At 73.2% G+C, this 449,885-nt stretch carries 403 protein-coding genes, 10 tRNA genes, 4 rRNA genes, 4 pseudogenes and 1 riboswitch (1 of these 422 running past the window's edge); of the genes and pseudogenes, 237 read left to right on the forward strand and 184 right to left on the reverse strand.

From position 1 onward, the window contains the following. Window positions 1–7: 7 nt before the first annotated feature. Complete coding sequence (locus tag ACZ5GH_RS18245; protein WP_464334769.1) at window positions 8–1,234, forward strand: sensor histidine kinase; 1,227 nt, start codon at window positions 8–10, stop codon at window positions 1,232–1,234. Between the two features lie 17 nt (window positions 1,235–1,251). Then, window positions 1,252–1,875 (forward strand): response regulator, encoded by a 624-nt coding sequence (locus ACZ5GH_RS18250; protein WP_387752080.1) that lies wholly within the window; start codon window positions 1,252–1,254, stop codon window positions 1,873–1,875. Between the two features lie 78 nt (window positions 1,876–1,953). Here ACZ5GH_RS18250 and ACZ5GH_RS18255 read toward each other — a convergent pair whose 3' ends face one another. The 4 genes from ACZ5GH_RS18255 to purD form a co-directional block, all read right to left on the reverse strand. Continuing rightward, window positions 1,954–2,853 (reverse strand): phosphoribosylaminoimidazolesuccinocarboxamide synthase, encoded by a 900-nt coding sequence (locus tag ACZ5GH_RS18255; protein WP_387752077.1) that lies wholly within the window; start codon window positions 2,851–2,853, stop codon window positions 1,954–1,956. Between the two features lie 107 nt (window positions 2,854–2,960). Then, the gene (locus ACZ5GH_RS18260; RefSeq protein ID WP_387752075.1) at window positions 2,961–4,502 is read right to left on the reverse strand and encodes a N,N-dimethylformamidase beta subunit family domain-containing protein; all 1,542 of its coding nucleotides are present in this window, start codon (window positions 4,500–4,502) and stop codon (window positions 2,961–2,963) included. A gap of 228 nt (window positions 4,503–4,730) precedes the next feature. Further along, window positions 4,731–6,323, reverse strand: a complete 1,593-nt coding sequence (locus ACZ5GH_RS18265; RefSeq protein ID WP_464334770.1) for a M48 family metalloprotease — start codon at window positions 6,321–6,323, stop codon at window positions 4,731–4,733. A gap of 750 nt (window positions 6,324–7,073) precedes the next feature. After that, a complete protein-coding gene (gene purD, locus ACZ5GH_RS18270) occupies window positions 7,074–8,321 on the reverse strand; it encodes a phosphoribosylamine--glycine ligase (RefSeq protein WP_464334771.1) in 1,248 nt (415 codons plus the stop codon). Between the two features lie 366 nt (window positions 8,322–8,687). Between purD and ACZ5GH_RS18275 the strand changes: the two genes are divergently transcribed. Further along, window positions 8,688–9,473, forward strand: a complete 786-nt coding sequence (locus ACZ5GH_RS18275) for an SLATT domain-containing protein (RefSeq protein WP_387752067.1) — start codon at window positions 8,688–8,690, stop codon at window positions 9,471–9,473. A gap of 87 nt (window positions 9,474–9,560) precedes the next feature. On the opposite strand, the gene ACZ5GH_RS18280 is transcribed toward ACZ5GH_RS18275, so the two are convergent. The 3 genes from ACZ5GH_RS18280 to ACZ5GH_RS18290 form a co-directional block, all read right to left on the reverse strand. Next, window positions 9,561–10,208, reverse strand: a complete 648-nt coding sequence (locus ACZ5GH_RS18280) for a hypothetical protein (protein WP_464334772.1) — start codon at window positions 10,206–10,208, stop codon at window positions 9,561–9,563. Between the two features lie 115 nt (window positions 10,209–10,323). Further along, window positions 10,324–11,346, reverse strand: a complete 1,023-nt coding sequence (locus ACZ5GH_RS18285) for a GntR family transcriptional regulator (RefSeq protein ID WP_464334773.1) — start codon at window positions 11,344–11,346, stop codon at window positions 10,324–10,326. 148 nt (window positions 11,347–11,494) lie between these two features. Then, window positions 11,495–12,292: a carbon-nitrogen family hydrolase gene (locus ACZ5GH_RS18290; protein WP_387752059.1), complete on the reverse strand. Its 798-nt coding sequence runs from the start codon at window positions 12,290–12,292 to the stop codon at window positions 11,495–11,497. Between the two features lie 171 nt (window positions 12,293–12,463). Between ACZ5GH_RS18290 and ACZ5GH_RS18295 the strand changes: the two genes are divergently transcribed. Continuing rightward, on the forward strand, window positions 12,464–13,285 hold the full coding sequence (locus tag ACZ5GH_RS18295; RefSeq protein ID WP_401106036.1) for a maleylpyruvate isomerase family mycothiol-dependent enzyme: 822 nt from the start codon (window positions 12,464–12,466) through the stop codon (window positions 13,283–13,285). Window positions 13,286–13,327: 42 nt separating this feature from the next. On the opposite strand, the gene ACZ5GH_RS18300 is transcribed toward ACZ5GH_RS18295, so the two are convergent. From ACZ5GH_RS18300 to ACZ5GH_RS18310, 3 genes are all read right to left on the reverse strand, one after another. After that, window positions 13,328–14,689: an MFS transporter gene (locus tag ACZ5GH_RS18300; RefSeq protein ID WP_464334774.1), complete on the reverse strand. Its 1,362-nt coding sequence runs from the start codon at window positions 14,687–14,689 to the stop codon at window positions 13,328–13,330. A gap of 63 nt (window positions 14,690–14,752) precedes the next feature. Then, entirely contained in the window at window positions 14,753–15,949 is a 1,197-nt protein-coding gene (locus tag ACZ5GH_RS18305; RefSeq protein WP_387752050.1) for a M64 family metallopeptidase, read from the reverse strand. A 200-nt stretch (window positions 15,950–16,149) separates the two neighbouring features. Further along, entirely contained in the window at window positions 16,150–17,373 is a 1,224-nt protein-coding gene (locus tag ACZ5GH_RS18310; protein ID WP_464334775.1) for a benzoate/H(+) symporter BenE family transporter, read from the reverse strand. Between the two features lie 209 nt (window positions 17,374–17,582). Between ACZ5GH_RS18310 and ACZ5GH_RS18315 the strand changes: the two genes are divergently transcribed. Continuing rightward, window positions 17,583–18,539, forward strand: a complete 957-nt coding sequence (locus ACZ5GH_RS18315; protein WP_464334776.1) for a hypothetical protein — start codon at window positions 17,583–17,585, stop codon at window positions 18,537–18,539. Window positions 18,540–18,616: 77 nt separating this feature from the next. Here the strand turns inward: ACZ5GH_RS18315 and ACZ5GH_RS18320 are convergent, their stop codons facing one another. Genes ACZ5GH_RS18320 through pdhA (ACZ5GH_RS18330) form a run of 3 tightly spaced genes read right to left on the reverse strand, consistent with a single transcriptional unit; the run spans window position 18,617 to window position 22,182 of the window. Then, entirely contained in the window at window positions 18,617–20,038 is a 1,422-nt protein-coding gene (locus tag ACZ5GH_RS18320; RefSeq protein ID WP_464334777.1) for a dihydrolipoamide acetyltransferase family protein, read from the reverse strand. Window positions 20,039–20,053: 15 nt separating this feature from the next. Continuing rightward, window positions 20,054–21,028 carry an alpha-ketoacid dehydrogenase subunit beta gene (locus ACZ5GH_RS18325; protein WP_387752040.1) on the reverse strand — a complete coding sequence of 325 codons (975 nt, stop codon included), beginning with the start codon at window positions 21,026–21,028 and terminating at the stop codon, window positions 20,054–20,056. Then, window positions 21,028–22,182: a pyruvate dehydrogenase (acetyl-transferring) E1 component subunit alpha gene (gene pdhA / locus ACZ5GH_RS18330; protein WP_387752038.1), complete on the reverse strand. Its 1,155-nt coding sequence runs from the start codon at window positions 22,180–22,182 to the stop codon at window positions 21,028–21,030. The genes ACZ5GH_RS18325 and pdhA (ACZ5GH_RS18330) overlap by 1 nt, the downstream gene beginning before the upstream one ends. Before the next feature lie 426 nt (window positions 22,183–22,608). On the opposite strand from pdhA (ACZ5GH_RS18330), the gene ACZ5GH_RS18335 reads away from it, so the two are divergent. Continuing rightward, window positions 22,609–23,268, forward strand: a complete 660-nt coding sequence (locus ACZ5GH_RS18335) for a response regulator (RefSeq protein ID WP_387752035.1) — start codon at window positions 22,609–22,611, stop codon at window positions 23,266–23,268. Between the two features lie 64 nt (window positions 23,269–23,332). Next, window positions 23,333–24,433 (forward strand): phosphotransferase, encoded by a 1,101-nt coding sequence (locus ACZ5GH_RS18340; RefSeq protein ID WP_464334778.1) that lies wholly within the window; start codon window positions 23,333–23,335, stop codon window positions 24,431–24,433. A 5-nt stretch (window positions 24,434–24,438) separates the two neighbouring features. Here the strand turns inward: ACZ5GH_RS18340 and ACZ5GH_RS18345 are convergent, their stop codons facing one another. The 10 genes and pseudogenes from ACZ5GH_RS18345 to ACZ5GH_RS18390 form a co-directional block, all read right to left on the reverse strand. After that, a complete protein-coding gene (locus ACZ5GH_RS18345) occupies window positions 24,439–26,121 on the reverse strand; it encodes a protein kinase domain-containing protein (protein ID WP_464334779.1) in 1,683 nt (560 codons plus the stop codon). A gap of 112 nt (window positions 26,122–26,233) precedes the next feature. Next, window positions 26,234–27,634 carry a protein kinase domain-containing protein gene (locus ACZ5GH_RS18350; RefSeq protein ID WP_387752026.1) on the reverse strand — a complete coding sequence of 467 codons (1,401 nt, stop codon included), beginning with the start codon at window positions 27,632–27,634 and terminating at the stop codon, window positions 26,234–26,236. Window positions 27,635–27,945: 311 nt separating this feature from the next. Continuing rightward, window positions 27,946–28,560 carry a bacterial proteasome activator family protein gene (locus tag ACZ5GH_RS18355; protein WP_387752023.1) on the reverse strand — a complete coding sequence of 205 codons (615 nt, stop codon included), beginning with the start codon at window positions 28,558–28,560 and terminating at the stop codon, window positions 27,946–27,948. Window positions 28,561–28,795: 235 nt separating this feature from the next. Beyond that, window positions 28,796–29,512 carry a hypothetical protein gene (locus tag ACZ5GH_RS18360; RefSeq protein WP_464334780.1) on the reverse strand — a complete coding sequence of 239 codons (717 nt, stop codon included), beginning with the start codon at window positions 29,510–29,512 and terminating at the stop codon, window positions 28,796–28,798. A 175-nt stretch (window positions 29,513–29,687) separates the two neighbouring features. Continuing rightward, on the reverse strand, window positions 29,688–30,665 hold the full coding sequence (locus ACZ5GH_RS18365; RefSeq protein ID WP_387752017.1) for an NAD(P)H-quinone oxidoreductase: 978 nt from the start codon (window positions 30,663–30,665) through the stop codon (window positions 29,688–29,690). Window positions 30,666–30,706: 41 nt separating this feature from the next. After that, window positions 30,707–31,759: a potassium channel family protein gene (locus ACZ5GH_RS18370; RefSeq protein ID WP_464336844.1), complete on the reverse strand. Its 1,053-nt coding sequence runs from the start codon at window positions 31,757–31,759 to the stop codon at window positions 30,707–30,709. A gap of 5 nt (window positions 31,760–31,764) precedes the next feature. Then, complete coding sequence (locus ACZ5GH_RS18375) at window positions 31,765–32,973, reverse strand: molybdopterin molybdotransferase MoeA (RefSeq protein ID WP_464334781.1); 1,209 nt, start codon at window positions 32,971–32,973, stop codon at window positions 31,765–31,767. Continuing rightward, a pseudogene (locus ACZ5GH_RS18380) lies at window positions 32,970–33,912 on the reverse strand (NTP transferase domain-containing protein). The gene ACZ5GH_RS18375 and the pseudogene ACZ5GH_RS18380 overlap by 4 nt, the downstream one beginning before the upstream one ends. 16 nt (window positions 33,913–33,928) lie before the next feature. Next, the gene (locus ACZ5GH_RS18385) at window positions 33,929–34,990 is read right to left on the reverse strand and encodes an MBL fold metallo-hydrolase (RefSeq protein WP_387752011.1); all 1,062 of its coding nucleotides are present in this window, start codon (window positions 34,988–34,990) and stop codon (window positions 33,929–33,931) included. 109 nt (window positions 34,991–35,099) lie between these two features. Then, window positions 35,100–35,747, reverse strand: coding sequence for an FMN-dependent NADH-azoreductase (locus ACZ5GH_RS18390; RefSeq protein WP_464334782.1), 648 nt, complete (start codon window positions 35,745–35,747; stop codon window positions 35,100–35,102). 107 nt (window positions 35,748–35,854) lie between these two features. On the opposite strand from ACZ5GH_RS18390, the gene ACZ5GH_RS18395 reads away from it, so the two are divergent. Continuing rightward, window positions 35,855–36,262 (forward strand): winged helix-turn-helix transcriptional regulator, encoded by a 408-nt coding sequence (locus ACZ5GH_RS18395; protein WP_464334783.1) that lies wholly within the window; start codon window positions 35,855–35,857, stop codon window positions 36,260–36,262. A 93-nt stretch (window positions 36,263–36,355) separates the two neighbouring features. Here ACZ5GH_RS18395 and ACZ5GH_RS18400 read toward each other — a convergent pair whose 3' ends face one another. Continuing rightward, window positions 36,356–37,123: a polyprenol monophosphomannose synthase gene (locus ACZ5GH_RS18400; protein ID WP_387752003.1), complete on the reverse strand. Its 768-nt coding sequence runs from the start codon at window positions 37,121–37,123 to the stop codon at window positions 36,356–36,358. A gap of 334 nt (window positions 37,124–37,457) precedes the next feature. Between ACZ5GH_RS18400 and manA the strand changes: the two genes are divergently transcribed. After that, a complete protein-coding gene (manA, locus tag ACZ5GH_RS18405) occupies window positions 37,458–38,663 on the forward strand; it encodes a mannose-6-phosphate isomerase, class I (protein WP_464334784.1) in 1,206 nt (401 codons plus the stop codon). A 30-nt stretch (window positions 38,664–38,693) separates the two neighbouring features. Here the strand turns inward: manA and dnaB are convergent, their stop codons facing one another. Continuing rightward, window positions 38,694–40,169 carry a replicative DNA helicase gene (dnaB, locus tag ACZ5GH_RS18410; protein WP_387753161.1) on the reverse strand — a complete coding sequence of 492 codons (1,476 nt, stop codon included), beginning with the start codon at window positions 40,167–40,169 and terminating at the stop codon, window positions 38,694–38,696. Window positions 40,170–40,746: 577 nt separating this feature from the next. On the opposite strand from dnaB, the gene ACZ5GH_RS18415 reads away from it, so the two are divergent. Then, window positions 40,747–42,093, forward strand: coding sequence for an MATE family efflux transporter (locus ACZ5GH_RS18415; RefSeq protein ID WP_464334785.1), 1,347 nt, complete (start codon window positions 40,747–40,749; stop codon window positions 42,091–42,093). 153 nt (window positions 42,094–42,246) lie between these two features. On the opposite strand, the gene rplI is transcribed toward ACZ5GH_RS18415, so the two are convergent. The 4 genes from rplI to rpsF form a co-directional block, all read right to left on the reverse strand. Further along, window positions 42,247–42,693: a 50S ribosomal protein L9 gene (gene rplI, locus ACZ5GH_RS18420; RefSeq protein ID WP_387751994.1), complete on the reverse strand. Its 447-nt coding sequence runs from the start codon at window positions 42,691–42,693 to the stop codon at window positions 42,247–42,249. Window positions 42,694–42,710: 17 nt separating this feature from the next. Continuing rightward, on the reverse strand, window positions 42,711–42,947 hold the full coding sequence (gene rpsR, locus ACZ5GH_RS18425; RefSeq protein WP_030059640.1) for a 30S ribosomal protein S18: 237 nt from the start codon (window positions 42,945–42,947) through the stop codon (window positions 42,711–42,713). Between the two features lie 79 nt (window positions 42,948–43,026). Then, entirely contained in the window at window positions 43,027–43,632 is a 606-nt protein-coding gene (locus ACZ5GH_RS18430; protein WP_387751991.1) for a single-stranded DNA-binding protein, read from the reverse strand. Between the two features lie 96 nt (window positions 43,633–43,728). Then, window positions 43,729–44,019 (reverse strand): 30S ribosomal protein S6, encoded by a 291-nt coding sequence (gene rpsF / locus ACZ5GH_RS18435; protein ID WP_188298654.1) that lies wholly within the window; start codon window positions 44,017–44,019, stop codon window positions 43,729–43,731. 322 nt (window positions 44,020–44,341) lie between these two features. Between rpsF and ACZ5GH_RS18440 the strand changes: the two genes are divergently transcribed. From ACZ5GH_RS18440 to ACZ5GH_RS18450, 3 genes are all read left to right on the forward strand, one after another. Continuing rightward, a complete protein-coding gene (locus ACZ5GH_RS18440; RefSeq protein WP_387751989.1) occupies window positions 44,342–44,641 on the forward strand; it encodes a hypothetical protein in 300 nt (99 codons plus the stop codon). Between the two features lie 263 nt (window positions 44,642–44,904). Then, window positions 44,905–46,023 (forward strand): lipid II:glycine glycyltransferase FemX, encoded by a 1,119-nt coding sequence (locus ACZ5GH_RS18445; protein ID WP_387751986.1) that lies wholly within the window; start codon window positions 44,905–44,907, stop codon window positions 46,021–46,023. 13 nt (window positions 46,024–46,036) lie between these two features. Next, window positions 46,037–47,071, forward strand: a complete 1,035-nt coding sequence (locus ACZ5GH_RS18450; protein ID WP_464334786.1) for an alanine racemase — start codon at window positions 46,037–46,039, stop codon at window positions 47,069–47,071. 25 nt (window positions 47,072–47,096) lie between these two features. On the opposite strand, the gene ACZ5GH_RS18455 is transcribed toward ACZ5GH_RS18450, so the two are convergent. Both ACZ5GH_RS18455 and ACZ5GH_RS18460 read right to left on the reverse strand, forming a co-directional pair. After that, entirely contained in the window at window positions 47,097–48,674 is a 1,578-nt protein-coding gene (locus ACZ5GH_RS18455; protein ID WP_387751981.1) for a glycosyltransferase family 87 protein, read from the reverse strand. 293 nt (window positions 48,675–48,967) lie between these two features. After that, a complete protein-coding gene (locus tag ACZ5GH_RS18460) occupies window positions 48,968–51,439 on the reverse strand; it encodes a transglycosylase domain-containing protein (RefSeq protein WP_464334787.1) in 2,472 nt (823 codons plus the stop codon). 518 nt (window positions 51,440–51,957) lie between these two features. On the opposite strand from ACZ5GH_RS18460, the gene ACZ5GH_RS18465 reads away from it, so the two are divergent. From ACZ5GH_RS18465 to ACZ5GH_RS18485, 5 genes are all read left to right on the forward strand, one after another. Then, a complete protein-coding gene (locus tag ACZ5GH_RS18465; protein WP_387751976.1) occupies window positions 51,958–52,659 on the forward strand; it encodes a PadR family transcriptional regulator in 702 nt (233 codons plus the stop codon). A gap of 126 nt (window positions 52,660–52,785) precedes the next feature. Further along, on the forward strand, window positions 52,786–53,868 hold the full coding sequence (locus ACZ5GH_RS18470) for an inositol-3-phosphate synthase (RefSeq protein WP_464334788.1): 1,083 nt from the start codon (window positions 52,786–52,788) through the stop codon (window positions 53,866–53,868). 182 nt (window positions 53,869–54,050) lie between these two features. Next, the gene (locus ACZ5GH_RS18475; RefSeq protein ID WP_464336845.1) at window positions 54,051–55,310 is read left to right on the forward strand and encodes an MFS transporter; all 1,260 of its coding nucleotides are present in this window, start codon (window positions 54,051–54,053) and stop codon (window positions 55,308–55,310) included. 109 nt (window positions 55,311–55,419) lie between these two features. Next, window positions 55,420–56,100, forward strand: a complete 681-nt coding sequence (locus tag ACZ5GH_RS18480; protein WP_387751970.1) for an LppU/SCO3897 family protein — start codon at window positions 55,420–55,422, stop codon at window positions 56,098–56,100. Window positions 56,101–56,132: 32 nt separating this feature from the next. After that, entirely contained in the window at window positions 56,133–57,185 is a 1,053-nt protein-coding gene (locus ACZ5GH_RS18485) for an LppU/SCO3897 family protein (RefSeq protein WP_387751967.1), read from the forward strand. Between the two features lie 89 nt (window positions 57,186–57,274). Here the strand turns inward: ACZ5GH_RS18485 and ACZ5GH_RS18490 are convergent, their stop codons facing one another. Further along, window positions 57,275–58,699: a CCA tRNA nucleotidyltransferase gene (locus tag ACZ5GH_RS18490; protein WP_387753155.1), complete on the reverse strand. Its 1,425-nt coding sequence runs from the start codon at window positions 58,697–58,699 to the stop codon at window positions 57,275–57,277. Between the two features lie 356 nt (window positions 58,700–59,055). On the opposite strand from ACZ5GH_RS18490, the gene ACZ5GH_RS18495 reads away from it, so the two are divergent. The 7 genes from ACZ5GH_RS18495 (at window position 59,056) to trxA (ending at window position 69,680) form a co-directional block, all read left to right on the forward strand. Continuing rightward, window positions 59,056–61,593, forward strand: coding sequence for a DUF6049 family protein (locus tag ACZ5GH_RS18495; protein WP_387751964.1), 2,538 nt, complete (start codon window positions 59,056–59,058; stop codon window positions 61,591–61,593). Window positions 61,594–61,650: 57 nt separating this feature from the next. Further along, window positions 61,651–64,125 carry a murein biosynthesis integral membrane protein MurJ gene (gene murJ / locus ACZ5GH_RS18500; RefSeq protein WP_464334789.1) on the forward strand — a complete coding sequence of 825 codons (2,475 nt, stop codon included), beginning with the start codon at window positions 61,651–61,653 and terminating at the stop codon, window positions 64,123–64,125. A gap of 303 nt (window positions 64,126–64,428) precedes the next feature. Next, window positions 64,429–66,375: a protein kinase family protein gene (locus ACZ5GH_RS18505; protein ID WP_464334790.1), complete on the forward strand. Its 1,947-nt coding sequence runs from the start codon at window positions 64,429–64,431 to the stop codon at window positions 66,373–66,375. A gap of 41 nt (window positions 66,376–66,416) precedes the next feature. After that, window positions 66,417–67,121, forward strand: coding sequence for an RNA polymerase sigma factor SigM (gene sigM, locus ACZ5GH_RS18510; protein ID WP_464334791.1), 705 nt, complete (start codon window positions 66,417–66,419; stop codon window positions 67,119–67,121). After that, window positions 67,118–68,083 carry a hypothetical protein gene (locus tag ACZ5GH_RS18515; protein ID WP_464334792.1) on the forward strand — a complete coding sequence of 322 codons (966 nt, stop codon included), beginning with the start codon at window positions 67,118–67,120 and terminating at the stop codon, window positions 68,081–68,083. The genes sigM and ACZ5GH_RS18515 overlap by 4 nt, the downstream gene beginning before the upstream one ends. A gap of 173 nt (window positions 68,084–68,256) precedes the next feature. Then, window positions 68,257–69,222, forward strand: coding sequence for a thioredoxin-disulfide reductase (trxB, locus tag ACZ5GH_RS18520; protein WP_387751949.1), 966 nt, complete (start codon window positions 68,257–68,259; stop codon window positions 69,220–69,222). Window positions 69,223–69,353: 131 nt separating this feature from the next. Then, window positions 69,354–69,680: a thioredoxin gene (gene trxA, locus ACZ5GH_RS18525; protein ID WP_387751947.1), complete on the forward strand. Its 327-nt coding sequence runs from the start codon at window positions 69,354–69,356 to the stop codon at window positions 69,678–69,680. A 79-nt stretch (window positions 69,681–69,759) separates the two neighbouring features. Here trxA and ACZ5GH_RS18530 read toward each other — a convergent pair whose 3' ends face one another. The 9 genes from ACZ5GH_RS18530 to rpmH all read right to left on the reverse strand — a co-directional run bounded on the left by ACZ5GH_RS18530 (window position 69,760) and on the right by rpmH (window position 76,490). Beyond that, complete coding sequence (locus ACZ5GH_RS18530) at window positions 69,760–70,377, reverse strand: GNAT family N-acetyltransferase (protein WP_464334793.1); 618 nt, start codon at window positions 70,375–70,377, stop codon at window positions 69,760–69,762. 132 nt (window positions 70,378–70,509) lie between these two features. After that, on the reverse strand, window positions 70,510–71,568 hold the full coding sequence (locus ACZ5GH_RS18535) for a ParB/RepB/Spo0J family partition protein (protein ID WP_387760615.1): 1,059 nt from the start codon (window positions 71,566–71,568) through the stop codon (window positions 70,510–70,512). Further along, window positions 71,565–72,638: a ParA family protein gene (locus ACZ5GH_RS18540; protein WP_387760616.1), complete on the reverse strand. Its 1,074-nt coding sequence runs from the start codon at window positions 72,636–72,638 to the stop codon at window positions 71,565–71,567. Before ACZ5GH_RS18540 ends, ACZ5GH_RS18535 begins: the two co-directional genes overlap by 4 nt. Before the next feature lie 145 nt (window positions 72,639–72,783). Continuing rightward, a complete protein-coding gene (gene rsmG / locus ACZ5GH_RS18545) occupies window positions 72,784–73,602 on the reverse strand; it encodes a 16S rRNA (guanine(527)-N(7))-methyltransferase RsmG (protein WP_387760617.1) in 819 nt (272 codons plus the stop codon). Between the two features lie 159 nt (window positions 73,603–73,761). Then, the gene (locus ACZ5GH_RS18550) at window positions 73,762–74,292 is read right to left on the reverse strand and encodes a Jag family protein (protein WP_387760618.1); all 531 of its coding nucleotides are present in this window, start codon (window positions 74,290–74,292) and stop codon (window positions 73,762–73,764) included. 82 nt (window positions 74,293–74,374) lie between these two features. Next, window positions 74,375–75,541 carry a membrane protein insertase YidC gene (gene yidC, locus ACZ5GH_RS18555; protein WP_464334794.1) on the reverse strand — a complete coding sequence of 389 codons (1,167 nt, stop codon included), beginning with the start codon at window positions 75,539–75,541 and terminating at the stop codon, window positions 74,375–74,377. After that, window positions 75,538–75,909 (reverse strand): membrane protein insertion efficiency factor YidD, encoded by a 372-nt coding sequence (gene yidD / locus ACZ5GH_RS18560; protein WP_387760620.1) that lies wholly within the window; start codon window positions 75,907–75,909, stop codon window positions 75,538–75,540. Before yidD ends, yidC begins: the two co-directional genes overlap by 4 nt. Next, on the reverse strand, window positions 75,906–76,334 hold the full coding sequence (rnpA, locus tag ACZ5GH_RS18565; protein ID WP_387760621.1) for a ribonuclease P protein component: 429 nt from the start codon (window positions 76,332–76,334) through the stop codon (window positions 75,906–75,908). The genes yidD and rnpA overlap by 4 nt, the downstream gene beginning before the upstream one ends. 18 nt (window positions 76,335–76,352) lie before the next feature. Further along, the gene (gene rpmH, locus ACZ5GH_RS18570) at window positions 76,353–76,490 is read right to left on the reverse strand and encodes a 50S ribosomal protein L34 (RefSeq protein WP_030059672.1); all 138 of its coding nucleotides are present in this window, start codon (window positions 76,488–76,490) and stop codon (window positions 76,353–76,355) included. Between the two features lie 354 nt (window positions 76,491–76,844). On the opposite strand from rpmH, the gene dnaA reads away from it, so the two are divergent. The 14 genes from dnaA to ACZ5GH_RS18640 all read left to right on the forward strand — a co-directional run bounded on the left by dnaA (window position 76,845) and on the right by ACZ5GH_RS18640 (window position 92,639). Then, window positions 76,845–78,701, forward strand: a complete 1,857-nt coding sequence (gene dnaA / locus ACZ5GH_RS18575; RefSeq protein ID WP_464334795.1) for a chromosomal replication initiator protein DnaA — start codon at window positions 76,845–76,847, stop codon at window positions 78,699–78,701. A gap of 974 nt (window positions 78,702–79,675) precedes the next feature. Continuing rightward, window positions 79,676–80,806: a DNA polymerase III subunit beta gene (dnaN, locus tag ACZ5GH_RS18580; protein ID WP_387760623.1), complete on the forward strand. Its 1,131-nt coding sequence runs from the start codon at window positions 79,676–79,678 to the stop codon at window positions 80,804–80,806. 170 nt (window positions 80,807–80,976) lie between these two features. Further along, window positions 80,977–81,852, forward strand: a complete 876-nt coding sequence (gene gnd, locus ACZ5GH_RS18585; RefSeq protein WP_316522219.1) for a phosphogluconate dehydrogenase (NAD(+)-dependent, decarboxylating) — start codon at window positions 80,977–80,979, stop codon at window positions 81,850–81,852. A 41-nt stretch (window positions 81,853–81,893) separates the two neighbouring features. Next, window positions 81,894–83,027 (forward strand): DNA replication/repair protein RecF, encoded by a 1,134-nt coding sequence (recF, locus tag ACZ5GH_RS18590; protein WP_387760625.1) that lies wholly within the window; start codon window positions 81,894–81,896, stop codon window positions 83,025–83,027. 119 nt (window positions 83,028–83,146) lie between these two features. Continuing rightward, window positions 83,147–83,686 (forward strand): DciA family protein, encoded by a 540-nt coding sequence (locus ACZ5GH_RS18595; protein WP_387760626.1) that lies wholly within the window; start codon window positions 83,147–83,149, stop codon window positions 83,684–83,686. A gap of 268 nt (window positions 83,687–83,954) precedes the next feature. Continuing rightward, window positions 83,955–85,970: a DNA topoisomerase (ATP-hydrolyzing) subunit B gene (gene gyrB / locus ACZ5GH_RS18600; RefSeq protein WP_387760627.1), complete on the forward strand. Its 2,016-nt coding sequence runs from the start codon at window positions 83,955–83,957 to the stop codon at window positions 85,968–85,970. Between the two features lie 131 nt (window positions 85,971–86,101). Further along, entirely contained in the window at window positions 86,102–88,639 is a 2,538-nt protein-coding gene (gyrA, locus tag ACZ5GH_RS18605) for a DNA gyrase subunit A (protein ID WP_387760651.1), read from the forward strand. 150 nt (window positions 88,640–88,789) lie between these two features. Further along, entirely contained in the window at window positions 88,790–89,545 is a 756-nt protein-coding gene (locus ACZ5GH_RS18610; RefSeq protein ID WP_387760628.1) for a DUF3566 domain-containing protein, read from the forward strand. A gap of 261 nt (window positions 89,546–89,806) precedes the next feature. Next, complete coding sequence (locus ACZ5GH_RS18615) at window positions 89,807–91,201, forward strand: class I SAM-dependent methyltransferase (RefSeq protein ID WP_464334796.1); 1,395 nt, start codon at window positions 89,807–89,809, stop codon at window positions 91,199–91,201. Between the two features lie 16 nt (window positions 91,202–91,217). Further along, a tRNA-Ile gene (locus ACZ5GH_RS18620) sits at window positions 91,218–91,294 on the forward strand. Between the two features lie 102 nt (window positions 91,295–91,396). Then, window positions 91,397–91,470, forward strand: a tRNA-Ile gene (locus ACZ5GH_RS18625). A gap of 189 nt (window positions 91,471–91,659) precedes the next feature. Further along, the gene (locus tag ACZ5GH_RS18630) at window positions 91,660–91,992 is read left to right on the forward strand and encodes a DUF6191 domain-containing protein (RefSeq protein ID WP_387760630.1); all 333 of its coding nucleotides are present in this window, start codon (window positions 91,660–91,662) and stop codon (window positions 91,990–91,992) included. Window positions 91,993–92,251: 259 nt separating this feature from the next. Continuing rightward, window positions 92,252–92,380, forward strand: coding sequence for a DLW-39 family protein (locus ACZ5GH_RS18635; RefSeq protein WP_014137031.1), 129 nt, complete (start codon window positions 92,252–92,254; stop codon window positions 92,378–92,380). Window positions 92,381–92,566: 186 nt separating this feature from the next. Beyond that, window positions 92,567–92,639 (forward strand) — tRNA-Ala (locus ACZ5GH_RS18640). Between the two features lie 81 nt (window positions 92,640–92,720). On the opposite strand, the gene ACZ5GH_RS18645 is transcribed toward ACZ5GH_RS18640, so the two are convergent. Continuing rightward, window positions 92,721–93,458 carry a DUF5324 family protein gene (locus ACZ5GH_RS18645; RefSeq protein ID WP_464334797.1) on the reverse strand — a complete coding sequence of 246 codons (738 nt, stop codon included), beginning with the start codon at window positions 93,456–93,458 and terminating at the stop codon, window positions 92,721–92,723. Between the two features lie 338 nt (window positions 93,459–93,796). On the opposite strand from ACZ5GH_RS18645, the gene ACZ5GH_RS18650 reads away from it, so the two are divergent. After that, window positions 93,797–94,690, forward strand: coding sequence for a rhomboid family intramembrane serine protease (locus ACZ5GH_RS18650; protein ID WP_464334798.1), 894 nt, complete (start codon window positions 93,797–93,799; stop codon window positions 94,688–94,690). Window positions 94,691–95,035: 345 nt separating this feature from the next. On the opposite strand, the gene crgA is transcribed toward ACZ5GH_RS18650, so the two are convergent. Next, a complete protein-coding gene (gene crgA / locus ACZ5GH_RS18655; RefSeq protein ID WP_049656797.1) occupies window positions 95,036–95,284 on the reverse strand; it encodes a cell division protein CrgA in 249 nt (82 codons plus the stop codon). 167 nt (window positions 95,285–95,451) lie between these two features. Between crgA and ACZ5GH_RS18660 the strand changes: the two genes are divergently transcribed. The 5 genes from ACZ5GH_RS18660 (at window position 95,452) to ACZ5GH_RS18680 (ending at window position 99,202) form a co-directional block, all read left to right on the forward strand. Further along, window positions 95,452–96,216 carry a DUF881 domain-containing protein gene (locus ACZ5GH_RS18660; RefSeq protein WP_387760633.1) on the forward strand — a complete coding sequence of 255 codons (765 nt, stop codon included), beginning with the start codon at window positions 95,452–95,454 and terminating at the stop codon, window positions 96,214–96,216. A 69-nt stretch (window positions 96,217–96,285) separates the two neighbouring features. Continuing rightward, entirely contained in the window at window positions 96,286–96,465 is a 180-nt protein-coding gene (locus ACZ5GH_RS18665; protein ID WP_387760634.1) for a hypothetical protein, read from the forward strand. Between the two features lie 55 nt (window positions 96,466–96,520). Then, window positions 96,521–97,186 carry an aminodeoxychorismate/anthranilate synthase component II gene (locus ACZ5GH_RS18670; protein WP_387760635.1) on the forward strand — a complete coding sequence of 222 codons (666 nt, stop codon included), beginning with the start codon at window positions 96,521–96,523 and terminating at the stop codon, window positions 97,184–97,186. A gap of 5 nt (window positions 97,187–97,191) precedes the next feature. Next, on the forward strand, window positions 97,192–98,295 hold the full coding sequence (locus ACZ5GH_RS18675; protein ID WP_464334799.1) for a class E sortase: 1,104 nt from the start codon (window positions 97,192–97,194) through the stop codon (window positions 98,293–98,295). A gap of 28 nt (window positions 98,296–98,323) precedes the next feature. Beyond that, a complete protein-coding gene (locus ACZ5GH_RS18680) occupies window positions 98,324–99,202 on the forward strand; it encodes a class E sortase (protein WP_464334800.1) in 879 nt (292 codons plus the stop codon). Between the two features lie 136 nt (window positions 99,203–99,338). Here the strand turns inward: ACZ5GH_RS18680 and pknB are convergent, their stop codons facing one another. The 6 genes from pknB to ACZ5GH_RS18710 all read right to left on the reverse strand — a co-directional run bounded on the left by pknB (window position 99,339) and on the right by ACZ5GH_RS18710 (window position 107,865). Continuing rightward, window positions 99,339–101,462, reverse strand: coding sequence for a Stk1 family PASTA domain-containing Ser/Thr kinase (gene pknB / locus ACZ5GH_RS18685; protein ID WP_464334801.1), 2,124 nt, complete (start codon window positions 101,460–101,462; stop codon window positions 99,339–99,341). A gap of 259 nt (window positions 101,463–101,721) precedes the next feature. Then, the gene (locus tag ACZ5GH_RS18690) at window positions 101,722–103,179 is read right to left on the reverse strand and encodes a peptidoglycan D,D-transpeptidase FtsI family protein (RefSeq protein ID WP_387760639.1); all 1,458 of its coding nucleotides are present in this window, start codon (window positions 103,177–103,179) and stop codon (window positions 101,722–101,724) included. Further along, window positions 103,176–104,552 carry an FtsW/RodA/SpoVE family cell cycle protein gene (locus ACZ5GH_RS18695; protein ID WP_387760652.1) on the reverse strand — a complete coding sequence of 459 codons (1,377 nt, stop codon included), beginning with the start codon at window positions 104,550–104,552 and terminating at the stop codon, window positions 103,176–103,178. The genes ACZ5GH_RS18690 and ACZ5GH_RS18695 overlap by 4 nt, the downstream gene beginning before the upstream one ends. 160 nt (window positions 104,553–104,712) lie before the next feature. After that, window positions 104,713–106,353, reverse strand: coding sequence for a PP2C family protein-serine/threonine phosphatase (locus tag ACZ5GH_RS18700; protein WP_464334802.1), 1,641 nt, complete (start codon window positions 106,351–106,353; stop codon window positions 104,713–104,715). A 53-nt stretch (window positions 106,354–106,406) separates the two neighbouring features. Continuing rightward, window positions 106,407–106,952: an FHA domain-containing protein FhaB/FipA gene (locus ACZ5GH_RS18705; protein WP_464334803.1), complete on the reverse strand. Its 546-nt coding sequence runs from the start codon at window positions 106,950–106,952 to the stop codon at window positions 106,407–106,409. A 46-nt stretch (window positions 106,953–106,998) separates the two neighbouring features. Then, window positions 106,999–107,865 carry an FhaA domain-containing protein gene (locus ACZ5GH_RS18710; RefSeq protein WP_387760642.1) on the reverse strand — a complete coding sequence of 289 codons (867 nt, stop codon included), beginning with the start codon at window positions 107,863–107,865 and terminating at the stop codon, window positions 106,999–107,001. 422 nt (window positions 107,866–108,287) lie between these two features. On the opposite strand from ACZ5GH_RS18710, the gene ACZ5GH_RS18715 reads away from it, so the two are divergent. Beyond that, window positions 108,288–108,371 (forward strand) — tRNA-Leu (locus ACZ5GH_RS18715). Between the two features lie 110 nt (window positions 108,372–108,481). Here ACZ5GH_RS18715 and ACZ5GH_RS18720 read toward each other — a convergent pair. Both ACZ5GH_RS18720 and ACZ5GH_RS18725 read right to left on the reverse strand, forming a co-directional pair. Then, a complete protein-coding gene (locus ACZ5GH_RS18720) occupies window positions 108,482–109,627 on the reverse strand; it encodes a sensor histidine kinase (RefSeq protein ID WP_387760643.1) in 1,146 nt (381 codons plus the stop codon). After that, on the reverse strand, window positions 109,624–110,277 hold the full coding sequence (locus tag ACZ5GH_RS18725; RefSeq protein ID WP_387760653.1) for a response regulator: 654 nt from the start codon (window positions 110,275–110,277) through the stop codon (window positions 109,624–109,626). Before ACZ5GH_RS18725 ends, ACZ5GH_RS18720 begins: the two co-directional genes overlap by 4 nt. 347 nt (window positions 110,278–110,624) lie before the next feature. Here ACZ5GH_RS18725 and ACZ5GH_RS18730 point away from each other — a divergent pair, with 347 nt between their 5' ends. Further along, window positions 110,625–112,454, forward strand: coding sequence for a phosphatidylglycerol lysyltransferase domain-containing protein (locus tag ACZ5GH_RS18730; protein WP_464334804.1), 1,830 nt, complete (start codon window positions 110,625–110,627; stop codon window positions 112,452–112,454). Between the two features lie 168 nt (window positions 112,455–112,622). Next, window positions 112,623–113,423: a hypothetical protein gene (locus ACZ5GH_RS18735; RefSeq protein WP_464334805.1), complete on the forward strand. Its 801-nt coding sequence runs from the start codon at window positions 112,623–112,625 to the stop codon at window positions 113,421–113,423. Between the two features lie 70 nt (window positions 113,424–113,493). Here ACZ5GH_RS18735 and ACZ5GH_RS18740 read toward each other — a convergent pair whose 3' ends face one another. Next, a complete protein-coding gene (locus ACZ5GH_RS18740; RefSeq protein WP_464334806.1) occupies window positions 113,494–116,328 on the reverse strand; it encodes an ATP-binding SpoIIE family protein phosphatase in 2,835 nt (944 codons plus the stop codon). A 278-nt stretch (window positions 116,329–116,606) separates the two neighbouring features. Between ACZ5GH_RS18740 and ACZ5GH_RS18745 the strand changes: the two genes are divergently transcribed. The 5 genes from ACZ5GH_RS18745 to ACZ5GH_RS18765 all read left to right on the forward strand — a co-directional run bounded on the left by ACZ5GH_RS18745 (window position 116,607) and on the right by ACZ5GH_RS18765 (window position 123,064). After that, window positions 116,607–117,827, forward strand: coding sequence for a rhodanese-like domain-containing protein (locus ACZ5GH_RS18745; protein WP_387760647.1), 1,221 nt, complete (start codon window positions 116,607–116,609; stop codon window positions 117,825–117,827). A gap of 93 nt (window positions 117,828–117,920) precedes the next feature. Next, complete coding sequence (locus ACZ5GH_RS18750; RefSeq protein WP_464334807.1) at window positions 117,921–118,583, forward strand: DUF5819 family protein; 663 nt, start codon at window positions 117,921–117,923, stop codon at window positions 118,581–118,583. Further along, window positions 118,580–119,842 (forward strand): HTTM domain-containing protein, encoded by a 1,263-nt coding sequence (locus ACZ5GH_RS18755; RefSeq protein ID WP_387760649.1) that lies wholly within the window; start codon window positions 118,580–118,582, stop codon window positions 119,840–119,842. The genes ACZ5GH_RS18750 and ACZ5GH_RS18755 overlap by 4 nt, the downstream gene beginning before the upstream one ends. Before the next feature lie 9 nt (window positions 119,843–119,851). Beyond that, window positions 119,852–122,023, forward strand: a complete 2,172-nt coding sequence (locus tag ACZ5GH_RS18760; protein WP_464334808.1) for an FUSC family protein — start codon at window positions 119,852–119,854, stop codon at window positions 122,021–122,023. Window positions 122,024–122,314: 291 nt separating this feature from the next. Further along, window positions 122,315–123,064, forward strand: a complete 750-nt coding sequence (locus ACZ5GH_RS18765) for a TrmH family RNA methyltransferase (protein ID WP_387759577.1) — start codon at window positions 122,315–122,317, stop codon at window positions 123,062–123,064. A gap of 40 nt (window positions 123,065–123,104) precedes the next feature. Here the strand turns inward: ACZ5GH_RS18765 and ACZ5GH_RS18770 are convergent, their stop codons facing one another. The 5 genes from ACZ5GH_RS18770 to ACZ5GH_RS18790 all read right to left on the reverse strand — a co-directional run bounded on the left by ACZ5GH_RS18770 (window position 123,105) and on the right by ACZ5GH_RS18790 (window position 129,738). Next, on the reverse strand, window positions 123,105–124,454 hold the full coding sequence (locus tag ACZ5GH_RS18770; RefSeq protein WP_387759578.1) for a peptidoglycan-binding protein: 1,350 nt from the start codon (window positions 124,452–124,454) through the stop codon (window positions 123,105–123,107). 198 nt (window positions 124,455–124,652) lie between these two features. Further along, window positions 124,653–125,564: a pyridoxamine 5'-phosphate oxidase family protein gene (locus ACZ5GH_RS18775; RefSeq protein ID WP_464334809.1), complete on the reverse strand. Its 912-nt coding sequence runs from the start codon at window positions 125,562–125,564 to the stop codon at window positions 124,653–124,655. Between the two features lie 21 nt (window positions 125,565–125,585). Next, window positions 125,586–126,053, reverse strand: coding sequence for a VOC family protein (locus ACZ5GH_RS18780; protein WP_387759582.1), 468 nt, complete (start codon window positions 126,051–126,053; stop codon window positions 125,586–125,588). Between the two features lie 182 nt (window positions 126,054–126,235). Continuing rightward, window positions 126,236–127,264 carry an XRE family transcriptional regulator gene (locus ACZ5GH_RS18785; protein ID WP_464334810.1) on the reverse strand — a complete coding sequence of 343 codons (1,029 nt, stop codon included), beginning with the start codon at window positions 127,262–127,264 and terminating at the stop codon, window positions 126,236–126,238. A 317-nt stretch (window positions 127,265–127,581) separates the two neighbouring features. Further along, complete coding sequence (locus ACZ5GH_RS18790) at window positions 127,582–129,738, reverse strand: S53 family peptidase (RefSeq protein ID WP_464334811.1); 2,157 nt, start codon at window positions 129,736–129,738, stop codon at window positions 127,582–127,584. 257 nt (window positions 129,739–129,995) lie between these two features. Here ACZ5GH_RS18790 and ACZ5GH_RS18795 point away from each other — a divergent pair, with 257 nt between their 5' ends. After that, on the forward strand, window positions 129,996–130,562 hold the full coding sequence (locus ACZ5GH_RS18795) for a CGNR zinc finger domain-containing protein (RefSeq protein ID WP_464334812.1): 567 nt from the start codon (window positions 129,996–129,998) through the stop codon (window positions 130,560–130,562). Between the two features lie 150 nt (window positions 130,563–130,712). On the opposite strand, the gene ACZ5GH_RS18800 is transcribed toward ACZ5GH_RS18795, so the two are convergent. From ACZ5GH_RS18800 to ACZ5GH_RS18810, 3 genes are all read right to left on the reverse strand, one after another. Further along, window positions 130,713–132,203, reverse strand: coding sequence for an FAD-dependent oxidoreductase (locus tag ACZ5GH_RS18800; RefSeq protein ID WP_387759590.1), 1,491 nt, complete (start codon window positions 132,201–132,203; stop codon window positions 130,713–130,715). 158 nt (window positions 132,204–132,361) lie between these two features. Next, a complete protein-coding gene (gene paaN / locus ACZ5GH_RS18805) occupies window positions 132,362–134,062 on the reverse strand; it encodes a phenylacetic acid degradation protein PaaN (protein WP_464334813.1) in 1,701 nt (566 codons plus the stop codon). A 162-nt stretch (window positions 134,063–134,224) separates the two neighbouring features. After that, window positions 134,225–135,493 carry a hypothetical protein gene (locus ACZ5GH_RS18810; RefSeq protein WP_464334814.1) on the reverse strand — a complete coding sequence of 423 codons (1,269 nt, stop codon included), beginning with the start codon at window positions 135,491–135,493 and terminating at the stop codon, window positions 134,225–134,227. Window positions 135,494–135,622: 129 nt separating this feature from the next. Here ACZ5GH_RS18810 and ACZ5GH_RS18815 point away from each other — a divergent pair, with 129 nt between their 5' ends. Beyond that, entirely contained in the window at window positions 135,623–136,207 is a 585-nt protein-coding gene (locus tag ACZ5GH_RS18815) for a TetR/AcrR family transcriptional regulator (RefSeq protein ID WP_360258767.1), read from the forward strand. 50 nt (window positions 136,208–136,257) lie between these two features. Here the strand turns inward: ACZ5GH_RS18815 and ACZ5GH_RS18820 are convergent, their stop codons facing one another. Further along, a complete protein-coding gene (locus ACZ5GH_RS18820; protein ID WP_387759595.1) occupies window positions 136,258–136,719 on the reverse strand; it encodes an Lrp/AsnC family transcriptional regulator in 462 nt (153 codons plus the stop codon). 149 nt (window positions 136,720–136,868) lie between these two features. On the opposite strand from ACZ5GH_RS18820, the gene pdhA (ACZ5GH_RS18825) reads away from it, so the two are divergent. From pdhA (ACZ5GH_RS18825) to ACZ5GH_RS18840, 4 genes are all read left to right on the forward strand, one after another. Further along, window positions 136,869–138,008 (forward strand): pyruvate dehydrogenase (acetyl-transferring) E1 component subunit alpha, encoded by a 1,140-nt coding sequence (gene pdhA / locus ACZ5GH_RS18825; protein ID WP_387759596.1) that lies wholly within the window; start codon window positions 136,869–136,871, stop codon window positions 138,006–138,008. Further along, complete coding sequence (locus ACZ5GH_RS18830; RefSeq protein WP_387759597.1) at window positions 138,008–139,009, forward strand: alpha-ketoacid dehydrogenase subunit beta; 1,002 nt, start codon at window positions 138,008–138,010, stop codon at window positions 139,007–139,009. Before pdhA (ACZ5GH_RS18825) ends, ACZ5GH_RS18830 begins: the two co-directional genes overlap by 1 nt. Then, a complete protein-coding gene (locus ACZ5GH_RS18835; protein ID WP_387759716.1) occupies window positions 139,009–140,352 on the forward strand; it encodes a dihydrolipoamide acetyltransferase family protein in 1,344 nt (447 codons plus the stop codon). The genes ACZ5GH_RS18830 and ACZ5GH_RS18835 overlap by 1 nt, the downstream gene beginning before the upstream one ends. 369 nt (window positions 140,353–140,721) lie before the next feature. Continuing rightward, complete coding sequence (locus ACZ5GH_RS18840) at window positions 140,722–142,275, forward strand: globin domain-containing protein (protein WP_464334815.1); 1,554 nt, start codon at window positions 140,722–140,724, stop codon at window positions 142,273–142,275. Here ACZ5GH_RS18840 and ACZ5GH_RS18845 read toward each other — a convergent pair whose 3' ends face one another. Next, window positions 142,276–142,818, reverse strand: coding sequence for an NUDIX domain-containing protein (locus ACZ5GH_RS18845; protein WP_387759600.1), 543 nt, complete (start codon window positions 142,816–142,818; stop codon window positions 142,276–142,278). A gap of 552 nt (window positions 142,819–143,370) precedes the next feature. Between ACZ5GH_RS18845 and ACZ5GH_RS18850 the strand changes: the two genes are divergently transcribed. Continuing rightward, entirely contained in the window at window positions 143,371–143,796 is a 426-nt protein-coding gene (locus ACZ5GH_RS18850; protein ID WP_387759601.1) for an SsgA family sporulation/cell division regulator, read from the forward strand. A gap of 93 nt (window positions 143,797–143,889) precedes the next feature. On the opposite strand, the gene ACZ5GH_RS18855 is transcribed toward ACZ5GH_RS18850, so the two are convergent. Further along, window positions 143,890–144,270, reverse strand: coding sequence for a phage holin family protein (locus ACZ5GH_RS18855; protein WP_387759603.1), 381 nt, complete (start codon window positions 144,268–144,270; stop codon window positions 143,890–143,892). 120 nt (window positions 144,271–144,390) lie between these two features. Here ACZ5GH_RS18855 and ACZ5GH_RS18860 point away from each other — a divergent pair, with 120 nt between their 5' ends. After that, window positions 144,391–144,708: a cupin domain-containing protein gene (locus tag ACZ5GH_RS18860; protein ID WP_387759604.1), complete on the forward strand. Its 318-nt coding sequence runs from the start codon at window positions 144,391–144,393 to the stop codon at window positions 144,706–144,708. Between the two features lie 49 nt (window positions 144,709–144,757). Next, window positions 144,758–145,429: a thiaminase II gene (gene tenA / locus ACZ5GH_RS18865; RefSeq protein ID WP_387759606.1), complete on the forward strand. Its 672-nt coding sequence runs from the start codon at window positions 144,758–144,760 to the stop codon at window positions 145,427–145,429. A gap of 101 nt (window positions 145,430–145,530) precedes the next feature. On the opposite strand, the gene ACZ5GH_RS18870 is transcribed toward tenA, so the two are convergent. After that, complete coding sequence (locus tag ACZ5GH_RS18870) at window positions 145,531–146,820, reverse strand: hypothetical protein (RefSeq protein ID WP_464334816.1); 1,290 nt, start codon at window positions 146,818–146,820, stop codon at window positions 145,531–145,533. A 277-nt stretch (window positions 146,821–147,097) separates the two neighbouring features. Here ACZ5GH_RS18870 and ACZ5GH_RS18875 point away from each other — a divergent pair, with 277 nt between their 5' ends. The 5 genes from ACZ5GH_RS18875 to ACZ5GH_RS18895 all read left to right on the forward strand — a co-directional run bounded on the left by ACZ5GH_RS18875 (window position 147,098) and on the right by ACZ5GH_RS18895 (window position 150,397). Then, window positions 147,098–147,298 carry a DUF5326 family protein gene (locus ACZ5GH_RS18875; protein ID WP_387759609.1) on the forward strand — a complete coding sequence of 67 codons (201 nt, stop codon included), beginning with the start codon at window positions 147,098–147,100 and terminating at the stop codon, window positions 147,296–147,298. Window positions 147,299–147,608: 310 nt separating this feature from the next. Further along, complete coding sequence (gene thiC, locus ACZ5GH_RS18880) at window positions 147,609–149,423, forward strand: phosphomethylpyrimidine synthase ThiC (RefSeq protein ID WP_464334817.1); 1,815 nt, start codon at window positions 147,609–147,611, stop codon at window positions 149,421–149,423. Between the two features lie 141 nt (window positions 149,424–149,564). Next, window positions 149,565–149,795, forward strand: a complete 231-nt coding sequence (locus tag ACZ5GH_RS18885) for a FitA-like ribbon-helix-helix domain-containing protein (protein ID WP_387759614.1) — start codon at window positions 149,565–149,567, stop codon at window positions 149,793–149,795. Further along, on the forward strand, window positions 149,792–150,199 hold the full coding sequence (locus ACZ5GH_RS18890) for a type II toxin-antitoxin system VapC family toxin (protein ID WP_464334818.1): 408 nt from the start codon (window positions 149,792–149,794) through the stop codon (window positions 150,197–150,199). The genes ACZ5GH_RS18885 and ACZ5GH_RS18890 overlap by 4 nt, the downstream gene beginning before the upstream one ends. A 45-nt stretch (window positions 150,200–150,244) precedes the next feature. Beyond that, window positions 150,245–150,397: a thiamine biosynthesis protein ThiC gene (locus ACZ5GH_RS18895; protein WP_464336949.1), complete on the forward strand. Its 153-nt coding sequence runs from the start codon at window positions 150,245–150,247 to the stop codon at window positions 150,395–150,397. 119 nt (window positions 150,398–150,516) lie between these two features. Here the strand turns inward: ACZ5GH_RS18895 and ACZ5GH_RS18900 are convergent, their stop codons facing one another. After that, window positions 150,517–150,903, reverse strand: a complete 387-nt coding sequence (locus tag ACZ5GH_RS18900; protein WP_387759618.1) for a VOC family protein — start codon at window positions 150,901–150,903, stop codon at window positions 150,517–150,519. 64 nt (window positions 150,904–150,967) lie between these two features. Then, window positions 150,968–151,513, reverse strand: coding sequence for a dihydrofolate reductase family protein (locus ACZ5GH_RS18905; RefSeq protein ID WP_401106195.1), 546 nt, complete (start codon window positions 151,511–151,513; stop codon window positions 150,968–150,970). 154 nt (window positions 151,514–151,667) lie between these two features. Between ACZ5GH_RS18905 and ACZ5GH_RS18910 the strand changes: the two genes are divergently transcribed. Continuing rightward, window positions 151,668–152,597 carry a LysR family transcriptional regulator gene (locus ACZ5GH_RS18910; RefSeq protein WP_464334819.1) on the forward strand — a complete coding sequence of 310 codons (930 nt, stop codon included), beginning with the start codon at window positions 151,668–151,670 and terminating at the stop codon, window positions 152,595–152,597. 96 nt (window positions 152,598–152,693) lie between these two features. Here ACZ5GH_RS18910 and ACZ5GH_RS18915 read toward each other — a convergent pair whose 3' ends face one another. Continuing rightward, window positions 152,694–153,530 (reverse strand): helix-turn-helix domain-containing protein, encoded by an 837-nt coding sequence (locus ACZ5GH_RS18915; protein WP_464334820.1) that lies wholly within the window; start codon window positions 153,528–153,530, stop codon window positions 152,694–152,696. A gap of 101 nt (window positions 153,531–153,631) precedes the next feature. On the opposite strand from ACZ5GH_RS18915, the gene ACZ5GH_RS18920 reads away from it, so the two are divergent. Continuing rightward, window positions 153,632–154,228 (forward strand): NADPH-dependent FMN reductase, encoded by a 597-nt coding sequence (locus ACZ5GH_RS18920; protein WP_464334821.1) that lies wholly within the window; start codon window positions 153,632–153,634, stop codon window positions 154,226–154,228. A gap of 62 nt (window positions 154,229–154,290) precedes the next feature. Then, on the forward strand, window positions 154,291–155,259 hold the full coding sequence (locus ACZ5GH_RS18925) for an aldo/keto reductase (RefSeq protein ID WP_387759624.1): 969 nt from the start codon (window positions 154,291–154,293) through the stop codon (window positions 155,257–155,259). Between the two features lie 96 nt (window positions 155,260–155,355). Here ACZ5GH_RS18925 and ACZ5GH_RS18930 read toward each other — a convergent pair whose 3' ends face one another. Continuing rightward, window positions 155,356–155,919, reverse strand: coding sequence for a hypothetical protein (locus ACZ5GH_RS18930; protein WP_387759626.1), 564 nt, complete (start codon window positions 155,917–155,919; stop codon window positions 155,356–155,358). A 275-nt stretch (window positions 155,920–156,194) separates the two neighbouring features. Between ACZ5GH_RS18930 and ACZ5GH_RS18935 the strand changes: the two genes are divergently transcribed. After that, entirely contained in the window at window positions 156,195–156,680 is a 486-nt protein-coding gene (locus tag ACZ5GH_RS18935; RefSeq protein ID WP_464334822.1) for a hypothetical protein, read from the forward strand. Window positions 156,681–156,748: 68 nt separating this feature from the next. On the opposite strand, the gene ACZ5GH_RS18940 is transcribed toward ACZ5GH_RS18935, so the two are convergent. The 4 genes from ACZ5GH_RS18940 to ACZ5GH_RS18955 form a co-directional block, all read right to left on the reverse strand. Continuing rightward, window positions 156,749–157,360 carry a hypothetical protein gene (locus ACZ5GH_RS18940; protein ID WP_464334823.1) on the reverse strand — a complete coding sequence of 204 codons (612 nt, stop codon included), beginning with the start codon at window positions 157,358–157,360 and terminating at the stop codon, window positions 156,749–156,751. Window positions 157,361–157,546: 186 nt separating this feature from the next. Beyond that, entirely contained in the window at window positions 157,547–158,407 is an 861-nt protein-coding gene (locus ACZ5GH_RS18945; protein WP_387759631.1) for a hypothetical protein, read from the reverse strand. Between the two features lie 260 nt (window positions 158,408–158,667). Next, window positions 158,668–159,606, reverse strand: coding sequence for a metallophosphoesterase (locus ACZ5GH_RS18950; RefSeq protein ID WP_464336846.1), 939 nt, complete (start codon window positions 159,604–159,606; stop codon window positions 158,668–158,670). 660 nt (window positions 159,607–160,266) lie between these two features. Continuing rightward, a complete protein-coding gene (locus ACZ5GH_RS18955; protein ID WP_387759635.1) occupies window positions 160,267–161,424 on the reverse strand; it encodes a LacI family DNA-binding transcriptional regulator in 1,158 nt (385 codons plus the stop codon). A gap of 342 nt (window positions 161,425–161,766) precedes the next feature. On the opposite strand from ACZ5GH_RS18955, the gene hisC reads away from it, so the two are divergent. The 5 genes from hisC (at window position 161,767) to ACZ5GH_RS18980 (ending at window position 167,226) form a co-directional block, all read left to right on the forward strand. After that, the gene (gene hisC / locus ACZ5GH_RS18960) at window positions 161,767–162,846 is read left to right on the forward strand and encodes a histidinol-phosphate transaminase (protein WP_387759637.1); all 1,080 of its coding nucleotides are present in this window, start codon (window positions 161,767–161,769) and stop codon (window positions 162,844–162,846) included. A gap of 299 nt (window positions 162,847–163,145) precedes the next feature. Beyond that, window positions 163,146–164,549, forward strand: coding sequence for an efflux RND transporter periplasmic adaptor subunit (locus tag ACZ5GH_RS18965; RefSeq protein WP_464334824.1), 1,404 nt, complete (start codon window positions 163,146–163,148; stop codon window positions 164,547–164,549). 8 nt (window positions 164,550–164,557) lie between these two features. Further along, window positions 164,558–165,361, forward strand: a complete 804-nt coding sequence (locus ACZ5GH_RS18970; RefSeq protein WP_464334825.1) for an ABC transporter ATP-binding protein — start codon at window positions 164,558–164,560, stop codon at window positions 165,359–165,361. Continuing rightward, window positions 165,358–166,569 carry an ABC transporter permease gene (locus tag ACZ5GH_RS18975; protein WP_387759642.1) on the forward strand — a complete coding sequence of 404 codons (1,212 nt, stop codon included), beginning with the start codon at window positions 165,358–165,360 and terminating at the stop codon, window positions 166,567–166,569. The genes ACZ5GH_RS18970 and ACZ5GH_RS18975 overlap by 4 nt, the downstream gene beginning before the upstream one ends. Before the next feature lie 12 nt (window positions 166,570–166,581). After that, on the forward strand, window positions 166,582–167,226 hold the full coding sequence (locus ACZ5GH_RS18980) for a hypothetical protein (protein ID WP_387759643.1): 645 nt from the start codon (window positions 166,582–166,584) through the stop codon (window positions 167,224–167,226). A gap of 151 nt (window positions 167,227–167,377) precedes the next feature. On the opposite strand, the gene ACZ5GH_RS18985 is transcribed toward ACZ5GH_RS18980, so the two are convergent. Further along, entirely contained in the window at window positions 167,378–167,812 is a 435-nt protein-coding gene (locus tag ACZ5GH_RS18985) for a VOC family protein (RefSeq protein WP_387759645.1), read from the reverse strand. Window positions 167,813–167,827: 15 nt separating this feature from the next. Between ACZ5GH_RS18985 and ACZ5GH_RS18990 the strand changes: the two genes are divergently transcribed. The 9 genes from ACZ5GH_RS18990 (at window position 167,828) to ACZ5GH_RS19030 (ending at window position 175,259) form a co-directional block, all read left to right on the forward strand. Continuing rightward, window positions 167,828–167,977 carry a hypothetical protein gene (locus ACZ5GH_RS18990; protein WP_464334826.1) on the forward strand — a complete coding sequence of 50 codons (150 nt, stop codon included), beginning with the start codon at window positions 167,828–167,830 and terminating at the stop codon, window positions 167,975–167,977. A 237-nt stretch (window positions 167,978–168,214) separates the two neighbouring features. Then, window positions 168,215–168,406, forward strand: a complete 192-nt coding sequence (locus ACZ5GH_RS18995) for a hypothetical protein (RefSeq protein ID WP_464334827.1) — start codon at window positions 168,215–168,217, stop codon at window positions 168,404–168,406. Continuing rightward, window positions 168,390–168,914 (forward strand): DUF6879 family protein, encoded by a 525-nt coding sequence (locus ACZ5GH_RS19000; RefSeq protein ID WP_464334828.1) that lies wholly within the window; start codon window positions 168,390–168,392, stop codon window positions 168,912–168,914. Before ACZ5GH_RS18995 ends, ACZ5GH_RS19000 begins: the two co-directional genes overlap by 17 nt. Beyond that, window positions 168,911–169,744, forward strand: a complete 834-nt coding sequence (locus tag ACZ5GH_RS19005; RefSeq protein ID WP_464334829.1) for a helix-turn-helix domain-containing protein — start codon at window positions 168,911–168,913, stop codon at window positions 169,742–169,744. Before ACZ5GH_RS19000 ends, ACZ5GH_RS19005 begins: the two co-directional genes overlap by 4 nt. 221 nt (window positions 169,745–169,965) lie before the next feature. Further along, window positions 169,966–170,304, forward strand: coding sequence for a hypothetical protein (locus ACZ5GH_RS19010; RefSeq protein WP_464334830.1), 339 nt, complete (start codon window positions 169,966–169,968; stop codon window positions 170,302–170,304). Window position 170,305: 1 nt separating this feature from the next. Beyond that, on the forward strand, window positions 170,306–171,280 hold the full coding sequence (tgmB, locus tag ACZ5GH_RS19015; RefSeq protein WP_464334831.1) for an ATP-grasp ribosomal peptide maturase: 975 nt from the start codon (window positions 170,306–170,308) through the stop codon (window positions 171,278–171,280). Continuing rightward, entirely contained in the window at window positions 171,277–172,380 is a 1,104-nt protein-coding gene (locus tag ACZ5GH_RS19020) for a methyltransferase domain-containing protein (protein WP_464334832.1), read from the forward strand. Before tgmB ends, ACZ5GH_RS19020 begins: the two co-directional genes overlap by 4 nt. Window positions 172,381–172,586: 206 nt before the next feature. Beyond that, a complete protein-coding gene (locus tag ACZ5GH_RS19025; protein ID WP_464334833.1) occupies window positions 172,587–173,066 on the forward strand; it encodes a ricin-type beta-trefoil lectin domain protein in 480 nt (159 codons plus the stop codon). A gap of 411 nt (window positions 173,067–173,477) precedes the next feature. Then, complete coding sequence (locus ACZ5GH_RS19030; RefSeq protein WP_464334834.1) at window positions 173,478–175,259, forward strand: RICIN domain-containing protein; 1,782 nt, start codon at window positions 173,478–173,480, stop codon at window positions 175,257–175,259. 66 nt (window positions 175,260–175,325) lie between these two features. On the opposite strand, the gene ACZ5GH_RS19035 is transcribed toward ACZ5GH_RS19030, so the two are convergent. The 4 genes from ACZ5GH_RS19035 to ACZ5GH_RS19050 form a co-directional block, all read right to left on the reverse strand. Then, window positions 175,326–177,524 (reverse strand): transglycosylase domain-containing protein, encoded by a 2,199-nt coding sequence (locus ACZ5GH_RS19035; RefSeq protein ID WP_387759650.1) that lies wholly within the window; start codon window positions 177,522–177,524, stop codon window positions 175,326–175,328. A gap of 547 nt (window positions 177,525–178,071) precedes the next feature. Continuing rightward, complete coding sequence (locus tag ACZ5GH_RS19040; RefSeq protein WP_030246527.1) at window positions 178,072–178,785, reverse strand: IclR family transcriptional regulator; 714 nt, start codon at window positions 178,783–178,785, stop codon at window positions 178,072–178,074. Between the two features lie 233 nt (window positions 178,786–179,018). Continuing rightward, a 5S ribosomal RNA gene (gene rrf, locus ACZ5GH_RS19045) occupies window positions 179,019–179,135 on the reverse strand. 75 nt (window positions 179,136–179,210) lie between these two features. Further along, window positions 179,211–180,329 (reverse strand): LUD domain-containing protein, encoded by a 1,119-nt coding sequence (locus tag ACZ5GH_RS19050; RefSeq protein WP_387759655.1) that lies wholly within the window; start codon window positions 180,327–180,329, stop codon window positions 179,211–179,213. Window positions 180,330–180,541: 212 nt separating this feature from the next. Here ACZ5GH_RS19050 and sigJ point away from each other — a divergent pair, with 212 nt between their 5' ends. The 20 genes from sigJ to ACZ5GH_RS19150 all read left to right on the forward strand — a co-directional run bounded on the left by sigJ (window position 180,542) and on the right by ACZ5GH_RS19150 (window position 207,657). Beyond that, window positions 180,542–181,429, forward strand: coding sequence for an RNA polymerase sigma factor SigJ (sigJ, locus tag ACZ5GH_RS19055; RefSeq protein WP_387759717.1), 888 nt, complete (start codon window positions 180,542–180,544; stop codon window positions 181,427–181,429). Window positions 181,430–181,659: 230 nt separating this feature from the next. After that, complete coding sequence (locus tag ACZ5GH_RS19060; RefSeq protein ID WP_401106243.1) at window positions 181,660–182,448, forward strand: response regulator transcription factor; 789 nt, start codon at window positions 181,660–181,662, stop codon at window positions 182,446–182,448. 12 nt (window positions 182,449–182,460) lie between these two features. Next, on the forward strand, window positions 182,461–183,960 hold the full coding sequence (locus ACZ5GH_RS19065; protein WP_464334835.1) for a sensor histidine kinase: 1,500 nt from the start codon (window positions 182,461–182,463) through the stop codon (window positions 183,958–183,960). 272 nt (window positions 183,961–184,232) lie between these two features. Next, window positions 184,233–185,162: an LAETG motif-containing sortase-dependent surface protein gene (locus tag ACZ5GH_RS19070; protein WP_464334836.1), complete on the forward strand. Its 930-nt coding sequence runs from the start codon at window positions 184,233–184,235 to the stop codon at window positions 185,160–185,162. A 226-nt stretch (window positions 185,163–185,388) separates the two neighbouring features. Next, window positions 185,389–185,667 carry a hypothetical protein gene (locus tag ACZ5GH_RS19075; protein WP_464334837.1) on the forward strand — a complete coding sequence of 93 codons (279 nt, stop codon included), beginning with the start codon at window positions 185,389–185,391 and terminating at the stop codon, window positions 185,665–185,667. Beyond that, complete coding sequence (locus ACZ5GH_RS19080; RefSeq protein WP_464334838.1) at window positions 185,660–187,018, forward strand: oxygenase MpaB family protein; 1,359 nt, start codon at window positions 185,660–185,662, stop codon at window positions 187,016–187,018. The genes ACZ5GH_RS19075 and ACZ5GH_RS19080 overlap by 8 nt, the downstream gene beginning before the upstream one ends. A gap of 374 nt (window positions 187,019–187,392) precedes the next feature. Then, entirely contained in the window at window positions 187,393–188,937 is a 1,545-nt protein-coding gene (locus ACZ5GH_RS19085) for a cytochrome ubiquinol oxidase subunit I (protein ID WP_464334839.1), read from the forward strand. A gap of 33 nt (window positions 188,938–188,970) precedes the next feature. Continuing rightward, window positions 188,971–189,996, forward strand: a complete 1,026-nt coding sequence (gene cydB, locus ACZ5GH_RS19090; protein ID WP_387759666.1) for a cytochrome d ubiquinol oxidase subunit II — start codon at window positions 188,971–188,973, stop codon at window positions 189,994–189,996. A 4-nt stretch (window positions 189,997–190,000) separates the two neighbouring features. Further along, window positions 190,001–193,492 carry a thiol reductant ABC exporter subunit CydD gene (gene cydD, locus ACZ5GH_RS19095; RefSeq protein WP_464334840.1) on the forward strand — a complete coding sequence of 1,164 codons (3,492 nt, stop codon included), beginning with the start codon at window positions 190,001–190,003 and terminating at the stop codon, window positions 193,490–193,492. Between the two features lie 45 nt (window positions 193,493–193,537). Then, complete coding sequence (locus tag ACZ5GH_RS19100; protein ID WP_387759670.1) at window positions 193,538–195,352, forward strand: sensor histidine kinase; 1,815 nt, start codon at window positions 193,538–193,540, stop codon at window positions 195,350–195,352. A 211-nt stretch (window positions 195,353–195,563) separates the two neighbouring features. Then, a complete protein-coding gene (locus ACZ5GH_RS19105; protein WP_387759671.1) occupies window positions 195,564–195,977 on the forward strand; it encodes a YegP family protein in 414 nt (137 codons plus the stop codon). Beyond that, window positions 195,967–196,371, forward strand: coding sequence for a hypothetical protein (locus ACZ5GH_RS19110; protein ID WP_464334841.1), 405 nt, complete (start codon window positions 195,967–195,969; stop codon window positions 196,369–196,371). Before ACZ5GH_RS19105 ends, ACZ5GH_RS19110 begins: the two co-directional genes overlap by 11 nt. Before the next feature lie 388 nt (window positions 196,372–196,759). Further along, on the forward strand, window positions 196,760–197,794 hold the full coding sequence (locus ACZ5GH_RS19115) for a PstS family phosphate ABC transporter substrate-binding protein (protein WP_464334842.1): 1,035 nt from the start codon (window positions 196,760–196,762) through the stop codon (window positions 197,792–197,794). A gap of 154 nt (window positions 197,795–197,948) precedes the next feature. Next, entirely contained in the window at window positions 197,949–198,542 is a 594-nt protein-coding gene (locus tag ACZ5GH_RS19120) for a hypothetical protein (RefSeq protein ID WP_464334843.1), read from the forward strand. A gap of 275 nt (window positions 198,543–198,817) precedes the next feature. Beyond that, window positions 198,818–201,484 carry a hypothetical protein gene (locus ACZ5GH_RS19125; RefSeq protein ID WP_387759678.1) on the forward strand — a complete coding sequence of 889 codons (2,667 nt, stop codon included), beginning with the start codon at window positions 198,818–198,820 and terminating at the stop codon, window positions 201,482–201,484. Window positions 201,485–201,614: 130 nt separating this feature from the next. Further along, window positions 201,615–202,646 (forward strand): phosphate ABC transporter permease subunit PstC, encoded by a 1,032-nt coding sequence (pstC, locus tag ACZ5GH_RS19130; protein WP_387759680.1) that lies wholly within the window; start codon window positions 201,615–201,617, stop codon window positions 202,644–202,646. A gap of 64 nt (window positions 202,647–202,710) precedes the next feature. After that, a complete protein-coding gene (pstA, locus tag ACZ5GH_RS19135) occupies window positions 202,711–203,949 on the forward strand; it encodes a phosphate ABC transporter permease PstA (protein ID WP_387759681.1) in 1,239 nt (412 codons plus the stop codon). 38 nt (window positions 203,950–203,987) lie between these two features. Continuing rightward, on the forward strand, window positions 203,988–205,817 hold the full coding sequence (locus ACZ5GH_RS19140; protein ID WP_464334844.1) for a phosphate ABC transporter substrate-binding protein PstS: 1,830 nt from the start codon (window positions 203,988–203,990) through the stop codon (window positions 205,815–205,817). Continuing rightward, entirely contained in the window at window positions 205,814–206,725 is a 912-nt protein-coding gene (locus ACZ5GH_RS19145) for a sortase domain-containing protein (RefSeq protein ID WP_464334845.1), read from the forward strand. Before ACZ5GH_RS19140 ends, ACZ5GH_RS19145 begins: the two co-directional genes overlap by 4 nt. A 23-nt stretch (window positions 206,726–206,748) precedes the next feature. Then, window positions 206,749–207,657: a phosphate ABC transporter ATP-binding protein gene (locus ACZ5GH_RS19150; protein ID WP_464334846.1), complete on the forward strand. Its 909-nt coding sequence runs from the start codon at window positions 206,749–206,751 to the stop codon at window positions 207,655–207,657. A 54-nt stretch (window positions 207,658–207,711) separates the two neighbouring features. On the opposite strand, the gene ACZ5GH_RS19155 is transcribed toward ACZ5GH_RS19150, so the two are convergent. Then, window positions 207,712–208,554, reverse strand: coding sequence for an HAD family hydrolase (locus ACZ5GH_RS19155; protein WP_387759688.1), 843 nt, complete (start codon window positions 208,552–208,554; stop codon window positions 207,712–207,714). 174 nt (window positions 208,555–208,728) lie between these two features. Here ACZ5GH_RS19155 and ACZ5GH_RS19160 point away from each other — a divergent pair, with 174 nt between their 5' ends. Next, window positions 208,729–208,935 (forward strand): hypothetical protein, encoded by a 207-nt coding sequence (locus ACZ5GH_RS19160; RefSeq protein ID WP_387759689.1) that lies wholly within the window; start codon window positions 208,729–208,731, stop codon window positions 208,933–208,935. Between the two features lie 121 nt (window positions 208,936–209,056). On the opposite strand, the gene ACZ5GH_RS19165 is transcribed toward ACZ5GH_RS19160, so the two are convergent. From ACZ5GH_RS19165 to ACZ5GH_RS19175, 3 genes are all read right to left on the reverse strand, one after another. After that, entirely contained in the window at window positions 209,057–209,779 is a 723-nt protein-coding gene (locus ACZ5GH_RS19165) for a hypothetical protein (protein WP_464334847.1), read from the reverse strand. Window positions 209,780–209,873: 94 nt separating this feature from the next. After that, on the reverse strand, window positions 209,874–210,728 hold the full coding sequence (locus tag ACZ5GH_RS19170) for a hypothetical protein (RefSeq protein WP_464334848.1): 855 nt from the start codon (window positions 210,726–210,728) through the stop codon (window positions 209,874–209,876). Beyond that, window positions 210,725–211,270, reverse strand: coding sequence for an RNA polymerase sigma factor (locus ACZ5GH_RS19175; RefSeq protein WP_464334849.1), 546 nt, complete (start codon window positions 211,268–211,270; stop codon window positions 210,725–210,727). The genes ACZ5GH_RS19170 and ACZ5GH_RS19175 overlap by 4 nt, the downstream gene beginning before the upstream one ends. Before the next feature lie 85 nt (window positions 211,271–211,355). On the opposite strand from ACZ5GH_RS19175, the gene ACZ5GH_RS19180 reads away from it, so the two are divergent. The 3 genes from ACZ5GH_RS19180 (at window position 211,356) to ACZ5GH_RS19190 (ending at window position 213,991) form a co-directional block, all read left to right on the forward strand. Continuing rightward, a complete protein-coding gene (locus tag ACZ5GH_RS19180) occupies window positions 211,356–212,267 on the forward strand; it encodes a serine/threonine-protein kinase (RefSeq protein ID WP_464334850.1) in 912 nt (303 codons plus the stop codon). Between the two features lie 39 nt (window positions 212,268–212,306). Continuing rightward, window positions 212,307–213,194, forward strand: a complete 888-nt coding sequence (locus ACZ5GH_RS19185; RefSeq protein WP_464334851.1) for an LLM class flavin-dependent oxidoreductase — start codon at window positions 212,307–212,309, stop codon at window positions 213,192–213,194. A gap of 173 nt (window positions 213,195–213,367) precedes the next feature. Then, complete coding sequence (locus ACZ5GH_RS19190; protein ID WP_464334852.1) at window positions 213,368–213,991, forward strand: hypothetical protein; 624 nt, start codon at window positions 213,368–213,370, stop codon at window positions 213,989–213,991. Window positions 213,992–214,053: 62 nt separating this feature from the next. Here the strand turns inward: ACZ5GH_RS19190 and ACZ5GH_RS19195 are convergent, their stop codons facing one another. The 4 genes from ACZ5GH_RS19195 to ACZ5GH_RS19210 are packed head-to-tail and all read right to left on the reverse strand — an operon-like array spanning window position 214,054 to window position 217,922. Further along, a complete protein-coding gene (locus ACZ5GH_RS19195; RefSeq protein ID WP_464334853.1) occupies window positions 214,054–214,581 on the reverse strand; it encodes a hypothetical protein in 528 nt (175 codons plus the stop codon). Beyond that, on the reverse strand, window positions 214,578–215,186 hold the full coding sequence (locus ACZ5GH_RS19200) for a hypothetical protein (protein WP_387759702.1): 609 nt from the start codon (window positions 215,184–215,186) through the stop codon (window positions 214,578–214,580). Before ACZ5GH_RS19200 ends, ACZ5GH_RS19195 begins: the two co-directional genes overlap by 4 nt. Next, entirely contained in the window at window positions 215,183–217,465 is a 2,283-nt protein-coding gene (locus tag ACZ5GH_RS19205; protein ID WP_464334854.1) for a hypothetical protein, read from the reverse strand. The genes ACZ5GH_RS19200 and ACZ5GH_RS19205 overlap by 4 nt, the downstream gene beginning before the upstream one ends. A 13-nt stretch (window positions 217,466–217,478) precedes the next feature. Then, a complete protein-coding gene (locus tag ACZ5GH_RS19210; RefSeq protein ID WP_464334855.1) occupies window positions 217,479–217,922 on the reverse strand; it encodes a hypothetical protein in 444 nt (147 codons plus the stop codon). A gap of 214 nt (window positions 217,923–218,136) precedes the next feature. Here ACZ5GH_RS19210 and ACZ5GH_RS19215 point away from each other — a divergent pair, with 214 nt between their 5' ends. From ACZ5GH_RS19215 to ACZ5GH_RS19230, 4 genes are all read left to right on the forward strand, one after another. Further along, a complete protein-coding gene (locus ACZ5GH_RS19215; protein ID WP_464334856.1) occupies window positions 218,137–219,114 on the forward strand; it encodes an ABC transporter ATP-binding protein in 978 nt (325 codons plus the stop codon). Next, on the forward strand, window positions 219,098–219,997 hold the full coding sequence (locus ACZ5GH_RS19220) for an ABC transporter permease (protein ID WP_387759710.1): 900 nt from the start codon (window positions 219,098–219,100) through the stop codon (window positions 219,995–219,997). Before ACZ5GH_RS19215 ends, ACZ5GH_RS19220 begins: the two co-directional genes overlap by 17 nt. Before the next feature lie 32 nt (window positions 219,998–220,029). Then, the gene (locus tag ACZ5GH_RS19225) at window positions 220,030–220,947 is read left to right on the forward strand and encodes an ABC transporter ATP-binding protein (RefSeq protein WP_464334857.1); all 918 of its coding nucleotides are present in this window, start codon (window positions 220,030–220,032) and stop codon (window positions 220,945–220,947) included. A gap of 79 nt (window positions 220,948–221,026) precedes the next feature. Next, on the forward strand, window positions 221,027–221,743 hold the full coding sequence (locus ACZ5GH_RS19230; protein WP_387759714.1) for an ABC transporter permease: 717 nt from the start codon (window positions 221,027–221,029) through the stop codon (window positions 221,741–221,743). 124 nt (window positions 221,744–221,867) lie between these two features. On the opposite strand, the gene ACZ5GH_RS19235 is transcribed toward ACZ5GH_RS19230, so the two are convergent. From ACZ5GH_RS19235 to ACZ5GH_RS19285, 11 genes are all read right to left on the reverse strand, one after another. Further along, entirely contained in the window at window positions 221,868–223,112 is a 1,245-nt protein-coding gene (locus ACZ5GH_RS19235) for a CynX/NimT family MFS transporter (protein WP_387758957.1), read from the reverse strand. A gap of 63 nt (window positions 223,113–223,175) precedes the next feature. Then, a complete protein-coding gene (locus ACZ5GH_RS19240) occupies window positions 223,176–223,898 on the reverse strand; it encodes a FadR/GntR family transcriptional regulator (RefSeq protein WP_387758959.1) in 723 nt (240 codons plus the stop codon). 149 nt (window positions 223,899–224,047) lie between these two features. Beyond that, entirely contained in the window at window positions 224,048–224,893 is an 846-nt protein-coding gene (locus tag ACZ5GH_RS19245; protein ID WP_387758961.1) for an HAD family hydrolase, read from the reverse strand. A gap of 51 nt (window positions 224,894–224,944) precedes the next feature. Further along, on the reverse strand, window positions 224,945–226,219 hold the full coding sequence (gene serS / locus ACZ5GH_RS19250) for a serine--tRNA ligase (RefSeq protein WP_387758963.1): 1,275 nt from the start codon (window positions 226,217–226,219) through the stop codon (window positions 224,945–224,947). Between the two features lie 517 nt (window positions 226,220–226,736). Next, the gene (gene pheA, locus ACZ5GH_RS19255; RefSeq protein ID WP_387758965.1) at window positions 226,737–227,672 is read right to left on the reverse strand and encodes a prephenate dehydratase; all 936 of its coding nucleotides are present in this window, start codon (window positions 227,670–227,672) and stop codon (window positions 226,737–226,739) included. Between the two features lie 147 nt (window positions 227,673–227,819). Beyond that, window positions 227,820–229,157, reverse strand: a complete 1,338-nt coding sequence (gene efeB / locus ACZ5GH_RS19260; protein ID WP_464334858.1) for an iron uptake transporter deferrochelatase/peroxidase subunit — start codon at window positions 229,155–229,157, stop codon at window positions 227,820–227,822. Then, on the reverse strand, window positions 229,154–231,223 hold the full coding sequence (locus tag ACZ5GH_RS19265; RefSeq protein WP_464334859.1) for a FixH family protein: 2,070 nt from the start codon (window positions 231,221–231,223) through the stop codon (window positions 229,154–229,156). Before ACZ5GH_RS19265 ends, efeB begins: the two co-directional genes overlap by 4 nt. Window positions 231,224–231,235: 12 nt before the next feature. Continuing rightward, window positions 231,236–231,748 carry a copper chaperone PCu(A)C gene (locus ACZ5GH_RS19270; protein ID WP_387758971.1) on the reverse strand — a complete coding sequence of 171 codons (513 nt, stop codon included), beginning with the start codon at window positions 231,746–231,748 and terminating at the stop codon, window positions 231,236–231,238. Beyond that, entirely contained in the window at window positions 231,745–232,413 is a 669-nt protein-coding gene (locus ACZ5GH_RS19275; protein WP_387758972.1) for an SCO family protein, read from the reverse strand. Before ACZ5GH_RS19275 ends, ACZ5GH_RS19270 begins: the two co-directional genes overlap by 4 nt. Before the next feature lie 79 nt (window positions 232,414–232,492). After that, on the reverse strand, window positions 232,493–233,242 hold the full coding sequence (locus ACZ5GH_RS19280) for a YcnI family copper-binding membrane protein (RefSeq protein WP_387758973.1): 750 nt from the start codon (window positions 233,240–233,242) through the stop codon (window positions 232,493–232,495). Between the two features lie 183 nt (window positions 233,243–233,425). Beyond that, the gene (locus tag ACZ5GH_RS19285) at window positions 233,426–234,241 is read right to left on the reverse strand and encodes a hypothetical protein (protein WP_387758974.1); all 816 of its coding nucleotides are present in this window, start codon (window positions 234,239–234,241) and stop codon (window positions 233,426–233,428) included. A gap of 230 nt (window positions 234,242–234,471) precedes the next feature. On the opposite strand from ACZ5GH_RS19285, the gene ACZ5GH_RS19290 reads away from it, so the two are divergent. Further along, window positions 234,472–235,110, forward strand: coding sequence for an ATP-binding protein (locus ACZ5GH_RS19290; RefSeq protein WP_464334860.1), 639 nt, complete (start codon window positions 234,472–234,474; stop codon window positions 235,108–235,110). 71 nt (window positions 235,111–235,181) lie between these two features. Here ACZ5GH_RS19290 and ACZ5GH_RS19295 read toward each other — a convergent pair whose 3' ends face one another. Beyond that, complete coding sequence (locus tag ACZ5GH_RS19295; protein ID WP_464334861.1) at window positions 235,182–236,477, reverse strand: tyrosine-type recombinase/integrase; 1,296 nt, start codon at window positions 236,475–236,477, stop codon at window positions 235,182–235,184. 670 nt (window positions 236,478–237,147) lie between these two features. On the opposite strand from ACZ5GH_RS19295, the gene ACZ5GH_RS19300 reads away from it, so the two are divergent. From ACZ5GH_RS19300 to ACZ5GH_RS19315, 4 genes are all read left to right on the forward strand, one after another. Continuing rightward, complete coding sequence (locus ACZ5GH_RS19300) at window positions 237,148–237,363, forward strand: helix-turn-helix transcriptional regulator (protein WP_459646995.1); 216 nt, start codon at window positions 237,148–237,150, stop codon at window positions 237,361–237,363. A 139-nt stretch (window positions 237,364–237,502) separates the two neighbouring features. After that, window positions 237,503–238,954, forward strand: coding sequence for a DUF3631 domain-containing protein (locus ACZ5GH_RS19305; RefSeq protein ID WP_464334862.1), 1,452 nt, complete (start codon window positions 237,503–237,505; stop codon window positions 238,952–238,954). Between the two features lie 390 nt (window positions 238,955–239,344). Then, a complete protein-coding gene (locus ACZ5GH_RS19310) occupies window positions 239,345–239,728 on the forward strand; it encodes a plasmid mobilization relaxosome protein MobC (protein WP_459646993.1) in 384 nt (127 codons plus the stop codon). A gap of 103 nt (window positions 239,729–239,831) precedes the next feature. After that, a complete protein-coding gene (locus ACZ5GH_RS19315) occupies window positions 239,832–240,107 on the forward strand; it encodes a hypothetical protein (RefSeq protein ID WP_464334863.1) in 276 nt (91 codons plus the stop codon). A gap of 84 nt (window positions 240,108–240,191) precedes the next feature. On the opposite strand, the gene ACZ5GH_RS19320 is transcribed toward ACZ5GH_RS19315, so the two are convergent. The 7 genes from ACZ5GH_RS19320 to ACZ5GH_RS19350 form a co-directional block, all read right to left on the reverse strand. Next, a complete protein-coding gene (locus ACZ5GH_RS19320) occupies window positions 240,192–241,919 on the reverse strand; it encodes an IS1634 family transposase (RefSeq protein ID WP_464334864.1) in 1,728 nt (575 codons plus the stop codon). A 110-nt stretch (window positions 241,920–242,029) separates the two neighbouring features. Beyond that, entirely contained in the window at window positions 242,030–242,188 is a 159-nt protein-coding gene (locus ACZ5GH_RS19325; protein ID WP_464334865.1) for a hypothetical protein, read from the reverse strand. Between the two features lie 147 nt (window positions 242,189–242,335). After that, on the reverse strand, window positions 242,336–243,214 hold the full coding sequence (locus ACZ5GH_RS19330; RefSeq protein WP_464334866.1) for a RelA/SpoT domain-containing protein: 879 nt from the start codon (window positions 243,212–243,214) through the stop codon (window positions 242,336–242,338). A 305-nt stretch (window positions 243,215–243,519) separates the two neighbouring features. Further along, window positions 243,520–243,756, reverse strand: coding sequence for a transposase (locus tag ACZ5GH_RS19335; RefSeq protein WP_464334867.1), 237 nt, complete (start codon window positions 243,754–243,756; stop codon window positions 243,520–243,522). Window positions 243,757–243,822: 66 nt separating this feature from the next. After that, window positions 243,823–244,788, reverse strand: coding sequence for a hypothetical protein (locus tag ACZ5GH_RS19340; RefSeq protein ID WP_464334868.1), 966 nt, complete (start codon window positions 244,786–244,788; stop codon window positions 243,823–243,825). Between the two features lie 308 nt (window positions 244,789–245,096). Continuing rightward, entirely contained in the window at window positions 245,097–245,924 is an 828-nt protein-coding gene (locus tag ACZ5GH_RS19345; protein WP_464334869.1) for a hypothetical protein, read from the reverse strand. 307 nt (window positions 245,925–246,231) lie between these two features. Next, window positions 246,232–247,596, reverse strand: coding sequence for a hypothetical protein (locus ACZ5GH_RS19350; protein WP_464334870.1), 1,365 nt, complete (start codon window positions 247,594–247,596; stop codon window positions 246,232–246,234). Between the two features lie 224 nt (window positions 247,597–247,820). Here ACZ5GH_RS19350 and ACZ5GH_RS19355 point away from each other — a divergent pair, with 224 nt between their 5' ends. The 12 genes from ACZ5GH_RS19355 (at window position 247,821) to ACZ5GH_RS19410 (ending at window position 260,294) form a co-directional block, all read left to right on the forward strand. Further along, a complete protein-coding gene (locus ACZ5GH_RS19355; RefSeq protein WP_464334871.1) occupies window positions 247,821–248,285 on the forward strand; it encodes an ATP-binding protein in 465 nt (154 codons plus the stop codon). Beyond that, window positions 248,282–248,431: a hypothetical protein gene (locus ACZ5GH_RS19360; RefSeq protein ID WP_464334872.1), complete on the forward strand. Its 150-nt coding sequence runs from the start codon at window positions 248,282–248,284 to the stop codon at window positions 248,429–248,431. The genes ACZ5GH_RS19355 and ACZ5GH_RS19360 overlap by 4 nt, the downstream gene beginning before the upstream one ends. A gap of 348 nt (window positions 248,432–248,779) precedes the next feature. Further along, the gene (locus tag ACZ5GH_RS19365; RefSeq protein ID WP_464334873.1) at window positions 248,780–250,702 is read left to right on the forward strand and encodes a nucleotidyltransferase domain-containing protein; all 1,923 of its coding nucleotides are present in this window, start codon (window positions 248,780–248,782) and stop codon (window positions 250,700–250,702) included. Then, window positions 250,699–251,829, forward strand: a complete 1,131-nt coding sequence (locus ACZ5GH_RS19370; protein ID WP_464334874.1) for a hypothetical protein — start codon at window positions 250,699–250,701, stop codon at window positions 251,827–251,829. The genes ACZ5GH_RS19365 and ACZ5GH_RS19370 overlap by 4 nt, the downstream gene beginning before the upstream one ends. Next, complete coding sequence (gene fabG, locus ACZ5GH_RS19375; RefSeq protein WP_464334875.1) at window positions 251,807–252,601, forward strand: 3-oxoacyl-ACP reductase FabG; 795 nt, start codon at window positions 251,807–251,809, stop codon at window positions 252,599–252,601. Before ACZ5GH_RS19370 ends, fabG begins: the two co-directional genes overlap by 23 nt. 43 nt (window positions 252,602–252,644) lie before the next feature. After that, complete coding sequence (locus ACZ5GH_RS19380; RefSeq protein WP_464334876.1) at window positions 252,645–253,076, forward strand: NUDIX hydrolase; 432 nt, start codon at window positions 252,645–252,647, stop codon at window positions 253,074–253,076. A 231-nt stretch (window positions 253,077–253,307) separates the two neighbouring features. Continuing rightward, window positions 253,308–254,264, forward strand: a complete 957-nt coding sequence (locus ACZ5GH_RS19385) for a hypothetical protein (protein WP_464334877.1) — start codon at window positions 253,308–253,310, stop codon at window positions 254,262–254,264. A gap of 791 nt (window positions 254,265–255,055) precedes the next feature. After that, window positions 255,056–255,487 (forward strand): hypothetical protein, encoded by a 432-nt coding sequence (locus ACZ5GH_RS19390; protein ID WP_464334878.1) that lies wholly within the window; start codon window positions 255,056–255,058, stop codon window positions 255,485–255,487. Then, a complete protein-coding gene (locus ACZ5GH_RS19395; RefSeq protein WP_464334879.1) occupies window positions 255,484–257,640 on the forward strand; it encodes a hypothetical protein in 2,157 nt (718 codons plus the stop codon). Before ACZ5GH_RS19390 ends, ACZ5GH_RS19395 begins: the two co-directional genes overlap by 4 nt. A 59-nt stretch (window positions 257,641–257,699) precedes the next feature. Further along, a complete protein-coding gene (locus ACZ5GH_RS19400; RefSeq protein ID WP_464334880.1) occupies window positions 257,700–258,437 on the forward strand; it encodes a hypothetical protein in 738 nt (245 codons plus the stop codon). 303 nt (window positions 258,438–258,740) lie between these two features. Continuing rightward, window positions 258,741–258,962, forward strand: a complete 222-nt coding sequence (locus tag ACZ5GH_RS19405; protein ID WP_401106375.1) for a hypothetical protein — start codon at window positions 258,741–258,743, stop codon at window positions 258,960–258,962. 21 nt (window positions 258,963–258,983) lie between these two features. Further along, window positions 258,984–260,294, forward strand: coding sequence for an amidase (locus ACZ5GH_RS19410; protein ID WP_464334881.1), 1,311 nt, complete (start codon window positions 258,984–258,986; stop codon window positions 260,292–260,294). Here the strand turns inward: ACZ5GH_RS19410 and ACZ5GH_RS19415 are convergent. Continuing rightward, window positions 260,291–260,932: a TetR/AcrR family transcriptional regulator gene (locus ACZ5GH_RS19415; protein ID WP_387758980.1), complete on the reverse strand. Its 642-nt coding sequence runs from the start codon at window positions 260,930–260,932 to the stop codon at window positions 260,291–260,293. The genes ACZ5GH_RS19410 and ACZ5GH_RS19415 overlap by 4 nt on opposite strands. Before the next feature lie 175 nt (window positions 260,933–261,107). Here ACZ5GH_RS19415 and ACZ5GH_RS19420 point away from each other — a divergent pair, with 175 nt between their 5' ends. Further along, window positions 261,108–261,974, forward strand: coding sequence for an alpha/beta hydrolase (locus ACZ5GH_RS19420; RefSeq protein ID WP_464334882.1), 867 nt, complete (start codon window positions 261,108–261,110; stop codon window positions 261,972–261,974). Next, entirely contained in the window at window positions 261,971–262,588 is a 618-nt protein-coding gene (locus tag ACZ5GH_RS19425; protein WP_387758984.1) for a TIGR03086 family metal-binding protein, read from the forward strand. The genes ACZ5GH_RS19420 and ACZ5GH_RS19425 overlap by 4 nt, the downstream gene beginning before the upstream one ends. 72 nt (window positions 262,589–262,660) lie before the next feature. On the opposite strand, the gene ACZ5GH_RS19430 is transcribed toward ACZ5GH_RS19425, so the two are convergent. Then, on the reverse strand, window positions 262,661–262,819 hold the full coding sequence (locus ACZ5GH_RS19430) for a hypothetical protein (RefSeq protein WP_387758986.1): 159 nt from the start codon (window positions 262,817–262,819) through the stop codon (window positions 262,661–262,663). Between the two features lie 203 nt (window positions 262,820–263,022). Between ACZ5GH_RS19430 and ACZ5GH_RS19435 the strand changes: the two genes are divergently transcribed. Continuing rightward, window positions 263,023–263,844 (forward strand): integrase, encoded by an 822-nt coding sequence (locus ACZ5GH_RS19435; protein WP_387758987.1) that lies wholly within the window; start codon window positions 263,023–263,025, stop codon window positions 263,842–263,844. Window positions 263,845–263,908: 64 nt separating this feature from the next. On the opposite strand, the gene ACZ5GH_RS19440 is transcribed toward ACZ5GH_RS19435, so the two are convergent. Together ACZ5GH_RS19440 and ACZ5GH_RS19445 are read right to left on the reverse strand one after the other, a co-directional pair. Next, window positions 263,909–264,868 carry a pirin family protein gene (locus ACZ5GH_RS19440; protein WP_387758989.1) on the reverse strand — a complete coding sequence of 320 codons (960 nt, stop codon included), beginning with the start codon at window positions 264,866–264,868 and terminating at the stop codon, window positions 263,909–263,911. A gap of 123 nt (window positions 264,869–264,991) precedes the next feature. Further along, window positions 264,992–265,495 carry an SseB family protein gene (locus ACZ5GH_RS19445; protein ID WP_387758990.1) on the reverse strand — a complete coding sequence of 168 codons (504 nt, stop codon included), beginning with the start codon at window positions 265,493–265,495 and terminating at the stop codon, window positions 264,992–264,994. A gap of 213 nt (window positions 265,496–265,708) precedes the next feature. Between ACZ5GH_RS19445 and ACZ5GH_RS19450 the strand changes: the two genes are divergently transcribed. Together ACZ5GH_RS19450 and ACZ5GH_RS19455 are read left to right on the forward strand one after the other, a co-directional pair. Continuing rightward, entirely contained in the window at window positions 265,709–267,538 is a 1,830-nt protein-coding gene (locus ACZ5GH_RS19450; protein ID WP_464334883.1) for an acyl-CoA dehydrogenase, read from the forward strand. 248 nt (window positions 267,539–267,786) lie between these two features. Then, window positions 267,787–269,094, forward strand: coding sequence for a M18 family aminopeptidase (locus ACZ5GH_RS19455; protein WP_464334884.1), 1,308 nt, complete (start codon window positions 267,787–267,789; stop codon window positions 269,092–269,094). Between the two features lie 66 nt (window positions 269,095–269,160). Here ACZ5GH_RS19455 and ACZ5GH_RS19460 read toward each other — a convergent pair whose 3' ends face one another. Together ACZ5GH_RS19460 and ACZ5GH_RS19465 are read right to left on the reverse strand one after the other, a co-directional pair. Continuing rightward, window positions 269,161–270,990, reverse strand: coding sequence for an NHL domain-containing thioredoxin family protein (locus ACZ5GH_RS19460; RefSeq protein ID WP_464334885.1), 1,830 nt, complete (start codon window positions 270,988–270,990; stop codon window positions 269,161–269,163). Between the two features lie 315 nt (window positions 270,991–271,305). After that, window positions 271,306–271,797 (reverse strand): annotated as a pseudogene (locus ACZ5GH_RS19465) (GNAT family N-acetyltransferase); the annotation flags it as partial. A 173-nt stretch (window positions 271,798–271,970) separates the two neighbouring features. Between ACZ5GH_RS19465 and ACZ5GH_RS19470 the strand changes: the two are divergent. Then, complete coding sequence (locus tag ACZ5GH_RS19470; RefSeq protein WP_401106399.1) at window positions 271,971–272,393, forward strand: DUF350 domain-containing protein; 423 nt, start codon at window positions 271,971–271,973, stop codon at window positions 272,391–272,393. A gap of 97 nt (window positions 272,394–272,490) precedes the next feature. Here the strand turns inward: ACZ5GH_RS19470 and ACZ5GH_RS19475 are convergent, their stop codons facing one another. Further along, a complete protein-coding gene (locus ACZ5GH_RS19475) occupies window positions 272,491–272,838 on the reverse strand; it encodes a winged helix-turn-helix transcriptional regulator (RefSeq protein WP_387758999.1) in 348 nt (115 codons plus the stop codon). Window positions 272,839–272,943: 105 nt separating this feature from the next. Here ACZ5GH_RS19475 and ACZ5GH_RS19480 point away from each other — a divergent pair, with 105 nt between their 5' ends. The 5 genes from ACZ5GH_RS19480 (at window position 272,944) to ACZ5GH_RS19500 (ending at window position 277,657) form a co-directional block, all read left to right on the forward strand. Then, a complete protein-coding gene (locus ACZ5GH_RS19480) occupies window positions 272,944–273,834 on the forward strand; it encodes an NAD(P)-dependent oxidoreductase (protein ID WP_387759001.1) in 891 nt (296 codons plus the stop codon). Window positions 273,835–273,857: 23 nt separating this feature from the next. Next, window positions 273,858–274,427: a GNAT family N-acetyltransferase gene (locus ACZ5GH_RS19485; RefSeq protein ID WP_464334886.1), complete on the forward strand. Its 570-nt coding sequence runs from the start codon at window positions 273,858–273,860 to the stop codon at window positions 274,425–274,427. 140 nt (window positions 274,428–274,567) lie between these two features. Continuing rightward, a complete protein-coding gene (locus tag ACZ5GH_RS19490) occupies window positions 274,568–275,581 on the forward strand; it encodes a hypothetical protein (RefSeq protein WP_464334887.1) in 1,014 nt (337 codons plus the stop codon). Between the two features lie 137 nt (window positions 275,582–275,718). Then, window positions 275,719–276,714 (forward strand): NAD(P)/FAD-dependent oxidoreductase, encoded by a 996-nt coding sequence (locus ACZ5GH_RS19495; RefSeq protein WP_464334888.1) that lies wholly within the window; start codon window positions 275,719–275,721, stop codon window positions 276,712–276,714. Between the two features lie 49 nt (window positions 276,715–276,763). Beyond that, entirely contained in the window at window positions 276,764–277,657 is an 894-nt protein-coding gene (locus ACZ5GH_RS19500) for a class I SAM-dependent methyltransferase (RefSeq protein WP_464334889.1), read from the forward strand. A gap of 40 nt (window positions 277,658–277,697) precedes the next feature. Here ACZ5GH_RS19500 and ACZ5GH_RS19505 read toward each other — a convergent pair whose 3' ends face one another. The 3 genes from ACZ5GH_RS19505 to ACZ5GH_RS19515 all read right to left on the reverse strand — a co-directional run bounded on the left by ACZ5GH_RS19505 (window position 277,698) and on the right by ACZ5GH_RS19515 (window position 279,826). Continuing rightward, on the reverse strand, window positions 277,698–278,537 hold the full coding sequence (locus tag ACZ5GH_RS19505; RefSeq protein WP_464334890.1) for an alpha/beta fold hydrolase: 840 nt from the start codon (window positions 278,535–278,537) through the stop codon (window positions 277,698–277,700). 73 nt (window positions 278,538–278,610) lie between these two features. Next, window positions 278,611–278,922 (reverse strand): ArsR/SmtB family transcription factor, encoded by a 312-nt coding sequence (locus ACZ5GH_RS19510; protein WP_387759012.1) that lies wholly within the window; start codon window positions 278,920–278,922, stop codon window positions 278,611–278,613. A 22-nt stretch (window positions 278,923–278,944) separates the two neighbouring features. Continuing rightward, on the reverse strand, window positions 278,945–279,826 hold the full coding sequence (locus tag ACZ5GH_RS19515; RefSeq protein ID WP_464334891.1) for a TIGR03620 family F420-dependent LLM class oxidoreductase: 882 nt from the start codon (window positions 279,824–279,826) through the stop codon (window positions 278,945–278,947). Between the two features lie 180 nt (window positions 279,827–280,006). Here ACZ5GH_RS19515 and cutA point away from each other — a divergent pair, with 180 nt between their 5' ends. Next, window positions 280,007–280,348: a divalent-cation tolerance protein CutA gene (cutA, locus tag ACZ5GH_RS19520; RefSeq protein ID WP_464334892.1), complete on the forward strand. Its 342-nt coding sequence runs from the start codon at window positions 280,007–280,009 to the stop codon at window positions 280,346–280,348. 34 nt (window positions 280,349–280,382) lie between these two features. Here the strand turns inward: cutA and metG are convergent, their stop codons facing one another. The 3 genes from metG to ACZ5GH_RS19535 form a co-directional block, all read right to left on the reverse strand. Continuing rightward, window positions 280,383–282,116: a methionine--tRNA ligase gene (gene metG, locus ACZ5GH_RS19525; protein WP_464334893.1), complete on the reverse strand. Its 1,734-nt coding sequence runs from the start codon at window positions 282,114–282,116 to the stop codon at window positions 280,383–280,385. Window positions 282,117–282,231: 115 nt separating this feature from the next. After that, window positions 282,232–282,432 carry a DUF397 domain-containing protein gene (locus tag ACZ5GH_RS19530; RefSeq protein WP_387759019.1) on the reverse strand — a complete coding sequence of 67 codons (201 nt, stop codon included), beginning with the start codon at window positions 282,430–282,432 and terminating at the stop codon, window positions 282,232–282,234. Next, window positions 282,429–283,277, reverse strand: coding sequence for a helix-turn-helix domain-containing protein (locus tag ACZ5GH_RS19535; RefSeq protein WP_464334894.1), 849 nt, complete (start codon window positions 283,275–283,277; stop codon window positions 282,429–282,431). Before ACZ5GH_RS19535 ends, ACZ5GH_RS19530 begins: the two co-directional genes overlap by 4 nt. Before the next feature lie 336 nt (window positions 283,278–283,613). On the opposite strand from ACZ5GH_RS19535, the gene ACZ5GH_RS19540 reads away from it, so the two are divergent. Further along, the gene (locus ACZ5GH_RS19540) at window positions 283,614–283,769 is read left to right on the forward strand and encodes a hypothetical protein (RefSeq protein WP_387759021.1); all 156 of its coding nucleotides are present in this window, start codon (window positions 283,614–283,616) and stop codon (window positions 283,767–283,769) included. 37 nt (window positions 283,770–283,806) lie between these two features. On the opposite strand, the gene ACZ5GH_RS19545 is transcribed toward ACZ5GH_RS19540, so the two are convergent. Together ACZ5GH_RS19545 and ACZ5GH_RS19550 are read right to left on the reverse strand one after the other, a co-directional pair. Beyond that, the gene (locus tag ACZ5GH_RS19545; protein WP_464334895.1) at window positions 283,807–284,409 is read right to left on the reverse strand and encodes a GNAT family N-acetyltransferase; all 603 of its coding nucleotides are present in this window, start codon (window positions 284,407–284,409) and stop codon (window positions 283,807–283,809) included. A gap of 153 nt (window positions 284,410–284,562) precedes the next feature. Then, on the reverse strand, window positions 284,563–285,846 hold the full coding sequence (locus ACZ5GH_RS19550) for an adenylosuccinate synthase (protein ID WP_387759024.1): 1,284 nt from the start codon (window positions 285,844–285,846) through the stop codon (window positions 284,563–284,565). Between the two features lie 126 nt (window positions 285,847–285,972). On the opposite strand from ACZ5GH_RS19550, the gene ACZ5GH_RS19555 reads away from it, so the two are divergent. The 3 genes from ACZ5GH_RS19555 to purM all read left to right on the forward strand — a co-directional run bounded on the left by ACZ5GH_RS19555 (window position 285,973) and on the right by purM (window position 289,953). Next, window positions 285,973–286,818, forward strand: coding sequence for a diacylglycerol kinase family protein (locus ACZ5GH_RS19555; RefSeq protein ID WP_464334896.1), 846 nt, complete (start codon window positions 285,973–285,975; stop codon window positions 286,816–286,818). A 338-nt stretch (window positions 286,819–287,156) separates the two neighbouring features. Beyond that, on the forward strand, window positions 287,157–288,740 hold the full coding sequence (purF, locus tag ACZ5GH_RS19560; protein WP_387759028.1) for an amidophosphoribosyltransferase: 1,584 nt from the start codon (window positions 287,157–287,159) through the stop codon (window positions 288,738–288,740). A 79-nt stretch (window positions 288,741–288,819) separates the two neighbouring features. Beyond that, a complete protein-coding gene (purM, locus tag ACZ5GH_RS19565) occupies window positions 288,820–289,953 on the forward strand; it encodes a phosphoribosylformylglycinamidine cyclo-ligase (protein ID WP_387759030.1) in 1,134 nt (377 codons plus the stop codon). A 203-nt stretch (window positions 289,954–290,156) separates the two neighbouring features. Here purM and ACZ5GH_RS19570 read toward each other — a convergent pair whose 3' ends face one another. Both ACZ5GH_RS19570 and ACZ5GH_RS19575 read right to left on the reverse strand, forming a co-directional pair. Continuing rightward, complete coding sequence (locus ACZ5GH_RS19570; protein WP_387759032.1) at window positions 290,157–290,417, reverse strand: DUF3073 domain-containing protein; 261 nt, start codon at window positions 290,415–290,417, stop codon at window positions 290,157–290,159. Between the two features lie 383 nt (window positions 290,418–290,800). Further along, window positions 290,801–291,958, reverse strand: coding sequence for a Glu/Leu/Phe/Val dehydrogenase dimerization domain-containing protein (locus tag ACZ5GH_RS19575; protein WP_387759033.1), 1,158 nt, complete (start codon window positions 291,956–291,958; stop codon window positions 290,801–290,803). A 207-nt stretch (window positions 291,959–292,165) separates the two neighbouring features. Between ACZ5GH_RS19575 and ACZ5GH_RS19580 the strand changes: the two genes are divergently transcribed. Continuing rightward, entirely contained in the window at window positions 292,166–293,113 is a 948-nt protein-coding gene (locus ACZ5GH_RS19580) for a DUF8083 family protein (protein ID WP_464334897.1), read from the forward strand. Between the two features lie 487 nt (window positions 293,114–293,600). Continuing rightward, window positions 293,601–293,807 carry a developmental transcriptional regulator BldC gene (bldC, locus tag ACZ5GH_RS19585; RefSeq protein WP_014137253.1) on the forward strand — a complete coding sequence of 69 codons (207 nt, stop codon included), beginning with the start codon at window positions 293,601–293,603 and terminating at the stop codon, window positions 293,805–293,807. Between the two features lie 357 nt (window positions 293,808–294,164). Here bldC and ACZ5GH_RS19590 read toward each other — a convergent pair. Then, window positions 294,165–294,238 (reverse strand) — tRNA-Asp (locus tag ACZ5GH_RS19590). 144 nt (window positions 294,239–294,382) lie between these two features. Then, window positions 294,383–298,363 carry an ATP-dependent RNA helicase HrpA gene (gene hrpA / locus ACZ5GH_RS19595; protein ID WP_464334898.1) on the reverse strand — a complete coding sequence of 1,327 codons (3,981 nt, stop codon included), beginning with the start codon at window positions 298,361–298,363 and terminating at the stop codon, window positions 294,383–294,385. Window positions 298,364–298,503: 140 nt separating this feature from the next. Here hrpA and ACZ5GH_RS19600 point away from each other — a divergent pair, with 140 nt between their 5' ends. Next, window positions 298,504–299,022, forward strand: a complete 519-nt coding sequence (locus ACZ5GH_RS19600) for a SigE family RNA polymerase sigma factor (RefSeq protein ID WP_387759039.1) — start codon at window positions 298,504–298,506, stop codon at window positions 299,020–299,022. Continuing rightward, a complete protein-coding gene (locus ACZ5GH_RS19605; protein WP_464334899.1) occupies window positions 299,019–299,900 on the forward strand; it encodes a hypothetical protein in 882 nt (293 codons plus the stop codon). The genes ACZ5GH_RS19600 and ACZ5GH_RS19605 overlap by 4 nt, the downstream gene beginning before the upstream one ends. 64 nt (window positions 299,901–299,964) lie before the next feature. Here ACZ5GH_RS19605 and ACZ5GH_RS19610 read toward each other — a convergent pair whose 3' ends face one another. Next, window positions 299,965–300,921, reverse strand: a complete 957-nt coding sequence (locus ACZ5GH_RS19610; protein ID WP_387759043.1) for a LysR family transcriptional regulator — start codon at window positions 300,919–300,921, stop codon at window positions 299,965–299,967. A 332-nt stretch (window positions 300,922–301,253) separates the two neighbouring features. Between ACZ5GH_RS19610 and ACZ5GH_RS19615 the strand changes: the two genes are divergently transcribed. After that, window positions 301,254–302,174 (forward strand): zinc-binding dehydrogenase, encoded by a 921-nt coding sequence (locus ACZ5GH_RS19615; RefSeq protein WP_464334900.1) that lies wholly within the window; start codon window positions 301,254–301,256, stop codon window positions 302,172–302,174. A 66-nt stretch (window positions 302,175–302,240) separates the two neighbouring features. Then, window positions 302,241–303,299 carry an alpha/beta hydrolase family protein gene (locus tag ACZ5GH_RS19620; RefSeq protein ID WP_387759047.1) on the forward strand — a complete coding sequence of 353 codons (1,059 nt, stop codon included), beginning with the start codon at window positions 302,241–302,243 and terminating at the stop codon, window positions 303,297–303,299. Window positions 303,300–303,329: 30 nt separating this feature from the next. Here the strand turns inward: ACZ5GH_RS19620 and ACZ5GH_RS19625 are convergent, their stop codons facing one another. The 6 genes from ACZ5GH_RS19625 to ACZ5GH_RS19650 form a co-directional block, all read right to left on the reverse strand. After that, window positions 303,330–303,815, reverse strand: coding sequence for a DUF3995 domain-containing protein (locus tag ACZ5GH_RS19625; RefSeq protein ID WP_464334901.1), 486 nt, complete (start codon window positions 303,813–303,815; stop codon window positions 303,330–303,332). Between the two features lie 91 nt (window positions 303,816–303,906). Next, window positions 303,907–304,452, reverse strand: a complete 546-nt coding sequence (locus ACZ5GH_RS19630; protein ID WP_464334902.1) for a Uma2 family endonuclease — start codon at window positions 304,450–304,452, stop codon at window positions 303,907–303,909. A 125-nt stretch (window positions 304,453–304,577) separates the two neighbouring features. After that, window positions 304,578–304,651: transfer RNA gene (locus ACZ5GH_RS19635), tRNA-Phe, on the reverse strand. 27 nt (window positions 304,652–304,678) lie between these two features. Beyond that, window positions 304,679–304,752 (reverse strand) — tRNA-Asp (locus tag ACZ5GH_RS19640). A 63-nt stretch (window positions 304,753–304,815) separates the two neighbouring features. Beyond that, window positions 304,816–304,888 (reverse strand) — tRNA-Glu (locus ACZ5GH_RS19645). A gap of 124 nt (window positions 304,889–305,012) precedes the next feature. Continuing rightward, window positions 305,013–305,354, reverse strand: a complete 342-nt coding sequence (locus ACZ5GH_RS19650) for a metallopeptidase family protein (RefSeq protein ID WP_387759050.1) — start codon at window positions 305,352–305,354, stop codon at window positions 305,013–305,015. A 70-nt stretch (window positions 305,355–305,424) separates the two neighbouring features. Here ACZ5GH_RS19650 and crcB (ACZ5GH_RS19655) point away from each other — a divergent pair, with 70 nt between their 5' ends. From crcB (ACZ5GH_RS19655) to ACZ5GH_RS19680, 6 genes are all read left to right on the forward strand, one after another. Next, window positions 305,425–305,940, forward strand: a complete 516-nt coding sequence (gene crcB, locus ACZ5GH_RS19655) for a fluoride efflux transporter CrcB (RefSeq protein ID WP_387759051.1) — start codon at window positions 305,425–305,427, stop codon at window positions 305,938–305,940. Then, on the forward strand, window positions 305,937–306,359 hold the full coding sequence (locus ACZ5GH_RS19660) for a DUF190 domain-containing protein (RefSeq protein WP_464334903.1): 423 nt from the start codon (window positions 305,937–305,939) through the stop codon (window positions 306,357–306,359). The genes crcB (ACZ5GH_RS19655) and ACZ5GH_RS19660 overlap by 4 nt, the downstream gene beginning before the upstream one ends. After that, complete coding sequence (gene crcB, locus ACZ5GH_RS19665) at window positions 306,356–306,730, forward strand: fluoride efflux transporter CrcB (RefSeq protein ID WP_387759054.1); 375 nt, start codon at window positions 306,356–306,358, stop codon at window positions 306,728–306,730. The genes ACZ5GH_RS19660 and crcB (ACZ5GH_RS19665) overlap by 4 nt, the downstream gene beginning before the upstream one ends. 168 nt (window positions 306,731–306,898) lie before the next feature. After that, the gene (locus ACZ5GH_RS19670; protein WP_464334904.1) at window positions 306,899–307,636 is read left to right on the forward strand and encodes a hypothetical protein; all 738 of its coding nucleotides are present in this window, start codon (window positions 306,899–306,901) and stop codon (window positions 307,634–307,636) included. 194 nt (window positions 307,637–307,830) lie between these two features. Then, window positions 307,831–310,092, forward strand: a complete 2,262-nt coding sequence (locus tag ACZ5GH_RS19675) for a DEAD/DEAH box helicase (protein ID WP_464334905.1) — start codon at window positions 307,831–307,833, stop codon at window positions 310,090–310,092. A gap of 177 nt (window positions 310,093–310,269) precedes the next feature. Then, window positions 310,270–311,097: a TIGR02452 family protein gene (locus ACZ5GH_RS19680; protein ID WP_387759058.1), complete on the forward strand. Its 828-nt coding sequence runs from the start codon at window positions 310,270–310,272 to the stop codon at window positions 311,095–311,097. 35 nt (window positions 311,098–311,132) lie between these two features. On the opposite strand, the gene ACZ5GH_RS19685 is transcribed toward ACZ5GH_RS19680, so the two are convergent. Next, window positions 311,133–311,468: a hypothetical protein gene (locus ACZ5GH_RS19685; protein ID WP_387759059.1), complete on the reverse strand. Its 336-nt coding sequence runs from the start codon at window positions 311,466–311,468 to the stop codon at window positions 311,133–311,135. Window positions 311,469–311,593: 125 nt separating this feature from the next. Continuing rightward, on the reverse strand, window positions 311,594–312,688 hold the full coding sequence (locus tag ACZ5GH_RS19690; protein ID WP_387759061.1) for a hypothetical protein: 1,095 nt from the start codon (window positions 312,686–312,688) through the stop codon (window positions 311,594–311,596). Window positions 312,689–312,786: 98 nt separating this feature from the next. Here ACZ5GH_RS19690 and ACZ5GH_RS19695 point away from each other — a divergent pair. Then, window positions 312,787–313,245, forward strand: a pseudogene (locus ACZ5GH_RS19695) (RICIN domain-containing protein); the annotation flags it as partial. A gap of 7 nt (window positions 313,246–313,252) precedes the next feature. On the opposite strand, the gene ACZ5GH_RS19700 reads toward ACZ5GH_RS19695, so the two are convergent. From ACZ5GH_RS19700 to ACZ5GH_RS19710, 3 genes are all read right to left on the reverse strand, one after another. After that, window positions 313,253–313,948: a tyrosine-protein phosphatase gene (locus ACZ5GH_RS19700; RefSeq protein ID WP_387759063.1), complete on the reverse strand. Its 696-nt coding sequence runs from the start codon at window positions 313,946–313,948 to the stop codon at window positions 313,253–313,255. Window positions 313,949–314,058: 110 nt separating this feature from the next. Then, window positions 314,059–314,820 carry an SDR family oxidoreductase gene (locus tag ACZ5GH_RS19705; RefSeq protein ID WP_387759064.1) on the reverse strand — a complete coding sequence of 254 codons (762 nt, stop codon included), beginning with the start codon at window positions 314,818–314,820 and terminating at the stop codon, window positions 314,059–314,061. A gap of 10 nt (window positions 314,821–314,830) precedes the next feature. Beyond that, window positions 314,831–316,069, reverse strand: coding sequence for a DNA glycosylase AlkZ-like family protein (locus ACZ5GH_RS19710; protein ID WP_464334906.1), 1,239 nt, complete (start codon window positions 316,067–316,069; stop codon window positions 314,831–314,833). A gap of 125 nt (window positions 316,070–316,194) precedes the next feature. Here ACZ5GH_RS19710 and ACZ5GH_RS19715 point away from each other — a divergent pair, with 125 nt between their 5' ends. The 10 genes from ACZ5GH_RS19715 (at window position 316,195) to ACZ5GH_RS19760 (ending at window position 327,232) form a co-directional block, all read left to right on the forward strand. Then, window positions 316,195–316,983 carry a nucleotidyltransferase domain-containing protein gene (locus ACZ5GH_RS19715; RefSeq protein ID WP_464334907.1) on the forward strand — a complete coding sequence of 263 codons (789 nt, stop codon included), beginning with the start codon at window positions 316,195–316,197 and terminating at the stop codon, window positions 316,981–316,983. Window positions 316,984–317,030: 47 nt separating this feature from the next. Further along, window positions 317,031–317,103, forward strand: a tRNA-Lys gene (locus ACZ5GH_RS19720). A gap of 620 nt (window positions 317,104–317,723) precedes the next feature. Next, window positions 317,724–319,445, forward strand: coding sequence for an LCP family protein (locus tag ACZ5GH_RS19725; RefSeq protein WP_387759070.1), 1,722 nt, complete (start codon window positions 317,724–317,726; stop codon window positions 319,443–319,445). A gap of 146 nt (window positions 319,446–319,591) precedes the next feature. Then, window positions 319,592–320,092: an SRPBCC family protein gene (locus ACZ5GH_RS19730; RefSeq protein WP_464334908.1), complete on the forward strand. Its 501-nt coding sequence runs from the start codon at window positions 319,592–319,594 to the stop codon at window positions 320,090–320,092. Between the two features lie 205 nt (window positions 320,093–320,297). Then, complete coding sequence (locus ACZ5GH_RS19735; RefSeq protein ID WP_387759072.1) at window positions 320,298–321,098, forward strand: VOC family protein; 801 nt, start codon at window positions 320,298–320,300, stop codon at window positions 321,096–321,098. Window positions 321,099–321,260: 162 nt separating this feature from the next. Beyond that, window positions 321,261–322,040 (forward strand): HAD family hydrolase, encoded by a 780-nt coding sequence (locus ACZ5GH_RS19740; protein ID WP_387759074.1) that lies wholly within the window; start codon window positions 321,261–321,263, stop codon window positions 322,038–322,040. After that, entirely contained in the window at window positions 322,037–324,442 is a 2,406-nt protein-coding gene (locus ACZ5GH_RS19745; protein WP_387759075.1) for a glycoside hydrolase family 65 protein, read from the forward strand. Before ACZ5GH_RS19740 ends, ACZ5GH_RS19745 begins: the two co-directional genes overlap by 4 nt. A gap of 136 nt (window positions 324,443–324,578) precedes the next feature. Further along, window positions 324,579–326,312, forward strand: coding sequence for a pyruvate dehydrogenase (locus ACZ5GH_RS19750; RefSeq protein ID WP_464334909.1), 1,734 nt, complete (start codon window positions 324,579–324,581; stop codon window positions 326,310–326,312). A 75-nt stretch (window positions 326,313–326,387) separates the two neighbouring features. Next, the gene (locus ACZ5GH_RS19755; protein ID WP_387759077.1) at window positions 326,388–327,023 is read left to right on the forward strand and encodes a helix-turn-helix domain-containing protein; all 636 of its coding nucleotides are present in this window, start codon (window positions 326,388–326,390) and stop codon (window positions 327,021–327,023) included. A 32-nt stretch (window positions 327,024–327,055) separates the two neighbouring features. Further along, the gene (locus ACZ5GH_RS19760; RefSeq protein WP_387759078.1) at window positions 327,056–327,232 is read left to right on the forward strand and encodes a DUF6126 family protein; all 177 of its coding nucleotides are present in this window, start codon (window positions 327,056–327,058) and stop codon (window positions 327,230–327,232) included. A 57-nt stretch (window positions 327,233–327,289) separates the two neighbouring features. On the opposite strand, the gene pdxR is transcribed toward ACZ5GH_RS19760, so the two are convergent. Together pdxR and ACZ5GH_RS19770 are read right to left on the reverse strand one after the other, a co-directional pair. After that, window positions 327,290–328,720: a MocR-like pyridoxine biosynthesis transcription factor PdxR gene (gene pdxR, locus ACZ5GH_RS19765; protein ID WP_464334910.1), complete on the reverse strand. Its 1,431-nt coding sequence runs from the start codon at window positions 328,718–328,720 to the stop codon at window positions 327,290–327,292. Window positions 328,721–328,747: 27 nt separating this feature from the next. Next, complete coding sequence (locus ACZ5GH_RS19770) at window positions 328,748–329,218, reverse strand: carboxymuconolactone decarboxylase family protein (RefSeq protein WP_464334911.1); 471 nt, start codon at window positions 329,216–329,218, stop codon at window positions 328,748–328,750. Between the two features lie 66 nt (window positions 329,219–329,284). Here ACZ5GH_RS19770 and ACZ5GH_RS19775 point away from each other — a divergent pair, with 66 nt between their 5' ends. Further along, on the forward strand, window positions 329,285–330,202 hold the full coding sequence (locus ACZ5GH_RS19775; RefSeq protein WP_464334912.1) for a sigma-70 family RNA polymerase sigma factor: 918 nt from the start codon (window positions 329,285–329,287) through the stop codon (window positions 330,200–330,202). Between the two features lie 193 nt (window positions 330,203–330,395). Beyond that, window positions 330,396–331,106, forward strand: coding sequence for an alpha/beta fold hydrolase (locus tag ACZ5GH_RS19780; RefSeq protein WP_464334913.1), 711 nt, complete (start codon window positions 330,396–330,398; stop codon window positions 331,104–331,106). Between the two features lie 89 nt (window positions 331,107–331,195). Here the strand turns inward: ACZ5GH_RS19780 and ACZ5GH_RS19785 are convergent, their stop codons facing one another. Beyond that, a complete protein-coding gene (locus tag ACZ5GH_RS19785; protein ID WP_464334914.1) occupies window positions 331,196–331,411 on the reverse strand; it encodes a hypothetical protein in 216 nt (71 codons plus the stop codon). A 138-nt stretch (window positions 331,412–331,549) separates the two neighbouring features. Further along, window positions 331,550–331,765 carry a hypothetical protein gene (locus tag ACZ5GH_RS19790; protein ID WP_464334915.1) on the reverse strand — a complete coding sequence of 72 codons (216 nt, stop codon included), beginning with the start codon at window positions 331,763–331,765 and terminating at the stop codon, window positions 331,550–331,552. 158 nt (window positions 331,766–331,923) lie between these two features. Here ACZ5GH_RS19790 and ACZ5GH_RS19795 point away from each other — a divergent pair, with 158 nt between their 5' ends. Further along, complete coding sequence (locus ACZ5GH_RS19795) at window positions 331,924–335,172, forward strand: Tn3 family transposase (RefSeq protein WP_464334916.1); 3,249 nt, start codon at window positions 331,924–331,926, stop codon at window positions 335,170–335,172. A 111-nt stretch (window positions 335,173–335,283) separates the two neighbouring features. On the opposite strand, the gene ACZ5GH_RS19800 is transcribed toward ACZ5GH_RS19795, so the two are convergent. Continuing rightward, on the reverse strand, window positions 335,284–335,877 hold the full coding sequence (locus ACZ5GH_RS19800; protein WP_449780097.1) for a DedA family protein: 594 nt from the start codon (window positions 335,875–335,877) through the stop codon (window positions 335,284–335,286). Next, window positions 335,874–336,626, reverse strand: a complete 753-nt coding sequence (locus ACZ5GH_RS19805) for a class I SAM-dependent methyltransferase (protein WP_449816755.1) — start codon at window positions 336,624–336,626, stop codon at window positions 335,874–335,876. Before ACZ5GH_RS19805 ends, ACZ5GH_RS19800 begins: the two co-directional genes overlap by 4 nt. A gap of 133 nt (window positions 336,627–336,759) precedes the next feature. Here ACZ5GH_RS19805 and ACZ5GH_RS19810 point away from each other — a divergent pair, with 133 nt between their 5' ends. The 3 genes from ACZ5GH_RS19810 (at window position 336,760) to ACZ5GH_RS19820 (ending at window position 339,770) form a co-directional block, all read left to right on the forward strand. Further along, window positions 336,760–337,911, forward strand: a complete 1,152-nt coding sequence (locus tag ACZ5GH_RS19810; RefSeq protein WP_449780098.1) for a sensor histidine kinase — start codon at window positions 336,760–336,762, stop codon at window positions 337,909–337,911. Next, window positions 337,908–338,558 (forward strand): response regulator, encoded by a 651-nt coding sequence (locus tag ACZ5GH_RS19815; protein ID WP_449780099.1) that lies wholly within the window; start codon window positions 337,908–337,910, stop codon window positions 338,556–338,558. Before ACZ5GH_RS19810 ends, ACZ5GH_RS19815 begins: the two co-directional genes overlap by 4 nt. Window positions 338,559–338,816: 258 nt before the next feature. After that, complete coding sequence (locus ACZ5GH_RS19820) at window positions 338,817–339,770, forward strand: recombinase family protein (protein ID WP_464334917.1); 954 nt, start codon at window positions 338,817–338,819, stop codon at window positions 339,768–339,770. 25 nt (window positions 339,771–339,795) lie between these two features. Here ACZ5GH_RS19820 and ACZ5GH_RS19825 read toward each other — a convergent pair whose 3' ends face one another. Beyond that, complete coding sequence (locus ACZ5GH_RS19825; protein WP_464334918.1) at window positions 339,796–340,434, reverse strand: NRDE family protein; 639 nt, start codon at window positions 340,432–340,434, stop codon at window positions 339,796–339,798. 140 nt (window positions 340,435–340,574) lie between these two features. On the opposite strand from ACZ5GH_RS19825, the gene ACZ5GH_RS19830 reads away from it, so the two are divergent. Next, entirely contained in the window at window positions 340,575–341,063 is a 489-nt protein-coding gene (locus ACZ5GH_RS19830; RefSeq protein ID WP_387759091.1) for a carboxymuconolactone decarboxylase family protein, read from the forward strand. Continuing rightward, the gene (locus ACZ5GH_RS19835) at window positions 341,060–341,884 is read left to right on the forward strand and encodes an isocitrate lyase/PEP mutase family protein (RefSeq protein WP_387759093.1); all 825 of its coding nucleotides are present in this window, start codon (window positions 341,060–341,062) and stop codon (window positions 341,882–341,884) included. The genes ACZ5GH_RS19830 and ACZ5GH_RS19835 overlap by 4 nt, the downstream gene beginning before the upstream one ends. A 111-nt stretch (window positions 341,885–341,995) precedes the next feature. Here the strand turns inward: ACZ5GH_RS19835 and ACZ5GH_RS19840 are convergent, their stop codons facing one another. The 10 genes from ACZ5GH_RS19840 to ACZ5GH_RS19885 form a co-directional block, all read right to left on the reverse strand. Then, a complete protein-coding gene (locus tag ACZ5GH_RS19840) occupies window positions 341,996–342,256 on the reverse strand; it encodes a hypothetical protein (protein WP_387759095.1) in 261 nt (86 codons plus the stop codon). 43 nt (window positions 342,257–342,299) lie between these two features. Then, window positions 342,300–343,421 carry a cytochrome P450 family protein gene (locus tag ACZ5GH_RS19845; protein WP_464334919.1) on the reverse strand — a complete coding sequence of 374 codons (1,122 nt, stop codon included), beginning with the start codon at window positions 343,419–343,421 and terminating at the stop codon, window positions 342,300–342,302. Next, window positions 343,385–344,845 (reverse strand): cytochrome P450, encoded by a 1,461-nt coding sequence (locus tag ACZ5GH_RS19850; protein ID WP_464334920.1) that lies wholly within the window; start codon window positions 344,843–344,845, stop codon window positions 343,385–343,387. The genes ACZ5GH_RS19845 and ACZ5GH_RS19850 overlap by 37 nt, the downstream gene beginning before the upstream one ends. Further along, on the reverse strand, window positions 344,842–345,477 hold the full coding sequence (locus tag ACZ5GH_RS19855; RefSeq protein ID WP_387759101.1) for a GTP-binding protein: 636 nt from the start codon (window positions 345,475–345,477) through the stop codon (window positions 344,842–344,844). The genes ACZ5GH_RS19850 and ACZ5GH_RS19855 overlap by 4 nt, the downstream gene beginning before the upstream one ends. After that, window positions 345,455–345,802, reverse strand: coding sequence for a DUF742 domain-containing protein (locus ACZ5GH_RS19860; protein WP_387759103.1), 348 nt, complete (start codon window positions 345,800–345,802; stop codon window positions 345,455–345,457). The genes ACZ5GH_RS19855 and ACZ5GH_RS19860 overlap by 23 nt, the downstream gene beginning before the upstream one ends. Further along, entirely contained in the window at window positions 345,799–346,212 is a 414-nt protein-coding gene (locus ACZ5GH_RS19865) for a roadblock/LC7 domain-containing protein (protein WP_387759104.1), read from the reverse strand. Before ACZ5GH_RS19865 ends, ACZ5GH_RS19860 begins: the two co-directional genes overlap by 4 nt. Continuing rightward, the gene (locus ACZ5GH_RS19870; protein ID WP_464336847.1) at window positions 346,196–347,461 is read right to left on the reverse strand and encodes an ATP-binding protein; all 1,266 of its coding nucleotides are present in this window, start codon (window positions 347,459–347,461) and stop codon (window positions 346,196–346,198) included. The genes ACZ5GH_RS19865 and ACZ5GH_RS19870 overlap by 17 nt, the downstream gene beginning before the upstream one ends. Before the next feature lie 303 nt (window positions 347,462–347,764). Beyond that, window positions 347,765–348,331, reverse strand: a complete 567-nt coding sequence (locus tag ACZ5GH_RS19875; protein WP_387759106.1) for a TetR/AcrR family transcriptional regulator — start codon at window positions 348,329–348,331, stop codon at window positions 347,765–347,767. Window positions 348,332–348,375: 44 nt separating this feature from the next. Next, window positions 348,376–349,203, reverse strand: coding sequence for an alpha/beta fold hydrolase (locus ACZ5GH_RS19880; protein WP_387759107.1), 828 nt, complete (start codon window positions 349,201–349,203; stop codon window positions 348,376–348,378). A gap of 117 nt (window positions 349,204–349,320) precedes the next feature. Next, window positions 349,321–349,611 (reverse strand): YiaA/YiaB family inner membrane protein, encoded by a 291-nt coding sequence (locus ACZ5GH_RS19885; protein ID WP_387759109.1) that lies wholly within the window; start codon window positions 349,609–349,611, stop codon window positions 349,321–349,323. A gap of 195 nt (window positions 349,612–349,806) precedes the next feature. Then, window positions 349,807–349,965, forward strand: a riboswitch (cyclic di-AMP (ydaO/yuaA leader). A gap of 13 nt (window positions 349,966–349,978) precedes the next feature. Between ACZ5GH_RS19885 and ACZ5GH_RS19890 the strand changes: the two genes are divergently transcribed. Continuing rightward, window positions 349,979–350,809, forward strand: a complete 831-nt coding sequence (locus ACZ5GH_RS19890) for a M23 family metallopeptidase (protein ID WP_464334921.1) — start codon at window positions 349,979–349,981, stop codon at window positions 350,807–350,809. A 64-nt stretch (window positions 350,810–350,873) separates the two neighbouring features. Here the strand turns inward: ACZ5GH_RS19890 and ACZ5GH_RS19895 are convergent, their stop codons facing one another. Then, the gene (locus ACZ5GH_RS19895; RefSeq protein ID WP_387759112.1) at window positions 350,874–351,749 is read right to left on the reverse strand and encodes a hypothetical protein; all 876 of its coding nucleotides are present in this window, start codon (window positions 351,747–351,749) and stop codon (window positions 350,874–350,876) included. A gap of 42 nt (window positions 351,750–351,791) precedes the next feature. Here ACZ5GH_RS19895 and ACZ5GH_RS19900 point away from each other — a divergent pair, with 42 nt between their 5' ends. From ACZ5GH_RS19900 to ACZ5GH_RS19910, 3 genes are all read left to right on the forward strand, one after another. Further along, window positions 351,792–352,379 (forward strand): GNAT family N-acetyltransferase, encoded by a 588-nt coding sequence (locus tag ACZ5GH_RS19900; RefSeq protein WP_464334922.1) that lies wholly within the window; start codon window positions 351,792–351,794, stop codon window positions 352,377–352,379. 113 nt (window positions 352,380–352,492) lie between these two features. Further along, window positions 352,493–353,233 (forward strand): sensor domain-containing protein, encoded by a 741-nt coding sequence (locus ACZ5GH_RS19905; protein WP_464334923.1) that lies wholly within the window; start codon window positions 352,493–352,495, stop codon window positions 353,231–353,233. A gap of 103 nt (window positions 353,234–353,336) precedes the next feature. After that, window positions 353,337–353,783 carry a GNAT family N-acetyltransferase gene (locus tag ACZ5GH_RS19910; protein WP_464334924.1) on the forward strand — a complete coding sequence of 149 codons (447 nt, stop codon included), beginning with the start codon at window positions 353,337–353,339 and terminating at the stop codon, window positions 353,781–353,783. Here ACZ5GH_RS19910 and ACZ5GH_RS19915 read toward each other — a convergent pair. From ACZ5GH_RS19915 to ACZ5GH_RS19940, 6 genes are all read right to left on the reverse strand, one after another. Further along, window positions 353,780–354,946 (reverse strand): hypothetical protein, encoded by a 1,167-nt coding sequence (locus ACZ5GH_RS19915; protein WP_464334925.1) that lies wholly within the window; start codon window positions 354,944–354,946, stop codon window positions 353,780–353,782. The two genes, ACZ5GH_RS19910 and ACZ5GH_RS19915, sit on opposite strands and share 4 nt — an antisense overlap. Window positions 354,947–355,485: 539 nt before the next feature. Further along, a tRNA-Met gene (locus tag ACZ5GH_RS19920) sits at window positions 355,486–355,559 on the reverse strand. Window positions 355,560–355,609: 50 nt separating this feature from the next. After that, complete coding sequence (locus ACZ5GH_RS19925) at window positions 355,610–356,908, reverse strand: PrsW family intramembrane metalloprotease (RefSeq protein ID WP_464334926.1); 1,299 nt, start codon at window positions 356,906–356,908, stop codon at window positions 355,610–355,612. Window positions 356,909–357,023: 115 nt separating this feature from the next. Further along, on the reverse strand, window positions 357,024–357,854 hold the full coding sequence (trmB, locus tag ACZ5GH_RS19930; RefSeq protein ID WP_387759123.1) for a tRNA (guanosine(46)-N7)-methyltransferase TrmB: 831 nt from the start codon (window positions 357,852–357,854) through the stop codon (window positions 357,024–357,026). 199 nt (window positions 357,855–358,053) lie between these two features. After that, complete coding sequence (locus ACZ5GH_RS19935) at window positions 358,054–359,628, reverse strand: TROVE domain-containing protein (RefSeq protein WP_387759125.1); 1,575 nt, start codon at window positions 359,626–359,628, stop codon at window positions 358,054–358,056. A 567-nt stretch (window positions 359,629–360,195) separates the two neighbouring features. Beyond that, window positions 360,196–361,623 carry an MFS transporter gene (locus ACZ5GH_RS19940; RefSeq protein WP_355264844.1) on the reverse strand — a complete coding sequence of 476 codons (1,428 nt, stop codon included), beginning with the start codon at window positions 361,621–361,623 and terminating at the stop codon, window positions 360,196–360,198. Between the two features lie 815 nt (window positions 361,624–362,438). Between ACZ5GH_RS19940 and ACZ5GH_RS19945 the strand changes: the two genes are divergently transcribed. From ACZ5GH_RS19945 to ACZ5GH_RS19955, 3 genes are all read left to right on the forward strand, one after another. Further along, a complete protein-coding gene (locus tag ACZ5GH_RS19945) occupies window positions 362,439–364,574 on the forward strand; it encodes an asparagine synthase-related protein (RefSeq protein WP_464334927.1) in 2,136 nt (711 codons plus the stop codon). Between the two features lie 475 nt (window positions 364,575–365,049). Beyond that, window positions 365,050–365,571 (forward strand): universal stress protein, encoded by a 522-nt coding sequence (locus ACZ5GH_RS19950; RefSeq protein WP_464334928.1) that lies wholly within the window; start codon window positions 365,050–365,052, stop codon window positions 365,569–365,571. 99 nt (window positions 365,572–365,670) lie between these two features. Then, window positions 365,671–366,375, forward strand: coding sequence for a DsbA family oxidoreductase (locus tag ACZ5GH_RS19955; RefSeq protein WP_464334929.1), 705 nt, complete (start codon window positions 365,671–365,673; stop codon window positions 366,373–366,375). A gap of 104 nt (window positions 366,376–366,479) precedes the next feature. Here ACZ5GH_RS19955 and ACZ5GH_RS19960 read toward each other — a convergent pair whose 3' ends face one another. Beyond that, a complete protein-coding gene (locus tag ACZ5GH_RS19960) occupies window positions 366,480–368,732 on the reverse strand; it encodes a sigma-70 family RNA polymerase sigma factor (protein WP_464334930.1) in 2,253 nt (750 codons plus the stop codon). A 338-nt stretch (window positions 368,733–369,070) separates the two neighbouring features. After that, window positions 369,071–369,958, reverse strand: coding sequence for a TetR/AcrR family transcriptional regulator (locus ACZ5GH_RS19965; protein ID WP_387759136.1), 888 nt, complete (start codon window positions 369,956–369,958; stop codon window positions 369,071–369,073). 554 nt (window positions 369,959–370,512) lie between these two features. On the opposite strand from ACZ5GH_RS19965, the gene ACZ5GH_RS19970 reads away from it, so the two are divergent. From ACZ5GH_RS19970 to pstB, 13 genes and pseudogenes are all read left to right on the forward strand, one after another. Next, window positions 370,513–371,886 carry an NAD(P)/FAD-dependent oxidoreductase gene (locus ACZ5GH_RS19970; RefSeq protein WP_464336848.1) on the forward strand — a complete coding sequence of 458 codons (1,374 nt, stop codon included), beginning with the start codon at window positions 370,513–370,515 and terminating at the stop codon, window positions 371,884–371,886. Between the two features lie 205 nt (window positions 371,887–372,091). Beyond that, window positions 372,092–373,384: pseudogene (locus tag ACZ5GH_RS19975) on the forward strand (PP2C family protein-serine/threonine phosphatase); the annotation flags it as partial. Window positions 373,385–373,972: 588 nt separating this feature from the next. Next, a 16S ribosomal RNA gene (locus tag ACZ5GH_RS19980) occupies window positions 373,973–375,496 on the forward strand. A gap of 268 nt (window positions 375,497–375,764) precedes the next feature. Next, window positions 375,765–378,885 (forward strand): 23S ribosomal RNA (locus ACZ5GH_RS19985). 80 nt (window positions 378,886–378,965) lie between these two features. Then, window positions 378,966–379,082, forward strand: a 5S ribosomal RNA gene (gene rrf, locus ACZ5GH_RS19990). Between the two features lie 73 nt (window positions 379,083–379,155). Then, window positions 379,156–380,118: a mycothiol synthase gene (gene mshD / locus ACZ5GH_RS19995; protein WP_387760456.1), complete on the forward strand. Its 963-nt coding sequence runs from the start codon at window positions 379,156–379,158 to the stop codon at window positions 380,116–380,118. A gap of 145 nt (window positions 380,119–380,263) precedes the next feature. Next, a complete protein-coding gene (locus ACZ5GH_RS20000; protein WP_387760457.1) occupies window positions 380,264–382,615 on the forward strand; it encodes an RNA degradosome polyphosphate kinase in 2,352 nt (783 codons plus the stop codon). 118 nt (window positions 382,616–382,733) lie between these two features. After that, entirely contained in the window at window positions 382,734–383,822 is a 1,089-nt protein-coding gene (locus ACZ5GH_RS20005) for a CHAD domain-containing protein (RefSeq protein ID WP_464334931.1), read from the forward strand. A gap of 67 nt (window positions 383,823–383,889) precedes the next feature. Further along, window positions 383,890–384,351, forward strand: a complete 462-nt coding sequence (locus ACZ5GH_RS20010; protein ID WP_387760515.1) for an NUDIX hydrolase — start codon at window positions 383,890–383,892, stop codon at window positions 384,349–384,351. Window positions 384,352–384,577: 226 nt separating this feature from the next. Next, on the forward strand, window positions 384,578–385,714 hold the full coding sequence (pstS, locus tag ACZ5GH_RS20015; RefSeq protein ID WP_401116810.1) for a phosphate ABC transporter substrate-binding protein PstS: 1,137 nt from the start codon (window positions 384,578–384,580) through the stop codon (window positions 385,712–385,714). Window positions 385,715–385,865: 151 nt separating this feature from the next. Continuing rightward, entirely contained in the window at window positions 385,866–386,843 is a 978-nt protein-coding gene (gene pstC / locus ACZ5GH_RS20020) for a phosphate ABC transporter permease subunit PstC (RefSeq protein WP_387760460.1), read from the forward strand. Beyond that, a complete protein-coding gene (gene pstA, locus ACZ5GH_RS20025; RefSeq protein WP_464334932.1) occupies window positions 386,840–387,910 on the forward strand; it encodes a phosphate ABC transporter permease PstA in 1,071 nt (356 codons plus the stop codon). Before pstC (ACZ5GH_RS20020) ends, pstA (ACZ5GH_RS20025) begins: the two co-directional genes overlap by 4 nt. Window positions 387,911–387,953: 43 nt before the next feature. Next, window positions 387,954–388,730: a phosphate ABC transporter ATP-binding protein PstB gene (gene pstB / locus ACZ5GH_RS20030; protein ID WP_387760462.1), complete on the forward strand. Its 777-nt coding sequence runs from the start codon at window positions 387,954–387,956 to the stop codon at window positions 388,728–388,730. Window positions 388,731–388,890: 160 nt separating this feature from the next. Here pstB and ACZ5GH_RS20035 read toward each other — a convergent pair whose 3' ends face one another. Both ACZ5GH_RS20035 and ACZ5GH_RS20040 read right to left on the reverse strand, forming a co-directional pair. Next, window positions 388,891–389,886: an inorganic phosphate transporter gene (locus ACZ5GH_RS20035; RefSeq protein ID WP_401116805.1), complete on the reverse strand. Its 996-nt coding sequence runs from the start codon at window positions 389,884–389,886 to the stop codon at window positions 388,891–388,893. 5 nt (window positions 389,887–389,891) lie between these two features. Next, window positions 389,892–390,512 (reverse strand): DUF47 domain-containing protein, encoded by a 621-nt coding sequence (locus tag ACZ5GH_RS20040; RefSeq protein ID WP_030059626.1) that lies wholly within the window; start codon window positions 390,510–390,512, stop codon window positions 389,892–389,894. Between the two features lie 359 nt (window positions 390,513–390,871). Here ACZ5GH_RS20040 and ACZ5GH_RS20045 point away from each other — a divergent pair, with 359 nt between their 5' ends. Continuing rightward, entirely contained in the window at window positions 390,872–391,240 is a 369-nt protein-coding gene (locus tag ACZ5GH_RS20045) for a metal-sensitive transcriptional regulator (RefSeq protein ID WP_464334933.1), read from the forward strand. A gap of 82 nt (window positions 391,241–391,322) precedes the next feature. Here the strand turns inward: ACZ5GH_RS20045 and ACZ5GH_RS20050 are convergent, their stop codons facing one another. Both ACZ5GH_RS20050 and ACZ5GH_RS20055 read right to left on the reverse strand, forming a co-directional pair. Further along, a complete protein-coding gene (locus ACZ5GH_RS20050) occupies window positions 391,323–391,511 on the reverse strand; it encodes a hypothetical protein (protein ID WP_387760465.1) in 189 nt (62 codons plus the stop codon). Window positions 391,512–391,728: 217 nt separating this feature from the next. Beyond that, window positions 391,729–392,628, reverse strand: a complete 900-nt coding sequence (locus ACZ5GH_RS20055; protein ID WP_387760466.1) for an SCO4651 family lipoprotein — start codon at window positions 392,626–392,628, stop codon at window positions 391,729–391,731. 162 nt (window positions 392,629–392,790) lie between these two features. On the opposite strand from ACZ5GH_RS20055, the gene ACZ5GH_RS20060 reads away from it, so the two are divergent. Then, window positions 392,791–392,982: a hypothetical protein gene (locus tag ACZ5GH_RS20060; RefSeq protein WP_464334934.1), complete on the forward strand. Its 192-nt coding sequence runs from the start codon at window positions 392,791–392,793 to the stop codon at window positions 392,980–392,982. A 101-nt stretch (window positions 392,983–393,083) separates the two neighbouring features. Here the strand turns inward: ACZ5GH_RS20060 and ACZ5GH_RS20065 are convergent, their stop codons facing one another. Next, complete coding sequence (locus tag ACZ5GH_RS20065) at window positions 393,084–393,812, reverse strand: phosphatase PAP2 family protein (protein WP_464334935.1); 729 nt, start codon at window positions 393,810–393,812, stop codon at window positions 393,084–393,086. A gap of 192 nt (window positions 393,813–394,004) precedes the next feature. After that, complete coding sequence (locus tag ACZ5GH_RS20070) at window positions 394,005–395,159, reverse strand: C40 family peptidase (protein ID WP_464334936.1); 1,155 nt, start codon at window positions 395,157–395,159, stop codon at window positions 394,005–394,007. Window positions 395,160–395,407: 248 nt separating this feature from the next. Here ACZ5GH_RS20070 and ACZ5GH_RS20075 point away from each other — a divergent pair, with 248 nt between their 5' ends. From ACZ5GH_RS20075 to ACZ5GH_RS20100, 6 genes are all read left to right on the forward strand, one after another. Then, on the forward strand, window positions 395,408–395,758 hold the full coding sequence (locus tag ACZ5GH_RS20075; protein WP_387760469.1) for a hypothetical protein: 351 nt from the start codon (window positions 395,408–395,410) through the stop codon (window positions 395,756–395,758). Between the two features lie 166 nt (window positions 395,759–395,924). Then, window positions 395,925–396,740: a hypothetical protein gene (locus tag ACZ5GH_RS20080; RefSeq protein ID WP_387760470.1), complete on the forward strand. Its 816-nt coding sequence runs from the start codon at window positions 395,925–395,927 to the stop codon at window positions 396,738–396,740. Window positions 396,741–396,792: 52 nt separating this feature from the next. After that, complete coding sequence (locus ACZ5GH_RS20085) at window positions 396,793–398,013, forward strand: hypothetical protein (protein WP_387760471.1); 1,221 nt, start codon at window positions 396,793–396,795, stop codon at window positions 398,011–398,013. A gap of 7 nt (window positions 398,014–398,020) precedes the next feature. Then, on the forward strand, window positions 398,021–399,595 hold the full coding sequence (locus tag ACZ5GH_RS20090; protein WP_387760472.1) for an SCO6880 family protein: 1,575 nt from the start codon (window positions 398,021–398,023) through the stop codon (window positions 399,593–399,595). 54 nt (window positions 399,596–399,649) lie between these two features. Continuing rightward, a complete protein-coding gene (locus tag ACZ5GH_RS20095) occupies window positions 399,650–400,999 on the forward strand; it encodes an ATP-binding protein (RefSeq protein ID WP_387760473.1) in 1,350 nt (449 codons plus the stop codon). Between the two features lie 229 nt (window positions 401,000–401,228). Next, window positions 401,229–403,034, forward strand: coding sequence for a bifunctional metallophosphatase/5'-nucleotidase (locus ACZ5GH_RS20100; RefSeq protein WP_464334937.1), 1,806 nt, complete (start codon window positions 401,229–401,231; stop codon window positions 403,032–403,034). 96 nt (window positions 403,035–403,130) lie between these two features. Here the strand turns inward: ACZ5GH_RS20100 and ACZ5GH_RS20105 are convergent, their stop codons facing one another. From ACZ5GH_RS20105 to ACZ5GH_RS20125, 5 genes are all read right to left on the reverse strand, one after another. After that, window positions 403,131–404,627, reverse strand: a complete 1,497-nt coding sequence (locus ACZ5GH_RS20105; RefSeq protein WP_387760475.1) for a HAMP domain-containing sensor histidine kinase — start codon at window positions 404,625–404,627, stop codon at window positions 403,131–403,133. After that, window positions 404,624–405,394 (reverse strand): response regulator transcription factor, encoded by a 771-nt coding sequence (locus ACZ5GH_RS20110; RefSeq protein ID WP_387760476.1) that lies wholly within the window; start codon window positions 405,392–405,394, stop codon window positions 404,624–404,626. The genes ACZ5GH_RS20105 and ACZ5GH_RS20110 overlap by 4 nt, the downstream gene beginning before the upstream one ends. A 68-nt stretch (window positions 405,395–405,462) precedes the next feature. Then, complete coding sequence (locus ACZ5GH_RS20115; protein WP_464334938.1) at window positions 405,463–406,653, reverse strand: S1C family serine protease; 1,191 nt, start codon at window positions 406,651–406,653, stop codon at window positions 405,463–405,465. A gap of 134 nt (window positions 406,654–406,787) precedes the next feature. Beyond that, window positions 406,788–407,846 carry a LacI family DNA-binding transcriptional regulator gene (locus tag ACZ5GH_RS20120; RefSeq protein WP_387760478.1) on the reverse strand — a complete coding sequence of 353 codons (1,059 nt, stop codon included), beginning with the start codon at window positions 407,844–407,846 and terminating at the stop codon, window positions 406,788–406,790. A 145-nt stretch (window positions 407,847–407,991) separates the two neighbouring features. Next, window positions 407,992–408,723 carry a response regulator transcription factor gene (locus ACZ5GH_RS20125; RefSeq protein WP_387760479.1) on the reverse strand — a complete coding sequence of 244 codons (732 nt, stop codon included), beginning with the start codon at window positions 408,721–408,723 and terminating at the stop codon, window positions 407,992–407,994. 730 nt (window positions 408,724–409,453) lie between these two features. Here ACZ5GH_RS20125 and ACZ5GH_RS20130 point away from each other — a divergent pair. The 7 genes from ACZ5GH_RS20130 to ACZ5GH_RS20160 all read left to right on the forward strand — a co-directional run bounded on the left by ACZ5GH_RS20130 (window position 409,454) and on the right by ACZ5GH_RS20160 (window position 414,213). Continuing rightward, a complete protein-coding gene (locus ACZ5GH_RS20130; RefSeq protein WP_387760480.1) occupies window positions 409,454–409,747 on the forward strand; it encodes a MoaD/ThiS family protein in 294 nt (97 codons plus the stop codon). 5 nt (window positions 409,748–409,752) lie between these two features. Further along, window positions 409,753–411,189 (forward strand): hypothetical protein, encoded by a 1,437-nt coding sequence (locus tag ACZ5GH_RS20135; protein ID WP_464334939.1) that lies wholly within the window; start codon window positions 409,753–409,755, stop codon window positions 411,187–411,189. Window positions 411,190–411,414: 225 nt separating this feature from the next. Beyond that, on the forward strand, window positions 411,415–412,146 hold the full coding sequence (locus ACZ5GH_RS20140; RefSeq protein ID WP_387760482.1) for an LmeA family phospholipid-binding protein: 732 nt from the start codon (window positions 411,415–411,417) through the stop codon (window positions 412,144–412,146). 235 nt (window positions 412,147–412,381) lie between these two features. Then, window positions 412,382–412,462: an Ms5788A family Cys-rich leader peptide gene (locus tag ACZ5GH_RS20145; RefSeq protein WP_353652343.1), complete on the forward strand. Its 81-nt coding sequence runs from the start codon at window positions 412,382–412,384 to the stop codon at window positions 412,460–412,462. 232 nt (window positions 412,463–412,694) lie between these two features. Then, the gene (locus ACZ5GH_RS20150) at window positions 412,695–413,531 is read left to right on the forward strand and encodes a sulfurtransferase (protein WP_387760483.1); all 837 of its coding nucleotides are present in this window, start codon (window positions 412,695–412,697) and stop codon (window positions 413,529–413,531) included. Window positions 413,532–413,570: 39 nt separating this feature from the next. Then, the gene (locus ACZ5GH_RS20155; protein WP_045692289.1) at window positions 413,571–413,861 is read left to right on the forward strand and encodes a DUF1416 domain-containing protein; all 291 of its coding nucleotides are present in this window, start codon (window positions 413,571–413,573) and stop codon (window positions 413,859–413,861) included. A 73-nt stretch (window positions 413,862–413,934) separates the two neighbouring features. Continuing rightward, window positions 413,935–414,213 (forward strand): DUF3099 domain-containing protein, encoded by a 279-nt coding sequence (locus ACZ5GH_RS20160; RefSeq protein ID WP_387760484.1) that lies wholly within the window; start codon window positions 413,935–413,937, stop codon window positions 414,211–414,213. Here the strand turns inward: ACZ5GH_RS20160 and ACZ5GH_RS20165 are convergent, their stop codons facing one another. Continuing rightward, on the reverse strand, window positions 414,214–414,576 hold the full coding sequence (locus ACZ5GH_RS20165) for a DsrE family protein (RefSeq protein WP_387760485.1): 363 nt from the start codon (window positions 414,574–414,576) through the stop codon (window positions 414,214–414,216). A gap of 348 nt (window positions 414,577–414,924) precedes the next feature. Here ACZ5GH_RS20165 and ACZ5GH_RS20170 point away from each other — a divergent pair, with 348 nt between their 5' ends. The 3 genes from ACZ5GH_RS20170 to ygfZ all read left to right on the forward strand — a co-directional run bounded on the left by ACZ5GH_RS20170 (window position 414,925) and on the right by ygfZ (window position 417,058). Next, window positions 414,925–415,509 (forward strand): heme-binding beta-barrel domain-containing protein, encoded by a 585-nt coding sequence (locus ACZ5GH_RS20170; protein ID WP_387760486.1) that lies wholly within the window; start codon window positions 414,925–414,927, stop codon window positions 415,507–415,509. A gap of 102 nt (window positions 415,510–415,611) precedes the next feature. Next, window positions 415,612–416,076, forward strand: a complete 465-nt coding sequence (locus ACZ5GH_RS20175) for a Fur family transcriptional regulator (protein WP_387760487.1) — start codon at window positions 415,612–415,614, stop codon at window positions 416,074–416,076. Window positions 416,077–416,095: 19 nt separating this feature from the next. Continuing rightward, window positions 416,096–417,058 (forward strand): CAF17-like 4Fe-4S cluster assembly/insertion protein YgfZ, encoded by a 963-nt coding sequence (ygfZ, locus tag ACZ5GH_RS20180; RefSeq protein ID WP_387760517.1) that lies wholly within the window; start codon window positions 416,096–416,098, stop codon window positions 417,056–417,058. 22 nt (window positions 417,059–417,080) lie between these two features. Here the strand turns inward: ygfZ and ACZ5GH_RS20185 are convergent, their stop codons facing one another. Beyond that, a complete protein-coding gene (locus ACZ5GH_RS20185) occupies window positions 417,081–417,602 on the reverse strand; it encodes a D-aminoacyl-tRNA deacylase (protein WP_464334940.1) in 522 nt (173 codons plus the stop codon). 557 nt (window positions 417,603–418,159) lie between these two features. Here ACZ5GH_RS20185 and ACZ5GH_RS20190 point away from each other — a divergent pair. The 3 genes from ACZ5GH_RS20190 to ACZ5GH_RS20200 all read left to right on the forward strand — a co-directional run bounded on the left by ACZ5GH_RS20190 (window position 418,160) and on the right by ACZ5GH_RS20200 (window position 420,239). Beyond that, the gene (locus ACZ5GH_RS20190) at window positions 418,160–418,807 is read left to right on the forward strand and encodes an RsiG family protein (RefSeq protein ID WP_464334941.1); all 648 of its coding nucleotides are present in this window, start codon (window positions 418,160–418,162) and stop codon (window positions 418,805–418,807) included. 74 nt (window positions 418,808–418,881) lie between these two features. Beyond that, a complete protein-coding gene (locus ACZ5GH_RS20195; protein WP_387760490.1) occupies window positions 418,882–419,841 on the forward strand; it encodes an asparaginase in 960 nt (319 codons plus the stop codon). 188 nt (window positions 419,842–420,029) lie between these two features. Then, window positions 420,030–420,239 (forward strand): dodecin, encoded by a 210-nt coding sequence (locus ACZ5GH_RS20200; RefSeq protein ID WP_224285507.1) that lies wholly within the window; start codon window positions 420,030–420,032, stop codon window positions 420,237–420,239. Between the two features lie 305 nt (window positions 420,240–420,544). Here the strand turns inward: ACZ5GH_RS20200 and ACZ5GH_RS20205 are convergent, their stop codons facing one another. Beyond that, window positions 420,545–421,036 carry an inorganic diphosphatase gene (locus ACZ5GH_RS20205; protein ID WP_030059594.1) on the reverse strand — a complete coding sequence of 164 codons (492 nt, stop codon included), beginning with the start codon at window positions 421,034–421,036 and terminating at the stop codon, window positions 420,545–420,547. 76 nt (window positions 421,037–421,112) lie between these two features. On the opposite strand from ACZ5GH_RS20205, the gene dacB reads away from it, so the two are divergent. From dacB to folE, 6 genes are all read left to right on the forward strand, one after another. Next, window positions 421,113–422,771, forward strand: coding sequence for a D-alanyl-D-alanine carboxypeptidase/D-alanyl-D-alanine endopeptidase (dacB, locus tag ACZ5GH_RS20210; RefSeq protein WP_464334942.1), 1,659 nt, complete (start codon window positions 421,113–421,115; stop codon window positions 422,769–422,771). Window positions 422,772–422,951: 180 nt separating this feature from the next. After that, the gene (locus ACZ5GH_RS20215) at window positions 422,952–424,124 is read left to right on the forward strand and encodes a zinc-dependent metalloprotease (protein ID WP_387760492.1); all 1,173 of its coding nucleotides are present in this window, start codon (window positions 422,952–422,954) and stop codon (window positions 424,122–424,124) included. Window positions 424,125–424,408: 284 nt separating this feature from the next. Then, window positions 424,409–425,536, forward strand: a complete 1,128-nt coding sequence (gene tilS / locus ACZ5GH_RS20220) for a tRNA lysidine(34) synthetase TilS (RefSeq protein WP_387760493.1) — start codon at window positions 424,409–424,411, stop codon at window positions 425,534–425,536. Window positions 425,537–425,608: 72 nt separating this feature from the next. Beyond that, a complete protein-coding gene (hpt, locus tag ACZ5GH_RS20225; RefSeq protein WP_030059589.1) occupies window positions 425,609–426,163 on the forward strand; it encodes a hypoxanthine phosphoribosyltransferase in 555 nt (184 codons plus the stop codon). Window positions 426,164–426,389: 226 nt separating this feature from the next. Further along, window positions 426,390–428,444: an ATP-dependent zinc metalloprotease FtsH gene (ftsH, locus tag ACZ5GH_RS20230; RefSeq protein WP_387760494.1), complete on the forward strand. Its 2,055-nt coding sequence runs from the start codon at window positions 426,390–426,392 to the stop codon at window positions 428,442–428,444. Window positions 428,445–428,552: 108 nt separating this feature from the next. After that, window positions 428,553–429,158 (forward strand): GTP cyclohydrolase I FolE, encoded by a 606-nt coding sequence (gene folE, locus ACZ5GH_RS20235; RefSeq protein ID WP_387760495.1) that lies wholly within the window; start codon window positions 428,553–428,555, stop codon window positions 429,156–429,158. 37 nt (window positions 429,159–429,195) lie between these two features. On the opposite strand, the gene ACZ5GH_RS20240 is transcribed toward folE, so the two are convergent. Further along, window positions 429,196–429,984: a ferritin-like domain-containing protein gene (locus ACZ5GH_RS20240; protein WP_464334943.1), complete on the reverse strand. Its 789-nt coding sequence runs from the start codon at window positions 429,982–429,984 to the stop codon at window positions 429,196–429,198. A 112-nt stretch (window positions 429,985–430,096) separates the two neighbouring features. After that, on the reverse strand, window positions 430,097–431,251 hold the full coding sequence (locus ACZ5GH_RS20245; protein ID WP_387760497.1) for an alpha/beta hydrolase: 1,155 nt from the start codon (window positions 431,249–431,251) through the stop codon (window positions 430,097–430,099). Window positions 431,252–431,628: 377 nt separating this feature from the next. On the opposite strand from ACZ5GH_RS20245, the gene ACZ5GH_RS20250 reads away from it, so the two are divergent. From ACZ5GH_RS20250 to ACZ5GH_RS20280, 7 genes are all read left to right on the forward strand, one after another. Beyond that, complete coding sequence (locus tag ACZ5GH_RS20250; protein ID WP_387760498.1) at window positions 431,629–433,470, forward strand: phosphatidylglycerol lysyltransferase domain-containing protein; 1,842 nt, start codon at window positions 431,629–431,631, stop codon at window positions 433,468–433,470. A gap of 80 nt (window positions 433,471–433,550) precedes the next feature. After that, the gene (folP, locus tag ACZ5GH_RS20255) at window positions 433,551–434,432 is read left to right on the forward strand and encodes a dihydropteroate synthase (RefSeq protein WP_464334944.1); all 882 of its coding nucleotides are present in this window, start codon (window positions 433,551–433,553) and stop codon (window positions 434,430–434,432) included. 28 nt (window positions 434,433–434,460) lie between these two features. After that, entirely contained in the window at window positions 434,461–434,940 is a 480-nt protein-coding gene (locus tag ACZ5GH_RS20260; RefSeq protein WP_387760500.1) for a nuclear transport factor 2 family protein, read from the forward strand. A 246-nt stretch (window positions 434,941–435,186) separates the two neighbouring features. Beyond that, window positions 435,187–435,546: a dihydroneopterin aldolase gene (gene folB / locus ACZ5GH_RS20265; RefSeq protein ID WP_360353719.1), complete on the forward strand. Its 360-nt coding sequence runs from the start codon at window positions 435,187–435,189 to the stop codon at window positions 435,544–435,546. Between the two features lie 46 nt (window positions 435,547–435,592). Beyond that, window positions 435,593–436,192: a 2-amino-4-hydroxy-6-hydroxymethyldihydropteridine diphosphokinase gene (gene folK / locus ACZ5GH_RS20270; protein ID WP_387760501.1), complete on the forward strand. Its 600-nt coding sequence runs from the start codon at window positions 435,593–435,595 to the stop codon at window positions 436,190–436,192. 196 nt (window positions 436,193–436,388) lie between these two features. Further along, on the forward strand, window positions 436,389–436,877 hold the full coding sequence (locus ACZ5GH_RS20275; RefSeq protein ID WP_401116738.1) for a DUF3180 domain-containing protein: 489 nt from the start codon (window positions 436,389–436,391) through the stop codon (window positions 436,875–436,877). Window positions 436,878–437,033: 156 nt separating this feature from the next. Then, window positions 437,034–438,146: a hypothetical protein gene (locus ACZ5GH_RS20280; RefSeq protein WP_464334945.1), complete on the forward strand. Its 1,113-nt coding sequence runs from the start codon at window positions 437,034–437,036 to the stop codon at window positions 438,144–438,146. Window positions 438,147–438,236: 90 nt separating this feature from the next. Here the strand turns inward: ACZ5GH_RS20280 and ACZ5GH_RS20285 are convergent, their stop codons facing one another. Both ACZ5GH_RS20285 and ACZ5GH_RS20290 read right to left on the reverse strand, forming a co-directional pair. Continuing rightward, complete coding sequence (locus tag ACZ5GH_RS20285) at window positions 438,237–438,812, reverse strand: TerD family protein (RefSeq protein WP_387760504.1); 576 nt, start codon at window positions 438,810–438,812, stop codon at window positions 438,237–438,239. A gap of 135 nt (window positions 438,813–438,947) precedes the next feature. After that, the gene (locus ACZ5GH_RS20290; RefSeq protein ID WP_387760505.1) at window positions 438,948–439,445 is read right to left on the reverse strand and encodes a hypothetical protein; all 498 of its coding nucleotides are present in this window, start codon (window positions 439,443–439,445) and stop codon (window positions 438,948–438,950) included. A 101-nt stretch (window positions 439,446–439,546) separates the two neighbouring features. Between ACZ5GH_RS20290 and arfB the strand changes: the two genes are divergently transcribed. Continuing rightward, complete coding sequence (arfB, locus tag ACZ5GH_RS20295; protein WP_464334946.1) at window positions 439,547–439,981, forward strand: alternative ribosome rescue aminoacyl-tRNA hydrolase ArfB; 435 nt, start codon at window positions 439,547–439,549, stop codon at window positions 439,979–439,981. 231 nt (window positions 439,982–440,212) lie between these two features. Here the strand turns inward: arfB and ACZ5GH_RS20300 are convergent, their stop codons facing one another. Continuing rightward, the gene (locus ACZ5GH_RS20300) at window positions 440,213–440,749 is read right to left on the reverse strand and encodes a flavin reductase family protein (RefSeq protein WP_387760507.1); all 537 of its coding nucleotides are present in this window, start codon (window positions 440,747–440,749) and stop codon (window positions 440,213–440,215) included. Between the two features lie 362 nt (window positions 440,750–441,111). On the opposite strand from ACZ5GH_RS20300, the gene ACZ5GH_RS20305 reads away from it, so the two are divergent. Then, the gene (locus ACZ5GH_RS20305; RefSeq protein ID WP_387760508.1) at window positions 441,112–442,899 is read left to right on the forward strand and encodes a GGDEF domain-containing protein; all 1,788 of its coding nucleotides are present in this window, start codon (window positions 441,112–441,114) and stop codon (window positions 442,897–442,899) included. A 179-nt stretch (window positions 442,900–443,078) separates the two neighbouring features. Next, window positions 443,079–444,086 carry a hypothetical protein gene (locus ACZ5GH_RS20310; protein WP_387760509.1) on the forward strand — a complete coding sequence of 336 codons (1,008 nt, stop codon included), beginning with the start codon at window positions 443,079–443,081 and terminating at the stop codon, window positions 444,084–444,086. 67 nt (window positions 444,087–444,153) lie between these two features. On the opposite strand, the gene nagA is transcribed toward ACZ5GH_RS20310, so the two are convergent. Next, window positions 444,154–445,335 (reverse strand): N-acetylglucosamine-6-phosphate deacetylase, encoded by a 1,182-nt coding sequence (gene nagA / locus ACZ5GH_RS20315; RefSeq protein WP_387760510.1) that lies wholly within the window; start codon window positions 445,333–445,335, stop codon window positions 444,154–444,156. Beyond that, window positions 445,332–446,279 (reverse strand): ROK family protein, encoded by a 948-nt coding sequence (locus ACZ5GH_RS20320; RefSeq protein WP_387760511.1) that lies wholly within the window; start codon window positions 446,277–446,279, stop codon window positions 445,332–445,334. Before ACZ5GH_RS20320 ends, nagA begins: the two co-directional genes overlap by 4 nt. Window positions 446,280–446,583: 304 nt before the next feature. Here ACZ5GH_RS20320 and ACZ5GH_RS20325 point away from each other — a divergent pair, with 304 nt between their 5' ends. After that, on the forward strand, window positions 446,584–447,864 hold the full coding sequence (locus ACZ5GH_RS20325) for an extracellular solute-binding protein (RefSeq protein WP_387760512.1): 1,281 nt from the start codon (window positions 446,584–446,586) through the stop codon (window positions 447,862–447,864). Window positions 447,865–447,945: 81 nt separating this feature from the next. Here ACZ5GH_RS20325 and ACZ5GH_RS20330 read toward each other — a convergent pair whose 3' ends face one another. Beyond that, complete coding sequence (locus tag ACZ5GH_RS20330) at window positions 447,946–448,296, reverse strand: cupin domain-containing protein (RefSeq protein ID WP_387760513.1); 351 nt, start codon at window positions 448,294–448,296, stop codon at window positions 447,946–447,948. Between the two features lie 101 nt (window positions 448,297–448,397). Here ACZ5GH_RS20330 and ACZ5GH_RS20335 point away from each other — a divergent pair, with 101 nt between their 5' ends. Further along, complete coding sequence (locus ACZ5GH_RS20335) at window positions 448,398–448,625, forward strand: DUF3263 domain-containing protein (protein WP_387760514.1); 228 nt, start codon at window positions 448,398–448,400, stop codon at window positions 448,623–448,625. A 370-nt stretch (window positions 448,626–448,995) separates the two neighbouring features. Then, window positions 448,996–449,820 (forward strand): trehalose-phosphatase, encoded by an 825-nt coding sequence (otsB, locus tag ACZ5GH_RS20340; protein ID WP_464334947.1) that lies wholly within the window; start codon window positions 448,996–448,998, stop codon window positions 449,818–449,820. Here otsB and ACZ5GH_RS20345 read toward each other — a convergent pair. Continuing rightward, window positions 449,807–449,885 carry the 3' portion of an alpha,alpha-trehalose-phosphate synthase (UDP-forming) gene (locus ACZ5GH_RS20345; RefSeq protein WP_387760450.1) on the reverse strand. Its footprint extends 1,388 nt past the window's final position, so 79 of the gene's 1,467 nt are visible here — the last part of the coding sequence; its start codon lies beyond the right edge, outside the window; its stop codon occupies window positions 449,807–449,809. The genes otsB and ACZ5GH_RS20345 overlap by 14 nt on opposite strands.

The raw sequence follows: 449,885 nt of genomic DNA on the forward strand, positions 1-449,885 counted from the left end.
ATTGAGAATGCGGTCACCGCTTCGCAGCTGGACGGGCCTGAGCAAACCCCAGCGCACCGAGCTGTACCTGCGCTGGTCGCTCTACCTGATGGCGCTGTTCGTCCTCCCGAGCGTCCTGATCGCCGCCGGGAGCGCCGCCGACCAGCCCGGGAACCTCCCCGCCGTCCGGATCTCCGTGCTGATCGGACTCGCCGTCACCCTGGTGCTGCTGCGGGCCTACCGGGCCGCCCTCGACCACTACCTGGGCCGCCCCGCCGACCACCGGGTCTGGACCGCCCTCTCGGTCGGCCTCGCGGTGGCCGGCTCCTGGACCGTCCTGCTGTTCGGGCCCGCCGGCGGCAGCGCGGAGAGCCCGGGGCCGCCCTTCACCCTGTTCGTCGCCAGCAGCCTGCTGCTCTTCTCCCACGGCCAGGTCTGCGTGGCTTTGACCCCGCGCTGGGCCACCGCCGTCGGGCTGGGCATCCTGGCGGCCGTCGTCCCGGCCGCGACGCTGGCCGGGCTCGACACCGCGAGCACCGCCGGATACCTGACCGGGCTCACCATCGGCATGGCCTTCCTCGGCTCCAGCTGCCGCAGCTTCGCCTGGCTGACCTCGATCGTCTGGGAGCTGGACGCCGCCCGCGAGGCACAGTCCCGGCTGGCCGTCGCCGAGGAGCGGCTGCGCTTCTCCCGCGACCTGCACGACGTGATGGGCCGCAACCTCACCACCATCGCGCTGAAGAGCGAACTCGCCGTGCAGCTCGCCCGCCGGGGCCGTACGGAGGCCGCCGACCAGATGGCCGAGGTGCAGAGGATCGCCCAGGAGTCGCAGCGCGAGGTCAGGGACGTCGTCCGCGGCTACCGCGCCGCCGACCTGCACGCCGAGGCGATCGGCGCCCGGGCGGTGCTGCGCTCGGCGGACGTCGCCTGCGAGATCGACCTCGGCGAGGACGCCGACGAACTGCCGGCCGCGGTCCAGTCGGTGTTCGGCTGGGTGATCCGCGAGGCCACCACCAACGTGCTGCGGCACAGCGAGGCCGACCGCTGCCTGATCCGGCTGCGGACCGAGGACGGACGGGCCGTGCTGGAACTGGAGAATGACGGGGTGCCCGAGATCCCGTTCCCCTCCCAGGGCAGCGGCACCGGGCTGCGCGGGCTGCGCGAGCGGCTCGCCGCCCACGACGGCGAGCTGACCGTGGCCCCCACCGGGGCGGGCGTCTTCCGGATGCTCGCCACCGTCCCGCTCGCCGGCTGAGGAAGAAGGACCGCCCGATGACCGAGAACACCGCACCCGTCCGCGTCCTGCTCGCCGACGACGAGCACCTGATCCGGGGCGCGCTGGCCGCGCTGCTCTCGCTGGAGGACGACATCGAGGTGGTCGCCCAGGCCGGCTCCGGTACGGAGGCGTTGGCGATGGCGCAGGCGCACCGCCCGGACGTCGCGGTGCTGGACCTCCAGATGCCGGGCAGGGACGGCATCGAGGTGGCCGCCCAGCTGCGGCTGCAGCTGCCGGACTGCCGCTGCATGATCGTCACCGGGCACGGCCGCCCCGGCTACCTGAAGCGGGCGCTGGAGGTCGGGGTGCGCGGCTTCCTGCCGAAGACCGTCTCGGCGGCGGACCTGGCCGGCATCATCCGCACCGTGCGCTCCGGCGGCCGGTACGTGGACCCGGAGCTGGCGGCGGACGCGATCAGCGCCGGCGAGACCCCGCTGACGCCGCGCGAGACGGACGTCCTGGAGCTGGCCGCCGACGGCACCTCGATCGCCGAGATCGCCGAACGGGCCTCGCTCTCCCAGGGCACCGTGCGCAACTACCTGTCCGCGGCGGCCACCAAGCTGGGCGCGGAGAACCGCCACGCGGCGGTGCGGATCGCCCGCGAGCACGGCTGGATCTGAGGCCCGTCGTCGAACTCGCGTCCGCGTCGGCGAGTTCGACGACGGGCCAGGCCAGGCCCGCGGGCGGTCCGGGGCGGCTCAGGCCCAGGTGGTCCCGGTCAGCCGCTCGTAGACCTCGATGTACTTGGCCCGGGTCCGCTCGACGATCTCGGCCGGCAGCGCCGGCGGCGGCTGCTCGCTGTAGCGGTCCCAGCCGGAGGCCGGGGAGACCAGCCAGTCGCGGATCAGCTGCTTGTCGAAGGACGGCTGCGAGCGGCCCGGCTGCCACTGGTCGGCGGGCCAGTAGCGGGAGGAGTCCGGGGTGAGCACCTCGTCGCCGATCACCAGCTCGCCGTCCAGCAGGCCGAACTCGAACTTGGTGTCGGCCAGGATGATGCCGCGGTCGCGGGCGATGTCCCGGGCCCGGGCGTAGACGTTCAGCGTGGTCTGCCGCAGCTGGGCGGCCAGCTCGGCGCCGATCCGGCGGGCGGTCTCCTCGTAGGAGACGTTCTCGTCGTGCTCGCCGACCTCGGCCTTGAGGGCCGGGGTGTAGATCGGGGCGGGCAGCTCGGAGCTGTTCTCCAGGCCCTCGGGCAGCGCGATGCCGCAGACCGTACGGCTCTCCTGGTACTCGGACAGGCCGGAGCCGGCCAGGTAGCCGCGGGCGACCGCCTCGACCGGGACCATCTCCAGGCTGCGGCAGACCAGCGTGCGGCCCTTCCAGTCGGCCGGGGCGCCGGCCGGGACCTCGGTGGAGATCACGTGGTTGGGCACGATGTCGGCGATCCGCTCGAACCACCACAGCGACAGCTGGGTGAGGACGCGGCCCTTGTCGGGGATCTCGTTCGGCAGCACCCAGTCGTGCGCGGACGTCCGGTCGCTGGCCACCATGACCAGCTCACCCGACCCGGTGCGGTAGAGGTCGCGCACCTTGCCGGTGTGCAGGTGGACCAGGCCGGGTACCTGGACCGGCTCGGGCTTGGTGACAAATCCGCTCAAGGTGTTCAGTCCTCAGGGGTCGTTCACGGGCGGGGGCACCGCGAAAGGGGAGGTCACTGCCCCCGCAGTCTTTCACGCCCGCCGGACGCCGCTCCTCCGGCCGTCGGTCACTCGTTCTTGCAGAGCCGGTCCAGCAGGTTGGCGGTGGCCCGTTGGATCCGCTCGTCGGTCAGGCCCGGGCGGCCCAGCGCGGGCGACCAGGCGAACGTCCCGGCCGCGAAGACGTACGCGCCGCTGGGCGCCCGGTACAGCGAGGTCTCCTGGTAGCGGGTGCGGCCGGCCGGGTCCTGGTAGGGCGAGTGCGCCAGCAGCACCCGCTCGACGTGCTCGGGCAGCGCCACCTTGGGGTAGTAGCGGTCCGCCTCGCCGGCGACCAGCCCGGGCAGCTCGTCGCCCTCCTGGAGACCGGTGCCGTCCCAGAGCCAGTGCGCGGTGTGCCGGGCGACCAGCGGGACGGGCGCGGCGACCCGCCCCGAGTACTGCACCCCGAGCAGGTGCTGCTCGGGCTCCCCGGCGTCCCGCCACAGCGCGCTGGCCGCGCCGGGCGCCCCGGCGGCCGGGCTGCCCGGGCCGACCTTCTGCCGCTTGCGGCAGTTGAGCAGCCGGTTGGGCTCGCCGGAGGCGGCGGCGGTCAGCTCGACCCGCCAGTACATCGTGTTGGCGGAGAGGAACACCAGCGAGGTGCCGCCGTCCCGGGCCCGCTCGGCGGCCCGGCGCATCGGCTCCGACCAGTACTCGTCGTGGCCGGGGAAGACCAGCGCCCGGTGCCGGGAGGCGTCCACCAGGCCGGCGTGCAGGTCGGTGGCGGTGGCGTAGGAGAGGTCGTAGCCGTAGCGCTCGGCCCAGCGGATGAAGTCGTACGCGTGGCCGACGTGCAGCGGCAGTCCGGCGGTGGCGTGCGGGCGGTCGAAGGAGACGGTGACGGCCGCCTCCGGCTCGCCGACCAGGCCGCCCCGGCCGTCCCAGGCGTGGTAGAGGCTGGCGCCGGTGCGGCCGTCCTCCGGGAACAGGTTGTACGCCTGCCAGGTGACGTCCGGGAGCACCAGGAGCAGCTCGGCGGTGCGCCCCTGCTCCTCGAAGTCCCGGACGGTGAACGGGATGTGGCTGCGGTGCAGCATGTCGGCGGTGGTCAGCACGGCGACGTACGCGCCGGGCTTCCAGTGCGCCGGGATCTGCTGCCGCCAGGAGTGCCACCAGTGGTGGCAGGAGACCGTCCGGTCGACCACCAGCGGGGCGGGCTGGGCGAGGCCGGCGATCAGCGGGCTGGAGGTCATGTGGCGGGCGCCGTCGCCGCCGTAGTGGCCGATCCGGAAGATGTTCACGGTGAACTCGCGGGGCGGGTTGACGGTGACCCGGAAGTCCACCGAGCCGCCGGGGCGGACCACCCCCGCCGAGGCGAAGCCCTTGATCTGCTGGTCCACGTCGTTGGCGCCCTGCGGGGAGCCGACGGACGGCTTGCGGCGGACCCCGGCCGTCAGCGACTGCTGGCCGGGCGCGTCCACCGAGACGTACCAGGGCACGGCGCCCTCCGCGCCGGCCAGGTACTGGTCCGGGCTGCGCAGCCAGGGCAGCGGGCCCTGCCCGAAGGGGTCGGAGACGCTGTAGGCGTGCGTCCCCGACTCCCAGCGGCGGTTGAGTTCGGTCCCCACGCGCCCCTCCCAGGTGCACTTCCGCCCGGTTGGCACGTGCCCCCCGGATGTGCGTGCGGTCTAATACACCACAGAGTGCTGGCGCAACGTCACCCTCCGGTAGCAATTGGTGCAGGGAATCTCGCGCGCCTCCCGGGCAGGGCCTCCGGCCTGCGAAGACGCCCGGCAGTCGGCCGGTTTGGGGGCGCGCGGCGGGATGCCGAGCGCCCTTCCGGTACGCACGGGACGTCAGAGGCGGACGGGTTTCTCGAGGCGGACGTCGGCGGCGTCCAGCCAGGTGCGCAGCGGACCGTCCTGGCCCTGTTCGACGGCCTGGGCGACCGGGCCGGCCAGGTCGGTGCGGCGCACCCCGCCGAGCAGCAGCACCGGGCCGTCCAGCCAGTCCAGGCCGGGGGCGCCGCCCGCGGTGTCCACGGCGGCGCAGCAGACCATCGCGGTGACGTGGTCGACCAGCAGGTCGCGGCCGCCGCGGTCGGGTTCGAGCAGCGGGGCCGGGGCGGTGGTGCGGGCCAGCTGGGCGGCGAGCGCGGCGGCCAACAGCTCGCCGTCGCCCTCGGCGAGCCGGCCGAGCAGCCGGGTGAGGGTCGGGGCGCCGGGACGGGACTGCGGGGCGAGCCGGTCCAGCGCGGTCTGCAGGGTGGTGGCGCCCGCCCGCCAGCCGGCGTCCACCACCTCGGCCGGGTAGTCGGCCCACTCCAGCTCGTGCCAGGCGCCGGCCGCCGGGCGGCCGAAGAACAGCTCGGCGGCGAGCCGGGAGACCGCCCGGTCGACGGCGCCGGGCTCCTCCAGCAGGTCGCAGGCGGGGCGGTCGCCGAGCCGGCTGCCGTAGCCGTCGGCCAGCCGGTCGCGCCGGGACAGCTCGGTGAGCGCGGAGACCACGCCGGCGTTGAGGTGGACCGGGTGCCGGCCGAGCCGCCAGGCGGGCAGCGCGACCCGGGTGAGCAGCCGGTCCCAGCCCGCGTAGGCCAGGCCGACCTGCTCCTGGGCGGCGATCCGCAGGCCGTAGTCGACCGCCCTGGCCTGCTCGGAGGCCCAGCCCGCGACCGAGCGCTCCAGCTCGGCGGAGTGGCCCCGGCAGGCGCCGAGCAGACGGCGGACGATCCTGCGGACGATCCGGTCCGCGAGCGCGGCCGGACCGCGCCGGGGAGGCCGGGGCGGGGCGGCCAGGGTGCCGCCGCCGAGACCGGGGGCCGCACCGCCGCCGGAGTCCAGGCAGGCGTCCAGGCCGCGCAGGAAGCGCCGGGCGGCGGCGATCTCCGGATCGGCGGAGGCGGCGGTGCCGGCCACCACCGGGGCGAGCAGGGCGCGCAGCTCCCCCGCCCGCATCCACCACAGGAAGGGCGAGCCGATCACCAGGACGGGGGCGGGTGCCCCGTCGTCCGGGCCCCGCCGGTGCGGCCGCGCCGGCCGCCCCGCCGACGGGACGTCCTCCAGCCAGCTGTCGCAGTCCGGGGTGAGGGCGACGGCGGAGGGCGCGGGCACGTCCAGCCGGTCCGCCAGCTCGTCGATCAGCCGGTACAGCTCGGGGGCCTCGGCGCGGTCCAGCGGGACGGCCGGGGTGCGCGGCGGCACGGCCCGGCGCACGGCCCGGGCGGTCAGCCCGGCCACCGCCAGGGTCAGCGCGGCGACCGCGCAGACCACCCAGCGGGCGGCGTCCCAGCCCGCCGCGTCGGCGGCCCCGGGCGCGCCGATCCGGCCGGTGAACCGGCCCGCGAGCAGGACCACCGCGACGGCGGCGGGCAGGGCGGCGGCGGCCCGGGCGAGGCCTCGGACCCGCAGGACCGCCTGGGCGTGAGCGCGCGCGATGTCGACTGCGGCCATACGGTGCGGCACCCCCTTCGGAGCCCTCGGGCGCCCGGCTTCGGGCCCTGAGCCGACTCGAAACGATCAGTTCCGACCGGGAAGCGGAGGCGTCCGATCCCCGGTAGTGCATGCTGCGTGGCGCTACTGACATTTTCGACGCCCCGGTCCGGGCGGGTGTTCCGGATCGCCCCGGTTTCCACTCGTCCCGGTGACACCGCCCGGTCGTTCCGGTGACGCGGTCGTTCCGGTGACACCGCCCGGACTCCGGCGGCCGGTCCGGTGCGAAGCACCCGGACGACCACCCGGCCGGACGCCGTCCAGCATCCCCCCGTGGGAGCACCGCTACCCGGCGGCGACCCCGGCGCACGGACCCCGCGCACCGCGATCCAGCGCACCATAAGGCCGCACGGCCGGTTGCGTCAGCCGGATGCGGACGCTGTCACCCGATGGGCTGGAATCCGTCGGCCGAACGGGACGTCCGCCCCTGCGGCCGCTCCGCTCCCGAAACGCCCGGGACGCTGCGCCCATGGGGGTTGACCGGTGGGTTCGGGCGTTCGATTCCCGCTCGCCCCGCCGAGGTCCGCCGTCCCCGCGCCGCGCCCGTCCCCGTGCCGCGCCCGTGCCCACGCCACGCCTGTTCCCGTCGGGACCCGCCCCCGCCCCGTGCTCGTGGGCGCTACACGCACCGCGCTCGTGGGCGCCACACGCACCGCGGCCCCCGTGCGAGCGGTTCGCACGGGGGCCGCGGGCAGCGCGGACGCGGTCGCCTCAGGCGGTGGCCGCCTTCAGCGCGATGTCGGTGCGGTGCTGGCCGCCCTTGAGGGAGATCCGGTCCACCGCGGCGTACGCGCGCTCGCGCGCCTCGGCCAGGTCGGTACCGGTCGCGGTGACCGACAGGACGCGGCCGCCGGCGCTCAGCACCCGGCCGTCATCGCCCGTCCTCGTCCCGGCGTGCAGCACGAACGCGGTGCCGTCCGCCTCGGCCTCGGCCAGGCCCTCGATCGGGTCGCCGGTGCGCGGGGCGGCCGGGTAGCCCTCGGAGGCGACCACCACGGTGACGGCCGCGCCCTCGTCCCAGCGCAGCGGCTCCAGCTGGTCCAGGGTGCCGTTGGCGGAGGCCAGCAGCACGCCCGCCAGCGGGGTGCGCAGCCGGGCCAGCACGACCTGGGTCTCCGGGTCGCCGAAACGGGCGTTGAACTCGATCACCCGGGTGCCGCGCGAGGTGAGCGCCAGGCCCGCGTACAGCAGGCCGGAGAACTCGGTGCCCCGGCGGCGCAGCTCGTCCACGGTCGGCTGGAGGACGGTCTCCAGGACCTCCTCGACCAGCCCGGCGGGCGCCCACGGCAGCGGCGAGTAGGCACCCATGCCGCCGGTGTTGGGGCCCTCGTCGCCGTCCAGCGCGCGCTTGAAGTCCTGGGCGGGCTGGAGCGGGACGACGGTGGTGCCGTCGGTGATCGCGAACAGCGACACCTCGGGGCCGTCCAGGTACTCCTCGATGACCACGCGCTCGCAGGCGGCGGCGTGCGCCAGCGCCTCCTCGCGGTCGGAGGTGACCACGACGCCCTTGCCGGCGGCCAGGCCGTCGTCCTTCACCACGTACGGGGCGCCGAAGGCGTCCAGCGCCTCGGCGGCCTCGGCGGCGGTGGTGCAGACGTAGGAGCGGGCGGTGGGGACGCCGGCCGCGGCCATCACGTCCTTGGCGAAGGCCTTCGAGCCCTCCAGCTGCGCGGCCGCCGCGGACGGGCCGAACACCGGGACGCCGGCCGCGCGCACGGCGTCCGCGACGCCGGCGACCAGCGGGGCCTCCGGGCCGACCACGACCAGGGCGGCGCCGAGCCGGCCGGCCAGTGCGGCGACCTGCGCACCGTCCAGCTGGTCGACCGGGTGGACCGTCGCGACCTGCGCGATCCCGGCGTTGCCCGGGGCGCAGTGCAGTTCGGTCACTGCGGGATCTTGGGACAGAGAGCGGCACAGGGCGTGTTCGCGGGCGCCGCCGCCGATGACGAGGACCTTCACGCCTGGCAGCGTAGTCGGTGGCCGGTTCCGGCCGCTCTCCGGTCCCGTCCGATCCTCCAGGAGGGCGGCTCCGCAGGGCGAGCGCGTCGGAGGATCCTCCAAGCCGGACGGCGCCGATTCGGCGGTCGGTGGCCGGGTCACGACGTCGGGTCACCGGGCCCTCGCTCGGACGGGTGAAATCTCGCCGCCTCCCGCAACCCGCCCACCTCGGGTTCCGTTGGCCGAAACCGGTAACGATCAGCGGAGAAGCGCCCCCACGGTCAGCCATTTGGCGGTAAGAAGTGCTGTTGGAGAACCACCGGCGGACACCACGTCAGCCGTTGCGCCGACAGACCAGCAGTCCGCCCGCCACAGGGAGCCCCACAGGTGAGCCAGCCGGAAATGCAGCCCGAGGAGAGTGCCTGGGGCAAGGAGATCGGTGAGGAGGACCAGCCCGTCGCCGCCGTCGTCCGACGGGCCTCCACCAGCCGCCGGACCGATCTGAGCACCCGCCAGTTCCCCCTCGGGGACTGGGGCGAGCCCGCCGAGCGGCTGGAGGAGCTCTACCGCTGGTCCGAGGAGCGGGCGGTGGAGGCGATCGAGTGGTACCGCCGGGACCGGATCTGGAAGCGCCGCTGGGCGCGCCTGCTGCGGTTCGGCGCGGCCGGCTTCGCGGTGGGCGGGGTCGTCGCCCCGCTGGTCGGCCTGGCCGGCGCCTTCGCGCACGGCACCGGCTGGGGCTACGTCGGCTTCGCGCTCTCCGCCGCCTGTCTGGCCGCCGACCGGGTCTTCGGCCTCACCTCCGGCTGGATGCGGGACATCTCCACCGGGCAGGCGCTGCAACGCCGTCTGGAGGCGTTCCAGTTCGACTGGGCGTCGGAGTGCGTGCGCGAGGTGCTCGGCCCGACCGAGGGCACCGCGGGCGAGGCCGCCGAGCGCTGCCTGGGCGTGCTGCGCCGGTTCTGCGAGGACGTCTCGGACATGGTCCGCACCGAGACCTCGGAGTGGATGCTGGAGTTCCGCGCCTCGATGACCCAGCTGCCCACCCAGTCCGGCGGAGCCTGGGGCGGGCGCAGCGAGCCCGGTGTCGGCGCCCAGGTGCGGGTGCTGCCGCCGCCCGGCACCCGGCCCACCATGCCGCGCCAGCGGCCGCCGGAGGGTCCGCTGCGGTAGCGCCCGGGACCCCGGCGGGACTCGGGACCGGGACGTGAGGACTCGGGGCCCGGCCGCGAGGGCCCGGGCCCTGGCCGCGGAGGGGGCTCAGGCGAAGACGATCATCGAGCCCTGGGTGACGCTCCTGGTCGCCGCCGCGTACAGCCCCGACCAGGCGTGCCGCTCCCGGGCGAAGGGGTGGACGTCGTCGATCGGCGGCCCGAACGGCTGCTCCAGGCCGGTCGGGCCGAGCGGCCGGGTCGGGTCCGGCGGGTTGAGCGGGTCGATGCCCAGCGCCGGTGCGACGGCCTGGAGTTCGCGCAGCAGCCCGTGGCTGGAGCCGAGCGGGCCGCCGGAGGCCAGCAGCGTGTCGTCCACCAGCGGCACCGGGAACTCGACCGGCACGTACGCGCCGGCGTGGTCGAAGTGCCAGACCAGGTGCGACTGTTCGGCGCTGCTCTCGAACATCTCCAGCAGCTGCTCGTAGTCGCCGCCGAGCGCGTCGACCGGGGTGATGTCCAGCCCGGTGAGGCCCAACAGGTAGGCGCGGCGCAGGAAGTGCAGCGAGTCGTAGTCGAAGGCGGCTATCGGCTCGACCGCGCCGCTGACGCCCGGCACGAACCGGTAGACCGGCACCTCGGGCAGCCCGCGCGAGGCCAGCACCGAGTTGTAGAGCGCGAGGTCGTCCCGGAAGGGGTTGTCGGTGCTGTGGCTCAGCACGTCCACCAGCGGGACGAGCCAGAGGTCGCAGGCCATGGCCGGCAGTTCCTCTCCGGAGGCGGGGATCGCCCGCGCGGACGGGGCGACGACGGGGCTGGGTCGGTGCCCGGACGGCCCTTCGGCGGGGCGCCCGGTCCGACGCCCGCCCACCCTACCGGCCCGGCGCGGCGTGCGGGTCGGGCCGTCCCCGCCCGGCCTCCGGAGCCGGCTCGGCCAGCCGACGGCCGAACCGGCCGTACGGCAGCGTGCGCGGCTGGGGCACCAGGCCGAGGCCCAGGCCCAGCTCACGGCCGAGTTCCCGGCCCACCTCGTCGCCGCGGCGGCTCCGCTCGGCGCGGGCCGCGCCGGGCTCCGGACCGGGCCCGGCGGCGGGACCGGCGGCGGGCTCGACGGCCGGTGCCGGCGGCGGCTCGACCGGCACCGGCGGCAGCTCCTCGCCGACGTACTCGGTGAGCAGCCCCAGGACGGTCACCGACTCCAGCGGCTGCCCGGCCAGCCCGGCCAGCAGCCGGACGGTGTACAGGTTGTACTCGCAGATGATCCGGTGCGCGCCGACCGAGTCGCGGGCCTCGATCGCCCCGACCAGGTCCGGGTGGCGCTCCCAGCAGATCCCGCCCAGTGCGGGCAGTTCCCGCAGGTAGCGCGCGGCGAACATCCAGGACTGCACCCGCAGCCAGTCCAGGTAGTCAGCGATCCGGCGGTTGCCGAGCAGCCCGCCGACCTCCTGCCAGAACCGGCGGTCGCAGCCCACCATCACGTCCAGGTTCCCGGCCCGGGCGGCCCGCACCGCCGCGTCCGCCCGGCGGTGCAGCGAGGGCAGCCGGCTGAGGTCGGGCAGCGACCGGCGGGCGACGAACTGGCGGTGGAAGCTGTCGGTGATCAGCACCCGGGACTCGAAGATCTCCAGGAAGTCGTCCCACCCCAGCTCGGGCACGGTGAAGCCGCGGTGGTGCTCGGCCCGCAGCAGGCCCTGCGCACCGAGGTCGACCAGGGCCTCGCGGGCCGGGGTCGCGGAGACGCCGTACAGCTCGGCGATCTCCTTGACGGTGAAGTTGCGGCCGGCCGCGAGCCGGCCGGCCATCATCTCCTCGCGCAGCGCTCCGGCGATCTGCTCGCGCAGGCTGTTGCGGTGGATGACGGGGCGGGGGGTGTCGCCTGCGCCGTCGCCAGGCATGGGCGCGACCTCCTCGGGCGGCCTACCGTGCCGGCCCTCGTCCGGGCCGGTGGGGAACACGACGAGTGCTCATCTTCTCAAACCCGACCGGCCCAGGTACGAACCAACCCTCCGAAACGCCGTCCCCGCGCCCCGGCCCCGCCCCGGCTCAGCGCTGGACCGGCGCCGGGATCCCCAGCAGGCGGTCCCGCAGCACCGGGAACTCCTCCCGCGCCTTGGCCACCTCGGCCGGGTCGAACTCGACCGTCAGGACCTCCTCGTCCGGCCCCGCCTCGGCCAGCACCCGGCCCCACGGGTCCACCACGATGCTGTGCCCGGCCTGCTCGACCCCGGCGTGCGTCCCGGCGGTGTTGCAGGCCAGCACGAAGGCCTGCTCCTCCACCGCCCGGGCCCGGGCCAGCAGCGTCCAGTGCTCGCGCCGCCGGGCCGGCCAGGCCGCCGGGACCACCAGCAGCTGCGCGCCGGCGTCCAGCAGCGCCCGGAACAGCTCCGGGAAGCGCAGGTCGTAGCAGGTGGCCAGGCCCAGCGTGGCGAAGTCGACGGGCGCCGTGACGATCTCCTGACCGGCCCCCATCACCACCGCCTCGCCGCTGTCGAAGCCGAAGCGGTGGATCTTGCGGTACGTGTGCACCAGCTCGCCGTCCGGGGAGAACAGCAGCGAGGTGTTGTAGATCGGCCCGTCCGGATCGCGTTCGACGATCGAACCGGCGTGCAGCCAGGCCCCGGCGGCCCGGGCGGCGGCCGACATCGCGTCGGAGGTGGGCCCGTCCAGCGTCTCCGCGCCGTCCGACCAGAGGTCGTGGGCGAAGCCGCCGAGCGGCCACAGCTCCGGGAGCACCACCAGGTCGGCGCCCTGCTGCGCCCGCACCAGGGACGCCGCCCGAGCCCTCCGCTCGGCGGGCGGCTCCGCGTCGGAGACCGCGAGTTGGATCAATGAAGCGCGCACAGTACCACCGTCCACGGCAAGAGACCTACGATCGTCACCCGAAAGCGCTGCCCAGCTGTCTCCCGGCAGCGTAACGTGCGGTTAGCGTGTGCGCCCGGAAGCCGGACCATCCCGGTCGGCGTGACGGCGGGGCGCAGAGGCAAGGAAGCTGACGGAGGGCCGGAGATTCCCGTGACGGACAACCAGACCGTGCAGGCTTACACCGAGGCGTGGACCCAGACCATCGAGTCCATATCGGAGCTGGTCGCCCCCCTCCCCGAGGACTCCTGGAACCGGGCCACCGAGTGCCCCGGCTGGTCCGTCCGGGACGTCGTGTCCCACGTGATCGCGGTCGAGTCCGACCTGCTCGGCGACCCCCGCCCGATCCACTCGCTGCCGCGTGACCTCCGTCACGTCACCACGGAGTTCGCCCGTTACGTCGAACTCCCGGTCGACAAGCGCCGCTGCCACACCGCGCTGGAGATGACCAGCGAGCTGGAGTACACGATCATCCGCCGCTCCCGGGCGCTGCGGAACGCCAAGCAGACGCCCGAGGAGCCGGTGCGCTGGCCGGCCGGACCGCTGGCCAGGGACGTCCCGTACCACGAGCTGCTGCGGATGCGGGCCTTCGACGTCTGGGTGCACGAGCAGGACCTGCGCCGGGCCCTGGAGGCTCCGGGCAACCTGGACGCCCCGGCCGCCCTGATCACCCGGGACCTGCTGCTGGAGCTGCTGCCCAAGGCCGTCGCCGACAAGGCCGGGGCACCGGCCGGGACGGCCCTGGTGCTGGACGTCACCGGCCCGGTGGAGTTCCTGCGCACCGTCCGGGTGGACGCCGCCGGCCGCTGCACCGTGGACGAGTCGATCAGCCTGGCCCCCGACGTCCAGCTCACCATGGGCTGGGAGACCTACCTGCGGCTCGCCTGCGGGCGCGGCCGGCCCGGCCCGGTCTCCGTCGAGGGCGACCAGGAGCTGGCCGAGCGGGTGCTGGCCAACTTCTCGGTGACCATCTGACGGCCGGCGCCCGCCGCCCCGGGCCCCGCACGGGCCCGGGGCTCAGCCCGGCTGCGCCGCGACCTTCCGGCGCAGCCGCAGGATCATCGCCGTGCCCACCGCCAGCGGGACGTACTGCCAGCAGAACGCCCAGCGGAAGGCGGCGGCCGAGTAGGACCCGGCGCCGTCCGGGGAGAGCAGGTCCAGCAGCACGCCGATGCCGAACAGGGTGATCATCGTGCCGATGAAGCCGCCCATGTTGACGATCCCGGAGGCGGTGCCGAGCCGCTCCACGGGATTGCGGGCGCGCGCGTAGTCGAGGCCGACCAGCGAGGCCGGGCCGTTGCTGCCCATCACCAGGATGATCCCGACCAGCAGCCAGGCCGGCGGGTGGCCGCCGGGCCAGGCCAGCACCAGCGCCCAGCCGAGCGCGGTGGTCGCCACGACGGTCAGGACGATCGGCATCCGGGCCCGGGCCGTGGCGGAGAGCAGCCGGCCGAAGACGAAGCCGAAGGTCATGTTGCTGAGCACCAGCAGGGTCAGCAGCCCGCCGGCCCCGGCCCGGGACATGCCCTGCGCCTGTACCAGGTAGGGCAGGCCCCAGAGCAGGCCGAAGGCGTTGCCGGGGAACTGGGTGGTGAAGTGGATCCAGAGCCCGAGCCGGGTGCCCGGCTCCCGCCAGCAGGCGAGGACCTGTCGGCCGACCTTCGGCCGCGCCCCGACCGGCTCCGGCCGGGCGCCGGCCCCCTGCCGGGGCGGCGCGTCCCGGAGCAGGAACGCGACCGGCACGAACACCCCCGCGCCGAGCAGCGCGATCGCGGTGAAGGTGGGCGTCCAGCCCTCGCTGTGCAGCGCCCGGGCGAGCACCACGGTGGTGACCAGGTTGCCGCCCATCCCGACCAGGCCGGTCAGCTGGGCCACGAAGGGGTTGCGGGCCGCCGGGAACCACCGGGCGGCGATCCGCAGCACGCTGATGAAGGTCATCGCGTCACCGCAGCCGAGCACCGCGCGGGAGGCCAGCGCGGGGCCGAAGTCGGCGCTGAACGCGAAGGCCAGCTGACCGGTGCTCAGCAGCACGATGCCGAGCATCAGCACCCGGCGCGGCCCGAACCGGTCGACCAGCAGGCCGACCGGGATCTGCATGGCCGCGTAGACCAGCACCTGGAGGATCGAGAAGGTGGAGAGGGCCGAGGCGCCGATGCCGAAGCGGTCGGCGGCGTCCAGTCCGGCCACGCCGAGGCTGGTGCGGTGGATGACGGCCAGGACGTAGACGCTCACCCCGACGGACCACGCCAGCCAGGCCGCCCGGCCACCGGGCGGCGCGGCGGGCGCGGGCGCGGACAGCGGTACGGGGACGGGCTCGGCGGTGGACCGGGGAGCGGGGACGGACGGGGACGGGGCTGGACGGGCGGGCTCCACGGTCATAGTCCGACCAGATTAGTCATCCCATGATCGGATGCCCGGAGCCGGGGTGCGCGGACCGGGTCCTCAGCCGGTCAGCGTCCAGGACACCGAGCGGGTCATGTAGCGGTCCCGGAAGGCCTCGTCCCGCACCCAGTCGGTGGTGTCCCGGACGGTCGCCGTCACGGTGGCCGTCCGGCCCGGGGCCAGTTCCAGCCCGGCGGTGTCCAGCCAGGAGCCGTCGGGGGACTGCGGCGTCACCGGGACGCCGTCCACCTTCCACTCCACCTGCAGCCGCCGCGGGCCGGTCAGCGGCAGCGGCCGGACGTCGAGCCGGGGCCGACCGGCCACCTCGCCGGGGGCCGGCACCGGGGCGTCGGTCGGCCGGACCCTGCGGTACAGCTCCTCGATGATCGCCTCCCGCGAGGGGAGGTTGTACGCGCTGCCCAGGGTGCGCATCACCGAGTCCGGCGTGGGCCGGTAGAGGCCGTTGGCGCTGCGGTACGCCCCGATCACGCCGGCCCCGTCCGGGGACTCGGCGCCCAGCCAGCGCCACCACTTGAGCTGCTTCCGGCGCATCTCGTCGGCGTTGAGGGTGGCGAGGTTCGGGTAGTCGGCGTCGTCCGGGGCGCTGTCGTACTCGTCGCCGAGGTCCCCCACGGTGTGCCCGATCTCGTGCTGGAGGATCCGCCCGGCGTCCGGGTTGCCGCCCGCCAGGGTGGTCACTCCGGTGCCGCCGGCGCCGCCGTACTCGGTGGAGTTGGCCAGCGCGATCAGGTACTGCGGGCCGGCGCCGTCCCCCGCGTACCGGGCGGTGGCGGCCTCGTCGGCGCAGAGCAGCCGGGCGGTGCCCTCGCACCAGAAGTGCATGCCGAGCGGGGTGGCGGTCCTGCGGCCGTGCTTCTCGGACTCGGCGATCCCGGAGACCGGGGAGACCACCTCCACCCGCCTGATGTTGAAGAAGGCCTGGTAGGTGCGGAAGGGCTCGATGTCCATCAGGGCGCGCCAGGCCTTGTCCGCCTGCAGCCGGAAGAGGTCCTGCTCGTCGGCCGTGTAGCCGTCGCCGAGCAGCACCAGGGTGATCCGGTTGGCCGGTTCGCCGGTGCGGCGTATGTCGACGGTCGGGGCGACCTCGGATATCCGCTGGTCGGCGCGGAGCGCCGTGTGCGGCGGCACCGCGCGGTCGGCCGGGGCCCCCGGCCCGATCACGCCGAACGGCGAGGGGCCGGCCAGCTCCAGGGCGGCCGGGAGGGCGGCGGCGGACACCAGCACGAGTGCGGCCATGCTCCGCACGAGACGGCCAGGGTTGCCAGGCGGCATACGGGTGCGTCCTCCGGGCTCCGGCACCCGGCGTCGCCCGGGTGGTGGAGCGGAGACGTACCCGGACGGGTGGGGTCCGCCTATCCGGGCGCGAAAATGTCACCGACCTGGCCGAACGATCCACATCCCCCCTGTCATACGGGTCATACCAACCACACCGCCGCTCAGCCCCTCCGGAAGCCCAGCACCAGGTGGGTGCCGAGCCCGAAGAGCAGCCCCCAGAAGGCCGAGCCGATCCCGAACAGGCTCATTCCCGAGGCGCTCGCCAGGAAGGTCACCACCGCCGCGTCCCGTCCCCGCTCCTCCGCGACCGCGGCCGCCAGGCTGCCCTGCAGCGAGGCCAGCAGCGCGACCCCGGCGATCACCGCGATCAGCTCCTTCGGCAGCCCGGTGAACAGGCTCACCAGCACTCCGCCGAAGCTGCCCACCAGCACGTACAGCGCGCCCGAGGACATCCCGGCGACGTACCGGCGGCGCGGGTCCGGATGGGCCTCCGGGCCCGAGCAGATCGCCGCCGTGATCGCCGCCAGGTTCACCCCGGGCGAGCCGAACGGCGCCATCAGCATCGACACCGCGCCGGTCGAGCCGATCAGCAGCCGGTCGTCCGCCCGGTAGCCGAACGCCCGCATCACCCCGAGGCCCGGCGCGTTCTGCGAGGCCAGCGCGACGATCGTGAGCGGCAGCGCCAGCCCCACCAGGGCCGCCCCGGAGAACGCCGGCACCGTCAGCACCGGCACGGTCGGCCCGCCAGAGCCCAGGTGCAGCGGCAGTCCGACGGTCAGCGCCGCCAGCGCCCCGCCGACCAGCAGCGCGACCGGCACGGCGTACCGCGGTGCGAGGCGCTTGGCCAGCAGGAAGGCCGCGAAGCTGCCCAGCACCAGCACCGGCGCGCTGTGCACGGCGCCGAAGATCCCGGCGCCGAAGGAGAACAGGATGCCCGCGAGCATCGCGTTCACGATCCCGACCGGCACCGCCGCGATCAGCCGGCCGAACCAGCCGGTCACCCCGAACAGCGCCACCACCGCCGCGCTCACCAGGAACGCCCCGACCGCCTCCCGGTACGGGTAGTCGCCCAGACTGGTCACCAGCAAGGCGGCGCCCGGGGTGGACCAGGCGGTGATCACCGGCGTGCGGGTCCACCAGCTCAGCGCGAAGCCGCTCACCCCGCTGCCGATCGCCACCGCCCAGATCCAGGACGCCGTGTGCGCGGCGTCCAGCCGTCCGGCGGCCGCCGCCGCGAGCACCACCACCAGCGGTCCCGAGAAGGACACCGCGACGCACACCAGCCCCGCCAGCAGCGCCGGCCCCGACGCGTCCCGCCGCAGCGACCGACGCTCCCCGCTCCCGGTCGGCGTCGTTTCCGGTCTGACCGTCAGCTCATCCGTCATCCCGGCAGTATCCCGAAGCGGCGCCTCGGAAGCGCCCGAAAAAACTTCCGGACCCGACTGCAACCCCCGCCGGGGACGCGCGTCTATACGGATGAAGGCACGGAGAGCGAGACCGGCGGAGCCGGGGGGCGCTTCCGCTCACCAGGAGCGGAGCAGGCCGGTCGTCTTCACACCACACCGTCAGTCACACGGCCCTGGGGAGTCACGCCATGCGCACGTCCGTTATCACCCGATTCGCGAAGAACGACCGCGCGCTCTCCGGCCGCCGCCGCATCGCCACCGTCGCCGCCACCGTGGTCCTCGCCGGCGGCGTGCAGGTCCTCGCCACCGACACCGCCTGGGCCTGCGGGGACTACCGGGTCACCGGCGCGTACAAGGCCCCGGCCGGCGCGCCCGGCCTCTCTCCCGACACCGCCATCGTCTCCGCCGGGTCCACGGTGGCCGCGGACGGCAGCTGGAACGAGGTCTCCCTCAAGGTCACCAACAGGGCCGCCGAGGACGCCCACGGCATGGAGCCCGTACTCGGCCTGGTCACCCCGGGCCCGGGCGCCGCGGCCCGCGGCAAGGACGTCAGGGTGCAGTTCCAGGACCACACCGGCGCCTGGAAGAACCTCCAGCTGCGGGACGGCTGCACCCGCGTCCTCGACGTCACCGGCTCCCAGCGCCAGCGGATGGCCGCCCACAGCACGATGACCTTCAAGTTCCGGTACGCGCTGGCCCCCAGCACCCCGGCCGGGGTGACCTCGATCAACCTGCTGGCCTCGACCGAGATGGCCGGCTCCCAGGGGCCCGGCGACTCGGGCTTCAAGCCGGTCAAGGTGACCCACCCCCAGGACGCCGGCACCGCCACCGCCAAGCCGGCCGCCCCGACCGCCGCGGCCAAGCCCAAGCCCGCCCCGACCAAGGCCGCACCCGCCAAGGAGGCGCCCGCCGAGGCCGCCGAGCCCGCGACCGACCGGAGCCAGACGGCCGCCCCGGCCGCCGAGGCCCCGAAGGCGTCGGCCCCGTCCGCCGCCCCGGCCACCACCGCGCCGGCCGGCACCCCCGAGCTGGCCCGGACCGGCTCCTCCGCCACCAACACCCTGCTCGCCGCAGGCTCCGCCTTCCTGCTCGCCCTCGGCGCGGGCGTCCTGGTCGCCGTCCGTCGGCTCCGGCCCCGGCGGTAGTCGATCGGGCGGTCATGACGAAGGGGCCCTCCCGCGCACGGTGCGCGGGAGGGCCCCTTCTACGTGCTGCCGGACCGTCAGCCCCAGGTGATCAGGCGCTTCGGGCGCTCCAGCAGGGCGGCCACGTCGGCCAGCACCCTGGAGCCCAGTTCCCCGTCCACCAGGCGGTGGTCGAAGGAGAGCGCGAGCGTGGTCACCTGCCGCGGGACGACCTTGCCCTTGTGCACCCACGGCAGTTCCCGGACCGCGCCGAAGGCCAGGATGGCGGCCTCGCCCGGGTTGAGGATCGGGGTGCCGGTGTCGACGCCGAAGACGCCGACGTTGGTGATGGTGACCGTCCCGCCCTGCATGTCGGCCGGCGAGGTCTTGCCCTGACGGGCGGTCTCGACCAGCTCGCCGAGCGAAGTGGCCAGCCCCGCGAGGGTCTTGGACCCGGCGTCCTTGATGTTCGGGACGATCAGGCCGCGCGGGGTGGCCGCGGCGATGCCGAGGTTCACCTGGCCCTTGAGGACGATCTCCTGGGCCGCCTCGTCCCACTGGGCGTTGATCCCGGGGTGCCGCTTGATCGCGGTGAGCAGCGCCTTGGCGACGATCAGCAGCGGGCTGACCCGGACGTCCCGGCCCAGCTCGCCGCTCTCCTTGAGCCGGCGGACGAACTTCATCGTGCGGGTCACGTCGACCTGCACGAACTCGGTGACGTGCGGGGCGGTGAAGGCCGAGGCCACCATCGCCTGGGCGGTCGCCTTGCGGACGCCCTTGATCGGCACCCGGACGTCGCCCGTGGTGGGCACCGGCGCCTGCGGCGCGGCCGGCTCGGCCACGGCGGCCTCGGCCACCGCGACCGCCGGGGCGGCCGCCGGAGCGGCCTGGGCGGCGGCGTGGGCGTGCACGTCCTCGCGGGTGACCACGCCGTCCCGGCCGGTCGGGGTGACCGCGCGCAGGTCGACGCCGAGGTCCTTGGCCAGCTTGCGCACCGGCGGCTTGGCCAACGGCCGTTCCCCGCCGGGTGCTTCGGCCACCGGCGCGGGAGCCGCGGGCGCCGGCGCGGCGGCCGGGGCCTGAGCGGCGGCGGCGACCTTGGTCGTGGTCGTCCGCCGCGCCCGGCGCTGGGCGGCGCCGGTGCGCGGGCCGTACCCGACCAGCACCTCGCGCCGCTCGGGCTCGGACTCCGCGTCGGACGCCGGGGCCGGAGCCTGGGCCGGCGCCGCGGCGGGGGCGGCCGGAGCCGCGGCCCCCGCCTCCCCGGCGACCGCGACCGAGATGATCACGGTGCCGACGTCGACCGTCGCGCCCTCGGGGAAGTGCAGGTTCTCGACCACCCCGTTGAACGGGATGGGCAGCTCCACTGCCGCCTTGGCGGTCTCCACCTCGCAGACGACCTGCCCGTCGGTGACGGTGTCACCGGGCTTGACGTACCAGCTGAGGATCTCGGCCTCGGTGAGGCCCTCGCCCACGTCGGGCATCTTGAACTCGCGGAGCGAGCGAACTTCGGTGGTCATCTTCGCTCCCCTGGATCAGTACGCGAGCGCGCGGTCGACGGCGTCGAGCACGCGGTCAAGGTCGGGGAGGAATGCCTCCTCGACGCGGGACGGCGGGTACGGCGCGTGGTAGCCGCCGACCCGCAGGACCGGCGCCTCCAGGTGGTAGAAGCACTTCTCGGTGAGCCGGGCGGCCAACTCGGCGCCCATACCCAGGAAGACGGGTGCCTCGTGCACCACCACGGCGCGGCCGGTGCGCCTGACCGACTCCTCCAGGGCGGCGAAGTCCACCGGGGAGAGCGAGCGCAGGTCGACGACCTCCAGCCGGCGGCCGTCCTCCTCGGCGGCCGCGGCGGCCTCCAGGCAGACCTTGACCATCGGGCCGTACGCGATCAGCGTCGCGTCGGTGCCGGGCCGGACGATCCGGGCGTCGTGCAGGCCCAGGTCGGCGGCGTCGCCGACCTCGCCCTTGTCCCAGTAACGGCGCTTGGGCTCCAGGAAGATGACCGGGTCGTCGGACTCGATCGACTGCCGCAGCATCCAGTGGGCGTCGTGCGCGCTGGCCGGGGTGACCACCCGCAGGCCGGCGGTGTGGGCGAAGTACGCCTCGTGCGACTCGCTGTGGTGCTCGACCGCGCCGATGCCACCCGCGTAGGGGATGCGCACGGTGACCGGCAGCTTGACGTGGCCCAGCGCACGGGCGTGCATCTTGGCCAGCTGGGAGACGATCTGGTCGAAGGCCGGGTAGACGAAGCCGTCGAACTGGATCTCCACGACGGGGCGGTAGCCGCGCAGCGCGAGGCCGATCGCGGTGCCCATGATGCCGGACTCGGCGAGCGGGGTGTCGATCACCCGGTCCTCGCCGAAGTCCTTCTGCAGGCCGTCGGTGATCCGGAAGACGCCGCCGAGCTTGCCGATGTCCTCGCCCATCAGGACGGTCTTCGGGTCGTTCTCCAGCGACTTGCGCAGCGCTCCGTTCAGCGCCTTGGCGATGCTCAGCTGACCGGCCATCAGTGGGTCTCCCCCGCCTCGAAGGAGGCCGCGTACTCGATGTACTCGGCCCGTTCCTCATCGACCAGCGTGTGCGGCTCGCTGTACACGTGGTCGAAGATCAGGGTCGGGTCCGGGTCCGGCATGCCGCGCACGCCCTCGCGCACCCGCAGCCCCAGCTGCTCGCTCTCGGCTTCGACGGAGGCGAAGAACTCCTCGTCGGCCAGGCCCTCCTTCTCCAGGTGGGCGCGGAGCCGGCTGATCGGGTCCTTGGCCTTCCAGGCCTCGGTCTCCTCGGTGTGCCGGTAGCGGGTGGGGTCGTCGGAGGTGGTGTGGGCACCCATCCGGTAGGTGAACGCCTCGATCAGCACCGGGCCGTTGCCGCTGCGGGCGTGGTCGAGCGCCCAGCGGGTGACCGCCAGGCAGGCCAGCACGTCGTTGCCGTCGACCCGGACGCCCGGGAAGCCGAAGCCGGAGGCGCGGCGGTACAGCGGGATCCTGGTCTGGGTGGTGGTGGGCTCGGAGATCGCCCACTGGTTGTTCTGGCAGAAGAACACCACCGGCGAGTTGTAGACCGAGGCGAAGGTGAAGGCCTCGTTGACGTCGCCCTGGCTGGAGGCGCCGTCACCGAAGTACGCGATCACCGCGTCGTCCGCGCCGTCCTTGCTGATGCCCATCGCGTAGCCGGTGGCGTGCAGGGCCTGCGCGCCGATCACGATGGTGTACAGGTGGAAGTTCTTCTCGTTCGGGTCCCAGCCGCCGTGGTTCACGCCGCGGAACATGCCGAGCAGGTTCAGCGGGTCGACGTCGCGGCACCAGGCCACGCCGTGCTCGCGGTACGTGGGGAAGGCGTAGTCGCCGGGGCGCATGGCGCGGCCGGAGCCGACCTGGGCGGCCTCCTGGCCGAGCAGCGAGGCCCACAGGCCGAGCTCGCCCTGGCGCTGCAGCGAGGTGGCCTCGCTGTCGAACCGGCGCACCAGCACCAGGTCGCGGTAGAGGGCGCGCAGCTCCTCGGGAGTGGTGGTGAGGGGGTAGTCCGGGTGCTCGACCCGCTCGCCTTCCGGCGTGAGCAGCTGGACGAGCTCCGGCTGGGCGTTCTCGCCCTTGGCGCGGAGGGTGTCAGGGACGCCGGGGGCCGCCTTCTTGCGGGCCCTCGCCGTGCTTTTGACGGTCACGTTCACTCCTCGGTCTGTCCGGCCGCCCGGGGTCGCCGGTGACCGGTCCGGTCACCGCCTCGCGGGGCGCGCGTGGGTGTGCGCTTCCCCTACGGGGCAGGTGGTGATCCTGTTCCGACGGCGTCCCTCACGAGAACGTTACCCAGCGTCCGCCCTCGACGCGCTTGCGCTAGGACGTCCTACTTGTTCAGGGTCTACAACCCCGAGGGTGCCGCGCTCGGCTCGCCGTCGGAAGGGTGGGGGTGACGGACGGCGTGACGCAGCTCTCAATTCGAGCGCCTTCAGGACACCAGCGCACGTTATCCGGGCGGACGCCCGTACGTAAGGGGGTTCTCGGTATCGGTTTCGGACGGTCCTGGCCGGATCACGTCGTTGCGGAGGTCCGGGTGATAGGTCTTTCGTACGGTGATATGGGAGGCTTTGGACGTGACTGATAACGGACAAATCAGGGTATTCCTGCTCGACGACCACGAGGTCGTCCGGCGGGGCGTGCACGATCTGCTCTCGGTCGAGGGCGACATCGAGGTGGTCGGCGAGGCCGGCACGGCCGCCGAGGCACTCACCCGGATCCCGGCGGTCCACCCGGACGTGGCGGTGCTCGACGTCCGGCTGCCGGACGGCAACGGGGTCGAGGTCTGCCGCGAGATCCGGTCCGGGCTGCCGGAGATCAAGTGCCTGATGCTGACCTCGTTCTCGGACGACGAGGCGCTGTTCGACTCGATCATGGCCGGCGCCTCCGGCTACGTGCTGAAGGCGATCCGCGGCAGCGACCTGATCACCGCCGTCCGCGACGTCGCGGCCGGGCGCTCGCTGCTCGACCCGGTCGCCACCAGCAGGGTGCTCGCCCGGCTGCGCGACGGCGGCGAGAAGGAGGACGAGCGGCTCGCCCAACTCACCAAGCAGGAGCGGCGGATCCTCGACCTGATCGGCGAGGGGATGACGAACCGTCAGATCGGCAACGAGTTGCACCTGGCCGAGAAGACGGTGAAGAACTACGTCTCCAGTCTGCTCGCCAAGATGGGCATGGAGCGGCGCACCCAGGCGGCCGCCTTCGTGGCGCGGCACCAGGTCGACCACCAGTACTGACGGACGGATTCACAGAACTGACGGTTTGTCAAGGGCCCCCGCAAGGGGGCCATAACCTCTTCACGTGACTTTCAGCCAGACCCTCGCCTGCGCACCGGCCCGCCCCGACCTCTCCGCACCGCCGATGGGGACCCTCAGTCCACCCGTCCCACTGGGAGCGCTCGCCGAGGTCCTGACCCGCTACCGGACAGGACGGCTGCTGACCGCCGAACCGGTCGCCGAGGGCCTGCTGAACCGGGGGTACCTGGTCACCACCGAGGCCGGTCCGTACTTCCTGAAGTGCTACGTCGACTCCGCCACCGCCAGCCGTCCGAAGATCCTCGCCCACCACCGCGCGATGGCCGCGCTGAACACCCTCGGGCTGCCCGTCGCACCCCCGCTGAGCTGCGCCGAACGGTCCGGCACGGTGGCCGCCTGGGGCGGCCGGCTGTTCGCGCTGTTCCCCTGGGTCGACGGCCGGCACCGGCACGGCGGCGAGCTCGACCCGTCGCAGTGCGACGCGCTCGGCACGCTGCTCGGCCAGCTGCACGGCGCGCTCGACGACGTCTGCGCCCCCCTCGTCCAACCCGCCGGCTACCGGAGCGCCGACCCCGTCGACAGCGCCGCGCTCGCCCGCGACCTGCGGCGCCGCGCCCGCGCGCACCACCCGGCCGGGGAACTGGACGCACTGGTGGTCGAACGGCTCACGGAAAGGCTGGAACTGCTCGCCGAGCACGCCCACCGCCGCCCCGCCCCGGAGGTCGCGCCGCCCACCGGCTGGACCCACGGCGACTTCCACGGCCTCAACCTGCTGTACGGCGACGGCCCGGAGGGCGGCCGGGTCGCGGCCGTCCTGGACTGGGACAAGCTCGGCCCGCAACCACGCGCCGAGGAGGCCGTCCGGGCCGCCACGCTGCTCTTCAACGACCGCTCGTCCGGCGTCCTCGACCTGGTCCGGGTCCGCCGCTACTCCCAGGCCTACCGGGCCTCCGGCGCCGCCACCGCCGAGCACCTGGCCGCCGCCGTCCACCGGGTCTGGTGGGAGCGGCTGAACGACTTCTGGATGCTGCAGTGGCGCTACCAGCGGGCCGACCACCGGGCCGACCCGCTCTACCCCGCCTCCGCGGGGCAGCTGGCGTGGTGGTGCCAGGAGTACGAGCAGGTCCTGGACGCCTTCGCCAACTGACCCGGTCAGTTGCCGCCGGGCGTGGCCGGTGCGGTGACCGGCAGCGACGGCTTGGGCGTCTGGGGAGGCACCGGCTGCCCCGAGCCGCCGCCGGTCGGTGCCGTCGTCGGCGCGTTCGTCGCCGACGACGTCCCCGTCGGCGTGCGGGTCGGGCCCCCGGTCGGCGTCGGGGCCTGGGTGTGCTTGCCGGTGTTCGGCGACGGCGACATGTTGTTGCCGCTGTTCCCGGTGTTGTTCCCGGTGCTGTTCCCGGTGCTGGTGCCGGGGTCGGTCGGCTGCTGCGGCTTCTTGCTGCCGGAGGACGAGGGCGGCGCCGTCGTCGGACCGCTCGGGACCGGCGCGGTCGTCTCGGTGCTGGTGACCACCGGGGCCTGCGTCGGGGGCACCTTGGAGTCGGGGTGGTCGCCGCCGCTGAGCGCGAACGCGATGCCCGCACCGGCCGCGACCAGCACGGCGACCGCGCCGGCCACCCAGGCCCACGGCCCGCGCCGCCGACCGGAGCCGTCGCCGTCCTCGTCCGCGCCGTCACCGCCGTACGGGCCGCCGGCCCCCGGGTAGGGCGCGGCGGAGGAGTGCGCGCCGCCCGTCGGGTACGGCAGCACGGAGGTCTGGTCGCCGGGGCCCACCGTTCCGAAGGCCGTGGTGGCCGCGATCTGGTCCGGCCGGATCACCTGGGTCGCGCCGGTGTCGCCGGCCGCGGCGCCGCCCCAGCCGGGCCCGGCCGCGCCGTGCATCTCGCGCAGCGCGTGCTGCACGTGGGCGCGGAACTCGTCGGCGTCCTGGAAGCGGTCGTCCGGGTTCTTGGCGAGCGAGCGCAGCACCAGCGGGTCGAGGCCGACCGGCACCCGGCCGTTGGCCTGCGAGGGCGGCACCGGCGGGTCCTGGACGTGCTGGTAGACCACCGAGAGCGGGGTGTCGCCGGTGAACGGCGGGCGCAGCGTGAGCAGCTCGTAGAGCATGCAGCCGGCCGCGTACAGGTCGGAGCGGTGGTCGACCGGCTTGCCGAGCGCCTGCTCGGGCGAGAGGTACTGCGGGGTGCCCATGACCATGCCGGTCTGGGTCATCGTGGTGGCCCCGCCGGTCAGCGCCCGGGCGATGCCGAAGTCCATCACCTTGACCGCGCCGGTGTTGGTGATGATCACGTTGGCGGGCTTGATGTCGCGGTGGACGATGCCGTTGCGGTGGCTGTAGGCGAGCGCCTCCAGCACCCCGGCGATGATGATCAGCGCCTGGTCGACCGGCGGCGCCTCCTCGTCCGCCAGCAGCTCGCGGACGGTGCGGCCCTCGACCAGCTCCATCACGATGTACGGCGTGGACTCGTCCCCGACGTACTCCTCGCCGGTGTCGTAGACCGCGACGATCGAGTGGTGGTTGAGCGCCGCGACGGCGTGTGCCTCGCGGGTGAAGCGCAGCCGGGCTACGTCGTCCTGGGCCAGCTCTCCGCGCAGCAGCTTGACCGCCACGGTGCGGCCGAGCCGCACGTCCTCGGCGGCGAACACCTCGGCCATGCCGCCGCGCCCGAGCCGGTGGGTCAGCCGGTAGCGGCCGTCGCCGACGGTGCTCAGCGGCACGGCGGTGCCGCGGCCCGGGGTCTGCGGGCCGCCGGGCTCGGGGACCCTCGGCGTTCCGCCGGTCCGGCCGACCGCTCGGACACCCGCGTCGTCGTCCGGCTGCTGCGTCTGTGCCATCGCTCCTCGCCCCGGGCGTTCGCTCGGATCGCGGTGCCCTGTCGCTTACGTATCCCCGAACGCTACCGCCTCCGGCGGACGACCGTGATACCCCCGAACCGGCCGGAACCCGTCAGAGCAGGCCATTGCGGTCGGCGGGGAGGTCGAGGACCAGGACGTGGGCGGGGCGCTCCGAGGTGCTGAACTTGCCGCCGGTCTTCTCGTTCGCCTTGTTGACCACGATCGCGATGATGATGCCCGCGAGCACCAGCACGCCGACGATGATCCCGATCACGACCACGGCCGTCGAGCAGCCGCCGCCGCTGGTGGGCGCCTTCGGCTGCTGGTACGGCGGCATCGGCTGCGGCGGCGGGGTGTGCGCCTGCGGGAAGGGGTGCGGGGTGTGCGGCGCCTGCGGCCGCGGGGCCTGGAAGGCCGGCGGCGGGGTCTGGTACTGCTGCTGCGGGAAGGGGTGCGGGGTCTGCGGCGCCTGGTAGGCCGGCGGCGGCGTCCGGTACTGCTGCGGCGGCTGCGGCTGGAAGGGCTGCGGCGTCTGCGGGGCCTGCGGCGCCGGCGGGGCGGCGTGCACCGAGCGCGGGCCCTCGTTGATCACCAGCGGGGTGCTGGCCTGCAGCCGCTGCCCGTTGGCGCCGCCCTTGGCGGCCTCGATCAGCCGCTCCGCCTCGTCCCGCATCGCCGCCGCGCTCTGGAACCGGTGCGCCGGGTCCTTGCGCAGCGCCTGGGCGACGAAGGCGTCCACCTCGGGGGTGATCGAGCGGTTGAGGGTGGAGGGGGCCGGCGGCTCCTCCTGGACGTGCTTGTAGGCGATCGAGAACGCCGAGTCGCCGTCGAAGACCAGCTGCCCGGTGATCATCTCGAAGAGCATCACGCCGACCGAGTACAGGTCGGAGCGGGCGTCCACCGGCTTGCCGAGCGCCTGCTCGGGCGAGAGGTACTGGGGGGTGCCGACCACCATGCCGGTCTGGGTCATCGACGTGACGCCGGACTCCAGCGCGCGGGCGATGCCGAAGTCCATGACCTTGACGTTGCCCTTGCGGTCGAACATGACGTTGCCGGGCTTGATGTCGCGGTGCACCAGGCCCATGTCGTGCGAGGCCTCCAGCGCGTTCAGCACGCCGATGGTGACCTTCAGGGCCTCCTCGGCCGGCATCGCGCCGTACTGGCCGATCGCCTCGTTGATCGCCTCGCGCAGGCCCTTGCCGTCGATCAGCTGCATGACGATGTACGGCGTGCTGGAGCCGTCCGGGGCGACGTCCTCGCCGCTGTCGTACACCGTGACGATGTTCGGGTGCTCCAGCCGGGCCACGGCCTGGGCCTCGCGGCGGAACCGCTCCTTGAAGGAGTCGTCCCGGCCCAGCTCGCTGTGCATGCTCTTCAGCGCGACCTGCCGGTCGAGCACGCTGTCGTAGGCGAGGTGCACGGAGGCCATGCCGCCCTCGCCCAGCAGCCGCTGCAGCACATAGCGGCCGTTGCCCAGGGAGAAGCCCTCGACCGCGTTGCCGTGCTCGCTCATGGTCCTCTGCTCCCCCTCGGCGCGGCCGTGCTGCCGCAGCCTGACGTTCGGTCTCGTCCGTGCGTGGTGGGCCCGGCCCGCTGGCCTGGCGGGCCCCTGCCGCGGCGGTTCCACCGGCCGGCGACAGGGGTCAGGGTATCGGCTCCCGCCGACGGTGATCGGCCCAGGGCCGGGACGGGCCCCGGGCCGGCGGCCCTGCGGACCCGGTGGCCCGGGGCGGGGAGGATCGTCGCGGTACGTCCGGTCCGTCGGCGGTCGGGACGGACCGGACGCCCCTACCGGCGGGTACCGCCAGGTGTGCCCCGGTGCGGCTACAGGTACGGGCCGGAGCGGATGCCGCGGCTCTGGCCCGGCTCGTCCTCGTCCGGCTCACCGCTGTTCAGACCGGGCGGCAGCGCCCGCCGCATCTGCTCCAGCTGGGCCCGCGCCGCCATCTGCTGCGCGAACAGGGCGGTCTGGATGCCGTGGAACAGGCCCTCCAGCCAGCCGACCAGCTGGGCCTGGGCGATCCGCAGCTCGGCCTCGGTCGGGATGGTGTCGTCGGTGAACGGCAGCGACAGCCGCTCCAGCTCGGCGACCAGCTCCGGGGCCAGCCCCAGTTCGAGCTCCTTGATCGAGCTCGCGTGGATGTCCTTCAGGCGGACCCGGCTCGCCTCGTCGAGGGGAGCCGCCCGGACCTCCTCCAGCAGCTGCTTGATCATGCTGCCGATGCGCATGACCTTGGCGGGCTGCTCGACCATCTCGGTCACCGGGAGCTCGCGCGGCATGTCGCCCTCGTCGTCCCCGTCACCGGCCGCGCCGGCGAACCCCTGGCCCACGGGCAGGCCGTCCGGTCCGACGATCAGCACCTTCTGGCCGTCCTGCGACTGCCCGCCGGCGGCCCGGAAGGGCTCCTGCGACGGGCGCTCGTTCATCGGATTCGTCATGAACAACATTCTCTCTCACTGGGGTTGGTCGGGCGGAAGCCCCCGGTCGTCCCGCCGTCCTGCGCCACCCACGACGAAGGTACGCCCCCGGGCGCCGCACGGGTATCCGTACGGATACTCAGTTCCCGCGCCCCGGTTCCCGCGCCCCGCGCCCCGCGCGCCGGCCGTGGGCGTGCCTGGGCCCCTGCGCGCCGGCCCGACGCCTCGGCCCCTTCGCCTCGGCCCCTGCGCGGTCTCAGCCCTTGCGCAGCCGCAGGCCGACCAGGCCGAGGCCGCAGCCGATCAGGCCCAGGCCGACGCCCAGCGGGAGCTGGGTGGTGGAGGCGTCCCGCCAGCGGGCCGGGAGGATCGCGGGCACCGCGGCGACGGCCGCGACCGGCCGGCCGGCGGCCGTGACGGTGTCCGGCGCGGCCGGGCCCGCGGCGTCGCCGGGGGCACCGGCCTGCGCGCCGTCTCCGTCGCTCTCCGACGGCTCGGCCTCGACGCCCTGCTCCGGGGCCTGCTCCGGCACCTGCTCGGGAGTCTGCTCGACGGACTGCTCCAGCGCCTGCTCCGGCACCTGGTCGGGGGCCTGTTCCACGGCGGCGTCCGGGCGCTCGGGCAGCGAGGCCGGGTGGTGCCGGTGGACCTGCGGGAAGCCGCCGCCCTGGTGCGGACGCGGCACCGGCCGCCAGGGCGGCGCGGCCGCCGGCCTGGCGGCGCCCGGCAGGGCGTCGGCGCCGGCACCCGACCAGGCCTTGGACTCCGCCCCCGACGGGGGCGTCCCCGCCGACGAGGGCAGCGCCACCGCCGCCGAGGCGGCGGCCAGCGGGAGCGTGAGCCCCAGCACGGCCGCCGCGAACAGTCGCTGGGCGCGGCCCGGCGATCGGCGGCCCTGGGACCGGCGGGAAGCACGACGGTGGTGCGGCGCGACGGGCAGCGGCCCGAGGGAGACGTGCGGTGATGCGGCCACGGTCGGAGTCCTTCCGACGGCCGACGGCGCCCGGGGGCGGGATCGGCGGCGGGACAGCTCCGGACCAGATTCGCACGCCCCGGCCGTTGCGGCACTTCGGGCGGTTCACGCCCTCCCGCCGTCGCCCACCGCCACCCGACGTCACGCCTCGTCGCCCGCCGCCCGGTCCCCCGGCTCAGGCCCGCAGGACGATCTTCCCGACCTGCTCCCCGCGCTCCAGCGCCCGGTGCGCCTCGGCCACGTCGGCCAGCGGCAGCACCCGGTCCACCACCGGCTTCACCACGCCGGACTCCACCAGCGGCCAGACGTGCTCCCGCACCGCCGCCACGATCGCCGCCTTCTCCGCCAGCGGCCGCCCGCGCAGGTTGGTGGCGATCACCGCCCCGCGCTTGCGCAGCAGCGCGTTGAGGTCGAGCTCGCCCTTCACCCCGCCCTGGAGTCCGATGATCACCAGCCGCCCGTTGACCGCCAGCGCGTCCACGTTCCGCTGGAGGTACTTGGCGCCCATGATGTCCAGGATCACGTCCGCCCCGGCCCCGCCGGTGGCCTCCCGGAGCGCCTCCACGAAGTCCTGCTCGCGGTAGTCGATCAGGATGTCCGCGCCCAGCTCGGCGCACCGCGCCAGCTTCTCCGGGCTGCCCGCGGTGACCGCGACCCGGGCGCCGACCGCCTTGGCCAGCTGGATCGCCATCGTCCCGATCCCGCTCGCGCCGCCGTGCAGCAGCACCGTCTCGCCGGGCCGCAGGTGCGCGGTGAGGAAGACGTTGGACCACACCGTGCAGGCGACCTCGGGCAGCGCCGCGGCCTGCTCGACGGACAGCCCCGCGGGCAACGGCAGCAGCTGCCCGGTCGGCACCGCGACCCGCTGCGCGTAGCCGCCGCCGGCCAGCAGCGCGCACACCTCGTCGCCGACCGCCCAGCCGGCCACCCCGGGCCCGAGCGCGACGATCCGCCCGGCGCACTCCAGCCCCGGGTAGGGCGAGGCGCCGGGCGGCGGGTTGTAGAAGCCCTGCCGCTGGAGCAGGTCGGCACGGTTGACGGCGGTGGCCGCCACCTCGACCAGGACCTCGCCCTCCGCGGGCACCGGGTCGGGCACCTCGGCCCAGACCAGTGCCTCGGGACCGCCGGGTACGGGAATCGTCATCGCATGCATGCCCCGAACCTACTGGGGCCGGGGCGGTTGCGCGGCGCGGCTCAGCCGGTCGGCGCGGCTCCGCTGGACCTGATGACGATCACCCGGTCGGTGAGCTGGAGCACGGCGGCCTCCGGCTCGGTGTAGTTGAGCACCCGTCGGCCGCGGACCACCGCGACCACCAGGTCCGCGCACTCGCGCGGGCTGTGCCCGGCCTCGGCCCGGGTGACCGGGCGCTCCACCACGTCCAGCCCGTTGCCGTACGTCAGCAGGTCCTCCATCACCGCCCCGGCGTGCGGGCTGAGCATCGACAGCCCGAGCAGCCGCCCGGCCGAACTGGAGCTGGTCACCACGACGTCGGCGCCGCTCTGCCGCAGCAGCGGCGCGTTCTCGTCCTCCCGGACGGCGGCCACCACGGTGGCGGCCTTGTTCAGCTGGCGGGCCGTCAGTGTGATCAGTACGGCGGTGTCGTCCCGCTCCGGCGCGACCACCACCCGCGCGGCGGTGGGCAGTGCGGCGCGCACCAGGGTGTCGGTGCGGGTGGCGTCGCCGACCACCCCGACCAGGCCGTGCTGGGCGGCCTGGTCGATCACCTTGCGCTGCGGGTCGACGACGACGATCTCCTCCTTCTTCACCCCCTGCCCGAGCAGGGTGTCGACGGCGCTGCGGCCCTTCGTCCCGTAGCCGATGACGACGGTGTGCTCGCGCACGGTGGACCTCCAGCGGTTCAACCGCCATTGCAGGCGGGTCCGTTCGGTGAGCACCTCCAGCGTGGTGCCGACCAGGATGATCAGGAACAGCACCCGCAGCGGGGTGATCACGAGGATGTTGGTGAGCCGGGCGCTGTCGCTGAACGGGGTGATGTCGCCGTACCCGGTGGTGGAGAGCGTCACGGTGGCGTAGTACGCCGCGTCCAGGAAGCTGAGCCCGCCGCCCGCGTTGTCGTTGTAACCCGCCCGGTCGACGTAGACGATGAACGTGGTGGCGACCAGGACGGCGAGCGCCAGCAGCAGCCGGGAGCCGACCTGCCGGACGGCGGGCGCGGCCCGTCGGGCGGGCAGCACGACCCCGGCGTCCGCCCACGGCTCGGTGCCGGGCGCCGGATTGCGTCGGATCCGGTTCACGGCACCTCCAGGAGTTCGACCGGCTCCCCCGCCGCCGCCCCGCCGGGCGGCACCACGGCCAGCGCCTCGGCCCGGGCGAGCCCGCGCAGCATCGCCGGTCCGTCGAAGGCCAGCGGCAGCACGCCCCCGGCGGTCCGCCGGACCGGCTGGAGCCGGGTGTCCGTGCGGTGTCCGGGCAGGGCGGCCGCGGCGGGGGCGAGCGCGGGGGCGCCGACGGTCCGCCCGCTGCGCGCGTGGAGCAGCGGCAGCGCCAGGGTGACCATCCCGGCGACGGCCGCCAGCGGGTTGCCCGGCAGGCCCACCAGGTGGCGGCCGCCGGGGAGTTCGGCCAGCAGCATCGGGTGCCCGGGCCGGACGGCGACACCGTCCACCAGCAGCCGGGCACCGGTCTCGGCGAGCGCCCGGTGCAGGAAGTCGACCGGTCCGGCGGCCGTTCCGCCGGTGGTGACCACGAGATCGGCGGTGGAGTGCCGCAGTGCGTCCCGGAGCAGCCCGAAGTCGTCCCGGACGTACCCGGCTTCGGCCGGATCGGCGCCGGCGGCCCGCAGCCAGGGCGGCAGCAGCGGCCCCAGCGCGTCCCGGACCAGGCCCGGCCCGGGCACCCCGGCGGTGAGCAACTCGTCGCCCAGCACCAGCAGCTGGACCTCGGGGCGGCGGTGGACCGGCAGCCGGTCGTGGCCGCAGGCGGCGGCCAGGCCGAGCACGGCCGGCCCCACCGGCGTACCGGACGGCAGCAACTCCTCGCCCCGGCGGCACTCCTGGCCGCGCGGGCGGACGTCCTGGCCGGTGGTCAGCGGCTGCGGCCCGCGGTCGTGCAGCAGCGCGCCGTCCGTCCGCCCGTGCTCACGGCGCAGGACGGCGGTGGCGCCGGACGGCAGTTGGGCGCCGGTGGCGATCTCCACGGCGGTGCCGTCGGCCAGCGGCGCCGGCTCCGTCCGTCCGGCCAGCACCCGGCCGGCCACCCGCCACGGGCCGGGGCCGGCGACCGCCCAGCCGTCCATCGCGGAGGTGTCGAAGGCGGGCAGGTCGGTGAGCGCGCCGAGCGGCTCGGCGAGGGTGCGGCCGAGCGCCTCGGCCAGCGGGACGGGGACCCCGGGCAGCGGGCGCGCCCCGGCCCGGCGCGCGGTCTCGCGGGCCCGGGACCAGCTCAGCACGCCGGGATCGGTGGACGGTGCGGCCACGACGGTCTGTCCGACCGCACTCACGACTCGCCCGGCCGGGCGGCGGCGCCCCAGCCCTCGACGAGGGCCTCGGCCCGCCGGGCCGCCTCCGCGACGGCCTCCGCCCCGCCGCCCCGCTGGGCGGCCGCGTAGCCGATCAGGAAGGCGGTCAGCGGCGCGGCCGGCCGGTCCACCCCGTGCGCGACCACCCGGGCCGTGTCGAGCAGACCACGGACGTCGACGTCCAGGTCGATGCCCAGGTCGGCCTTGACCTCGGCGATCCAGTCATCCAGCGTGCGCTCCATGCGCCCATGCTGCCCGATCGGCGGTTTCCCCGGGGTGTTCGCCCCGTGTGCGGGGCGCGTCGTTTCGCTCACACCCAGGTGACGGCAGCGGTGAGGTTCAGGCCCGGTCGCGCTCGCGGGCCCGCTCCAGGTCCTCCCAGGTGTCGCAGTCGTGGGCGACGTCGTCGGTGTCGGCCACCCGCAGCCGGGTCAGCCCGCCGACCAGACGGCGCAGCGGCCGGCCGGCCGGGTCGCCGAGGGCGGCCAGCGCGGCGCGCAGCGGGGCGGTGCGGTAGGCGGCGGCGAGCGGCTGCTCGCGCCCGCCCGCGTCGACCAGTACGGCGGCGTCCGCCCGCGCCCCGGCCCGGTCGAGGGCGGTGACCAGCCGTTCCACCGTCCGCCGGTCCAGGAAGGGCAGGTCGGCGGCGAGCAGCAGCACGGTGTCCGCGGTGACCAGGTCGAGCCCGGCCGCGACGGCGGCCACCGGTCCGCCGCCGGGCGGCTGCTCCCTGGTCCAGCGGACGCCGCCGTGCGCGGTCGGCCGGGCCGGGCCGACCACGACGGCGGTGCGGGCGCCCGCGCAGGCGGCGAGCACCCGGTCGAGCAGGGTGGTCTCGCCCACCGTCAGGCCGGGTTTGTCGGCGCCGCCGAGGCGCCGGGCGGCCCCGCCCGCCGGGACGATCACGTCGTACGGCGTCATACGGCCAGTATCCGGCCTACTCCGGCGCGCTCCCGCCGTTCTCCGCGGGCTCCGGGCCGTCCTCGGCAGGCTCCGGCCCGTTCTCCGCGGGGCCCCGCCCGTTCCCGGCGGGCTCCGGCCCGTCCTCGACCGCCGCGTCGGGCCGGGCCGCGCGGGCGGTGTTGGCTTCCGCGCCCAGTGCCAGGAAGGACGGCAGGGTCAGCTCCCCGTACCGCTCGTTCATCGCCGTGACCAGCGCCTCCGGGTCGTCCGGGTGCGCGGCCAGCAGCCGGTCGAAGTCCTGGAGGTACTCGCCGGTAAAGGCCAGCACCCGGGCCGCGTCGTCGCCCTGGCCCGGGGCCCGGTGCCCGGCGATCACCCGCTCCACGCCGAGGTCGGCGATCCGGCCGAGGTTGTGCCCCCAGGTGACGCGCTGGGCCGGGGTGGTGTCGGCGGTCCAGACGTGGGTGCCGTTGTGGACGAAGTCCCCGGCGATCACGGTGCGCACGCTCGGCACGTGGACGACCGTGGAGTCCCCGCAGTCGGCCTGGCCGAGCAGCAGCACGGGGATCACCTGGCGGTCCAGCATCAGCGGCTGGGGCAGCAGCGGGGAGGGGACCAGCGGGTGGTCCGGGATGTCGTCGCCGTACACCGGCTTCCACTGGGCGACCTTGGCGGCGACGGTGCGCCGGATGCCCTCGACCACGGCCGGGGCGGCCAGCAGCTGCGCGTCCGGGAAGAGCCGCAGCACCTCCTCGGCCCCGAAATAGTGGTCCGGGTGCTGGTGGGTGACCACGACGGCGAGCAGCCGTCTGCCCTTGCCCGCGACCCACTCGGCCAGCTCGCGCCCGGCACTGCGGGTCAGCTGGGCGTCCACCAGGATCGCGGTCCGCTCGCCGAGGATCAGCGTGGAGGTGGCGAAGAAGGCCGACTCGGGGCCGGTGAAGACGGCGACCTCCAGCGGCCGGGCCGGCTGCCCGGGCTCCGGCGGCTCGGCGCCCGCGCCCGGCCCGGGGGCCTCGCCGGGCCCGCCGGGGACGGCCGGCCCGGCCTGGGCACGCTCCGCGCCGGCGCTCTCCTCGGACGGGGACGTCGTCACGGGCTGCTCCCTCTGGTCGGCGGTCGGATTCCCTGCGCCCTACAGCATGGGAGCACCGGCGGCCGAATGCGCGGAAGGCGCGCCCGGCGGGGCACGCCTCCGGCGCACGTCACACCGCGGCTCGGACGGCCAGTTCCTTGGCCCGGCGGGCGGCCTCCTCCAGCGCCCGGGCCTTGGACTCGGCGGCGTTCGGGACGAACTCGGCCATCGCCGGGACGACGCTCGCCAGGGTGAACTCCGGGACGATGAAGTCGACCTCCAGCCCCAGCATGCCGGTCAGCACCTTCTCCAGGTAGGTGGTGACGAACTCGTACGGCTCGCGCGGGGCGCCGGGCGCGTACGAGCCGCCGCGCGAGGCGACCACGGTGACCGGGGTGCCCTTGGCGGACGGCGTCTCGCCGGCGGTGCGGCCCATCAGGATCACCTGGTCCAGCCAGGCCTTGAGGCTCGACGGGATCGTGAAGTTGTACATCGGGCTGCCGATCAGCACGGCGTCGGCCCGCTCCAGCTCGGCCATCAGCTCCTCGCGCAGCGCGTAGGCGGCGGCCTGCTCGGCGCTGTGGGTCTCGGCGGGGGCGAATCCGGCGCTGATGCCGTGCGCGTCCAGGTGCGGGACCGGGTCGAGGGCGAGGTCCCGGTAGATCACCGTGCCGTCGGGGTGCTCGGCCTGCCAGGCGGCGCGGAAGGCGGCGGTGACCTCGCGGGAGACGGAGCCGTCGGCGACCGCGGAGGAGTCGAGGTGCAGGAGAGTGGGCATGGCAGGGCCTCCAAGGGATTAGTAGCTGCCTATTTCGCTGCAACTGCTAATACCGTAGCAGCTTACTTTTCTGCAGTCACTAGGGATCGGTCGAGTAGGCTTGACCCATGGCCGAGCACGAGGCAGTGACCGACGGAGTCCCGATCGCCACCGACTCCTGCGCCGCGGCGGACCCGGGCGCCTGCGGGAACATCGACCTGGCCCTCAACCGGGTGTTCACCCTGCTCGGCAAGCGCTGGACCGGCATGCTGCTGGGCGTGCTCAACACCGGCGGCCCCGCGTACTTCTCCGAGCTGCGCCGCACCGTCCCGGGCATCAGCGAGCGGATGCTCTCCGACCGGCTGACCGAGCTGGCCGAGGCCGGGCTGGTCGTCCGCGAGGTCGACGCCGGCCCGCCGCTGCGGGTCAGCTACCGGCTCACCGAGGGCGGCGCCGCGCTCCGGCCCGCGCTCACCGAACTGGCCGTCTGGGCCGACCGCTACCTGCCGGAGGCCGCGCTGAGGAACGGCTGCTGAGCCGCCCGCGGACTCCGGACTCCCGGACATGCGGAAGGGCCCGTCCGCCGGTTCCGGCGGACGGGCCCTTCCGGCCGACAGGAGTTCGGACGGTCAGCGCTTGGCGGCGCCCCCGCGCAGCCGGGCCAGCCGGTCGGTGACGCCCCAGGTGGTCACCCGCCACAGCGCCTCGACCACGATGCCGCGGTTCATCTTGGACGCCCCCAGCTCGCGCTCGACGAAGGTGATCGGCACCTCGGCGACCTTGAACCCGGCCTTCACCGTGCGCCAGGCCAGGTCGACCTGGAAGCAGTACCCGGCCGAGGCGACCTCGTCCATGCCCAGGCCCAGCAGGGTCTCCTTGCGGAACGCCCGGTAGCCGCCGGTGACGTCCCGGATCGGCACGCCCAGCATCAGCCGCGAGTAGGTCGAGCCGCCGCGGGAGAGCAGCAGCCGCGACTTCGGCCAGTTCACCACCCGGCCGCCCGGCACCCAGCGCGAGCCCAGCACCAGGTCGGCGCCGCGCAGCGCGCCCAGCAGCCGGTCCAGCTCCTCGGGCTGGTGCGAGCCGTCCGCGTCCATCTCGACCAGGACGTCGTAGCCGTGGTCGATGCCCCAGCGGAAGCCCGCGAGGTAGGCGGCGCCCAAGCCCTCCTTGCCCTTGCGGTGCATGACGTGGACGTGCTCGTCCGCGACGGCCAGCTTGTCGGCCAGCTCGCCGGTGCCGTCGGGGCTGTTGTCGTCGGCGACCAGCACGTGCGCCTCGGGCACGGCGGCACGCACCCGGCCGACGATCCGCTCGACGTTCTCCGCCTCGTTGTAGGTCGGGATGATCACCAGGACCTTGCCGAGATCAGCAAAACTCTGCTGGTTGACGGTCACGTGCAAACCTCTCGGCCGATGGCGGGGGGTCTCGGAACACCGGCGCCCGCACTCTGGAACGCGGCTCCGCCGGCAGCCCGCCGGGGAGGACCTCGGTGGCGAACTGCGCGCAGGGCGGAGGCTACTGCGTCCTGGCATCCTACTACCGCGCCGGGAACCGCCGGTCCGGCCGTGGCACTCCCACCCGATGACCACCGTTTCCCCCTGGGTGACGCCGTTCGGCTAGGGTCGTTTCCCTTGCCCGTGCCCGGGCCGCCCGCACCGCCGGGCCCCCGGCGATCCGGACTCGGGACGTCCGGGGCCGCCCAGACTGCGAAGGAGTAGGACCGCGCGCATGGACAGGCTCGTCAACACCGTCCGCCCGTACGCCTGGGGGTCGCTCACCGCCCTGCCCGAGCTGCTCGGGCAGCAGCCGACCGGGGAGCCGCAGGCCGAGCTGTGGATGGGCGCCCACCCCGGCGCCCCGTCGCGCGCCGACCGCGGCGGGGGCCCGCGCCGACTGGACGAGCTGATCGCGGCCGACCCCGAGGGCGAACTGGGCGCCGCGAGCGTGGCCAGGTTCGGCCCGACCCTGCCGTTCCTCTTCAAGGTCCTGGCCGCGGGCATCCCACTGTCCATCCAGGCCCACCCCACGCTGGACCAGGCCCGGGCCGGCTTCGCCGCCGAGAACGCCCTCGGCATCCCCCTGGACGCCCCCGAGCGCAGCTACCGGGACGCCAACCACAAGCCCGAAATGATCTGCGCGCTGGGCGACTTCGAAGGCCTGTGCGGCTTCCGCCCGCCCGCCGGGGCGGCCCGGCTGCTGGCCGGACTCGCGGTGCCCGGGCTCGCCCCGGTGATCGATCAGCTGGCCGCCGGCGGGGGCACCTCCCGGCCGGAGGACGGGGGGGAGTCCGCGGCGCTGCGCGGCGCCCTGACCGCCGCCCTCGCCCTGGACGGGGAGACCGTCCGGCGGACCGTCGAGGCGCTGGCGGCGACCGACCCCGACGGGGAGTACGGGCCGTACGCCCGGATCGCCGAGGACTTCCCGGACGACCGCGGCGTGATCGCCGGCATGCTGCTCCACCACGTCCGGCTGCGGGCCGGCCAGGCGCTCTACCTGGGCGCCGGGGTGCCGCACGCCTACCTGTCCGGCGCCTGCGTCGAGCTCCAGGCCAACTCCGACAACGTGCTGCGGGCCGGTCTCACCCCGAAGCACATCGACGTGCCGGAGCTGCTGAAGGTCGTGGTCTTCGCGGCCGGCGCCCCCGAGGTGCTGGAGCCGGTCCCGGTCCGGGACACCCCGGGCGAGGAGCTCTACCCCGTCCCGATCGACGAGTTCCGGCTCTCCCGCTTCGTGCTGGACGGCACCGGGCGCGAGATCGACGGCCGCACCCCGCAGATCCTGCTCTGCACCGAGGGCACGGCCCGGCTGACCGCCGCCGACGGCACCGTCCTGGACCTGGCCCGCGGCCAGTCCGCCTTCCTCCCCGCCACGGGCACCCCGACCCGCCTCTCCGGCAGCGGCAGCACGCTCTTCCGCGCCACCGTCACCGTCTGACGCCCCCGGCGGGGACGTCAGGGCCGGGCCTCAGTCCCGGGTCATGTCGACGAAGCGCGAGTAGTGGCCCTGGAACGCCACCGTGATGGTCGCGGTCGGGCCGTTACGGTGCTTGGCGACGATCAGGTCGGCCTCGCCCGCGCGCGGGGACTCCTTCTCGTAGGCGTCCTCGCGGTGCAGCAGGATGACCATGTCGGCGTCCTGCTCGATCGAGCCGGACTCGCGGAGGTCGGAGACCATCGGCCGCTTGTCGGTGCGCTGCTCGGGACCACGGTTCAGCTGGGAGAGCGCGATGACCGGGACCTCCAGCTCCTTGGCCAGCAGCTTGAGGTTACGGGACATGTCCGAGACCTCCTGCTGGCGGTTCTCGGCCCGCCGGGAGCCGCCGGACTGCATCAGCTGGAGGTAGTCGATGACGATCAGCTTGATGTCGTTGCGCTGCTTCAGCCGGCGGCACTTGGCGCGGATCTCCATCATCGACAGGTTCGGCGAGTCGTCGATGAACAGCGGCGCCTCGCTGACGTCGGGCATCCGGCGGGCGACCCGGGTCCAGTCGTCGTCCGTCATGTTCCCGGAGCGCATGTGGTGCAGCGCGACCCGGGCCTCGGCGGAGAGCAGGCGCATGGCGATCTCGTTGCGGCCCATTTCGAGCGAGAAGATCACGCTCGGCAGCTTGTGGTGGATCGAGCAGGCCCGCGCGAAGTCCAGCGCGAGGGTGGACTTGCCCATCGCGGGGCGGGCCGCGATGACGATCATCTGGCCGGGGTGCAGCCCGTTGGTGAGCTGGTCGAAGTCGGCGAAGCCGGTCGGCACGCCGGACATCTGGCCCTGCCGGGAGCCGATCGCCTCGATCTCGTCGAGGGCGCCCTCCATGATGTCGGCGAGCGGCGCGTAGTCCTCGTTGGTGCGCTGCTCGGTGACGGCGTAGATCTCCGCCTGGGCCGCGTTGACGATCTCGTCCACGTCGCCCTCGGCCGCGTAGCCCATGCCGGCGATCCGGGTGCCCGCCTCGACCAGCCGGCGCAGCACCGCGCGCTCGTGGACGATCTGGGCGTAGTACTCGGCGTTGGCCGCGGTCGGGACGGAGTTGACCAGGGTGTGCAGGTAGGAGGCGCCGCCGACCCGCTGGAGCTCGCCGCGCTTGGTCAGCTCACCGGCCACGGTGATCGGGTCGGCCGGCTCGCCGCGGGCGTAGAGGTCGAGGATCGCGCCGTGCACCATCTCGTGCGCGGGCCGGTAGTAGTCGGCCGGCTTGAGCACCTCGACCACGTCGGCGATGGCGTCCTTGGACAGCAGCATGCCGCCGAGGACGGACTTCTCGGCGTCCAGGTCCTGCGGCGGGACGCGCTCGAAGCCGTCCACGCCGCCCCCGCCGTCGCCCTCGCCCCGGCGCGGCCAGCCGCCCTCCGGCCGGCCGCCCTTGCCGCCCTTCTGGAAGCCGTCCTTCTGGAAGCCGTCGCGGCCGCCGCCCTGGCGCCCCTCGCCGCGGGCGCGCGAGACCGGCAGCCGGTCGCCGGGGCCGTCCGGGAAGGGCGCGTCGTCGAAGGCGCCGGCCGGGAACGGGTCCTCGGCGTGCTGCCAGTCCTCCTCCGGCGGCGGGGCGTCGTGGTCGTCGTACTGGGGGCCGGTCACGCGTGTTCCCCGATCAGCGAGTGGTGCGAAGTTGGAGCGGGCTTGCCGGTGGCTGGATGGAGCGGATCCGCTCCTCTTTGTACGCCACAGCTCCGACAAATCGGACGCCGGGGCGGCGGGAATGTCGGGCGGAGGGCCCACGCTAAGGCGCCGGACGCCGTTGCGCCAAGGCGGTTATCCACAGGGGGTGTGGATGAAGCGCCCCGTCCTGTGGAGAACTGCCGCAAAGCTGTGGACACCCCTGTGGACGCTCCTGTGGATAACCGGACGATCGATCCACCGTCAACCGGTTGACCTGGGATTACCTCTTCCCGGGCCTGTGCATGAGAAATTCTTCACACACCTCCGAACGGCTGTGGGCACAGAGCGGGCGAACAGCGACGCTCAAGATTTCGAGTAATAGGCAATGGCCACTTACGTCCATTACCTGTGGATGAGTAGCCTGGACCCCATGACCGCCTCGCCCCCGACCCCGGCCCCGGTGCCCCCTCGACGCCGGCACGACCGGGAGATCCTCGCCCTGGCCGTCCCGGCCTTCGGCGCGCTCGTCGCCGAACCGCTCTTCCTGATGGCCGACTCGGCGATCGTCGGCCACCTCGGCACCCCCCAGCTGGCCGGGGTGGGCGTCGCCTCCGCGGCGCTCTCCACCGCGACCGGCGTGTTCGTCTTCCTCGCCTACGCCACCACCGCGGCGGTCGCCCGCCGGATCGGCGCCGGGGACCGCCGGGGCGCCGTGCAGCAGGGCATCGACGGCATCTGGCTCGCCCTGGGCCTGGCCGTCCCGGTGGTCCTGCTCACCCTGCTGCTGGCGCCCTGGGCGGCCGACGCGCTGGGCGCCTCGGCGACCGCCGCGCCGCACGCGGTGACGTACCTGCGGATCAGCTCCCTGGGCATCCCGGCGATGCTCATGGTGCTGGCCGCCACCGGGGTGCTGCGCGGCCTCCAGGACACCCGGACGCCGCTGGTGGTGGCCGTCGCGGGCTTCGCCGCCAACATCGGCCTGAACGCCGGCCTGGTGTACGGCGCCGGGTTCGGGGTGGCCGGCTCGGCCTGGGGCACCGTGCTCGCGCAGAACGGGATGGCCGCCGCCTACCTGGTCGTGGTGGTCCGCGGCGCCCGCCGGGAACACGCCTCGCTGCGGCCGGACGCGGCGGGCATCCGGGCCGGCGCCAGGGCCGGCGGCCCGCTGCTGGTCCGGACGATCAGCCTGCGCGCGGTGCTGATGACCGCCACCGCGGTGGCCGCCCGGCTCGGCGACGACCAGGTGGCCGCCCACCAGATCACCATGGCGGTGTTCAACTTCCTGGCCTTCGCGCTGGACGCCATCGCGATCGCCGGCCAGGCCATCATCGGCCGCTACCTGGGCGCCTCGGACGCGCCCGGCGCCCGGGCCGCCACCCGGCGGATGGTCGAGTGGGGCATCGTCTCCGGGCTGGTGCTCGGCCTGCTGGTGGTGGTCGCCCGCCCGCTGTACGTCCCGCTGTTCACGCCCGATCCGGCCGTCCGGGCCCAGCTGGGCACCGCCCTGCTGCTGCTCGCGCTCACCCAGCCGGTGGCCGGGCTCGTCTTCGTGCTGGACGGCGTGCTGATGGGCGCCGGGGACGGCCCCTACCTGGCCTGGGCCGGGCTGGCGACCCTGGCGGTGTTCGTCCCGGTGGCGCTGGCGGTGCCGGCCACCGGCGCCGGTCTGGCCGGGCTGTGGTGGGCGATGAACCTGTTCATGCTGGTGCGGGCCGGCTTCCTGGCCTGGCGCGCCCGCGGCGGCAAGTGGCTGGTCACCGGAGCGGTGCGCGGCTGAAACGTTTCCGGGCCGGTCCGGAAGGGACCGGCCCGGAGGTCGCCGGCTCGGGACGCGCCGATCAGACAACGCCCGGCGCGGGAACGCCCGGCGCGGAAAAGACCGAGGGCCGGACTCCCGGAGGAGTCCGGCCCTCGGGCCGTGCTACGGAACTCAGGCAGCCACGACGGCGACGTCGAGCTTGGCCACGACGTCCGAGTGCAGCTTGACCGAGACCTTGTGGGAGCCCACGGTCTTGATCGGCGAGGCGATCGCGACGGCGCGCTTGTCCACCGCCGGGCCGCCGGCGGCCTTGATGGCCTCGACGACGTCGGCCTGGGTCACCGAGCCGAACAGACGGCCGGCCTCGCCCGAGCGGACGGCCAGCTTGACCTGGACGCCCTCGAGCTGACCCTTGACCTCGTTGGCGGCCTCGAGGGTCTGGATCTCGTGGATCTTGCGGGCGCGACGGATGGCGTCGACGTCCTTCTGACCGCCCTTGGTCCAGCGGATGGCGTAGCCACGCGGGACCAGGTAGTTGCGGGCGTAGCCGTCCTTGACCTCGACGACCTCGCCGGCGGAGCCGAGACCCGGCACCTCGTGCGTGAGGATGATCTTCATTACTTGGTCACCCTCTCTTAGCGCGCGGTGCTGGTGTAGGGCAGCAGCGCCATCTCACGGCTGTTCTTCACGGCCGTGGCGACGTCGCGCTGGTGCTGGGTGCAGTTGCCGGTCACCCGACGGGCACGGATCTTGCCGCGGTCGGAGATGTACTTCCGCAGCAGGTTCGTGTCCTTGTAGTCAACGTAGTTGACCTTGTCCTTGCAGAAGACGCAAACCTTCTTCTTCGGCTTGCGAGCAGGCGGCTTCGCCATTGTGTGCTCCATTTGGGGTTCACGGCCCGGCGGGCGTCCGGAGACGCCGGCCGCCGGGCCGCACGAAATCTGTCAGCTCTTAGAACGGGGGCTCTTCCGAGTAGCCGCTGCCACCGGACGGGGCACCCCAGCCGCCGCCCTGGTTTCCACCGGACGGGGCGCTGGAGGCCCAGGGGTCGTCGGAGGGGCCGGACTGGCCGCCACCGGAGTTTCCACCCCAGTTGCCGCCGCCCTGCTGGCCGCCACCGCCGCCGCCCCAGCCGGCACCGCCCTGGCCGCCGCCCTGCTGGCCGCCGAAGCCGCCACCGGGGCCGCCGGACCGGTTGGCCCGGGTGACCTTGGCGGTCGCCGAGCGCAGGCTCGGGCCGACCTCGTCGACCTCGACCTCGAAGACCGTCCGCTTCTCGCCTTCCTTGGTCTCGTAAGACCGCTGGCGCAGTCGGCCCTGCACGATGACGCGCATGCCGCGCTGCAGCGACTCGGCCACGTTCTCCGCCGGCTGCCGCCAGACGTTGCACGTGAGGAAGAGGCTCTCGCCGTCCTTCCACTCGTTCGTCTGACGGTCGAAGGTGCGGGGGGTGGACGCGATGCGGAACTTCGCGACCGCCGCACCCGACGGGGTGAAGCGCAGCTCGGGGTCGTCGACGAGATTGCCGACGAGGGTGATGACGGTCTCGCCTGCCATGGTGGTGATGACCTCTCGGGAAGATGTCCGTTCACCGCTGTTTCACGTGAAACAACGGACGCGAGCTACCCGAGACCCGAAGGCCTCAGAGGTGGCTCAGTGGGTGTCCGGGCGCAGGACCTTGGTCCGCAGAACCGACTCGCTCAGGCCCAGCTGGCGGTCGAGCTCCTTGACGACCTCAGGCGTGGCCTTGAGGTCGATGACCGAGTAGATGCCCTCGGACTGCTTGTTGATCTCGTAAGCCAGACGGCGACGACCCCAGGTGTCGACCTTCTCCACCTTGCCGCCGGCGTTGCGGACGACAGCGAGGAAGCTCTCGATCAGGGGGGAGACAGCGCGCTCCTCGACCGAGGGGTCGAGGATGACCATCAGCTCGTAGTGACGCATGAGTAACCCACCTCCTTTGGACTCAGCGGCCACGGTCTCTCCGTGGCAGGAGGGTTGTGCGTAGCGTCGGCACCGGTGCGGTGACGACTCCGGCCCACCGTAACGGCCGGGTCGGACAGTCGGCCCCCGCTCCGCCCGAAGGCGGGACGTCATCCGGAAGAGGACACAGAGGGGGCACAACTACACCAGTGCAGACGGCACAGCCTACCTGCACCCGGACGGCCGAACAAAACGCATAGGGGTTGTGAGAGCGACCCAAGCACCGCAATCTGGACGGAACGGGATCCCTGCCCGTTCGTCTCCACGCCAGGAGGTGGGACCCATGGCCCAGTCCGTCCACCGCATGCCCGCCCTCACGCTGAACACCGACGGCCACCCGCACCCCCGCGAGAACACCCTGGTGGGCATCACCGCCCTCCTGGGCGTGATCGCCTTCACCACCTCGTTCTTCCACAACCTGCACCTGCTGACCTCGTGGACCGGCCTGTTCGGCATCGTCACGGGCCTGTGGGGCATGTTCGTGTCGGTCACCACCGCCGAGCGCTTCGTCCTGATGGTCACGCTCGGCGCGGCCGCGCTCGGCTTCTACCTCGGCATCGCCCGCGGCGGCCTCTGGGGCTGACCCGCCCCCGGTCGTCCGCACCGTCCCCGACCGCCCCACCACCGCCCGCGCCGACCCCCGACCGGCTCCCGCCGGCCCGCTGGGACCGAGCCCACAGGGGCCGCCCGGAACCCTCGCCGCCCCCGTCGCGTATCTGCAGGAGGAGACAGGTACCCGACGGGGGCGCCGCCGTGCCCGCCGCGACGGGCGCCCGGGCCCCGGACGATAGGGTCAGCCCGAGAACCTGGGGCCACCGCAGCCCGACCGACGAGGAGCACCGAGCAATGAGCCTGCGCCTGAGGACGATCACCCGCGAGGAGCACCTCGCCTTCATCAGGAGCCGCGCCTCGGCCAGCCACATGCAGGTGCCGTCGTGGGGCGACGTGAAGGCCGAGTGGCGGTCGGAGTCGATCGGCTGGTTCGACGACGCCAACCAGCTCGTCGGCGCCGGCCTGGTCCTCTACCGCCAGCTGCCCAAGCTCAAGCGCTACCTCGCCTACCTGCCCGAGGGCCCGGTCATCGACTGGTTCGACCGCGACCTCGACCGCTGGCTCTCCCCGATGCTGGCGCACCTCAAGTCGCAGGGCGCGTTCTCGGTGAAGATGGGCCCGCCGGTGGTCATCCGCCGCTGGAACGCCCCCACCATCAAGGAGGCCATCGCCGCCAAGCAGGCCAAGCGGCTGCGCGACGTCGAGGCCGACTGGTACGAGGCCCGCGCCTTCGAGGTGGCCGACCGGCTGCGCAAGGCCGGCTGGCTCCAGGGCGAGGACGGCGGCGCCGGCTTCGGTGACGTCCAGCCCCGCTACGTCTTCCAGGTTCCGCTGGCCAACCGCTCGCTGGACGACATCCAGAAGGGCTTCAACCAGCTCTGGCGCCGCAACATCAAGAAGGCCGAGAAGAGCGGCGTCGAGGTGATCCAGGGCGGCTACGACGAGCTGCCGATCTTCCACCAGCTCTACCTGGTCACCGCCGAGCGCGACAAGTTCACCCCGCGCCCGCTGGCCTACTTCCAGCGGATGTGGAAGGCCCTCGTCGCCGAGGACCCGAACCGCATGCGGCTCTACATCGCCTACCACGAGGGCGAGCCGCTGGCCGCCACCACGATGCTGGTGGTCGGCGAGCACGTCTGGTACTCCTACGGCGCCTCGGCCAACCACAAGCGCGAGGTCAAGCCGTCCAACGCCATCCAGTGGCGGATGATGCGCGACTCCTACGCCCTCGGCGGCGGGGTGTACGACCTGCGCGGCATCAGTGACACCCTGGACGAGGACGACCACCTGTTCGGGCTGATCCAGTTCAAGGTCGGCACCGGTGGCCAGGCGGCCGAGTACCTCGGCGAGTGGGACTTCCCGCTCAACAAGCTGCTGCACAAGGCCCTCGACCTCTACATGTCCCGCCGCTGAGGAGGCTGACCCGATGACGCTGTCGCTCTACCTCGACACCGAACGCTGGCGCACCCACCAGCGCTCCGTCCTCGCCGAGTTCCCCGGCCTGGTGCCGGTCGCCAAGGGGAACGGCTACGGCCTGGGCAACCACCGGCTGGCCGAGGAGGCGACGCTGCTGGGCACCGGGGTGCTCGCCGTCGGTACCGCGTACGAGGCGGCCGACGCCGCCGAGTGGTACGGCGGCGAGCTGCTGGTGCTCACCCCCTACCGGGTCGGCGAGGAGGTGCTCCCGCTGCCGCACGCCCGGGTGATCCGGACGGTGGCCGGCGTGGACGCGCTGCGCGCGCTGCACGGCACCCGGGTGGTGCTGGAGTGCATGACCACCATGCGCCGGCACGGCGTGAGCGCGGCGGACCTGCGCACCGCCGCCGCCGAGCTGGAGGGCGTCAGCTTCGAGGGCCTGGCGCTGCACCTGCCGATGGACCGGCCGGACGGCTCCAGCCCGGTCGAGGAGGTCGCGTACTGGGTGGACACCGCCCAGGCCGCCGGCATCCCGGTGCACACCGTGTTCGTCAGCCACCTCGGCGCGGCCGGCATGGACCAGCTGGCCCAGCGCTACCCGCGGACGGTCTTCCGGGCCCGGATCGGCACCCGGCTCTGGCTGGGCGACCACGCCGCGCTGGAGGTCCGGGCCACCGTCCTGGACGTCACCCCGCTGCAGAAGGGCGACCGCTACGGCTACCGCCAGCACCCGGCGCCCTCCGACGGCCACATCCTGGTGGTCGCCGGCGGCACCGCGCACGGCATCGGCCTGGAGGCGCCGAAGTACGTGGCGAGCATGGGGGCGCGGGCCAAGGGCATCGCCCGGGCCGGCCTGGCGACCGTCAACAAGACCAAGTCGCCGTTCCACTGGGCCGGCAAGCAGCTGTGGTTCGCCGAGCCGCCGCACATGCAGGTCTCGCTGCTGTTCCTGGACGGGGAGACCAAGCCCCCGGCGATCGGCGAGGAGCTCGGTCTCCAGGTCCGGCACACCACCACGCACTTCGACCGCGTGGTGGACCGCTGAGCGTTCCGGCGCTCGGCTCGCGGCCCTACGGCTTCTCGGCCGGCTCCGGCAGATCGGGCTCGTCCAGCCACTGCTCGGGGCCGGCCGGCGCGTACGCGGCGTAGCTCTCCTCCTCGCGCAGCCGGCGGGCGGTGCCCAGCACGAACACGTCCGGGGCGTGGTCCAGCACCCCGCCGGAGGGGTCGTCGCTGCCGTCCCAGCGGACCGGGTCGCGGTCCGGGTGGAGGACGTCCCGGACCACCAGGGCGACCAGGTAGAGCGTGCCCAGCAGGTGCAGCCCGATCGCGAAGTGGTACCAGCCCTCGCCGAGCCCCTGCTGCTTGGAGCCGGTGACCAGGCCCAGGTGGGACCAGATGCCCAGGGTGTAGAGCACCTCGCAGGCCTGCCAGACCAGGAAGTCCCGCCAGCGCGGCCGGGCCAGTACAGCGAGCGGCAGCAGCCAGAGCGCGTACTGGGGCGAGTACACCTTGTTGACCAGCACGAACAGCGCGACCACCAGGAAGGCCAGCTGGGCGAGGCGCGGCCGGCGCGGGGCCGAGAGGCCGAGCCACGCCACGGCCAGGCAGCCCAGCACCATCAGCACGCCGATGTAGACGTCGAGGTCGGCCAGCCCGGCGCCGCGGCGCTGCATCAGGATCAGCCAGAACGAGCCGTAGTCCTCGCCGCGGTGCTTGCTGAACACGTAGAAGGTCGACCAGCCCCGCCAGTTGGCCAGCATGATCGGCAGGTTGACCAGCAACCAGGAGCCGACCGCGCCGCCCAGCATCACCCGGAAGTCTCGCCACCTGCCGGCCCGCCAGCAGAGCACCAGCAGCGGGCCGATCAGCAGGAGCGGATAGAGCTTGGCCGCGGTGGCCAGGCCGATGAACACACCGGCCCAGCCGGGCCGGGCGCCGGACCACCAGGCCATCGCCACGGCGGCCAGGGCGACCGCGAGCAGGTCCCAGTTGACGGTGCCGTTGAGCAGCAGGACGGGGGCGAGCGCGAACAGCAGCGCGTCCCACGGGCGGCGCCGGTGGGTGCGCGAGAGCGCCACCACGGCGACCACCGCGCAGGCCATCAGCATCCCGGCGTTGATCGCCCAGAACCACTGCTCCTGGCTCTGCTGGTCCCCGCCGCCGGGCGTCAGCCAGGCCGCGACCTGCATGAACAGGCCGGTCAGCACCGGGTACTCCAGGTACTGGAGGTCCCCCGAAGAACCCGGGATGCGGTCCACGTACGGGTGCAGCCCGGCCGCGAAGCCGCGTCCGGAGAACAGGTGCGGGACGTCGCTGTAACAGGCGTGGACGTACTGCGGGGAGCCCGGCTGGAACCAGGCCTGCTCGTAGCAGGGCAGCTTCTGCACCATGCCGAGCACCGACACCACGATCACCGCGAGCGCCAGGAAGCGCGCCGGGATCCACCAGGAGACGCCGAGCAGCGCCCGGCGGCCCGGGGGCCCGCCGATCACCTCGCTGCCGGCCGCCGCCACCGGGTCCTCGTCGGCCGGGACGACCACGGTGTTGGCCGGCGGCGCGGCCGTGGCGACGGCTGCCGGGAGGGGCCCTGCGGCGGCGCCGGCCCCGACCGGGCCGGCGGTTTCGTCACGATCGCTCGACGTCATGCCGGACATCCTGCCGCACCGATCCCGCCGGGACGAGGAGGACCCCGCAACGGTCCGTGCCCCCGTACGGCGGCCGGGCTCGCCGATCACGGCGAAACGGCCGCCCGGAGCGGCCGTGACGGGGCCGCGGCGGGCCGGCCGGGAACGGCGGTGGCGTTCCCCGGACCGGAACGGCGGTGGCGGCCGTCCTGGCACGAGAACGGCGGTGGCGGTCCTCCTCGGAGGACCGCCACCGCCGTTCCGGGTTCCGCCGGGCCGGGCCGGGCCGCGGGCTGCGGGCTGCGGGCTGCGGGCTACGGCATGGTCGACCCGCCCTGCAGACCACCGGTGCTGGTCGGCGACGGCTTGCCGCCACCGCCGCCCGGCTTGCCGCCACCGCCGGGCGACGCGCTGTCCGTCGGCCCCGGCGGCTGTGTCGGGCAGCCGAACACCGGCAGGCAGCTGTTGGACGGGCGCGGGTTCTTGGTCGGCGTGCTGGTCGGCTGGTCGCCGGGGCAGTCCACGCCGGGCACGCAGGTCTGGGTGGGCTGCGGCTGCACCGGCGGCTGCGGCGCCTGCGTCTGGGTCTGCGCCGGGGCCGTCGGGGTGTCGGTCGCGGTGGGGACCGCCGTCGGGCTGGCCGTGGAGGGCGCGCCGGAGGAGTCCACCTCGGTGCCGACCGGCTGCGGGGTCGGGAAGTCCATCTTCTTCTCGTTGGCCAGCGCGGCCTTCATGTACCGGGTGAAGACGTCGGTCGGGATGTCGCCACCGTGGATGGACTCCTTGCCTCCGGTGCCGTTGAGCGACTGCCGCTCGTGCTTGGCCGGGTCCTCGCGCCACATCGCGACGCTGGTCACCAGCTGCGGGGTGTAGCCGACCCACCAGGCCGACTTGTTCTGGTCGGTGGTACCGGTCTTGCCGGCCACCGGGCGGCCCAGGTCCTTCGTCTTCTTGCCGGTACCGTTCACCGCCACGTTCACCAGCACGTCGGTGACGTTGTCGGCGACGGCCGGCTCCAGCGCGACCTTGGCCTCCTTCTTGCCGAAGCCCGGGCGCTCCACGCCGCTCACCTCGACCTTGGTGACCGAGTAGGGCTCGGCCTCCTTGCCGCTGGCCGCCAGGGTGCCGTAGGCGGTGGCCATCCGGATCGGGCTGATGGTGGAGGTGCCGAGCGGGAAGGTCGCCGTCTTCGGGTCGGCGAGGCTCTCCCTCTTGATGCCCATCTGCACCGCGATGTCGGCCACGTTCTGGCCGCCGACGTCCTGGTTGAGCTGGACGAAGGGCACGTTGTACGAGTACTGCATGGACTGCCGCAGCGAGACGTAGCCGCGCTTGCCGGAGTCCTCGTTCTTCTGCCGGTACGGCTTGCCGTCGTCGCCGATCACCAGCGAGCCGTCCGGCTTGCGGATCTCGGACATGTCGTCGGCCAGGTAGCGGCTGTCGGCGTTGATCCGCTTCGGCTTGCCCTTGTCGTCCTTCGCGGTCTGCACGCCGACCTGCATCGCGGTGGCCAGCACGAAGGGCTTGAAGGTCGAACCGACCTGGACGCCGGTGGCGTCGGCGTTGTTGTCGAAGTGGCCGTTCTCCACGCCGTCACCGCCGTAGAGGGCGACGATGGCGCCGTCGCCGGGGCGGATGCTGGCGGAGCCGAACTGGATGTTGGTGTCGTTGTCCGGCCGCTTCTGCGGGTTGAGGTTCTCCGCCTTGACGTCGTCGACGGCCTTCTTCAGGGCGTCGACCTTGTCCTTCTCGAAGGTGGTGAAGATCTTCAGGCCGCCCCGGTCGATCATCTGCTGGGTGATCGTCTTGTCGGTGGCCATCACGTACTTGTTGGCGGTGTCGACCAGGTAGCTGATCTCACCGTTCATGTTGGAGCTGGGCTTCTGCGGGACCGGGTCCGGGAAGGCGGTGCACTTGGCGCGCTCGTCCGGGGTGATGGCCTTGGTGTCCACCATCTGGTCCAGGATCCAGTTCCACCGGCCCAGGGCCCGTTCCTTGTTGTTCGGGTTGGTGGGGTCGTAGTACGTCGCGCCCTTGAGCAGGCCGGCCAGCATGGCGCTCTGGCAGACGTTCAGGTCCTTGGCGTCCACCCCGTAGTACGCCTGGGCGGCCGCCTGGGCACCGTTCGCACCGCGGCCGAACCAGCTGGTGTTCAGGTAGCCCGTCAGGATCTCGTCCTTCTCCTTGTCCTGGTTGATCTTCAGCGTGATGAAGAACTCCTTCACCTTGCGGCTGAGGGTCTGCTCCTGGCTCAGGTAGGCGTTCTTCACGTACTGCTGGGTGATCGTCGAGGCGCCCTGGGTCTCACCGCCCTTCGCCATGTTGTAGACGGCGCGGAGCATGCCCTTGGGGTCGATGCCCTTGTCGGTGCGGAAGCTCTTGTTCTCCGCGGCGATGACGGCGTTCTGGAGGTTGGGGCTGATGTCCTTGAGCTCGACGATCTGCCGGTTGGTCTGGCCCTTGCGGGTCATCTCCGTGTTGTCGGCCCAGTAGTAGATCGTGTTCTGGTTGTTCACCAGCTGGTTCAGCTCGGGGACCTCGGTGGTCTGGTACAGGTAGAACACCAGGCCCACGAAGGAGCCGAAGACCAGCACGAAGCCGCTCAGCCACTGCCGCCAGGACGGCAGCCAGCGCCGCACGCCGGTCTTGCCGAACCGCGGGTAGTCGATGAAGCGCTTCTTGCCGGGGCCGGCGGCCGCGGCGGAGGCGGAGGCCGTGGCGGCACCGCGCCGACCGCCCCCCTTGCCCTTCTTCTGGGCGGCCTTGCGCATCTCCGCACGGGTCATCCGGGGCTGTTGTGCGGTCTCCCTGACCCCCGGCGGGCGGCGTCGGCCGACACCTTCCGAGCGCAGCTCGTCGGGCCCCGGCCCGTCGCCCCGACGGCCGCCGCCTCCCGGGGGCTGCTGCCCCTCACCGCCCGGGTTGGGCGTCCTTCGCCGTCGCTCGCTCATCTTCCAGCCACTCCTCGCCAGGCGTTTCCAGCCTGAAGGCAGGGTTCACGTCCGATGCCCGCAAACCGCCCTGATCCCGGAGGTGGTCCTCGTGCACACGCGACAGCGTACGCAGCACGGAAACCCAACTAATCGGACATCAGTTGCAACTACCCACAAAACGCCGACAGATCATTACACGCCCGTTGCCAACCCCACCCGCGCGTCGGCTTGTGATCACATTCACGCGTGCCCCCCTTGCCGGTTCCGGGGGCCGGGTTTACTGTTCTCGATATATCGAGCCGATACATCGAAGCGGAATACCGCCGGATGCAGCGGCCGGTCGGACACCGAGCGGGAGGAGGACGACGGCAGTGGGCAGACGCTCAGGAGTGCTGGAGTTCGCCGTCCTCGGACTGCTCCACGACGCCCCGATGCACGGTTACGAGCTGCGCAAGCGGCTGAACATCCTGCTCGGGACGTTCCGGGCGCTCTCCTACGGGACGCTCTACCCGTGTCTGAAGAGCCTGGTCGCCCAGGGCTTCCTGGTCGAGGACAACCCGGACGTCGAGTACGTCCCGGCCACCGCGCTCAACGGCAAGCGGTCCAAGATCGTCTACCGGCTCTCCGCCGAGGGGAAGCAGCGCTTCGAGGAGCTGCTCGCCGACTCCGGCCCGGACGCCTGGGAGGACGAGCACTTCGGCGTGCACTTCGCCTTCTTCGGCCAGACCGACCGGGCCGTGCGGATGCGCGTCCTGGAGGGCCGCCGCAGCCGGCTGGAGGAGCGGCTGGAGCGGATGCGCAACTCACTGGCCCGCGCCCGCGAGCGGTTCGACGACTACACCGTCGAACTCCAGCGGCACGGACTGGAGTCGGTGGAGCGCGAGGTCCGCTGGCTCAACGAGCTGATCGAGACCGAGCGGTCCAACCGCACCGGGCGGACCGGCCCCGACGCCGGCGGCAGCACCGCCGCCGGCCCCCGCAGGACTTCGGACGGCCGTGGCCAGGAGACCGGGTCCCCCGACCCGTCCGGGCAACCGTACGACCGCCCGGGGCGCTCCGACCAGGAGCGCTGACACCGCGCCAGCCCTGTGCCGCGCGGCACGACTGGGCGCCTCGCGCCCGCACATGCAGTCATCGAAGAAGCAGGACGAGTTCCGCCGACCCCGGCGGTCCTCATGAGATCACAGGGAGCAACCGGAATGGGTTCGGTTCGCGTAGCCATCGTGGGCGTGGGCAACTGCGCCGCGTCGCTGGTGCAGGGTGTCGAGTACTACAAGGACGCCGACCCGGCCGGCAAGGTCCCCGGCCTGATGCACGTCCAGTTCGGTGACTACCACGTCCGTGACGTGGAGTTCGTCGCCGCCTTCGACGTCGACGCCAAGAAGGTCGGCTTCGACCTGGCCGACGCCATCGGCAACAGCGAGAACAACACCATCAAGATCTGCGACGTGCCGCCGACCGGCGTGACCGTCCAGCGCGGCCACACCCTCGACGGCCTGGGCAAGTACTACCTGGAGACCATCGAGGAGTCGGACGAGGCCCCGGTCGACGTCGTCCAGGTCCTCAAGGACCAGCAGGTCGACGTCCTGGTCTGCTACCTGCCCGTCGGTTCCGAGGACGCGGCCAAGTTCTACGCCCAGTGCGCCATCGACGCCAAGGTCGCCTTCGTGAACGCCCTGCCGGTGTTCATCGCGGGCACCAAGGAGTGGGCGGACAAGTTCACCGAGGCCGGCGTGCCGATCGTCGGTGACGACATCAAGTCCCAGGTCGGCGCGACCATCACGCACCGCGTGATGGCCAAGCTGTTCGAGGACCGCGGTGTCATCCTCGAGCGCACCATGCAGCTGAACGTCGGCGGCAACATGGACTTCAAGAACATGCTCGAGCGCGAGCGCCTGGAGTCCAAGAAGATCTCCAAGACCCAGGCCGTCACCTCGCAGATCCGCGACCGCGAGCTGGGCTCCAAGAACGTCCACATCGGCCCCTCGGACTACGTGGCCTGGCTGGACGACCGCAAGTGGGCCTACGTCCGCCTCGAGGGCAGGGCCTTCGGCGACGTCCCGCTGAACCTGGAGTACAAGCTGGAGGTCTGGGACTCCCCGAACTCCGCCGGTGTCATCATCGACGCCGTCCGCGCCGCGAAGATCGCCAAGGACCGCGGCATCGGTGGCCCGATCCTGTCGGCCTCCTCGTACTTCATGAAGTCCCCGCCGGTGCAGTACTTCGACGACGAGGCCCGCGAGAACGTCGAGAAGTTCATCCGCGGCGAGGTCGAGCGCTGAGCAGCTGACCGCTCGTAGCGCGTAGGAAGGGCCCACGGTCTGCGGATCGTGGGCCCTTCACGTTCCCGCAGCCAATGTTTCACGTGAAACGGCGGCCGGTTCCGTGGCACCCTGGGCGGGTGGCGATCACCGAGAACGGCAGCACCCACCAGTCCGCGCACCGCGCCACGGTCCTCGACCTGATGAAGGGCCGCGACTTCCGGCGGCTGCTGACCGCCCGGGTGCTCTCCCAGCTCTCGGACGGCGTCTTCCAGGTCTCGCTGGCCGCGTACGTGGTCTTCTCCCCCGAGAAGCAGTCCTCCCCCGCCGACATCGCCTCGGTGCTGGCCGTGATGCTGCTGCCGTTCTCGGTGATCGGCCCGTTCGCCGGTGTGCTGCTGGACCGCTGGCGCCGCCGCCAGGTGCTCTACTTCGGCAACCTGGCCCGGTTCGGGCTGGGCCTGGGCACCGGGGTGCTGCTGCTGGTGGAGGCGCCGACCTGGCTGTTCTTCGCCTCCGCCCTGCTGGTCACCGCGCTCAACCGGTTCATCCTGGCCGGCCTGTCCGCCGCCCTGCCCCGGGTGGTGGAGCAGGACCGGCTGGTCACCGCCAACGCCCTCTCCCCCACCCTCGGGACGGTCGCCGCCGCCTCGGGCGGGGGCATCGGCTTCCTGCTGCACCAGCTGATGGCCCCCGGACCGAGGGCCGACGCCGCCCTGGTCACGGTGGCCGCGCTGCTCTACCTGTCGGCCGCGCTGGCCGCCCGGCGGATGGACCGCGACCTGCTCGGCCCCGAGCAGCACGAGGACCGCCCCGGGCTCGGCCAGGCGCTGGTCCGGGCCGCCCTCGAACTCGGCGCCGCGGTGCGCCACCTGGTCCGGGACTGCCGGCCGGCCGTGCACGCGCTGGCCGCCGTCACCGCGGCCCGGTTCTGCTACGGCGTGCTGATCGTGGTCGTGGTGATGCTCGCCCGGTACACCTTCAACGACCCGGCCGACAGCGCGGCCGGGCTGGTCACCCTCGGCCAGGCGGTCGGGCTGTCCGCCGCCGGGTTCTTCGTCGCCGCGCTGGTCAGCCCCTGGTGCACCCGCCGGCTCGGCCTGGCCGGGTGGATGACGGCCTGCCTGGCCGCCCCGGTGGTGTTCGTCCCGGCGCTGGGCCTGAGCTTCGCCCTGGTGCCCTGCCTGATCGCCGCCCTGCTGCTCGGGGTGGTCACCCAGGGCACCAAGATCTGCGCCGACACGGTGGTGCAGGAGTCGGTCGAGGACGAGTACCGCGGCCGGGTGTTCGCCATCTACGACGTGCTGTTCAACGTCGCCTTCGTGGCCGCCGCCCTGGTCACGGCGCTGGTGCTGCCGCTGTCCGGCCGCTCGGTCGCGGTGGTGCTCGGGGTCGCCGGGGTGTACGCCCTGACGGCGGTCCTCTACCTGGGCGCCGCCCGCCGGAGCCCGCTCCCCCGGTGACCAGGCCGCCCGGGAGACCCCGGGGGCTCGGGGCTCAGGGCGTCCGAGCGACTCGCTAAGGTACTCGAACCTGTCGGAACGACAGAACTCTGCCTCGGGGGACGAACTGATGAGCACACCACCCAATCCGTACGGATCCGCACCGATGGGCCCGCCCGCGGCGCCGCCGTACGGGGCGCCCGTCCCGCCGCCGGCCGCGCCGTACGGCCCGCCGCCGGCCTACGGGCAGCCCGCGCCGCAGGCCCCGCCCGGCTACGGCCCGCCGCCCGGCTACGGACAGCAGCCGCCTGGCCCGCAGCAGTACGGGCAGCAGCCGTACGGACAGCAGGGCTACGGCCAGCCGGCCCCCGGGCCGTACGGGCAGCAGCCGCCGCCCGGGCCGTACGGCCAGCCGCAGCCGGCCCCGGCGATGCCGCCCGCGCCGGCCGCCAAGAAGCGCGGCCTGCGGTCCAAGCTGCGGATCGTCGGGGTGGTCGGCGGCTGCGTGGCGCTGGCGGTCGGCTACTTCGTGGCCGGGCCGAGCGTCAGCAGCGCCAAGCCCGGCGACTGTGTGCGGGCGAGCGGCTCCCGCGACATCGACATCGTCAAGTGCACTGACAGCAAGGCGAATTACCGGGTGCTCGCGAAGTTCGAGGGCACCACGGACACGACCCGCTGCAAGCAGACGCCGCAGACCACGAGCGTGGTCTCGGGCAAGAGCGGCCGCCGCTGGAACAAGAAGCGGTACGTGCTCTGCCTCGGCCCGCTGGCGCCCACCACCACCGGCGTCCCGCCGGTGAAGAAGTCCTGACCTCTTCCGCCTCTCCTTCCCGGGGGACCTCCTTGTCCGCTCCGCCTCCGCCCCAGATGCCGTACGGCCCTCCCCCGGGCGACGGCAACCCGTACGCCTCCGGCGGCTCCTACGGCGCTCCGCCCCCGCCGCCCCCCGGGTACGGCTACCCGAGCGCCCCGCCGCCCGCACAGCCGTACGCCGCCCAGCCCGCGCCCGCGCAGCCGTACGGCGCCCAGCCCGCGCCCGGCGGCTACGGCTACGGGTACCCGACGCCCCCGCCGGACGGCACCACCTGCCGGTTCTGCGGCGGGTACCCGGCGGTGGACGCCACCGTCCGCGGCCACCAGGGCATGATCGTCATGTACCGGATGCTGCGGATGACCGGCCCGTTCTGCCGCACCTGCGGCACGGCGACGGTGCGCGACATGTCGGCCCGGACGCTGGTCCAGGGCTGGTGGAGCCCGGTGTCCTGGCTGTTGACGCCCATCACGCTGCTGCTGAACCTCGTCCCGCACAACAGGTTCAAGCGGCTGGTGCCGCCCGTCCCGGGCAGCCACGGCCCGCAGCTCGACCCGGGCGTCCCGCTGACCAGCCGGCCGCACATCGCGATGCTGCTGGTGCCGGTCTCGCTGGCGGTCGCCCTCACCCTGGCCGCCACCGGGGTGCTCGGCCCGAAGAAGGGCGACCCGGTCGCCGACCCGAAGCCGGCCCCCACCGTGCTGACCTTCGCGCCCACGCCGCTGCCGATGCCGACCTACACGCCGCCGGTCATCCCCTCGCCGACCATCACGGCGCCGGTGCCGACACTCACGCTCCCGCCGGTCACCACCCCGACCGACTCGGACACCAAGGTGGACTCGGCCGGCCCCGGCGACTGCCTGCGCAACGCGAACGGCACCAGCGAGACCACGGACACCAACCCGAAGATCACCGTGGTGCCCTGCACCGACGCCAAGGCGCAGTACAAGATCGTCTTCAAGTACCTCGCCACCTCCGACGAGAAGTCCTGCGAGAAGCAGCCGAAGTCGGACAGCTGGTACACCAGCAAGCACCCCAACTTCCCGGCCCTGGACTACGTGCTCTGCCTCAAGCAGATCAAGTAGCCCGGGACGGACGAGGGGTGGCCCCGGCGCTCGGCCGGGGCCACCCCTTCGTCGTCCCCGGAGCCCGCCCCAGGGCTCCGGAGCCGGGCTCAGCCCTGCTGCCCGGCCCACCAGGCCCGCAGCGCCGCCACCGCCTCGTCGTGCTCCATCGGCCCGTGCTCCAGCCGGAGTTCGAGCATGTGCTTGTACGCCTTGCCGACCAGCGGGCCGGGCCTGAGACCGAGCAGCTCCATGATCTGGTTGCCGTCCAGCGCCGGGCGGACGGCGTCCAGCTCCTCCTGCGCCCTCAGCTCGCCGATCCGCGCCTCCAGACCGTCGTAGGTGCGGGAGAGCGCGGCCGCCTTCTTCTTGTTGCGGGTGGTGCAGTCCGAGCGGGTCAGCTTGTGCAGCCGCTCCAGCAGCGGCCCGGCGTCGGTGATGTAGCGGCGCACCGCGGAGTCGGTCCACTCGCCGCCGCCGTAGCCGTGGAAGCGCAGGTGCAGCTCGACCAGGCGCGAGACGTCCTCGGTGAGCTCCTTGGAGTACTTGAGCTCGCGCATCCGCTTGCGGGTCATCTTGGCGCCGACCACCTCGTGGTGGTGGAAGGAGACCCGGCCGTCCGGCTCGAAGCGGCGGGTGCGCGGCTTGCCGATGTCGTGCAGCAGCGCGGCCAGCCGCAGGGTGAGGTCCGGGCCGTCCTGCTCCAGGTCGATGGCCTGCTCCAGGACGGTCAGCGAGTGCTCGTAGACGTCCTTGTGCCGGTGGTGCTCGTCCCGCTCCAGCCGCAGCGCGGGCAGCTCGGGCAGCACGTACCCGCCCAGGCCGGTGTCGACCAGCAGCCGCAGGCCCTTCACCGGGTGCTTGGCCAGCAGCAGCTTGTTCAGCTCGGCCTGGATCCGCTCGGCGGAGACGATGGTGATCCGCTCGGCCATCGCGGTCATCGCGGCGACCACCTCGGGCGCCGGGTCGAAGTCCAGCTGGGCGGCGAAGCGGGCGGCCCGCATCATCCGCAGCGGGTCGTCGGAGAAGGACTCCTCGGGGGTGGCGGGGGTGCGCAGCACCCGGGCCTCCAGGTCGTCCAGGCCGTGGTGCGGGTCGACGAAGCCGCGGCCGGGCAGGTCGACGGCCATCGCGTTGACCGTGAAGTCCCGGCGGACCAGGTCCTCCTCGATGGTGTCGCCGTAGCTGACCTCGGGCTTGCGCGAGGTGCGGTCGTACGCCTCGGAGCGGTAGGTGGTGATCTCGATCAGGAAGGAGCCCTCGGGGGTGTCCTTGCGGGCGCCGACCGTGCCGAAGGCGATGCCGACGTCCCAGACCGCGTCCGCCCAGCCCTTGACCAGCTTGAGCACCTGCTGCGGGCGGGCGTCGGTGGTGAAGTCCAGGTCGTTGCCGAGCCGGCCGAGCAGCGCGTCCCGGACGGAGCCGCCGACCAGCGCGAGCCGGTGGCCGGCCGCCTGGAACCGACGGGCGATCTCGTCGGCGACCGGTGACACCCGCAGCAGCTCTTGGAGGCCGAGCGTCTGGGCCTCGCTCAGGCCTGGGACGACCTGGACGGCGGTGCTGGAACGGTCGGTGCGCGCGGTGGGCTCATTGGCAGTGGACACGGCTCACAAGGGTACGTGCCCCGACAGGTCAACCGCCCGCGCGTTCTGGGCGTCTCACCCCACAGCCCGCAACACTGCACCGCGGGCCGCATCGTTACCATGCCGGTGGACGGGTCTCGGGCACCGGACAGGGGATGCGGTGCCGCGTGCCGCCGCCACCCGCGGAACTCCGGCGGCGGCGGTGCCGGACGAACGGTTCCAAGAGGGTCAAGCGAAGAGCGTCGGGCGGACCGCGCCGGACGGACAGCATCAGCAGCGAACGATCGAGAACGGCGAGGGCGAAGCGAGTGAGCGAGCCGGCACGGCACTCGGGCCTGGGGGCGCACCGACAGCCTGGACGGGCCGAGCGCCCCGCCGGGGGGCGCCATCGGGCGCGCCGCGCGGGCCTGCGCCTGGCCGCCGCATGCGCGGCCGCCCTGACCCTCCTCACCGCCGCCCCGGCCGGTGCGCTGCCCGCCGGCGGCAACGTCCGCCCGGCCGCCGACTCCTCCGGCACGGCCGAGTTCCCGGTGGTGATGACCATCGACACACTGAGCCCGCAGGTGGCCACCCCGAACGGCATCGTGACCATCACCGGGCAGGTCACCAACGCCGGCAAGTCGGCCGTCAAGGGCGCCCACGCGGCCGTCCGCAAGCCGTACAAGCCGCTGGACCGGCGCAACGACCTGGCCATCGTGGCCGACCGCGGCACGCCGGACAGCAAGGACGGCGTGGAGCTGGACAGCCCGCAGTACGCCCTGCCCGAGCTGAACCCGGGGCAGAGCCAGCCGTACACCCTGAGCGTCGCGGTCAGCGACCTCGGGCTCTCCGCCGGCGGCGCGTACGAGCTCGCGGTGGACGCCTGGGGCGGGACGGCCGACAACCCGCGCGACCGCGCCCTGGGCATCGCCCGGACCTTCCTGCCGTACAACCCGGCCGCCGAGGCGCAGCCGACGAAGGTCGCCACGGTCTGGCCGCTGGTGCACCCGCCGGTGCTGGCCGCCCAGACCGTCGCCGGCAGCGACAGCGACCAGCCGGTCCCGGTGCTGCGCGACGACAGCCTGGCCACCGAGTTCGCCCCGGGCGGCCGGCTGTACGAGCTGGTCGACACCGGCGCCAAGCTGAACGGCCTGACCTGGGTGGTCGACCCGGACCTGCTGGACGCCGCGCTGGCGATGACCAAGACCTACCGGGTGCAGAAGCCGGGCACCGAGGGGTCGGGCAAGTCCGCCAAGGACGACAACACCATCCAGGTCCAGGGCGGCTCGCCCGCCGCCGTCGCCTGGCTGGACAAGCTGCGGGCCGCCGTCGCCAAGCCGGGCAGCCAGGTGGTCGCGCTGCCGTACGCCGACCCGGACCTCGCCTCGATCGCGCACAACGGCTCCGACCTGGCCGGGATGACCACCGCCCTGAGCAAGGCGGCCACCGCCGGCCGGCTGACCGTCGAGGGCCGGCTCGCCGTGGACACCCGCTCCGACGTCGCCTGGCCGTACCAGGGCCACGTGGACCAGCAGATCGCGGCCCTCGCCCAGCAGTCGGGCAGCGGGCTGGTGCTGGTCAACGGCGGGAGCATGCCGGAGCCGGACTCGCTCAACTACACCCCGACCGCGGTCCGCCCGATCGGCAACGGGCAGAGCGCCGTGGTGGCCGACGAGACCGTCTCCGCGCTGTTCTACCAGGACCTGAGCAGCCCCCAGGCGCAGACCCGGGCCACCCAGCGCTTCCTCGCCGAGACCTTCGCGATCACCCACGAGCAGCCGCAGAACCAGCGCGGGCTGCTGGTGCTGCCGCCGCGGGAGCTGAGCGCCGCCAACGCCAAGGCGCTGGCGAGCGCCCTGCAGACGGCGGACGGCAAGTGGATCTCCTCGGTCAAGCTGGACACGGTGGTGCAGTCCGCGGCCGACCCGAAGGCCAACACCGCCGTCCCGGCGCCCACCGACTACCCGACCCAGTCCCGCGCCTCGGAGCTGCCGGCGGCCGACCTGAGCCGCACCGACGACATCCAGCACGACCTGGACACCCTGATGCGGGTGCTCACCCTGCCGCAGCGGGTGCGCGGCCCGTTCAGCGCCGCGATGGTCCGCTCGCTGTCCACCGAGTGGCGCAGCCGGCCGCCGGCCGGGAGCGCCTACCGCGCCGGTGTCACGGGGTACCTGAAGGAACTGACCAACGCCGTCCAGGTGCCGAAGAAGAACAGGGTCACGCTGGCCGGCAACACCGGTCTGCTCCAGGTCAGCGTGCGCAACGACCTGACCCAGACGGTCACCAACCTGAAGCTGGTGCTCACCTCGGCCCAGCCGAACAGGCTGCGGGTGAGCAAGGAGGAGGAGCTGGTCCTCCCGGCCTCGCAGAGCGTGACCCTCCGCTTCAACGCCGAGGCGCACAACAACGGGCCGGTCGCGATGACCGCCCAGCTGTGGACCACCGGCCCCGACTCCAGGCCGTACGGCGAGCCGCAGAAGTTCCGGGTGGAGGTCACCTCGGTGACCAACGGCGTGCTGTACGTCTTCGCGGGCGCCGGCCTCCTGCTGCTGCTGGCCGCGCTGCGCTTCGTGCGCCAGCGCAAGCGCCGCGGCGGGCAGCCGCACGAGGACGGCGACCAGCCGGTCGGCGACGGCCCGGCGGCGGGCGACGGCGGAGCGGCGGGGAGCGCTCCGCGGCCCGCGGCGGACGGTGCCGAGGGGGGCGCCGCGCAGGAGTCCGCCGCGGATCCCGCCGGGGCCCCGGCACCGGACGGGACCGGCGGGACGGACGACACCGCTGGTGGCGGTCCCGCGCAGACACCGCGCGGCAGCAGCCCGGATGGCCGGGATCGGGCCGCCAGTGATGAGAAGGTTGGTCCTTGACACCGCCGACCCCCAGCACCGCCGGGCCGGTCTCCCCCACGACAGCGAAGAGGTGACATGACCGGGCGCAGCGAGGAGCGGCCGCCGGGCCGCGGTGAGAGCCGGCCGGGTGCCGAGTCGCCGTCCGGCGACTGGTACGTGGCCGACACCTACGCCCAGGACCCGTACGCGGCGGACGCGTACGGGCACCCGCAGGACGGCCAGGACCCGTACGGTCTGCGGGCCGCTCGGCCCGCCGCGCCCCAGCCGCCGGCCGCCGCGTACGACGTGCCGCCGCAGCTGCCGCCGCAGGGCGGCGGCTACCCCACGCCGGTGCCGCCGGCCCCGTACCAGGCCCCGGAGCGGTTCCCGGAGCAGTTCGCCGCGCCGGTGCCGCCGGTGCAGCCCGGCTGGGACGCCCCGGCGCCGGCCGCCTGGCCGCAGGGCCAGGCCCCCGCGCAGGCCGCCGGGGGCCACTGGGGCGGCGTCGAGCAGCCCCGGCCGCAGTGGGAGCCGGGCCCGGCGCACTCCGCCTGGGACACCGAGACCACCGAGTACGTGGGGGTGGACGCGCTGTTCGGCGGCGCTCCGGCGCAGGCCGCGGCCCAGCCGCCGGTCCCGCCGCCCGCCCCGGCCCCCCAGCCGGGCCCGCCGGCCGCCCCTGGGGCCGGCCCCGCGCCGTACCCGGCGGCGGGCGGCTACCCGGGGCAGCCGCAGCACGGCGGCGCTCCGGGCGGGCAGCACCACTTCGTGCCGCCGATCGAGTTCGACCCGCCGCTCTCCGAGGAGGAGGCCACCCTGCAGGTGGCCGCCGTCGCGGTGCCCCCGGCGGTCGAGCCGCTCGCGGACGTCGCCGCCGAGGAGCGGGCGGCCGGGCAGGCGCCCGGGCCGGCCAAGTCGGCCGGCGGCGGCAAGGTCTCCAGCCTGCTGAACTCCAGCGCGATCATGGCGGCCGGCACGCTGGTCTCCCGCGGCACCGGCTTCGTCCGGACCATGGTGATCACCGCGGCCATCGGCGTCGGCGTGATGGGCGACTCGTACAACGCGGCGAACACCCTGCCGACCCTGCTGTACATCCTGATCGGCGGCGGCGCGCTGAACGCCGTCTTCGTGCCGCAGCTGGTGCGCAGCATGAAGAACGACGAGGACGGCGGCACCGCGTACGCCAACCGGCTGCTCACCCTGGTGATGGTCGGGCTCGGCGGCGTGGTCTTCCTGGCCGTGCTCGGCGCACCCGTGCTGGTGCAGCTGATCGCCCACCCGATGATGGCCAACCCGGAGCGCGCCGAGACCACGGTGGCGATGGCGCGCTACTGCCTGCCGACCATCTTCTTCATGGGCATCCACGTGGTGATGGGCCAGATCCTCAACGCCCGCGGCCGCTTCGGCGCGATGATGTGGACCCCGGTCCTGAACAACATCGTGGTGATCTTCACCTTCTCCGCCTACATCTGGGTCTACGGCGGGTTCGGCACCACCCACGTCACCCCGGAGGGCATCTCCCCCGAGGGCGTGCGGCTGCTCGGCCTCGGCACCCTGATCGGGCTGGTCGTCCAGTCGCTGGCGATGATCCCGTACCTGCGGGCCGCCGAGTTCCGCTTCCGGCCCCGCTTCGACTGGCGCGGACACGGCCTGGGCAAGGCCGCCCGGCTGGCCAAGTGGACGTTCTTCTTCGTGCTCGCCAACCAGGCCGGCTACCTGGTGATCACCCAGCTGTCCACCAAGGCGGGCGACGCCGCGTCGGCGTCCGGCCACGGCGGCGTCGGCCTGGCCGCGTTCTCCAACGCGCTGCTGATCTGGCAGCTGCCGCAGGCCGTGATCACCGTCTCGATCATGAGCGCGGTGCTCCCCCGGCTCTCCCGGGCGGCGGCCGACGAGGACGCCGGCGCGGTGCGCGACGACATCTCCCACGGGCTGCGCACCACCGCGGTGGCGGTCGTCCCGGCGGCCTTCCTGTTCCTGTCGCTCGGCCCGGTGGTCGGCCGGTCGATCTACGCGGTCGGCGGCAACGACACCGTCCTGAACGACGCCACCAACATCGGTCTGATGCTCTCCGCGTTCGCGCTGGGCCTGATCCCGTACTCCGCCCAGTACGTGATGCTCCGCGGCTTCTACGCCTACGAGGACACCCGCACGCCGTTCTCCAACACCGTCTGGGTCGCGGCCTGCCAGGCGGGCTTCGCGCTGCTGTGCTGGCTGGTGCTGCCCGCCGAGTGGACGGTGACCGGCATCGCCTTCGGCTACGGCCTGGCCTACGCCATCGGGGTGATGGTCGCGATGCCGAAGCTGAAGAAGCGGATCGGCGGGCTGGACACCAAGCGGATCGGCCGGACGTACAGCCGACTGGCCGCCGCCTGCGTCCCGGCCGCCCTGGTCGGCCTCGGCGCCAGCCTGGGCGTCCAGCAGGTGCTCGGCGGCTGGGCGGGGAACGTCCTCGCCCTGGTCGTGGCCGGCGGCCTCCAGCTGGCGGTCTTCGTGCTGGTCGCGAAGCGCCTGCGGATCGAGGAGCTCAACTCCATGCTGGGCATGGTCCGCGGCCGACTGGGCCGCTGACCGTCCGACCACCGGCCGGACGAGCGGGCGCCCTGACCGGGCGTCAACCGGAGCGCGGCGCTCCTCCGCTCGTCCGGCCGAGTGCTGGAGCACCGGTCGGTTCGGGTCCGCCCGACCGCCGGATGGCGACCCGGTGTCGGATCTGCACCACATCTCTCCACCCGTATGCAACCGAGCGGGCGCCTCAGCGGTCGTACCCGGTGGAGAAGAGTGGGCACAATTGTCCTGGAGCACAGGGCCGCCGACCCTACGGCTCCAGCGACTCTCTCAGGCCGGGGCGACACAAGGGGAGGCAGGACCACGGTGGCTGATGGCACCAAGGCGGTCGTCGACACGTCAGCAGCTGACGCGGCGACGGACGAGGCCGCGCTGGCCGCGGCGATCGACGAGCTCGCGGGCTCGGAGGACGCCGCCGGGAGCACCCCCGCGGACGCCCGCGAGGACGCCACCGCCCCCGGGCGCACCGAGGCGGACGAGGAGGAGGACGGCGCCCCGGACACGGGCCAGGGGTCCGCCGGCGGCGAGGAGACCTCGGAGATCACCGCCCCGCTCTCCGTCCAGGAGCTCCGCGCCGAGCTGGCCGCCGGCTCCCCCGGGAAGAAGCCCGCCCCCGAACCCGCCCGCCCCGCGCGCCGCCCCACCGACCCGCAGCCCACGGTCGACCCGCGCGACACCGCCACCCTCCCGCGCACCCTCCCCGCCCCGCAGCGCCGCAGCGGCGACATGATCGGCCACCGGTACCGGCTGGAGGAGTGCATCTCCCAGACCGAGACCTTCAGCAGCTGGCGCGCCGTCGACGAGAAGCTGCGCCGGGCGGTCGGTGTCCACCTGATGGCCTCCGGCCACCAGCGGGCCCGCAAGGTGCTGGCCGCGGCCAAGTCCGCCGCCCTGCTCGGCGACCCGCGCTTCGTCCAGGTGCTGGACGCCGTCCACGAGGGCGAGCTGGTCTACGTCGTGCGGGAGTGGCTGCCGCACTCCTCCGACCTGGCCAGGCTGCTGGCGAACGGCCCGATGGAGCCGCACGAGGCGTACCAGATGGCCCGCCAGGTCGCCGACGCCGTCGCGGCCGCCCACCGGCGCGGCCAGGCCCACCTGCGGCTCACCCCGCGCTGCGTGCTGCGCACCGACAGCGGCCAGTACCGGATCAACGGCATCGCGGTGGACGCCGCCCTGCGCGGGCTGCCCGCCGAGGACGCCGAGGACGCCCAGCGGGCCGACACCCGCGCGATCGGCGCACTGCTGTTCGCCGCGCTCACCCACCGCTGGCCGTACCCGGAGGACCGCTACGACCTCCAGGGCCTGCCCAAGGGCCTCCAGAACGCCGCGCCGGACCAGGTCCGCGCCGGCGTCCACAAGGGCCTGTCCGAACTCGCCGCACGGGCCCTGTTCGACCAGCCGCCGCACCACGCCGAGCCGATCACCACGCCGGAGGAGCTGGTCCGGGTGATCGCCCGGATGCCCCGGATCCGCCAGCCCGAGCCGGAGCTGCCCGCCTTCCCGACCCCGCCCCGGCACAACACCCACGCGCTGCCCACCGCGCCCAACCCGGCCCGGGTGGCCGACACCAGCGTCGCCCCGCTGCCCGCCTCGTCCCGCCCGACCTCCTCCCGGCGCGCCCGGCGGCGGCTGCGCCGGGTGGTCAAGGCCACCGCCTGGACGGTCGCCCTGGGCGCCATCGGCGTCGCCTCCTGGCAGTTCGTCGACAGCCTGCGCCACACCGGGTCGGCCACCGCGTCACCGCTCCCGTCGGTCAGCAGCAGCAGCACGCCCAGCCCGCAGGCCAGCACCCACAACCCGGCGCCGATCACGATCAAGGGCGCCCAGTCGTACAACCCGCTGGGCGAGGGGTCCGACGGGAACGCCGCGAAGGCCGTCGACAACGACCCGAGCACCACCTGGAACACCCAGTGGTACAACGACCAGTTCGGTACCAAGCCGCCCGCCCTCAAGTCGGGCACCGGCCTGATCATCGACCTCGGCTCGTCGCAGACGGTCTCCTCGGTGGCCGTCCAGTTCGTCGGCGAGCACACCGCGGAACTGCGGGTGCCCACCGCGGCCGCCGCCGCCAACCCGTCGCAGGCCCGGCCGGAGGGCTTCACCGTGGTCGGCAAGCAGACCGGGACCAACGTCGAGTACGCCCTCGACGCCCCGGTCACCACGCGCTACCTCTTGATCTGGCTCACCGCCCTGCCGAAGGATAACGTCGGCCACTACGTCGGCCAGGTCGCGGAGGTCAAGGTCTCCGGCTGACCGGCACCGGCGGACCCGGCACGACGGCGAGGGGTCGAGGGGTGACAGGAACGGACGACGACGCGGCGCTGCTCGCCCGGCACGTCGCGGGTGACCCGGAGGCCTTCGGCCTGCTGGTGGACCGCCACCGCGACCGGCTCTGGGCGGTCGCCCTGCGCACCCTGGGCGACCGCGAGGAGGCCGCCGACGCCCTCCAGGACGCCCTGGTCTCCGCCTTCCGCGCCGCCGCCGGCTTCCAGGGCCGCTCCGCGGTCACCACCTGGCTGCACCGGATCGTGGTCAACGCCTGCCTGGACCGCGCCCGGCGCACCGCCACCCGCCGCACCGCCCCGCTCGACGAGGACCCGCAGCGGCTGGACACCCTGGTCGGCACCGCCGAGCCGGCCGACTCCCCGGTGGTCCGGGCCGAGCTGCACCGCGAGGTGACCGCCGCGCTCGCCGAACTGCCCGCCGAGCAGCGGGCCGCGCTGGTGCTGGTCGACATGCAGGGCTACCCGGTGGCCGAGGCCGCCGAGCTGCTGGGCGTCCCGGTGGGCACCGTGAAGAGCCGCTGCGCACGCGGCCGGGCCCGGCTCCTCCCGCTGGTCCGCCACCTGCGCGAGCCGGGTGTTCCACGTGAAACACCACCCGCCCCCGGCGCGGTCCCGCCACGCCGGAACGCCGCGGGGAACCCGAAGCGCCCCGGCCCCGTCACAGGGACGAGCACCGGTCGGACGGTCCTGGAAGGAGACGCGAGCACCCGATGAACGCCCACCCCTCCTTCCCCGACCCCGCCGACGACCACCCGCCGGTCGAGCGCCTGGCCGACCTCGCCGAGGGGCTGGTCGACTCCCCGGAGACCGCCGGGGTACTGCGGCGGCACCTGGACGGCTGCGCCGAGTGCCGGGAGACGGTCGACGCGCTCGCCGAGGTCCAGGCGCTGCTCGGCGACGTCGAGACGCCGCCGATGCCGGCCGACGTCGCCGCCCGACTGGACGCCGCGCTGGCCGAGGCCGCCGAGCGGGCGCAGGAGGCCGCCGCCGCGGCCGACCGACGGCCCGAGGCCCCGGCCCGGCCAGCAGCCGCCGCCACGGCACCCGCCACGCCGCCCTCCGCCGTCCCCTCCCGCCCCGCCGACCGCGTCGGTGACCGGCCCGCCGGCCGGTCCGGCTCCGCGACCGGTCCCGGCCGCGCCCGCGCCCGCGCCCGCCGACGGCGGTTCGCCCTGCTGCTCGGCACCGCCGCCGCCCTGGCCGCGCTCGGGCTCGGCGGACTGCTGCTGAAGCACCCCGACGACCGGTCCGGCGCCGTGACGGCCAGCGCGGGCGGTGCCCCGACCACCACCTCCGACAGCCACGACGCCCGCGCCCCGCACACCGCCGTCGCCGGCACCGACTACCGCGAGGACGCGCTCGCGGCCCAGGTCCAGCAGTTGCTGGCCCGCTCGGAGAACACCCCCGGGCTGTGGGCCACCGGGCCCGCCACGGCCGAGGGCGCCCTGCCCGCCGACGGCGCCCGGCCGGAGCCCGAGTCCCCCTCCCCGACCGGATCGGACTGCCCGGCCCCCGCCCCCGGCACGCCGCTGGCCACCGACCGGGGCGGCTACCACGGCGCGCCGGTCGACGTCCTGGTCTACCCGCTGCCCGGCCGGCCCGGTCTCGTCGACGTCTACCTGCGCTCCCCCGGCTGCGGTCCGGTCCTCCTCCACCAGGCCGTTCCCAGCCACTGACCGACGGTTCCCATGCGATCCACGCCGACGGCGGCACGCCGCTTCCGGAGTTCGGGCGCCTGGTACTGATCCGCCTGGGAATGCGAGACACTGGTCAGTCGTTGTCCCGGGCGGCGGAGCAGGACCGCCCTCCCCGCAGCAAACGCGGGTCGCGATGCGAACCAGGAGAAGCAGTGAGCGACGTCCGTAACGTGATCATCATCGGTTCCGGCCCCGCCGGCTACACGGCAGCGCTCTACACGGCCCGTGCCTCCCTCAAGCCGCTGGTCTTCGAGGGGGCCGTCACCGCCGGTGGTGCGCTGATGAACACCACCGAGGTCGAGAACTTCCCGGGCTTCCGGGACGGCATCATGGGCCCCGAGCTGATGGACAACATGCGGGCCCAGGCCGAGCGCTTCGGCGCCGAGCTGATCCCCGACGACATCGTCGCGGTCGACCTCACCGGTGACATCAAGACCGTCACCGACTCCGAGGGCAACGTGCACAAGGCGCGCGCCGTGATCGTCACCACCGGCTCCCAGCACCGCAAGCTCGGCCTGCCGAACGAGGACAAGCTCTCCGGCCGCGGCGTCTCCTGGTGCGCCACCTGCGACGGCTTCTTCTTCCGCGACCAGGACATCGCGGTGGTCGGCGGCGGCGACACCGCCCTGGAGGAGGCGACCTTCCTCTCCCGCTTCGCCAAGAGCGTCACGATCATCCACCGCCGGGACACCCTGCGCGCCTCCAAGGCGATGCAGGAGCGCGCCTTCGCCGACCCGAAGATCCGCTTCGAGTGGGACAGCGCGGTCGAGGCCATCCACGGCGACCCGAAGCTGAGCGGCGTCACCCTGCGCGACACCACCACCGGCGAGACCCGCGAGCTGGCCGTCACCGGCCTGTTCATCGCGATCGGCCACGACCCGCGCACCGAGCTCTTCAAGGGCCAGCTGGACCTGGACGCCGAGGGCTACCTCAAGGTCGAGGCCCCCTCGACCCGCACCAACATCCCCGGCGTGTTCGGCGCCGGCGACGTCGTGGACCACACCTACCGCCAGGCCATCACCGCCGCCGGCACCGGCTGCTCCTCCGCCCTGGACGCCGAGCGCTACCTGGCCTCGCTCGACGACCTGGAGGCCAAGGCCGCCGCCGTCGCGGTCTGAGCCCCCTCCCCGCTCCACCCCGCGGGGGTGTTCCACGTGAAACACCCCCGCCCCGGCCGGGCAGAAACAGAACGGGCCCATCCGTTGTTCTCCTGGCAGCAGCCCCCTCCGTCCGATCCCGAGGAGTTCCCGTGGCCGGCGCCACCACCACCGTCACCGACGCGACGTTCGAGAACGACGTCCTGAAGAGCGAGAAGCCCGTACTGGTCGACTTCTGGGCCACCTGGTGCGGCCCGTGCCGCCAGGTCGCCCCGGTCCTGGAGGACATCGCGGCCGAGCACGGCGACAAGATCACCATCGCCAAGCTCGACGTGGACGCCAACCAGCAGACCGCCGCGCAGTACAACGTCATCTCGATCCCGACCCTGATCGTCTACAAGGACGGCGAGCCGGTGAAGTCCATCACCGGTGCCCGTCCGAAGGCCGCGCTGCTGCGCGAGCTGGCCGAGTTCATCTAGGCGCTCCGGACGTCGACCACACGGCGGCGGGGCTCCCCATCGAGGGGGAGCCCCGCCGCCGTCGTCGTTCCGTCGGCTCCTAGAAGGGCCGCAGCGCCGGCTCCTTGCGCCCGCCGCCCAGCAGCCGCTCCAGCGCCCCCTCCACGTCGCCCCGCCAGGAGAGCGTGGTCCTGGCCTCCAGCCGCAGCCGCGGATAGCGCGGGTGCGGCCGGACGGTCTTGAAGCCGACCGCGAGCAGGTGGTCGGCCGGCAGCACGCAGCCGGTCGGCACCCGCCCGGCCGAGCCGAAGGCCTCGATCGCCCGCACCCCGCGCCCGATCAGGTCCTTGGCCACGGTCTGCACCAGCACCCGGCCGAGTCCCTGGCGCTGGTAGCCCGGCAGCACCCGGCTGACCATCAGCTGGACGGCGTCCGGCGAGACCGGGCTGGTCGGGAAGGACTGTGAGCGGGGGACGTAGGCGGGCGGTGCGTACAGCACGAACCCGGCGGGCCGGTCGTCCACGTAGACGATCCGGCCGCAGGAGCCCCACTCCAGCAGCACCGTGGAGATCCACCCCTCCTTCTCCAGCTCCGGCTTGCCCGACTCCACCGCCTCCTTCGCGCTCACCGGGTCCAGCTCCCAGAACACGCAGGAACGACAGCCGGTCGGCAGGTCCCCGAGGTTGTCCAGCGTCAGCGGAGCGATCCGCCGTCCCATGGCCGCACCTCCTCCTCCCTCTCACGGTCGAGCATTCCCCCACGAACGCCGAAGGGTGCATGTTTCACGTGAAACAGCGCTCACGTGGAACACGCACCCTTGGGTCGTCGCCCTCGGCCGCGCCGGTCCGGCTCAGCCCTGCGACAGCCGCAGACCGTCCTCGCCGGGCGCCATGCTGTCCAGGATCCGGTTCAGGTCCTCCACCGAACCGAACTCCAGCACCACCTTGCCCTTGCCCAGCTTGCCGCCGCGCTGCGACACCTCGACCTTGACCCGGGTGTCGAAGCGGTCGGACAGCCGGCTCGCCAGGTCGGTGAAGGCCGGGGAGTTCAGCTTGCCCGCCTTGGGCGCCTGGCGCCTGGGCTTCTCCTCCAGCTTCATCACCTTGACGATCTCCTCGATGTTGCGCACCGTGAGACCCTCCGCGATGATCCGCTTGGCAAGCCGCTCCTGCTCGTCGGCGTCCGGCACCCCGAGCAGCGCCCGCGCGTGGCCGGCCATCAGCGTTCCGGCCACCAGCCGGCGCTGGACGGACGGCGTGAGCTTCATCAGCCGCAGGGTGTTGGAGACGTACTCGCGCGAGCGGCCGATCCGGTCGGCCAGCTCCTCGTGGGTGCAGGAGAAGTCGCGCAGCAGCTGGTCGTAGGCGGCCGCCTCCTCCAGCGGGTTCAGCGCGGCGCGGTGCAGGTTCTCCAGGAGGGCGTCCAGCAGCAGCTTGTCGTCCTCGGTGGCCCGGACGATCGCCGGGATCCGCTCCAGCCCGGCCTCCCGGGAGGCGCGCCAGCGGCGCTCACCCATGATCAGCTCGAAGCTGTCGATGCCGACCTGGCGCACCACGATCGGCTGGAGCAGACCGACCTCCTTGATGGAGGTGACCAGCTCGGCCAGCTTGTCCTCGTCGAAGACCTCACGCGGCTGGCGCGGGTTGGGCGTGATCGCGTCCAGCGGCAGTTCCGCGAACCGCGCACCGGTGCCCTCGACCGCCTCGGCCGCGCGGGACGCCCGGGCGGCGACCGTCCCCCGTCCGTTCGGCAGCACCGGTACCGCGGTCGGCGAGACCGCGCCGGTCGTCACCACCGAGGCCGGTGCGGGCGCGGCCGTCGCGGGCTGCGCCGCCGCCCCGCCGACCGTCGGCGGGGCCGACGGGAGCAGTGCCCCGAGCCCCTTCCCCAGACCCCTGCGACCACTCACTGATGACCCTCCGTCGTGCCGTGCTGTGCCGCCTGGGCGCCGTGCCCCTGCTGGCCGTCCCGCTGCTGACCCACCAGCGATCCGTTCTGGCCCACCGCGCGCAGCGCGAGCTCGCGGGCGGCCTCCAGGTAGGAGAGCGCCCCGGTCGAACCCGGGTCGTAGGTGAGCACCGTCTGCCCGTAACTGGGCGCCTCCGAGATGCGCACCGAGCGCGGGATCGCCGTGCTCAGCACCTCTTGCTGGAAGTGGGTCCGGACCTCCTCGGCGACCTGGGCGGCCAGCCTGGTCCGGGCGTCGTACATGGTGAGCAGGATGGTCGACACGTGCAGCTCGGGGTTGAGGTGCGCGCGCACCAGCTCGACGTTGCGCAGCAGCTGGCCGAGGCCCTCCAGCGCGTAGTACTCGCACTGGATCGGGATCAGCACCTCCCGGCCGGCGACCAGGGCGTTGACCGTCAGCAGGCCCAGCGAGGGCGGACAGTCGATCAGGATGTAGTCGAGCGGCTGCTCGTAGGCGGCGATGGCGCGCTGGAGCCGGCTCTCCCGGGCCACCAGGGAGACCAGCTCGATCTCGGCGCCGGCCAGGTCGATGGTGGCGGGGACGCAGAACAGCCCCTCGACGTCGCGCACCGGCTGCACCACGTCGGCCAGCGGCTTGCCCTCCACCAGGACGTCGTAGACGGACGGCACCTCGGCGTGGTGGTCGATGCCGAGCGCGGTGGAGGCGTTGCCCTGGGGGTCGAGGTCGACGACCAGGACGCGCAGGCCGTGCATGGCGAGCGAGGCGGCCATGTTGACGGTGGTGGTGGTCTTGCCGACCCCACCCTTCTGGTTGGCGACCACGATCACCCGGGCGGCGGCCGGCCGGGGCAGTCCCTCACCCGCTCGGCCGATCGCCCGGACCGCGGCCTGGGCAGCCCGTGCGATGGGCGTGTCGTCGATCTGGTCGACGGTCTCCGAGTCCTGCATGGGGGTCAGTGTTTCACGTGAAACCGGAGCGGCAACAGTCACCGCCCGGTCGCGGCGGAGGATGCCCGGGAGCAATGAGCGACGTTTCACGTGAAACACCATGCCCGCTATGTCGGAAATCTGACGTTGCGACACTCCGGTGTCCCCCCGTCGGCCCGGCCGTCACCTGAACGACAGCGGGCGGACGCTCCTCCCGTTCAGGAGGCCCGTCCGCCCGTCGTCGTCAGGTATCCGGTGTCACCCGGGATCAGCGGCTACGGCGCCGCCCGCCCCGGCCGCGCTCGCCGTTGCGGACGGTCGCGTTGCGGCCCGCCCGGGCCGCCTTGGCGCGCCGGGTGGCCGCCTTCACCCCGCCGGGGCTCTCCCCCGCCTTCACCTGGACCACCCGGGTCGAGGTCTCCAGGGTGCCCTCGCCGACGGCGATGACGGTCCACTCGACCGCGCCCAGCTTGGTCAGTCCGGCCCGCGAGTCGGCCAGCTCCTGCTCGGCGCTGTCCCCCTTGAGCGCCAGCATCTGCCCGTGCGGGCGCAGCAGCGGCATGCCCCAGCCCGCCAACCGGTCCAGCGGCGCCACCGCCCGGGCGGTCACCACGTCCACCGCGAGCTTGCCGACCATCTCCTCGGCGCGGCCGCGCAGCACCGTGACGTTGTCCAGCCCCAGCTCCCGGACGACCTCCTCCAGGAAGGTGGTCCGGCGCAGCAGCGGCTCCAGCAGCGTCACCGAGACGTCCGGACGGGCCAGCGCCACCGGGATGCCCGGCAGGCCGGCCCCGGAGCCGACGTCGCACAGGGTGGTCCCGGCGGGCAGCAGCTCGGCCAGCACCGCGCAGTTCAGCACGTGGCGGTCCCAGAGCCGGGGCACCTCGCGGGGCCCGATCAGCCCGCGCTGCACGCCCGCCGAGGCCAGCAGCTCCGTGTAGCGGACCGCTGCGTCGTAGCGCTCCCCGAAGACCTCCCGGGCGACCGCCGGCGCCTCGGGCAGCTGCCCCAGCTCGCCGGCCCGCCCCTCAGCGGCCGGGTCCACGTCCGCCCCCGGCCGGCCGGCAGCCGCGTTCTCCGTGTCCATCTCGACCTCTCCGATCCCCGGATCCACCGACCCGCTCAACGCACTGTTTCACGTGAAACAACCCAGAAGGGACGACGACCCCGCCCGCACGAGGCGGACGGGGTCGCGTCCGGTGAAGCTCTCCGGCCGCCGCGGCGACCGGTCGTCGGCCTGTCGGCCTCAGACCGGCAGCACGACCACGAACCGCTGGGGCTCTTCGCCCTCGGACTCGCTGCGCAGACCGGCCGCGGCGACCGCGTCGTGGACCACCTTGCGCTCGAAGGGCGTCATCGGCCGCAGCTTGACCTGCTCGCCGGTGCTCCTGGCCTGCTCGGCGGCCTTGGCACCGAGCACCGCCAGTTCCTCGCGCTTGCGGGCCCGGAAGCCGGCAATGTCCAGCATGAGGCGGCTGCGCTCGCCGGTCTCCCGGTGGACAGCCAACCGGGTCAGCTCCTGGAGCGCCTCCAGCACCTCGCCGTCCTGGCCGACCAGGCGCTGGAGCGCGCGGTCGTTGCCGTCACTGACGATGGAGACCAGGGCACGGTCGCCCTCGACGTCCATGTCGATGTCACCGTCGAGGTCCGCGATGTCGAGCAGACCCTCCAGGTAGTCCGCCGCGATGTCGCCCTCCTGCTCCAGGCGGGAGATGAGGCTCTCGTCGGCGCTGGCGGCGACCTCGGCCTCGACGGCGGAGGTGGTGCCTTCCGTCACTGATGGACTCCTTCGGAGATGGGCCCGTCTGTCGGGCCGGGGACGAAGCTCTTCGCGGCTGTCACAACGGGCTCGGGACCGGTCAGGACTTCTTCTTCGGCCGCTGGCCACCGCGCTTCGGCTGCTGCCTGGTGCCCTGGCGGGTGGCGGCGGGCTTGGCCGCGGCCTGCTTGGCGGCCGGCCGGCCCGTGGACTCGGCGGGGGCGGAGTCGGCCGGAGCGGTGTCGGCGGGCTCCTCGGCCGGGGCCCCGTCCTTGCTCAGCTCGGTCGGCTGACCGGCACCGCCCTGCTGACGCTGCGACTTGCTCTGCCGACGGGGCTGCTGGCGGCGCGTCTGCACCGACTCCTCGACCACCGCGGCGGCGCTGGCAGCCTCGCTGACGGCCGTCTTGGACGGGGGCAGCATGCCCCAGAGCGCGCCCTTGATCTCCGTACCGTCCGGACGCAGCCGACCGGCCTTCTTCAGGCGGGCCTGCCGCTCCTCGAAGGCCTTGCTGCCCGGGGTCGGGTTGTTGTGGATGACGATCAGCTGCTGGCCCATCGACCAGACGTTGGTGGTCAGCCAGTAGACCAGGACACCGACCGGGAAGTTGATGCCCATCACGGCGAACATGATCGGGAAGACGTACATCAGCATCTTCTGCTGCTGCATGAACGGCGTCTTCACCGTGAGGTCGACGTTCTTGGTCATCAGCTGGCGCTGGGTGATGAACTGCGACAGCGACATCAGGATGATCATCACCGCGGTGACGATCTTGACGCTGGTCTCGGGGCTGCCGACGAAGGTCGCGGAGAGCGGGGCACCGAAGATGTGCGCCTTGCCGGCGCTCACCAGCAGGTCGCCGTGGATGACGCCGATGTCCTCGCCCTTGGCGACCTTGGCGAGCACGCCGTAGAGGGCGGTGAAGAACGGCGCCTGCACGAGGATGGGAAGGCAGCTGGAGAACGGGTTGGTGCCCGCCTCCTTGTACAGCTTCATCATCTCTTCGGACTGGCGCTGCCGGTCGTTCTTGTAGCGCTCCTGGATGGCCTTCATCTTCGGCTGGATCGCCTGCATGGCCCGGGTCGCCTTGATCTGCTTCACGAAGAGCGGGATCAGGCAGATCCGGATGACGACCACCATCGAGGCGATGGCGAGACCCCAGGCCCAGCCACCGTCCGGGTCGAAGATGTTGCTGTACAGCGAGTGGAACTGGACGATGATCCAGGACACCGCTGTGTACAGGGGATTCAGGAAGGAGAAGGTCACCGGTCAGGCTCCTTGGACAGGTGGATCGGCCGCACGGGGCCAATGGTCGCCGGGCCCTCGGGGTCCGGACCGGCGGAAGTGGCGGTCACCGGGTCTCCGGTGGCGGACCGGCTCTTCAGCCAGTCTCGCAACCGCCGGTGCCATACCGGATGCTTGCGCGGCGGGACGTGATCGACCCCGCCGGGCGTCCACGGATTGCAGCGCAGGATTCGCCACGCGGTCAGTCCGCCGCCCTTGACCGCCCCGTGCACCTTCACGGCCTCGTAGCCGTAGTGCGAGCAGGAGGGGTAATAACGGCAGACCGGACCGAGCAGTGGGCTGATCGTCCACTGGTAGACCCTGATCAGGCCCATCAGCAGGTACTTCATCGCCCTGCTCCCGTCGGCGCCGTGGCGGCGGGCTCCGTCCTCAGCAACCGTTTCAGTGCCGCGTCCAGGTCACGTTCGAGGTCCTGGTACGAGGCGGTCGCGGCCTGGGGCAGCGCACGCACCACTATCAGGCTACCGGCGGGCAGCCTGGACAGACGATCACGAACGAGGTGGCGCAACCGGCGCTTGACCAGGTTGCGGACGACCGCCGGGCCAACGGCCTTGCTCACGACGAAACCCGCACGCGCCGAAGGAGTCCCCTCGGCGACGTGCGGGCGGAAGTCGCTGGTCCCGTCGGTCTGCCCCTGCGGGTCACCGTCTCTGCTGAGATGGACGACCAGAAGGGGCCGGCCGGCCCGGCGACCGCGTTTCACCGCGGTCGCGAAGTCCTGGCGCCGCCGCAGCCGATTCTCGGAGGGCAGCACAACAGACTCTGGCGCGGATCAGGCGGACAGGCTGGCGCGGCCCTTGCCACGGCGGGCGGCCAGGATGGCGCGGCCGGCGCGGGTACGCATACGCAGCCGGAAGCCGTGGGTCTTCGCGCGACGACGGTTGTTCGGCTGGAAGGTGCGCTTGCTCACTCGGGGGCTCCTGAGGTGAATCGTAGGATGACGGGGGGTCGCTTGGCCGTCACCGTGCGTCCGCGTGATCTCCCCTGATTCGGAAATCCGGCCCATCGCCCCAGTTCGGCTGGGGTCTGAGGCAATCCACGGCGCCCGTGCTGCGCGCCTTATGGAGCGGGTGGACCCGCGGACATGCGGCAGCGGCCATCGACAACTCGACCTGGTTACGGTACGCGGGACGGGGCGCGAGGGTCAAACCAGCCCCTCCCGGCCCCCGGTTGCCCACAGCCTGTGGACAACGACTTGATCCGGCTCTGTTCGCTGACTACCGTTGCAGAACTTGTCTGGTTTGTTCTTGGAAAGCGTGCACCAGTGGCTGATGTCAACAGCGACCTCGTCCCGGTCTGGGCCAGGGTCGTCGAGCGGCTGGTCAGCGACCCCGATGTCGGGGAGATGGACAAGCAGTGGGTGCAGCGCACCCAGCCGATGTGGATGATGCACGACACCGCCCTGCTGGCGACCCCGAACGAGCGGGCCAAGCAGGTGCTGGAGGGCCGGCTGCTGCCACAGCTGACCGACGCCCTCAGCCGTGAACTCAGCCGCCCGGTGCGGATCGCCGTGATGGTCGACGCCAACGCGGTGCCGACCACCCCCGCGGCCGCCGCCCAGGCCCCCGCCGAGCCCTACCCCGGCCCGGCCGAGGAGGACGCCCCCGACTACAACGGCCAGGGCTACCAGCAGCCGTACGAGCACGGCCGGCCCTACGAGCAGGACTACGAGCGCCCCCGCTACGACACCGGCGGCTACGAGCAGCGCCAGGCCCCGTACGGCGGCCCCGGCGGCGGACCGGGCTGGCCGGCCTACCAGGAACAGGGCGGGTACCAGGAGCAGAGCGGGTACCAGGAGCAGCCGCCCGGCTACCGCGATCCGGAGGAGGCCGCGCCCCGTCCGGCGCCGCGGCCCGTCCCCGGCCCGCCCGCGACCACCCAGGGTGACCTCTTCGGCGGCGCCTACGGCCCCGGCCCGAACGAGCAGCCCCGCGCCGGTGCCGGCCGCCGGACCGGCGGCTCCCGCCCCTCCGGCGGCCGACCCGCGGAGAAGTCGGCCCCGGAGCGCTCCGCCGAACGCCCCGGCGTCCCCGGGGTGCCGGCCCCGCCCGGCGCTCCCCCGGCCGGCGGCTCCCGCAAGGACGAGCCGGCCGCCCGGCTGAACCCCAAGTACCTGTTCGACACCTTCGTCATCGGCGCCAGCAACCGCTTCGCGCACGCGGCGGCGGTGGCGGTCGCCGAGGCCCCGGCCAAGGCGTACAACCCGCTCTTCATCTACGGCGAGTCCGGGCTGGGCAAGACCCACCTGCTGCACGCCATCGGGCACTACTCGCGCAGCCTCTTCCCGGGCACCCGGGTGCGCTACGTGTCCTCCGAGGAGTTCACCAACGAGTTCATCAACTCGATCCGGGACGGCAAGGCGGACACCTTCCGCCGCCGCTACCGGGACATGGACATCCTGCTCGTGGACGACGTCCAGTTCCTCGCGAGCAAGGAGTCCACCCAGGAGGAGTTCTTCCACACCTTCAACACCCTGCACAACGCGAACAAGCAGATCGTCCTCTCCTCGGACCGGCCGCCCAAGCTGCTGACCACGCTGGAGGACCGGCTGCGCAACCGCTTCGAGTGGGGTCTGATCACCGACGTCACCCCGCCGGAGCTGGAGACCCGGATCGCGATCCTGCGCAAGAAGGCGATCCAGGAGCAACTGAACGCTCCCGCCGACGTGTTGGAGTTCATCGCGTCCCGGATCACCCGCAACATCCGGGAGCTGGAGGGCGCGCTGATCCGGGTCACCGCCTTCGCCAACCTCAACCGGGCTCCGGTGGACCTGGAGTTGGCCGGGATCGTCCTCAAGGACCTGATCCCGGGCGGGGACGAGGACGCCGGCCCGGAGATCACCGCGCAGGTCATCATGCAGCAGACCGCCGCGTACTTCGGCCTGGGCGTGGACGACCTCTGCGGATCCTCGCGCAGCCGGGTGCTGGTGACGGCCCGGCAGATCGCGATGTACCTCTGCCGGGAGCTCACCGACCTCTCGCTGCCGAAGATCGGCGCGCAGTTCGGCGGCCGCGACCACACCACGGTGATGCACGCGGACCGCAAGATCCGCTCGCTGATGGCCGAGCGGCGATCGATCTACAACCAGGTCACCGAACTCACCAACCGCATCAAGAGCTAGCGGCACCGCGCGGACCGCGTCGAGCCCGCGGCACCGCACAGCGCGACCCCGGGGCAGGCCCTTCAGGGCGTCAGGAGCGATCCTGACGCCCTTTTCGCGTCTCCACAGGTGTGCGGCGCGCGCCGGCTGGGCAGGGATGCCGTCGACGGACGGACCGCCAGTCCACAACCCGCGCCGAACAACTGACCGGTGATTCGAAACCCGGGGGCGCGCAAGGCCGTTGTCCACAGGACCGGCACCTTCTCCACCGTCCACAGGGTGGGGAGTGCGGAGTTATCCAGAATTCGTCCACAGGCCCGTCACCGCTACGCTCTTCGGCGCAGGTCAGGTGCCTGTGGACTTGTGCACAACGGTTATCCACAGGGTGTGGACAATTGACGGGCCGCCACTGGGCCGTCCGGGTTGTCCACCGGTTGTCCCCAGGCGGAGGGCGGTTATCCCCAGGTTGTCCACAGCGGCGTCCACAGTTCGACAACCGTGGGCTGGCGTTCATACCCTGGTGTGAAAGGCGTCACGAAAAGTTGACCGGCGCCCGTGGATAACCGGGCCCGGATCTGGGGACAGCCCTGGGGATAACCTGTGGATACCCTGCGTGCCCTGTGGGTAACGCTCGGCTGTCCACAGCGAGGCCTGCCCGTCCACAGCCGCCGTCCACAGTCCCTGTGGACAAAATTCGGGCTCTGACCTGCGGAAACGGGGTTATCCACGGTTTCCACAGGCCCTACTACTACCACTACACATTTAGACCCGGGACTTGCTTTCAAAGTGGGTGGGCCCCGAATCTGTGGACAACCGGTCTCCGACAACCGTTCGAGTCGCTTCCGCCCGTCTGCCCCGTCTGTCGGCGGAGTACGTCAGACTGTCCTTGCGACTGGAAGCGGAGCGACCCAGCTCGGCGGACAGCCCGAACCGACGATCAAGACCAGACGAACCAGAGTGCGAGCGGGAGCGCTCGATCCAGGAGGCGGTTACCGGTGAAGTTCCGGGTGGAGCGTGACGTCCTCGCGGAGGCGGTGGCCTGGGCTGCCCGCAGCCTCCCGGCACGGCCGCCGGTGCCGGTGCTGGCCGGCCTGCTGCTGACCGCGCAGGAGGGCAGCCTGGCGCTGTCCGGCTTCGACTACGAGGTCTCGGCCCGGGTCGAGCTGGAGGCGGACGTCGAGGAGGCCGGCACCGTCCTGGTCTCCGGCCGGCTGCTGAACGACATCTCCCGCAACCTCCCCAACCGCCCGGTGGAGATCTCCACCGACGGCCAGCGGGTCAGCGTGGTCTGCGGCAGCTCCCGCTTCACCCTCCCCACCCTCCCGGTGGACGAGTACCCCGCGCTCCCCCAGATGCCGACCGCCACCGGCACCGTCGCCGGCGACGTCTTCGCCTCGGCCGTCAGCCAGGCCGCGGTCGCCGCCGGCCGCGACGACACCCTCCCGGTGCTCACCGGCGTCCGGGTCGAGATCGAGGGCGACCGGATCACCCTGGCCGCCACCGACCGCTACCGCTTCGCCGTCCGCGAGCTGCTGTGGAAGCCCGAGCAGTCGGACATCTCCGCCGTCGCGCTGGTCCCGGCCAAGACCCTCCAGGACATCGCCAAGTCCCTGGGCAGCGGCGACACCGTCTCCATCGCGCTCTCCTCGGGCGGCGCGGGCGAGGGCCTGATCGGTTTCGAGGGCGCCGGCCGCCGGACGACCACCCGGCTGCTGGAGGGCGAGTTCCCCAAGTTCCGCAGCCTGTTCCCGACCGAGTTCAACGCGGTCGCCGCGATCCAGACCCAGCCCTTCCTGGAGGCGCTCAAGCGCGTCTCGCTGGTCGCCGAGCGCAACACCCCGGTCCGCCTGAACTTCGAGGAGGGCGTGCTCACCCTGGAGGCCGGCTCGGGCGACGACGCCCAGGCCACCGAGCGGATCGAGGCCTCCCTGGAGGGCGACGCCATCTCGATCGCCTTCAACCCGGGCTACCTGGAGGAGGGCCTCAAGGCCATCGACTCCCCCTACGCCCAGCTCAGCTTCACCACCCCGACCAAGCCGGCGCTGCTCAGCGGCAAGGTCTCGGTGGACGCCGAGGAGGACAAGGCCTACCAGTACCTGATCATGCCGGTCCGCCTCTCCGGCTGATCCCCCGGATCCGACCGTCCACAGGCTGTGCACACCCGCTGTGCACAGCCTGTGGACGTCTCCCCCGTCCGGCCCGACCGCCGACGGGTGGGCCCGCTCCAGCGCGTAGGCTCAAGGAGCGCGGCAACGGCGCCGCCGGCAGGCACGTCACCACAGGTAAGGACTTGGTCATGGAGCTCGGCCTCATCGGTCTCGGCAAGATGGGCGGCAACATGCGCGAGCGGATCCGCCGCGCCGGCCACACCGTCATCGGCTACGACCGCAACCCGGACATCTCCGACGTCGAGAGCCTCCAGGAGCTCGTCACCAAGCTCCAGGGCCCGCGCGTGGTCTGGGTCATGGTGCCGGCGGGCGCCGCCACCCAGGCGACCGTCGACGAGCTCGCCGAGCTGCTCTCCCCCGGCGACGTGGTGGTCGACGGCGGCAACTCCCGCTGGACCGACGACATCAAGCACGCCGAGGCGCTGGCCGCCAAGGGCATCGGCTTCGTGGACTGCGGCGTCTCGGGCGGCGTCTGGGGCCTGGAGAACGGCTACGCGCTGATGTACGGCGGCGACGCCGAGCACGTCGCGAAGGTCCAGCCGGTCTTCGACGCCCTCAAGCCCGAGGGCGACTTCGGCTCGGTGCACGCGGGCGCGGTGGGCGCCGGCCACTTCGCCAAGATGGTCCACAACGGCATCGAGTACGCGATGATGCAGGCCTTCGCCGAGGGCTGGGAGCTGCTGGAGGCCGCCCCCGAGGTCACCGACGTGCGCGAGGTCTTCCGCAGCTGGCAGGAGGGCACCGTCATCCGCTCCTGGCTGCTGGACCTGGCCGTCCGCGCCCTGGACGAGGACGAGCACCTGGCCAAGCTGCGCGGCTGGGCCGCCGACTCCGGCGAGGGCCGCTGGACCGTCGAGGCCGCGATCGACCACGCCGTGCCGCTGCCGGCGATCACCGCCTCGCTGTTCGCCCGCTTCGCGTCCCGCCAGGACGACTCGCCGCAGATGAAGATGATCGCCGCGCTGCGCAACCAGTTCGGCGGCCACGCGGTCGAGTCCAAGTAACCAGCAGGTCCTCCACAAGAAGGCGGGCGCAGTCCACAGCCATGCACGTCGCGCATCTGTCGCTCGCCGACTTCCGGTCGTACGCCCGGGCCGAGGTTCCCCTCGACCCGGGCGTGACGGCGTTCGTGGGGCCCAACGGCCAGGGCAAGACCAACCTGGTCGAGGCGATCGGCTACGTCGCCACCCTGGGCAGCCACCGGGTCGCCACCGACGCCCCGCTGATCCGGCTGGGCGCCGAGCGGGCCGTGGTCCGCACCTCGGTGGTGGACCGCGGCCGCTCCACCCTGGTCGAGCTGGAGCTCACCCCGGGCAAGGCCAACCGGGCCCGGATCAACCGCTCCGACAACGTCCGCCCGCGCGACGTGCTGGGCCTGCTGCGCACCGTGCTGTTCGCCCCCGAGGACCTCAGCCTGGTCAAGGGCGACCCGGGTGAGCGGCGGCGCTTCCTGGACGAGCTGCTGACCGCCCGGGCACCCCGGCTGGCCGGGGTCCGGCAGGACTACGAGCGGGTGCTCAAGCAGCGCAACGCCCTGCTGAAGACCGCCGCGATGGCCCGCCGGGCCGGCGGCGGCAAGGGCGCCGACCTCTCCACCCTGGAGGTCTGGGACGGCCATCTGGCGCGCGCCGGAGCCGAGTTGACGGCCTTCCGGATCCAGCTGGTGGCCGCCCTGCAGCCGCTGGTGGCGGCCGCGTACGGGCAGCTGGCCCCTGGTGGCGGCGAGACCGCCCTGGAGTACCGCAGCTCCTTCGAGGGCGAGCTGCCGACCAGCCGCGAGCAGGCCGAGGAGCAGCTGCTGAACGCGCTGCAGGCGGTCCGCAAGCAGGAGGTCGATCGCGGCGTCACCCTGGTCGGCCCGCACCGCGACGAGCTGGTGCTCAAGCTCGGCCCGCTGCCCGCCAAGGGCTACGCCAGCCACGGCGAGTCCTGGTCGTTCGCGCTGGCGCTGCGGCTGGCCTCGTACGAGCTGCTGCGCGCCGACGGCGGCGAACCGGTGCTGATCCTGGACGACGTGTTCGCCGAGCTGGACGCCGCCCGCCGGGACCGGCTGGCCGAGCTGGTGGCCGGCGGCGAGCAGGTGCTGGTGACCGCGGCGGTCGCCGAGGACGTGCCGAAGGCGCTGGCCGGAGCCCGGTTCTCGGTCTCCGACGGCGTGGTGCGCCGGACCGACGTCTGACCCCCTCCTTACTTCCTCCCGCCGGGGCCGGTCGCACCGCACCCGGCCGTCCGCCGTCCGCGCCCTCCCGTACGCTGGATCGCTCAGCGTTGTCCACAGGCTGGGGAAAGGAGATCGCCGTGAGCGAGCCGGCGGAGAACTCCCCCCAGCCCGGTGCCCCCGCGCCGACCGGCGCCGACCTCGCCCGCTCCGCGCTGCGGGCGGCCCGGGCCCAGGCCCGCCAGCGCGGCGAGCAGGTCCGGGAGAAGCGCGAGGCGAAGCGGCACGGCCTGCGCAGCGGCGCCCGCTCGGACGGCCGCGACCCCGTCCCGCTGGGAGCGGCGCTCAACCGGCTGCTGACCGAGCGCGGCTGGGAGTCCTCGGCCGCGGTCGGCGGGGTGATGGGCCGCTGGCCGCAGATCGTCGGCCCGGACATCGCCGCGCACTGCCACCCCTCTTCCTACGACGAGGCCGCCGCGGTGCTCACCGTGCAGTGCGACTCCACCGCCTGGGCCACCCAACTGCGCTGGCTGGCGCGGCAGTTGGTGGCACGTCTGAACCACGAGCTGGGGCACGGGACGGTCCGGACCATCAAGGTGCTCGGCCCGGCGGCGCCCGCCCGCGGCTACGGCCGGCTGCGCGCCCCGGGGAGCAAGGGGCCGGGCGACACCTGGGGCTGACCGGGACGCCGGACCGCCGCCGGAGGCGCGGATCGGATGGCGATCTTCCGGAACCCCTGACAGCCCTTCCAGGCGCCCTGGGCCCCCGGGTCGAGTATCGGGACATGTGCAGAGGGGATTCAGGGCGGCGTATCTGCCCTCAAGGGCTGCCAAACGCCCATCTCTGTCAGTCGTACCGGTAGACTGAAAGCCAAACACTGTTGCTAGTGGCAACCGAGTCGAAACGCTGTGGTCGCACGCCCGCCCGCCCGGGGTGGGCATGCGGCCCGTGCTGTGCCAGAGAGGGCGCTTCGTGGCCGATTCCGGCAACCCCAGCCAGACCCCAGACCAGTCCGACCAGGCTTCCTACACCGGTAGCAACATCCAGGTGCTGGAAGGCCTCGACGCCGTCCGCAAGCGCCCCGGCATGTACATCGGTTCGACGGGCGAGCGCGGCCTGCACCACCTGGTGCAGGAGGTCGTGGACAACTCCGTCGACGAGGCGATGGCCGGGTACGCCGACACCATCGACGTCACGATCCTGGCGGACGGAGCGATCCGCTGCGTCGACAACGGCCGAGGCATCCCGGTGGACATCGTCCCCGGCCAGGACAAGCCGGCCGTCGAGGTCGTGCTCACCGTCCTGCACGCCGGCGGCAAGTTCGGCGGCGGCGGCTACGCCGTCTCCGGTGGTCTGCACGGCGTCGGCGTCTCCGTGGTGAACGCGCTGTCCACCAGGCTCTCCGTGGAGATCCACAAGGACGGCCACATCTGGACGCAGGACTACAAGATGGGCGCCCCGACGGCCGCCCTGGTGAAGGGCGCGGAGACCGACCGCACCGGCACCACGGTGACCTTCTGGGCCGACCCGGACATCTTCGAGACCACCGTCTACTCCTTCGAGACGCTCTCCCGGCGCTTCCAGGAGATGGCCTTCCTCAACAAGGGCCTGTCCATCTCGCTGACCGACGAGCGCCCCGAGCACGTCGACGAGGAGGGCAAGCCGCTCACCGTCACGTACAAGTACGACGGCGGCATCGCGGACTTCGTCGCCCACCTCAACTCCCGCAAGGGCGAGGTCATCCACCCCTCGGTGATCGACTTCGAGGCGGAGGACAAGGACAAGGCGATCTCGGTGGAGATCGCGATGCAGTGGAACTCCTCCTACACCGAGGGGGTCTACAGCTTCGCCAACACCATCCACACCCACGGCGGCGGCACCCACGAGGAGGGCTTCCGCGCCGCGTTGACCGGCCTGGTCAACCGCTACGCGCGGGACAAGAAGCTGCTCCGCGAGAAGGACGACAACCTCTCCGGCGAGGACATCCGCGAGGGTCTGACCGCGATCATCTCGGTCAAGCTCGGCGAGCCGCAGTTCGAGGGCCAGACCAAGGACAAGCTCGGCAACACCGAGGCCAAGACCTTCGTCCAGAAGGTCGTCCACGAGCAGCTCAACGACTGGCTGGACCGCAACCCCAACGAGGCCGCGGACATCATCCGCAAGTCCATCCAGGCCGCCACCGCGCGCGTCGCCGCCCGCAAGGCCCGCGACCTGACCCGCCGCAAGGGCCTGCTGGAGTCCGCCTCGCTGCCGGGCAAGCTCTCGGACTGCCAGTCCAAGGACCCGTCCGAGTGCGAGATCTTCATCGTCGAGGGTGACTCCGCCGGCGGCTCCGCCAAGCAGGGCCGCGACCCGCGCACCCAGGCCATCCTGCCGATCCGCGGCAAGATCCTGAACGTCGAGAAGGCCCGGATCGACAAGGTCCTCCAGAACACCGAGGTCCAGGCGCTCATCTCGGCCTTCGGCTGCGGCATCCAGGAGGACTACGACGAGTCCAAGCTGCGGTACCACAAGATCGTCCTGATGGCCGACGCCGACGTCGACGGACAGCACATCCGCACCCTGCTGCTCACCCTGCTGTTCCGCTTCATGCGGCCGCTGGTCGAGTCCGGGTACGTCTACCTCGCCATGCCCCCGCTGTACAAGATCAAGTGGGGCAAGGACGACTTCGAGTACGCCTACTCCGACCGCGAGCGCGACGCGCTGATCGCCGCCGGGGTCGAGGCCGGGCGCCGACTGCCCAAGGACGACGCGATCCAGCGCTTCAAGGGTCTCGGCGAGATGAACGCCGAGGAGCTCCGGGTCACCACCATGGACGCCGAGCACCGCCTGCTGCTGCAGGTCACCCTGGAGGACGCCGCCCGTGCCGACGAGCTGTTCTCCGTGCTGATGGGCGAGGACGTCGAGGCCCGCCGCTCCTTCATCCAGCGCAACGCCAAGGACGTCCGCTTCCTGGACGTGTGACGCCTGCACCCCAGGCCCCGCACGTTCCAGTCCGCGTGAAAGGAAACTGACCACCAGTGGTCGACGACAACCGTCCCGAAGGCGACCAGCCCGAGACCCCCGAGGCCGCCGAGGCCACCGCCCAGGCGACGATGCGGATCGAGCCGGTCGAGCTCGAGACCGAGATGCAGCGCTCGTACCTCGACTACGCGATGAGCGTGATCGTCAGCCGTGCGCTGCCCGAGGTCCGCGACGGCCTCAAGCCGGTGCACCGCCGCGTGCTCTACGCGATGTACGACGGCGGGTACCGCCCCGAGAAGGGCTACTACAAGTGCGCCCGCGTCGTCGGCGACGTCATGGGCAACTACCACCCGCACGGCGACACCTCGATCTACGACACCGTGGTCCGCCTGGCCCAGCCGTGGTCGCTGCGGATGCCGCTGGTGGACGGCAACGGCAACTTCGGCTCCCCGGGCAACGACCCGGCGGCGGCCATGCGCTACACCGAGTGCAAGCTGATGCCGCTGGCCATGGAGATGATGCGCGACATCGACGAGGAGACCGTCGACTTCGCGCCCAACTACGACGGCCGCTCCCAGGAGCCGACCGTCCTGCCGGCCCGCTTCCCCAACCTGCTGGTCAACGGCGCCACCGGCATCGCGGTCGGCATGGCCACCAACATCCCGCCGCACAACCTCCGCGAGGTCGCCTCCGGCGCGCTCTGGTACCTGGAGAACCCGGAGGCCTCCGCCGAGGAGCTGCTGGACGCCCTGATCGAGCGGATCAAGGGCCCCGACTTCCCCACCGGTGCGCTGATCGTCGGCCGCCGCGGCATCGACGACTACTACCGCACCGGCCGCGGCTCGGTCACCATGCGCGCCGTCGTCGAGGTCGAGGAGATCCAGGGCCGCCAGTGCCTGGTGATCACCGAGCTGCCGTTCCAGGTCAACCCGGACAACCTCGCGCTGAAGATCGCCGACCTGGTCAAGGACGGCAAGATCGCCGGCATCGCCGACGTCCGCGACGAGTCCTCGTCGCGCACCGGCACCCGCCTGGTCGTGGTGCTCAAGCGCGACGCGGTCGCCAAGGTCGTGCTCAACAACCTGTACAAGCACACCGAGCTGCAGACCAACTTCGGCGCCAACATGCTGGCCCTGGTCGACGGCGTGCCGCGCACCCTGTCGCTGGACTCCTTCATCCGGCACTGGGTCAACCACCAGGTCGAGGTCATCGTCCGGCGCACCACCTTCCGCCTGCGCAAGGCCGAGGAGCGCGCCCACATCCTGCGCGCCCTGCTCAAGGCCCTGGACCTGATCGACGAGGTCATCGCACTGATCCGGGCCTCGGCCAGTGCCGACGCCGCCCGCACCGGCCTGATGGGCCTGCTCGACATCGACGAGCTCCAGGCCAACGCCATCCTGGAGATGCAGCTGCGCCGCCTGGCCGCCCTGGAGCGCCAGCGGATCATGGACGAGCACGACGAGCTCCAGCGCAAGATCGACGAGTACAACGCGATCCTGGCCTCGCCGACCCGCCAGCGGGAGATCATCTCCGAGGAGCTCACCGCGCTCGTCGAGAAGTACGGGGACGACCGGCGCTCCACGCTGATCCCGTCCGACGGCGACCTCTCCATCGAGGACCTCATCGCCGAGGAGGACATCGTCGTCACGATCACCCGTGGCGGCTACGTCAAGCGGACCCGCTCCGACCTCTACCGCTCGCAGAAGCGCGGCGGCAAGGGCGTGCGCGGCGCCCAGCTGAAGCAGGACGACATCGTCGACCACTTCTTCGTGACGACGACCCACAACTGGATCCTGTTCTTCACCAACAAGGGCCGGGTCTACCGCGCCAAGGGCTACGAGCTGCCGGACGCCGGGCGCGACGCCCGCGGCCAGCACGTCGCCAACCTGCTGGCCTTCCAGCCGGACGAGCACATCGCCCAGGTGATGGCCGTCCGCACGTACGAGGACAAGCCGTACCTGGTCCTCGCCACCCGGGCCGGCCTGGTGAAGAAGTCCCCGCTGAAGGACTACGACTCCCCGCGCTCCGGCGGCCTGATCGCGATCAACCTGCGCCAGGACGAGGAGGGCCGGGACGACGAGCTGATCGGCGCCGAGCTGGTCTCCCCGGAGGACGACCTGCTGCTGGTCTCCAAGAAGGCCCAGTCGATCCGGTTCACCGCGACCGACGACGCCCTGCGCTCCACCGGCCGCGCCACCTCCGGCGTCAAGGGCATGGCCTTCCGCGAGGACGACGAGCTGCTCTCGATGAACGTCGTCCGTCCGGGCACGTACGTCTTCACCGCCACGGACGGCGGGTACGCCAAGCGAACCGGTGTGGACGAGTACCGTGTGCAGGGACGCGGCGGCTACGGCACCAAGGCGGCGAAGATCGTCGAGGGCCGGGGTTCGCTGGTCGGCGCGCTCGTGGTCGACGAATCCGACGAGATCATGGCGATCACCCTCTCGGGTGGGGTGATCCGCACGAGGGTTTCCGAGGTTCGTGAAACCGGACGTGACACCATGGGCGTCCAACTGATCAACCTCGGAAAGCGCGACGCGGTCGTGGGCATGGCCCGCAACGCGGAGGCCGAGGACGAGGAGACGGCGGAGGACGAGGTGGCGGGTACCGAGTCCACCGAGACGGCCGAGGGTGCGGCGACGGTGGTCGACGGAGACGTCGAGGCCTGAGCCGAACCGCAGACCGGTGCCGCCGCGTTCCGACCGAAGGACGCGGCGGCTCCGGGCGCCGACCAGTTCCGGGCAATCCCGCCGGGCGCTGGATGACGAGTGACAGGCAGGGCGGCGCCGCCGTCCTGGTGGGAAGTGCGGGAGGACCAGGTGAGTGGAGCCACGGGTGCTGCGGGAGGAACCTCCGGCGGCCGTCCGGGCGCGCAGGGCGGGGGTTCGTACGGTGTGCCGCAGCCGCCGAACGAGCACTCGGCCGCGTCCACCTCGCTGATGCCACCGGCCGGCGGAGCGGGCCAGAGCGGTGCGACCTACGGCGGGCAGCCGCCCGTGCCGCCGAGCAGCCCGGCCCCCGGCTCGGGCGGCTTCTCGCAGCCGACCACGTACGCCAAGGGGCAGCCGACCCCGGCCCGGGGCACCCGGACCGGCGGCAACACCCCGCCCGGCGGGACCCCGGTCGGCGGCGCCCCGGCCGCCGGGGCGGCGCGCCGCCCCGCGCCGGCCCCGGCCGCGGTGGCCGGCGGCCCCGGACTCGGCCGGACCCGCAAGGCCCGGCTGCGGGTGACCAAGGTCGACCCGTGGTCCGTGATGAAGGTCAGCTTCCTGCTGTCGCTGGCCGTCGGCATCATCATCATCGTGGCCGCGGCCGTGCTGTGGATGACGCTGGACTCGCTCGGCGTCTTCGACTCGCTGACCAAGACCCTCAAGGACGTCACCGGCTCGGACAGCAGCGGCGGCCTCAACCTGATGGACTACGTCGGCTTCGGCAAGGTGATGACCTTCACCACGCTGATCGCCGTGGTCGACGTCGTCCTGCTGACCGCCCTGTCCACGCTCTCCGCGTTCATCTACAACGCGGCGGCCGGCTTCACCGGCGGCGTCGAGCTCACCCTGGCCGAGGAGGACTGATCCCGGCCGGATCCTGACCCTCGGTCAGCTTCCCGTCCGCGGACGGAATGTGCGGGCCCCACCGGCTGTTGCAGCCGGTGGGGCCCGTCGGCATTTCGGGTGACAGCCGGCCGCCCGCGGCGCGCCGCCCGGAAACCGGGCGGCCGCGGTGGGCTTAGCTGGGTGCCGCCCGTCCCGCGCCTGGGAGTGCCGCAGGCCGCCCCCGGTCCGCCCGACCGGGTCAGCTGAGGTTTCCGCAGGACGACTGGACGGAGGCGCGCGGTGGCGAAGCTCGCAGGTCAACTGGTCGAGGCCCTGGAAGGGCTGTTGGGGGTCCCGGTACCGCTGCGGGTGCAGGCCTGGGACGGCAGCGTCGCCGGGCCGCCGGGCGCGCCCACCCTGGTCCTGCGCAACCGCCGGGCGCTGCGCCGGCTGATCTGGCAGCCGGACGAGCTGGGCCTGGCCCGGGCCTACGTCGCGGGGGACCTCGAACTCGCCCCCGGCACCGACCTGTACGAGACGCTCTCCGCCGTCGCCCGCTTCGCCGAGCGGCCGGACATCCGCGCCCTGGCCCTCGGGCCGCGCGACGCGCTCGGCCCCAAGGGCCGCCGGGTGCTCGCCGCCGCGGTGCGGGCCGGAGCGGTCGGCCTCGAACCCGAACCGCCGCGCGAGGAGGTCCGCAGGGCCGCCGGGCGGCTGCACAGCCGCAGCCGGGACCGCGCGGCCATCAGCCACCACTACGACGTCGGGAACGACTTCTACCGGCTCGTGCTGGGCTCCTCGATGGTCTACTCGTGCGCCTACTGGACGCCGGAGGCGAAGAGCCTGGAGGCCGCCCAGGAGGCCAAGCTCGACCTCATCTGCCGCAAGCTCGGCCTGCGCCCCGGGATGCGCCTGCTGGACGTCGGCTGCGGCTGGGGATCACTGCTGCTGCACGCCGCGAAGCACTACGGCGTCACCGCGGTCGGCGTCTCCATCTCCCGGGAGCAGGTCGCGCTGGCCCGCGCCCGGGTCGAGGAGGCCGGGCTGTCCGACCGGGTCGAGATCCGGCTCCAGGACTACCGGGAGATCGCCGACGGGCCCTTCGACGCGATCTCCAGCGTCGGCATGGCCGAGCACGTCGGCTCCGAGCAGTACCGGGTGTACGCCGAGGGCCTGTACCGGCTGCTGGTGCCCGGCGGCCGGCTGCTCAACCACCAGATCGCCCGCCGCCCCGACCTCCCCGGCGAGCAGCACCGCACCAGCCCCTTCATCGACCGCTACGTCTTCCCGGACGGCGAGCTCTCCCCGGTCGGTTCCACCGTGGCCCGGCTGGAGGAGGCCGGCTTCGAGGTCCGGGACGTCGAGTCGCTGCGCGAGCACTACGGGCTGACCCTGCGCGAGTGGGTGGCCAACCTGGAGGCGCACTGGACGGAGGCGGTCCGGCTGGTCGGCCGCGGCCGGGCCCGGGTCTGGCGGCTGTACATGGCGGCCTCCGCGCTGGCCTTCGAGCAGAACCGGATCGGGATCAACCAGGTGCTCGCCGTCCGCAGCACCGAGGAGGGCGCGGCGGGCCTCCCGCCGACCCGCGAGGAGTGGCTGCTGCGCCCCGCCACGGGTGCGGCGCGGCTGGTCGCGGGGGGCGCCGCCGCGGCCCCGGGGGATCCGGATTTGGGAGAACGGCCGTCGGTCCGCTAATCTTTCAGTGCGGCAAGGGCCTATAGCTCAGACGGTTAGAGCGCTTCCCTGATAAGGAAGAGGCCACAGGTTCAAGTCCTGTTAGGCCCACCACCGCGAAGGGCCCGGAGTGATCCACTCCGGGCCCTTCGACACGTCCTGGGATCGGACGGGGCCGCGGGCCGGCCGGAATCCGGTACGATCTCTTCTCGGTGAGGGCCTATAGCTCAGACGGTTAGAGCGCTTCCCTGATAAGGAAGAGGCCACAGGTTCAAGTCCTGTTAGGCCCACCTCCCCGAAGGGCCCGGAGTGATCCACTCCGGGCCCTTCGGCGTTTCCCGCTCCGTTTCCCGCCACGCTTCCGGCGTGTCTCCCGGCGTGTCTCCCTCCGCCGGGCCGGGAACCGGCCGCCGGTCCCGGCTGTTCTCCGGGGAGAGGCGGTGGAGGGTTGGTGACACGGCATGGCGATGTTGTGGGCGATGAGCATCCCCGGACTGGTCTGCGCCCTGGTGGTGCTGGCGGCGCTCGATCAGCTGGCACTGCGGGCGGGCCGCGCCCGGTGGGTGCCCTGGCGGGGGACCGGGCGGGAGGGGCAGATCTCGGCCACCGGGTTCGAACAGCTGCACGCGCAGTTCGCCGCGGGCAAGCAGCACGAGCTCGACGAACGCGGCAGCACCCTGATGCTGCGGGACGAGGAGGGCGAGGGGGCGCCGCCCCGGACCAGCGTGGACCTGGCGGGCGGCAGGGCCGTGGTGGTGGTGCCGGGCAGCCCGGCGGACGGACCCGTGGACGGCCCGGCGGGCCGCGCCTGACCGGGTGGCGGCCGGGGCGGTCCGGGGCCGGCCGGACCGCCCGCCAGGAGGTGCGGCGTCAATCCTGGGACCGGACCGCCGGGTTGGCCGCACCGGTGGCTGGTCACGATTGGGACACCGGTGTGTATCATCGGCCGCAAGGGCAGTCTGGCACCCGGCCGCCCTTTCGCGAGCGAAACACAACTGGACTCGTCGGCCCGGTCAGTCCGGCCGGATCCGGCTCTTGAGTCCACCAACGCAAGAAGGACGAGGTCCCGCGGTGAAGAAGCTTCTCCTGGTCGCCCTGGTCGCCCTCGGCGGCTTCTTTGTCTACCGTCAGGTCCAGGCGGACCGCGCCGAGCAGGACCTGTGGACCGAGGCCACCGACCCGGTCCCGGCCGGTCGCTGAGCACCCGGCGATCTGACGACCGACGAACTCCGGAGGCGCCCGTCGGCGCCTCGCGGGCCGGCCGGCCCGGTCGACGCACCGGACCGGCCGACCCTCTGGAACGGCACTGCCGCAGGGGGACGGCGCTGGGAATCGCGCCGGAAACCGGTACGCTAGTGCCCGTTGGCACGCGCGCGGTGCCGTCGAGGGGCATTAGCTCAGTTGGTAGAGCGCTGCCTTTGCAAGGCAGATGTCAGGAGTTCGAGTCTCCTATGCTCCACAGTTCACAGCAGTAACCGACCGGCCGCCGCCCTGGAATCCAGGGCGGCGGCCGATCGGCGTTTCCGGGGGCGCCGTGCGGTCAGCGCGACTGCGGTCCGTCCTCGGGGGCCGGGCCGCCGTTCTCGGCGGACGGGACGCCGTCCGTGGACTCGCCGGGGAAGTCCGGGCCGGAGCCGTTCACCGGGGCGGAGGCGGCGTGCGCACCGGCCGGCCGGGGCTCCTGCGGGGCGGGGGGCTCGACCAGCCACTCCGGGTTGCTGTGCCGGCGCCACCACTGCCAGGCCACGATGCCGCCGCCGATCGCCAGCAGGCCGGCCACGGCGAGGCCGGTGGCGGTCCGGTTGCAGTGCGCCTTCCGGGCGTTCCGGGCGGCCAGCTCGCTGATCTCGGCCGAGCTGACGTTGCCCTGGAGGGCGGTCAGCGCGGCCGCGCCGCGGGCCTGGGCCTCCTGGGCGACCGGGCCGACGGTCGCGCGGGCCTCCTCGACCGCCTGGGCGACCCTGGGACCCACGGTGGCCCGGGCCTGGTCTGCGGCCCGGGTGGCGGACAGGCGGGCCGCCAGGGCGGCCTCCTGGGCCCGGTGGAGGGCCTTCAGGGCATTCTGCTGGGCGTCCGGCGGCAGGCTGGCGAAGGCGTGGCCGAACTGCGGGGCTAGGTGCCGGTCGTACTGGCTGCGGAGGTTGTGGGCGGCCAGCGCGGCCTTCGGACCGAAGGCGTCCAAGGCGGGGCCGAGGCGCTGCTTGGCGCCGTCCGCGACCTGTGCGGCGGTGTCCCGGGTCCTGGTGGCTGTTTCTCGGGCCGAATCCGAAAAGCTCACGAGTCTCTCCTCCTGGGTGGCGTCCTTTATGCACATATCCACCTGAATGCTGATCATGCCTCCTGATTTGTCCGAAGGCACTTCGGATGGGCCGTACGCGGGGCCCCTGCGGGGCGGGCAGGGGGCGGCGGGGAGAGGGGGGCGGGGGCGGCACACCGGGTGGGCCGTACGCGGGGCCCCTGCGGGGCGGGCAGGGGGCGGGGGCGGCACACCGGGCGGGCCGTACGAGCGGGGGCGTAGGGGCGGACCGGGTGGCTGTGGGGGAGTAGGTCCGGGAGCGGGGGTGCGGCAGTAGGCTGGCGGTTTCGGAGGTCGTGTACGGGAAGGGGACCCCGCTGATGCTCCCGGACGAGCCGCAGTCGTCGGCCGATCGGTCCCCGGAGGCCGGGCCGCCCGGCTGCTACCGGCACCCGCAGACCCCCACCGGGGTCTCCTGCACCCGCTGCGAGCGGCCGATCTGCCCCCGCTGCATGGTGGCCGCCTCGGTGGGCTTCCAGTGCCCGGAGTGCGTCGGCGACGGCCACGCCGGGTCGCGGCAGGCGACCACCCGGTTCGGCGGCGCCCTGGCCGCCGACGGCGGGCTGGTCACCCGGGTGCTGATCGGGGTCAACGTCGTGGTCTGGGTGCTGGCGGCCTACGTGCTCGCCCCGCGGCTGGGCCAGACCTGGTCGCTGTTCAGCGCCGGGCGGGACATCCTCGGCGGCCCGGCGGGCATCGCCGACGGCCCGGGCCAGTGGTACCGGCTGCTGACCGCCGCCTTCCTCCACCTGGAGTGGTGGCACGTCGGGATGAACATGCTGGTGCTGTTCTGGCTCGGCCCGCCGCTGGAGGAGGCGCTCGGCCGGCTGCGCTTCCTGGCCCTCTACCTGGTCTCCGCCCTGGGCGGCAGCACCTTCGCCTTCGTGGTGGCCGGCGACTGGATGAACTCGGTGGGCGCCTCGGGGGCGGTCTTCGGGCTGATCGGCGCCACGATCGTGCTGCAGCTGCGCAACCGTGGCCCGCTCGGCCCGGCGATGGCGTTCCTGGTCTTCAACCTGATCGTCACCTTCTCCCGCCCCGGCATCGACTGGCGGGCGCACGTCGGCGGCCTGCTGCTCGGCTCGCTGACCGCGGCCGGCCTGATGTACGCCCCGCGCGAGCGCCGCGGCCCGGTGCAGGCGCTGGCGGTGGCCGGCGCGGTGGCGGTCGAGGCGGGGATGCTGCTGGCCGGGATGGCCCTCTACGGGAGCTGACGGGCCCGCCCCCTCGGACGTTTGTCCACAGCGGGTGCGGGGTTGTGCACAGCCTGTGCGTCCACGCGGTTGTGGACTGCTGTTCTACGCGTGTCCTGCTGTGCGGTTTCCCGATTCCCGGGGAGTTGTGCACAGCTGTGGACGGCCGCACCCGGAAAGGTTATCCACAGGCTGGGGAGACTTTTCCCCAGTGTGGATAACCATGTGGATAAGCGGGTGGTCGGATGGTGGGATAACCGGCCGGATCCCTACCCGGCTCCGGACACGCCTGACCGCCGCCCCGGGACGAGCGATCCGGAGCGGCGGAAGAACGGCTCGGAGCCGAGCCTCAGGACGGGCGGGCCGTCACTTCCACTGGGTGGAGACGCCGAACCCCGCGGCGATGAAGCCGAAGCCGACCAGGATGTTCCAGTTGCGCCAGCTCTCGACCGGGTAGGTGCCGCTGGTCACGTAGTAGGTGACGATCCACACCAGGCCGATCAGGAACAGTGCCAGCATCAGCGGGGCGACCCAACCACGGCCCGAGCTGATCTTCACCGCGGCCGTGGTCGGCGGGGTGTAGTCGGACTTCTTGCGGAGTCGAGACTTCGGCACGAGGAGCTCTCCTGTCGATGCGCTGTGAGACCGCGCGGGGTGCAACGGGTGGAATCGGCCGGGCCGGCCGTGGAGAACGTCCTGGGGACCGCTCCGCCACATGCCACCGGCGTCCGTTAGCGTAGTGGCTCTGCGGGTCTTGAGGAGATAAGGGTACGGTGACTAATTTGTCGATTCCCCCCGAGCCGGCCCGTATCCGCCGCTCCGGCACCCGAATTGTCGGCCGTGCCCTGACCTGCGCCGTCTTCGCGCTCGCCGGTCTGCTCTTCTACATCAGCGCGCAGACCGCCCGCGGCACCGACCTGCGGACCGACAACTCGCTGCTGAGCCTCGGCGACGTGGTCCGCCAGCGCAGCGCGCAGAACCAGCAGGCGCAGTCCCAGCTCGCCGACCTCCAGGCCCGCGCCCAGCAGCTCACCGAGCAGCAGGGCCACGACCCCGCCGACGCCGTGCGGCTGGACGGCCTGCGCACCGGCGCCGCGCTGGAGCCGCTCCAGGGCGGCGGCCTGACCGTCACCCTCAACGACGCCCCGCCGAACGCCACCGCGCGCATCCCCGGGGTGCCCGAGCCCGGCGTCAACGACCTGGTGATCCACCAGCAGGACATCCAGGCCGTGGTCAACGCGCTGTGGCGGGGCGGCGCCGAGGGCGTGCAGGTGATGGACCAGCGGCTGATCTCCACCAGCGCCGTCCGCTGCGTCGGCAACACCCTGCTGCTCCAGGGCCGGGTCTACTCCCCGCCGTACGTGGTCAAGGCGGTCGGGCGGACCGACGCCCTGCGCTCCGCCGTCGAGGCGGACCCGACGATCCGCAACTACCTCCAGTACGTCCAGGCGTACGGGCTGGGCTGGAAGGTCCAGGAGAGTGGCGAGCTGACCCTGCCCGGCTACTCCGGCACCACCGAACTGCGGTCGGCGGGCGGGCAGCAGTAGCGGACCTGCCCCGCGGCCGTGGACGGCGGGTCTACTCTTTAACCCAGTCCGCTGCGTCGAGGGAGCACCATGTACGGCTGGATCTGGCGTCACCTCCCGGGGAACACCCTGGTCCGGTCCGTCATCTCGCTGCTCCTCGTCCTGGGGATCGTCTACCTCCTCTTCACCTACGTCTTCCCGTGGGCGGAACCGCTGCTCCCCTTCGGCGACGTCACAGTGGACGGCGGCGACGGCGCCGCGACCGGCTGAGCCGGCGGGCCCGGCACTCCCTTCCAGCACCGCATCCCACGGAGACCACGCGCGCATGACGACCCGGCCGACGACCCCGCCCCGCATCCTGGTGGTGGACAACTACGACAGCTTCGTCTTCAACCTGGTCCAGTACCTGTACCAGCTCGGCGCCACCTGCGAGGTGGTGCGCAACGACGAGGTGACCGTCGAGCACGCCGTCCGCCGCTCCGGCGCGGAGGGCTTCGACGGGGTGCTGCTCTCCCCCGGGCCCGGCGCCCCGGAGGAGGCCGGGGTCTGCATCGAGATGGTGCACCACTGCGCCCGGATCGGGCTGCCGGTGTTCGGCGTCTGCCTGGGCCTCCAGTCGATCGCGGCCGCGTACGGCGCGGTGGTCGGCCGGGCGCCCGAGCTGCTGCACGGCAAGACCTCGCCGGTCGAGCACGAGGACGGCGGGGTCTTCGAGGGCCTGCCCTCGCCGCTGACCGCGACCCGCTACCACTCGCTCGCGGTCGAACCGGCCACCGTGCCGGCCGAGCTGGTGGTCACCGCACGCACCGCGAGCGGCGTGATCATGGGCCTGAGGCACCGTGAACTGCCGGTCGAGGGCGTGCAGTTCCACCCCGAGTCGGTGCTCACCGAGGGCGGTCACCGGATGCTCGCCAACTGGCTCGCGGAGTGCGGCTTCCCGCAGGCGGTCGACCGGTCGGCCGGGCTCGCCCCGGTGATCGGCCGGGGCTGACCGGCGTGACCGCGCTGCGTCCGGAGGGGCGCTTCCAGCCGGAGGCGGACCGGTACGGCACCGTGCAGCAGTACGGCGGGCCCGGGTACCAGGGCCGGGACGAGGGCACCGGCGGAGCGCCGTACCAGCAGGGCTACCCGGCGCAGACCGCGCCCGAGGACGCCTGGGGCGTGTACGAGCAGGCCCAGGAGCCCATCGTGGACGGGCCCGAGTACCCCTGGCTGCCCGACCAGACCCTCCAGCTGCGACTGCCCGCCGACCTCGGCGGGCCGGCCGCCGAACCGGCGCCGACCGGCGGCCGGGCCGAGCGCCGCCGCGCCGCCCAGGGCCGCACCTCGCTGCGCTCCGGCAGCGGCCGGCGCCGGGCGGGCGGCCGGGCCGCCGGACGGGTGCGCCCCAAGGAGTCCCTGCTGGTGGTGGCCGCCAGGGGCGTCGGCGAGCTGTGCATCTCACTCGGCGTGGTGATGCTGCTCTTCGTCGCGTACCAGCTCTGGTGGACCAACGTGCAGGCCGACGCGGCCGCCGACGGCGCCCGCAACCAGCTGGAGCAGCAGTTCGACGCGGTCGCGCCGCCCGTCCAGCCGGGACAGCCCGGGCCGCCGGCCCCGGACCCGAACAAGCCCGAGGTGTTCGAGCCCAACAAGGGCTTCGCCATCATCCACCTGCCCAAGCTGGGGCTGAAGTTCCCGATCGCCGAGGGCACCTCCAAGTCGGCGGTGCTCGACAAGGGCCTGGTCGGCCACTACGCCGGCACCGGGATGCCGGGCGACAAGGCGGGCAACTTCGCGCTGGCCGCCCACCGCAACACCCACGGCGAGCCGTTCCGGTACATCAACCAGCTCGGCAAGGGCGACAAGATCGTGGTGGAGACGGCCACCGGCTACTACACCTACGAGGTCACCGGAAGCATCCCGGAGACCTCCCCCAACAACGTGAGCGTGATCAAGCCGGTACCTAACGGCGCCGGGTACGCCGGTCCCGGCCGCTACATCACGCTGACGACCTGTACCCCGGAATTCACCTCGAAGTTCCGTCTCATCGTCTTTGGCAAGATGATCGAGGAACGGCCGCGTGCCCAGGGCAAGCCGGCCGCGATCACGGGCGGGTAGCCGCCCGGCCCGGAGGGGGAGCACGCAGATGCAGGACGAGACCGCGCAGTCGGCCGCACCGGCGCGGGAGGCCTCTTTGCCGCCGGAGCGGACGGCCGGGCGGGGACGGAGCGGGGCGCTGGCCGCGCTCGGGGTCTTCGGCGAGCTGCTGATCACCCTGGGCCTGGTGCTCGGCCTGTTCGTGGCCTACTCGCTGTGGTGGACCAACGTCCAGGCGGACCGCTCCGCCTCGGCCGCCGCCGACCGGCTGCGCAGCAGCTGGGCCGCGGGCCCGGCCCCCGGCTCCCCGGCCGCGCCCGGCGCCGCCCCGTCCCCCGGCGCGTCCGGAACCCCCGGTGCTCCCGGTGCTCCCGGAACCGGAACCGCCGGTGCGTCCGGTGCCTCCGGCGCCGCGCCCGCGCCCGGGCAGTTCGCGGTGGGGGCCGACGTGGGCTTCCTGCACGTCCCGGCGATGGGCCGGAACAACCAGGTGCTGATCCGGATGGGCACCTCCGCCGAGGTGCTGGACGACGGCGTGGCGGGCGTCTACGAGCAGCCGTACCGGGCCGCCATGCCCTGGGACCAGGAGGGCAACTTCGCGCTGGCCGCCCACCGGGACGGCCACGGTGCGAAGTTCCACGACCTGGACGCCGTCCGCAAGGGCGACGCGGTCGTGGTGGAGACCAAGGACAAGTGGTATGTCTACAAGGTCGACAGCACCCTGGCGGAGACGTCCAAGTACGACACCGGCATCGTGGCGCCCGTCCCGGCCCGCTCCGGCTACGCCGGCCCCGGCCGCTACATCACCCTGACCACCTGCACGCCGGTGTACACCTCGCGCTACCGGATGGCCGTCTGGGGCAGCCTGGTGCGGGTGGACGACATGGACGCCGAGCGCACCCCGCCGCCGGAGCTGCGGCACTCCTGAAGCCGCCGTACGGCCCCCCGACGGGGCCGGGGTACGGAAATGCCCGAGGGCCCGCCGCTGGTGTCGCGGCGGGCCCTCGGGCGTGCTCCGGACTGCTTCTCCTCCGGCTCAGTCGAACCAGGGGAATATCGGAGGCTTAGTGGTCCCCTTTGGGGGGCGTGGTGGTGGGGTCGCCCCCTTTGGTCGGCTCGGCCGCCTTGGTGTAGAGCTGGATCTGGGTGTTCGGGTCGACCATGGTGCCGGCCGGCGGGTTGGTCTGCTGGACGGTCGCGTTCGGGTCCGGCGGACCGCTGGCCACCGTGTAGCCCAGGCCGGCCTTCGACAGCGTGCTGATGGCGTCCGACAGCTTGACGTTCGCCAGCGGCGGGACCTGGACCTTGTCCGGCGCCTTGTAGACGGTCAGCGTGATCTTGGTGTTGGCCGGCGCCTTGGTGTTGGCCGGGACCGACTGCGAGGCGACCGTGTTGACCTTGCTCGGGTCGGGGGCCGCCACGGTCTTCGTGGCGTCCACCTGGAAGCCGAGGCCCTGGAGGGTGGTCTGCGCGTCCTCCTTCTGGGAGCCGACCACGTTCGGGACGTTCACCTTGGCCTTGCCCTGCGACACGGTCAGCTTGATCGCGGTGCTCGGGTCGACGGCCGCGTTGGCCGCCGGGTCCTGGCCGGTGACGGTTTCCTGCGGGGCGTTGTCGTCGTCCTTGTACTCGGTGGTGACGTTGGCGAAGCCGGCGTCCGCGAGCAGCTTGACGGCCTGGTCCTTGGTCTTGCCGGTCACGCCGGGGACCGGCGCCTTGGCCGGGCCGGAGGAGACCTGCACCGTGATGGTGGCGTTCTCGGCGACCTGCAGGCCCGCCCCCGGGTTCTGGGTGCAGACCTGGTCCTTCTTGACGTTGGCGTCCGGGCAGGCGACCTTCTCGCCCTCGGCCACCACGAGCTTCGAACCGGCCGCGGCGGCGGCCGTCTTGGCCTCGGCCAGGGTCTTGCCGACCAGGTTCGGCGCGGTGACCTTCGCGGCGTCCTTGCCGCCCTTGTCGCCGAACATCGCCTGGGCGACGAAGAAGGTGCCCACCAGGACCAGCACGGCGGCCACCGCCAGCACGATCCACGAGGTGTTGCTCTTCTTCGGCTGGTCCTCGCCCCGTCGGCCGCCGCCGCGGCCGTAGCCGTCGTCGTAGCCGTCGTTGCCGCCGCCCGCGGCGCCGGCGTAGGTCTGGCCGTAGCCGTCGTCCTGGTAGCCGCCCTGCTGCCCGTAACCGGGCTGCCCGGGGGCCTGCGGCAGGACGGTGGTCGGGCCGCCGCCGGGCTGCTGCGGCAGCACGTTGGTCTGGCCGTACGGGTCGTGCTGCTGCGGGTAGCCGTTCTGGTCGTAGCCGTAGCCGGCCGCGCCCATGCCGTACGCGGCCTGCTGGGCGGCGGCCACCGGCAGGCCGTCGAGGAAGCGCTCGATGTCGTCGCGCATCTCGTCGGCGCTCTGGTAACGGTAGTCGCGCTCCTTGGCGAGCGCCTTCAGCACGATGGCGTCGATCTCGGGGCGCACCTCGGGGTCGAAGACCGACGGCGGCTGCGGCTCCTCCCGGACGTGCTGGTAGGCCACCGCGACCGGCGAGTCGCCGACGAACGGCGGGCGGACGGTCAGCAGCTCGTAGAGCAGGCAGCCGGTGGAGTAGAGGTCGGAGCGGGCGTCGACCTGCTCGCCCTTGGCCTGCTCCGGGGAGAGGTACTGGGCGGTGCCGATGACGGCCGAGGTCTGCGTCATGGTCATCCCGGCGTCACCCATCGCACGGGCGATGCCGAAGTCCATGACCTTGACGTTGCCCTGCCGGGTCAGCATCACGTTGGCCGGCTTGATGTCGCGGTGCACGATGCCGGCCCGGTGCGAGTACTCCAGGGCCTGGAGGATGCCGATGGTCATCTCCAGCGCGCGCTCGGGCAGCAGCCGGCGGCCGGAGTGCAGCAGCTCGCGCAGCGTGGACCCCTCGACGTACTCCATCACGATGTACGGGATGGAGATGCCGTCGATGTAGTCCTCGCCCGTGTCGTACACGGCGACGATCGCGGGGTGGTTCAGGGACGCCGCCGACTGTGCCTCGCGGCGGAAGCGGGCCTGGAACGACGGATCCCGGGCCATGTCGGCCCGGAGCGTCTTCACTGCGACGGAGCGGCCGAGTCGGGTGTCATGGGCGAGGTACACCTCGGCCATGCCGCCGCGCCCGAGGACGCCGCCGAGCTCGTACCTGCCGCCGAGGCGACGAGGCTCTTCCATAGATCCGACCCTCTCCCTCACCCGCCGGTGAGGTTGTGACGTAGGCGTCCCCGCACGCTCTGGGTGACGCCGCGCGGTCCGCGACCGGTTCTCCGGCCGGGCCGTGCGGTGCCTCGCGGGCGGCAACGGGCACACCCGCTGCTGGCGGATACGCTACCGGTCGTACCGCATCGGGCCGGAGTCAGCCGTCGGCCGATATCAGACCGGTATCCGGACGGGGCTGTCGATCGTGACATTCCCCTCACCCCGGATCGCGCTCCTACTTGCCGAGTGCGGCCTGCATCACCGCCTTGGCGATCGGGGCCGCGAGCCGGCCGCCGCTGATGCCGTCGCGGTTCTGGGAACCGTCCTCGACCACCACGGCGACCGCGACCGACTGGCCGTCCGAGGTCTTGGCCCAGGACGTGAACCAGGCGAACGGCAGCCCGGCGTTGTCCTCGCCGTGCTGGGCGGTGCCGGTCTTGCCGCCGACCTGGAGGCCGGGGATCTGGGCGTTCTTGCCGGTGCCGTTCTCGACCACCGAGACCATCAGGTCCTGCATCTTCTGCGCGGTGGCCGGGCTCATCGGCTGGGAGAACTGCTTCTCGGTGTGCTTGGAGATGGTGGTCAGCGAGGCCGAGCGCTCCTGGTCCACCAGGTACGGCTGCATCAGGCTGCCGTTGTTGGCGATCGCGGCGGAGACCATGGCCATCTGGAGCGGGGTGGCGCGGGTGTCGTGCTGGCCGATCGAGTCCTGGGCGGTGCCGTCCAGGCTGGGGCTGTCCGGGAAGACGCTCTTCTCGGACCGGATCGGGGTGTCGATCGTGCTGTTGAAGCCGAACTTCTCGGCCTGCGCGCGCATCCGCTCCTTGCCCAGGTCGGCGCCCATCTTGGCGAAGACCGTGTTGCAGGACTGGTCCATCCCGGACTTGACGGTGGCGTTCTCGCAGCGCTCGTTGGGGCTCTCGTTCTTCAGCTGGGTGGTGGTGTACGGCAGGATGTACGGCTCCGGCGTGTCCGTCGCGTCGTCGATGCCCTGGTACCGGCCGTTCTCGAACGCCGCGGTCGCGGTGACCAGCTTGAAGGTCGAGCCGGGCGGATAGGTCTCCTTCAGCGCCCGGTTGAGCATCGGCTTGTTCGGGTCCGCGTTGAGGTCCGTCCAGGCCTTGGTGTCGGCGTCGTCGCCGCCGGCGAAGGTGCCCGGGTCGTAGGAGGGCGTGGAGACCAGCCCCAGGATCGCGCCGGTCTTCGGGTCGAGGGCGACCACCGCGCCCTTCTTGTTGCCCATGGCGTCGAAGGCGGCCTTCTGGACCTTGGCGTTGATCGTGGTGACGACGTCGCCGCCGCGCTTCTGCTCGCCGGTCAGCATGTCCAGGGTGTTGCGGAAGAACAGCCGGTCGTCGGTGCCGGAGAGGATGCCGTCCTCCAGGTTCTCCAGCTGGTTGGAGCCGTAGGCCTGGGAGGAGTAGCCGGTCACCGGGGCGTACATCGGGCCGTCGACCCAGGCCCGCTTGTACTTGTAGCGCAGGCCGTTGACGTAGTCGGACTTCGTGACCGGCTGGCCGCTGACGATGATGTTGCCGCGCGGGTGGGCGTACCGGTCGTACAGCTGGCGCTTGTTGTTCTTGTTGGTCGCCCAGGACTCGGCCTGGACGCCCTGCACCCAGTTGGTGCGCACCATCAGGGCCAGGATCAGGACGAGGCAGAAGATCGAGACCCGGCGGATCGGCTTGTTCATCGGGCGGGTCCTCCCTGGCCCTCGGGGGCCGGGGCCGGTTCGGCCCCGGGGCGGCGGGCGCTGTCGCTGATCTTCAGCAGGATCGCGACCAGCGCCCAGTTGGCGACCACGGACGAACCGCCCTGCGCGAGGAACGGCATGGTCATACCGGTGAGCGGGATCAGCCCGGTGACACCGCCGGCCACGACGAACACCTGGATCGCCATCGCCGAGGAGAGGCCGACGGCGAACAGCTTGCCGAACGGGTCGCGGGCGGCGAGCGCGGTGCGCAGACCGCGCTGGACCAGCAGCGCGTACAGCAGGAAGATCGCCATCAGGCCGGTCAGCCCGAGCTCCTCGCCGAAGGAGCCCAGGATGAAGTCGCTCTTGGCGGCGAACGCGATCAGCCAGGAGCGGCCCTGGCCGAGACCGGAGCCGGTGACCCCGCCGGAGCCGAGCGCCATCAGCGACTGGCCGATCTGCTCGGTGGCGCCCTTCGGCGGGTGCGGGCCGAAGGCGGCCATCGGGTCGAGCCAGGCGTTGATGCGGACCTTCACGTGGCTGGCCGTCGAGGCGACCGCGACCGCGCCGCCGACCGACATCAGCAGGCCGAACAGGATCCAGCTGGTCCGCTCGGTGGCGACGTAGAGCATCACCACGAACAGGCCGAAGAACAGGAAGGACGTGCCCAGGTCGTTCTCGAAGATCAGGATCAGCAGGCTGAGCAGCCAGATCACGATGATCGGGCCGAGGTCGCGGCCGCGCGGCAGGTACAGGCCCATGAACCGGCGGCTGGCCAGCGCCAGGGCGTCCCGCTTGACCATCAGGTAGCCGGCGAAGAACACCGTCAGGACGATCTTGGCGAACTCGCCGGGCTGGATGGAGAAGCTGCCCAGCCGGATCCAGATCTTGGCGCCGAAGTCCTCCGCCCGGGACGGGAAGAAGGCCGGTGCCGCGAGCAGCACCAGGGCCACCACCATCGAGATGTAGGTGTAGCGCTGGAGCACCCGGTGGTCCTTCAGCAGCACCATCACCGCGATGAAGCCGGCGATCCCGAGGCCCGACCACATCAGCTGGTTCTCGGCCGCCGGGTAGTTGCCCCTGAGCAGCTTGCCCGCCTTGTCGAGCCGCCAGATCATCACCACCCCCAGCCCGTTGAGCAGGGTGGCGATCGGCAGCATCAGCGGGTCCGCGTACGGCGCGAAGCGGCGCACCAGCAGGTGCGCGACCACCGCCAGGGCGCCCATGCCGAGGCCGTAGCCGAGCATGCCGACGGGCAGCTTGCCGTCCATCGCGAGGCCGACGTTGGCGTACGCGAGGACCGGCAGCACCACCGCGAAGACCAGCATGGCCAGCTCGGTGTTGCGCCGGTTGGGCGCCTCCTGGGGGGAGATCGTGGTGTTGCCCCGCCGGCGGGGGACGGCTCGGTCGGCCGCCGCCCGGCGCCGGCCGGGCCGGGTGGACTCTTCGCTCAGGTCGTAGCTGCTCACGTGGTGACCGCTCCCTGACGGCCGGCAAGCCCGCTCGGGGCAGGCCCATGGCTGATCACGGACGTCACTGCTTCGGGCAGGAGTTGGCCCGGCTGAGTTCCTCTTCGGACAGCGGGGCCTGGTCGCCCTGCGCGCCGGCCGCCGGAGGTGTGGCGTTCGGCGCCGGGGCGGGTGCCGCCGGCGCGGTCGGCGTCGGCGTCGGGGTGGCCGCGGGTGCGGTGGTCGGCGCCGCCGCGGCCGGGCCGCGGTTCTTCTCGGTCGGGGTGGGTGTGGCGGCCGGGTACACGGCCTGCACCGCCGGCACCGCCGGCGTGGCCGGCGTGGCCGGCGGGGTGGCCGGGGTGGTCGCCTTCGCGGCCCGCTGGCAGAGCTGGACCCAGCCGTCGAGGTCGTTGACCGTCGACTGGGCGTCCTTCATGCTGCCGACCGAGATGGTCTTCCGCACGTGGGCCTGCTGGTCCTCGGGCAGCCACTTCAGCTGGATCCGGCTGTACGAGGAGTGCACCGAGGACAGGCTCAGACCGGCCAGGTTCTGGTTGATGCCCTGGTAGATCGCGACGTGGTCGTCCTGGGTGCCGACGTAGTACTGGTCCTGGGTCCACCGGTAGCCGAACCAGCCGGCGCCGCCGAGCAGCCCGAGCGTGACCAGGGCGGCCAGCGAGACCGTCAGGCCCTTGCGCCCGCGCTTGGCGGGGCGCTCCGCGCCGGCCTCCTCGGTGCCGTACACCGAGGGCTCGCCGGAGCCGTACTCGCCCTCGTAGCCCTCGGCGGGGCCGAAGCCGCCCTGGGCGGCGCCGTAGCCCTCCTCGTAGCCCTCGGCCGGGCCGAAGGCGCCCTGCGGGCCGCGGCCGAGGCCGGCGGCGCGGCCGGCCGGGGTGTCCGCGATCGAGCGGTCGGCGGCGGCCGAGGACGGCGGGGCGTCGGCGACCGCGCCGACCACCACCGGGACGTCGTTGAACTGGCCGCTCATGGTGTCCGTGGCGCCGACGTCGATGACGTCCGCCACGATGCAGGTGATGTTGTCCGGACCGCCGCCGCGCAGGGCGAGCTGGATCAGCTCCTGCACGGTCTGCTCGGGCGAGTAGTAGCTGCCGAGGGTGTCCTGGAGGGTCTGGTGGCTGACCGGGCCGGAGAGGCCGTCGGAGCAGATCAGGTAGCGGTCGCCGGCCCGGACCTCGCGGATCGACAGGTCGGGCTCGACCTGGCCGCGGCCGTCCAGCGCCCGCATCAGCAGCGAGCGCTGCGGGTGGGTCTCGGCCTCCTCGGGCGTGATCCGGCCCTCGTCGACCAGGCGCTGCACCCAGGTGTGGTCCTGGGTGATCTGCACCAGGGACCCGTCGCGCAGCAGGTAGGCGCGGGAGTCGCCGACGTGCACCAGGCCCATCCGCTGGCCCGTCCACAGCATGGCGGTCAGGGTGCAGCCCATGCCCTCCAGCTGCGGGTCCTCCTCGACCATCTGCCGGAGCCGGTCGTTGGCGCCCTGGACGGCGTCGCCCAGCAGGGTCAGCAGGTCGGCGCCCGGCACGTCCTCGTCCAGCCGGACGATCGAGCCGAGCACCTCGGAGGAAGCGACCTCGCCGGCCGCGGCGCCGCCCATGCCGTCGGCCACGGCCAGCAGCCGCGGCCCGGCGTAGCCGGAGTCCTCGTTCCCCTCCCGGATCAGTCCCTTGTGGGAGCCGGCGGCGAAGCGCAGCACCAGGGTCATGCGACCTGTGCCCCCCTCTGGGTCATGGACGGGATGCTGTCCCTCATGCGCTACTACTTCCGCAGTTCGATGACGGTCCTGCCGATACGGATCGGCATGCCCGGCTGGAGCGGGGTGGGCGCGGTCAGGCGCTGCCGGTCCAGATAGGTGCCGTTGGTGGAGCCTAGATCCTCGACCGTCCACTGCCCAGTCTGATCCGGATAGATCCTGGCATGCCGGGAGGACGCGTAGTCGTCGTCCAGCACGATGGTGGAGTCGTGCGCGCGGCCGAGCGTGATGGTCTGGCCCTGGAGCGCCACCGTGGTGCCGGCCAGCGAGCCCTGCACCACGACGAGCTGGGTCGGGCCGCCGCGGCGGCGCCCGCCGCCGCCCTGGGTCTGGCCCGCCGCGGGGGCGGCCTGCGGGGGTGCCGCAGCGCGTGCGGCGGCCACGGTGGCCGCGCCGGCGCCCGCCGTGGCGCTCGCGCCGCGACGGGAGGACCGCGGGTTCACCTTGGTGCCGAACAGGTCGCTGCGGATCACCTGGACCGCGACGATGACGAACAGCCACAACACGGCCAGGAAGCCCAGCCGCATGACCGTGAGGGTCAGTTCTGACATGACCGTCCCGCCAGTCGGTGAGCGAGGCGCGCGAACAATTCGGACACTACCCTTCGACCTGCCGGTAGACGATGGTGGTGGAGCCCACGACGATTCGCGAGCCGTCGCGGAGCGTAGCGCGCTGGGTGTGCTGTCCGTCCACCACGATGCCGTTGGTGGACCCCAGGTCGAGCACCATCGAAGGGGTGCCGGGCCGGATCTCGGCGTGCTTGCGGGAGACCCCGGGGTCGTCGATCCGCACGTCCGCCTCGGTCGACCGGCCGAGCACGCAGGCCGAGCCGGTGATCTGGTGCCGGGCGCCGTTCACCTCGACCCAGCGGCGCATCCCGGCGCCGCCGTGGCCCGCGCCGGGGAAGGCGCGGACGTTGCCGCCGGCGGGCGCGGGCGGGCCGGGGGGCATCGCGGGGGGCGCGGCCGGCGGCGGGGGCGCGTTGTACTGGCCGGCGCCGGTCTGCTGCCACGGTGCGCCGGGGGCCTGGGCGGCCGGCGGCCGGTCGTAGCCGGGCTGCTGCGGCGCGTACTGCTGCTGCTGGGGCTCCTCGGCGGCCAGGGTGCGGCTGCGCACCCGGTACAGCCCGGTGTCCAGGTCGTCGGCCTTCTCCAGGTTCACCTGGAGCGGGCCCATGAAGGTGTACCGCTGGGCCTCCGCGTACTCGCGGACCATGCCGGCCAGCTCGGTGCCCAGCTGCCCGGAGTAGGGGCTGAGCCGCTCGTGGTCGTGCGGGCTCAGCTCGACGATGAAGTCGTTCGGCACGACGGTGCGGTCGCGGTTCCAGATGCTCGCGTTGTTGTCGCACTCGCGCTGCAGCGCTCCGGCGATCTCCACGGGCTGGACCTCGGACTTGAACACCTTGGCGAAGGTGCCGTTGACGAGACCCTCGAGCCGCTGCTCGAACTTCTTCAGCACTCCCATGGGGCACCCCCTTCCAGGGTTCGTTCGCCTGCCTGCCGGCCGGATCCCGCCCGGGACCCGGTCGCGCCTCCTACTTGCGGTACTTCCGTACTGATCGTATCCACGCCGGGCCCTTCCGTACGGTTCCCGGACCGTGTGGTGCCCGGGGGTGGGCTCGGACACACAGGGTGACGCATTTCGGGTACGGCACGCCAGGTGTGCCCGTCGGAGCACCCTTCCGATGGTCGTACGGGTGTTCGTCGGGCATCGGTTCGGATGCCGTCGGCGTCCCCGGACAACGGATTCGGAGCAGCCCCCCAGGTCGTGCTAATGTTTTCCACGTCGGAAGGGCCGCCCGGAAGGGAGGCCGGACCAAGGAAGTGCGAAGTACCGATGGTACCGAGCAGTTCGGAGGAACGGTCGGCAACGAGGACAACACCCATGCGCGGGTGGCGGAATAGGCAGACGCGCTGGATTCAGGTTCCAGTGCCCGAAAGGGCGTGGGGGTTCAACTCCCCCCTCGCGCACAGCGAAGCCCCGCAGATCTACGGATCTGCGGGGCTTTCTCGTTGTCCGCTCCCGGTGGGTGCCGGGGCGGCCGGGCCGCCGGTTCGCCGCCGGGCCGGGGCAGCCCCGGTCAGCCGCGGTCGGCGGGGAGTTCGGCGCGGACCGCGAAGCCGCCGTCCGGGGTCGGCCCGGCGGTGAGGGTGCCGCCCAGCAGCTGGGCGCGCTCGCGCAGGCCGACCAGGCCGTGGCCGCCGCCCGGCAGGATCTCCTCCGGGTGCCCCGGCGGGGCGTCGTTGCGGACCTCGACCCGCAGCCGGCGGCCCTTCGCCCGGACCCGCACGTGCACCGTCGCCTCCGGGGCGTACTTGGTGATGTTGGTGAGCGCCTCCTGGACGGTGCGGTAGGCGGCCCGCTCGACCGCCTCCGGCCACGGGCGGTCGCCGGGGACCAGCTCGGTGTCGGCGGCCAGCCCGCTCTCCTCGATCAGCCGGGGCAGGTCGGCCAGCCGGGGCTGGGGGGCGAGCGGGGCGTCCGGCAGCCCGCCGGTGCCGCGCAGCACCCCGACCATCTGGCGCAGCTCGTCCAGGGTCCGTACGGACAGTTCGCGGATGGTGCGGGCGGCGGTCACCGCGGCCGGGTCGCTGCTGCTCACCTGGAGCGCGCCGGCCTGGATGCTGATCAGGCTGACCTGGTGCGAGACCACGTCGTGCATCTCCCGGGCCAGCCGGCCGCGCTCGCTGATCAGCACCCGCTCGGCCAGCAGCCGGCTCTCCCGCTCCTGGCCCCGGGTCAGCTGGTCCAGGCGGGCGGCCAGCTCCCGCCGGGTGCGGGCGAGCAGACCGGTGGCGGCCGGGCCGGCCGCCAGCATCACGGCCTGGATGGCGTCCAGCGCGGTGGCGCGGCTGAGGTCGAGGACGCCCTCGGGCAGCGGCCAGTGGAAGAACTCGACCAGGGCGAACAGGATGCCGCCGGGGACCACGACCCGGGGGCGGGGGCGCTCGGCGGCCACCGAGTAGACGGCCGTTATCGGGGCCAGCCAGATCGCGTCCACCCAGCTGCCCGGCATGGTGAGCAGCAGGACCGTCACCGGGAAGCGGCGGCGCCAGAACAGCGCGACGGCGGCCAGCGTGGACAGCGCCACCTGCCACCAGGCGGCCTCCCGGGCCACCAGGGCGGCGTCCAGCAGGGAGTAGAGGACGGGCAGCAGCAGCATCAGCCAGGGGGCGGTGCACCAGGCCGGCAGCCGTCTGGACGGCAGTTGGTCGACGATGGTCATGCCCCGTCGCCGGGCTTGGGCCGGACCAGACCGGCCCGGTGGGCCAGGACGGCGGCCTGGACCCGGTTGGCGGCGCCGAGCTTGCCGAGGATCGCGCTGATGTGGTCCTTGACCGTGCCGGTGCCGAGGAAGAGCCGGTCGGCGATCTCGGCGTTGGACAGGCCCTCGCCGAGCAGCGAGAGCACGTCGAGCTCGCGGCCGGTGAGGGTGCGGGCCAGCGCGGTGGCCTCGGCGTCCGGGCCGCCGCCGTCCACGTAGCCGCCGATCACCGTGCGGGTGACGGTCGGGGAGAGGATGTTGCCGCCGGCCGCGAGCACCCGGACGGCGTGCACCAGCTGCTCGGGGGCGGTGTCCTTGAGCAGGAAGCCGGCCGCGCCGGCCCGCAGCGCGGTGCCGATGTACTCGTCGGTGTCGAAGGTGGTGAGCATCGCCACGGCGGGCGGGTCGGGAAGGGCGCGCAGGCGGCGCAGCACCGAGATGCCGTCGAGGTCGGGCATCCGGATGTCGAGCAGCACCACGTGCGGGCGCAGCCGCTGGACGTGCTCCTCGGCCTGACCGCCGGAGCAGTCGCCGACCACCTCCAGGTCGGTGGCGGAGCCGACGATCAGGCCCAGGCCGGAGCGGACCAGGATCTCGTCGTCGACGATCAGCACGCGGGTGGTGGTGATGGTGGCTCCTCGGTTCGGGCGGCCGGGTCGGGCGGTCCGCGTGGGTCGTTTCGAGAGTAGGGCCTGCGGCCCGGGTCCGGTCGGATCGGGACGCGGCGCCGGGGGCGTCCACCCCCGCCGTTCGGCGGGGGTCGGAATCCGCTACCCGGTTCACGCAAATCTCAGGTTCGGTGGGGAAACATGGAGTTGGCTGACCCTTTTCCGGCCGCTTATCCACCTCGGGCGGTCGGCCGGGTGAGGTCGCCGACCAGGCCGTCGGGCCCGAGCGGGCGCCCTGCGGTGGCCCTCTCGCGGATGCGCCCCACCACCTGATCGTTTGGAATTGAGCTGTGTCGTCCACTGTGAAGTCGGAGCCGTCCGCCACGTCCCCCGGCCCCCGGCTCGGTGACGCGCTCGACCGCTGGCGTCCGAGGGCCGCCGCGGCCTCCGTCTGGTACCTGCGGCTGATCGCCCTGCTGAACGTGGCGACGGTGCTGCTGGTGCCCTTCCGCGACCAGGTCTACGAGCACAACGAGGGTGAGTACTTCACCCCGTACCTGATGACCGCCGGCCTCGCCAGCGCGGTGCTCTCGGTGTTCCTGGCGATCGCGATGCGGCGGCGCAAGCGGGCCGCGTGGATCTTCAACACGGCGCTCGGCGGCATGTTCGCGCTGCTGTACCTGACGGCCATGGTGGTGCCGGGCGAGAGCTTCGACACCCACCCGCTCAACTACGTCTCCACCGTCCTGACCTGCCTGTTCGTGCTGGCGCTGCTGATCGGGCGCCGGGAGTTCACGTCCAAGGGCGACAGCTCCAACCCGAAGACCGCGGCGGCCACCTTCGTCGGCGGGCTGGCGTTCGGCGGCGGCGTCGGCGCGTTGCTGGTCTGGCTGACCAACGAGCTGTCCGGGGCCGGCTTCTGGGACCTGTTCCGGTACTCCGTCGGCCGGATGATCACGATCACCCCGTCCGAGCACCTGCGCTCGGTGATCTCCGCGCCGACCTGGGTGAACGCCGCGATCAACTTCATGGGCGCGGTGCTCTTCCTGCTGGTGCTGTACGTGGCCTTCCGCAGCCCCCGCGGCAAGGAGCTGCTCACCGCCGAGGACGAGGCCAGGCTGCGCGGCCTGCTGGAGAAGCAGGGCGAGCGGGACTCGCTGGGGTACTTCGCGCTGCGCCGGGACAAGGCGGTGGTCTTCTCCCCCAGCGGCAAGGCGGCGGTCACCTACCGGGTGATCGGCGGGGTGTCGCTGGCCTCGGGCGATCCGATCGGCGATCCGGAGGCCTGGCCGGGCGCGATCGACGCCTGGCTGTCCGAGGCCCGGGAGCACGCCTGGGCGCCGGCCGTGATGGGCGCCTCGGAGGAGGCCGGGGTGATCTACGCCCGGCACGGGCTGGACGCGCTGGAGCTGGGCGACGAGGCGATCGTCGAGCTGGACGAGTTCTCGTTGGACGGCCGGGCGATGCGGGTGGTCCGGCAGGCGTACAACCGGGTCAAGCGGGCCGGGTACACGGTGCGGATCCGCCGCCACGAGGACATCTCGGAGGCGGAGATGGCCGAGCTGGTGGCCAAGGCCGACGAGTGGCGCGACGGGGCGACCGAGCGCGGCTTCTCGATGGCGCTGGGCCGGCTCGGGGACCCGGGCGACGGCCGCTGCGTGATGCTGGAGTGCCACGACGGCGACGGTGAGCTCAAGGCGCTGCTGAGCTTCGTGCCGTGGGGCCCGGACGGGCTGTCGCTGGACCTGATGCGCCGGGCCCGGGACACCGAGAACGGCCTGATGGAGTTCATGGTGATCGAGCTGCTGCAGCGTGCCGAGGAGGTCGGGCTGAAGCGGGTGTCGCTGAACTTCGCGATGTTCCGCTCGGTCTTCGAGCGCGGTTCGCGGCTCGGTGCCGGTCCGGTGCTGCGGCTGTGGCGCTCGATCCTGGGATTCTTCTCGCGCTGGTGGCAGATCGAGTCGCTGTACCGCGCGAACGCCAAGTACCGGCCGATCTGGGAACCGCGTTACCTGCTCTTCGAGAAGAGCAGCGAGATTCCGAGGATCGGCATCGCGAGCGCCCGCGCCGAGGGTTTCATCGTCGCGCCCAGCCTGCCCGCCCTGTTCCGCCGCCGGCACGCCCGGGCCGCCGTGGTGGCGCCCCGGGTCCCGGTGGCGGCCCGGGACGGGAAGGGGTAGCCCTCCGCCGGGGGGCGGAGGGGGCCGGGCGGTCGAAATGGGGGGCTGATGGGGGGACCGCCTCCCCCCAGAGGATGACCCGGCTCCACATCCGTGCCGATGTGGCTTTGTCAAGAGGCTTCTAATGTCGGAGTGTCGAGAGTTCGGGGATTCGGAGAAACGGCTGTGATGAACAGGACCCACGCGGGGGGCGTGCGAAAGGGGCCGCTGGCAATCGCCGGATCGGCCGCTGTCGCCGAGTGGGGAACGTTGTTCGCGACGGTCCGGGACGCGGTGGTGCGCAAGAAGTTCGCCGCCGTTCCGCTGGCCACGGCGGCGACTTTTCTGATCCTGCTGTTCAGCATCGTCCAGCACCTGCCGGGCGGCGAGCGTTTCGTCAACAACATCGGGGTGGTGCGGGCGGCGCTGCCGCTGGAGGTCTCGCTGCTGCGGACCCCGCTCTCCCTGTACGTGCCGGCGCTGGACCTTCCGGTCTGGGGTGCGCTGGCCCAGGTGTTCGTGGTCTTCGCGATCGCCGAGATCGTGCTCGGCCGGCGGATGACCCTGGTGGTCGCCTACACCTGCACCCTGGCGGGCACGCTGTTCGCCCGGGTCGGCGTGGCGATCGGGCCGCACCACCTGTTCGGCTTCCCGAAGTGGGTCGCCTACGTGCGGGACACCGGGCCTTCGGCCGCGGTGGTGGCCCTGGCGATCTGCATCGCCTTCCGCTGCCGGGCCTGGTTCACCGGCGGCCTGGTGGTGGCGGTGATGATCGGCGAGGCGGTCGTGCTGCCGAACCTGGCCGGTCTGGAGCACGTGGTCGCGGTGGTCACCGCACTGCTGATCGCCGTCTCGGTCGAGGTCTTCGGGGACTTCTGGCCGAGGGTGCTGGCCGGGGTCGGCGCCGCCGCCTCGGTGGCCGCGGCCGCCTCGATGGAGGTCGCGGTGGAGGCCCGGCGGCGCCGCCCGGCGGGGGCCGTCATCCCCTGACGGGTGTCGATCGTTCCGCCGGCCGCGTACGGGTGCCCGTACGCGGCCTTCCGGTCTCCGGGGGCGGCCGTCAGGAGTGCGGGAACGGGAGCTCGAACCAGACGACCTTGCCCACCGCCTTGCGGGCGGTGCCCCAGCGTTCGGCGAGCTTGGTGACCAGGGTGAGGCCGCGGCCGGTCTCGCCGAGCTGCTCGGCCGGTTCCAGCGAGGGCAGGTTGTGGTTGTCGTCGCTGACCTCGACCAGCAGCTTGTCCACCCGGATCAGCTGGAGCTTCACGGTGTCCCGGGCGACCCGCACCGCGTTCGTCACCAGCTCGCTGACCAGCAGTTCGGTGGTGTCGCTGAGCGCCTCCAGGTGCCAGCCGGCCAGCTGCTCGCGGACCAGCGAGCGGGCCCGGCGGACCTCGCGGTGGTCCACGCTGAGGTCCCAGGTGGCCACCTCGGACGGGGCGACCCCGTCGAAACGGGCCACCAGCAGGGCGACGTCGTCCTTGCGGTCGTCCGAGTGCAGCCGCCGCAGCACCTCGTCGCAGGCCTGCTCGGGGCTCTGCCGGGGGTCGATCAGGTTGCCGCAGAGCGCGGCCAGGCCGGCTCCTATGTCCCCGCCCCGGACCTCGACCAGGCCGTCGGTGCAGAGCACCAGCATCGAGCCGTCCGAGACGTCGATGGTCTTGGCGACGAACGGCACCCCGCCGACGCCGATCGGGGCGCCGGCCGGGATCTCCAGCAGCTCGCCGGTGCCGTCCGGGTGCACCAGGACGGGCGGGACGTGGCCGGCGCTGGCCAGCTCGCAGGTCCGGTTGATCGGGTCGTACACCGCGTACAGGCAGGTCGCGAGGTGGTCGTCGCCGAGCTTGTGGGCCAGGTTGTCCAGGTGGCGCAGCAGCTGGCCGGGCGGCAGGTCCAGGGCGGCGAGGGTCTGCATGGCGGTGCGGAAGCGGCCCATCGCGGCCGCCGAGTGCAGACCGTGCCCCATCACGTCGCCGACCACCAGGGCGACCCTGCTGCCGGGCAGCTGGATCGCGTCGAACCAGTCGCCGCCGACCTCGGCCTTGGGGTCGCCGGGCAGGTAGCGGTGGGCGATCTGCACGCCGGGGATCTGCGGCGGGCGGGTCGGGATCATCGAGCGCTGCAGGGTGGTGGCGACCCGGGCCTCGGCGCGGTGCAGCCGGGCGTTGTCCAGCGACAGCGCGGCGCGGACGGCCAGCTCCTTGAGGGTCGCGGCGTCGCTCTCGTCGAAGGGGGCGCGGTCCGGCAGCCGGAGCAGCTTGAGGATGCCCAGCACGGTGCCGCGGGCGGAGAGCGGGACGACCAGCATCGAGCGGCCGGAGACCACCGGGGCCAGCCGGGCGCCGCCGAGCGCGATCGCGTAGTCCACCGCGACGTCCGCGCTGATCACCGGGACCAGCACCGGCTGGTTCAGCTGCAGGGCCATCCCGGGCGGGGTGCGGCGGGGCATGCTGACCAGCGAGCCCTCGGAGAGCACGTGGTCCCAGGCGCCGCCGGTCTCGTTGTAGACCAGCGCGACCCGGCGCAGCATGGTGTCGTCGTCCGGGCGGACGGCCGGCAGCTCGGAGTCCGAGATCAGCCCGTCCACCAGGTCCACGCAGGCGAAGTCGGCGACCCGGGGGACCAGCACCTGGCACAGCTCGTGGGCGGTGAAGCCGAGGTCCAGCGTGGTGCCGACCTTGCCGCCGACCTCGTTCAGCAGGGCCAGCTGCTCGCCGGCCTGCCCGTTGGTGAGGAACGGGCTGAGCCGTCCGCCGGGCAGGCCCTCGCCGGTGGCCGGCGCGGGCACCGGGACCGGGACGGGGACGACGGTGGTCGGGGTCCGGTCGGCGGGCAGTGGCGGGTGGCCGTCGGCGGACGGCTCGACGGCGGTGCGTTCGATGGCGGCAGCTCCTCCGGTGGGCGGGGGCGCCTCCCGGCCGGAGGCGGGGGGAAGGCCGGACGGGCCGCCGACCGCGGCACCGCCGACGGCGGCCACCGGCCGGACGGCGGACGGGACGGGGAACGGGACGGCGGTCGGGACGGGGAACGGGACGGCGGTCGGGACGGGGAACGGGGCGGCGGGACGCTCGGCGGCCTCGCGCTGGACGGGCAGCGGGCCGGGCGGCCGGCGACCGGGCGCGCCCGGCTCGGACTGCGCCGGGCCGACCCGGGCGGCGCGCTGCTGGGGCGTCGGGTAGCGGCGGCCGAGGCCGGCGGCCGCGTGCGCCGTACCGGTCTGCGCGTCGGCGGGCAGCACCGGCAGCACGGTGGCCGGGTCCAGCCGCAGGGCGGGCAGCCCGCCCCGGTCCAGCGCGGCCAGCAGGGCCGGGCGGTGGGCGACCGGCAGCAGCCGGGCCAGCGGCTCGGGCACCGGCCGGCCGGCCGGGGTGAGCGCCGCGGCCAGGGCGTGGAAGCCGCCCCGGGTGCCGGGTGCGGCGGCGAAGGGCAGCAGCCGCTCGCCGAGCGCGAGCCGCGGCCCGCCGGCGCGCAGCGGCCGGGCGTCGGCGGCCAGCGCCAGCAGCCCGCCGGACGGGCCGGGTAGCGGGTAGGCCCACCAGAACACGTCGCGCTGGTGCTCCTCGCGGTCGGTCACGGTCAGCCGGCCGATCCAGGGCCGGCCGTCGGCGGTCCGCTCGGCGAGCGTGTCGAACGCGTCGCAGGGGCGGCGGACGGAGCGGCGTTCGAGCACCCGCGACTCCAGGGCGGGCAGCAGGCCGGAGGCCGGGCGGTCGTGGGCGACGTCGGCGCGGTGGCCGAACAGCTCCTCGGCGGCCCGGTCCCACCGGGCGATCCGGCCGGCCCGGTCGACCAGGACGGGGGCGAGCCGGACCAGGGCGGCCACCCCCGCCGGGTGGTCGCCCGGCGCGGTTCCGTCACCCGCCGGCCGCGGTGTGGAGTTGGACTGGGCCACCATGGATTCGCTCTGCTCCCGCCTGGCCGCCGCGCCCGGGGGCGGCCGTGTCTTCCGAGGAGGGCACGCTGTGCGGATACCAGCGAAGCACGGACCGGGCCGGGCCCGTCACCGAAACGGGGAGATTGCCCAGGATCGGTTGCGTGTCGTGCACCGCACGCCGGTCCGTACCCCCGGTTCACCCGGACGGGGCCCGCGACCACGGCGGTAGGCTGGCAGGCCGGACCGCCCTCGCGGGTGGCCCGCAGGACGCAGCCGGCCGGACGAGACAGAGGCGAGAAGTGAGCGCGCAGAGCCCCGCCCGCTGGACGGACCCGGAGCAGCAGGAGCTGGAGGAGCGGGTCGCCGCCGCCGAGCTCGCCTGGCTCAGCATGGACGTGGACGTGCAGACGCTGCGGGTCGAGATCGACAACTTCGCGCTGATCCACCACCAGCTGCTCGGCCCGCTCTACGCCCGGCTGGACGAGCTTGACGCGCTGGTCGCCGAGGCCGTGGCGGCCCGCACCGGCCGGCCGGAGGACCTGCGCCGGGCCGCCGAGGCGCGCCGACAGGTCGAGGAACTGCCGGACCTGGACGCCCTGTTCGACTCGGTGCGGGAGCAGTCCGGCCCGGACGGGGAGGCGGCCCCGCCGCCGCCCGCCGCGCCGGAGCGGGTGCGGCCCGGCAAGGACGCCCAGCGGATCTACCGCGAACTGGTCCGCCGCGCTCACCCCGACCTGACCACCGACCCGGCCGAGCAGCAGCGCCGGGCCGCCTTCCTGGTCCGGGTCAACGAGGCCTACGCGTACGGGGACGCGGCCGCGCTGGGCGCGCTGGCCGCCGAGTGGTCCACCGCGCCGGAGGCCGCGCCCGCCGTCGACGCCCCCGACCGCGGGGACTGGCTGCGCCGCCGGCTGGACTGGCTGACCGCCAAGATCACCGAGACCGCCACCGAGCAGGTCCGGCTGGAGCAGACCCCGATGGGCCAGCTGCTCGCCCTCGCCCCGCAGGACCCGGACCGGCTGCTGGAGCAGCTCGCCGAGGAGCTGCTGGCCAAGGCCGCCGAGCGGCAGGCCGAGCTGCAGCGGCTGCTCGGCGGCCCGGCCCCGGCGGACGGCCCGTCCTCCGGTGCCCACGGCCCCGCGCCGGTGGGCGACAATGGCACGCACCCGAGCGAATCCCAGGAGAGCCACACGATGTTCCCGCAGATCCCCTCCGCCGACGCCGCCGCCGTGCCCGCCGACGCCGCCCTGCTGGACGTGCGCGAGCAGGACGAGTGGGACGCCGGCCACGTGGACGGCGCGCTGCACATCCCGATCGGCGAGGTGATCGCCCGCCTCGGCGAGCTGCCGGACGAGAAGCTGTACGTGCTCTGCCGGGTCGGCGGCCGCTCCGCGCAGGTCGTCCAGTACCTGGTGCAGCAGGGCCGGGACGCGGTGAACGTCGACGGCGGGATGCACGCCTGGCAGGGTGCCGGCCGTCCGATGGTGAGCAGCACCGGCCAGGAGGCCTTCGTCCTCTGACGGCCCGGCAGCCGCCCGGCCGTAGGGCAGGATGGGCGCGCGCGAGCGCGCCGGCACCGGGCCGGCGGCGCCCGCCGACCGGGCGGGGAGGCCATGACCGAGACCACGGACCGGCCGGCTGCCGGGCGGGCCTGGTCCAGGCCCGCGCAGCTGGTCCTCGGTTTCGCCGGGGCGGTGCTGACCGGGGGCACCGGGCTGTTCCTCGCCGCGGTGTTCCTGCACGTGGCGCCCGCCAACTCGGTGTCCCGGCAGTACCGGGAGGCGGTCGACGGCGTGGTGTACCCGGAGTTCGAGCAGAACTGGAAGCTGTTCGCGCCCAACCCCCTCCAGCAGAACGTGAGCGTGGACGCCCGGGTCCGCACCGCCGCCCCCGGCGGGGCCGCCCGCACCCACGACTGGATCGGGCTGACCGCTCAGGACCTCGCCGCGATCCGGGGCAACCCGGCACCCAGCCACGTCGAGCAGAACCTGCTGCGCCGGGCCTGGGACTTCTACGACGGCACGCACAGCCCGCAGGACGAGACCCCGGCCTCCCCGCGCGGCAGGCTCGCCGAGCAGTACCTCAAGCGGATCGCCCTGCAGCGGATCGGCCGGACGGCGGACGGCGAACGGGTCCTGGAGATCCAGTTCCGGTCGACCGCGGCCACCGTCCCGCCGCCGTCCTGGAGCGGCGAGCCCGCGCCGCCCGTGCCCCGGGTGCGGGAGCTGCCGTGGTGGCCGGTGGCGGACGAGGACTACCGGGGACTGCTCGGATGAACGAGGTGACGGTGCGGGCCGGGCACCCGGACGGGACGGTGCCGCCGGAGGGGGCCGTGCCGCGGCAGGGCGGGACCGGGCGGCCGGTGGAGTCCGGGGCGGCGCCGCCGGCACGCGGACCGCGGACGCCGCTCGGGCGGGCGGCGGAGGCCTTCACCGGGCGGGCGCTCGGCCGGCACCAGGCCGCGGTGGTGCGGATCGGCTTCGGACTGGTCTGGCTCGCCCACCTGCTGCGCGAGTGGCCGCACCGGCGGGTGCTGTACGGCGACCGCTCCCCCTGGTCGGCGGAGCTCGCCGAGCGGCTGCTGGCCGACAACGGGGCGTTCACCGTGCTGCCCTGGTCCGGCGGACGGCTCTGGTTCGAGCTGGTCTACCACCTGGCGGTGCTGGCCGCGCTGGCCGTGCTGCTGGGCTGGCGGACCAGGGCGAGCACGGTGCTGTTCCTGGTCACCGTGCTGTCCCTGCAGAACCGCGACGTCTTCCTCGGCGACGGCGGCGACAACGTCGTCCACCTGATGGCGGTCTACCTGGTCTTCACCCGCTGCGCCGAGGTCTGGTCGCTGGACGCCCGGCGCCGGCGGGCCGGACCGGCCGGTCCGGCCGGGGTGGTGCTCTGGGCGGCGCTCGGCGCCGCCCTGGCGGCCTGTCAGTTCGGCGGCTTCGCCGGGGACAGCCTGACCTGGACCGACCGGGCCTTCCCGTACCTCGGCTGGTCGCCGCTGTTCTGGGGGCTCTGGACGGTGGCCGGACTCTGGTGGACGCTCGGGCGGCTACGGCCGGACGGCGAGCCGCGGGCGGTGCTGGACGCGCTGGCGAACATGGTGCACAACTGCGCGATGCTGGTGATCGCCGTCGAGGTGGTGCTGATCTACGCCACGGCCGGCTGGTACAAGGTGCAGGGTTCGCGCTGGCAGGACGGCACCGCGCTGTACTACCCGCTGCACCTGGACTACTTCACCCCCTGGCCCGGGCTGTCCGCCCTGGTCGGCTCGGCGCTGCTGCCGGTCTTCCTGATCTCGTACGGCACCGTGGTCCTCCAGGTGGCGTTCCCGTTCACGCTGCTCAACCGGCGGGTCAAGAACGTCCTGCTGGCCGTCATGGTGCTGGAGCACGTGGGGATCGCGGTGGTGCTCGGGCTGCCGGTCTTCTCGCTGGCGATGATCGCGGCGGACACGGTGTTCCTGCCGACCGGGGCACTGCTGTGGGCGGCGGCGCGGCTGAGCCGGATCGGACGGAGGTCCGCGCCCCCGGGGCCCTAGGATGTCGCTATGTCCTGGTTCGCCGCACTTCGTGACACCGCGCGGACCGGGCTCACCCTGGACCGGGCGCTCACCGACCCCAAGCGGGCGCTGCGCGGGGCGGTCGCGGTGGCGCTGGTGCTCTTCCCCATCCTCGCGCTCGGCGGGGTCGCGCTCGCCACCTCGGCCGCGATGGGCGCGTTCATCGCCGGCGCGGCCACCTTCCAGCGCAGCTTCCGGCCCCGGGCCAGCCTCGCCGTCGCGGCCGGGGCCGGACTCGGCATCAGCACCTTCCTCGGCTACCTCGCGGCCGGCGTCCCCGGGCTGTTCCCGGTGCTGCTCGCGGTGTGGGCCTTCGGCGCCGGACTGGCCTGGGCGATCGGGCCCACCGCCGGGGTGGTCACCACCAACACCGTCTCGGTGATGCTGATCGTCGTCCAGCTCCCGGTCAGCGCGATCACCGCGCTCGGCCACGGGCTGGTCGCCGCCCTCGGCGGGGTCGTCCAGGCCACCGTCATCACCGTCTGGCCGATCGGCAGCTGGACCGCCCAGCGCGAGGCCCTCGCCGACACCTACGCCGAACTCGCCGACTACGCACGGCGGTTGCGGCAGGACCCGACCGCGCACGTGGACCCGGAACCGTTCATGACGGCCCGCCACGCGGCTGCCCTCACCCCCTGGCAGGACCGCCACCGGCCGCCCGAACTGCGCGGCCTGCGCGGCATCGCCGAACGCATCCGGCCCACCCTCGCCGCACTCGCCGATCCCAAGGTGGGCGCCCCCGAGGAGGGGCCGGAGCGGGACCGCGCCCGGGAGGTGCTGGCGGCCGCCGCCGAGGTCATGGACGCCCTCGCCCGGGCGGTCCGCACCGGCGACCCGGTCCGGCTCCCCCGCTCCGCGCCCTCGCTCACCCTGGTCGGCTCGGACGACGGGCCGCGGCTCCAGGGGGCGGCCCGGCGCTCCGCCCGGCGGCTCGGCGGGCTGCTGCGGAAGGCCGCCGACACCCTGGACCGCAACGACGAGGACACCATCACCACGCCCGTGGTCGGGGCGGGCGGATCGCTGCGCAAGCCGACCATCGCCCGGATGCTGCCGGTCGCGGCGAGGGCCGTCCGGCGGCAGCTGCAGCCGCGCTCGGCGATCTTCCAGCACGCCGTCCGGCTCGCCGGGGTGGTCACCGTCGCCTACCTGCTGGCCCGGCTCGCCGGGTTCCACCACGGGTACTGGGCGCCGATGACCGCCGCGATGGTGATGCGGCCGGACTTCGCCCAGACCTACAGCCGGGGCGTCGCCCGGCTGGCCGGGACGGTCGTCGGGGTCGCCGTCTCGACCCTGGTGGTGCAGCTCGCCCACCCCGGGGAATGGGTGCTGGCCGCGCTGGCGGTGGTCTGCATCGGCGGGTCGTACCTGGCGTTCCGGACCGGGTACGCGCTCACCACCGTCGGGATCTCCACGTACGTGGTGTTCCTGCTCGGGCTGCAGGAGGGGAACCCGCTGGTGACGGCCGTCGAACGGGTCGGGCTGACGCTGCTCGGCGGGTCGATCGCGCTCGTCACGTACGCGCTGTTCCCGACCTGGCAGACCGCCCGGCTCGGCGAACGGCTCGCCGAGTGGCTGGCGGCGGCCGGACGGTACGCGGGGGCCGTCATCGCCTGCTACGAGGAACCGGCGGGGACCGGCGGGCGGGCGGTGCGGAGCGCCCTGCTGGACTCGCGGGAGGCGCGCTCCGAACTGATCCAGGCGATGCAGCGGGCCGACGCCGAACCGGGGCGGCACGAGTCCGGGCTGGCCGGGGTGAGCCGGCGCCAGATCGACCGGGCCCGGGCGGCGGTCGGGGCGCTCGGGCGGGCGGCGGTGCTGCTGGAGGCCCATCTGCCGGCCGGCGACGCGGAGCCCGTACCGGGGACCGGGGAGTACGCGGAGGAGCTGCGGCTGGCGACGGCGCTGGCGGCGGGGGCGCTGCTGACCGGGCAGGCGGTGGAGTTCGGGGCGGTGCGGGTGGCGCAGGCGCGGTTGGAGGAGGCGTTGGCGGGGGCGCCGGCGGGGGTGCAGCGGGATGTGGTGCGGGCGGGGACTCGGTTGGTGGGGCAGGCTTTGCGGGATTTGGAGCGGGCTTTGCGGGGGTCTTCGGGGGAGGGTGGCTTTCGGGAGGGTGGGGGGCCGGGGGCGGCTCCGGGGGTGGGTGCTGCGGGGGCTGGATGATTTTCAGACTGCCGGTTCTGGGGGTGGGGGGCTGGGCGGCGTTGGCAGTCTGAAAATCACCCGTCACGCCCCTCTCCGCACCCACCCCCTGCGCCGCCCCCTTCCGCAGCGCGTCCCTCTCGCTGGGGTGGGGGGAGGGGTGCGTGGGTGGGTGGGGGAGGTGGGGGATGCCCTGCTGGTGGGACGCCTGCTGGGGGTGGGGGTGCCTGCTGCTGGGGTGCCTGCTGGGGGGATGCCTGCCGGGGGGATGGGAGGGGTGCGTGCGTGGTTGGGGGTGACAGAGTGAGTGGCATGGATGACGAGGCGGTGCGGGCGTGGCGGGCGGCTGAGCGGGGGGCGGGGGTGGTGCTGCTGGACGGGTTTCACGCGTTGAAGCACGCGCTGCGGTTCGGGGGGGAGGTGCGGTGGGTGTTGACCGTGGACCGGGGGGGCTTGCTGGGGTTGGCGGGGGAGTTGGCGCCGGATGTGGTTCCGGCGTTGGAGGGGCTCGCGGTGGAGGCGCCGGAGGCGGTGGTGCGGGGGCTGGTGCCGCGGTTGCATCCGACCGGGGTGGTGGCGTTGGCGGTGCGGCCGTCGGTGGAGGCGAACCGGGCGGTGCTGGGGAGGCGGCCGCGGCGGGCGCCGGTGGTGGTGCTGGAGAATCCGCGCAACCTGGGGAACGTCGGGGCGGTGATCCGGTTGGCGGCGGGGTTCGGTGCCACCGGGGTGGTGACCACCGGGGACCTGGATCCCTGGCACCCGAACGTGTTGCGGGGGAGCGCGGGGCTGCACTTCGCCACCGCGGTGGAGCGGTCGGGTCTGTCGGAGCTGCCGGACGGGCCGTTGTTCGTGCTGGATCCGGAGGGGGCGGACATCCGGGACGTGCCGTTCCCGGACGACGCGCTGCTGGTGTTCGGCACCGAGCGGCACGGGGTGTCGGCGGAGCTCAAGGCGCGCGCCGACCGGTTGGTGGCGGTGCCGATGCAGCCGGGGGTGTCCAGCTTCAACCTGGCGACCAGTGTGGCGATGGGGCTCTTCCACTGGATGTCGGGGAAGCGCTGAGGCGCGGCGCCCGGGTGGGCACCGCGCCTCGGCGAGGGGGTCAGGAGAAGAGCCGGCGCCAGGTGTCGGGGCCGGGGTAGCCGTCGGCCTCGCCGCCGCGCCAGCCCTGGGCCTGCTGGAAGGCCTGGACGGCGCGGCGGTCGCTCTCCGTCCAGCGCGGGCCGGGGCCGACGCCGTACGAGGAGCCGAAGCCCTTGCGGACCAGCTGTTCGCCCAGCCGGCGGATGTGGTCGTTGCTCCGGCCGGGGCCGAAGTACTGCGCACCGGGGAAGGCGGGGCTCCCGGTGGTGGGCGGCGGGGGCGGCGGCGGGGTGCCTCCTCCGGTGCCGATGTCGTGGCCCTTGCCCATGACCAGGTAGTCCCAGGTGGCCTTGCCGGGGATGCCGTCGGCCTCGCCGCCGCGCCAGCCCTGGGCCTGTTGGAAGGCCTGGGTGGCCCTGCGGTCGGCCTCGCTCCAGCGCGGGCCGGGACCGGTGGAGTAGAACGGGCCGCCGCCGCGCTGCACCAGCATCCGGCCCAGCTTGGTGACGTACGCGTTGTCGGCACCGGGGCCGAACCTGTCGGCGCCGGGGAAGGCGGTGGTGGAGGTGCCGCCGCCGTCGTTGCTGCCGGAGGAGAGGCCGGTGTAGCGGTACGGGACGTAGCTGCCGGAGTTGTTCCAGTAGGCGTACGGGGTGGAGCGCTTCTTGGCGGAGGGGCCGGTCTGCTCGTAGGCGATGTACTTGGTGCGCGAGGAGTCGGCCCAGCCGCCGAAGATCGTCACGTGCGAACCGGCTTGCGGGCTGGCGGGGTTGTTGTAGATCAGGATGTCGCCGGGCTGGAGGTCGTTCCTGCCGATCCGTTCGGCGTAGTCGGGGAGGGTCCAGGTGGTCTGGCTGCTGCCCAGGCCCCAGGCCATCGAGACGAACCCGGAGCAGTCCTGGCGGTAGCCGTCCGACCAGTAGCGGCTCATGCTGTACGGCACGCCCTGGTCGACCCAGGTCTGGGCGCGCTGGATGATCTGTGCCCGGGTGACCGGCGCCGCGGCGGTGCGCGGGGCGGCGAAGGTACGGGCACCGGGGGCCTGGCCGTAGAGGCCGCTGACCTCGCCCTGGGGGGTCTGTGACCGGTTGGCGCTGTTGCCGCCGGGCGTGGGGCCGGGGGCCGGGGCCGGGGCCGCGGTGGCGGAGCCGACGGCGGCCGCTCCGCCGCCGATCGCGGTGCCCACGGCGGCCACCAGTACGGCGGCCCGGCGGCGGACGCTGCGGGCGGCGGCGTGTCCGCCCTCGTGGACCGGTGCGGCGTGCAGCCGGGCGCGTCGGCGGGCGTTGCAGCCCCCGCATATGCAGTCCTCCGCCGGCTCGACGTCGTCGAACACCATGAGCGGGGACAGGGGGTCGGTCAGGGTCATGCTCCGCCTCTTTCCTGCGGTCTCTCCGGATCGCCGCCTGACGGCGGGACAGGAGTGGCCTTCCCGGGCCTATTCCGCGTGTCATCCGGACCAAAGTCCCAAAGCGGGCGGGATGCGTCACGGTGGGTTGGGCCGAACAGGTGAGATCCGTTCATCTCCCGGGCGCGGCCGGGGGCCATTGGAAGGGCGGACGCGCGGTCAGTGCGGGATCGCGGGCGAGTACTCCGGTTCGGTCCAGGTCAGCGGTGTGGCGTCGGCCAGCTCCACCACACCGGTGACGGTCAGTTCGACCATCCGCTCGGCGCCCGGCACGCCGCGCCGGGCCTCCTCGGACCAGTCGGTGCGGGCCTCGCCGGTGACCAGCAGCGAACCGCCGGTCTCCCAGTCGGGCAGCAGCAACCCGGCCCGGGGGTCCAGCTCCAGGTTCCCGAGCGTCAGGAACATGCTGTTGCCGGGGTACTCCGGCCAGCGCAGCCGGTCAGGCGCCACCGGCTCCAGGAAGCCCGGGAAGCCGCCGCGGTGGGAGGCGTCCACGCTGCCGTCCGGGCCGGTGCTGGCGATGAAGAAGGTGTCCGCGGTGGCCACCGCCAGGCGCTGCGCGGTGGTCAGGGCCGCACCGGTGGCGACCGTGCGGGGCGGGCCGGCGGCCGGGTGGTCCGCCGGGGAGCGGCGCTGGATGTACTTCGGGCAGTTGGCGACCACCTCGTCGGCGTGCACCAGCAGCCCGCCCCGGCCGTCCGGGGCGGAGCGGCCGTTGAGCCGCATCCGGCGCCGGCCGGCCGGGTCCAGTGCGATGGTGCCCACCCGGGCGGGGCGGTCCAGCGCCTCGGCCAGCGGGTCGGCCGGGGGCGGGAGGGCGGCCACGGCCATGGTGCGTTCGTCCGGGGCCGAGAGGAAGCCGGCCGGGCCGGCCAGCTGGGTGGCCCAGACCCGGCCGTCCCGGTCGGCGGCGCCGACGACCAGCATCCGGCGCTCGGCCAGGAAGCGGGCGGCGACCGCCGGGACGGTGCTGCGGATCGCCCGGCCGGCGTGGTCGGCCCGTTCGGTCCGGCCGGCCCGGGCCTGGGCGGCCCGCTCGCCGGGGTGGTACGGCGTGCCGGTGGCGGTCATGGTCGGCTCCTGACGGTCGGCTTAGAAGAACCCGCAGGTCGGGGCGTCCGTGGTGGGGGCGGCGGCCTCGGTGCCGTCCACCCCGGTACGGGTGTAGATCTCCAGCCGGATGCCGTCCGGGTCGGTGAAGAAGATGCCGCCGGAGGCCGAGCCCTCCCTGTGCGGGACGACGCCGTCGTAGGCGAAGTCGGCGCCCAGTTCGCGCAGCAGCTTCTCGGCGGTGCGGACCTCGTCGAGGCTCTCGACCTCGAAGGAGAGGTGGTGCAGGCCGGGGGCGGCGGGGGCGAAGGCGCCGGTGCTCTGCTGCCAGAGCGTCACCACCAGGCGGCCGTCGCGGCCGAGCAGGGCGTAGCGGCGCTCGGGGTCGGTGCCCTCGGCGGTGACGTCGAGGCCGAACACGGCGCGGTAGAAGGCGATCGAGCGGGCCAGGTCGGTGACGTTCAGACCCACGTGGCCGGTCTGCAGGGTGCGGAGCTGGGTGGTGGACATGCCTGGTCACTCCCGGGGGCTTCGGTGTCCGGCGAGGCTCCTGCCTAACCGGTACTCATGAGAGTAGGAGTTAGGTGATGCATCGTCAACCAGTATTGGAGATGTGAATGGTTAGGTTTGCGGGCGGGCATGCGAAAGCCCCGTCGGCCTGCGGTGGCCGACGGGGCGTGGGGGAGGGAAGGTCAGGCCCACTCCCAGCGGATGCCGATGTGGCCCGGCTGCTGGTCCGGGGCCAGGACGTGGGCGCTCGCCGAGGCGCCGATCCAGAGCTGCTCGCGGCGGTGGTCGACGTCGGCGCCGGGCTCGCGGTCGTAGCGCTCGCAGTGGGCCGGGACGGCCGCCGGGTCGAAGTGCACCTGGAGCACGTACTCGCGGACCGGGGTGGCGAAGCGGCGGCTGTACTCCATGGTCGGGCCGCCGGGCGGGATCTCCACCTCGTACTCGAAGACCGTGCTGTCGCCCAGGCCGAGCGGGCGGTCCAGCATCAGCTCGGCGACGATCAGCCCGGCCTCCGGGCGGCGGCGCACCCGGCCCAGCCGGCCGTGCCGCACCGAGGTGATCTCCGGGCAGCCGGCCGCCTCCTCGTCGGCCATGTGCACCACCAGGCAGCGGCCGACGCCGCCGACCGTGGCGCGCACCACCTGGCGCATCCGCAGCAGGTTGCCGCGCCGCTCGGCGTCCACGTAGTAGGAGTCGTGGATGCTCAGCCGCTCCAGCTCGCCGGCCGGCGGGGCATTCAGCTCGGCGAAGATGTTGGCGATCTCCTGCTCGCCCGGCCAGACGTCCTCCAGCCCGAGGTGGCAGGTGTTGGCGGCGGCGGCCCAGCGGCCGCGCGGGCGCGGCGGGCCGAGCAGTGAGGAGAGCGCGCTGTGCGGCAGGCCGAGCAGCTCCTCCAGCAGGTGGACGGCGCGCAGCGAGCTGGCCCGCTCGGGCTGGCTGCGGCCGCGCCGCCAGTAGCTCAGGGTGGTGACGCTGACCCGGACGCCGCGGCCGGCCAGGGCGGCGCGGATGCGGTCCAGGCTGAGGCCGCTGGCCTCGATGGCCAGGTGCAGGGTGTCCGCGAAACCGCCGACCGGGGCGAGCCGGCCGGGGGACGGTGCGGGGACGGCGGCCGGGACGGCGGCGGAAACCGGTCCGGGCGGGCCGGGGTGCTCCGTGTGCGATCCGACCAGCCGCAGCCGCGCGGCGTCCTGAGGTTGCTGTGCGGCCATACGGTGACCCTCCCCACCAGGTGAGTTCGGTGGGACCGGGTCGGCGCCGGGGCGCGCCGCCGACGGCTTCACCGAGCTTTGGGGAACCCTATGCACGGTCGAGAGGCTACGTCATCAGTCGTGCGTATGACAGTGGTCACGGCAGGTGGACCGAAGGGTTAGCGATCTTGAAACAGTCCGGAAACACGGGCCGTCGACCGGGCCCCGCGCACCGCCGCGGTGGGGCCCGGGACGGCCTCCGCCGGGGCGGGCCCTGACGGCTCCGCCCCGGCGGGGATCGGGTGGTGCGGTGGTGCGGTGGTGCGGTCGGGCGGTGGTCAGCCGACGTTCAGCGCGACGTCGTCGATCACGAAGCTGGTCTGCAGCGACGCGTCCTCGGTGCCGGTGAACTTGACGGTCACGGTCTGGCCGGCGAAGGAGGTCAGGTCCACGGTGCGCTGGGCGTAGCCGGCGGCGGCGTTCGCGTTGGAGTAGGTCGCCAGGGTGGTGCCGTTGGCCTGGACGGTCAGCTTGTCGTACGCGGTGGTGCCGGTCTCCACGGTGTCGACGTGCAGCCAGAAGGTCAGCTTGGCGGAGGCGCAGCCGGCCGGGATCGAGACGGTCTGCGACAGGGTGTCGGTGTGGGCCGAGCCGTAGCCGTTCATCCAGGCCTTCCAGCTGCCCGAGTGGGCCGCCTGGGAGGAGCTGTTGTCGACCACGCCGGTGGAGGTGGCCCACGGGGCGGCGGTGCCGCTCTCGAAGCCGCCGTTGCCGACCAGCTGGGCGGCGGTGCAGCCGCCGGACGGCGGGGTGGTGGTGCCGCCGAGCAGGGCGGTGGTCAGCGCGTCGGCGACCGGGGTGCCCCAGCCGGTGACCTGGTCATAGCCGGCCTTGGTGGAGAAGTCCTGGTTGGCGCCGGCGGTCACGTCGTGGAAGGTGCTGCCGTAGCTGCCGCTGTTGGCCACCGAGTACAGCCGCGGGCTCGCCTCGCCGAGGACCGGCTGGCCGGCGGCCTTGGCCTTCTGGTTGAACTGGGCCGCGTAGCCGGACCAGAGCGGTGCGGCGGCGCTGGTGCCGCCGTACACCTGCCAGCCGCCGACCGTGTAGATCGAGAAGCCGCTGGCCGGGTCGGCGTTGGAGGAGACGTCCGGGACGGTGCGCATGGTGCCGCTGACGCCGGTGCCGGTCTGCCAGCTCGGCTTGGCGAACACGGTGGAGACGCCGCCGCCGGCGGTGCTCCAGGCGCTCTCCGAGGAGTAGGTATTGCCGCTGGACACCTTGAGGTTGGTGCCGCCGACGCCGGTCTGGTGCGGGCTGGAGGCCGGGAAGTCGACGGCCTTGACGGACGAGCCGCTGGTGGAGCGGGTGCAGTCGCGGGAGCCGTCGTCGCCGGAGGCGGAGAAGATCGAGATGCCCTGGGCGGCGGCCTGCTTGAAGGCGTTGTCGACGGCCGTCATCGAGGAGGCGGTGGTGTCGGGCTCGCAGGAGCCCCAGGAGATCGAGATGACCGAGACCCGGTTGTCGGTCACGATCTTGTTGGCCATGTCGATCTCGCCCTGGTCGCTGTTGGGCGCCTCGTAGACCAGCTGGGTGGCCTTGGGGGCCACGCCGCGGACGATCTCGCTGTCCAGCTCGACCTCGCCCTGGCCCTCGCCCGGCTTGGAGTCGTAGTTGGCGCCGTCGACCGCGACCGTGGTGACGGCCGGGCCGCTCAGGCCGAACTGCGAGTCGTAGGTGGTCAGGTTCGTCGACTTGTAGCCGTCGAACTCCCAGAGCGCGACCGTCACGCCGGTGCCGTCCGCGCCGGTCCTGGTGAGGTTGTAGGCGCCGGTGTACTGGGCCGGGGACATGCCGCTCGGAGTGGCGGTGGCCGCGTTCGGGGTGACCGCGTTCGGCGTGGCCAGGCGGTTCTTGCGGACCGCGTGGTTGTCCAGGCCGCTGACGCCCTGGACCACGGCGGCCAGGTCGGACGGGATCGAGGCGGCGGCGTCGTTGGCGAAGAAGGCGCGCTGGAGCTGCGGGTCGAGGTACGCGCTCTCGTGCGTGCCGAAGGCCTGGGAGACCTGGGCGGTGGTGCCGTGGGCGTTGACCACCTGGCGGTTGGCGCTCACGTCGGTGACGGTCAGGCCCTGCTGGGCCAGGTACGTCCGGACCTGGTCGACGGCGGCCTGGGTCGGTCCGAACCGCGCGGTGAACTGCTCCGGCGTCAGGTAGTGGCCGTACTCCGGGGTGCCCGGGGTGGTGACCGCGGTGAGGAAGCGGTCCAGGGCGTCGGTGTCGCGCAGCTTCAGGCTGACGGACACCGAGATCTGCTGCGCCGCCGGAACCTCACCCTTCTTCTCCGAGTGGGCCACCGCCGGGTTCACGGTGTTCGGCAGGGCGACGCGCGGGGAGGCGTTGGGGGTGGCGGCCTGCGCGGTGGAGACACCGAGCGAGACGGCGGTCAGCGGCAGCACGGCTATCGCCGCGGCGAGGGCAAGGGAGCGGGGGCGCAACGGATCCTCCTCCGGCCGGCTGTGGGGGCCGGCAAGGGGCCAGGCGTTCAGGGGGTCCAGAACGCTGGCTCGAACATGACAGAACCCGTGTGCGAATTGGATCATGACCAGGCAATTCGTTGCTAAAAAACAGTCAACTGTGGAGGCCTCGGAACTCGGTGGTTCCATTCAGTGAATGGCCGGGAATCCGGGGGCGGTCCAGACCAGTCCGAGCCGATCGGGCCGGACGTAGAATCGGACCGAGCCGAGGGAGGACGATGACTGACGTGCAGCCGGACCCGAGGGACCCGCGGCCGCTGATCGGCGAGCCGCTCGCGCTCGACCTGCTCAACACGCGCTGGGCCGGCACCCCCGTCAACGACCTGCTCACCGGCGTCGAGGGGTACGCGGTCTGGCTCTCCTCCGCCGGGCTGAGCGGACGCTGCGCGGCCGACGAGGCGGGCCTGGCGGCGATCCGCCGGGCCCGTGACGCGATCCGGTCGGCCGCCCAGGACGCCCGCGAGCTGGGCGAGTTGGGATCACCGGCACGGGACGGACTGGACGCCGTACTGGCGCACGGACGGATCCGGCGGACGGCGGCTCCGGGCGGGGCCGAGGAGCGGATCGAGGTCGACCGGCCGGAGTGGCTGGCGCCCTGGCTGGCGGCGGACGGCTTCCTCGGACTGCTCGGCCAAGGGGCGCACCGGATCAAGCAGTGCGCCCACGAGGCGTGCATCCTGCACTTCTTCGACGCCTCGCAGAACGGCCGCCGGCGGTGGTGCCGGATGGCGGTCTGCGGGAACCGGGCGAAGGCGGCGCGGCACTACGTGAAGGCGCGGGGTTGACCGACGACCGGTCGGCGGGGCGCTCGGTCGGCGGGTCGCGGCGGCGGGTCGGGGACGACGTGCCGGGGGCGCGGACGGACGCAGGGCGACGGTGCGCGGGCCGGGCGACGGGCGGGCGCGCGGGGGGCCGCGCACCCGCCCGAGGGGCGGTCAGGCCGGGGTGCCGAGCCAGTCGGTGAGGGCGGCGCGCAGCTCGCCCTGGCCCGGGTCGACGGAGGCCCAGGCGACGTAGCCGTCCGGGCGGATCAGCAGCACGGTGTCGCGCAGCTTGCCGTGCGGGTCGGCGGGGGCGGCGGAGACCATGCGGTCGGCCCAGGGCTCGGCGGCGGCCAGCTCGTCATTGCTGACCAGGACGAACTTCCCGGCGCGCAGCGCCTCGTAGAGCCGCTCGGGGGCGGCCGGGGCGCCGTCGACGGGCTTGCTCAGGGCGGTCAGCCGCAGATCCGGGACGCGCTTGCCGACCTGCGGGTGGGCGTCCTTGGGGGCCGGGTAGGAGATGCCGATGCCGGAGACCAGCTTGGCGCCGCGCTCGGTGACCGGGTCGAGGTGGCCGCCCAGCGCGGTGAGCGCCCCGCGCAGGGCGCGGGTGGGGGCGGACTCGGCGAGTGCCAGCCGGATCAGCGCGCCGGAGGTGCGCAGCACCGTCCGGCCGACCGGGTGCCGCTCGGTCTGGTAGGTGTCCAGCAGGGCGTCGGTGGCGTGCCCCCGGACCGCGGCGGCGAGCTTCCAGGACAGGTTGGCGGCGTCCTGGAGGCCGGTGTTCATGCCCTGGCCGCCGGCCGGCGAGTGGCAGTGCGCGGCGTCGCCGGCCAGGAAGACCCGGCCGGAGCGGTAGTTGGGGGCCTGCCGCTCGTCGCTGTGGAAGGTGGAGCTCCAGCGCACCTCCCGCAGGCCGTAGTCCTCGCCGAGGATGGCCCCGAGGAGGGCGGTGAGCTGCTCGGCCGTGGGGGCGGTGCCGTCCGGGTGGCGCTCCTCGCGGTCCCAGGCGATGACCCGGAACCAGCCGTCGCCGAACGGGGCGACGAAGGCGAAGCCGGCCTGGTTGGCGCCGACGGTGATCGCCTGGGTGGGCTCGCGCTCCAGCCGGACGTCGGCCAGCACCACCGAGTCGACCACCGACTCCCCGGGGAACGGGATGCCCAGCAGGTCGCGGACGGTGGAGTGGACGCCGTCGGTGGCGACCGCGTACGCGGCGCGGTGGCTCCGCCCGTCCCGGGTCTCCACGGTCACGCCCTCGGCATCCTGGTGCAGTCCGGTGACCTCGGCGCCGCGCAGCACGGTGGCGCCGGCCTCCTGCGCGCGCTCCAGCAGCAGCCGTTCGACGTTGTACTGCGGGGTGATCAGGACGAACGGGAAGCGGGTGGGCAGCGAGCCGAGGTCGATGCCGAAGCGGTCGAACATCCGCAGCTCGGCGAGCGGCCGGCCGGTGGCGATCAGCTCCTCGGCCAGGCCCCGGGCGTCCAGCAGCTCCAGGCTGCGGGCGTGCACGGCGAAGGCCCGGGTGAGGTTGGATCCGGCGGCCCGCTTCTCCAGTACGGTGACGCCGACTCCGGAGGCGGCGAGGTCGCCGGCCAGCAGCAGTCCGGTCGGTCCGGCACCGACGATCAGGACATCGGTTTCGGTCGTCGGCTTCACGGCCATGTACTCAGCTCCCGTTGTTCGGAGGGCGGTCGGACGCCGTTCCCGGCGTCCTCCCAGCCTCCATCATCGCGGGCGCGGTCGGAGCTGTGAACCGCCGGGCCCCGGCGGTCGGTGACCGCCGGGGCCCGGGGGCACCATCGGCCCGGTTCCTTCCGGGCTCAGGCGTGGCGGCGGACCTCCACCGTGCGGAACCGGTTGGCGACGAACGCGCCGTCGCAGTAGGCCGAGTTGGCGGCCGGGTTGGCGCCGGTGCCGTGCAGGTCGGAGAAGGCCGCGGTCTGGTTGGGGTAGACCCCGCCGGTCAGGTTGAGCGAGAGCGAGACGCCGGCGTCCAGCGCCGCCTCGACCAGCAGCGCCTCCACCTCGGGCGAGGTGGTGTAGCCGGAGGCGGTCATGGCGCCCTTCTCGCGGACCGTGGTGCGCAGCAACTCGACGGCGGCGGCGGTGGATTCGACGGCGACGGCGAAGGAGACCGGGCCGAAGCACTCGCTGCGGAAGACCGCGCGGTCGTCCGGCTTGTCGGCGTCCAGCTTGACCAGCGCCGGAGTACGGACGGTCGCGCCGGGGAAGTCCGGCGAGACCACCGCGCGCGGGGCGAGCGCGAGTTCGCCGTACTCGCCGCCGGCCGCGGCCGCCGAGCGCTGCAGCACCCCGGGGTTGACCACGGCGCCGAGGATCGCGGCGGCGCGGGCGTCGTCCGAGAGCAGGCCCTCGATGGCGCCGGCCAGGTCGGTGACCACCTGGTCGTAGGTCTTGTCGCCCTGGTCGGTGGCGATGCCGCCGCGCGGGATCAGCACGTTCTGCGGAGTGGTGCACATCTGGCCGCTGTAGAGCGAGAGCGCGAAGGCCAGGTTGCCCAGCATGCCCTTGTAGTCGTCGGTGGAGTCGATCACGACCGCGTTGACGCCGGCCTTCTCGGTGTACACCTGGGCCTGCCTGGCGTGCTCCTCCAGCCAGTCGCCGAAGGCGGTGGAGCCGGTGTAGTCGATGATCCTGATCTCCGGGCGGACCGCGAGGGTCGCGGCGACGGTGCCGCCCTCGTGCTCGGCGGCCAGGCAGACCAGGTTGGCGTCGAAGCCGGCCTCGGCGAGCACCTCGCGGGCGGTCCGGACGGTCAGCGCGAGCGGCAGCACGGCCCGCGGGTGCGGCTTGACCAGCACCGGGTTGCCGGTGGCCAGCGAGGCGAAAAGGCCCGGGTAGCCGTTCCAGGTGGGGAAGGTGTTGCAGCCGATCAGCAGCGCGAGGCCGCGCGGGACGACGGTGAACTCCTTGGTCATCACCAGCGGGTCGCGCTTGCCCTGGGGCTTGGTCCAGCCGGCCTGCCGCGGCAGCCGGGTCTGCTCGGCGTAGGCGTAGGCGACGGCCTCCAGGCCGCGGTCCTGGGCGTGCGGGCCGCCGGCCTGGAAGGCCATGCCGTAGGCCTGGCCGGTGGTGTGCATGACGGCCTGGGCGAACTCGTGGGAGCGGGCGTTGATCCGGTGCAGGATCTCCAGGCAGACGGCGGCGCGCTCCAGCGGGGTGGCGGCGGCCCAGCCGGGGCGGGCGGCGGTGAGCGCGGCGATCAGCGCGTCCGGGCCGGCGTGCGGGTAGGTGATGCCCAGCTCGACGCCGTACGGGGAGGCCTCGCCGCCGACCTGGTCGCCGTCGGTGGGGTGGCCGTCGAGGGTGAAGGGCTTGCCGAGCAGGGCGTCGAAGGCGGCCTTGCCGTCCGCCGGGCCGCTCTCGCCGTACGCCTTCGGGAACTCGGGGTAGGGCGACCAGTAGTCGCGCTCGGCGGCGGCGGCGAGCGCGGCGTCCAGGGTGGCCTGGTGGCGCTCGACCAGCTCGCTGACGAGGGGGTGGGTGACCGCTGCGGACATCTGTGCGCTCCTCGGAGGGCCTCGAAAAGCAGGACGGGACACGTCACAGAGTAACCGAACGATCGGTCGGCTCAAGAGGGGGCGGCGGAGCGGATCCCCTGGGAACGCGCGAAGGGGCGCGTCCGTCGCGGACGCGCCCCCGTGGGCTCGGACGATCCGGGTCTACGGCACGCCCAGTTCGAAGATGAGGTACCCCGCGTACCAGCCGGAGGCGACCGCCCCGGTGCCCAGCACGGTGGCCAGCACCGGCAGGCTGAGCTTGCGCATCCCCACCGCCAGCGCGATGAACAGCGGGAACGCGGGCATCAGGTAGCGCGAGACGTTGCCGAAGATGCCCAGGCTGCCGAGCACCGAGACGATCGTGGCCAGGGTGTAGGCGGTCAGCACCAGCGGCGGGCGCAGCCGGAACAGCAGCACGATCAGCACCGGCAGGCTGAACACGATCAGGGTGGCGAGGAGGTCCGGCGCCGGGAAGCCGTAGGGGTAGTCGGCGCGGCCCAGCAGCACCCCGCGGATCGCGTGCCAGGTGCCCTGGCCCCAGTCGAAGTAGTGCATCCAGGCGTCCTGCTGGATCCGGAAGTAGCCGCCCCACTCGCCGGTCCGCCAGCCCACCCAGCCGACGTAGCCGAGCAGGCCGAGCGGGGCCGTCAGCATCGCGGCCAGCGGGCGCGCCACGCCGCTCTCCCGGCGGTACAGGTCGACGATCGCGGCCAGGCCGACGGCGCCTATCAGGGCCGCCGAGGTCGGCCGGTTGAGCCCGGCGACCAGCGTGATCGCCCCGGCCGTGAGCCACTGCCTGGTCATCACGGCGTAGCAGGCCCAGGCGGCCAGCGCGACGAAGAGGGAGTCCGAGTAGACCGCCCACTGCGCACCCGAACCCGGGACGATCGCCCACAGCCCGGCCGCGATCACGCCCGACCGGACGTCGCCGGTCATCTTCTCCACCACGGCGTGGATGCCGGCCGCGGCGAACAGCGAGGCCACCACCGAGACCAGCATCCCGGCGCCGTACAGGCCCAGGCCGGTGCCCTCCGAGACCAGCCGCATCAGGCCCGGGTAGAGCGGGAAGAACGCGGCCGAGTTCTGCTCGATGGTGTAGCCGAGCGGGCCGTTGGGGATCGGTACGAGCGCCGGGTGGTAGCCGAACTGGGCCACCTGCTGGTACCACCAGCCGTCCCAGCTGGCCACCACGTCCCAGGGGTTGGCGCCGCCGCCGAACCGGGCCGGCTTCTTCGCGTAGTCACCGGCGAAGGAGAGCAGCTTCATGAAGACGGTGAAGCCGACCAGCTTCAGCACCGCGTAGCACCACACGGCCGGTCCGAACCGGACCACCAGGGCGCGGCCGCGCTCCTGCCAGCTGCGCGCGGCGCCGTCCGGTTCCCCGCTGCGCTGCTCTGGCGCGTCGGAGGCGACTGCCGGTATTGCGTTCATCAGCCGTGGACCCCAGTGCTCTGGACGTGAACGGATCGTCCGGAGAGTCTAGGGCCTGCGCCTTCCGGTTGGTGTGGACCAGCGGGACCCGATCGCGTACCGCCGCGGGCGGCCGGGGATACTCGGAGGATGGCCGATCACACCACGCGCACCGCCTACACCGTGGAGTCACTGCTCGCGGTGACCGTCGACGTCTTCAACGAGCGCGGCTACGACGGCACCTCGATGGAGGACCTGTCCCGGGCGGCCGGGATCTCCAAGTCCTCCATCTACCACCACGTGCGCGGCAAGGAGGAACTGCTGCGGCTGGCGGTCGGGCGGGCGCTGGACGGGCTGTTCGCGATCCTGGCCGAGCCGGCCGCGGTCGGGGGGCCGGCGGTGGAGCGGCTGGAGCACGTGGTGCGGCGCACCGCCGAGGTGCTGCTGGCGGAGCTCCCGTACGTGACGCTGCTGCTGCGGGTGCGCGGCAACACGGCCACCGAGCAGTGGGCGCTGGAGCGCCGGCGGGACTTCGACCACCAGGTCGCCGAGCTGCTGCGGGCGGCGGTCGCGGACGGCTCGCTGCGCGCGGACGTGGAGCCGCGGCTGGCCACCCGGCTGCTGTTCGGGATGATCAACTCGATCGTGGAGTGGTACCGGCCCGGGCTCAAGGCCGCCGACGGGGTCGCGGACGCGGTGGTGCACCTGGCCTTCGACGGGCTGCGGGCGCGCTGACCCTCCGGAGCCGGCCGCTCAGAGCGGCGGTACCTGGTCGGTGCAGCCGCTCAGAGCGGCGGCACCTGGTCGGTCTCCTCGAAGACCAGCATGGTGCGGGTGCCGAGCACCTGGGGGATGGACTGGATGCTGCCCAGCACCAGCTCCCGCAGGGCCTTGTTGTCGGCGGTGTGCACCAGCAGCAGGACGTCGAAGTCCCCGCCGACCAGCGCGATGTGGGCCACCCCGGGCAGCTCCAGCAGCTGCTCGCGCACCGTCCGCCAGGAGTTCTGGACGATCTTCAGGGTGACGTACGCCGACGCGCCCTGGCCGGCCCGTTCGTGGTCCACCCTGGCGGTGAAGCCGCGGATGATGCCGTCCTCGACCATCCTGGAGATCCGGGCGTACGCGTTGGCCCGGGACACGTGCACCCGCTCGGCCACCGAGCGGATGGAAGCGCGACCGTCCTGCTGCAGCAGCCGCAGGATCGACCGGTCGACCCGATCGAGTCTGGACGTCTGTTCAGCCGACATGACCCCCCACCCCCACCGTTTGGACGTACTGCCACCAGTCGACCGCCGAACAGGCCGAATGTCCACCACCTTGTCACGCTTCTGGTCAAGATGAACAGACGACCGAACAATCGGTAGGGAGCCCCCGCCACCCCTGGAGGTGCCCCGAGATGACCGTTCTCGACCACAGACACCACACCGGCGTGCCCGGTTGGCTGCCCGGCGCCACCGCTCCGCGCACCGACCCGGCGCCCCTTCTCCCGGACCTCTCCCCCGTCCGGGCGCTCGGCACCCCCGCGCTGGAGAAGTACGACCCGGCCCTGCTGCGCGAGCTCTACCGCCGTCTGGTCGTCGGCCGCCGCTACAACCAGCAGGCCACCACCCTGACCAAGCAGGGCAGGCTCGCCGTCTACCCCGCGTCCACCGGCCAGGAGGCCTGCCAGGTCGCCGCCGCGCTGGTGCTCGGCGAGCGCGACTGGCTCTTCCCCAGCTACCGCGACACCCTCGCCGTGGTCTCCCGGGGCGTCGACCCGCTGGAGGCGCTGACCCTGCTGCGCGGCAGCGCCCACACCGGCTACGACCCGCGGGCCAGCCGCACCGCCCCGCTCTGCACCCCGCTCGCTACCCAGGCCCCGCACGCCGTCGGGCTGGCGCACGCCGCCCGGCTGCGCGGCGAGCCGGTGGTCGCGCTGGCGATGCTCGGCGACGGCGGCACCAGCGAGGGCGACTTCCACGAGGCGCTGAACTTCGCGGCCGTGCTGGGTGCCCCGGTGGTCTTCCTGGTGCAGAACAACGGCTACGCGATCTCCGTCCCGCTCAGCGCCCAGTCCGCCGCGCCGAGCCTGGCCCACAAGGCCGTCGGCTACGGCATGCCGGGCCGGCTGGTGGACGGCAACGACGCGCCCGCCGTGCACTCGGTGCTGACCGAGGCGGTCGAGCGGGCCCGGGCCGGCGGCGGCCCGACCCTGGTCGAGGCGCTGACCTACCGGATCGAGGCCCACACCAACGCCGACGACGCCACCCGCTACCGCACCGAGCCCGAGGTGGCCGCCTGGCGGGAGCACGACCCGATCCTGCTGATGGAGCGCGCGCTGCGCGGCCTCGGCGTGCTGGACGACCGGCTGGTCCGGGAGGCGGCCGACGAGGCGGAGGCGCTGGCGGCCCGGATGCGGGCCGAGTTCCACGCCGACCCGGACCTGGACCCGATGTCGCTCTTCACCCACGTCTACGCCGAACCGACCCCCCAACTTCGCGAACAGGCAGCGCAGTTGGCCGCCGAGCTGGCCGCCGAGGCGGAGGTGGCGGACTGATGGCGACCGCGACACCCGTGCGCACCGCGTCCATGGCGCAGGCGCTCAACTCCGCGCTGCGGGACGCCATGCGCGAGGACCCGGCGGTGCACGTGCTCGGCGAGGACGTCGGCGCGCTCGGCGGCGTCTTCCGGATCACCGACGGGCTCACCGCCGAGTTCGGCCCGGAGCGCTGCCTGGACACCCCGCTGGCCGAGGCCGGCATCCTCGGCACCGCGATCGGCATGGCGATGTACGGGCTGCGCCCGGTGGTCGAGATGCAGTTCGACGCCTTCGCCTACCCGGCGCTGGAGCAGCTGTTCTCGCACGTCGCCAAGATGCGCAACCGCACGGCGGGCAGGCTCCCGCTGCCGATCACCGTCCGCATCCCGTACGGCGGCGGCATCGGCGGCGTCGAGCACCACAGCGACGCCTCCGAGGCGTACTACACCAGCACCCCCGGCCTGCACGTGGTCACGCCGGGGACGGTGGCCGACGCGTACGGGCTGCTGCGCGCCTCGATCGCCTCCGACGACCCGGTGGTCTTCCTGGAGCCCAAGCGGCTCTACTGGGGCAAGGCCGGGTTCGACCCGGCGGCGCCGGTCGAGCCGATCGGCCGGGCGGTGCTGCGGCGCACCGGCACCTCCGCCGTGCTGATCACCTACGGCCCCTCGCTGCCGGTCTGCCTGGAGGCGGCGGAGGCGGCGCGGGCCGAGGGCTGGGACCTCGCGGTGCTGGACCTGCGCACCCTGGTCCCGTTCGACGACGAGACGGTCTGCCGGGTGGTGCGCTCGCTCGGCCGGGCCGTGGTGGTGCACGAGGCCAGCGGCTTCGGCGGCACCGGCGCGGAGATCGCCGCCCGGGTCACCGAGCGCTGCTTCCACCACCTGGCCGCGCCCGTGCTGCGGGTCACCGGCTTCGACGTGCCGTACCCGCCGCCGATGCTGGAGCACCACCACCTGCCCGGGGTGGACCGGATCCTGGATGCGGTCGCCCGGCTCCAGTGGGAGGACCGAGGATGATGCCCGTCGTACGGGAGTTCCGGCTGCCCGACCTCGGTGAGGGGCTCACCGGGGCGGAGGTGGTGCGCTGGATGGTCGAGGTCGGCGAGGTGATCGCGGTCGACCAGCCGGTGGTGGAGGTGGAGACCGCCAAGGCCGTGGTGGAGGTGCCCTGCCCGTACGGCGGGGTGGTCACCGCGCGGTACGGCGCGGAGGGCGAGGAGATCGCCGTGGGCGCGCCGCTGGTGACGGTCGCGGTGGGGCCGTCGGAGGGGGGCGTCGCCGAGGCTCCGGACGGGCCCGCCGCCGTGGCGGCGGAGGTCGAGCGGCCGCTGGTCGGGTTCGGGGTCGCCGAGCCGGGTCGGAGCGGGCGGCGGCGCCGGGTCGGGGCGGGTGCCGCCGCCGGTGGCGCGGTTGCGCCGGTTGCTCCGGTCGGGCCGGTGACTCCGGCGGTTCCGGTGGCTCCGGCCGGGCCGGCGGTGGTGCCGGTGATCTCGCCGCTGGTGCGGCGGCTGGCCCGGGAGCAGGGGGTCGACCTGGCCGCGCTCGCCGGGAGCGGGCCGGACGGGCTGATCATGCGCGCGGACGTCGAGCGGGCGGTCGCGGCCAGGGTGGCCGCGCCGGTGCCTGCCGCGCAGGTGCCTGCCGGGCCGGTGCCCGCCGGGCCGGCCGTGCGGGACGGTGTGGTCCCGCTGCGCGGGCTGCGCAAGGCGGTGGCCGAGAAGCTCAGCCGCAGCCACCGGGAGATCCCGGCGGCGACTTGCTGGGTGGACGCGGACGCCACCGAACTGATGGCACTGCGACGGCAGTTGAACGCCACGCCGGGGCCGAAGGTGAGCGTGCTGGCGCTGCTGGCGCGGATCTGCACGGTCGCGCTGGCGCGCTTCCCGGAGCTCAACTCCTCGGTGACCGAGGACGGTTCGGGCATCGTCCGGCACTCGGCGGTGCACCTGGGCTTCGCCGCGCAGGGCGAGCGCGGGCTGGTCGTCCCGGTGGTGCGGGACGCGCAGGGCCGGAGCACCGAGCAACTCGGCGAGGAACTCGGCAGGTTGACCGAGGCTGCGCGCAGTGGCGCGCTCACCCCGGCCGAACTGACCGGCGGAACCTTCACGTTGAACAACTACGGGGTGTTCGGCGTGGACGGCTCCACCCCGATCCTCAACCACCCGGAGGCGGCGATGCTCGGCGTCGGCCGGATCGTCGCCAAACCCTGGGTCCACCAGGGGGAGTTGGCGGTGCGCGAGGTGACCCAGCTGTCGTTCACCTTCGACCACCGGGTCTGCGACGGCGGGACGGCCGGCGGCTTCCTGCGGTTCGTCGCGGACTGCGTGGAGCAGCCGGGGATGCTGCTGCGGCAGCTCTGAGCAGGGTCGTTCCCGGGCAGGGCGGCACGGTCGCCCTGGGTGTGCGGAGGGGCACCCAGGGCGACCGCGGACCGAGGAGAGTAGCGCGTTCCGGGCCCGGATGTCCGGGCTTCGCGTGATTCGTCGGGCGGGCCGTCCGGCCGTGCCACGCTGCCTTGGCGTCAGCAGAGACAAGCCAGGTGGCGCAGGTCGGCCGGAGGCGAAACGATTCTCTTGGGTACTCGAAACGTAGCGGTGAAGTCCCGCGGAACAGTCCTGGTCCGCACCGGGCACGGCTCGGCGGGGGTCGCCTCCGTCCCGGGCCTGTCCCAGTCCGTGTCCCTGTCGGAGCCCGCGTCCCCGTCGGACTGCGCGTCCCCGTGGGAGTCCGTGTCCGAGCGGGCCCCGTCGCGGCGGACGGCCGTCCGGCCACCGATGCCGCTGGACCCGCCGGACCGGCCGCCGGTGGTGGCGGCCGACGCGCCGACGGCGGTGCTGCCGCCGGTTCCACTGCCGCCGGTTCCGCTGCTGGAGCCCGTCCGGCCGGTGATCCCGGCCCGGCCGGTGCAGCCGCCGGCCGTGCCCGCTCCCGTGCCCGCGTCCGCTTTCGCGCCCGCGCCCGTTCATGCCCCCGCCGCCCCCGCCGCCTTCCGCCCGCTGTTCGTCGACGCGCCCGGCCACAACTGGGCCGGGCCGGGCGACCGGTGGAGCGACGCCTGGGGCGTGCCGACCCCCGTCGGGCAGCTCCCGGCCGCGCCCGTCGCCGCCGCGCTCCCCGCTGCCGGGCAGGTCGGGCCCGCCGACCTGCCGCTCACCGCCCGCGACGTCGAGCTGGTCCGGGCCGGCCTGGCCGCCGTCGAGCCGGTCGCGGACCGCGCCACCGCGCACTTCTACGCGCTGCTGTTCCTGCGCCACCCCGAGCTCCGCTCGTTCTTCCCCGCCGCCATGGACGTCCACCGCGACCGGCTGTTCCGCACCCTGCTGGCCGTCGTGCGCGAGATCGACCGGCCGGTGGCCCTGCGCGCCATGCTGGCCGGGCTCGGCCGCAGCCACCGCCGGTACGGCACGCTGGCCGGCCACTACGTCGCGGTGGAGGAGTGCCTGGTGCGGACGCTGGCCCGGTACGCCGGCGAGCGCTGGGACGCCGAGGCGGAGTCGGCCTGGCGCCGCGCCTACCGGATGGTCGCCTCGACCATGATCGAGGCCGCCGAGGAGGACGCCCGCACCTCGCCGCCCTGGTGGCAGGGCGAGATCGTCCGGCACGAGCGCCGCACCCGGGCCGTCGCGGCGATCACCGTCCGGCCGGACCAGGCGTACCCGTTCCGGGCCGGGCAGTACGCCGCCCTGGAGACGCCCTGGTGGCCGCGGGTCTGGCGGCACTACTCCTTCGCCGCCGCGCCCCGCCCGGACGGGCTGCTGACCTTCCACGTCAAGGCCGTCCAGGCGGGCTGGGTGAGCAACGCGCTGGTCCACCGGGCCGCACCCGGGGACGTGCTGCGGCTCGGCCCGGCCACCGGCTCGATGACCGTCGACCACGCGGCCGGGCCGGACCTGCTCTGCCTCGGCGGCGGCACCGGCATCGCGCCGATCCGGGCCCTGGTCGAGGAGGCCGCCGCGCACGGGGCGTCCGGCCGCCGGGTCGAGGTGTTCTACGGGGCCCGCCGGGCCGAGGAGCTGTACGAGCTGGCCGCACTGCGCGAACTGGCCGCCCTGCACCGGTGGCTGACGGTCCGTCCGGTGCTGTCGGGCGGCGGCCCGGCCGGGGGCGTGCTGACCGGCGAACTGCCCGAGGTGGTCGGCCGGTTCGGCTCGTGGGCCGGCCACGAGGCGGTGCTCAGCGGGCCGCCCGCGATGGTGCACCGGGGCGTGGGGGTGCTGGTGCGCGCCGGGGTGCCGGCCGAGCGGATCCGGCACGACCTGGCCGGCGACCTGGCCGGCGGGTGATCAGCCGAGATCGGGTGCGAGGAGCGCGCGGATGCCCTCGATGTTGGCCGCCAGGTACGCCCGCAGCCGGGGCGGGACCACGTTGACCGAGGTGACGCCCTCGCGGGTGAACGGCAGCCGGACCACCTCGTACTCGCCGTTGGGGTCGGTCACCTCGGGCCCGTGCCGCCGGCTGAGGTCCATCGAGGCGAGCCGGCAGACGAAGAAGTGCTGCACCTTGACCCCGTGGGGGTGCAGCGGGGTGCCGTCGTCGTGGTGGGTGTGGCTGATGGTGTCGACGAAGGCGGGCACCACGTCCACGACCTTGCCGCCGAGCTCCTCGTCCACCTCGCGGTGCAGCGCCTCGACCACCGTCCGGTCCTCGCGTTCGACGCCGCCACCGGGGGTGATCCAGTACGGGTGCGGCGAACCGGGCCGGACCCGCCGGATCAGCACGATCGAGGCCGGGCCGTCCGGATCGTCCGGATCCAAGTCCAGCAGGATCGCCCGCGCGGTGCGCTTGACGACCGGGCGCGGTGGCGGAGTGCGGTTCTCGGGGCCCATGGCAACCTCCGGGACTGGCGCGTTGTGCGGGAGTCTCCCGCGCCGGGGAGGGGGCGAAACCCGGGGAACGGGTCGAAACGCACCGGGAACGGGTCGAAACGCCGACCTGGTCGGGTGCGTCCGTTCGGGGCCCCGCTGTGCTGCAATGAGCAGCCACCGGGCACATGGGAGGCTTCGCTCCGCATGCCCGGGCCGGGCAGGGACCTGCACGAGGGACTCGGGCTGAGGGTCGGGTGGTACGGATCGAGTCGCACGGCTTTTCGAAGAACGACGGCCTCCCGGGACGGCGCCGGCGTGCCGCACGCCCATGGCCGCAGGAGGGCCGGGGCGGTGAGCCCGTCGTTCATTCTCTGGCCGCACTTGGTCTAGACCGCTCCCGATTCGTTCACCATTTGAAAAAGCACACCTTGTCCATGACATCCGCAAACATGGACGATGGTGATCGAACGTGGATTGGTTGCCTAAACCGTCACAAAAACCGTCGAAACCATGTCCGGCCGCCATCGGACCAAGCGAACCGACGGCGCGGGCTGAACGAGAGGTACTGGCGCCATGCAGCACAGCACAGTCCAGGGTCACCTGGTGATGAACCTCGTGGTCTCGCACGAGCTCTCCTTCCGCCTCCTGGTGGACCTGGGGTACGACGCGGACGACCCGTACGCCGTCCGGCTCACCTTCCACCTGCCCGGCGACGCCCCGGTCACCTGGTACTTCGCGCGGGAGCTGCTGCTCGACGGGCTCAGCGGGCCCGCGGGCGAGGGCGACGTGCACATCCGCCCGGTCGGCGAGGAGCTCTCGGAGGTCCGCATCGTGCTGCGCTCCCCCGACGGCGACGCCCTGCTGTGCGCCTCCTCCGCGCCGCTGATCGCCTTCCTGGCGCGCACCGACCGGCTGGTGCCGGTGGGCCAGGAGTCCACCGGGCAGGACATCGACGCCCAGCTCGCCGACCTGCTCAAGGGGCGTGAGAACGCGGGGTGAGCGGTCCGGCAGGCGACGCAGGCACGACGAAGGGGCCCGCACCCGGTGAACAACCCGGGTGCGGGCCCCTTCCGGCCGCCCGCACGACACCGCTCAGTCGTCGTCCAGGGCCAGGTGCAGGCCCCACGAGACCAGGCTGATGATCAGTGAACCGACCAGCGCGGAGACGAAGTTGGTCACGTGGAAGTCCAGGCTCAGCTTCCCGGAGGCCCAGGAGGTGAGCAGGAGCATCAGGGCGTTGATCACGAAGGTGATCAGGCCCAGCGTGAGGATGAACAGCGGGAACGAGAACAGCTTGACCACCGGCTTGATCAGCCAGTTCACGACGCCGAAGACGACGGCGACGCCGAGCACCGTGAGCGCCTTGTGCTGCCAGTCCGCGTTCCCCTGGGCGAGTTGGATGCCGCTGACGATCCAGGCGGCGACCCAGATGGCCGCCGCGTTGATCAGTGTCTTGATGACGAAACCTTTCATGCCGCCCAAGCCTGGCAGGAACCCCCGTCCCGGCGGAACCACCACACGGCGGGTTGGTGTTGAATGCCCCTGGTCCGGGAGGTGGACGGACCGGTCCGCGAACGAGGGAGGACGGCGGCGGTGAAGCTCTTCCGGCTGGACGAACTGGACGCCGAACGGGCGGCCAACGACGGCGCGTACCTGCGGTTCCTGCGCGAACCGCGGATGTCCGCCGGGCTGTACGCGCTGGCCCCCGGCGACACCGACACCCAGACCCCGCACGACCAGGACGAGATCTACCAGGTGATCAGCGGCCGGGCCGAACTCACCGTCGGCTCCGAGACCGCGACGGTCGGGCGCGGCACGGTGGTGTACGTGCCGGCCGGCACTCCGCACCGGTTCCACCACGTCACCGAGGAACTGCGGGTACTGGTGGTGTTCTCCCCGCCGGAGGACTGAACGCCCGGGCGTCGGAGGACGCGTGCGGCCCGCCGGTTAGGGTCGCGTCATGAGCACCAAGACGCTGACCGAAGAACTCTGGGCGGCCATCGAGCCGGTGTACGCCGAGATCCTCGCCCACCCCTTCCTGGCCGGGCTCACCGACGGCACCCTGCCGCGCGAGGCCTTCCGCCACTTCGTCGTCCAGGACTCGCACTACCTGCGCGACTACGCCCGCGCGCTCGCCGTCTGCGCCGCCAAGGCGCCCGGCGAGGAGGACGTCCGGGCCTTCGCCGACGACGCGGTCGGCGCGCTGGCCGCCGAGCAGGGCATGCACGCCGAGTTCCTGACCGCCTTCGGCGGCAGTGCCGAGCAGGCCGCCGCCGAGCCGGTGCTGCCCACCACCCGGGCGTACACCAGCTACCTGCTGGCCACCGTCTACGGGGGCTCCTTCGCCGAGGCGGTCGGCGCGGTGCTGCCCTGCTACTGGATCTACGCCCGGGTCGGCGAGGCGCTGCTCGCCCAGGGCTCGCCCGACCCGCTCTACGCCAAGTGGATCTCCACCTACGGCGACGAGGCCTTCCAGTCGGTCGTCCGCCGGGTGCTGGCGCTCACCGACCGGCTGGGCGAGGAGCTCTCCGCGGCCGAACGCCGCAGGGTGGTCGAGCACTTCGTGACCACCTCGCGCTACGAGTGGATGTTCTGGGACGCCGCCTGGCGCGGCGAGCGCTGGCCGGTCTGAGCCGTGCGCCGGTCGGTCAAGCCGTGCGCCGGCCGGTCCGATTCGGGTGCGCGCCCGCCGTCCGGGCCGTGCACCGGACGGCGGGCGCGCGCGGTGCAGGGTCAGCCGGTGACGAAGTAGCCGGTCAGGTCGGCGACGACGTCGGCCGCGGCGCCGTGGTTGTAGACCGAGTACGTGCCCGAGGCCGTCACGGCGGTGGACACCGAGTTGGCGACGGTCCGGCCGGGCTCGACGTTGACGGTGGAGGTGTTCGGCGGCTGGCCCCCGCCCGGGAAGACGGTGAGGTGGCCGAAGTCGGTGACGTCGGTGACCGTGACGTTGGCCTCCACGCCCACGACGTTCGGGACGGAGCCGTCCGTCGGCACCGCCTGGACGGCCGCGGTCGCCCCCCGCTGGAGCATGCCGCCGGTGACCCGGGTGTCGAGGTTCCGTACCGGCGTCCTGAGCGCGCTGAACAGGCCCTTCCCGGACGGCCCGTAGTAGCCGACGACGTCGACGATCACGTGCACCCAGCCGGCCCGGTTGTAGACGTCGATGCTCCCGTCCGCTCCGACCGGCACCACGACCTGGTTCGCGACGGTCGATCCCACCGGGAAGTTGACGTTGGAGCCCTTGGCGGGCCGCGGCTTCCCGGTCGGGTACGCGGTCAGGAAGCTGTCCCAGGAGCCGTCCGTGGTGGTGACGTTGAGGACCACCGAGGTGGCGTCCGCGGTCCCCAGCTCGGGGCGGGCGACCTGGTAGGTGCGCACCGCGTCGCCACCGAGCCGGCCGGTGCCGTCGCTGCGGCTGTCGGCGATCCGGGTCGGGGTCAGCGGACCGAACCCGTCGGTCGCCGCGGTCCGGTAGTAGCCGACCACGTCGAGCACGACGTCGACGTCGCCCGCGTTGTTGTAGAGGGCGAGCCAGGGGGAGGTGCGGCTGACCGGGCCGACCGCGACCGTGACCAGGTTCGAGACGGTCCGGCCGGCCGTGAAGTTGAGGCTGGAGGTGGCGGGCTTGGTGCCCGGCGCCCCGGCGGTGGGGCTGATCGAGAGGAAGCTGTCGGCGGTCGGGTTGGTCACGGTCACGTTGACCACCACGGCCGTGACGTCGGACGGCACGACGCTGGTGCAGTCCTGCGGGGGGTGGCTGCGGCAGAACGTGGCGAGCGGGGTCGAGTAGTACTCGCCCTCATGGAGCGGCCGCGCGGTACGGGTCGCCGGGACCTGGTTGTAGTCGCGGGTGTCCAGGACCCGGGTCGGAGTCATCCCGACGAACCCGGCCGGTGCGGTGACGTCGGCGGCAGCGGTCGCCGCCGCGGTTGCCGGTGCCGCGGTGGGTGCGGCGGTCGCCGGGACGGCGGCGAGCGCCGCGACGGTCAGGCTGAGCGCCGCGAGAGCGGCTGTGGACACGGCTGTTCTGGCTAGCATGATCAGGTTCCCCCTGGTCGATGGCGCCGGACGGCCTTGCGCCCGGCACCAGTTGGACGCTCCGGAACGCCGGAGGTTGTACTCCGCCGGACGAATTCTCCGGGGTCACCCGGGGGGCCGGGGTAGGGGTGATCTCGGGGTTCTCTCCGGGCCGCCGGGCCTCGTTCCGGCACGCGCGCCACCGTACGATCGAAGTACCGAAAGCAAGCGGGATGCGGCACCGGACGGCGGCCGACCCGAGGGGAGAAGAGGAACCGACATGGCTGAGCTCTGGAAGTCGCTGCCCTCCTGGGTGCGCAACATCGTCATCCCGGTGCTGGTCCTGGTACTGGCCTGGAACGTCGTCGCGTTCGTGTTCGGCGTCGTCGGCGCACTGCTCTCGATCGTGATCAAGCTGCTGGTGGTGGTCGGCATCGCGGCCGCCGTGGTGGTCCTGGTGAAGAAGGCCGCCAGGAGCTGACCCGCCACCCCGCAACGCCGCCCTGAGGCCCGGCCCCCTCCCACGAGGGGCGCCGGGCCTCGGCCGTTCTCCGGCGGCCCACGCGACCGAGCCGGGGGCGGCCGCGCGGGCGGGCAGGGAGGCGCTCTGGACCTGCGGCGATCCGCTCGCTACGGTGTTGGGCGTCGTGTGCAGGCAACACCGCCTGCGACGCGGGAGCTCGGAGCACCGGGCTGAGAGGGCGCTGACCGGGACGTCGACGGACGGACCGACGGCTGCGTCGACCGCAGGAACCTGACCGGGTAATGCCGGCGTAGGGAGTAGAGGTCAGATGACCACGTTCGAAGCACAGCCGCAGTCTGCCCAGGGCGCCCCCAGCAGCGAGCGCACCGGCTATCCGACCCCGGCCTGGCGCAAGGCCCACCGGGAGGGATCGCGCCCCGACCTGCGCGTCCCGTACCGCGAGGTGCGGCTCACCAACGGCAGGACCGTCCCGCTGTACGACACCTCCGGCCCGTACACCGACCCGTCCTACGAGCCCGACGTGCGGCGCGGCCTGCCCGCGCTGCGGGACCCCTGGATCCGCCAGCGCGGCGACGTCGAGGAGTACGACGGCCGCGAGCCGCGCCCCGAGGACGACGGGATCAAGCACACCTCGCCGCGCGGCGGGAACCTGCGCAACCTGGACGCCGTCTTCCCCGGCCGCCCGCGTCGCCCGCTGCGCGGCCGCGACGGCGTCGCCGTCACCCAACTCGCTTACGCCAAGCGGGGCGTGGTGACGCCGGAGATGGAGTTCGTGGCGCTGCGGGAGGGCCTCGCGCCGGAGTTCGTGCGCGCCGAGGTGGCGCGCGGCCGGGCCGTCATCCCGGTCAACGTGAACCACCCGGAGGTGGAGCCGGCCATCATCGGCACCAACTTCCTGGTGAAGATCAACGCCAACATCGGCAACTCGGCCGTCACCTCCTCGATCGAGGAGGAGGTGGAGAAGATGACCTGGGCCACCCGCTGGGGCGCCGACACCGTCATGGACCTCTCCACCGGCCGCAACATCCACACCACCCGTGAGTGGATCCTGCGCAACTCCCCGGTGCCGATCGGCACCGTGCCGCTCTACCAGGCCCTGGAGAAGGTGGACGGCAAGGCCGAGGAGCTGAGCTGGGAGGTCTACCGGGACACCGTCATCGAGCAGTGCGAGCAGGGCGTCGACTACATGACCGTCCACGCCGGCGTGCTGCTGCGCTACGTCCCGCTCACCGCGCGCCGCAAGACCGGCATCGTCTCGCGCGGCGGCTCGATCATGGCGGCCTGGTGCCTGGCGCACCACCAGGAGAACTTCCTCTACACCAACTTCGAGGAGCTCTGCGAAATCCTCGCCGCCTACGACGTCACCTTCTCGCTCGGGGACGGGCTGCGCCCGGGCTCGATCGCGGACGCCAACGACGAGGCGCAGTTCGCCGAGCTGAAGACCCTCGGGGAGCTCGGCCGGATCGCCCGCGAGCGGGACGTCCAGGTGATGATCGAGGGCCCGGGCCACGTCCCGATGCACAAGATCAAGGAGAACATGGATCTCCAGAAGGAGATCTGCGACGAGGCGCCGTTCTACACCCTCGGCCCGCTGACCACGGACGTCGCCCCCGGCTACGATCACATCACCTCGGGCATCGGCGCCGCGATGATCGCCTGGTGGGGCACCGCGATGCTCTGCTACGTGACCCCCAAGGAGCACCTGGGCCTGCCCAACCGGGACGACGTCAAGACCGGCGTGATCACCTACAAGATCGCCGCCCACGCCGCCGACCTGGCCAAGGGCCACCCCGGCGCCCAGGCCTGGGACGACGCCCTCTCCGACGCCCGCTTCGAGTTCCGCTGGGAGGACCAGTTCAACCTGGCCCTCGACCCGGAGACCGCCCGCGAGTTCCACGACGAGACCCTCCCCGCCGAGCCCGCCAAGACCGCCCACTTCTGCTCGATGTGTGGTCCGAAGTTCTGCTCGATGAAGATCAGCCAGAAGATCCGCGACGAGCACGGCGACGGTTCCAGCGCCGTCGACACCGAGTTCGACGCCGAGGCGCTGGCCGGCATGCAGGCCAAGTCCGAGGAGTTCGCGGCCCAGGGCAACCGGGTCTACCTCCCGCTCGCCGACTGACCGCACCACGTGCGAGAGCGGCTCCGAGAGTATTTCGCCTCTCGGGGCCGCCGTTCGTGGTTCCGCTGCTCGTCTGCAGAGGCCCGAGGATCGATGCAGCTGATATCTGCATTTTGCAGATATCAGCGCTAGAATGCAGGCATGACAGTCCTCACAATCCGGGACGTCCCGGACGATCAGATCCAGACCTTGAAGGTTCGCGCAGCGCAGGCCGGCAAGTCGCTCCAGGCGTTCATGCAGGACCTGATTGCCAAGGAGGCATCCAGGCCCACCATGGCGGAGATGATGGACAGGCTGAACCGGGAGACCACTGCCACCGTCAGTACCGCCGATGTCCTCGCGGCGATTGATGAGGGGCGAGCCGGGCGTTGATCGTCATTGACTGCTCCGCGCTGGTCCTGGTTCTCACTGCCCACGGTCCCGACGGGCAGCTCGTCCGCGGCCGCGTGGCCGAGGCTGGGGACGTCTACGCGCCCACCCTCCTGGACTACGAGATCCAGTCAGCCCTCCTCCGCATGAAACGTGGCGGCAAACTGACTGAGAGGGAAGTGGAGAGGGCGATCACCGCGTACCGGATGCTTCCCATTGCCAAGCGGGAAACGTTGCCCTTCTGGGATCGGGTCAAGAACCTGCACGCGAACCTCAGCACCTACGACTCCCAGTACGTCGCCTTGGCGGAGGCCCTGGGCGTACCGCTGATCACCAGCGACGCAAGGATCGAGCGCAGCGGTGCGGCCAAGTGCGAGATCGAGGTCTTCGCCTCGATCCGCCCTTGACCGGCGCAGCGCGTCCCCGTGGTGCCTTCACCGAAGTTCTGCTCGATGAAGATCAGCCAGAAGATCCGCGACGAGCACGGCGACGGTTCCAGCGCCGTCGACACCGAGTTCGACGCCGAGGCGCTGGCCGGCATGCAGGCCAAGTCCGAGGAGTTCGCGGCCCAGGGCAACCGGGTCTACCTCCCGCTCGCCGACTGACGCCGGAGCCCGGCACCCGAGCGCCGCCCCGGGAGGTATGGCCTTCCGGGGCGGCGCTGTGCGCGGGGGTTGGTGGGCCCGCCCCTGCCCACCCCCGTGGGGCTGGGGCGGGGGTCCGGTCAGGCGGTGGCGTCCTGGGGGTACCAGCGGAGTTCGACGGTGTTGCCGTCCGGGTCCTGGACGTAGACGGAGGTGGCGGTGCCGCGGGCGCCGTAGCGGGGGACGGGGCCTTCGAGGACGGTGAAGGTGCCCGCGTCGATGACCTCCTGCCAGTCGAGGGGCTCGACGGTGAGGCAGATGTGGTCGACGTTGGACTCGTGCCGGGGGCCCTCGGCCAGGTCGATGATGGTCTCGGGGCCGACGCGGACGGAGGGGAACGACACCCGGCCGGCCCGCCACTCGTCGACCCGGACGGGGGCCAGGCCGAGGAGGCCGGTGTAGAAGGCCAGCGAGCGCTCGACGTCGGCGACGTTGAGGACGAGGTGGTCGAAGGCTACGACGCGCATGGTGGGGTCCTTTGGGGTACGGCGGGGGACGGGCGGGGGACGGGCGGGGGAGCGCGGGGAGCGGTCAGGCCTGCTGGTAGTGCAGGTGGACGACGCCGGTGCTGAAGGTGGCGGAGTGGGCGAGCCGCAGCGGCGTGCGGTCCTGCTCGGTGAACAGGCGGATGCCCTGCCCGAGCACGATCGGGTGGACGAGCAGGTGGAGGTCGTCGATCAGCCCGGCGCGCAGCAGGGTGCGGGTGAGCATGATGCTGCCGGTGACGTTGATGTTGCGGCCCGGACGGCGCTTGAGCGCGGTGAGTTCGGCGACGACGTCCCCGGAGAGGACGGTGGAGTTGTTCCACTCCGCCTTGTCGAGCGTGGTGGAGACGACCAGCTTGCGGATCGCGTTGAGGCCGTCCGCCATCTCGCCGGTCTGGTGCGGCCAGACGGCGGCGAAGGACTCGTACGTCCGCCGGCCGAGCAGCAGGGTGTCGGACGCGGCGGCCATCCCGCCGACGACGGCGCCCATCTCCTCGTTCAGGTACGGGAAGTGCCAGGTCTCGGGGGCCTCGACGACGCCGTCCAGCGAGACGAAGAGTCCGGCGGTGATCCGGCGGTCGGTGCTGGTCATGGGGGTTCTCCGGAAGTGGCGGGGTGGTCGGCGCGGGGCGGGCTTCCCGCTCGGCCGGTGACGTGTTCAACGATCCCCTGGTCCGGATGTTTGATCAATGCGCGATCGCCGTACGATCGTTGAGCCGGATTCAACGATCGAGGGGCGGGGCGGGATGCTGGAACGGTTGGAGGTCGAGGTCTTCCTCGCGCTCGCCGAGGAGCTGCACTTCGGCCGGACCGCCGAGCGGCTACACCTGACCACCGGGCGGGTCAGCCAGGTGGTGAAGAAGCTGGAGCGCCGGATCGGCGGGCCGCTCTTCGACCGCACCAGCCGGTCGGTCGGACTCACCGCCGTGGGGAGGCGGTTGGCCGACGACCTGGTCCCGGTGGTGGCGGCGATGGCGGAGGCGCTGCGCCGGGCGGAGGACGCCAGCCGGGGTGTCAGCGGGGAGCTGCGGGTGGCGTTCCTCGGGGAGTGGACGGCGCCGGTGCTGCTCAGGGCGGCCGCGCGGTTCGGCGAGCGGCACCCGGAGTGCCGGGTGGACGTGCGGGAGGTGCAGCTCTCCAACTCCCGGGCGAGCCTGGTGGACGGCTCGATCGACGTCCTGATCGCCTCCTACCCGTTCGACGGCATGGCCCGCGGGCCGGTGCTGATGACCGAGCAGCGGGTCCTGGCGGTGGCCGCCGGGCATCCGCTGGCCGCGGAACCGTCGGTGTCGGTCGAGGTGCTCGCCGACCACCCGGTGGTGCAGTACCCGGCCGTCACTTCGGTGGGCTTCAAGCGCGACCGCACCCCCGACCGCACGCCGTCGGGCCGCCCGGTGCCCAAGGGGCCGTCCGGCAGCACCTTCTCCGAGATGCTCAGCCTGGTCGCGATGGGCCGCGGCGTGCTTCCGGTCGGGGAGCACTCCCGCCGCTACTACCCGCGTCCGGACGTCGCGTACGTGCCGATCCACGACGCGCCGCCGATCGAGCGCGGCCCGGTCTGGCTGGAGAGCAACACCACCGCGCGGGTCCTCGCCTTCGTCCAGGCGGCGACGGACGCCGCCGGGGCGCGGGGGGCCGGTGGGGCGGCGCCGTCGTGCGTGGCGTCGGCGGGGTGACGGGGCCAACCGGAGAACCGGTGCCGACGGGGTGGCCGGTGCCGACGGGGCCGGTGCCGACCGGGTAGCCGGTGCGGCCCGCCTCGGAGGCGGTGGTCAGGAGATCGCGCGCAGCCGGACCGGCCCCGGCGTGAGCAGATGGTCGAGGTGGGCGGCCGTCTCATCGTCGGCGGGGAGCAGGACGACGAGCTGCTGGGAGTCGTCGGTGAGGTCCAGGGTCTCGCGCAGCAGCCGGAGTTCGGGGCCGGACGGGTGCCGGAGGCGGAGCGGGCCGCGCCGGGGGACGAGGTGGTTGCCGAGCCGGCGGGTGAACTCGGGGCCGGCGAGCGGGGCGAGTTCGGTGCTGAGCCACTCGGCGGATTCGACCGAGGGGCCGAGCCAGATGTCGAAGGCCTGTTCGTCGGCGACGTCGTCCCAGTCGGCGAACAGGGTCCGGGCGCGCGGGTCGGTGAAGACGTAGCGGGTGAGGTTGGGCGCCGGGCTGTCGAGCAGTCCGGCGGCGCCGAGGACGGTCGCGTAGCCGCTGGTGTGGGCGAGGACGTCGCCGAGGCGGTTGGTGACGGCGGCGATGCCCGGTTCGAGCAGGCGCAGCGTCTCGCGGACGGTGGGGCGCAGTTCGCGCGGGGCGGGGGCGGGCCGGGTATGGCCGGCGCACGCGCCGCCGGCGATCTTGGTGAGGTAGCGCAGGTGGTTGCGCTCGGCGGGGTCGAGGCTGAGGGCGTCCGCGAGGGCGTTGACCACGGCGGTGGAGGGGTTGCGGTCGCGGCCCTGTTCCAGCCTGGTCAGGTACTCGACGCTGATGCCGGCGCGGACGGCTAGGTCGGCGCGGCGCAGGCCGGGTGAGCGGCGGCGGCCGTGGTCGGGCAGGCCCAGCGTCTCGGGCTGGATGCTGTCCCGCTTCGCGCGGATGAAGTCCCCCAGTGGTGTGCCCATATGGCGAGCGTAGTGCTGATCGCCGCGCGCAGGGTGGCCCTGCGGGGGCCAGCCTGGGCACGGCCTGGTTGCGGGTGGATGGCGGGCTGAGAGTGGTGGCCATGGAGACGAACAAGCACAAGCTGGTGATCATCCTCGGCAGCGTCCGGGAGGGCCGGTTCGGCCCGGTGGTGTCCTCGTGGGTGGCCGAGCAGGCCGCCGCGCACGGGGGCTTCGAGGTCGAGGTGGTGGACCTCGCCGAGGTCGAGCTGCCGCTCGAACTGCCCTCCGCCTCACCGAAGTTCGCCGGCGACGACTACCCGCGTCCGGCCGGGATGGCCGAGCTGACCGAGGCCCTGGAGGGCGCCGACGCCTTCGTCGTCGTCACCCCGGAGTACAACCACAGCTACCCGGCCTCGCTGAAGGCCGCGATCGACTGGCACTTCACCCAGTGGACGGCCAAGCCGGTCGCCTTCGTCAGCTACGGCGGCGCGGCCGGCGGCCGGCACGCCGTACTGCACCTGGAGAACGTGCTGACCGAGCTGCACGCGGTGACCATCCGGGACGGCCTGGCCTTCCCGAACTACTTCACCGCCTGGTCGGACGGCCGCCCGGACGACCCGCAGGCGCCCGGTTACGCCAAGGTCCTGCTCGACCAACTGTCATGGTGGGCAGGCGCGTTGAAGGCCGCACGGGCCGCCGCGCCGTACCCGGCGTAGGCGCGGGGGCAGAGCACCGAATCACCTGGAGAAGCCGGAGCGCCCGGAGAAGGAGGAGGACGATGGACTACCTGAAGCTGGCCGGCACCGACCTGGAGGTCAGCCGGATCGCGCTCGGCTGCATGGGCTTCGGCGGCACTGGCACCGGGCACAACCCGTGGGCGCTGGACGAGGAGGCCGCGGCGCCGGTGTTCCGGCGGGCGGTCGAGCTCGGCATCACCCTCTGGGACACCGCCAACGTGTACGGCGGCGGCGCCTCGGAGGAACTGGTCGGCCGGGCGGTGCGGCGCTTCACCCGGCGTGAGGACGTCGTCCTGGCGACCAAGGCGGGCCTGCCGATGCACGACGGCCCGGGCGGCTCCGGGCTGTCCCGGCGGGCGGTCCTGGAGCAGGTGGACGGCTCGCTGGCCCGGCTCGGCACGGACCACATCGACCTCTTCCAACTGCACCGCTTCGACCCGGCGACGCCGGTCGAGGAGACGGTGGCGGCCCTGCGCGAGGTGGTCGAGGCCGGGAAGGTCCGGTACGTCGGGGTCTCCTCGATGTGGGCCTGGCGGTTCGCGGAGCTGCGGCACGCGGCGGCCGTGGCGGGCGGCCCGCGGTTCGTGTCGATGCAGCACCAGTACAGCCTGGTGCAGCGGGAGGAGGAGCGGGAGATGTTCCCCTTCCTCGCCGATCAGGGCATCGCCAGCCTGGTCTGGTGCCCGCTGGCCTCGGGCCGGCTGGCCCGGCCGTACGGGCAGGGCACCGCCCGCTCGGCCGGGGACCCGGTGGCCGGGCGGTTCTTCGCGGACGTCGACCGCCCGATCGTGGACGCCGTCCAGCGCGTCGCGGAGGCCCGCGGCGTCCCGATGGCGCAGGTGGCGCTCGCCTGGGTGCTGCGCAACCCGGTGGTGGCCGCCCCGGTCGTCGGTGCGACCCGGCCGGGCCACCTGGACGACGCGGCGGCCGCCCTCGGCCTCGGCCTCACCGGCGCCGAGGCGGCGGCCCTGGAGGCCCCGTACACGCCCCGGCTGCCCACCGGCTTCTGAACCGCGACGGCTCGACGGCTTCTGAACCGGGGCGGCTCGACGGTTCCTGAACCGCGGCTGCCCACCGGCTTTCCGAACCGCGACGACCCGACGTGCTCAGCCCGCCGTGCGCCGGCGGTAGTAGTGCACGGTGAGCGCGGCGAGCAGCGGGCCCCAGGCGGCCAGCGGCAGGTAGCTGGCCCAGAACACGGCGGTCTGCCAGCCGTGGGTGATCAGCCCCAGGTCCCGGTCGCCCCGGATGGTCAGGCCGAACGAGAACATCACCATCGAGTACGGGAAGACCATCAGCGCCGCCGAGCCCAGTCCGGCGGGAACCACGGCGGCGAGCACCGGGACGGGGCGGCCGCCGAGGACGGGGACCCAGCGCGGCCAGACCTCGCCCCAGCGGGCGACCAGGCCGAAGCAGAGCAGGGCCAGCCCCTCGCTGACCACGCTCAGCGCGAGGATGTACGCCCAGCCGCCGTCGAACGAGCCGGCGGCCCGGTCCGGGGGCGTCGGGCCGTGTTCGAGCAGCGGCAGGTCGAGGATGAAGCCGCCGATCCGCCAGAGGCAGGAGGGCAGGACGGCCAGGGTGATCGCGTACCCGGTCCGGACCGCCCAGCGGGGCACGCCCGGTGCGGGGGTGCCGTGCAGTCGTGCCGCGATCGTCCGTGCGCCCATGGTTTCCGCCTCCAGCCAGGGCGGACGCCGTCCGTCCGCCACCGGTACCGACCCTCCCGGAGAACGCCGGCGGGGGCGTCCTCACCCCGATCGAATCCGGGCCGGACCCGCTCCCCCGGGCGGGGGAGCGGGGGTGCGCCGGCGGTCGGCACCGGCGGCGGTCGGCGTCGTACCCGGGTATGACGCCGGATCCGGCTCCCCGGTGTGACGACCGGCCGTATCCCGGCACGGGAGGGTGGGGACATCGACCGAACGAGGCCGGAGGAGCCGACACGATGCCCGCGAACCACCGTCAGTCCAGCAGGGCCGTCCCGGCCGCCCTCCGCACCGGCCTGGCACTGCCGGCCGGCGCGGTGGGGGCCGCCCTGGTGCTGACCGGGCGGCCCGCCGCGGCCGCCCGGTGGCAGGCACGGGTGTCGGGCGGCCACGGGTGGACCGGCGGCCGGGTGCTGGCCCGGGCCGTCCTGGGGCTGCCGCTGGACGCCCTGGCACTGCTGCTGGTCGGGTACGCGCTGTTCAACTCGGTGCGGAACTTCGGTTATCCGCTCTGGTACCTCGGCACGGACTACCACCAGGCCTGGGGCGGCCCGACCATGGCCGGTGTCTGGACGGTGCACGCGGCGGGCTGGGGCCTGTGCCTGTACCTGCTGCTGTGTTGGCCGCTGCGGTGGATCGCCCGTGGCCAGCGGGCGCTGGCGCTGCGGCTGACGGGCGGTCGGCCTTCGTCCACGGCTGGGCGTCCGGCCATGGCGGCGGCCTGAGACGGCGGCGGGGGGCCGAGACGGTGGCGGCGGCCTGAGACGGCGGCGGTGGTTCGAAGCTGCCGGGGTCAGGGCAGCAGCCCCCAGGACAGGACCCAGGGCAGGAACACCAGCCCGGCCAGCAGCAGGGCGCCCAGCCGGACCCGGTCGGCGGTGGCGGCGGCCGGGTCGGCCCGCTCCCGCCGGGCGCCGGCCGCGGCGACGGCGGCCGCCCCGAGGGCGAACAGCCCGAGCAGCTGGACGGCCAGCCAGACCACCGGGCGGCCGAACAGGACCGGGCCGGGGGACATCGCGGCGGTGAGCACCAGGAAGAGCAGGTAGCCGAGGGCGCCCAGGGCGGCGACCGTCCCGGCGAGGGCGGCCCAGCGGGCGGCCCGGGGCGGGGCGCCCGGGCGAAGCCGGCGGCGGAACGCGCCGGTCAGTGCGAAGCCCGCGAAGCCGGTCAGGCAGAGCAGGGTGGCGACGGCCTCGAACCAGGGGGACTCGTACCAGCGGAGCGGGTCGAGTGCGCGGCCGGCGACGTCCAGCGGCGCGGCGCCGGACGGTCCGGCGGTGGGAAGCAGCCCCGGCAGGGCTGCCGGCAGGGCCGCCAACAGGGCCGCCGGCAGGACCGCCAGCAAGACGGTGACCAGCGGCAGCGCCGGTCCGGTGCGGGACGCTCGGACGGGTCCGGTGCTCATCGCTGGTCTCCCCCGGTCGCGCTCCTCTTGTGGGGTCCAGCCTGGCGGACGGCGGAGTCCGGGGCGATGGTGGCGGCACCCGGACCGGGGGTGGGGATGTCCCCCGGAAACCCCGCTGAGCAGGCGGAACGCCGGCCCCGGGAAACGCCGGCTCCGGGGAACGCCGCCCCCCGGAGGGCGTCGGGCTCAGCGCACCTCGTCGGGCCCGGTGAAGTCGGGCGGCGTGTACCCGGGACCGGTGAAGTCCGGCGGGGTGAAGGCGGCCGGGCGCGGGGTACGGCCCTCGGGGTCGGTGAGCCCGTCGGGCCCGGGGCTGGTGAACGCGGGCGAGGTGTAGCCGGGGCTGCTGAAGTCGGGGCCGGGGGCGTCCTGGCCGGTGGCGTCGGGTCGGGCCGCCGCGCCGGGCACCGGCGGCAGCGAGTCGAGCAGGTACGGGACGAGGCCGCGCTCGCGCAGGGCGGTGCGCCACTCACCGTGGGCGTCGCCGAGTTCGGCGGCGAGCTCCGGGTCGGTGCCGGCCGGGGCGCTGGCGGGGCCGTCGCGCAGGGCGGTGAGCAGCAGTCCGATGATGCCGATGGCCATCGCGGCGACCCCGGCGGCGAGCGCCACCCAGCCGGCCGTGACCAGGGAGTCGGCCAGCGCCGGGTCGGGGTCGGCGGCGCGCAGCAGGTAGCCGATCAGCAGCAGGAACAGGGCGGCGGCCCAGGCCAGGATCGGGGTGAGCACGGTGAGGACGGGGAACAGCCCGGCCCCGCCGCTGCCGGAGCGCAGCTGGGTGAGCAGCCCGGGTGCGACGGGTTCGCTGCCGGGCGGCGGCGGGGGCGTGCTGTGCAGGCTCTCGCGGAGCCGGACGTAGTGGGTGTACTCGGTGGCGGCCGCGGCGTTGACGCGGTCGGCGTCGCGCAGCGCGCGGATGCGCAGCTGGTCGGCGGTGAGCGCGCCGGGGGCGCGCAGGGCGGTGAGGACGGTGCGGTCGCGCAGGGCTTCCGTGAGGAGGCGCTCGTACTCCGGGCGGTCCTCGGCGAGCAGTGGCGGGGGGTTGGACATGGGGACCCCGTTCGTGCGGACCCCGTTCGCTCCGCCCCGGGGGCGCGCGGCCCTCAGGGCGCCGGAACGGGCGCGGAGGCGGGCCGCCGGACGGGCGGCCGGGTGTGGTGTGCCTCATGGTAGGGGCGGGCGCGCCCGGGCTGACAGTCGGTTTCCGGAATTTCGCGCCCCGGGACGCGCGCATGCGACGAACCGAGCGCCGGGAACAACTGTTCTACGACGATGGTCGGTTGACGATCTGTCGGCGGCCCGAGGGCGCCTCAGTCGATCGGCAGCCGGGCGACCAGCAGCCGCCCCTCCATGGTGACGCCGCCGTCCATCGCCACCGCGAGGTCGTCCGCGTACACGTACGGCCCGGGGATGTGCGGCGGCTGGCCGTCGTCGTTGTGCACCGCGCCGGTGAGGTACGGGATGGGGCTGTGCCCGTGCACGATCCGGCTGCCGCCGTAGGTGTCCAGCAGCTCGTGGACGGCCAGCGGGCCGGCGTCGCCGCGGAAGGCGAACCGCTTGGTGAAGCGGCGGAAGCAGTCCCACCACTCGTCCACGCTGCCGTCGGCGAGCAGTCCGTGCACCGCGTCGTTGACGTCGGGGATGGACTCGCCGTACTCCAGGTACGCGGTGGTGTCGGAGTGCAGCAGCAGGTGGCCGTCCTCCAGCGCGATGGCGGGCAGCCGGGAGAGCCAGCTGATGTGGTGCGCCTCCAGCCGGTCCAGGTCGTTCTGCTGGCCGCCGTTGAGCCGCCAGGCGGCGAGGAAGGAGGCGGTGCCGGCGGTGGACTGGACGGGCTCGTCGCCGTACCTGGCGGCGCCGAGGAAGAGCAGTTCGTGGTTGCCCATCAGGGCGCGGCAGTAGCCGCCGGCCGCGGCGGCCTCGGCGGCCAGCTGCATGACCAGGTCGATGACGCCGATGCCGTCGGGGCCGCGGTCGGTGAAGTCGCCGAGGAACCAGATCCGGGCGCGGCCGGCCGACCAGTGGCCGTCGGCGTCGATCAGGCCCTGGCCGTGCAGGGCGGCGCGCAGCTCGTCCAGGTAGCCGTGCACGTCGCCGACGACGTAGACCGGGCCGGGGGGCTCGCCGGGGCCGGGGGCCGGGTACGGGTAGGTGGGCACGGCGGGGTCGGGCAGCGGCGGGCCGAGCTCGATGGTCGGCGGGTCGTCGCGGCCGTCGAGCTGGAGCGCCGGGGACGGCTGGTCGGGCAGGGTGGGCTCGTAGCCCTTCTGCCCCTGGCCGTCGTAGCCGCCCTGGTCCTGGCCGTCGTAACCGCCCTGCTCCGGACCGTCGTAGCCGTTCTGCTCCGGCGACTCGTAGTTCGGGCGGTCCTCGTACCCGGCGCGGTCCCGGTAGCCCGGGCCCTCCTCGTAGCCGCCCTGTCCCTGCTGCGAGAAGGCCGGGCCGTGGTCCAGGCCGACCCCCTGGGCGTGCACCGTGTGGCCCTGGCCGTCGGCGGGCCAGTGCTGCTCCAGGTAGCGGGCTCCGCCGTAGCCGCTGTAGGTCTCCCCGTCGTACGTCTCCCCCTCGTAGGACGGGGCGGGGTAGCCGGTCGCGGGATCGGGTTCGTAATAGGTGCCGTACGGCAGCACGTCGAGGTCCGGCTGGTGGCGGGGGCCCGAGTGGGGGTGCTCGGGCCCGGGGAAGCGGTCCTCGGGTGTCATTCGCCCATCATAGGAAGACCACTCTCCCGGCGTCGTCACCTGGTGGGTATCCAATCCTCCGGAGCGTCAGCCGGGCGGTCCCGAAAGGTCCGTTTTGTCCCGGCTCGGTACGGTCTCATCAGCTCTGGTCGTCTGCTCGGCACGGCCCTCGGCCCGCTCTCCGCGGGCCCGTCCCGGGCCGGTCCCGATCCAGGAGGGCGCAGTGGTCTACACCTCGCCCGGGGCCCGGGGCGGGCTGACGGTGGTGCGCGGACTCCGGCGCTGGGAGGACGCGCGGACGATCAGCTCGGTCGGCATCAGGGTGCCCGGCGGCGGCCCGGTGCCGGCGGTGCGGAAGCGCGGCGGGAAGAGCCGGGCGATGTCGACGCCCGTCCCCGAGTCCACGCCCTCGATCGCGTCGATGAGCAGGTTGACCACCGTGGTGCCGATCTTGCGCGGCTTGAGCGAGAGCGTGGTGATCGGCGGTTCGGTGGCCGCGTAGACGTCGCTCTCGCTGCAGCAGACCAGCAGCAGGTCGTCCGGCACCCGCAGGCCGTACCGGCGGGCGGCGGCCAGCAGGTCGGTGCCGTTGGGGTCGAACAGTCCGTAGACGGCGTCCGGCCGGTCGGGGCGGGCGAGCAGCCGGTCGGCGGCGACGGCGCCGGCGGCCGGGTCGTGCGCCGGGTAGGTCTCGTACACCGGCTCCTGCCCGACCTTGGCGCACCAGCCGAGGTACGCCTCGGTGGAGAGCCGGGTGTAGGTGTCGGTGCTGGTGCCGGTGAGCAGGCCGATCCGGCGGGCGCCGGCCTCGGAGAGGTGGTCGAGGATGCCGAGCACGGCGGCCTCGTGGTCGTTGTCGACCCAGGCGGTGACCGGGCAGTTGCCGGGCTTGCCGTCGCTGACCACCGGGACGCCGGACCGGTACAGCTCGCTGACCAGGGGGTCCTGGTCGGGCGGGTCGATCACCACGGTGCCGTCCAGGGCGATGTTGCCCCAGACGTCGTGGCGGGAGGAGGCGGGCAGCACCACCAGCGCGTAGCCGCGGCCCAGGGCGGCGCTGGTGGCGGCCCGGGCCATCTCGGCGAAGTACGCGAACTCGGTGAAGGTGAACGGCTCTTCACCGTAGGTCGTGACGGTCAGCCCGATCAGGCCGGACCGTCCGGTGCGCAGGGTGCGGGCGGCCGCGGAGGGGCGGTAGCCGAGGCGCTCGGCGACCTCGCGCACCCGGCTGCGGGTCTCGTCGGGCAGGCGGCCCTTTCCGTTCAGCGCGTCGGAGACAGTGGTGATCGACACTCCGGCGGCTGCTGCCACATCCCGGATGCCGGCCCGTTCCAGACGCCTTGAGGTGGTGGGACGCCGACCGCTCTGGTTGGCTGCTGCTGTCATGGCGGACCGATCGTATGGCTCCTGACAAGGGTCTGTGACCGGCGCATCGGGAGCCCGCGGAGATACGTTTCTCCAAGAGTGAGCCGGGGTGCGCCCCTTCGATACCCGCCTGAAACCAGCACTCTTACCTCTGACATGTGCCAAAGGAACCGGGCAGAATGGCTGATCTGCGCCTGTAACCCGACCGGGCATCTCACTCCTACGGGTGAGGGCGGTCGGTATCGTGCAAGGCACCCGACCGGGGTGGTCCGGGTGCGACACGAGGTCCCGGGCACGGAGGCGAACCCGTCCGTGGCGGGCGAGCGCACCGGAGAGTTCCGCAACTGGAAACGGAGTACGACCGTGAGCAGTGGTACGTCAGCGCAGGGCCCGCGGCTGCGGCCGACCCTCGACGGCATCCCCACGTACAAGCCCGGCAAGCCGGCCGGCGCCGACGCCTACAAGCTGTCCTCGAACGAGAACCCCTACCCGCCGCTGCCCGGCGTGCTGGAGACGGCGGTCGCCGCGGCCGGTTCGTTCAACCGCTACCCCGACATGGGCGTCACCGAGCTGACCTCGGTGCTCGCCGAGCGCTTCGGGGTGCCCGCCGAGCACATCGCCACCGGCACCGGCTCGGTCGGCATCGCCCAGTCGCTGGTGCTCGTCACGGCCGGCCCGGGCGACGAGGTGATCTTCGCCTGGCGCTCCTTCGAGGCGTACCCGATCGTCGCCACGGTCGCCGGGGCCACGCCCGTCCCGGTGCCGCTCAAGGCGAACGGCGACCACGACCTGGACGCGATGCTCGCCGCGATCACCCCGAACACCCGGCTGATCTTCGTCTGCAACCCCAACAACCCCACCGGCAACGTGATCCACCGCGCCGAGCTGGAGCGCTTCCTGGACGCCGTCCCGGGCGACGTCCTGGTCGTGGTCGACGAGGCCTACATCGAGTTCATCCGCGACCCCGAGGTGCCCAACGGCATCGACCTCTACCGGGACCGCCCGAACGTCTGCGTGCTGCGCACCTTCTCCAAGGCCTACGGCCTGGCGGGCCTGCGGGTCGGCTTCGCGATCGCGCACGAGCCGGTGGCCACCGCGCTGCGCAAGGTCGCCACCCCGTTCGGCGTGAGCCAGCTCGCCCAGGCCGCCGCCGTCGCCTCGCTGCGCGCCGAGGAGGCGCTGCTGGTGCGGGTGGAGGCGCTGGTCGAGGAGCGCACCCGGGTGGTGGCCGGGCTGCGCGCCCAGGGCTGGGAGATCCCGGACTCGCAGGCCAACTTCGTCTGGCTCTGGCTGGGCGAGCGCTCGCAGGAGTTCGCCGCCGCGTGCGCCGAGGCCGGCGTGGTCGTGCGGCCGTTCCCGGAGGGCGTGCGGGTGTCGATCGGCGAGGCCGAGGGCAACACGATCTTCCTGTCGGTGGCGGAGGCCTTCCGCAAGTCGCTCTGACTTCTCTGGCTCTCGTTCGGGGCCGTAGGCCCGCAGGGGCGCGTCGGAATTCCGGCGCGCCCCTGCGGCGTTCCGTGCGGGGGCGCCCCTGCCTCTTTCCGCGCGGCTCCTCGCACGTTCTTCCAGAAGGCTGTGGATCACTGGGAGCCCGCTGGGAGTTCGGCCAACGGCCGGCCACGGAGCGGCCAAGGCGCCGACGGAGGACGGGGCATCCGTCCGGAATGCCCGGATCCGGCCGGTCAGTCTTCTCCCAGCCGGTGCCCAGGGCTCCGCAAGAGCCCACCGGGAAGCTGTCCGGCATGAAGGTGCTCCCACGGCGGCGAGGCGCCGTCCTCGTCAACTCCGCGCTCGGCGTGGCCCTGCTGGGCGGGGCCGCCCTGGTGTACGCCACGGTCAGCGGCAGCTCCGGCCCGGCCGCCGCCAGGCCCGCGACCCGTACCGCGACGGTGTCCAAGGGCACCGTCCTGGCCACCGTGTCCGGAACCGGCACCCTGGTCTCACCGACCGACGCGGCCCAGGACTTCGCCACCGGCGGCCGGCTCACCGAGGTCAAGGTCGCGGTCGGGGACGCCGTGAAGAAGGGCCAGGTGCTCGCCACCGTCGACACCACGGCGGCCCGGCAGCAGGTGGACGCGGCCGAGGCGGCGCTCACCACCGCCGAGGCCAACCTCACCAAGGCCCGGGCCGGGGTCACCACCACGACCACCGAGCCGCTGCCGGGCACCACCTCCGGGCCCGGGGCCTCCGCGTCCGGGACCGGAGCCGGCAGCGCCGGTGGCGGTCGCGGGGCGGGCGGGAGCAGTACGCCCGCCCCGCAGACCACCACGATCACCACCACCAAGGTCGACGACGCGGCCGTGGCCCAGGCCCAGCAGCAGGTCGCCACCGCGCAGACCAACCTCGCCAACGCCCGGGCGGCGCTGGCGGGGACCACCCTGACCGCCTCGGTGGACGGCACCGTCGCCTCGGTCGCCGGCAAGGTCGGCGACACCGTCGGGGCCACCGCGAGCGGTTCCTCGTCCTCCGCCAAGACGTCCGGGAACGGCGCGAGTCCGACGTCCGCCCCGAGCGGCTTCATCGTGCTCACCAACCCGACCGGGATGCAGGTCACCGCGAACTTCTCCGAGCTCGACTCGCTCAAGCTGAAGAAGGGCGAGGCGGCCACCGTCACCCTGAACGCCCAGTCCGACACCAAGCTCAACGCCACCGTCCTGTCGGTCAGTCCGCTGCCCAGCGGCAGTGGTGGCAGCGGCGGCAACGCGGGCTCCGCCGCCGTCCAGTACGCGGCCACGCTCCAGATCACCGGCGACACCGGCACCCTGCGCACCGGCCTGAGCGCCACCGTCCAGGTGATCACCGGCGAGGCCGACAACGCGCTCTCGCTGCCCGCCTCCGCCCTGTCCGGCACCGGCGCCTCGCGCACCGCGACCCTGGTGCGCCCGGACGGCGCCTCCGAGCGGGTCACCGTCGGCGTCGGGGTCGAGGGCGACAGCACCGTGCAGGTGGTCTCCGGGCTGAAGGAGGGTGACAAGGTCGAACTCCCCACCACCAGCGGCGGGAACGGCTTCCCGAACGCCTCCTTCCCGGGTCTCGGCGGCAACCGGGGCACCGGTGGCGGCGCCGTCCTCCCGGGCGGTGGCAGCGGTGGCGGTGGCGGCGGTGCGGCCGGTGGTGGCGGGGCCGGCCGCGGCGGCAGGGGCTGAGGCCGGTCATGCGTCACGTCATCGACAAGCGCGTCCCGGCGCGTCCCGTCCCGGTGATCCGGATCCGCCGGCTCACCAAGGCGTACGGGCACGGCGACGCCACCGTGCACGCGCTGCGCGGCCCGTCCGACCCCGCGAGCGGCGAGCCGCTGGGCGTCGACCTGGACGTCGAACAGGGCGACTACGTCGCCGTGATGGGCAGCTCGGGCTCCGGCAAGTCCACCCTGATGAACATCCTCGGCTGCCTGGACGTCCCGACCTCCGGCCGCTACCTGCTGGACGGCACCGACGTCGGCCACCTGGACGAGCGGCAGCTCGCCCTGGTGCGCAACCGCAGGATCGGCTTCGTCTTCCAGTCCTTCAACCTGGTGCCCCGCACCACCGCCCTCGCCCAGGTCGAGCTGCCGCTCGCCTACGCGGGCGTGCGCACCGCCGAACGGCGCCGCCGGGCGATGGCCGCACTGTCGCTCGTCGGGCTCGCCGACCGGGCCGGCCACAAGCCCAACGAGCTCTCCGGCGGCCAGCAGCAGCGCGTCGCGGTGGCGCGGGCGCTGGTGACGGCGCCCGCGATGCTGCTCGCCGACGAGCCGACCGGCAACCTCGACAGCCGCTCGACGGAGGAGGTGCTGGCCCTGATCGACGGGCTCAACGCCACCGGCCGCACGGTCGTGCTGATCACCCACGAGGACGAGGTCGCCCGGCACGCCAAGCGGGTGCTGCGGCTGGTGGACGGGCAGATCGTGAGCGACCTCCGGCAGGCCCCGGTGGAGGGCCCGCCGCCCGCCCTCCACGAGGCGGAGGTGCCGGCGTGATCCTCTGGCAGACGCTCCGCTTCGCGGCCGGGGGCCTGGCCGCCAACAAGGTGCGCTCGGCGCTCACCATGCTCGGGGTGCTGATCGGCGTGGCCTCGGTGATCCTGCTGCTGGCGGTCGGCAACGGCTCGTCGGTGGCGGTGAAGGAGTCGATCACCTCGCTCGGCACCAACGCGCTGACGGTCAGCGCCGGTTCGGCGAGCGGCGGCTCCCGCGCCACCTCCTCGGTGAAGAGGCTCACGGTCGCCGACGCCAAGGCGCTGGCGAGCGACTCCTCGGCCGACGCCATCAGGTCCGTCGCCCCGGTGGTCACCACCAGCGCGACGGCGCTCTACGGGAACATCTCGTACAACCCGGGCTCGGTCGTCGGCACCTACCCGTCGTACTTCGAGACCGCCAACCAGAAGGTCGCCCACGGCGAGTACTTCACCGACGACGACGTGCTCGCCTCGCGCAAGGTCGCGGTGCTCGGCGCGACGACGGCCAGGCAGCTGTTCGACACCGAGGACCCGGTCGGCCGGGCGGTCGTCCTCGGCGGCACGCCGTTCACCGTGGTCGGCGTGCTCCAGGCCAAGGGCGGCAGCGGCTTCACCGACCCGGACGACGTGGTCGTCGCCCCGCTCCCGACGGTGCAGAACGCGTTCACCGGCTTCGGCCCGGTCAACCAGATCCTGGTCCAAGCCGCGTCCGCGGACAGCACGGCGGCGGCCCAGTCCGAGATCAGCCGCGTCCTGCTCGGCACCCACGCGATCGCCGACCCGGCCAAGGCGGACTTCCGGATCACCAGCCAGGCCTCGCTGCTCACCGCGCGGGAGAGCACCACGAAGACCTTCACCGTGCTGCTCGGCGCGGTGGCGGCGATCTCGCTGCTGGTCGGCGGGATCGGGATCACCAACATCATGCTGGTGACGGTCACCGAGCGGACCAGGGAGATCGGCATCCGCAAGGCGCTCGGCGCCCCGCGCGCGGTGATCCTCGGGCAGTTCCTCACCGAGTCGACACTGCTGTCGGTGATCGGCGCGGGATTGGGAGTGGCGGCCGGGATCGCCGGTTCGCACTTCAGCATCGTCGGCATCAAGCCGGTGGTGATCCCCGAATCGGTGCTCGGCGCGTTCGCGATCGCCGTCGCCATCGGGCTGTTCTTCGGCAGCTACCCCGCCAACCGGGCCGCCTCGCTGCGGCCGATCGACGCCCTCCGGCACGAGTAGGACTCCACTGTCATGAGCAAAGAGATCGCCACGGTCGCCACCGGTGCGCCGGTCGAGGCCGGCACCCCGGCCGGCCCGGCCGAGCAGCTCGCCCTGCTCGCCACCCCGCCGGACGCCCGGGACGTGAGCGCCGAACTGGCCGCGCCGCCACGGCGGAAGCTGCCCTGGCTCAGCCTGGTGCTGGCGGGCGGCGTGATCGCCACAGGGGCGTTCGCGGGCGGGGTCTGGTTCCAGCAGAACCACGGGTCCACCGGTGGGAAGGCCTCGGCCCGGCCCGCGGCCGCCGCTGCGGCGGCTGGTGGCGGGTACGGGCAGAACAACTCCCGTCGTGGGGGCCAGGGCGGGCAGGGGCAGGGCCAGGGCGGGCAGCCCGGTTTCGCGCGGGGCACGGTCAAGGCCGTCGACGGCACCACCGTCTACCTGACCGACACCAACGGCAACACCATCAAGGTCACCACCGGCGACGCGACGAAGGTCCAGCTCAACAAGGAGGGCAAGGTCGCCGACCTGCTGCCCGGCCAGAGCGTGACCGTCGTCGGCACCCCCGACGCCGACGGCGGCTACACGGCCGGCCAGCTGGTCGAGGGAGCCGGTGCGGTCGGCGGCTTCGGCGGAGGTTCCGGTGCGGGGATGCCCAGGAACCCGTCCGGCGGCTGACCCGCAGCCGTCGGACGACCGCGAGGCCCTCGCCCCTTCTGCGGGCGGGGGCCTTCGCGTGCGACTTCGACCACCTGACCGCCGCCACCGCCTGGCGAACCGTCTCGGCGGCCCTTGCTCCTCCGCAAAGGGGCCGCCGGTCATGGGGTAATCAGTCGAGGCAGAACTCGTTGCCCTCGACGTCCTGCATGTTGAGGCACGACTCGTTCTTGTCGTCGGCGAGCAGCAGTTGTCCGCGAGTCGCGCCCAGCGGGAGCAGTCGGGCGCACTCGGCCTCCAGCGCCGCCAGGCGTTCCGCTCCCACCAGTCCGGTGCCGACCCGCACGTCGAGGTGGACCCGGTTCTTGACGACCTTGCCCTCGGGGACGCGCTGGAAGTACATGCGCGGGCCCGCGCCCGTGGGATCGCTGGCGGCGAACCAGGCGTCCTGCTCCTCGGGCGGCAGCGAGCGCTGGTACTCGTCCCAGGTGTCGAACCCCTCGGGGATGCGCGGCGGGAGGTACCCCAGGGCCTCGCACCAGAAGCGGCCGACGCGCTCGGGCGAAGCGCAGTCGAAGGTGATCTGGACCTGCTTGACCGATGTCATCGGGCCACCATAGCCATGACCAGAGGGCCACACCGCTCAATTTCCGTGGTGCCGGTCGCCGTCATCGCGGTCGATCTCGTCCCCGGCCGCTGCCCGCCCTGGTACGCCGCTTTCCAGGGCCTCTCCGCCCTCGCCCTGAAGGCCGCCTTCCCCAAGCCCGGTTGATCAACCCCGGCCCCAACTCCACGCAGGAAGTCGGCCGTTCCGACTTCCTGCGCTGGAGGAATTCCTCCCGGCGGCTCCTTGCCCTCACAAGGAGCCGCCGGCCAACCGCTCGCGCACGGTTTTGCGGCAGATGTTCGAGACGGGCCCACTTTCCAGTACCGGCAACACAGGATCCTTGCCCCGGCCCGTGCAGCCCCGAGACCATCGTTCAGAGACCCGTCGAGCAAGGGGACGACTGTGAAGCTGACACGGCTTGTAGGTTCCTGTGACGAAGGTGAGTGTCCGACGCTGTATCTGACGGACCGGGGCACGCTCGCCGTCCAGGGCGAGCACGTGATCGAGCACGGACTTCAGATCCCGGCACACGAGGGGTTGGTCGAGATCCCCGTCGAACTCATTCGAAAGGCCGTCCGTGGCAACCTCATCTAGGACTCTCGGGGACTGGTTCTCGGCCTTCGAGCGGGAGGCGTTCCGACTCGAGACGCTCGATGACTACAGCCAGTCCGGCGGAATCGACGCCTACCGCGCTTTTCTGGCCGGTGAAGAGCAGCCGGACGACTACAAGAACGCCGGATGGGTCAGGACGGTGGCGGAAGCCACGCGGGCCGGCAAGCGCATGTACCGGGTGCACATCGTCTCGCGGCCGCTCACGGACTACCTCCGCTTCGAGCTCGGATGGGGATACCACCGCAACATGGGAGCTGGTGAGGAATTCTTCATCCTCGACGTGACCGACCGGAGGAACCCGGTTCCCGAAGCCCCGGACTTCTGGCTCTTCGATGACGAGACCGTCGCAACCATGAGTTACGACGATGGCAAGTACCTCGGCGTCGACTTCCGCACCGGCGCCCGGTCCGCCGAATTCAGGGCGTACCGGGACGCCGTCATGGCTCAAGCGATTCCGTTCTCCGAATGGTGGGCCGAGTACGGCGAGTGAACAGAACGGAGCTGGGACCAGCGCTTCGGGAACTACGGCAGGCCTCCGGCAAAGAGGCCAAAGCCGTGGCCCGGAGCGCTGTCATGTCTCCAAGCAAGCTGAGCAAGATCGAAACTGGCAAGGTGCCGCCCACTGTCGTGGACGTGGAGCGCATCCTCACCGCCATAGGGGTGTCCGACGAGGTCAAGTCCGAGTACATGGCTGCTGCGCGGGCGCAGGCGACGGAGGCGACCGCCTGGCGTCTGGTCCGGCGCCTCGGGCACCACCGCAAGCAGCAGCAGATCAAGGCACTGGACGACTCCACCGGGTTTCTCCGCGTCTTCCAGCCCTCTCTCGTCCCGGGGCTCCTGCAGACCCCGGAGTACGTGCGAGCGGTCTTCGGGAGGAAGGGACTCGGAGAGGAGCCGCTCGGGCGGGCCATCGCGGCGAGGCTCGTCAGGCAGCAGTCCCTCTACGACGCCACGAAGAAACTGCGGTTCGTCATCACCGAACCCGTTCTCCGATGGCGTCTGGTGCCACCGCTGATGATGGCGGGGCAACTGGACCGCATCCTCTTTGCCTCTCGTCTCTCCCATGTCGACATCCGGATCGTTCCGCTGGCGGCCCCGCAGACCGACGTGCCCGCGCACTCGTTCGTGATCCGGGACGACCGGATGGTGACGGTCGAGACGGTGCACGCCGAGGTGACGGTCACCGATCCGCGGGATGTCGAGCTGTACGTCCGCAAGTTCGACGGATTCGCGGCCTCAGCCGTGGCCGGAGAGGAGATGTGTCGGTTCGTCGAGGCGATTCGAGACGAGTACTTGGGCGAGAGCCGAAGGATGGATTGACGGCATCGCGAGTGGGAGATCGGTTCCGGCGATAATCCTACGCGGACAATTCACGCATGGTTCGGGCGAACTTTGAGCGAACAGGAAATCCGCGTCGGCCAATCGCGTTCTGTCCCTACATTTGTGCTCGTCCGATGATGTAAGCCACAGGGGGCCGGCACATGCCGGATTCCAGCTGCTGTGTGCCCATCGTCCATGAGTGCGACGACGCGGAGGTACACATGTCCACCACCGTTCTGAGCGGGCCGGGAGGCGTCCCGGTCTTCGACCGTGCCGAGTCCCGGCTGCCGATGGGCGCGGCCGGGGCGACGGCCATGCCCGAGCTGGACGGCGAGGGCGGGCCCGGGAGCCCGTTCGCCTTCCGGTTCCTCGTCCCGGTCACCGGGGCCGGTGGGATCCTGCCCGCCGACATCGGCTACGACGAGGAGACGCAGACCTGCACCTACGAGGGCCTCCCGCCCGGCGTCTACATGACCAGCACGCCGCCGAAGACCTTCGGCCCGACGCAGCCCTCCGGGCAGATGGACGCGCCCGACGACCCGGGAAGCAGCAACGACTGACATGTCGACCGCCGATGCCGTCCTCGTGCTGACGGGGACCTTCGATCCCACCGCCGACCTCGTGATCGAGGAACTGAACCGGCGCGGAACTCCCGTCTTCCGGGCGGACACGGCGTGGTTCCCGTCGAGGCTGGCCGTGGTGGCCGGCCTCGACGGGGCGTCCGGCTGGGCCGGGACGCTGGCCACCGGGCGGCGCACGCTGGACCTCTCCACCGTCCGGTCGGTCTACTACCGTCGCCCGACCGCACCGGAGTTCCCCGCCGAGATGTCCGCGGCGGGTCGCGGTGTGGCCTCCGCCGAGGCGCGGCGGGGGTTCGGCGGGCTGCTGGCGGCGCTGCCCTGCCGGTGGCTGCCGCCGCCCGGGCGCGCCGCCGACGCCGAGTACAAGCCGCTCCAGCTCCGGGTGGCGGCCGAGTCCGGACTCCGGGTCCCGCGAACGCTGATCACCAACCGACCTGAAGCCGCACAGGACTTCGCGGACGACGTCGCGGGCCCGGTCGTCTACAAGCCCTTCACGCCGATCCGGGGGACCATCGGCGGCCAGTCGGTCGCCGTCTACGCGAGCGTGCTGGAGGAGGGCGGGACCGGTCATCCTTCGGTCTCCACCACGGCGCACCTGTTCCAGGAGTGGGTGCCCAAGGCCCATGAGGTGCGTCTCACCGCGGTGGGCGGGCGGATGTTCGCCGCGGAGATCCATGCGAACTCGGCGGCAGCAGAAGTAGATTGGCGCAGTGACTACGACAGCCTGACCTATCGGGTCTGCGATCCGCCGGCAGCGGTGGCGAACGCGGTCCACCGCATGCTGGGAAGGCTCGGACTCCCCTACGGTGCCTTCGACTTCGTCGTTTCACCTTCGGGGGACTGGACGTTTCTGGAGATCAATCCCAACGGGCAGTACGGGTTCATCGAGCAGGCGACCGGGCTGCCCATCACGGCCGCCGTCTGCGACTACCTGGAAGGGGCCGACCGGGTATGACGACCGTCCCGTACGGCGACGACCAACTGCTCCGGGCCCGGATCGGGTTGGCCTCGGAGATCGAGCGGGCGATCGCGGTGCTGGCCTCGCGGGTGGTGGAGGCGTTCCTCAATGTGTCGCGGCACCCGTTCGTTCCGGTGTTCTTCCGGGAGGAGGACGGCGTCCACCGCCCCTGGCGGGCGGGCGAGGGATGGCTGCGGGAGGTGTACGCGGACCGGGTGCTGGTGACCGAGGTCGACGGTGTGCACGCGGAGGCGGCCGGCCCGGAGGGGGTGCGTGGGATGGCGACGTCCTCGTCCACGCTGCCGAGCCTGATGGCCGAGATGCTCGACGCGCTGGACGTCCGCCCCGGGGACCGGGTGCTGGAGATCGGCACGGGTACCGGCTACAACGCCGCTCTGCTCTGCCACCTTGCCGGGGACCGGTACGTGACGACCGTCGACCGCACCGAGCATCTGGTGGCCACCGCCCGTACCCGGCTGGGCGAGGCGGGCTTCGGGCCGACGGTCGTGGCGGCCGACGGAGCCGACGGGTACCCGGCGGGCGCGCCGTACGACCGGATCATCGCGACCTGCGGTGTCCGCCGGCTGCCCCGGGCGTGGCTCGACCAGTGCGCGCCGGGTGGTCTCCTCGTCGCGCCGATCGGTGGCGCGGTAGCCAGGCTCACCAAGCTGCCGGACGGACGCGCGGTGGGGCGGTACCTGCACCGTCCGGCCGCCTTCATGCCGCTGCGAGACGGGACGGAAGCGGACCGGGGAGTGCCTGCGAGCCGAGGAGACGGCCGGACCACGGAGACCGGCGCCCACGTGCTGGACGACCCGGGGTTCGCGTTCTGGGCCGACCTCCACCTCGGGCCCACCGTCGTCCGCGACGGCCATGTGCTCCGTGACACCGTGGACGGTTCGACCGCCCACGCGCGGGGCCGCACCGTCGCCCTCGGCGGCCCGCGCGACCTCTGGAGGGTGGTCGAAGCGGCCCATCGCTCCTGGCTCGACCGCAACCGGCCCCGCCGCGAGTGGTTCACCGTCGAGGCCGGCCCGGCGGGCCGGTTCACGGGCTACACGGCTCCGGACGGCAGCACCCTTCGGTGGTCCGGCTGAGGGCTGAAGGCCGATCGAGGTGGTGGTCGGTCGGGCGGTCAGCGGCGGTGCGTGGGGTTACCCGTTCGGATGAATGTGCTGGGCAACGCCGTTGGTTCGTCGGCGATCGCTGCTATCACTTGCCTTGCGCTCGGGCCCGAGCGGGGAATGGACGTCACGGCCGTGCGTGAATCGCACGGCCTCCAGCGAGAACGGAATCCCGCCTCATGGCAATCGCACTCCGCAGGACGCTCGCCGTCGCCACGCTGGCCCTGACGGCCTCCTTCCTGCCGGCCGGCGGGGCCGGGGCCGCCGACAGCGCCCACCGCGCTCCGCGCACCCCCGGGCTGTACTGCCTGGCCAACGCCTGGAGCACCCCGAACGTGTCGACGAAGCCGTGCGACGCCAACGACTCCGGGCAGCACTGGACCCTCTCGGGTCAGCAGATCTCCCTCACCAAGGCGCGGGCCTACTGCTTCGCCAACACCTGGAACGCCTCGGACGTCTCCGTGAAGCCTTGCGACCCCAGGGACCAGGGCCAGTACTGGACCGTCTCGGGCCAGCAGATCTCGCTGACCTTCGCTCCGGCGTACTGCCTCGCCAACGCGTGGGGCACCGCGAGCGTCTCCACGAAGCCGTGCGACAGCTCGGACCGCGGCCAGCACTGGGTCGTCTTCAACGAGCAGATCAGCCTCGCGCTCACCTGATACCGCACTGTCGTCTCCGTTCCGGCGGCCCCTCGCTCCGTGCGAGGGGCCGCTGGTCCATGTAGGGCGTACGTCGGGCCGCTGTCCATCCCTTCAGAGGGGGCGTGGCGACGATGAGCCGTCCCGGTCGGCAGGAGTCCAGAAGACCTCTCGCGGCCGCGGCAACCTTCTCGGGGGCGGTGGCAACTGGGTGGTGTCCGGCCAGGCGGTCCGGTCAAGAGGCAACGGCTGAAAGAGAGCATCGACATGTTCCCTCGCCCATCCACGTCGTCGGAGGCGTCTCCTCCCAGCGGCGGCGCCCGCCGTGGCCGCCCCTCGTTCGGTTCAGCCGTTCCGGGGCGACGGCAGAAGCACCGCAGCCGTCGGCTGTACCAGCGTCGGAGTCTCTGGGCGGCCGTCGCGCTGGCGGTCGTGGGCGGGTCCGTGGCCGTGGTCAACACGGCCTCGGCGGGCGTCGTGGACACCAAGGCCTGGTACACGCTGGTCAACCGCAACAGCGGCGAGGTGCTGGACGGCCTCGGCTACGCCACGCACGACGGTGCGGCGGTGGCGCAGTGGTCCCGTCACGACGGGACCAACCAGCAGTGGCGGTTCATCGACTCGGGTGACGGGAACTACCGGCTGCAGAACCGGAACTCCGGCAAGGTGCTGGACGACTACAACTGGTCGAGGACCGCCGGCTCCGAGCTGGTGCAGTGGCGCGACCTGAACGGCGTCAACCAGCAGTTCCACCTGGAGAAGTCGTCGGACGGCTACGTGCGTCTGATCAATCGCTTCAGCGGCCTGGCCGTCGAGGTCCAGAGCGGCTCCAAGGCCGACGGGGGCCGCGTCGCCCAGTACCACGACTGGGGTGGCGCCAACCAGCAGTGGCAACTCGTCCCGGTCGGGAGCGGCGGCGGCGCCGGGAGCGCGGGGAGCTCCGGCAGCAGCGGGAGCACCGGGAACACCGGGAGCACGGGCAGCACCGGGAGCACCGGCAACACCGCCACGCCCTCCAAGCCGGGCGGCAGCGTTCCGACGGGCCAGGCCCCGAGCGGTACCCGCCCGCCGTCGGCCTCGGCCCCGCCGGCGACATCTCCGGCACCCGGCGGCGGCAGTGGCGGTGGCGGCGCCCCGGCGAAGACCTTCATGGGCAGCAGCACGGTGCTCCTCGGCGGCATGATGGAGGACGCCACGTCGAACGCCGCGCCGTTCGACGTGCGGTACGCCTACATCCACAGCCAGCCCGCGCCCTCGTCCGAGGCCTACACGGCCTCGCGCTGCAAGGCCGAGTGGTCGGGCTGGTGGGGCTGCTGGACCGGCGACACCACGGCGCCCGGCACCCAGATAACCCTGAACAACGACCGCGCGTCCAAGGCGACGTACCAGGGCAAGCCGCGCCCGCAGAAGTACCTCTTCACGTGGTACTCGCTGCGCGACCTCGGAGACATGGCGGGCCAGGGCGACGGTCCCGGCGAGGTCCAGGCCATCAACCGAGCCGACCTGCTCACCAAGTACCTGAACGACTACCGCTTCTTCCTCCAGAAGATCGGCAACGCGCAGGACATGATCGACATCGAGCCCGACTTCTGGGGCTACGTCCGCTCGCTCGGCAACCCGCACCAGGTCTCCGCCCAGGTCAAGGCCGCGAACCCGGCGGACTGCGGATCGCAGGAGAACAGCGCCTCCGGCCTGGCCCAGTGCATGATCGCGATGAGCCACAAGTACGCGCCCAACACCGGCGTGGGCCTGCACCTGTCCTGCTTCGACTGGCAGCAGAACACCCCGCAGTGCGTCAAGGACTACGCGGACCTCGGGGCGAAGAACGCCGACTTCCTCGTCACCGACGTGACGGACCGCGACGCGGGCTGGTACGCGCTGCCCGCCCACGGCAGCAAGGACACCTTCTGGAACGACCAGAAGGGCTTCGCCGCCCTCGCGTTCTACAGGACGATGTCCGAGTCGGTGGGCAAGCCGGTGGTCCTGTGGCAGATCCCCCTGGGCAACATGGCGGGGAACAACACCCCCGGCCACTACAAGGACGACAAGGTCGACTGGTTCTTCTCGCACATGGACCAGGTGGCGAACGCACACGTCGGCGCCCTCCTGTTCGGCGCCGGCTGGTCGGAACAGACCACGCCCGAGACCGACGGCGGAAACCTGGTCAACAAGACGACCGCGTACCGCAACTCGGGCGGTACGGCGCTCAAGTAGGCGCCCGCACGGGACGCGCCCCGCCGAGTCGGTGCTCGGCGGGGCGCGTACGTGCAGCGGGTGCGGTCAGCGCGGCTGGTCGGGCGTCTGGGCGGTGGCCGCCGGGCCGGTCGGCGTGCCGGTGGCGTTCGGGGCGGGCTTGGGGGCCGGGTCGGGGATGTCGGCCATCGGCAGGGTCTGCTTGGGCGTGCCGCGCAGGGCCTGGTTCATGGCGTCCCGCCAGATCGGGCCGGGGCCGTCGGCGCCGAACACCTCGGTGCGGTACTTCCCGTTGATGGTGATGTTGCGCATCTCGACGCCGCCCTTGGGGCCGCCGAGCCAGACCGCGGTGGCGAGCTGCGGGGTGTAGCCGTTGAACCAGGCGGCCCGCTTGCGGTCCGAGGTGCCGGTCTTGCCCGCGATCTGGCGGTTGTCCTCCAGGTTGAGCGCCGCGCCGGTGCCGTTGTTCTCGGTCACGCCGTTCAGCACGGTGTTCAGCGCCCGCGCCGTCTCCTCGGAGAACGCCTTCTCGCAGTGGCCGGCCGGGACGGGGACGTCCTTGCCCTCCACGGTGGTGATCCGGTCGATGGCGAGCGGGGCGCAGTGGGTGCCCTGGGCGGCGAAGGTCGCGTAGACGTTGGCCATCGTCAGCGGGCTCATCTCCGCGACGCCCAGGGCCATCGAGGGCACCTCCTCCAGGGGCTTGCCGCTGGCCCTGGTGGTGATGCCGAGCTTGTTGGCCATCTGCTTGACCGCGCAGAGGCCGATGTCCTTCTCCATCAGGACGAAGTAGGTGTTGACCGAGAGGGCCATCGCCTGCTTCAGCTGGTAGGCGCCCTTCTCGTTCGGCGACTCGTTGGGCACCACCGTCTTGGGGCGGGTGTCGTTCCGCCAGGTGCCCGTACAGGTCTTCATCGCCGGGTACTCGATCTTGTTGTCGGACGTGTACTCCTGGGTCGCCGGCAGGCCCGCCTCCAGGGCCGCGGCCGCGATGACCGGCTTGAACGTGGAGCCCGGCTGGAAGCCGTTGCCGCCGCCCATCGCCGCGTCGACGTTGAGGTTGACGACGGTCTCGTTCTTCTCCTCCAGCAGCCCGTACGGGCGGGTCTGGGCCATGGCGAGGATCTTGCCGGTGCCCGGCTCGACCATGGAGACGGCGGCGGAGACGCTGTCGGTGACCCGCACGTTGGAGCTCACCGCGTTCTGGGCGGCGGCCTGCTTGTCCGGGTCCAGCGTGGTGTGGATGTTCAGGCCGCCGGTGTTCCAGAACTTCTTGCGCTCCTCGGCGCTCTTGCCGAAGGCCGGGTCCTGCTTGACCACGTGGCGCACGTAGTCGCAGAAGAAGCCCATCCCGGCCTGGGCCTTGATGCAACCGTTCTGCGGCGCCCTGTAGTTGAGGCCCAACGGGGCGGCCTTCGCCTCCTTCGCCTGGTCGGCGGTGAGGTGCTTGTTCTCCAGCATCTTGTCGATGACGGTGTCGCGGCGGTTCTGCGCGGCCTGCGGGTGCAGCTTCGGGTCGTACTGGGACGGGTTCTGCACCAGCCCGGCGAGGGTCGCGGCCTCGGCGACGGTCAGGTCCTTGTTGCTCTTGCCGAAGTAGCGCTGGGAGGCGGCCTCCACGCCGTAGGCGCCGTTCCCGTAGAAGGTGATGTTGAGGTAGTTGGTGAGGATCTGCTCCTTCGGCAGCTCCTCCTCCAGCTTGATGGCGACCTTGAGCTCCTGGATCTTGCGGCCCAGGGTCTTGCGCTGGGCCTCAAGGACGGCGTCCCGGTCCTCCCCGGCCTGCTCGACGTTGACGTTCTTCACGTACTGCTGGGTCAGCGTCGAGGCGCCCTGCGAGGCGGTGCCGCTCTCCGCGTTCTTGCTGATGGCGCGCAGGACGCCCTTGAGGTCGACGGCGCCGTGCTCGTAGAAGCGGGCGTCCTCGATGTCGACCTGGGCCTGCCGCATGTACGGCGACATCTGATCGGCGGTCAGCACGGTGCGGTCGCGCTCGTAGACCTTGGCGATCAGCCCGCCCTTGGCGTCGAAGATCTGGGTCGCCTGGGTGAGCGGCGGCGTCTTGAAGTCGGAGGGGACGTCCTCGAAGCCCTCGGCCGTGCTCTTGGCCGTCAGTCCGATGCCGCCCGCGACGGGCAGGGCGAGCCCCGCCAGCAGCACACCGGACACGACGCTCACCCCCAGGAAGGTCGCACCGAAGCCGGCCAGCCGGAGCGGCGCCTTGCGGGACGGCCCGCGGTCCGCGTCCTCGGAGGAACTCCATATCGGGGGGCGATTCGATTCCATTCCCGGATGCTAACTCCTGGGAGTGGTCGGGCAAGCGGTTTTTCGGGCACGGCTGTCACGGCTGTGCAACAGATCCGAAAGGGGGTCAAAATCGGTTTCGACACGGCAAATCGTATACGTATTGAATGGTTTCGGAAGAATGCGGCGACCAGTGCTCGATATGGCCCTTCGCGCGTGCGGCGGCCTCCCCTCCCGCGGTCCTGTCATCACTTGGATGCGGTGAGCGGGGCGAAAGGTTGCACCTCGTCTCCGAACCGCACGCACGCATCGGGGAGACGGTCACCGTCCACGGACGGGTGAACACGCTGCGGCTGCACGTCGATCCGTGAGGCGACCTTCCTCTTCCGGGGCCCGCACCGCCTCGAACCGTGAGAACGGGGAATCGCGGGGAACGACGGAAGGCCGCGGGGGAAAGGCTGCCGGGAACCGCGGGGAACCGGTGGGCCGGAACCGCGGGGGAACCGGCGGGCCGGAACACGCGAAGGGCCGCGCCCGAGGAGGTCGTTTCCTCGGGCGCGGCCCTTTCGCGTCTTTCGGCCGTCCTCGGTCAGCTGCGGCGGAGGGCCTCGGTGAGCCGGTTGGCGGCCTCGATGATGGCCTGGGCGTGCAGGCGGCCCGGGTGACGGGTCAGCCGCTCGATGGGCCCGGAGACGGAGACCGCGGCCACCACGCGGTTGGAGGGCCCGCGGACGGGGGCGGAGACGGACGCGACGCCCGGCTCGCGCTCCCCGATGGACTGGGCCCAGCCGCGGCGGCGGACGCCGCTGAGCGCGGTGGCGGTGAAGCGGGCGCCCTGGAGGCCTCGGTGGAGGCGCTCGGGCTCCTCCCAGGCGAGCAGCACCTGGGCGGCGGAGCCGGCCTTCATGGGCAGGGTGCTGCCCACGGGGACGGTGTCGCGCAGGCCGGAGAGCCGTTCGGCCGCGGCGACGCAGATGCGCATCTCGCCCTGGCGGCGGTAGAGCTGCGCGCTCTCCCCGGTGACGTCGCGCAGATGGGTGAGGACGGGGCCCGCGGTGGCGAGCAGTCGGTCCTCACCGGCGGCGGCGGAGAGCTCGGACAGGCGGGGGCCGAGGATGAAGCGGCCCTGCATGTCCCTGGTGACCAGGCGGTGGTGTTCGAGTGCGACGGCGAGTCTGTGGGCGGTGGGGCGCGCCAGACCGGTGGCGGCGACCAGCCCCGCCAGCGTGGCGGGGCCCGACTCCAGTGCGCTGAGCACCAGAGCGGCCTTGTCGAGAACGCCGACGCCGCTAGTGTTGTCCATACCATGATATTGCAGTCTCAGTCAGCGAGACGCAAGTCTGTTTCGATGTCCGTCATCCTCTCAGATGCCCGCAAAGCGGTTCTTCCGGGCTTCGGCGTCTCACATGCTGGATCCGCCGGGCGCGCTCGGGGGGCGGAGGCTGCCGGGAGGTGAAATGGCGGGCGAAGCGGCGGGCGGAATGCAAAAAGCCCCTGCCGTGTCACTGTCGGACACGGCAGGGGCCGTTGAGAAGAATTCGGCGGCGTCCTACTCTCCCACAGGGTCCCCCCTGCAGTACCATCGGCGCTGAAAGGCTTAGCTTCCGGGTTCGGAATGGAGCCGGGCGTTTCCCTCTCGCTATGACCACCGAAATGATCGGGCCGGGCAATTGCTCGAAAGCATTGCCTTCGCCTCGTCGCGAATCATAGCAGTCGCCCCCGGGCCGATCAGAAGCCGACGGCCTCGCGCAGCAGCAGGACGGTCCCCCGGGAGAGCCGGGCCGGGGCGTTGAGCACCAGGAGCTGGTTCACGGCGCTCGGCCGCCCGTACGCGGCCCGGGCGCGCTCGGACTCCAGCGGGAGGACGTGGGTCTCGACGCGCCGCAGGGCGGCCGGGAGGTCCGGTACGACCTTCTGGGCGCCGACGATCCAGATCGCCCGGCCGGCGCCGCCGACGTACCCGGGCAGCTGGCTGCCGGTGGCCGAGGCGACGACCAGCGAACCGGTCTCGGTGACGGCGGCGACGCTGCCGAGCACCACGTCCGGGGTGGCGACCATCCGGCGCAGCTCGTCGGCCTCGGCGACCCGGTCCATGCCCAGCGCCCGGGGTTTCACGGCCCGGTAGCGGTCGCCGGTGTTGACGTCCTCCTCGATTCCGGAGAGCCGGAGGGTCTCGCTGGCCCCGGTGAGGACGGTGGCGCCGGCCGGGACCAGCTCCGCGACCCGGGCGCGCGCGGCGGCGGTGTCGTCCAGGAGCTCGACGGTGAAGCCGTTCGCCGCCAGTGCGGCGGCCGCCCGTTCCAGCCGGTCGGCGGGCGCCGGGTCCGAGTACGGGGCCGACCCGGTCGCGCCCCGCTCCCAGCCGCCGGGGCCCTGCCCCCAGCCGCTCGCGCCCGGCCCGGCCCCGCCGGCGCGCGGAGCCGAGCCGGTCAGCGGGCTGGTGTCCAGGTACCGGGTCTCGTAGACCCGCTCGGTGAACCGCCAGCCGTCCGCCGTGCGCCGGTAACGGTCGTGGTAGACGGCGTAGTTGAGGCCCTGGACGCCGTTCTTCAGCCGGACGATCTCGTGCATGTGGGCACGCCCGGCCGCGGTGTCGCCGTCGATCCGGATCGCGCCCGGGTGGGTGTTCTGGATGAAGAAGTCCCAGTGCTCCTGGAGCTTCTCGCCGCCGATCCGGATCTGCTCCGGACCGATCAGCTCGACCGGGACGTCGGGCATCCGCAGCACGCCGTCCGGGGTGAACAGAAGGGCGAGGCGGGCGCGGTCGCGCATCATCACCGCGTCGGTGAACTCGGCCTGCAGGGCCGCGATCTCGACGCGGTCGGCGATCGCCTGGAAGTCGTTCATCGGATTCTCCGTTTCCCCGTTCCGTATGACCGGTGCGATCGGTACGACAGAACAGCCGCTCGAAACGTGAGGTGGGGAGGAGGACGTCACATCCCGGGCCGCTGCGATGTCATGAGGGGGAGGAAGGACCGTCGAGTCGAAGTGGAAGGGGTGGGGACACGGTGCGGGACGACGAGGGAGACACCACGACCGAGCCGGGCCTGGGCGCGATCATGAGCGAGCGGCGCCGACTGATCAACCTGGCGTACCGGCTGCTCGGTTCGCTGGCCGACGCCGAGGACGCGGTGCAGGAGACCTACGCCCGGTGGTACGCGCTGCCCCGGCGGGAGCGGGAGGCGATCGCCTCGCCCGGCGGCTGGCTGACCACGGTGGCCAGCCGGATCTGCCTCAACCTGCTCGGCTCGGCGCGGGCGCGGCGGGAGCGCTACGTGGGCGAGTGGATCCCCGAGCCGCTGCCCGCGCCCCGGGAGTGGACGGACGCCGCGGCCGACCCGGCGGCGGACCCGGCCGACCGGATCACCCTGGACGAGTCGGTGAGCATGGCGTTCCTGGTGGTCCTGGAGGCCATGACCCCGGCCGAGCGCGTCGCCTTCGTCCTCCACGACGTCTTCCGCTACCCCTTCGCCGAGGTGGCCGCGATCGTCGGCCGCAGCCCGGCCGCCTGCCGCCAGCTGGCCACCTCCGCCCGCCGCCGGATCCGGGCCGCCCAGGCCCCGGCGGTGCCGACGAGCGCCCAGGCCGGCGTCGTCCGGGAGTTCAAACGGGCCTGGGAGGCCAAGGACCTCAGGTCGCTGATGGACGTCCTGGACCCGCAGGCCACCGTGATCGCCGACGGCGGCGGCCTGGTCGGCGCGCTGCTGCACCCGCTGACCGGGCGCGAGCGGATCGCCGCCGCCCATCTGGACTCGGACCGCTTCGCGGCGGGCATCACGCTGCTGGAGTGCACCGTCAACGGCCTGCCCGGTCTGGTCGCCCGGAAGGACGGCGTCATCGTCACGGTGTTCGCGTTCCGGATCGCCGAGGGCCTGATCACCCACATCTGGGCGGTGCGCAACCCGGAGAAGCTCCGGCCCTGGACAGGGGAGGGGCTCCGGCTCTGACGGGAGGGCGGCCGCAGGGGCGCGATGCGCAGGAGTGAGGCGCGTCACGCCCCGCGCGCTCCCCGTTCGTCGTGTTCACGCCCGTGCGCACACCACCGAGCCCACCCCTGTGCACCGATCGCCCAAAAACCGACCGATAAGGTGTTAATCCAACATTCATCCATGCCGCATAGCCTCCGGGGGCTAGCCTCATGCTGAACGTCATCGTCCGACCGGGAGGCGAAAGCCCCGTGCAAGGCACTGTCACCACACCAGGCGGCTCCACGGTGGCCGGGGGCCAGGGCGAAGCGTTCCTGCTCGTCGTGGACGACGAGCCCAACATCCGCGAGCTGCTCTCCGCCTCGCTGCGCTTCTCCGGCTTCCGCGTCGCCTCCGCCGCCACCGGCACCGAGGCGCTCGAACTGGTCGCCGCCGAGCGCCCGGACCTGGTCGTGCTCGACGTGATGCTCCCCGACCTCGACGGCTTCACCGTCGTCGAGAAGCTGCGCGAGCGCACCAGCCGCGGCCAGATAGCCGGCCCGGCCCACGGGCACCCCGGCGACCACCTGCCGGTGCTCTTCCTCACCGCCAAGGACGGCGTCGGCGACAAGGTGCAGGGCCTGGCCGCCGGTGCGGACGACTACGTCACCAAGCCGTTCAGCCTGGAGGAGCTGATCGCCCGGATCCGCGCCATCCTGCGCCGGGCCGGCGGGCCCGCCGAGGACGGCCGGCTGGTCGTCGCCGACCTCAGCCTCGACCCGGTCGCCCACGAGGTCACCCGCGGCGGCACCCCGGTCTCGCTCTCCCCGACCGAGTTCAAGCTGCTGCACTACCTGATGGCCAACGTCGGCCGGGTGGTCTCCAAGGCGCAGATCCTCGACCACGTCTGGGCCTACGACTTCGGCGGGGACCTCTCCATCGTCGAGTCGTACATCTCCTACCTGCGCCGCAAGCTCGACTCCGGCCCGGTGCACGGCCCCAAGCTGATCCACACCGTGCGCGGCATCGGCTACGCCCTGCGCCGCCCCCCGCAGGGCTGACCGGGCCCGTCCGTGTTCGCCCGGTTCTCCTCCCGGCTGTCGCTGCGCGCCCGGCTGCTGGTGCTCGCCCTCGCCCTGGTCACCACCGGGCTCGCGGTCAGCGACGCCTTCGTGCTCGGCACCGTACGGAACCAGCTGGTGCACCAGCTCGACGAGCAGCTCCAGCGGTACGGGCCGCCGCTGTCCCGCAAGCCCCCCGGCCAGCTGACCGCGCCGGCCGCCGGGCGGCCCGCCGTCGCCGGGCGGCGGGTCAGCCTGCCCAGCCAGTACCTGGTGGAGTACCTCTCCTCGGACGGCAAGGTCCAGGCGGTGATGCGCCAGCCCGTCTCCGACACCGACCCGGCGCCCCAGCTGGCCGGACTCGACCCGACCCGGACCGCCCCGGACGTCCCCTTCGACCTGCCCGACCAGCGCGGCCAGCACAGCTGGCGGGTGCTGGTGCTGCCGCTCCAGGCCCCCCGCGGGCAGGCCGCCAACCCCAGCGCGTACGCCTCGCCGACGGTCACCCCGACCCACGTCATGGTGGCGGTCTCCCGCGAGGACATCGACGCCACCATCGGCAAGCTGAGCACCTCCTTCCTGGCCATCGGCGGCGGCGTCCTGCTGCTGATCGCCGGGCTCGGCTTCTTCGCGGTACGAGCCGGCCTGCGGCCGCTGCGCCGGATCGAGGAGGGCGCCGAGCGGATCGCGGCCGGCGAACTCTCGCACCGGATGCCGGAGCTGTCGCCGGGCACCGAGGTCGGCCGGCTGTCGATCGCGCTCAACGGGATGCTCACCCAGATCGAGGCCGCCTTCGCGGCCCGCGCCGAGTCCGAGGCCCGGATGCGGCGCTTCGTCGCCGACGCCTCGCACGAGCTGCGCACCCCGCTGGCCGGCATCCGCGGCTTCGCCGAGCTGTACCGGATGGGCGCGCTGCCCACCGACGCCGACGTCAAGCGGACCATGACCCGGATCGAGAGCGAGGCCGACCGGATGGGCGCCCTGGTCGAGGACCTGCTGGTGCTCGCCCGGCTGGACGAGGAACGCCCGCTCGACCTCGCCCCGATGGACCTGCGCACCCTCGCCGCCGACGCGCTGCACGACCTCACCGCCCTCGACCCGAGCCGCCCGGTCGCGCTCACCGGCCCGGCGGGCACCGGCGCGCCCGGGGCGGCGCCCGTCATCGGCGACGAGGCCCGGCTGCGGCAGGTGGTCACCAACCTGGTCGGCAACGCGGTCAAGCACACCCCGCCCGGCACCCCGGTCCGGATCGGGGTGGGCGCCGGCCCCGGCGGCATCTGCCTGCTGGAGGTCGCCGACTCCGGCCCCGGCCTCACCGAGGAGCAGGCCCGCCAGGTCTTCGACCGGTTCTTCCGGGTCGACCCCTCCCGCAGCCGCGACAACGGCGGCGGCGCCGGCCTCGGCCTCGCCATCGCCACCGCCCTCACCCGCGCCCACGGCGGCACCCTCACCCTGCGCACCGCCCCGGGCGAGGGCGCCACCTTCCGGGTCGAACTGCCCCATCAGCGCTGACCGGAATTCCCGGGCGCGGGACTTCCCCGCCAGTCCCGCCCGAAAGGCCCGAAAGCCCGAAAGTCCGGAATCCGGGCATTCGGGGCGCGGATCCCGTCGAATTTGTCGACTCGTCAATTCTTCCGGCTGACCAGGAAACCGCGGCGCCCGGTCATTGCCGGAATCCGGCATGGAGCGTCAAGAAAGCGTATGCCTATGATCAACACTGCCCGGCCGTCGGAATCCTGCCCGGCCGGGACATCTGCATTCCTTCAGGCCCGAAAGGGGTCATCGTGAACCTCCGCCGTTCGCTGGTCTCGGCCGCCGTCGTCGCCGCCGTCGTCTCGCCCGCCGTGATCTCCGCCGCCCCCGCCTTCGCGGAGTCGGCCGGGGTGGCGCAGACCCGGAGCGACAACGGTTCGATCGCCGAGCTGGAGCGGGCCGCCGCCGACGCCGCCAAGGCCTACGCGGCCGCCGTCGCCAACGAGGCCAAGGTGCAGGCCGAGACCTCCGCCTTCCTCAACAACTCGCAGCCGTACCTGGGCAGGTACCAGGAGGCCGAGGCCGCCGCGGTGCAGGCCGCTGCGGCCAAGGCCACCGCCGAGAAGGAGGCCAGGGCGGCCGCCGACGCGTACGGTTCCGCCTCGGAGGAGGACCTGCCCAAGGCCAAGGAGCGGATGCTCAAGGCGTTCGCCGCCGCCAACGCCGCCACCGCCGCGGACGAGAAGGCGAAGGCCGCCGTGACCGCCGCGCGCGACGCCGTGAGCGACGCCAGGGTCGAGTCGGTCCGACGGGTCCACGCGGCGCAGCAGGGCACCGAGGCCGCGGCCGCCGCCAAGGCCGCCGCGGACAAGGCCCTCGCCGACGCCAGGGCGGCCGCCGAGAAGCCGGTGGAGAAGCCCGTCGAGAAGCCCGTCGAGAAGCCTGTCGAGAAGCCCGTCGGGAAGCCGGCCGCCGTTGCCCCGGTCTCCGACACCACCACCACGACCAAGACCACCACCACCGCCAACAAGGCGTCCACCTCGGCCACTTCGGCCACCACCGGCTCGGCCGCCCCGACCACCACCCGGGCCACCACCGGCTCGGCCAGCGAGCTCGCCGAGACCGGTTCCGACCCGGCCACCCCGTACCTGGCCCTGGGCGCCGGCCTCGCGATCAGCCTCGGCGCCGCCGCCCTCTACGTCTCCCGCCGCAAGCCGGCCACCGCCCGCTCCGGCTCCTGACCCACCCCGTTCGCGCCCGCTCGGGAGGAGGGCGCGACCACCTGGAACCGCAGGACAGGCCAACGGCCCGTCCTGCGGTTCCGGCGTTCCCGGCCCCGAAACTCCTCGATCGGGTGAACCGACCGCCGTTCACCCGCCCGGCCCCTCGGTCGTGTGCGACCGTCCAGCCGTTGCCCGTGCGGACTCGCGCGGGCTGATCACACCGGACGGGAAGTGGGGTGTCTCCATGAGCGCGCTCGTCGCCGAGAGGACCGTCGCCGTGAACCTGGACCAGTCGCTGTGGCAGGCGTGGGAGTCCGTGGACGTGCCCGAGGGCTTCCGAGCGGAGATCGTCGACGACCACGACGACGGCGGTGCCGTGACCGTCCTCACCGATCCGGACGCCGGGCGCCGTGACTGCACCTCCTCGACCCGCGCCCCGTACGGCAAGGAGGCCGTGATTCCCGAGGGTCCCGCCAGGGGCTTCGTGGTCGGCCCCGGCATCACCGGCGAGCCCCGTGGCTGACCGCGGCGCGTCGTTCAGACGGGACCTGTCGGAGTGGCGGGTGGCGCTGGTCGCCTGGCGGCTGCTGGTGCTGCAGGCGGCGGACCCGGTGGTGTCGGCGGGAATGGTGGAGCACTCGACGTACCGGGCGCACCCGTGGCGGCGGGTGGAGCACACGCTGGGCAGCGGTCGGCGGCTGTTCTACCAGGACGCGGAGACGCTGCGCCGGGAGGTCGCCCGGCTGGACCGGGCGCACAAGCGGATCCGGGGGACGGGACCGGACGGGCGCCCGTACGACGCCCGGGACGCGGCGACCAGGGCGTGGGTGCTGCTGACGCTCTTCGAGTGCGTGGTCGCCATGCGCCGGCTGGGCGGGGACCCGTACGACGCGGGGGAAACGGCACAGGCGTACGCGGAGTTCCGGGAGGCGGTCGCCGCCTTCGGCCTTCCCGAGGGCGAGATCCCGGCCACCGCGGAGGAGTTGCCGGCCTACTTCGCCCGGTACGCGCGGGAGCGGCTGGAGTTCACCGAGGCGGCGCGCTTCCTCCTGTACGACCTCCTGCGCGAGGCGCCCCGGCCGCGCCGGCTCCGGTTCCTCGGCGACGCGGGGTGGCGGGTGGTGCGGGTGGTGGTGGCCCGGGCGGTCCGCGAGCTGACGGTGGCGGACCTGCCGCCGGTGGTGCGGGAGCGGTTCGGGCTGGTGCGCACCCGGCGGGCCGCGCTGCTGTCCGCCGTGCTGCACCGGGGCGCGGGCGCCGTCGTCCCCCTCCTCCCGGACCGGCTGCGCTACCGCGACCCGGAGCCGTCCCGGCCGAAGCGCCGCCGTCCGCACCGGGATTCCCGCGGGCCCCGGGTGGACCGCTTCTTCCGCGGGGTGCTGGACCAGACCGGCGACGGGTTCGTCACCGTGCACGACCTGCGGGCGATGGCGCACAACGTGTGCTGGCGGCTGGAGCTGGACGAGGCCGGCGAGGCCCGGGTGTACGAGGCCTTCGACACCTGGTGGGAGCAGCTGCGCGCGGTGATGGACTCCGACGGGGACGGGCGGGTGAGCCGGGAGGAGTTCGTGGCGGCCACCCTGGCCGGCTGCGACCGGGACGAGGCCTACCTGGAGCGGGGGCTGCTGCCCGCGCTGCGGGTGGTGTTCACCGCGGCGGACACCGACGGCAGCGGCTTCCTGGAGTTCGACGAGTACCGCGTGGTGTTCGGCGGGGAGCGGGTGGACCCGGTGGAGCTGTCGCACGGTTTCCGCCGACTGGACACCGACGGGGACGGCCGGATCAACCGGGAGGAGTTCCTCGCCGGATTCATCGGGTTCTTCACGGCCCGCGCCGACTCCGCCCCGGGCGCCGAGCTCCTCGGCCGGGCGTAGCGGCACGGTCTCCGGGACCGGCCCGCCAATCCCGCCGGGCACCGGCCCGCTAGCACGCCCCGCCCGCCGACGCGAGCGGGGCGTCGGCCTGTCAAGCGCCGGTTCGGCCAAGAAGCCCGCCGGGTCCGCCCGGTCGTTCGTTGTCCCGGTGCCCTCGGGCTCCGCAGACTGTGCGCACCGTCACGCACCGCCGCGCCGAGTCAACCCCACCCCGCCTGGGATTCCTTCGTAAGGATGATGGATACTGGCCCTTGTGAACGTGTTCACGTTCACAAGCGGACAAGCCTGCGCGGTCGGCAACGGTCCGACGGCTACAGATGAAGTTGTCCGGAAGATGCCCGTCCTCGCGCGGGCAGGTTGGGAGAGAGGGCGACGTGGAACTGGCAATCGCTCACGAGACCATCGCCCGATGGCAATTCGGGATCACCACCGTCTACCACTTCCTCTTCGTCCCGCTCACGATCAGCCTGGCCGCGATCGTGGCCGGTCTGGAGACCGCCTGGGTGCGGACGAACAAGGAGAAGTACTTCCACGCGACCAAGTTCTGGGGAAAGCTCTTCCTCATCAACATCGCGATGGGCGTGGTCACGGGCATCGTCCAGGAGTTCCAGTTCGGCATGAACTGGTCCGACTACTCCCGCTTCGTCGGCGACGTCTTCGGCGCCCCGCTCGCGATGGAGGCGCTGATCGCCTTCTTCTTCGAGTCCACCTTCATCGGCCTGTGGATCTTCGGCTGGGACAAGCTGCCGAGGAAGATCCACTGCGCCTGCATGTGGATGGTGTCCCTCGGCACCGTGCTCTCCGGCTACTTCATCCTGGCCGCCAACTCCTGGATGCAGCACCCGGTCGGCTACGCGATCGACCCGGTCACCGGCAAGGCCCGGCTGACCGACGTCGTCCAGGTGCTGTTCCAGAACACCACCCTGGTGGTGGTCTTCCACACCCTGACCGCCGCCTTCCTCACCGGCGCGGCCTTCGTCGTCGGCATCGCCTCCTTCCACCTCTGGAGGGCCAAGCGCAGGCCGGAGACCGCCGACCCGAAGAGGACCGCCGTGATGCGCACCTCGCTGCGGCTCGGCCTGGTGCTCGCGGTGGTCTTCGGCGCCGGCACCGCGCTCAGCGGCGACACCCTGGGCAAGGTCATGTTCGAGCAGCAGCCGATGAAGATGGCCGCCGCCGAGGCGCTCTGGGAGACCCAGTCGCCGGCGCCGTTCTCGGTCTTCGCGGTCGGTGACGTCGGCAAGGGCCACAACTCCGTGGCGCTGGAGGTCCCGGGGATACTCTCCTTCCTCGCCCACAACGACTTCAGCTCGTCCGTCCCCGGCATCAACGACACCGCGGCCGCGGAAGCCGCCCAGCACGGCGGGGACCCCAAGGACTACATCCCGAGCATCTTCGTCACCTACTGGGGCTTCCGCCTCATGATCGGCTTCGGGATGACCTCGTTCCTGGCCGGCCTGATCGGCCTGTGGACCACCCGGAAGAAGCTCTTCCTGCGCCCCGGGTTCCGCACCGGCGACAGCGAGGTGCCCCGGCTGATGCTCACCCCCGGGCGCGAGCTGGGGCCGCTGCTGACCAGGTGGAGCTGGCGGATCGGCATCCTGACCATGGGCTTCCCGCTGATCGCCAACAGCTTCGGCTGGATCTTCACCGAGATGGGCCGTCAGCCCTGGGCCGTCTTCGGCCTGATGACCACGGCCGGCGCGGTCTCCCCCAACGTCGGCATCGGCACCCAGGTCGGCGCGCTGGCCACCTTCACCGCGCTGTACGCGGTCCTGGCGGTCATCGAGGTCCGGCTGCTGGTCAAGTACGCCAAGGCCGGCCCGGAGGTGACCGAGCAGCCGCCCACCAAGGACCCGTCGCTGCGCGGGCCGTCCTCGGACGAGGACGCCGACAAGCCGCTCGCCTTCGCCTACTGAGGCGCCGGGACACCGGGGAACTGAGGATCTGAGATGCAACTCCACGACGTCTGGTTCGTGCTGATCGCGGTCCTGTGGATCGGCTACTTCTTCCTGGAGGGCTTCGACTTCGGGATCGGCGTGCTCACCAAGCCGCTGGCCCGCGACACCGCCGAACGCCGGGTGCTGATCAACACCATCGGCCCGGTCTGGGACGGCAACGAGGTCTGGCTGCTGACCGCGGGCGGCGCCACCTTCGCGGCCTTCCCGGACTGGTACGCGACGCTCTTCAGCGGCTTCTACATCCCGCTGCTGGTCATCCTGGTCTGCCTGATCGTCCGCGGCGTGGCCTTCGAGTACCGGCACAAGCGCGACGGCGAACGCTGGCAGCGGAACTGGGAGGAGGCCCTGTTCTGGACCTCGCTGCTCCCGGCCTTCCTCTGGGGCGTGGTCTTCGCCGACATCGTGCGCGGCGTGGACATCGACGCCCAGAAGAACTACACCGGCGGCCTCTGGGACCTGCTGAACCCGTACGCGCTGCTCGGCGGCCTGGTGACGCTCGCCCTGTTCACCTTCCACGGCTCGGTGTTCGCCGCGCTCAAGACGGTCGGCGAGATCCGCGACCGGGCCCGCCGGGCCGCCCTGCAGACCGGGCTGGCCACCGCCGTGCTGGCACTGGTCTTCCTGGTCTGGACCCAGGCCGACCACGGCAACGGCCGCAGCCTCGCCGCGCTGGTCGTCGCGGTGGTCGCGCTGGTCGCCGCCCTGGCGGCCAACCAGCTCGGACGGGAGGGCTGGGCGTTCGCGCTCTCCGGGGTGACGGTGGTGGCCGCGGTCGGGATGCTCTTCCTGGCGCTCTTCCCGGACGTCATGCCCTCCACCCTGAACCCGGAGTGGAGCCTGACCGTCGGCAACGCGGCCTCCTCGCCGTACACGCTGAAGGTGATGACCGTCGTGGCGGCGGTCTTCACCCCGCTGGTGATGCTCTACCAGGGCTGGACCTACTGGGTGTTCCGCAAGCGGATCGGCGTCCAGCACATCCCCGGGCACCACCCGGCCGCCCCGCTCGACCAGGCCTGACGCCGTGAAGCCGGTCGACCCCCGACTCCTCGGGTACGCCCGCACCACCAGGGCCTTCCTCGCCGGATCCGTGCTGCTCGGCGCGGTCGGCGCGGCCCTGGTGGTCGCCCAGGCGAGTCTGATCGCCGAGATCGTCGTCCGCGCCTTCCAGCGCGGGGCGACGCCCGGCGAGCTGGCCACGCCGCTGCTGCTGCTCGCCCTGACGGCGGTCGGGCGCGGGCTGGTCGGCTGGCTCACCGAGCTCACCGCGCACCGGTCCGTCGCCCGGGTGAAGTCCACCCTGCGGCGCCGGCTGCTCGACCACGCCACCGCGCTCGGCCCGTCCTACCTGGCGGGCCGGCGCACCGGCGAGCTCACCACCCTCGCCACCCGCGGCGTCGACGCGCTGGACGACTACTTCGCCCGCTACCTGCCGCAGCTGGTGCTGGCCGTGGTCGTCCCGGTGATCGTGCTGCTGCGGATCGTCGGCGCCGACTTCACCTCGGCCGCGATCATCGCCGGGACGCTGCCGCTGATCCCGCTGTTCATGGTGCTGATCGGGATGGCCACCCAGTCCCGGATGGACCGGCAGTGGACCACCCTCGCCCGGCTCTCCCACCACTTCCTCGACGTGGTCGCCGGGCTGCCCACCCTCAAGGTGTTCAACCGGGCCCGCAGCCAGGCCGCCACCATCGCCCGGATCACCGCCGACTACCGCCGGGCCACCCTGCGCACCCTGCGGATCGCCTTCATCTCCTCCTTCACCCTGGAGCTGCTCTCCACGCTGTCCGTCGCGCTGGTCGCCGTCACCGTCGGCTTCCGGCTGGTGGACGGCACGCTCGACCTGGAGACCGGGCTGCTGATCCTGGTGCTCGCCCCCGAGGTGTACTTCCCGATCCGCCAGGTCGGCGCGCTCTACCACTCCAGCGTCGAGGGGCTGACCGCCGCCGACGAACTGTTCCAGGTGCTGGAGACCCCGCTGCCCGCCGCCGGCACCACCCCGGCGCCGGACCTCGCGGGCGCCGTGATCGCCGCCGAGGGCCTGGTCGTCCGGCACCCCGGTCGCACCGAGCCGGCGCTGGACGGCGCCGGGCTGACCCTGCGTCCGGGCTCCAGCACCGCGCTCACCGGCCCCAGCGGCGCCGGCAAGTCCACCCTGCTGGCCGTGCTGCTCGGCCTCACCGCCCCCGCCGCGGGCACCGTCCGGATCACCGCCGCCGACGGCCGCCGGTACGACCTGGCCGAACTGGAGCCGGAGAGCTGGCGGCGGCAGATCGCCTGGGTGCCGCAGCACCCGCACCTGTTCGCCGGGACGGTCGCCGAGAACCTGCGGCTGTACCGGCCGGAGGCCACCGACGAGCAGCTCCGGACCGCGCTGCGGGCCGCGCACGCGCTCGACTTCGTGACCGACCTGGCCGCCGTCCTGGGGGAGGACGGCGCCGGGCTCTCCGCCGGGCAGCGCCAGCGCCTCGCACTGGCCCGGGTGCTGCTCGCCGACGACCGCCCGCTGGTGCTGCTGGACGAGCCGACCGCCAACCTGGACGGCGCCTCCGAGGCGGCCGTGGTGGAGGCCGTCCGGACGCTGGCCGAGGACCCGTCGCGCACCGTGCTGGTGGTCGCGCACCGCCCGGCGCTGCTGGCCGTCGCGGACGAGCGGGTCCGGCTGGCGGGGCCCGCCGCCGCCCCGATCGCCGATCCGGTCGTACCGCTCGCCCACAGCGGCCTCCCCACGCCCGCGCCCGCCGTGCCCGAGGAGCCCGAGCCCGAAGGCGGCACCACCCCCCGGCTGGCGCTCTCGATCCTGCTCGGCGCGCTCGCCCTCGGCTGCGCCGTCGCCCTGATGGCCACCTCCGGCTACCTGATCTCCCGGGCCTCCCAGATGCCGCCGGTGCTCCACCTGATGATGGCCGTCACCGCGGTGCGGGCCTTCGGCATCGGCCGCAGCGTCTTCCGCTACGCCGAGCGCTTGGTCTCGCACGACGCGGTGCTGCGCACCCTCGGCACCCTGCGGGCCGCCGTCCACCGGCGGCTGAGCGCGCTCGCCCCGGCCGGACTGCCCGCCTTCCGGCGCGGCGACCTGCTCTCCCGGCTGGTCGCCGACGTGGACGCGATCCAGGACCACTACCTGCGCTGGCGGCTGCCGGCCGCGGTGGCCGGCCTGGTCGCCCTGGCCTCGACGGCGGCGATGGCCGCCTTCCTGCCCGCCGCCGGGCTGGTGCTCGGCCTCGGGCTGCTGCTCGCGGGCGGGCTGGTGCCCGCGCTGGCGGCGCGCTGGTCGGCCGGCGCCGAGCGGCGCCAGGCCCCGGCGCGCGGGCGCCTGGCCACCGCCGTGGTGGACGCCCTCACCGGCACCGCCGAGCTCACCGTGGCCGGCGCGCTGCCCGGCCGGCTGGCCGCCGTCCGCACCGCCGACGCCGCGCTGACCGGACTGGCCGCCCGTTCGGCCGCCACCACGGCGCTGGGCACCGGGCTGATCGCGCTGCTCACCGGGCTGACCGTGACCGCCGCGGCCGCCGTCGGAGTCCAGGGGGTGCGCGACGGGGCGCTGGCGCCGGTCTGCCTGGCCCTGGTGGTGCTCACCCCGCTGGCCGCCTTCGAGGCGGTCACCGGGATGCCGCTCGCCGTCCAGGCCCGCCAGCGCAGCCGCGCCGCGCGGGCCCGGCTGGACGAGGTGCTGAACGCTCCGGCGCCGGTCGGCGAGCCCGCCGAGCCGGTGGAGCTGCCCGGGCAGCCGCTGCCCGTCGCGGTGCGCGGGCTGACCGTGCGGCACCCCGGGCAGCCGGTGGACGCGCTCGCCGGGGTGGACCTCGACCTCACGGCCGGCCGCCGGATCGCCGTGGTCGGCCCCTCCGGCTCCGGCAAGACCACCCTCGCCCAGGCACTGCTGCGCTTCCTGGAACCGGGCGCCGGGACGGTGACGTTCGCCGACGGCCGTCCACAGGCTGTGGACAGCCGCGCGCTGACGGGCGAATCGGTCCGCCGGGTGATCGGGCTCTGCGCCCAGGACGCCCACGTCTTCGACAGCTCGCTGCGGGAGAACCTGCGGCTGGCCCGGCCCGGCGCGGGGGAGGACGAGCTGCGCGCCGCCCTGGCCGCCGCCCGGCTGCTGGAGTGGACCGAGGGTCTGCCGGACGGCCTGGACACCATGGTCGGCGAGCACGGTGCCCGGCTCTCCGGCGGCCAGCGCCAGCGGCTGGCGCTCGCCCGGGCGCTGCTCGCGGACTTCCCCGTACTGGTCCTGGACGAGCCGGCCGAGCACCTCGACCTGCCCACCGCCGACGCCCTGACCGCCGATCTGCTGGCCGCCACCGAGGGCCGCAGCACCGTGCTGATCACCCACCGGCTGGCCGGGCTGGACGACGCCACGGTGGACGAGGTGCTGGTGCTGGACGGCGGACGGGTGGTCGAGCGCGGCCGCTGGTCGGAGCTGGTCGCCGACCCGGACGGGCGGCTGCACGCGATGTGGCGGCGGGAGCGGGAGGCGGACGGGCTGCTGGAGCCGGTCCCGGCACGCTAGTCGCGCCGCCCTTCGGCTGAAAAGCGTACAAACTAGGCTTTCTCCATGGACCCCACGCCGGACATCCCCGAGGCCACGCCCGAGCCGACACCCCACCGGGTGCCCGAGATCGCCTCGTTGGGGCTGGACACCCTGGTCACCGAGGTCGCCGAGCGCCTGCAGTCGGCCGCCGCGGTCACCGACCGGATGCAGCGGCTGCTGGAGGCGGTGGTCTCGATCGGGGCCGGACTGGACCTGCACGCCACCCTGCACCGGATCGCCGTGGGCGCGGCCGAACTGGTCGACGCCCGGTACGCGGCGCTCGGCGTGATCGCCCCCGGCGGCACCGGCCTGGCCGACTTCATCCACGTCGGGATCGACGACGAGACCGCCGCCGAGATCGGCGAACTGCCCGCCGGCCGCGGCATCCTCGGCGCCCTCATCGACCGCCCCGAACCGCTGCGGCTGGCCGACCTCGGCACCGACCCGCGGTCCTCCGGATTCCCGGCGCACCATCCGTGCATGAGGACCTTCCTGGGCGTGCCGATCCGGGTCCGCGCGGAGGTGTTCGGCAACCTCTACCTCACCGAGAAGAAGGGCGGCGGCGCCTTCACCCCCGAGGACGAGCAGGTGGTGCACGCCCTCGCCGCGGCGGCCGGCGTGGCCATCGAGAACTCCCGGCTGTACGAGGAGGGCCGCCGCCGCGAACGCTGGATCGCCGGCGCCGCCGCCGTCGCCACCGCGCTGCTCTCCGCCGAGCAGGCCGAGACCGCGCTGACCGTCGCGGCCGAGCAGGTGCGGGAGCTGGCGGACGCCGCGCTCGGCATGATCCTGCTGCCGACCGGGCCGGAGGGCGGCGGCGAGGGCGACGGGCAGATGCGGGTCGCGCACGCCTCCGGCGAGCTGGCCGAGTACGTCCGCGGCGAACTGCTGCCCAAGGGCAGCTTCGGGGCCCGGCTGCTCGCGGGGGAGAGCGTCTACCTGGACGACATGTCCAGCGACCCGACCGTGGTGATCCGGCTGGCCCGGCGCTTCGGCCCGTCCATGGCCGTGCCGATGGTCGCCGCCGGCCGGGTGCTCGGCGGGCTCTGCGTCTGGCGCCCCTGCGGCGCCCTGCCGTTCACCGACAGCGAGAAGCAGCTCGCCGAGACCTTCGCCTCGCAGGCCGCGCTCGCCCTGCGGCTCGCCGAGGGCCAGCGCGACCAGCAGCGGCTGGCCGTCTTCCAGGACCGCGACCGGATCGCCCGCGACCTGCACGACCTGGTGATCCAGCGGCTGTTCGCCACCGGGATGATGCTGGAGAGCGCCGCCCGGCGGGCCGTCGTCCCCGAGGTGAAGGTCGGCATCGGCAAGGCGGTGGACGAGCTGGACGCCACCATCCAGGAGGTCCGCACCACCATCTACGCCCTCCAGCACGACAACCACGGCGACGCGCCGGACACCCTGCGCACCCGGGTGCTGCGGGAGGCCAGCCAGGCCGCGGCCGCGCTCGGCTTCAAGCCCTCGGTGAGCTTCGTCGGGCCGGTGGAGAGCCTGGTCGGCGAGAAGACCGGACGTCAACTGCTCGCCGCGCTACGGGAGATGCTCTCCAACACGGCCCGGCACGCGCGCGCCTCCCGGGTCGGCGTGGAGATCGACGCGACCACCCACCTGGACGAGGGCGGCCGCCCGGTGGGCGGCGACCCGGAGTCGCTGGACAGGGGCGGGCGGCCCGGTGTGCTGCTCACCGTGACCGACGACGGGGTGGGCATCCCGGCGGGCGGCCGGCGCAGCGGCCTGCTCAACCTCACCCGGCGCGCGGAGGCGCTCGGCGGTGACGCCTGGCACGAGAGCGGGCCGTACCGGAAGGGCACGATGGTGCGCTGGACGGCCCGGCTCTGAGCGTTCCCGGCTGCTTCCCGACGGCACGTGACCGGGTTCCCGACCGGTGTCCGGCCGGTTCCCGACCGGGACGGGTGAAAGTTAAACGAGGGAGAACTTCCGGACCAACAGCGCAAGTTGTGAACGTTCTGGGCTTTCGGGGGCTCCGTGTGCACACATAGCTTTGCTCCGCTCGGAGGGGAATCCGGAGGGCGACCGGACGGAGGGGGCAGTGAACGCTGCCGGCCGCGGACACACCGCAGCAGGGGCAAGTCGAGGGGGGTTCCGCGCCGAACGGGCGGCGGACGGGCGCTACCGCTGGCAACTGAAGGCGCCCAACGGACGGGTGGTCGCGATCACCCCGGCCGCGTTCGAGACGGCCGGCGAGGCCGAACGGGGCTTCGACGGCCTGCGCGTCACCGCGGCCGGGCTCACCGCGCGGATCACCCACGTCCGGGAGGGCATCGGCTGGATCTGGGTCGTCCCGGGCTCGCGCTCCCTCCCCGAGGTGCGCTCCAGCCGCGCGTACGAGCGGTACGCGACCTGCCAGAACGCCTTCCGGCGGTTCGTGGTGCTGCTCTCCAAGCAGCCGCCGCGCGAACTCCCGGAAGGCGCGGTGCCGTTGAGACGCATCGATGGCCGCTGAGCGGCGCGGTCCGCGGCTGCTGATCGTGCCCGCGGCCGACCGCTGCCTGGGCTGGGCGCTGCGGGCCGCCAACGGGCGGCCGCTCGGGGTCGGCGTGCGCACCTACCGCAACGAGGAGGAACTCGCCGAAGCGGTCCGGGAGTTGCTGATCGAGCGGGCCGCACTGCGCTGTTCGGTCGGGCAGTCCGAGGGGCGCCAGTGGGCCTGGACCGCCTACCTGCCGGTGCGCAGCACCCGGCCGGGGGCGGCCGACGCCGTTCCGGTCGCCCGCAGCGCGCGGGGGTACCTGCGGCGCGACCAGTGCCGGGCCGGGGTCGAGGGGTTCCTAGCCGGACTGCGGTGGGTGGGGCAGGAGTCGCGGCGGTCCGGACGGGACGGCCGCCGGCCGTTGTGAGCGTGCCGGCAGACGGCGGTCCGCCGGGCGGCGGACCGGCGTCCGGCATGCCCGAACGCCGTGCCCGCGCCGCGGTCCCGGTCCGTGCGGTTCCGGTGAAGGACAGGTTTCCGGCAACACCCCGAGCAGCCTCCTGGAGAAGAACGTCGACCGGATCCGGAGGTCCGGTGGAGCCCCCGTCGCGTGCACGCTGACCAGTGGCTAAACCTCGCCGAACCGATGAGTCGACATTCCCCGGCCGGCCTCGACCGCTCTTCCGGCGGAACCTGCCCGCCGGACAGGATCGGCACTGCCGGCGAGGCCGCAGCGGACGCGGCCTCCGGCCCCGAACTCCCCGACGGAGTAAGGGTTCACGCGATGTACGTCTCTCCCCCGGAGGAAGAGGAACATGCGTAAGACCGCTGCCAAGCTGCTCACCGTCGCCGCGCTGGCGACCTCCGTCGTGACCGTCGCCGGCGGCACCGCCGTCGCCGACCCGGCCCCCGGCGTGACTCCGCGCGCCGTCGACTTCGTGGGTGTCGGCTCCGACACCACCCAGTCGGTGCTCAACAAGCTCGCCGCCGACTACAACGCGTCGCTGACCACCACGACCGCCCCCCGCGTCTACAGCTGGGACGCGATCCCCTCCGGCACCATCACCCCCAAGACCGGTGCCGCCACGATCACCCGGCCGAACGGCTCCGGCGCCGGCATCAACGCGCTGAACACCTACACCAGCACCACGGTGGACTTCGCCCGCTCCTCGCGCGGTCCGCAGGCCTCCGACCCGACCACCGACGACTTCGTCGCGCTGGCCAAGGACGCCGTCGCCTGGGCCGCCCCGGCCACCGGCAACGCCCCGGCGAACCTGAGCACCGCGAACCTGAAGGACATCTACACCTGCGCGGTCACCACCTGGAACCAGATCGACCCGTCGCTGCCGAACGCCACCATCAAGCCCTTCCTGCCGCAGACCAACTCCGGCACCCGGTCGTTCTTCCTGACCACGATCGGCGGCGGCGTCGCGGTCACCCCCGGTGCCTGCGTCACCAGCGGCACCCAGGAGAACCAGGGCAGCGACCCGGCCCTGGCCGACGCCAACGCGGTGGTCCCCTACTCCGTGGCCCACTACGTCGGCCAGGTCTACTACGGCCAGGGCAGCGGCGCCGACGTCCAGGGCCCGCTGACCATCCGCAACGTCGACGGCGTCGCCGGCGGCCCGGTGGACACCACCGCCAAAACGATCAGCTCCGCCTTCGCGGCGACCCCCTACGCCCGCGTGGTCTACAACGTGTTCCGCGACGCCGACTGGACCTCGAACGCCACCCTGCGTGCCGTCTTCGGCAAGGGCGGTTGGATCTGCGCCAACGGCGCCGCCGACATCAAGAGCTTCGGCTTCCTGCCGCTGTCCTCCTTCGCCTGCGGTTCCGTCACCCACTCCTGAGCCACCCCGCACCACACCGGCGGCCGCGGGGCCTCGCTCCGCGGCCGCCGGGCCCACTCGACGACGACGTGACGAGGGAGCCGTGCAGCCACGCCTGAACGTCGCCGCCTCGCACGACCAGCACACCTCCTCTCCCTCTCCCAAGGAGTCCAGCATGTCCCGCATCAGCGCACGCCTGGCAGCGACCGGTGCCGCCGTCGTCCTCTCCCTGACCGCCGTGAGCGGTGCCGCCGTCGCCGACCCGGCCACCACCCCGGCCGCCGGCCAGGCCGTGATCACCACCGACGTCGCCTTCCTGACGAACGCCGCGCTCAACGGCATCGTGGTCATCCCGGTCCAGCCCGCCAGTGCGGCGTACGACCAGACCGCGGGCCTCACCGTGACCCTTCCGGTGAGCGGCGGCGCGGCCGACATCCCGGCCTTCTACGGCGACGTGCGGTTCGGTGGCGGCCTGCTCTTCCTGAACCTGAGGACCGGTAAGAGCGTCACCTTCAAGCAGCTCGACTTCTCGGTCGACAACGGCTACTTCACCGCCGTGCCGAACGGCTCGACGACCCCGGTCCCGCTGCTCGACCCGGCCGGCGACAACGTGATCAGCCGCAGCGGCCTCACCCAGAACCTGAACTCCTCCAGCTTCCAGGTGGACGCCGCGGGCGCGCAGTACCTCGACGCCGCGCTCGGCACCGGCTACTTCACCGCCGGCCAGCAGATCGGCAAGCTCGCGCTGTCCTACACCCCGGCGCACTGAACCACCCGGTACCGGGCCCCCGGTACCGAGCCCCGGTGCCGAACCGCCCGGCACCGGACCGCAGGTCGGCGGGCCCGCGCCCCGGCGCGGGCCATTCGCCTGCGGAGTCCCCAACTCCGGTACGGAGTCGTCGCGTTGTGGTCTCGTACACCTGGCCGACCGGATCCCGCCATGTCCGACTGGCCGAATAGTACGCACGGAATCGTCCGTCCCCAGCGCGATCGACGCCCTCGTGCCGCCTCCCTCGGCGGCCCGCCCCTCCCGGAGGCCTCGCCATGAGAAACCGCGTACCCGACCCGAGAGGCCGAGGGAGGTGGCGCCGTCGACTACCGGCCCTGGTCCTCGCCAAGGCCGTGGTGGCGTCGCTCGCCGTCATTCCGATCGGGCTGGCCGCGGCTCCGACGGCGCACGCCGACTCGGCGGTGACCGTCCCGGGCCCGAAGGTCTGGATCCCGGCCGCCAAGCAGTACGGCGCCCCGGGCAGCGTGACCGTCTCCCAGACGGCCAACCTGACCAACCAGGTCCTCCAGGTCTCCTGGAGCGGCTTCACCCCGACGGTCTACCTGGGCTCCAACGCTCCGGCCCAGACGGCGCAGCCGCTGTCGACCCACATCCTCTACGCGGTGCGGATCTACCAGTGCCGCGGCACCGACCCGGCGGTGACGGACTGCTACGGCAGCACGCTCTACGGCGGCGACCCTTCGAAGGGCTTCGAGCAGCCGCCCCGTCCGACCCGCACGGAGGTGCCGGAGTGGCCGACGAACCAGGTGATCGCCGCGACCGGCCCGGACGGCTCGGGTTCCGCCTCGATCGAGGTGTGGAGCGCCAAGGAGAGCGCCACCCTCGGCTGCGACGCGACCCACCCCTGCTCGCTGGTGGTCGAGCCGAACTACGGCGGTGACCCGCTGGACCTCTACCAGGTCCTCGACGGCAAGGCCGACTGCGAGTTCCACGACCTGGACACCGACCCGGACGGCTACACCGCCGCCGACGGGATCATGGTGCCCGGCAACCAGAACTGGAAGACCGGCAACCGGACCAGCGAGCAGTGCGCCTGGCAGCACCGGACCGTGGTCCCGCTCTCCTTCGCGCCCACGGCGGACTCCTGCGCGGCGAGCGACCAGGCCTTCGGCGCCGCCGGCCTGGAGATGGCCAACCGGGCCGTGCAGCAGTGGCGGGCCGGCCTGTGCCTGGGCGACTCGCCGATGACCGTGGGCTACGTCCCCGCCGGCGGTGAGCCGCAGGCCCGCGCCGCGTTCCTGGCGGGCAGCAGCACCACCGAGGTCGCGCTGACGGCGCGGCCCGACCGGTCACCGCCGCCGAGGCCGTACGTCTACGCCCCGCTCGCCACCACCGGCATCTCGGTCACGTACCTGGTCGACGACCCGAAGACCGGCCGGCAGATCCGCGACATGAGGCTGAACGCCCGGCTGGTGGCCAAACTGCTCACCCAGTCCTACGCCTCGCCGGGCACCACCATCCCGTCCGTGGCCGGCAACCCGACCTGCCTCTTCACCGACCCCGAGTTCAGGCAGCTGAACCCGGAGACGGCGGCCAACGGGATCCACTGGCCCACGAGTTGCGGCGGGACGCTGACGATCTACCCCGGCGTCCCCGGCGGCACCACCGACTTCACCCACCAGCTGACCTCGTGGTTCGCCGCCGACCCGGACGCGGCCCGCTTCCTGGACGGCGAGCCGGACCCGTGGGGCATGCGCGTCGACAGCTTCTACCTGAAGCCGAAGTTCGCCGGCTACCCGACCGAGGCCTTCCAGGTCCAGGACTTCTCCGGGCCCGCGCAGGGCAGCCCCGGCGTGGACTTCCAGCACTGGAAGCAGTACGAGTGGAACCCCTCCCTCGACGGGCTCGGGCGGGTGGCGCGCAACCTGATGCAGTACCAGCCGAACTGCCAGCAGCCGAACACCGAGGCCAACGGCAGCCACAAGCCCTGTGCCGCGCAGATCCCCGGCGTACGCTCCCTGCTCGCCATCATGGACACCGCCCAGGCCAAGGCCTTCTCGCTCCCCGAGGCCTCGCTGCTCAACCCGGCCGGCTCCTTCGTGGCGCCCGGCACGGCCGGCTTCCAGGCCGCCGTCGCCGACATGCCGACCGACGCCGCCACCGGGGTCCAGCAGCTGCCCTACGGCGCACCGGACACCGCGTTCTCGCGTGACCAGCGGGCGTACCCGCTGACCACGGTGCAGTACGCGATGGTGCCGACCGGCGGGCTGCCCGCCGCGAAGGCCGCCGCGATCTCCCGGTTCCTCCAGGCCGTGACCACCGACGGCCAGACCTACGGCCTCGCGCCGGGGCAGCTCGCCCAGGGCTACCTCGCCCTGACCGGCGCCCAGCGGCAGCAGGCCCAGGAGGCCGTGCGGCACGTCGCCGCCCAGGACGGCAAGCTGCCCGGCAACCAGACCGCCCCGCCGGCCGGGAACCCCGAACCGGGCACCCCGGAGAGCGGCAACGGCGGTTCCGCCTCCGGCGGTACGGGCTCCGCCGGCCCGGTCGACGGCACCGGCCCGGTGGGCACCGGCCCGGTGGGCACCGGCTTCGGCTCCTCGGACGGCGGCTCCGGCGGCACCGGCTTCGGCTCCTCGGACGGCCTGACCGGCGGCGGCCTCTCCGGCACCGGCTCCACCGGCGCCACCGGCGCCACCGGGACGGGAACGGCCGGCGGTGCCGCGGCGCCCGGCGCCCCGGCCGCCGGCAAGCCCGGCGCGACCGCCGCGCCCGCCGGCAACGCGATCGCCGCGGCCCCGGTCGGCACCCCGGTGCCCGACCGGCCCGGCACCGCCCGGCTGCTGCTGCCGGTCGCGCTGATCGCCGGCCTGGTGCTGCTGGTCGGCGGACCGGCCGCGCTGTTCCTCGGCGGCACCCCGGCCGGGGCGAAGGTGCTGGCCGGCGCCCGCACCCGGTGGTCGCGACTGCGCCGCAGGTAGGAACCCGCGCTCGGCGGGGCCGCCGTCCCGGCCCCGCCGAGCGCGTTCCCGCCCGCCGGGGCAGCGCCCCGGCCCTCACCGAGCACGCCCGTTCCCGAGCACGCCCGTTCCCGAGCACGGAGAGCACACCATGACATCCGCCGCCGAGCCCGCGGCACCGTACGCCGGGGCGCCCCGACCTCCCGGTCACGGGCCCGACCAGGACGTGCCGCGCACCATCACCGCCCCCGCGACCCCGGGCGACCGGGTCTTCCGCGGCGTGCTGCGGCTGGCCGGCCTCTCGGTCTTCGCGATCATGGGGCTGATCGCCTTCTTCCTGATCCTGCGGGGCACCGACGCGCTGCGCGCCGTCGGCTGGTCCTTCCTGACCGAGCAGAAGTGGCAGACCGCCGCCCACAACTTCGGCATCGGCGCCGTCCTGCCCAACGGCCTGCTGATCGCCCTGATCGCCCTGGTCATCGCCGTCCCGGTGGCGCTGGGCACCGCGGTCTTCATCTCCGAGTACGCGCCGGTGCGGCTGCGGGCCGCGCTGGTCTCGCTGATCGACCTGATGGCGGCGATCCCCAGCATCGTCTACGGCCTGTGGGGCCTGTTCTTCCTCCAGCCGCGGATCCTCGGCTTCGTCCGCTGGCTGGCCAACCACCTCGGCGACGCGATCCCCTTCCTCAAGGTGCGCACCGGGGACATCGGCACCTCGTACACCTCGTCGACCTTCATCGCGGGGGTTGTGGTCGCGCTGATGATCATCCCGATCATCACCTCGCTCAGCCGGGAGGTCTTCTCCCAGGCGCCGCAGGGCGAGCGGGAGGGCGCGTACGCGCTCGGCTCGACCCGCTGGGGGATGGTCCGGGCGGTCGTCCTGCCGTTCGGCCGGGGCGGGGTGATCGGCGCGGTGATGCTGGGCTTCGGCCGCGCGATGGGCGAGACCATCGCCGTCGCGCTGATCATCTCGCCGAACTTCAAGGCCGTCACCCACATCCTGGAGAACGGCGCCAACTCGATCTCCGCGCTGATCGCGCTGCGCTTCGGCGAGTCGGACGCGCTGTCGCTCTCCGCGCTGATGGCCGCCGGTCTGGTGCTGTTCGCCCTCACCCTGCTGGTCAACGTGCTGGCCGGGTTCGTCATCAACCGCTCGCGCTCCGGCGCCGCGACGGCGGACTGACCATGACGGCGTCTCAGCCCGTGTGCGGGGCACGCAGTCGTCCGAACCGTGAAGGGACCATCCGATGACCACGCTCGACCTGCCGCCGGTCGCGGCTCCCGGGCCGGCCGGCGAGCCCGGGCCGACCGGGTCCGCCGTGGCCGCGGCCCCGCACCCCGAGAAGAAGCTCCGGCTCGGCGGCGTCACCCGCGACGACGTCCTCACCGTGACGGGCGCGGCGGCCGGCTCGCTCGCTCTGGACTGGGTGCTGTACGAGCGGGTGCTGCCGTTCAGCGGCGCCTTCGGCTTCCTGGTCTGCTGGTACCTGTTCTTCCTGGCCGGCTACTACCTGCTCGGCCGGCTCCAGTGGCACCCGATGATGGTGCGGGACCGGCTGATCGCCGTGGTCGCCTGGAGCTCCGGGCTGCTGGCGGTCGCGCTGGTCGCCGACCAGATCGGCTACGTCGCCGCCCGGGGCTGGGAGGCGGCCCAGCACCTCAACTTCTTCACCGAGTCGATGGAGTTCACCGGCCCGCTCGACGGGCTGACCTCGGGCGGAGCGCTGAACGCGGTCGTCGGCTCGCTCGAACAGCTCGGCCTGGCGACGCTGTTCGCCGTTCCGCTGGGCATCGCGGCGGCGGTCTTCATGTCCGAGGTGGGCGGCCGGATGGCCCGCCCGGTGCGCACCCTGGTCGAGGCGATGACGGCCCTGCCGTCCATCGTGGCCGGCCTGTTCGTCCTCGGCGTCGTGATCCTCACCTTCGGCTTCGAGAAGAGCGGCTTCGCGGCCTCGCTCGCGCTCACCGTGATGATGATGCCGATCGTCACCCGGGCCGCCGAGGTGGTCATCCGCCTGGTGCCCGGCACCCTGCGCGAGGCCTCCTACGCGCTCGGCGGCAGCCAGTGGCGCACGGTGTGGAACGTGGTGCTGCCCACCGCCCGCCCCGGCCTGGTGACGGCGGTGGTGCTCGGCATGGCGCGCGGCGTCGGCGAGACCTCCCCGGTGCTGCTCACCTCCGGCTTCACCTCGCAGTTCAACGCCAACCCGTTCGACGAGCACCAGGTGTCGCTGCCGCTGTACATCTGGAACTACGTCAAGCAGCCGTACGACGGGATGATCGCGCGCGGTTTCGCGGCCGGCCTGACCCTGATGGCCGTGGTGCTGGTCCTCTTCGTCACCGCGCGCGTGCTCGGCGGCCGCCGACCCGGACAGCTGACCCGCGCCCAGCGGCGCCGGATCGACCGGGACGCCCGCCGGACGGAGGCGGCCGCCCTCGCCGGCACCGCCCGCCCGAACGCCCTCCACGCGCGGCCGGAGCGCTGATGTCAAGACCAACCACCCTCCGTACCAGAGGAGTTCACATGTCCAGGGGCCTCAGTCGCTCCGTGGCCCGGCTGCTGGCGGGGGCGATGTCCCTGATGCTCGCGGCGGCCTCCCCCCTGCTGGGGCAGACCCCGGCGTTCGCGGCCTCCGTCTCGCTGAGCGCGGACGGCTCCAGCTGGGCCGGTCCGGCCATCGACCAGTGGCGGCAGGACGTGTCCCCGCAGGGCATCCAGATCAACTTCAACCCGGTCGGCTCGGCGGCCGGCCGCACCCAGTGGGCGGTCGGGCAGGACGACTTCACCGCCTCGGACGTGCCGTTCCGCGCCGCGCAGGACACCGGCGTGGGGCAGGGCGGCAAGGAGTCCGGCACCGGCAGCGCGGAGAACCCGGTCTGGGGCTTCTCCTACGTCCCGATCACGGCGGGCGGCACCACCTTCATGTACAACCTGGTGGTCGGCGGCAAGCAGGTCCGCGACCTGCGGCTGTCCCCGCAGACCATCGTGGACATCTTCACCAACAAGATCACCAACTGGAACGACCCTAAGATCACCAACGACTACGGCAAGGCACTGCCCAGCCTGCCGATCACCCCGGTCGTCCGCTCCGACGGCTCCGGCGCCACCGCGCAGTTCACCCGCTGGATGGAGCACACCCACAAGGACCAGTGGGACGCCTACTGCACGTCCGTCAACGGCGTGAGCTGCGGCGACTACACCGAGTTCTTCCCGCCCTCCGGCCGGATGACCGCGCAGAACGGCTCCGACGTGGTGGCCGGCTACATCAAGTCCCCGACCAACGTCGGGACCATCGGCTACGACGAGTACGCCTTCGCCAAGCGCAGCAACTGGCCGGTCGTGAAGGTGCTCAACGCGGCCGGCTACTACGCGCTGCCGACCGCCTCCAACGTCGCCGTGGCGCTCACCGCCGCCAGGATCCGCGGCGTGGACGACGCCACCCCGGCGAACGACCCGAACTACCTGCAGCAGAACCTCGACGGCGTCTACACCATGGACGACCCGCGGGCCTACCCGATCTCCAGCTACAGCTACCTGATCGTGCCGCGGGCCGGGGCGGCCAACCCGCCGCCGCCGCGCTTCAACAACGACAAGGGCTCCGCGCTCAGCCGCTTCCTCTCGTACGTGCTCTGCGAGGGCCAGGGCAAGGCGGACGACCTCGGCTACTCGCCGATCCCGCGCGGACTGGTCAAGGGCGGCCTGCTGCAGACCAGGAACATCCCCGGCAACGCCAGCCCGGTCGACCCGAACACCCTCGCCAACTGCGCCAACCCGACCTTCAACTCGGCCGGCGAGCTGACCGTCCTGAAGAACGCCCCGATGCCCAGCCCCTGCGACAAGGCGGGCGCCCCGATCGACTGCACCGTGCAGAACGGCCAGCCGGTCAAGACCGGTTCGGGCGCGGGCGGCTCCGGCGGCGCGGCCGGCGGTTCCGGCGGTGCGGCGGGCGGTTCCGGCGGCACCGGCAAGCCCGCGGGCTCCGGGGGAGCCGGGGGCGGCACCGGGTCCGGCGGCGGTGCGGGCGGCGCCGGAGCGGGCGGTTCGGGCGCGGCCGGCGGCGCCGGCGACCCGAACGCCGCCGACGGCGGTGCGGCCGCCGGTGACCCGAACGCGCCCGGCGCCGGCGCCGGCACCGAGGAGGTGGTCGACCCGCAGACCGGCCAGGTGGTGGCCCGCGGCCGCGGCGGCGTCGCCACCGAGGTGGCGGCCGACGTGGTCGAGGTCAGCGGCAGGCCCGAGGACTGGACGCTGTCCTCGCTCACCGCGCTGGAACTGCTCGCCGTGGTGCTCGTCCCGCCGCTGCTCGGCCGCCGGCTGCTGCGCCGCCGCAACGGCTCGGGCGGCACCTCGTGACCGCCCCGGTGCTGGAGAAGCCGGCCGCGACGAGCGCGCCGGCCCGGCCGGACGGCCCCGCCGCGCCCACCGCCCCGGCCCGGCCCGCCGTCTCCCCCGGGCGGCGGCGGTTCCTCCAGGGCGCCTGGGCGGTCAGCCTGGCGGCCGCGCTGGTGCTCGGCTTCGTCGGGTACCTGTTCACCCTCTCGCACGTCCAGCAGCGGCACTACCAGTCCACCGCCCACAAGACCTTCCGCGACCAGCTGGCCCGGGCGGTCGCCCCGACCGGCGCGGCCGCCGACGGCGAGCCGGTGGCGCTGCTGGACATCCCGGCGATCGGCCTGCACCAGGTCGTGGTGGTCGAGGGCACCACCGGCCGGGACCTGATGCGCGGCCCCGGCCACCGCCGGGACACCGCGCTGCCCGGCCAGCGCGGGGTCGCCGTGGTCTTCGGCCGCGGCGCCACCTTCGGCGCGCCGTTCGCCGGACTGTCCAGGCTGCGGGTCGGCGACCGGATCGAAGCCACCACCGGCCAGGGGAAGTTCACCTACACCGTCAACGCGTACGGCGACGGCGACCACCCGGTCGTCGACCCGGCCCGCAACCGGATGGTGCTGGTCACCGGCGACTCCGACTGGATCCCCGGCTCCACCGTGCTGATCGGCGCCCGGCTGGAGGGCGACCCGGCGCAGAACCCCGGCGGCCGGCCCGCGACCGTCCCGTACGACAAGGCGCTGGCCGCGGACAAGGGCGCGCTGGCCACGCTCCAGCTGTGGTCGCTCGGCCTGCTCGGCGCGGTGGCCGGCGCCCTGGTGCTGGCCCGGTACTGGCGGCGCTCGGCCGCCTACCTGAGCCTCGCGCCGGTGGTCGGCGCACTGCTCTGGGCGGTCTACGAGAACGCCGCCGCCCTGCTGCCCAACCTCTACTGACGCGCGCCCGGAGGACCGTTCCGATGACCGACGCACCACTGACCGACACCCCGCCGGCCGACCCGGCCGCCGACACCCTCACCCTCCCCCCGGCCGCCCCCGCGCCCCACGCCGGCCGGCACGCCGCGGCCACCCGCCCCGACCCCGGCGGCGAGGCGCTCGCCGGGCTGGAGACCCGGGACGTCTCCGCCTGGTTCGGCAGCCGCAAGGTGCTGGAACGGGTCTCGCTGGCGATGCCGGCCGGCGAGGTCACCGCGCTGATCGGCCCGTCCGGCTGCGGCAAGTCCACCTACCTGCGGATCCTCAACCGGATGCACGAGATGGTGCGCGGCGCCGCGCTCTCCGGCGAGGTGCTGCTGGAGGGCGACGACGTCTACCGGCCCGGCCGCCGGCCCGCCGAGGTGCGGCGCCGGATCGGCATGGTGTTCCAGCGGCCCAACCCGTTCCCGGCGATGTCCATCCAGGACAACGTCTCCAGCGGGCTCAAGCTGGCCGGGATCAAGGTGTCCAAGGAGGAGCGCCGCCACCTGGTGGAGACCAGCCTGCGCCGGGCCGGGCTCTGGGACGAGGTGTCCACCCGGCTGCACACCCCGGGCGGGGCGCTCTCCGGCGGTCAGCAGCAACGCCTGTGCATCGCACGGTCGTTGGCCGTCTCGCCGGACATCCTGCTGATGGACGAGCCGTGTTCGGCGCTCGACCCGACCTCCACCCGGAGGGTCGAGGAGACCATCGCCGAACTGCGCGGGCGGCTCACCATCGTGATCGTCACCCACAACATGCAGCAGGCCCAGCGCGTCTCGCAGACCTGCGCGTTCTTCCTGGCCACCCACGACACCCCGGGCCGGATCGTCGAGGCCGGGCCGACCGGGCAGGTCTTCGGCAGCCCGCGCGACCAGCGGACCTCGGACTACGTCAACGGCCGCTTCGGCTAACAGGGGTCCGTCTCCGGACCCGCGTCTGCGGGGCGACGCCGGGGGCGGCTCCTCCTACCGGCCGAGGAGCCGCTCCAGCACCGCCGCGACGCCGTCCTGCTCGTTGCTCACGGTGTGCAGCGGCACCGCCGCCAGCACCTGCGGGTGCGCGTTGGCGACGGCGTACGCGGTGCCGGCCCAGGCCAGCATCTCCAGGTCGTTCGGCATGTCGCCGAAGGCCACCACCTCGCTCCGGTCGATCCCGCGCGCGGCGCACCAGCGGGCCAGCGTGCTGGCCTTGGTGACGCCGGGCGCGCTGATCTCCAGCAGCGGGATCGCCGCGGACCGGGTGATCTCGGCCAGGTGCCCGGCCGCCTCCCGGGCCTCGGCGAGGAACTTGTCCGGGTCGAGGTCCGGGTGCTTGGCCAGCAGCTTGAACAGGCCCCGGACCGGCCCGCCGGCCCCCAGCAGCTCCTCCGCCGGGCCGACCTCGTGCTCCAGCTCGTCGCCCCACATGGGCACCGCGTACCCGGCCTCGCGGGCCCAGCCGCCCGGGTGCTCGAAGGCGAACGCGGTGCCGGGCAGCTTGGCCCGCAGCGCGTCGACCACCGCCAGGGTGGTCTCCACCAGCAGCGGGAAGGTCTCCAGCAGCTCGCCGCGCCGCACGTCCACCACCGCGCCGCCGTTCGAGCAGATCGCCACCCCGTGGCCGCCGATGTGCGGGCTCACCTGCTGCATCCAGCGCGGCGGCCGCCCGGTCACGAACACCACCTGCACCCCGGCCGCCTCGGCCGCCGCCAGCGCCGCGGCGGTGCGGTCGGTGACGGTGCCGCCGGAGCAGAGCAGGGTGCCGTCCAGGTCGGTGGCGATGAGGCGGGGCGCGGTACGGGGTTCGGTCACCGCTCCATCTTCGCCCATCGGCGCGGTCGGGGCACCGCCCCGGAGCCACGGCGGGCGGCAGCGGCCGCGAGCCGCCCTCGCCGTGATCAAGCCCTTCATGCTCCGTTTCCGGCCGATCCGCCCGCACCCGGGGTGTCCGGCCGGCCACGGCGGGCATGACCTCCCGCGGCCACCCCGTCGGCAGGAAGAGCCATGCCCACACGCCAGCTCCGTGACCAGCCGCCCCCGACCAGCCGCCACGACGGCCACCACGGCCACGACGGCCGCGGCCCGCAGGCGCCCGACGCCTCGCGCGACCCGGTCCTGCTCGGCGACGTCCTCTTCCACACGCTCGCCGAACTCGCCCGCGGCACCCGCGCCCCGGCCCTCCCCGCCCAGCGCACCCGCCCGCACCCGTAGCGCGCCGCCCCCCGGCGGCGCCCGTCCGGGGTGGACGCGCGCGTGGACGGTCCCGGGGGCGAGCCTCCCCGCCGTCCGGGGCCCGCTCCGCCCGCCGGCGCGGGCGGAGCGGGAGCAGGGGTCAGGAGTGGAGGCGGTTCAGCGCCGCGGTGACGATGCCCGCGACAGCGGTCTGCCCGCCGGCGGGCCGGCCGGTGAGCTCGACGACGGCGACCCTGGTGCCGCTGCGCAGGACCGCGGCCCCGCCGCCGGCGGTGCCGTCGCCGTTGTAGGCCGGGTACCAGCGGGCGGTGCCGCCGGGGACGGTCAGGGTGTGGGCCGCGCCGTAGTACCAGTGGCCGGCGGGCTCGTCCTGGCACTCCTGGAGGAGCGCGACGAGCTGCTTCTCCCAGGTGTCGGCCGCCGTCCCGGTGGGGGCGCTCGCGGCCGACTCGGTCAGCCGGCCCTCGGTGTCGAAGGTCCAGGTCACCGACGCGTACGCGGTGGCCTGGTCCTTGGTCAGGCCGCGCATCGTCTCCTCGCCGGAGCACGCGGACAGCCCCTCGCGCCCGGACAGCGAGACGGTCGCGCCGACCGGGTTCAGGCCCTGCCGGAAGTCCTCGCTCTGGACGAGGCCGGCGGAGCCGAGTCCGCTCGCGGCACCCGCGACCGCGGCCGGCCGGGCGGCGGCGACGGGCTGGGCGGCGACCGCGGCGCGGGCCGCGGCGGCGGGCGCGGCCCCGTCGGCGGTGGCCGACTGGGTGCCGACGACGCCGACCGTGATCAGTGCGGCGGCGAAGCAGGCCGCGGCGGCGAGCCGGTTGCGGCGAGCGGACTTCTGCTGGACGGTCCGGTTCTCGGTCATCTGGTCCCCCTGCTGGTCGGGACGCCTGCTGCGTCCTCGTACAACCGGGGAGATGCCGCCGCAGGAGCGAAAGTTGGAGGCCCGACCCGCTGTTTCACAGCTGTGACAGAGCGGCCCTGACGACGCGGTCCATCGCCGCAGTGCCCAGGCAGGCGTGGACCTCCAGCACTCCGTAGTGGGTGCCGCTGCGCAGCACGGCGATGCCGCCGCAGGGCTCCTTGCCCTCGGGCGCGCTGCCGGCGGTGTTGAGCGATCCCGGGTAGACGCCCATCCAGCGCGCGGTGACGTCCGGGGCGAGCTGCAGCGTCGTGGTCCTCCCGTAGACCCAGTGCCCCGGCGCCTGCTCCTGGCAGGGCACCTCCTCCAGCAGCAGGCGTTCGCTGTAGTTCTGCGCGAGGGAAGGGCTCCGGGCGTCGGCGGCGACCTCGCGGGCGACCTGGCCCCCGATGTCGGCGGCCACCGTGGAGTCGTCCGGACTGGTGCGGGAGCTCGTCATCAGTCCGCGGAAGCGGGCACCGGGCCCGCCCAGGGTCTGGCCGAGGGTCTTCTCGCCGGCGCAGGCCGCGTTGGCGTAGGACCCGTCGCCGTACCGGTCGGTGACGTGGATCCGCCCGCTGTCGAGGTCCGGGCCGAACGCCGCGGGTCCCAGCAGGTTCGCGGTCGTCACCGGCCCGGTCGAACCGGTCGGCGAGGCGGAGCCGGCGCCGGAGGCCGGGGACGCGGGCGCCGGGCCGGACGCGCCGGGGGTCGCGGGAGCGGGCGCGCCCTGGGAGGCCCCGCCGGCCGCGGCTCCCGGCCGCGCCGCCGGGTGCCCGGTGGCGCCGGGGGGCGGTGGCAGGACGAACCGGCCGGTCGCCAGCCCGAGCGCGACCGCGGCCACCAGGGCGGCGACGGCGGACCGGGGCCGGACGACGGCGGGGCGGCCGCCCGCCGCGGGACCGTCGCTCACGGACCGGTGACCAGGCGCTCGCGCACGAAGCGGCGGGCCTGGTGGATGCGGTCCTTGACCGTGCCCAGCGGCACGTCCAGCTCCTCGGCCACCTGGACGTAGGTCAGGTCGCCCAGGTCGCGCAGCACGAAGGCCTCCACCAGGGTGGGATGCCGCAGCTCCAGCGCGGCCAGCGCCTCCATCAGGTCGAGCCTGGTTCCGGCGATGACGCTGGTGGTGCGCGGGTCGACGGACTCGGGGAGGTCGGCGTGGCTGTCCTCGGCGCGCCGGCGCATCGAGCGGTAGGTGGACCGGGCGGCGTTCGAGGCGATCACCGTCACCCAGCCCAGGAAGGAGCCGCGGCCGCCGTACCCGCCCAGGTGCGTGCTGATGGACAGCAGCGCGTCCTGCGCGGCCTCCTCCGCGTCGGCGTGGTGGGGCAGGAAGCGCGAGCAGCGGCGCAGCACCAGCGGCCGCAGCATGGCCAGCAGGTACTCCAGCGACCCCGGTTCGCCCGCCTGGGCAGCCGCCACGAGCCGTTCCAGCTCGGCTTCCTCGAACACCCGGATCCCCCGTTCCGTCCCGCCGGCACCGCGCCCGTCGAACGGGAGTTCCGCACTCCCCCCGACTCCGGCAGAATGCTGCCACATGCGCAAGCTCGGCCGTTACCTCCTCCTGGAGCGGCTCGGCGCCGGCTCCTTCGCGACGGTCTGGAAGGCCTACGACCCGGAGCTCGACACCGAGGTCGCGGTGAAGGTGCTGGCCGAGAACTGGGCCGCCAACGCGGACGTGCGCGAGCGGTTCCTGGCGGAGGCGAGGCTGCTGCGCCGGATCGCCAGCCCGCGGGTGGTCCGGGTGCACGACGTCGGGGTGCAGGAGGACCGGCCCTACTTCGTCATGGACCACGTCCGCGGCGGCACCGTGGCGGACCGGGTCGGGCAGTGCGACCCGCAGGAGGCGCTGCGGCTGGCCGCGGAGGCGGGCTACGCCGTCCAGGTCCTGCACGAGGCGGGCGTGGTGCACCGCGACGTCAAGCCGTCCAACCTGCTGCTCGCCGCCGGCCCGGCGCCCGCCGCGGTGCTGGTGGCGGACCTCGGCAGCGCCAAGCAACTGGCCGACGCGTCCGGGCTCACGGTGACCACGGGCACGCCCGCCTACATGGCACCGGAACAGGCCTTCCAGACCGGCGGGTTCGACGGGAGGGCCGACGTGTACGCGTTGGCCGTGGTGGCCTACGAGCTGCTGACCGGGCAGAAGCCGTTCGGCCCGGGCGGACGCGCCACGGCCCTGATGACCGACGGGCGGACCGCCTCGACGCTGCCGGCGCTCCCGGCCGAAGCGGAGCTGCCACCGCACATCGCCGCGCTGCTCCGGGCCGCGATGTCCGTCGAGCCGGCCGACCGGCCGCCGACCGCCCGCGCCTTCGCCGACGCGCTGCTGGCTCCGGTCCCGCGGCCCCGGCCCCCGGCAGGCCCCGGGTGGCTGACCCGGCGCGTGGTCTGGTCGGCGTCGGGCGCGGTGTTCACGGCGACGGCCCTGCTGACCTGGCTGCTGCGTTGAAACCGGGTCGACGAGGACGGCTGCCGTAGGGTCGCTGCCATGCGACTGAGCACCGTGATCCTCCCCACCCACCGGTGGAGCGAGGGGCAGAAGATCTGGCGGCGGGCCGAGGACCTCGGCTTCCACGCCGCGTACACCTACGACCACCTGAGCTGGCGCTCCTTCCAGGACCAGCCGTGGTTCGGCTCGCTGCCGACGCTGACCGCGGCGGCCTGCGCCACCGAGCGGCTGCGGCTGGGCACGCTGGTGTCCTCGCCGAACTTCCGGCGCCCGGTGACACTGGCGAAGGAGCTGATCACGCTGGACGACGTGTCCGGCGGGCGGTTCACCCTGGGGATCGGGGCCGGCGGCACGGGGTTCGACGCGACGGCACTGGGCCAGGAGGCGTGGTCGCCGAAGGAGCGGGCGGACCGGTTCGGGGAGTTCCTGCCACTGCTGGACGAGCTGCTGACCACCGACGCCACGACGCGCGAGGGCCGGTACTACTCGGCGGTCGAGGCGCGGAACATCCCCGGCTGCGTGCAGACCCCGCGGTTGCCGTTCTACGTGGCGGCGACCGGCCCGCGCGGGCTGAAGCTGGCCGCCGAGTACGGGCAGGGCTGGGTGACGTACGGCGACCCGCGCGGCCCCGGCGACGTGCCGGTGGAGCAGGCGCCCGAGGTCATCGCCCAGCAGATCGGGAAGCTGACGGCGGCCTGCGAGGCCGTCGGCCGGGACGTGGCGACGCTGGAGAAGGTGCTGCTCCAGGGCTCGACCGCGGAGAGGCCGCTGCAGTCGGTGGACGCCTTCGTCGACTGGGCGGGCAGGTACCGGGAGCTGGGCATCACCGAGCTGGTGATCCACTGGCCGATCCCCGACTCGATCTTCGAGAACGACCTCGCGGTCTTCGAGCGGATCGCCACCGAGGGCCTCGCCCAGCTGGGTTGAGCCCCGCGGTCGGCGGGCGGTCGGCGGGCGGGTGACGGGCCGGGGCGGGCGCCGGGACCGGTGCCGAGGCGGGTGCGGCGGTGGGCGCCGGGTCGAGGCGGGAGTCGGACCGGGGCGCTAGTCTGTCCGCCGCACCGACAACTGATCATGCGTCACCACGGGGGTTCTTCGTCATGCCTTCTTCCCGCTCCAGCGGACTGCTCGCCACCGCCCTGGTCGCCGCCGCGGCCCTCGGCCTGGCCGCCTGCGGCCCGGACAACTCCTCGGACCAGGGCGCGGGCAGCGGGTCGACCGGCGCCGCCCCGGCCGCGCCCACCGCCGCGCCCACCGCCTCCCCGTCGGGCAGCGCGAGCCACGCGCCGAGCGGCAAGCCCGCGGGCACCGCGAAGCCCGGCGCGACGGGCTCGCCGGCCGCCGACGGCGAGCCGGAGGGCTTCTGCACCCACGGGCCGCTGCCCGCCGGGCAGAAGTGGGTCTACCCGGTGAAGGGCACCAGCGCGACGACCCTGGTCTACCAGGAGACCAAGGACGCCTGCGGCGTGAACGACGTGGTCTTCGAGCCGGTCGGGGCGAACAAGAGCGCCCCGATCGCGCCGACCGCCAAGGGCCACCTGAGCTCGGTGCTGGCCCCGCCGAAGGACGTCAACGTGGCCGACCTGGTGAAGCACGTCAACGAGTGCCTCGCCGAACCGACCAACGTCAAGGGCTCCTACCCCTGCTCGGGCGTCGGCGACTACAAGGTGGCGCTCGACGCCTCCGGCAAGGTCACCGAGCTGTGGGAACGCGCCCACAGCTGATCCGGCGCCGGGAGCGGCGCCGACCGGCTCACCCCGCGGTGACCGGTCCGGCGCCGGCCGGCTCACACGGCTTCGAGCCGTTCGGCGCCGCCCGTGCAGCCGAGCTGCCGCTCGGCGGCCCGCTGGGCGAAGCCGCTCGCCAGTCGGCCCATCCGCTCCCGGCCGGGCCCGTCCGGGAGGGGCGCGCCGTCCTTCCCGGTGATCCGCAGGACGGCCCGGTAGGGCTCGGTCCGGCCGTTCACCGCGCAGCCGAAGGCGGCCGCTCCGAGTCCGTCGCCGCCGGCCCCCACGGTTCCGGGCTCCGCGTCGGCGGTGAGGGTCCGTCCGTCGGCCCCGGAGATCCGGCAGCGCAGGGACGGCTTGGTCCCGTCCGTCGCCGGCCGGTACTCCGTGGTCGCGTGGACCCGGGGGGCGCGGCCCAGCAGTCCGGCGATGCCCGGGTCGTCCAGCAGCCCCCGGCACTCCCCGTGCGACAGGGACACGGCCGGTGGCCGGTACTCGGTGCGGTCGAGGTACACGTGCCAGCCGAGCAGGCCGCCGCCGAGCAGCAGCGCGGTCCCACCCGCGGTCAGGGCCCGGGGATGCTTCACGGGCACAGGTCCTTCCTGGTCTCCACCAATGCGGCCCGGGCGAGCTGTTCGAGGTCGGCCCGGCCGTCGGCGCCGGCGGTGCGGGCGGCCTCGCCGGTGGTGATCTCGAGCTGGAAGTAGTCGTTCGGGTCGTACTCCTTCCTGCCCGGGCAGCCCGCGGCGACGGCGGCGCCGTCCGGCCACGAGGCGCCGAGGCCGGCGACGTCGAAGGCGTGCGCGTCCGGACGCCCGGCGCCCTCGGAGGTCAGGGCGATCCCGCCCTGGCGCCCGACGGAGGTGAAGGTGAGCGCGGTGCGGCCGTCGACCCGGATGGCGCAGGTCCTCGGGTCCCGACCGATGACCGGCCGCGTCCACTCCTCCACGTCCTGGCCGCCGTCCGGCAGCAGCCGCCCGAGCGGGGTGCCGGGGCCGGTGGGCAGGTCGCAGAGCCGGGCGGCCCGGCCGGGCGGGTCGGTGGGCCGGTGGCCCTGCCAGTCCCGGTAGCCGACGAACCCGGCGGCGGCCGCCGCCAGGACCAGGACGCCGGGCAGCAGCAGCGGATCCTGGAGGCGTCCCGCCCACCGGTGCGCCGGGAACCGGCCCCGGCCGCCCGCGGGCCCGCTCACGCGTCGCCCTTCGCGTTGGTGCTCACGTTGTTCACCGACCCGCGCGTCATGCCCTGGAGCGCGCTGTCGCGGGCGCTGTTGGCGAGCCGGTCGACGTCCTGGCGCGCGATCCCGCTGCCGGCGGCGGCGTCCCTGACCGCCTGGTCGGCCCCGGTGGCCACCCGGTGCTCCGCCTCGGCGGTGTGGTCGCGGCTCTCCTGGCGCCCGTCCTCGGTGGTGTCCTTCTTGTTGGCCTCGATCACGCTCTCGGCGATCGCGTCCAGCAGCTGCCCGGCGACCTCGCCGGCGATCGGGACCTTCTCCGTCACGGTGCCGATGACGGCCTCGAAGGCGGTCTTGCCGTAGCCGACGTTCTTCTCCAGCGCGTCGTTGAACTCCTTGTCGGAGGCGGCGTGCTGGTTGTGCACCTCGTCGACGCGGGCCTGGTTGAGGTAGCCGTTGACGACCCCGCCGGACTTCGCGGTGTGGTCGATGTCCGACTGCAGCCGGGCGAAGTCGGTCTCGCCGCTGTCCAGGTGGCCGCGGACGAGCGCGGTGGTGTAGGCCTGGTTGGCGTTGGCCACCGCGCCGTACGCGTCCGGGTCGCGTCCGAGGACGTCGAGCAGGCCGGAGACGGCCGAGGCGTCGAGCACGGCGGGGGAGCCGTTGACCGGCAGGTCGTGCCCGTGGGAGAGCGCGTTCTGCACGTCTCCGATGTACTCGGCGGTCATGTGGCCGAGGCTGCCCCGCATCGCGGCGAGCTTGCCGTCGCCCTTGACGTCCTCCAGCCCCCCGTCCTCGCCGTGCCGGCCGAAGGTGTCCACGACCCGCTTCATCAGGTTGGCCTGCTCGGTGGTGTGCCCGGCCGGCGGGGTGGGCCCCGGCTCGTCGTACGGGTGGCCGGTGGTGGCGGCCTCCAGGGCGCGGCCGAAGGCGGCCGGGCCGGCCTGCTTGCTCGCGTCCCAGACCTTGGAGTCCCGCGAGGTGGTGTCCGGGATCCAGTCCTTGTCGTGGGCGTAGTAGTCGAAGTAGTCCGAGGGCTTGGGCTTGCCGCCCCGGTCGACCGTGCCGTCCTCGTGGTACGCGGTCGGCTGCTCGGTGAAGAACCTGTTGGCCGCCTCCGGGCTGTGCGCGAGCGCCTCCAGGACGGCCGTGCTGGGGCGGAAGCCGGAGCCCGCCCCGTCGCCGCCGGTCAGGTTGAAGCCCTGGATCTGCGAGCCGGGCATCGGGGCCGGCCAGTACTTGTCCTGGGTGTCGAGCTGGGTGACGTGCTCGGCTATCGGGTTGAGGAAGTGGGCGTCGTAGTTGCCGTTCATCAGGATGCCGGAGAGCACCTGGTAGCCGTACGGCACGTAGTCCAGGCCGGAGGCCCGGTAGGGCTTGTCCCAGACCGGCTGGGAGCCGGCCTTGCGCAGCGCGGCGGCCCACTCGTCGGACAGGTGCGGCTCGTTGCCGGTGCGGGTGGCGGCGGCCAGGCTGAGCCCGAGGTTCTTCTGGAGCTGCTGGTAGGCCTTCCAGCGCGGGGACCCGTCGTCGCGCGGGTGCGCCGGGTCGCCGACCATGCCGTTCCAGGACTTGATCAGGCCGTCCGGTCCGAGGTCCTGGTAGAACTTGGTGGCGAACTTCGGGTCGCTGCCGTGCGAGGCCAACAGCGAGTTCAGTTCGGTGAGTTCGGGCTCGGTGATCTCCCCGCCCCGGCCGGCGAGCTGGGCGGCGCGCCTGCCGTCCGCCTCGGGGCCGCCGCCGACGGCCTTGCCGTTGAAGGACTTCTGACCATCCGTCATGCTGTCGGCGCGCAGCGCCCAGGCGGCCCGCTCGTCGGCGGCGGCGGCCTCGGCCACGGCGGCGTCGATCGCCTTGCGGGCGGCCTCCGCCTTGTCGCCCCACTCCTTCTGGTAGCTCTGGAGGGCCTCGTAGTCGTGCCGGGTGGCGGTGTCGGCCGGGGGCCAGCTCACGGTGCCGTTGTCGGTGACGGTCAGCCCGGCCGCCCGGGCGTCGCCGACGGCCTTCTCCAGCTTGGCCTTGGCCGCCTTGAACTCGGTCGACGCCTCCTTGAAGATCGAGGCGAAGGCGTCGGCCTCGGTGACGGCGGCGGTCAACTGCTCGTTGGCGCGCCGGAGTCCGGGGCGGGCCTGGTCGGCCGCCGGGCCGCTCCAGCAGGCGGAGTCGACCTTGGCGATCACCGTGGTGTCCCAGTCGCCGTCCATCGCCCGGAGCTTCTGGGCCACGGTGGTCCAGGCGGTGGCGGCGGTGTCCAGGACGCCGAAGTCGGCGGTGCTGAGCTCGTGGAAGTCGACCATCGCGGTGGTCCTCTCAGTTGCCGAGGTCGTGCTGGACGGCCGACTCGTTCCGCCGGTAGTTGGCGGCGGTGGCGCGCAGTGCCTGGGTGGTCTGCCCGATGGTGCCGCCGAGGGCGGCGACGCACTGGTCCCAGGTGCCGGCGGCGCCCGCCGCGGCCTTGCCGGTGCTCCAGTTGGCGAGCGAGGTGGAGACCTTGGCGGTGGCCTCGTCGGCGCCCCGGCCCTCGCTGTTGAGCCGGGCGTGGATCTGGTCGGAGTTGTTCCCCGCGGTGGTGAGCGCGTCGGGGTCGGCGCTGAAGCCGCCCCCGGCGCCGCCGCCTCCGCCGTCCGACGCCGAGGTCGAGTTGATCCGGGTGCGGGCCGCCTCCTGGGCGCGGGCCCGGGCGGTCAGGTTCCCGTCCGCGTCGTAGGCCCAAGGGTTCATCATCCGGTCGAACGCGGTCGCCCGATCAGACATGTCGATCGATCCCCTCCGTGCCGGTGCGGTGTCCCGGCACCCCCGTCGGCAAAGAATTCGGCAAGTGCGTAAAGAGTCCGACAAAGGGTACAGGTGGGTTCCGCTTTTGCCGAACCCCTAGGGGTGAGCGGGCCCGGCGTCATACCGCAGCAGCAGACGGGCTCGTCATTCGTGCTCATGTCCCGTACCGCACAAGACCGTTACGTTGGTGGGCGTGTCCACAGCTGTCATCAAGACGGACGGCCTCACCAAGAGGTTTCCCCGTGTCACCGCCCTCGACCAACTGACCGTCGAGGTGCGGCCGGGCGTGGTCGGTCTGGTCGGGTCCAACGGCGCGGGCAAGTCCACCCTGATCAAGATCCTGCTCGGGCTCGCCCCGGCGACCTCCGGCCGGGGCGAGGTCCTCGGCCTGGACGTCGCCACCCGGGGCTCCGAGATCCGGGCGCAGGTCGGCTACATGCCCGAGCACGACTGCCTGCCACCGGACGTCTCCGCGACCGAGTTCGTGGTGCACATGGCCCGGATGGCGGGGCTGCCCGCCACCGCCGCCCGTGAGCGCACCGCGGACACCCTGCGGCACGTCGGCCTGTACGAGGAGCGGTACCGCCCGATGGGCGGCTACTCGACCGGCATGAAGCAGCGGGTCAAGCTCGCCCAGGCGCTGGTGCACGACCCGAAGCTGGTGCTGCTGGACGAGCCGACCAACGGCCTCGACCCGGCCGGCCGGGACGAGATGCTGGCGCTGATCCGCCGGGTGCACACCGACTTCGGCATCTCGGTGCTGGTCACCACCCACCTGCTCGGCGAGCTGGAGCGGACCTGTGACCACCTGGTCGTGATCGACGGCGGCAAGCTGCTGCGCTCCTCCTCCACCGCCTCCTTCACCGAGGCGACGGCCGTCCTCGCGGTCGAGGTCGGCGACCACCCGGAGGACCACCTCCCGGAGCCGGGCCCGGCGGTCCGCGAGCGGCTCGCCGCGGCCGGCCTGTCCGTCCAGTCCGAGGGCTCGCACCAGCTGCTGGTCCGGCTGGCCGACGAGTCGACGTACGACACCATCCGCGACGCCGTCGCCGGACTCGGCCTCGGCCTGGTCCGGCTGGAGCAGCGCCGCCACCGGGTCGCCGAGCTCTTCACCGACTCCCAGGACACCGAGCAGAGCAAGGGAGGGACGAACGATGCCGCTGCCTCCTGAGACCAGGTCCGCCGACACCGGCGTCATCCACGACATCGGCTACCGCGGCTACACCGGGCCCCGGCTCGGCCGCTCCTACGCCACCCGCGCGCTCTTCACCCAGAGCCTGCGCGCCGCGTACGGCCTCGGCCGCTCGGGCAAGTCCAAGGTGCTGCCGATGCTGGTGCTGGGCGTGATCACCGTGCCCGCGCTGGTCATGGTGGCGCTCTCGGTCGTGATGAAGCGCGAGGAGCTGCCGGTCGAGTACGCCGGCTACCTCTCGATGCTCAGCCTGGTGGTCTCGGTCTTCCTCGCCTCCCAGGCGCCGGTGCTGCTCTCCCGGGACCTCCGCTACCAGACCGTCCCGCTCTACTTCTCCCGCCCGATCACCCGCACCGACTACGTCCGGGCCAAGTTCTGCGCCATGTTCTGCGCCCAACTGCTGCTGATGGCGGCCCCGTTGCTGGTGCTGTACATCGGCGCGCTGCTCGGCGGGATGGACTTCGCGCACAACACCGGGCACTTCCTGTACGGGCTGGTCGCGGCCGTGCTGTACGCCCTGGTGCCGACCTCGGTGGCCCTGGTGATCGCGGCCGCCACCCCCCGGCGGGGCTTCGGGGTGGCCGCGATCATGGGCTACCTGGCGGTCAGCGCCGCGCTGGGAGCCGCCGCGGTCGGTATCAGCAACCCCGGCACGACCGGCTCCGACGCGGCGCAGTGGATGTCGCTGATCTCGCCCACCGACCTGGTGGAGTCCCTGGTCAACGAGCTGTTCGGGCTCGGCGAGGGCTTCGACCGCCGGCACGCGCCGGGCGGCCTCGGGCTGGCGGTGTTCGCGCTCGTCGCGGTGGCCATGGTGGCCGGCTCGTACCGGCTGCTGCTGCGCCGCTACCGCAGCGTCTGATTCAACCGCAGTGTCTGAGAGAGGGACGCAGCATGGCCACCATCAGCATCGACAAGGTCTCCCGCTGGTTCGGGAACGTGGTCGCGGTCAACGACATCTCCATGGCCATCGGCCCCGGCATCACCGGCCTGCTCGGTCCCAACGGCGCGGGCAAGTCCACGCTCATCCACATGATGAGCGGCTTCCTGGCCCCCTCCAGCGGCTCGGTCACCCTGGACGGCGCGCCGATCTGGCGCAACCAGCAGGTGTACCGGCAGATCGGCCTGGTGCCCGAGCGGGAGTCGATGTACGACTACCTGACCGGCTGGGAGTTCGTCCTCGCCAACGCCGAACTGCACGGCCTGCCCCAGCCGGGCGCCGCCGCCCGCCGGGCGCTGGACCTGGTGGAGATGGACTACGCCAAGGACCGCCGCACCGGCACCTACTCCAAGGGCATGAAGCAGCGGGTCAAGATGGCCTCCGCCCTGGTCCACGACCCGTCCGTGCTGCTGCTCGACGAGCCCTTCAACGGCATGGACCCGCGCCAGCGGCTCCAGCTGATGGACCTGCTGCGCCGCTTCGGCGCGGACGGCCGGACCGTGCTGTTCTCCTCCCACATCCTGGAGGAGGTCGAGCAGCTGGCCCGGCACATCGAGGTGGTGGTCGCCGGACGGCACGCGGCCTCGGGCGACTTCCGCAGGATCCGCCGGCTGATGACCGACCGCCCGCACCGCTACCTGGTCCGTTCCAGCGACGACCGCCGGCTCGCCGCCGCGCTCATCGCGGACGGCTCCACCAGCGGCATCGAGGTGGACGAGCGGGACCGGGCGCTGCGGATCGAGGCGGTGAACTTCCAGGGCTTCACCACCCTGCTGCCCAGGGTCGCCCGGGAGGCCGGCATCCGGCTGTACACCGTCTCCCCGGCGGACGAATCGCTGGAGAGCGTCTTCTCGTACCTGGTGTCCGCGTGAGTGCCGCCGCCAGGGCCGCCGTCGTCCGGCACGTCCGGGAAATCGCCCGGGAAACCGCCCAGGAAGGGACCGACCGACCATGAACCCCACCGTCGCCAGGCTGACCCTGCGCGGGCTGCTGGGCCGCCGCCGCGGCCTGCTGCTGCTGGTGGTCCCGGCCCTGCTGGTGATCGTCGCGGCCATCGCGAGCGCGTCCAGCGCCGACCCGCACGACACGGCCGGCAACGTCCTCGGCGCGCTCGGCCTCGGCACCCTGGTCCCGATCCTCGGGCTGGTGGTCGGCACCGGTGTGATCGCCAACGAGATCGACGACGGCTCGATCGTCTACCTGCTCGCCAAGCCGCTGCCCCGGTGGCGGATCGTCACCACCAAGCTGGTCGTCGCGATCGGCGTCACCTGGTTGTTCTCGGTCGTCCCGACGCTGCTGGCCGGGCTGCTGCTGGTCGGCACCCAGGACGGCGTGGCGCTCGGCTACACGGTGGCGGTGCTGGTCGCCGGTGCCGCGTACAGCGCGCTGTTCCTGCTGCTCGGCGTGGTCACCCGGCACGCGGTGGTGGCCGGGCTGGCGTACGCCCTGATCTGGGAGTCGACGATCGGCAACTTCGTCGAGGGCGCCCGGACGCTGAGCATCCAGCAGTGGGGCCGCTCGGTGGCCGAGGCGGTCGCGGGGGAGAACGCGATCAGCTCCGACGTCTCGCTCGGGGCGGCCGTGCCGCTGTTGCTGGTGGTCACCGTCGCGGCGACGGTGTTCGCCTCGGTGAAGCTGGCCGGGATGACCCTCGCCGGCGAGGAGTGAGCCCGGTTCGGCGCCGAGCCCCCGGCGGAGCTGAGCCCCGCACGGAGCCGAGCCCGCCACGGCCGTGGGCCCCGGACACCCTCAGGTGTCCGGGGCCCACGGCCGTGCTCCCGCGGTGAGCGGCTCAGAGCGTGCGGTTGCGGCCCGCGCCCCAGCCGGCCACGCCGACCACCAGGGCGAGCACCAGCATCAGCGCCAGGGTGGCCTCCCACCCGCCGGTCAGCTGGTGCAGCGCCCCGGCGCCGACCGGACCGGCCGCCGCGACCAGGTAGCCGATCGCCTGCGACATCCCGCCCAGCTGGGCGGCGCCGCCCACGGTGCGGGTGCGCAGCACGATGAACGCCAGCCCCAGGCCCAGCGAACCGCCCTGGGCCACCCCGAGGATGGTCGCCGACGCCCACGCGGCGGAGACCGGCGCGATCAGCAGCAGCGCGATGCCCAGCCCGTTCAGGGCGGCCATGGTCACCGCCAGCGCGCGCTGGCTGGTCATCCGGCCGGCCATCAGCGGCACCAGGAAGGCGCCCGCCACCTGCACCAGGTTGGAGAAGGCGAAGACCAGACCGGCCTCGCCGCGGTCCATGCCGTGGTCGGCCAGGATGGTCGGCATCCACGCGACCAGGGTGTAGACCAGCAGCGACGAGATGCCCATGAAGAGGCTGATCTGCCAGGCCAGCGGGGACTTCCAGATGCCCTCGATCGGCTTGCCCGGCGCACCGGCCGCGGCGGCCGCCGTCCCCTGCCGCTCCTGACGGGAGCGCAGCACCTGCGGCAGCCAGGCCACCGCCGCGACCAGCGCGAGCAGCGACCAGGCGCCGAGCGACGCCCGCCAGCCGCCGCCGAGCGCGTGCTCCAGCGGGACGGAGGTGCCGGCCGCCAGGGTGGCGCCGACCAGCATGGTGGTCGAGTAGACGCCGGTCATGGTGGCCGCGCGGTCCGGGAACTCGCGCTTCACCAGGCCCGGCATCGACACGTTCAGCACCGCGATGGCCACGCCGATCACCACGCAGCCCGCGTACAGGGCCGCCACCGAGGGCAGCACCCGCAGCAGCACGCCCGCGCCCAGCACCAGCACCGCGCCGAGCACCACCCGCTCGACGCCGAAGCGGCGGGTCAGCCGGGGGGTGAGCGGGGCACCGGCGCCCTGGAAGAGCACCGGGACGGTGGTGATCAGCCCGGCCGCGGTGGCGGACAGGCCGAAGGTCCGCTGGATCTCGCCGACCATCGGCGAGACCGCGGCCAGGCAGGCGCGCATGTTCAGCGCGACCAGCACGATGCCGGTCAGCAGCAGGAGCGGATGGGCCAGCCGGGTGCGGACGGGGAGCGGGGCGGGAGTGGTGACAACCGGCTGCTGGGCACGGGTGACGGCCATGGGTGTGCTGTTCTTTCGTGAATGTGCGTGGATGCGGACGGCGGAACGGAGGCTCGCGCCGTCCTACTTCCGGGCCGCGATGGCCGCGAGCAGCTGCTCGACGGCCGCGGTCGGGCCGGCGAGCAGCGCACGACACGCCGCCTCCGCCCGGTCCGGATCACCGCTCTCGATCGCGTCGACCAGCGCCTCGTGGGTGGCGACGACCGCCTCGGGCATGTCGTGGTCGCCGAAGGCCGAGGTCATCGCCTCGCGTACGGAGGCGCCGAAGTAGCGGTACACCTCGGCCAGCGCCGGGTTGTGCGCGGCCTCGACGACGGCGGTGTGGAACTCCAGGTCGTGCTCGACGGTGGCCTCGCGGCTCGCCCGCTCGGGGTGGGCCGCGAACACCTCGGCCTCACGGGCCAGGGCGGCGCGCATCCGCCGGATGTCCTCGGGGGTGTGCCGCAGCGCGGCCAGCCGGGCGCCCTCGGTCTCCAGCGCCGCACGGACCTCCAGGACGTCCCGGATTCCGGAGCGCTGGACGCCGCGCAGCACGGACGCCGGGTCGCTGGTGGAGCGGACGAACGTCCCCTCGCCCTGCCGGGAGACCAGCATTCCGGCGTGCGCCAGCACCCGGATCGCCTCCCGGACGGTGTTCCGTCCGACCTGCAGCTGCTCGGCCAGCTCGTGCTCGGTGGGGATCCGCGACCCGACCGGCCACGCCCCACCCGCGAGCTGCTCCCGCAGCTGCTCGATCGCGGTGTCCACCAGGGAGCGCCGTCCGGCCGCCTGCAAACCGCCGCTCATGCCGGACCTCCCTCTCCACCGCATACGTCCTACCGGTCGTCGGTCATCCTACAACCGCTTGCCCGGTCATCCTACAACCCACCCGTGAACAGGCCGTGAACAGCGGTCGGCCCGCTCGGACGGCCGGGCCGGCGCCTTCGCGGGAGGCGTCAGCGCGGCGGGTAGAGCCCCTCCAGGACCACCGCGACGCCGTCCTCGTCGTTGCTGCCGGTGACGGCGTCGGCGACGGCGAGGAGCTCCTCGTGGGCGTTGGCCATGGCGACGCCGTGGGCGGCCCAGCCGAACATCGGGACGTCGTTGGGCATGTCGCCGAAGGCGATGGTGTCGGCGCCGCGGACGCCCAGACGGCGGGCGGCGACGGCCAGCCCGGTGGCCTTGGACAGGCCGAGCGGGAGCAGCTCGACCACGCCGGCGCCGGCCATCACCACGCCGACCAGGTCGCCGGCGGCACGGCGGGCGGCCTCGGCGAGGGCGTCGTCGCCGAGGGCGTGGTGCTGGATGTACAGCTTGCTGAGCGGGGCGTCGAACAGGCCGGTGCGCTCGACCCGGACGATCGGCAGGTCGGAGCCGATCCGCAGCTCGTAGCCGGGCCCGGCCAGTACCTGGCCGTCGAGGCCGTCCTGGTTGGCGGCGACGGCCAGCGGGCCGGTCTCGGCCTCGATCTTCTCGATCGCGAGCGCGGCGAGCCGCCGGTCCAGGGTGAGCGAGGTGAGCAGCTTGTGCGCGCCGGCGTCGTACACCTGGGCGCCCTGGCCGCAGACCGCTATGCCCGTGTAGCCGATCTCGTCGAAGACCGGGCGGGCCCAGACCGCGGAGCGCCCGGTGACGATGATGTGCAGCGCGCCCGCGTCGGTGGCCGCGGCCAGGGCGGCGCGGGTGCGCTCGGAGACGGTCTCCCCGCTGGTGAGCAGGGTGCCGTCGAGGTCGGTGGCGACCAGCCGGTAGGGCAGGTCGCCACCGTCGGGGGAGCCGTGGCGGGGGCTGGTGGTGCTCATGGGCCGTACGTCTCCCGGGAGTAGCGGGTGGTGCTGGGTGGTGCGGCCGGGTTACTTGACCGGCTGGAGGACGGTCCGCCCGCCGAGGTACGGCCGCAGCGCCTCGGGCACGACGACCGAGCCGTCGGCCTGCTGGTGGTTCTCCAGGATCGCCACGATGGTGCGCGGGATGGCGACCAGGGTGCCGTTCAGGGTGGCGAGCGGGCGGGTCCTGCCCTCCTCGCGCATCCGGATCGACAGTCGGCGGGCCTGGTACTCGGTGGTGTTGGAGGTCGAGGTGACCTCGCGGTACTTGCCCTGGGTGGGGATCCACGCCTCGATGTCGAACTTGCGCGCGGCCGAGGCGCCGAGGTCGCCGGAGGCGACGTCGATCACCCGGTACGGCAGCTCCAGCGCGTTGAGGAAGTCCTTCTCCCATTGGAGCAGGCGGCGGTGCTCGTTCTCCGCGTCCTCGGGAGTGGTGTAGACGAACATCTCCACCTTCTCGAACTGGTGGACGCGGATGATGCCGCGGGTGTCCTTGCCGTAGGTGCCGGCCTCGCGGCGGAAGCAGGACGAGTAGCCGGCGTAGCGCAGCGGCAGCTTGTCGGCGTCCAGGATCTCGTCCATGTGGTACGCCGCGAGCGGGACCTCGCTGGTGCCGACCAGGTACCGGTCGTCCTCGGCCAGGTGGTAGACGTTCTCGGCGGCCTGGCCGAGGAAGCCGGTGCCGTCCATGGCGGCCGGGCGGACCAGGGTCGGGGTGATCATCGGGATGAAGCCGGCCGCGGTGGCCTGGGCGATCGCCATGTTGACCAGGGCGAGCTCCAGCAGCGCGCCGACGCCGGTCAGGTAGTAGGACCGGGCTCCGGCGACCTTGGCGCCGCGCTCGGTGTCGATCGCGCCGAGGATCTGGCCGAGCTCGACGTGGTCGCGGGGCTCGAAGCCCTCGGCGGCGAAGTCGCGCGGGGTGCCGATCTCCTCGAGGGTGACGAAGTCCTCCTCGCCGCCGACCGGGGCGGCCGGGTCGATGAGGTTCGCCAGCGAGCGGAGCAGGCGGTCGGCCTCCTCCTTGGCCGCGCTCTGCTCGGCGTCGGCGGCCTTGACCTCGGCGGCGAGGTCCTTGGTGCGCTGGAGCAGGGCGGCCTTCTCGTCGCCCTTGGCCTGGGCGACCTGCTTCCCGAGCACCCGCTGCTCGTTGCGCAGTTCGTCGAAGCGGCTGCCCGAGGACCGGCGCCGTTCGTCGGCGGAGAGGAGGGCGTCGACCAGGTCGACGTCCTCGCCACGGACGCGCTGCGAGGCGCGCACTCGGTCAGGGTCCTCACGGAGCAGGCGAAGGTCAATCACAGGCCCTAGCGTACCGGGCGACCGTTCCTCCACCGGTACCGCTTTTCCCCTGGGGATAACTCCCCCGGTCCTGTGGATAACTTCTGTGGGCCACCGCGCGGCGGCGGGTTATCCACAGGTTCGGCCCCAGGCCTGTGGATCAAAGGGGAGGATCGCCTTCCGCGTGAACGAACCAGGGGATTGAGGTTTCAAACCTCAATCAACCTTCTCGAGTGAGGGAATTGAACCACTCGGACGGGTGATTTGCTGACAACCGGGTGACTCTGGTCCGATTGGTCATCTCTGCGATGCAAACCGATGATCCGACCCGTTCTGGGCAATGGCTATACCGGTTTGTCGACTCGTCCCCAGGCCTGTGGATAACTCCGGGCTTGTGGACAGCGGAGGGCCTGTGGACAGCGGGGTCGCGGCCCGGGCGGCCTGTGGACGACGGGGGAGGTGGCCCGTCCGCCCTGATCGGCCCGGTCCGGAACGGTCCACAACGGTCGGAAAAGGTCCGAAAGACAAAAGGCGTGGCTCAGATGTCGGCGCGGCCGTCGAGTGCGCGGGAGAGCCAGTCCGCCGCCGAGGTGAAATCCGCGTCCGAGGTCCCCGGCCGCCGGTGGGCGGTCGGCTGCCGGTCGGCACGCGGATAGGAGCCGAGGTACCGCACCTGCGGGCAGATCCGCTTGAGGCCCATCATCGCCTCGCCGACCCGGCGGTCGGACAGGTGGCCCTCGCAGTCGATCAGGAAGCAGTAGCTGCCCATCCCCTCACCGGTCGGGCGGGACTCGATCCGCATCAGGTTGACCCCGCGCACCGCGAACTCCTGGAGCAGCTCCAGCAGCGCACCCGGGTGGTCGTCCGGCAGCCAGACCACCATCGAGGTCTTGTCCGCGCCGGTCGGCGAGGAGACCCGCCCAGGGCGGCCGACCAGCACGAAGCGGGTCGCCGCGCTCTTCGCGTCCGCGATCTCCTTGACCAGCGGCTCCAGCCCGTAGATCGGCGCCGCGAACTCGCCCGCGAACGCGCCGTCGTAGCGGCCCTCGGCGACCAGCCGGGCGCCGTCCGCGTTGGAGGCGGCCGACTCCCACTTCGCCTCCGGCAGGTTCGCCGCCAGCCAGCGCCGCACCTGCGGCTGGGCCACCGGGTGGCTGGTCACCGTCTTGATCCCGGACAGCTCGGTGCCCGGCCGCACCAGCAGCGCGAAGGTGATCGGCAGCAGCACCTCACGGTAGATCATCAGCGGTGCGCCGGAGGCGAGTTCGTCGTTGGTCGCGGTGACCGCGCCCTCCACCGAGTTCTCGATCGGGACGAACGCCCCGGCCGCGTCCCCGCCGCGCACCGCGTCCAGCGCCAGCGCCACCGAGGACAGCGGCACCAGCTCCCGGGTCGCCGCCTCGGGCAGGGTGTGCAGGGCGGCCTCGGTGAACGTGCCGGCCGGTCCGAGGTAGGTGTAGCGGGTGGCCGACATGACGCCTCCGTGGGATCTCGGGTGCTGCGCGGGCGGGTTGTGCCGAAGCAGTCACCATAACGAGTCCGCGGCCCCGGCAGGAAAGCGTTCCGGTGGCCGGGACCGCGGCGGTGGACTTCGCGGGTCCGTCGCCGGACCCGGGCGGAACTACCCCTCCAGCAACTGCTGGCCGAGGTAGCCGCCGGGCGGTGCGCCCGGCGGCAGCGCGTACAGGCCGCCGGCCTCGTGCCGCAGGAAGCGGGAGAGGCCGTCGCCCCGGGAGAGCTTGCGCTGCACCGGCGTGAAGCCCCTGCGCGGGTCGGCCTGGAAGGCGAGGAAGAGCAGCCCGGCGTCCGGCGAACCGTCCGGCAGCAGCCCGTCGTGGTACGAGAAGCCGCGCCGCAGCATCGCCGCCCCGCCGTTGGCCGCCGGGGCGGCGACCCGGATGTGCGCGTCGGCGGGGATCGCCAGGGTGCCGTCCGGGCCCTGCGCGGAGAGGTCGACCGGGGACCGCTCGCCGGCCCCCGCCGGCGCGCCGAGCGGGGCGCCGTCCGACTTGCGCCGCCCGATCACCCGCTCCTGCCGGTCCACCGGCAGCGCCTCCCAGTGGTCCAGCAGCATCCGGATCCGCCGGAACACCAGGTACGAGCCGCCGGCCAGCCAGGCCGGCTGGTCGCCGCCGGCGGCGCAGAACACCTTGGCGGCGAAGCCCTCCTCGTCCGGCCTGGGGTTGTTGGTGCCGTCGATCTGGCCCATCAGGTTGCGCCCGGTCACCGGCCGGGCGGCGGCGCCGGGGGTGCGGGCGAAGCCGGCCGACTGCCAGCGCTGCGCCGCCGTACCGGCCGCCAGCCGCTGGAGCACCCGCAGGGCGTGCACCGTGACCAGGGCGTCGTCCGCGCCGATCTGGACGAACAGGTCGCCGTCGCCGCGGGCCGGGTCGAGCGCGTCGCCGGGGAAGGCGGGCAGCGGTTCGAGCCCGGGCGGGCGGCGGTCGGCCAGCCCGGCCTTGTCGAACAGCGCGGTCCCGAAGCCGACCGTGACGGTGAGCGAGCAGGGCCCGGCGTCCAGCGCGACCTGGTTGTCGAACTCCTCGGCCGGCTCCCCGGCGGTCAGCCGCTCGGCCGCCCTCGTCCAGCGCTGCAGCAGGGTGCGCAGCCCGTCCCGGCCGACGCCCTCGGCCAGGTCGAAGGCGGCCAGCTGGACCCTGGCCTGCGCCGGGTCGGTGATCCCGGCCTGGTGCTCGCCGCGGAACGGCACCCGGGCCGTGCCCAGTGCCCCGCCGGCCGGGCCCGCCGGGAGCGCCGCCGGGCCGGGCCGCCCCTCCAGGGCGACCGCCCCGGCGACGCCCGCGCCGGCGCCGGCCAGCAGCCCGGCCCCGGCGGTGCCGAGCAGCGCCCGCCGGGTGAAGCCCCCGGGGCCCGTCGACGCGTGCTCCGTCGACGACTGCTCCGCCGGGGCGCGGTCGGGCGACCCGTGGCCCGTCGAGAGGTCCGTCACCCCGCTCATCCGATCTTGAACTGCTGGGTCGGGGTGGTCTGGTCGATGTCGGAGGAGCGGACCTGCACCGACACCACCCAGTTGCCCGCCAGCGGCAGCTGCGCGGTGCCGGTCCAGCGGCCGGTGCCCTCCGGGGTGAGCGCGACCGGCAGCGGGCCGAGATCGCGGTCCGGCAAGGTGAAGGCGAGCTGCACCTCGGGGACGTCCACCGGCTGCCCGTCCGCGCCGTCCAGCGCGAGCCGCACCTCGTTCGGACCGGTCCGGGCCGGGTTGAGGGTGACGGTCGCGGTGCCCTTGGCGTTCGGCGTCCGGCCCTTGGTGTCGTACGGGAGCTTGAGCTCGACGGTGCGGCCCGGCTCGGTCTGCGGCGCCGCCCCCGCCGCGGCCCCGCCGGCACCCGGAGCGGCGGCCGCCCCGGCCCTGATCTCGCCCGCCACCCGCCCGGGCGGGGAGTTGGTGAGCATCGTGGTGACCACCAGCACCGCCACCGCGACCAGCGCCTCGACCAGCACCGAGCGGCGCAGCCCGGCCCGGGTCGGAGTCAGCCCGCGGTCGCGTCCGGCGCTCTGCCGGGCGGCCCGCTGGCGCTCCAGCTGGGCCTGCCGGACCGGGTCCTCGCCGTGGGCCGCCACGGCGACCGGCTCCGGCAGTTCGGCCGGGGCGACCTCCACCGCCTCGGCCGGGGCCGAGCGCAGCCTGGCCAGCCAGGAACGGGACATCCAGGCGACGCCGAGCATCGCGACCACGCAGCCGCTCTTCACCAGCAGCAGCCGCCCGTACTCGGTGCCGGTCAGCGCGCCCCAGCTGCCCAGGCCGCGCCAGGACTGGTAGATCCCGGTGGCGGCCAGCACGGCCACCGAGCCGAAGGCGATCTTCGAGAAGCGGTCCACCACCTCGGCGCCGACGCCCTCGCGCAGGGCGACCAGCAGCGCGGCCAGCCCGCCCAGCCAGAGCGCCATGGCGAGCAGGTGCAGGATGCCGAGCGGCAGCGCCAGCCAGACCTGGATGCCCACCGAGGCGTGGTCGGCGCCGACCCAGGTCGCCGAGAGGGCGACCGCCAGCACCAGCCCGGCCACGCCGAGGCCGAGCCGGACCTCGCGCTGCGGCCGTTCGGCGGCCCGCTGCTCCAGCTCGCGCAGTTCGCGCAGCTCGGCCGCCTCGGCGTCCTCCTCGGACGCCACCGGGCTGCCGGAGCCGTCGGAGCCGTCGGAGCCGTCGGAGTCGCGCTCCGCCTCGTCCCGCGGCTGCGGGACGACGGGCCGCGGCGGCTGCCCCAGCTGTCCGACCAGCAGCGACAGGAACACCCCGCCCGCCGCGAGCAGCAGCAGCCGGGCGGCCAGCGCGGTGCCGATCCGCTCGTCCAGCGTGGCGCGGATCAGCGACAGGTCGAAGGCCTGCCCGACACCCGAGCCGCGCTCGTACGGGCCGCGCAGCATCAGCACCGCCACGGTGGAGACCAGCAGCGCCGTCCAGCCGGTCATCAGCAGCCGCTGCACCCGGCGCCGGGCGGTGCCGGCCGGCCAGCAGACCAGCACGAAGGCGGCGACGCCGGCCAGCAGGGCGAAGGCGGTGTACGCGACGGTGCGGCCGGTGCCGTACAGGGCGGCGACCAGGCCGTCGGCCTCGACGTCCTGGAGCGCGGTGGCCGACACCGAGGTGTCCGAGGGCGCGCCGATCGAGAAGGTGAACGCCCCGCCGACCGGGTGCGAGTCGTCCGAGACGGCCCGCCAGGCCACCGTGTAGGTGCCGTTGGCCAGCCCGCTCCGCAGCCCGACCCGGGCGGTGTTGCCCTTGCCGTCGGCGTGCGCCGGGTCGCCGGTGTCCACGGCCTTGCCAGCCGGGTCGAGCACCCGGACGGAGTCGCCGGAGAGCGAGACGGACTCGCTGAAGGTCAGCGTCACCGCCTGCGGGGCGGTGGCGACCACCGAGTTCTGCCGCGGGTCGGTGGAATCCAGGACGGCGTGCGCGGAGGCCGGCCCGGCGCCCGCGAGCATCAGCGCGAGCAGGGCGCCGAGCACTCCGAGCACCCCGGCGGTCCGGCGGTGGGTGGCCTTCTCCAGGCCGACCGACTGCATGGTGGCGGTCCCCTAACTCTGGTTCGGGCGGTAGGTGAGCTCCTTGACCGGCACCTTGACGGAGATGGTGCCGGACTTGGCGAAGGTGAGGTCGAGCTCCAGCTCGTCGCCGAGGACCGGGGCCTTCCGCCACCCCGTGATCATGAGGTGGTTGCCGCCCCGGGCGAGCTGCAGGGCGCCGTGCGCGGGCACGTCCAGGCTGTCCACCTGCTTCATCGTCGACTCGGTCGAGCGGTGCATGGTGACCGATTCGGCGGCCGGGCTGGTCACCTTGAGCAGCTGGTCCTGCCCGCCGTCGTTGCGGACCGTCAGGTAGCCGGCCGCCATGCCGCCGGCCGGGGGCAGCGGGACGTAGCTGTCGGCGACGCTGAGCCGGGCCGGGCCGCCGGCACCGCCCTGGCCGCCGGAGCCGGCGTCCGTCCCGCAGGCGGCCAGGATGGCGCCGCCGCCCAGGGCCGTCGCGACGACGGCGCCGAGCAGGGCGCTGCGGCGGAAGCGGCGGGTTCCGGTCTGCGCCGGGGTCACGCCGCGACCCCCTTGGCGAGCAGCGGCAGGTCGTGCTCGTAGGTCTTCTCCTCGGTGCCGCTCATGTAGAGCACGTGCGCCTTGTCGTCCGAGGGGAGGAAGGCCAGCACCTGCGCGCCGTGGGTGGAGGTGACCGTGCCGTCCCCGTTGACCACCGGGTCCTCGATCATGATGCCGAGCGACTTGGCGGCGGTCTTCACCTTGGCCAGGTCCCCGGTGAGGCCTATGAAGTCGCTGCCCATCGAGTCCAGCCAGGTGCGCAGCACCTTCGGGGTGTCGCGCTGCGGGTCGGTGGAGACGAAGACGACGTTGACCTTCTGCCGGTCCTCGGGGGAGAGCGCCTTCATCGCGACGCCGATGTCGCCCATGGTGGTCGGGCAGACGTCCGGGCAGCTGGTGTAGCCGAAGAACAGCAGGGTGGCCTTGCCGTTGGTCTGCCGGCGCAGGTCGAAGGGCTGGCCGGAGGTGTCGGTCAGCTGGAGGTCCGGCTTCTCGAAGTTCTTGGCGAGCTTGGTGCCCTGGTACGGGGTGTCCTCCTTCTGCCGGGTGACCTTGGCGGCGGTGGAGCCGCCGCCGGAGGAGCCGCAGGCGGAGAGCGTCAGGGCGGCGGCCAGCGCGAGGGCGGCGGCGCCGGCCAGCCGGGTGGTGCGGGTGGTGCGGGGCATGGGAGTTCCGATCGTGCGGGGGTGGGACCGCCGGCGGGGCCGCGCCCGGTGGAGGGACGCGGCCCCGCCGGCGCGGGGATCAGGAGGCGGAGCCGCCGCTCCTGCGGCGCAGGCCGAGCACGCCGACGGCGGTGCCGATCACGCCGACCACGATGCCGACCACGCCCAGCGTGCGGGCGGTGGAGTCGCCGGAGTCGGCGTCGCCGGAGGCGGCGGCGTGGTCGGAGCTGTCCCCGTGGGCGCCGGCGGCCGGCGAGGCGGTGACGCCGTGGCCGTCGCCCGCGGCGGCCTTGGTGAGCTTCAGGACGGGCGCGGGCTTGGCCGGCTCGGGCTGGCCGTCCTTGCTCTCGTCGATCCAGCGGGCGACGTCGCCGTTGTCGTAGGTCTGGAGCGTCTTGAAGACCAGGTTGTCGGTGTCGGTCGGCAGCGGGCCGAGCGAGACCCGGAACTCCTGGAACTGGCCGGGGGCGATCCTGGTGCCGGTGTCGGCGGTCCAGGTGATCTTGGAGACGGCCTCGGTGACGTCGTTGCCGTGCACCTTGATCGGCTTGTCGAGCTTGGCCTTCTCGACCGTGGCGGTCCAGCCCGGCAGCGGCAGGGTCCGGACCGAGGCCAGCGGGTGGTCCAGCGGGAGGTTGACCTCCAGCTTCACCGTGCCCGCCGAGTCGCTCTCGTTCGGCACCCGGAAGTCGACGGCCGTGTAGCCGCCCTGGGAGGCGGCGCCCGGGTTCACGGTGACGTGCGCGGAGGCGGGGCCGGCCAGCGCCACCACGGAGGCGGCGGCGGTGAGGGCGACGGCGGCGAGACGGCGGGTGGGAAGGGAACGCATGATGCGGGTCTCCGATCGGAGCTCGGCGGCGGCCGGTGCCGGGCGACGGACGTGAGCCGTGCCGCGGGGCCGCGCGCGGGGAGGTGGGGGGCAGAGCCTCGGGCCGCCCCGGTGGTCGGGGAACGGCCGGACGGTGCGCACACCGGCACCCGGTACGGCCGGAGGGCCGCCAGGAGACGCCGGTCAGTACGCGAGGGCCCCGCACGGCGGGCCGCGCCGCACCACGCTGTGCCGCAGCACGGCACCCGCCGGGAACAGGCTCTCCCCGCCCCGGGCACCGAACCGGCGGGCCGGGCCGGCCACGCCGAACAGCCCGCGCAGCAGCGCGGCCACCAGCGCGAACGCCGTACGCAGCGGCGCCGCCCAGTGCTCCCGGGCCGCCGTGGCGGCCACCCGCAGCAGCCGCCAGAGCGCCGCCTCGCCGCGCCGCAGCCACCAGCCCGCGACCAGCGCGGCGCCCAGGTGCCCGGCCAGCATCGACGGCGTCATGCCGAACAGGCCGGCCTGCCACCAGGGCGCGGCGGCGAACGCGTGCGGATCCAGGCCCGCGGAGGAGACCAGCTGCTCCGGGGACGGGCCGCCGGCCAGGCCGACCAGCGTGCCGGGCCGGGCCTCGTTGCAGATCAGCCGGCCGGCCACCTGCGGCACGGTCAGCGGACCGGAGCCGCCGTGGTGCATGCCCGGCATCGAGCCGTCGAAGCCGTGGAAGAGGCAGTGCAGTCCGAGCTGACCGGCGCCCAGCGCCCCGGCAATGGCCGCCAGCGAACGCTCCCGCCCGCCGCAGACCGCCGCGAACGCCAGCACCGCGGCGAAGCCCAGCGCCAGCGCGGTCGGCGGCACGTTCCCGCCGCCCGCCAGGGCGTGCCCGGCGGCCGCGATCAGGGTGCACACCAGCGCGAACGGGACCGCCCGGGCAAGCCGCAGGTCCCAGGCGGCGGACCCCACCGGCCGGGCCGGTCCTGGGGCGCCCGGGAGCGGGGCGGCGGCGAGGGCAGTCATGGCCGGGCCATCCTCTCATTGCGTACGCCACCGACACGGGCAGGGTGGGAAATCCCTACGAATGCCCCTTTCGGCCGCGGCGTGCGAGGGGGCGTACGCGTCGCCCGGCACAGACCCCGTCCCCCGGTCCATCCGCCGAACGGGCGGTAGCGGCCCCCGGGCACGGTTCACCCGGGAATCGCCCGGAGATACCTAGTTGTATGTGGAGCCGCAGCCAGGAGGGACCTCCCGTGGACATCTGGTGGACTCTGCACCTCAAGCGCGACCCGGCCAGCGTTCCGCTGGCCCGGCGCATCCTGCTCGGTGCGATGGCGACCGCGGGCGTCGACCCGCAGATCGCGGACGACCTCGGCGTCGCCCTCACCGAGGCCTGCGCCAACGCCGTCGAGCACGGCGCCACCGGGCGGCCCGACGACGGCTTCCAGGTCACCGCCTCGATCTGCGGCGACCGGCTGCGGATCGAGGTCACCGACTCCGGCCCCGGCCTGCCCGCCCCCGCCGCCGCGCCCGCCCGCCGCCCGGCCGCCCCGGCCCAGGCCCGTCCGGCACTGCCCGGCCGCGCCCCGCGCCGCACCCGCCGCGGCCGCGCCACCGTCCCGGCCCGCGTCCTCGCCGCCCACCACCCCCGCCGCGACGGCCACCCGTACGACACCCACGTCCTGCCCTGCCGCCCCAGCGCCCCCACCCTGCGCCCGGTCGACCTGGACGCCCTCCCCGACCTCACCGCCGAATCCGGCCGCGGCCTCTTCCTCATCCACGCCCTCACCGACCACGTCCAGCTGCGCAACCACCCCCTGCGCGGGGCGATCGTCAGCTTCGACAAGATCCTCAAGTGGCAGGACGGCGCGCTGTTGCGGGCGGCGTCGTAGCGTCGGTATCCCTCTGACCTGCACGAATGGCCACTATCAGGGCCCGGGTCGAAGCAGGTATGAGATAGATATCAGGCCGCCAGGGCACACGTGGGGCACATGCCCTCGGATTTCGGCGCGCTGTGCCCCGCCTTCGCACCAGGAAGCACCCTGTCGATCGCCGAGCGGGTCCGCGACTCGCTCGTCGGCATCAGGTGGGTGTAGGTCCGAAGCGTGAAGCCCGGGTCGCTGTGGCCGAGGTAGGCCGCGAGCGCCTTGATCGTCTCTCCGGCATCCAGCAGCACCGAGGCGTAGGCATGCCGCAGGGCGTGCATGCCGTCGTCCGGGGCCGCCTGGAAGTACTTCGCCCCCTTCTCGCGCGGCGGGATCACCCCGGCCGCGACGAGCGCGAGCTTCCAGGCGCCCGCGTTGAAGACGCTGCGGTGGTACGGCTTGGCGTTCTCGTCGGTGAAGAGCAGGTTCGCCGTATGGTCGTCGCCGTCGGCGAGGCGCCAGGGGAGCGTGACCCGAGTCGGCGGAAACTTCTTCATGTGGGCCTTCAAGGCCCTTGCCAGCCCATCGGGTAGCGGGATCTGTCGGACCTTGCCGCCCTTCGGCAGCGCGAACACCATCGTCTTCGCCACGAAGCGCACCTGCCGACGTACCGTCACCATGCGGCGGCGGAAGTCGATGTCGTCGACGGAGAGAGCGAAGACCTCGCCCTGTCGGAGCCCGCAGCCGAACGCGACGGAGCCGCCGGCCTGGAAGCGCTCCGGCAGACCGTTGATGACCGCGTGGACGCGCTCCACGGACCACGGGACGACCGGCTCCTTCTCCACCTTCGGGAAGCTCACCGACTTCGCCCGGCAGGGGTTGGTGGCGATCGCGCCGTCGTCAACTGCCGCATCCAGCATCATGATCAGGACGGAGCCGTACCAGCCGATGCTGGACGAGGCGAACCCTTCGTCCTGAAGCCGCCTTATCCAGCGCTTGATCGTGGTCGGCTTGAGCGCCCGAAGCTCCAAGTTCCCCAGGCGGGCCACGATGTGGTTGCGGACCACGCCGTCGTAGCGCTCCAGGGTGGTCGGGCCGGGAGTGACGGCCTCCAGCCACGTCTCGGCGTACTCGGCCACGGTCGTCTTGCCCGCGTTCGGGTCGATGTAAGTGCCGTCCTTGAGCGTGACCTTGAGCTCGGCGGCGCGGTCATCGGCCTTGGTCTTGAGCTCGAAGTCCTCCTTGCGCTGGACGTCGTCGGGGTCGCGGTAGCGAACCTGCCAGCGCTTGCCCTTGCCGTGGTCGGCGGTCGGGTACTTGCCCTTGTGCTCGCGGCAGGGCTTGTCAGTCGGGCGGGGGTAGGTCTTGTGCCAGGTGTCGTAGACGGTGGCCATTCGACTCCTTCGGTCGGAGACATGGAGATACGCGGCCGATGGGCGGCGGTGGGGCAATGGTGGATTTTTCTCGCGGGCGAACCGCAGATCCGATAAGCCGAGATCAGCGCTGGCTTCGGGCGGGTGTTGGATATTCATCGACCGGCGGGCTTTTGTCAAATGGACGGTGCTCGATCGTCCCGCCAGTGCCCGATAGTGCCAAATAGTGTCAGATAGTCCCGGGAAATCCGCGAACCTTCGCGAGAGGGGCATGCGGTAGTGACCTGGGTCACGCGCCCTCGCGCGGGGGGGGGGGGGGGGGGGGGGGGGGGGGGCTGGTGGCCCAAGCGCGCTGGCCGGGCGCACTCAGCAAGATCTTTTCCGCGATCTTCCCGAAGTCCTTGCACGGAAGATATTCCGGCTCCTACGGTTTCAATGGGCGCCGTCACCTGCGGGCGGCGACTTCGTGCACCCAGCCAGGGTGGGCGATGCTCGGCCCTTTTTAGGTCGCGAGCCGCAGGCCGGGCATACTGCCCGGATCGCGTTCGCAGGAGGCTCTCGCAAGGGGGTCTGGCGGCCTTTTTAGGAAACTCTCCGATCTCCTGTTGAACTTCCACCGCTCACCCGAGCAGGCGGCCCGAAAGGGACCGCCTATTTCGGCCTGCCCTTGTTCCCTGCCCATCGGAGATTCGTGACCAAGCCCTTCCGCGCCACCACTACCGACCGCCGCCCGCTGGCCACCGCCCAGGAGCTCGCCGACCACCTGCAGGTGCCGCTCGACACCATCTACGGGTGGAAGCACCGAGGGCAAGGCCCGAAGGCGATCAAGGTCGGCCGGCACCTGCGCTACCGCTGGACCGAGGTGGAGGCATGGCTGGACGACCTGAGCTCAGGCCGCGCCGCCTGAGCACCGCCTGCACGGTCAGCTTTCGTCCCCGTCGCCCAGCGCGTCGGCGGACCGTACGGCCCTTCCTCACATCACCGCTCAACTCGGCGGTCCAGGACTCCACGGTCCGGGACCGCAGTTAGGAGACTCCTTGGAGAGCATGCCTTCTACACCTTCGACGGGACCGGTATCGGCTGCGGACTCTGGGGACGGCCATGGTCCGTCCGCTGCGGACGGTCCGAACATGGGGACCAGTCCTGGGGACGGTCCGCAGCATGTCGCGGAACACGGGGACCGGTCCCGGACCATTCCGCCGGACGGGGACGGACCGGCGGACCGGCCTGCGGGTTCGTCCCGGACCGCCGGTCCGCAGAAGGGGACCGCCGTCGCGGACGGTCCGGTCCCGTCCGGTCCGGACGACGGTCCGGTGGTCCGGTTCGGTCCGGATCACGGTCCGGTGGTTCCGTCCGGTCCGGAGGCGGTCCCGGTGGTCCGTGTGGACCCGGGCGCGGTGCTGCTGGACGAGCTGCGGTCCACGCTCGCCCGGTTCGTCGTGCTGCCGTCCCCGCACGCGCTGGACGCGGTGACGCTGTGGGTGGCTGCCACGCACGGACAGCCGGCGTGGCAGCACGCGCCCCGGTTGGCGGTGGTCGGTCCGGCGAAGCGCTGCGGCAAGTCGCGACTACTGGACATCGTCACCGAGACGGTCCACGACCCGCTCATCACGGTGAACGCCAGCCTGCCCGCGGTCTTCCGCTCGATCACCGAGGACCCGCCGACCCTGCTGGTGGACGAGGCCGACACGCTGTTCGGCACGTCGAAGGCCGCCGAGCGGAACGAGGAACTGCGTGGGGTGCTGAACGCCGGTCACCAGCGCAACCGTCCGGCGATCCGCATGGTCGGCAACGGACCGGACATGAGGCCGGGCAAGTTCCCGACCTTCGCGATGGCCGCCCTGGCGGGGATCGGCGATCTCCCCGACACGATCATGGACCGCTCGGTGGTCGTCCGGATGCGCCGCCGCGCACCGGGCGAGACCGTGCAGCCGTTCCGCTCGGCCCTCGACACCAAACCGCTCCACGACCTGCGCGACCGCGTCGCCGACTGGCTCCGCCCGCTGCTGCCGAAGGCCGTGGGGATGCTGCCCGCCATGCCGGTGACCGACCGCGCCGCCGACACGTGGGAACCACTGGTGATCGTCGCCGACCTGGCCGGCGGTCACTGGCCCGCCACCGCACGCGCCGCGTGCGCGGCGATGTGCGCCCACGAGGCCGGTCTGGACGACGACGGGGACGGCGCCAAGATCCGGATCCTGCAGGACATCCGGACCGTGTTCACCGCCCTCGGTCATCCGCCGGCGCTCGCCACCGCCACCCTCCTCGCCCAGCTGCGGGCGTTGGAGGAGGCGCCATGGGCGGAGTTCGGCGTCAGCGGTCTGACCGCGCGCGGACTTCAGCTCCTGCTCAAGGACTTCGGCGTCTCCTCGTCCAACATCCGCTTCCCCGACTTCCGGCAGGCCAAGGGCTTCGTCCGGAACGACTTCCTCGACCCGTGGCGACGCTACTGCCCCGAGCCCGCACTGCCGCAGGCCGAAGGAGACAGCGCGGCCTGACCCAGCCCCGCTGAGCCCGTCCCACTCGTCCCACCCTCTGCGCTCTCGCGCCCGTCCGGCCTGCCCGGGGACGAGTGCGACGAGTGCAACCGGTCCGCCGGTACCCGCCGCCCTGGCCCCCGAACGGGCCCGGGGCGGCACCCCGACCACCTCCCGACTCGTAAGGACCCATGAGTGCACCGAGACACCGACCCGACCATCGACGTCAACTCCCCATCGCAGCAAGGAACCGAGGGCCGCGTGGCAGCAAGTTGGGCCGTGTGGAGTCCACACGGCGCCGCCGCCCCCGAGGGGGCGCCGGCCGTCGCCGCTTCCGCCCCAGGGGTGCCGGTGGAAGATGTGCCGCAGCCGGTCGGTTCCGTCAGCCGCGCCGAGCGCGATTCGGGCGTCATGCCCGGGATTCGGCACCGCCAGTACCTGAAGATTCGCCGCCGCAACCGCTGCCATCCGGTCTTCAGCGACGAGGAATGGGCTGACGTCCAGGCCGCTGCTTCGGCGAGCGGCCTCAAGCCCGGCGGCTACGCCGCCGCCGTCACCGTGGCCGCAGCCCGCAGCGACAACCCCGAGGCCGCCGTCGCCGACATCCGCCGCCTCCTGGAGGAGCTGATGGAGGCCGACCGGCAGGCCGCCGCCATCGGCAACAACCTCAACCAGATCGCCCACAACCTGTGGGTCGGCGGCACACCCCCGCCCCACCTGCAACACGTCTTCGACCGCGTCGTGCAGACCCTGGAGGGCATCGACACGGCCGCCGCCTCGATCATCGGAAGGTGAACGCGAGCTGATCCCCAGCATCGACCACAACCCCGGCGGCACCTACGCCCTCATCCAGTACCTCTACGGGCCGGGCAGGGCCGACGAGCACGAGGACCCACACATGATCGCCTCGTGGAACGGCTTCGCCCCCGACCCCGCCCCAGACCGCAAGCGCGGCCCCAGGGACACCATCGCCAAGCTCGCCGCCCAACTCGACCTGCCCGTCAACGCCCTTGGGCCCGAGAACCGGCCGCCCACGACCGTATGGCACTGCTCCGTGCGGGCGGCACCCGAGGACCGCATCGTCTCCGACACCGAGTGGGCCGCCATCGCCCGGCGCATCCTGCGCGCCACCGGAATCGCCCCCACCTGCGTTCCGCGTAATTCAGCGGCCTAGAGTTGCGGATCTGGGGTGTGACCTGCGCGGACATAGGTGAGGGCGCCTGAGAGTCGTTTCTCTAGGCGCTGGTGTTTGTGCTGGTCAGCGGGGTGCGGGTTCGAGGGCGATGATCTGCTTCGGTGCGGGGATGCCGAGCTTGGCCAGGAGGTCGGCCTGGGGCTTGGTGAGGGTGGTGACCTGTCGGAACAGGCCGGTAGGGCCGGTGAACGTGCCAAGGTGGAGCCGGTCGAGCTCGCGGCGGACGGTCGTCCAGGTCGCGTCGGTGGTGGTCTCGATGATGCGGATCAGCAGCAGGGCGAGCCAGCAGAGGACGACGTGTGCGCGTATGCGCTCCTCGAGCCGGTGATAGACGGGCCGCAGGTCGATGATCTGTTTCATGTCCCGCCAGCCCCGCTCGACTTCAAGGAGTTGCTTGTAGCCGAGGGCGATGTCCTCGGCCGACAACTGCGGGTCGGAGCATCGCAGCAGGTACTTGCCGTCGAGGTTCTCCTCGGCCTTGATCTTCGCGGTGTCGATGCGGAGCTTGCCGGCCGGGGTGGTGCGGAGGTAGCGGTTGAGGCCGGGCTTGTCGGCGAGCTTGCCGCGGAGTTCGCCACGCTTGAAGTCGCTGAGCTTGTCGGTGCCTTCGATCAGGGTCGTGAGCTGGGAGACGAGCTGTTCGCGTATGTGCTGGTCACGGGTGGCGGCTTCGGGGTTGTGGCAGATCACGAACCGTTCGGTGTCGGAGATCCGCACCTCCTTGACCCGCATGTTCCCGGCGATCTCGCTGTAGCGGCCCTGGCGGGACAGGGCGGCCTTCACCTCCGGGCTGCCGGAGCGGAGTTTCTCGCCGACGATGTAGGCGTGGTCGCCCTGGCGGAGGTAGCGGCGGTTGCGTTCGCTGGAGAATCCCCGGTCGGTGACCCACACGATCTTGCTCAGGGTCCAGTCCCGCATGTCGTCCTTGACCTGCCGGATCAGCTTCTGGTCACCGGTGTTGCCGGGCCAGGACCAGACGCGGACCGGGGTCCCGTCCCTGGTGACGGCCATCCCGATCACGATCTGCGGCAGGTCGTCGCGGGAGTCCTTCGATTTGCCGAAGGTGCGGAACCCGGCCTGCTCCGCGGACTCGCCGTCCTCTTCGGCGGTTGGGCCGTCATCCGTCAGGAGGCGGCCCTTGGCGTCGCGGGCAACGGGTTCGTCAGCCTCCTCCAGCTCGAAGTAGGTGCTGGTGGTGTCGAAGAACAGCAGGTCGACCTCGAGGTTGAGGAGGTTCGCGACCTCGTCGAACACCCGCTTCTCCAGGTCGTCGGTCACCTCGTGGAGCCAGTCCATCGCCCGGTAGCAGGCGTCGTCGTCGGTGGCCGGCAGGCCCTCGACGTGCACGTCGTGCGTGACCCAGTCCGCGGCGGCCAGCTTCGACGACGGCGCCAGGGCCCGGTTCGCGACCAGGGAGAACAGCACCCGCTCGGTCACCGACATGTCCCGGCGCCGGCCCCGTTTGGGCTGCCCGACCTGCCCGACGATCCTGTCGATCCTCAGCCGCCGCCAGAATTGGTCGAGGACGTAGGTGCCGCCGAACGGGACCGACGAGACGAACTCCAGGTCACCCGCCGCCGTCGACGCCAGTGCCTCACCCGGCTCCAGCAGCCTCGATAGAGACGCGACCAGGCGCTTGACCGCGTCCCGGTCGAGGTCGTCCTCACGGCCGAACGTGAACAGGACCTTCGGGACCGCCCGGCCCTTCACCGGATCCCACTCGTTGTGGGCCAGGTGCAGGTACCGGACCGTGCCGGACTTGTTCTCCCGCTTCGTCGTCTTCACGTACACGACTCCAGACCCTACGGACCAACTCCAGGTCGGCGCAGGCGAATCCGCAAAATCGCGTCTCTAGGCGAATCCGACTACGTCACCAGCCACCAACCCACTGACCTGCACCTTCAACCCGGCAGGAACTCCAGACCCCCCGAATTACGCGGAACGCGGGTCTTGTCCTGAAGCCCTTTCCCGCCCAGCTGCTGGCGTTCCCACCCCTTCAGCATCGCCTCCAGCACCGCGTCCTCCGGATGCAGCAGGCGTACGCCGCTGATCAACTCCAACCGGGCAGAACCCGCGATCTCGGACCCACCGTCAGCCACTTCCACCCCTCTCGCCAGGCGGAAGAATCATGCATCTAACGAGAGATCCCGATCAAACGCCCAGGTCAGGGTCAACTTAGAGGCGTAGATGGAGCCGCAGCGAGGGCACTAGACTTCTTGCAGCTCAGCGACGCACCATCGGTTTTCATCCTGCATCCGATGCAATTCCGCTGGGTTGAGGGTCAGGGTGTTCCGGCGGTCTGTCTTGGCGTGCTCGCCCACGATCGCCGCGTAGCCCCGTAGCCGCTCCAGAACGCCGACGTTCGCCTCCAGGCGCGCCAACTCGGCCGCCAACTCCTCCCGCGTCCCCTCTGCGCCGGGTACCGGGATGGTGCCTTCCTCGTACGCCATGAGCGAGCCGACCAGGACGAAGAACCTGAGCACGTCCGCGTCGCCCTTCCCGTACTTCAGCTCGCTGCCCGAGAACAAATCCATGGTCTCGACGGCGGTCGCCCAGGCGTGCTGGAGCAGCGTGCGCACCTGCAGCTCGATCCGCAAGCCGTGGTATTCCTCTTTTGAGGCTCCGTACTCGTACACCAGGTGAACGCCCCGGTAGCCAGAGTCGCGTGGCCCCGGGTCATCACGTAGGTAGTTGTAGACCTTCTTGACGCGGTTCTTGCTCCGCGGCAAGTCCACCAGGACGCTGACCAACTCGTCCACCTCGGCGACGGTGTCGAAGACCACCCGGCAGCCCCCCAAGTCCTGCATGGTGGTCACGCTCATTGTGGGGTGGCGTTTCAGCTTGTCCAGGATCGTGGGCAGGCGCTTCCGGCGCTCGGCCACGACGGCGTTCGGGTTCACATCGAGCGCTCGCTGCCGCACGGTCATGGTCACCGCGTTCAGAGGAAATGCGTGGGCGAGACGGTAGTTGCTCAGGACGTCCCGCGCCTCCCGGATCTCCTCGGGAGTGCCCGTCCCCTTACCGATCGTCCGGCTCGCGCGTTGGACGCGCTTGTTCGAGTTCTCAGGGACCACCCACTTCTTCATGGTCGCGACCGTACAGGGCCACGCCGACGCCCGCCTACGGTTATCGCTGCGGTCGGCGCGCGGCCCTTTTCGGAGATCGAGGAGACAATCCGGCGGCTACCGGTCGATACGGACGCACGGCAGTCGGGATCTTGGTGAAGCCCGACGCCCGTGCGGGGAAAGACACCAGACTGGCTGGTGTGGTGGTTCACCTCGCTCACCGGGACGAGAAGCTGGGTGCTGCCATTGTGGCGGGCACCGTCGTGCTCCCGCGTCACTCGTGGTCCTCGACACGCGGGTCAGGGACGAGGGGGTGTTCGCCCAGCTCAACGGCTGCTGAGGCAGCTTCTGGGGGAGAAGGAAGGTCGAGATCCGGAGCCGACGGCCTGCGCGGGGACATCGCGCCAGGCGACACCGGTCCGCAGCACGTAGATGATGCCGGCCAGGGCCGCCCGGTCCGGGACTCGTAGTCGCCCGGGGTGGCGGTGGCGTCGTTCGGGAGCGGGCGGCAGCAGCGGAGCCACCCGCTCCCATAGGTCATCCGGTAGAAGATCAACACGCACCCGGACAGCCTGCCGACCAAGATCCCGAGCGCAAGAGCGCAGCTCAACTCATTTTGAAACGATCAGTTAGGCCACTACGTCGATCCGTTCGCCGCATGCTTTGATGATTGCGGCTAGGTCCTCGTGCACCTGCTTACCGGCATCGGGCTCGCCGGGCATCGCATCGATCGCCGCGAGAACCCGAGCCTCCAGATCGGTGACCACTTCCTCGCGTAGGAACGGCACTCCGAACCGGGGGTACCCGGAGTCGAGCCTGGTGTGAAGGGAACGGGAGAGGGTATCCCAGCTGCGCCGGGCGGCGCTTTGCAGGCTCGTCGCGGGGGCCGCGGGGTCTGCTGCGGCCAGCTCGTCAAGGTCCCGGCGCAAGGTCTGCGACGCGGCGTGGACCTGCGTGCAGAGCTTCCGCACCCTCGCGTATACCTTGTGCATGATCACGATGAGGGCGACCGCGAAGGTGACGCCGAGCGACACTGCCTGCGCGGGGTACGCGCTCAGTAGCCGCGGGTAGAAGTACAGGCCGGCGGCCACCACACCGGCCCAGTTGGCGGCAACGCGGACACGAGCCGCGCGCATTATTCGGCCAGGGAGCCTCTCGAAGGGCGCGTCCTTCGGTTCGACGCTGCTCACCCCGCAGGACAGCATGATCCAGATCCAGACCAGCACCCCGGCTGCCAGCTCGAAGTCGCCCGGCTGCGCCGCCCCGTGAATGACTCGCCCGATCGAGAACCTGGCGTGGTGCAGGAAGATCAATGGCACAGCCGCGCCGAGGAGAAGCCGGATGTTGCCGCGTAGGTGGCGCCACTTCGGTGTCCCAAGTCGCACCGCGAGGACGTCCCACAGCGGGAGGGTGTCCACACCCCAGAGGCCGTAGAAAGCGATGGCACCGCCGACGAGGAACAGGAACAGGCCCTGATACCGGTACGGGGTGTTGTAGTAGAGGTTGCCCCAGGTGTTGATGACAGTCCCCACCGGGAAGAGGGTGAGCCGCCAGTACGCCCCCGCCTTTGGGGCGAGACGGTTCCAGATCCGCATGGATGACAGTGTGGGCGTAACTCCCGAGCGTGTCGGCGGATTTGATCCAGTTCAGAGCTTTCCCTCTGCTGGTAGGCGGAGCGCGATCGGCGCTGCCCTTCCCGCAAAAATTCGGTGTGCCCAACTCGAGTCATGAAAGCAGACAGAGGTCAGCTTCGTTGCCCGGCCGGATCGCGGATCCAGGCAGACCTCAAGGGGCACACCATAGGAGACGACCGCCTTGGGTTCCGCGACGGCGGCTTCCAGTCCTCCCTCGCCTACCCCGCCAGGCCCAGGCAGTGACCCTTGACCCTCTCGACGCGGCGGCCCTACTTGCGACGGATCGCCCCGGTGGAGAAGAACTGCACGAGGGCCGCGGCGATGTGCACCGCCGCTATAGCTTCCGCAACCGTTTCCCGGTCCGTCGCGTGTTGCTTGCCGTGTCGGCTGGTCTGCCCGCTCCACAGCAGCGACATCATCGATCCCACCATCTCGATCCCGTCCCCCGGGTTCCTGCCCTCGATCTCGAAGAGCAGCTTCTCCTTGAGCTTGGGCAGTTCGCCGATCATCGTGCCCAGCGTCGCCCGGGCGTGGGCCGGCTGCAGCGTCGCTTGCGCCGCGCACTCGACCGCCTTGATCGCCTCGCTGTAGGCCACCACCGGGTCCGGTGTGACCGCGTTGGCCCGGGCGAACGCCTCCTGGAGATGCTCGGACGCCGACCCCCGCTCCGGTCGGCTGCCGCTCGCCACCGCGTCGCGTACGGCGTGCTCAACCCCCGGGTCGATTCGCGCCACCAGGGCCTTGCCGTCCTCGCGGATCGTGTACCGCGAACGCGCGTCGTCGAGAAGCACCTGCAGATCCCGCCGCGTCACGGGCTTCAAGCCGGTCAATGCTTCGAATACGGAAGGCATCGGCGGAATACTCGGCCACGGGCTCGGGGCGGGGTCGGCAGGCAGCAGGTCAAGCAAGGCATCGACGGCTTCGAGCAGCTGTCCCGCAGGTGTCCAGTGGGCGAGGCGCTCGGCGTAGTCGACGTGCCTGTCGTTGTACTGATCGTCATCCCGGACCAGCACAAGGTCACAGCGCACCGCAACGCGTCGCGTCGCGTCCCCGTCTTGATGCCAGGCAGCACTGTGCAGCCACTTCCGCAGTGGCATCTCCAACCCAGTGGGGACGCTCACGAGCAACGGAGCGGGCGCGCCGTCGCGGTGGGTGAATGGGGTCCATGGCGCTGTCATCTGCCCACCGTAGGGCCTGGATTCACGGGGCCGCAGCCGGAATTCAACGAGCTGTGATCGAGCATGAGCCTCCCTCCCGCGCCGCCCCGGGGCCGGCGAGGCCACAGACGATCACGCCGACCGGGCAGCAGCTCGCGGTCGTCGCCGCGGGCGGCGACGTTTGAGCCCTGAGGCCCGCCCGGAGATTTGATTGGGCGAGCCTTCGGGAGGGGCTGTGCCAGGCTGATCACGTCAGGAAAGCGGCTGCCCGTTCGTCGAGTTCCTGAGCCGCCGAAACACCACGGCTCTTGAACTGGGCGAGGCTCTTGCGCATCTCCAGCACCGAACGACGGGTGCGGACGGACTGCACGCCGGCCATGGCGTCGAGTGCGCGGTTCCAGGTGCCGCACGCCTGCTCAATGCCGCCGTCGGCGAGTTCCATCTTGGCCTGGGCCACCAGGTCGAGCGCGAGGATCCTCGTGTAGGTCGTGGCCGGGCGGTTGGCCGCTGCTGCCGCGTAGTTCTCCGCAGCGCCCTTCCGGTCGCCGAGCCGGGAGAAGACCTTGGCACTGCGGGAGTTGACCGTGGCGCGCGCCGGGCCCCAGGAGAGGGCCCAGTAGGGCATCGCGTCGCCGCCTGCGGCCTCCAGCAGGTCCCGGGCCCGCTGGACGGCCTGGACGGCGGGGCGGCGCTGGTTGGTGGCCGCGAGGCCGTGGGCGTGGGTGATGGTGAACAGAGCCTCCGTCGAGGCGTCCACGCGGCCGACGACGCGCGACAGAGCGGTCTCCGATAGCGCGAAGGTCTTGGACGGGTGGCGGAGCTTCATGCCCTGCTGGGCCAGGGTGCGCAGGACGAAGGCGTCGTGGCCGACGACCCCGGACTCGACGGCGATGGCGTACGACTGGTGGTAGTAGCGCTGGGCGAGGCCCTGCTCGCCGGCGTCGTACGCCTTCCACCCGGCCAGGTGCACGCCGACCGCTGCGGCGGAGAGCATCTGCTGACGGTCGTCGTGGGTGCGGAAGGTGCCCCGGCACAGGGCGGCGACGTCGGACCGCAGGTACTGGATCAGGGCGGAGCGGCCGTGCTGGCCACCGTGGCGCTCGTCGATCTCGGTGAACATGCTGATCATGTCGCGGACGGCAGCGACCTCGGCGGCTCCGGCGACGGCGCCGCCTCGGACGGCTGCGGTGCGTTCGGCGCTCTCGCGGACGTAGTCCAGCGGCAGGTGCATCGCGGCGACGGAGTACGCCGAGGCGGCCAGGAACTTTCGTCGGTCCAAGTCAGCTCTCCACACCCGTGCGAGGACGCCCACCGGGTCGGGGCCGATGGACAGCCCGAGGCCCGGGTCGGATTCTTCCACCGACCGTAGCCCGAGTTCGGCTGGGGTGTAGAGCCGTCCCGTCTTACGGAACAGGGCTTCACAGATGAATGCGGGAGTGTCGCCCTCCGGATCGGCGCCACGCAGCCACTTGTGGACCGTCGACGGGTTCGTCCGCAGGTGGACACCGACCTCGGCCGCCACGCGGACGACGCCCCGGGCGAGAGCATCGAAGGTCATGTCAGCGTCGTTGATGGCCGCTTCGAGCTGGTGATTCGTCACAGGCTGTGCCATGACCACTCCCTTCCTCGGCGCCGGGTGGCGGTAAACACGGTAAAGACAACCGACCCGCCGAGACAGGGACTTGGACGAAGGAAGGACGGTTGACTTGATGTCAGCCGCTTGGGTCGCGAGTCGACACCGACTCCGGGGAAGCCCCGGGCGGCTGACTCCGACCGCTGCCGCCCGGACAGCCCCCGCTGTCCGGAGCAGGCGGCCCTGGCGACCAGGAGCGGACCGTGACCACCGAGACGCTGACCAGAACGGAACCACTCGCACGACCCACCACGGTCGAGTTGCCGTACGCGCCGCAGTCCGCCTCAACGGCACGTCGACTGACCCGCGACGCGCTCGCGGACTGGGAGCTGGGTCACCTGGCCGACGACGCCGAGCTGGTCGTCACGGAGCTGGTCTCCAACGCGGCCAAGACCGGCTGCCTGACCACCATGCGGGTCGGCGTCGCCCGGGTGACCAACCGTGCCGGCCAGGCCGTGCGGATCTCCGTACGGGACGGATCCCGTGCCCTGCCGGTCCTGGTCGGCGCCGCCCACGACGCGGAGTCCGGCCGCGGCCTGGCCCTGGTCGACCGCTTGGCCGTTGTCTGGGGCGTCGACCTGGAGCCGTACGGCAAGACGACATGGGCGGACATCGCCGTGGACCGGGGCGTGAGCAGCCGCACCGCAGCGCGGACCGCGACCCGGTGAGCGACGTACTCGCCGGGCTGTGGGTGCTCGGCCACGCCGTCGTCCTCGGACTGCTGTCGATTCCGATCCAGCACGCCGTCGAGGCGGACGCCCTGGACCGCGCTGGTTCCTCCGCGTCGGTGTTGGCCACGCCGCCGCCCGCCTGACCCCAAGACCCCCGCCTCGGCATCCGCCGCACACCGGCCCGAGGCGGGACCGGCGGCTCCAGGTGAACCCCCGCAGCCGGATCCGCCCACATTCGCCGGCCTCGGCGACCCGCCAGGCCGGAACCCGTCACGCCGAAGGGAGATTCGCCGTGCCGCAAACCGCCGCTCCGATCTTGGAGGCCCCCCAGCCTCCGCCGTCCCCGCCGCCTCCGCCCCCGGCCCCGCCGACCCCGCAGCCGCCGTACCCGGGCCGGTAGCCCGATCCGGCCCTCGGCCGGGCGCCCTTGCGGCGTCCGGCCGAGGGCCGCCCACCGCCCCACAGACATTGCGCAGCCCTCGGAGGAAATCGTGTCCATCTCCCCTGAGCAGGACCCCACGCCTTCCCAGCCCGTGACGATCGCGATCAGCGGTCCCGACAACGTCGGCAAGACCAAGCAGATCGGCATTCTGGCTCGCCGCCTCGGCTCCGCCGCCCACGCCACCGGACGGCTGGACGACTACGACCCGCGCTGGGACGGCATCAAGGCCACGGGCATGGGCGCCTGGTGGTTCGAGCGCGGCCCGATCGAGGAGGTCGCCGACGTCCTCGCCAGCTCCTACCTGGAGCGCTCCCGCAGGCCCGCCGCCGCGCCCGTGCGGCTGATGGACCGGGGCATCCCGATGCTGGGAGCCTCGCTGGCCGCCACCGTCGCGGTGCGCGAGCGTCTCAACCCCGACGAGGCCGCCGAGCGGGCCGGCAAGCTCCTCGATCCGTACGCCGCCGACGTGCGAGCCGCCGAGGCGGCCGAGTACGGCATCGTGCTCCTTCACGACGAGGACCCGGTGATCGGCACTTCCCGCAGCCTGTCCCACGAGCGGCACGTCACCCCGGCCTACGCGGACTACCAGCGGCACCTCCACGTGCAGATGCACCGGCTCGTCGCCGAAGGCAGGTGGGCGGAGACCATCGTGGTCGGAGAGCGCCGGGTCGTGGCCGTCCGGGACGAGCTCCGCCAGCGCCTGCACCCGATCACCCCGCTCGTGCCGCCCCGCGCCCTGCCCGGCCTGCGGGTGGTCGCGCTCGGCGGCATGTCGGAGAGCGGCAAGAGCACGGCGGGCGAGTACCTGAGGGTGAGGCACGGGTACGCCCGCCTCAAGATCGGCTACCTGATCGAGGACGCCGCCAAACGCGTAGGCATCGCCGACCCGTACGAGCTCTCGGCCGTGGTGCGGGCCGAGCTGCTGGTCGACGGCCTCGACCGCTACTGCGCGGCCCACCACTTCCTCGACCACGTCACCATCGAGTCCCTGCACGACCAGGACGCAACCGCCGAACTGCGACGGATGCTCGGCGAACAACTGACCGTCGTCTACGTCGACGCGACGCCGGAGGTCCGCGCCGAACGCGGCACCGCCGGGCCCGAGGACGTGGTCGAGCGCGACACCGTCAAGGCCCGCCGCGGTGCGGCCGGGATCGTCTCGCTCGCGCAGGAGGTCATCGACAACAACCACAGCCGCCTGCACCTGGAGCGCCGCCTCGACGGGATCGCCCTGGCCCACCGCTGGCCCCTGCGCAGGCCGGCCACCACGCCGGTGAACACGCTCGGTCTGCCCGTTCACCTGGAGTCCTACCTCTCCGAGCTGCTCGACCGCACCACCGTCCAGGTGCCGCCCGTCATCGACCTCCTCGCCGTGACCGGCAGCGGCGCTCGAGGCAAGTACCAGCACGGGTGGTCCGACCTGGACGTCTTCGTCGTCGCAGAGCAGGACAGCCTCCCCAGGCTCCGGCAGGCCCTCGCCGAACTCGAAGCCGAACTCGCTGGCGTCAGGCTTGGCCTAACCGTGCTGACCCAGGACGAGTGCCGCACCGGGGCGGTCACCTCCCGCCTGCTGCACGTCCTCATGCTGATCGGCTCCGGCTCCCTCGTGCCGCTGTGGTGCCGCCCCGGCCTGGCCCTGCCCGCCCCGGACGCGGCCGGCGACGTGGCGGCCAGCGTCGAGGCCGGCGTGCAGGCCGCCATCGAGATCCGCCGCCAGCTCCTCAAGGGAGCCCCCGACCTGCGCGCCCTGTTCAAGATCACCGCTCTGCTGGCCAAGGTGATGCTCCGCTTCGAGGGCACCGAACGCGCCTCGGACGACGACGCGCTGGGCGTCTTCCTCGACCGCGAGCCCGCCGCTGACGCCGACCTACGCCGCCAGGCCCGCGAGGACCGCGAGAAGGCGGTGGAGCTGGCCAACATCGTCCTGGGCCACTGGCTGGCCACCATCGCCTTGCCGACGAGCCGCGCATGAACGGCCCCGTCGCCTCGGTCCCTGCCTTCCGCAAGGTCCTCGTCCCCGCCGCAGCGGAGGCCGAGGTCCAGGGCTGGCAAGCCACCGCACGCACGCTGCCGGTGCCCCAACTGCTGGGCCACAGCCGGGCGGCCGACAGGCACGTCGTGGCCTACGAGGACGTGTTCGCCACCGGCCGGTGCAGCATGCTGCTCGGCGACGTCATCGCCACCGCGGACCGGCACCCGAGCGCGCTGCCCCGGGTCACCGCGCTGATCGACGCCGTCTGCGACAGCCTGCTCACCGCAGTCGCCGACAGCGTCCGCGCCGCGCCGCTCTCGGACTGCGTGACCGGCCTCTACCTGGACCGCATCCGCCCCGGCGGGCGGATCGACACCTGGTACCTGTCCGGCCAGCTCACTGTCCCCGCCCCACGCACCGACCAGCGGCTGCCCGTGCATTCCCTCACCGGTCACATCCTCGTCGTCAACGGCGTCCCGATGCGCCTCGACCTACCCGCCATCATCTGGGAAGCCCGCGAAGCGCTCTGCTCCGTCCGTACCTGGGTCACCGCGCTCACCCAGGGCGACCCGACCGAACCGAACATCGCCGACCCGCTGTGCTGGCTCGACTTCCAGTACGCCGGCCGCAACACGGTCGCCGGGGAAATCGCCATCCTCCTCTGGTACTTGCTCGGCATGGGCGGCTGGCTCGTACCGACCTACCAGCCCGACGTGTACGCCCGCACGCTGCCGTTGCACCTGCCGCCGGTCACCACCCCGCACCTCGAACACGTCGACCACGACGAGCGCCACCGCCGCCTGGAAGTCCGCTACACCTGGGCGGTCGGCGCCGGGCGCCAGGCCGCAATCGACCGCCTGCTGAAGCGCGTTCGCGCCGACCTCGCGCCCGCAGCCGGGCTGGATCCGGACCGCTTCCTCGCCCAGATCCGCCACTTCCTCGCCCTGCGGATCCTCGGCGTGATCCCGCCCGGCCGCCTCACCGGCCACGACCTCCTCCTGCTCCTGGCCAAGCTCGCCGAGACCCAGCAGCCCGAGACCGTCCGCGAGACCTTCACCCGTACCCAGCCCGCGCTGGCCACCGGCCCCGACGATCGGACCGACGATGACCACACCCACGCCGCTTGAACTGCCCATCGCCGCCCTGCCGCTCCAAGGTCGGGTCGCGCTGGTCACCGGCGGAGCCACCGGGATCGGCGCCGCGATAGGCCGAGCCCTGGCCGCCGCCGGAGCTGCCGTCGGCATCAACCACCTCGCACAGATCCGCCAGGCTCGCACCGTGCTCGCCGACGTGCGGCGCGAGGGCCGCAGCGGCATCGAGGTCAGCGCCGACCTGACTGACTCGAACGCCGTGGCCTCGCTGGTCAGTCAGGTCGAGTCCGAGCTCGGGCCGGTCGACGTCCTCGTCAACAACGCGGGCGCCTACCCGCGCATCCCGTGGGACAGGCTCGGCGAGGACGACTGGGTGCTCGCCATCGAGTCCAACTTGACCATCCACTACCGCACTTGCCGGGCCATCACCCCGGGCATGACCGAGCGCCGATGGGGCCGGATCGTCAACATCGGCAGCGTCAACGCCCGCGCCGGCCGCCCCGGACTCACCGCCTACAGCACCGCCAAGGCCGGCCTCCTCGGCCTCACCAGGTCGCTGGCCAGGGAACTTGGACCGGCCGGGATCTGCGTGAACACTGTCGTACCCGGGGCCATCCAGGTCGAGGCGGAGAACGACCTGCCCGCCCACCACCGAGCCCGACCCGAGGACCAAATCCGCCGCCAGTGCGTCCAGCGCCGGGGCCGCCCCGAGGACGTCGCCGCTGCGGTCGCCTTCCTCGCTGGCCCCAGCGCGTCCTTCATCACCGGCCAGTCGTTGCACGTCGACGGCGGCTGGCTCCTCCACTGACCCGCCTCACACCACCGAGACCACCGAGAAGGAAGAGATCACCATGCAGCACCGCGTCCGCGCCGTCCTCCTCACCCCGAACGACACCATGCTTCTGATCAAGCGCATCCGCCCCGGCATCGACCCGTACTGGGTGATCGTCGGCGGCAAGATCGAACCGACCGACGCCAGCCCCGATGACGCCCTGCTGCGCGAGGTCCGCGAAGAGATCGCGGGCGAGGCCGAGATCGTCAGCCTCCTCCACACCATCGAGACGGACGACGAGCGCCAGGACTTCTACCTCGCCACCATCGACAAGTGGAACTTCGAGGACCGCACCGGCCCCGAGTTCAGCCAGGAAGGCCGAGGCGAGTACCTCCTCGAAGAGATCCCACTGACCACCGATGCCCTCGACACGGTCAACCTCCTGCCCCAGGACTTCGCGGCCGTCCTACGCGACGCCGTCGAGCGAGGGGAACTCCTCGCCGCCCGCTGACCGCGAAGGCGGCCGGGTCGGCTCGGCCGCCCGACATTCGCGCGCAACCCACGACGGCCACCACGCACGGCTCCACCGAAAAGCGGCAGCCCTTGATGTGATCAAGACCGCTGCGGCAAAAGGGCCTTGGTGTGGCGGGTGACGTGGTACGTTCCGTGATCCAACCAAAAATAGGCGACCCCGGCAGCGCGCCAACGCTCCGGGGTCCGGCAACAGGAGTACGACCTCCCGATGCGCGTCCATCGTACCGAACACGTACGTAGCTTCACCGTGCTGCCCAACGGCCTGCTGCAGGATCGGCGGCTGTCCTACACCGCCCGCGGCCTGCTCGCCGACCTCCTTTCCCGCCCGGACGGCTGGCGCGAGGACGGCCGGCACATGGCCGACACCAGCCCCCAGGGCCGAGGTGCGATCCGCAAGGCTCTGAAGGAGCTGGCCGAGGCGGGCTTCTACCGGGTCGACAAGATCCGCATGCCGGACGGCACGATCATCACCGAGACCCACGTCTACGACACCCCGCAGCTGGCGCTGCCGAGTGTCCCCCGTCCGGTCTCCGGTGAGGCGACCACCGGCCGTGCTGGCGTCCCTCTTGTAAAGAACCGGTACCAAGAACCCTCCCACCCCGCCGAGCAGGCCGACCAGCAGTCGGCCACCGGCCGGGAGGCCGTCGACCGGCCCGATGGGCGGGAGGAGGGCCACACCATCGACCAGGAGACTCCGGCCGTACCGGACGAACAGGTCCGCGAGGCGGTCGCGACGCTGTTCCGGGTGCTCCGCGCGGAGCCGCGCCTGCAGCTGGGCGAGGCCGAGGCCACCGAGCTGGCGCCACTCGTCGCCCAGTGGCTGGCGCGCGGCAGCACAGCCCAGGAACTGGCCCAGGCCCTGCTGCCGGGCTTGCCCGCGCCCCTGCACTCCCCGGTCGGCGTGCTCCGCAGCCGCCTGAAGCGCAAGATGCCGCCCGTGCAGGCCCCGCAGCAGCCCTCCAAGCCCCGGTACGCCGAGTGCGCCAAGTGCCACGACCCCGTGCCGCAGCCGGGCATCTGCCGCCCCTGCGCGGGCCTCGGCAGGCGTCCGGCCTCGGTCGACCGTGGTACCACAGTTGCCACCAGCGGTGCTGCCCGAGTGCGGGCAGTAATGCTCGCGCGGAAGGGGCCAGAAGACCTCGGGCGAGTTGCGGCGGTTTCGTAGCAACGCCGGTTCGCCGGGATGGCTGTCCGAAAAGCGTTCAAGTTCACGCAGAGCGCTCCAAGCGGAAGCGATCTCGACTATTTCGGAGGTGGGTCTACCTCGGCTGACTGAGGGGGGACGGTCATCCGTGCTCGCTCAGCAGCCATGCGCACGTAGGGCAGTTCGTCGATGTGATATCGGAGCCGCACCATCTGCCATGCGGCTTCGTACGGGAGATCGGCTGCGAACGTGACCATGAGTCGGTAGGTCCGCCAGCTGCTGATCGGGGCAAGAATCCAGCGAACAGTAGTCACCTTCACGCAAATCAGTTTGACGACTAGCCCACTTGTGGTCAGCGCTTTACGGACAATCATCCTGGCCCACGCTACGACGAGGCCCCGTCATGCGACCCGGGCAATTGCCCTGGTCGGAGGGGATCCAGTGAGCCAGGCTTAACGCACGAGCCCGCTGGGCTTGCTGTGACTCCAGATGATTCTGGCATCTCGTGTTAAGCGAACTAATCGAACGAATATCCCACCCCGCCAACGCATGGATCGACTCTGGCAGATACTGCGAGGTCAGCAGTGCTGGCTCGATACTCCACCAATCGGAGTGAAGCACTCCGAATTGCAGCGTTGGGAAATGGCTTGATCACGCGATCCTGAATCCGCAGCGAAGCGCAGGCTTCTAGACATCTCCGGCCCAGGTGATCGACTCTTCGATGTCGGAACGGGTGCAGGGGTGGCACAGTCTCCGATGTGGGGTGCCGTGTAGCACGCCGAAAGATCGCGATCCAAGCTCAGGGGGGATTTGTGACAACACCAGCAGAGATCGTCACGGCAGCGGCCGGTGCCTTCGTCGGCGCCATGAGCACGGACGTGTGGCAACTCGCCAAGGACCGGATTTCTCAGTTCGTGCGCCGGCACGGGACGCCGGACGATCACGCGGTGCTGGTTCGGTTGGACGGAATCCGCCAGGATCTGCTCGAGACACCTGACGCCGAGCGTGAGAGTGCTGCTCGGGCCTTCACGAGGAGCGTGGCCCGCGACCTGCAGCCGTTGGCCTCCCGGAGTGCTGAGGCCGAGAGCGATTTGCACAGGCTGGTTGAGGAGCTGGGCAATGATCCGCGGTTCTCGGCGTCCGGGGTAGTGATCAACAGCGGGCTGAAGTTCTCGGGTATCAAGACTGGCGGTGGCGACTTCAACTTCACCGGCCGCGACAGGATCACCGGAGGGCAGGCGTGAACGCCGACGACTCCGACAGGCCCGCACATGAGCCGCTTGCCGGTCTACCGGTAGCGCCCGAAGCTCACCCACACAGTGCGGCACCGCGCCCGGAGGACGTCACGGAATCTCGCGAGGAAGAGGAACTGGAGACTCCTGCCATCACTGTGTCGGACAACGAGATCGGCGGCGACGCCAACGTTGCCGGCCGCGACCTGTACGTCACCAAGTACATGCAGGGCCTCGCGTACCTTCAGCCGCGCCCGATCTCCCGCACGGACCTCCTTCGACCGGAGCTCTTCGAAGCGCCCGGTGGTTATGCCGATACCGTGCTACAACTCAAAGCCGATGTCACGTCGGGCGAGAGGGCCCGTAGCGCTCTGGCATTGGTGACGGAGCCAGGCGTGGGCGCCCGGACCACCGCGATGCGGCTGTTGGACGACTGCCTGCCCCAGCAAGCCCGGCTGTTCGAGCTCTTGGCCGACTGGGAGAAGCCGGACGCCGCACTGATCCCGAAGGAGCGCCACACAGGCTACCTGCTCAACCTTGCCGGGGAGAGCGAGCTGCTGTCCGACCAGTTCCGCGAGCAGCTGGCCGAGTACGCAAGGCAAGCATTTCGTACCGGTACAGTCCTGGTCGTCCTTGTGAGCCGGCAGGCATGGGGACCGGTGGCTGAGGGGGACGACCGTGGGCCCGTCCTCGTGCGCGAGGCCAAGCGGCCGAGTGCCGCGGGTGTGGTGGAACGCAGGCTGTCGGCTGACCCGGAGACGGCCGAGCGTGCCAAGTGGCTCCATGTCGAAGAGAGTGTGTTCCACAACCTGCTCACGCCCGACACCTCCCCGAGTGAGGCGGAGCGCCTGGCCGGAATCATGGCCAGGGCTACTGGTCATGACGATGCGAACGCTCGGGGCGAGTACGAGAACTGGGAAGGTGTCATCCATCGGTGGTTCGGTGGCGAAGAGGAAGAAGCGCCTCGGCCACGGGCCTTGCGTATCGCCGCCTCGTTCCTAGACGAGTGCCCCGCCCGGGTGATCCTGGATGCTTCCGACAGTCTGCTTTGCCAACCGGAGATCGGTTGGCCAGCTCCTCCGGGTGGTCCGCTGGCCGGGCCCGACGCCGAGCAGCGTTGCAAGGCTGCGGACATCGCGTTCCGGGAAGACGGGACCGCCTCCATCAGCCAGGACCGGCCCGGGATCGATCGTGCCCTGCTTCGCCACGTCTGGTACACGCGGCCCCAACTCGTGCCTGTGTTGACCAAGTGGCTAGAGCAGATCAGCGCGGCGGGGGCGGTTGCCGAGCCCTACCGGGAGCGCTTGGCCGCCTCGTTGACTGCCCTCGCCGAGTCCGAAGGGCCGAAGACGATCCTGGAACTCCTCGACAAGTGGATCGCGCAGGATAGCCGAAAGAGCCTGGCGCTCGACGTGCTCGACGATCTCGCGGTACACCCGCTCGTCGGAGCCGCTGTTCGGCAGCGGCTCCGTGGCTGGGCCGAGGGGAAGCGGCGGGTCGACCGGCAGCTGGCCGTCGCCGGGATCTGCAGCCGTCGCCTTGGCCGAGACTTTCCACACATCGCGCTCACCCGGCTTCGGTACGTCCTGGACAAACCAGGTGACGAATCGGCAACGCAGGCCGCACTCGATGCGCTGGTGGACCTTCTCCACGACACAGGGCTCGCCGCGCAGGTCCTGAAGTCCCTTGTGGACTGGATCCCGCTCCCCGGCCATGATGCCGCCCCTGGTGTTGGTAGTGCCTCGGCGTTCATCGACGTCCTGGCTGTGGGGCAACCTGGTGTCGGCCACGCGCCTGGAGCAGTTGGCGCTGGGGCCCCTCTCGTCCTGGGCCTTCTGCAGTTGGACGGTCCGGAAGGCGGAGCGGTACGGGTGCTTCTCAAGGATGGTGTGCGGGCAGCATGGCGGCACCCTGCCATCCGCGCCAAGGCCGCCGTAGCAGTCGACAGCTGGTGCCGCGCAGCCGAAGCGGAGGAGCTCCCGACCAGTGCCGTCCGCGATCTCATCTCGGTCGTCTTTGAGGAGGAGGTTGGCTGCCTCGGAAGCGATCTGAACCGCATCCTCGGTGGAGACAGCGAACTGCGGAACGAGCTCCGTTTCGAGTACGCACAGGCCATCCTCAGCGCCAAGTCCACGCAAGCCAGCACCGCTGGCATCGAGACGTGAGGTGGTGGCGGCGACCAGGACGATCACTGGCGGTCGAGAAGGTCGAGCAGTCAGATGCGATGGGCGAGTTCCCATACCGGTTTGACGCCCGCTTGGAGAGTTCGCGCCGGGCCCTGTGGTTCGCGGCGACGGTGGAGTACTCGTTCACCGTCGTCGCGAACCTCGCGGTGCCTCCGCTGCACCCGCACGCCGTGGCACGCTCACTTCTGCGTCGCCAGGCCCAACGTGTGAGCCGAGAGTTCCTGCCGGGGGATGTCGAAGCTGCACAGGATGCGATCAACGCTTACCTGTCCGACAAGCTCGAAGCCGACCCACGGATCGCGGTCACGGCCCGGGTCCGACTGTCGCTGGAGCCGGACATCGCAGAGGAGGTCGAGCGCCAGAAGCTCGCCGAAAGGCAGCGATCTATGGAGGAACACCTAGAGTCCGTCAGACTCAACATCCTGCGCGAGCGCCTGGTCGACGAGGCCCTCGGTCTGCCATGGTGGATCGACAGGTACGCAGACCTCATGTTCATGGCCGGCGACCCCAAGGTGAAGGCCGAAGCAGTGATCACGGCGTTCAGGAGCGTGCAAACCGCCCTGCGTCACGAGCATAGAGAGCTCATTGCAGACGAGAAGGATGTCGTCTTGGCCCGGGTGGACGAGCTTTTGCGCGTCCTGGAGGACCCCACGACCGCCGTTCGCGCCGCAGGCGTACTCGAACAGCTCGTCCACGCCATCCACGGCAATACGCGCCCCGCCGGGATTTCCGCTCAAGCACGCGAGGCCGACAACCGGTCACCGCACATCGATTGATCACCGCTTCCCGTACTGAACCGGCTGGTCTCCCCAGCCATCGCGGGGGCACATCTGGGGCACATGAGGGCCAAAAGTGCCGCTGACCAGTGCGAACTACTGAAGGTAGTTTCGCCTGGTCAGCGGCACTTTCATGGCCAAACTCGCAGGTCACGGGCTTGCGAGGGTCAAAAGATCCTCAAGTGGCAGGACGGAGCGCTGCTCCAGGCCGCGTCCTGACCGTCGCCCGGCCCGGCCCGGTGGCCGCGGGCCCCGGTTGCCGGGGGTGGGAGGGGATCGGACGATGGGGGGATGATGCACCAGATGCGAGCCGAGTACGGCGCCGGCGGTGCGGCCGAGGGGGTTCGGCTGTGGCACGTGGTCCGGGGTGAGGAGAGCGTCGCGATGTGCGGGCGGGAGCTCGATCCGGGGGCGCGGGTGCGGGAGGCGGTGGACTGGGGGAGGACCCCGGAGCTGTGCTGCCACACCTGCGGGGCGTACTTCCTGCGCGAGGCGCCGTACCTGGCGGGCGAACACCGCCCCTGAGGCCGGTCTACCGTGACCGGCATGGAGGAACCACTCGTCCGGTGGCGGCCGTTGACCGACGAGGCCGCCGGGCTGCGCGCCGGTGTGCCGGAACTGCCCGAGTACGTCGACCGGTTGTGCGCGCTGGTCGAGCGGGTGGACCCGCTGGTCCGCGCGTTCGTGCCGGAGCCGGGGCGGCACGGACGGCTGCGGGCGCAGGCGCGGGAGCTCGCCGCGCGGTACCCGGAGCCGGTCGGGCGGCCGCCGCTGTACGGGGTGGCGGTGGGCGTCAAGGACGTCGTGCACGTGGACGGGCTGCCCACCCACGGCGGTTCGGCGCTGCCGCCCGGGGTGCTGGCCGGGCCGCAGGCCGTGGTGGTGGACCGGCTGCGGGCGGCGGGGGCGCTGGTCGCGGGCAAGACGGTGACCACCGAGTTCGCCGCGAGCGCCCCCGGCCCGACCCGCAACCCGCACCATCCCGGGCACACCCCGGGCGGCTCCAGCAGCGGTTCGGCGGCGGCGGTAGCGGCCGGGCTGGTGCCGCTGGCGGTCGGCACCCAGACGGTCGGCTCGGTGGTCCGCCCGGCCGCGTACTGCGGGGTGGTGGGCTTCCGTCCGACGTACGGCCGGATCCCGACCACCGGGGTGATCCCGAACGCGCCGAGCTTCGACACCCTCGGGATCTTCACCGCCGACCTGGCGGGCGCGGCCCTGGCGGCCCCGCTGCTCTGCGACGGCTGGCGGGCGGTGCGGGACGGGTCGGAAGCGCCGGTGCTCGGGGTGCCGGACGGGACGTACCTGGAGCGGGCCGAACCGGCCGCGCTGCGCGCCTTCGAGGAGCAGGCGGCGCGGCTGGCGCGGGCCGGGTTCGCGGTGCGCCGGGTCGAGCTGTTCCCGGACTTCGCCGGGATCGTCCGGCAGTTGCAGACGGTCAACCGCTTCGAGCTGGCCCGGAGCCACGCCGACTGGTTCGCCCGCTTCGGCGGGCTCTACCGGCCGGAGACGGTGGCGGGCATCCGGGCCGGCCAGGGCGTCACGGCCGAGGACCGGGCGGCCGCCCTGCGGTTCCGGGAGCGGCTGCGCGAGCGGGTGGCGGAGGCGGGCGCGGCGGCCGGGGTGGACCTGTGGCTGGCGCCCTCGGCGACCGGCGGCGCGCCGGAGGGCCTGCACAGCACCGGGGACGCGGTGATGTCGCTGCCGTGGAGCTTCCTCGGGCGGCCGGCGCTGAGCCTGCCGGCCGGGCGGACCCGGGAGGGGTTGCCGCTGGGGCTCCAGGTGGTCGGGGCGGAGGGCGGCGACGAGCGCTTGCTGGCCCAGGCCGCCCTGGTCGAACGGGCCCTGGCGGACGGTTAGACGAGCGCCGGGTCGGCCGGGTCGGCGGCCTCGGCGCGCAGCAGGCGCAGCAGCAGGCGGCCGGCCCGCTCGTACGGGGTGTCCTCGTCGTGCAGCACGGCCTGGGAGTTGGCCGTCTCCAGGACGGCGATCAGGGCGAAGGCGAGGTCCCCGAGGTCGGTGTCGGGGCGCAGGGCGCCGGCGGCCCGGGCGTCGTGGAGGGTCTCGACGACGGTGTCGAACCACTCGCCGGCGCAGCCGGCCAGGGCGTCCCGGACGGCGCCGGGGCGGGCGTCGAACTCGGCGGTGACCTCGTAGAAGAAGCAGCCGCCGGGGAAGACCCGGGCGCGGGAGTAGGCGAGCCAACCCTCGCAGAGGGCCCGGGCCCGGGCGAGGCCGGGCGGGGTGTCGGCGACCGGGGTGACGACGGCGTCGGCGAAGATCCGGCGGGCGGCGCGGACGGTGGCCAGCTGCAGTTCCTCCTTGGAACCGAAGCCGGCGAAGACGCCGCTCTTGCTGAGGCCGAGGTCGGTGGCGAGGCGGCCGATGGAGAGCGCGTCCAGGCCCTCGACGGAGGCGATCTCGACGGCGCGGCGCAGCACCGCCCGGCGGGTCTCCTCGCCGCGTAGAACCCGTCCGTCCGTGGTCGGTCCGGCCATCGTCCGCCCCTGTTCTGCTCGTCGTGGGTGCCGCCCAGGGTAGTGCGTGCGCCGTGGCGGGCCCGGACGCGCGCCTGGGCGGGCCCGGGGAATCCTCGGAAAACTGCACGAACGGTCGTGCTAATATCTCGCCCGAGCGAGGCGTGACAAGGAGCGCGGAGAGCAGGGAGACCCGATGGACCCGACTCAGGGACTGATCCGTACGACCCTCAACCCCACCGCCCGGATCGCCCCCGGCCTGGCCGGGCGGGCCGCCTTCGAGCTGTTCAGGCACCCGCTGCGGCGCAGCCGGGTGCGCGGTTCGGAGCGGGAGGTGCACGAGCGGGCGGTGACCGAACGGCTCTCCGTGGGCGGCAAGCCGGTGGTCGGCTACCGCTGGGGAAGCGGCGAGCGGCCGGTGCTGCTGCTGCACGGCTGGCGCTCCCGGGCCTCCCGGTTCGCCCCGTACGTCCCCCGGCTGCGGGCGCTCGGGCTGAGCGCCGTCGCCTTCGACGCGCCGGGGCACGGCGACTCCGGCGGCCGGACCACCAGCGTGCCGGAGTACCGCGAGCTCGCGCTGCGGCTCCAGGACCGGTACGGGCCGTTCGAGGGCGTGGTGGCGCACTCGCTCGGTGGCTGCGCGGCCTTCGGGGCGCTGGCCGACGGCCTGCGGGCGGGGCGGCTGGCCGCCGTCTCCGGGGTGTCCCGGGTCGGCTTCTTCCCGGCCGCGTTCTGCGCCGGGCTCGGGCTGAACGCCGACGTGGAGCGGGCGTTGCGGGCGCGGATCGAACGGGAGCTGTTCGGCGGGGACGCCGGGGGCTGGGAGCGCTACGACGCGGCCCGCCAGGTCGACGCGGTCGGCGGCCCGGTCCTGGTGGTGCACGACGAGGACGACACCGTCGTCCCGTTGAGCGAGGCGCACCGGCTGCGCAGGGCGTACGGGGAGCGGCTGGACCTGGTGGTCACCCGGGGGCTCGGCCACCGCCGGATCATCGCCGAGCCGGCGGTCGTCGACCAGGTGATCGGCTTCATCTCCGCCGGACTGGAGGCCGCTGCCGCATGAGGAGCACCGTGATCGTCGAACTGCACGCGCGGGCCATGGAGTTGGCCGTCCAGGTGGTGGACGGCGTGCGGCCGGACCAGCTGGACCTGCCGACCCCCTGCGCCGGCTGGACGCTGCGCGGACTGCTGGAGCACTGCGTGGGCCAGCACCAGGGCTTCACCGCGGCCGCCCGCGGCGCCGGGCCGGACCCGGCGCTGTTCGCGGACGCCCCGCTCGGCGCCGACCCGGCCGGCGCCTTCCGCCGCAGCGGGGCCGACCTCACGGCGGCCTTCCGGGCGGCGGCCGCCGCGGAGCGGCCGCTCTGGCTGCCCGAGATCCGCGACGGCGGGCCGTTCCCGTTCGCCGCGGCGGTGGGCTTCCACCTGCTGGACACCCTGGTGCACGGCTGGGACGCGGCCGCCGCGCTGGGCACCCGGGACGGACTGGTCGCGGCGGTGGACGGCGACGACGCGCTGGCCACCGCGCTGCTGACGGTGGCGCAGGCCGTCCCGAGCACCCCGGAGGCCAGGGCGCCCGGGCGGGCCTTCGGTCCGGGGCTCGAACCCGGCGGTGGCGACGGCCGGTCGGCCCGCGCCCTGGCGCTGCTCGGCCGCGACCCGGCCTGGAAGCCGTAGCGGCCCAGCGGACTCGGGGCGGCGGGGCTGCGGGCGTCGGGGGCGTCCGGGACACAGGGGATCCCGGAAGGCCTAGGCGATCCGGGAGCTCCCGGTGCCCCGGGTGTGGGTGCCCCGGGTGTCGGGGCCGCGCCGCTCGTCGGGGAAGCGCGGCCCGCCGATCAGGAAGAGCAGTACGGCGGTCGGGAAGCCGAGCGAGGCGGCCAGCACCACGATGAACTGCCAGAACATCTTCCGCTCCTCGTCAGTCGCGGGCGGCCCGGACACCCGAAGGTGATCCCAAACCCGACCCGCTCCGATTGGCCGAATCGTCCGGTCACTGTCCGACGGTATGGCCGAATCACCCCCGCTGCCACCGGGCACCGCGCCCCGGCCGGCGCCGCACCGGCGCACGGGTCTGGGCGCGGGCCGGGGGCGGCGGCCACACTGTCGGGATGCAGCTACAGCTCGCAGGGGAAGCACGGCGGCCCGACCGCGAGAGCGAGGACTTCGCGGCGGCCTCGCCGGAGGCGCTGGTCCTGCTGGACGGCGCGAGTTCGCCGACCGGCCTGGAGTCCGGGTGCCGGCACGGCACCGCCTGGTACGTGCGCCGGCTGGGCGTGCACCTGCTCGCCCGGCTCACCGACCGGCCGGACCGCTCGATCGCCGAGTGCCTGGCCGACGCCATCGTGGAGACGGCCGCGCTGCACGGCGGCCGCTGCGACCTGGCCCATCCCAACACTCCCGCCGCGATGGTCGTCGCGGCCCGGCGGCACGGCGGGGCGCTGGAGTACCTGGTGCTCGGCGACTCCCTGCTGGTGCTGGAGCCCAAGGACGGCCCGCCGAGGGTGATCGGGGACAACCAGCGCTTCCCCGGCGGGGAGGCGCTGCGCCGGAAGGTCTGGCAGACCGTCCCCGGCTCGGCCGAACGCGCCGCGCTGCACCTGGAGTACGCGCTGGCCGTGCGGGCCGCCCGCAACCGGGGCAACGGCCCGTGGATCGCCGCCGCCAGCCCGCGGGCGGCCGAGCACGCCGAGACCGGCTTCGTCCCGCTGGACGGACTGCGCGCGCTGGCCGCCCTCACCGACGGCGCCTCGCGCTACACCGAGCGCTTCGGGCTGGGGAGTTGGGGCGATGTGCTGCGGCTGCTCGACGAGTCGGGGCCGGGCGAGCTGATCGCCCAGGTCCGGGCGGTGGAGCGGGCGGACGCCGAGTGCGAGCGCTGGCCGCGCGGCAAGACGCACGACGACGCCTCGGCCCTCTACGCGCTGTTGTGACCGGGTACGGCGCGGCGGCCGCGGGTCTCGCCCGCGGCCGCCGCGCCGCACCGGCTCCGAGCCGTCAGCGGCCGGAGGCGGGGATGGTGCCGAGCCGGCCGGCCTGGAAGTCCTCCATGGCCTGCTGGAGTTCGCGGTGGCTGTTCATCACGAACGGGCCGTAGTGGGCGACGGGCTCGCGGATCGGGAGGCCGCCGAGGAGGACGACCTCGAAGTTGGTGTCGCGGGAGTCCTGCTTCTCGTCGGCGCGGATGGTGAGGGAGTCGCCGTCGCCGAAGACGACGGCCTGGCCGCGGTGGAAGGGGCGGTGCTCGGTGCCGGCCGAGCCGTTGCCGGCGAGGCCGTAGGCGAGGGCGTTGAAGTCGGTGCGCCAGGGCAGGGTGATCTGGGCGCCGGGGCTGACCGAGGCGTGGATCATGGTGATCGGGGTGAAGGTGGTGCCGGGGCCCTGGTGGCCGCCCAGCTCGCCGGCGATCACCCGGAGCAGCGCGCCGCCGTCCTCGGTGCTGAGCAGCTTGACGCTGCCGCCGCGGATGTCCTGGTACTTCGGGGCGATCATCTTGTCCGAGGCGGGCAGGTTCACCCACAGCTGGAGGCCGTGGAACAGGCCGCCGGACCGCACCAGCGACTCCGGCGGGGTCTCGATGTGCAGCAGGCCGGAGCCGGCCGTCATCCACTGGGTGTCGCCGTCGGTGATGGTGCCGCCGCCGCCGTGCGAGTCCTGGTGGATGAACGTTCCGTCGATGATGTAGGTGACGGTCTCGAAGCCGCGGTGCGGGTGCCAGGGGGTGCCCTTGGGCTCGCCGGCCGCGTAGTCCACCTCACCCATCTGGTCCATCATGATGAACGGGTCGAGGTACTTCTGGTTGATCTTGGCGAAGGCGCGGCGGACGGGGAAGCCCTCGCCTTCGAAGCCCTCGGGAGCGGTGGCCACGGTGAGGACCGGCCGGGCGCTCGTGACGGCGGGGTCCGGCGTGGTGACGCGCGGGAGGGTCAGCGGGTTGTCGACGGTCACGGCGGGCATGTCGGCCTCCTTCGGGGGTGGTCTGGCCTACGTGCACCAGGTTAGTTCAATCCTCAACAACAGGCAAGTTGAAAATTGAACTATGTGGTGACGAAGGAGCGGCGCTCCCTCTCCCAGGATGGGTCAGCCGTACATCCGGCGCATGGTGAAGTCGACCATCTGCTCGACGGCCTTGGCGTCGAACACCATCCGGTGCTCGCCCTCCATGTCCAGCGCGAAGCCGTACCCGGTCGGCAGCAGGTCCAGGACCTCGGCGCCGGTCACGGTGAAGTGCTTGGAGTCCTTGCCGGCGTAGCGGCGCAGCTCCTTCAGTGAGCTGAACATCGGGATCACCGGCGTCGGGGTGTTGTGCAGCGCCAGGAACCCGGGGCGGTCGCCGCGCGGGCAGTGCACCTTCGAGGTGATGAAGATCGCCTGGAAGTCCTCGACCGCCATCGAGCCGGTGGTGAAGGCCCGTACGGCGTCCGCGAGTGAGGGCGGGGACGGTTCGGGGTACAGGGACTGCTGCGGGGGCTGCGCCTGCCCGCCGTAGGCGTCGGGTCCGGGCATGCCGTTCATGCCCTGCTGCGGTCCCGCCTGCTGCTGGTAGGGGTCGCCCGGGTATGTGTTCTGGTCATATCCGTACACACGGACAGGCTAGCGGCAGCGCACCCCGCTCCGCTGGCACCGATCCTGACAAGGAGTGGCCGCCCGGGCTGTGGGACGTGACCACGTTCATAGCCGATTCACGGGCGGGGGCTTGCCCAAGTTACCGCTGGGTAGCATCATGATGCCTACTGGTGGGTACGGGACGCCGGAACGCGGCGGTCTCCCGGAAGCGACGAACCGGAGATAACGGCCATGGGTCACTACAAGTCCAACCTGCGCGACGTGGAGTTCAACCTCTTCGAGGTGTTCGGCCGCGAGCAGGTGTACGGCACCGGACCGTTCGCGGACATGGACGTCGAGACCGCGAAGAACATCCTGAGCGAGATCTCGCGCCTCGCCGAGAACGACCTCGCGGCGTCCTTCACCGACACCGACCGCAACCCGCCGGTCTTCGACCCGGAGACCAACACCGCGCCGATCCCGGCCGCCTTCAAGAAGAGCTACCAGACCTTCATGGACGCCGAGTGGTGGCGCCTGGGCATCCCGGAGTCGATCGGTGGCCAGGTCACCCCGAACTCGCTGATCTGGGCCTTCGCCGAGCAGATCCTGGGCTCCAACCCGGCCATCTGGATGTACTCCTCCGGCCCGGCCTTCGCCGGCGTCATCGCCGAGGAGGGCACCGAGGAGCAGCTCGAGATCGCCAAGCGGATGACCGACCGCCTGTGGGGCTCCACCATGGTCCTCACCGAGCCCGACGCGGGCTCCGACGTGGGCGCCGGCCGAACCAAGGCGATCCGGCAGGAGGACGGCTCCTGGCACATCGAGGGCGTGAAGCGCTTCATCACCTCGGGCGAGCACGACATGTCCGAGAACATCATCCACATGGTGCTGGCCCGCCCCGAGGGCGGTAAGCCGGGCACCAAGGGCCTGGGCCTGTTCATCGTCCCCAAGTTCGACTTCGACTGGGAGACCGGCGAGCTGGGCGAGCGCAACGGCGTCTACGCCACCAACGTCGAGCACAAGATGGGCCTCAAGGCCTCGAACACCTGCGAGATGACCTTCGGCGCCAAGCACCCGGCCAAGGGCTGGCTGCTCGGCGAGAAGGTCGACGGCATCCGCCAGATGTTCAAGATCATCGAGTTCGCCCGCATGATGGTCGGCACGAAGGCCATCGCCACCCTCTCCACCGGTTACCTGAACGCCCTGGAGTACGCCAAGGAGCGCGTGCAGGGCGCCGACATCTCGCAGTTCATGGACAAGACCGCCCCGCGCGTCACCATCACCCACCACCCGGACGTGCGCCGCTCGCTGCTCACCCAGAAGGCCTACGCCGAGGGCATGCGCGCGCTGGTCCTGTTCACCGCGTCCACCCAGGACGACATGATGGCCGCCAAGCTGCGCGGCGAGCGCGACGAGGCCGCCGAGCGCCTGAACGACCTGCTGCTGCCGATCGTCAAGGGCTACGGCTCGGAGAAGTCCTACGAGCAGCTCGCCCAGTCGCTGCAGACCTTCGGCGGCTCCGGGTACCTCCAGGAGTACCCGATCGAGCAGTACATCCGTGACGCCAAGATCGACACCCTCTACGAGGGCACCACGGCGATCCAGGGCCAGGACTTCTTCTTCCGCAAGATCGTCAAGGACGGCGGCCAGGCGCTCACCGCGCTGTCCGAGCAGATCCAGAAGTTCCTCGGCTCCGCCGCCGGCGGCGACGCCCTGGCCGCCGAGCGCGAGCTGCTCGCCAAGGCCGCGGGCGACCTGGAGGCCATCGTCGGCAAGCTGCTGGCCGACCTCACCTCGGTCGAGCAGGACGTCAAGAACATGTACAAGGTGGGCCTGAACACCACCCGCCTGCTGATGGTCTCCGGCGACGTCGTGGTCGGCTGGCTGCTGCTGCGCCAGGCCGCGGTGGCCCTGGCCAAGCTGGAGGCCGGCGCCTCGGAGAAGGACGTCCCCTTCTACCAGGGCAAGGTCGCGGCGGCCCGCTTCTTCGCCAAGAACGTCCTGCCGACCGTCGCCCCGCAGCGCCTGATCGCCGAGGGCATCGACAACGAGATCATGGAGCTGGCGGAGGAGGCCTTCTAGGCCTCGGCACCTCCCGAACCGCCTGACACACCCTCACACCGAAGGGCCCGGCTGCCACCGGGCCCTTCGGTGTGTCCGGGCCGTGGTCCGGGGAGGCGAAACCTCAGGTCGCACGGGGTGGTTCACTGTTGTGTCCGAGGTTGCGCACCGGACCGGTGTTCCGAATGCCCTGTCCGTGTACGGGCATATGCTCAGGTGCGAAGCCGCCTCCCCATCCGGCTTCGGCCCTCACTCGACCCAGGAGCAGCATGTCGACCGCCGCCCGCCAGGCATTCTTCGACCGGACGCACACCGACGACCTGATCGCGTTCCTCGGCACCTCCCCGTCCCCGTACCACGCGGTGGCGAGCGCCGCGGAGCGGCTGGAGAAGGCGGGGTTCCGGCAGGTCGCCGAGACGGACGCCTGGGACCACGCGGCCGGCGGGCGCTACCTGATCCGCGGCGGCGCGCTGATCGCCTGGTACCTGCCGGAAGGAGCGGGCCCCGAGACCCCGTTCCGCATCGTCGGCACCCACACCGACTCGCCCAACCTGCGGGTCAAGCCGGTGCCGGACACCGGCTCGGAGGGCTGGCGGCAGGTCGCCGTGGAGATCTACGGCGGCGTCCCGCTGAACACCTGGCTGGACCGCGACCTCGGCCTCTCCGGCCGGCTCGCGCTCAAGGACGGCACCGTCCGGCTGGTCCAGCTGGACGAGCCGCTGCTGCGGGTGCCCCAGCTCGCCATCCACCTGGACCGCCAGGTCAACGAGGGCATGAAGCTCGACAAGCAGCGCCACCTCACCCCGATCTGGGGCCTCGGCCCGGTCGACGAGGGCTCGCTGATCTCCTACGTCGCCCAGCGGGCCGGTCTGGCCGCCGCCGACGTGGTCGGCTGGGACCTCATGACCCACGACGTCCAGCCCGCCTCCTACCTGGGCCGCGACCGCGAGCTGCTGGCCGCGCCCCGCCTGGACAACCTGCTCTCGGTGCACGCGGCCACCGCCGCGCTCGCCGCGGTCGCCACCGCCGACGGCGCCGCCGACCTGCCGTACATCCCGGTGCTGGCCGCCTTCGACCACGAGGAGACCGGCAGCGAGTCCGACACCGGCGCGCAGAGCCCGTTGCTCGGCAACGTGCTGGACCGGACGATCCACGCGCGCGGCGGCGCCACCGAGGACCGGGCCCGGGCGCTGGCCGGCACCGTCTGCCTCTCCTCGGACATGGGCCACGCCGTCCACCCCAACTACAGCGAGCGGCACGAGCCGGGCCACCACCCGATGCCGAACGGCGGGCCGATCCTCAAGGTCAACGTCAACAACCGCTACGCGACCGACGGCGTCGGCCGGGCGGTGTTCGCGGCCGCCTGCGAGAAGGCGGGCGTGCCGTGGCAGAGCTTCGTCTCCAACAACGCCATGCCCTGCGGTACGACGATCGGCCCGATCACGGCGGCGCGGCTGGGCATCAGGACGGTGGACTGCGGCATCGCGGCGCTCTCCATGCACTCGGCGCGCGAGCTGTGTGGCGCGGAGGACCCGTACCTGCTGGCGAGCGCGCTCAAGGCCTTCCTGGAGGGCTGACGGCGGTGGCGGAAGGGGCCCGGCGTCGGTTCGCCGGGCCCCTTCGCGCTGTGCCGCGTCCTCTGGCTACTCCATCCCGGCCAGCACCAGCGGCAGGCGGCGGGCGCCGTCGGCGACCAGCTTCACCGGCACGCCCCAGTCCTGCTGGTGCACGTGGCAGGCCGGGTACTCGATCTCCGGGTCGTCGTCGCAGGACGCGGCCATCGCCGAGACGTGCAGCACGCCCTCGGCGACCTCGGCGGAGAGCACCAGCTCACGGGAGAGGTCGCTGTCCGCGCCAGCGCCGGAGACCAGCAGCTCGGGCGGGGTCGCGCTGACCAGCAGCCGGGTGGACGGGCCGTAGCGCTCGTCCAGCTTCTGGCCGTTCGGCGCCTCGAAGACCACGTCCAGCCGGAACGCGCCCGGGGCGACCTCGGTGGCCGCCCGCTGGGTGCGGTGCGCCACCGACTCGACCCGTACCGCCTCCTCGGGCAGCCGCAGCCTGGTCAGCCGGTGCCGGGCCGACTCGACCACCACGATGTCGCCGTCCACCAGCACCGCCCCGGAGGGCTCGCGCAGGTCGGTGGCCAGCGTGCTGACCTCGCCGCTCGCCGGGTCGTAGCGGCGCAGCGCGTGGTTGTAGGTGTCGGCGACGGCCACCGAGCCGTCCGGCAGCACGGTGACGCCCAGCGGGTGCTGGAACAGGGCCTGCCCGGCGGCGCCGTCGCGGTGGCCGAAGTCGAACAGGCCGGTGCCGACGGCGGTTTCGACCGTCTTGGTTTCACGTGAAACCGAGCGCAGCGCGGAGGTCTCGGAGTCGGCGACCCAGAGCCGCTCGCCGTCCGCCGAGACCGCGAGGCCGGAGGGCTGGGCGAACCAGGCCTCGGCGGCGGGCCCGTCCACCAGGCCCTCGTTGGTGGTGCCGGCCGCGACCGCGACGGTGTCGGTGGCCGGGTCGTACGACCACAGCTGGTGCACGCCGGCCATCGCGATCCACACCCGGCCGTCGAACCAGGCGACGTCCCACGGCGAGGAGAGGTCCACCTCGCGGGCCGGGCCCCCGGTGGCCGAGCCCTGCCACCACTGCCGGCCGGTGCCGGCCAGGGTGGTCACCCGGCCGTCGGCGAGGCGGACGCCGCGCAGCGCGTGGTTGACGGTGTCGGCGACGACCACGTCGTACTCCGAGCCCTCCGGCAGCAGCGCGAGGCCCTGCGGCTCGCTGAACCGCGGGCCGACGCCGTCCGCGCCGTCGCCGTCCACCAGGCCGCGCCGCCCGTCGCCGATCCGGCGCACCACCGTCTCGCCGTCCTCGGCCAGCTCGACCAGCGAGTGGTGGCCGGAGTCGGCGACCAGGAAGTGGCCGTTCGGCAGCCGGACCGCCTTGCCGGGGAACTTGAGGTCCCCGGCGGTCGGCTCCGGCGCCACGTACGGGCCGTCGCCGCGGCGCAGCGTGCCCTTCGCGGCGTGCTCGGCCTCCAGCTCCTCGACCAGCCGGGCCAGTGCGTGGGCGTGGCCCTCGCCGGCGTGCTGGGCGACCACGTAGCCCTCCGGGTCGATGACCACCAGCGTCGGCCATGCCCGTACGGCGTACTGCTTCCAGGTGGCCAGCGCCGGGTCGTCCAGCACCGGGTGGTGCACCTCGTAGCGGGCCACGGCGTCGACGACGGCCTGGTGGTCGGCCTCGTGCACGAACTTCGGCGAGTGCACCCCGACGATCACCACGGTGTCGCGGTGCTTCTCCTCCAGCTCCCGCAGTTCGTCCAGGACGTGCAGGCAGTTGATGCAGCAGAAGGTCCAGAAGTCCAGGATGGTGATCTTGCCCCGGAAGTCGGCGAGCGTGAGCTCCTTGCCGCCGGTGTTCAGCCAACCGCCTGCCCCGACCAGCTCGGGGGCGCGTACACGTGCACGAGATGCCATGCCCCAATGAAACCGCACGCCGGCTGCCCGCATTCCGGCGGACCGGGCTCACCAGTCCGGCGTGCGGGCGGCGCTCAGCTCGACGATCTTCCGGGCGGTGTGGAGGGAGGTCCCGGTCCAGCCGAGCAGGGCCCTGGTGGCCATGATCGCGGGGATCACGCCCACCCCGCGTTCGGCCAGCAGCGACTGGACGGCTTCCATGCCGTCGGCGGCGAGCACCGGGCGGCACTCCTCGACCAGCGCGGTCAGGCGGGCGGCCCGTTCCGCCGTCAGGCCGAGGAGGTTCGGGAAGAGGTCGGGCCGGGCGAGGTCGGCCTCCCAGCGGGTCTCGCCGTCCTGGGTGCGCATGGTGGGGTAGAGGCCGAGGGTGCGGGCGAGTCGGGCGGAGGCGCGGTGGTCGGGGTGGATGTGGGCGACGGCGGTGGTGATGCCGGCCGTGACGAGGTGGGTGAGCAGGGTGCGGGCCGCCTCGTGGGCCAGGCCGCGGCGCTGCCACGGGGTGCCGACCACCCAGGCGAGTTCGGCGCCGTCGGCGCGGACCGTGGCCTGCACGTAGCCGGTGAGGGCGCCGTCGGCGCGCAGCCGCAGCACCCAGTTGCCCCAGACCTCGGCCGGGTCGGGGGAGCCGGCGGCGAGCCGGGCGCAGCGGGCGCGCAGCTCCGCAACGGTGGCCGGGCGGCCGCCGGTGAAGGCGTGCAGCGCCGGGTCGGCGAGCGCGGCCGCCAGCTCCTCGGCGTGCCCGGGGGCGATCGGCAGCAGGTCGAGGCGCTCGCTGCGCAGCTCGGCGGTGGTCAGGTCGGAGTGCATGGCAGGTATTGAAGGGGATCGGGGGGTTGCCGTGCGACGGGGTTTCGGCCCGCCGACAGGCTCCGCCGCTCACTCGGGTGGGGTATCTTTTGCCAACCCTTGACCAGGTGGGTCGGGGGCCCTGGCCGGCCGGTCAGGGGGACGGCGTGAGCGGACCGGGGGCTGGAACCACGATGAACGACATCCTGCACGGGCTCGGTGCGGCGGCGGCCTACGGCGCCCTCGGCGTGGTGCTGCTGCTCCTCGGCATCGGCCTGGTCGACCTGCTGACGCCCGGCCGGCTCGGCCACCAGATCTGGGTCGAGCGCAACCGCAACGCCGCCCTGCTGCTCAGCTCGGCGCTGCTCGGCATCGGCGGCATCGTCTTCACCGCGATCATGTACACCTACGCCGACTTCGGCAAGGGCCTGGTCTCGACGGCCTGTTACGGCCTGCTCGGTCTGGTGCTGATGGCCGTCGCGTTCTGGCTGGTGGACCTGCTGACGCCGGGCAAGCTCGGCGCGATCCTGGTCGATCCGGAGCCGCACCCGGCGGTGTGGGTGTCCGCCGCCTGCAACATCGCGGTGGCGGCGGTGGTGTCGGCCGCGATCGCCTAGGCGCACCGGCCGCGGGGACGCGGGGCACGGGCTCCCGGCCGCGGGGCCACCGCCTGCCGCCCGGCGTCCGGCCCGGACGCCATCGGGCGCCGGTGCGCTACGCCGGGTACGGCGCCTTGCCCAGGACGTGCTCCCGCCCCCAGTCCCCCAGCGGCCCCAGCGCCGTGTTGAGGCGGTGCCCCGCCTCGGTCAGCGCGTACTCGACGCGTGGCGGCACCTCGTCGTACGCCTCCCGGTGCACGATGCCGTGCGCCTCCATCTCGCGCAGGTGCGCGGCCAGCACCTTCTCGGTGATCCCCGGCAGCAGCCGGCGCAGCTCGCCGAAGCGGCAGTGCGGGCGCTCGCCCAGGGCCCAGAGGATCGACACCTTCCACTTGCCGCCGATCACGTCCATCGCGGCGTCCGTCCCGCAGATGTACGCCCCCGGCCTCGGCACGATCGCCATGCCCACCCCTTCCGGCCCCTCCGAGCTCGATGCTCACCCCAGGGTAACCACCCACTTCGAAGTGCGTACTTGATCGTCTCCGGAGCCGCGCCGAGGCTGGACGCCATGGCAACCAACACCGTTGAGAACGTGACCAAGACCCCGCTCACCCTGCTCGGCCTCGGTGCGATGGGCACCGCGCTGGCCGAGGCCTGGCTCGCCGCCGGGCACCCGCTGACCGTCTGGAACCGCACCGCCGCCCGCGCCGACGGGCTCGCCGCCCGCGGAGCCGCCGTCGCCGCCGGCGTCGCGGAGGCCGTCGCGGCCAACCGGCTGGTCGTCGTCTGCCTGCTCGACGACGACTCCGTCCTCGAAGCGCTGGACGGCGTCGACCTGACCGGCAAGGACCTCGTCAACCTGGTCACCAGCACCCCCGGGCAGGCCCGCGTCCGCGCCGCCTGGGCCGAGCGGCGCGGCGCCCGCTACCTGGACGGCGGGATCATGGCCGTCCCGCCGATGATCGGCGTCCCGGCGGCCGGGGCGTACGTGTTCTACAGCGGCTCCGCCGAGCTGTTCGCCGAGCACGGCGACACCCTCGCCGCCCCGGCCGGCACCCGGTACGTGGGCGCGGACGCCGGGTTCGCGGCGCTGCACGACGTGGCGCTGCTCAGCGGGATGTACGGGATGTTCGCCGGGATCGCGCACGCCTTCGCGCTGATCAGGGGCGAGGCCGTGGCGCCGAGCGAGCTGGCGCCGCTGCTGGGCGGGTGGCTCGGCGCGATGTCCGGCTCGGTGGCCAAGACCGCGGAGCAGCTGGAGGCCGGGGACTACAAGCTGGACGTGGTGTCCAACCTGGCCATGCAGGTGGCCGGCAAGGGGACGCTGCTGCGCACCGCGGAGGAGCAGCGGGTGAGCGCCGAACTGCTGGAGCCGTACTTCCGGTTGATGGAGCGTCGCCTGGAGGCCGGCGACGGTGAGGAGGACCTGACCGGGGTCGTCGACCTGCTGCGACGGTGAGTTCCGGCCGGTAACGTACCGGCATGGCAGACCTCGAAGAACGCGCCACCGTCGTCGCGTCCGACCCACGACCGGCCGGGGCGGAGGTGGTGGTCCGACCGCGCCGCGCCGCCGACCTCGCCGACTGCGTCCGGGTGCTGGGCGACGTCCACGCCGCCGACGGCTACCCCGCCGACTGGCCCGACCGCCCCGCCGCCTGGCTGACCCCGGACGGCCTGCTCGCCGCCTGGATCGCCGAGTCGGACGGCCGGCTCGCCGGCCACGTCGGCCTCGCCCGCAGCGCGCCGGGCGACCTCGCCCCGGTGCTGTGGAGCCACCGCACCGGCGGCCCCCCGGAGCTCGCCACGGTGATCGGCCGGCTGTACGTCGCCCCCACGGCGCGCGGCCACTTCATCGGCGCCCGGCTGCTGGACTGCGCCGTGGCGCACGCGCGGGCGCTCGGCCTGCACCCGGTGCTCGACGTCCTCGCCACCGACGCGGCCGCGCTGGCCCTCTACCGCCGCCTCGGCTGGACCCACCTCGGCAGCGGCGACCAGCGCTGGGCCTCCGGACGCACCGTCACCGTCCACTGCTTCGCCGCCCCGAGGGGCTGAACGGCCGCCGCCTCCCCCGCCCGCCCCGCCCGGGGCGCCGCGTCCTGGCGCCGTGCCCGGACGGGGCTCCCTCGGGCGGGGGAGCCGGATCACCGCGGCGGGGGAGGAGCGGTGCGGGTGGGGCGGGCGAGCCTGGGGGCATGAGGAAGAACGGGTGGGCGGTGACCGGCTGGGGCCTCGGGTTCGCCGGGCTCGGGCTGGGGTGCGCCCTGAGCGGGACGGAGCTGTTCGGCGCGGACTGGGCGGGGTGGGCGGTCGCCGGCACGGGGGCGGTCGCGGCCGCGGCCGGTGCGGCGGTGGTGCGCCGGAGGCCGGTGCGCCCGCTGCTGTGGCTGCTGTGCGGGGCGGCCGCGGTGGGGGCCTGGGGCCTGCTGATGGACCTGGTCACGCTGCTGTTCGGCCAGCGGGTGGGCAGCGTCCCCGACGCGGTGGAACGCGTCCTGGCGGCGGTGGGGGCGGTGCTGCTCGCGAGGACCGCCCTGGGCCTGCGGCCCGCTGCCCGCGGCGGCACCGGCGGCACCGGTGGTCCGGGCGGCACCGGCCTGGGCGCCACCGGTGGCCCGGGCGGCCGGACGGAGCGGCCCGGACCGGCTCCCACTGCGGCGCCGCCGCTCGTCCAACTCGCCGCCTGCGCCGGCAGCCTGGCGTTCGTCCCGTACGTGCTGATGAAGCTGGTCTGGGCGGTGGGCGGCAGCTTCGCCGGGATCAGCGGCGACCAGATGTACGCGAGCTACGTGCACAACGGCTCCTCCGGGCTCTGGCTGGCCCTGGAGCGCTGGGGGCTCGACGGCACCATGCTGCTGGCGCTGCTCGGGGTGTTCCTGCTCTGGGGGCTGGTCCGCCCGTGGGGGCAGGTCTTCCCGCGCTGGACCGCGCCGCTGCGCGGCCGCCGGGTGCCGCGCTGGCTGCCGCTGACCCCGGCCCTGCTGGGCGCGGCCACGCTGGCGCCGTACGGGGTGGCCGGGATCGGCTACCTGACGCTGTGCACCGCCGGGGTGACGCGGATCCGGCTGGGCGAGTTCGCCAGTGAGCAGAGCGCGTTGGAGATCGCCTGGGTCGGGATGTGCGGGTTCGCCGGGTACGGGGTCGCGCTGGTGGTGGCCGCCTGGTCGTACTGGCGGCGGACGGGGGCACGAACCGCGGGGGCCCGCTGAGGCCGGGACGGACGTCCGCCGGCTCGGGGGTTTGCTGAGGCGGCAACAAAGCTTGCCGATCTGGTGGGGCCGGCCGCAGCCTGGCGGTGGAGGTGAGCGCCATGGGCGAGACGACCGGAACTGCCGGAACAACTGGGATGACCGGGACTGCCGGAACGGCGGGAACTGCCGGGACGAGGCGGAGCGAGCGCTACGACGCGGTGGTGGTCGGCGCCGGAGCGGCGGGACTGAACGCCGCGCTGGTGCTGGGCCGGGCCCGGCGCCGGGTCGCGGTGGTGGACGCCGGCGAGCCGCGCAACGCGCCCGCCGCCCACCTGCACGGCTACCTGAGCCGGGACGGAATGCCCCCGGCCGCGCTGCTGGCGGTCGGGCGGGAGGAGGTCGCCCGGTACGGGGTGGACCTGGTCGACGCCCGGGTCGAGCACATCGAGTCGGACGGCTCCGACCGGCCCGGCTTCGTGGTCCACCTGGCCGGCGGACCGGTGCTGCACGCGCGCCGGGTGGTCGTCGCCACCGGGCTGCGGGACGGTCTGCCGGAGCTGCCGGGCCTGACCGAGCGGTGGGGCCGCGACGTGCTGCACTGCCCGTACTGCCACGGCTGGGAGGTCCGCGACCGCCCGCTCGGGGTGCTGGGCACCGGCCCGGGGGCGGTCGGCCAGGCGCTGCTGCTGCGGCAGTGGTCGGCGGACGTGGTGCTGCTCGCGCACACCGTGGTGCCGACCGACGCCGAGCGGGAACGGCTCGCCGCCCGGGGCGTCCGGGTGGTCGAGGGCCGGATCGTCCGCCTGGTGTCCGACGGCGGGCGGCTGCGCGGCGTCGAACTCGCGGACGGACAGGTGGTCCCGCGCGAGGCGGTGTTCGTCTTCCCGCGGCCGGTCCCCCGGGACGCGCTGCTCTTCGGCCTCGACTGCGCCCGGGACGACGACGGCTGGGTCACCACCGACCGGACCGGCCGCACCAGCCTGCCCGGCGTCTGGGCGGTCGGCAACGTCGCCGACCCGCGCGCCCAGGTGGTCACCGCCGCCGGAGCGGGCGCGGCGGCCGCCTTCGCGCTCGACCACGACCTCGCGGCGGAGGAGCTCGACCGGGCGGTCGAGCGGTACCGCGCGTCCGGCGCCGCCCTGCCCGTCTGAGACCAACCCAGCGGGGAAGCTTTCGTCAATCCACGATCGGAGAATCCGGATGTCAGCGCACCAGCACCAGCACCACGCCCACGGCCACGGCCACTCCCACGGGCACGTCCCCGCCGCCGACTTCGACTGGGACGCGCTCGCCGCGCACCTGGAGCTGGAGGCCGACCTGCGGTCCGCCGCCGTCACCGAGGCCGGGCGGTGGCTGCTCGGCCTGCACGGGGACGGCGCGGTCCGCCGGGTCCTCGACGTCGGCAGCGGGCCCGGGGTGATCGCCGGGCTGCTGGCGGAGGTCTTCCCGGCGGCCGAGGTGGTGGCCGTCGACCAGTCGGCCGCGCTGCTGGAGCGGGCCCGGGCCCGCTCCGGCGGCCGGCTCGGCACTCAACAGGCCGACCTGCCCGCCGAGTTCGACAAGCTCGGGGAGGCCGACCTGATCTGGTCCGGCAACGCCGTCCACCACCTGGGCGACCAGCAGGCCGCACTCACCTCGCTCGCCGGGGCGCTGCGGCCCGGCGGTCTGCTGGCCGTCGCCGAGAGCGGTCTGCCGGCGCGCTACCTGCCGCGCGACTTCGGCCTGGGCCGGCCCGGCTTCCAGGCCCGGATGGACGCCGCCCAGGAGGACGGCTTCAGCACCATGCGGGCCGAACTGCCCGGCAGCACCGCGGAGATCGAGGACTGGCCGGCCATGCTCGGGCGGGCCGGGCTGACCCCGACCGGCACCCGCACCTTCCTGGTCGACCACCCCGCCCCGCTCGCCGACCCCGTCCGCGGCTACCTGCACACCCAGCTGACCCGGCGGCGCGACCAGCTCGCCGAACAGCTCGACGCCGAGGACCGGGCCACCCTGGACGCCCTGCTCGCCGAGGACGCCCCCACCGGCATCCTGCGCCGCCCGGACGCCTTCTACCTCTCCGCGATGACCGTCCACACCGCCCGCCGGGACTGACCGCCCGCCGGGCCCCCGGCGCCCGCGGCGGCCCGGGGCGTCAGTGGCTGAGGAAGGCGGCCGCCGTACGGCTGAAGGCGGCCGGGTCGTCCAGCCACGGGTAGTGCCCGGCGGCGGGCTGGACGGCGGCGCGGGCGTCGCGGAACAGCGCCGCCGCGTCGCGGGCCGTCCCCGGCCGCGGGTCGGGGTCGTACTCCCCCGCCAACAGGAGGACGGGGGAAGCGAGTTCGGCGACGGCCGCGCGGACCTCGGCGGGCCGGAAGCCGCCGCCGTGGTACGCCGCGGCGGCCTCCGGGTGGCTCTGGGCGGCGCAGTCGGCCTCGTGGGCGCGGGCGGCGGCGTCCCAGCGGCCGTGGAAGAGCGGCGCCACGGCGGCGGGGTCGGCGGTGCCGCCGGCGAAGGCGGTGCGGACGGCGGCCAGGGCGGCCGGGTACCACTCCTCGTCGGCGGGGCCGCGGGCCTCGGCCGCTTCGCGGTAGTGGTCCTCGGTGGCCGTACCGCCGAAGATCCGGAGACTGGGCGTGACCAGCACCAGCCGCCCGGTGCGCCCGGGGTGCCGCAGCGCGTACAGGACGGCGAGCGAGCAGCCGGCGGAGTGGGCGAGGACGTCCACCCGGTCGAGCCCGAGGCGGGCCCGGAAGGACTCGACGTCCGCGACCTGCCGGTCGACCCGGTAGCCCGCCGGATCGGCCGGGTGCTCCGAGCGGCCGGTGCCGCGCAGGTCGAGGACGTGCAGGGCGCGGTGCGCGGAGAGCCCGCCGAGGTCGCCGAGGTACGCGGAGTCGCGCATCGGGCCGCCGGCCAGGACGAGCAGCGGCTCGCCCCCGCCGAGCACGCGGTAGCCGAGCCGGGCGCCGTCGGGGCCGGTGAAGGTCGTCATCGGGTGATCGTGGCAACCGCCGGCCGGCCGGGGCAACGGGAAATCGGCCGGGGCCCGAGTCCCGCTCCGGTCGTCAGAGCGCCTGCCCGAGGGCGCCGAGCAGGGCGGCCACGGCCGACTCGTCGCGGCGGTAGTAGGTCCACCGGCCGATCCGGGTGGCGCGGACCAGGCCGGCGCGCTGCAGTTCGGCGAGGTACGCGGAGACGGTGGACTGGGCGAGGCCCGCCTTGGCCTGGAGGTGGCTGACGCAGACGCCGACCTCGTGCGGGTCGGCGATCGCGCCGTCGAGCGGGAAGTGGTGTTCGGGGTCGCGCAGCCAGGTCAGCAGTTGCAGACGCGTCGGGTTCGCGATCGCCCGCAGGGCGGTGACCAGGTCGGCATCCATGCCGGAAGCGTACCGGCGGTGGTCAGAGCAGCGCCTCGGCCAGCCGGCGCCAGTGCGGGAGGGCGGAGCCGCCGGGCGGGGTGCCGACGACCTGCACGGCGACGTGGTCCGCGCCGGCCGCCAGCTGGCCGCGCAGCTTGGCGGCGACGGTGTCGAGGTCGCCCCAGTACACCAGGTCGTCCACCAGCCGGTCGCTGCCGCCGTCGGCGAAGTCCTCGTCGGTGTAGCCGAGGCGGCGGAACTTGGCGGCGTTGTACGGGGTGGCGAGGTACGGCGCCAGGTGCTCGCGGGCGAGGGCGCGGGCCCGCCCCGGGTCGGCTTCGAGCAGCACGGGGTGCTCGACCGCGAGCAGCGCGTCCGGGCCGAGGATCTCCCGGGCCTGCGCGGTGTGCGCGGTGGTCACGTGGTACGTGTGGGCGCCGAGCGAGCGGTCGCGGGCGAGTTCGAGCATCTTCGGGCCGTACCCGGCGAGCACCCGGCGGACCGGGGTGGCCGGGGCCGGGTTGTCCGGGGCCGCGGCGAGGGCGTCGAGCTCGTCCAGGTAGCCGGCCATCGCGGCGAGCGGCTTGACGCCGGGGCGCGGGACGCCGCCGTAGCCGAGGCCGAGCAGGTGGCGGCAGGGGTGGGCGTCGGCCAGCAGCAGCGCGGCGCCGTGGGTGCGGCGGGCCTCGCGGGACCAGATCTGGGCGATGCCGTTGGCGATCCGGATCCGCCGGGTGGCGGCGAGCAGCAGCCCGGCGTGGGTGAACGCCTCGCGCCCGACGGCCTCGGGGACCCAGATCGCGGGCCAGCCGAGGTCCTCCAACTCCTGGGCGTGGTCCCGGATCCGAGCGGCACCCAGGCCTTCGAAGTCGAAGGTGTAGATCCCGAACCGGCCCAGCCCCAGGCTGTCGATCGCGCTCATACGGCTCCCTTCCGTCCACGGTCCGGTCGCAACGCATCGAACTATCGCAGATTTACGATGTGATCCGCAACGGCCGACGCCGCAAGGGAGTTCACCGCAAGAGGGTCACCGCAAGGAGGCTCACCGACACGCGATCCGCCGAACGGCATCCGCCGAACGGGCCCGGGATACCGTCGGGTCATGACAGCAGCGAGCGAGCAGCGCTTCGTCGTGGTGACCACGACCCACGAGAGCGAGGAGCAGGCCCGGGACCTGGCGTCCGCCGTGGTGCGGGAGCGGCTGGCGGCCTGCGCCCAGGTGTACCCCGTACGGTCGGTGTTCTGGTGGGACGGCGAGGTGCAGGACGCCGGGGAGTGGCGGATCGACCTCAAGACCAGGGCCGAACTCATGGACCGGCTGGCCGCCTTCGTGGCCGGGCGGCACTCCTACGAGACGCCCGAACTGATCGCCGTGCCCGTGGTGGGCGGCAGCCCGGGCTACCTCGACTGGGTGGCCGGGGAGACGGCGGGCGCGACGGAGTAGCGCGGGCCCCCGCCGCGTTCAACGCGGGCCGGGTTCAGGCCGCCGAGCCCCCGAAGCGCGCCGTCCAAGCCGCCAGGTCCTCGTCCGTGATCTTGGCGAACAGCACCGGCGGCACCGTGAACGCCGTCCCGGCCGGCACCAGGTCCAGCGCCCGCGCCTCCGCCGGGGAGATCCAGTCGCGGGTGGCGGCCGGCGAGTCCGCGGGCAGGGCGAAGGCCCCGCGCACGGCCGCCGCCGCGGTCGGGACGAACGGCTCGGAGACCACCGCGTACAGGTGGATCAGGTTCATCGCGGTGCGCAGGGTCAGCGCCGCCGCCTCCGGGTCGGTCTTCACCTGCAGCCAGGGCGCCTTCTCGTCCAGGTACGCGTTGCCCGCGCTCCACAGCGCGCGCAGGGCCTGCGCCGCCTTGCGGAAGTTGAGCGCCTCCAACTGGGCCTCGTACTCGGCGAGCAGGCCGGCGACCTGCTCGCCGAGGCGCTGCTCGGCCTCGCCCGCCGCGTGACCGCCCGGGACGTCACCGCCGAAGCGCTTGCGGCTGAAGGAGAGCACCCGGTTGACGAAGTTGCCGAAGGTGTCGGCGAGGTCCTTGTTGACCACCGAGGCGAACAGGTCCCAGGTGAAGCTGGAGTCGTCCGACTCGGGCGCGTGCGCCATCAGGAAGTAGCGCCAGTAGTCGGCGGGCAGCAGCTCCAGCGCGACGTCGGTGAAGACGCCGCGCTTCTGGCTGGTGGAGAACTTCCCGCCGTAGTACGTCAGCCAGTTGAAGGCCTTGACGTAGTCGACCTTCTTCCACGGGCGGCGCGAGCCGAGCAGGGTGGCCGGGAACATCACGGTGTGGAACGGGACGTTGTCCTTGGCCATGAACTCGGTGTAGCGGACGCTCTCGTCGGCCTCGTACCACCAGGACTTCCAGTCCCGCAGCTGCCCGGCCGGGGCCGCGTCCGCCCACTCCTTGGTGGCGCCGATGTACTCGATCGGGGCGTCGAACCAGACGTAGAACACCTTCCCCTCGGCGGCCAGTTCGGGCCACACGTCGGCCGGCACCGGGACGCCCCACTCCAGGTCGCGGGTGATCGAGCGGTCCTGGAGCCCCTCGGTCAGCCACTTGCGGGCGATCGAGGAGGCCAGCACCGGCCAGTCGTCGGCGTGGGTGGCGATCCAGTCCTCGACCTCCTCGGTGAGCTTGGACTGGAGCAGGAACAGGTGCCGGGTCTCCCGGACCTCCAGGTCGGAGCTGCCGCTGATGGCCGAGCGGGGCTCCAGCAGGTCGGTCGGGTCCAGCACCCGGGTGCAGTTCTCGCACTGGTCGCCGCGGGCCTTGTCGTAGCCGCAGTGCGGGCAGGTGCCGACGATGTAGCGGTCCGGCAGGAAGCGGCCGTCGGCGTTGGAGTACACCTGGCGGATCGCGCGCTCCTCGATGAAGCCGTTGCGCTGGAGCTCGCGGGCGATCTCCTGGGTGATCTCCCGGTTCTGCGGCGAGGAGCTGCGGCCGAAGTGGTCGAAGGAGAGCCCGAAGCCCTCGTACACCGCCCGCTGCGCCCCGTGCGCCCGGGCACAGAACTCCGCGACCGGCAACCCGGCTTCCTGGGCGGCCAGTTCGGCGGGCGTGCCGTGCTCGTCGGTGGCGCAGACGAACAGCACCTCGTGTCCCCGTCGGCGCAGGTAGCGGGCGTAGACGTCCGCCGGGAGCATGGACCCGACCATGTTGCCCAGGTGCTTGATCCCGTTGATGTACGGAAGGGCGCTGGTGATCAGGTGCCGAGCCATCCTCGGATGCTCCGATTTCTCCCGCACGCGCACCCCACCCGGAGTGCCGTGCCAGGCGCAGGGGTCCACTGTGGGCTGTCAGCCTAGACCCCGGCGGCCGCGGCGGGCCGCAGGCTCACGGCCGGGTGAAGTCGCCGTAGCGGTCGAACTCCCCGGACTTCACCCCGCGGACGAAGGCGGCCCACTTGCGCGGCGTGGTCCGCACGACGACCTCGGGCCGGTCCGACTCGCGGATCTCCACCAGCCCGCCGGTGGATCTGACCTCGACGCAGTCGGTGCTCTCTCCGCTCGCCGACGCCTTGCGCCAGGTGCTCATGCGAAGTCTTTCAGCAAGGCCCGGATGAAGTCCCGGGACTCGTCCGGCCCGAGCGCGATCGCCGCGGTCTCCTCCTTGATCCGCCGGTAGGAGGCCAATTCGGCCTGGGTGTGCACGAATTTCGGCCCGTGGGAGAGATCGATCTGGACGGTGTCGAGCTCCGGGACCGGCCCGCGGGCGAGGTACAGGCTCTCTCCCGAGCCGGTGTAGGTGGGCACGCTGAACGGGATCACCCGGATCTCCACCCCGGGCCGTTCGGAATTCTCCAGCAGGCTCCGCCACTGGTCGCGCAGCACTTCCGGACCGCCGAACTGCATGCGCAGCGCGGACTCGTGCAGGAATGCGCTGTACGGCTTGGGGTGGTCGACGAAGATCTGCTGGCGCCGGATCCGGAACGCCTTCCGGACGTCCGCCTCCTGCCGGTACTGCGGGGGCAGCCGCTCGAACACCGCGGCGGCGTACTCCGGGGTCTGCAGCAGTCCGGGGATGAAGGTGCTGTTCAGGATGGAGAGGGAGGCCGCGTGGTGCTCCATCTCGGCGATGTCGATGATCGCGTTCGGCAGCCGGCCGCGGTAGGCGTCCCACCAGTACTTGCGCCGGTCCTGCGTCATCGTCAACAGCGCGTCCAGGTACGGCCCGTCCTCGCAGCCGCAGGTGCGCGCCCAGATCCGGAGCCGCTCGGCGCTGATGCCCGACTTCCCGTTCTCCATCTGGGAGATCTTGGGCAGGTCGGTGCCGATGGTGGCGGCCAGGCTCTTGGGCGTGACGCCCACGCGTTCGCGGATCCTGCGCAACTCGATTCCGAGGCGCTGCTGGCGCACGGTCGGCGACAAGCGGGGTGGCATGACTCTCTTCTCCGGGTCGCGGCTGGCGTCGATGCTTCCGGTGAAGTGTGCCGCGCACACCGGGCCCTAGCTACCGAATCGGGGGATACCCCACGATGGAGTGAACGTCCCCCCGCTCGGTAGCAACTCTGGCACCCTAACCCTATGGTCGTCCGTGTCACTCACTGACTTGTTGTCGCCTAAACAGTCAGCAGGCAGACGTCTATCAGCCGTAATGACACACCAGACGCATGGTCGCGGCACCCGAAATCACTGACCGGAGACAGCCATGCCCCTTTTCCCGCCACTCGGCCTCCCCCACCGGCTCCACCCTCACCAGTGCTTTCCCGCGTCCCGGTGAACGCACTTCTCGTCGCCGGCCTGTCGGCGCTCCTGCTCGCCGTCCTGTTCGTCGGCTGGCTGGTCTGGCTGGTGAACGTCCAGGCCTGGGAACCGCGCCCGGCGAAGCGCGAGTTCGCGGCCCGCCGGTCCGCCCCCGGCGAGCGGAAGTAGCCGTCGCGCCCCCGTCGCGCCCCGCCGGTCCGGCGGCTCAGCCCCGCGAAAGCCGTTCCGTCAGACGGGCCTTGGCCGCCGGCCACTCGTCGGCGAGCATCGAGAAGTAGACGCTGTCCCGCCAACTGCCGTCGGGGCGCAGCCGGTGGCGGCGCAGCGTCCCCTCGTAGCGGGCGCCGAGGCGCAGGACCGCCGCGCGGGAGCGCTCGTTGCGGGCGTCGGTCTTCCAGAAGACGCGGCTCATGCCGAGGTCCTCGAAGGCGTGGGAGAGCAGCAGCAGCTTGGCCTCGGTGTTGACCGCGGTGCGCCAGACCGAGCGGGCGTACCAGGTGCCGCCGATCTCCACGGACTCGTCCCGCTCGCTGTAGTCGTGGTAGCCGGTGACGCCGACGGCCCGGCCGCCGGCGAGGTCGACGACGGCGAAGTTCACCGACTCGCCCGCGGCCGACTCCGCGATGCGCTCGTCGAGGATCGCGCCGCACTCCTCCTCCGTGCCCGGCGGCAGGGACATGGTCCAGCGCCAGACCTCGGGGTCGGAGCCGACGGCGGTCCAGAGGTCGGCGAGGTGGCGGCGCTCCAGCGGCTCCAGGCGGATGTGGCGGCCGGTGAGGACGACGGATGAGGGCAGCTTCGCGGTCATGCTCCGAACGTAGCGGCGCGCTGCACTAGATGCAATAGGTATCTGCACTAGTGCAAAACTGGGGCGCCGGGCAGAGCGAAGGCCCCGCGGGACGGGTCCCGCGGGGCCTTCGAAGCGATCGGCCGGCGGTCAGCCGCCGCCGCCGGATCGGGCTCAGATGAACGAGTTGATCTCGATCGTCTCGTCGCGGCCCGGGCCGACGCCGATGGCCGAGATCGGCGCGCCGGACATCTCCTCCAGCGCCTTCACGTACGCCTGGGCGTTCTTCGGCAGCTCGGCGAAGGTCTTCGCCTTGCTGATGTCCTCGGTCCAGCCCGGGAGGGTCTCGTAGATCGGCTTGGCGTGGTGGAAGTCCGACTGGTTGTAGGGGAGTTCCTCGACGCGCTTGCCGTCGATCTCGTACGCGACGCAGACCGGGATCTGCTCCCAGCCGGTCAGCACGTCCAGCTTGGTGAGGAAGAAGTCGGTCAGGCCGTTCACCCGGGTCGCGTAGCGCGCGATGACGGCGTCGAACCAGCCGCAGCGGCGGTCACGGCCGGTGGTGACACCGCGCTCGCCGCCGATCCGGCGCAGCGCCTCGCCGTCCGCGTCGAACAGCTCGGTCGGGAACGGGCCGGAGCCGACGCGGGTGGTGTAGGCCTTGAGGATGCCGATGACCCGGTCGATCTTGGTCGGGCCGATGCCGGCGCCGGTGCAGGCGCCGCCCGCGGTCGGGTTCGACGAGGTCACGAAGGGGTACGTGCCGTGGTCGACGTCGAGCAGGGTGCCCTGGCCGCCCTCCAGCAGGACGACCTTGTCCGCCTTCAGCGCCTCGTCCAGGACGAGGGTGGTGTCGGCGAGGAAGGGCTTGATCTTCTCCGCGTAGCCCAGGTACTCCTCGACCACCAGGTCGGCCGGGATGGTGCGGCGGTTGTACAGCTTGACCAGGACCTGGTTCTTGTCGTGCAGCGCCGCCTCGACCTTCTGGCGGAGGATCGACTCGTCGAACAGGTCCTGGACCCGGATGCCGACGCGGTTGATCTTGTCCGCGTAGGTCGGGCCGATGCCGCGGCCGGTGGTGCCGATCCGGCGCTTGCCGAGGAAGCGCTCGGTGACCTTGTCCAGGGTGCGGTGGTACGGCGTGATCAGGTGGGCGTTGCCCGAGACCAGCAGCTTCGAGGTGTCGATGCCGCGCTCGTTCAGGCCGGCCAGCTCGGAGAGCAGCACGGCCGGGTCGATCACGACGCCGTTGCCGATCACCGGCGTCACGTTCGGGCTGAGGATTCCGGAAGGGAGCAGGTGCAGGGCGTACTTCTGGTCGCCGATGACCACCGTGTGACCGGCGTTGTTTCCGCCCTGGTAGCGGACCACGTAGTCGACGGAACCGCCGAGGAGGTCGGTGGCCTTCCCCTTGCCCTCGTCTCCCCACTGAGCGCCAACGAGCACGAGTGCCGGCACAGGCGTACACCCCTTCCGGTTGGGGCATCCTGCGTAGGCCGCAGTCTGCCCCGAGATAGACGAAGCCCCTGGCGCAATGGCGCAAGGGGCTCTTGCACCGAGAGATTACCTGAGGAAGGACCGGTCGTGTCGTCCCTGTCCACGCCTGCTACCGGCGGCCCGGAGCCGCTCCTGCTGCTCCTCGACCCGGTGGCCCGGCAGACCGACGGCGAGTCGGTGCGGATCGCGAAGGACGTGCTCTGCGGGGGCGCGGACGTCAAGGTGGTCTTTCCGGAGAGCCCTTCCGAGCTCGACCGGGTGCTTTCGCACCGGGGCCGGCGGCGACCGGTGGTGATCGGTTCCGACCTCGCGCTGCAGCGGGTGCTCCAGGCCCTGCATCGCCAGCGTGAGCTGGGCACCGAACCGGTGGGAATGGTTCCGGTCGGCCGCTCCGAGGAGCTCGCGGCTGCCCGCGCGCTCGGCGTGCCGGGCGAGCCGGTCCGGGCCGCGCGGGCGGTGCTGTCGGGCGCGCCGCGCCGGCTGGACCTGCTGGTGGACGACGGCGGCGGGGTGGCCCTGGGCGGGGTGCGGATCACCGGCGGGGCCGCCCGTCGCCCGGTGGGCCGTCCGGGTGGCTGGCGTTCGCTATGGGCGAAACTGGCAGCGGCCGAGCAGGCGAACGCACTCACCCCGGACGGCGTGGACCACGGCTCCCGGGTCCGGGTCGAGGCCGACGGCCGGCTGCTCGCGGACGTCCACCGGCCGGTCCGGCTGGTGCAGGTGACGCTCCCGTCCGGCGCCTCGGACGGCACGGGCGAGATGGACGTGGTGGTCGCCGCCTCCGGCGCCCTGGTGCGGGCCCGGGCGGCGAGCGTCTCGGTGGTCGGGCGCGGCTTCGGCTACGAGGCGGACGGCCACCCGGTCGGCCCGGTCCGGGCCCGCACCTGGACGGTGCACCGGGGGGCCTGGGGCCTGCTGCTGCCGGCCGCCTGACCGGAGGCGGCCGACGGCCCGCCCCGGCTGCGGCCGACGGCCCGACGTCCCGCTGCGACCGGCGGCCCGACCGACCGGGGAGCGACCGGCGGGTGGCCGGCGGAGGAACCCCGGGTGAGCAGGCTCACGTTCGCCCGCGCCGGGAGTCCCGCCGCTGCGCACCCGGAACTCCCCAACAGGCGCGAACCACAAGGCCAACCGCCACCCGCCGGAATTCCCCCCACCCGAAATCCCGGGCCGGTAAGGGGTTTTGTCTACGCGCGTTAACTCCCGGCCGCCGGACAAACCCGCAGTCCCGGGGTCCGGAAGCCGGAGCCGACTGCCCTAGACTCGAAGACGTGCCACGTGGTGACGGAAGACTCAACCACGATCTTCTTCCCGGCGAGAAAGGCCCCCAGGACGCGTGTGGCGTCTTCGGTGTCTGGGCTCCCGGCGAGGAGGTCGCCAAGCTCACGTTCTTCGGCCTTTACGCCCTGCAGCACCGCGGTCAGGAATCCGCGGGCATCGCAGTGAGCAACGGCTCCCAGATTCTCGTCTTCAAGGACATGGGGCTCGTCTCCCAGGTCTTCGACGAGGCCTCGCTGGGGTCGTTGCACGGGCATATCGCCGTCGGACACGCCCGCTACTCGACCACCGGTTCCTCGGTCTGGGAGAACGCCCAGCCGACCTTCCGGGCGACCGTTCACGGTTCGCTGGCCCTCGGGCACAACGGAAACCTGGTGAACACCGCCGAACTGGCGGCCATGGTCGCCGAACTGCCCGGCGAGGAGCACGTCTCGCGCTCCGGCCGGACCGCCGCGACCAACGACACCGACCTGGTGACGGCCCTGCTCGCCGGCCACCCGGACCTCTCCATCGAGGAGACGGCCAAGGTCGTGCTGCCCGCGGTCAAGGGCGCCTTCTCGCTCGTCTTCATGGACGAGCACACCCTCTACGCCGCCCGCGACCCGCAGGGCATCCGCCCGCTGGTGCTCGGCCGGCTGGAGCGCGGCTGGGTGGTCGCCTCCGAGACGGCGGCGCTGGACATCTGCGGCGCCTCCTTCATCCGCGAGGTCGAGCCCGGCGAGCTCATCGCCATCGACGAGAACGGGATGCGCAGCTCCCGGTTCGCCGAGGCCAAGCCCAAGGGCTGCGTGTTCGAGTACGTCTACCTGGCCCGCCCCGACACCTCCATCGCCGGCCGCAACGTGCACCTCTCCCGCGTGGAGATGGGCCGCCGGCTGGCGAAGGAGGCCCCCGTCGAGGCCGACCTGGTGATAGCGACGCCCGAGTCCGGCACCCCCGCCGCGATCGGCTACGCCGAGGCCAGCGGCATCCCGTACGGCTCCGGCCTGGTGAAGAACGCCTACGTGGGCCGCACCTTCATCCAGCCCAGCCAGACCATCCGCCAGCTCGGCATCCGGCTCAAGCTGAACCCCTTGCGCGAGGTCATCCAGGGCAAGCGCCTGGTGGTCGTGGACGACTCGATCGTCCGTGGCAACACCCAGCGCGCGCTGGTCAAGATGCTGCGCGAGGCCGGGGCGGCCGAGGTCCACATCCGGATCTCCTCCCCGCCGGTGAAGTGGCCCTGCTTCTTCGGCATCGACTTCGCCACCCGCGCGGAGCTGATCGCCAACGGCATGACCATCGAGGAGATCGGCCGCACCCTCGGCGCGGACTCGCTCTCCTACATCTCGATCGACGGCATGATCGAGGCCACCAAGCAGCCCAAGGACCGGCTCTGCCGGGCCTGCTTCGACGGCGAGTACCCGATGGAGCTGCCCGACCCGGCGCTGCTCGGCAAGCTCCTGCTGGAGGCCGAGATCAAGGGCGGCCAGCAGCCTCCGGCCGTCCGCGGCAAGCCGACCAGCGGCAGCGACCTGGACGGCGTCCAGTCGCTGCTCGGCGGGGCGGGCGCGGCCGACGCGCTGCGCCGGCCGTAAGCGTCCGCACGGTGGGGTCCCGAAAGCCGGGGCCCCACCGCTGTTCCAACCCCCACCTGACCCGAGAGGGCCGCACGCAGTGACCAGCTCCCACCCGTCGCCCACCACCACCCACAACGGTGACGCTGCGCGTCGCCCCTCCGACGGCGCCACCTACGCCGCCGCCGGTGTCGACATCGAGGCCGGCGACCGCGCCGTCGAGCTCATGAAGCAGTGGGTGAAGAAGGCCAACCGCCCCGAGGTGGTCGGCGGTCTCGGCGGTTTCGCCGGCCTCTTCGACGCGTCCGCCTTCAAGAACTACGAGCGGCCGCTGCTGGCCTCGGCCACCGACGGCGTGGGGACCAAGGTGGCCATCGCCGCCGCCATGGACAAGCACGACACCATCGGCCACGACCTGGTCGGCATGGTCGTCGACGACCTGGTGGTGTGCGGCGCCGAGCCGCTGTTCATGACCGACTACATCTGCGTCGGCAAGGTCGTCCCGGAGCGGGTCGCCGCGATCGTCAAGGGCATCGCCGAGGGCTGTGCGCTGGCCGGCTGCGCCCTGGTCGGCGGCGAGACCGCCGAGCACCCGGGCCTGCTGGGCCCGGACGAGTACGACGTCGCGGGCGCCGGCACCGGCGTGGTCGAGGCCGACGCGCTGCTCGGCGCGGACCGGGTCCGGGCCGGCGACGTGGTGATCGCGATGGCCGCCTCCGGCCTGCACTCCAACGGCTACTCGCTGGTCCGCCACGTGCTGCTGAACGAGGCCGGCTGGAAGCTGGACCGCAAGGTCGAGGAGTTCGGCCGCACCCTCGGCGAGGAGCTGCTGGAGCCGACCCGGATCTACTCGCTGGACTGCCTGGCGCTCGCCCGCGCCACCGAGGTGCACGCCTTCTCGCACGTCACCGGCGGCGGCCTGGCGGCCAACCTGGCCCGGGTCGTCCCGGACGGCCTGCACGCCCGCCTGGACCGCGGCACCTGGACCCCGCTGCCGGTCTTCCGGACCGTCGCCGAGGTCGGCAACGTGGCCACCCTGGAGATCGAGAAGACGCTGAACATGGGCGTCGGCATGGTCGCGGTCGTCCCGCCGCACTCGGTGGACGTCGTGCTGTCGATCCTGGAGGACCGCGGCGTGGAGTCCTGGCTGCTCGGCGACATCGTCGAGCGCACCGACGAGCACGAGGGCGGCGCGGCCCTCTACAACGCCTACGAGGGATTCCGGGCGAGCTGACCCGGCCCTGACGACGGAAGGGCCCCTCCGGATTCCGGAGGGGCCCTTCCGCATGCGGGGAGGCCTTCGGCGGGACGGCTGGAGGCCGTCGGCGGCCGGTGCGGAGCGGCGCCGTACGGACCGGGCCGCGGCCGCCGTACGAGGGGACGCCGAAGACCGGCCCGGCGCCCTGGGCGCCCGGACCGGTCGGCGGGACTGCTGTGCTACGAGCGGCGGCGGGAGGCCTGCGACGTCCCGGTGCCCGGCTCGTTGTCGTCCTCGTCGTCGAGGTCGGCGTACCGGGCTGCGTACTCCGCGTACGGGTCGTCGTCGTCCTCCTCCTCGATCGGCTCGGGGTCGATCGAAGCGGTGGACGGCGATACGCCCAGCTCGTTGGACAGACGGTTAGCGTCGAACCCGCCGCTGTTGTACTTCAGCTCGCGGGCGACCTTCGTCTGCTTGGCCTTGGCCCGGCCGCGCCCCATGGGTCGACCCCCTCAACGATGGGGCTCACGGCCCCGAGTCTGACACGTGTTCATGATCAGGAGCGGCCTGCCCGAATGGGAGGACCGTCCCTTGGAGCATTAACGGTACCTGTTTCCGCCGCTGGACGGTACGTCGTCAGTGTGACGTGGCGCGCACCGACTGCACCCGAGACCAGGTCTTCCCAGGTCAGGGGAGGTTTTGCGGCGGTTTGCACGCTGTCCGGAGGTGGTTCGGGTCCGTCGTTCCAGGACTGATTATCCCCCCAAGGGGGGCCTGGGATCACCCGATCGGGCGCAGAAGTGAGAATCCGGTTCCACATCGTGATGCGCGAGGGGCCGCGGTGACGGCCCCCCGCGCAGCACGGGGTCGGGTACCGGTCCGGTCAGGAGCGGCGGGCGCCGGGCAGCAGCACCGTGCGCAGGGCGCTGATCTCGCGCATCCGCTTCTCGGCCAGGCGGTCCGCGGCGACCGCCGGCGGGACGCCGTCGGCGGTGGCCCGGGTGAAGATCTCCAGGGTGGTGTCGAAGATCTTCGTGGCCTTGTTCTTGGCCCGCTCGAAGTTGAAGCCCTCGATCTCGTCGGCGACCTGGATGACGCCGCCGGAGTTCACCAGGTAGTCCGGCGCGTAGAGGATGCCGCGGTCGGCCAGGTCCTTCTCGACGCCGGCGTGGGCCAGCTGGTTGTTGGCCGCGCCGCAGACGATCGAGGTGCCGGACTCGCCCAGCGCGGCGACCACGGAGTCGGTCAGCGCGCCGCCGAGGGCGCAGGGGGCGTAGACGTCCAGCTTGGCCTGGAGCAGGGCGGTGGTGTCGGCCACCACCTCCACCTCGGGGTGGGCCGCGCGGACGCGGTTGACCGCGGCCTCGAAGGGGTCGGTGACGACGACGGTGGCGCCGTCCGCGACCAGGTGGCCGACCAGGTAGTGGCCGACCTTGCCGACGCCGGCGACGCCGACCCGCTTGCCGCGCAGGGTCGGCTGGCCCCAGCGGGCCTGGGCGGTGGCGCGCATGCCCTGGAAGACGCCGAAGGCGGTCAGGATGGACGAGTCGCCGGCGCCGCCGTGCTCGGGGGAGCGGCCGGTCACGAACTCGGTCTCGCGGGCGATGACGTCCATGTCCTGGACGTAGGTGCCCACGTCGCAGGCGGTGATGTAGCGGCCGCGCAGGGACTCGACGAAGCGGCCGTAGGCCCGGAGCATCGCCTCGTTCTTGTCCTTGTTCGGGTCGCCGATGATGACGGCCTTGCCGCCGCCGAGGTCCAGTCCGGCCAGCGCGTTCTTGTAGGACATTCCGCGGGACAGGTTGAGCGCGTCCTCCAGCGCCGCCTCCTCGGAGGCGTACGGGAAGAAGCGGGTGCCGCCGAGGGCCGGGCCCAGGGCGGTCGAGTGGATGGCGATGATCGCCTTCAGACCCGAGCTGCGGTCGTGGCAGAGGACGACCTGCTCGTGACCGTCGCCGGGGGCGCCGTCCTGTTCGGTACGGAAGATCCTGCTGAGCACGCCGGGTGCGGGGTGCGTGGCGGGGGTCTGTACGTCGGTCACTGTGGTGACTCCAGTAATGAAGGCCCGCTGCTGTGGTGCGGGCGCCTAGGGCGAAGCGTAGCCGCGTGTGCGCCGCCGATCGGCCGTCTTGTCCGACCTGGGGCCGGTCGTCCGAGGAGTGAGACGGAACCGGGTGCGGGGTACGGGCGCGAACCGTTCGGGGGCGCGCTCTCCCGGGGCCGCGCGACCCGTGCGACCATGCAGGACGTGACCGCCGTACGTACTTCCGTACAACCGCCCTACGCCGCCCACCTGCGGGTCTACGAGCCGCTGGCCGCCTACCCGGAGCCCGAGCGGGCGCACTGGCAGGCCTACGCGGCGGAGCGCGGGCCGGACGCCGCGGAGCCGGCCGGGGCGGTGGCGGCGGCGGTGTTGGAGGAGCAGCGGGAGGCGCTCGCCGGGCTGGCCGCCCGCACCCCCCGGGCGCTGCCCGAGCGGGAGAGCGGGCGGGCGTACCTGCGGGTGGTGGACGGCGTACTGTACGTCTGCCCGTGGGCGACCAGGCTGCGCAGCTGGCAGGCGCTGGAGGAGCTGCGGGCCGGGCTGCCGGTGGCGCTGCTGGACTCCGCACTGCCGCCGGTGACCCGGGCGGCCGCCGAGGCGGACCGGGAGCGCTGGCGGGCCGAGCACCCGGACGCCCGGCCGTGGATCCTGACCAGCCGGTGGGAGGTGCCGGTGCGCTGGTTCCTGCCGTTCGGGGACGAGGACCGCTGCTTCGTGCCGGGCGGGGGCGGGCCGCCGGACGGCCCCGCCGAGGGGCTCGCGGACGGGCGTGGGGGAGCGGGGACGGGGGAGGACCAGGCGGGCCGGCCGGCGGCGCTGTTCTACCTGGTGCCGATGGCGCAGGCGCGCCGACGGGTGGCGCGGGCCTTCCGGGCGCTGCGCGAGGCGGTGCCGGACGGGGAGCTGGTGCGGGGGGCGGAGCGGGTCGGGCGCTGGCTGGAGGAGTTCCATCCGCGCTCGCTGGTGGAACTGGACTACGGGGGCCTGGTGCATCTGCTGGGCCCGGAGCGGCTGTTGGCGGACCGTTCGGCGGGGGAGCTGGAGGAGGGGTTGCGCGCGCTGCGGGCGGGGGACACCGCCGAGGCGCTGCGGGTGTACGGGGAGCTGACGCTGCGGTGGCGCCGGGTGCTGGCGCTGCGGCACGCGAACTGACGTCCGACCGCGCGTGTATGACTGTAAGAGTCCTAAGGACCGCGGGCGCGATGACCAAGGTCCTGGTTCGGGTCAATAGCTGTCGAACGTGACACTACTCACCGTTGACGCGAACTTACCCCTATGTGCAAAAATGGGACAACCAGCCCAACTTCACGTGAGCGTGCCCACTTTTGGGTGGTTCTGGAGTCGATGCGTGCTTTGCGGGGAAACGGAGGGTCTGGTCCCCTCGTAACCGGATGTCATGGCTTTGTGACTGTCCGTTATGGGGTGGTCCATCGCCATCCGTCGGCCTTGAACCCGTGAGGGGTCAATTTTGGCGGTTTGGTCGATAGGGCTGGACGGATGGTGTAGTTGTAGACACCAGGACAAGCCGTTCGTCCTATAACCGACTCGGCCCGTCTATGCCATTTCGGGCATCGCGGGCCAAGGTGCAGAATTTGAAGGATAGAACCGCCCTGGTTCGGTTCTCCCGAGGAGGCCGCTCATGACCGCTCGTACCCCTGATGCTGAGCCGCTGCTGACGCCGGCAGAGGTTGCCACCATGTTCCGCGTGGACCCGAAGACGGTCACCCGCTGGGCCAAGGCGGGCAAGCTGACGTCGATCCGCACGCTCGGAGGTCACCGCCGTTACCGTGAGGCGGAGGTGCGCGCTCTGCTGGCCGGGATTCCCGCCCAGCGCACTGAGGCCTGATAGGCCAAAGGCTCTTTAAAGGGGCCGCTTACCGGACTCCGCCGGGTCCGGTAAGCGGCCCCTTTGTCGTACCCGCCGGAGGGCGTTCCGGGTCGGCCGAGCGGTCGGAATGTTGAACTCCGGATAACGATTTGATGCGCGTGGGGTGGGGGGGATTTACAGTGAATAGCTGTACAATTTTACATATTAAATTAGCGGGGTTCCGGAGGGGGTTTCGCGGCGCTGGTTCCGGAGGGGGGTGCGTGACGACCGTCACACGATCCGTCACTTGTGGTCTAGACCTAGCCGGGGTAAGGAGCCGGACGGTCAAAAGCGAGAGGCCCGGAACCTGACGGTTCCGGGCCTCTCGCACTGCGGCGATCCCGACGGGACTTGAACCCGCGACCTCCACCTTGACAGGGTGGCGAGCTAACCAACTGCTCCACGGGACCAGAGTTTCCTGATCTCGTTCACTCGCTTGCCGCGCTGCGAACAAGACAGACTGTAGCCCATGGTGGGCCTCCAGGTCGAACTGACTCCTGAAGGCCCACCCGCAGCTCACGGCGCCGCCCGGGCCGGCCACGGCCGTACCCGGGTCAGAGCGTCGCCCGCGCCGCCTCCATCGCCTTCATGATCCGCTTCTCCGAGACCGGGCTCGGCGTGCCCAGCGACTGGGCGAAGAAGCTGACCCGCAGCTCCTCGATCATCCAGCGGATCGCCCGCACCTCCGCGGACGGCTGCCGCCCGGCCGGCACCGCCGCCAGCAGCTCCCCGTACGCCTGCTGCACCTGCTGCACCTTCAGCAGCTGCTGGGCGTCCCGCTGCGGGTGGTTGGGCAGCGCCTCCAGGCGGCGGTCCACCGCCAGCAGGTAGCGCTTGAGGTCCGGCAGCCGCTGCCAGCCGGTGGCCGTCACGAAGCCCGGGTGCACCAGCGAGGCCAGGTGCAGCCGGACGTCGTTCACCGCGTTCAGCAGCACCGGGCTGCTCACCGACTTCAGCCGGGTCGACGCCTTGTGGAAGGCGATCAGCGCGGTGGCCGTCTTCAGCGTGGTGTCCGCGGACAGGTCGTACAGGTCCGCGCGCACCTTGTCGTGCAGCTTGCCGAAGGCCGCCTCGTCCCAGGCCGGGCCGCCGTTCAGGGCCATCAGCCGGTCCGTCGCGGCCGCCACGACGTCCTCGAACAGGGCGCCGATCGAGCCGTGCGGGCTGTGCGAGAGCGCCAGCTTCGCCTGGTTGCCCAGCCGGCCCTGGATCGACTTGGCCGGGGACGTGGTGGTCAGCATCAGCAGCCGGCGGGTGCCCTCCCACATCGCCTGGGCCTGCGCCTCCGGGGTGTCGAACAGCCGGACGCCGACCGACTGGCCCTCGTCCACCAGGGCCGGGTAGGCGCGCATCGAGTGGCCGCGCGAGCGCTGCTCGAAGGTGCGCTGGAGCACCGGCAGCGAGGCCGGCCAGGCGGTCAGCCCGCTCTGCTCGATGCCCTGGCCGGAGGCGGCCGAGGAGAGCGTCTCCTTGAGCTTGGGCTTGAGCTTCAGCCGCAGCTCCTCCAGGTCCTTGGACTCGGCGAGCCGGCGCCGCCCGTCCACCACCCGGAAGGTCACCTTGAGGTGCTCCGGGACCCGCTCGTCGTCCCAGGCCTCCGGGGGCACGGTGATCGCCGTCAGGCGCTTCAGGGCGTGCTCCAGGGCCGGGAGGAGGGGCTCCTGGCGGTCCTTCACCGCGCGCAGCGCCGCCTTGGCGAAGTCCGGCGCCGGCACGAAGTTGCGCCGGATCGCCTTCGGCAGCGACTTGATGTACGCGGTGACCAGCTCCTCCCGCAGACCGGGGATCTGCCAGTCGAAGCCCTCCGAGGTGACCTGGTTGAGCACCGGCAGCGGGATGTGCACCGTCACGCCGTCCGCGTCGCTGCCCGGCTCGAACTGGTAGGTCAGCTTGAAGCGGAGCTTGCCCTGCTGCCAGTGGTCCGGGTAGTCGGCCTCGGTGACGCCGTCCGCGGCGTCGTTGATCAGCATCGACTTCTCGAAGTTCAGCAGGTCCGGCTGGTCGTGCCGGGCCTTCTTCCACCAGGAGTCGAAGTGCCGGGTGGAAACCACGTCGTCGGGCAGCCGGGCGTCGTAGAACTCGAACAGGGTCTGGTCGTCCACCAGGATGTCCCGGCGGCGGGCCCGGTTCTCCAGCTCCTCGACCTCGCCGAGCAGCCTGCGGTTCTCCGCGAAGAACCGGTGGTGGGTCTCCCAGTCGCCCTCGACCAGCGCGTTGCGGATGAACAGCTCGCGGCAGAGCTCCGGGTCGATCCGCCCGTAGTTGACCTTGCGCTGGGCGACGACCGGCATCCCGTAGAGGGTCACCTTCTCGTACGCCATGACGGCGCCGGCCTTCTTCTCCCAGTGCGGCTCGCTGTAGCTGCGCTTGATCAGGTGGCCGGCCAGCGGCTCGACCCACTCCGGCTCGATCCTGGCGTTGATCCGGGCCCACAGCCGGGAGGTCTCCACCAGCTCGGCGGACATCACCCAGCGCGGCGGCTTCTTGAACAGGCCGGAGCCCGGGAAGACCGCGAAGCGGGCGCCGCGCGCGCCGCCGTACTCGCGCTTCTCCACGTCGAACAGGCCGATGTGGGAGAGCAGGCCGGCCAGCAGGGACTGGTGGATCCGGTCCGCGTCCGGCTCGGCGTCCGGGTGGGGCTCCTCGATCGTCACGCCCAACTGCTTGGCCACGGTGCGCAGCTGGGTGTAGATGTCTTGCCACTCCCGTATCCGCAGGTAGTTGAGGAACTCCGCCTTGCACATCCGGCGGAAGGCCGAGGAGGAGAGCTCCTTCTGCTGCTCGCGGACGTAGCGCCACATCGCCAGGTAGGAGAGGAAGTCGGAGGTCTCCGAGTTGAACCGGCGGTGCCGGTCGTCGGCGGCCTGGCGCTTCTCGGCAGGGCGCTCGCGCGGGTCCTGGATGGAGAGCGCGGCGGCGATCACCATGACGTCGCGGACGCAGCCGTTGCGGTCCGCCTCCAGCACCATGCGGGCCATCCGCGGGTCCACCGGGAGCTGGGCGAGCTTGCGGCCCAGCTGGGTCAGGCGCTTGCGCGGGTCCTTCTCGTCCGGGTCGAGCGCGCCCAGCTCGTGCAGCAGGTGGACGCCGTCCTTGATGTTGCGGGAGTCCGGCGGGTCCAGGAACGGGAAAGCGGCGATGTCGCCGAGGCCGGCCGCGGTCATCTGGAGGATCACCGAGGCCAGGTTGGTGCGCAGGATCTCGGCGTCGGTGAACTCGGGGCGGGAGAGGAAGTCCTCCTCCGAGTAGAGCCGGATGCAGATGCCGTCCGAGGTGCGGCCGCAGCGGCCCTTGCGCTGGTTGGCGCTGGCCTGGCTGATCGCCTCGATCGGCAGCCGCTGCACCTTGGTGCGGTGGCTGTAGCGGGAGATCCGGGCGGTGCCCGGGTCGATCACGTACTTGATGCCGGGGACGGTCAGCGAGGTCTCGGCGACGTTGGTGGCCAGCACGATCCGGCGGCTGCGGGAGCGCTGGAAGACCCTGTGCTGCTCGGCCGAGCTGAGCCGGGCGTACAGCGGGAGGATCTCGGTGTTCTTCAACTTCAGCCGGCCGAGGGCGTCCGCGGTGTCGCGGATCTCGCGCTCGCCGGAGAGGAAGACCAGGATGTCGCCCGGGCCCTCGGCCTGGAGCTCCTCGGCGGCGTCGCAGATCGCCTGGACCTGGTCCCGGTCGCGGTCGACGTCGTCCGCCTCGTCGGCGCCGTCCTCGACGATCGGCCGGTACCGGACCTCCACGGGGTAGGTGCGGCCGGAGACCTCGACGATCGGGGCGTCGCCGAAGTGCCGGGCGAAGCGCTCCGGGTCGATGGTCGCGGAGGTGATCACGACCTTGAGGTCCGGGCGGCGGGGGAGCAGCTGTTTGACGTAGCCGAGGATGAAGTCGATGTTGAGGCTGCGCTCGTGCGCCTCGTCGATGATCAGGGTGTCGTACTGGTGCAGGTCGCGGTCGGTCTGGATCTCCGCGAGCAGGATGCCGTCCGTCATCAGCTTGACCAGGGTGTCCTGGCCGACCTGGTCGGTGAACCGGACCTTCCAGCCGACCGCCTCGCCGAGCGGGCTGTCCAGCTCCTCGGCGACCCGCTCGGCCACCGTGCGGGCGGCGATCCGGCGCGGCTGGGTGTGGCCGACCAGGCCGCGCACGCCGCGGCCGAGCTCCAGGCAGATCTTCGGGATCTGGGTGGTCTTGCCGGAGCCGGTCTCACCCGCGACGATCACCACCTGGTGGTCCCGGATCGCCTCCAGGATCTCGTCCTTCTTCTGGCTGACCGGCAGCTCGGCGGGATAGGTGATCGTCGGGACCGCGCCGCGGCGCCGCTCGACCAGCAGCTCGGCGCGGTCGATGTCGGCGGCGATCTCGGCGGCGATCTTCTGCCGGGCCTCCGGCTTGCGGACCCGGCGGGCCCCCTCCAGCCGGCGGCCGATCCGCACCTGGTCGCGCAGGGTCAGCTCGGGCAGACGGGCGGCCAGCTCCCCGATCCCGGGCCCCTCGGCGGGTACGGTGGCGGACTGGACTGCGGGAGAACTCACTGCGGGCATCCCTCTAGGTTCGCAAGGAGGCACGGCGGAGCGCACCTCGGTTTTCGAGCCCCTCCAGTGTCACAGCCGTCGGCGGCGAATCGCGAACGACGGGCAACGGTCCGCGGCCGTCCCGGGCTCCGGGGTGTGAGGAGGTGCTCATGGGAGCCCACAAGACCGCCCGGGACGAGGAGTTCCGGACGTTCGTCGGCAGCGCGTGGTCACGGCTGTTCAGGACGGCGTACCTGCTCGCGGGGGACCGGCACGGCGCGGAGGACCTGGTCCAGCAGGCGCTGGAACGGGCGTACGCGGCCTGGAACCGGGTGCGCGCGGCGGACGACCCGTACGCCTACGTGCGCCGGATCGTGATCAACGAGCACGCCAGGAAGTTCCGGCGGCGGCTGGTCGAGTACCCGGTCACCGCGTTCCCGGACCGCCCGGCGCCGGCCGGCGCCGACCCGGACGACCGGGCCGTGCTGCTCGCCGCGCTCGGCAACCTGCCGCCGCGCCAGCGCCAGGCCGTGGTGCTGCGGTACTGGGAGGACCTCAGCGAGACGCAGACCGCGGCGGCGATGGGCTGCTCGGTCGGCACGGTGAAGAGCCAGGCGGCCAGAGGCCTGGCCAAGCTCCGGGGCGCCTCCTCACTCATCGGACTGACGAGCGTCGGAGGGACAGGATGAGCAACGATTTCCGGTTCGGGGACGCGGTGGACGGCGACGAGCCGGCCACCGTACGGGCCCTGGGCGAACTGGCCGGGAGCGTCGACGTCGGAGCGGCCCCGTACGACCGGCTGGTCGCCGGGGGCCGACGGCGGCTGCGGCGCCGGCGGCTGCTGACCGCCGCGGTGGCGGCCGCGCTGGTCGCGGGCGTCGCCGGCGGGACGGCGGTGCTCGGCGAACACGGGCGCACCGCCGGCTCGACCGTGGTGGTGGCGGCCTCCGGCGCCGCGGCCGCCGCGGCCGCCGCACCGAGCGCGACCGCTGCCGCCCGGGACCCGTTCAACCCCGTGCGGGTCAAGGTCGCCGAGGGCACGGCCAACGGCCACGCCTGGCAGGGCTGGGCCGCGCTGTGGCCGACCACGCCCGACAAGGGGGACTACGCCAGGCAGGCCCGGCTGATCCAGGCGGAGCGCCAGGAGGCCAACCCGAAGGTGAAGCCGGTGACCCAGAAGGACATCGACGACAACTGGGACACCCGCCTCGACTGGGTGAACTACTACTACACCGTGGACGGGAAGCGGCAGGTGGACGACTCCCTGCACGCGGTCTCCGCCCCGGGCGGGTACCCGGCCGCCGTCGGCGGGGCGTCGCTCGGCGTCGACGACGGGTCGGGCGTGCCGCCGGTGGTGATCCAGGGCGTCCAGGCCGAGGTCGCGAAGGTCGTGATCGCCTGGAAGACCGGTGGCACCACCGAGGCGGTGCCGGTCGCGGTCGGGGACTCCCCGTTCCGCTACTTCTCCGTCCTCGCGAAGCCGGGCACGGACCCCGGGACCGTCACCTACTACGCGGCGGACGGCTCGGTGGTGCGCACCTTCGACCAGTGGCTCCGGACCTCCTGAGCCGACGGCCGTCGGGGACCGGCGGGACCGTCGGGGCCGTCGGGGCCGGCTGCCGGGGCGGCCGTCACGGGTTGAGCGCGGCCTGGTCGGCGTCCGGGAGCCAGTCGCGGGCCGGGTCGTACTCCAGCCAGCGGTTGCGGGCCGCCTCGGTGGTGAACGCCCTCAGCAGGTCGTCGAGCCGGGGGTGCGGGTCGGTGTCCGGGCCGGTGCGCCAGAGGAGCGACCAGGCGTAGAGCGGGGTCGGGTCCACCAGCGGGACGGTGCGGACGCCCGGGCGGGCGGGGAGCGGGCCGTCGGCGGGAACGAGGGAGAAGCAGTCCGGGTCGGCGCGGACCTGGTCCACGAAGTGCTCCAGGCCCAGGTTGGTCGAGCCGACCCGGCGGGAGATCCCGAACCGGGCGGCGAAGCGGGTGAGGAAGTCCAGACGGTCCACCGCCGCCGGGTAGCGCAGCACACCGCCCCGCAGCTCGTCCGGGCGCAGGACGTCCCGGCCGGCCAGCGGATGGTCGGTGCTCAGCAGCGCGTCCACCGGCTCCAGCCGGACCAGCCGGTGCGTCAACTCGCCGTCGTGGGCGGGCAGTCGGTGTACCCGCCCGAACCCGGCGTCCGACTCCCCGCGCAGCACGGCCGCCGCGACGGACGGCAGGTCCCGGCCGGGCGACGGCTCCACCTGCAGCCCCGGCGCGGCGTCCACCGCCTGCGCGAGCGTACGCATCGGGGCGTACAGGTGCCCCCACACGTCGATCCGCAGCGGCCGCGCGGCGCACCCCACGGCGGCCACCGCCCGCTCCCCCTGGGTCAGCACCCGCCGGGCCGGCTCCAGGAACCGCCGCCCGGCCCCGGTCAGCGCCACCCCGCGCGCGTCCCGCTCCAGCAGCCGCACCCCCAGCACCGCCTCCAGCCGCGCCACCCGCTTCGACAGCCCCTGCTGGCTGATCCCCAGCCGCCCGGCCGCCCGCCCGAAGTGCGACTCCTCGGCGGCGACGACGAACGCCCGCACCTGCGCCAGATCCAGATCCACCCGGGCACCCTAGCCGCGCCCTCCGGTCGGGCGCCGCGCCAAGCGCCCCGCCGGGCCGGGTCGCGGTGCCCGCCCTGGCGCATCCCCTCTCGCCCCTCCCCGCAGCACAACCCTCGCCGGCGGCGCCGCGCCCGCCCCGTTGCCCTTCGTCGGGTTGCGGTGACCGCCCTGGCGCGCGCATCCCTCCTCGCCGGGCCGACTCACCGCTCCCCGCGTCCCCCTCGCGCCCCTCCCCGCAGCACAACCGCTGGTTGTCGTCGGCCTCCTCCGGTTGTTGGACCGGCCGGTGCGGGGCGGGGTGAAGTGTGGGGGTGGCCGACGGAGGAGCGGGGATGAAGGCGCTGGTGGCGACGGGGCGGGCGGCGGAGCCGGTGCGGTTCGCGGAGGTGGAGCAGCCGCGGCCGGGGCCGGGGGAGGCGCTGGTGAAGGTGGAGGCGTTCTCGGTGAACCGGGGCGAGACCTTCCAGCTGGAGGCGCCCCGGGCCGGGTGGCGGCCGGGCAAGGACGTGGCCGGGCTGGTGGTGCAGGCCGCCGCCGACGGGTCGGGGCCGGCGGCGTGCCGCCGGGTGGTGGGGCATCCGTCGGCCGGTGGGTGGGCCGAGTACGTGTGCGTCCCGACGTCCTCCCTCGCCGAGCTGCCCGACGGCCTGGACGCCGTCCGGGCGGCCGCGCTGCCGCTGGCCGGCCTCACCGCGCTGCGGCTGCTCCGGGCCGCGGGCCCGCTGGCCGGGCGGCGGGTGCTGCTGACCGGGGCCTCCGGGGGCGTCGGGCACTACGTCACCGAACTGGCCGCCGCGGCCGGGGCCGAGCTGACCGCCGTCACCGCCTCCGCGGAGCGCGGGCGGCGGCTGGTCGAGCTGGGAGCGGCCGAGGTGGTGCACGAGCCGGCCGCGGCGCGCGGGCCGTACGACCTGGTGCTGGAGTCCACCGGCGGCGCCGCACTGCCGGTCGCGCTGGCCCGGCTGGCCCGGCGCGGCACCCTGATCTGGTTCGGCCAGGCCTCCCGGACGCCCGTCACGCTCGACTTCTTCGACTTCTTCAAGGGCCCGGAGTCGGCGGTCGTCCGGCACTTCCACTACGCGGACTCGGACGTCCCCGACGGTGCCGACCTGGCCACCCTGGTGCGCCTCACCCGGGAGGGGCGGCTGACCCCGGAGCTCGGCCGGGTCGCGCCCTGGGCGGAGACCGCCGCCGTGCTCACCGACCTGCGCGAGCGCCGGATCCGCGGCAAGGCCGTCCTGACCCTCGCCTGACGCCCGTTGCGCACCATCCGACGACCCGACGACCCGACGACCAATGCCCCGAAGGGAACCCCCGCCGTGCCCGACCTCTCCTTCCTCGACACCCCCGGCCTGCTGCCCGCCTTCGTCCAGGAGAACCGCCCGCGCGCCCACGGCGCCGGCCTGGACACGTACGAGTACGACCGGGTGACCGCCCCGCTGACCTCGCCGCGCGACTGGCCGGCCGCCTGCCGGGCCGTCGGCCACCGGTACGCCGCGACGGCGGCACGGGCCGCCGCCGAGGGCCGTGCCGTCACCGCCGGTGAGGCGTACCGCAGCGCGGCCCGCTGGTACCACTTCGCCGGGTTGCTCCCGCACCCCGACCGGGCCGCCGCGGCCGAGGCCGCCGGCGAGGCCGACGAGGCGATGCGGCGGGCGCTGGCGCTGCTCGACCCGGGAGCGGAGCGGGTCGAGGGCGAGGGCTTCGCGGGCTGGCTGCGCCGCCCGGCGGCCGGCGGGGGAGCGGCCCCGGTGGTCGTGGTGGTGCCGGGGATGGACTCGGGCAAGGAGGAGTTCCACGCGGTCGCCGAGGCCCTGCTCGCCCGGGGCGTCGCGGTGCTGGCCGTCGACGGGCCCGGGCAGGGCGTGCTGGCCGCCGCCGGCGCGCCGGAGCCGGAGTACCACCGGGTGGTCGGCCGGGCCCTCGACGCGCTGGCCGGCCGGCCGGGGCTGGACCTCGCCCGGGCCGCCGTGATCGGCCTCAGCCTGGGCGGCTACTACGCGGCCGAGTCCGCCGCCCGCGAGCCGCGGCTGCGCGCCGCCGCCGTGGTCAGCGGCCCGTACCGGCTGGACTGGGACGGCCTGGTGCCGTTCGTCACCGCGACCCTGGCCCAGCGCTGCGGCGGGTACGAGGCGGCCCGCGCCTTCGCCGACCGGGTCGACCTGACCGCCCTCGCGCCGGGGATCACCGTCCCCCTGCTGGTGGTCGAGGGCGGCGAGGACCGCATCCCGGGCGTCACCCCCGCCACCGCCCTGGCCGAGCGCGCCCCGGCCGCCGAACTGCTGCTCGTGCCGCACGGCAACCACCTGCTCGGCACCGCCCTGCCGGACTGGCTCCCGGCCACCGCCGACTGGCTCACGGAGAAGCTGACCGGTTGACCGGGCTCGCCGGCCGACCGGCCGACCGGCTCACCGCCCGACTGACCGGCCGAGCGCCCGGCGGCCGAGCGAGGCGACGGCGAACAGCAGGCCGCCGGCCAGGAAGAACGGCTCGTAGCCGAAGGTCGCGAACCGGGCCATCGCGTCCAACCCGGCCGCCGAGCGGCTGCCGACGGCCAGCGCGATCCAGTCCGGCACGGACGGCGCGGCGTGCAGCACCAGCAGCGCGGTGGTGCCCCACAGCGCGAAGCCCAGCAGCCGGGCCGGCACCCGCGCACCCCACCGCCGCAGCGGCGCCAGCGCCACCGCCGCGGCCACCGCGCACAACGGGATCGCGAGCACGTCGATCACCAGCAGCGGCGTGCTGCTCCACACCGACCGCCCCTCCGGCAGCCCCAGCCGCCCGTCCGCCAGCCAGTACACGTGCACCAGCGCGAAGGCCACCGCCCACCCCGCCGCCGCGTACCCGGCGCCCCGCGCCACCCGGTTCCAGCCCGTGTCCCGTGTCGTCCCCATGCCGCCCACGGTCCCGCGCCGGCCCGCCCCGCCGGATCGTCCCGAGGGCGGCACCCCCTCCCCCTCCGGGGGGAAACGGGGGTAGCCGGCGTCAGTACGGCAGAAGCCCGTCGGTGACCAGGTCGAAGTCGAAGGGGTCCGGGATGTGCAGCGTCTCGCCGTAGGCGACGTCCTCACGCCGGTGGTACCGGGTGGCGTCCGGCCTGCTGAAGAGGGTGACGGTCTTCTCCCGGGCGTCGATCAGGAGGTACAGCGGGATGGCCATCAGCGGATAGTCGCGCAGCTTCCCCACCCAGTCGTTCTCGGGGTTGGAGGGCGAGACCAGCTCGACCGCGATCGCCGCCAGCTCGGCGGGCACCTGGTTGTCGGTCGTGGCCAGCGCCTCGTCCGGCAGGTACGTCAGGTCGGGGTTGCGGCTCTTGCCGACGTTCGGCGAGACCAGGTCGGTGTTCTCGCTCGGCAGCAGCCCGGCCGGTGTGTGCGCGTCGAACTGGCGACGCACCACCAGCAGGTTGCGCTGGTGGATCCCGGACGGGCTCACCATCATCGTGATGGTGTCCCCGGAGAGCTCGACCTTGAAGCCGTCGGGCAGGCTCCTGCGGGCTTCCTCGAGGAGTTCGAAGTGTTCCCGGGTCATGAGCGCGAAGCCTCCTGAGCCGAACGAACCGAATCCACCGGTACCGGACACCCAGCGTAGTCGGCCGCCCGGCCGGTGGTACGACGAAGCCCCCGTAGCGAATTCGCTACGGGGGCTTCCGGTTGTGGCCAGGGCCGGGGTCGAACCGGCGACCTTCCGCTTTTCAGGCGGACGCTCGTACCAACTGAGCTACCTGGCCGTACTGCACCGTCTCTTGCGAGACGAGCGATCCCGACGGGACTTGAACCCGCGACCTCCACCTTGACAGGGTGGCGAGCTAACCAACTGCTCCACGGGACCTAGAAGTGGCGAACCACTCAGGGTCTTGCGGTCTTGCGCACTGCACTTTACTACGGTACTGCGTGCCCCCAACGGGATTCGAACCCGTGCTACCGCCTTGAAAGGGCGGCGTCCTGGGCCACTAGACGATGAGGGCTTGTGGCCTGTCCCGCTGTTTCCCAGCGTTCGGGGACGTCGAGAAGCATATGGGATGCGGGGCGGATCGCCAAAACGGGTTTCGGCCGGGTGGGGGTGGGGCGGGTCGGAGCGGGGGCCGGGGGTCAGGACCAGCCGAGCTCGTCGAGCTCGTGGTCGTCGAAGCCGAAGTGGTGGGCGACCTCGTGGATGACCGTGGTGCGGACCTCCTCGACCACCTGCTCGCGGGTGTCGCAGTGGCGCAGGGTGGGGCCGCGGTAGATCAGGATGCGGTCGGGCAGGACGCCCGCGTACCACTCGCCCCGCTCGGTGAGCGGGGTGCCCTCGTAGAGGCCGAGGAGTTCGGGGTCGCTCGGATCGGGTTCGTCCTCGACGAAGATCGCGACGTTGTCCATCATGGCCGCGAGCTGCGGGGGGATCTGGTCGAGGGCGTCGGCGACCAGCGTCTCGAACTCTTCCCGGGTCATCTCCACCGGATCATTGTCCGGTGTCGGATGACGGTGTGCCAGGTGGCGGAGGCCGGTGTTTGATGGGGCTATGACGACCTCGGAGGACGCGGTGGACGGCGCCGCGGACGGCCCCGCGGCGGGGGGTCCGGTCCGGACGCCGCCGGTCGCGGCACCGGCCCGGGGCCGGCCGCCGGTGCTGCGCGGGCAGGGGCCCGCGGTGGCGGTGGTCGCGGCGGGCGGGGCGATCGGGGCGACCGCGCGGTACGCGGCCGGGCTCGGCTGGCAGACCGGGCCGACGGCCTTCCCGTGGACGACGCTGCTGGTCAACGTGGTCGGCTGTGCGGTGATCGGGGTGTTCCTGGTGGTGCTCACCGAGGGGCGCCAGGCGCATCCGCTGGTGCGGCCGTTCTTCGGCACCGGCGTGCTGGGCGGTTTCACCACCTTCTCGACGTACGCGGTGGACGTCCGCCGTCTGCTGGAGGGCGGACGGCCCGGCCCGGCCGTGGCGTACCTCGGGCTGACGCTGCTGGGCGCGCTGCTCGCGGTGTGGGCGGCGGCCGGGCTGACCCGGCGTCTGGTCCACCGGGCCGGGGGCGCGCGGTGAGCCGGCTGGGCGGGCCGGCGCTGCGGCTGACCGTGCTGATCGGGGAGAGCGACCGGTGGCACCACCGGCCGCTGTACAGCGAGATCGTGCACCGGGCCCGGGCGGCCGGGCTGGCCGGGGCGAGCGTGTTCCGGGGGATCGAGGGGTTCGGGGCCTCGTCGCTGGTGCACACCACGCGGCTGCTGTCGCTGAGCGAGGACCTGCCGGTGGCGGTGGTGATCGTGGACCGGGAGGAGCGGGTGCGGGCGTTCCTGCCGCAGCTGGACGGGATGGCGGCGGAGGGCCTGGTGCTGCTGGACCGCTGCGAGGTCGTGACCTACGCGGGCCGGGGGCAGGAGCAGGAGCAGGGCCAGGGCCAGGGCCAGGGTCAGGAGCGGGAGCCGGGCCGGGAGCCGGGTCAGGGGGAGACGGCGGAGTGAACTGGCTGCTGGTGGCGGCGGGCGCGGTGGTCGGCGCGCCGCTGCGGTACCTGACCGACCGGGCGGTGCAGTCCCGGCACGACTCGGTGTTCCCGTGGGGCACGTTCACGGTGAACGTGGTCGGCTGCCTGGTCCTCGGACTGGTGACCGGTGCGGTGGCGGCGGGCGCGGCCTCCTCGGAGGTCCAACTGCTGCTGGGGACGGGGCTCTGCGGGGCGCTGACCACCTACTCGACCTTCTCGTACGAGACCCTGCGGCTGGCCGAGACCGGCGCCGGGCGGTACGCGCTGGCCAACGCGGCCGGCAGCGTGCTGGCCGGGCTGGCCGCGGTGTACGCGGGCGCGGAGCTGGCCGCGGCGCTCTGGGGCTGACCGGGCCCGGAGCCCCCCCGCCGCTCCCGCCACGCCCCCGCCGCCGCCCCCGCCCCGCCGGGCGAGCTTGGGCGCTGCCCGTGTCCCGCCGGGCCGGGCGCGCGTTGGGCACCGAAAGCGGCCGCACGCGAGTGGGCGGCCCGGGTGGGGCGGTAGAGAGGGACCTCAGTGGCTTCGGTACGGGCGGCACGGACGGTGCGGGCGGTACGGGCGGTGCGGGTGCGGCTGGCCGCGGCGCGTACGGCCCCGGGGCGGGCGGCGGCGGTCCCGCCCTCGCGCGCGGTACGGGCGGCGGCGCTGCTGACGGTGGCCGGGCTCGGGCTGACCGGGTGCATGTCGGTCGGTCCGGCGGCGGAGGAGAAGCACGGCGTGGCGCCGGTCGGGCAGGCCGGTCCGGCGGTGCGGCCGGGGGCGACCGGCGGGCCCTCTGCCTCGCCGGGCGCCGGGCACCCGGGCGGGGCCTCGGGGCGCCCGGAGCGGGCGGGGGGCCTCCAGGGCGAAGGCGGTCCGGGCGGGGCCGCCGCGCAGTCCGGCGGGGCGGCCCCGGGGGCGAACGGCGCGGTGGCCGGGCTGGTGCCGGTGCCCGGGTCGGGCGCGCCCGACGGCGGTCCGGGCGGCGGTTCGGCGGGCGGTGCGAACACGAGTCCCGTGCCGCATCCGGGCGCGGGCACGGGCGGGTCCGGTGGCACGACGGCCTCCGGGGGCGCCGGCGGGGCGGGCGGCACCGGGGAGGGCCGCTCCGGCGGCGGTTCGGCCGGGACGCCCTCGGCGACCGCGAGCAGCCGCCCGTCGAGCACCCCCGCGCCCGAGCACAGCTCGCCCGCCGCGACCGTGCCACCGGCCCCGGACCCGACCGCCGGCAGCTCCGGTTCCTCGGCCCCGACTCCCCGGGCGGCCGGGCAATAACGGATCGACCAGGGCATTTGCCTCCGATCCTCAGGTTCGTCTATGGTGGTAGATCGTTCGTTTGATCCATTTGACTGGCGCCCTAATCCCACTGGCGCCCTTGGCGCGTTCCGGCGATCCGTGGCTGACCGCATAGAGGCGGTTGTGAAACAGAACCCCGGACTTTGGCGCGTGCCACTTCCGGAAGGTTTTGCATGTCTCTCGTTGACGACGCCCGCTTCGCCATGCCCGCGAACGAGGCCGCCGCCGATGTCACCGACTCCGACGACACCAACGACACCGCCGTGGACGAGGTGATCGCCGAGGCCGTGGAGGCCCCCGAGGAGGCGGCCGCCGAGCCCACCATCACGTTCGGCGACCTGGGCCTGCACGACGACGTCGTGCGCGCCCTCGCCAAGCGCGGCGTCACCACCCCGTTCCCGATCCAGGCCGCGACCATCCCGGACGCCCTGGCCGGCAAGGACGTGCTGGGCCGTGGCCGCACCGGCTCCGGCAAGACCCTCAGCTTCGGCCTGCCGCTGCTGACCCGCCTCGCCGACGGCGAGCGCACCAAGCCCAAGCACCCGCGCGGCCTGATCCTGGTCCCGACCCGTGAGCTGGCCATGCAGGTGGCCGACGCCCTGGAGCCGTTCGGCTCGGTGCTCGGCCTGCGCCTCAAGGTGGTCTGCGGCGGCACCTCGATGTCGAACCAGATCTACGCGCTGGAGCGCGGCGTCGACATCCTGGTCGCCACCCCCGGCCGTCTGCGCGACCTGCTGAACCGCGGCTCCGCCAAGCTGGCCGACGTCCAGACCGTCGTGCTCGACGAGGCCGACCAGATGGCCGACATGGGCTTCCTGCCCGAGGTCACCGAGATCCTCGACCAGGTGCCGGCCGGCGGCCAGCGCCTGCTGTTCTCCGCCACCCTGGAGAACGAGATCGACACCCTGGTCAAGCGCTACCTGAAGAACCCGGTCACCCACGAGGTCGACCCGTCGGCCGGCGCGGTCACCACCATGACCCACCACATCCTCGTGGTGAAGCCCAAGGACAAGGCGCCGATCACCAACGCGATCGCCGCCCGCAAGGGCCGCACGATCATCTTCGTCCGCACCCAGATGGGCGCCGACCGCGTCGCCGAGCAGCTGATCGAGGCCGGCGTGAAGGCCGACGCGCTGCACGGCGGCATGACCCAGGGCGCCCGTACCCGCGTCCTCGGCGACTTCAAGGACGGCTACACCAACGTCGTCGTCGCCACCGACGTCGCCGCCCGCGGCATCCACGTCGACGGCATCGACCTGGTCCTGAACGTGGACCCGGCCGGCGACCACAAGGACTACCTGCACCGCTCCGGCCGCACCGCGCGGGCCGGCCGCTCCGGCGCCGTCGTCACCCTGGTGCTGCCGCACCAGCGCCGTGGCGTCTTCCGCCTGATGGAGGACGCGGGCGTCGACGCCTCGCGCCACATCCTGGACCACGCCTTCGACGCCGAGGTCGCCAAGATCACCGGCGCCCGTTCGCTGACCGAGGTCCAGGCGGAGAGCGCCGCCAACATCGCCGGTGCCGCCGAGCGCGAGCTCGCCGACATGACCCGCCAGCTGGAGCGCGCGCAGCGCCGCGCCGCCGAGCTGCGCGAGGAGGCCGACCGCCTGGCCGCCCGTGCGGCGCGCGAGCGGGCCGAGCTGGGCATCGAGGACGAGGAGCCGGCCGCCGAGGCCGGGTCCGACGAGTCGGCCGCGACCGAGGCCGCTCCGGCCGTCGCCGAGGCCGCCGCGCCGCAGACCGAGGAGCGCGCCCCGTCCTACCGCGAGGCCCGCAGCGAGCGTCCGGCCTTCGGCCGTGACCGTGACCGCGACCGTGGCGGCGACCGGGACGACCGCCGTTCGGGCGGCTTCAACCGCGACCGCGACGACCGCCGTTCCGGTGGCTTCGGTGGCGGCCGCGACCGCGACGACCGTCGCTCGGGCGGCTTCGACCGTGACCGCGGCGGCGACCGCGGTGGCTTCAACCGCGACCGCGACGACCGTCGTTCGGGTGGCTTCGGTGGCGGCCGCGACCGTGACGACCGCCGTTCGGGCGGCTTCGGCGGCGACCGCGGCGGCTTCAACCGCGACCGTGCCGGCTTCGGTGGCGGCCGTGACCGCGACGACCGTCGCTCGGGCGGCTTCGACCGTGACCGCGGCGGCGACCGCGGTGGCTTCAACCGCGACCGCGACGACCGCGGCGGCCGCTCCTTCGGCGACCGTCCGGCCCGCTCCTTCGGTGACCGCCCGTCCTTCGGCCGGGACCGCGACGAGCGCGGCGGCAGCAGCCGTCCGTTCTCCCGCCGCGACGACCACCGCTCCGGCGGCCGTCCGCAGTCCGACCGCGGTGGCTTCAACCGTGACCGCGGCGGCTTCGGTGGCGGCCGTGACCGCGACGACCGCGGCGGCCGCTCCTTCGGCGGCGACGACCGCAAGCCGCGCTGGAAGAACTGACGCCGCACCGGCGGTAGTCGACCGCCGGCCGCGCTGAACGTACGAAGGGCCCGCTCCGTCCCCCGGAGCGGGCCCTTCGCGTTCCCCCGAACACCTCGCCGTGCCCCCCGAGGCGTTGTTCTGGGAGTGAGAATAACCTGTGGCGCCCGTGCGCGGTAGTCCCGTAGCGTCGCCGTCATGAGCAGCAGACTGCACGACGTGGCACGGGTGAACGAGGAGATCGCCGCGCGGGGGAGCTACCGGACGGCCGGGGGCGAACTCGTGCGGGTGGGCGAGGAGTTGGCGGCGGCGAAGGCCGGCACGGTGTCGTACGCGCCGGACGGCCTGGCCGCGCTGCTGGCCGCCGGCGACCGCGGGCCGGGCCCGGCGGAGGGGCGGGTCGAGGTGACGGCCGAGGGCAGCGTCCAGGCCGCCCGCCGACTGGTCGAGGCCGGGGCCGGCCCGGTCGGGGTGCTGAACTTCGCCTCCGCGCGCAACCCCGGCGGCGGCTACCTGCGCGGCGCCCGCGCCCAGGAGGAGGACCTCTGCCGCAGCGCGCTGCTGTACAGCTGCCTGCTGGAGGCGCCGGACTACTACGAGGCGCACCGGGCCTCCGCCGACGTCCGGTACAGCCACCGGGTGATCGTCTCGCCCGCGGTGCCGGTGATCCGGGACGGGCGCGGCGAGCTGCTGGCCCAGCCGTACCCGGTCACCTTCCTGACCTCGCCCGCGCCCAACGCCGGTCAGCTGGAGCGGCGTTCGGCCGGGACGGACGTCCGGGGCGTGCTCGCCGAGCGGGCCGTCCGGGTGCTCGCGGCGGCGGCCCGGCACGAGGTGCGCACGCTGGTGCTCGGCGCCTGGGGCTGCGGGGTGTTCCGCAACGACCCGGCGCAGGTCGCCGAGGCGTTCGAGGGGGCGCTGGCCCGGTACGGGGCGGCCTTCGACGCGGTGGTCTTCGCGGTCTGGGACCGCTCGCCGGTCTCGGCCAACCGGGCCGCCTTCGAGGCCCGGTTCGGCGCGAGGTGACCGTCCGGCAGCGTTGCCGCCCCCGGAACGGCGGGCTACCTCCGGCGGGCGGAGAGCGCCGTCGCGGCCGTCGAGGCCGCCGCGACCACGGCGGTCACGGCGAAGACGGACGGCCAGGCGCCGATCCGCTTCGCCAGCGGGTGCGAGCCGCCGAAGGCCGCCACGTACAGGCCGGTCAGCGCGGCCGCGGTGCCCGTGCCCGAGCTGCGGCGCCACTGCGCGGCCGCCCCGGCGCCGGCCACCGCCAGCACCGCGCCGCCCAGTTCGCGCCGGCCGCTCCAGCGGGCGGCGCCGTAACCGCCGACCAGGCCGCTCGCCGCGGTCAGCGCGGCGGGCGCGGCGGCCGCGAGCACGTTGGGGACCTTCGCCATCGTCGACTCCACTCGTAGGCGCGTTGGGCCGTGTCGGTCTCCGACCCTAACCCGCTGAACGGGCGGAGCGCCCGGGGCCTCCCGGCGGAACGCCTCCGGGCCTTGCGCGACTGCCGCCGGTCCTCCTATCGGAACGCCTCGGCGGGCGTCTGCCCCGGCACCGTGGCGGCCAGCAGCCGTGCCGCCTCCGCCGGGTCGAGCACCCGCTCCAGCCGCAGGTCGCCCGGGACCTCCTGGATGAACCGCCCGGCCGACCAGCTCCGCTCGTACGGCAGCGGCTCCAGGACCAGGGTGCGCACGCCGTCCACCACCGGGATGTCGCTGGGCGTCCCCTCGTTCCAGATCCAGGAGCCGTCCGGCGCGACCAGGTTGAAGGCGCCGGTGGCGATCAGCCGGCGGCCGTCCAGGTAGGCCGTCCGGGCCAGCGCCACCACCTCGCGGTCCTGCGGGGTGCCGGGCAGGTGGCCGCCGCCGATCAGCACGTCGGCGAGCAGGGTGTGCAGCTGGAAGGTGTCGCTCAGGCCGCTCATCCGCAGCAGGTAGCCGGTGCCGGTGGGGCGGTCGAGCACCAGCAGCGGCTCGTCGTCCAGCATCAGCGCCAGGTGGACCAGACCCTTGAAGTCGTGCTGCTCGCCCTGGTAGCGGTCGAACAGCTCCAGGACCACCTCGGTCACGCCCGAGGCGCGGGCCTCGGTCCGGACCTCGGCGTGGGTGTACACCGCCCAGGCGGCCTGCTGCCACAGGTGCAGCGTCCACCAGGCGACCACGGCCAGGTGGGCGTGCCAGTCGTCCAGGTGCGCCGGGTCGGCGATCCGCTCGTGCGCCTCGGCCGGATCGTCCTCCTCCGCGCTGGGCAGCGGCCCGCCGCCGGTGGCGACCCAGCGCCGCACCAGCAGCTGGGCTCCGGTCAGGGCCCCGCGCAGGCCGGCCAGCACCGGGCCGGAGCAGGCGACCGGGTCGGCGCCGTGCTCCACGCAGGCACCCACCACCATGGCCAGGTGGGCGCGGGGGAACGGCGGGGCGTCCGGCAGCAGCGCCGCCAGCCGGGGGCCGGCGGCCACCCGCTCGGCCGGGTCGGCCGCGCCGAACAGCCCGCCGACCAGCCCGAGGGCGGGCCCGAACCGCTCCTCGTCCCCGGCCGCGACCGCGGCCTCCAGGGCGGTCACGGCTTCGGTGAAGGTGGGCTGTTGACGGTGCGGCGGTATCTGCTCGGTGGACATTCGCCGCAGCATAGGGGGCCGGGCCGGTCCGGCGGAAACTCCTCCGCGCCCGGCCCGCCCCGGTCGGTCCGGGGCCTGTCGGTGCCCGGTGGCAGACTTCGGCCGTGACTGACTCCGCGATCACCGACGGCAGCTACCTCGTCCGCAACGTCGGGAGCGGCCTGCTGCTGCGGGTCGCCGACGCCTCCCGGCGCCTCGGCGCCCGGATCGTCCTCGGCGCGGACGACGGCGGTGACGCCCAGCTCTGGCGCCTCACCGCCGTCCACCCGGGCGGCGCGCTGTTCCACATCGAGAACGTCGGCAGCGGCAGGCGCCTGGACGTCACCGGCGCCTCGACGGAGGACGGCGCCCGGATCCAGCAGTGGTCCGCCAACGCCTTCGGCGCCCAGGAGTGGCTGCTGGAGGCCCACACCGACGCCCCGGGCACCTACACGGTCACCAGCTTCGTCAGCGGCAAGCCCCTGACGGCGGGCGACACCCCGGAGGCCGACGTCCACCAGCGCGAGGACGCCGACGTCCCGGCCCAGTGGTGGCGCTTCGAGCGCCGGGAGGGCTGAGGCCCGGTCAGGCCGAGAGGTTGGCGTGCAGGGCGTCGAGCTCGGCGTCCGTCACGCCGTGGTGGCGGAGGTAGCCGGAGACGGTGCCGTGGCGGTCGTGGATCCAGGCCAGGGAGGAGGCGAGGAGTTCGGCGCCGACCGGGCGGGAGACGCGCTCGGCGCCGGTCTCGTCGGTGTACGGGACGGGGCCCTTGTCGAGGCCGAGCCCGATGTTGGAGAGCAGGTAGTCGGCGGTGATCTCGGCCTCCGAGGCGCCCAGCAGGGACTGGACGACGGCGATGGTGAGCCCGGTGCGGTCCTTGCCGACGGCGCAGTGGACGACGGCGGCCAGCGAGTCCGGGGCGGCGAGCCGGCGCACCACGGCGGCGAGCGAGGGGCCCGCCGTCTCCGCCATGAAGGGGTAGAGGGCGGCCTGGTCCTCGGGCCAGGGCCGCCCGGCGTCCTGGCGGTCGGCGGGCAGGGTCGGCAGGCTGAACGCCTCGTGGTCGAGGCCGTGCCGCCGGTCCGGCCAGACCTCCAGCTCGACCGCGCTGCGCAGGTCGAAGACCGTCCGCAGGCCGAGCGCCCTGAGCCGCCGGGCGCCGTCCTCGGTGAGGGCGTGGAAGGACCCGGAGCGGTACAGCACGCCCCGGCGGAGGGCGCCGATCCCGCCCGCGTCGCGGAAGTTGCGCACACCGGGGATGTCGATGAAGACGTCGGTCATGGCACCACCGTACGGGCGGGCGCGGGCGGGCGGAAGGAAACCGCAGGGGGCCGCCCGGTGGCGGGACGACGTCGGCCCGAACCAGCCGGCGCCGGTGTCCGACCGGCCGCTCAGCGCCCGCCGGAGACCTCCAGGAACGCCCCGGTGGTGTACGAGGCGGCCGGGGAGAGCAGGAAGAGGATCGCCTCGGCGACCTCCTCCGGACGCCCGCCGCGCCGCATCGGCAGACCGGGCGCGACCCGGTCGACCCGGCCGGGCTCGCCGCCGAGCGCGTGGATCCCGGTGTGGATCAGCCCCGGCCGCACCGCGTTGACCCGGACGCCCTCGGCGGCGACCTCCAGGGCGAGGCCGCGGGTCATCGAGTCGACCGCGCCCTTGGCGGCCGCGTAGTCGACGTACTCGTTCGGCGAGCCGATCCGGGAGGCGGCCGAGCCGACGTTGACGATGGCGCCGCCGCGCCCGCCGTACCGGGTGGACATCCGGCGGACGGCCTGGGCCGCGCACAGGAACGGGCCGGTGATGTTGGCGGCCCAGATCCGGCTCAGCCGGTCCTCGTCGATCTCCTCCAGCCGGCACTGCTTCTCCAGCGTGCCGGCGTTGTTCACCAGCCCGGTGAGCGGGCCGAGTTCGTCGTCCACGGTGGTGAACAGCCGCTCCACCTCGGCGCTGCGGGAGACGTCGGCGCGGACCGCCAGGGCGGTGCCGCCCTCGGCCCGGATCGCGTCCACCACGGTGGCCGCCGCGCCCTCGTCCGTACGGTAGTTGACGCAGACCCGGTGGCCGCGGCGGGCGGCCAGCAGGGCCGTGGCGGCACCGATGCCGCGGCTCGCGCCGGTGACGATCAGGACCTCGTCGGTCAGGGTGGTCGGCATGGCCCGTACGCTACCCGGCGGCCCGGCCGGGGGCACCCGCGGCGGCCTCCCGCAGGGCCGCGATCTTCGGGGCCCGGCTCCTCGGCGAGTCCAGGCCGAAGCCGCGGGCGTCGCCCAGTTCGTCCCGGACGAAGGCCTCGGTGCGGGCCGCCGCCCGCCGCAGGGCGTCGTCGGGCGGGACGAAGGGCAGCAGGACGAGCTCGGCGCGCTGGGTGTCGTACTCCCAGAGGCCGACGATCCGGCCGCGGTCGAGCACCACGTGGGTCTGCGGGTCCGCCCCGGTGCCGAAGGCGCGCCCGGCCCGGCCGGCGGGCAGCGGGCGGGCCGCGTCGGCGGGGTCGAGCAGCCGGGGCAGGTCGCGGTGCAGCAGGTGGATGCCGTCGATGCCGGCCAGCAGGGTGTAGTGCGGCTCGTCCGGCACCTCGAACCCGGCGTACTCCTCGGCGAGTGCGGGCGGCACCAGCAGCTCCGAGCCGGGCCCGAGCGGCACCAGGCCGGCCTCGGCGACGGCCCGGCGGGCCGTGGCGGCGGTGAAGCCGGAGAACCAGCGGAAGTGCCGGAGGGTGGCCGGGCCGGCCCAGGAGAAGTAGCGGCGGGCGAGGTCGACGGCGTCCCCGGCGACCGGCTGGTCCCAGCCGACGTAGCCGTAACGCTGCTGGTCCAGACGGCCGTTGACGGGCACCCGGCGGATCCGGCCGCGGGACTGCAGCAGCCCGAGGGCGAGCGGCAGGGTGGTGGTGAGGCCGCGCCTGCGCCCCGGCTCGCCGAGCGGCCGGACGGCGTCGCCGACCGCCTCGCGGATCGCGGCCGGGTCCAGCGGGCGGTCCTCGGACAGCACCCGCTCGACGGCCAGGCAGAGCTGCTCCACCTCGTCCCGGCCGACCCCCAGGTGCTTCTGCGCGGCGGCCAGTTCGCCGGCCGGCGCGGCCGCCCCGGCGGCCAGGCCGAGCGCGAAGTCGGCGGCCGGCAGCACGTACGTGCAGCCGCGCGCGGACGGCAGCTCGTGCACCTCCAGCCGGCCCACCGCCGCGTCCACCGCGGCCCGGCCGAGCCCGGCCCGGGCGAACAGGCCCAGGTACGGCGCCGCGCCGCCCACCGAGCGGGCCCAGCCGGTGGCGGCCAGCACCTCGGCGGCGGAGGCGCCGGTGCGCGGGTGGTCCAGCCACTGGCGGTGCGACCACCAGGCGCGCAGCTTCACGGCCTCGGCGGCCTCCGCGGGGTCGTCGGGGTGAGGGTGCTGCTGCTCCATGGGGCCCAGTATCGGCGGCCGGGCGGCCCCGGGACCGGAATTCGCTCGTCCGGCGCGGCCCGCTCCGGCGAGGATGCCCGAACGAGGACGCGGTGTCCGCCCGTCCGTCCGAGAGGAGTCCGCCGATGTCCGCAGTCCCCGCCGTCCCCGCTGTTCCCTGTCTGCCCGGCGTGCCCGGCACGGTCCTGCTCTCGGGCATCGTCGGCTCCACCGCGTACGGCTTCGCCCACGCCGGCTCCGACGTCGACCGGCTGGGCCTGTTCGCCACCCCCACCGAGGAGTTGCACGGCCTGCGCCGCCCCGCCGAGTCCCACGTCGGCACCGCGCCCGACGTCACCCTGCACGAGGCCGCCAAGTGGTGCCGGCTGGCGCTGAGCTGCAACCCGACCGCCTCCGAGCTGGTCTGGCTGCCGGACGGGTTGTACGAGGTCCGCACCCCGCTCGGCGACGAACTGGTCGGCCTGCGCTCGGCGTTCCTCAGCGCGCCGGCCGTGCGCAACGCCTACCTCGGCTACGCCGACCAGCAGTTCCGCAAGCTGCTGACCCGGGACACCACCGACCCGGCCACCCGCCGCCGGGCCGCCAAGCACGCCCGGCACCTGGTCCGGCTGGTCGAGCAGGCCGTCCGCCTGCACGGGACCGGCCACAACCTGATCCGGCTGCCCGACCCCGAACGCATCCGCGAACTCGGCGAACGCATCGCCGACCGCCCCGCCCTCGCGGAGGGCCTGCTCGCCGACGCCGCCGAGCGCCTCGCCGGCCCCGGCGTGCTGCCCGCCGCCCCCGACCCGCGCCCCGTCGAGGCCTGGCTCCGCCGGGTCCGCACGGCCCACTACACCCCGCCTCAAGTCCCGCTCCACCACCCCGGCACGCCCGTGCAATCCACTGGCGGAGCCCTGGGCCCCACCGGGTAGGATCGCCGTGGTCCTTCCACCCGGCACCCCGGGCGCGCGGGGGCCGCGGGCCACTAGCTCAATTGGCAGAGCTGCGGACTTTTAATCCGTAGGTTCAGGGTTCGAGCCCCTGGTGGCCCACCGCACCGAGGCCGGATCAGGCGATCTCCGATCCGGCCTCCGTCGTTCCCCGGCGCGGGTGTCCCGCCGCCGCCCGGGGTCGCGCACCGCGACCGCCACCGCCACCTTCACCACTACGGCTACCGCCCGGTCCGAGGCGGGCCGCCGGTGCTCCGGGTGCTCAACTCCGGTGCCCGCGACGGCGTCGGGGTGCGGCGTCCGGTGGCGGAGCGGCCCGGGGCCGGCCGCGGACGGTTCCGGCGCCGCCGTCGGCCCTGGCGCCCGCGGTGCCCCACGGGTCGTGCCGGTGGCCGGATTCCGGCGTCGGCGAGGCGTCGGCGAGGCGCCGGTGAAGTGGCATGGGTCACGTCGGAATCGGGCGTTTTCGGTTGTTCTGCGGGGGTGTTGCCCGCAGGTCGGCGGGGTTGTCCGAGGGCCGAGGGTCGGTGATCGTGTCGGGCCTAAATATGATCGGAAGCCACGATCGTCGGTTAGTGGTGACGGTCGTATGTGCAACCTGGGAACGGTCCGGACCGTCTCTCTGTGTGCGGTGCGCCGGATCGTCAGGGGCGTCGCTTCCGTCGGTGAAAGGTACGCGCATGTCAGGTCGGAGGGGCGAGAGCCCGGCTCGGGGTGAAGGCGTGCCCGCGACGGAAGACCCCGCGGGCTCCGTGCCCGCCCCGCGCGCCGGCGGCCGGGCCGAGGCCCGCCGCGCCGCCCAGGGCAGGGGCGGCCGCGGCGGTGGCGGTACGACGGACGCGGCGGCGGGAACGACGGGCGGCCGGGCCGCGGCGCGCAAGAGCGCCAAGCCCAAGAAGGACGTGAAGAAGATCGTCGCCTGGTCGACGGCGGGCGTGCTGGTGGTCATCGCCGGTGTCGGCGGTGCGATCTACCTCAAGCTGAACGGCAACATCAAGTCCTTCGACGCCGATGCGATAGCCCGCAACCGCCCCCCGGAGGCGAAGGCCGACGCGGACGGCAACAAGCCGGTCAACATCCTGCTGATCGGTTCGGACAGCCGCGGCAAGAACAATGCCGACCTCGGCGGCGGCGAGGACGGCGGCGCCCGCTCGGACACCACGATCCTGCTGCACGTCTACGCCGACCACAAGCACGCCGTGGGGATCTCGATCCCGCGCAACGCCAAGGTCGAGCTGCCGTCCTGCAAGCTGCCCAACGGCAAGTGGACCAAGGGCGGCAACACCGACCTGTTCAACTCCGCCTTCTCGCTGGGGGGCAGCGACGACGGCAACCCGGCCTGCACCCAGAACACGGTGGAGAAGCTCACCGGCATCCGCGTCGACCACACCCTCGTGGTCGACTTCAACGGCTTCTCCGCGATGACCCAGGCCGTGAACGGCGTGGACATCTGCCTGCCGAAGCCGATCTACGAGGGCGACATCAACCCCAACCTGAAGAAGAAGGGCGACCTCGTCCTCCCGCAGGGCAAGCAGAAGGTGGAGGGCCAGAAGGCGCTCGACTACGTCCGGCTGCGGCACGGCATCGGCGACGGCTCGGACATCGGCCGGATGAAGCGCCAGCAGGCCTTCCTCGGCTCGCTCGCCAGCAAGATCAAGAAGGACGGGATGAACCCCACCACCCTCCTTCCGCTGGCCGACGCCGCCACCAAGTCCCTGGTCGTCGACCCCGGCCTGGACTCCGCCGACAAGCTGCTCTCCTTCGGCCTGTCGCTGAAGAACATCGACATGCACGACCTCAAGTTCGTGACGGTGCCCTGGCGTTACCGCACCCAGGACCAGGACCTCGACATCGTCCAGGCGGACGCCAAGAAGCTCTGGGACACCCTCAAGGCCGACCAGACCATCGACGGCCAGAACGCCACCGGCCAGCAGCCGGACGCCCCGGACACCACCAGCGCGGCCCCGCCGCCGCCCGCGCAGCCCACCACGCCGGCCGCCCCGGCAGCGGACACCGCCAACTCGTCGATCAGGGTGGCGGTCTACAACGGCACGACCTTCAACGGCCTGGCCGGCAAGGCGACCGAGCAGCTGAAGGCCGCCAAGTTCGTCGCCAGCACAGCGGGCCAGGCGGCGAGCACCAAGTACAAGACGACCACGATCGAGTACGGCTCCGGGCAGAAGGCGAACGCCGAGAAGGTGGCCGCGCTGTTCCCGGGCGCCAGCCTGGAGCCCAGCGGCGCTCGGGGCATCTCGGTGATCACCGGCCAGGACTTCGCGGCCGCGATGGGGATGGCGGCCACCGCCCCCGCCGCCGGCGCGCCGTCCGCTGCCACCCCGGCCGTCCCGGCGCCCCCGCAGCCGCTGCCGACCACCATCACCAACGAGGCCCGTTCCGCCGACGACGACATCTGCGCGAACACCAGCTACGGCAGCGGCGGCTGACCCCGCCCGCCGCGGGACGCGGGACCACCCGAGCACCGGGACGACCCCCGGGCCGGCGCCATCCGGTGCGCGCGGGCCCGGGGGTCGTGCCATGGTGGGCCCGTGGCCCCCGGCGGGGCCGCGCGGTCACCGAAAGGCGGACCCCCATGTCCGAGATCGCCCTCCAGCTCGACATCGCCGCGCCCCGGGACGTGGTGCTCGCCGCGCTCACCACGCACGACGGGCTGACCGCCTGGTGGACCACCGGCGTGGACCGGGACGGCGACGTGCTGCTGTTCGACTTCCCCGACGTCCCCGAGCCGTTCCGGCTGCGGGTGGAGCGGGCCGACCGGGACCGGGTGGTGTGGACCAACGCCGGCTCCTTCCCGCCGCACTGGGCCGGCACCTGGATCAGCTGGGAGCTGGCCGACCAGCCCGACCGGCCCGGCGCGCCCGCCGCCCCCGACCGGCCAGACGAGCCCGACGAGCCCGCCGCCGAGCGCACCCGGCTGCTGTTCCGGCACGGCGGCTGGCAGCCGGGCAGCGAGGAGGGCGTCCCGGCGGTGGCCGGCACCTGGGCCGAACTGCTGGTCCGGCTCAAGGACTACGCGCAGAGCGGCAAGGTGCAGCCGTACTTCGTCACCGCGCACCGCCACGACGCCCCGTGAACACCGGGTGGGAGCTCCGTGACGATCCGGCGGCCGGTCGCCCGCCAGGGCGCCGTCCGGTGGCGGGATCGCGGCGGCGGGCCGATGGTGGCGGTGTACCGCCGTCGTCCCGGCCGGGCCGTACCCCCGCCCGGCGCGACCGCCCCGACGGCCCGACCGTCCCCACCACCACAGCCGCCCACCACCGCCTCCGGGAGGCCCCGCGATGCCCGTAGTCACCGATCCGTACAAGCCCGGCACCCCGTGCTGGGTCGACCTGATGGCGAGCGACCAGCAGGCCGCGCTCGACTTCTACCGCGACCTGTTCGGCTGGCAGGGCGAGGTCGGCCCGGCCGAGTTCGGCGGCTACGCCGTGTGCACGCTCAACGGCAAGCCGGTCGCCGGGATCATGGCGCAGATGGTGCCCGAGGGGCAGCCGGCGCCGCCCGTCGCCTGGACCACCTACCTCGCCTCGGACGACGCCGACGCGGCCCGGACGGCCATCGTCGAGGCCGGCGGCACGGTCCTGTACGACCCGATGGACGTCGGCACGATCGGCCGGATGCTGGTCGCCGCCGACCCGACCGGCGCGGTGTTCGGGGTCTGGCAGGCGATGGACTTCATCGGCGCGGGCGTGGTCAACGAGCCCGGCGCCCTGGTCTGGAACGAGCTCAACACCGCGGACACCGACGCGGCCCGCCGCTTCTACCAGCCGGCCCTCGGGCTGCGCCCGGCCACCATCCAGGGCATGGACGGCTACTTCTCGCTCAACGTCGGCGACCGCACGGTGGGCGGCATGCAGCCGATGCCCGACTACCTGTCGCCCGGCACGCCCTCGCACTGGATGACCTACTTCTCGGTGGACAGCACCGACTCCACGGTGGACGCCCTGGTCAAGGCCGGCGGCTCGGTGATCCAGCCGGCCTTCGACATGCAGTCCGGCCGGATGGCGGTGGTCCAGGACCCGCAGGGCGCGGTCTTCGCGGTCGTCGAGGCGCCCGAGGCGCAGATGCCCGACTCGCCGTGACGCCTGTGACGCCTGTGACGCCGTGACCCCGCGGAGCCGTCCCGGCCGGGCCCGACCAGGGTGCGGCCGGGGCCCGGCCCGGGCCACCGGAAGCCGCCCCTTCCCGCGACGCGCCGCCGGGAAATGGGCGGCTTCCCCCCGTTCCCGGGTAAGACTGCACCCATGCTGGGGCTACCGGACGACATCCGCGCTTTCCTCTTCGACCTCGACGGGGTGCTCACCCAGACCGCGAAGGTGCACGCCGCGGCCTGGAAGGACACCTTCGACGCCTTCCTGCGCGCCGAAGCCGCCCGCACCGGCGGCCCGTTCGTCCCCTTCGACTCCGTCACCGACTACGACACCTACGTGGACGGCCGCCCGCGGCTGGACGGCACCCGCGCCTTCCTGCTCAGCCGGGGCGTCGAACTGCCCGAGGGCACCCCGGAGGACCCACCCAACTCCCGTACCGTGCAAGGGATCAGCCGGGCCAAGAACGACACGGTGCTGCGGCTGATCCGGGAGCAGGGCGTCCAGCCGTACCAGGGCTCGGTCGACTACGTGCACCGGCTGCGCGCGGCCGGGCTGCCCGGCGCCGTGGTCTCCTCCAGCGCCAACTGCCGTGACGTGCTGAGGGCGGCCGGCATCGAGGAGCTGTTCGAGGTGATCGTGGACGGCAACGTCGCCAAGGCCGAGGGTCTGCCCGGCAAGCCCGCCCCCGACACCTACCTGTACGCCGCCCGCGCCCTCGGCGTCGAACCCGCCCACGCGGCGGTCTTCGAGGACGCGCTCGCCGGTGTCGCCTCCGGCCGGGCCGGCGGCTTCGGCGCGGTGGTCGGGGTGGACCGCACCGGCCAGGCCGCCGAACTGCGCCGGAACGGCGCCACCGTGGTCGTCCGGGACCTCTCCGAGCTCCTCGCCGAGGAGCTCGGCGAGCGGGCCGAGCGCGGCGGGGCAGGCGCATGAGTTCCGCGGACAACTTCGTCATCGACCCCTGGCAGATCACCGAACAGGGCCTGGACCTGGCCTCGATGGCCCGCGCCGAGTCCATCTTCGCGCTCTCCAACGGGCACATCGGCCTGCGCGCCAACCTCGACGAGGGCGAGCCGCACGGCCTGCCCGGCACCTACCTCAACGGCGTCTTCGAGCTGCGCCCGCTGCCGTACGGCGAGGGCGGCTACGGCTACCCGGAGTCCAGCCAGAGCGTCATCAACGTGACCAACGGCAAGATCATCCGGCTGCTGGTGGACGACGAACCCTTCGACCTGCGCTACGGCCAACTCATCAGCCACAAGCGCTGGTTGGACTTCCGCGAGGGCCTGCTGCACCGGGAGGCCGAGTGGACCTCCCCGGCCGGGCGGACGATCCGGGTGCGCTCCTCCCGGCTGGTCTCGCTCACCCAGCGCGCCGTCGCCGCCGTCGAGTACAGCGTCGAGGCGGTGGACGGCCCGGTGCGGATGGTGCTCCAGTCCGAGCTGGTCGCCAACGAGCAGCTGCCCGGCGGCCCCGAGGGCGACCCTCGGGCCGCCGCCGTGCTGGAGGCGCCGCTGCACCCCGAGGCGCACCACGCCAGCGGCACCAAGGCCGTCCTGGTGCACCGCACCCGCTACAGCGGCATCCGGGTCGCGGCCGGGATGGACCACGTGATCGAGGGCCCGGAGGAGTTCGACACCGTCGCCGAGTCCGAGGCCGACCACTGCCGGCTCAGCGTGACCACCGTGCTCCAGGCCGGGCAGCGGCTGCGGCTGACCAAGTTCATGAGCTACGGCTGGTCCGGCACCCGCTCGCTGCCCGCCGTCCGGGACCAGGTGGAGGCCGCGCTGACCGCCGCCCGGTACACCGGCTGGGACGGACTGGTCGCCGAACAGGCCGAGTTCCTCCGGGAGTTCTGGGAGACCAGCGACATCGAGATCGAGGGCGACGTCGAACTCCAGCAGGCCGTCCGGTTCGCCGTCTTCCACGTCCTGCAGGCCGGCGCCCGCAGCGAGGAGCGGGCCATCCCCGCCAAGGGGCTGACCGGGCCCGGCTACGACGGGCACAGCTTCTGGGACACCGAGACCTTCGTCCTTCCGGTGCTCACCTACTGCCTGCCCAACGCCGTCAACCAGGCCCTGCGCTGGCGGCACACCACCCTGCCGCTGGCCCGCGAGCGGGCGGTCCAACTCGGCCTGTCCGGCGCGGTGTTCCCGTGGCGGACGATCCGCGGCGAGGAGTGCTCCGGGTACTGGCCGGCCGGCACCGCGGCCTTCCACATCGGCGCCGACATCGCCGCCGCCGTCGCCCGCTACGTCCGGGCCACCGGCGACGCGGAGTTCGAGCGCGAGTACGGGCTCGAACTGCTCGTCGAGACCGCCCGGATGTGGCGCTCGCTCGGCCACCACGACGTGGCCGGGAAGTTCCGCATCGAGGGCGTCACCGGCCCCGACGAGTACAGCGCCGTCGCGGACAACAACGTCTTCACCAACCTGATGGCGCAGAGCAACCTGCGCGCCGCCGCCGAGGCCGCCGTCCGCCACCCGCACGAGGCCTCGCTGCTCGGCGTGGACACCGAGGAGACCGCCGCCTGGCGCGACGCGGCCGCCGCGATGTACATCCCGTACGACGAGGACCTCGGCATCCACCCCCAGGCCGACGACTTCACCCACCACCAGGTCTGGGACTTCGAGCACACCCCGCCGGAGAACTACCCGCTGCTGCTGCACTACCCGTACTTCGACCTGTACCGCAAGCAGGTGGTCAAGCAGGCCGACCTGGTGCTCGCCATGCAGGTCCGCGGCGACGCCTTCACCGACGAGCAGAAGGCCCGCAACTTCGCCTACTACGAGCGGCTGACCGTCCGGGACTCCTCGCTCTCCGCCTGCACCCAGGCGGTCATCGCCGCCGAGGTCGGCCAGCTCGACCTCGCCTACGACTACACCGCCGAAGCCGCCCTGATGGACCTGCACGACCTCGGCGGCAACACCCGCGACGGCCTGCACATGGCGTCGCTCGCCGGGGCGTGCATCGCCCTGGTGGCGGGCTTCGGCGGGCTGCGCGACCACACCGGGACGCTCTCGTTCCGGCCCCGGCTGCCGTCCGGGCTGATGCGGCTGGGCTTCTCCCTGCTGGTGCGCGGGCACCTGCTCAAGGTCGACATCACCCACGCGGGGACGACGTACACGCTGCGCCGCGGCGAGGTCCTCCACGTGTTGCACGACGGCGAGGCGGTGGAGGTCAAGTCCGGCGCCCCGGTCACCGTGCCGACCACCGTCCCGCCCGCCCAGGAGCGGGTCGCCCAGCCCCCGGGGCGCGAACCCGCCCGCCGCCAGCCCCAGGCCGGCCTCGCGGCGGGCAAGCTCGGCCAGCAGGACCACCTTCCGGCGGAATAGCCCCGCCGCCAGTCCCGCCAGTCACGCCCCGCTCGGTCCCAGCCGGCCCGCCCACCCGTCCGGCCCACCCCGGCTGCGCGCGGCACCGCCCCGGCGGAGGGTGCAGGTGTCCCGTGGCGACCGAAGGAGCGCAACCGTGCCGAGCGTGGCCGAACAGATGGTGGAAGTGCTCCGGCAGGCCGGGGTGGAGCGGGTCTACGGCGTCGTCGGCGACAGCCTCAACCCCGTCGTGGACGCGATCCGCCGGGCCGACGGCATCAGCTGGGTGCACGTGCGCAACGAGGAGGCCGGCGCCTTCGCGGCCGCCGCCGAGGCCGAGCTCTCCGGCCGGCTGGCGGTCTGCGCCGGCTCCTGCGGCCCCGGCAACACCCACCTCATCCAGGGCCTCTACGACGCCCAGCGCAGCGGCCTGCCGGTGCTCGCGCTCGCCTCGCACATCCCGTCCGGGCAGATCGGCACCGGCTTCTTCCAGGAGACCCACCCCGAGCGGGTGTTCACCGACTGCAGCAACTGGTGCGAGATGCTCTCCGCCCCCGCCCAGCTGCCCCGGCTGCTGCGGGTCGCCGTCCAGCACGCGCTCGGCTCGCACGGCGTCTCGGTGCTCGTCTTCCCCGGGGACGTCGCCGCGCTGCCCGCCGCCGGGCCGACCGGCACCAGCCACTTCCTCACCGAGCAGGCCGTCGCGGCGCCGCCCTGGTCCCAGGTGCAGGAGCTGGCCCGGCTGCTCAACGCGGCCCGCAAGGTGGTCCTGTTCTGCGGCGCCGGGGTGCGCGCGGCGCACGCCGAGGTGATGGCGGCCGCGCGGGCCCTGAACGCGCCGGTCGGCCACTCCCTGCGCGGCAAGGAGTGGATCCAGTTCGACAACCCGTACGACGTCGGCATGAGCGGCCTGCTCGGCTACGGGGCCTGCCACGAGGCGCTGCACTCCGCCGACCTGGTGCTGCTGCTCGGCACCGACTTCCCGTACGACTCCTTCCTGCCGCAGGCGCACACCGTCCAGGTCGACCACGACGCCACCCGGCTCGGCCGCCGCACCGCCCTCGAACTGGCCGTCCACGGCGACGTGGCCGCCACCCTGCGGGCCGTGCTGCCGCTGCTGGACGCCAAGTCCGACCGCGCCTTCCTGGACGGCATGCTTCGCAAGCACTACCGGGCGCTGGAGGACGTGGTCGGCGCGTACACCCGGGACATCGAGAAGCACCTGCCGATCCACCCGGAGTACGTCGCCTCGGTGCTGGACGAGGTGGCCGCCGAGGACGCGGTGTTCACCGTGGACACCGGCATGAACAACGTCTGGGCCGCCCGCTACCTCCAGCCCAACGGCCGCCGCCGGGTGATCGGCTCCTTCCTGCACGGCTCGATGGCCAACGCCCTGCCGCACGCGATCGGCGCCCAGCTCGCCTGCCCGGGGCGGCAGGTGGTGGCGATGGCGGGCGACGGCGGGATCGGCATGCTGCTCGGCGAGCTGCTCACGGTGGCCAGGCACCGGCTGCCGGTGAAGACGGTGGTCTTCAACAACGGCGCGCTCGGCATGATCAAGCTGGAGATGCTGGTCTCCGGCTACCCGGAGTCCGAGATCGACAACGGGGACGTGGACTACGCCGGGATCGCCCGGGCGATGGGCATCCAGGCCAAGCGGGTGACCGAGCCGGGCCGGGTCCGGGAGGTGCTGGCGGAGGCGCTGGAGCGGCCGGGCCCCGCCCTGGTGGACGTGGTCACCGACCCCAACGCGCTGTCCATCCCGCCGCACGTCACCGCCGCCCAGCTGAAGGGCTTCGCGCTGGCGGCGGGCCGGACGGTGCTCTCGGGCGGGGTCGGGCGGATGATCGACCTGGCCCGGAGCAACCTGCGGAACATTCCGCGGCCGTGAGCGCGCGGGCTCCCGGGGCCTTGCCTCTGAGGCAAAATTCTTGCCCGGGCGGCACGCCGGGTGTCCACTGGACACATGACCAGCAGCTCCACCGGTGCCGCAGGCACCGGCGAACAGCTCGACGACCAGGAGGTCGCCGGCCTCGCCGCCCGTCTCCGTGAGCACCGGCTCAGCAGCCGGCTCACCCTGGAGGTGGCCGCCGGGAGGGTCGGGCTCTCCCCAGCCTATCTGTCCCGGCTGGAGACCGGCCGCCGGCAGCCCTCGCTGCCCGTGCTGCTCGGCCTCGCCCGCGCGTACGGCACCTCGGTCTCCGGGCTGCTCGGCGAGACGCTCGCCGAGCCGGACCCGATCGTCCGGGGCGGCGCCATCGAGCCCGGCCGGGCCGGTGGCTGGGGCTACCGCCGGGCCGGCGCCCCCGGCCGCGCCATGCAGGCGCTGCGGGTGCACGTCCCGCCGGGCGTGCAGGACGCGGTGGTCCGGGTGCACCCGGGCGAGGAGTGGCTGTACGTGCTGAAGGGCGCCCTGCGGGTCACCCTCGGCGACCGGGTCCACCACCTCGGGGTGGGCGACTCCGCCCACTACGACTCGCTGACCCCGCACTGCATCGCCGCGGAGTCGGACAGCGGCGTCGAACTGCTCTTCGTCCACACCCTGCTGCAGAGCCCCGGCGGCGAACTCTGCCTCGGCGGCGGCCCCGCCGCCGTCCACTGACCTGCCGTCAGAACACCCCGGAGGAGATCACCATGGCCGATCCCACCACCACCGTCGCCCCCGACACCGCCGCCGGCCCGAAGACCATGGACGCCGGCAAGTGGGCCAACAAGCGGATCTACCTCCGCCTGCTGATCTACACCGTCGGATGCCACGCCTTCGCCGGCTTCATCATCCTCCTGTTCTCCCTCGGCAGCCGCAACAAGTAGTCCGCACCCCGGCCGTCCGCCCGCCCCACCCCCGAGGGGGCGGGCGGACCGCTGTTCCTAAGCCCCGCGCAGCAGTTCGCACAGGGCCCGCACGGCCCCCGGGAAGGCGTGCTCCGGCGGGGTGCCGTAGCCGATGACCAGGGCGGGCGGGGCTTCGGCGGCGGCCGGGGCGGCGCGGTTCCAGGCGAGGCCGCCGAGCGAGAGCCCGGCCCGCCGGGCGCGGGCGAGGAGTTCGGCTTCGGGGGTGGAGCCGGGCGGCAGCCGGAGGACGGCGTGCAGACCGGCCGCGATGCCGGTGACCCGGACCCGCGGGGCGTGTTCGGCGAGCGCCGCCACCAGGTGGTCGCGCCGGCGCCGGTAGTGCAGCCGGCAGCGCCGGACGTGCCGGTCGTACGTGCCGGACGTGATCAGCTCCGCCAGGGTCAGCTGGTCCAGCACCGGGGACATCGTGTCGGCCAGCGCCTTCAGCCGGGCGACCGGCTCGACCAGCGCGTCCGGCAGGGCCAGCCAGGCCAGCCGCAGGCCCGGCGCCAGGCTCTTGGCGGCCGTCCCGGCGTACACCACCCGCTCCGGGTCGAGGGCCTGCATCGCGCCGAGCGGCTGCCGGTCGTAGCGGAACTCGCCGTCGTAGTCGTCCTCGACGACGTACCGGTCCTGCTCCCGCGCCCACCGCACCGCCGCCGCCCGCCGGTCGGCGGCCAGCGCCGCGCCGGTGGGGAACTGGTGGGCCGGGGTGAGCAGGACGGCGCCGGCCCGGTGGTCGAGCCGGTCGACCAGGGCGCCGTCGGCGTCCAGCGGCACCGGGGTGACGGTGAGCCCGGCGGCCCGGGCGACCGCGTGCTGCGGCGGCAGCCCGTACTCCTCGACGGCCAGCGCGCGGGCCCCGCGCTCCCGCAGGGCGGCGCAGAGCAGGCCGAGGCCCTGGGTGACGCCGGTGCAGACGAGCAGGTGGTCGGGGTCGGTGCGGACGCCGCGGACCCGGGCCAGGTAGTGGGTGAGCGCCTGCCGCAGTTCGATCCGGCCGAGCGGGCTGCCGTAGTCGAGGGCCTCGTGCGGCGCGGTGGCGAGGGCGCGACGGGCGGCGGCCAGCCAGGCGGTGCGCGGGAAGAGCGAGAGGTCGGGCCGGCCGGGCATCAGGTCGTGGCGGGCGGCCCGGCGCCGCGGTTCCGGCCGGGCGGCGGGCCGTCGGGCCGGGACCGGCTCGGGCACCGCTCGCCGGGCGACGGTGGTGCCGGAGCCCTGCCGGGAGCTGAGCCAGCCCTCGGCGGTGAGCTGGCCGTACGCCTCGACCACGGTGTTGCGGGCGATGCCGAGGTCCTCGCCGAGCGCCCGGGAGGACGGCAGCCGGGTGCCGGGGGCGAGCCGCCCGTCCTGGACGGCCTCGCGCAGCGCGTCCTCCAGGGCGGCCCGCAGTCCGGCGCCGGCGGCCCGCCGCCCGGTGAGGTCGAGGTGCAGGTCGCCGCCGAAGGTGGTCCAGGAGGTGCTCACGGCCCCATTCTCGCCCGCGGGCCGGGGTCACCAGGCGGCGCCGGCGGGCTCCTCGATGGTGGTGTTGACGCGGTTGAAGAGGTTGGTCAGTCCGATCATCAGGATGATCGCGGAGAGCTGTTCCTCGGTGAAGTGGTCGGCGGCGGCGTCCCAGACGTCGGCCGGCACGGCCCGGCCCGAGCGGTCGGCGATCCGGGTGGCGGCCTCGGTGAGGGCGAGGGCGGCGCGCTCCTCGTCGGTGAAGAACGGCGCCTCGCGCCAGGCGGCCACCGCGTGCAGCCGCTCGTCGGTCTCGCCGTGCTTCCGGGCGCCCTGGACGCCCGCGAACACGCAGGCGCCGCACCCGTTGATCTGGCTGGCCCGCAGGTGCACCAGCTCCAGGACCTTCGGGTCGGCGCCGCCCTGGTACACGGCCCGGTAGACGGTCTGGATGCCCTTCATGGCGTCCGGCAGGACCGTGGCGGGGTTCCTCATGCGAGCGGTGTGGGCGGTGCTCATGGTGTCCTCCTCGTCGGTTAGCGTCCGTCACTGGACCGACGGATCCCGACGCGAGGATGTGACAGAGTGAGCGAGGAAATCCCTCCGACCGGTTCGGCGGAGCTCCAACCGGCCGAACTGGCCCGGCGTTTCGAGGCGGAGCGCCCCCAACTGCGGTCGGTGGCCTACCGGATGCTCGGGTCGATCGCCGAGGCCGAGGACGCCGTCCAGGAGACCTGGCTGAAGCTGAGCCGCAGCGACGTGGGCGGGGTGCGCAACCTCGGGGCCTGGCTCACCACCGTCGTCGGACGGGTCTGCCTGGACCAGCTGCGCTCGCGCGCTTCCCGCCGGGAGGAGCCGCTGCCCGAGCAGGACGGCCAGGTGCGGCTGCCGGACCCGGTGGTCAGCGGGCTGTCGGCGCTGGACCCGGTGCACGAGATCCTGGTCGCGGACTCGGTCGGGATCGCGCTGATGGTGGTCCTGGAGACGCTCTCCCCGGCGGAGCGGGTGGCCTTCGTGCTGCACGACATGTTCGAGGTGCCCTTCGACGGGATCGCCGAGGTGCTCGGCCGCACCCCCGCGTCCACCCGGCAGCTGGCCAGCCGGGCCCGCCGCCGGGTGCAGGGCGCCACCCCGGCCGCGGACTCCGACAACGCCCGCAAGCGCGAGGTGGTGGAGGCCTTCCTGTCCGCCGCCCGGGGCGGTGACTTCGACGCCCTGCTGACCGTGCTCGACCCGGACGTGGTGGCCCGTTCGGACGGCGGCACGCTGGTGCCGAGCGCGCTGTCCCGCGGCGCCGCGGACGTCGCCGCGCAGGCGATCGCCTTCGCCCGCTTCGCCGCCGACGGCCGGCTGGTCCTGGTCAACGGCTCGCCCGGTGTGGTGTCCTTCGCCGGGGGCCGCCCGCTGTCGGTCATGTCGTTCACCATCCACGCGGGCCGCGTCACCGCGATGGACATCCTCACCGACCCGACCCGGCTGGCCGCCCTGGGCCTCACGCCCTGACCGCCCCGACGCCCCCCGGGCCGGCCGGCACCCGGCCGGCCCGCGGGAGCGCTCAGGCCAGGCCGCCCGTGGCGCGGAGGCTCCGGCCGGTGAGCGGGCGCGGCCCGCCCGGTGCGTCCAGCACGTTTCCTCCACGTGGTGTTTCCCGGTGCTTCCCGCGCCGCCCGGACGGCCACGCGCTACCGTGCCGCCCATGGCGAACTTTGTACTGGTGGCGGGCGCCTGGCTCGGTGCCTGGGCGTGGGACGGGGTCGTGGCGGAGCTGGGCGCGGCCGGGCACGGAGCGTACCCCGTGACGCTCTCCGGGCTCGCGGAGAGGCGCGGTACGCCCGCCGGTCAGCAGACGCACGTGGCGGACGTCGTCGCCGAGGTGGAGCGGCTGGACCTGCACGACGTGGTGCTGGTCGGGCACAGCTACTCGGGGATCCCGGTGGGCCAGGCCGCCGAACGGATCGGCGGGCGGCTGGCCGGGCTGGTCCTGGTGGACGCCAACGTGCCGGTCGCGGGGGAGTCGTTCGCCGACCAGATGCCGGAGCCGGCCGCGCTGCGGGCGGACCTCGCCGCGCACGACGGCTGGTGGCCGCCGCTGCCGCCGGCCGAGTTCGCCGAGCAGGGTCTGACGGTCGAGCAGATCAACCGGATCGCGGCGGGGGCGACCCCGCACCCGGGCCGCTCGCTGACCGAACCCGCCGTCCTGGAAGGCCCGTTGAGCGCGTTCCCGGCGGTGTACGTGAAGTGCCTGCTGGACTGGCCGGAGCCGCCGCCGGTGGTCGCCCGGCTGGTCGCGGACGGCCACTGGCGGCTGGTGGAGCTGGACACCGGGCACTGGCCGATGTTCTCCCGGCCGGTCGAACTCGCCCGGGTCCTGGCCGGGGCGGCGCGGCCGGCCCGCAGCGACCGGTAGGCCGCGCCGCGGCCCCTCGGCCAGGAGGACCGGGGCTGGCGGGAAGGAGGGCGGACCACCGACGGCGGGCGCGGCCCGCCGTCGGAGGTTCACCCACCGTACGGTTGCGGGACGCCGGGGCCGAGGTGCCCGATCAGCGCCGCCGCCACGGCGGCCAGCACGGTGGCGGTCGGGACGGCCCGGTGCGCCGCGTCGCAGAGCAGCACGACGGCGGTCACCGCGGCCGGGGTGCCCGCCAGCGGCAGGGCGACGGTCAGCACGGCGAGCAGGCGGCGGGGGCGGTGCGGGGCGTCCGGGCGGGTCACGGCGGGTCTCCTTCGGGCTCGACCCGCGCCACGATGCCGCCTCCCGCAGCGTCAGGTTCAAGTCCTTTTCCGCCGCCGCCCGACCCCTGGCCGCCGCCGATCCGCGGCCGCCGAGGCCCGACCCCGGGCCGCCGCCGCTCAGCGCGCGGCCACCCGCCGCCACCCCGGCCCGTCCGCGGCCACCGGCGCGGCCGCGAAGTCGTAGCGCAGCAGCTCAGGCCCCAGCGCGAGCAGCGAGATCGACGAGGAGCCCCAGATCCGCCCGTCGCCGAAGTCCCGCCGCTGGATCAGCGCGGCGTCTGCGTCCGGCGCCAGCCCGTCCCGGGGTCCGGCCAAGGTGCCTGCGAAACCCACATTGAGATGATCTTGAAGCCTTGATCCGCCGGCCGGGTCCCCATGAGCGGATCAATATCATCTGGCGTTCTGCCATGTCCTGGCTTGGGGCGTTCCGGTCCCCGCCCGTCGATCTTCCATGACGATGCCCACCGCGCGGGTGTGCTCCCGTGGTCGTGTTGGCATCGGAGTTGGGCGGTCAGTGGGACATGACGTCGATCGAGCGGACGGCGTATCCGCGGTTCAAGCGGCTGATCACCGCGCGTGAGCTGCACCTGTTCTTCTCGCCGAGCCGTGAGGAGGTCGCGTGGTGCCAGGAGCGCGCGGACAGCGAGGACCACCAGCTGTCGCTGCTGCTGCTCTTGAAGTCCTACCAGCGGATGGCGCGCTTCCCGAAGTGGGAGGAGGTACCGGACACGGTGGTCGACTTCGTCCGCAAGGCGGTGGAACTGCCGGAGGGCACCGCACCGGGCCAGTACGCCTCGGTGCGGACGGCGGAGGCCCACCGCGGCCTGGTCCGGGCCCGGGTCGAGGGAATCCGGTTCGACGCGGGTGAGGCCCGGCAGGTGGCGCGCGAGGTGATCCGGGCCGAGGCCGGCTCGAAGAACAACCCGGCGGACCTGATCAACGTGGCGCTGGAGCAGCTGGTCCAGAAGGGCCTGGAGCTGCCGGCGTTCTCCACGCTGGACCGGATGGCGATGAGCATCCGCACGGAGGTGAACAGCGACATCTTCACCCGGGTCTACGAGCGGGTCGGCGAGGAGGAACGGGCCAGGTTGCTGCGGCTGCTGACCGTGGTGGGGCTGGACCGCAAGACGGTGTTCAACCAGCTCAAGCAGTCCGCCCAGCGGGCTACCTGGTCGAACATGAGGAAGCTGGCGGACCACCGCAAGTGGCTGGACGGCCTGGGCGAGACCGGGGTGTGGCTGGAGGGCCTGGCGGCCGGGAAGATCGCGGACTTCGCCGGGGAGGCGGAGGCGGCGGACGCGGGCGTGTTGCAGGACTATGCGGAGGTCAAGCGGGTCACGCTGATCGCGTGCCTGGTCCACAAGGCCCGGATGCGGGTGCGCGACGACCTGACCACGATGTTCGCCAAGCGGGTGGCGATCAAGGCGAAGCGGGCCCGCACCGAGCTGGAGGAGATCCGCAGCCGGCAGCAGGCGATCGTGGAGGGCCTGATCGGCAACTACCGCACGCTGCTGCGGCAGGTGGACACGGACGGGCCCGCGCAGACCGCCCGGGCCAAGGCCGGCGCGCTGACCAAGGAGACCCTGGACGCGCTGGAGGGCCTGGACGAGGCGGCCGGGGCCTCGGAGGTGAACCGGCGCCTGAAGCGGCAGGTCGCGGCGGCGTTCCTGAAGCTGGCCGAGGGCCTGATGGTGCAGTCCAACGGCCTGTTCAGCGTGACCTCGGCGGTGGACGGCTTCGGCGGGTTCGACGCCCAGTACGCCCAGATCGAGAAGGTCTCCGCCCACCACGGCGACAACTGGGAGGTGCTGATGCACGGGCACCTGAAGGCCGACCGCTCGGTGATGCTGAACCTGCTGGAGAGCCTGGACCTGGTGGCCACCAGCGAGGACAGCCGTGTGCTGGACGCCTTCAGGCACCTGCGGCGGTTCCGCAACTCGCGCGACTACATCCCGGTGCGGGGTGTGGACGACAAGGGCCGCGACACCGGGGTGGTGGACATCCGCTTCGCCACCCAGAACTGGCAGAAGATCGTGCGGGACCGGACCCGCCCGAACTCGTACGTGCGCCGGCACTTCGAGGCGATGGTGCTCTTCAACCTCGCCGAGGAGCTGCGGTGCGGCGACATCGCGGTCCCCGGCTCGGAGGAGTACGCCGACTGGAGCCGGCAGCTGCTGGGATGGCGGGAGGTGGAGGAGCGGCTGCCGGCCTACCTGGTCGAGGTGGGCTTCCGCGAAGCAGGCGACGGGACGCCGTTCGACGCCGCCGCGTTCCGGGCCCAGCTGCAGGACCGGCTCACCGAGGCCGCGGCCGCTGCGGACTGCGGCTACCCGGAGAACGAGGGCCTGTTCATCGACCCGAAGACCGGGGTGCCCACGCTGGAGAAGTATCGGGCGGACGAGCGGCGCCCGAGCGCGGTGAAGCTGGAGCAGGCCATCAAGGCCCGCCTGCCCGAGCGGTCGCTACTCGGGGTGCTGGCGCGCACCGCGTACTGGATCGAGTGGTGGCGGCGCTTCGGGCCGGCCTCCGGCCACGACCCCAAGCTCAAGGACGCCTTCGGCCGGTACGTCATCACGACCTTCGTCAACGGCACCAACATGGGCCCCTACGAGGCGGCCCGGCACATCAGCGGGGTGAGCGGGCACGAGCTGTCGGCCACCGCGAACCGGCACTTCACCGTCGCCAAGCTGAACCAGGCGATCACGGACGTGGTCAACGCCCACGGCCAGCTGGACATGTCCCGGGCCTGGGGCGACGGCACGGCGGTGGCAGCCGACGGCACCCACATGGACACCTACCTGAACAACCTGGTCGCCGAGACCTCGATCCGCTACGGCCGGCCCGGCGGCATCGCCTACCACCACGTCGCCGACACCTACATCGCGCTGTTCACCCACTTCATCCCCTGCGGCGTGTGGGAGGCGGTGTACATCATCGAGGGGCTGCTGAAGAACGAGTCCGAGATCCAGCCGACCACGATCCACGCGGACACGCAGGGCCAGAGCTACCCGGTGTTCAGCCTGGCACACCTGCTGGGGTTCGAGCTGATGCCGAGGATCAGGAACTGGAAGGACCTGGTGTTCTTCCGGCCCACCCGGCAGACCTCCTACGTCCACATCGACGCGCTGTTCGGCGAGGCGGGGCGCAACGTCATCGACTGGGACCTCATCGAACACCACTTCAAGGACCTGATGCGGGTCGCGCTGTCGGTGCGCGAGGGCACCGTCTCCTCGGTGCTGCTGCTGCGGCGCCTGCGCTCCGGGTCGCGCAAGAACGCCCACTACGCGGCGTTCCGCGAGGTGGGCCGGGTGATCCGCACCATCCAGTTGCTGCGCTACCTGACCGATCCGCAGATGCGCCGGCGGGTGACGGCCGCGACCAACAAGGTCGAGGCGTACAACGGCTTCTCCGAGTGGGTGCGGTTCGGCAACCGGGGCGTCATCACCGACAACGACCCGGTCGAGCAGGAGAAGGCGGTCAAGTTCAACGCCCTGCTCAGCAACTGCCTGATCTTCCACAACACCCTGGACATCGCCCAGGCGGTGCGCGAGCTGCAGGCCGAGGGCTGGAAGGTCGAGCCGGAGGACCTGGCGGAGGTCTCGCCCTATCTGACCGAGAAGATCATGCGGTTCGGCGAGTACTCCACCCACGAGCTCGACCTGGCGCCGGAGGCGTACGAGCAGCACCTGGACGTCGACTTCACCAAGTTCGACCCGCAGAACCACACCGAGGCTTCCTGACGGTCCGCCCCGCTGCCGGCCTCGGTCGGCCGACCGACGTCAGAGCCGCACAGTGTGATGCCGTGCCGGGTGTTTCGGGCAGGACGGCACCATTCGGGCTGGACCGGGCAGCTACCTGCGCTTCCTCAGCCACAGGACCACACCCACGATGACCGCGAGGGCGACGACGCCAAGGACGGGACCGCCGAGGGTGAGAAGGCGCTGAAGGGAGGTCGCGGCGAGGTATCCGGTGCCGGCTTCGGCGGCGGCCCACAGGCCGGCGGCGACGGCGCTGTAAGGGGCGATGCGCCGGTAGGGCAGCCGGGTGGCGCCGGCGAGGTGGGGGGTGAGGGTGCGGACCATCGGCAGGAAGCGGCCGAGGAAGACGGCGCGGCCCGCGTGGCGGGTCATAAGGGTTTCGGCGTGCTGCCAGGCGGCGGCGGGGATGCGGGCTCCGATGCGGCCGGTGCGCAGGCGCTCGCCCAGGAAATCTCCGGTGCGGTGGGCGAGGTAGTCGCCCACGACCGCCGCCCCGGCGGCGGCCGCGATGACGAGGGGAAGGCTGACGGTGCCGGCGCGGGCCATGGCGCCGACCGTCAGCAACAGGGCGAGGGTGGGGGTGAACGCGCCCAGCAGCAGGGCCGACTCGGCGCAGACGACCAGGGCGAGCACCGCGTACACGGCGATCGGAGGCAGGTGGGCGAGGGCGTCGGTAAGGAAGTTCATCGCCGGACACCGGCCCGTCGGCTGTCTCGTCTGAGGGAGACATTGTGCGTGCGCTCCCGGTCACCGGGGGTCTCGGGGCGCCGCAGTTCCCAGACGTGGGCCGGGGGCAGGTTGGCGAGGACCGTCCAGCGGCCGGCGGCGTAGCGGTGTTGGTAGGCGGTCATGATCTCGTCGACGGCGGCGTGGCGGCGCGTTTCGGCGCGGGAGGAGAACAGGGTGCGGGCCTTGCGGGTGCCGAGGTAGGCGAAGTAGGAGAGGGTGCCGCCGGGGTGCAGGAGGTCCATGTAGCGGGCCATGATCTTTTCGACCTGGTCGGGGGTGAAGTTGGTGAGCGGCAGGCCGGAGACGATGACGTCGTAGCGGCGGTCGGTGTCCAGGTCCTCGACCAGGGCCTGGTGCACGGTGACCTGGGTGTGCCGGGCGGCCCGGGTGTCGACGAGGTGCCGGAGCCGGGGGGTGAAGCGGGGGTTGGCCTCGACGACGTCGAGGCGGCTGCCGCGGGGCAGCTGGGGCAGCAGGGCGCTGGTGACCGCGCCGGTGCCGGCACCGGCCTCCAGAACGGCCAGTGGGCGCGGGGCACGGACGCGGACGGGGTCGGTCAGGGTGCGGGCCAGGGCCTTGCCGCTGGGGGCGATGGCGCCGGTGGTGCGCAGGTCGCGCACGGCTTCCCGCAGGAACGCCCAGCCATCCGTACGGGTGCGTGTCGCGGCGGTGGCCCGGTTCGTGTCCTGCTTGTCGGTGTGGTTCATGGATTCCACGGTAGGAATGGGGAAGGGGCCACGGTTCGGCCGTTGTGCGACGCCTACCCCCTACGAAAGTAGGGGTGTGGCGGTAGCCGATCGTCGCGGGGTGCCCGCGGTGGCGGTGCCTACGATCGGCAGGGTGAGCACACGATCAAGACCCGGCTGGGCAGCCCTGACACGCGCGGTGTTCCTGGCGCTCCTGGTGACGGCCGCCACGGCCAACGCCTCGACCGTGGCCGGCGGCCGCTACACGGTCCCGGTGTTCGCCGTGGCGCTGGTGTGCGCGGTGGTCCTGACGGTGCCCGCGTTGCGGTGGCCCGCCGCGCCCGCTGTCGCCACCGCGGCCGTGGCCTGGTGGGGGTGGCCCCTCGCACCGCTGCTCGCGGTCGCCTCGTTCGATCTGGCGCTCGCCCGCCGCACGCGGGTCGCGCTGGTCTGCATCGCCGTCGCCCTGAGCGCCAACCTGCTCGGCGTCGAGGCCACGTCCGTGTGGAACGGGCGGCAGTGGGTGGCGGCGGTGACCGTCCTGCTGTTCGCGCTGGTCGTCGGCCTGTGGCAGGGCAACCGCCGGCGCCTGCTCCAGACGCTCGCCGACCAGGTCGAGCACCTGCGCACCGAGGCCCGGCTGCGTGAGGAGGCCGCCCGCGCCGCGGAGCGGGCCCACATCGCCTCCGAGATGCACGACGTCCTCGCCCACCGCCTCAGCCTCATCGCCCTGCACACCGGCGTCCTCGTCACCCGCAGCCCCGACCTCCCCGCCCCGGTCGCCGAACGCCTCGCCCTGCTGCGCGGCGCCTCCACCGAGGCGCTGGCCGACCTGCGCGAGGTCCTCGGCGCTCTACGCGAGCCTGACACCGCAGGCGAGGGCGCCGCGCTCGAACCGGCGATACGGGAGGTTCACGATCTGGTCGAGCAGGCGCGCGCCGCCGGACAGGCCGTCGAGCTGACGGTCGACGGCCAACCGGAACAGGCCCCGACCACGCACCGCCTGGCCGTCTACCGCATCGTCCAGGAAGCGCTGACCAACGCCCGCAAGCACGCCGAAGGCGCCCGGGTCACCGTGCGCGTCGACTACCGGCCGCCCGCGACCCGCGTCGAGGTCACCAACAGCGCCGGCGTCCCCGGCGCGAACGCCTCCTCCGGCTCCGGCTACGGACTCGTCGGCCTGCGCGAGCGCGTCAGCGCCCTGGGCGGCGACATGGACACCGGACCCGCCGGAGCGGGCGCCTGGCACCTGGCGGCCCGCCTTCCCCACCCCACCACCCTCGACCAGAACGGCCCCCGCCCATGATCCGCGCGATGATCGTCGACGACGACGCCCTGGTCCGCCTCGGCCTGACCGACCTCCTCGACGGCGACCCCGGCATCGAGGTCGTCGCCCAGGCCGCCGACGGCCTCCAGGCCGTCGAACAGGCCACCGCCCACCGCATCGACGTCGCCCTCGTCGACGTCCGCATGCCCCGCATGGACGGCATCACCGCCACCGCCCGCCTGCGCGCCCTGCCCCACCCCCCGAAGGTGATCACCCTGACCACCTTCGACCTCGACGAGTACGTCTACAACGCGCTCGCCGCCGGCGCCGACGGCTTCCTCCTCAAGGACACCGACCCCGTCGAGATCCTGCGCGCCGTCCACCTCGTCGCCGCCGGCTCCGCCATGCTCCACCCCGCCGCCGCCCGCCGCGTCATCGACCGCTACCACGCCACCAACCGACCCGTCGCCGCCTCCGCCCAAGCCCGCATCGAACGCCTCACCCCCCGCGAACGCGACGTCCTCGCCCTCCTCGCCCAAGGCGAGACCAACGCCGACATCGCCACCCGTCTGGCCATGCGCGAAAGCACCGTCAAAGCCCACGTCAGCCGCATCCTGACCACCCTCGACGTCACCAACCGCGTCCAGGCCGCCCTCCTCGCCCGCGACGCCGGCCTCACCACCTGACCGCACAGCCACCGCTCCCAGCGGCAAAACACCGGGCGCCCGAACGAACACCGGCCCGGTCCGGAGCGACCGACCTGCCTGCCCCACGCAGTGTCGTGCTCAGCCCCCGCCGGCCTCTCACAAACGACCCTTTCCGGGAGCAAGATCGGAAACGGTCACCAGGAGCGGCCCGGGCGTCCGATCGGCTCTCAGAACTCGTTCTCACTCAAGTAACGGCGGACCCCTGTTCTGGGAATGGTTTGTGAGAGAATTTCGGGCGTGACGGACCCTCAGGACACCACCGACAGCGACGCCGACGACGTCGAGCGCCACGACTGCCCGCGCTGCGGCGTCCAGCCCGGCTCACCCTGCCGCTCGCGCTCGGGCGCAGTCGCCGGGATCTACCACACCGGCCGCTTCAAGAAGGTCGCCCGGCTCGCGAAGCTGCTGCGGGTGCCGACCCCGGCCGACCGCGGACCCGGCCAGCCCTGGCGACCCGGCACTCCGCCGCCGGCCACGCCCGAGACCGGCGCCCCCGGCGCTGACATCCGCATCGGGTACGCGAGGTGCAGCCACCTCACCCAGGAACTCCAGTCGCAGCTGGACGCGCTCAGCGCGCACGGCATCCCGCGCGACAAGATCTTCTCGGAGAAGATCAGCACCCGCATCCGGGTCCGCCCCCAGTTCGAGGCCGCGCTCACCCTCGCCCGCGAGATCAAGGCCCACGCGCCGCACTGCCGCGTGCTGTTCACCGTCTACGAGATGAAGCGCCTCGGCCGCGACGCCGCCGAGCTCACCGCGCTGGCCGACCACCTCACCGCCCACGGCCTGGTCCTGGAGATGCTGGCCGGCCCCCTGCCCGGCATCTACGACCCGTCCGGCCCCGGCCGGATGCTCTTCGGGTTCTTCGCCGCCATGGCCGAGACCGAGCGCGAGAGCATCCGCGAAGCCACCCTCGAAGGACTCGACGCCGCCGCCCGCAAGGGCAAGCACGGCGGCCGGCCGCCCGTCATCACCGACGACATGCTGCACACCGTGCTGCGGCGCCGGGCAGCGGGCGAGTCGATCGAGCAGATCCGCCCCGACCTGATCATCCCCACCGGCAAACGCAAGGGCCACAACCCCGGCCTGGCCAGCATCTACCGGGCACTCGCCGAGCACGAGAAGCGCCAGGCGTACCCCGAAGCCGTCGCCCAGGCCCAGGCCGACTTCGCCGCCCTCCAGACCAACTGACGGCAGATCGGCCTACAAGATCATCTCAATGTGGGTTTTGCAGGCACCTTGGCCGGACCCCGTCCCCGGCGACGATCGGCAGCCATCCGCCCCAGGCCGCCGGGGCCGGCCCCGCGGCGGTCGGCTCGGGCCGGGGCTCGGCGGCGAGGCGGGCCCGGAAGTGGGCGGCCCGCGCGGCCATCAGCGCGTGGATCCGTTCGGAGGCGGTCCGCTCCGCCGCCACGCCCTCCAGCCCGTCGTTGAGCACCACGCTCAGGCCGGACGGCAGTTCGCGCTCCGCCAGCCGCCCGCCGGCCCAGCTGGACACCCGGGCGCCGTCGGCCCGGACCAGGACGAGGTGGAACGGGTCGTACGGCGTGAGGTCGAGGTGGCCGATCCCGCCCTCCCGGACGGCGGTGAGCGGCAGTCGGCCGCGGGTGAGCCGGGCGCCGGCGGGGGCGGGCGGGCCGAAGCCGTTCAGCAGACAGGCGGCGGTGCGCCGGTCGGGGTCGACGGCCAGCCAGGTGCCGCCCGCCGCGAGGTCCAGTCCGCCGAGCAGTTCGGGCCGGTCCGGCCAGTGGTGGTCCGGCGGCAGCCAGGCGCGGCCCAGGTACTCGTCCCGGACGGACAGCAGCAGCACCGGGGCGGCCGTTCCCGGCTCGATGCTGACGAACGCCGTGCACACGGCCTGCCCCCTGACCTCGTCCTGTCGGCGATCTCCTGCCGGCGATCCTCGCACGGCCGTTCGTACGCCGGAAGTGGCCCAAGGAACGGGCGGCCGAACGCACCAGGGCGGCAGGCCACCGCGCCCCTAGGCTGGCGGCCATGACGACGAACGAGACGACCGCGACCGGCGGGGCCCCGGTGCCCGCCCCCGAGCAGCGCCTGCGGATGGACAAGCTCGCCCCCGCCTACTACCAGGCGATGATCGCCGTGGACCGGGCCTCCCGGGAGGGCCTCGACCCGGTGCTCGCCGAGCTGGTCAAGGTGCACGCCTCGATGATCAACGGCTGCGCCTTCTGCATCGACATGCACGCCACCGACGCCCGTCAGCACGGCGAGCGGGAGCACCGGCTGCTCGCCCTGCCGGCCTGGCGCGAGACCCCGTTCTTCACCGCCCGCGAGCGCGCCGCCCTGGCCCTGACCGAGTCCGTCACCCTGCTGACCCAGGGCCACGTGCCGGACGCCGTGTACGCGGAGGCCGCCGCGCAGTTCGACGAGACCGAGCTGGCCCAGCTGATCGCGCTGATCACCACCATCAACGCCTGGAACCGGATCGGCGTGTCCACCCGCATGAGCCCGGCCGCCAAGTGAGCGCCGCCGACCTCACCGTCCGGCGGGAGAAGGCCCGGCTGTTGCGGGAGCTGCACCGCCCGGGCGGGCCGCTGGTGCTGGCGAACGCCTGGGACGTGCCGAGCGCCCGGCTGGTGGCCGCCGCCGGGGCGCGGGCGGTGGCGACGGCCAGCGCGAGCGTGTCCTGGTCGCTCGGCAGCGCGGACGGCGGCGGCGCCGACCGCGAGCAGGTGCTGGCCCGGACCGCCCAGGTGGTCCGCGCGGTCGACCTGCCGGTCACCGCGGACCTGGAGGCCGGCTACGCGGACACCGCCGCCGGGGTCGGCGAGACGGTCGCCGCGCTGCTCGCCACCGGCGCCGTCGGGGTGAACCTGGAGGACGAGGGCAGGCCCCGGGAGGAGGCCGCCGAGCGGATCGCGGCCGCCCGGGCCGCGGCGGACGCGGCCGGCGTGCCGCTCTTCGTCAACGCCCGCACCGACGTGTTCCTGCGCGGGATCGGCGCCCCCGAGGGCCGGTTCGACGACGCGGTGGGCCGGCTGCGGGCGTACGTCGCGGCGGGCGCGGACGGGGTGTTCGTCCCGGGGGTGTCCGACCCGGAGACCATCGCCGCCCTGGTCGCGGCCGTCCCTGCGCCGCTGAACGTGCTGGCCGGCCCCGGCTCCCCGGCGGTGGCCGAGCTGGCGGCGCTCGGCGTGGCCCGGATCAGCCTGGGCCCGGGCCTGGCCGAGGTGGCGTACGCGGCGGTCCGCCGGGCCGCCGAGGAGGTGTACGGGCACGGCACGTTCACCGCGCTCGCCGAGGGGCTGAGCTACCCGGAGCTCAACCGGCTCGCCGCGGGCTGAGTGCCGCCGGCCGAACGCCGCCGGCCGAACGCCGTGGCCGGCCGGCCGTACGGGGGTCGGCCGGCCGGCCACGGCCGGTTCACCGGGCCCGGCGGCCGCCGGACCGGCGGGTCAGTTCAGGACCTGCCCGCTGAGCCCCGGGTGGCTCATCTGGTTGGTCCCGAGCGCCTCGACCTGGTCGGCGGCCTTGCCGACGACCGGGAGCTTGCCCACGGTCCGCAGGGCGAGGTCGGCGGGGGAGACTTCCAGCCCGTCGGTGAGCCCGCCGGAGACGTCCGGCGAGGAGGCGGTCTGGGTGGTGGCGGAGGCCGCCGGGACGGCGAGGGCGAGGCCCGCCATGGTGAGGGCGGCCAGGGTGGCGAGTTTCTTCATGCCCTGCCGAACGACCCGGACCGCCCTCAGGTCACCGGATCGCTCAGACCGTCACCCACAGGGTGCGCACGCTGTTGCTGACGAACGAGGCGATCGGCTCGTCCGTCCGGCCCTCCGCCAGGGCCAGCCCGGGGAACCGGGTGAACAGGTGCCGCAGCGCCGTCTCGGCCTCCAGCCGGGCGAGCCCGGAGCCGAGGCAGAAGTGCGGGCCGTGGCCGAGCGACAGGTGCTTGGCGGGCTGCCGGGTGAGGTCGAAGCGGTCCGCGTCCGGGAAGTGCCCGGAGTCCCGCCCGGCCGCCGCGTACGAGGCCAGCACGGCCTCGCCGCGCCGGATCACCACGTCGCCGACCTCGATGTCCTCGATCGCGTAGCGCAGCGGGAACTGCCCGACCGGGGAGTCGTAGCGCAGCGTCTCCTCGACCACCGCCGACCACGGCTGCTCCCCGTCCAGGACGAGCCGCAGCTGGTCCGGGTGCGCCAGCAGGGCGCGGACGGCGTTGGTGATCAGGTTGAGCGTGGTCTCGTGCCCGGCGACCAGCATCAGCAGCAGGGTGCCGACCAGCTCGGCCTCGCTGAGCCGCTGCTTGTCGAGGTGGTGGCCGGCGTCGTGGGCGGCGATCAGGTCGCTGGTCAGGTCGTCGCCGGGCTCGGCCCGCTTGGCCGCCACCACCGAGGCCAGCAGCGCGTTCAGGCCCCGCTGCGCGGCCAGGGCCGCGGCCGGGGTGGCCGAGCTGGAGACCATGGTGTCGGACAGCTCGTGCAGCTCGTCCTGCTGCTCCAGCGCCAGGCCGAGCAGTTCGCCGATCACCTGCATCGGCAGCGGGTAGGCGAAGTGCCGCCGCAGGTCGAACTCGCCCTCCAGCTTCGCGACGCCGTCCAGCAGCGCGATCGTCCGGGCCTCGATCGCGGGCGCCAGGTCGGCTATCCGGCGCGGGGTGAAGGCCTGCGAGACCAGCCCGCGCAGCCGCCGGTGGTCGTCGCCGTCGGCGGTGACCATGCCGGGGACGACCACGAAGTTGAGCAGCGGCCAGCCCTCCGGCAGCCGTCCCTCCCGGAAGGTCGTCCAGAGCCGGGCGTCCTTGCCGATCCGGGGGTCGGCCAGCAGCGACTGGAGGGTGGCGTGGTGGGTCACCGCCCAGACCACCACCCCGCCAGGGAGCTCCACCAGGACCGCGGGGCCGGCCGCGCGGAGTCGGGCGTTCTCGCCGTGCTGGTCACGGCCGAAGGGGTCGAGTCTGACGGGCTCGGCGCGGTTTCCGGCGTCGACGGTGTCCATGCGGGCCTCTCGGGGGCTGGCGGGCGGGGCGGGGTGAAGGCGCTGTAGAGCACCGGAAGGGCGGTCAGGGCCCGTGACCACGGGGACGGGCGCCAGGTCAACTCACCCGGTGGTACGGCCAGTTGGAGATCGGGAAGGCGGTGCAGCAGGGTCTCGACGGCGGTCTCGACGATGATCCGGGCCGGGTGCTGGGCCGGGCAGACGTGCCGGCCCGCGCCCCACGCGAGGTGCGCCCGGTTGCCGCCGAGCGAGCCCTGGGCGGCGGCCGAGACGCCCTGCGCGGCCGGGTCGGCGTTGGCCGCGGCCAGGCCGAGGACGAGCATGTCGCCGGCGCTGATGTACTGGCCGCCGAGCACGGTGTCGCCGGTGGCCCAGCGGCCGGGGAAGTTCTGCGTCGGCGGGTCGCGCCAGAGCACCTCCTCCAGCGCGTCGGAGACGGTCAGCCGCCCGCCGGTGAGGGTGGCCCGGAAGCGCCGGTCGGTGAGCAGCAGCCGCAGGGTGTTCCCGGTCCAGTTGATCGAGGTCTCGTTGCCCGCGACCAGCAGCACCACCAGGTGGTGCACCGCCTCCTCGTCGGTCAGCTCGGCCGGGTGGGCGAGCAGCCAGGAGGTGAGGTCGGCGCCCGGGGCGGCCCGGCGGCTGCGCACCAGGTCGACCAGCAGCGTCTGGAACTCCACGCCGGCGCGCTGCGACTGCGCGCTGCTGTCCACGAAGTGGCTGATCAGCTCGACCAGCCGGGGCCCGCTCCGCACCGGCAGTCCGACCAGCTGGGTGAAGACCAGCAGCGGCAGGATGCGGGCGTACTGGGCGATCAGGTCGGCGGTGCCGTCCGGGCCCCAGCTGTCGATCAGCCCGTTGGCGGCGGCCTCGGTGGTCCCGCGCAGCTGGCGGTGGTCGATCTGGGCCAGGGTGTCCGAGACGGCGGAGCGCAGCCGCTGGTGCTCGGCGCCGTCCAGGTTGAGCAGGGTGGGCCGCCAGGAGGTCATCGGCAGCAGCCGGGAGTCGGCGGCCAGCCGGCCCTCGGCGGGCACCCGCCAGCGGCGCGAGTCCTTGGAGAACAGCGCCTCGTTGCGGGTGAGTTCGAGCAGTTCGGGATAGCCGAGGACGAGCCAGGCCTCGACCCCGGGCTCCAGCTCGATCGGTGCGACCGGCCCGTAGCGCTCGCGCAGCCGGGCGTACAGGCCGTGCGGATCGTCGGCGACGGCCGGGCCGTACAGCGGGGTCAGCGGCACGCCCACGGGCAGCCCGCCGGGCCGGCCGCCGCCGTGGGCGACGGGGCACCTGGGAGGCCCGGGCGGTTCGGGGGCGGTCATCGCTGGAGCTCCAGGACCGAGCTGCGGTGCAGGTGGTCGACGAAGTCGATCAGCAGGTCGTAGGCCTGCCGGCGGTCGCGCGCGTCGCAGTACAGGATCGGCACCTCCGGCAGCAGGTCCAGCGCCGACCGCAGCTCCTCCTCCGGGTAGCTCGGCGTGTCCGGGAAGGTGTTGACGGCGACCGCGAAGGGGATGCGCTGCTCCTCCAGCCGGCCGAGCACGTCGAAGCTCTCGTCCGGCCGGCGCAGGTCGACCATGGCGATGGCGCCGAGCGCACCGCGCGACAGGTCGTCCCAGAGCGGCCAGAACCGCTGCTGCCCGGGCGTGCCGAACAGGTACAGCGCGAGCCGCGGGTTGAGCGTGATCCGGCCGAAGTCCAGCGCCACCGTGGTGGTGCTCTTCCCGGCGAGCCCGGTGAGGTCGTCGACGCCGGCGCTGGCGGCGGTCATCGTCTCCTCGGTGCGCAGCGGGGTGATCTCGCTCAACGATCCGACCAGGGTGGTCTTGCCGACCCCGAACGGACCGGTGACCAGGATCTTGACCGCGCCCTGCACCGAGGAGGGCAGGTACTGCGGCCCGTCGGCGGACCCGGTGGCCCCGGGGGCGGCTTCAGCGGAGTTGGCGGAGGCCAACGAGCACCTCTTCCAGAAGGGTTGCGGGCAGGCGTTCGGCCTGCGGTACGGGCGGGAGCACCTGCACGGCGCCGAGGTCCCACAGGTCCCCGACCAGCACCTTGACGACGCCGAGCGGCAGCCCCAGGTGGGCCGCCACCTCGGCGATGGACAGCAGGCTGTGACAGAGGGCGAGGATGCGCCGGTGCTCGCGGTTCAGCAGCTCGTGCTCGGGCAGGTCCGGCGCCTCCGGTAACGCGCTGACCAGGCTCTCCACGGCGAGCTCGGCCCGGGTGGGGCGGCTGCGCCCGCCGGTGATGACGTACGGCCGGACCGGGCCGCTCAACGGTGGCCCCCCGCCGCGTGGTCGACGCGCGGCGGGCTGGTGAGGTGGGCGCCGATCCGTTCGACCAGGACCTGCATCTGGTAGGCGACCAGGCCGGCGTCGACGGCCTCGCCGGTCACCACGGCCAGGTGGGCGCCGGCTCCGGCGGCGACGACGAAGAGGTAGCCGCCGCCGTACTCGATGACGATCTGGCGGGTGGCGCTGCCGGGGCCGCCGAAGCCCGTCGCGACGCCGCGGGCCAGTGACTGCAGTCCGGAGCAGGCGGCGGCGAGCCGTTCGGCGTCGTCGCGCGCGATGCCCGCGCTGCGGCCGATCTCCAGGCCGTCGTTGGAGACGACGACAGCGTGCTGGACCTGCGGGACGGCGATGATGTCGGCGAGCAGCCAGCCGAGATCAGGGGTGGTGGTCATGGAACTCTCCGGAGCGCTGGGGAAGTCGGGGGGAAGCGGGCAGGGAACGGTCGGACTGGGCCTGGGCCCGGACGGCGGAACGGCCGCTGGCGGTCCCGGCCTGGAACATCGCCATGAACGCCTGCGCGTCCCGGGCCGAGCGGTGGGGCGGCGCGGGCGGCGGTGGGGGAGCGGCGTGCTGGGCGGGTCGGCCGGTGCGGTCGCGCCGGTGGCTCCGGCGGGGCAGCGGGGGAGGGGCGTCACCGGTGGCGGCGTGCCGGCCGGTGGGCGGGGTCTCCACCATGGGGTGACCGGCGGGAGAGGCCGGTCGGGGACCGGGGCTGAACGCCCGGTCGTCCGGGCCGAGGCCGGGGACGGTGGGCGGCAGCGGCTCGGTGAGCAGCGCGTTCGGCAGCAGCAGGACGACGCGCACGCCGCCGTACGGCGAGGGCGCCGAGCTGAGCGTGACCCGGAAGCCGTACTGCTCGGCGAGCCGGCCGACCGCGGCCAGGCCCAGCTGCGGCACCTCGCCCAGCCGGGAGACCTCCAGGGTGCTGCCGCCGGCCAGTGCGGCGGCGGCCTTGGCCACGGCCTGTTCCGGCATGCCGACGCCGCCGTCGTCGATCTCGACGACGGCGCCGTTGTGCACCGGCATCAGCGTGACGAACACCTGGGTGCTGGGCGGGGAGTAGCGGGTGGCGTTGTCCAGCAGCTCGGCGATCGCGTGGATCAGCGCCTCGGCGGCGGCGCCGACCACGGCGGTCTCGGTGCGGCTGCGCACGACCACGCGCTGGAACGGCAGGATGCGCGACTGGGCGCCGCGGACGACGTCCTCCAGGGAGACGGGTTCCGGCCAGTGCCGGCCGGCCCGGGCACCGCACAGCACGGCCAGGGTCTGGGCCAGCCGGGCCTGTTGGGCGGCCGCGTGGTCGGCCTTGAGCAGGCCCTCCAGCAGCGCGGGGTCGTCGTGGGTGCGCTCCATCTCGTCCAGCAGCGCCTGCTGGTCGTGGGCCATCACCAGGATCCGGCGGGCGACGCTGAGGAAGGCCCGCTGGGTGGAGGCGGTGTGCTCCTGCTCCTGCTGGACGGCGGCGAGTTCGGCGCCGCGGCGGGAGAGTTCGACGGCCAGCTGGTCCTGGAGGGCGAGGAGTTCGCCGTGCAGCCGGTCGGCGCGGCGGCGCTGGGTGACGGACACGGCGCGGTACCGCGCGGCGGCCACGAGGGCGAGGACGGCGAGCACGCCGGTTGCCGTTACGGACCACTGAGTCATCGTCACGCGGCGAATTCTAGGGTGATGATCCTACGAAGGTGTGAACGGATCCCGCCAAGTGACCGGATCTCGTCAATATCGAGTCAATTCGGCGTCAATCGGCGCTCGTTCGACCCCGATCGCACCGCCTGACGAGGCGTCCCACCGGCCTGGCCGGCCCCGGCGGCCGGCGTCGGGACCGGGCCGGTCGGCCGGATCGCGTCCTGTGATGTGTGGGGCCTGTGTGCAGGGTGTTGCGGAAGGGGCGCCATCCGGTGCAGGGGCGGCCCCGAGCCCCGAGTCCGGGCGGGCCGCCCGAGGCGGTCAGGCGGGCCAGCCGCGCAGGCCGGCGGTGAGGGTGGCGATGAGGCGGTCGTGGGTGGTGGTGAGGTCCTCGGCGAGCTGGAAGGCGCCGGCGGTGGAGAGGGACGCGAAGCCGTGGGCGAGGGAGCGGACGGTGCGGGCGGCGTGGACCGCCTCGGCGCCGTCGAGGCCGTACTCCCGCAGGACGGCGATGATCACACCGACCAGCCGGGCGGCCGCCCGGGTCAGGTCGTCGTCGGGCTGCGGGGCCTGGGGCAGGGCGTGGTAGCGGTGCGGGTGCTCGGTGGCGTACGCGTGGTAGGCGCGCAGGACGGCGGCGACGGCGTCGTCCCCGCTGCGTCCGACGGCCGCCTCGGCCAGCCGGTCGGCCAGGTCTCCGGTGACCCGGACGGCGATCATCCGCCGCAGTTCGGCCAGGCCGCCGCTGACGTGCTTGTACAGCGAGGGGGTGGCGACCCCGGCCCGGGCGGCGACGGAGGCCAGGGTGAGGGCCTCGGCGCCCTGCTCGTCGATGAGGGCGAGGGCGTGGTCGACGACCTGGCCGGGGGTCAGTCCTACGCGGGGCATGGGTTCGGGATCTCCGTACGGGTGGCGGCGGGCGGGGACGGGGCTCAGCCGAGTTCGGCGAGGAACGGCAGCAGGGCGTCCGCGGTGGCCGCCGGGTTGTCGGCCATCGGGTAGTGCCCGGACCCCTCGATCATCACCTTCCGCGCGCCCAGGGCGGCGGCCTGCCGGTCGGCGACGAGCTCAGGCTTCGGGAAGTCGGGGTCCGCGCTGCCCATCACCACCAGCGCCGGGCACCGTACCGCGGCCGTCCAGCCGGCCGGCGCCGAGTCGCCGCGGACGTACCCGCGGGTGGCGGCCTTGCGGCCCGGGGTGCGCAGCGCGGCGACCAGGCCGTCCACGTACGCGTCGAAGTCGGCGGGCTTGGCGCCGGGGAAGGCCATCCGGCGCAGGTAGAAGCCCCAGGAGGCCGGCCAGTGGACGAGGGCCGTGCCCATCAGGCCCATGACACCGCGCATCAGGGCGCCCGGCGGCGGGTTCTCGACGAAGGCGTCGAGCAGGACGATCCCGGCGACCCGCTCGGGCGCGTCCCCGGCGGCCCTGACGACGGTCGCCCCGGTGTAGGAGTTCCCGGCGAGCACGGCGCGCTCGATGCCGAGGTGGTCGAGCAGGGCGAGGACGTCGCCGGCGAGGGCGGCCGGGCCGTAGTCGTCCCAGGCGACGGAGGACTCGCCGAAGCCCCGCAGGTCCATGGTGACGACCCGGTGGCCGGCGGCGACCAGCAGCGGTCGCAGGTGCCGGTAGGCGGCCCGGCTGTCGAGCATGCCCGGCAGCAGGACGACGGGGGTGCCGTCGCCCTGCCGGGTGTCGTCGAAGGCGATCCGGCCGCCGGGAACGGTCAGGTACTGGGTGCTCGGGGTGGTGGTGCCGTTCATGGTGGTCCTCCTCGGGCCGCCGGTGCGGGGCATCGGCGGTGCTGCCGATAGCCATAAAGCTAAGGCTAATAGCCTTAGCCGTCAAGCGGTCGGCGGTCGAATCGGCGCAGGGGGCGGTCAGACCCCCTCCACCTTGAACGGGTCGTGCTCGCTGAGCAGCTTCTCCAGCCGGGCCTGGTCCACCCGGGTCACCATCTCGTTGGACTCCTGCCGGTCCCGGATCACCTTCGCCAGCGTGAACGCGGAGGTGACGGTGTAGAGGAGGCCGATCCCCAGGAAGGCCCGGGTCCACCCGCCGACCGGCAGGTAGGCGATCCCGGCCGCGAGGGCGGTGCCCGAGACGGCGAAGGAGAGGACGGCCTGGATGTAGTAGGCGGCCGTGGTGCGGCTCTGCATCGGAGTGCTCATGGCGTCAGGATGCGGCCGCCCGGTCGGAGCGCACATGAGTAGGCGTACTCAGATGGGGCCGTGCATGAGGGGTCGTTCGTTGACGTTCGATCACCTGGGCGTAAGCTGCTCCGAACGGATGGCTTGGAATCAGAGCCTCCTAGGATTAACGTTTGATAACGCAGCGCGGTCGTCAACGCCGTACCCAGACGGCACCGTGCGCCGTCGCCTAATCCCGCCGACCGGCCCCCGGGCAGGTCAGGGAGCCGGGGAACCACGTTCCTTGGGGTGAATCGGCGGGGCCCCGGCCCGGCCGTAGGAGACCTTCCTGCTCCGAACCCGTCAGCTAACCCGGTAGGCGCGAAGGAAGGAAAGGAGCGCGCCTCCCGTGGCGTCGACGCACACCCCGGCACACCCCGGCTCCGCAGCCGGCACCCAGCTTCTCGACCACCCCGGCACGGACGGCCCCGAGGCCTTCGGTCCGGAGGCCGAGACCAACCGCCACCGGATGCCGCGTCAGACCCGCGGAGCCTCCCCGCTGCTCGGCGTCACCGCCGTCGCCGCCACCCTGGGCGCCACCGGCTTCGCCTCGGCCACCCCGGCCGTCGCCCCCGCCGTCGAGGCCCCGGACGAGACCCCGGTCGCCCTCTCCGCCGACCCCGGACTCGCGCTCGCCGCCCGCATCCAGCACCAGGCCGACAGCCAGCGCACCGCCGCCGAGGAGACCGCCCGGCTGCAGGCCGCGCAGGAGGCGGAGGCCAAGGCCGCCGCCAAGGAGGCCGAGGCCAAGCGCGCCGCCGAGGAGGCCGAGCGGGTCAAGGCCGCCGCCCTCACCCTCCCGGTGAAGGAGTACCGGCTCTCCGCCCACTACGGCCAGAGCGCCCGCTACTGGGCCAACCTGCACACCGGCCTGGACTTCGCCGCCGACACCGGCACCCCGGTCTACGCGCTCGGCCAGGGCACCATCACCTCGGCCGGCTGGGCCGGCTCGTACGGCTACCGGATCGTCGAGACCCTGCCCGACGGCACCGAGATCTGGTACTGCCACCTCTCCTCGATCACCAAGGGCTCCGGCAAGGTCGTCTCCGGCCAGCAGATCGGCAAGGTCGGCGCGACCGGCAACGTCACCGGCCCGCACCTGCACATGGAGGTCCGCCCCGGCGGCGGCGCCCCGGTCGACCCCGAGCCCTGGCTCGAGCAGCGCGGCCTCACCCTCTGACGCACCCGCGAAGGCCCCCGGCCCGGAGCCGCAGCTCCCGGGCCGGGGGCCTTCGCGCGCCGGCTCATTCCTCGACGGGCAGCTGCGCCAGGTACGCCTCGATCTCCTCGTGGCCCGGCTCCGGCGCCAGCTCCGGGAACTCCGTCACCAGCAGCCGCGGCAGCCCCGGCACCGTCCACCCGCCGAACAGGTCGAGCGCCGCGTCGACCGCCGCCTCCTCGAACCGGCCGAAGTCCCCGGCCAGTTCGTCCGGCATCGGCCGTCCCAGCGAGGTCAGCTCGGCCAGGTTGCGGTAGCTGCGCCGCATCAGGCCCTGCTCCAGCAGCCGCCGCGCGCCGTCCGTGGCCATGCCGACCGCCAGCACCCGGCCCGGGCCCCAGCCCTGCTCGTCCGGCTCGTCCAGCCAGCCGGCCGGCACCAGCGCCCCGTACGCGGCCAGCCGCTCGTCCTCCGACAGCTCCGCGAAGCCGGCCAGCCAGTCCCGCACCGCCGCCGCGTCCGTGACGTCCACCCCGTGCGCGTGCAGCAGCAGCGCGTACAGCCGGGGCCAGGTCACCAGGTCGGCGCGGCGCAGCAGCCCGGCCGCGACCTCGCCCTGCCACTCGGCCTCCGCGTGCAGCCGTTCCTGGCGCTTGGCGTTCAGCCGCCGGGCCGCCCGCTGGTGGTCGATCAGCAGCCGGACGGCGTCGCCGTAGGCCAGCGGGTCCTCCTCGGGCGCGGGTTGGACGTACAGGTGGAGGCGCTCGTACAGCAGGTGCTCCACCGCGTCGGAGGTCAGTTCGGGCCAGCCGTCGCGCATCCTGCCCTCGCCCAGCTCCAGCAGCGCCAGCACCGCGCGCAGCGGCCCCTCGGCCACCGGCGCGCGGCCCTGCTCGGCCGCCCAGGCGAGCAGGTCGGCGGCCTTGGTGCGCGGGGCGAGCCGCAGGTCTTCGTCGTTCATAGTCCGAACGGTAGCCGCCGGGCGGGGATAGGGTCGGCAGCCATGGTCCCCGTACGACTCACCGGCCCGCGACTGGCCGTCCGCGAGTACCACCACACCGAGCGCGACGTGGACGCGCTGCACGCGCTGTTCGGCGACCCGGAGGTCACCCGCCACCTGCCGTTCGGGCCGAGCGACCGGGAGGAGTGCGCCGACCAGGTCGAGCTCTACCTGGAGGAGGCGATGGCCGGGGAGCGGGACACCTACCGGCTCGCCGTCACCAGGCTCGCCGACGCCGAGGACCCGGCGGACGCCACGCCGGTCGGGCAGGCCTCGCTCACCCTCGACGGGTACCGCGCGGCCCAGCTCGGGTGCGTGCTGGCCCGCGGGTCCTGGGGGCGCGGCTACGCGGGCGAGACCGTCGGCCTGCTCTGCGACCTCGCCTTCGGGGCCCTGGACCTGCACCGGGTGGCCGCGCGGGTCGCCGTGGCCAACGAGGCCTCCGACCGGGTGCTCACCCGGCTGGGCTTCCGGCGCGAGGGGCGGCTGCGGCACGACGGGTTCAAGGACGGCGTCTGGACCGACTCGTACCTCTACTCGCTGCTCGCCGACGAGTGGCCCGGCCCGGCCGCCCGGACGCAGGGGGGTTAACCCCACCCCGGATCCGCCAGGCCCCCGGATCCCGACCGGCCACCGCATCCACCAGACTGGACACCGTCAGCGGGACGAACGACCGACAGCACGAGGGGCCGGGGGCCGGGATCATGAGCAGCAGCCGCAGCACGGAGGACCGGGAGTGGGACGTCCCGGGCGTCCACGGGGACGACCGGCGCCCCGCCGGGGCCCGCCGGACCGAGCGGCGGCCGGCCCTGTGGCGGGCGCCGTTCTCGGCGTACTACTACCGCGAGGTCGGCTACGCGCTCACCGGGCTGCCGGTGGCGATCGCCGGGTTCGCCGTCTCGGTCACCATGTTCTGCCTCGGCCTCGGCACCTTCGTCACCGTCGTCGGCCTGCCCGTGCTGGGCGCCCTGACCAGCCTCGCCCGCGGTTTCGGCCGGCTGGAGCGGGCCCGGGTGCGCGGCATGCTGGCCCTGGACGTCCCGGGCCCGGAGCCGGTGCGCCGGGTCCGCCCCGGCAGCTGGGGCGCGATCACCGCGCGGCTGGGGGACGGAGCCGGCTGGAAGGCCGTGCTGTACCAGGTGGTGATGCTCCCCTGGGCGTTGTTCAGCTTCACGATGACGCTGGTGTTCCTGGTGCTCGGCTGGGCCCTGACGCTCTACCCGCTGTACCACTGGGTCTTCCCGACGTACACCTCCTGGAAGGGGTACCGGGTGTTCGACTTCCGCGACAGCGACGGCATCCGGCACCTGTACGAGATCCAGTCGCCCTGGCAGATCGCCGGGCTCTCGCTCGCCGGGCTGCTGCTGGTCTTCCTCACCACCCAGCTGGTCCGCGGCCTGACCAACGTCAACCGGGCCGCCGCCCTGGGCCTGCTCGGCCGCTGACCGCTTCGGCTGACCGCTGACCGCCGACCGCTGACCGCTTCCGGCTGACCGGCTCCCTGGCCTGTAATAGTCACTTGGCAGGATTGCCCCTATACTCGTCCGCATGATCGAGACGACGATCCGGCACGCCGACGCGACCGACGCCGACCGGCTCACCGCGCTCATCCATGCTTCCGGCGCCTACCGCGGCGCGTACTACGCGATGATCGACGGCTACCGGCTGACTCCCGACTACATCGCCCGCCACCTGGTGCGGATGGCCGTGGACGCCGCCGACGACCGCCTGCTCGGGTTCTACGGCCTGATCCGCGAACCGGCCGAGCTGGACCTGATGTTCGTCGCCGACGAGGCGCAGGGGCTGGGCGTCGGGCGGCAGTTGATCGCCGACATGCTCGACCGTGCGCGGGAGGCGGGCACCACCTCGGTCAAGGTCGTGTCCCACCCGCCCGCCGAGCGCTTCTACCTGCGGGTCGGCGCCGTACGCACCGGCACCCGGCCCCCGCAGGCCAGGACGCCCTGGGAACAGCCCGAACTGCGCTTCGCCGTCTAGGAATTCCCGCCGGCCGACGGCGCGTCCGGTGCGCCCGGCTGGACCGGCACCACCACCGGTACGACCTGCGGTACGGCCTGCGGGGCGGGCGGCCCCGACCGCGCCGGCACGAGGCCCGGCGCCTGGATCCGGGACAGGATCTTCTCCGCCAGCCAGCTGCGGTCCGACCCGTACGGGATCCCCCGCGGGTCGACCAGCTGGGTCGCCACCGCGTCCCGCACCCGCTGCGCCTCGGCGGCGGGCAGCCGGGAGAGCAACCCCCGGGCGGCCAGCAGCGCGTGGTACTGCTCGAAGTCCGAGCGCGGGCGCTCGATCGCGTCCAGCACGCTCGACAGGTCCGCCAGCGCCGGATCGCCCTGCATCAGCGCGAGCGCCTGGATCCGCCGGCCCTCGGAGCCGTCCGCGAAGAGGTCCCGCACCTGGTCGGCGGTCAGCGCCGAACGCCGCGCGGTCGAACGGACCTCGGCCACCACGCCCGCCGGCCCGGTCGGCGACCCGGAGGAGGGCGGCAGCTGCCCGGCCAGGGCGGCCGGGCGCTCCGCGCTGCCGCCCAGCAGCCCGAGCTGCCGCATCGCGCGGACCCGCAGGTCGTCGGCGCCCACCTTGTCGCCGTGCCGGTCGTGGTCCTGCCCGGCGAGGAAGAGGTCCAGCGCCTGGTCGGTCTCGGTCAGCGCCTGCGGCAGCGCCAGCCGGGTCACCAGCCAGCCGGCCAGGAAGCCGAGGACCAGGAAGTACAGCACCAGCGCCGCCGCGAACGGCGCCACCCCCTCGCCCCCGCCGAGCGCGGGCGCCAGCGCCGCACCGAGGTCGTGCAGCCGCCGGCCGAGCGAGCCGAGCTGGGTCAGCCCGACGCCCAGCAGCACCTTGGTCAGCCAGTCCGAGACCTGCTCCAGGTTGGTGTTCGGCGCGTACGAGCCCGGCGGCTCACCGGCGCCGGCACCACCGCGCACCCGGGGCACCCCGAACAGGAAGCCCAGCCCGCCGCCCAGCACCACCGAGGCGCCGACCACCACCAGCCCGCCGCCGAGCGCCTGCCAGGCGTGCTTCCGGCCGAGTGCGAACAGCACCAGCCCGAGCAGCCCCGTCCCGGCCGCCACCCCGGCGGCGCCCCACCGCGCCGTCCGCAGCGCGGCCCCGCCGCCCGGCCGTCGTGCCTTCGCCATCGCCCGCCCCCTGTGTCCGCGCCGCTCCGCTCCGGAACCCGCGCCGACTCTAGCGCCGCGGGGAGCCTCCGGACCGTGCCGGAAGCTCCCCGGGAACGCAGACGGCCCGCGGGCTGCTCCTGCGACGCCGGCCCGTGCACTGGCCAGGCGCCGAGGCACCGGGGATGTACCGGTGAGCCCGCGGGCCGGGTGACTGCTATGGATTTCGCCTGCCGGAGGCCTGGGGCCTCACCCTGCGCAGGCAGGGGCGGCTCTAGCGAGCAGCCACCTCACGCATCCTGATGGAACTCAACTCAGGATCACCTCCCTTCAGTGTGCTGCCAGCCTAAGCAGCGCACCGGGCGGAGGCAACGGATTTACTTCGCGGCGCCCGCGTCCGCCGCCCGGTAGATCCTGAGCCGGTCCAAGACCCGCCCGCCGACGCCGGACCCGCCGTCGCCGTCCTCGGCCCCGCCGCGGGCGGCGAGGCCGCGTGCTGCCCGTACCCGGACGTGCGAAAGGCCCGGAGGACATGTCCTCCGGGCCTTTCCGCTACTGAGTAGCGGGGACAGGATTTGAACCTGCGACCTCTGGGTTATGAGCCCAGCGAGCTACCGAGCTGCTCCACCCCGCGTCGGTGAACACAACAATACGTGGAAGTCGCCGGGATGGGAAATCGGTTCCTCAGGGCGCCCTGGCGACCCGCGGCCGGCCGGGCGCCGCGTGCCGCGCCGACCGGCATCTCGCCCAGGCCGCGAAGCAGACCAGCGCGGCGAAGCAGGGCACCATCAGCGCCGCGTACACCACCAGGAAGCCGTCCGTGCCGAGGTCGGCGGCGGCGTTCCAGGTGCCGTGCAGGGCCATCGCCAGCAGCAGGCCGGCTGGCAGCGCCAGCCGGGCCAGCCAGCGGCGGCCGGTGGTGAGGGCGACGGCCAGGCCGATCCCGGTGAGCGCGGTGAACAGCGGGTGGGCGAAGGGGGAGAGCAGGGCGCGCAGCACGAAGGTCTGCACGGTGCTGTCGAAGTCGCGCAGGCTGGGCGGGTCGCCGAGGCCGATGCTGTCCAGCCGCTGCCGCTGGTCGCTGGTGAAGGCCCGGCCCAGGTAGAGGGCGTTCTCGGTGAACGCGAAGCCGCAGGCGGCCATCCCGCCGAGCACCACCCCGGCGGCCAGGGTGCGCGGCCGGGAGCGCTGGTGCGGCGGCGGGGCCGGACGCAGGTAGGGCAGTGGCCGCAGGCGGGGGCGCAGCCGCAGCCGGCCGCGGGCGTGCGGCCCGGCCGGGTGGCGCGGGTACGGGCGGGGGCTCCGCGGCGCGGGCGACCGGCGCAGCAGCGGCGCGCAGGGGCGCCCGGTGCGGCGGCCGTGGCAGCGCAGCCGCTGGCCGAACGGGAGCAGCAGCACCAGCAGGGCGGTGGCCTTGGCGGTCTCCTCGATCACCGGGGTGGCGATCCCGGCGCCGAGCAGTTCCCCGAACGCGCCCCGGTGCCGGGTCAGGTAGCTCGCCGTCCAGTTGTTGGCCAGGATGGCGACGGTGGTGGCCGCGCAGGCGCCCCAGCCGAGGCAGAACACGGTGTGCCGCAGCGGCACCCGGGCGGTGAGGTTGAGCCAGGCCAGGCCGCCGAGCACGAACGGCAGCGGCACCAGCGCCAGGCCCAGGCCGACCAGCAGCCCGACCGTGCCGGTCTGCCGCTGGACCAGGTGCAGGATCAGCACCCCGCAGCCGATCAGGGTCAGCACGGCGGTCGTGGTGACCGTGGGGTGCGCCACCGAGCGGCTGCGGCCGGGGCGGGGGCCGGGGGCCGCGGTCCGGGCCGGCCCGGCGGGGGCGGTACCCGGCCGGGGCAGCAGGCGCCGGGCCCGGTGCCTCCGCGGGCCCGGGATGGTCCGGGTGCCGCCGGTGCTCGGGACCGTCTCCGGTGCGTCGGCGGCGGCCCGGAGCGTCGTCCGACCGTTCGTCCGGAACCCGCCGCCGGACGGGCTGCCCATGCGGCACAGGGTAGGCCACGGTGGCGGCCCGTCGGGAGGACCCGGGACGGACCGCCCGTCCCCGGACCGCCCGAACGGCCGCCGCGCGGGCGCCGGTTCGAACGGCGCCGGTGGGTCAGCGGCGGCGGAACAGCAGGTCGTGGACGACGTGGCCCTTGGCGATCCCGGCCCGTTCGAACTTGGTGACCGGTCGCCAGTCCGGCCGCGGGGCGTAGCCGGGGATGCTGCCGTCCGGGTGGTCCGCGGGCTCCAGCCAGCCGGTCCCGTCACCCTCGGGGTGCAGGTTCTCCAGCTCCGGCGAGGCGGACAGCACGTCCAGCATCTGCTCCGCGTACGGCTCCCAGTCGGTGGCGCAGTGCACCAGGGCGCCGGGGGCGAGCCGGGGCAGCACCAGGTCGAGGAAGGAGGGCTGGACCAGCCGGCGCTTGTGGTGCTTCGGCTTGGGCCACGGGTCGGCGAAGTAGACCCGCAGACCGGCCAGCGAGGCGTCCGGAAGCATGTCGCGCAGCAGGATCACCGCGTCGCCGGCGGCCGTCCGGACGTTCCGGGAGCCGTCGCGCTCCAGCAGGCCGAGCAGGTTGCCGTGGCCGGGGGTGTGCACGTCGGCGGCGAGGATGCCCATGGCCGGGTCGGCGGCGGCCATCGCGGCGGTGGTCTCGCCCATGCCGAAGCCGATCTCCAGCGTCACCGGCAGGCCGCCGAACAGCTCCGGCAGGTCCAGCGGGGTGCCGTCGATGGGGATGCCGTAGGTCTCCCAGCTCCGGTCCAGGGCGCTCGCCTGGGCGTTGGTCATCCGGCCCCGGCGCGGCTGGAAGCTGCGGATGCGACGCTCGCGGTGCTGGGCCTCGGTGGCCTTGTGCGGGTACATCGGCGCGGGGTAGGCGGCCGGCGCGGCGGACAGCCGGGCGGACGGCGAGGGCTGGGGGATCGGGGCGGTGGCAGTCACAATCACCCGAGTCTACGGGGCTGTCGGGGGTCGTCGGCCGGGCCTGTGACCGGGCTCATCCGCCCGATCGCCGCCCGCCCGCCCGGCCCGCCGCCCGGCCCGCCGCGCGGTCAGCCCGGCCGCCGGTGGAGAAGGGGGAGGAGCCACACCCCCGTGATGGCTCCTCCCCCCGTTCCCCGCCCGGCCGGCGCGGGCTCCGCTACCCCTCCCAGGGCCAGTGGGCGTTCGCCCCGGACTCCAGGAGGGGGATCAGCCGGAAGGCCGCGTCGCTCAGGCCGCCGAAGGTGTGCCGGTGGGCGCCGCCGCCGGGGCCGTGGCCCGTGGCGTAGCCGGCCAGGTTCCAGGTGTAGACGGGCACCTGGGCCGGGACCGCGGCCAGCGGGTCGCCCCGGTGGCCCGGGCCGGTCTGCTCGTCGGTGACGATCACCACCCGGTCGTGGCCGCGGTAGTGGGCGCGGACGGCGTCGGCGGTGTTGGTGCCGCCGAGGCTGGAGAAACGTTCCAGTACCCGCAGCACCGCCTCGCCCCGGCCGACCTCGACCACCCGGCTGGTGGTGCCGAACTCGACCAGGTCCGCCTCCTCGGCCCGGACCTTCAGCGCGGTGCCGAAGATCGCCGCCGAGTCCGCCCGGTTGAGCTCGGTCGGCCCGCCGGAGCGGTCGAACATCGAACCGGAGCGGTCCACCAGGACCAGCGTCCGGCCGGGCAGCTCCGGCACGTTGGCCAGCGAGTGGCCGAGCGCCGTCTCCAGCGCGTGCCCCCAGCGCAGCGAGGGCGCGTTGCGGTACGCGGCCAGGTAGCGGAACGGGAACTGGCGCGAGCGCCGCACCTCGCCCCGGTCGGAGATCCGCCGGGCGACCTCGGCCGCGACGGCGTCCGAGACGCCGGCCCGGTCGAAGTTGCGCAGGTTCCGCACCAGCGCCATCGGACCCATCGACGGGATGACCGCCTCCCAGACGGCCGCGTCCAGCGGTCCCCGCAGCCAGCCCGCCAGCGCCTCCCAGGTCAGCCCGGCGGCGGCCAGCCGCTCGGCGCCGCCCTCCGCGGTCACCGCCGCCCGGCGCTCCTCGACGGGCAGCGCCAGCAGCTCGCGGTTGGCGGTCAGCATCCGGTCGACGGCCGGCGGGACGGCCTCCTCCGGCCGGTGCCGGCGGTCCAGCGCGTACGCGAACAGCGCACCCTGCCAGGGCCGGTCCGGGGCCGGCGAGGGGTGGGTCAGCTCGATCACGTCGCCGAACCGGTAGCCCTTGCCCGCGGTGTCGTACTTGAGCAGCGAGCGGGCGTCGTACAGGCGCTGGACGGCGTCCGCGACGCCGCGCTTGAGCGGCTTGGGCAGCGCCCGGCCGTAGCGCGAGGTCCAGTAGGCGAGCAGCTCGCCGGGCTCGTCGGCGCGCCGCAGCACCGCGGCGACGGCCTGCCGGGAGTGGCCGTGGGCGCCGGCGTCCAGCCGGGCACGGGTGAACTCGGCGGCGCCGACCAGGGCGGCGGTGCGCATCTGGGCGCCGTGGCGCAGCCAGCGCAGCAGCCCGAGGGTCCACTCAGGCTCGGCGACGGCGAGTTCGCGCACCAGTGCGGTGTAGCGGTCGTCGCGCGCGCCGCCGCGCTCGTGGAAGGCGTCCTGGCCGACCATGTTGGCGATCGCGAGCAGGAAGAGCTCGGACCTGGCGTCCCGGACGTGGCCGACGCCGCCGTTGTGGTTGCGGGTGAGCCGCCCGGTGGTGGCCACCGGCGAAGTCGGAGCCGCCTTGGCCCCGCGGAAGTTGAACCTGGACATGCGAAAGCCCCCCTCGGCCTGCTGGTGTCGGTGGGAGGGAGGCGTGCTGCGGTGCGGCGTGCCCGAGATCGTGCCGGCCGTGGGACGGCCGGCGTCGGCGGAGGTGTATGCCTTGTGCTCTACCGGATTGAGCTACCGGCCGCGCTCGCGCACGGCCGCCCGGGATTCGAACCCGGAACCGCAAGATCCGAAGTAACCCCCGCCCGCGCACCGGGCACTCCGGAGCGCACTGCCTCCCGAGATCAGGATGGCGGCGGTGTTTCGCGGGCTCGAACCGCTACGCCGGAGAACCGGCGTCTACCAGAAGTAACCGCTGCCGTCGCACCGGGAGGTGCGGAACGAACTATTCAGGTATGGGTGTCCAGAGATCGAAGGCGGCTGAGGTGACGAAGCCGCTCTGCCGCTGAGCTACACCGGCACGAGTACCGGTGGCGGGACTCGAACCCGCGACCTGCCCAATGAGGAGTTGGAAGTAACCTCTGCCTGCGCACCTGGACGAGGGAGACCTTAGCCAGGCCGTTCCCGCGCGTGCACCCCATTTACCGCCGGCTCGTGCGGGGCCGCGGCTCAGGCCGGAGCGACGATCACCGCCCGGGCCCGCTCGGTCAACTCCCGTACCCGGCGTTCACCCTGGAAGGGCTCCAGCCGCCGCAGCATCTCCACCACGTACTCCCGGCTGCGCTGCGAGGAGATCCGGCCGGCCACCTCGACGGCGCGCTCGCCGGCGGCGACCGCGGCGTCCAGGTTGCCCGCCTCGGCCTCGGCCATCGCCGAGACCACCAGCCGCAGGCCGTGCGAGCGGACGAAGCCCTCGGTGGGGGTGGCCAGCGCCTCACGGGTGAACTGCCGGACCTTGGAGGGCACTCCGAGGTCGCGGAAGCACTCGGCGGCGTCGGCGGCCAGCCGGTCGTAGGCGTAGAAGTCCATCCACGCCGGATCGGGATCCCCGGCGCGCGCCCGTTCGAGCGCGCTCTCCGCCGCGCCGAGCGCCGTCGCACACGCCGCGGCGTTGCGGGCCTTGGCCTGGGCCCGGGCCTCCACCAGGTGGAAGAAGCTCATGGTGCGGGCGGTGGCCAGGCCCCGGTTGCGCTCCAGCGCGGCCTGGGCGAGGTCGACCGCCTCCTCGGCGAAGCCGCGGTAGCCCGCCTGGAGGCTCATCGAGGCCAGCACGTAGCCGCCGAGCGGCACGTCGGCGGCGGCCCGGGCGAGCCGCAGCGCCTGGATGTAATAGCGCTGGGCGGCCTCGTGCTGTCCGGTGTCGAAGGCCATCCAGCCGGCCAGCCTGGTCAGTTCGGCGGTCGCGCCGAACAGCGCCCGGCCGACCGCGTCGCTGTACGAGGCGAGCAGCAGCGGCGCCGCCTCCACCCGCAGGCATTCCGGCACCATCGACGAACGCCAGTCCCCGCCGCCGTACTTGGAGTCCCAGCGGCGGGCCTCCTGGGCGGCCTCGCGGAGCTTGGCGGCGTCCGAGTGGCCGACCCGGTAGGAGGAGGTGTCGGTGGGGGAGCGCGGCACCTCGCGGGCCACCGAGCCGTCCGCGGGGGTGATCAGCCAGCGGGAGACCGGGGTCGCGTAGGCGGCGACCGAGAAGGTGCCGGCCAGGCTGTCGCTCCAGCGTCCGCCGCCGGGGCCCCGGCGCAGGTCGAGGTCGACCCGCCACAGGTCGGTCGCCGAGCGGACCGCGTCGGCGACCTCGCGCGGGAAGGCCAGGCCGAGTTCGGGCGCCGGGTCGGTGTCGCCCAGGCCGATCTCCTCCAGCGGGACGGGCCGGCCGAGCTTGCCGCCGATCGCGGTGGCGATCAGGTGCGGGACGGGCCCCTGCGGCACCATGCCCTTGCTGACCCAGCGGGCCACCGAGGTCTTGTCGTACCGCAGGGTCAGCCCGCGCTGGGCACCGAGGTCGTTGACCCGGCGGGCCAGTCCGGCGTTGCTGATCTGGGCGAGGGTCAGGAGCGTGCCGAGCCGTTCGTTCGGTCCACGTGGGCTGACGGTCATGGTGGCGGCGGCACCTCCTGCGGCCTTGTGCGCGGGGCCCGGGCGGCACCGGGCCGTAGCTGCTGTACCTAGCGTAGTCGGACGCGTTCCGACGGTTAAGAGGTCGCATTCCGGATGGCGGGATCGCGCACTCGGCGGTGCCGCACCGGAGTTGGTCCGGACCGCTCGGATCCGGCCGACCGCACCGCGCGCCGGAGCGTCGTGCTCCGGTCCCGTGTTCACGTGCGCCCGGCCGTGCCCCCTGGCCCGACCGGCTGGTCGGCGATTCGCTGGTGGTCGTGGGTCGGCCTGCCGTCGAGGACCCGGCGGGCCGGGGGATGCCGCCGCCTCAATCCCCGCGGGCGGCGGTGAAGTCCGGGAGGGCATGCGGATGCCCTCCCGGGCTGGGCGACGCCTTTCGGCCATCTCGCGATGCCCATGTCAAGGCGTTCGCCGGTGGTCCGGGCCGGGGAGGGGGAGGCCCGGCCCGCCCGCCCGCCGGATCGGCGGGACGATCGAACTCCCTTCCGGTGCACGGAACTTGCCCGCCCGCAGCGATCGGGTGCCGCGGTGGTCCCGGGGCCGCCCCCCGGCCCGCGGGCGCGCCCGTACCGGCCCGGACGCCCGCACCCGGCCGTCGAACGGCGGGTCCGAACGGAATCGGAACCCGGAACACCGGCCCCGGCGGCGCCCCGCGGTGGCACGATGTCTCCTGACGGCGCGTCGAGCTGCGGGGGCACGCCGGGACGCGCACGGGCCGCCACGGCACACCACCCGGCCGCCCGGCGGACGGCGAACGCGCCCACGGATGCAGGTCCTCGTCCGCTGGAGGCGCGATGCGGTGGCTGACGGGCTGGAGCACGGGCGTGCCGAGCGCGGGCACTCCGGCGCACGAGGCACTCGGCAGGGTCGAGCCGATCGCCGCGCGCCCCCTGTGGACCGGGCCCGACCCGCTCTGGGCCGTGGGCGACTGGCGCCCCGGCGAGATCCGCCTGGTCACCCTCCGCCCCGGTGCCCCCGCCGTGGTCAGCACCGGGCCCACCGCCCCCGACCAGGTCGAGGACACCCCCGCCACCTCCCGGCTCGCCGTCCTCGGCCACTGCGGCGCCACCGACGCCGAACTCGCCGCCGGCCTCGCCGCCGCCCGCGGCGGCGCCGTCCGCCACCTGACCGCCTGGCCCGGCAGCTACACCGTCGTGCTGCGCTCCGGCACCCGCTCCACCCTGCTGCTCACCGACCTCGCCGGCGCCCAGCCCGTCTTCCACACGCCGTGGGCCGGCGGCACCGCGTACGCCACCGCCGCCCTGCCGCTCGCCGACCTGGTCGGCGCCCCGCTGGACACCGGCCACCTCGCCGCCCGGCTCGCCTGCCCCGAGTCCCCGGAGGCGCTCGGCACCGGCACCCCGTACCTGGGCGTCCAGCGGGTGCCGCCCGGCCACGTGCTCGGCGTCCGCGGCGGCCGCCCGTACCTGTCCGGCTACGACGACCCGGGCGGCGAGCAGCCGCGGGGCGAGGCGCCCGCCGTCCGCGAACTCACCCGAGCCCTGCTGGAGGCCGTCCGCTCCCGGGTCCGCACCACCGGCCCGGTGCTCGACCCGGCCGGGCGGGCCCGGCTCGGCGTCGACCTCTCGTACGGGACGGCCTCCGCGACCGTCGCCCTGCTCGCCGCCGCCGTCCCGTTGCCGCCGGCGCCCACGGCCGCCGCGGCGGCCCGGGCGGCCACAGCCGGGGCCAGGAGCGGCGCGGTCAAGGGATCCTGGGCCCGCGCCGCCGCCGTCCGGGAACCCGCCGCCCTCGAGCGGCTGGCCGCCGTCACCCTCGGCGAGACCGGGCCCCCGGCCGGCCTCGCGCTCGCCCCCGACACCCCGCGGCTGCGGCACACCGTGCTCGACCCCGCCCCGGACACCCTCCCGTACGCCGGGCCGGGCGCCGACCCGCAGGCCGGCCGGCTCACCGACGAGCCCGGACCCGAACTCGTCGCCGCTGCCCGGGCCGAGGCCCGCTTCGACGCGGGCGGCACCGACCACCTCACCGGCTACGGCGCCCGCCAGGTGCTGGACGGGCACCCGGCCCGGCTCGCCGACCTCATCCGGGCCGGCCGGCCGCGCGAACTCCTGTCCCCGGTCGCCGCGCTGGCCGGCGCCGACCGGGCCGCCGCGGGCGTCCTCACCGGCGCGCTGCGCACCCCGCTCACCGTGGTCCGGGCCGCCCACCGGCTCTCCCGGGTCCGCTACGCCGAGGCGCTGGACGAGGCGGCCGCCAGGCTGACCGCCCGCCACGTCCAGGAGGACGCCGGTACGGCGGGGGCCCGCTCGGCCGTCGACCTCGCCTGGTGCGTGCCCGGCCCGGCTGCCCGCTGGCTCTCGGACGAGGCGCTCTCCTCGGTCGCGCTGCGGCTCCGCCTGGCGGCGCGCAAACCCGCCCCCGAGGAACACCCCGGCGCGCACCGGGCCCGGCACGCCCTCTACCGGCAGGCGCGCTCCTTCCGCACGCTCGTGCACGCCGCCGAACAGCCAGGACAGCGGCTGCACGCGCCCTTCCTCGACAACCAGGTGGTGCGCGCCGCCCGGCTGCTGCCCGACGACGTCCGCCTCCAGCCCGGCGCCCGGCACGCCCTCCTGCACGCCGTCATCACCGGCGCCGGCCGCACCGACCTGCCCCCCGACTGGGGCCGCGGCCCCCGCCCCGACCGCACCGCCCCCGCCCGCGCCGGACTGCGCCTCGCCGCCGACGGCCTCGCCGAACTCTTCGACGCCCCGCTGCTCGCCGAGGCCGGCCTCATCGACCTGCCCGCCGTCCGCGCCGACCTCGCCCACGCCGCCGACCCCGCCACGCCCCTCTCCGCCGCCGCCCTGGCCGGCCTCGCCGACCTCGTCTCCACCGAACTCTGGCTCCGCCGCATCCGCGCCCGCCGCCACGGCGCCTGCTGGACCGGCCTGCCCGGGCCCCGCCAGCCCGCCCTCACCCCCTGACCGCCGGGCCTGGCGCCCCGCCCGCCCTGCGGCCTCCCACCGTCCGCCCTCCCGCCCGCCGCCGTGCCGGCTCCCTCCGGGTGCTCCCCGCCCCGCCGGCCACCCCGTCCCGTCGTGCTGGCGCCTGGCCGCCAGGCCGCGCCGGTCCCCATCCGGTTGTCTCGGTCGCCTTCGGGCCTCTGGCCGGCCCTGGTCCGGGCGCTCCGCGCGCCGCTCCCGGGGCCCGCCCGTCCAGTCCTGCTCGCCGCCGTTCCGCTTCGCCGGGCAGCCCCTCATCTGTGACCGCTGCCCCGCCTCGCTGGCCTCGCCAGGCCGCGCCGGTCCCCGGCCGGTCCAGGCGCTCCCTGGGCCGCTCCGCCGACCCGCCCGTCCGCCGCCCCGCCCCGCTCTCCGCCCTGCGGCGCGGTTGCCGGGTGCGGGTCGCCGGGGCGGTGATGATGGCGGGGGTGTGGATCCGGGGTGAGGAGGGTGTGCGGTGGCCGGTGGGAGCACGGAGCGGGAGGTGCCGGTCGTGCTGTCGGTGCTCGGGCGCCCGCCGGCGGGTCGGACGCCGGGGGTGCTGGCGGCGTGCGACGGGTCGGACGGGTCGCTGTGGGCGCTGGACCGGGCGATGACGGAGGCCGAGCTGTTCGGGCTGCCGCTGTACGTGCTCGCCGTCGTCAACCCGGCGCCGACCGGTTACCCCCCGGGGATGGCGGAGCTGGTGCAGGAGAGCGTGGAGACGCTGGTGGAGAGCATGGCGGACGGGTTGCGCCGCTCGGTGGCCGCCGTGCAGCGCCAGCGCCCCGCGCCGTACGCGGGGGAGCTGTCGCTGCACGTGGTGCTGGGCAATGTGATCGAGGTGCTGCTGGAGGCGGCGACCCGGCAGCACACGCTGGTGATCGGCACCCGGGGCAACGGCGGCTTCGCCCGGCTGCTGATGGGTTCGGTGAGCTCGGCGGTGGTGCACCACGCGGCCTGCCCGGTGCTGGTGGTCCCGGCGCCGCCCGCGGCCTGACCGGCCTGGGATGCCGGCCGGAGTGCCGGGAATGTACCGAGATGGTTCACCGTTCACCTATCTCGTACCGTCTGAACCACACGCCCCTGGAGCCCCCGCATGAAGGTCGAGATCTGGAGCGACATCGCTTGTCCCTGGTGCTACATCGGCAAGCGCCGCTTCGAGGAGGCCCTGGCGGACTTCCCGGGCAAGGAGCAGGTCGAGGTGGTCTACCGCCCGTACCAGCTGGTCCCGGACGCCCCCGCGACCGCGAGCCCGCACCGCGCCTGGCTGGCCGAGCGCTACGGCCCGCAGTCGGTGGCGATGGACGCGCGGGTGGCCGAGCTGGGCCTCGCCGAGGGCATCACGTACGACTTCGACGCCGCGCTGCACGCCAACACCTTCCTGGGCCACCGCCTGCTGCACCTCGCCGAGGCCGAGTACGGCGCGGCCGTCCAGGGGCGGCTGAAGGAGGCCCTGCTGAAGGCGCACTTCACCGACGGCGTCGACGTCGGCGACCGCGCCGCGCTGACCGACGTCGCCGTGTCGGCCGGGCTGGACCGGGACCGGGTGGCCGCCTACCTGGCGGGCGACGAGGGCACCGCCGAGGTCAACGCCCAGCTGGCCGAGGGCCGGGAGCTGGGCATCAGCGCCGTGCCGACCTTCGTCTTCGAGGGCAAGTGGGCCGTCCAGGGCGGCCAGGACGCCGCGACCTTCGGCAAGGTGCTGGAGCAGGTCGCCGCGGAGATCGGCGAGCGCCGCCCCGCCCCGGTGCAGGTCGCCTCGGTCGGAGAGGCCTGCGCGGACGGCTCCTGCGCGATCTGACGGCCCGCCGCGCCCCCGGCAGGCCCCGCGGCACCCCGCGGACGAGGCCCGCTCCAGGAGTCCTGGAGCGGGCCTCCGTCACGACCGCCCGGGGCGCGCCCCGGTCACGAGCACCGGAAGCGGGCCTGGGCCCAGTCCGCCACGTTCATCGCCGACCAGATCCCGTTCACCGGTGTGACCACCAGCTTGACCGACTTCTGCCCGGCCAGCGGCACGTGCACCGGCACCGGGTCGTCTCCGACGGCCAGCGCGCGGGAGCGCCACAGGGTGGTGCCGTCGCCGCCCTGGACGGAGAAGACGACCCCGCCCGGCGAGAGCGTGGCGTCGTCCACCCCGGCCACCGCGTCGAAGGACGTGCAGCCGCGGTTGAGGTCGATCACGGTGGTCGCCGGGGCGTGCACGGTGATCGCGTGCGGGTGGTAGCCGCCGCCGATCCAGCCGCCGTCGCGCTGCCAGAACTTGTCGCTGCCCTTCTGCCGGATGCTCGGCTCGGACGGCGGCACCCGGTTGTTGCCGGGCTTGAGCACGGGCAGCGAGTTGCCCCAGTAGTCGCTGAGCACGGGCGGCGCGGGCGTGGTGACGGTCGGGGTCGGCACCGGCGGCAGGGTGGGCGTCGGGACGACCGGCACGTCGGGCGTGGGCACCGGCGGCAGGGTCGGCACGGTCACGACCGGGGGAACGATGGTCGGCCTCGGCACCTTCGGGCTGCTGGGCGCGGGCGCGACGGGCTCCGGCGCCCGGGTGGTGGCGGGCGGGGGAGTCGGCGTGGGCCTGGGGGCCGGCTTGGCCCCGGGGCTCGTCGCGGGCGCCTCGGGGGCCGGAGCGGCGGCGCCGGGCGGCGCCGGGGCCGGTACCGGTGCCGCGGCGGGCGGGGCCACCGGCCGGGCCGGGGAGGCGGCGGCCGGGGCGCTGGTGGCCGGGGGAGCGGCCACCGGGGGCTTCGGCTCGGGCGAGCCGGTGAGCGCGTACGCGGCGACGGCGGCCGCGGCCACCGCGATGGCGGCGGCGATCCCGGCCTTGGCGGCGGTGCCCAGACCCTCGCCGGCCGCCGCGGCGGCGGCCCCGCCGGAGCCCGCACCGGTCGAGCCGGCGGTTGCCGCACCGGCCGCACCGGCCGCGGCTCCCGAGGACCCGGCGGTCGCGGCGGCCGTCCCGGCCGCTGCCGCACCGCCGACGGCCGCGGCACCGCCCACGGCGGCCGCGGCGGCGCCGAACCCGCCGACGCCGATCCAGACCAGCACCCCGCCGGGCAGCAGGGCGCGCAGCCCGGTGTTGATCTCGGTCAGTTCCAGGCAGGCGGCCGTGCAGCGGTCGCACTCCTGGAGGTGCCGGCCGACCTCCGCCGAGGCCCGCTTGCGCAGCGAGCCGCGCGCGTACGCCCCGAGCCGGTTGGCGTACGCCTCGCACGAGCTGTCCTGGCTGCCCGAGACGTGCGCCTGGAGGAACCCGGCGGCGAGCCGGTCGCGGGCCCGGTGGGCCTGGACGGCGGTGGCGTTGGCGGTCTTGCCGAGCATCACCGCGACGGTCTTCGGGGACTCCCGCTCGACCTCGGTGTGCCAGAGCACCACCCGGTCGTCCTCGGGGAGTTCGGCGTAGGCCTGCATGACCATCCGCTGGTCGGCCATCGCCATCGCCCAGGCGTCGGCGCCCGGGTCGGCGAGGTCGAAGTCGACGACGGCGGCCGAGGTCTGCGCGAACACGGCGAAGTCGTCCACGAGTTGCTCGCGCCGCTCGCTGCGGTGCCAGGCGGCGGCGACGTTGCGCACGGCGGTCAGCAGGTAGGCGCGGACGGCGAACTCGGGACCCTTGCCGGCCCGCAGCGCCTGCAGGGTGCGGGCGAAGACCTCGCCCGCGAGGTCCTCGGCGGTGAAGCTGTCCCGGCAGCAGGTGCGCGCGTAGCGGCGCACCGAGTCGGCGTGCCGGCGGTAGATCTCCTCGTAGGCGGCGTCGTCGCCGGCCCGCACCCGGGCGGTCAACTCGGCGTCGGAGGCGGGGCGCTCGCCGTCCACCGGGTCGGCGGGGGCGGGCACGGTCGGCCGGGCGGTCCGGCCGTCACCGGGGAACGGGTCGCCGACGAACGCCTCGGGGGCGACACCGCCCCGGCCCGCCGGGGCCTGCCCGGGCACCCGGCCCGGGGGCAGCGCGGCGGCGGAGGCGGAGAGCGTCTCGCGGCCGGGCATGCCGGCCTGGTCGGGGACCTGCCCGGCGGCCGAACCCGCTGCGGCGCCCGGCACTTGGGCCGTCCCGCCGGTGCCGCCGAGACTGCGGGGGCCCGCGGCGGACCCCTCGGCGGCATCGCCGGAGAGGCCCCCGAAGTCGAGGCCGTACCCGTAGTCGTTCTGTTCCTCGGCGCTCACAACGGACCCCAGATTCCACGACAGCCCCCGCAGTGTGGCAGGGCGCGCGGGAGTGCGTGGGCGCACGGTTCCCCGGCGTACGGCGCCGATGGCGCGCGAACGGCGCGCATCGGGACATTGGCTCCAACCACGGGCAAAGGATGGCATAGCGCAGGGAACGGCGGTAGCCGTACCGGCCGCCTTCCACCCCTCCGAGGGGCCGTCGCGACGGTGTTCGCCCAGCGTGCGACGGTGGGGTGCGCGACTCCCGCACCCGGCGCGCGCACGCCGGCCGCGCGCCGGTCATCCCTCCAACTCCCGTGCCCGCCAGGCGTGGCGGACCGGACACCCGACGGACGTCAGCGCGCCCGCAGGCCGTCCAGCAGGATCTGCAGCAGCCGATCCGAGGGCCCGGCGACCGGCTGGCCGTCCGACTGCGGAGAAACCGGCGAGAAACCGCCGGCCGCCGGTACGGAGACCGACGGACGGGCCGCGTGCACCGGCACCGAGGCGGTCAGCACCAGCACCACGTCCGACACCGTGACGCCGGGACGCAGCTCGCCCGCCGCACCGGCCCGCGCCACCAGCGCGGCCAGCAGCTGCAGCAGCAGCCGCGGATCGGCGTCGGCCGCCGACGGCTCGACCGCCCCGCCCGAGCGGGCCTCCTCGCCGCGCAGGTCGAAGCGGACCGCCGCGGGCGGTTCCGGCGCGCGCTGCTCGGGCACCCGGCCCAGCTCCTCCGCGTACCGGAACGCCTCCGGCGGCAGCAGCCGCCCGGCGCCGCTGCTCACCGCACGGGCCAGGTAGCCGGCCAGCGACTCCCAGGCGCCGTCACCGCCGTACAGCGACTCCCGCGCCTGCGCGGTCAGCCACGCCACCTCCTCGGCGGCGATCCGCTGGACCAGCACCTCCTTGCTCGGGAAGCGCCGGTAGACGGTGCCGACCCCGACCCCGGCCCGGCGCGCGACCTCCTCCATCGGCGCGCCGTAGCCGAACTCGCCGAACACCTCGCGGGCCGCCCGCAGCACGCTCTCCAGGTTCCGCCGCGCGTCCACCCGCAGCCGGGCGCCGGGCACCGGCGCGGCCGGTGCGGGCTCGACCCGGTACGGGACCGCGGCGTGAACCGTTCCGGCCTGTGGCAGCCCGCCCTGCGGTGGCAGGTCCACCGGGCCGCGCTGCTCGGGGACCATGCCCGCCCCGGCCTGCGGTGCACCCGCCCGCCCCAACACCTGCTCCTGATCCATCATCCCAACTCTCCCCCGCAGGCGTCCGAATCCGGACCCTGTCGTCGCCCGCCCCTGCACCCCCCGGTGCAGCTCAGCCCGTCAGAAATGACCCGATGACCCATTGCTCGTGCCGCCCGTCCGGTTCCGGTGACCACGGTTCGTGCCGCCGTGCCGGGTCCACGACCGGCTCGGCGCGTCGGCACCGTCCGGGGCCCTGTCCGGGAACTACCCTTCCCCGGATGACTGTCCCCCAGTCGGGTTCTCACGCCAACGCTGGAACAGGCCGTAGTGGCCGCTCCACGGTGCGTCGTCGTCGATTGTCATGGCGACGGCCGCTCCGGTACACAATCCGACCATAGTTCACCACTCTCCGAGGCCGAAAGTGCGTCAGAAAGTCGCCCAGTAGGCACAACTGGCCCCGTGGGTCACCCGAGGCGCAACCAGCCCCGTACGGACTGTGGACAAGACCACCCCCGCCGGTCCTTCATAGGGGGCGTGAACGGGGGCACACCCCCGGCCGCGGGGCGGCCGGGAGGACACGTCGCTTCGGCAGGAGGTGCACCATCAGGATCCTGATCGCCGGCGGCGGTTGCGCCGGAACGGCCGCCGCACTCCACCTCCAGCGCGCCCTGCGGGACCGGCTGCGGCGCGGCGAGGTGGAGATCACCGTCGTCGAGCCCCAGGCCTACTTCACCTACCACCCGCTGCTGGCCGAGGTGGCGGCCGGCTCGATCGACCCGAGACACGTGGTCGTCCCGCTGCGCCGGGTCCTGCCGGACTGCCGGGTGCTCACCGCCCGGATCACCCGGATCGAACACGCCGCCCGGCTCGCCCTCGCCGACGCCGCCGCCCCCGGCGAACCCCCCGCCCCGGTCGAACTGCCCTACGACGTCCTCGTGGTGGCCCCCGGCTCGGTCTCCCGCACGGCGCCCGTGCCAGGCCTCGCCGAGCACGGCCTCGGCTTCTCCACCGTCGGCGAGGCGGTGGGCCTGCGCAACCACGTCCTGGAGCAGCTCGACCTCGCGTCCGCCACCCGCGACCCGGCCCTGCGGCAGTCCGCGCTCACCTTCGTCTTCGTCGGCGCCGGCTACGCGGGCGTCGGCGCGCTCGCCGAACTGGAGGACATGGCCCGCACCGCCGTGCGCGGCTACCACAACGTCCGCGCCGAGGACCTGCACTGGGTCCTGGTCGAGGCGACCGGCCGGATCCTCGCCGAGGAGTCGCCCGAACTCGCCGCGCACACCCTCGGCGAACTGCGCGAGCGCGGCGTCGACATCCGGCTGGACACCACCCTGGAGTCCGCCGTCGACCGGGTCGTGGCGCTCTCCGACGGCAGCCGCTTCGGCGCCCGCACCCTGGTCTGGACGGCGGGTGTCCGGCCCTCCCCGCTGCTGCGCGAGACCGACCTGCCGCTGGACACCCTCGGCCGGGTGCGATGTCTGGCCACCCTGCAGGCGGTCGGACCGGACGGGCGCGCCCTGCCCGGCGTCTGGGCGGCCGGCGACTGCGCCGCCGTACCGGACCCGAACGCGGACGGCGCCCCCTGCGCGCCCAACGCCCAGCACGCCTTCGCCCAGGCCGAACTGCTCGCCCGCAACGTCGTGGTGGCCCTGGACGGCGGGCCGCACGCCCCGGGCCTGGCCGACTACCGGCCCGGCCCCGCCGCCTGCTCGACCTCGCTCGGCCCGCGCCGGGCCGTCGCGCACACCCGGCGCGGCCGCAGGCTCACCGGCCGCCGCGCCTGGTGGCTGCACCGGGCGCGGCACCTGCGGCGGCTGCCGAGCACCGAGCGCCGGGTGCGGGTGCTGGTGGACTGGATGCTCGGCGGGGTGTTCTCCCGCGAAGCGGTCTCGCTGGGCGCGATGGAGCACCCGCGTTCGGCCTTCGAGAAGGGGTTCGACCCGAGGTCCGGACGGTCGTCCGACGCCGGACCGGACGCTCCCCCGTGACCGCACCCTCCGACCCGGGCCGACGGCCGACCGGACGACGGACCGGTGGGCGAAACGGGCGACGGATCGGACGGCCACGCCGGGCGCGCGACTTCCGGAACCGGGCCTCCGCCTGACAGGATCAGCCCGACTGGTCATTACCCCGTGTGCTGTTGTGCACACAAAAAGTGATGATATGCCTGGAAAACGAGGAAGCGGCCGTCGTTTGAACCTCATGCGCTGGAGCGCCCGGCTCACCGGAGTCCCCTGGCGTGCCGTCCCGCCCGACGGGACCGGCACCGAGGACGGTGCGCCCTGCCCCGACGGCGTCGTCGTGCCCAGCCCCCGCGACCCGACCAGCCCCGCCGCCACCGCCGAACTCCCCGACCCGCACAAACCCCAGAACCTGCGCGAGGTCCTCAACCGCATCCCCGCCCCGGTCGCCGTCACCTACGGGCCGCTCCACCAGCTCGGCTACGCCAACCGCGCCTACCGCGAGCTCTTCGGCGAACGCCACACCGGCCTGCCGGCGGCCGAAGCGCTCCCCGAGCTCGCCACCATGGGCGTCCTGCCCCTGATGGACCAGGTCATCCGCGGCGGCCGCCCGCGCAGCGTCAAGGCCCGCTGCATCCTCGGCCTCACCGGCAACCGCTACTACAACGTCTCCTGCGTCCCGCTCGGCGCCGGGGAGAACGGCGACGCCCCCGCCGAGGGGCCGCCCGCCGGTGTGCTGATCTTCGCCGCCGAGGTCACCGACCAGGTCCTCGCCGCCGCCCGCCTGCGCGAAGCCGAACGCCGCCAGCGCGAGGCCGCCGTCACCCTCCAGCGCAGCCTGCTCCCGCAGAAGCTCGACCAGCCGGCCGGCCTGCGGGTCGCCGCCACCTACCAGCCGGGCGGCGCCGAGGCCGCGGTCGGCGGCGACTGGTACGACGTCATCGCCATCGACGGCGGGCGCACGGCCCTCGTCATCGGCGACGTCATGGGCCGGGGCCTGCGCGCCGCAGCCGTCATGGGCCAGCTGCGCACCGCCGTCCGCGCCTACGCCCGCCTCGACCTGCCCCCGCACGAGGTGATGCGCCTGCTCGACGGACTCGCCATGGAGATCGACGCCAACCAGATCGCCACCTGCACCTACGCCGTCTGGGACCCGCGGCGCCGCACCCTCTCCTACGCCTCCGCCGGACACCTCCCCGTCCTGCTGCGCTGCCCGGACGGCACCATCCTGCGCAGCGAGGAACAGAACGGCCCGCCGCTCGGCACCGGCGGCGGCCTGCACGTCTCCCACACCCTGCGGCTGCTCCCCGGCACGACCGGCGTCCTCTATACCGACGGACTGGTGGAGCGCCGCGACGAGGACATCGACCAGGGGCTCGACCTCCTGGCCCGCACCCTGACCGGTGCGATCGGCGCCCCCGAGGTGATCTGCGCCCGGCTGCTGCGGGCGATGGGCGTGACCTCCGAGCACGACGACGACGTCGCCGTCCTGGCCTTCCAGCTGCCGGCGGAGGAGGACGCGGAAAATCCGCTTGCGCCGCTTGACTCGGACACCCCAGAGGTCTAGTGTTCTTCGAGCTGCCTGGCAGGGAGCACCGGACACGCATCAGCGCGGACGGTCCCGGGGCAGCCAATCCCTTGAAACACCACTTCCCGGTTCGGGCCGGGTCGCTTCGTCGTATTCACGTCGCGGCCTGGTGCGTATTTGGCGTGCGCATTTTATCGGTTTGCGGCCGGATTCGCTTTTCGGAGCGGGGATCGGCTAGAGTTTGAAACGTCGGACGGGGCGTCAAACCCCGGAAGGCACCGGCGAGTTGGATGAACGAAGCCCTGGAAACGGAGCGGAAAACATCTGATAAGCTGGAAACACGAAAGAACGAAGCCCGGAGGGCCCGCTGGAAGGCGGCTCGAAGGAAGCGTCCGTTCCTTGAGAACTCAACAGCGTGCCAAAAGTCAACGCCAGATATGTTGACATCCCCGGCCTCGGTCGTTTGATCGGGGTTGGAGATTCCTTTTGAAACAAACACTAGCGAGGACGCAGTGCGCGGGGCCGCCCTATTCCGGTGGTTGCCGTGCCGCTCAACGCGGGTGTGCACCCGATTACGGGTAAACATTCACGGAGAGTTTGATCCTGGCTCAGGACGAACGCTGGCGGCGTGCTTAACACATGCAAGTCGAACGGTGAAGCCCTTCGGGGTGGATCAGTGGCGAACGGGTGAGTAACACGTGGGCAATCTGCCCTGCACTCTGGGACAAGCCCTGGAAACGGGGTCTAATACCGGATACGACCTTCCTCCGCATGGGGGTTGGTGGAAAGCTCCGGCGGTGCAGGATGAGCCCGCGGCCTATCAGCTTGTTGGTGGGGTAATGGCCTACCAAGGCGACGACGGGTAGCCGGCCTGAGAGGGCGACCGGCCACACTGGGACTGAGACACGGCCCAGACTCCTACGGGAGGCAGCAGTGGGGAATATTGCACAATGGGCGAAAGCCTGATGCAGCGACGCCGCGTGAGGGATGACGGCCTTCGGGTTGTAAACCTCTTTCAGCAGGGAAGAAGCGCAAGTGACGGTACCTGCAGAAGAAGCACCGGCTAACTACGTGCCAGCAGCCGCGGTAATACGTAGGGTGCGAGCGTTGTCCGGAATTATTGGGCGTAAAGAGCTCGTAGGCGGCCTGTCGCGTCGGATGTGAAAGCCCGGGGCTTAACCCCGGGTCTGCATTCGATACGGGCAGGCTAGAGTGTGGTAGGGGAGATCGGAATTCCTGGTGTAGCGGTGAAATGCGCAGATATCAGGAGGAACACCGGTGGCGAAGGCGGATCTCTGGGCCATTACTGACGCTGAGGAGCGAAAGCGTGGGGAGCGAACAGGATTAGATACCCTGGTAGTCCACGCCGTAAACGTTGGGAACTAGGTGTTGGCGACATTCCACGTCGTCGGTGCCGCAGCTAACGCATTAAGTTCCCCGCCTGGGGAGTACGGCCGCAAGGCTAAAACTCAAAGGAATTGACGGGGGCCCGCACAAGCAGCGGAGCATGTGGCTTAATTCGACGCAACGCGAAGAACCTTACCAAGGCTTGACATATGCCGGAAACACCTGGAGACAGGTGCCCCCTTGTGGTCGGTATACAGGTGGTGCATGGTTGTCGTCAGCTCGTGTCGTGAGATGTTGGGTTAAGTCCCGCAACGAGCGCAACCCTTGTTCTGTGTTGCCAGCATGCCTTTCGGGGTGATGGGGACTCACAGGAGACTGCCGGGGTCAACTCGGAGGAAGGTGGGGACGACGTCAAATCATCATGCCCCTTATGTCTTGGGCTGCACACGTGCTACAATGGTCGGTACAAAGGGCTGCGATGCCGTGAGGCGGAGCGAATCCCAAAAAGCCGGCCTCAGTTCGGATTGGGGTCTGCAACTCGACCCCATGAAGTTGGAGTTGCTAGTAATCGCAGATCAGCATGCTGCGGTGAATACGTTCCCGGGCCTTGTACACACCGCCCGTCACGTCACGAAAGTCGGTAACACCCGAAGCCGGTGGCCTAACCCGTAAGGGGAGGAGCCGTCGAAGGTGGGACCAGCGATTGGGACGAAGTCGTAACAAGGTAGCCGTACCGGAAGGTGCGGCTGGATCACCTCCTTTCTAAGGAGCACATAGCCGCTTGCAGGCGAATGTTCTGCACGGTTGCTCATGGGTGGAACGTTGACTATTCGGCACAGGAAGAGATCGGATGTTAGTACTGCTTCGGCGTGGAACGCGTTCTGGGATTGACTGTGTCGGGCACGTTGTTGGGTCCTGAGGGAACGGAAACGTTGTCTCAGAGCTGGCCTCACTTGAGGTGGTCTTCGGATCGTCGAGGGTGGGTGACTGGTCGTTGTTTGAGAACTGCACAGTGGACGCGAGCATCTGTGGCCAAGTTTTTAAGGGCGCACGGTGGATGCCTTGGCACTAGGAACCGATGAAGGACGTGGGAGGCCACGATAGTCCCCGGGGAGCCGTCAACCAGGCTTTGATCCGGGGGTTTCCGAATGGGGAAACCCGGCAGCCGTCATGGGCTGTCACCCACTGCTGAACACATAGGCAGTGTGGAGGGAACGCGGGGAAGTGAAACATCTCAGTACCCGCAGGAAGAGAAAACAACCGTGATTCCGGGAGTAGTGGCGAGCGAAACTGGATGAGGCTAAACCGGAATGGTGTGAGACCCGGCAGGGGTTGCCGTTTCGGGGTCGTGGGATTTTTCTTGACCGGTCTGCCGGCCGGTCGGCGAGTCAGAAACCGTATGGGTAGTCGAAGGACATGCGAAAGGTCCGGCGTAGAGGGTAAGACCCCCGTAGACGAAATCTGTACGGCTCGTTTGAAGAACTCCCAAGTAGCACGGGGCCCGAGAAATCCCGTGTGAATCTGGCGGGACCACCCGCTAAGCCTAAATATTCCCTAGTGACCGATAGCGGATAGTACCGTGAGGGAATGGTGAAAAGTACCGCGGGAGCGGAGTGAAATAGTACCTGAAACCGTGTGCCTACAAGCCGTGGGAGCGTCGTTCACGTCTTCGGACGTGGGCCGTGACTGCGTGCCTTTTGAAGAATGAGCCTGCGAGTTTGCGGTGTGTAGCGAGGTTAACCCGTGTGGGGTAGCCGTAGCGAAAGCGAGTCCGAATAGGGCGGTTGAGTTGCATGCCCAAGACCCGAAGCGGAGTGATCTAGCCATGGGCAGGTTGAAGCGCGGGTAAGACCGTGTGGAGGACCGAACCCACCAGGGTTGAAAACCTGGGGGATGACCTGTGGTTAGGGGTGAAAGGCCAATCAAACTCCGTGATAGCTGGTTCTCCCCGAAATGCATTTAGGTGCAGCGTCACGTGTTTCTTGCCGGAGGTAGAGCACTGGATAGGCGATGGGCCTTACCGGGTTACTGACCTTAGCCAAACTCCGAATGCCGGTAAGTGAGAGCGTGGCAGTGAGACTGTGGGGGATAAGCTCCATGGTCGAGAGGGAAACAGCCCAGAACACCGACTAAGGTCCCTAAGCGTGTGCTAAGTGGGAAAGGATGTGGAGTCGCAGAGACAACCAGGAGGTTGGCTTAGAAGCAGCCACCCTTGAAAGAGTGCGTAATAGCTCACTGGTCAAGTGATTCCGCGCCGACAATGTAGCGGGGCTCAAGCACATCACCGAAGTCGTGTCATTGCAGCATTAAGGGCCAACGCCTGCTGTGATGGGTAGGGGAGCGTCGTGTGCCGGGTGAAGCGGCGGTGGAAACCAGTCGTGGACGGTATACGAGTGAGAATGCAGGCATGAGTAGCGATACAAGAGTGGGAAACTCTTGCGCCGATTGACCAAGGGTTCCTGGGTCAAGCTGATCTGCCCAGGGTAAGTCGGGACCTAAGGCGAGGCCGACAGGCGTAGTCGATGGACAACGGGTTGATATTCCCGTACCCGCTTTGAAGCGCCAACGCTGAACCTCTTGATGCTAAGCCCGTGAAGCCGGCCTGGAGTCTTCGGACGAAGGGACGTGGTGGAGCCGGTGACCCAACGGGGTAGTAGGTGAGCGATGGGGTGACGCAGGAAGGTAGTCCAGCCCGGGCGGTGGTTGTCCCGGGGTAAGGGTGTAGGCCGTGAGGTAGGCAAATCCGCCTCACATGAAGGCTGAGACCTGATGCCGAGCCGATTGTGGTGAAGTGGATGATCCTATGCTGTCGAGAAAAGCCTCTAGCGAGTTTCATGGCGGCCCGTACCCCAAACCGACTCAGGTGGTCAGGTAGAGAATACCGAGGCGTTCGGGTGAACTATGGTTAAGGAACTCGGCAAAATGCCCCCGTAACTTCGGGAGAAGGGGGGCCATTCCTGGTGATGGGTCTTGCACCTTGAGCTGGGGGTGGCCGCAGAGACCAGCGAGAAGCGACTGTTTACTAAAAACACAGGTCCGTGCGAAGCCGTAAGGCGATGTATACGGACTGACGCCTGCCCGGTGCTGGAACGTTAAGGGGACCGGTTAGCTTGGTTTCGGCCAGGCGAAGCTGAGAACTTAAGCGCCAGTAAACGGCGGTGGTAACTATAACCATCCTAAGGTAGCGAAATTCCTTGTCGGGTAAGTTCCGACCTGCACGAATGGCGTAACGACTTCTCGACTGTCTCAACCATAGGCCCGGTGAAATTGCATTACGAGTAAAGATGCTCGTTTCGCGCAGCAGGACGGAAAGACCCCGGGACCTTTACTATAGCTTGATATTGGTGTTCGGTTCGGCTTGTGTAGGATAGGTGGGAGACTGTGAAGCAGCAACGCCAGTTGTTGTGGAGTCGCCGTTGAAATACCACTCTGGTCGTGCTGGATGTCTAACCTGGGTCCGTGATCCGGATCAGGGACAGTGTCTGGTGGGTAGTTTAACTGGGGCGGTTGCCTCCTAAAGGGTAACGGAGGCGCCCAAAGGTTCCCTCAGCCTGGTTGGCAATCAGGTGTTGAGTGTAAGTGCACAAGGGAGCTTGACTGTGAGACTGACGGGTCGAGCAGGTACGAAAGTAGGGACTAGTGATCCGGCGGTGGCTTGTGGAAGCGCCGTCGCTCAACGGATAAAAGGTACCCCGGGGATAACAGGCTGATCTTCCCCAAGAGTCCATATCGACGGGATGGTTTGGCACCTCGATGTCGGCTCGTCGCATCCTGGGGCTGGAGTAGGTCCCAAGGGTTGGGCTGTTCGCCCATTAAAGCGGTACGCGAGCTGGGTTTAGAACGTCGTGAGACAGTTCGGTCCCTATCCGCTGTGCGCGTAGGAGTGTTGAGAAGGGCTGTCCCTAGTACGAGAGGACCGGGACGGACGAACCTCTGGTGTGCCAGTTGTTCTGCCAAGGGCATGGCTGGTTGGCTACGTTCGGGAGGGATAACCGCTGAAAGCATCTAAGCGGGAAGCCTGCTTCGAGATGAGCACTCCCACCTCCTTGAGAGGGTAAGGCTCCCAGTAGACGACTGGGTTGATAGGCCGGATATGGAAGCCCTGTGAGGGGTGGAGTTGACCGGTACTAATAGGCCGAGGGCTTGTCCTCAGTTGCTCGCGTCCACTGTGTTGTTCTGAAACAACGACCCGCCCGTGTCCACGGGTGTGCGGTTGACAGTTTCATAGTGTTTCGGTGGTCATAGCGTGAGGGAAACGCCCGGTTACATTCCGAACCCGGAAGCTAAGCCTTACAGCGCCGATGGTACTGCAGGGGGGACCCTGTGGGAGAGTAGGACGCCGCCGAACAATCATTGCTGAAGAACCCCTGGTCCCATCGGATCAGGGGTTCTTTGCTTTTCCGGTGTCGTATCGTCGGATCATGGACGATCAGACAGCGGTCACTGCGAACGATGTGCTCCGGCCCGAGCAGCGCGACGGCGCCCTGCGTGTTCTGGCGGAGGCCCAAGCCGTGGACGGTCGGGCCGCTGTGTCCGAGCAGGGCCGGCTCCGGCTGCGGAACGCGGAGACCCCGCGACCGGGGGTCCGCCACCTCGTCGAGACCGGAGCCGGCGCCGTCCTCGGCTACGGCCAGCTCGAAGTGCCCGAGAACCCGGCGGCGAACCCCGCCGCCGAGCTGGTGGTCGACCCGGCGGCCCGCGGCCGCGGTCTGGCCCGCCCGCTGGTGGACGCCGTCCTGGCGCAGGCCCATCGGGCGGGGCGTGACGCGGTGGACTTCTGGGTGCACGGCGGCCACCCGGCGGCCCGGCACCTGGCCGGGGCGTACGGCGCCGAGCTGGTCCGCGAGCTGCGGCAGATGCGCCGCACCGGCCGGCAGGCGGAGGCGGTGGCCGTCCCCGAGGGCTTCGAGCTCCGCACCTTCCGCCCGGGGGAGGACGACGCCGAGTGGCTGCGGCTGAACGCCCTCGCCTTCGCCCACCACCCGGAGCAGGGCGGCTGGACCGGGCAGGACCTGGCCGAGCGGGTCGCCGAGCCCTGGTTCGACCCGGCCGGCTTCTTCCTCGCCACCCGTGAGGGCAGGGTGGTCGGCTTCCACTGGACCAAGGTGCATCCGGCCACCGCCACCGAGCCCGAACTCGGCGAGGTGTACGTGGTCGGCGTGGACCCGGCCGAGCAGGGCAGCGGCCTCGGCCGCGCGCTGACCGCGGCGGGCCTGCGCCACCTGACCGGCACCGGCCCCGGCGAGCGCGGACTGGACACCGTTCTTCTCTACGTCGACGCCGACAATCCGGCCGCCGTGCGGGTATATGAACGACTGGGGTTCACCGTTCACGAGGTGGACCTCATGTACCGGGCCCGGTACCGGGCCGACCGGCCGTCCTAGCCGCTGCGGGGAGCGGCCGGGAGGGCCCCCGAGCGGTCGCGGGCGAGGGACGGGACGGCGACGCCCCTTGCCCCGACCGACTCAGCTTTCCTCCTGGCCATGCGGTGTTTACCGTGGATTCAATTGCTGCCGCGAAGATCACAGGATGAAGTCCGTAGTGTCTCGCTCGTGCAGAGTCGACCGCCACGCACCGGCCGGTCCTGTACGGACCGCGCCCGGAGGGTGGGTGTTGTCCCCGGGGGCGACCCGGAGCGGGGGCGACGGCCCGCAGAGCCATACGTGTCCGGACGCCGTCCCGCTGCTGGAGGAGCTGGAGCCCATGAGCATCCCCCGCCCCGTCTCTGCCCCGCTGTCGCCCACGGCCCGGATGTCCAGCGCGCTGGGCATTCCGCCGGAGCTGCCGGCCACGGACGAGGAGGAGTTCGAAGCGCTGCCGCAGGGCCGCTTCCTGGACCGCGAGCGCAGTTGGCTCGCGTTCAACGAGCGGGTGCTGGAGCTGGCCGAGGACTCGGGCATCCCGCTGCTGGAGCGGGCGAAGTTCCTGGCGATCTTCGCGAGCAACCTGGACGAGTTCTTCATGGTCCGGGTGGCCGGCCTGAAGCGCCGGATCGCCACCGGCGTCGCCCAGCGCAGCGCCTCGGGCCTCCAGCCGCGCGAGGTGCTGGACCTGATCTGGACCCGCTCGCGCGAGCTGATGGCCCGTCACGCCGCCGCGTTCCAGCAGGAGGTGCTGCCCGACCTGGCCGCCGAGGGCATCGAGGTGGTCCGCTGGTCGGAGCTGGCGGAGAAGGAACAGGCCCGGCTGCACACGCTGTTCCGGCAGAAGATCTTCCCCGTGCTGACCCCGCTGGCGGTGGATCCGGCGCACCCCTTCCCGTACATATCGGGGCTCTCGCTCAACCTGGCCGTCGTGGTGCGCAACCCGGTCTCCGGCCACAAGCACTTCGCGCGCGTCAAGGTGCCGCAGTCGCTGGCCCGCTTCCTGGAGGCCTCGCCCCAGCGGTACGTCCCGCTGGAGGACGTCATGGGCGCCCACCTGGAGGAGCTCTTCCCGGGGATGGAGGTGCTGGCCCACCACGCCTTCCGCGTCACCCGCAACGAGGACCTGGAGGTGGAGGAGGACGACACCGAGAACATCCTCAAGGCCCTGGAGAAGGAGTTGATGCGGCGGCGCTTCGGCCCGCCGGTGCGGCTGGAGGTCGAGGAGTCGATCGACCCGTACATCCTGGACCTGCTGGTGCGGGAGCTGAACATCACCGAGGCGGAGGTCTTCCCGCTGCCCGGGCCGCTGGACCTGACCGGGCTGTTCGGGATCGCCGAGCTGGACCGTCCGGAGCTCAAGTACCCGAAGTTCGTGGCCGGCACGGCCCGCGGGCTGACCGACGTCGAGTCGGCCTCCCAGCCCGACATCTTCGCCGCGATGCGCGAGCGCGACGTCCTGCTGCACCACCCGTACGACAGCTTCTCCACCTCGGTGCAGGCCTTCCTGGAGCAGGCCGCCGCCGACCCGGACGTGCTGGCGATCAAGCAGACCCTGTACCGCACCTCCGGCGACTCGCCGATCGTCGACGCGCTGATCGACGCGGCCGAGTCCGGCAAGCAGGTGCTGGTGCTGGTCGAGATCAAGGCGCGCTTCGACGAGCAGGCCAACATCAAGTGGGCCCGCAAGCTGGAGGAGGCCGGCTGCCACGTGGTGTACGGCCTGGTCGGGCTGAAGACGCACTGCAAGCTCTCGCTGGTGGTCCGGCAGGAGGGCGACACCCTGCGCCGCTACTCGCACGTCGGCACCGGCAACTACCACCCGAAGACGGCCCGGCTGTACGAGGACCTCGGTCTGCTCACCTCCGACCCGCAGGTCGGCGCGGACCTCTCGGACCTGTTCAACCGGCTCTCCGGCTACTCGCGCCGCGAGTCCTACCGCCGCCTGCTGACCGCCCCGCGCGGCCTGCGCGACGGGCTGGTCTCGCGGATCCACAACGAGATCGCCCACCACCGGGCGGGCCGTCCGGCCCACGTGAAGCTCAAGGTCAACTCGATCGTCGACGAGGCCGTGATCGACGCGCTGTACCGGGCCTCCCAGGCCGGGGTGCCGGTGGACGTCTGGGTGCGCGGGATCTGCGCGATCCGCCCGGGCGTGCCGGGGCTGAGCGAGAACATCCGGGTCCGCAGCATCCTGGGCCGCTTCCTGGAGCACTCCCGGGTCTTCGTGTTCGGCAACAGCGGCGATCCGGAGGTCTGGATCGGCAGCGCCGACATGATGCACCGCAACCTGGACCGGCGGATCGAGGCGCTGCTGCGGATCACCGATCCGGCGCACCGCGCCGAGCTGTCCGGGCTGATCGACCTCGGGATGTCGGACGAGACCGAGTCCTGGCACCTGGGGCCGGACGGCGCGTGGACCCGCCACTCGCTGGACGCCGAGGGCCGACCGCTGCGACACGTCCAGGACCTGCTGATCGACTCGCGCCAGCGCCGTCGGGCCGCCACCTCGCGCTGACGCGTCCACCGATGCGAAGCCGCCGGGACAGCTGCCCGCGAGACTCCCGAGGGCAGCTGTTCCGGCGGTCGGCCGCCAGCTCCGGGGACCGCCCGGGGGAACGGGGATCTACCACGCCATGACCGAAGCGCCGATGACGGCCCAGGCGGCCGCCACAGCGACCGCCGGGGACATCCTTTCCCGCCACCTGACCGCCCAGGCCGGCGCCTTCCTGCGCGCGCTGCCGCTGGCGGTGGGCGAGGTCGGCGCCAGACCCGGGACGGCCGCGCTGGTCCCGTCGGCCGGTACCTCCGACCTGCTGCGGGCCGTCCGGCGGATCGGCGGGCTGCTGCACACCTTCGGCCCGGTCTTCGAGCAGACCTGGGCGCAGGAGTCGCGCACCGAGCTGCGCTGGCTGCTCAACCTGCTGGCGCTGGAGCCCGGCTACGTCCGCCGCTCGGCCCGGCTGCTGGGCGCGCTGGACTCGCTGAGCGGCAGCGACCCGGACGGGACCGGCATGCTGGCCGGCCACGCGGGCGCCCCCAAGGCGCGGGCGCTGCTGGACCGGCAGCTGACCCTGGCCCGGACCAGGGCGCACTCCACGGTGCTGCAGGAGCTCCGCTCAGCCCGGCTGCACGCGCTGGCGGACCGGATGACCCTGCTGGTCGGCGACGCGCCGCTGCTGGAGTCGGCGGGCGGCCGGGCCCCGGCGGTGCTGCTGCCGCAGGCCGCCGCCGCCTTCGCCGCGCTGTCCGCGGGCGCCCAGCAGCTGCCGCTGCGGCGGGCCGCGACGCCGTACGGCGGGGACGGGCTGCGCCGGCTGGGCGCGGTGCCGCCGTCCCGGGGGGCGACGGACGCGGACACCGCGCTGGCGGCCGACGACGCGCCCTGGGCCCGGCTGCGGATCCTGGTGAAACGGGCCCGGTACGCGCTGGAGGTGTGCGGCCGCCCGTCCTCCGAGCTGGACGGGCTGGACGCGGTGCTGGCCAGGCAGCAGGAGGCGGCCGACGCCGCGGTCACCGCCGCCACCGCGGCGCGGACCCCGCGGATCACCCCGGCGACCGCGTACGTGCTGGGCGTGGTGCACGCCGACCAGCGGCTGGAGGTGGAGTCGGCCCGGTACGCCGTCGGCCGCCGCTGGCCCGAGCTGCCGTCCGGCCCGGACGGCTGGCTGGAGCTGGTCCCGGCCGACGCCTGGGGGCTTCCCGCCGCACCCGGGACGGTCTGAGGTGGACGAGCGCCCGGGCACCGACCGGGCGGCGACGGGGACCGCCGCCGGGACGGGGCACGCCCCGGTGATCCTGGCGGCCGGGGCGGTGCTGTGGCTGCCGGGCCGGCCGAAGAAGGGCGGACGGCTGGGGCGGCCGCGGATCGCGGTGATCCACCGGCCCAAGTACGACGACTGGAGCCTGCCGAAGGGCAAGCTCGAACCCGGCGAGGGGCCGGTCGACGCGGCGCTGCGCGAGGTCCGGGAGGAGACCGGCTTCCACTGTCTGCTGGGCCCGGAGCTGCCCACCCAGCACTACCGGGTGCAGGGCCGCCCGAAGGAGGTCCGCTACTGGTCGGCGGTTCCGTCGAGCGGGTCCTTCCGGCCGAACCGGGAGGTGGACCGGCTGGAGTGGCTGCCGGCCGGGAAGGCCCGCGCGCGGCTCACCCAGGACCAGGACCGGTTGCTGGTCGACGCGCTGCTGGCGGTCCTGGGGGCGCGACCGGTGCGGGCGGCCGGGGCCGCCCCGGTGAAGGAACGGTGGAAGTGATCTCCCCGCGCCCTTGCCGTGACGCAACCGTTACTACCTGACGTAGTTTCCTGTCATCCGTTCGAGGTTCACTCGCCGTTCACTTGCGACCGGCTGTCGTGTCACCTGCCCGGCCTAACTTCGGGACCACCGGAGGGCCGCACGGGCCCCGGACCACAGCAAAACCCCTGCTGGGCCGTACCCGTACGGCCCGTGCGAGGGCAATGCCACAGAAAGGGACACCCCTGTGAAGCTCCAGCGGAACGGCCGCTCCAAGGCCCTCGCGATCGGTGCCATGGCGCTCGTCAGCTCGCTGTCGCTCGCCGCCTGCGGATCGGACAACAACAACAACACGACCGCGACCGGCGGTACCAACGGCTCCACCGCGGCCGGCGCCGCGATCAACTGTGGCAAGGCCGGTTCGCTGATCGCCGCCGGTTCCACCGCCCAGGGTGCGGCGATGGACGTCTGGAAGACCAGCTTCGCCGCCGCCTGCTCCGGCAGCACGATCAACTACCAGGGTGGCGGCTCCGGCGCCGGCATCCAGCAGTTCAACCAGGGCAAGATCCAGTTCGCCGGCTCCGACTCGGCCCTGAAGCCCGCCGAGATCGAGGCCTCCAAGGCGGTCTGCACCGGCGGCCAGGGCATCGACCTGCCGATGGTCGGCGGCCTGATCTCGCTGGTCTACAACATCGACGGTGTCGACAACCTGGTCCTGGACGGCCCGACCTCCGCCAAGATCTTCGACTCGCAGATCACCAAGTGGAACGACCCGGCGATCGCCGCCCTCAACCCGGGCGCCAAGCTGCCGGACGCGGACATCCAGACCTTCCACCGCTCGGACGACGCCGGCACCACCGAGAACCTGACCAAGTACTTCGCCGCCGCCGGCGGCGGTGCCTGGACCTACCCGGCCGGCAAGGCCTGGGCGGCCAAGGGCGGCCAGTCGGCCAACGGCAGCGCCGGCGTCTCGGCCCAGGTGAAGCAGGTCAAGAACTCGATCAGCTACGTCGAGCTGGCCTACGCCCAGACCAACAGCCTGAAGAGCGCCGCGATCAACACGGGCGCCTCCAAGCCGGTCGCGGCCACCGCCGAGAACGCCGCCACCACGATCGCCAAGGCCCAGGCCGCCGGCACCGGCAGCGACCTCGCGCTGAAGCTCGACTACGCGACCAAGGAAGAGGGCTCCTACCCGCTGGTCCTCATCACCTACGAGATCGTCTGCGACAAGGGCAACAAGGCCGAGACCCTCGAGACCCTGAAGTCCTTCCTGACCTACACGGCCAGCGACGCGGGCCAGAAGGCCGTCGGCGAGAAGGGCTACGTCCCGCTGCCGAAGGCCGTGACCGACAAGGTCAACGGCGTCATCGCCACCCTGGCCTGACCCGACAGGACCCCCGGTGGGGCGGCCCCGTGAGCGAGGGGGGCCGGGGCCGCCCCACCGGAACGCACCACACCCAGCACCACGTCCGGGGCACCGCCGCCATGGTGCCGTCCCCCTTCCCGGGGCGGCACCACCAGACCGGAGTAGACCAATGACTTCATCCTCCCCTGCCGCCCCGCGAGGCAGGGAACGCCGGCCGCGCGACAGCCGGGTCGGCGACAAGATCTTCATGAACCTCGCCCGGGGCTCGGGCATCCTGCTGCTGGTCATCATGGCCGCCATCGCGGCGTTCCTGACCTGGCGGTCGGTCCTCGCCCTGAGCACCAACGAGGGCAACTTCCTCACCAGCTTCGAGTGGACGCCGGACGCCCCGAAGCCCGTCTTCGGCATCGCCGTCCTGGCCTTCGGCACCGTCGTCAGCGCGGTCATCGCGATGGCGATCGCCGTTCCGGTGGCCATCGGGATCGCGCTGTTCATCTCGCACTACGCGCCGCGCCGGATCGCCCAGCCCTTCGCCTACCTGGTCGACCTGCTCGCCGCCGTCCCCAGCATCGTCTACGGCCTCTGGGGAGCGCTCTTCCTGGTGCCGCACCTGGACGGCCTGAACAGCTGGCTCAACGAGTACCTGGGCTGGACCTACGTCTTCGACCAGACCAGGACCGGGACCCCGCGCAACCTGTTCACCGTCGGCATCCTGCTGGCCATCATGGTCCTGCCGATCATCACCGCGGTCTCCCGCGAGGTGTTCCGCCAGGTGCCGCGGATGCACGAGGAGGCGGCGCTCGCGCTCGGCGCGACCCGCTGGGAGATGATCCGCACCGCGGTGCTGCCGTTCGGCCGCCCCGGCATCATCTCGGCCTCGATGCTCGGCCTCGGCCGCGCGCTCGGCGAGACCATCGCGGTCGCGGTGGTGCTGTCCGCCAGCAACGTCCTGTCGCTGCACATCCTGGACGCCGGCGGCGGCACGTTCGCGCAGAACATCGCGCTGAAGTTCAACGAGGCCGGTGACAACGGCCGCGACGCGCTGATGGCCTCCGGCCTCGTCCTGTTCGTCATCACCCTGCTGGTGAACGGTGCCGCGCGAATGATCATCGCCCGCCGCAAGGAGTACTCGGGGGCCAACGCATGACCGTCACCGCCGTCGTCGAGGACGCCCGGCCCGTCGGCCGTCCGCTGACCGCCAACCGCCTGCCCAAGTGGGCCCCGGCCGCCGTCGCCGCCGGCTCGATCGCGCTCGGCTGCGGGATCGGCCTGGCCGGCGGGCTGGCCAGCCACCTCCAGTGGGGCCTGATCTCGGCCGTGCTCTTCCTGCTGGTCGGCTACGCCCTCTCGGCCAGGGTCGAGGGCCGCCGGCAGGCCAAGGACCGGCTCGCCACCTCGGTGGTCTGGGTCGCCTTCATCCTGGCCGTCGTCCCGCTGGTCGCCCTGTCGTTCTACACCGTCCAGCAGGGCATCGACGTGGTCGACGGGAACTTCCTGGGCCACTCCATGAAGGGCGTGATCCAGTCCGGGCCCGGCGGCGGCATCTACCACGCGCTGATCGGCACCCTGGAGCAGGTCGGCCTGGCCACCGCGATGGCCGCCCCGATCGGTCTGCTGACCGCCGTCTACCTGGTCGAGTACGGCCGGGGCAGGCTCGCCAAGGCGGTCACCTTCTTCGTCGACGTCATGACGGGCATCCCGTCGATCGTCGCCGGTCTGTTCGTCCTCTCGCTCTGGAACCTCGCCCTGGGCTTCGGCTACTCCGGCTTCTCGGGCAGCCTCGCACTGGCCATCCTGATGATGCCGGTCGTGGTCCGGTCCACCGAGGAGATGCTGAAGCTCGTCCCGAACGAGCTGCGCGAGGCCTCGTACGCGCTCGGCGTGCCGAAGTGGAAGACCATCCTGCGGATCGTCCTCCCCACCGCGATCGGCGGCATCACCACCGGTGTGATGCTCGCGGTCGCCCGCATCACGGGCGAGACCGCCCCGGTGATGATGCTGGTGTTCGGCGCCGACTACATCAACAACAACCCGTTCGACGGACCGCAGCAGTCCCTGCCGATGTACATCTGGACGCAGTACTCGCAGGTCAACAACGACTTCGGCTACGCCCGTGCCTGGGGCGCGGCGCTGGTGCTGATCGCCTTCGTGATGGGGCTCAACCTCGTCGCCCGGGGCATCGCGCGCTGGCGCTCGCCCAAGGGCGGACACTGAGCGACCGACTGACGTACGAGACAGACGAGAGAAGCAAACGATCATGGCCAAGCGCATCGACGTCAGCGGACTGTCGGCCTTCTACGGCACCACCAAGGCCATCGAGGACATCTCGATGAGCATCGAGCCCCGTTCGGTCACGGCCTTCATCGGCCCCTCCGGCTGCGGCAAGTCCACCTTCCTGCGGACCCTCAACCGGATGCACGAGGTGATCCCGGGCGCCCGGGTCGAGGGCAAGGTCCTCCTGGACGACGAGAACCTGTACGCCTCCAACGTCGACCCGGTCGCCGTGCGCCGCTCGGTCGGCATGGTCTTCCAGCGCCCGAACCCGTTCCCGACCATGTCGATCTACGACAACGTGATCGCCGGTCTGCGGCTCGCCGGCGTGAAGAGGAAGTCCGTGCTGGACGAGGTGGTGGAGCGCTCGCTGAAGGGCGCCAACCTCTGGAAGGAGGTCCACACCCGGCTGAACAAGCCCGGGGCCGGCCTCTCCGGCGGTCAGCAGCAGCGCCTGTGCATCGCCCGCGCCATCGCGGTCGAGCCCCAGGTCCTGCTGATGGACGAGCCCTGCTCCGCGCTCGACCCGATCTCGACCCTCGCCATCGAGGACCTGATCGGCGAGCTGAAGGAGCAGTTCACCATCGTCATCGTGACCCACAACATGCAGCAGGCGGCCCGCGTCAGCGACCGCACCGCCTTCTTCAACCTGGCCGGCGTCGGCCAGCCGGGCAAGCTGATCGAGCTGGACGACACCCAGCGGATCTTCTCGAACCCGCAGGTCCAGGCGACCGAGGACTACATCTCCGGCCGCTTCGGCTAGACCCGGCCCCGGCACGGGCGGCGCCCCGGGCGCCGAGGAGCGTGACGGACCGCGAGCTGTCCCGTGGTGCTGCATGGCGGTGCCGCCGCGGGACATGGAAAAGGGCCCGCCCCCGAGATGTGGGGGCGGGCCCTGCCCGTTCGCCGGTCCTGCGGGGGCGTCAGCCCCAGAACAGGTGGACGAACCAGTACACCAGCGCTGCGACGATGGCGGCCGCCGGCATCGTGATGAACCAGCCGAGCACGATGTTCTTCGCGACGCCCCAGCGCACCGCGCGGATCCGCTTGGTCGCGCCCGCGCCCATGATCGCCGAGGTGATCACGTGCGTGGTCGAGATCGGCGCCTTGAAGACGAACGACGTGATGTACATGACGGTCGAGGCGGTGGCCTCGGCGGCGAAGCCCTGCGGCGGGTCCAGCTCGATGATCTTGCGGCCCAGGGTCCGCATGATCCGCCAGCCGCCCGCGTAGGTGCCCAGCGAGAGCATGGTCGCGCAGGAGATCTTCACCCAGACCGGGATCCCGTTGCCGGCCTGGTGGCCGGAGATGGTCAGGGCCATGACCACGATGCCCATGGTCTTCTGGGCGTCCTGGAGGCCGTGCGCCAGGGCCATCGCGGCGGCCGAGGCGGTCTGGGCGACCCGGAAGTTGCGCTTGGCCCGGTGCGGGTTGGCCCGGCGGAAGATCCACAGGATCGCCAGCATCACCAGGAAGCCGCCGACCAGGCCGACCACCGGCGAGACGATCATCGGGATGACGATCTTCTCGAGGACCCCGCTCCAGATCACGTCGACGCCGCCGGCCAGCGCCGCGCCCACCATGCCGCCGAACAGCGCGTGCGAGGAGGAGGACGGGAGGCCGAAGTACCAGGTGACCAGGTTCCAGGCGATCGCCCCGACCAGGGCGGCGAACAGGATCGCCATCCCCTGGTTGCCGCTCGGCGTCTCGATGATCCCCTTGGAGACGGTGTGCGCCACCCCGCTCCCGAGGAACGCGCCGGCCAGGTTCATCACCGCGGCCATCGCCAGCGCCGCCCGGGGGGTGAGCGCCCGGGTGGAGACCGAGGTGGCGATCGCGTTCGCCGAGTCGTGGAAGCCGTTGGTGTACGTGAAGAAGAACGCAACGCCGATGACGGCGATGAGTGCTGCCATGTCCACGAGGGTCAGGACTCCTTGACGGCGATGGTCTCCACCGTGTTGGCGACGTGCTCGAAGGCGTCCGCCGCCTCCTCAAGGACGTCCACGACCTGCTTGAGCTTGAGGACCTCGATGGCGTCGTACTGACCGGAGAACAGGTGGGCGAGCAGCTTGCGGTGGATCTGGTCGGCCTGGTTCTCCAGCCGGTTGACCTCGATCCAGTACTCGGTGAGGTTGGACATGCTGCGCAGGTTGGGCATCGCCTCGGCGGTGAGTTCCGCGGCGCGCGCCAGTACCTCGATCTGCTGCTCGATGCCCTTCGGCAGGGTCTGGATGTCGTAGAGGACGACCAGGTCGACGGCCTCCTCCATGAAGTCCATGATGTCGTCCAGCGACGAGGCGAGGCTGTAGATGTCCTCGCGGTCGAAGGGCGTGATGAAGGACGAGTTCAGCTGGTGGAAGACGGCGTGGGTGGTGTCGTCCCCGGCGTGCTCGGCGGCGCGCATGCGCTCGACGATCTCCGCACGGGCCGACACGTCTGATCCCAGCAGCTCCAAAAGGAGCTTCGATCCGACGACGAGGTTCTCCGCCGCGGCGGCGAACATGTCGTAGAAGCTCGTCTCCTTCGGGGTCAGGCTAAAACGCACGGAAATCTCCGATGTGCGGGGTAGGGACTGAACGATGCTAGGTGCAACCAAGCGCAATCACGCAAACGGGGTGTCGGGGAAGGAGCCGGAACCTCCCCTTCCGTTCGACTGCCGCACCGGGTGATCCGGCGCACCACCACGTGGGGGCGCGAGACCCCAGTCTGACGGAACCTCGCCCGGATTGTCCCCGTCGTGCGCACGGAAGAGCGGGGCGCCGCTCAGACGGCTCAACCGGCGGGCACCCGTCCACCGGGCCCCGCGGCACATGCCGGGTCGGCCGTCGGAACACCACGGAAGGCCCCGGTGTTGGACACTGGTGGCCGACGCAGCCACCAGGCACTGAGACGAAGGCGGGGCCGATGACCACGACGCAAGCGCGCACCGAGCCGGAGCACGCGCAGGGGACCGACCCCCACGCCGGCCCCGCTCCGGCGGGGCACCACGGCCCGCACGGCTACAGCGCGCAGAAGGACGCCCACCTCAAGCGGCTGCGCCGGATCGAGGGCCAGGTCCGCGGCCTCCAGCGGATGGTCGACGAGGACGTCTACTGCATCGACGTGCTCACCCAGGTCTCGGCCAGCACCAAGGCGCTGCAGTCCTTCGCGCTCTCCCTGCTGGAGGAGCACCTGCGGCACTGCGTCGCCGCGGCCGCCGAGGAGGGCGGCGCCGAGCTGGACGCCAAGGTGGCGGAGGCCACCGCCGCGATCAGCCGCCTGCTGCGCAGCTGAGCCGACGGGCCGTCCGCGGCTCCCCGGCCGTCCGCCGCTCCCAGGCCGTCCGCCGCGCCGGGGCCGTCGTCGCGGGGGCCGGCTAGCCGTCGGCCTCCCGGTCGGCCCGGCCGGGCTCGGTCCGGTCCAGCAGCACCTCGTCGATCCGCTCGGTCGGCAGCCGGTCGCCGGAGCTGGCCGTCGCGGCGATCATCAGCTCGCCGGCCAGATCGATCTCGTCGAGGGCCGCGTCGTCGTGGCCGCCGCTGCGGCCGCCCGTGGACGACACCACCTGCACCACCCCTTCAGTGCCTCGCCAGCCCGGGCGGCAGCCACCCGGAGTCCAGCCTAGGCACTTCGGGGCCCGTCCACATGGCACGGACGGGCCATCTCGGCGCCGCCGAAACGGGTGGCCGTCGCTCCCCGGACGGCCACCCGCTCCGGCCGCACCCCGTCTCGCCCCGGCGCCGGGGCGCTGCCCCGGCCGTCCAGGGCCTGTCGGACCCGCCCTACTTCGGGCTCTCCGTGGGCTTCACCTGGTAGATGTCCGAGGCCGCGGGCTCGGCCGCCTCCACCGGCCCGCCGAAGTCCCGTAGCGAGGTCGTCGACGTCACCTTCACCTGGTCCTTGGGCTCCTTGGACCCGGCGACCCCGGCGAAGGTGAACACCTCGACCACCTTGTGCAGCCGGCCCTGGTCGTCCAGCCAGACGTCGTACGGGACCTCCTTGACGGTGAAGGTCTGCCCGCCCATCCGCAGGCCGTCACCGCCCCGGCCGCCCGTCGCGTCGGCCGCCTTCGCGAGGTCCAGGGTGCCCCGGTAGTGGTGCAGCGCGACCCCGTCGACGGTCTCGGTGCCCACCGCCTCCGCCTTCTGCGCCCCGCGCAGCGCCCCCGCCGCCGAGGCCGGGTCGGTGGCGCCGCTGCTGACCAGGTTGCCGTCCGGCAGCTGGCGCACGTCCAGCTTGACCCACTTGCCCTCGGGCACCTTGGCGCCGCTGTTCTGGAGGTAGACGGTGCCCGGCAGCACCACCTCGACGATCTTCCCGGTGGTCGCCGCGCCCGGCGGCACCTGGATCTCCAGCCGGCCGACCCGCTTGACGTAGTCGTAGCCGCCGGTGCCGCTGAACGAGGCCTTCTTCTCCGCGGACTCGGTGACCAGTTCGGTCGCGGTGCGCGCGGAGCCGGTGCGGCCGGTGATGTCGGCGGCGTTGCGCACCGCCGTCAGCGGATCCGCGGCGAGCTGGTCGGGGGCGCCCGACTGCTGGTCGGAGGAACCGCCCCCGGCGCCGCCGGAGCAGCCGGCGGCCCCCGCCGCCAGGGCGGCGGCGAGCAGGGCGGCCCCGGCCGCCGAGCGCAGGTGCGGACCCGGACGGCGTGCCGGCCGTCCGGCGCGCTGCTGGTCGGTCATCTTCATCCTCGCGAGAACCCCCTCGGGCCCGACTGCCCCGCCGGCCACCACCGGGTGGGCAGAGCTCTTTCCGGGCAAACGAGTTGGGGCGCCAGGGGTTACGCAGGACCGGAGCTCCGGGCGCGTCGCGCAGCGGGCGTCCGGCGCGTTACGGTGAACCACGTGCACAGTGAGCTGCCGGTCTCGCCCGGCACCGCCCGGATGCCCGAACACCGCCTCGCGATCAGCGAGCGCGGCTCCTTCGCCTTCGCGACCTGCAGCTGCGGCTGGTACGCCCCGGCCCGCCGCTCGCGCGACCTGGCCCGCCGCGAGGGGGCCGGCCACCTCAGCGAGAACGGCGCCGAGCCGGACTGAGCCCGGGGGGCTCCGGACGGCTCCTCCCGGGCTCCTCTGCGGCTCCTTCCGGGTTTCCCGGCGGCTTCTGCCGGGCCGCGGGGCTCGGGGCCGCCGGGAGGTCAGGCCGCGAGGTCGGACTCCGGCGGCTGCTCCCCGGCCCGCACCGCCCCGCGCCCGCGCCGACGGCCGCGCGGACCGGCCCCGGTCCCGGCACGCGCCGTGCCGCCGCGCTCGGACGCCCGGATCAGCGGGGCGACCGCCGTCCGGCTCAGCGCGTGGCAGAACGGCACCAGCACCGCCATCGCGATCGGCGCCAGCAGCAGCACCACGGCGACGGCGAGCGCGAAGCCGCCGATCACGTCGGTCGGGTAGTGGACGCCCATGAACATCCGGCAGAAGCCCTGGAGGACCGCCAGCCCGCCGGCGATCCAGCCCAGCCTGCGGTTCACCAGGAACAGCGCCACCGCGACGCCCATGGTCATGGTCGAGTGGTCGCTGACGAAGGAGTGGGTGCCGGCCTTGCCGTCCACCAGCACCAGCAGCCCGGGATGGTCGACGAAGGGGCGCGGGCGGTCGACGATCGCGGCGATCGGCAGGTTGGCCAGCTCGGCGAGGGCCACCGAGATCGGGACCCAGAGCAGCCCGGCCATCGCCACCGGCGCGTCCGGACGGCGCCTGGCCTGGAGCCAGGCGACCAGACCGAGCATCGCCAGGCCGATCAGGATGCCGTACTCGCCGACCCACGAGACCATGTGGTCCAGCCACTGCGGGGAGCGCTTGGCCAGGCCGTTGACGGCGTAGAGCAGGTCGAGGTCGGGGTTGGTCGTGTCGGCAAGCGGCGTCGACACGCCGCACCTCCTTCTGGTCCGCTGCAGCTGGTCGTCGTGGCCGGGGCCCGCCCGGTGCGGGTAGCTGACGAGGGGCCACCGGAGGAAACGTCATTTCCGGGGCACAGCGTTCCACGGAAACGCGCGGTTATCGAAACTTGACTCAGCGTCCACAGTGCGCACACAGGTCCCGGCCGTCCGGCCGCACCGGGCCTACCGTCCCGGGCCGGCGGGGCTCGGTCCGGCCTGCGCGGGCGGGGCGGCGGCGACCGCCCGGGCGGGGGCCGCCGGTGCGCCGCCCTGGCTCGCCGCGGGGGTGGTGGGCTGCGTCCCGCCCGGACGGCTCGGGGCGTTGACCGCGCCGTCGTTGTTGCGGGTCGGCAGCGCCTGGGCGCCGTCCGAGGTGACCCGGGTCGCGCCGATGTACTCCCTGGTGTCGATCCTGTCGTAGCGGATCACCGCGCCGGTGTGCGGCGCGTTGATCATGTAGCCGCCGCCGACGTAGATCCCGACGTGGTGGATGCTCCGCGGATCACCGAGGTCCGTCGCCCAGAACACCAGGTCGCCGGGCCGCAGTTGGTCGCGCGACGGGTGCGGCCCGGCGTACCACTGGTCGTTGGCCACCCGGGGCAGGGTGATGCCCACGCTGGCGAACGCGGCCTGGGTCAGGCCCGAGCAGTCGAACCGCCCGTTCTGCGAGGGCAGGCCCTCACCGCCCCACAGGTACGGGGTGCCGAGCTTGGTCTGCGCGAAGTAGATCGCGGCCGCCGCCTGCGAGGACGCCTCCACCGGCGCGGTCGGCGCGGTGAAGCTGCGGGCCATCGCCTGGATGTTCCGCACGTAGCCCTGGGTCTCCCTGTACGGCGGCACCCCGTTGTACCGCTCCACCGCGCCCTCGCCGGCGTTGTAGGCGGCCAGCATGTTGGCCTGCGGATCGCCCGGGACCTTCGCGATCCGCTTGGCGATCGCGCAGTCGTAGGTCGCCGCCGAGGCGATGGCGTCCAGCGGGTCCCAGACGTCCGCCCTGCCGTCCCCGCTGCCGTCGGTGGCGTACTCGATCCAGGTGCCCGGCATGAACTGCGCCATCCCCTGCGCCCCGACCCCGGATCGCGCCCTGGGGTCGAAACCGCTCTCCTGGTACAGCTGCGCCGCGAGCATCGGCGCGGAGATCTCGGGGCAGAGCCCGCCCCACCGCTGGATCGGTTCCTGATAGGCCGCGGGGACCGTTCCGGGGGACAGGGCGGAACGATTCGCCGACTGCTGCGGCGTCCCACTCGCCGCATAAGTCCCCAGCGTCACCAGCCCGATGAACCCGAACGCAACAACTCCCGCAGCGGCGGCGGCCGTCCCGGCCTTCCGGAGTACCATCAGCACCATCCCGACGAATCGTCAGTCGAAGTGTCCCGGAAGGCGTTGCTCACCGCAATCATCAGAGATACGAACAGTGAGCGCTATCCTTCGTACGGTGTACATCCTCGCGTACGTGTCCGATGCCTCACGACCAATCCGCGAGAAGTAGCCAAGTCGACATCAGATCTGGCCAAGAATAGGTACCGACCCTTCGCGCGGGCCGGGTCCGGGCCCTTGAATTTGCCTGATCGGGCGGTGAGATGGAAATGAACCTGAGCAGCGTGCACACCAATGCGGTCAGCCACCTGGCCGAGGATCCCCCCAAGAAGCCGAACATCGACACCATCATCGGCGGGATCGCCCCGGACTGGGGCCCGTTCGCGACCCTCGGCTCCGAGGCACGGGTGATGGTCGAGGTCGTCATGGCCGTCGCCATCCTCATCTGCCTCGGCATCGCGGTCTGGGGCGCGGCCAAGCAGCGGATCGGGGCGACCGCGATGCGCGACAGCTTCGGCGCCGAACAGGGCAAGGGGCTGATCGTCGCCGGACTGACCGGCGTGTTCATCATCGGATCACTCGGCACCCTGTTCACCATTGTCTACGGAATGGCGATCTGACGATCGGACAGCAGTAGTCCGACCTGCCCGGGACCGGATCCCCGTCCGGACCCCCTCCGGGGCAGGCCCGCCAGGAGTCCACCCCCGTTCCCACCCTCCGTCCGCGCCCGCCCCCGGGCGGAGGGCCCCCGGAGCCGCCCCGGCTCCCCGCACCAGGAGGGCCGCCGTGCCGTTGTCCGACGACCAGCCGCGCACCCGTACGCGCCTGCCGGTCGGCGAACAGTCCTCCGCCCAGCCGAACCTCCGTCAGTCCCGCCCGATGCGCGCCCTGCTGGCCGTCCTGGTCGTCGTCACCCTGCTCGTGGTGGCCATCGCCGTCGCCAACCGCGTCACACCCGGCACGGGCGGTGGAAGCGGCGGCGGTGGCGCCTCCGCCGACCGTGCCGCCTCCGGCGCCGGCCCGGCCCCCAGCGGCGACCAGCCCGTCGGCACCACCGTCAACGGCATCCCGACCGGCTACCCGCACACCGAGCCGGGCGCCCAGTCGGCCGCCACCAACTACGCGGTGGCGATCGGCTCCGCGGACATGTTCCGCACCGACAGCCGGCACGGCATCGTCACCACCATCGCCGACCCCGGCGCCCTGGCGGGGCTGCAGAGCCGGCTGGACCAGGGCTTCGGCGGCGACACCGCCACCCGCTACGGCCTCGACGCCCAGGGCCACGCGCCCAAGGGCCTCACCTTCGTCAGCCGCACCGTCCCGGTCGGCACCAAGTCGACGGGCTACAGCGACGGCGACGCCAAGGTCGAGGTGTGGTGCACCGGCCTCACCGGCCTTGCCGGCGAGCGCTCCGTCCAGCCGGTGACCACCAACTGGTTCACCCTCACGCTCTCGCTGCACTGGACGGGCAGCGACTGGAAGCTCACCGACTTCACCAGCAGGCAGGGCCCCGCGCCGGTGCCCGCAGACCAGCAGGCCGCCACCGCCGATGAGATCACCGGCGCCGTCCAGCAGTTCGGGGGGTTCCGCTATGCCCGTTGATCAGACCTCACGCCGTTCCGGCGCACGGCGCCGAGCGGGCACCCTTGTCGGTGTGCTGGCCACCTTGCAGGTGGCGGCGCTGTCGACGGCTCAGCGGGTATTCGCTGAACCGTCGCCGACAGCCACTCCGACCTGTCAAAAGGTCGATCTTCCGATCCCCGGCAGTGACGCAGGCTGTGCTCCTGGGGGAGCTGTCGTCATTCCCGGTAGTGGCGCGGTCAACACCGTGACCGACCCCCTCGGGTCGTTGGCCAAGAGCTGTGCGCAGGCCGCGGCGTGGGTGGTGCGGAAGCTGTCGGGGGCGATCGACGGGACGACGCAGGTGGACTTCACCAACGCGTCGTTCCTGCAGCAGTACGCCGTGGTGTTCGCCGTGTCGACGGTGATCACGCTGGTGCTGTGGCTGCTGGCGGTGTCGAAGCGGGCGGTGCGGGGAGCGCCGCTGGCGACGGCGTTCTCGGAGGCGATCGGGTTCCTGTGGCTGACGGTGGTGGCGTCCGCGTTCACGCCGTTGATCCTGTACACCGTGGTGAGCGTGACGGACGGGCTGACCAAGGCGATAGCGGTCGGGACGAAGACGGACACCGGGTCGTACCTGGGAGGGTTCGCCGACACGTTGGAGAAGGGCGACGTGGGCGGTGGCCCGCTGATCCTGGTGATCGTGTCGCTGGTGGCGGTGCTGGCGGCGGCGGTGCTCTGGGTCGAGCTGCTGATCCGGGCGGCGATGCTGTACGTGGGCGCGCTGCTGGGCACGGCGGTGTACGCGGGGCTGGTGGACCGGCAGCTGTGGAAGCACGTGCGGCGCTGGGCGGGGGTGATGCTGGCGGTGGACCTGGCGAAGCCGATCATCGTGGTCATCCTGGGTCTGGCGGGCGCGGTGGCGACCGGGGCCGGGGCCGACGACGACTTCGCCCGGGTGCTGTCCGGGCTGGCGATCCTGTTCCTGTCGATCTTCGCGAGCGCGTCGGTCTACCGCTTCGTGCCGGGCTTCGGCGACGAGATGCTGAACCTGCGGGGGGCCCGGGCGAACGCCGTCCAGGCCGGTTCGGCGATGATCAACGGCACCGCGAACCTGATGAAGCAGGGCATCAGCACCCACGGCGACCGCGGTCCGCAGGCGTCCGGCACGGGTGGCGGCGGTGGCGCGGGCGGTGGTTCGGTGGCGCCGGGCATCGCCGCCCACGCCGGCCGGACGCCGGCCCCGCCGCCGCAGGGCGGACCGCCGCCGGCTCCGGTTCCGATCCGCGACAGCAATCCAGCGAAGGGGGGGTGACGGGTAAGTGAGCAGCGAACCGCTCGGCCAGTACGGCGCCCAGTACGCCCAGCCGTACGTGCACCAGCGCCGCACCTACCTGATCGGCAAGGCCCGCCCGAACGCGCCGATCGGCCGGAACCGGGAGTCCGGCGAGATCATGCTGATCATCTTCGGGGCCTTCCTCGGCATGCTCTGGGGCCTGCTGATGCCGGTCCTGCCGCTGCGGATCGGTGGTCTGGTCGGTCTGCCGGCGCTCGCCATCGCGGCGGTGTACGTGCCGTACCGCAAGAGGACGTTCTACAAGTGGGTGGAGATCAACCGCACCTACCGCCGGACGGTCCGCAGCGGGCGGGCGGTGTGGCGCTCGGACGTGATGGACGCCGGCACCCGGCTGGACGGCCGGGAGGTGGAGGTCGGTCCGCCGCCCGGGGTGGGGCGGCTGCGCTGGCTGACGGCGCCGTTCGGGCCCGACGAGGTCGGGGTGCTGATGCACCTGGAGCGGCGCACGGTGACGGCCGCGATCGAGATCGAGGGCCCGGGCGTCGGGCTGCGCGACTCGGAGGACCAGGAGGCCCTGGTCGACCGGTTCGGGACGCTGCTGAAGCACGTCGCCAACGGGGACGGCTTCGTGACCCGGCTGCAGATCCTGGCCCGGACCCTGCCGGCCGACCCGGACGCGCACGCCAAGGACGTCGAGCGGCGCGGCGACCCGTCCTCGCCGCGCTGGCTGCAGGACTCGTACGACCAGCTCCAGTCGATGGTGTCGACCTCCTCGGAGCAGCACCGGGCGTACCTGGTGGCCTGCATGCACTACACCCGCGACCTGGCGGCCGAGGCGCACGCGATGGGCCGGACGGCCACCGGGCGGCGGGCGCGGGACGACGAGGGGCTGGCGGCCGTGATGGCGCGCGAGCTGACCGACATCTGCGCCCGGCTGGCCGAGGCGGACATCCGGGTGCGCCAGCCGCTGGGCCAGGCCCGGCTCTCCTCGCTGCTGCACTCGATGTACGACCCGGACCACCCGATCGACCACATCCAGGCGATGTCCCGGCGCAACGCCTGGCCGGCCGAGCTGGACGCGACCGAGCCGCAGTACCTGCAGGCGAAGACCCGGGAGTCGGCGACCCGGGAGCCGTGGTGCCACGCCACCGCGTGGATCAAGGAGTGGCCGCTCACCCCGGTGGGCGTCAACTTCCTGGCACCGCTGCTGGTGCACACCCCGGACGTGATCCGGACGGTCGCGGTGACGATGGACCTGGAGCCCACCGACGTCGCGATCGAGCGGATGCTGACCGAGAAGACCAACGACGAGGCCGAGGCCAGCCGCGCGGCGAAGATGAACCGCACGGTCGACCCGCGCGACCTGGCCCACACCGGCCGGGTGGACCAGCGCGGTGACGACCTGGCCTCCGGCGCGGCCGGGGTGAACCTGGTCGGCTACATCACGGTCTCCTCGCGCAACCCCGACGCGCTGGCCCGCGACAAGCGGACCATCCGGGCCTCGGCCGGCAAGAGCTACCTCAAGCTGGAGTGGTGCGACCGCGAGCACCACCGGGCCTTCGTGAACACCCTCCCGTTCGCCACCGGCATCCGCCGCTGACCACCGCCGTCCGTCCGACCCCCCGTCCACCGCTGACCCGTCAGGAGGCCGCCCATGGCCCTCGGCAACCTCACCGAGGCGTTCACCAGCCTGATGTTCGGCAAGGTGGAGACCACCCGCCTGCCGGTGCGCACCTCCACCGGCCAGGCGCAGGCCGTCTACCTGCCGACCGCCGCGCCCGGGCTGGGCGACTCCGGTGTGATCATCGGCCGTGAGGTGTACAGCGGCAAGGGGTACGTGTACGACCCCTTCCAGCTGTACGGGCAGCAGCTGCCCGCCCCGCACTGGCTGGTGCTCGGCGAGTCCGGCAACGGCAAGTCGGCGCTGGAGAAGACGTACGTGCTGCGGCAGCTGAGGTTCCGCGACCGCCAGGTGGTGGTGCTGGACGCGCAGGGCGAGGACGGCGTGGGCGAGTGGAACCTGATCGCCGACGCGCTGGGCATAAAGTCGATCCGGCTGGACCCGATGGCAGCCCGGGACGGCGGGGTGAAGCTCAACCCGCTGGACCCGGCGATCACCCAGACCGGCCAGCTGTCGCTGCTGCGCACCATCGTCGAGGTGGCGATGGGGCGCGGGCTGGAGGAGCGGGCCGGCTTCGCGCTGAAGGCCGCGCACGCCCACGTCGTGGCCTCGGTGACGGACCGCCAGCCGGTGCTGGACGACATCATCGACACGTTGCGCAGCCCCCACCCGTCCTCGGTGGAGTCGCTGGGCGTGGCGGTGGACGAGGTGCAGTCCTGGGGTCTGGACGTGGCGCTGGTGCTGGACCGGCTGGTCGACGGTGACCTGCGCGGCATGTTCGACGGGTCGACCACCGAGGGCATCGATCTGGACGCGCCGCTGATCGTCTTCGACCTTTCGCACATCGACCGCAACTCGATCGCGATGCCGATCCTGATGGCGATCGTCGGGGTGTGGCTGGAGCACACCTGGATCAGGCCGGACCGGAAGAAGCGCATCTTCCTGGTCGAGGAGGCCTGGCACATCATCAACAGCCCGTTCGTGGCCCAACTGTTCCAGCGGCTGCTGAAGTTCGGCCGCCGGCTGGGCCTGTCCTTCGTGGCGGTGGTGCACCACCTGTCCGACGTGGTGGACGGCGCGGCGGCCAAGGAGGCGTCGGCGATCCTGAAGATGGCCTCCACCCGGACGATCTACATGCAGAAGGCGGAGGAGGCACGGGCCACCGGCCGGGTGCTGGGCCTGCCGCGCTGGGCGGTGGAGATCATCCCCACACTTTCGCCGGGCATCGCGGTCTGGGACGTCAACGGCAACGTCCAGGTGGTCAAGCACATCATCACCGAGGCCGAGCGCCCGCTGGTCTACACCGACCGTGCGATGACCGAGGACGCGGTGGCCGAACGGGTGCGCGCGGAACGGCAGTTGGCGGCCGAGCCGGGGGTCTGAGCCGGCACCCGCGGCCCGGCGGCCGGCCGCCGGGCCGCGGGTGCCCGGGGCGCTCCGCGCAGGCTCCGCTCCCTGCCGACCGCGACGGTTCGCCAGTAGGTAATCCTCTCGTTACGTTCGACGTCCTGACAGCTACGCGCGTTGACCCTAGGCTTCGCAGTCGCAACACATCTCGAACGCCGACGCTGTCCACAGCCGGTGCTCCTTCCAAGGTGCAGGGGAACCCTTCATGCTCACCGTCAGATCCCGACGGACGGCGCTCGCCGTCGTCGCCGCCGCAGGTCTGTTCGGCACGGTGGCCGTGCCGACGGCCGCCCAGGCCGCCGGCGCCGACGCCAAGCGCCACAAGACCGTCAACCTCCAGCTGCTGGCGATCAACGACTTCCACGGAAACCTGGAACCCCCGGTCGGCAACTCCGGCACGATCAAGGAGATCGACCCGGCCACCGGCAAGGAGGTCGCCACCCCGGCCGGCGGCATCGAGTACCTGGCCACCGAGCTGCGCAAGGCGCGGATCCCGGCCGACGACTCGATCACCGTCGCGGCCGGCGACATCATCGGTGCCAGCCCGCTCACCTCGGCGCTCTTCCACGACGAGCCGACCATCGAGGCGATGGACAAGCTCGGCCTGGACGTCACCTCGGTGGGCAACCACGAGTTCGACGAGGGCGCGCAGGAGCTGCTGCGCATGCAGGAGGGCGGCTGCCACCCGACCGACGGCTGCTACGAGCCCGGCCGCACCTTCAAGGGCGCCAACTTCAACTACCTGTCGGCCAACGTCACCGACGAGAAGACCGGCAAGCCGCTGCTGGCCCCGTACTGGATCACCAAGTCCCAGGGCGTGAAGGTCGGCTTCATCGGCGTCACCCTGGAGGGCACGCCGAACATCGTGACCGCCGAGGGCGTCAAGGGCCTGAAGTTCGCCAACGAGGTCACCACGATCAACAAGTACGCCGCCGAGCTCAAGGCCAAGGGCGTCAACTCGATCGTCGCGCTGATCCACGAGGGCGGCTACCCGGCCGGCTCCGTCTACAACTACGACTGCGGCGCGCCCGGTCAGGGCGTCTCCGGTCCGATCGTCGACATCGCGCAGAAGATCGACCCGGCGGTCGGCGCCATCGTCACCGGCCACACCCACAACGCGTACGCCTGCAGCATCCCCGACCCCGACGGCGTCCCGCGCTCGGTGACCAGCGCCGCCTCCTTCGGCCGGCTCTTCACCGAGATCGACATGAAGCTGGACAAGACCACCGGGGCGATCGTGCGTCCCTCGGTCAAGGCCGCGAACCACGTGGTGCGCCGCACGGTCGAGAAGGCGCCCGACATGACGGCGCTGGTCGACCACTACTCCAAGCTCGCCGCCCCGGTCGCCAACCGTCCGGTCGGCTACATCGCCTCGGACATCAACGGCCGCGGCAGCAGCGACCTGGAGAAGCCGCTCGGTGACGTGATCGCCGACGCCCAGCTGGAGGGCCTCGCCCCCGCCGACAAGGGCGGTGCGCAGGTCGCGTTCATGAACTCCGGCGGCATCCGCTCCGACCTGGTCTTCAAGGACCCGTCGGGCGACCCGAAGCTGAACGGCGTGGTGACCTACAGCGAGGCCTTCACCGTCCAGCCGTTCACCAACATGATGCAGGTCAAGACGCTGACCGGCGCCCAGCTGGTCCAGCTGCTCCAGCAGCAGGTGAGCGGCCCCAACGCCGCCGCGCCGAAGATCCTCCAGGTGTCCTCGAACCTGCACTACACCCTGGACATGCGCAAGTCCGGCGCGGACCGGGTGGTCCCGGACTCGGTCCGGCTGAACGGCGCCCCGGTCGACCCGGCCGCCACCTACCGGGTCGCGGCCAACGAGTTCCTGGCCGGCGGCGGCGACGGCTTCCCGGCCTTCGCGGCCGGCACCGACAAGCTGGTCGGCGCCTCCGACCTGGACGTCTTCACGGCCTACCTGAGCGCCCACAGCTCCGCGGGTGCGCCGCTGCAGGCCCCGGCGCAGGACCGGATCAAGATCATCGGCCCGGGCGGCGACATCGACTGACCGTGAGCCGGCCCAGGAGGGGGCGGGTGGGGCGCTGTCGGGGCGCCCCGCCCGCCCCCTCCGCCGTTCCGGGGCCCCGTGGGCGCCGCGGCCCCGTCACTCCGGGGCGGGGCCGCCGGGCAGCCGGACGGTGGCCAGCGCGCCCGGGCCGCCGTCCGCGGCCGGGCCGAGGGTGACCTCGCCGCCCGCCTCCCGGACGCTCTGCGCGACGATCGACAGTCCGAGGCCGGAGCCCGGCAGCTGCCGCGAGGAGGGCGAGCGCCAGAACCGGTCGAAGACGTACTGGAGCTCGTCCGGCGGGATGCCGGGGCCGTGGTCCCGGACGGTCAACACGCCCTGGTGCAGCCGGACCTCGATGGTGCCGCCGGGCGGGCTGTACTTGACCGCGTTGTCCAGCAGGTTGATCACGGCCCGTTCCAGCCCGGCCGCGTCGCCGTGCACGTACCAGGGCTCGGTGTCGGTCTCGAAGACCAGCCCCGGGCCGCGCAGCTCGGCCCGCTCGACGGCCCGGGCGGCGATCTCGTGCAGGGCGGTCACGGTGGGGGCGGGCCCGCTCTTCGGGGTGTCCGGGCGGGAGAGCTGGAGCAGGTCGCCGATCAGGACGGTGAGCTCCCGCATCTGCGCCTTCATGTTGCCGAGCAGCTTGGTCCTGGTCGCGGCGGGCAGCGGGCGGCCGGTCTGGTCGCTGCGGATCAGCAGGTCGACGTTGGTGCGCAGGGAGGTCAGGGGGGTGCGGAGCTCGTGCCCGGCGTCGGCGATCAGCCGGGTCTGCCGCTCGCGGGAGTTGGCCAGGGCGGTGCTCATGGAGTTGAACGAGGTGGACAGCCGGGCGATCTCGTCGTGGCCGTGGACCGGGATGGTGGTGCCGACCTCCTCGGTCCGGGCGATGTGCTCGACGGCGTCGGTGAGCCGGTCGACCGGCTTGAGGGCGGAGTGGGAGACCAGGCGCCCGGCGACGGCGGCGAGCAGGACGCCGCCGGCGGCGACGGAGCCGAGCAGGACGGCGAGGCCCCGGAGCGACTCCTCGACGGGCTGGGTGGAGGTCGCGACCATGACGACGACCGGCACCCTGTACCGGGGGTCCTCGGTCAACCGGACCAACGCGGGCTCCCCGTTGGTGTACCGGCCCTCCCGGATGATCGACTGGCCGGGCGCGAGCCGGAAGGCGGCTGAGTCCTCCGGCACGGTCACGATCGCCTTGGTCGCGCCGGGGGGCAGGCAGACCCCCGTGCCGCGCGCGAGGAACTGGGTGTCCCGGGGAGCGGCCGCGCTGATCCCCTGCGGGCTGCCGCCGGGCTGGCGTTCCAGCGCGTGTTCCGGGGTGTCGTAGCAGGCGAGGTCCCCCCGGCCGACCGGGGCCGGCGGCGCCCCGGCGAGGTCCGCGCGGACCTGGCCGTACAGCTGCTTCTCCACGATGAACCAGCACGCCAGCGCCGACAGCGCGATCGCCACCGCCACCGCCGCCGCGCTCAGGAAGGTGAGGCGGCTGCGCAGCGAGCGGGAGCGGTACCAGCGGAGGAGGCGCCGCCGGCGGTCGGAGGCGCGCGACGGGACCAGCGGCGGGGCGAGCGGAGGGGGCGGAACGTCGTTCACGCGTTCGTGCCGGCGGCCGGGCGCAGGGCGTAGCCGACGCCGCGCACGGTCTGGATCAGCCGGGGCATGCCGCCCTGCTCGGTCTTGCGGCGCAGGTACATCACGTACACGTCCAGGGAGTTGGAGGAGGGCTCGAAGTCGAAGCCCCAGACCGCCTTGAGGATCTGTTCGCGGGTGAGGACCTGGCGGGGGTGGGCGAGGAACATCTCCAGCAGCATGAACTCGGTGCGGGTGAGTTCGATCGGCTTGCCGGCCCGGGTGACCTCGCGGGTGGCGGTGTTCATCCGCAGGTCGGCGAAGGCGAGCACCTCGCTCTCGTCCTCGACGGCCGCGCGGGCGGCGGCCTCGGCGGCGAGGGCGTTGCGGCGCAGCAGGGCGCGGACCCGGGCGAGCAGTTCGTCGAGCTCGAAGGGCTTGGCGAGGTAGTCGTCGGCGCCGACGTCGAGGCCGGTGACGCGGTCGCCGACGGCGTCGCGGGCGGTCAGCATCAGCACCGGGACGGTGTCGCCGCGCGAGCGCATCCGGCGGACGGCGGTGAGGCCGTCCATCCGGGGCATCATGATGTCCAGCAGGACGAGGTCGGGCCGGTCGCGTTCGACGGACTCCAGGGCTTCGTAGCCGTCGGTGGCGGTGGCGACCTCGTACCCCTCGAAGGCGAGGCTGCTCTCCAGGGCGTCCCGGAGGGCGGGTTCGTCGTCGACCACGAGGAGCCGGGCGGAGGGGTGGCCGGCCTCGGCGATGGTGCGGTCGTCGGCGGACGGGGTCATGGGCGGGTGCCCTTTCTCGTCGGGGGGAGGGCCTGCTGGGAGCAATTGTCCGTCTCAGGGCGTGCGGCTCACAGGTTCTGGCCGGCTTCGAGTTTCGGCAGCACCTGCTTGACGTCGTTGATCGGGATGGCGAAGCCGAGGCCGACGCTGCCGGCCGGGCCGCTGCCGGAGGAGCCGGAGCCGCCGGGCGCGTACATCGCCGAGTTGACGGCGATGACCTGGCCCTCGGCGTTGATCAGCGGGCCGCCGGAGTTGCCGGGGTTGAGCGCGGCGTCGGTCTGGAAGGCCTTGTAGGTGGTGCTGGTGCCGGACTGCGGGGCGGTGCCGCGCAGGCCGGGCAGGTAGGGGAGGCCGAAGCCGCCGTTGGCGCTGGTGCTGCCCTCGTCGAGCTGGACGGTGACGTCACGGTTCTCCGCGCTGATGATGCCGGAGGTGACGGTGCCGGTGAGGCCGTCGGGGTTGCCGATGGCGACGACCGGGTCGCCGACGGCCACGGTGGAGGAGTCGCCGAGGACGGCGGGGACGAGGTCCTTCGCGCCGGTCGCGGTGATGACGGCGACGTCGAGGGCCTTGTCGGTGCCGGTGACGGTGGCCTGGGCGGTGGAGCCGTCCTTGAAGGTGACGGTGATCCGGCCGCCGGCGGCCGCGGTGTCGATCACGTGGTAGTTGGTGAGGATCCGTCCGTCGGTGTCCAGGACGACGCCGGTGCCGGTGGCGGTGCCGGTGCCGGTCCGGACGGTGATCTGGACGGTGCTGGGCGAGACGGCGGCGGCGACCGCGGCCACGTCGGCGCTGCCGTCGGAGCGGGCGGAGACCGGGCTGGCGACGGTGCCGACGCGGTCGTCGGGGTTCTGCCGGTCGGCGGCGACCAGTCCGCCGGTGACCCCGCCGAGGAGGGCGGCGACCGCGGCGACGGCGGTGACCAGGGCGAGCCGGCCGCGCAGCAGTCCGCGCCGGGCCCGGCCGCCGCGGTCGCCGGGGCCCTCGGGGGAGCCCGGTCCGAGGAGCGTGGGCGGCTCGGGCGGGACCGGCGGGGGCGGCGGCGGTCCGTCGAAGGCGCCGCCGGAGTGGTCCTCGCGGTACCCGTACCCGGGTCCGTACCCGTCCGGGCCGGTGGTGCCGGGGCCGCCGACGGCCGGGCCGCCGCCGAGCACGGTGCCCTCGATCACCCGGGGCCGGCGGGCCGGGTCCGGGACGTGCTGCTGCCGGGTCTCGTACGGGTCGTACGGCTCACTGGGGTGGCGCTGCTGTTCGGTCATGCCGACCAAGCTCGGCCCGCCGCATGAGGAGTGCATGAGAACCGGCTCAGAACGGGGAGAGAAGCCCGTTGGGTTCTCATAAAGCCTGGTCAGGACGCCTGCCGAGCGGAGCCGGCCGCTCCGGTACTCCCCGGCTACTGCGCCGCGGACCGGCCGGGGGCGTCGCCGGCGCAGCCGCAGGAGCGGCGGATGACCAGCCGGGACGGGAAGGTGCGGACCCGCTCGGTGTCCGAGCCGGGCACCATCAGCGAGTCGTCCAGCACCAGGTCCACGGCGGCCCGGGCCATCGCGTCGCGGTCGGAGGCGACGGTGGTCAGCGGCGGGTCGGCGAGCGCGGCCTCCGGCACGTCGTCGAAGCCGGCCACCGCGAGATCCTCCGGGACCCGCAGGCCGACCTCGCGGGCGGCCCGCAGCACGCCGATCGCCTGGTCGTCGGTGGAGCAGAAGATCGCCCGGGGCCGGTCCGGCGAGCGCAGCACGTCGAGCGCGACGTCGTAGGCGCCGTAGCGGTGGAAGGGCGCGTCGATCAGGTGCGGCTCGGTGGGGACGCCGTGCGCGTCCATGGCGCGCTGCCAGCCCTCGACGTGGTCGATGACCGGGTCGCCGGGGGCCGGGGACTCGACCGGGCCGCCGAAGCAGGCCACGTACGGGTGTCCGTGGACCTCCAGCAGGTGGCGCACGACCGCCTCGGCGCCCGCCACGTCGTCGGTGACCACCGCGACGTCGTCGATCGCCTCGGGACGGCGGTGCAGCAGCACCACCTTGGCGCCCTCCATCGCGGCGAACTCCTCGGCGGCGCGCTGCGAGGGGCCCTGGCTGACCAGGATCAGGCCGGAGACCCGCATCCCGAGGAAGGCGCGGACGTAGTGCACCTCGCGGTCGTCCACGTAGTCGGAGTTGCCGATCAGCACGAGCTTGCCGCGCTCGGAGGCGGCCCGTTCCACGGCGTGCGCCATCTCGGCGAAGAAGGGCTGGCGGGCGTCCGGGACGACCATGCCGATCAGGTTGGTGCGCCGGGAGGCCATCGCCTGGGCGACGCTGTTCGGCCGGTAGCCGAGCTGCTCGATCGCGGCGAGCACCTTCTCGCGGGTCGCGGGCGCGACCGGGCGCGGCCCGTTGTTGATGACGTAGCTGACGACCGCGGTCGAGGTACCAGCCAGTCGGGCTACATCGTCGCGCGTCACTTTGGCCACGGGGGGAGTCTACGCGTGTGGTCTCCGGGGCGGCAGTGGGATCCGGGCCCCGTTCGGCAGGCCGGCCGGCGGGTCCGGGAGGAACCGGACAAGCCGGGCGGGGGTGCCCGCCCGGCTCCGCGCCGGTGTCCGGACGGGCCCGGGCTCAGGCCTCCAGGGGGGCGGCGGGGCGCTGGGCGAGCTCCGGCCGTTCGCCCTTCTCGGGCTTCTCCGGCACGACGAAGCGATAGCCGACGTTGCGTACGGTGCCGATCAGCTGTTCGTGCTCGACGCCGAGCTTGGCGCGCAGCCGCCGGACGTGCACGTCGACCGTCCGGGTGCCGCCGAAGTAGTCGTAGCCCCAGACCTCCTGGAGCAGCTGCGCCCGGGTGAAGACCCGGCCGGGGTGCTGCGCGAGGTACTTGAGCAGCTCGAACTCCTTGAAGGTGAGGTCGAGCGCCCGGCCCTTGAGCTTGGCGGAGTAGGTGGCCTCGTCGACCGAGAGGTCGCCGTTGCGGATCTCCATCGGGCTGTCGTCGGAGACGACCTGGAGGCGGCCGAGCGCGAGCCGCAGCCGGGCCTCGACCTCGGCCGGGCCGGCGGTGTCCAGCAGGACGTCGTCGATGCCCCACTCGGCGGTGACGGCGGCCAGGCCGCCCTCGGTGACCACCAGGATCAGCGGGCAGCCGATGCCGGTGGAGCGCAGCAGCTGGCAGAGGCTGCGGATCTGCGGCAGGTCGCGCCGGCCGTCCACCAGGATGACGTCCGCGCTGGGGGTGTCCACCAGGGCCGCGCCCTCGGCGGGAGCCACCCGGACGTTGTGCAGCAGAAGTCCGAGGGCGGGCAGCACCTCGGCTGAAGGCTGCAGCGCATTGGTGAGGAGGAGGAGAGAACTCATACCCGGTGGTCCCCTTTCCGGGTCGTCGCGGTCGCATGACGGCTGCCGCCACAGCCGGATGGCGCACGTGCTGAGGGGGTGGGGAGGACGACGGCGGCCCGCGGCGAACCGGGGGAGCGGACGGCGTGCAGGGCGCGACGGCGGGTCGGCCGGGGGTCCCGCAACCCCTGGCGCACCGTTTCTGCCCTGTTCATCACCGTGAACCCTCCGGTCTGGTCCGGCGGCGGGTGGCGGCCCGGTGCCGGGTGGCGGCGCCCCGGCCGGCCGGGGCACCTCGTTGTGCCGCGTCAGGCGGGACGGTCCTGCTGCGCGCCGGGGGTGGGCCGACGAATCGCAAGAACGTCCGTACTGGCGTCCTGAAAGCACGAAAGGACCCGGGGGCGACTCTGCCCGGATCCCTCTTGGTGGTCGAGGATAGCCGACCGCCCCTTCCGCCGGGAGTGCGGGAATCCGGCGGTTCACCCAATTCGGGCGTGCGCCGGGTGAGGCTGGACACAGCTTCGAGCGCCGGGCCGGCGCCGCCCGGTGGCGGTCCGGTGGGAGGCCGGTGCGCGTTCCGGGTCCGTCCGGCCAGGGCGATTGCCGCTCGTGGCGGTGGACGCGCCATCATGGGACGCACATCGGAGGCGCTGTTCGGGTCCATCGTTCGGGTGGTCGGGCGGGCCGTCGCGGTGGCGAGCCGGACCGGGGTACCGGGGGCCGGGCGAGGACGACGAGAAGGGGTGGCCCGATGGGCGCGACCACCGAGCCCGCGAGCGGCGCCCGGGTGCGCGGGACGATCCGCTACTGGGCGGCGGCGAAGTCCGAGGCCGGCCTGGCCGAGGAGCCGTACCAGGCGGCGACCCTGGCGGAGGCGCTGGCGGCGGCCAGGGAGCGGCACGCCGACCGGCCGAAGTTCGTCCAGCTGCTCGGGCACTGCTCGTACCTGGTCGACGGGGCCCAGGTGGGCGGCCGCGACCACGCGACCGTCGCCCTGACCGAGGGCGGGGCGGTGGAGGTCCTTCCCCCGTTCGCGGGAGGCTGAGCGGCGTGACGGACATGAACAACCCGAACCATCCCAACCGCGGCGGCTACGGCGAGTGGCCGCAGCAGCCCCACCAGCCGCAGCAGCCCCACCAGCAGCGGCAGCCGTACCCGCCCCAGGGGCAGCAGCCGCCGCAGCCGGGCCACCAGTCGCCGTACGGGTACCCGGTGGACGACGCGGCGGCGACCACGGTCATGCCGCCGGTGCCCGCGTTCGACGACGCGGCCGCGACCACCCTGCTGCCACCGGTGCCGGCGGCGGACGACGCCGAGGCGACGGCGCTGCTGCCGCCGGTGGTGGTGTCCGGTTCCATGCCGGTCGCGCCGCCGCGGCACCCGCAGCCGCCGCACCCGCAGCAGCAGTTCCAGCAGTCGCAGTACCAGCAGCCGCCGCAGCCGCAGCCGCAGTCCCAGCACCCGCAGCCGCAGCCCCAGTCGTCGCGGCAGCAGCGGCGGCGGCAGCCGGAGCAGCCGGTGCAGCCCCAGCCGGACCCGACGATCCAGCTCCAGCAGCCGCCGAGGCCGCGGGCCCGGCACGCGGCCCCCGCCGCGGCGCCGCAGCCCGCCCCCGGGCAGCCGACGGCGGAGGCCTTCGACCCGCCGACCATGACGCTCAAGCGCCCGACCGCCCCCGGCCCGCTGGGCCCGGCCGGCGCCCCCGGACCGCTGGGCGCCCCCGTCGCAGGGCCGTACGCGGCCGTCCCCCCGCAGGCCGTGCCGCCCGCCGGCCCGCGCCGGACCGGCTCGCCGATCATCGACCCGGGCCTGCAGCCGGCCCTGATCACCGCCGGCGCGGCCGCGCTGCTGGCCGGCGGCGCCGCGCTCGGGCAGATCGCGCTGGCCCTGGTGGTCGCGCTGCTCCAGCTGCTGACGGCGGCCGGCTGGTTCCGGCTGAACGGCATGTGGCCGGCCCGGCAGGGCATCCTGCTCGCCGCGCTGGCCGGTCTCACGGCGGACGCGGCGGTGCTGCTGGCGGACTCCGGCGGCGGCGCGGCGGCCGTGGTGGGCACCCTGGGCGGGTTCTTCCTGCTCGTCCTGGTGCTGCAGACGTTCCGTCCGTCGGACCCGAAGGAGCGGTTCTACGCGCTGACCGTGCTCGGCTCGGCCACCGTGGTGACGGTGCTGTGCACCGCGCTGCTGGTGGCCGACTGGGTGCCGGCCGCGGTGGGCGCGGTGGCGCTGGCCACCCTGCTGGCCGCGGCGCCGCTGCCCGGGCCGAAGCAGCTGGGCCCGGTGCTGGGCCTGGCCGCGGCGGTGGCGCTGGGCCTGCTGGTCGGGGCGCCGCCCGCGCTCGGCGCGCTGGCCGGGCTGGGCGCGCTGGTCGGCCGCCGGGTCGCGGCGTACGACTTCCCGTCCCGCTTCGTGCACATGACGGCGGGCGTGGCGCTGCCGCTGGCGGTGGCCGCACCGCTGGTCTGGATCGCCACCGACCTGCTGGCCTGACCCGCCGGCCGGCCCGCGGTCCGCTTCGGTCGGATTCCGGCTCCGGAACCATGTTCCGGGGCCGGACGTCGTACGGTCGTGCGGGGGCGGACGTGTGCCGCGTCCGCCACCGAACGGTGCACGACCCACCGGGAACGACCCACCGGGAACGACCCTCCGGGAACGAACCACTGCGAACGATTTCAGCGACGAACGACCACTGCGACGGCGACGACGGGGGACACGATGCGCGGATGGCTGAAGACCACGATCGGCCTGGCGGTGCTCTCGGGCCTGCTGCTGGGCGCTGACCGGATCGCGGTCGGCGTGGCCGAGGACGAGGCCGCCGACCGGATCGTGAAGAGCGGCCGGATGAGCCAGCGCCCGGACGTCTCGATCGAGGGATTCCCGTTCCTCACCCAGGTGCTGTCGATGAAGCTGGACGACGTGCGGATCGCCTCCGACGGCCTGACCGTCGGCGACGGCGGCCACCAGGTGGCGCTGCACTCGTTCAAGGCGCAGCTCTCCGGCGTCAAGGTCGGCGACAGCATGAGCAGCGCCACGGTGGACAGCGGTACCGGCAGCGGGGTGATCTCCTACCCGGACCTCGCGCAGCTGCTGCCGCCCGCCTCCCAGCTGCTGCGCGGGGCCAAGCTGCCGGTGGGCGGCAACTCCCGGCTGAGCCTGTCGTATGCCGGTCCGGGCAAGGTCAAGGCCTCGCTGGGGCCGCTCGCGATCGGCGAGGGCACCGTGCACAACAAGGGGAACACCGTCACGGTGGACGGCTTCCGGCTGACTTCGCTGGCGGGGATGGTGGCCGGCGCCACCGGCCAGCAGCTGGAACCGATGAGCTTCACCCTGGACTCGCTGCCGGCCGGGCTGAAGCTGGCCGACAAGGAGGGCGGGAGCGGCGTGACGCCGCTGGCGGAGGGCCTCCAGCTGACCTTCGACGGCAAGGGCTTCAAGCTCCTGGGCTGATTCCCGGCCTCCGTGTGGCAGTCCCCGGCCCCGCCGAATCGTTCCGCTCCGCGAGATGCGCTGTCCAGCGCGGACCGCGGAGCGGTGTCGTTTCCGCCCCGCGCACGCCGGCCGGAGGCCTCCGGCCGGCGCCCGGCGGGCCCGGCCCGGGTCAAATCCCGCCATCCGGTCGTTTTGATCCCACTATTCGATACGCTGATGACAGCGGGCCTCCGGTGTCCCTAGCATCGTCGGCATGAAGCGACAGACGGACCTCACGAAGCGGCGGGCGGTAGACCTGTGCCGCGTGTCCGCCTGTCTGTGTCGAATGCGCTGACTCGGCGCCCCGGCTGGGCAGTTGACGCCCGCCGCCGATCTTCCCGGTGACCGCGCCCGGCTCTGCGAGCGGGCGGTCGCCGATGTACTCCGCAGTCCCCCGCCCGGCCGCACCGCTCCGCGCCCCGTCCCGGTATTCGGACGGACTTTCGGACCGCACCCACCCGGGCACCCCTGCAGCACCCTCCTGAGCAGCACCTTCCGCACAACCGCCCTCGGATGGAGACACCACCATGAGCCGCAGCGACGTCCTGGTCGACGCCGACTGGGTCCAGGCCCACCTGGACGACCCGAAGGTCGTCATCGTCGAGGTCGACGAGGACACCTCCGCGTACGACAAGAACCACATCCGCAACGCCGTCCGGATCGACTGGAAGCAGGACCTCCAGGACCCCGTCCGCCGCGACTTCATCGACCAGGCCGGCTTCGAGGCGCTGCTCAGCGCCAAGGGCATCGCCAACGACGACACGGTCGTCCTGTACGGCGGCAACAACAACTGGTTCGCCTCGTACGCCTACTGGTACTTCAAGCTGTACGGCCACGGTGACGTCCGCCTGTTGGACGGCGGCCGCAAGAAGTGGGAGCTGGACTCCCGCGACCTGGTCGCCGAGGTGCCGGCCCGTCCCGCCACCGAGTACAGGGCGCAGGCCGCCGACTCCTCGATCCGCGCCTTCCGCGACGACGTGATCGCCGCCATCGGCACCCTGAACCTGGTCGACGTGCGCTCGCCCGACGAGTTCTCCGGCAAGCTGCTCGCCCCGGCCCACCTCCCGCAGGAGCAGTCGCAGCGCCCCGGCCACGTGCCGAGCGCCCGCAACATCCCGTGGGCCAAGAACGCCAACGACGACGGCACCTTCAAGAGCGACGACGAGCTCAAGGCGCTGTACGAGGCCGAGGGCATCGACCTGGCGAAGGACACCATCGCCTACTGCCGCATCGGCGAGCGCTCCGCGCTCACCTGGTTCGTGCTGCACGAGCTGCTCGGCCAGCAGAACGTCAAGAACTACGACGGTTCGTGGACCGAGTACGGCAGCCTGGTCGGCGTGCCGATCGAGCTCGGCAGCAACTGAGCCTCCGGCTCGACCCGTAAGTCAGAAGGGAACACAGACATGTGCGGTGCGAAGGCCGGCGGCCCGGACCTGGCAGGAGTTGACGTGGCGAACGAGACGATCATCCAGGGTTCGGTGACCCGCGACGGTGAGCCGGTCAACGGCTACGTCCGGCTGCTGGACGAGAACAACGAGTTCACGGCCGAGGTGCCCACCTCGGCGACCGGCCAGTTCCGGTTCTTCGCCCGCCCGGGCAAGTGGACCCTGCGGGCGCTGGTGCCGGGCCAGACCGTGGACCGTCAGGTGGTGGCCTCCCAGGGCGCCGCCGTCGAGGTCGCGATCGCGGTCTGACCGGAGCCGGAGCGAATCCGGATCACCCCGAGGGCCCCTGCCGTGCAGGGGCCCTCGGTCGTACCGTGGAGGGATGCGGGCAAGGCGGCGGCGTCGCTACTACTTCGCCATGATGGGCGTGTGCCTGGGCCTGTTCGTCATGGCCTGGGGCGTGGTGCGGTTCTTCTCGGTCGGCGCGGCGATCGGCATGTGCGTGGTCGCGATGGTCATCCCGCCCGCCGCCGCGGTGTTCGCCAACAAGCGGGACCCCGAGGACGACTGGTGGGACGACCCGCGCTGGGACGACCCGAGGTGGGACGACCCAGGCCACGACCGGGACCGCCCCGACCGGGAACCGCGGAAGAGGGACTAGCTAGTACACGAGCGCCTGGACGCCGTCCGCCATGATCTCGCTGACGAAGACCTGGGCGCCCGCGATCCGGACACCGTCGACGGTGTCCTTCTGCTCGATCCCGCGCCGGGCCGCGCACTGGGTGCACAGGGTCACCGAACCGGCCGCCAGGATCGACTCCAGCAGGTCCGGCAGCGGCGCCGCGTGCGGCAGTTCGAACTCCGCGGCCCGGCCCGGCAGGGCGAACCAGGAGGACTCCCCGGTCAGCCAGAGCGAGACCTCGATCCCGCTGGCGACGGCCACCGCCGCCACCGTGAACGCCTGCGAGCACCGCTCCGGCGCGTCCGCCCCTGCGGTGACCTTGATGACCAGTTTCTTCGACATGGCGCCACCTTAGAGCGCCCGTCGCCCCCGCCGTCCGGCATCGCCGGAACCCTTGGGCAAAGCTTGGGCAGCCGGGGGGCGACGGCGCGAACCGCGACGTGGTGGGGCTCACCGCGACCGGCCGGAACCCGGCGGATAGAGTGAGCGGAGCAAAATCCACCACACTGTCGCCGCCTGGGAGCCCCCCGTGTCCGGTCTGGAAATGTTCTTCGACGGTCTGCTGGCCCTCATGGCCGTGCTGATCACCTGGTTCGCCATCTTCTCGGTGATGAAGCTGTACCAGGGCCAGCGCTGAGTCTGCCGTACGGTTGAGGCAGTCCCACACCGACGAGAACAGCGACCAGGAACATGATCGAGATCCCCTCTGACCTCCACAAGGACGTCGTCCCGCTCGCCTTCCTCCTCGGCACCTGGGAGGGCGCGGGCGTATTCGACTTCCCGGGCGCGGAGAAGTGCAACTTCGGCCAGGAGATCGTGATCCGCCACGACGGCCGCCCCTTCCTGGAGTTCCGCTCCCGCACCTGGGTGCTGGACGGCGAGGGCGAGAAGGTCCGTCCGCTGGAGAACGAGCACGCGTTCTGGCGCATCACCAGCAACACCGACGGCACCAGCGGTGCCCGGGGCATCGAGATCTCCTCCGTCCGCGACGACGGCACGGTCGAGATCTGGTACGGCGAGCTGGCCGACGGCAAGCCGCAGGTCGACGTCTCCACCGACGCGGTGGCCCGGATCGAGGGCTCGCCGGAGTACTCGGGCGGCAAGCGGCTGTACGGCTTCGTCAACGGCGAGCTGCTCTGGGTCGGCGAGAAGGCCGCCCCGAACGTCCCGCTGCGCCCGTACATGTCCGCGCAGCTGAAGAAGGTGCTCAGCCCGGCCCAGCTGATCAAGGACATCAACGACCTGCCGGACGACGGCATCGCCTTCTTCAAGTAGGCCGGTCGCGCGACCGGCAGTTCGGTGCACGAGGTAGGGACCGGCCCGCGGCCGGTCCCTACACTTGCACCAGGACCCCCGACCATTGGCAGGGACAGTACCGTGGCGGACACCGGCACCACCGACTGGCAGCTCTCCGGCGACTGGAAGACCGACCTGCGCGAACGCGGGTACCGGCTCACCCCGCAGCGGCAGCTCGTGCTGGAGGCCGTCGACGAGCTCGACCACGCCACCCCCGACGACATCCTCTGCCACGTCCGCCGGACCGCCAGCGGCATCAACATCTCCACCGTCTACCGGACCCTGGAGCTGCTGGAGGAGCTGGGCCTGGTCTCGCACGCCCACCTCGGCCACGGCGCCCCGACCTACCACCTGGCCGGCCGCCACCACCACCTGCACCTGGTCTGCCGGGACTGCGAGAAGGTCACCGAGACCGGCACCGAGATCGCCCAGCCGCTGATCGACAGCCTGCGCGAGCGGCACGGCTTCGACACCGACCTCAAGCACTTCGCCATCTTCGGCCGCTGCGCCGACTGCGCCGCCGAGCCCGCCGGGGACCGGCCGTAAGCTGGCCGGTATGACCGGTGTGAAGAGCCCGCTGCTTTCCCTGCCCGGAGCCGTCCCCGCCGAGGGGGCCGACGACGGTGTCGCCGCCCACTACGGCGACATCTTCCGCGAGCAACGCAACCTGTCGCAGGGCGCCGGCTTCGTCGACCTCTCGCACCGCGGCGTGGTCACCGTGACCGGCCCGGACCGGCTCTCCTGGCTGCACCTGCTGCTCACCCAGCACGTCAGCGAGCTGCCGCCGCAGCAGGCCGCCGAGGCGCTGGTGCTCTCCCCGAACGGGCACGTCGAGCACGCGCTCTACCTGGTGGACGACGGCACCACCACCTGGGCGCACGTCGAGCCGGGCACCCAGCAGGCGCTGGTGGCCTACCTGGACGGCATGCGGTTCTTCTACCGGGTGGAGGTCGCCGACGCGACCGCCGAGTACGCCGTGGTCCACCTGCCGGCCGGCTCCACCGCGGCCGTCGAGGGCGCCGCTGCCGTCCGCGAACTCCCGTACGGGCGCGACCTGTTCGTGCCGCGCGGCGAGCTGGAGCGGCTCACCGCCGGGTACGGCCCGGCGGCCGGGGTCTGGGCCTACGAGGCGCTGCGGATCGAGGACCACCGGCCCCGGCTCGGCTTCGAGACCGACCACCGGACCATCCCGCACGAGGTGGACTGGCTGCGCACCGCCGTCCACCTGCAGAAGGGCTGCTACCGCGGCCAGGAGACCGTCGCCCGGGTGCACAACCTGGGCCGCCCGCCGCGCCGGCTGGTCTTCCTGCACCTGGACGGCACCGAGGAGACGCTGCCCCCGCACGGCACCGAGGTGCGGCTGGCCACCGACCCGGACGGGCGGGCGCTGGGCTTCGTGACCTCCTCGGCCCGGCACCACGAGCTGGGGCCGATCGCGCTGGCGATCGTGAAGCGGAACGTCCCGGTGGACGCCGTGCTGCTGGCCGGGACGGTCCCGGGCACCCAGGACGTGATCGTCCCGCAGTAGACCGCCCCGCGGCGGGGGCCGCTCAGACCTCGACGAGGACGGTGAACGGGCCGTCGTTCACCAGCGCCACCCGCATGTCGGCGCCGAACCGGCCCGTCTCCACCTTGGCGCCCAGCGCGCGCAGTTGTGCCACCACCTCGTCCACCAGCGGCTCGGCGACCGGGCCGGGGGCGGCCGCGTTCCAGGTGGGGCGGCGGCCCTTGCGGGCGTCGCCGTAGAGCGTGAACTGGCTGATCACCAGCAGCGGGGCGCCGAGGTCCGAGCAGCTCTGCTCGACCTCGCGGCTCCCCCGCTCGCCGTCGGCCGCTCGTCGCTCCTCGCCCTCGCCCTCGCCCTCGGCGTCGGCGCGGTCTTCGGCTCGGGGGGTCGGGGCCGGCAGCAGCCGCAGCGTCCAGAGCTTGCGGGCCAGTTGGGCGGCCTTGGCGGGAGTGTCGTCGTGGGTGACGCCGACCAGGACGCAGAGCCCGGGCCCCTCGATCGCGCCGACGGTCTCACCGGCCACGGTCACCCGGGCCTCGCTCACTCGCTGCACCACTGCTCGCATGCCGCCATTGTGCCGGAGCGCCGTACGCCCCCCGGAGGGCCCCGCAACCCTCCGCGCGCAGCCGGGCGTCCGGGCCCGCGCCGCTCGCGTTCCCGTACCTTCCCGTGTGCCCCAGCGGCCTCCTCAGGGCGCACACCAGGGGCGCGCACGAAGGGCTCGCACGCCGTGGGGTGCGCGCCTGCGCCGAATCGGGCGCCATTCTTCCTGGGGAAAGGGCCGGTCATATCAGCCACCCCCGTTCGCCAGGGGGCCGTTCGGGTGCACGGGCGGTGCGCGCGCGCCGGGCGGGGTGGCACGCTGGGGGACCGTACGAAGGGTCCGGGGCGCCAGGAGGTCCGCCGCGCCGGGCCGGGGTTCGACCGGGCGGTCGAGCCGGTAGGTCGGGCGTCCGGCCGTGCCGTCCCGGTGGGGTGGTCGCGGCCGGGGACCGGCGCCTCCGGGGGCTCCCGGGCGTGCCGGTGGACGGGACGCACGGCCCGTCGGGGGACGGGCCGGACCGGCGGCAGGGACGGGGTGCCGCGAGCGGGCGGGATCGGACGACGTCAGGTGGTTGGGTGATGGACGCGAGCAGCGCGGCGCGGGACCGGTCCGGGCCGGTGGTGCGGGCCCCAGGGGAGCCGTGCGGTCCGGCGGTGGGCGCGGAGGACGAGCCCGACCTGGAACGGCTTGGCCTGGAGCAGCTGCGGGTGCTGCGCCGGGAGACCCTGGAGCAGGAGGCCGACCTGTCGTACCTGCGGCGGCTGCTGCACGGGCGGATGGACATCCTGCGCGCCGAACTCGACCGGCGGCCAGGCGTGGGCCCGGTCCGCGCGGCCGGCCCCTCCGGCCCCTCCGGCCCCTCCGGCCCCTCCGGCTCCGACCTGGTTCCCGGTGACCTGCTGGACCGGCTGCCGGCCATCCTGACCGACACGCCCTCCACCGTGCGGCGCTCGGCCCGGCACGTCACCCTCGGCCCGCCGCGCACCCTGGAGTCCCGGCTGGAGGCGGACGCGTTGATGGGCGACGTCCAGCTCGCCGACCTGGCGGCGCACCCGGCGGAGGAGCTGCTGGCCGCCCTGGAACGGCTGCGGGCGCACGAGCGCGAGGTGTCCGGACGGCGCCAGCGGCTGCTGCGCACGGCGGACGGTTGCAATGCCGAGATCACCCGCAGGTACCGTGATGGGGAAGCACGGGTCGACGACCTGCTCGCAGGAGGGCCGCTCTGACCGGGTGAGCCGCCGCGGGCGGTGGGCCCGGCTCGCTCCCGGCCACCACCCTCGCCCCGGAAGGCTCATCCGTCATGTCCCTGCCCGCCACCGCGCCCGTTCTCGCCGAGGTCGTGCGCTCCGGTTTCGTCGAGGGCCGCCACCACGGCTCGCTGGTGCTGCTCGCAGCCGACGGATCGGTCGAGTTCGCGCTCGGCGACCCGGACGCCCCGGTCTTCCCGCGGTCGACGGCAAAGCCGTTCCAGGCGGTGGCCACCCTGCGGGCCGGGCTGGCGATCGAGGGCGAGCTGCTGGCGCTGGCGGCCTCCAGCCACTCCGCAGAATCGTTTCACCTCGATGGCGTGCGGAGCATCCTCGGCTCCGCCGGGCTCGACGAGTCGGCCCTGCGCACCCCGGCCGACCTGCCGCTGGACGACACCGAGGCGGAGCTGCTGCTCGCCGCCGGCGGCGAGCGCGCCCCGATCCTGATGGACTGCTCCGGCAAGCACGCCGGCTGGCTGGCCGCCTGCACCGCCAACGGCTGGGACACCGCGAGCTACCTCGACCCGGCCCACCCGATCCAGCTGCTGGCCCGCGAGGCCCTGGAGGAGGCCACCGGCGAGACCGCCGCGCACGCCGGGGTGGACGGCTGCGGTGCGCCGCTGCTGGCCGTGTCGCTGACCGGCCTGGCCCGCGGCTACCGCGGCCTGGTGCTGGCCGCCGAGGGCAGCGCGCCGCGCCGCGTCGCCGACGCGATGCGCGCCCACCCCGAGTACGTCGCCGGCACCCGCCGGGCCGACACCTGGCTGATGCGGGCGGTGCCGGGCGCGCTGTCCAAGATGGGCGCCGAGGCCGTCCAGGTGGTCGCGCTGCCGGACGGGCGGGCGCTGGCCTTCAAGATCGAGGACGGCGGCGAGCGGGCCCGCGGCCCGGTCCTGGCGGCCGCGCTGCGCCGGCTCGGGGTGGCCGGGGCGGACGGGACCGTCGAGCGGATCGGCGCGGCCCCGCTGCTCGGCGGCGGCGTGGCGGTCGGCGAGGTGCGGGCGGCCTTTTAGGCCGTGTCTGACCAATTCCCGCCGGGTGCGCGACGCCGGGGGTCCTGGCCCGCAGGGCCGATACACCTGGGGCCTGTCGGCCCGCCGTGGAGCGCGGTACGCGGGCCGGCGGACGCCCGTCGGGGTGCGGGCGGACCCGGGCCGGTGCACGGTGGACCGGGGGCCGTCGCACAGCTGAGGAGTCCGCCATGACCGACCATGTGTACCGGGTGACCGAGATCGTCGGGTCCTCGACCGAGAGCGTCGACGCCGCGATCCGCAACGGGGTGGAGCGGGCCTCCCGGACCCTGCGCAACCTCGACTGGTTCGAGGTCTCGCAGGTCCGGGGCCACCTGGAGGACGGCCGGATCAAGCACTACCAGGTGTGCATGAAGGTCGGCTTCCGGCTGGAGGACTGACCGGCTGGAGGACTGACCGGCCCGGGGCGCGGACCGGCCCGGGGCACCGCGGCCCCGGCGCCCGCCGGCGCGGGACGGTGAACGGGCGCCCGGCGAGGGCGGTGGACCCGGTGGCCGCCGTCGCCGCGGCCACCTCCGCCGCGACCTCGGTGGCGCCGCAGCCGTTCGGCGGCCGGCCGCCCAGGGTGCGTTCCGCCCCCGGACACGACGGAGGCCGGGGCCCGCGGACGAATCCGCGAACCCCGGCCCCGGGCTGTCCCGACCTACCTCGAACGCCCTCGATCGAACGAGATCGGAACGACGGCTCAGTGACCGCCCTGCTCCGCCAGACGCTTGATCGAAGCGGTGACCTCGGCCTCGGCCTCGGCGCGGCCGACCCAGTTGGCGCCCTCGACGGACTTGCCGGGCTCCAGGTCCTTGTAGACCTCGAAGAAGTGCTGGATCTCCAGGCGGTCGAACTCCGACACGTGGTGGATGTCGCGCAGGTGCTCCCAGCGCGGGTCGGTCGCCGGGACGCAGAGCAGCTTGTCGTCGCCGCCGGCCTCGTCGGTCATGTGGAACATGCCGATGGCGCGGCACTTGATCAGGCAGCCCGGGAAGGTCGGCTCGTCCAGGATGACCAGGGCGTCCAGCGGGTCGCCGTCCTCGCCGAGCGTGCCCTCGACGTAGCCGTAGTCGGCCGGGTAGCGGGTCGAGGTGAAGAGCATCCGGTCGAGCCGCAGACGGCCGGTCTCGTGGTCGACCTCGTACTTGTTACGAGAGCCCTTCGGGATTTCGATAAGGACGTCGAACTCCAACGGTTCCTCCAAGGTAGGGACTGACAGAATCCAAGTGTCTCCTACGGGAGTGAGTGCTCGGGAAAGGGGCCGGTCGGTGGGAGCAGGGGGAGGGGCGGCTCGCCGCCGCGGGGGGACGGCCGCGGGGCTGTTCGGAGCGGCGCTGCTGGTCGTCGGAACGGTCCTGACCTCGGGCGGTGCGTATGCGCAGCCCTTCCCCCCGCCGGGCGGACACAGCGCCGCGCCGGGCGAGGACGAGGACCGCGACGGGCAGGGCGGCCACGACGGGCGGAAGGACGACCACGGCAAGGGCGGCGCCAAGCCCCGGCCGGCCGACGGCGACAGCCCGGGCGCCCCGCCCGGCCGTCCGGCCGCGCCGCCCGCCGCCGGGCCCGCCGCCGCATCCGCCACGCCCGCCGCTCCCGCCGCCGGCGACGGTGGTACGCCCGGCGCACGCCCGGCTCCCGCGCCGGGCGCCGTCCTGGCCGCCGTCGACGGCGGTGCGGGCGCCGCCGTCCCCACCGCGCAGGGCCTCCAGCAGGTGCTCGCCCCCGCGCTCGCCGACCACAGCCTCGGCGAGGTCACCTTCGCCGTCGCGGACGCCGGCACCGGCCGACTCCTGTACGGCTCCGGGGAGAACACCGCGGCCACCCCCGCGTCCACCACCAAGCTGGCCACCGCGGTCGCGGCGCTGTCCCTCATCCCGGGCGACACCCGGCTGCACACCCGGGTGGTCCGGGGCGCGGACCCGGGCACGATCGTCCTGGTCGGCGGCGGCGACCCGACGCTCACCGCGCTGCCCGCCGACCAGGTGCAGATCGGCGGCCAGCCGGTCGACGCCGACACCGCCCCCGCCTCGCTGGACCTCCTCGCCCAGCAGACCGCCGAGACCCTCAGGAGCCTCGGCGCCACGACGGTCCAGCTGGACTACGACCTGTCGCTGTACGCGGGCAACCCCCAGCACAGGAACCACGACGGGCAGAACATCGCCCTGGTGGTGCCGCTGATGGTGGACGAGGGCAGGGTGGACCCGAAGAGCCGGGAGGACGCGCCGGAACGGGTCGCCGACCCGGCGGCCGCCGCCGCCGAGACCTTCGCCTCTCTGCTCAGGGCCCGCGGCATCACCGTGACCGGCAAGGCCAGGCCCGCCGCCGCCCCCGCCCCCACCCCGGCCGCCACCGGCCAGGCCCCCCTCGGCGACGTCTTCTCGCCGACCGTCGCCCGATTGGTCGAACGGCTGCTGACCACCTCCGACAACCAGCTCGCCGAGGCGATCGCCCGTCAGGTCGCCCTCGCCGCCCACCAGCCGGCGAGCTTCGAGGGCGCCGCGGCCGCCGTCACCCAGGAGCTCACCCGGCTCGGCGTGCCGATGGGCGGAGTGCTCCTCAACGACGGCAGCGGGCTGCACCCGGGCAACGCGATCCCGCCCGCCGTCCTGGTCCGACTCCTCGTGCTGGCCGCCTCCGAGCAGCACCCCGCCCTGCGCCCGGTGCTCACCGGCCTGCCGGTCGCCGGCTTCACCGGCACCCTCAACAAGCGCTACGGCTCCGGGTCCGGCGCCGCCGACGCGGCCGGGCTGATCCGCGCCAAGACCGGCACCCTCAGCGGCGTCAACACCCTTGCGGGCACCGTCGTCGACGCCGACGGCCGGCTGCTCGCCTTCGCCGTCATGACCCGCACCCCCGCCCCCGCCGACACCGCCCGCGCCGCCATGGACCGGGTCGCCGCCCGCCTCACCACCTGCGGCTGCCACTGACCCGCACCCGCCCCGTCCGCCCCGGAGCCCGCGAACGGTCGGGCGCCGCACGGCTTCCCGGCCGGCCGCGCCCGCCGGCGGTCATCCGCCGCCGGCGGCCCGGGCGCCGCGGACGGACGGGGGAGGGCTGTTGGCGGCGGGTGGCTGCCGTTGGCGGTGGGGAGCACGTACGGTGAGGGCATGACGAGCGCGAGTGGCGGTGCAGACATGGTCGACTGGAACCTCGCGGTCGCAACCGCGACCAGGTTGGTGCGGCCGGGGCCGGAAGTGAGCCGGGAGGAAGCGGCGGCGGTGGTCGCCGAGTTGCGCCGACACGCCCTGGAGGCGGAGGAGCACGTGCGGGCGTTCACCGGCATGCGCTCGTCCAGCCTGGCCCAGGCCGCGGCGACGCCGGTGCTGGTGGTGGACCGTCCCGGGTGGGTCCGGGCCAACGTGGCGGGCTTCCGCACGGTCGTCCAGCCGCTGGTGGAGAAGCTCCAGGCGCGTCGGGCGAACAGCGCGGCGGCCGGGATGTTCGGTGCGGTGGGCGAGAAGGCCACCGGGATCGAGGTCGGGGCGCTGCTGGCGTTCCTGGCCACCAAGGTGCTGGGCCAGTACGAGACCTTCGCCCCGGCCGAGCCCCCGCCGGAGGCGCCGGACAGCCCGGCCGCGCTGTTCGACAAGCCGCGGCTGGGGCCGGACGGCCCCGGGCCGGGCCGGCTGCTGCTGGTGGCGCCGAACATCGTGCACGTCGAGCGGGAGCTGGACGTCGACCCGTCCGACTTCCGGCTCTGGGTCTGCCTGCACGAGGAGACGCACCGGACGCAGTTCACCGCGGTGCCGTGGCTGCGCGACCACATCCAGTCCGAGGTGCAGTCCTTCCTCGCCGAGACGGACGTCGACCCCGGCGCCCTGCTGGAGCGGCTGCGGGACGCGGCGGGTTCGCTCGGCGGCCTGTCGGGCGGCGGCAACCGGGAGGGCACGTCGTCCGGGAACCTGCTGGAGATCGTCCAGTCGCCCGCGCAGCGCGAGATCCTGGGCCGGCTGACGGCCGTGATGTCGCTGCTGGAGGGCCACGCGGACGTGGTGATGGACGGCGTCGGGCCGGCCGTGGTGCCGACCGTCGCCGAGATCCGGGAGAAGTTCCAGCAGCGCCGGGACCGCGGCGCCAACCGGCTCGACCTGCTGCTGCGCCGGCTGCTCGGCATGGACGCGAAGCTGCGCCAGTACCAGGACGGCGCGGTGTTCGTGCGCGGCGTGGTGGAGCAGGTCGGCATGGAGGGGTTCAACCGGGTGTGGACCTCCCCGAACACCCTGCCGACCAAGGACGAGATCCACGATCCGGCCGCCTGGGTGGCCCGGGTGGCGCGCTGAGGGACGAGTGGACGTCGGCGCGCCGCGAGCCGGGCGGCAAGGGGCGCGCGACGGTCAATCCCGCTCGTACGAGTGGTCCAATCGGCCAGGCGACGAGTGAAGAAGCGTTTCTTCATTCACCCGAACGTGGGACGGTGGTCGTACCGGGGGCGCGGGTGGCGTAGCGGGTGGCCACTATCTGCCACCATCTGTGAGCGCCCGGTAACCGGGCGTTCATGCCGGTGCGCGGCCCCCGCCGCGTCCGCCGCGAGTCCTGTTCCCCCTCCGTCGAGGAGTCTTCCGCCGTGGGCCCTCACCCCGCCGTCGCCGCGATACGCCTGGCCGTTCGCCGTACCCTCGCCGACCTCGCCGCCGAGGCCGGTTCCACCTTCACCGCGCCCGTGCGCGAGCCCCGGGAGCGCCCGGCCGGGGCGCCGCTGGTGGGTGCCGCGGTCGGCACCACCCTGATCGGCAACGCCGCGCGCCACCCCTCCGGACTGCCCCGCACCCCGGCCGCGCCCGGCTCGCCGCTGGTCCTGGTGGCCGTCAGCGGCGGCGCGGACTCGATGGCGCTGGCCATCGCCGCCGCCTTCGAGGCCCCCAAGATCGGCCTGCGGGTCGGCGCCGTCACCGTCGACCACGGCCTCCAGGCCGGCTCCGCCGAGCGCGCCGACCAGGTGGCCGACCGGCTGCGCACGCTCGGCCTCGACCCGGTGGAGGCGGTCCCGGTGCGGGTCGGCCGCGCCGGGGGCCCGGAGGCCGCCGCCCGGGACGCCCGCTACGCCGCGCTGGACGAGGCCGCCGAGCGCCACGGCGCGATCGCGGTGCTGCTCGGGCACACCCGGGACGACCAGGCCGAGACCGTGCTGCTGGGCCTGGCCCGCGGCTCCGGTGCCCGCTCGCTGGCCGGGATGCCCGCCCAGAAGGGCCGCTACCGCCGCCCGCTGCTGGAGCTGGACCGGGCCGCCACCCGGCAGGCCTGCGCCGCCCAGTCGATCCCGGTCTGGGACGACCCCCACAACTGTGATCCCGCCTACACCCGCTCCCGGGTCCGCCACGAGGTGCTGCCGGTCCTGGAGAAGCACCTGGGCGGCGGAGTGGTCGAAGCGCTGGCCCGCACCGCCCGGCTGTTCCGCGACGACGCCGACGCCCTCGACCAGTGGGCCTCGCTGGCCGAACGCGACCTCCGTACGGGCGACGGCGCCCTGGACGCCGTGAAACTGGCCGAACTGCCGCCCGCGGTGCGCCGCCGGGTGCTGCGCCGGGCCGCGCTGCGGGCGGGCTGTCCGGCCGGGGACCTGTTCGCCCGGCACCTGGAGACGATCGACCTGCTGGTCACCGGATGGCGCGGACAGGGTCCGCTGCACCTACCCGGGGGCGTCGAGGCCACCCGCAGGTGTGGCACGCTGGTCTTTCGGCGGCAGGGCGACTGACGGGCTGGGCATGCCCCGGGGGAAGCCGGCCGCCGGCCACACAGACCCCGAACGTTTGAGGACGTATCCCCGGTGGACCAGAACGACATGGGCGCTGACCTCGCGAAGGTGCTCATCAGCAAGGACGAGATCGACGCCAAGCTCCTGGAGCTGGCCGAGCGCATCGACCGGGACTACGCAGGCAAGGACCTGCTGATCGTCGGCGTCCTCAAGGGGGCCGTGATGGTCATGGCCGACCTCGCCCGGGCCCTGCACTCGCAGGTCACCATGGACTGGATGGCCGTCTCCTCGTACGGTATGGGCACCAAGTCCTCGGGCGTGGTGCGGATCCTGAAGGACCTGGACACCGACATCGCCGGCCGTGACGTCCTGATCGTCGAGGACATCATCGACTCCGGTCTGACGCTGTCCTGGCTGCTGGGCAACCTGGGCTCGCGCGGCCCGGCGTCGCTCGAGGTCTGCACCCTGCTCCGCAAGCCGGACGCGGCGAAGGTCGAGATCGACGTGAAGTACGTCGGGTTCGACATCCCCAACGAGTTCGTGGTCGGCTATGGCCTGGACTACGCGGAGAAGCTGCGCAACCTCCCCTTCATCGGCACCCTCGCCCCGCACGTCTACGGCGGCTGAGGGCCCGTTCGGGCTACGGGCGGGAACAGTAGGCGGTTCCCGCCCGTTGCACCCGGGAGACACAGAACCAAAGCCGTCTCGCCGTGCTCCCGCCATGGGCGGGTCCGACTGCGGTACGGTCCAATAAACCGCTCTTCACATGAGCACCAATCGGATGCGCCGCGGCCCAACAGCCTCCCGGCGCCGTTGAGTGGCAGGAGGGACGGGGCGGCAACGCCCCGCATGGATGGACGTCAAGCGATACTTCCGTGCGCCGATCATGTGGATCGTGCTGGCCGTCCTCGCCGTCATCGTACTGATGCAGGTCGTTTCGGACTCGAACGGCTACAAGACGGTGGACACCGGTCAGGTCGTCGCGGCGATCGACGCGCACAACGTCAAGTCGGCGCAGATCACCACCGGTGACTCGAACACGATCAAGATCCAGCTGAGGGACGGCGCCACACTGCCCAGCGCCGGTACGGGCAAGACCCCGTCCGGCACCAAGTTCCAGGCCTCGTACATCGGCGACCAGGGTGTCGCCATCGCCGACAAGCTCCAGGCCCAGGTCAACGACAAGGACCAGAGCACGCTCGCCGAGGGCTACACCATCAGCCCGGAGAAGCAGAGCACCTTCGTCAGCCTGCTGCTGTCGATGCTCCCCATCGTGATCATCGTCCTGGTCTTCCTGTTCCTGATGAACCAGATGCAGGGCGGCGGCTCCCGGGTCATGCAGTTCGGCAAGTCCAAGGCCAAGCTGCTCACCAAGGACACCCCCAAGACCACCTTCGCCGACGTCGCCGGCGCGGACGAGGCGGTCGAGGAGCTCCACGAGATCAAGGAGTTCCTCCAGGAGCCGGCCAAGTTCCAGGCCGTCGGCGCCAAGATCCCCAAGGGCGTGCTGCTCTACGGCCCGCCCGGTACCGGCAAGACCCTGCTGGCGCGCGCCGTCGCGGGCGAGGCCGGGGTGCCCTTCTACTCCATCTCCGGCTCGGACTTCGTCGAGATGTTCGTCGGTGTCGGCGCCAGCCGCGTCCGCGACCTCTTCGAGCAGGCCAAGGCGAACGCCCCGGCGATCGTCTTCGTCGACGAGATCGACGCCGTCGGCCGGCACCGCGGCGCGGGCCTCGGCGGCGGCCACGACGAGCGCGAGCAGACCCTCAACCAGCTGCTGGTCGAGATGGACGGCTTCGACGTCAAGGGCGGCGTGATCCTGATCGCCGCGACCAACCGCCCCGACATCCTGGACCCGGCGCTGCTGCGCCCGGGCCGCTTCGACCGCCAGATCGCGGTGGAGCGCCCCGACCTCCAGGGCCGGCTGGACATCCTCAAGGTGCACCAGAAGGGCAAGCCGATCGCGCCCGACGTCGACCTGTCGGCCGTCGCCAAGCGCACCCCCGGCTTCACCGGTGCCGACCTGTCGAACGTCCTCAACGAGGCGGCGCTGCTGACCGCCCGCTCGGACAAGAAGCTGATCGACAACGGCATCCTGGACGAGGCGATCGACCGCGTCGTGGCGGGTCCGCAGAAGCGCACGCGGATCATGTCCGACAAGGAGAAGAAGATCACCGCGTACCACGAGGGCGGCCACGCCCTGGTCGCGGCGGCCTGCCAGTACAGCGACCCGGTGCACAAGATCACCATCCTGTCCCGCGGCCGGGCCCTCGGCTACACCATGGTGCTGCCGGACGAGGACAAGTACTCCACCACCCGCAACGAGATGCTCGACCAGCTCGCCTACATGATGGGCGGGCGCGCGGCGGAGGAACTGGTCTTCCACGACCCGACCACCGGTGCCTCGAACGACATCGAGAAGGCCACCGCGACGGCCCGGGCCATGGTCACCCAGTACGGCATGACCGAGCGCCTCGGTGCGATCAAGTTCGGCAGCGACAACTCGGAGCCGTTCCTGGGCCGTGAGATGGGCCACCAGCGCGACTACTCGGAAGAGGTTGCCGGGCTGGTCGACGAAGAGGTCAAGAAGCTCATCGACACCGCGCACAACGAGGCCTGGGAGATCCTGGTCGAGAACCGCGACGTGCTCGACAACCTGGTCCTGGAGCTCCTGGAGAAGGAGACCCTGAACAAGGAGCAGATCGCCGAGGTCTTCGCGCCGATCGTCAAGCGCCCGGCCCGGCCGGCCTGGACGGGCTCCGCCCGCCGCACGCCGTCCACCCGGCCTCCGGTGCAGTCCCCGAAGGAGCTGGCGCTCACCAACGGCGCCGCCTCCGGCGAGGGCGCGGCGGTGGACGTCGTGAAGCTCCCGCCGATGCCGGCCGCCGAGCCGCGGACCGAGGGCTGACCCCGCACTCCAGACGGGAATGGATGCCGCGTCACCAGGGTTTGTACCCTGGAGGCGCGGCATCCGTGCTGTCCTGCCAGAGTCTTCCGATACATAAGCGAGGCCCGCATGATCGACCCGGTGACGTTCGACGGTCCGCCCGCCGTCGGTACCTTTGACCAGAAGCGGGCCGAGAACGCCATCCGCGAGCTGCTGCTCGCCGTGGGGGAGGACCCGGACCGCGAGGGCCTGCTGGAGACCCCGGCCCGGGTCGCGCGCGCCTACAAGGAGATATTCGCGGGCCTGTGGCAGGAGCCCGAGGACGTCCTCACCACCACCTTCGACCTCGGCCACGACGAGATGGTGCTGGTCAAGGACATCGAGCTGACCTCGGTCTGCGAGCACCACCTGGTCCCGTTCCGCGGCGTGGCCCACGTCGGGTACATCCCGTCCACCAACGGCAAGATCACCGGGCTTTCCAAGCTCGCCCGGCTGGTCGACGTCTACGCCCGCCGGCCGCAGGTGCAGGAGCGGCTGACCAGCCAGGTGGCCGACGCGCTGATGCGGATCCTGGAGCCGCGCGGGGCCATCGTCGTGGTCGAGTGCGAGCACATGTGCATGTCGATGCGCGGCATCCGCAAGCCCGGCGCCAAGACGATCACCTCCTGCGTGCGCGGCCAGCTGCGCGACCCGGCCACCCGGGCCGAGGCGATGAGCCTCATCATCGGGCGGTAGGGGCCCGCCGCCGGTGGCGGTCGGCCCGCGGGAGCGCTCAGAGCACCTCGCGCTCCGCGTGCGGCGGAGCCGGGGTGCCCAGGGCGTTGCGGCGCTCGGGCATCCGCAGCGCGACCATCCGGCGCCAGCCGTAGGCGCGGTCGTACAGGTAGAGCGCGTGCACCCCGAGGGTGACCAGGGCGAGCTGCCAGCGCGGCCAGCGCAGGATCCGGGCCATCCGGGCGGTGACGGCGAGGCCGACGTCCCGGTGGGTGCGGATCTCGCCGCGGGCGCTGGCCTCCAGGGCGTGCCGGACGTATGGTCCGTGGCCCTCGGCGACCAGCCGCAGCAGCTCCTCGTGGCAGTACGCGAGGTGGTTGTCCTCGTCGGCGGAGATCATCCGCATCGCCCGGCCGAGCGCGGGGTTGTCCCCGTACGCCTTGACCAGCTGGCGCATCTGCTCGGCGGCGCGCTGCTCGGTGACCCGGCTGTGCGCGAGGTAGGTGATGATCTCGCGGTCGGTCAGCGGGACGTCGCTGTTCAGCCGCTCGTGCGAGAGGCCGACGCCCTGGCGCTCCAGCAGCATGCAGTAGTCGACCTCGTCGGGGACGGGCACCTTGGGCAGGCCGCGCCTGTTCAGCAGCTGGGCGAAGATCCGGCCGTGCTTGCGTTCGTCGGCACCGTGCCGGGCGATCTTCGGGGCGAGGACCGGATCGCGGGTGAGCGCGGTGATCCGCTCGTTCTCCCAGCCGCCCTGGTCCTCGCCGCCGGCCGCGATGCTGCAGAACAGCTGGTACGCCTGGTCGTTCCGGTAGATCTCGTCGAAGAGCGAGCGGGTGCTCAGCACGGTGCCTCCTGCGGGTCCGGGGCGGTGCCCGCCGGGGGCGACGGGCGGTCGAGATACGTTCCCCCCGGGCGCCCGCCGGCCGGGCCGACCGGCGGGTAGTCACCCACCTGTCCTAGCCGAGGTGCGCGCCCAGCCATTCGAGCGTGGCCGGCATCTCCCTGGTCCAGCTGTCGAAGTTGTGCCCGCCGTCGTCCAGGTAGAGCGAGTCGACCGTGAACCGGGGGTTGGCCGCCGCGGCCCGGGTGGCCTGGTCGACGAACTGGACGGTCTGCGGGTAGTCCCCCTCCGTGCGGGTGGAGACCGCCAGCAGGTTGAGCTCCGGGACCGGCAGGTTCTGCAGCCGCCAGCCGAGGTCGTGCTGCTGGGCCAGCGCCTTGTCGCCGTTGAAGAGGTCGCCGCCGGTGTAGTTGTCCTGGCGCACGGTGAAGTCGCCGTGCAGGCTCGCCGCGTTGCCGTAGACGTTCGGGAAGCGCATCGCCAGGCGCAGCGCGCAGCTGCCGCCGGTGGAGTAGCCGAGGGTGCCCCAGGAGCCGGCCGTGCGGCCGACCCGGTAGCTGCTGCGGATGGCCTCGGGGACGTCCTTGACGAACCAGGTCTCGGTGCGCGGCCCGCCGGGGACGTCGACGCACTCGGTGTCCCGGGACGGGTCGACCGCCGGGCGGGCCATCACCAGGACGGTCGGCGGCATCTTGCCGGAGCGCTGCAGCTCGATCGCGGTCTGGGCGAGGGGGATCTCGTGCAGCAGGTTCAGCGTGGTCCCCGGGTAGCCGGCGATGGCCAGCAGGACGGGGAAGCGGACCAGGGCGAGCTTCGGGTCGAAGTACGCGGCGGGCAGGTAGACGAACATCTGGTCGGAGAAGCCCGTCTCCTTGCCGCTGACCCGGACCGACTCGACCCTGCCGACCTCCTCGGGCGGGCCCTTCGGCAGGTTGGTGATGGTCTCCAGGCCGCCCTCGGTGGTGGGCTGGACCAGCGCGTCGGAGACCGGGGTGCCGCCCTTGTGGTTCTCGTTGCTGGTCAGCGCGAGCTTGGCGCCGCCCGGGCTGAGCAGGTCGTCCCAGGAGGTGTAGAACCCGAAGGAGTTGTTCACCGACAGCGCGAGCACGGCCAGGGCGGAGAGTTGAACGACCGTCAGCAGTCCGATCCGGCCGAGCACCGGCAGCGCGCGCTGCGGTGCCAGCCTCGGCCAGATCCACAGGGTCGTGACGACTGCCGCGACGCCGAGTGCGAGCAGCGAGTTCACCAGCGCGTCGCTGGTCAGTTCCATGCCGTCGGCCTTCCGGTGGGACACTGTCGGTGCAGGCTTCATCGTCTGGCGGTCCGTCAGGCCGGGCCACCGCGGCTAGGCTGTCCGGACGCCCGGGCGGGCTGGAAGGGCGGGGAGAGCCGCAGGCAACCGGCGCCCTAGAATGCGGCGTCCACCGTACGTAACGCGTCCCGGAGGGTCCTGCCGCGCCACGCGGCGGCAGGCCCCCGGCTCCCACCGCCGGCTCAACCCGCAGCGCGACCACGGCCCCGGTTTACCTGCCGTTTCCGGGTCCTTGGTATGCGCATTGCCTGATGAAGGAATAGGCATGAAGGTCCATCACGCGTCCTCCCCCGGAGTGACCGGACACCGCCCCGCAGCCTCTACGCTGAGCACCCATGAGCAGTCCCGTGTCCGTTGAGCCGAGCCCCGAGCAGCCGTCGCGCCGTCGCCGCGGCCTGCAGACGCTGCGCACCCAGGCGTCCGCCGTCCCGAGGGCCTGGCTCCCCGGAGCGGTCGGCTACGCCTGTCTGCTGATCGGGCTCGTGGACATCGCCAGCGCGGTGTTCCCCAAGCTCCGGCACACCAAGGTGCACACCTTCGCGGGGCAGCTGCCGGGCGGCACCACCAGCCTGGCGGCGGTCGGCGCGCTGATGGTCGGCATCCTGCTGGTGCCGCTGGCGCACGCGCTGCGCCGGCGCAAGCGGCGGGCCTGGCGGGCGGTCTGCGTGCTGCTGCCGGTCAGCGCCGGACTGCACATCGTGCGCTGGCACCAGATCGGCCCGGCCGTCGTCTCGCTGGTGCTCCTCGCCGTGATGCTGGTCCACCAGCGCGAGTTCTACGCCAAGGCCGACCCGCGCACCCGCTGGCGGGCGGTCGTCAACCTGGTCGTCATGGGCGTCCTCAGCGTGCTGCTCGGCCTGCTGATCGTGAGCACCCGGACCAAGTACGAGATCGGCCACCCGGGCCTGGCCTCGCGCCTGCAGCACGTCGGGTACGGACTGTTCGGCTTCGAGGGCCCGGTCCGGTACAACAACGTCCGGATGTCCGACCTGGTCGCCTACCTGCTCGGCGGGCTCGGCCTGCTGACCGCCTTCACCACCGCGTACCTGGCGCTGCGGCCGGGCAAGCCGAAGCCCGAGCTGACGGCGGAGGACGAGGAGAAGGTCCGCGAGCTGCTCAGGCGGCACGGCGAGCGCGACTCGCTCGGCTACTTCGCGCTGCGCCGCGACAAGAGCGTGCTGTTCTCGCCCACCGGCAAGGCCGCGATCTCCTACCGGGTCGTCTCCGGCGTGATGCTGGCCTCCGGCGACCCGGTCGGCGACGTCGAGGCCTGGCCGGGCGCGATCAAGGTGTTCATGGCCGAGGCCCGCGAGCACGCCTGGGTGCCGGCCGTGATGGGCTGCAGCGAGGTCGGCGGCGAGGTCTGGACCCGCGAGGCGGGCCTGGACGCGCTGGAGCTGGGCGACGAGGCGATCGTCGACACCGCCTCCTTCTCGCTCTCCGGGCGGGCCATGCGCAACGTGCGCCAGATGGTCAAGCGGATCGAGCGCAACGGCTACTCCTGCCAGGTGCGCCGGGTCGCCGAGCTCACCGCGGAGGAGAAGCACCGGATCGCCGACGCCGCCGCCCGCTGGCGGGGCACGGACACCGAGCGCGGCTTCTCGATGGCCCTCGGCCGCTTCGGCGACCCGCTGGACGACGACTGCGTGGTGGTCACCGCCCACAAGGCCCCGGAGGAGGGCGAGGAGGGCGACGACCTGAAGGCCGTGCTGCACTTCGTGCCCTGGGGGCCGGACGGCATCTCGCTGGAGCTGATGCGCCGCGACCGCGCCGCCGACCCGGGCCTGAACGAGCTGTTGATCGTCGCCGCGCTCCAGGCGGTGCCCGCGATGGGCGTGCGCCGGGTGTCGCTCAACTTCGCGATGTTCCGCTCGGCGCTGGCCCGCGGCGAGCGGATCGGCGCCGGCCCGGTGCTGCGCGCCTGGCGCGGACTGCTGGTGTTCCTGTCGCGCTGGTTCCAGATCGAGTCGCTGTACAAGTTCAACGCCAAGTTCCAGCCCGAGTGGGAGCCGCGCTTCCTGGTCTTCCCGAGCACCCGGGACCTGCCGCGGATCGGCTTCGCCGCGATGCAGGCGGAGGCCTTCATCACGCTCGGCATGCCCCGCTTCGGCCGCCGGCGCCAGCGCGAGGGGCTGATGCCGGTCCCGTCGACCCGCGAGGTCACCGAGGCCGCCTGAGGCTCGTCGGCGCCCTCCGGAGCGCGCCGGTACGGAACGGGGCCCCCGCCGAGAATCCTCGGCGGGGGCCCCGTTCGATAATGGGAAGCATGAACGATTCGCCGTCCTTCTCCCTGCCGCCCGGCCTGCCGCGGCTGGAGCGTTGCGCCGTGATGGGCGTGGTCAACGTCACGCCCGACTCCTTCTCGGACGGCGGGATGTGGCACGACCCCGCGAAGGCGATCGCGCACGGCCTCGCGCTGCGGGCCCGCGGCGCGGACCTGGTGGACGTCGGCGGTGAGTCCACCCGGCCGGGCTCCCGGCGGGTGCCCGAGGCGGAGGAGCTGCGCCGGGTGATCCCGGTGGTGCGCGAGCTGGCCGACGCCGGGGTGACGGTCTCCGTGGACACCATGCGCGCCTCGGTCGCCGAGCGGGCCGTCGAGGCCGGCGCCGCGATCGTCAACGACGTCTCCGGCGGGCTCGCCGACCCGGCGATGGCCCGGGTGGTCGCCGAGACCGGCGCGCCCTTCGTGGTGATGCACTGGCGCGGGCAGTCCGCCGACATGGACCGGCTGGCCGTCTACGACGACGTGGTGCGGGACGTGGTCGCCGAGCTGGGCGAACGGGTGGACGCGCTGCTGGCCGCAGGGGTCAAGGAGGACCAGCTGATCCTCGATCCGGGGCTCGGCTTCGCCAAGACCGCCGAGCACAACTGGGCGCTGCTCGGCCGGCTGGACGCGCTCACCGCGCTCGGCCGTCCCGTGCTCGTGGCGGCTTCGCGCAAGCGGTTCCTGGGTACGCTGCTCGCCGACCCGGCAACCGGGGAACTGCGCCCGGCCCGGGAGCGCGACGACGCGACGGCCGCGGTGTCGGTGCTGTCGGCCCGGGCCGGAGCCTGGGCGGTACGGGTGCACGACGTGGCCGGCACGGCGGACGCCGTCCGGGTGGTCGCGGCCTGGCAGCACGCGGAGCGGTTGGGGTGAGGGAGGGTCTGTGACAGGTGACGGCAGGTTGAGCGGCGGTACCGCCGGGCGGGCCCGCGAGGCGGACGTGGAGGCCGTGCTCGCGGCGAACCGGGGGTTCTACGAGGCGCTGGAACGGGGAGACCTGGAAGCGGTCGAGGACGCCTGGCTGGGCGCCGCGGACGCCGACGACAAGGGCGGCGTGGTGTGCGTGCACCCGGGCTGGCCGGTGCTCCGCGGCCGGGCGCAGGTGACCCGCTCGTACATGCTGATCATGATGAACACGGAGTACATCCAGTTCTTCCTGACCGATGTCGAGGCCGAGGTGCACGGCGATGTGGCCCTTGTCACGTGCACCGAGAACATCCTCTCCGGCGGTGAGTCGGAGGAGGAGGGGGAGCTCGGACCACTGGTCGGCGGAAAGGTCGTCTCGACGAATCTGTTCCGTCGTACCCCGGCCGGGTGGAAACTCTGGTCGCATCACGGTTCACCCGTTCTGACCAGCGGGGACGACGACGAGGAGAGCTGATTCCGGCGATCGCGGAAATACCGCGGCGGAGACGTCGTTCGGAATTCCGAGTGGTCACCGAACGTTCACGTCAATCGCCGTACTGGTGCGCGTGGCGTCGGTTCGTGCCGGGTAGGACGGTCAGGCGTTGTCCGTGCTCGCGGGTAGATTCGAAACGGAGTGGCGGGCGTGCTGCCCGCCTTCGCCCTGCCCGTCCATGCCTTTCCCCGGGTGGGGCCCGTCCGACTGGGAGCAGTGATTCGTTTGCTGGACCGCGTCACCCTGCGGGGGCTGCGAGCCCGGGGCCACCACGGCGTCTTCGAGCGCGAGCGCGCCGAGGGGCAGACCTTCGTGGTCGACCTCGTGCTGTACCTGGACACCCGCCCCGCCGCGGCCGGAGACGACCTCACCCGCACCGCGCACTACGGCCTGGTGGCGGAGGAGGTCACCGCGATCATCGCCGGCGAGCCGGTCGACCTGATCGAGACGCTGGCCCAGCGCATCGCCGACCAGTGCCTCAAGCACGAAGCGGTCGAGGAGGTCGAGGTCACCGTGCACAAGCCGGACGCCCCGATCACCGTGCCGTTCGACGACGTGACCGTGACCATCCACCGGGGCCGCGCATGACCCCCACCGCGCGCCGCTCGGTATCCGATGCAGAGGACGTTATTCGATGATCACCAGCGACCCGACGGCCACGCCGAACGCGTTCGACCTGGAGAGCCGGGTGGACTCGGCCGACACCACACTGCACAGCCAGCGCTGTGCGGTGATCGCGCTCGGCAGCAACCTGGGCAACCGGCTGGAGACCCTCCAGGGCGCCGTCGACGCGCTCGCCGACACCCCGGGGCTGCGGATCAAGGCCGTCTCCGCGGTGTACGAGACCGAGGCCGTCGGCGGGCCCGAGGAGCAGCCGAACTACTACAACGCGGTCGTGCTGCTGCGCACCTCGCTGCCCCCGCGGGACCTGCTGGAGCGCGGCAACGCCATCGAGGACGCCTTCGGGCGGGTGCGGACGGTCCACTGGGGCCCGCGCACCCTGGACGTCGACATCCTGGCCTACGAGGGCGTGCTGAGCGACGACCCGCAGCTGCTGCTCCCGCACCCGCGCTCGCACGAGCGGGCCTTCGTGCTCGCCCCCTGGCTGGACGCCGAGCCGGAGGCCGAGCTGCCCGGCCACGGGCGGGTGGACGCGCTGCTGTCCGCGCTGGGCGGCCCGGACGCGCAGGGCGTGAAGCGCCGCGAGGACATCCGGCTGACGCTGCCCGAGTAGGCCCCGGGGCGGGCCCCGGGGGCCGGTGACCGGGGCCGTCGCCCGGGGAACTCGGCCGGGGGCCCGCCCGTACGAGTAGGTGTCCGCCGTTCGCGCGGGTGTCCGCCCGGCCGGGCCCGGTACGGTGGCCTGGCGTCGCCGCGCCGGGCCGCCGGGCGGCCGGCCGGTTCTGGAACCCGGGAAGGACCTCCTCCGAGTGAAGCTGCTTCGCCTCCGTCTGTTGATCGGCATCACCGCCGCCACGACGGCGCTGTCCTGGGCCGGCTCCAAGCTGTGGGCCTCCGTGGACACGCTGCCGGCCGTTCCGGCCGCGGCGCCGGTGGTGCTGGCGGCGGTGGCGGTGATCCTGCTGGCGACCGCGCTGTCGCTGCGGGCCCGGCTGAAGGCGGTGCGCGAGCGGCAGCCCGGGGCGAAGGGCGTCGATCCGCTGCTGGCGGCCCGGGCCGTGGTGCTGGGACAGGCCAGCGCGCTGGTCTCGTCGGTGGTCACCGGCGTCTACGCGGGGGCCGGGATCTACCTGCTGGGCGAGCTGGACGTGTCGGCTCGCAAGGACCAGGCCGTGACGGCCGGCCTCGCGGTGCTGGCGGGGGCCGCGGTGATCGCGGCGGCGCTCTGGATCCAGCACGTGTGCAAGCTGCCGGAGAACCACGACGACCCGGGCGGTCAGGCGGCCTCGCACCGCTGAGGCGCCGCTGCGGCGCCGGTGAGCCGTCGCTGGGCGGGGGCGCCTTCGTGATCTTGCGTGAGGGCCCGGGCACGTGCGGTGGAAATCGCACCCTGTCAAGGGCTGAAGGGGACCCTGGGCTGACACGGCCCCAATTCGCACGCTAGTTTCTTGGACATGTCTCGCGGACGCCACCGTCATTCCTCCGTCCTCGGCCGGGTCTTCCCCCCCACCGCCGCCGGCGTACTGCTGGTCGCCGCACTGGCCGCGCTGCTCTTCAGTCAGGACACCGTCCTGGTGCGCTCGGTGGGTGCCGCGGCGGTGATCGCGACGCTCGGCTTCGCGCTGCTGCTGCGCCAGCGGGACAAGGCGGCCCGGGCGGCCGCCGAGACGTCCGCGGCGCAGCGGCTGCGCGCCGAGGAGCGGTTCGAGGAGCAGCTGGCCGAGGCCGAGTACGCGGCGGAGGTCGCCGAGGAGCGGGCCACCCGCTTCGGGCGGCGGCTGACGGCGGAGAAGTCGCGGCTGGCGAAGGCCGAGACGGAGATCGCCCGGCTGCTGCGCGAGCGGGCCGTGACGGTGGCCGAGCAGGCGCTCAAGGAGGCCGAGGCGGCCCAGCGGGCGCTCGCCGCGAGCCGTCCGAAGCACCCGGCCAGCCCGGCCGCGTACGTGCGGGCGGCGGCCGTGCTGCGGCAGCTGGAGCGCCGCGCGGCGGAGCAGGAGGAGCAGCGGGCGCGTACGGCGGGCGCGGAGGTCGCCCTGCGGGCGCGCACCGCGCCGGTGGCCGCTCCGGCGCCGGTGGCCGCTCCGGCGCCGGTGGCCGTGCCGGCCCCGGTGGCGCCCTCGGTGCCCACCCCCGGGCGGGCTCCGGAGGCCCAGTCGCCGGTGCGGCCCGCGCCGGTGCGTCCGGCGCTGACCGCGACGGTCGGTCAGCTCGGCGGGACGCCGGCGGCGCCCGCCGCGGCGCCCGCGTCGGGGGAGCGGCAGCGGCCGCGTCCGGCGCAGTCCGGGCAGGCGCGCGGGCAGGGCTTCAGCTTCTTCGGCCGCGGCTCGGGTGCCGCGGTGCGCCCGGCGGCCCCGGCGCCGGCGGTGGGCAGCGTCGCCGAACTGGGGGAGCGCGCCGACCTGGCGGACGTGGTGGGCGACGAGGCGGTGGCCGCGAAGGCCGAGGCCGAGGCCCGGACGGCGGAGCCGGCCGAGCGGGCGGAGCAGGGCGTGCCGACCGTGGTGGACCTGACGCCGGAGGACGAGACCGAGCTGATCGAGCTGCCGGAGCTGCGCGCCTCGCGCTGAGCCCCGGAAACGGGCCCGGAAACGAAGGAACCGCGGCGCGGGAAGTCGGACGGACCGACTTCCCGCGCCGCGGTGTTCTCCGCGGGTGCGTCAGATCTGGACGCCGAAGTCCTGGGCGATGCCGGCCAGGCCGGAGGCGTAGCCCTGGCCGACGGCGCGGAACTTCCACTCCGCGCCGTTGCGGTAGAGCTCGCCGAAGATCATCGCGGTCTCGGTGGCGGCGTCCTCGGAGAGGTCGTAGCGGGCGATCTCGGTGCCGCCGGCCGCGTTCACCACGCGGATGTAGGCGTTGCGGACCTGGCCGAAGTTCTGGCCGCGGGCGACGCCGTCGTAGATGGTGACCGGGAAGGTGATCTTGACGGCCTCGGCCGGCAGTCCGGCCAGGTTGACGTTGATCGCCTCGTCGTCGCCGGCGCCCTCGCCGGTGCGGTTGTCACCGGTGTGCACGACGGTGCTGTCGGGCGTGCTGGTGTTGTTGAAGAAGACGAAGTGGGCGTTGGACAGCACCTTGCCGTCCGCGTTCAGGACGATCGCGCTGGCGTCGAGGTCGAACTCGGCGCCGGTCGTGGTGCGGACGTCCCAACCCAGGCCGACGGTGACCGCGGACAGGCCGGGGGCCTCCTTGGTCAGCGAGACGTTGCCACCCTTGGAGAGGCTCACTGGCATGACGTTTGCAGTCCCTTCGTTCGTTTCATGCGCTTTTTCCCGGGACAACGCGATACTCCGGCGGCTTGGTTCCGCAGAGGCCGTGAATTTCTTCGTGGGTGCCGATCGGAGGGCAAAGCCCGGGCAAAGCAGGTGTCAGATCCGTCGGAACCGGCCCTGCAGCGTCCAGATGTTCGGATTGTCGGCCAGGGCGGGGTGCATGTCGAAGAGGTCGGCCAGCGTGTCCTGGAGGAAGTCCCGGGCCTCGCGCCGCAGTTCGCCGTGCCGGACCACCACCGGAGGCTCGTCCGGCAGCCAGGTCGCGGTGACCTCGACCCAGTTGAAGCGGCGGGCGAAGCGCAGCAGCTCGGTGTTCTGGGTGAAGTCGAGGTCGGCGGTCTGCACCCGGGCGGCCCGGCCGCCGTCCGGGTCGCGGTCCAGGAGCTCGGCGATGTCGCACAGCGCCCAGGCGAAGTCGAGCACCGGCACCCAGCCCCAGGCGGTGGACAGCTCCGCGCCCTCGCCGTCCAGGTAGACGTCGCCGCAGAACAGGTCGTACCGCAGGGCGTGCACGGACGCGGTGCGGTAGTCCGTCTGCGGGGGGTCGGGGAAGCGGTTGGAGAGGGAGTAGCCGAGCTCGATCACGTACGCCATTGTCGGGGCTCGGGGCGCGTGAGGGGTAACCGAAGGGGACGACGCCGGGAGCGGGCGATTAATCCCGTGACCGGGCGGGCCGGGCACGGGATGATGGACGCATGTCCGAGCCCATCCGCGTACGGGGGTCGGTGGTCGTCCCCGACGCCGAGCTCGTCTGGCGCTTCTCGCGTTCCTCCGGCCCCGGCGGCCAGCACGTCAACACCTCCGACTCCAAGGCCGAGCTGCGCTTCGACCTGGCCTCGACCAGGTCGCTGCCCGAGGTGTGGCGCGAGCGCGCGCTGGAGCGGCTGGCCGGCCGGCTGGTGGACGGCCGGGTGCTGGTGGTCCAGGCCTCGGAGTTCCGCTCGCAGTGGCGCAACCGGGAGGCGGCCGCGGCCCGGCTGTCGGCGATCCTGACCGAGGCGTGCGCACCGCCGCCGAAGTCCCGTCGGGCGACCAGGCCGAGCCGGGGGATGGTCGAGCGGCGGCTGTACAACAAGCGGCACCGCTCCGAGCTGAAGCAGGGCCGCCGCTCGCCGCGCGGCGGCGAGTAGTCGCCCAGGGCGTGTCTGACAATTCGCGTCGGATCAGGGCGCGGCGTTGGGGTGCGTGCATCGCAAGGCGGAGGAGGGAGCCACTGCGGTGGGGGCACCTCCCGGCCGAAGGCTGGGGGCCATTGGCGACCGACGACAACGCGGCGAGGTGCGCTTGTGCCCTGGGGGTACCTCCCGGCCAAAGGCTGGGGGAGCGTCGCGTACCCGGCGGGAATTGTCAGACACGCCCTACTAGCCGAGGGTGCGGTAGCCGCCGCGGAAGTAGAGCAGCGGGCGGCCGCCGGGGTCGGGCACCACGGCCTCCAGGACGCGGCCGAGCAGCAGGGTGTGGTCGCCGGCGGGTATCCGCTGCTCGGTGCGGCACTCGACGGTGGCCAGCGCGCCGTCGATCAGCGGGGCGTCGGTGCGCGGGCCGCGGTGGTGCGGGGTGTCCGCGAACAGCAGCCGGTCGCTGAGCCGGCCCTTCATGGCGAACCGGGAGCCGAGCGTCTTCTGCCCCTCGGCCAGCACCGAGACCGCCCAGGTGTCCACCCGGGAGAGGACCTCCTCCATCCGGGAGTCCTCGCGGACCGAGATGAGCACCAGCGGCGGCTCCAGCGACACCGAGAGGAAGGACGTGGCCGTCATGCCGACGTCCTCGCCGTCCTCCGGGTCGTGGACGGTCACCAGGCTCACGCCGGCGGCGAGCTGGGAGAGGGCAGCCCGGAACTCGTCGGGCGTGGCGTGGGAGGCAGCTTCGGGCTGCGGCGACGGGTACACGTACCGCACGGTAGTCGTCACCCGGGGGGAACGGCATCGGGCCTTGGTCGTAGGACCGGCGGTGCGGCCGAAGGGTTGCGCCCGGTGGCCGAACTCACCCTCAGGAGTGAAGCGACCGGACTGGGGGGCCCAGTCGGCTTCAGCCCGGGGCCGATGCGGTCGACCACCAGGAATGTACCGATAGCTCTTTATGTCCCGCTATGGGGCAGATGAACTGATGAAGGGCGCATTGGTGTCGTGTGATTTAAGTCACAAGTGATGACCTATTGCTGACCGAGCGTGCCGAGCGCTGTGCTCCCTGTGATTCAGTTCTTCTGGCAATCGGACGATAACCAATCAAGAACTATCCGAAGCAGCCGGGGAGCCCCCGCATGGAAGCCGAGTCGGAGCCGTACGTCCGTCTCGCGACCCTCCGCACCTTGCACCGGGTCGTGGCGGACCTCAACGCTGCCCGCAGCCTCGCTGGCACGCTCCAGGCCGTTGTCGAAGGCGCGGTGCACGGGCTCGGCTTCGACGCGGCCGCGGTCAGCCTGGTCAGGCCGGACGGCGACCTCGTGGTGGCGGCCGTCTGGGAGCTGGAGGAGAGCCCGATGGGCGGCCCCTCCGTGCTGCTCGGCCAGGTCGGATCCCGGGAGTCCTGGGACCGGCTGCTCGGCGTCAGCGACCACTGGGGCACCCTGCGCTTCCTGCCGTACGACCGCGGCTGGGCCGTCGCCAGCGACATCCCGCGCTGGATCGGGGACGGACCGCTACCGGTGTACGCCAACGACTGGCACCCCGCCGACGGACTGCTCGCCCCGATGTACAGCGCCGGCGGCGACCTCCTGGGCGTCCTCTCGGTGGACCGCCCGCGCAGCGGCAAGCGGCCCGGCGCCTGGACCCGCGAGGCGCTGGAGATGTTCTCGCTGCAGGCCTCCATCGCGATCGGCAACGCCCGGCTGCGGGCCGAGATGCAGCGCGCGCTGGCCCGGCTGGAGAAGGAGCAGCAGGCGCTGCGGGCCAGCGAGGAGAGCTTCCGCCAGGCCTTCGAGTACGCGCCCAGCGGGATGGCGATCACCGAGCTGCACGGCGTCGGGCGCGGCCAGCTGACCAGGGTCAACGACGCGCTCTGCCGGCTGCTCGGCCGGCCCCGGGCGGTGCTGCGCCAGCAGAGCTTCGCCGACCTCGTGCACCCGGAGGACCGGGCGCTGCTGGAGCGCACCAGCGCCGAGAGCGGCCGGGCGGAGCTGCGGCTGTCCCGGCGGGACGGCGGCTACCAGTGGGTCTGCCTGCGCAACTCGATCGTCGCGGACGCGGCCGAGGGCCCGAGCTTCCTGCTCACCCACGTGGAGGACATCGAGGACCGCAAGCGGCACGAGTTCCAGCTCGCCCACCGGGCCAGCCACGACGCGCTCACCGGGCTGCCGAACGGTGCCGAGCTCAAGGCCCGGCTGGCCCGCCGGCTCTGCGCCCAGCCGCAGCCGGTCGGCGCCACCGCCGGCCAGGTCGAGCCGGCCTACCCGCAGCCGTACGGCTACCCGGCCGACTCCTCCGGCGCCCACGCGGCGCGCGGGGGACTGGAGGGCGCGGACCCGTACGCCGGGCCGGTGCACGGCTACGGCCTGCCCGAGGGCCTGCCGGGCGGGCTCGGCCCGGGCTACGGGGAGCACGTGCACGCGGTGGTCCCGGCCGAGTACGGGCCGGGCGGCGACGCCTGGTCGGCGCCGTTCCGCTCCGGCGGCGCGGCGGCGGTGGACAAGGGCCTCGCGGTGCTCTTCTGTGACCTGGACGGCTTCAAGTCGATCAACGACCGGTTCGGCCACAACGCGGGCGACGCGGTGCTGGTCGAGGTCGCCCGGCGGCTGAGCCAGGCCGTCCGGGACGGCGACACGGTGGCCCGGCTCGGCGGTGACGAGTTCGTGGTGCTGGCCGACGGGATCGGCCGCGAGGAGGCCAAGGACCTCGCCCACCGGCTGCGGGGCGCGATCATCCCGCCGATGCGGATCGACGGACGGGCGATGCGGGTGGGGGTGAGCCTCGGCGTCGGCTGGGCCGGCTGCGGGATGAGCATCGAGGAGGTGCTGCAGACCGCGGACGAACGGATGTACGACGAGAAGCGGGCCCGGGGCGGGGCGGTGCGCGGGGCGCGCGGCGAGCGCTCGCACCGGCGCGCGGGCTGAGCGCCCGGGGCGGACCGGCGCGGGCGGACGGCGGGGCGCCGGGGTGCGGGACCGCCCTGGTCGGCCGGGGTTACCCGCGAGTTGTCAAGGGTTCTTTTCCCGCTGTCAGGTACGACAGGTAGGGTTCCCGGTACGACAGCGTCCATGATCCGCGCCGCCCGCAGCAGGTGGCGCACCGGATGGGGGAGCAGACCACCGTGACGACCGCCGGCAGCAACGGAGTGCCCGAGGGCCAGGGGGGCGGTGCCCCGCAGGACGACGACCCGTTCGGCTACCTCTACCGCCCGGCCGACGGCTCCACCGGGCAGCCGGCCGAGCCGCAGCAGGGGGTCCCCCGCACGCCGTACAGCCGCCCGATGGAGGTCGGGCGCGCCCAGTACGGCTATCCGCAGCGGGCACCGCAGCAGCCGTACGGCCAGCAGGGCATGCCGCCGCAGGGGTACCAGGGCGGCCAGCCGCAGGCCCCGTACGGCGGGCAGCCCGGCGTGCCGCAGCAGGCCGAGTACGGAGCCGCGCCCACCCAGCAGGCCCGCTACGCGGAGCGCTCCCGGCCGCAGCCGGGGGAGGAGCCCCGCAGCAGCGGCCGGAGCAAGGGCGCGGTGATCGGCGCGGTCGCCGTGGTCGCGGCGATAGCGATCGGCGCGGGCATAGCGCTCTCCACCGGGGACCCGGACGACAAGAACGCCAAGGGCGGCACCGCGACCACCGCCCCGCCGGCCCCCAACTCCCCGGTTCCGACGGCCTCGGCCGCGAGCACCGGCCCGTCGGCGACCGCCACCCCGATCTCCGGTCCGTCGACCGTGGACGCGGGCCAGCTCCAGGCGCAGAACGCGCCCTCCGGCAACAGCGTCAAGGGCGCCAAGTCGGCCGACGGCAGCTACCTGACGCTCCAGCCGGGCGGCTCGGTGACCTGGACCGGTGACGTCGCCGCCGCCGGGACGTACAAGCTGACCGTGCACTACAACTACTCGGGCGCCGAGTTCAAGGGCGCGGCCGTGGTGAACGGCAAGGACTGGCCGAGCGGGGTGACGTACAAGGTCTACGGGGCGCCGCCCAAGGACCAGACGGCCGCCTGGTTCTCCACCTGGATACTCCCGCAGTTCCAGGCCGGGTCGAACTCGGTGACCTTCACGGTGCCCTCCGGGCCGGTCCTGATCGACCAGGTCACCGTCGAGCCGAACGGCTGATCCGGCCCGCCCCCCGACGCACCACGGCCGCCCGTCCCCGCAGGGGGAGGGCGGCCGTCGGCGTCGCTCAGGCGGATTTGACGGTGGGGAACCTCTCGCCGCCGAGGACCCAGCGGCCGCGGCGCATCACCGCGACCAGGTCGTAGCCGTCGGAGTCGACCACGACCAGGTCGGCGAGCTTGCCGGTCTCCAGCGAGCCGATCGAGTCGCTCAGGCCGAGCAGCCGGGCCGGGGTGGCGGACAGCGACTCGACGGTCTGGTTCAGGCTCAGCCCGTTGACGGTGACCGAGCGCTTGAAGGCTACGTCCAGGGTGAGGGTGGAGCCGGCGATCGCGCCGCCCTCGACCAGCCGGGCCACGCCGTCCCTGACCTCGACCTGGAGCGGGCCGAGCGGGTAGAGGCCGTCGCCCATGCCGGCCGCGCCCATCGCGTCGGTGATCAGGGCGACCCGGTTCGCGCCGGCGGTGCCGTAGGCGAGGTCCAGCACCGAGGGGTGCAGGTGCACGCCGTCGTTGATCAGCTCGACGGTGACCCGCTCGTCCTCCAGCAGCGCCACGATCGGGCCGGGGGCGCGGTGGGCGATGCCGGGCATGGCGTTGAACAGGTGGGTGGCGACGGTGGCGCCGGCCTCGATCGCCTCCAGGGTGGTGGCGTAGTCGGAGTCGGTGTGGCCGACGGCGGCGATCACGCCGAGGTCGGCGAGCATCCGCACCGAGTCCAGGCCGCCGGGCAGCTCGGGGGCCAGGGTGACCATCCTGGCGTGGCCGCGGGCGGCGTCGACCAGCTTGCGCACCAGCGCCGGGTCGGGCTCGCGCAGCAGGTCGGGGCGGTGGGCGCCGCAGCGGCCCGGCGAGATGAACGGGCCCTCGAAGTGGATGCCGGCCAGGACGCCGTCCTCGACGAGTTCGGAGAGGACGTGCGCCTGGCGGGCGACCTCGTCGATCTCGCCGGTGACGGTGGAGGCCACCGTGGTGGTGGTGCCGTGCTCCAGGTGGGTACGGGCGGCCAGCAGCGCCTCCTCGGCGATGCCGGAGGTGTAGGAGGCGCCGCCGCCGCCGTGGACGTGCAGGTCGACGAAGCCGGGGACGACGGTGTACCCGGTCAGGTCGAGGTCGCCGGGCTCGGTGTCGCCGCCGAGACCGGCGATGCGCTCGCCCTCCACGGTCAGGCGGTCGCCCTCGACGACGCCGCCGGGCAGGACCAGTCGGGCACCGGCCAGGGCAGTACGGTCACGGTCCGCGGTGGTCACGCGGTCACCTCCATGGAGAGCAGATCCCAGGCGAGCAGGCCCGCGCCCAGGGACGCGGCGGTGTCTTTGAGCATGGCGGGTACGACCTTCGGGGGCATCTGGAAGGTCAGGCGCTCGGTGACCGCCGCGCGCAGCGGCGTGAAGAGCGTGTCGCCGGCCTCGGCCAGCCCGCCGCCGACGATCACCGTGGACGGGTCGAGCAGGCTCTGGGCCAGGACGATGCCGTCCGCCAGGGCGTCGACGGCCCGCTGCCAGACCGCGAGGGCGCGGTCGTCCCCGGCGTCCACCGCGGCGGCGCAGGATGCCGCGTCGGCGTCGGGGTCGCCACTGGCCTCGGCCCAGGCGCGGGAGACGGCGGAGGCGGAGGCCAGCGTCTCCAGGCAGCCGCGGGCGCCGCAGCCGCACCGCGGCCCGCCGGGGCGGACCACGACGTGGCCGATCTCCCCGCCGTAGCCGTGCGCGCCGGCCTCGATCCGGCCCTCGATGCCGATGGCGCCGGCGATGCCGGTGCCGAGGGCGACGAACAGGAAGCGGTCGACGCCGCGGCCGGCTCCGAGCCGGCCCTCGGCCAGGCCGCCGGAGCGCACGTCGTGGCCGAGGGCCACCGGCATCGCGCCGCCGTCCGGTGCGGCCAGGCGCTCGCCGAGGAGCTTGCGCAGCGGGAGGTCCCGCCAGCCGAGGTTGGCGGAGAAGACCGCGACGCCGTTCCTCTCGTCGATCGTTCCCGGGACGGCGACACCGGCCGCGAGCGGGGCGGCGCCGAAACGGCTGCGGCCCTCGCCCGCCAGGTCGGTGGCGAAGTCGAGGATGGCGGCGACGACGGCGTCCGTGCCGTGCTCCCGCCCGGTCGGTCGGCGTGCCTCGAACAGCACGGAGCCGTCCTGGGCGAGCAGCGCGGCCTTCATGCCGGTGCCGCCTACATCGAGTGCGATGACGTGCTTCACGGAGGACAGTTTCCCTTGGGCGGGTCGAAGAGGTCTAGTCCAGTTGTCGGATTGGTCTGGTCCATACTGGGTGAGCTTTGTCGCAGCTGCGCCGGTGTGCGGGCCTTTGCGCCGGGGCGCGTGAAGCGTGGGGACGGGGGTTCTGTTGCGCATCGTGCAATGACTCCGGGCACTTCGATAACTCCTGGGGCGGCGCGGGCCGGTGGGTTGGACCGGTGGTCGGCGGGTTTGGCAGTGTTGCGCGTCCCCCTGCCGGAATCCCCCGTTCCGGTCGAAGTTCATCCCCCCGAAGGCGGTACCCGCGTTGAACAGGCGCGTCCACGTTCCCACCCGTGTGCTCGGCGGTGCGCTGGCCGGAGCACTGGTGCTCACCGCGGTCAGCGCCTGCGGCGGGCAGGACGGCGGACCGGTCACCCTCAGGCTGGTCGCGGCCGACTACGGGGAGAGCCCCGAGACCAACTCCAAGCGCTACTGGGACGCGGTCGCCAGGGACTTCGAGGCGGCCAACCCCGGGATCAAGGTCAGCGTCGAGGTGGACAGCTGGACCGAGATCGGCAAGAAGGTCGAGGACATGATCGCGGCCGGGAAGTCGCCGGACCTGCTCCAGACCGGCGGCTTCGCCGACCAGGTCGCGGCGGACCGGCTGTACCCGGCCTCCGACGTGCTCTCGGTGGACACCCAGGCCAGGTTCCTGGACACCTTCGCGCACGCCGGGCAGGTGCTCGGGACGCAGTACGGGATCCCGTTCGTGTCCTCGTCGCGGGTGCTCTTCTACAACAAGGCGGTGTTCCGGCAGGCCGGGATCGCCCAGCCGCCGGCCACCTGGAGCGAACTGCGGCAGGACGCGGAGAAGATCAAGGCCAAGGTGCCGGGGGTGACCCCGTACGGGCTGCCGCTGGGGCCGGAGGAGGCGCCGGCCGAGTCGATGCTCTGGACGCTGAGCGGCGGCGGCAGCATCTCCGACGACGTCGGCAACTACACCATCGACAGCCCCCAGAACCAGGCCACCTTCAACTGGCTGAAGAGCAACCTGGTGGGCACCGGGCTGACGTACCCGGAACCGGGAAAGATGAACCGCACCCCGGTGTTCCAGGACTTCGCCGCCGGGAAGGTCGCGATGCTGAACGGGCATCCGACGCTGCTGCGGATGGCGACCGCCGGGAAGATCGACTTCGGGACGGCGCCGATCCCGAAGAAGGACGGCGTCGGGCGGACCGGGAGCCTCGGGGTCGCCGACTGGATGATGGCGTTCAAGGCGAACGGGCACAAGAACGAGATCAAGAAGTTCCTGTCGTTCGTCTACGACAAGGACAACCAGCTGAAGTTCGACGAGCAGTACAACCTCCTGCCGGTCACCCAGGACGCGTTCGGGCAGATGTCGTCGGACCCCAAGCACGAGGACCTCAAGCAGTTCGCGGTCGGGCTGACCAACGCGAGCTTCTACCCGTTCGGGGACCCGGCCTGGGGCGAGGTCAGCAACCAGATCAAGGCCGGGATCGGGCAGGCGGTGACGGGGGACCCGAAGCAGGTGCTCGGCGGGCTGCAGGATGCGGCGGTGAAGGAGGCGGCGAAGGTCCGCAAGTAGGGCCGGGGCCCGGACCGGGTGAGGAGGGGGTCCGGTCCGGGCGGGGGCGGTTCACGGGTGGGGTTCTGGCGGGCGGAGGGGTCAGGGGAGCGTGATGGCGTAGGCCTTGCGGAGGGTCTCGTGGACCGTCCAGGTGGTGCGGTCGCCCTCGCGCAGGACCCCGCAGTCGCCGGGGCCGACCTCCAGGGTCGGGCCGCCCTCGATCGCGATGGTGGCCCGGCCGCTGAGCACCACGAACATCTCGTCGGCCTCGACGTCGGTGACCACGCCCGGGGTGATCTGCCACAGGCCGCGCAGGTGGCGGCCGTCGGCCGACTCGGACAGCACCCTGCCGGAGACCTCGGGGGTGCCGGAGACGATCTGGGACGGGTCGAGCGGGTCGGGGTCGAGGTCGGCGGTGGGGATGTGCAGGGCGAAGCCGGGCGTGGTCATGGGGGTGACGGTAGTCCGGGACGGGGGACGGTGGGGCGAGCAGTGTGTGTCGGGGTCGCGCGGGAGAATGACACTCCGTAGTGGTGGACGGAGGTTTTCCGGTGGGTGAGCTGACCGAGCGGGACCGGGCGGTGCTGGCGCTGGAGGGGCGGCAGTGGCGGACGGCGGGGGCCAAGGAGCGGGCGATCCGGGAGGAGCTGGGGCTCTCCTCGACGCGGTACTACCAGGTGCTGAACGCTCTGCTGGATCGGGAGGAGGCGTTGGCGCAGGCGCCGGTGCTGGTGAATCGGTTGCGGCGGGTTCGGGAGGTGCGGCGGGAGGCGCGTTGAGTGCGGGGCTCTCGGGAGGGTGGGGGGCCGGGGGCGGCTCCGGGGGTGGGTGCTGCGGGGGCTGGATGATTTTCAGACTGCCGGTCCTGGGGGTGGGGGGCCTACCGTCGTTGGCAGTCTGAAAATCACCCGTCACGCCCCTCTCCGCACCCACCCCCTGCGCCGCCCCCTTCCGCAGCGCGTCCCTCTCGCTGGGGTGGGGGAGGGGTGCGTGGGTGGGTGGGGGAGGTGGGGGATGCCCTGCTGGTGGGACGCCTGCTGGGGGTGGGGGTGCCTGCTGCTGGGGTGCCTGCTGGGGGGTGGGGTCGGGGGCAGGGGTGTGCGGAGGGGGGTGGTCCGGGGTAGGGGCTTCGGTATGGGCTTTGAAGAGATGTTTGTGCCGGAGACCGAGGCTGGGCGGGACGGGGTGCGGGCTGTGCTGGCGGCGCCCGGGGATGCCGTGGTCGGGTTGGACTTCGACGGGACGTTGGCGCCGATCGTGGCGGATCCGGAGCGGGCGCGGGCGCATCCGGGGGTGGTGGGGGCGTTGCGGCGGCTGGGGTCGGTGGTGGGGGCCGTGGTGGTGGTGACGGGGCGGCCGGCCGGGGTGGCGGTGGAGTACGGGGGGTTCGCGGGGGTGCCGGGGGTGGTGGTGCTGGGGCACTACGGGGCCGAGCGGTGGGAGGACGGCGAGCTTTCGGCGCCGGAGGTGCATCCGGGGGTGGCGCGGGTGCGGGCGGCGTTGCCGGGGTTGTTGGAGCGGGTGGGGGCGCCCGAGGGGACGTGGGTGGAGGACAAGGGGCGGGCGGTGGCCGTGCACACCCGGCGGACGGCGGCGCCGGAGGAGGCGTTGGCGCTGCTGCGGGCGCCGGTGGGGGAGCTGGCGGCGGAGCACGGGCTGGTGGTGGAGCCCGGGCGGCTGGTGCTGGAGCTGCGGCCGCCGGGGGTGGACAAGGGGGCGGCGCTGACCGGGTTCCTGCGCGAGCGGGGGGCCCGTTCGGTGGTCTACGCCGGGGACGACCTGGGGGACGTGGCGGCGTTCGCCGCGGTGGAGGAGCTGCGCGGCGAGGGTGTGGCCGGGGTGCTGGTGTGCGCCGGCGCGGTGGGGGACGCGCCGGTGCGGGAGCTGGCCGACCGGGCGGACCTGGTGGTCGCCGGGCCGGAGGGTGTGGTGGAGCTGCTGGAGTCCCTGGGGGAGGCGCTCACAGCGCGTTGAGCTGGTCCAGGAACCACTGCTGCGGGGGGAGCGCGGTGGCCGCCGCCGCCAGGCGCTTGGTGCGG

It is taken from the genome of Kitasatospora sp. Xyl93, from assembly GCF_055383135.1.

Excerpts from the sequence above, each read along its gene's own strand:
- tenA (WP_387759606.1), top strand. The coding sequence starts at position 144,758 with ATGAGCACCAAGACGCTGACCGAAGAACTCTGGGCGGCCATCGAGCCG.
- ACZ5GH_RS18980 (WP_387759643.1), top strand. The coding sequence starts at position 166,582 with ATGAGCAAAGAGATCGCCACGGTCGCCACCGGTGCGCCGGTCGAGGCC.
- ACZ5GH_RS19880 (WP_387759107.1), bottom strand. The coding sequence starts at position 349,203 with ATGAACGGCACCACCACCCCGAGCACCCAGTACCTGACCGTTCCCGGC.
- ACZ5GH_RS20110 (WP_387760476.1), bottom strand. The coding sequence starts at position 405,394 with ATGACCCCGTCCGCCGACGACCGCACCATCGCCGAGGCCGGCCACCCC.
- ACZ5GH_RS20140 (WP_387760482.1), top strand. The coding sequence starts at position 411,415 with ATGCGCGGATGGCTGAAGACCACGATCGGCCTGGCGGTGCTCTCGGGC.
- ACZ5GH_RS18920 (WP_464334821.1), top strand. The coding sequence starts at position 153,632 with ATGGAGACGAACAAGCACAAGCTGGTGATCATCCTCGGCAGCGTCCGG.
- ACZ5GH_RS20160 (WP_387760484.1), top strand. The coding sequence starts at position 413,935 with ATGCGGGCAAGGCGGCGGCGTCGCTACTACTTCGCCATGATGGGCGTG.
- ACZ5GH_RS19340 (WP_464334868.1), bottom strand. The coding sequence starts at position 244,788 with ATGCGGATCTGGAACCGTCTCGCCCCAAAGGCGGGGGCGTACTGGCGG.
- ACZ5GH_RS19305 (WP_464334862.1), top strand. The coding sequence starts at position 237,503 with ATGCCTTCTACACCTTCGACGGGACCGGTATCGGCTGCGGACTCTGGG.
- ACZ5GH_RS18780 (WP_387759582.1), bottom strand. The coding sequence starts at position 126,053 with ATGTCCACCACCCAGCTCCGCACCCTGCAGACCGGCCACGTGGGTCTG.
- ACZ5GH_RS18280 (WP_464334772.1), bottom strand. The coding sequence starts at position 10,208 with ATGGCCTGCGACCTCTGGCTCGTCCCGCTGGTGGACGTGCTGAGCCAC.
- ACZ5GH_RS19940 (WP_355264844.1), bottom strand. The coding sequence starts at position 361,623 with ATGACCGTCAGCCCACGTGGACCGAACGAACGGCTCGGCACGCTCCTG.
- ACZ5GH_RS19435 (WP_387758987.1), top strand. The coding sequence starts at position 263,023 with ATGCAGCTACAGCTCGCAGGGGAAGCACGGCGGCCCGACCGCGAGAGC.
- folP (WP_464334944.1), top strand. The coding sequence starts at position 433,551 with ATGGGAAGCATGAACGATTCGCCGTCCTTCTCCCTGCCGCCCGGCCTG.
- ACZ5GH_RS18250 (WP_387752080.1), top strand. The coding sequence starts at position 1,252 with ATGACCGAGAACACCGCACCCGTCCGCGTCCTGCTCGCCGACGACGAG.
- ACZ5GH_RS18755 (WP_387760649.1), top strand. The coding sequence starts at position 118,580 with ATGAACGAGGTGACGGTGCGGGCCGGGCACCCGGACGGGACGGTGCCG.
- recF (WP_387760625.1), top strand. The coding sequence starts at position 81,894 with ATGCACGTCGCGCATCTGTCGCTCGCCGACTTCCGGTCGTACGCCCGG.
- ACZ5GH_RS19280 (WP_387758973.1), bottom strand. The coding sequence starts at position 233,242 with ATGCGTTCCCTTCCCACCCGCCGTCTCGCCGCCGTCGCCCTCACCGCC.
- ACZ5GH_RS19935 (WP_387759125.1), bottom strand. The coding sequence starts at position 359,628 with ATGTCCAGGTTCAACTTCCGCGGGGCCAAGGCGGCTCCGACTTCGCCG.
- pdhA (WP_387759596.1), top strand. The coding sequence starts at position 136,869 with ATGACCGTTCTCGACCACAGACACCACACCGGCGTGCCCGGTTGGCTG.
- ACZ5GH_RS19275 (WP_387758972.1), bottom strand. The coding sequence starts at position 232,413 with ATGCCCCGCACCACCCGCACCACCCGGCTGGCCGGCGCCGCCGCCCTC.
- ACZ5GH_RS19630 (WP_464334902.1), bottom strand. The coding sequence starts at position 304,452 with ATGACCCGGGAACACTTCGAACTCCTCGAGGAAGCCCGCAGGAGCCTG.
- ACZ5GH_RS19755 (WP_387759077.1), top strand. The coding sequence starts at position 326,388 with ATGACCAGCAGCTCCACCGGTGCCGCAGGCACCGGCGAACAGCTCGAC.
- ACZ5GH_RS18265 (WP_464334770.1), bottom strand. The coding sequence starts at position 6,323 with ATGGCCGCAGTCGACATCGCGCGCGCTCACGCCCAGGCGGTCCTGCGG.
- ACZ5GH_RS18310 (WP_464334775.1), bottom strand. The coding sequence starts at position 17,373 with ATGACGGATGAGCTGACGGTCAGACCGGAAACGACGCCGACCGGGAGC.
- ACZ5GH_RS18475 (WP_464336845.1), top strand. The coding sequence starts at position 54,051 with ATGAAGGGCCGCGACTTCCGGCGGCTGCTGACCGCCCGGGTGCTCTCC.
- ACZ5GH_RS18985 (WP_387759645.1), bottom strand. The coding sequence starts at position 167,812 with ATGACATCGGTCAAGCAGGTCCAGATCACCTTCGACTGCGCTTCGCCC.
- pknB (WP_464334801.1), bottom strand. The coding sequence starts at position 101,462 with ATGGAAGAGCCTCGTCGCCTCGGCGGCAGGTACGAGCTCGGCGGCGTC.
- ACZ5GH_RS19740 (WP_387759074.1), top strand. The coding sequence starts at position 321,261 with ATGCTGGGGCTACCGGACGACATCCGCGCTTTCCTCTTCGACCTCGAC.
- pheA (WP_387758965.1), bottom strand. The coding sequence starts at position 227,672 with ATGTCGGCCACCCGCTACACCTACCTCGGACCGGCCGGCACGTTCACC.
- ACZ5GH_RS20155 (WP_045692289.1), top strand. The coding sequence starts at position 413,571 with ATGTGCGGTGCGAAGGCCGGCGGCCCGGACCTGGCAGGAGTTGACGTG.
- ACZ5GH_RS18390 (WP_464334782.1), bottom strand. The coding sequence starts at position 35,747 with ATGCCCACTCTCCTGCACCTCGACTCCTCCGCGGTCGCCGACGGCTCC.
- ACZ5GH_RS18925 (WP_387759624.1), top strand. The coding sequence starts at position 154,291 with ATGGACTACCTGAAGCTGGCCGGCACCGACCTGGAGGTCAGCCGGATC.
- ACZ5GH_RS19745 (WP_387759075.1), top strand. The coding sequence starts at position 322,037 with ATGAGTTCCGCGGACAACTTCGTCATCGACCCCTGGCAGATCACCGAA.
- ACZ5GH_RS19910 (WP_464334924.1), top strand. The coding sequence starts at position 353,337 with ATGATCGAGACGACGATCCGGCACGCCGACGCGACCGACGCCGACCGG.
- ACZ5GH_RS19705 (WP_387759064.1), bottom strand. The coding sequence starts at position 314,820 with ATGCCGACCACCCTGACCGACGAGGTCCTGATCGTCACCGGCGCGAGC.
- mshD (WP_387760456.1), top strand. The coding sequence starts at position 379,156 with ATGGACGATCAGACAGCGGTCACTGCGAACGATGTGCTCCGGCCCGAG.
- gnd (WP_316522219.1), top strand. The coding sequence starts at position 80,977 with ATGGAGCTCGGCCTCATCGGTCTCGGCAAGATGGGCGGCAACATGCGC.
- arfB (WP_464334946.1), top strand. The coding sequence starts at position 439,547 with ATGTCCGAGCCCATCCGCGTACGGGGGTCGGTGGTCGTCCCCGACGCC.
- ACZ5GH_RS20200 (WP_224285507.1), top strand. The coding sequence starts at position 420,030 with ATGACCGACCATGTGTACCGGGTGACCGAGATCGTCGGGTCCTCGACC.
- ACZ5GH_RS19690 (WP_387759061.1), bottom strand. The coding sequence starts at position 312,688 with ATGTCCACCGAGCAGATACCGCCGCACCGTCAACAGCCCACCTTCACC.
- rpsR (WP_030059640.1), bottom strand. The coding sequence starts at position 42,947 with ATGGCGAAGCCGCCTGCTCGCAAGCCGAAGAAGAAGGTTTGCGTCTTC.
- sigJ (WP_387759717.1), top strand. The coding sequence starts at position 180,542 with ATGAGCGAGCGGCGCCGACTGATCAACCTGGCGTACCGGCTGCTCGGT.
- ACZ5GH_RS18875 (WP_387759609.1), top strand. The coding sequence starts at position 147,098 with ATGGCTGAGCTCTGGAAGTCGCTGCCCTCCTGGGTGCGCAACATCGTC.
- ACZ5GH_RS19155 (WP_387759688.1), bottom strand. The coding sequence starts at position 208,554 with ATGGGCGAAGATGGAGCGGTGACCGAACCCCGTACCGCGCCCCGCCTC.
- ACZ5GH_RS19010 (WP_464334830.1), top strand. The coding sequence starts at position 169,966 with ATGTCCACCACCGTTCTGAGCGGGCCGGGAGGCGTCCCGGTCTTCGAC.
- ACZ5GH_RS18650 (WP_464334798.1), top strand. The coding sequence starts at position 93,797 with ATGCTCCCGGACGAGCCGCAGTCGTCGGCCGATCGGTCCCCGGAGGCC.
- ACZ5GH_RS18325 (WP_387752040.1), bottom strand. The coding sequence starts at position 21,028 with ATGGCCGGTCAGCTGAGCATCGCCAAGGCGCTGAACGGAGCGCTGCGC.
- ACZ5GH_RS20115 (WP_464334938.1), bottom strand. The coding sequence starts at position 406,653 with ATGACCGAACAGCAGCGCCACCCCAGTGAGCCGTACGACCCGTACGAG.
- manA (WP_464334784.1), top strand. The coding sequence starts at position 37,458 with ATGGACAGGCTCGTCAACACCGTCCGCCCGTACGCCTGGGGGTCGCTC.
- ACZ5GH_RS18540 (WP_387760616.1), bottom strand. The coding sequence starts at position 72,638 with ATGGTGTTTCACGTGAAACGTCGCTCATTGCTCCCGGGCATCCTCCGC.
- ACZ5GH_RS19295 (WP_464334861.1), bottom strand. The coding sequence starts at position 236,477 with ATGGCCACCGTCTACGACACCTGGCACAAGACCTACCCCCGCCCGACT.
- ACZ5GH_RS20100 (WP_464334937.1), top strand. The coding sequence starts at position 401,229 with ATGCTCACCGTCAGATCCCGACGGACGGCGCTCGCCGTCGTCGCCGCC.
- ACZ5GH_RS18315 (WP_464334776.1), top strand. The coding sequence starts at position 17,583 with ATGCGCACGTCCGTTATCACCCGATTCGCGAAGAACGACCGCGCGCTC.
- ACZ5GH_RS19180 (WP_464334850.1), top strand. The coding sequence starts at position 211,356 with ATGCGCAAGCTCGGCCGTTACCTCCTCCTGGAGCGGCTCGGCGCCGGC.
- ACZ5GH_RS19680 (WP_387759058.1), top strand. The coding sequence starts at position 310,270 with ATGAGCAGCAGACTGCACGACGTGGCACGGGTGAACGAGGAGATCGCC.
- ACZ5GH_RS19955 (WP_464334929.1), top strand. The coding sequence starts at position 365,671 with ATGAAGGTCGAGATCTGGAGCGACATCGCTTGTCCCTGGTGCTACATC.
- ACZ5GH_RS19205 (WP_464334854.1), bottom strand. The coding sequence starts at position 217,465 with ATGGTCGACTTCCACGAGCTCAGCACCGCCGACTTCGGCGTCCTGGAC.
- ACZ5GH_RS20055 (WP_387760466.1), bottom strand. The coding sequence starts at position 392,628 with ATGACCGACCAGCAGCGCGCCGGACGGCCGGCACGCCGTCCGGGTCCG.
- ACZ5GH_RS18355 (WP_387752023.1), bottom strand. The coding sequence starts at position 28,560 with ATGACGAATCCGATGAACGAGCGCCCGTCGCAGGAGCCCTTCCGGGCC.
- ACZ5GH_RS20125 (WP_387760479.1), bottom strand. The coding sequence starts at position 408,723 with ATGAGTTCTCTCCTCCTCCTCACCAATGCGCTGCAGCCTTCAGCCGAG.
- ACZ5GH_RS18785 (WP_464334810.1), bottom strand. The coding sequence starts at position 127,264 with ATGGCCGCACAGCAACCTCAGGACGCCGCGCGGCTGCGGCTGGTCGGA.
- rpsF (WP_188298654.1), bottom strand. The coding sequence starts at position 44,019 with ATGCGTCACTACGAGCTGATGGTCATCCTCGACCCCTCGGTCGAGGAG.
- ACZ5GH_RS18810 (WP_464334814.1), bottom strand. The coding sequence starts at position 135,493 with ATGAACGCAATACCGGCAGTCGCCTCCGACGCGCCAGAGCAGCGCAGC.
- ACZ5GH_RS18320 (WP_464334777.1), bottom strand. The coding sequence starts at position 20,038 with ATGACCACCGAAGTTCGCTCGCTCCGCGAGTTCAAGATGCCCGACGTG.
- ACZ5GH_RS18705 (WP_464334803.1), bottom strand. The coding sequence starts at position 106,952 with ATGTCAGAACTGACCCTCACGGTCATGCGGCTGGGCTTCCTGGCCGTG.
- ACZ5GH_RS20305 (WP_387760508.1), top strand. The coding sequence starts at position 441,112 with ATGGAAGCCGAGTCGGAGCCGTACGTCCGTCTCGCGACCCTCCGCACC.
- pstA (WP_387759681.1), top strand. The coding sequence starts at position 202,711 with ATGACCACGCTCGACCTGCCGCCGGTCGCGGCTCCCGGGCCGGCCGGC.
- ACZ5GH_RS20045 (WP_464334933.1), top strand. The coding sequence starts at position 390,872 with ATGACCACGACGCAAGCGCGCACCGAGCCGGAGCACGCGCAGGGGACC.
- gyrA (WP_387760651.1), top strand. The coding sequence starts at position 86,102 with ATGCGGATCGAGCCGGTCGAGCTCGAGACCGAGATGCAGCGCTCGTAC.
- ACZ5GH_RS18770 (WP_387759578.1), bottom strand. The coding sequence starts at position 124,454 with ATGACCCTGACCGACCCCCTGTCCCCGCTCATGGTGTTCGACGACGTC.
- ftsH (WP_387760494.1), top strand. The coding sequence starts at position 426,390 with ATGGACGTCAAGCGATACTTCCGTGCGCCGATCATGTGGATCGTGCTG.
- ACZ5GH_RS18480 (WP_387751970.1), top strand. The coding sequence starts at position 55,420 with ATGAGCACACCACCCAATCCGTACGGATCCGCACCGATGGGCCCGCCC.
- ACZ5GH_RS19605 (WP_464334899.1), top strand. The coding sequence starts at position 299,019 with ATGAGCAACGATTTCCGGTTCGGGGACGCGGTGGACGGCGACGAGCCG.
- ACZ5GH_RS19915 (WP_464334925.1), bottom strand. The coding sequence starts at position 354,946 with ATGGCGAAGGCACGACGGCCGGGCGGCGGGGCCGCGCTGCGGACGGCG.
- pstB (WP_387760462.1), top strand. The coding sequence starts at position 387,954 with ATGGCCAAGCGCATCGACGTCAGCGGACTGTCGGCCTTCTACGGCACC.
- ACZ5GH_RS19040 (WP_030246527.1), bottom strand. The coding sequence starts at position 178,785 with ATGGACAACACTAGCGGCGTCGGCGTTCTCGACAAGGCCGCTCTGGTG.
- ACZ5GH_RS18835 (WP_387759716.1), top strand. The coding sequence starts at position 139,009 with ATGCCCGTCGTACGGGAGTTCCGGCTGCCCGACCTCGGTGAGGGGCTC.
- ACZ5GH_RS20330 (WP_387760513.1), bottom strand. The coding sequence starts at position 448,296 with ATGACCACGCCCGGCTTCGCCCTGCACATCCCCACCGCCGACCTCGAC.
- ACZ5GH_RS19895 (WP_387759112.1), bottom strand. The coding sequence starts at position 351,749 with ATGAACGACGAAGACCTGCGGCTCGCCCCGCGCACCAAGGCCGCCGAC.
- ACZ5GH_RS18750 (WP_464334807.1), top strand. The coding sequence starts at position 117,921 with ATGACCGAGACCACGGACCGGCCGGCTGCCGGGCGGGCCTGGTCCAGG.
- ACZ5GH_RS18910 (WP_464334819.1), top strand. The coding sequence starts at position 151,668 with ATGCTGGAACGGTTGGAGGTCGAGGTCTTCCTCGCGCTCGCCGAGGAG.
- hrpA (WP_464334898.1), bottom strand. The coding sequence starts at position 298,363 with ATGCCCGCAGTGAGTTCTCCCGCAGTCCAGTCCGCCACCGTACCCGCC.
- ACZ5GH_RS19230 (WP_387759714.1), top strand. The coding sequence starts at position 221,027 with ATGAACCCCACCGTCGCCAGGCTGACCCTGCGCGGGCTGCTGGGCCGC.
- ACZ5GH_RS19385 (WP_464334877.1), top strand. The coding sequence starts at position 253,308 with ATGCGCGTCCATCGTACCGAACACGTACGTAGCTTCACCGTGCTGCCC.
- ACZ5GH_RS19470 (WP_401106399.1), top strand. The coding sequence starts at position 271,971 with ATGAACGACATCCTGCACGGGCTCGGTGCGGCGGCGGCCTACGGCGCC.
- ACZ5GH_RS18300 (WP_464334774.1), bottom strand. The coding sequence starts at position 14,689 with ATGACCGTGGAGCCCGCCCGTCCAGCCCCGTCCCCGTCCGTCCCCGCT.
- ACZ5GH_RS19345 (WP_464334869.1), bottom strand. The coding sequence starts at position 245,924 with ATGCCACTGCGGAAGTGGCTGCACAGTGCTGCCTGGCATCAAGACGGG.
- otsB (WP_464334947.1), top strand. The coding sequence starts at position 448,996 with ATGTTTGTGCCGGAGACCGAGGCTGGGCGGGACGGGGTGCGGGCTGTG.
- ACZ5GH_RS19700 (WP_387759063.1), bottom strand. The coding sequence starts at position 313,948 with ATGACCGACGTCTTCATCGACATCCCCGGTGTGCGCAACTTCCGCGAC.
- ACZ5GH_RS20170 (WP_387760486.1), top strand. The coding sequence starts at position 414,925 with ATGATCGAGATCCCCTCTGACCTCCACAAGGACGTCGTCCCGCTCGCC.
- ACZ5GH_RS18415 (WP_464334785.1), top strand. The coding sequence starts at position 40,747 with ATGACCGCCTCGCCCCCGACCCCGGCCCCGGTGCCCCCTCGACGCCGG.
- ACZ5GH_RS19415 (WP_387758980.1), bottom strand. The coding sequence starts at position 260,932 with ATGGCCGGACCGACCACGGACGGACGGGTTCTACGCGGCGAGGAGACC.
- ACZ5GH_RS18970 (WP_464334825.1), top strand. The coding sequence starts at position 164,558 with ATGCGTCACGTCATCGACAAGCGCGTCCCGGCGCGTCCCGTCCCGGTG.
- ACZ5GH_RS19455 (WP_464334884.1), top strand. The coding sequence starts at position 267,787 with ATGTCGACCGCCGCCCGCCAGGCATTCTTCGACCGGACGCACACCGAC.
- ACZ5GH_RS19410 (WP_464334881.1), top strand. The coding sequence starts at position 258,984 with ATGGAGGAACCACTCGTCCGGTGGCGGCCGTTGACCGACGAGGCCGCC.
- ACZ5GH_RS19450 (WP_464334883.1), top strand. The coding sequence starts at position 265,709 with ATGGGTCACTACAAGTCCAACCTGCGCGACGTGGAGTTCAACCTCTTC.
- ACZ5GH_RS20280 (WP_464334945.1), top strand. The coding sequence starts at position 437,034 with ATGTCTCGCGGACGCCACCGTCATTCCTCCGTCCTCGGCCGGGTCTTC.
- ACZ5GH_RS19245 (WP_387758961.1), bottom strand. The coding sequence starts at position 224,893 with ATGAGCACCACCAGCCCCCGCCACGGCTCCCCCGACGGTGGCGACCTG.
- ACZ5GH_RS18800 (WP_387759590.1), bottom strand. The coding sequence starts at position 132,203 with ATGGCCGTGAAGCCGACGACCGAAACCGATGTCCTGATCGTCGGTGCC.
- ACZ5GH_RS19420 (WP_464334882.1), top strand. The coding sequence starts at position 261,108 with ATGGACCCGACTCAGGGACTGATCCGTACGACCCTCAACCCCACCGCC.
- folE (WP_387760495.1), top strand. The coding sequence starts at position 428,553 with ATGATCGACCCGGTGACGTTCGACGGTCCGCCCGCCGTCGGTACCTTT.
- ACZ5GH_RS19235 (WP_387758957.1), bottom strand. The coding sequence starts at position 223,112 with ATGGCCGTCACCCGTGCCCAGCAGCCGGTTGTCACCACTCCCGCCCCG.
- ACZ5GH_RS19315 (WP_464334863.1), top strand. The coding sequence starts at position 239,832 with ATGATCGCCTCGTGGAACGGCTTCGCCCCCGACCCCGCCCCAGACCGC.
- ACZ5GH_RS19535 (WP_464334894.1), bottom strand. The coding sequence starts at position 283,277 with ATGCCACCCCGCTTGTCGCCGACCGTGCGCCAGCAGCGCCTCGGAATC.
- ACZ5GH_RS19165 (WP_464334847.1), bottom strand. The coding sequence starts at position 209,779 with ATGACCGAGAACCGGACCGTCCAGCAGAAGTCCGCTCGCCGCAACCGG.
- ACZ5GH_RS20005 (WP_464334931.1), top strand. The coding sequence starts at position 382,734 with ATGACCGAAGCGCCGATGACGGCCCAGGCGGCCGCCACAGCGACCGCC.
- ACZ5GH_RS19500 (WP_464334889.1), top strand. The coding sequence starts at position 276,764 with ATGTCAGCGCACCAGCACCAGCACCACGCCCACGGCCACGGCCACTCC.
- pstC (WP_387760460.1), top strand. The coding sequence starts at position 385,866 with ATGACTTCATCCTCCCCTGCCGCCCCGCGAGGCAGGGAACGCCGGCCG.
- rplI (WP_387751994.1), bottom strand. The coding sequence starts at position 42,693 with ATGAAGATCATCCTCACGCACGAGGTGCCGGGTCTCGGCTCCGCCGGC.
- ACZ5GH_RS20190 (WP_464334941.1), top strand. The coding sequence starts at position 418,160 with ATGGACGCGAGCAGCGCGGCGCGGGACCGGTCCGGGCCGGTGGTGCGG.
- ACZ5GH_RS19150 (WP_464334846.1), top strand. The coding sequence starts at position 206,749 with ATGACCGACGCACCACTGACCGACACCCCGCCGGCCGACCCGGCCGCC.
- ACZ5GH_RS18740 (WP_464334806.1), bottom strand. The coding sequence starts at position 116,328 with ATGGTGGCCCAGTCCAACTCCACACCGCGGCCGGCGGGTGACGGAACC.
- ACZ5GH_RS19735 (WP_387759072.1), top strand. The coding sequence starts at position 320,298 with ATGCCCGTAGTCACCGATCCGTACAAGCCCGGCACCCCGTGCTGGGTC.
- ACZ5GH_RS20130 (WP_387760480.1), top strand. The coding sequence starts at position 409,454 with ATGGGCGCGACCACCGAGCCCGCGAGCGGCGCCCGGGTGCGCGGGACG.
- ACZ5GH_RS19480 (WP_387759001.1), top strand. The coding sequence starts at position 272,944 with ATGGCAACCAACACCGTTGAGAACGTGACCAAGACCCCGCTCACCCTG.
- ACZ5GH_RS18305 (WP_387752050.1), bottom strand. The coding sequence starts at position 15,949 with ATGGCCGCACTCGTGCTGGTGTCCGCCGCCGCCCTCCCGGCCGCCCTG.
- ACZ5GH_RS19850 (WP_464334920.1), bottom strand. The coding sequence starts at position 344,845 with ATGACCGCCCCCGAACCGCCCGGGCCTCCCAGGTGCCCCGTCGCCCAC.
- ACZ5GH_RS20195 (WP_387760490.1), top strand. The coding sequence starts at position 418,882 with ATGTCCCTGCCCGCCACCGCGCCCGTTCTCGCCGAGGTCGTGCGCTCC.
- ACZ5GH_RS18440 (WP_387751989.1), top strand. The coding sequence starts at position 44,342 with ATGGCCCAGTCCGTCCACCGCATGCCCGCCCTCACGCTGAACACCGAC.
- ACZ5GH_RS19350 (WP_464334870.1), bottom strand. The coding sequence starts at position 247,596 with ATGGCACAGCCTGTGACGAATCACCAGCTCGAAGCGGCCATCAACGAC.
- ACZ5GH_RS18885 (WP_387759614.1), top strand. The coding sequence starts at position 149,565 with ATGACAGTCCTCACAATCCGGGACGTCCCGGACGATCAGATCCAGACC.
- ACZ5GH_RS19050 (WP_387759655.1), bottom strand. The coding sequence starts at position 180,329 with ATGAACGACTTCCAGGCGATCGCCGACCGCGTCGAGATCGCGGCCCTG.
- yidD (WP_387760620.1), bottom strand. The coding sequence starts at position 75,909 with ATGAAGTACCTGCTGATGGGCCTGATCAGGGTCTACCAGTGGACGATC.
- ACZ5GH_RS19685 (WP_387759059.1), bottom strand. The coding sequence starts at position 311,468 with ATGGCGAAGGTCCCCAACGTGCTCGCGGCCGCCGCGCCCGCCGCGCTG.
- ACZ5GH_RS18700 (WP_464334802.1), bottom strand. The coding sequence starts at position 106,353 with ATGACCCTGGTGCTGCGCTTCGCCGCCGGCTCCCACAAGGGACTGATC.
- ACZ5GH_RS19115 (WP_464334842.1), top strand. The coding sequence starts at position 196,760 with ATGCGTAAGACCGCTGCCAAGCTGCTCACCGTCGCCGCGCTGGCGACC.
- ACZ5GH_RS19870 (WP_464336847.1), bottom strand. The coding sequence starts at position 347,461 with ATGACTCAGTGGTCCGTAACGGCAACCGGCGTGCTCGCCGTCCTCGCC.
- ACZ5GH_RS18815 (WP_360258767.1), top strand. The coding sequence starts at position 135,623 with ATGGCCGATCACACCACGCGCACCGCCTACACCGTGGAGTCACTGCTC.
- folK (WP_387760501.1), top strand. The coding sequence starts at position 435,593 with ATGATCACCAGCGACCCGACGGCCACGCCGAACGCGTTCGACCTGGAG.
- ACZ5GH_RS19570 (WP_387759032.1), bottom strand. The coding sequence starts at position 290,417 with ATGGGGCGCGGCCGGGCCAAGGCCAAGCAGACGAAGGTCGCCCGCGAG.
- ACZ5GH_RS19805 (WP_449816755.1), bottom strand. The coding sequence starts at position 336,626 with ATGAACCACACCGACAAGCAGGACACGAACCGGGCCACCGCCGCGACA.
- ACZ5GH_RS20290 (WP_387760505.1), bottom strand. The coding sequence starts at position 439,445 with ATGGCGTACGTGATCGAGCTCGGCTACTCCCTCTCCAACCGCTTCCCC.
- ACZ5GH_RS19815 (WP_449780099.1), top strand. The coding sequence starts at position 337,908 with ATGATCCGCGCGATGATCGTCGACGACGACGCCCTGGTCCGCCTCGGC.
- ACZ5GH_RS18470 (WP_464334788.1), top strand. The coding sequence starts at position 52,786 with ATGGGTTCGGTTCGCGTAGCCATCGTGGGCGTGGGCAACTGCGCCGCG.
- ACZ5GH_RS20000 (WP_387760457.1), top strand. The coding sequence starts at position 380,264 with ATGAAGTCCGTAGTGTCTCGCTCGTGCAGAGTCGACCGCCACGCACCG.
- efeB (WP_464334858.1), bottom strand. The coding sequence starts at position 229,157 with ATGAGCGGGGTGACGGACCTCTCGACGGGCCACGGGTCGCCCGACCGC.
- ACZ5GH_RS19190 (WP_464334852.1), top strand. The coding sequence starts at position 213,368 with ATGCCTTCTTCCCGCTCCAGCGGACTGCTCGCCACCGCCCTGGTCGCC.
- ACZ5GH_RS20075 (WP_387760469.1), top strand. The coding sequence starts at position 395,408 with ATGAACCTGAGCAGCGTGCACACCAATGCGGTCAGCCACCTGGCCGAG.
- ACZ5GH_RS18940 (WP_464334823.1), bottom strand. The coding sequence starts at position 157,360 with ATGAGCACCGGACCCGTCCGAGCGTCCCGCACCGGACCGGCGCTGCCG.
- ACZ5GH_RS20185 (WP_464334940.1), bottom strand. The coding sequence starts at position 417,602 with ATGCGAGCAGTGGTGCAGCGAGTGAGCGAGGCCCGGGTGACCGTGGCC.
- ACZ5GH_RS18855 (WP_387759603.1), bottom strand. The coding sequence starts at position 144,270 with ATGAAAGGTTTCGTCATCAAGACACTGATCAACGCGGCGGCCATCTGG.
- ACZ5GH_RS18965 (WP_464334824.1), top strand. The coding sequence starts at position 163,146 with ATGAAGGTGCTCCCACGGCGGCGAGGCGCCGTCCTCGTCAACTCCGCG.
- ACZ5GH_RS19405 (WP_401106375.1), top strand. The coding sequence starts at position 258,741 with ATGCGAGCCGAGTACGGCGCCGGCGGTGCGGCCGAGGGGGTTCGGCTG.
- ACZ5GH_RS18450 (WP_464334786.1), top strand. The coding sequence starts at position 46,037 with ATGACGCTGTCGCTCTACCTCGACACCGAACGCTGGCGCACCCACCAG.
- ACZ5GH_RS18945 (WP_387759631.1), bottom strand. The coding sequence starts at position 158,407 with ATGTCCAACCCCCCGCCACTGCTCGCCGAGGACCGCCCGGAGTACGAG.
- ACZ5GH_RS18760 (WP_464334808.1), top strand. The coding sequence starts at position 119,852 with ATGTCCTGGTTCGCCGCACTTCGTGACACCGCGCGGACCGGGCTCACC.
- ACZ5GH_RS19430 (WP_387758986.1), bottom strand. The coding sequence starts at position 262,819 with ATGTTCTGGCAGTTCATCGTGGTGCTGGCCGCCTCGCTCGGCTTCCCG.
- ACZ5GH_RS19225 (WP_464334857.1), top strand. The coding sequence starts at position 220,030 with ATGGCCACCATCAGCATCGACAAGGTCTCCCGCTGGTTCGGGAACGTG.
- ACZ5GH_RS18515 (WP_464334792.1), top strand. The coding sequence starts at position 67,118 with ATGAACGCCCACCCCTCCTTCCCCGACCCCGCCGACGACCACCCGCCG.
- ACZ5GH_RS19370 (WP_464334874.1), top strand. The coding sequence starts at position 250,699 with ATGAACGGCCCCGTCGCCTCGGTCCCTGCCTTCCGCAAGGTCCTCGTC.
- ACZ5GH_RS19510 (WP_387759012.1), bottom strand. The coding sequence starts at position 278,922 with ATGGATGCCGACCTGGTCACCGCCCTGCGGGCGATCGCGAACCCGACG.
- ACZ5GH_RS18245 (WP_464334769.1), top strand. The coding sequence starts at position 8 with ATGCGGTCACCGCTTCGCAGCTGGACGGGCCTGAGCAAACCCCAGCGC.
- ACZ5GH_RS19460 (WP_464334885.1), bottom strand. The coding sequence starts at position 270,990 with ATGGCATCTCGTGCACGTGTACGCGCCCCCGAGCTGGTCGGGGCAGGC.
- ACZ5GH_RS19650 (WP_387759050.1), bottom strand. The coding sequence starts at position 305,354 with ATGACCCGGGAAGAGTTCGAGACGCTGGTCGCCGACGCCCTCGACCAG.
- ACZ5GH_RS20150 (WP_387760483.1), top strand. The coding sequence starts at position 412,695 with ATGAGCCGCAGCGACGTCCTGGTCGACGCCGACTGGGTCCAGGCCCAC.
- ACZ5GH_RS19185 (WP_464334851.1), top strand. The coding sequence starts at position 212,307 with ATGCGACTGAGCACCGTGATCCTCCCCACCCACCGGTGGAGCGAGGGG.
- ACZ5GH_RS19715 (WP_464334907.1), top strand. The coding sequence starts at position 316,195 with ATGTCCGCAGTCCCCGCCGTCCCCGCTGTTCCCTGTCTGCCCGGCGTG.
- ACZ5GH_RS20070 (WP_464334936.1), bottom strand. The coding sequence starts at position 395,159 with ATGGTACTCCGGAAGGCCGGGACGGCCGCCGCCGCTGCGGGAGTTGTT.
- ACZ5GH_RS19440 (WP_387758989.1), bottom strand. The coding sequence starts at position 264,868 with ATGCCCGCCGTGACCGTCGACAACCCGCTGACCCTCCCGCGCGTCACC.
- ACZ5GH_RS18430 (WP_387751991.1), bottom strand. The coding sequence starts at position 43,632 with ATGGCAGGCGAGACCGTCATCACCCTCGTCGGCAATCTCGTCGACGAC.
- ACZ5GH_RS18775 (WP_464334809.1), bottom strand. The coding sequence starts at position 125,564 with ATGACCGCCACCGGCACGCCGTACCACCCCGGCGAGCGGGCCGCCCAG.
- ACZ5GH_RS20285 (WP_387760504.1), bottom strand. The coding sequence starts at position 438,812 with ATGCCAGTGAGCCTCTCCAAGGGTGGCAACGTCTCGCTGACCAAGGAG.
- pstC (WP_387759680.1), top strand. The coding sequence starts at position 201,615 with ATGACATCCGCCGCCGAGCCCGCGGCACCGTACGCCGGGGCGCCCCGA.
- paaN (WP_464334813.1), bottom strand. The coding sequence starts at position 134,062 with ATGTCCGCAGCGGTCACCCACCCCCTCGTCAGCGAGCTGGTCGAGCGC.
- ACZ5GH_RS18630 (WP_387760630.1), top strand. The coding sequence starts at position 91,660 with ATGAGCATCCCCGGACTGGTCTGCGCCCTGGTGGTGCTGGCGGCGCTC.
- ACZ5GH_RS19285 (WP_387758974.1), bottom strand. The coding sequence starts at position 234,241 with ATGACTGCCCTCGCCGCCGCCCCGCTCCCGGGCGCCCCAGGACCGGCC.
- ACZ5GH_RS19730 (WP_464334908.1), top strand. The coding sequence starts at position 319,592 with ATGTCCGAGATCGCCCTCCAGCTCGACATCGCCGCGCCCCGGGACGTG.
- ACZ5GH_RS18905 (WP_401106195.1), bottom strand. The coding sequence starts at position 151,513 with ATGACCAGCACCGACCGCCGGATCACCGCCGGACTCTTCGTCTCGCTG.
- ACZ5GH_RS18955 (WP_387759635.1), bottom strand. The coding sequence starts at position 161,424 with ATGACAGCAGCAGCCAACCAGAGCGGTCGGCGTCCCACCACCTCAAGG.
- ACZ5GH_RS18930 (WP_387759626.1), bottom strand. The coding sequence starts at position 155,919 with ATGGGCGCACGGACGATCGCGGCACGACTGCACGGCACCCCCGCACCG.
- ACZ5GH_RS19160 (WP_387759689.1), top strand. The coding sequence starts at position 208,729 with ATGCCCACACGCCAGCTCCGTGACCAGCCGCCCCCGACCAGCCGCCAC.
- ACZ5GH_RS19780 (WP_464334913.1), top strand. The coding sequence starts at position 330,396 with ATGGCGAACTTTGTACTGGTGGCGGGCGCCTGGCTCGGTGCCTGGGCG.
- ACZ5GH_RS18365 (WP_387752017.1), bottom strand. The coding sequence starts at position 30,665 with ATGCATGCGATGACGATTCCCGTACCCGGCGGTCCCGAGGCACTGGTC.
- ACZ5GH_RS19380 (WP_464334876.1), top strand. The coding sequence starts at position 252,645 with ATGCAGCACCGCGTCCGCGCCGTCCTCCTCACCCCGAACGACACCATG.
- ACZ5GH_RS20165 (WP_387760485.1), bottom strand. The coding sequence starts at position 414,576 with ATGTCGAAGAAACTGGTCATCAAGGTCACCGCAGGGGCGGACGCGCCG.
- ACZ5GH_RS18720 (WP_387760643.1), bottom strand. The coding sequence starts at position 109,627 with ATGACCATCGTCGACCAACTGCCGTCCAGACGGCTGCCGGCCTGGTGC.
- ACZ5GH_RS19075 (WP_464334837.1), top strand. The coding sequence starts at position 185,389 with ATGAGCGCGCTCGTCGCCGAGAGGACCGTCGCCGTGAACCTGGACCAG.
- ACZ5GH_RS19875 (WP_387759106.1), bottom strand. The coding sequence starts at position 348,331 with ATGCCCCGCGTAGGACTGACCCCCGGCCAGGTCGTCGACCACGCCCTC.
- ACZ5GH_RS19800 (WP_449780097.1), bottom strand. The coding sequence starts at position 335,877 with ATGAACTTCCTTACCGACGCCCTCGCCCACCTGCCTCCGATCGCCGTG.
- ACZ5GH_RS18735 (WP_464334805.1), top strand. The coding sequence starts at position 112,623 with ATGAACAGGACCCACGCGGGGGGCGTGCGAAAGGGGCCGCTGGCAATC.
- ACZ5GH_RS19425 (WP_387758984.1), top strand. The coding sequence starts at position 261,971 with ATGAGGAGCACCGTGATCGTCGAACTGCACGCGCGGGCCATGGAGTTG.
- ACZ5GH_RS18460 (WP_464334787.1), bottom strand. The coding sequence starts at position 51,439 with ATGACCCGTGCGGAGATGCGCAAGGCCGCCCAGAAGAAGGGCAAGGGG.
- ACZ5GH_RS20245 (WP_387760497.1), bottom strand. The coding sequence starts at position 431,251 with ATGGAACTGACCAGCGACGCGCTGGTGAACTCGCTGCTCGCACTCGGC.
- ACZ5GH_RS19265 (WP_464334859.1), bottom strand. The coding sequence starts at position 231,223 with ATGCAGTCGGTCGGCCTGGAGAAGGCCACCCACCGCCGGACCGCCGGG.
- ACZ5GH_RS20250 (WP_387760498.1), top strand. The coding sequence starts at position 431,629 with ATGAGCAGTCCCGTGTCCGTTGAGCCGAGCCCCGAGCAGCCGTCGCGC.
- ACZ5GH_RS18765 (WP_387759577.1), top strand. The coding sequence starts at position 122,315 with ATGGATGACGAGGCGGTGCGGGCGTGGCGGGCGGCTGAGCGGGGGGCG.
- ACZ5GH_RS18990 (WP_464334826.1), top strand. The coding sequence starts at position 167,828 with ATGACCAGAGGGCCACACCGCTCAATTTCCGTGGTGCCGGTCGCCGTC.
- ACZ5GH_RS18935 (WP_464334822.1), top strand. The coding sequence starts at position 156,195 with ATGCCCGCGAACCACCGTCAGTCCAGCAGGGCCGTCCCGGCCGCCCTC.
- ACZ5GH_RS19100 (WP_387759670.1), top strand. The coding sequence starts at position 193,538 with ATGGACCCCACGCCGGACATCCCCGAGGCCACGCCCGAGCCGACACCC.
- ACZ5GH_RS18895 (WP_464336949.1), top strand. The coding sequence starts at position 150,245 with ATGAAGATCAGCCAGAAGATCCGCGACGAGCACGGCGACGGTTCCAGC.
- ACZ5GH_RS19770 (WP_464334911.1), bottom strand. The coding sequence starts at position 329,218 with ATGAGCACCGCCCACACCGCTCGCATGAGGAACCCCGCCACGGTCCTG.
- ACZ5GH_RS20215 (WP_387760492.1), top strand. The coding sequence starts at position 422,952 with ATGACGAGCGCGAGTGGCGGTGCAGACATGGTCGACTGGAACCTCGCG.
- ACZ5GH_RS19625 (WP_464334901.1), bottom strand. The coding sequence starts at position 303,815 with ATGGGGACGACACGGGACACGGGCTGGAACCGGGTGGCGCGGGGCGCC.
- ACZ5GH_RS19490 (WP_464334887.1), top strand. The coding sequence starts at position 274,568 with ATGAGGAAGAACGGGTGGGCGGTGACCGGCTGGGGCCTCGGGTTCGCC.
- ACZ5GH_RS19945 (WP_464334927.1), top strand. The coding sequence starts at position 362,439 with ATGCGGTGGCTGACGGGCTGGAGCACGGGCGTGCCGAGCGCGGGCACT.
- ACZ5GH_RS19120 (WP_464334843.1), top strand. The coding sequence starts at position 197,949 with ATGTCCCGCATCAGCGCACGCCTGGCAGCGACCGGTGCCGCCGTCGTC.
- ACZ5GH_RS19830 (WP_387759091.1), top strand. The coding sequence starts at position 340,575 with ATGACGACGAACGAGACGACCGCGACCGGCGGGGCCCCGGTGCCCGCC.
- ACZ5GH_RS19615 (WP_464334900.1), top strand. The coding sequence starts at position 301,254 with ATGAAGGCGCTGGTGGCGACGGGGCGGGCGGCGGAGCCGGTGCGGTTC.
- ACZ5GH_RS19310 (WP_459646993.1), top strand. The coding sequence starts at position 239,345 with ATGCCCGGGATTCGGCACCGCCAGTACCTGAAGATTCGCCGCCGCAAC.
- ACZ5GH_RS19485 (WP_464334886.1), top strand. The coding sequence starts at position 273,858 with ATGGCAGACCTCGAAGAACGCGCCACCGTCGTCGCGTCCGACCCACGA.
- ACZ5GH_RS19020 (WP_464334832.1), top strand. The coding sequence starts at position 171,277 with ATGACGACCGTCCCGTACGGCGACGACCAACTGCTCCGGGCCCGGATC.
- ACZ5GH_RS18690 (WP_387760639.1), bottom strand. The coding sequence starts at position 103,179 with ATGAACAAGCCGATCCGCCGGGTCTCGATCTTCTGCCTCGTCCTGATC.
- ACZ5GH_RS18845 (WP_387759600.1), bottom strand. The coding sequence starts at position 142,818 with ATGGGCCCCGAGAACCGCACTCCGCCACCGCGCCCGGTCGTCAAGCGC.
- ACZ5GH_RS19965 (WP_387759136.1), bottom strand. The coding sequence starts at position 369,958 with ATGATGGATCAGGAGCAGGTGTTGGGGCGGGCGGGTGCACCGCAGGCC.
- ACZ5GH_RS18455 (WP_387751981.1), bottom strand. The coding sequence starts at position 48,674 with ATGACGTCGAGCGATCGTGACGAAACCGCCGGCCCGGTCGGGGCCGGC.
- ACZ5GH_RS18795 (WP_464334812.1), top strand. The coding sequence starts at position 129,996 with ATGACTGACGTGCAGCCGGACCCGAGGGACCCGCGGCCGCTGATCGGC.
- ACZ5GH_RS18915 (WP_464334820.1), bottom strand. The coding sequence starts at position 153,530 with ATGGGCACACCACTGGGGGACTTCATCCGCGCGAAGCGGGACAGCATC.
- tgmB (WP_464334831.1), top strand. The coding sequence starts at position 170,306 with ATGTCGACCGCCGATGCCGTCCTCGTGCTGACGGGGACCTTCGATCCC.
- ACZ5GH_RS19210 (WP_464334855.1), bottom strand. The coding sequence starts at position 217,922 with ATGTCTGATCGGGCGACCGCGTTCGACCGGATGATGAACCCTTGGGCC.
- ACZ5GH_RS19475 (WP_387758999.1), bottom strand. The coding sequence starts at position 272,838 with ATGGCGATCGTGCCGAGGCCGGGGGCGTACATCTGCGGGACGGACGCC.
- ACZ5GH_RS18670 (WP_387760635.1), top strand. The coding sequence starts at position 96,521 with ATGACGACCCGGCCGACGACCCCGCCCCGCATCCTGGTGGTGGACAAC.
- ACZ5GH_RS19515 (WP_464334891.1), bottom strand. The coding sequence starts at position 279,826 with ATGAGCGCGATCGACAGCCTGGGGCTGGGCCGGTTCGGGATCTACACC.
- ACZ5GH_RS19545 (WP_464334895.1), bottom strand. The coding sequence starts at position 284,409 with ATGACCGCGAAGCTGCCCTCATCCGTCGTCCTCACCGGCCGCCACATC.
- ACZ5GH_RS19110 (WP_464334841.1), top strand. The coding sequence starts at position 195,967 with ATGGCCGCTGAGCGGCGCGGTCCGCGGCTGCTGATCGTGCCCGCGGCC.
- ACZ5GH_RS19140 (WP_464334844.1), top strand. The coding sequence starts at position 203,988 with ATGTCCAGGGGCCTCAGTCGCTCCGTGGCCCGGCTGCTGGCGGGGGCG.
- ACZ5GH_RS19710 (WP_464334906.1), bottom strand. The coding sequence starts at position 316,069 with ATGGAGCAGCAGCACCCTCACCCCGACGACCCCGCGGAGGCCGCCGAG.
- ACZ5GH_RS18900 (WP_387759618.1), bottom strand. The coding sequence starts at position 150,903 with ATGCGCGTCGTAGCCTTCGACCACCTCGTCCTCAACGTCGCCGACGTC.
- crcB (WP_387759051.1), top strand. The coding sequence starts at position 305,425 with ATGACGACCTCGGAGGACGCGGTGGACGGCGCCGCGGACGGCCCCGCG.
- ACZ5GH_RS19905 (WP_464334923.1), top strand. The coding sequence starts at position 352,493 with ATGAGCAGCAGCCGCAGCACGGAGGACCGGGAGTGGGACGTCCCGGGC.
- cutA (WP_464334892.1), top strand. The coding sequence starts at position 280,007 with ATGACAGCAGCGAGCGAGCAGCGCTTCGTCGTGGTGACCACGACCCAC.
- ACZ5GH_RS18820 (WP_387759595.1), bottom strand. The coding sequence starts at position 136,719 with ATGTCGGCTGAACAGACGTCCAGACTCGATCGGGTCGACCGGTCGATC.
- ACZ5GH_RS19330 (WP_464334866.1), bottom strand. The coding sequence starts at position 243,214 with ATGAAGAAGTGGGTGGTCCCTGAGAACTCGAACAAGCGCGTCCAACGC.
- ACZ5GH_RS19220 (WP_387759710.1), top strand. The coding sequence starts at position 219,098 with ATGCCGCTGCCTCCTGAGACCAGGTCCGCCGACACCGGCGTCATCCAC.
- fabG (WP_464334875.1), top strand. The coding sequence starts at position 251,807 with ATGACCACACCCACGCCGCTTGAACTGCCCATCGCCGCCCTGCCGCTC.
- ACZ5GH_RS19530 (WP_387759019.1), bottom strand. The coding sequence starts at position 282,432 with ATGAGCACCTGGCGCAAGGCGTCGGCGAGCGGAGAGAGCACCGACTGC.
- ACZ5GH_RS18445 (WP_387751986.1), top strand. The coding sequence starts at position 44,905 with ATGAGCCTGCGCCTGAGGACGATCACCCGCGAGGAGCACCTCGCCTTC.
- ACZ5GH_RS19900 (WP_464334922.1), top strand. The coding sequence starts at position 351,792 with ATGGTCCCCGTACGACTCACCGGCCCGCGACTGGCCGTCCGCGAGTAC.
- ACZ5GH_RS19125 (WP_387759678.1), top strand. The coding sequence starts at position 198,818 with ATGAGAAACCGCGTACCCGACCCGAGAGGCCGAGGGAGGTGGCGCCGT.
- rsmG (WP_387760617.1), bottom strand. The coding sequence starts at position 73,602 with ATGGACACGGAGAACGCGGCTGCCGGCCGGCCGGGGGCGGACGTGGAC.
- thiC (WP_464334817.1), top strand. The coding sequence starts at position 147,609 with ATGACCACGTTCGAAGCACAGCCGCAGTCTGCCCAGGGCGCCCCCAGC.
- cydB (WP_387759666.1), top strand. The coding sequence starts at position 188,971 with ATGCAACTCCACGACGTCTGGTTCGTGCTGATCGCGGTCCTGTGGATC.
- ACZ5GH_RS18830 (WP_387759597.1), top strand. The coding sequence starts at position 138,008 with ATGGCGACCGCGACACCCGTGCGCACCGCGTCCATGGCGCAGGCGCTC.
- ACZ5GH_RS18710 (WP_387760642.1), bottom strand. The coding sequence starts at position 107,865 with ATGGGAGTGCTGAAGAAGTTCGAGCAGCGGCTCGAGGGTCTCGTCAAC.
- ACZ5GH_RS18850 (WP_387759601.1), top strand. The coding sequence starts at position 143,371 with ATGCAGCACAGCACAGTCCAGGGTCACCTGGTGATGAACCTCGTGGTC.
- ACZ5GH_RS18680 (WP_464334800.1), top strand. The coding sequence starts at position 98,324 with ATGCAGGACGAGACCGCGCAGTCGGCCGCACCGGCGCGGGAGGCCTCT.
- ACZ5GH_RS20310 (WP_387760509.1), top strand. The coding sequence starts at position 443,079 with ATGGGGGAGCAGACCACCGTGACGACCGCCGGCAGCAACGGAGTGCCC.
- ACZ5GH_RS18665 (WP_387760634.1), top strand. The coding sequence starts at position 96,286 with ATGTACGGCTGGATCTGGCGTCACCTCCCGGGGAACACCCTGGTCCGG.
- ACZ5GH_RS19925 (WP_464334926.1), bottom strand. The coding sequence starts at position 356,908 with ATGGGCAGCCCGTCCGGCGGCGGGTTCCGGACGAACGGTCGGACGACG.
- pstA (WP_464334932.1), top strand. The coding sequence starts at position 386,840 with ATGACCGTCACCGCCGTCGTCGAGGACGCCCGGCCCGTCGGCCGTCCG.
- ACZ5GH_RS19760 (WP_387759078.1), top strand. The coding sequence starts at position 327,056 with ATGGCCGATCCCACCACCACCGTCGCCCCCGACACCGCCGCCGGCCCG.
- ACZ5GH_RS18395 (WP_464334783.1), top strand. The coding sequence starts at position 35,855 with ATGGCCGAGCACGAGGCAGTGACCGACGGAGTCCCGATCGCCACCGAC.
- metG (WP_464334893.1), bottom strand. The coding sequence starts at position 282,116 with ATGGCTCGGCACCTGATCACCAGCGCCCTTCCGTACATCAACGGGATC.
- ACZ5GH_RS19865 (WP_387759104.1), bottom strand. The coding sequence starts at position 346,212 with ATGACCACCACCCCTGATCTCGGCTGGCTGCTCGCCGACATCATCGCC.
- ACZ5GH_RS19495 (WP_464334888.1), top strand. The coding sequence starts at position 275,719 with ATGACCGGGACTGCCGGAACGGCGGGAACTGCCGGGACGAGGCGGAGC.
- bldC (WP_014137253.1), top strand. The coding sequence starts at position 293,601 with ATGACCGCTCGTACCCCTGATGCTGAGCCGCTGCTGACGCCGGCAGAG.
- ACZ5GH_RS19025 (WP_464334833.1), top strand. The coding sequence starts at position 172,587 with ATGGCAATCGCACTCCGCAGGACGCTCGCCGTCGCCACGCTGGCCCTG.
- ACZ5GH_RS19400 (WP_464334880.1), top strand. The coding sequence starts at position 257,700 with ATGGGCGAGTTCCCATACCGGTTTGACGCCCGCTTGGAGAGTTCGCGC.
- murJ (WP_464334789.1), top strand. The coding sequence starts at position 61,651 with ATGACCGGGCGCAGCGAGGAGCGGCCGCCGGGCCGCGGTGAGAGCCGG.
- ACZ5GH_RS19240 (WP_387758959.1), bottom strand. The coding sequence starts at position 223,898 with ATGAGCGGCGGTTTGCAGGCGGCCGGACGGCGCTCCCTGGTGGACACC.
- ACZ5GH_RS18285 (WP_464334773.1), bottom strand. The coding sequence starts at position 11,346 with ATGCCTGGCGACGGCGCAGGCGACACCCCCCGCCCCGTCATCCACCGC.
- ACZ5GH_RS19840 (WP_387759095.1), bottom strand. The coding sequence starts at position 342,256 with ATGAAGAAACTCGCCACCCTGGCCGCCCTCACCATGGCGGGCCTCGCC.
- ACZ5GH_RS19505 (WP_464334890.1), bottom strand. The coding sequence starts at position 278,537 with ATGACGACCTTCACCGGCCCCGACGGCGCCCGGCTCGGCTACCGCGTG.
- ACZ5GH_RS19885 (WP_387759109.1), bottom strand. The coding sequence starts at position 349,611 with ATGAGCACTCCGATGCAGAGCCGCACCACGGCCGCCTACTACATCCAG.
- ACZ5GH_RS20095 (WP_387760473.1), top strand. The coding sequence starts at position 399,650 with ATGGCCCTCGGCAACCTCACCGAGGCGTTCACCAGCCTGATGTTCGGC.
- ACZ5GH_RS18530 (WP_464334793.1), bottom strand. The coding sequence starts at position 70,377 with ATGGGACGGCGGATCGCTCCGCTGACGCTGGACAACCTCGGGGACCTG.
- ACZ5GH_RS20145 (WP_353652343.1), top strand. The coding sequence starts at position 412,382 with ATGAAGCGACAGACGGACCTCACGAAGCGGCGGGCGGTAGACCTGTGC.
- ACZ5GH_RS18345 (WP_464334779.1), bottom strand. The coding sequence starts at position 26,121 with ATGGCACAGACGCAGCAGCCGGACGACGACGCGGGTGTCCGAGCGGTC.
- ACZ5GH_RS19035 (WP_387759650.1), bottom strand. The coding sequence starts at position 177,524 with ATGGAATCGAATCGCCCCCCGATATGGAGTTCCTCCGAGGACGCGGAC.
- ACZ5GH_RS18350 (WP_387752026.1), bottom strand. The coding sequence starts at position 27,634 with ATGAGCGAGCACGGCAACGCGGTCGAGGGCTTCTCCCTGGGCAACGGC.
- ACZ5GH_RS19600 (WP_387759039.1), top strand. The coding sequence starts at position 298,504 with ATGGGAGCCCACAAGACCGCCCGGGACGAGGAGTTCCGGACGTTCGTC.
- ACZ5GH_RS19675 (WP_464334905.1), top strand. The coding sequence starts at position 307,831 with ATGTCTCTCGTTGACGACGCCCGCTTCGCCATGCCCGCGAACGAGGCC.